The 461,373-nt window shown below is 67.9% G+C and carries 402 protein-coding genes, 2 tRNA genes, 2 rRNA genes, 1 pseudogene and 1 riboswitch (2 of these 408 running past the window's edge); of the genes and pseudogenes, 153 read left to right on the top strand and 254 right to left on the bottom strand.

The window, feature by feature from the left end; translation table 11 throughout:
* The 4 genes from ET475_RS13180 to tyrS form a co-directional block, all read right to left on the bottom strand.
* Positions 1-2,967, bottom strand: a 23S ribosomal RNA gene (locus ET475_RS13180) (it extends 142 nt beyond the left edge of the window).
* A gap of 432 nt (positions 2,968-3,399) precedes the next feature.
* Positions 3,400-4,924, bottom strand: a 16S ribosomal RNA gene (locus tag ET475_RS13175).
* Together the 16S and 23S rRNA genes form the textbook arrangement of a ribosomal RNA operon.
* Positions 4,925-5,469: 545 nt before the next feature.
* A complete protein-coding gene (locus ET475_RS13170; RefSeq protein ID WP_129391096.1) occupies positions 5,470-6,300 on the bottom strand; it encodes a DUF4184 family protein in 831 nt (276 codons plus the stop codon).
* 3 nt (positions 6,301-6,303) lie between these two features.
* Complete coding sequence (gene tyrS, locus ET475_RS13165) at positions 6,304-7,614, bottom strand: tyrosine--tRNA ligase (protein ID WP_129391093.1); 1,311 nt, start codon at positions 7,612-7,614, stop codon at positions 6,304-6,306.
* A gap of 269 nt (positions 7,615-7,883) precedes the next feature.
* On the opposite strand from tyrS, the gene ET475_RS13160 reads away from it, so the two are divergent.
* Positions 7,884-8,480 (top strand): hypothetical protein, encoded by a 597-nt coding sequence (locus ET475_RS13160; RefSeq protein ID WP_129391090.1) that lies wholly within the window; start codon positions 7,884-7,886, stop codon positions 8,478-8,480.
* A 53-nt stretch (positions 8,481-8,533) separates the two neighbouring features.
* On the top strand, positions 8,534-9,130 hold the full coding sequence (locus ET475_RS13155; RefSeq protein ID WP_129391087.1) for a hypothetical protein: 597 nt from the start codon (positions 8,534-8,536) through the stop codon (positions 9,128-9,130).
* Here ET475_RS13155 and argH read toward each other — a convergent pair.
* Positions 9,127-10,569, bottom strand: a complete 1,443-nt coding sequence (gene argH / locus ET475_RS13150; RefSeq protein WP_242497638.1) for an argininosuccinate lyase — start codon at positions 10,567-10,569, stop codon at positions 9,127-9,129. The two genes, ET475_RS13155 and argH, sit on opposite strands and share 4 nt — an antisense overlap.
* Positions 10,570-11,381: 812 nt before the next feature.
* Between argH and ET475_RS13145 the strand changes: the two genes are divergently transcribed.
* Positions 11,382-12,293: a hypothetical protein gene (locus ET475_RS13145; protein WP_129391063.1), complete on the top strand. Its 912-nt coding sequence runs from the start codon at positions 11,382-11,384 to the stop codon at positions 12,291-12,293.
* Positions 12,294-13,216: 923 nt separating this feature from the next.
* Here the strand turns inward: ET475_RS13145 and argF are convergent.
* The 18 genes from argF to infC all read right to left on the bottom strand — a co-directional run bounded on the left by argF (position 13,217) and on the right by infC (position 31,783).
* Positions 13,217-14,167 carry an ornithine carbamoyltransferase gene (gene argF / locus ET475_RS13140; RefSeq protein ID WP_129391061.1) on the bottom strand — a complete coding sequence of 317 codons (951 nt, stop codon included), beginning with the start codon at positions 14,165-14,167 and terminating at the stop codon, positions 13,217-13,219.
* Positions 14,164-15,360: an acetylornithine transaminase gene (locus tag ET475_RS13135; protein WP_129391058.1), complete on the bottom strand. Its 1,197-nt coding sequence runs from the start codon at positions 15,358-15,360 to the stop codon at positions 14,164-14,166. The genes argF and ET475_RS13135 overlap by 4 nt, the downstream gene beginning before the upstream one ends.
* Positions 15,357-16,262, bottom strand: a complete 906-nt coding sequence (gene argB, locus ET475_RS13130; RefSeq protein WP_129391055.1) for an acetylglutamate kinase — start codon at positions 16,260-16,262, stop codon at positions 15,357-15,359. Before argB ends, ET475_RS13135 begins: the two co-directional genes overlap by 4 nt.
* Entirely contained in the window at positions 16,259-17,416 is a 1,158-nt protein-coding gene (argJ, locus tag ET475_RS13125) for a bifunctional glutamate N-acetyltransferase/amino-acid acetyltransferase ArgJ (protein WP_129391052.1), read from the bottom strand. The genes argB and argJ overlap by 4 nt, the downstream gene beginning before the upstream one ends.
* Positions 17,413-18,456: an N-acetyl-gamma-glutamyl-phosphate reductase gene (gene argC, locus ET475_RS13120; protein ID WP_129391050.1), complete on the bottom strand. Its 1,044-nt coding sequence runs from the start codon at positions 18,454-18,456 to the stop codon at positions 17,413-17,415. Before argC ends, argJ begins: the two co-directional genes overlap by 4 nt.
* A 217-nt stretch (positions 18,457-18,673) precedes the next feature.
* On the bottom strand, positions 18,674-19,414 hold the full coding sequence (locus ET475_RS13115) for a dienelactone hydrolase family protein (RefSeq protein WP_165310922.1): 741 nt from the start codon (positions 19,412-19,414) through the stop codon (positions 18,674-18,676).
* A 23-nt stretch (positions 19,415-19,437) separates the two neighbouring features.
* A complete protein-coding gene (locus ET475_RS13110; RefSeq protein ID WP_129391046.1) occupies positions 19,438-21,021 on the bottom strand; it encodes a hypothetical protein in 1,584 nt (527 codons plus the stop codon).
* Positions 21,003-21,776 carry an ABC transporter ATP-binding protein gene (locus tag ET475_RS13105; RefSeq protein ID WP_129391043.1) on the bottom strand — a complete coding sequence of 258 codons (774 nt, stop codon included), beginning with the start codon at positions 21,774-21,776 and terminating at the stop codon, positions 21,003-21,005. The genes ET475_RS13110 and ET475_RS13105 overlap by 19 nt, the downstream gene beginning before the upstream one ends.
* 18 nt (positions 21,777-21,794) lie before the next feature.
* Complete coding sequence (gene pheT / locus ET475_RS13100) at positions 21,795-24,308, bottom strand: phenylalanine--tRNA ligase subunit beta (RefSeq protein WP_129391040.1); 2,514 nt, start codon at positions 24,306-24,308, stop codon at positions 21,795-21,797.
* Positions 24,308-25,351, bottom strand: a complete 1,044-nt coding sequence (gene pheS / locus ET475_RS13095) for a phenylalanine--tRNA ligase subunit alpha (RefSeq protein WP_129391037.1) — start codon at positions 25,349-25,351, stop codon at positions 24,308-24,310. The genes pheT and pheS overlap by 1 nt, the downstream gene beginning before the upstream one ends.
* 37 nt (positions 25,352-25,388) lie before the next feature.
* The gene (locus tag ET475_RS13090; protein WP_129391034.1) at positions 25,389-26,306 is read right to left on the bottom strand and encodes an amino acid ABC transporter permease; all 918 of its coding nucleotides are present in this window, start codon (positions 26,304-26,306) and stop codon (positions 25,389-25,391) included.
* On the bottom strand, positions 26,303-26,986 hold the full coding sequence (locus ET475_RS13085; protein WP_129391031.1) for an amino acid ABC transporter permease: 684 nt from the start codon (positions 26,984-26,986) through the stop codon (positions 26,303-26,305). Before ET475_RS13085 ends, ET475_RS13090 begins: the two co-directional genes overlap by 4 nt.
* Before the next feature lie 71 nt (positions 26,987-27,057).
* Positions 27,058-27,969, bottom strand: coding sequence for a glutamate ABC transporter substrate-binding protein (locus ET475_RS13080; protein WP_129391028.1), 912 nt, complete (start codon positions 27,967-27,969; stop codon positions 27,058-27,060).
* A gap of 29 nt (positions 27,970-27,998) precedes the next feature.
* The gene (locus ET475_RS13075; protein ID WP_129391025.1) at positions 27,999-28,790 is read right to left on the bottom strand and encodes an amino acid ABC transporter ATP-binding protein; all 792 of its coding nucleotides are present in this window, start codon (positions 28,788-28,790) and stop codon (positions 27,999-28,001) included.
* Positions 28,791-28,843: 53 nt separating this feature from the next.
* Positions 28,844-29,659: a TrmH family RNA methyltransferase gene (locus ET475_RS13070; protein WP_129391022.1), complete on the bottom strand. Its 816-nt coding sequence runs from the start codon at positions 29,657-29,659 to the stop codon at positions 28,844-28,846.
* Between the two features lie 781 nt (positions 29,660-30,440).
* Entirely contained in the window at positions 30,441-30,821 is a 381-nt protein-coding gene (gene rplT / locus ET475_RS13065; RefSeq protein ID WP_129391020.1) for a 50S ribosomal protein L20, read from the bottom strand.
* A 32-nt stretch (positions 30,822-30,853) separates the two neighbouring features.
* Positions 30,854-31,048 carry a 50S ribosomal protein L35 gene (gene rpmI / locus ET475_RS13060; RefSeq protein WP_129391017.1) on the bottom strand — a complete coding sequence of 65 codons (195 nt, stop codon included), beginning with the start codon at positions 31,046-31,048 and terminating at the stop codon, positions 30,854-30,856.
* A 72-nt stretch (positions 31,049-31,120) separates the two neighbouring features.
* Complete coding sequence (gene infC / locus ET475_RS13055; protein ID WP_340638619.1) at positions 31,121-31,783, bottom strand: translation initiation factor IF-3; 663 nt, start codon at positions 31,781-31,783, stop codon at positions 31,121-31,123.
* A 202-nt stretch (positions 31,784-31,985) separates the two neighbouring features.
* Between infC and ET475_RS13050 the strand changes: the two genes are divergently transcribed.
* Complete coding sequence (locus ET475_RS13050; protein ID WP_129393963.1) at positions 31,986-32,360, top strand: DUF1844 domain-containing protein; 375 nt, start codon at positions 31,986-31,988, stop codon at positions 32,358-32,360.
* Between the two features lie 57 nt (positions 32,361-32,417).
* On the opposite strand, the gene ET475_RS13045 is transcribed toward ET475_RS13050, so the two are convergent.
* The 6 genes from ET475_RS13045 to ET475_RS13020 all read right to left on the bottom strand — a co-directional run bounded on the left by ET475_RS13045 (position 32,418) and on the right by ET475_RS13020 (position 36,666).
* Positions 32,418-33,203 carry an SseB family protein gene (locus ET475_RS13045; RefSeq protein ID WP_129391014.1) on the bottom strand — a complete coding sequence of 262 codons (786 nt, stop codon included), beginning with the start codon at positions 33,201-33,203 and terminating at the stop codon, positions 32,418-32,420.
* The gene (priA, locus tag ET475_RS13040; RefSeq protein WP_129391011.1) at positions 33,187-33,936 is read right to left on the bottom strand and encodes a bifunctional 1-(5-phosphoribosyl)-5-((5-phosphoribosylamino)methylideneamino)imidazole-4-carboxamide isomerase/phosphoribosylanthranilate isomerase PriA; all 750 of its coding nucleotides are present in this window, start codon (positions 33,934-33,936) and stop codon (positions 33,187-33,189) included. The genes ET475_RS13045 and priA overlap by 17 nt, the downstream gene beginning before the upstream one ends.
* Before the next feature lie 4 nt (positions 33,937-33,940).
* Complete coding sequence (hisH, locus tag ET475_RS13035) at positions 33,941-34,594, bottom strand: imidazole glycerol phosphate synthase subunit HisH (protein WP_129391009.1); 654 nt, start codon at positions 34,592-34,594, stop codon at positions 33,941-33,943.
* Positions 34,591-35,202: an imidazoleglycerol-phosphate dehydratase HisB gene (gene hisB, locus ET475_RS13030; protein ID WP_129391006.1), complete on the bottom strand. Its 612-nt coding sequence runs from the start codon at positions 35,200-35,202 to the stop codon at positions 34,591-34,593. The genes hisH and hisB overlap by 4 nt, the downstream gene beginning before the upstream one ends.
* Entirely contained in the window at positions 35,199-36,236 is a 1,038-nt protein-coding gene (locus tag ET475_RS13025) for a histidinol-phosphate transaminase (protein ID WP_242497637.1), read from the bottom strand. The genes hisB and ET475_RS13025 overlap by 4 nt, the downstream gene beginning before the upstream one ends.
* Positions 36,237-36,312: 76 nt before the next feature.
* The gene (locus ET475_RS13020) at positions 36,313-36,666 is read right to left on the bottom strand and encodes a LysM peptidoglycan-binding domain-containing protein (RefSeq protein WP_129391000.1); all 354 of its coding nucleotides are present in this window, start codon (positions 36,664-36,666) and stop codon (positions 36,313-36,315) included.
* A 254-nt stretch (positions 36,667-36,920) separates the two neighbouring features.
* Here ET475_RS13020 and lexA point away from each other — a divergent pair, with 254 nt between their 5' ends.
* Positions 36,921-37,631, top strand: a complete 711-nt coding sequence (gene lexA, locus ET475_RS13015) for a transcriptional repressor LexA (RefSeq protein ID WP_277985757.1) — start codon at positions 36,921-36,923, stop codon at positions 37,629-37,631.
* 59 nt (positions 37,632-37,690) lie between these two features.
* Here lexA and metE read toward each other — a convergent pair whose 3' ends face one another.
* Positions 37,691-40,012 (bottom strand): 5-methyltetrahydropteroyltriglutamate--homocysteine S-methyltransferase, encoded by a 2,322-nt coding sequence (metE, locus tag ET475_RS13010; protein WP_129390996.1) that lies wholly within the window; start codon positions 40,010-40,012, stop codon positions 37,691-37,693.
* A complete protein-coding gene (locus ET475_RS13005; RefSeq protein WP_129390992.1) occupies positions 40,009-40,977 on the bottom strand; it encodes a methylenetetrahydrofolate reductase in 969 nt (322 codons plus the stop codon). Before ET475_RS13005 ends, metE begins: the two co-directional genes overlap by 4 nt.
* A gap of 263 nt (positions 40,978-41,240) precedes the next feature.
* On the opposite strand from ET475_RS13005, the gene ET475_RS13000 reads away from it, so the two are divergent.
* Positions 41,241-43,133 (top strand): dipeptidyl-peptidase 5, encoded by a 1,893-nt coding sequence (locus tag ET475_RS13000; RefSeq protein ID WP_129390989.1) that lies wholly within the window; start codon positions 41,241-41,243, stop codon positions 43,131-43,133.
* A 347-nt stretch (positions 43,134-43,480) separates the two neighbouring features.
* Here the strand turns inward: ET475_RS13000 and hflX are convergent, their stop codons facing one another.
* Positions 43,481-44,977 (bottom strand): GTPase HflX, encoded by a 1,497-nt coding sequence (hflX, locus tag ET475_RS12995; RefSeq protein WP_242497636.1) that lies wholly within the window; start codon positions 44,975-44,977, stop codon positions 43,481-43,483.
* Between the two features lie 53 nt (positions 44,978-45,030).
* Between hflX and ET475_RS12990 the strand changes: the two genes are divergently transcribed.
* On the top strand, positions 45,031-45,672 hold the full coding sequence (locus tag ET475_RS12990) for a class I SAM-dependent methyltransferase (RefSeq protein WP_129390983.1): 642 nt from the start codon (positions 45,031-45,033) through the stop codon (positions 45,670-45,672).
* Positions 45,673-45,679: 7 nt separating this feature from the next.
* Here the strand turns inward: ET475_RS12990 and ET475_RS12985 are convergent, their stop codons facing one another.
* From ET475_RS12985 to miaB, 6 genes are all read right to left on the bottom strand, one after another.
* Complete coding sequence (locus ET475_RS12985; RefSeq protein ID WP_129390980.1) at positions 45,680-46,294, bottom strand: PepSY domain-containing protein; 615 nt, start codon at positions 46,292-46,294, stop codon at positions 45,680-45,682.
* An 81-nt stretch (positions 46,295-46,375) separates the two neighbouring features.
* Positions 46,376-47,239 (bottom strand): diaminopimelate epimerase, encoded by an 864-nt coding sequence (gene dapF / locus ET475_RS12980; RefSeq protein ID WP_129390977.1) that lies wholly within the window; start codon positions 47,237-47,239, stop codon positions 46,376-46,378.
* A gap of 22 nt (positions 47,240-47,261) precedes the next feature.
* Complete coding sequence (locus ET475_RS12975) at positions 47,262-47,807, bottom strand: dihydrofolate reductase family protein (RefSeq protein ID WP_129390973.1); 546 nt, start codon at positions 47,805-47,807, stop codon at positions 47,262-47,264.
* A 31-nt stretch (positions 47,808-47,838) separates the two neighbouring features.
* Positions 47,839-48,258, bottom strand: a complete 420-nt coding sequence (locus ET475_RS12970; protein ID WP_129390970.1) for a GNAT family acetyltransferase — start codon at positions 48,256-48,258, stop codon at positions 47,839-47,841.
* Positions 48,255-49,172 (bottom strand): tRNA (adenosine(37)-N6)-dimethylallyltransferase MiaA, encoded by a 918-nt coding sequence (gene miaA / locus ET475_RS12965; RefSeq protein ID WP_242497635.1) that lies wholly within the window; start codon positions 49,170-49,172, stop codon positions 48,255-48,257. The genes ET475_RS12970 and miaA overlap by 4 nt, the downstream gene beginning before the upstream one ends.
* A complete protein-coding gene (miaB, locus tag ET475_RS12960; protein ID WP_129390963.1) occupies positions 49,169-50,734 on the bottom strand; it encodes a tRNA (N6-isopentenyl adenosine(37)-C2)-methylthiotransferase MiaB in 1,566 nt (521 codons plus the stop codon). The genes miaA and miaB overlap by 4 nt, the downstream gene beginning before the upstream one ends.
* Before the next feature lie 150 nt (positions 50,735-50,884).
* Between miaB and ET475_RS12955 the strand changes: the two genes are divergently transcribed.
* Genes ET475_RS12955 through ET475_RS12935 form a run of 6 tightly spaced genes read left to right on the top strand, consistent with a single transcriptional unit; the run spans position 50,885 to position 58,253 of the window.
* Positions 50,885-52,186, top strand: coding sequence for an efflux RND transporter periplasmic adaptor subunit (locus tag ET475_RS12955; RefSeq protein WP_129390959.1), 1,302 nt, complete (start codon positions 50,885-50,887; stop codon positions 52,184-52,186).
* Complete coding sequence (locus ET475_RS12950) at positions 52,183-52,893, top strand: ABC transporter ATP-binding protein (protein ID WP_129390956.1); 711 nt, start codon at positions 52,183-52,185, stop codon at positions 52,891-52,893. Before ET475_RS12955 ends, ET475_RS12950 begins: the two co-directional genes overlap by 4 nt.
* The gene (locus ET475_RS12945) at positions 52,890-54,122 is read left to right on the top strand and encodes an ABC transporter permease (RefSeq protein WP_129390953.1); all 1,233 of its coding nucleotides are present in this window, start codon (positions 52,890-52,892) and stop codon (positions 54,120-54,122) included. The genes ET475_RS12950 and ET475_RS12945 overlap by 4 nt, the downstream gene beginning before the upstream one ends.
* A gap of 14 nt (positions 54,123-54,136) precedes the next feature.
* Positions 54,137-55,054, top strand: a complete 918-nt coding sequence (locus tag ET475_RS17890) for a hypothetical protein (protein ID WP_165310920.1) — start codon at positions 54,137-54,139, stop codon at positions 55,052-55,054.
* Entirely contained in the window at positions 55,047-57,263 is a 2,217-nt protein-coding gene (locus ET475_RS12940) for a permuted SH3 domain-containing protein (protein ID WP_165310918.1), read from the top strand. The genes ET475_RS17890 and ET475_RS12940 overlap by 8 nt, the downstream gene beginning before the upstream one ends.
* A gap of 39 nt (positions 57,264-57,302) precedes the next feature.
* On the top strand, positions 57,303-58,253 hold the full coding sequence (locus tag ET475_RS12935) for a 1-phosphofructokinase family hexose kinase (protein ID WP_129390947.1): 951 nt from the start codon (positions 57,303-57,305) through the stop codon (positions 58,251-58,253).
* Positions 58,254-58,257: 4 nt separating this feature from the next.
* On the opposite strand, the gene ET475_RS12930 is transcribed toward ET475_RS12935, so the two are convergent.
* From ET475_RS12930 to ET475_RS12870, 13 genes are all read right to left on the bottom strand, one after another.
* Positions 58,258-58,869, bottom strand: coding sequence for a regulatory protein RecX (locus ET475_RS12930; RefSeq protein ID WP_129390944.1), 612 nt, complete (start codon positions 58,867-58,869; stop codon positions 58,258-58,260).
* A gap of 2 nt (positions 58,870-58,871) precedes the next feature.
* Positions 58,872-59,924, bottom strand: coding sequence for a recombinase RecA (gene recA / locus ET475_RS12925; RefSeq protein WP_129390942.1), 1,053 nt, complete (start codon positions 59,922-59,924; stop codon positions 58,872-58,874).
* A 246-nt stretch (positions 59,925-60,170) separates the two neighbouring features.
* Positions 60,171-60,395, bottom strand: a complete 225-nt coding sequence (locus tag ET475_RS12920; protein WP_129390938.1) for a DUF3046 domain-containing protein — start codon at positions 60,393-60,395, stop codon at positions 60,171-60,173.
* A gap of 3 nt (positions 60,396-60,398) precedes the next feature.
* A complete protein-coding gene (locus ET475_RS12915; RefSeq protein WP_129390935.1) occupies positions 60,399-60,707 on the bottom strand; it encodes a helix-turn-helix domain-containing protein in 309 nt (102 codons plus the stop codon).
* A 147-nt stretch (positions 60,708-60,854) separates the two neighbouring features.
* Positions 60,855-61,340 carry a CinA family protein gene (locus tag ET475_RS12910; RefSeq protein ID WP_129390932.1) on the bottom strand — a complete coding sequence of 162 codons (486 nt, stop codon included), beginning with the start codon at positions 61,338-61,340 and terminating at the stop codon, positions 60,855-60,857.
* Positions 61,337-61,906: a CDP-diacylglycerol--glycerol-3-phosphate 3-phosphatidyltransferase gene (gene pgsA, locus ET475_RS12905; RefSeq protein ID WP_129390929.1), complete on the bottom strand. Its 570-nt coding sequence runs from the start codon at positions 61,904-61,906 to the stop codon at positions 61,337-61,339. The genes ET475_RS12910 and pgsA overlap by 4 nt, the downstream gene beginning before the upstream one ends.
* Positions 61,907-61,924: 18 nt before the next feature.
* Complete coding sequence (locus ET475_RS12900) at positions 61,925-64,603, bottom strand: FtsK/SpoIIIE family DNA translocase (RefSeq protein ID WP_129390926.1); 2,679 nt, start codon at positions 64,601-64,603, stop codon at positions 61,925-61,927.
* Positions 64,604-64,651: 48 nt separating this feature from the next.
* Positions 64,652-66,331 carry a ribonuclease J gene (locus tag ET475_RS12895; RefSeq protein ID WP_129390923.1) on the bottom strand — a complete coding sequence of 560 codons (1,680 nt, stop codon included), beginning with the start codon at positions 66,329-66,331 and terminating at the stop codon, positions 64,652-64,654.
* Complete coding sequence (gene dapA / locus ET475_RS12890) at positions 66,328-67,305, bottom strand: 4-hydroxy-tetrahydrodipicolinate synthase (RefSeq protein WP_129390920.1); 978 nt, start codon at positions 67,303-67,305, stop codon at positions 66,328-66,330. Before dapA ends, ET475_RS12895 begins: the two co-directional genes overlap by 4 nt.
* An 87-nt stretch (positions 67,306-67,392) precedes the next feature.
* Positions 67,393-70,020 (bottom strand): carbohydrate-binding protein, encoded by a 2,628-nt coding sequence (locus tag ET475_RS12885; RefSeq protein ID WP_129390917.1) that lies wholly within the window; start codon positions 70,018-70,020, stop codon positions 67,393-67,395.
* Positions 70,021-70,146: 126 nt separating this feature from the next.
* Positions 70,147-70,908 (bottom strand): SDR family NAD(P)-dependent oxidoreductase, encoded by a 762-nt coding sequence (locus ET475_RS12880; protein ID WP_129390914.1) that lies wholly within the window; start codon positions 70,906-70,908, stop codon positions 70,147-70,149.
* 40 nt (positions 70,909-70,948) lie between these two features.
* Entirely contained in the window at positions 70,949-71,452 is a 504-nt protein-coding gene (locus ET475_RS12875) for a dihydrofolate reductase (RefSeq protein WP_129390911.1), read from the bottom strand.
* Between the two features lies 1 nt (position 71,453).
* Positions 71,454-72,290 carry a thymidylate synthase gene (locus ET475_RS12870; RefSeq protein ID WP_129390908.1) on the bottom strand — a complete coding sequence of 279 codons (837 nt, stop codon included), beginning with the start codon at positions 72,288-72,290 and terminating at the stop codon, positions 71,454-71,456.
* A gap of 40 nt (positions 72,291-72,330) precedes the next feature.
* Here ET475_RS12870 and ET475_RS12865 point away from each other — a divergent pair, with 40 nt between their 5' ends.
* From ET475_RS12865 to ET475_RS12850, 4 genes are read left to right on the top strand one after another with little or no spacing between them, the layout of a single operon-like run.
* A complete protein-coding gene (locus ET475_RS12865; RefSeq protein WP_129390905.1) occupies positions 72,331-72,759 on the top strand; it encodes a thioredoxin domain-containing protein in 429 nt (142 codons plus the stop codon).
* Positions 72,752-73,327 carry a DUF4395 family protein gene (locus ET475_RS12860; RefSeq protein ID WP_129390902.1) on the top strand — a complete coding sequence of 192 codons (576 nt, stop codon included), beginning with the start codon at positions 72,752-72,754 and terminating at the stop codon, positions 73,325-73,327. Before ET475_RS12865 ends, ET475_RS12860 begins: the two co-directional genes overlap by 8 nt.
* A 32-nt stretch (positions 73,328-73,359) precedes the next feature.
* Positions 73,360-73,785 (top strand): OsmC family protein, encoded by a 426-nt coding sequence (locus ET475_RS12855; protein WP_129390899.1) that lies wholly within the window; start codon positions 73,360-73,362, stop codon positions 73,783-73,785.
* Complete coding sequence (locus ET475_RS12850; RefSeq protein ID WP_242497634.1) at positions 73,778-74,725, top strand: TIGR01777 family oxidoreductase; 948 nt, start codon at positions 73,778-73,780, stop codon at positions 74,723-74,725. The genes ET475_RS12855 and ET475_RS12850 overlap by 8 nt, the downstream gene beginning before the upstream one ends.
* Here the strand turns inward: ET475_RS12850 and ET475_RS12845 are convergent.
* Together ET475_RS12845 and dapB are read right to left on the bottom strand one after the other, a co-directional pair.
* Complete coding sequence (locus tag ET475_RS12845; protein ID WP_129390893.1) at positions 74,689-75,135, bottom strand: tetratricopeptide repeat protein; 447 nt, start codon at positions 75,133-75,135, stop codon at positions 74,689-74,691. The genes ET475_RS12850 and ET475_RS12845 overlap by 37 nt on opposite strands.
* Complete coding sequence (gene dapB / locus ET475_RS12840; RefSeq protein ID WP_129390890.1) at positions 75,132-75,881, bottom strand: 4-hydroxy-tetrahydrodipicolinate reductase; 750 nt, start codon at positions 75,879-75,881, stop codon at positions 75,132-75,134. The genes ET475_RS12845 and dapB overlap by 4 nt, the downstream gene beginning before the upstream one ends.
* A 53-nt stretch (positions 75,882-75,934) precedes the next feature.
* Here dapB and ET475_RS12835 point away from each other — a divergent pair, with 53 nt between their 5' ends.
* Positions 75,935-76,399, top strand: coding sequence for a GNAT family N-acetyltransferase (locus tag ET475_RS12835; RefSeq protein WP_129390886.1), 465 nt, complete (start codon positions 75,935-75,937; stop codon positions 76,397-76,399).
* Here ET475_RS12835 and ET475_RS12830 read toward each other — a convergent pair whose 3' ends face one another.
* The 3 genes from ET475_RS12830 to ET475_RS12820 form a co-directional block, all read right to left on the bottom strand.
* On the bottom strand, positions 76,400-77,002 hold the full coding sequence (locus tag ET475_RS12830; protein WP_129390883.1) for a histidine phosphatase family protein: 603 nt from the start codon (positions 77,000-77,002) through the stop codon (positions 76,400-76,402). It lies immediately after the preceding gene.
* Between the two features lie 86 nt (positions 77,003-77,088).
* Positions 77,089-78,144 (bottom strand): aldo/keto reductase, encoded by a 1,056-nt coding sequence (locus ET475_RS12825; protein ID WP_129390880.1) that lies wholly within the window; start codon positions 78,142-78,144, stop codon positions 77,089-77,091.
* Positions 78,145-78,387: 243 nt separating this feature from the next.
* A complete protein-coding gene (locus ET475_RS12820) occupies positions 78,388-80,667 on the bottom strand; it encodes a polyribonucleotide nucleotidyltransferase (protein ID WP_129390877.1) in 2,280 nt (759 codons plus the stop codon).
* Positions 80,668-80,979: 312 nt separating this feature from the next.
* On the opposite strand from ET475_RS12820, the gene ET475_RS12815 reads away from it, so the two are divergent.
* Entirely contained in the window at positions 80,980-81,165 is a 186-nt protein-coding gene (locus ET475_RS12815) for a DUF5302 domain-containing protein (protein ID WP_129390874.1), read from the top strand.
* Positions 81,166-81,203: 38 nt separating this feature from the next.
* Positions 81,204-81,368 (top strand): hypothetical protein, encoded by a 165-nt coding sequence (locus ET475_RS17885; RefSeq protein ID WP_165310916.1) that lies wholly within the window; start codon positions 81,204-81,206, stop codon positions 81,366-81,368.
* Positions 81,369-81,370: 2 nt separating this feature from the next.
* On the opposite strand, the gene ET475_RS12810 is transcribed toward ET475_RS17885, so the two are convergent.
* A complete protein-coding gene (locus tag ET475_RS12810) occupies positions 81,371-82,018 on the bottom strand; it encodes an FMN reductase (protein ID WP_129390871.1) in 648 nt (215 codons plus the stop codon).
* The gene (locus ET475_RS12805; RefSeq protein ID WP_129393954.1) at positions 82,015-83,211 is read right to left on the bottom strand and encodes an LLM class flavin-dependent oxidoreductase; all 1,197 of its coding nucleotides are present in this window, start codon (positions 83,209-83,211) and stop codon (positions 82,015-82,017) included. The genes ET475_RS12810 and ET475_RS12805 overlap by 4 nt, the downstream gene beginning before the upstream one ends.
* A 212-nt stretch (positions 83,212-83,423) precedes the next feature.
* On the opposite strand from ET475_RS12805, the gene ET475_RS12800 reads away from it, so the two are divergent.
* Positions 83,424-84,428 carry an isopenicillin N synthase family dioxygenase gene (locus ET475_RS12800; protein WP_129390868.1) on the top strand — a complete coding sequence of 335 codons (1,005 nt, stop codon included), beginning with the start codon at positions 83,424-83,426 and terminating at the stop codon, positions 84,426-84,428.
* Between the two features lie 78 nt (positions 84,429-84,506).
* Here ET475_RS12800 and rpsO read toward each other — a convergent pair whose 3' ends face one another.
* Positions 84,507-84,776 (bottom strand): 30S ribosomal protein S15, encoded by a 270-nt coding sequence (gene rpsO / locus ET475_RS12795; protein ID WP_129390865.1) that lies wholly within the window; start codon positions 84,774-84,776, stop codon positions 84,507-84,509.
* Positions 84,777-84,898: 122 nt separating this feature from the next.
* Positions 84,899-86,356, bottom strand: coding sequence for an HNH endonuclease signature motif containing protein (locus ET475_RS12790; RefSeq protein ID WP_165310914.1), 1,458 nt, complete (start codon positions 86,354-86,356; stop codon positions 84,899-84,901).
* Positions 86,357-86,492: 136 nt separating this feature from the next.
* Between ET475_RS12790 and ET475_RS12785 the strand changes: the two genes are divergently transcribed.
* On the top strand, positions 86,493-86,729 hold the full coding sequence (locus ET475_RS12785; protein WP_129390858.1) for a DUF167 domain-containing protein: 237 nt from the start codon (positions 86,493-86,495) through the stop codon (positions 86,727-86,729).
* A gap of 38 nt (positions 86,730-86,767) precedes the next feature.
* Positions 86,768-88,075: an MFS transporter gene (locus ET475_RS12780; protein ID WP_129390855.1), complete on the top strand. Its 1,308-nt coding sequence runs from the start codon at positions 86,768-86,770 to the stop codon at positions 88,073-88,075.
* A gap of 202 nt (positions 88,076-88,277) precedes the next feature.
* On the opposite strand, the gene ET475_RS12775 is transcribed toward ET475_RS12780, so the two are convergent.
* From ET475_RS12775 to ET475_RS12765, 3 genes are all read right to left on the bottom strand, one after another.
* Positions 88,278-88,844: a YceI family protein gene (locus ET475_RS12775; RefSeq protein ID WP_129390852.1), complete on the bottom strand. Its 567-nt coding sequence runs from the start codon at positions 88,842-88,844 to the stop codon at positions 88,278-88,280.
* Between the two features lie 144 nt (positions 88,845-88,988).
* Positions 88,989-89,357: an FKBP-type peptidyl-prolyl cis-trans isomerase gene (locus ET475_RS12770; RefSeq protein WP_129390848.1), complete on the bottom strand. Its 369-nt coding sequence runs from the start codon at positions 89,355-89,357 to the stop codon at positions 88,989-88,991.
* Between the two features lie 143 nt (positions 89,358-89,500).
* Positions 89,501-90,682: a PrsW family intramembrane metalloprotease gene (locus ET475_RS12765; protein WP_129390845.1), complete on the bottom strand. Its 1,182-nt coding sequence runs from the start codon at positions 90,680-90,682 to the stop codon at positions 89,501-89,503.
* An 83-nt stretch (positions 90,683-90,765) separates the two neighbouring features.
* On the opposite strand from ET475_RS12765, the gene ET475_RS12760 reads away from it, so the two are divergent.
* Positions 90,766-91,632 (top strand): fumarylacetoacetate hydrolase family protein, encoded by an 867-nt coding sequence (locus tag ET475_RS12760; protein ID WP_129390842.1) that lies wholly within the window; start codon positions 90,766-90,768, stop codon positions 91,630-91,632.
* A gap of 56 nt (positions 91,633-91,688) precedes the next feature.
* On the opposite strand, the gene ET475_RS12755 is transcribed toward ET475_RS12760, so the two are convergent.
* From ET475_RS12755 to ET475_RS12735, 5 genes are all read right to left on the bottom strand, one after another.
* Positions 91,689-92,216 carry a DUF4190 domain-containing protein gene (locus ET475_RS12755; protein ID WP_129390839.1) on the bottom strand — a complete coding sequence of 176 codons (528 nt, stop codon included), beginning with the start codon at positions 92,214-92,216 and terminating at the stop codon, positions 91,689-91,691.
* An 88-nt stretch (positions 92,217-92,304) separates the two neighbouring features.
* Positions 92,305-93,777, bottom strand: coding sequence for an aspartate ammonia-lyase (locus ET475_RS12750; protein WP_129390836.1), 1,473 nt, complete (start codon positions 93,775-93,777; stop codon positions 92,305-92,307).
* Between the two features lie 117 nt (positions 93,778-93,894).
* Positions 93,895-94,806, bottom strand: coding sequence for a metallophosphoesterase (locus ET475_RS12745; protein WP_207205349.1), 912 nt, complete (start codon positions 94,804-94,806; stop codon positions 93,895-93,897).
* A 45-nt stretch (positions 94,807-94,851) separates the two neighbouring features.
* On the bottom strand, positions 94,852-95,184 hold the full coding sequence (locus ET475_RS12740) for a peptidase (RefSeq protein ID WP_129390830.1): 333 nt from the start codon (positions 95,182-95,184) through the stop codon (positions 94,852-94,854).
* Positions 95,181-96,650 (bottom strand): inorganic phosphate transporter, encoded by a 1,470-nt coding sequence (locus ET475_RS12735; protein WP_129393952.1) that lies wholly within the window; start codon positions 96,648-96,650, stop codon positions 95,181-95,183. Before ET475_RS12735 ends, ET475_RS12740 begins: the two co-directional genes overlap by 4 nt.
* A 169-nt stretch (positions 96,651-96,819) precedes the next feature.
* On the opposite strand from ET475_RS12735, the gene ET475_RS12730 reads away from it, so the two are divergent.
* The gene (locus ET475_RS12730) at positions 96,820-98,946 is read left to right on the top strand and encodes a S9 family peptidase (protein ID WP_129390827.1); all 2,127 of its coding nucleotides are present in this window, start codon (positions 96,820-96,822) and stop codon (positions 98,944-98,946) included.
* Positions 98,947-99,054: 108 nt separating this feature from the next.
* Here ET475_RS12730 and ET475_RS12725 read toward each other — a convergent pair whose 3' ends face one another.
* From ET475_RS12725 to ET475_RS12705, 5 genes are all read right to left on the bottom strand, one after another.
* Positions 99,055-100,107 (bottom strand): hypothetical protein, encoded by a 1,053-nt coding sequence (locus ET475_RS12725; RefSeq protein ID WP_129390824.1) that lies wholly within the window; start codon positions 100,105-100,107, stop codon positions 99,055-99,057.
* Between the two features lie 264 nt (positions 100,108-100,371).
* A complete protein-coding gene (locus ET475_RS12720; protein WP_129390821.1) occupies positions 100,372-101,400 on the bottom strand; it encodes an ATP-dependent 6-phosphofructokinase in 1,029 nt (342 codons plus the stop codon).
* A gap of 97 nt (positions 101,401-101,497) precedes the next feature.
* Entirely contained in the window at positions 101,498-103,648 is a 2,151-nt protein-coding gene (locus ET475_RS12715) for a DEAD/DEAH box helicase (protein WP_129390818.1), read from the bottom strand.
* Positions 103,649-104,031: 383 nt separating this feature from the next.
* The gene (locus tag ET475_RS12710; protein WP_129390815.1) at positions 104,032-106,290 is read right to left on the bottom strand and encodes a heavy metal translocating P-type ATPase; all 2,259 of its coding nucleotides are present in this window, start codon (positions 106,288-106,290) and stop codon (positions 104,032-104,034) included.
* Complete coding sequence (locus ET475_RS12705) at positions 106,287-106,496, bottom strand: heavy-metal-associated domain-containing protein (protein ID WP_129390812.1); 210 nt, start codon at positions 106,494-106,496, stop codon at positions 106,287-106,289. Before ET475_RS12705 ends, ET475_RS12710 begins: the two co-directional genes overlap by 4 nt.
* Positions 106,497-106,574: 78 nt before the next feature.
* Here ET475_RS12705 and ET475_RS12700 point away from each other — a divergent pair, with 78 nt between their 5' ends.
* Positions 106,575-107,951 (top strand): MFS transporter, encoded by a 1,377-nt coding sequence (locus tag ET475_RS12700; RefSeq protein ID WP_242497632.1) that lies wholly within the window; start codon positions 106,575-106,577, stop codon positions 107,949-107,951.
* A gap of 451 nt (positions 107,952-108,402) precedes the next feature.
* Here ET475_RS12700 and ET475_RS12695 read toward each other — a convergent pair whose 3' ends face one another.
* The 10 genes from ET475_RS12695 to ET475_RS12650 all read right to left on the bottom strand — a co-directional run bounded on the left by ET475_RS12695 (position 108,403) and on the right by ET475_RS12650 (position 116,895).
* A complete protein-coding gene (locus ET475_RS12695) occupies positions 108,403-109,254 on the bottom strand; it encodes an aldehyde dehydrogenase family protein (protein WP_129390809.1) in 852 nt (283 codons plus the stop codon).
* A complete protein-coding gene (locus ET475_RS12690) occupies positions 109,251-110,786 on the bottom strand; it encodes an aldehyde dehydrogenase family protein (RefSeq protein WP_129390806.1) in 1,536 nt (511 codons plus the stop codon). The genes ET475_RS12695 and ET475_RS12690 overlap by 4 nt, the downstream gene beginning before the upstream one ends.
* Before the next feature lie 10 nt (positions 110,787-110,796).
* Positions 110,797-111,798: a deoxyribose-phosphate aldolase gene (gene deoC, locus ET475_RS12685; protein WP_129390803.1), complete on the bottom strand. Its 1,002-nt coding sequence runs from the start codon at positions 111,796-111,798 to the stop codon at positions 110,797-110,799.
* Complete coding sequence (locus tag ET475_RS12680; protein ID WP_129390800.1) at positions 111,795-112,526, bottom strand: hypothetical protein; 732 nt, start codon at positions 112,524-112,526, stop codon at positions 111,795-111,797. Before ET475_RS12680 ends, deoC begins: the two co-directional genes overlap by 4 nt.
* Positions 112,523-113,458 carry a sugar-binding transcriptional regulator gene (locus ET475_RS12675; RefSeq protein ID WP_129390797.1) on the bottom strand — a complete coding sequence of 312 codons (936 nt, stop codon included), beginning with the start codon at positions 113,456-113,458 and terminating at the stop codon, positions 112,523-112,525. Before ET475_RS12675 ends, ET475_RS12680 begins: the two co-directional genes overlap by 4 nt.
* Positions 113,459-113,547: 89 nt before the next feature.
* Complete coding sequence (locus ET475_RS12670; RefSeq protein ID WP_129390794.1) at positions 113,548-114,507, bottom strand: bifunctional riboflavin kinase/FAD synthetase; 960 nt, start codon at positions 114,505-114,507, stop codon at positions 113,548-113,550.
* Complete coding sequence (locus ET475_RS12665; protein ID WP_129390791.1) at positions 114,507-114,947, bottom strand: hypothetical protein; 441 nt, start codon at positions 114,945-114,947, stop codon at positions 114,507-114,509. The genes ET475_RS12670 and ET475_RS12665 overlap by 1 nt, the downstream gene beginning before the upstream one ends.
* 54 nt (positions 114,948-115,001) lie before the next feature.
* Entirely contained in the window at positions 115,002-115,370 is a 369-nt protein-coding gene (locus tag ET475_RS12660) for a hypothetical protein (protein ID WP_129390788.1), read from the bottom strand.
* Positions 115,367-116,260, bottom strand: coding sequence for a tRNA pseudouridine(55) synthase TruB (truB, locus tag ET475_RS12655; RefSeq protein ID WP_129390785.1), 894 nt, complete (start codon positions 116,258-116,260; stop codon positions 115,367-115,369). The genes ET475_RS12660 and truB overlap by 4 nt, the downstream gene beginning before the upstream one ends.
* Positions 116,260-116,895, bottom strand: coding sequence for a nucleoside/nucleotide kinase family protein (locus ET475_RS12650; RefSeq protein WP_129390782.1), 636 nt, complete (start codon positions 116,893-116,895; stop codon positions 116,260-116,262). Before ET475_RS12650 ends, truB begins: the two co-directional genes overlap by 1 nt.
* A gap of 74 nt (positions 116,896-116,969) precedes the next feature.
* On the opposite strand from ET475_RS12650, the gene ET475_RS12645 reads away from it, so the two are divergent.
* Entirely contained in the window at positions 116,970-117,860 is an 891-nt protein-coding gene (locus ET475_RS12645) for an HhH-GPD family protein (RefSeq protein ID WP_129390779.1), read from the top strand.
* A gap of 3 nt (positions 117,861-117,863) precedes the next feature.
* On the opposite strand, the gene rbfA is transcribed toward ET475_RS12645, so the two are convergent.
* The 6 genes from rbfA to ET475_RS12615 all read right to left on the bottom strand — a co-directional run bounded on the left by rbfA (position 117,864) and on the right by ET475_RS12615 (position 125,513).
* Positions 117,864-118,298, bottom strand: a complete 435-nt coding sequence (gene rbfA, locus ET475_RS12640; protein WP_129390776.1) for a 30S ribosome-binding factor RbfA — start codon at positions 118,296-118,298, stop codon at positions 117,864-117,866.
* 64 nt (positions 118,299-118,362) lie between these two features.
* Complete coding sequence (gene infB, locus ET475_RS12635; RefSeq protein WP_207205348.1) at positions 118,363-121,134, bottom strand: translation initiation factor IF-2; 2,772 nt, start codon at positions 121,132-121,134, stop codon at positions 118,363-118,365.
* Between the two features lie 57 nt (positions 121,135-121,191).
* Positions 121,192-121,464 (bottom strand): YlxR family protein, encoded by a 273-nt coding sequence (locus tag ET475_RS12630; protein WP_129390773.1) that lies wholly within the window; start codon positions 121,462-121,464, stop codon positions 121,192-121,194.
* A gap of 9 nt (positions 121,465-121,473) precedes the next feature.
* Positions 121,474-122,463 (bottom strand): transcription termination factor NusA, encoded by a 990-nt coding sequence (nusA, locus tag ET475_RS12625; protein ID WP_129390770.1) that lies wholly within the window; start codon positions 122,461-122,463, stop codon positions 121,474-121,476.
* Between the two features lie 97 nt (positions 122,464-122,560).
* Positions 122,561-124,393: a lipase family protein gene (locus tag ET475_RS12620; protein ID WP_129390767.1), complete on the bottom strand. Its 1,833-nt coding sequence runs from the start codon at positions 124,391-124,393 to the stop codon at positions 122,561-122,563.
* Between the two features lie 70 nt (positions 124,394-124,463).
* On the bottom strand, positions 124,464-125,513 hold the full coding sequence (locus ET475_RS12615) for an LOG family protein (protein WP_129390764.1): 1,050 nt from the start codon (positions 125,511-125,513) through the stop codon (positions 124,464-124,466).
* Between the two features lie 65 nt (positions 125,514-125,578).
* On the opposite strand from ET475_RS12615, the gene ET475_RS12610 reads away from it, so the two are divergent.
* Positions 125,579-127,096, top strand: a complete 1,518-nt coding sequence (locus ET475_RS12610; protein WP_129390761.1) for an alanine/glycine:cation symporter family protein — start codon at positions 125,579-125,581, stop codon at positions 127,094-127,096.
* A 4-nt stretch (positions 127,097-127,100) separates the two neighbouring features.
* On the opposite strand, the gene ET475_RS12605 is transcribed toward ET475_RS12610, so the two are convergent.
* Positions 127,101-128,861: a proline--tRNA ligase gene (locus ET475_RS12605; protein ID WP_129390758.1), complete on the bottom strand. Its 1,761-nt coding sequence runs from the start codon at positions 128,859-128,861 to the stop codon at positions 127,101-127,103.
* Between the two features lie 54 nt (positions 128,862-128,915).
* Here ET475_RS12605 and ET475_RS12600 point away from each other — a divergent pair, with 54 nt between their 5' ends.
* From ET475_RS12600 to ET475_RS12580, 5 genes are all read left to right on the top strand, one after another.
* On the top strand, positions 128,916-130,352 hold the full coding sequence (locus ET475_RS12600) for an RNB domain-containing ribonuclease (protein ID WP_165310912.1): 1,437 nt from the start codon (positions 128,916-128,918) through the stop codon (positions 130,350-130,352).
* 34 nt (positions 130,353-130,386) lie between these two features.
* Positions 130,387-130,481, top strand: a riboswitch (TPP riboswitch).
* On the top strand, positions 130,464-131,273 hold the full coding sequence (gene thiM, locus ET475_RS12595; RefSeq protein ID WP_207205347.1) for a hydroxyethylthiazole kinase: 810 nt from the start codon (positions 130,464-130,466) through the stop codon (positions 131,271-131,273). It overlaps the preceding riboswitch by 18 nt.
* Positions 131,270-131,917, top strand: coding sequence for a thiamine phosphate synthase (thiE, locus tag ET475_RS12590; RefSeq protein ID WP_129390749.1), 648 nt, complete (start codon positions 131,270-131,272; stop codon positions 131,915-131,917). Before thiM ends, thiE begins: the two co-directional genes overlap by 4 nt.
* Positions 131,914-133,389, top strand: a complete 1,476-nt coding sequence (thiD, locus tag ET475_RS12585; protein ID WP_242497630.1) for a bifunctional hydroxymethylpyrimidine kinase/phosphomethylpyrimidine kinase — start codon at positions 131,914-131,916, stop codon at positions 133,387-133,389. Before thiE ends, thiD begins: the two co-directional genes overlap by 4 nt.
* Before the next feature lie 2 nt (positions 133,390-133,391).
* Positions 133,392-134,273 (top strand): phosphotransferase, encoded by an 882-nt coding sequence (locus ET475_RS12580; protein ID WP_129390746.1) that lies wholly within the window; start codon positions 133,392-133,394, stop codon positions 134,271-134,273.
* A gap of 3 nt (positions 134,274-134,276) precedes the next feature.
* Here the strand turns inward: ET475_RS12580 and ET475_RS12575 are convergent, their stop codons facing one another.
* The 3 genes from ET475_RS12575 to galU are packed head-to-tail and all read right to left on the bottom strand — an operon-like array spanning position 134,277 to position 136,884.
* Positions 134,277-135,290, bottom strand: a complete 1,014-nt coding sequence (locus tag ET475_RS12575; RefSeq protein ID WP_129390743.1) for a large exoprotein — start codon at positions 135,288-135,290, stop codon at positions 134,277-134,279.
* A gap of 59 nt (positions 135,291-135,349) precedes the next feature.
* The gene (locus tag ET475_RS12570; RefSeq protein ID WP_129390740.1) at positions 135,350-135,979 is read right to left on the bottom strand and encodes a GNAT family N-acetyltransferase; all 630 of its coding nucleotides are present in this window, start codon (positions 135,977-135,979) and stop codon (positions 135,350-135,352) included.
* A 20-nt stretch (positions 135,980-135,999) separates the two neighbouring features.
* Positions 136,000-136,884 (bottom strand): UTP--glucose-1-phosphate uridylyltransferase GalU, encoded by an 885-nt coding sequence (gene galU / locus ET475_RS12565; RefSeq protein WP_129390737.1) that lies wholly within the window; start codon positions 136,882-136,884, stop codon positions 136,000-136,002.
* 32 nt (positions 136,885-136,916) lie between these two features.
* Between galU and ET475_RS12560 the strand changes: the two genes are divergently transcribed.
* From ET475_RS12560 to mscL, 3 genes are read left to right on the top strand one after another with little or no spacing between them, the layout of a single operon-like run.
* Complete coding sequence (locus ET475_RS12560; RefSeq protein ID WP_129390734.1) at positions 136,917-137,513, top strand: 5-formyltetrahydrofolate cyclo-ligase; 597 nt, start codon at positions 136,917-136,919, stop codon at positions 137,511-137,513.
* Between the two features lie 12 nt (positions 137,514-137,525).
* Entirely contained in the window at positions 137,526-137,798 is a 273-nt protein-coding gene (locus tag ET475_RS12555; protein ID WP_129390731.1) for an FmdB family zinc ribbon protein, read from the top strand.
* 35 nt (positions 137,799-137,833) lie between these two features.
* Positions 137,834-138,244, top strand: a complete 411-nt coding sequence (gene mscL, locus ET475_RS12550; RefSeq protein WP_129390728.1) for a large conductance mechanosensitive channel protein MscL — start codon at positions 137,834-137,836, stop codon at positions 138,242-138,244.
* Position 138,245: 1 nt separating this feature from the next.
* On the opposite strand, the gene ET475_RS12545 is transcribed toward mscL, so the two are convergent.
* Complete coding sequence (locus ET475_RS12545) at positions 138,246-138,428, bottom strand: hypothetical protein (protein WP_129390725.1); 183 nt, start codon at positions 138,426-138,428, stop codon at positions 138,246-138,248.
* Complete coding sequence (locus tag ET475_RS12540) at positions 138,418-142,038, bottom strand: AAA family ATPase (protein ID WP_242497853.1); 3,621 nt, start codon at positions 142,036-142,038, stop codon at positions 138,418-138,420. The genes ET475_RS12545 and ET475_RS12540 overlap by 11 nt, the downstream gene beginning before the upstream one ends.
* Before the next feature lie 283 nt (positions 142,039-142,321).
* On the opposite strand from ET475_RS12540, the gene ET475_RS12535 reads away from it, so the two are divergent.
* Positions 142,322-142,840 carry a methylated-DNA--[protein]-cysteine S-methyltransferase gene (locus tag ET475_RS12535; protein WP_129390720.1) on the top strand — a complete coding sequence of 173 codons (519 nt, stop codon included), beginning with the start codon at positions 142,322-142,324 and terminating at the stop codon, positions 142,838-142,840.
* Between the two features lie 69 nt (positions 142,841-142,909).
* On the opposite strand, the gene ET475_RS12530 is transcribed toward ET475_RS12535, so the two are convergent.
* Positions 142,910-144,523 (bottom strand): solute symporter family protein, encoded by a 1,614-nt coding sequence (locus tag ET475_RS12530; protein WP_129390717.1) that lies wholly within the window; start codon positions 144,521-144,523, stop codon positions 142,910-142,912.
* Positions 144,520-144,891 (bottom strand): DUF485 domain-containing protein, encoded by a 372-nt coding sequence (locus ET475_RS12525; protein WP_129390714.1) that lies wholly within the window; start codon positions 144,889-144,891, stop codon positions 144,520-144,522. The genes ET475_RS12530 and ET475_RS12525 overlap by 4 nt, the downstream gene beginning before the upstream one ends.
* Positions 144,892-145,013: 122 nt before the next feature.
* On the opposite strand from ET475_RS12525, the gene ET475_RS12520 reads away from it, so the two are divergent.
* Both ET475_RS12520 and ET475_RS12515 read left to right on the top strand, forming a co-directional pair.
* Positions 145,014-145,862 (top strand): helix-turn-helix transcriptional regulator, encoded by an 849-nt coding sequence (locus ET475_RS12520; RefSeq protein WP_242497629.1) that lies wholly within the window; start codon positions 145,014-145,016, stop codon positions 145,860-145,862.
* Positions 145,863-145,906: 44 nt separating this feature from the next.
* Positions 145,907-146,248: a histone-like nucleoid-structuring protein Lsr2 gene (locus tag ET475_RS12515; protein ID WP_129390711.1), complete on the top strand. Its 342-nt coding sequence runs from the start codon at positions 145,907-145,909 to the stop codon at positions 146,246-146,248.
* Positions 146,249-146,302: 54 nt separating this feature from the next.
* Here the strand turns inward: ET475_RS12515 and ET475_RS12510 are convergent, their stop codons facing one another.
* The gene (locus ET475_RS12510) at positions 146,303-147,340 is read right to left on the bottom strand and encodes a putative FMN-dependent luciferase-like monooxygenase (RefSeq protein WP_129390708.1); all 1,038 of its coding nucleotides are present in this window, start codon (positions 147,338-147,340) and stop codon (positions 146,303-146,305) included.
* 169 nt (positions 147,341-147,509) lie between these two features.
* Here ET475_RS12510 and cysK point away from each other — a divergent pair, with 169 nt between their 5' ends.
* Both cysK and epsC read left to right on the top strand, forming a co-directional pair.
* Positions 147,510-148,448 (top strand): cysteine synthase A, encoded by a 939-nt coding sequence (gene cysK, locus ET475_RS12505; RefSeq protein WP_129390706.1) that lies wholly within the window; start codon positions 147,510-147,512, stop codon positions 148,446-148,448.
* Position 148,449: 1 nt separating this feature from the next.
* The gene (epsC, locus tag ET475_RS12500) at positions 148,450-149,019 is read left to right on the top strand and encodes a serine O-acetyltransferase EpsC (RefSeq protein WP_129390703.1); all 570 of its coding nucleotides are present in this window, start codon (positions 148,450-148,452) and stop codon (positions 149,017-149,019) included.
* Here the strand turns inward: epsC and ET475_RS12495 are convergent.
* The 10 genes from ET475_RS12495 to ET475_RS12450 all read right to left on the bottom strand — a co-directional run bounded on the left by ET475_RS12495 (position 149,010) and on the right by ET475_RS12450 (position 162,155).
* Complete coding sequence (locus ET475_RS12495) at positions 149,010-149,414, bottom strand: hypothetical protein (RefSeq protein ID WP_129390701.1); 405 nt, start codon at positions 149,412-149,414, stop codon at positions 149,010-149,012. The two genes, epsC and ET475_RS12495, sit on opposite strands and share 10 nt — an antisense overlap.
* A gap of 127 nt (positions 149,415-149,541) precedes the next feature.
* The gene (gene prfA, locus ET475_RS12490) at positions 149,542-150,618 is read right to left on the bottom strand and encodes a peptide chain release factor 1 (protein WP_129393942.1); all 1,077 of its coding nucleotides are present in this window, start codon (positions 150,616-150,618) and stop codon (positions 149,542-149,544) included.
* A gap of 21 nt (positions 150,619-150,639) precedes the next feature.
* Positions 150,640-152,697: a transcription termination factor Rho gene (gene rho, locus ET475_RS12485; RefSeq protein WP_422879915.1), complete on the bottom strand. Its 2,058-nt coding sequence runs from the start codon at positions 152,695-152,697 to the stop codon at positions 150,640-150,642.
* Positions 152,698-152,888: 191 nt separating this feature from the next.
* Positions 152,889-153,866, bottom strand: a complete 978-nt coding sequence (gene thrB, locus ET475_RS12480) for a homoserine kinase (RefSeq protein ID WP_129390695.1) — start codon at positions 153,864-153,866, stop codon at positions 152,889-152,891.
* Positions 153,863-154,951 (bottom strand): threonine synthase, encoded by a 1,089-nt coding sequence (gene thrC / locus ET475_RS12475; protein WP_129390692.1) that lies wholly within the window; start codon positions 154,949-154,951, stop codon positions 153,863-153,865. Before thrC ends, thrB begins: the two co-directional genes overlap by 4 nt.
* Before the next feature lies 1 nt (position 154,952).
* The gene (locus ET475_RS12470) at positions 154,953-156,293 is read right to left on the bottom strand and encodes a homoserine dehydrogenase (protein ID WP_129390689.1); all 1,341 of its coding nucleotides are present in this window, start codon (positions 156,291-156,293) and stop codon (positions 154,953-154,955) included.
* On the bottom strand, positions 156,290-157,681 hold the full coding sequence (gene lysA, locus ET475_RS12465) for a diaminopimelate decarboxylase (protein WP_129393940.1): 1,392 nt from the start codon (positions 157,679-157,681) through the stop codon (positions 156,290-156,292). The genes ET475_RS12470 and lysA overlap by 4 nt, the downstream gene beginning before the upstream one ends.
* A 98-nt stretch (positions 157,682-157,779) precedes the next feature.
* Positions 157,780-158,823, bottom strand: coding sequence for an LmeA family phospholipid-binding protein (locus ET475_RS12460; protein WP_129390686.1), 1,044 nt, complete (start codon positions 158,821-158,823; stop codon positions 157,780-157,782).
* A gap of 6 nt (positions 158,824-158,829) precedes the next feature.
* The gene (gene argS / locus ET475_RS12455) at positions 158,830-160,494 is read right to left on the bottom strand and encodes an arginine--tRNA ligase (protein WP_129390683.1); all 1,665 of its coding nucleotides are present in this window, start codon (positions 160,492-160,494) and stop codon (positions 158,830-158,832) included.
* 122 nt (positions 160,495-160,616) lie between these two features.
* Positions 160,617-162,155: an HNH endonuclease signature motif containing protein gene (locus ET475_RS12450; protein WP_129390680.1), complete on the bottom strand. Its 1,539-nt coding sequence runs from the start codon at positions 162,153-162,155 to the stop codon at positions 160,617-160,619.
* A 395-nt stretch (positions 162,156-162,550) separates the two neighbouring features.
* Here ET475_RS12450 and ET475_RS12445 point away from each other — a divergent pair, with 395 nt between their 5' ends.
* A complete protein-coding gene (locus tag ET475_RS12445; protein WP_129390676.1) occupies positions 162,551-163,114 on the top strand; it encodes an NADPH-dependent FMN reductase in 564 nt (187 codons plus the stop codon).
* Positions 163,115-163,155: 41 nt separating this feature from the next.
* Here ET475_RS12445 and ET475_RS12440 read toward each other — a convergent pair whose 3' ends face one another.
* The 4 genes from ET475_RS12440 to ET475_RS12425 all read right to left on the bottom strand — a co-directional run bounded on the left by ET475_RS12440 (position 163,156) and on the right by ET475_RS12425 (position 166,330).
* Positions 163,156-164,406 (bottom strand): MFS transporter, encoded by a 1,251-nt coding sequence (locus tag ET475_RS12440; protein WP_242497627.1) that lies wholly within the window; start codon positions 164,404-164,406, stop codon positions 163,156-163,158.
* 226 nt (positions 164,407-164,632) lie between these two features.
* A tRNA-Arg gene (locus ET475_RS12435) sits at positions 164,633-164,708 on the bottom strand.
* A gap of 43 nt (positions 164,709-164,751) precedes the next feature.
* Complete coding sequence (gene trmB / locus ET475_RS12430; RefSeq protein ID WP_129390673.1) at positions 164,752-165,498, bottom strand: tRNA (guanosine(46)-N7)-methyltransferase TrmB; 747 nt, start codon at positions 165,496-165,498, stop codon at positions 164,752-164,754.
* On the bottom strand, positions 165,491-166,330 hold the full coding sequence (locus ET475_RS12425) for a DUF3097 domain-containing protein (protein ID WP_129390669.1): 840 nt from the start codon (positions 166,328-166,330) through the stop codon (positions 165,491-165,493). Before ET475_RS12425 ends, trmB begins: the two co-directional genes overlap by 8 nt.
* A gap of 132 nt (positions 166,331-166,462) precedes the next feature.
* Between ET475_RS12425 and ET475_RS18270 the strand changes: the two genes are divergently transcribed.
* The 4 genes from ET475_RS18270 (at position 166,463) to ET475_RS12405 (ending at position 170,658) form a co-directional block, all read left to right on the top strand.
* Positions 166,463-168,475, top strand: coding sequence for a TPM domain-containing protein (locus tag ET475_RS18270; protein WP_129390664.1), 2,013 nt, complete (start codon positions 166,463-166,465; stop codon positions 168,473-168,475).
* A 52-nt stretch (positions 168,476-168,527) separates the two neighbouring features.
* A complete protein-coding gene (locus ET475_RS12415) occupies positions 168,528-169,313 on the top strand; it encodes a PspA/IM30 family protein (RefSeq protein ID WP_129390661.1) in 786 nt (261 codons plus the stop codon).
* Positions 169,314-169,402: 89 nt separating this feature from the next.
* Positions 169,403-170,212, top strand: a complete 810-nt coding sequence (locus ET475_RS12410) for an arginase family protein (protein ID WP_129390658.1) — start codon at positions 169,403-169,405, stop codon at positions 170,210-170,212.
* The gene (locus ET475_RS12405; RefSeq protein ID WP_129390655.1) at positions 170,209-170,658 is read left to right on the top strand and encodes a Fe-S oxidoreductase; all 450 of its coding nucleotides are present in this window, start codon (positions 170,209-170,211) and stop codon (positions 170,656-170,658) included. The genes ET475_RS12410 and ET475_RS12405 overlap by 4 nt, the downstream gene beginning before the upstream one ends.
* 4 nt (positions 170,659-170,662) lie before the next feature.
* On the opposite strand, the gene ET475_RS12400 is transcribed toward ET475_RS12405, so the two are convergent.
* From ET475_RS12400 to ET475_RS12390, 3 genes are read right to left on the bottom strand one after another with little or no spacing between them, the layout of a single operon-like run.
* The gene (locus ET475_RS12400; RefSeq protein ID WP_129390652.1) at positions 170,663-171,130 is read right to left on the bottom strand and encodes an SIP domain-containing protein; all 468 of its coding nucleotides are present in this window, start codon (positions 171,128-171,130) and stop codon (positions 170,663-170,665) included.
* Between the two features lie 33 nt (positions 171,131-171,163).
* Positions 171,164-171,883 carry a tyrosine-protein phosphatase gene (locus tag ET475_RS12395; protein ID WP_129390649.1) on the bottom strand — a complete coding sequence of 240 codons (720 nt, stop codon included), beginning with the start codon at positions 171,881-171,883 and terminating at the stop codon, positions 171,164-171,166.
* Entirely contained in the window at positions 171,880-172,350 is a 471-nt protein-coding gene (locus ET475_RS12390; RefSeq protein ID WP_129390646.1) for a carboxymuconolactone decarboxylase family protein, read from the bottom strand. Before ET475_RS12390 ends, ET475_RS12395 begins: the two co-directional genes overlap by 4 nt.
* A 31-nt stretch (positions 172,351-172,381) precedes the next feature.
* On the opposite strand from ET475_RS12390, the gene ET475_RS12385 reads away from it, so the two are divergent.
* The 8 genes from ET475_RS12385 to ET475_RS12350 all read left to right on the top strand — a co-directional run bounded on the left by ET475_RS12385 (position 172,382) and on the right by ET475_RS12350 (position 179,707).
* Entirely contained in the window at positions 172,382-173,296 is a 915-nt protein-coding gene (locus ET475_RS12385; RefSeq protein WP_242497626.1) for an alpha/beta fold hydrolase, read from the top strand.
* A gap of 96 nt (positions 173,297-173,392) precedes the next feature.
* Complete coding sequence (locus ET475_RS12380; protein WP_129390641.1) at positions 173,393-174,898, top strand: ABC transporter substrate-binding protein; 1,506 nt, start codon at positions 173,393-173,395, stop codon at positions 174,896-174,898.
* A complete protein-coding gene (locus ET475_RS12375; protein ID WP_129390638.1) occupies positions 174,895-175,845 on the top strand; it encodes an ABC transporter permease in 951 nt (316 codons plus the stop codon). Before ET475_RS12380 ends, ET475_RS12375 begins: the two co-directional genes overlap by 4 nt.
* Positions 175,842-176,714: an ABC transporter permease gene (locus tag ET475_RS12370; protein WP_129390635.1), complete on the top strand. Its 873-nt coding sequence runs from the start codon at positions 175,842-175,844 to the stop codon at positions 176,712-176,714. The genes ET475_RS12375 and ET475_RS12370 overlap by 4 nt, the downstream gene beginning before the upstream one ends.
* Positions 176,711-177,499 (top strand): ATP-binding cassette domain-containing protein, encoded by a 789-nt coding sequence (locus ET475_RS12365; RefSeq protein ID WP_129390633.1) that lies wholly within the window; start codon positions 176,711-176,713, stop codon positions 177,497-177,499. Before ET475_RS12370 ends, ET475_RS12365 begins: the two co-directional genes overlap by 4 nt.
* Positions 177,496-178,317: an ABC transporter ATP-binding protein gene (locus tag ET475_RS12360; protein ID WP_129390629.1), complete on the top strand. Its 822-nt coding sequence runs from the start codon at positions 177,496-177,498 to the stop codon at positions 178,315-178,317. Before ET475_RS12365 ends, ET475_RS12360 begins: the two co-directional genes overlap by 4 nt.
* A gap of 15 nt (positions 178,318-178,332) precedes the next feature.
* A complete protein-coding gene (locus tag ET475_RS12355; RefSeq protein ID WP_129390626.1) occupies positions 178,333-179,391 on the top strand; it encodes a M4 family metallopeptidase in 1,059 nt (352 codons plus the stop codon).
* Positions 179,378-179,707, top strand: a complete 330-nt coding sequence (locus tag ET475_RS12350) for a protealysin inhibitor emfourin (protein ID WP_129390623.1) — start codon at positions 179,378-179,380, stop codon at positions 179,705-179,707. Before ET475_RS12355 ends, ET475_RS12350 begins: the two co-directional genes overlap by 14 nt.
* An 845-nt stretch (positions 179,708-180,552) precedes the next feature.
* Here ET475_RS12350 and ET475_RS12345 read toward each other — a convergent pair.
* The 3 genes from ET475_RS12345 to ET475_RS12335 all read right to left on the bottom strand — a co-directional run bounded on the left by ET475_RS12345 (position 180,553) and on the right by ET475_RS12335 (position 182,515).
* The gene (locus ET475_RS12345) at positions 180,553-181,245 is read right to left on the bottom strand and encodes a uracil-DNA glycosylase (protein ID WP_129390620.1); all 693 of its coding nucleotides are present in this window, start codon (positions 181,243-181,245) and stop codon (positions 180,553-180,555) included.
* Between the two features lie 19 nt (positions 181,246-181,264).
* Positions 181,265-181,564 (bottom strand): hypothetical protein, encoded by a 300-nt coding sequence (locus ET475_RS12340; RefSeq protein ID WP_129390617.1) that lies wholly within the window; start codon positions 181,562-181,564, stop codon positions 181,265-181,267.
* A 177-nt stretch (positions 181,565-181,741) separates the two neighbouring features.
* Entirely contained in the window at positions 181,742-182,515 is a 774-nt protein-coding gene (locus ET475_RS12335; protein ID WP_129390614.1) for an SDR family oxidoreductase, read from the bottom strand.
* Positions 182,516-182,647: 132 nt separating this feature from the next.
* Here ET475_RS12335 and ET475_RS12330 point away from each other — a divergent pair, with 132 nt between their 5' ends.
* Positions 182,648-183,970 (top strand): bifunctional o-acetylhomoserine/o-acetylserine sulfhydrylase, encoded by a 1,323-nt coding sequence (locus ET475_RS12330; protein ID WP_129390611.1) that lies wholly within the window; start codon positions 182,648-182,650, stop codon positions 183,968-183,970.
* Positions 183,971-184,168: 198 nt separating this feature from the next.
* Here ET475_RS12330 and ET475_RS12325 read toward each other — a convergent pair whose 3' ends face one another.
* Positions 184,169-185,110 (bottom strand): hypothetical protein, encoded by a 942-nt coding sequence (locus tag ET475_RS12325; protein WP_129390607.1) that lies wholly within the window; start codon positions 185,108-185,110, stop codon positions 184,169-184,171.
* Positions 185,111-185,228: 118 nt separating this feature from the next.
* Between ET475_RS12325 and metX the strand changes: the two genes are divergently transcribed.
* A complete protein-coding gene (gene metX, locus ET475_RS12320) occupies positions 185,229-186,437 on the top strand; it encodes a homoserine O-acetyltransferase MetX (protein WP_129390604.1) in 1,209 nt (402 codons plus the stop codon).
* 123 nt (positions 186,438-186,560) lie between these two features.
* Here metX and ET475_RS12315 read toward each other — a convergent pair whose 3' ends face one another.
* From ET475_RS12315 to ET475_RS12295, 5 genes are all read right to left on the bottom strand, one after another.
* Entirely contained in the window at positions 186,561-187,223 is a 663-nt protein-coding gene (locus ET475_RS12315) for an NUDIX domain-containing protein (RefSeq protein WP_129390600.1), read from the bottom strand.
* Positions 187,220-187,531: a thiamine-binding protein gene (locus ET475_RS12310; protein ID WP_129390597.1), complete on the bottom strand. Its 312-nt coding sequence runs from the start codon at positions 187,529-187,531 to the stop codon at positions 187,220-187,222. Before ET475_RS12310 ends, ET475_RS12315 begins: the two co-directional genes overlap by 4 nt.
* 41 nt (positions 187,532-187,572) lie before the next feature.
* Positions 187,573-188,649 carry a DUF3592 domain-containing protein gene (locus ET475_RS12305; RefSeq protein ID WP_129390594.1) on the bottom strand — a complete coding sequence of 359 codons (1,077 nt, stop codon included), beginning with the start codon at positions 188,647-188,649 and terminating at the stop codon, positions 187,573-187,575.
* Positions 188,650-188,713: 64 nt separating this feature from the next.
* Positions 188,714-189,958 carry a glycosyltransferase 87 family protein gene (locus ET475_RS12300; protein WP_242497625.1) on the bottom strand — a complete coding sequence of 415 codons (1,245 nt, stop codon included), beginning with the start codon at positions 189,956-189,958 and terminating at the stop codon, positions 188,714-188,716.
* 469 nt (positions 189,959-190,427) lie between these two features.
* A complete protein-coding gene (locus ET475_RS12295; protein ID WP_129390591.1) occupies positions 190,428-191,279 on the bottom strand; it encodes an ADP-dependent NAD(P)H-hydrate dehydratase in 852 nt (283 codons plus the stop codon).
* A gap of 26 nt (positions 191,280-191,305) precedes the next feature.
* On the opposite strand from ET475_RS12295, the gene ET475_RS12290 reads away from it, so the two are divergent.
* A complete protein-coding gene (locus ET475_RS12290; protein ID WP_129390588.1) occupies positions 191,306-192,376 on the top strand; it encodes an NADH:flavin oxidoreductase/NADH oxidase in 1,071 nt (356 codons plus the stop codon).
* A 29-nt stretch (positions 192,377-192,405) separates the two neighbouring features.
* On the opposite strand, the gene ET475_RS12285 is transcribed toward ET475_RS12290, so the two are convergent.
* The 3 genes from ET475_RS12285 to guaB1 form a co-directional block, all read right to left on the bottom strand.
* Complete coding sequence (locus ET475_RS12285; RefSeq protein ID WP_129390585.1) at positions 192,406-193,470, bottom strand: hemolysin family protein; 1,065 nt, start codon at positions 193,468-193,470, stop codon at positions 192,406-192,408.
* A complete protein-coding gene (locus tag ET475_RS12280) occupies positions 193,467-194,789 on the bottom strand; it encodes a hemolysin family protein (RefSeq protein ID WP_129393934.1) in 1,323 nt (440 codons plus the stop codon). The genes ET475_RS12285 and ET475_RS12280 overlap by 4 nt, the downstream gene beginning before the upstream one ends.
* A gap of 126 nt (positions 194,790-194,915) precedes the next feature.
* Complete coding sequence (gene guaB1, locus ET475_RS12275; protein ID WP_129390582.1) at positions 194,916-196,373, bottom strand: GMP reductase; 1,458 nt, start codon at positions 196,371-196,373, stop codon at positions 194,916-194,918.
* A gap of 178 nt (positions 196,374-196,551) precedes the next feature.
* Here guaB1 and ET475_RS12270 point away from each other — a divergent pair, with 178 nt between their 5' ends.
* Entirely contained in the window at positions 196,552-200,265 is a 3,714-nt protein-coding gene (locus ET475_RS12270) for a multifunctional oxoglutarate decarboxylase/oxoglutarate dehydrogenase thiamine pyrophosphate-binding subunit/dihydrolipoyllysine-residue succinyltransferase subunit (protein ID WP_129390578.1), read from the top strand.
* A gap of 799 nt (positions 200,266-201,064) precedes the next feature.
* Positions 201,065-201,988, top strand: a complete 924-nt coding sequence (locus ET475_RS12265) for a diacylglycerol kinase (RefSeq protein WP_129390575.1) — start codon at positions 201,065-201,067, stop codon at positions 201,986-201,988.
* Between the two features lie 54 nt (positions 201,989-202,042).
* Here ET475_RS12265 and ET475_RS12260 read toward each other — a convergent pair whose 3' ends face one another.
* Together ET475_RS12260 and ET475_RS12255 are read right to left on the bottom strand one after the other, a co-directional pair.
* The gene (locus ET475_RS12260) at positions 202,043-202,288 is read right to left on the bottom strand and encodes a zf-HC2 domain-containing protein (RefSeq protein ID WP_129390572.1); all 246 of its coding nucleotides are present in this window, start codon (positions 202,286-202,288) and stop codon (positions 202,043-202,045) included.
* Entirely contained in the window at positions 202,285-202,935 is a 651-nt protein-coding gene (locus ET475_RS12255) for a sigma-70 family RNA polymerase sigma factor (protein WP_129390569.1), read from the bottom strand. Before ET475_RS12255 ends, ET475_RS12260 begins: the two co-directional genes overlap by 4 nt.
* Before the next feature lie 36 nt (positions 202,936-202,971).
* Here ET475_RS12255 and aroA point away from each other — a divergent pair, with 36 nt between their 5' ends.
* From aroA to bcp, 3 genes are read left to right on the top strand one after another with little or no spacing between them, the layout of a single operon-like run.
* Positions 202,972-204,339, top strand: coding sequence for a 3-phosphoshikimate 1-carboxyvinyltransferase (aroA, locus tag ET475_RS12250; RefSeq protein WP_129390566.1), 1,368 nt, complete (start codon positions 202,972-202,974; stop codon positions 204,337-204,339).
* Positions 204,340-204,352: 13 nt separating this feature from the next.
* Positions 204,353-205,405 (top strand): ribosome small subunit-dependent GTPase A, encoded by a 1,053-nt coding sequence (gene rsgA / locus ET475_RS12245; RefSeq protein WP_129390563.1) that lies wholly within the window; start codon positions 204,353-204,355, stop codon positions 205,403-205,405.
* Between the two features lie 48 nt (positions 205,406-205,453).
* Positions 205,454-205,924: a thioredoxin-dependent thiol peroxidase gene (gene bcp / locus ET475_RS12240; protein ID WP_129390560.1), complete on the top strand. Its 471-nt coding sequence runs from the start codon at positions 205,454-205,456 to the stop codon at positions 205,922-205,924.
* A 42-nt stretch (positions 205,925-205,966) separates the two neighbouring features.
* Here the strand turns inward: bcp and ET475_RS12235 are convergent, their stop codons facing one another.
* Positions 205,967-206,371 (bottom strand): histidine kinase, encoded by a 405-nt coding sequence (locus ET475_RS12235; RefSeq protein WP_129390557.1) that lies wholly within the window; start codon positions 206,369-206,371, stop codon positions 205,967-205,969.
* Between the two features lie 264 nt (positions 206,372-206,635).
* On the opposite strand from ET475_RS12235, the gene ET475_RS12230 reads away from it, so the two are divergent.
* Positions 206,636-206,884 carry a WhiB family transcriptional regulator gene (locus ET475_RS12230; protein WP_029146319.1) on the top strand — a complete coding sequence of 83 codons (249 nt, stop codon included), beginning with the start codon at positions 206,636-206,638 and terminating at the stop codon, positions 206,882-206,884.
* Positions 206,885-206,957: 73 nt separating this feature from the next.
* Here ET475_RS12230 and ET475_RS12225 read toward each other — a convergent pair whose 3' ends face one another.
* From ET475_RS12225 to ET475_RS12215, 3 genes are read right to left on the bottom strand one after another with little or no spacing between them, the layout of a single operon-like run.
* Complete coding sequence (locus ET475_RS12225) at positions 206,958-208,451, bottom strand: sensor histidine kinase (RefSeq protein WP_129390554.1); 1,494 nt, start codon at positions 208,449-208,451, stop codon at positions 206,958-206,960.
* A 9-nt stretch (positions 208,452-208,460) separates the two neighbouring features.
* Positions 208,461-209,711: a CpaE/TadZ family protein gene (locus tag ET475_RS12220; RefSeq protein WP_129393932.1), complete on the bottom strand. Its 1,251-nt coding sequence runs from the start codon at positions 209,709-209,711 to the stop codon at positions 208,461-208,463.
* Complete coding sequence (locus ET475_RS12215; RefSeq protein WP_207205345.1) at positions 209,711-210,358, bottom strand: SAF domain-containing protein; 648 nt, start codon at positions 210,356-210,358, stop codon at positions 209,711-209,713. Before ET475_RS12215 ends, ET475_RS12220 begins: the two co-directional genes overlap by 1 nt.
* Positions 210,359-210,455: 97 nt before the next feature.
* Here ET475_RS12215 and ET475_RS12210 point away from each other — a divergent pair, with 97 nt between their 5' ends.
* Complete coding sequence (locus tag ET475_RS12210) at positions 210,456-210,737, top strand: helix-turn-helix domain-containing protein (RefSeq protein ID WP_129390551.1); 282 nt, start codon at positions 210,456-210,458, stop codon at positions 210,735-210,737.
* Positions 210,738-210,739: 2 nt separating this feature from the next.
* Here the strand turns inward: ET475_RS12210 and ET475_RS12205 are convergent, their stop codons facing one another.
* Together ET475_RS12205 and ET475_RS12200 are read right to left on the bottom strand one after the other, a co-directional pair.
* The gene (locus tag ET475_RS12205; RefSeq protein ID WP_242497624.1) at positions 210,740-211,666 is read right to left on the bottom strand and encodes an alpha/beta fold hydrolase; all 927 of its coding nucleotides are present in this window, start codon (positions 211,664-211,666) and stop codon (positions 210,740-210,742) included.
* 140 nt (positions 211,667-211,806) lie between these two features.
* Entirely contained in the window at positions 211,807-212,403 is a 597-nt protein-coding gene (locus tag ET475_RS12200) for a hypothetical protein (RefSeq protein ID WP_129390548.1), read from the bottom strand.
* Between the two features lie 153 nt (positions 212,404-212,556).
* Between ET475_RS12200 and ET475_RS12195 the strand changes: the two genes are divergently transcribed.
* Entirely contained in the window at positions 212,557-212,982 is a 426-nt protein-coding gene (locus ET475_RS12195; protein WP_242497623.1) for an Rv3235 family protein, read from the top strand.
* 42 nt (positions 212,983-213,024) lie between these two features.
* Here the strand turns inward: ET475_RS12195 and ET475_RS12190 are convergent, their stop codons facing one another.
* The 3 genes from ET475_RS12190 to ET475_RS17880 all read right to left on the bottom strand — a co-directional run bounded on the left by ET475_RS12190 (position 213,025) and on the right by ET475_RS17880 (position 218,554).
* The gene (locus tag ET475_RS12190; RefSeq protein WP_129390545.1) at positions 213,025-214,251 is read right to left on the bottom strand and encodes a pyridoxal phosphate-dependent aminotransferase; all 1,227 of its coding nucleotides are present in this window, start codon (positions 214,249-214,251) and stop codon (positions 213,025-213,027) included.
* Positions 214,252-214,310: 59 nt separating this feature from the next.
* A complete protein-coding gene (gene secA, locus ET475_RS12185) occupies positions 214,311-217,130 on the bottom strand; it encodes a preprotein translocase subunit SecA (protein ID WP_129390542.1) in 2,820 nt (939 codons plus the stop codon).
* A 743-nt stretch (positions 217,131-217,873) separates the two neighbouring features.
* The gene (locus ET475_RS17880) at positions 217,874-218,554 is read right to left on the bottom strand and encodes a hypothetical protein (RefSeq protein WP_165310910.1); all 681 of its coding nucleotides are present in this window, start codon (positions 218,552-218,554) and stop codon (positions 217,874-217,876) included.
* A gap of 91 nt (positions 218,555-218,645) precedes the next feature.
* Between ET475_RS17880 and ET475_RS12175 the strand changes: the two genes are divergently transcribed.
* The 5 genes from ET475_RS12175 to ET475_RS12155 all read left to right on the top strand — a co-directional run bounded on the left by ET475_RS12175 (position 218,646) and on the right by ET475_RS12155 (position 227,536).
* The gene (locus ET475_RS12175) at positions 218,646-220,118 is read left to right on the top strand and encodes a glycosyltransferase family 2 protein (RefSeq protein WP_165310908.1); all 1,473 of its coding nucleotides are present in this window, start codon (positions 218,646-218,648) and stop codon (positions 220,116-220,118) included.
* A 15-nt stretch (positions 220,119-220,133) separates the two neighbouring features.
* Complete coding sequence (locus ET475_RS12170) at positions 220,134-220,742, top strand: PadR family transcriptional regulator (RefSeq protein ID WP_129390532.1); 609 nt, start codon at positions 220,134-220,136, stop codon at positions 220,740-220,742.
* Positions 220,739-221,458, top strand: a complete 720-nt coding sequence (locus tag ET475_RS12165; protein WP_129390529.1) for an ABC transporter ATP-binding protein — start codon at positions 220,739-220,741, stop codon at positions 221,456-221,458. The genes ET475_RS12170 and ET475_RS12165 overlap by 4 nt, the downstream gene beginning before the upstream one ends.
* 424 nt (positions 221,459-221,882) lie before the next feature.
* Complete coding sequence (locus ET475_RS12160) at positions 221,883-224,705, top strand: ABC transporter permease (RefSeq protein ID WP_165310906.1); 2,823 nt, start codon at positions 221,883-221,885, stop codon at positions 224,703-224,705.
* Entirely contained in the window at positions 224,702-227,536 is a 2,835-nt protein-coding gene (locus ET475_RS12155) for an FtsX-like permease family protein (protein ID WP_129390522.1), read from the top strand. Before ET475_RS12160 ends, ET475_RS12155 begins: the two co-directional genes overlap by 4 nt.
* A 236-nt stretch (positions 227,537-227,772) precedes the next feature.
* On the opposite strand, the gene ET475_RS12150 is transcribed toward ET475_RS12155, so the two are convergent.
* The 4 genes from ET475_RS12150 to ET475_RS17870 are packed head-to-tail and all read right to left on the bottom strand — an operon-like array spanning position 227,773 to position 232,464.
* The gene (locus ET475_RS12150; RefSeq protein ID WP_129390519.1) at positions 227,773-230,466 is read right to left on the bottom strand and encodes a multicopper oxidase domain-containing protein; all 2,694 of its coding nucleotides are present in this window, start codon (positions 230,464-230,466) and stop codon (positions 227,773-227,775) included.
* Positions 230,463-231,656 (bottom strand): hypothetical protein, encoded by a 1,194-nt coding sequence (locus ET475_RS12145; protein ID WP_207205344.1) that lies wholly within the window; start codon positions 231,654-231,656, stop codon positions 230,463-230,465. Before ET475_RS12145 ends, ET475_RS12150 begins: the two co-directional genes overlap by 4 nt.
* Positions 231,653-231,877, bottom strand: coding sequence for a helix-turn-helix domain-containing protein (locus ET475_RS17875; protein ID WP_165310904.1), 225 nt, complete (start codon positions 231,875-231,877; stop codon positions 231,653-231,655). Before ET475_RS17875 ends, ET475_RS12145 begins: the two co-directional genes overlap by 4 nt.
* Before the next feature lie 41 nt (positions 231,878-231,918).
* Positions 231,919-232,464, bottom strand: coding sequence for a helix-turn-helix domain-containing protein (locus ET475_RS17870; RefSeq protein WP_165310902.1), 546 nt, complete (start codon positions 232,462-232,464; stop codon positions 231,919-231,921).
* A gap of 68 nt (positions 232,465-232,532) precedes the next feature.
* On the opposite strand from ET475_RS17870, the gene ET475_RS12135 reads away from it, so the two are divergent.
* The gene (locus ET475_RS12135; protein WP_129390516.1) at positions 232,533-232,847 is read left to right on the top strand and encodes a DUF2249 domain-containing protein; all 315 of its coding nucleotides are present in this window, start codon (positions 232,533-232,535) and stop codon (positions 232,845-232,847) included.
* A 58-nt stretch (positions 232,848-232,905) separates the two neighbouring features.
* Here ET475_RS12135 and hpf read toward each other — a convergent pair whose 3' ends face one another.
* The 5 genes from hpf to mtrA all read right to left on the bottom strand — a co-directional run bounded on the left by hpf (position 232,906) and on the right by mtrA (position 238,565).
* On the bottom strand, positions 232,906-233,571 hold the full coding sequence (gene hpf, locus ET475_RS12130) for a ribosome hibernation-promoting factor, HPF/YfiA family (protein WP_129390513.1): 666 nt from the start codon (positions 233,569-233,571) through the stop codon (positions 232,906-232,908).
* A 134-nt stretch (positions 233,572-233,705) separates the two neighbouring features.
* Positions 233,706-234,410 (bottom strand): ComF family protein, encoded by a 705-nt coding sequence (locus tag ET475_RS12125; RefSeq protein ID WP_242497622.1) that lies wholly within the window; start codon positions 234,408-234,410, stop codon positions 233,706-233,708.
* 84 nt (positions 234,411-234,494) lie between these two features.
* Positions 234,495-236,174: an LpqB family beta-propeller domain-containing protein gene (locus ET475_RS12120; protein WP_165310900.1), complete on the bottom strand. Its 1,680-nt coding sequence runs from the start codon at positions 236,172-236,174 to the stop codon at positions 234,495-234,497.
* 8 nt (positions 236,175-236,182) lie between these two features.
* A complete protein-coding gene (gene mtrB, locus ET475_RS12115; protein WP_129390507.1) occupies positions 236,183-237,877 on the bottom strand; it encodes an MtrAB system histidine kinase MtrB in 1,695 nt (564 codons plus the stop codon).
* Positions 237,878-237,884: 7 nt separating this feature from the next.
* On the bottom strand, positions 237,885-238,565 hold the full coding sequence (mtrA, locus tag ET475_RS12110; protein ID WP_129390504.1) for an MtrAB system response regulator MtrA: 681 nt from the start codon (positions 238,563-238,565) through the stop codon (positions 237,885-237,887).
* Between the two features lie 167 nt (positions 238,566-238,732).
* Between mtrA and ET475_RS12105 the strand changes: the two genes are divergently transcribed.
* The 7 genes from ET475_RS12105 to aqpZ all read left to right on the top strand — a co-directional run bounded on the left by ET475_RS12105 (position 238,733) and on the right by aqpZ (position 247,342).
* Positions 238,733-240,142, top strand: coding sequence for a DUF7847 domain-containing protein (locus ET475_RS12105; protein ID WP_242497621.1), 1,410 nt, complete (start codon positions 238,733-238,735; stop codon positions 240,140-240,142).
* Entirely contained in the window at positions 240,139-240,795 is a 657-nt protein-coding gene (locus tag ET475_RS12100) for a DUF4129 domain-containing protein (protein ID WP_129390499.1), read from the top strand. Before ET475_RS12105 ends, ET475_RS12100 begins: the two co-directional genes overlap by 4 nt.
* The gene (locus ET475_RS12095) at positions 240,792-242,003 is read left to right on the top strand and encodes a DUF4350 domain-containing protein (RefSeq protein ID WP_242497620.1); all 1,212 of its coding nucleotides are present in this window, start codon (positions 240,792-240,794) and stop codon (positions 242,001-242,003) included. The genes ET475_RS12100 and ET475_RS12095 overlap by 4 nt, the downstream gene beginning before the upstream one ends.
* A complete protein-coding gene (locus tag ET475_RS12090; RefSeq protein WP_129390496.1) occupies positions 242,000-243,100 on the top strand; it encodes an AAA family ATPase in 1,101 nt (366 codons plus the stop codon). Before ET475_RS12095 ends, ET475_RS12090 begins: the two co-directional genes overlap by 4 nt.
* A 56-nt stretch (positions 243,101-243,156) precedes the next feature.
* On the top strand, positions 243,157-244,458 hold the full coding sequence (locus tag ET475_RS12085) for a DUF58 domain-containing protein (RefSeq protein ID WP_129390493.1): 1,302 nt from the start codon (positions 243,157-243,159) through the stop codon (positions 244,456-244,458).
* Positions 244,459-244,743: 285 nt separating this feature from the next.
* Complete coding sequence (locus ET475_RS12080; protein WP_422879914.1) at positions 244,744-246,447, top strand: calcium:cation antiporter; 1,704 nt, start codon at positions 244,744-244,746, stop codon at positions 246,445-246,447.
* 136 nt (positions 246,448-246,583) lie between these two features.
* Positions 246,584-247,342, top strand: coding sequence for an aquaporin Z (aqpZ, locus tag ET475_RS12075; protein WP_129390489.1), 759 nt, complete (start codon positions 246,584-246,586; stop codon positions 247,340-247,342).
* Positions 247,343-247,655: 313 nt separating this feature from the next.
* On the opposite strand, the gene ET475_RS12070 is transcribed toward aqpZ, so the two are convergent.
* From ET475_RS12070 to ET475_RS12055, 4 genes are all read right to left on the bottom strand, one after another.
* Entirely contained in the window at positions 247,656-248,300 is a 645-nt protein-coding gene (locus ET475_RS12070) for an NAD(P)H-binding protein (RefSeq protein ID WP_129390486.1), read from the bottom strand.
* Between the two features lie 99 nt (positions 248,301-248,399).
* Positions 248,400-250,676 (bottom strand): catalase/peroxidase HPI, encoded by a 2,277-nt coding sequence (katG, locus tag ET475_RS12065; protein WP_129390483.1) that lies wholly within the window; start codon positions 250,674-250,676, stop codon positions 248,400-248,402.
* Positions 250,677-250,734: 58 nt separating this feature from the next.
* Entirely contained in the window at positions 250,735-251,169 is a 435-nt protein-coding gene (locus tag ET475_RS12060) for a Fur family transcriptional regulator (protein ID WP_129390480.1), read from the bottom strand.
* 91 nt (positions 251,170-251,260) lie between these two features.
* Positions 251,261-252,256, bottom strand: coding sequence for a stage II sporulation protein M (locus ET475_RS12055; protein WP_129390477.1), 996 nt, complete (start codon positions 252,254-252,256; stop codon positions 251,261-251,263).
* Between the two features lie 16 nt (positions 252,257-252,272).
* Between ET475_RS12055 and ET475_RS12050 the strand changes: the two genes are divergently transcribed.
* Complete coding sequence (locus tag ET475_RS12050) at positions 252,273-253,106, top strand: RDD family protein (protein WP_129390474.1); 834 nt, start codon at positions 252,273-252,275, stop codon at positions 253,104-253,106.
* Positions 253,107-253,219: 113 nt separating this feature from the next.
* Here the strand turns inward: ET475_RS12050 and ET475_RS12045 are convergent, their stop codons facing one another.
* Entirely contained in the window at positions 253,220-253,783 is a 564-nt protein-coding gene (locus tag ET475_RS12045) for a TetR/AcrR family transcriptional regulator (protein WP_129390471.1), read from the bottom strand.
* 86 nt (positions 253,784-253,869) lie between these two features.
* Between ET475_RS12045 and ET475_RS12040 the strand changes: the two genes are divergently transcribed.
* The gene (locus tag ET475_RS12040; RefSeq protein WP_129390468.1) at positions 253,870-255,078 is read left to right on the top strand and encodes an FAD-dependent monooxygenase; all 1,209 of its coding nucleotides are present in this window, start codon (positions 253,870-253,872) and stop codon (positions 255,076-255,078) included.
* Between the two features lie 3 nt (positions 255,079-255,081).
* On the opposite strand, the gene ET475_RS12035 is transcribed toward ET475_RS12040, so the two are convergent.
* The 3 genes from ET475_RS12035 to ahcY form a co-directional block, all read right to left on the bottom strand.
* Positions 255,082-255,351: a Fic family protein gene (locus ET475_RS12035; RefSeq protein ID WP_129390465.1), complete on the bottom strand. Its 270-nt coding sequence runs from the start codon at positions 255,349-255,351 to the stop codon at positions 255,082-255,084.
* Between the two features lie 150 nt (positions 255,352-255,501).
* Positions 255,502-256,242 carry a helix-turn-helix domain-containing protein gene (locus tag ET475_RS12030; protein ID WP_129390462.1) on the bottom strand — a complete coding sequence of 247 codons (741 nt, stop codon included), beginning with the start codon at positions 256,240-256,242 and terminating at the stop codon, positions 255,502-255,504.
* 17 nt (positions 256,243-256,259) lie between these two features.
* Positions 256,260-257,732, bottom strand: coding sequence for an adenosylhomocysteinase (gene ahcY, locus ET475_RS12025; RefSeq protein ID WP_129390459.1), 1,473 nt, complete (start codon positions 257,730-257,732; stop codon positions 256,260-256,262).
* A gap of 484 nt (positions 257,733-258,216) precedes the next feature.
* Here ahcY and ET475_RS12020 point away from each other — a divergent pair, with 484 nt between their 5' ends.
* Positions 258,217-259,410: a GAF domain-containing protein gene (locus tag ET475_RS12020; protein WP_129390456.1), complete on the top strand. Its 1,194-nt coding sequence runs from the start codon at positions 258,217-258,219 to the stop codon at positions 259,408-259,410.
* Positions 259,411-259,737: 327 nt separating this feature from the next.
* Here the strand turns inward: ET475_RS12020 and ET475_RS12015 are convergent, their stop codons facing one another.
* Entirely contained in the window at positions 259,738-259,944 is a 207-nt protein-coding gene (locus tag ET475_RS12015; RefSeq protein WP_129390453.1) for a DUF3499 family protein, read from the bottom strand.
* 66 nt (positions 259,945-260,010) lie between these two features.
* Between ET475_RS12015 and ET475_RS12010 the strand changes: the two genes are divergently transcribed.
* Positions 260,011-260,442, top strand: coding sequence for a hypothetical protein (locus tag ET475_RS12010; RefSeq protein WP_242497619.1), 432 nt, complete (start codon positions 260,011-260,013; stop codon positions 260,440-260,442).
* Between the two features lie 6 nt (positions 260,443-260,448).
* On the opposite strand, the gene ET475_RS12005 is transcribed toward ET475_RS12010, so the two are convergent.
* From ET475_RS12005 to ET475_RS11995, 3 genes are all read right to left on the bottom strand, one after another.
* Entirely contained in the window at positions 260,449-261,819 is a 1,371-nt protein-coding gene (locus ET475_RS12005; protein WP_129390450.1) for a DUF5719 family protein, read from the bottom strand.
* Entirely contained in the window at positions 261,816-264,809 is a 2,994-nt protein-coding gene (locus ET475_RS12000) for a glycosyltransferase (protein WP_129390448.1), read from the bottom strand. The genes ET475_RS12005 and ET475_RS12000 overlap by 4 nt, the downstream gene beginning before the upstream one ends.
* Positions 264,810-264,985: 176 nt before the next feature.
* On the bottom strand, positions 264,986-265,306 hold the full coding sequence (locus ET475_RS11995) for a WhiB family transcriptional regulator (protein ID WP_129390445.1): 321 nt from the start codon (positions 265,304-265,306) through the stop codon (positions 264,986-264,988).
* A gap of 252 nt (positions 265,307-265,558) precedes the next feature.
* Here ET475_RS11995 and ET475_RS11990 point away from each other — a divergent pair, with 252 nt between their 5' ends.
* Entirely contained in the window at positions 265,559-266,983 is a 1,425-nt protein-coding gene (locus ET475_RS11990) for an O-antigen ligase family protein (protein ID WP_129390442.1), read from the top strand.
* Entirely contained in the window at positions 266,980-268,275 is a 1,296-nt protein-coding gene (locus ET475_RS11985; protein ID WP_242497618.1) for an O-antigen ligase family protein, read from the top strand. Before ET475_RS11990 ends, ET475_RS11985 begins: the two co-directional genes overlap by 4 nt.
* Before the next feature lie 3 nt (positions 268,276-268,278).
* On the opposite strand, the gene ET475_RS11980 is transcribed toward ET475_RS11985, so the two are convergent.
* A complete protein-coding gene (locus ET475_RS11980) occupies positions 268,279-270,108 on the bottom strand; it encodes a DUF4012 domain-containing protein (RefSeq protein ID WP_129390438.1) in 1,830 nt (609 codons plus the stop codon).
* A gap of 151 nt (positions 270,109-270,259) precedes the next feature.
* Here ET475_RS11980 and ET475_RS18160 point away from each other — a divergent pair, with 151 nt between their 5' ends.
* Together ET475_RS18160 and ET475_RS18155 are read left to right on the top strand one after the other, a co-directional pair.
* Positions 270,260-271,591 (top strand): CDP-glycerol glycerophosphotransferase family protein, encoded by a 1,332-nt coding sequence (locus ET475_RS18160; protein ID WP_242497617.1) that lies wholly within the window; start codon positions 270,260-270,262, stop codon positions 271,589-271,591.
* Positions 271,588-272,637, top strand: coding sequence for a CDP-glycerol glycerophosphotransferase family protein (locus ET475_RS18155; protein WP_242497616.1), 1,050 nt, complete (start codon positions 271,588-271,590; stop codon positions 272,635-272,637). The genes ET475_RS18160 and ET475_RS18155 overlap by 4 nt, the downstream gene beginning before the upstream one ends.
* Here ET475_RS18155 and ET475_RS11970 read toward each other — a convergent pair.
* The gene (locus tag ET475_RS11970; protein ID WP_129390435.1) at positions 272,623-274,086 is read right to left on the bottom strand and encodes a glycosyltransferase family 2 protein; all 1,464 of its coding nucleotides are present in this window, start codon (positions 274,084-274,086) and stop codon (positions 272,623-272,625) included. The genes ET475_RS18155 and ET475_RS11970 overlap by 15 nt on opposite strands.
* A 152-nt stretch (positions 274,087-274,238) precedes the next feature.
* On the opposite strand from ET475_RS11970, the gene ET475_RS11965 reads away from it, so the two are divergent.
* The 4 genes from ET475_RS11965 (at position 274,239) to ET475_RS11950 (ending at position 281,365) form a co-directional block, all read left to right on the top strand.
* A complete protein-coding gene (locus tag ET475_RS11965; protein ID WP_129390432.1) occupies positions 274,239-275,642 on the top strand; it encodes a bifunctional cytidylyltransferase/SDR family oxidoreductase in 1,404 nt (467 codons plus the stop codon).
* On the top strand, positions 275,639-278,260 hold the full coding sequence (locus tag ET475_RS11960; protein ID WP_129390429.1) for a bifunctional glycosyltransferase/CDP-glycerol:glycerophosphate glycerophosphotransferase: 2,622 nt from the start codon (positions 275,639-275,641) through the stop codon (positions 278,258-278,260). Before ET475_RS11965 ends, ET475_RS11960 begins: the two co-directional genes overlap by 4 nt.
* A gap of 261 nt (positions 278,261-278,521) precedes the next feature.
* On the top strand, positions 278,522-280,072 hold the full coding sequence (locus ET475_RS11955) for a glycosyltransferase family 61 protein (protein WP_165310898.1): 1,551 nt from the start codon (positions 278,522-278,524) through the stop codon (positions 280,070-280,072).
* Positions 280,073-280,141: 69 nt separating this feature from the next.
* Positions 280,142-281,365 carry an S-layer homology domain-containing protein gene (locus tag ET475_RS11950; RefSeq protein WP_129390422.1) on the top strand — a complete coding sequence of 408 codons (1,224 nt, stop codon included), beginning with the start codon at positions 280,142-280,144 and terminating at the stop codon, positions 281,363-281,365.
* A 7-nt stretch (positions 281,366-281,372) separates the two neighbouring features.
* Here the strand turns inward: ET475_RS11950 and ET475_RS11945 are convergent, their stop codons facing one another.
* From ET475_RS11945 to ET475_RS11920, 6 genes are all read right to left on the bottom strand, one after another.
* Complete coding sequence (locus tag ET475_RS11945) at positions 281,373-283,262, bottom strand: glycosyltransferase family 2 protein (protein WP_129390419.1); 1,890 nt, start codon at positions 283,260-283,262, stop codon at positions 281,373-281,375.
* Between the two features lie 84 nt (positions 283,263-283,346).
* Positions 283,347-284,930 carry a polysaccharide pyruvyl transferase family protein gene (locus tag ET475_RS11940; protein ID WP_129390416.1) on the bottom strand — a complete coding sequence of 528 codons (1,584 nt, stop codon included), beginning with the start codon at positions 284,928-284,930 and terminating at the stop codon, positions 283,347-283,349.
* 118 nt (positions 284,931-285,048) lie between these two features.
* The gene (locus ET475_RS11935) at positions 285,049-287,331 is read right to left on the bottom strand and encodes an S-layer homology domain-containing protein (RefSeq protein ID WP_165310896.1); all 2,283 of its coding nucleotides are present in this window, start codon (positions 287,329-287,331) and stop codon (positions 285,049-285,051) included.
* Positions 287,332-287,579: 248 nt separating this feature from the next.
* Positions 287,580-287,696 carry an S-layer homology domain-containing protein gene (locus ET475_RS18430; RefSeq protein ID WP_422879946.1) on the bottom strand — a complete coding sequence of 39 codons (117 nt, stop codon included), beginning with the start codon at positions 287,694-287,696 and terminating at the stop codon, positions 287,580-287,582.
* A gap of 357 nt (positions 287,697-288,053) precedes the next feature.
* Complete coding sequence (locus ET475_RS11925) at positions 288,054-288,248, bottom strand: hypothetical protein (protein ID WP_129390407.1); 195 nt, start codon at positions 288,246-288,248, stop codon at positions 288,054-288,056.
* Positions 288,245-290,089, bottom strand: coding sequence for an S-layer homology domain-containing protein (locus ET475_RS11920; protein ID WP_129390404.1), 1,845 nt, complete (start codon positions 290,087-290,089; stop codon positions 288,245-288,247). The genes ET475_RS11925 and ET475_RS11920 overlap by 4 nt, the downstream gene beginning before the upstream one ends.
* A 268-nt stretch (positions 290,090-290,357) precedes the next feature.
* Here ET475_RS11920 and ET475_RS11915 point away from each other — a divergent pair, with 268 nt between their 5' ends.
* A complete protein-coding gene (locus tag ET475_RS11915; protein ID WP_129390401.1) occupies positions 290,358-291,803 on the top strand; it encodes a glycosyltransferase family 2 protein in 1,446 nt (481 codons plus the stop codon).
* A gap of 72 nt (positions 291,804-291,875) precedes the next feature.
* On the opposite strand, the gene ET475_RS11910 is transcribed toward ET475_RS11915, so the two are convergent.
* Entirely contained in the window at positions 291,876-293,363 is a 1,488-nt protein-coding gene (locus ET475_RS11910; RefSeq protein ID WP_242497615.1) for a sugar transferase, read from the bottom strand.
* Between the two features lie 130 nt (positions 293,364-293,493).
* Positions 293,494-295,434: a DUF4012 domain-containing protein gene (locus tag ET475_RS11905; RefSeq protein WP_242497614.1), complete on the bottom strand. Its 1,941-nt coding sequence runs from the start codon at positions 295,432-295,434 to the stop codon at positions 293,494-293,496.
* On the opposite strand from ET475_RS11905, the gene ET475_RS11900 reads away from it, so the two are divergent.
* The gene (locus ET475_RS11900) at positions 295,426-297,516 is read left to right on the top strand and encodes a glycosyl hydrolase (protein WP_129390398.1); all 2,091 of its coding nucleotides are present in this window, start codon (positions 295,426-295,428) and stop codon (positions 297,514-297,516) included. The genes ET475_RS11905 and ET475_RS11900 overlap by 9 nt on opposite strands.
* A gap of 40 nt (positions 297,517-297,556) precedes the next feature.
* Here the strand turns inward: ET475_RS11900 and ET475_RS11895 are convergent, their stop codons facing one another.
* Positions 297,557-298,873: a UDP-glucose dehydrogenase family protein gene (locus ET475_RS11895; protein ID WP_129390394.1), complete on the bottom strand. Its 1,317-nt coding sequence runs from the start codon at positions 298,871-298,873 to the stop codon at positions 297,557-297,559.
* Positions 298,874-298,959: 86 nt separating this feature from the next.
* Between ET475_RS11895 and ET475_RS11890 the strand changes: the two genes are divergently transcribed.
* Positions 298,960-301,296, top strand: a complete 2,337-nt coding sequence (locus ET475_RS11890) for a glycosyltransferase (protein WP_129390391.1) — start codon at positions 298,960-298,962, stop codon at positions 301,294-301,296.
* A gap of 31 nt (positions 301,297-301,327) precedes the next feature.
* Here the strand turns inward: ET475_RS11890 and ET475_RS11885 are convergent, their stop codons facing one another.
* A complete protein-coding gene (locus tag ET475_RS11885; protein WP_242497613.1) occupies positions 301,328-303,115 on the bottom strand; it encodes an ABC transporter ATP-binding protein in 1,788 nt (595 codons plus the stop codon).
* Positions 303,116-303,164: 49 nt separating this feature from the next.
* The gene (locus tag ET475_RS11880; RefSeq protein WP_129390388.1) at positions 303,165-303,905 is read right to left on the bottom strand and encodes an ABC transporter permease; all 741 of its coding nucleotides are present in this window, start codon (positions 303,903-303,905) and stop codon (positions 303,165-303,167) included.
* A 641-nt stretch (positions 303,906-304,546) separates the two neighbouring features.
* Between ET475_RS11880 and ET475_RS11875 the strand changes: the two genes are divergently transcribed.
* A complete protein-coding gene (locus ET475_RS11875) occupies positions 304,547-306,700 on the top strand; it encodes a glycosyltransferase (RefSeq protein WP_129390385.1) in 2,154 nt (717 codons plus the stop codon).
* 275 nt (positions 306,701-306,975) lie between these two features.
* Here the strand turns inward: ET475_RS11875 and ET475_RS11870 are convergent, their stop codons facing one another.
* Entirely contained in the window at positions 306,976-308,013 is a 1,038-nt protein-coding gene (locus tag ET475_RS11870; protein ID WP_242497612.1) for a polysaccharide pyruvyl transferase family protein, read from the bottom strand.
* Positions 308,014-308,153: 140 nt separating this feature from the next.
* On the opposite strand from ET475_RS11870, the gene ET475_RS11865 reads away from it, so the two are divergent.
* Positions 308,154-309,077, top strand: a complete 924-nt coding sequence (locus tag ET475_RS11865; protein ID WP_129390382.1) for a glycosyltransferase family protein — start codon at positions 308,154-308,156, stop codon at positions 309,075-309,077.
* A 13-nt stretch (positions 309,078-309,090) separates the two neighbouring features.
* Here the strand turns inward: ET475_RS11865 and ET475_RS11860 are convergent, their stop codons facing one another.
* Positions 309,091-311,883, bottom strand: a complete 2,793-nt coding sequence (locus ET475_RS11860) for a glycosyltransferase (protein ID WP_129390379.1) — start codon at positions 311,881-311,883, stop codon at positions 309,091-309,093.
* Positions 311,880-314,849 carry a glycosyltransferase family 2 protein gene (locus ET475_RS11855; RefSeq protein WP_129390376.1) on the bottom strand — a complete coding sequence of 990 codons (2,970 nt, stop codon included), beginning with the start codon at positions 314,847-314,849 and terminating at the stop codon, positions 311,880-311,882. Before ET475_RS11855 ends, ET475_RS11860 begins: the two co-directional genes overlap by 4 nt.
* Positions 314,850-315,248: 399 nt before the next feature.
* On the opposite strand from ET475_RS11855, the gene ET475_RS11850 reads away from it, so the two are divergent.
* Both ET475_RS11850 and ET475_RS11845 read left to right on the top strand, forming a co-directional pair.
* Positions 315,249-316,757 carry a hypothetical protein gene (locus tag ET475_RS11850; protein WP_129390373.1) on the top strand — a complete coding sequence of 503 codons (1,509 nt, stop codon included), beginning with the start codon at positions 315,249-315,251 and terminating at the stop codon, positions 316,755-316,757.
* A gap of 87 nt (positions 316,758-316,844) precedes the next feature.
* The gene (locus ET475_RS11845; protein ID WP_129390370.1) at positions 316,845-317,870 is read left to right on the top strand and encodes an alpha/beta hydrolase; all 1,026 of its coding nucleotides are present in this window, start codon (positions 316,845-316,847) and stop codon (positions 317,868-317,870) included.
* A 48-nt stretch (positions 317,871-317,918) separates the two neighbouring features.
* Here ET475_RS11845 and ET475_RS11840 read toward each other — a convergent pair whose 3' ends face one another.
* On the bottom strand, positions 317,919-318,974 hold the full coding sequence (locus ET475_RS11840) for a polysaccharide pyruvyl transferase family protein (RefSeq protein ID WP_242497611.1): 1,056 nt from the start codon (positions 318,972-318,974) through the stop codon (positions 317,919-317,921).
* Positions 318,975-319,744: 770 nt separating this feature from the next.
* Here ET475_RS11840 and ET475_RS18425 point away from each other — a divergent pair.
* Together ET475_RS18425 and ET475_RS11830 are read left to right on the top strand one after the other, a co-directional pair.
* On the top strand, positions 319,745-320,221 hold the full coding sequence (locus tag ET475_RS18425) for an IS110 family transposase (protein WP_422879945.1): 477 nt from the start codon (positions 319,745-319,747) through the stop codon (positions 320,219-320,221).
* Positions 320,167-321,015 (top strand): transposase, encoded by an 849-nt coding sequence (locus ET475_RS11830; RefSeq protein ID WP_129390361.1) that lies wholly within the window; start codon positions 320,167-320,169, stop codon positions 321,013-321,015. Before ET475_RS18425 ends, ET475_RS11830 begins: the two co-directional genes overlap by 55 nt.
* Before the next feature lie 133 nt (positions 321,016-321,148).
* On the opposite strand, the pseudogene ET475_RS11825 reads toward ET475_RS11830, so the two are convergent.
* Positions 321,149-321,542 (bottom strand): annotated as a pseudogene (locus ET475_RS11825) (transposase); the annotation flags it as partial.
* Positions 321,543-321,637: 95 nt separating this feature from the next.
* Between ET475_RS11825 and ET475_RS11820 the strand changes: the two are divergent.
* From ET475_RS11820 to ET475_RS11810, 3 genes are read left to right on the top strand one after another with little or no spacing between them, the layout of a single operon-like run.
* A complete protein-coding gene (locus tag ET475_RS11820) occupies positions 321,638-323,281 on the top strand; it encodes an asparagine synthetase B family protein (RefSeq protein ID WP_129390358.1) in 1,644 nt (547 codons plus the stop codon).
* Positions 323,282-323,338: 57 nt separating this feature from the next.
* The gene (locus tag ET475_RS11815; RefSeq protein WP_129390355.1) at positions 323,339-324,442 is read left to right on the top strand and encodes a glycosyltransferase family protein; all 1,104 of its coding nucleotides are present in this window, start codon (positions 323,339-323,341) and stop codon (positions 324,440-324,442) included.
* A gap of 11 nt (positions 324,443-324,453) precedes the next feature.
* Entirely contained in the window at positions 324,454-325,548 is a 1,095-nt protein-coding gene (locus tag ET475_RS11810) for a glycosyltransferase (protein ID WP_129393907.1), read from the top strand.
* A gap of 36 nt (positions 325,549-325,584) precedes the next feature.
* Here the strand turns inward: ET475_RS11810 and ET475_RS11805 are convergent, their stop codons facing one another.
* Together ET475_RS11805 and ET475_RS11800 are read right to left on the bottom strand one after the other, a co-directional pair.
* Positions 325,585-326,562: a glycosyltransferase family 4 protein gene (locus tag ET475_RS11805; RefSeq protein WP_129390353.1), complete on the bottom strand. Its 978-nt coding sequence runs from the start codon at positions 326,560-326,562 to the stop codon at positions 325,585-325,587.
* Positions 326,559-327,683 (bottom strand): glycosyltransferase, encoded by a 1,125-nt coding sequence (locus ET475_RS11800; protein WP_129390350.1) that lies wholly within the window; start codon positions 327,681-327,683, stop codon positions 326,559-326,561. The genes ET475_RS11805 and ET475_RS11800 overlap by 4 nt, the downstream gene beginning before the upstream one ends.
* Before the next feature lie 147 nt (positions 327,684-327,830).
* Between ET475_RS11800 and rfbA the strand changes: the two genes are divergently transcribed.
* From rfbA to rfbD, 3 genes are read left to right on the top strand one after another with little or no spacing between them, the layout of a single operon-like run.
* A complete protein-coding gene (rfbA, locus tag ET475_RS11795; RefSeq protein WP_129390347.1) occupies positions 327,831-328,703 on the top strand; it encodes a glucose-1-phosphate thymidylyltransferase RfbA in 873 nt (290 codons plus the stop codon).
* Positions 328,700-329,698 carry a dTDP-glucose 4,6-dehydratase gene (gene rfbB, locus ET475_RS11790; protein WP_129390344.1) on the top strand — a complete coding sequence of 333 codons (999 nt, stop codon included), beginning with the start codon at positions 328,700-328,702 and terminating at the stop codon, positions 329,696-329,698. Before rfbA ends, rfbB begins: the two co-directional genes overlap by 4 nt.
* Positions 329,698-331,104 carry a dTDP-4-dehydrorhamnose reductase gene (gene rfbD, locus ET475_RS11785; protein WP_129390341.1) on the top strand — a complete coding sequence of 469 codons (1,407 nt, stop codon included), beginning with the start codon at positions 329,698-329,700 and terminating at the stop codon, positions 331,102-331,104. The genes rfbB and rfbD overlap by 1 nt, the downstream gene beginning before the upstream one ends.
* A gap of 4 nt (positions 331,105-331,108) precedes the next feature.
* Here the strand turns inward: rfbD and ET475_RS11780 are convergent, their stop codons facing one another.
* From ET475_RS11780 to purE, 6 genes are all read right to left on the bottom strand, one after another.
* Positions 331,109-331,900, bottom strand: coding sequence for an ABC transporter ATP-binding protein (locus ET475_RS11780; protein WP_207205343.1), 792 nt, complete (start codon positions 331,898-331,900; stop codon positions 331,109-331,111).
* Positions 331,900-332,775, bottom strand: coding sequence for an ABC transporter permease (locus ET475_RS11775; RefSeq protein ID WP_129390338.1), 876 nt, complete (start codon positions 332,773-332,775; stop codon positions 331,900-331,902). The genes ET475_RS11780 and ET475_RS11775 overlap by 1 nt, the downstream gene beginning before the upstream one ends.
* A gap of 101 nt (positions 332,776-332,876) precedes the next feature.
* On the bottom strand, positions 332,877-334,853 hold the full coding sequence (locus tag ET475_RS11770) for an SH3 domain-containing protein (RefSeq protein ID WP_129390335.1): 1,977 nt from the start codon (positions 334,851-334,853) through the stop codon (positions 332,877-332,879).
* A gap of 285 nt (positions 334,854-335,138) precedes the next feature.
* Positions 335,139-336,257 (bottom strand): glycosyltransferase, encoded by a 1,119-nt coding sequence (locus tag ET475_RS11765; RefSeq protein ID WP_129390331.1) that lies wholly within the window; start codon positions 336,255-336,257, stop codon positions 335,139-335,141.
* Between the two features lie 2 nt (positions 336,258-336,259).
* Complete coding sequence (locus tag ET475_RS11760) at positions 336,260-337,639, bottom strand: LCP family protein (protein ID WP_129393903.1); 1,380 nt, start codon at positions 337,637-337,639, stop codon at positions 336,260-336,262.
* Positions 337,640-337,713: 74 nt separating this feature from the next.
* On the bottom strand, positions 337,714-338,181 hold the full coding sequence (gene purE, locus ET475_RS11755; protein ID WP_129393901.1) for a 5-(carboxyamino)imidazole ribonucleotide mutase: 468 nt from the start codon (positions 338,179-338,181) through the stop codon (positions 337,714-337,716).
* Positions 338,182-338,421: 240 nt separating this feature from the next.
* Here purE and ET475_RS11750 point away from each other — a divergent pair, with 240 nt between their 5' ends.
* Entirely contained in the window at positions 338,422-338,988 is a 567-nt protein-coding gene (locus ET475_RS11750) for a hypothetical protein (RefSeq protein WP_129390328.1), read from the top strand.
* Positions 338,989-338,992: 4 nt separating this feature from the next.
* On the opposite strand, the gene ET475_RS11745 is transcribed toward ET475_RS11750, so the two are convergent.
* From ET475_RS11745 to ET475_RS11735, 3 genes are all read right to left on the bottom strand, one after another.
* Positions 338,993-340,129, bottom strand: coding sequence for a 5-(carboxyamino)imidazole ribonucleotide synthase (locus ET475_RS11745; RefSeq protein WP_129390325.1), 1,137 nt, complete (start codon positions 340,127-340,129; stop codon positions 338,993-338,995).
* An 881-nt stretch (positions 340,130-341,010) separates the two neighbouring features.
* Entirely contained in the window at positions 341,011-341,559 is a 549-nt protein-coding gene (locus tag ET475_RS11740) for a PH domain-containing protein (RefSeq protein WP_129390322.1), read from the bottom strand.
* A gap of 80 nt (positions 341,560-341,639) precedes the next feature.
* Positions 341,640-342,431 (bottom strand): biotin--[acetyl-CoA-carboxylase] ligase, encoded by a 792-nt coding sequence (locus ET475_RS11735; RefSeq protein ID WP_129390319.1) that lies wholly within the window; start codon positions 342,429-342,431, stop codon positions 341,640-341,642.
* A 111-nt stretch (positions 342,432-342,542) separates the two neighbouring features.
* On the opposite strand from ET475_RS11735, the gene ET475_RS11730 reads away from it, so the two are divergent.
* Positions 342,543-344,138 (top strand): acyl-CoA carboxylase subunit beta, encoded by a 1,596-nt coding sequence (locus tag ET475_RS11730; RefSeq protein WP_129390314.1) that lies wholly within the window; start codon positions 342,543-342,545, stop codon positions 344,136-344,138.
* Positions 344,135-344,365, top strand: a complete 231-nt coding sequence (locus tag ET475_RS11725) for an acyl-CoA carboxylase subunit epsilon (protein WP_129390311.1) — start codon at positions 344,135-344,137, stop codon at positions 344,363-344,365. Before ET475_RS11730 ends, ET475_RS11725 begins: the two co-directional genes overlap by 4 nt.
* A gap of 269 nt (positions 344,366-344,634) precedes the next feature.
* Here ET475_RS11725 and ET475_RS11720 read toward each other — a convergent pair whose 3' ends face one another.
* From ET475_RS11720 to ET475_RS11705, 4 genes are all read right to left on the bottom strand, one after another.
* Positions 344,635-345,708 (bottom strand): hypothetical protein, encoded by a 1,074-nt coding sequence (locus tag ET475_RS11720; RefSeq protein WP_129390308.1) that lies wholly within the window; start codon positions 345,706-345,708, stop codon positions 344,635-344,637.
* Positions 345,705-346,958, bottom strand: coding sequence for an ATP-binding protein (locus ET475_RS11715; protein WP_129390305.1), 1,254 nt, complete (start codon positions 346,956-346,958; stop codon positions 345,705-345,707). Before ET475_RS11715 ends, ET475_RS11720 begins: the two co-directional genes overlap by 4 nt.
* A complete protein-coding gene (locus ET475_RS11710) occupies positions 346,942-347,604 on the bottom strand; it encodes a response regulator transcription factor (RefSeq protein WP_129390302.1) in 663 nt (220 codons plus the stop codon). Before ET475_RS11710 ends, ET475_RS11715 begins: the two co-directional genes overlap by 17 nt.
* Before the next feature lie 161 nt (positions 347,605-347,765).
* Positions 347,766-349,058 (bottom strand): class I SAM-dependent RNA methyltransferase, encoded by a 1,293-nt coding sequence (locus ET475_RS11705; RefSeq protein WP_129390299.1) that lies wholly within the window; start codon positions 349,056-349,058, stop codon positions 347,766-347,768.
* A 379-nt stretch (positions 349,059-349,437) separates the two neighbouring features.
* On the opposite strand from ET475_RS11705, the gene ET475_RS11700 reads away from it, so the two are divergent.
* The 3 genes from ET475_RS11700 (at position 349,438) to ET475_RS11690 (ending at position 353,830) form a co-directional block, all read left to right on the top strand.
* Entirely contained in the window at positions 349,438-350,085 is a 648-nt protein-coding gene (locus ET475_RS11700) for a Maf family protein (RefSeq protein WP_129390296.1), read from the top strand.
* A gap of 78 nt (positions 350,086-350,163) precedes the next feature.
* A complete protein-coding gene (locus tag ET475_RS11695; RefSeq protein WP_129390293.1) occupies positions 350,164-351,930 on the top strand; it encodes an acetyl/propionyl/methylcrotonyl-CoA carboxylase subunit alpha in 1,767 nt (588 codons plus the stop codon).
* A 1,039-nt stretch (positions 351,931-352,969) separates the two neighbouring features.
* The gene (locus ET475_RS11690) at positions 352,970-353,830 is read left to right on the top strand and encodes a hypothetical protein (RefSeq protein WP_129390290.1); all 861 of its coding nucleotides are present in this window, start codon (positions 352,970-352,972) and stop codon (positions 353,828-353,830) included.
* 423 nt (positions 353,831-354,253) lie between these two features.
* Here the strand turns inward: ET475_RS11690 and ET475_RS11685 are convergent, their stop codons facing one another.
* Positions 354,254-355,708, bottom strand: coding sequence for an NAD(P)H-quinone dehydrogenase (locus ET475_RS11685; RefSeq protein WP_129393899.1), 1,455 nt, complete (start codon positions 355,706-355,708; stop codon positions 354,254-354,256).
* A gap of 130 nt (positions 355,709-355,838) precedes the next feature.
* On the opposite strand from ET475_RS11685, the gene ET475_RS11680 reads away from it, so the two are divergent.
* From ET475_RS11680 to ET475_RS11670, 3 genes are all read left to right on the top strand, one after another.
* Positions 355,839-356,663: a purine-nucleoside phosphorylase gene (locus ET475_RS11680; protein WP_129390287.1), complete on the top strand. Its 825-nt coding sequence runs from the start codon at positions 355,839-355,841 to the stop codon at positions 356,661-356,663.
* Positions 356,663-358,348 (top strand): phospho-sugar mutase, encoded by a 1,686-nt coding sequence (locus ET475_RS11675; RefSeq protein WP_129390284.1) that lies wholly within the window; start codon positions 356,663-356,665, stop codon positions 358,346-358,348. The genes ET475_RS11680 and ET475_RS11675 overlap by 1 nt, the downstream gene beginning before the upstream one ends.
* Before the next feature lie 326 nt (positions 358,349-358,674).
* Positions 358,675-359,259, top strand: a complete 585-nt coding sequence (locus ET475_RS11670) for a GNAT family N-acetyltransferase (RefSeq protein ID WP_129390281.1) — start codon at positions 358,675-358,677, stop codon at positions 359,257-359,259.
* 327 nt (positions 359,260-359,586) lie between these two features.
* Here ET475_RS11670 and ET475_RS11665 read toward each other — a convergent pair whose 3' ends face one another.
* Entirely contained in the window at positions 359,587-361,500 is a 1,914-nt protein-coding gene (locus ET475_RS11665; protein WP_129390278.1) for a BglG family transcription antiterminator, read from the bottom strand.
* Between the two features lie 140 nt (positions 361,501-361,640).
* On the opposite strand from ET475_RS11665, the gene ET475_RS11660 reads away from it, so the two are divergent.
* From ET475_RS11660 to ET475_RS11620, 9 genes are all read left to right on the top strand, one after another.
* Positions 361,641-362,033: a PTS sugar transporter subunit IIB gene (locus ET475_RS11660; protein WP_129390275.1), complete on the top strand. Its 393-nt coding sequence runs from the start codon at positions 361,641-361,643 to the stop codon at positions 362,031-362,033.
* The gene (locus tag ET475_RS11655; RefSeq protein ID WP_129390272.1) at positions 362,030-362,305 is read left to right on the top strand and encodes an HPr family phosphocarrier protein; all 276 of its coding nucleotides are present in this window, start codon (positions 362,030-362,032) and stop codon (positions 362,303-362,305) included. The genes ET475_RS11660 and ET475_RS11655 overlap by 4 nt, the downstream gene beginning before the upstream one ends.
* 2 nt (positions 362,306-362,307) lie before the next feature.
* On the top strand, positions 362,308-363,990 hold the full coding sequence (gene ptsP / locus ET475_RS11650) for a phosphoenolpyruvate--protein phosphotransferase (protein WP_129390269.1): 1,683 nt from the start codon (positions 362,308-362,310) through the stop codon (positions 363,988-363,990).
* Positions 363,991-364,022: 32 nt separating this feature from the next.
* Complete coding sequence (locus ET475_RS11645; RefSeq protein WP_165310892.1) at positions 364,023-365,576, top strand: PTS mannitol transporter subunit IIBC; 1,554 nt, start codon at positions 364,023-364,025, stop codon at positions 365,574-365,576.
* An 83-nt stretch (positions 365,577-365,659) separates the two neighbouring features.
* A complete protein-coding gene (locus ET475_RS11640) occupies positions 365,660-366,100 on the top strand; it encodes a PTS mannitol transporter subunit IIA (protein ID WP_129390266.1) in 441 nt (146 codons plus the stop codon).
* Positions 366,097-367,245, top strand: a complete 1,149-nt coding sequence (locus ET475_RS11635) for a mannitol-1-phosphate 5-dehydrogenase (protein WP_129390263.1) — start codon at positions 366,097-366,099, stop codon at positions 367,243-367,245. Before ET475_RS11640 ends, ET475_RS11635 begins: the two co-directional genes overlap by 4 nt.
* Positions 367,246-367,672: 427 nt before the next feature.
* Positions 367,673-368,599, top strand: coding sequence for an endonuclease domain-containing protein (locus tag ET475_RS11630; protein ID WP_129390260.1), 927 nt, complete (start codon positions 367,673-367,675; stop codon positions 368,597-368,599).
* A 214-nt stretch (positions 368,600-368,813) separates the two neighbouring features.
* Complete coding sequence (locus ET475_RS11625; protein WP_129385398.1) at positions 368,814-370,040, top strand: IS110 family RNA-guided transposase; 1,227 nt, start codon at positions 368,814-368,816, stop codon at positions 370,038-370,040.
* Between the two features lie 300 nt (positions 370,041-370,340).
* Positions 370,341-371,567, top strand: coding sequence for an IS110 family RNA-guided transposase (locus tag ET475_RS11620; protein WP_129390257.1), 1,227 nt, complete (start codon positions 370,341-370,343; stop codon positions 371,565-371,567).
* Positions 371,568-372,037: 470 nt separating this feature from the next.
* Here the strand turns inward: ET475_RS11620 and ET475_RS11615 are convergent, their stop codons facing one another.
* A complete protein-coding gene (locus ET475_RS11615) occupies positions 372,038-373,264 on the bottom strand; it encodes an IS110 family RNA-guided transposase (protein ID WP_129385398.1) in 1,227 nt (408 codons plus the stop codon).
* Positions 373,265-373,582: 318 nt separating this feature from the next.
* On the opposite strand from ET475_RS11615, the gene ET475_RS11610 reads away from it, so the two are divergent.
* On the top strand, positions 373,583-373,957 hold the full coding sequence (locus tag ET475_RS11610; protein ID WP_129390254.1) for a DUF3054 domain-containing protein: 375 nt from the start codon (positions 373,583-373,585) through the stop codon (positions 373,955-373,957).
* Here ET475_RS11610 and ET475_RS11605 read toward each other — a convergent pair.
* Entirely contained in the window at positions 373,936-374,655 is a 720-nt protein-coding gene (locus ET475_RS11605) for a DUF1361 domain-containing protein (protein ID WP_242497608.1), read from the bottom strand. The genes ET475_RS11610 and ET475_RS11605 overlap by 22 nt on opposite strands.
* Before the next feature lie 78 nt (positions 374,656-374,733).
* Here ET475_RS11605 and ET475_RS11600 point away from each other — a divergent pair, with 78 nt between their 5' ends.
* The 3 genes from ET475_RS11600 to ET475_RS11590 all read left to right on the top strand — a co-directional run bounded on the left by ET475_RS11600 (position 374,734) and on the right by ET475_RS11590 (position 376,934).
* Complete coding sequence (locus ET475_RS11600) at positions 374,734-375,765, top strand: LLM class flavin-dependent oxidoreductase (RefSeq protein WP_129390247.1); 1,032 nt, start codon at positions 374,734-374,736, stop codon at positions 375,763-375,765.
* A gap of 75 nt (positions 375,766-375,840) precedes the next feature.
* Positions 375,841-376,518: a cyclase family protein gene (locus tag ET475_RS11595; RefSeq protein ID WP_129390244.1), complete on the top strand. Its 678-nt coding sequence runs from the start codon at positions 375,841-375,843 to the stop codon at positions 376,516-376,518.
* The gene (locus ET475_RS11590) at positions 376,515-376,934 is read left to right on the top strand and encodes a GNAT family N-acetyltransferase (protein ID WP_207205342.1); all 420 of its coding nucleotides are present in this window, start codon (positions 376,515-376,517) and stop codon (positions 376,932-376,934) included. The genes ET475_RS11595 and ET475_RS11590 overlap by 4 nt, the downstream gene beginning before the upstream one ends.
* Positions 376,935-376,937: 3 nt before the next feature.
* Here ET475_RS11590 and pepN read toward each other — a convergent pair whose 3' ends face one another.
* Positions 376,938-379,565: an aminopeptidase N gene (gene pepN, locus ET475_RS11585; protein WP_129390241.1), complete on the bottom strand. Its 2,628-nt coding sequence runs from the start codon at positions 379,563-379,565 to the stop codon at positions 376,938-376,940.
* 134 nt (positions 379,566-379,699) lie between these two features.
* Here pepN and ET475_RS11580 point away from each other — a divergent pair, with 134 nt between their 5' ends.
* Positions 379,700-381,340: an HAD family acid phosphatase gene (locus ET475_RS11580; protein WP_129390237.1), complete on the top strand. Its 1,641-nt coding sequence runs from the start codon at positions 379,700-379,702 to the stop codon at positions 381,338-381,340.
* Here the strand turns inward: ET475_RS11580 and ET475_RS11575 are convergent.
* Genes ET475_RS11575 through ET475_RS11565 form a run of 3 tightly spaced genes read right to left on the bottom strand, consistent with a single transcriptional unit; the run spans position 381,328 to position 384,576 of the window.
* Entirely contained in the window at positions 381,328-382,137 is an 810-nt protein-coding gene (locus tag ET475_RS11575; RefSeq protein WP_129390234.1) for a class I SAM-dependent methyltransferase, read from the bottom strand. The two genes, ET475_RS11580 and ET475_RS11575, sit on opposite strands and share 13 nt — an antisense overlap.
* Before the next feature lie 28 nt (positions 382,138-382,165).
* Positions 382,166-383,527: an amidase gene (locus ET475_RS11570; RefSeq protein ID WP_129390231.1), complete on the bottom strand. Its 1,362-nt coding sequence runs from the start codon at positions 383,525-383,527 to the stop codon at positions 382,166-382,168.
* A 35-nt stretch (positions 383,528-383,562) separates the two neighbouring features.
* Positions 383,563-384,576 carry an SDR family NAD(P)-dependent oxidoreductase gene (locus ET475_RS11565; protein WP_129390228.1) on the bottom strand — a complete coding sequence of 338 codons (1,014 nt, stop codon included), beginning with the start codon at positions 384,574-384,576 and terminating at the stop codon, positions 383,563-383,565.
* Between the two features lie 164 nt (positions 384,577-384,740).
* Between ET475_RS11565 and ET475_RS11560 the strand changes: the two genes are divergently transcribed.
* The 3 genes from ET475_RS11560 (at position 384,741) to adhP (ending at position 387,197) form a co-directional block, all read left to right on the top strand.
* Positions 384,741-385,385, top strand: coding sequence for a helix-turn-helix transcriptional regulator (locus ET475_RS11560; RefSeq protein WP_129390225.1), 645 nt, complete (start codon positions 384,741-384,743; stop codon positions 385,383-385,385).
* A gap of 26 nt (positions 385,386-385,411) precedes the next feature.
* Positions 385,412-385,966 carry a GNAT family N-acetyltransferase gene (locus tag ET475_RS11555; protein WP_129390222.1) on the top strand — a complete coding sequence of 185 codons (555 nt, stop codon included), beginning with the start codon at positions 385,412-385,414 and terminating at the stop codon, positions 385,964-385,966.
* 208 nt (positions 385,967-386,174) lie between these two features.
* Entirely contained in the window at positions 386,175-387,197 is a 1,023-nt protein-coding gene (gene adhP, locus ET475_RS11550; protein ID WP_129393892.1) for an alcohol dehydrogenase AdhP, read from the top strand.
* A 215-nt stretch (positions 387,198-387,412) separates the two neighbouring features.
* Here adhP and ET475_RS11545 read toward each other — a convergent pair whose 3' ends face one another.
* From ET475_RS11545 to ET475_RS11530, 4 genes are all read right to left on the bottom strand, one after another.
* On the bottom strand, positions 387,413-387,799 hold the full coding sequence (locus tag ET475_RS11545; protein ID WP_129390219.1) for a VOC family protein: 387 nt from the start codon (positions 387,797-387,799) through the stop codon (positions 387,413-387,415).
* A complete protein-coding gene (locus ET475_RS11540; protein ID WP_129390216.1) occupies positions 387,796-388,398 on the bottom strand; it encodes a GNAT family N-acetyltransferase in 603 nt (200 codons plus the stop codon). Before ET475_RS11540 ends, ET475_RS11545 begins: the two co-directional genes overlap by 4 nt.
* A gap of 1,145 nt (positions 388,399-389,543) precedes the next feature.
* Entirely contained in the window at positions 389,544-390,584 is a 1,041-nt protein-coding gene (gene moaA, locus ET475_RS11535) for a GTP 3',8-cyclase MoaA (protein WP_129390213.1), read from the bottom strand.
* A 49-nt stretch (positions 390,585-390,633) separates the two neighbouring features.
* Complete coding sequence (locus ET475_RS11530; RefSeq protein WP_207205341.1) at positions 390,634-391,881, bottom strand: MFS transporter; 1,248 nt, start codon at positions 391,879-391,881, stop codon at positions 390,634-390,636.
* A gap of 172 nt (positions 391,882-392,053) precedes the next feature.
* On the opposite strand from ET475_RS11530, the gene ET475_RS11525 reads away from it, so the two are divergent.
* From ET475_RS11525 to narI, 4 genes are read left to right on the top strand one after another with little or no spacing between them, the layout of a single operon-like run.
* Entirely contained in the window at positions 392,054-395,791 is a 3,738-nt protein-coding gene (locus tag ET475_RS11525; RefSeq protein WP_129390210.1) for a nitrate reductase subunit alpha, read from the top strand.
* Positions 395,788-397,425: a nitrate reductase subunit beta gene (narH, locus tag ET475_RS11520; RefSeq protein ID WP_129390200.1), complete on the top strand. Its 1,638-nt coding sequence runs from the start codon at positions 395,788-395,790 to the stop codon at positions 397,423-397,425. The genes ET475_RS11525 and narH overlap by 4 nt, the downstream gene beginning before the upstream one ends.
* A complete protein-coding gene (narJ, locus tag ET475_RS11515) occupies positions 397,425-398,123 on the top strand; it encodes a nitrate reductase molybdenum cofactor assembly chaperone (protein ID WP_129390198.1) in 699 nt (232 codons plus the stop codon). Before narH ends, narJ begins: the two co-directional genes overlap by 1 nt.
* Positions 398,120-398,881, top strand: coding sequence for a respiratory nitrate reductase subunit gamma (gene narI, locus ET475_RS11510; RefSeq protein WP_129390196.1), 762 nt, complete (start codon positions 398,120-398,122; stop codon positions 398,879-398,881). The genes narJ and narI overlap by 4 nt, the downstream gene beginning before the upstream one ends.
* Positions 398,882-398,964: 83 nt before the next feature.
* On the opposite strand, the gene ET475_RS11505 is transcribed toward narI, so the two are convergent.
* From ET475_RS11505 to ET475_RS11475, 7 genes are all read right to left on the bottom strand, one after another.
* Positions 398,965-400,287, bottom strand: coding sequence for an L-lactate MFS transporter (locus ET475_RS11505; RefSeq protein WP_242497607.1), 1,323 nt, complete (start codon positions 400,285-400,287; stop codon positions 398,965-398,967).
* Between the two features lie 71 nt (positions 400,288-400,358).
* Positions 400,359-402,713, bottom strand: coding sequence for an FdhF/YdeP family oxidoreductase (locus ET475_RS11500; RefSeq protein WP_129390191.1), 2,355 nt, complete (start codon positions 402,711-402,713; stop codon positions 400,359-400,361).
* Positions 402,714-402,825: 112 nt separating this feature from the next.
* Positions 402,826-403,734 (bottom strand): formate dehydrogenase accessory sulfurtransferase FdhD, encoded by a 909-nt coding sequence (fdhD, locus tag ET475_RS11495; RefSeq protein WP_129390188.1) that lies wholly within the window; start codon positions 403,732-403,734, stop codon positions 402,826-402,828.
* Between the two features lie 177 nt (positions 403,735-403,911).
* A complete protein-coding gene (locus ET475_RS11490) occupies positions 403,912-404,796 on the bottom strand; it encodes an ABC transporter ATP-binding protein (RefSeq protein ID WP_129390185.1) in 885 nt (294 codons plus the stop codon).
* Positions 404,793-405,599, bottom strand: coding sequence for a molybdate ABC transporter permease subunit (gene modB, locus ET475_RS11485; RefSeq protein ID WP_129390182.1), 807 nt, complete (start codon positions 405,597-405,599; stop codon positions 404,793-404,795). The genes ET475_RS11490 and modB overlap by 4 nt, the downstream gene beginning before the upstream one ends.
* On the bottom strand, positions 405,596-406,369 hold the full coding sequence (gene modA / locus ET475_RS11480) for a molybdate ABC transporter substrate-binding protein (RefSeq protein ID WP_340638583.1): 774 nt from the start codon (positions 406,367-406,369) through the stop codon (positions 405,596-405,598). Before modA ends, modB begins: the two co-directional genes overlap by 4 nt.
* A gap of 39 nt (positions 406,370-406,408) precedes the next feature.
* Positions 406,409-406,804: a TOBE domain-containing protein gene (locus tag ET475_RS11475; protein WP_129390176.1), complete on the bottom strand. Its 396-nt coding sequence runs from the start codon at positions 406,802-406,804 to the stop codon at positions 406,409-406,411.
* Positions 406,805-406,944: 140 nt separating this feature from the next.
* Between ET475_RS11475 and ET475_RS11470 the strand changes: the two genes are divergently transcribed.
* The 6 genes from ET475_RS11470 to ET475_RS11445 are packed head-to-tail and all read left to right on the top strand — an operon-like array spanning position 406,945 to position 410,953.
* Positions 406,945-408,024 carry a ThiF family adenylyltransferase gene (locus ET475_RS11470; protein WP_242497606.1) on the top strand — a complete coding sequence of 360 codons (1,080 nt, stop codon included), beginning with the start codon at positions 406,945-406,947 and terminating at the stop codon, positions 408,022-408,024.
* Entirely contained in the window at positions 408,021-409,217 is a 1,197-nt protein-coding gene (locus ET475_RS11465; protein ID WP_129390170.1) for a molybdopterin molybdotransferase MoeA, read from the top strand. Before ET475_RS11470 ends, ET475_RS11465 begins: the two co-directional genes overlap by 4 nt.
* Positions 409,214-409,699, top strand: coding sequence for a cyclic pyranopterin monophosphate synthase MoaC (gene moaC / locus ET475_RS11460; protein ID WP_129390167.1), 486 nt, complete (start codon positions 409,214-409,216; stop codon positions 409,697-409,699). The genes ET475_RS11465 and moaC overlap by 4 nt, the downstream gene beginning before the upstream one ends.
* Positions 409,696-410,463, top strand: coding sequence for a molybdenum cofactor guanylyltransferase (gene mobA / locus ET475_RS11455; protein WP_129390164.1), 768 nt, complete (start codon positions 409,696-409,698; stop codon positions 410,461-410,463). The genes moaC and mobA overlap by 4 nt, the downstream gene beginning before the upstream one ends.
* Positions 410,460-410,723: a DUF6457 domain-containing protein gene (locus ET475_RS11450; RefSeq protein ID WP_129390160.1), complete on the top strand. Its 264-nt coding sequence runs from the start codon at positions 410,460-410,462 to the stop codon at positions 410,721-410,723. The genes mobA and ET475_RS11450 overlap by 4 nt, the downstream gene beginning before the upstream one ends.
* Positions 410,720-410,953 carry a MoaD/ThiS family protein gene (locus tag ET475_RS11445; RefSeq protein WP_129390157.1) on the top strand — a complete coding sequence of 78 codons (234 nt, stop codon included), beginning with the start codon at positions 410,720-410,722 and terminating at the stop codon, positions 410,951-410,953. Before ET475_RS11450 ends, ET475_RS11445 begins: the two co-directional genes overlap by 4 nt.
* 349 nt (positions 410,954-411,302) lie before the next feature.
* Here the strand turns inward: ET475_RS11445 and ET475_RS11440 are convergent, their stop codons facing one another.
* The 6 genes from ET475_RS11440 to ET475_RS11420 all read right to left on the bottom strand — a co-directional run bounded on the left by ET475_RS11440 (position 411,303) and on the right by ET475_RS11420 (position 415,671).
* Entirely contained in the window at positions 411,303-411,938 is a 636-nt protein-coding gene (locus ET475_RS11440; RefSeq protein WP_129390154.1) for an RES family NAD+ phosphorylase, read from the bottom strand.
* Positions 411,935-412,519, bottom strand: coding sequence for a hypothetical protein (locus ET475_RS11435; RefSeq protein WP_165310890.1), 585 nt, complete (start codon positions 412,517-412,519; stop codon positions 411,935-411,937). The genes ET475_RS11440 and ET475_RS11435 overlap by 4 nt, the downstream gene beginning before the upstream one ends.
* A 174-nt stretch (positions 412,520-412,693) precedes the next feature.
* Positions 412,694-412,828 (bottom strand): hypothetical protein, encoded by a 135-nt coding sequence (locus ET475_RS18330; protein WP_340638582.1) that lies wholly within the window; start codon positions 412,826-412,828, stop codon positions 412,694-412,696.
* The gene (locus tag ET475_RS11430) at positions 412,806-413,120 is read right to left on the bottom strand and encodes a molybdenum cofactor biosynthesis protein MoaE (RefSeq protein WP_340638581.1); all 315 of its coding nucleotides are present in this window, start codon (positions 413,118-413,120) and stop codon (positions 412,806-412,808) included. The genes ET475_RS18330 and ET475_RS11430 overlap by 23 nt, the downstream gene beginning before the upstream one ends.
* Entirely contained in the window at positions 413,117-413,641 is a 525-nt protein-coding gene (locus tag ET475_RS11425) for a MogA/MoaB family molybdenum cofactor biosynthesis protein (RefSeq protein ID WP_129390148.1), read from the bottom strand. The genes ET475_RS11430 and ET475_RS11425 overlap by 4 nt, the downstream gene beginning before the upstream one ends.
* A gap of 38 nt (positions 413,642-413,679) precedes the next feature.
* Complete coding sequence (locus ET475_RS11420; protein WP_129390145.1) at positions 413,680-415,671, bottom strand: helicase HerA-like domain-containing protein; 1,992 nt, start codon at positions 415,669-415,671, stop codon at positions 413,680-413,682.
* A gap of 51 nt (positions 415,672-415,722) precedes the next feature.
* On the opposite strand from ET475_RS11420, the gene ET475_RS11415 reads away from it, so the two are divergent.
* Positions 415,723-416,226, top strand: coding sequence for a nitroreductase family deazaflavin-dependent oxidoreductase (locus ET475_RS11415; protein ID WP_129390142.1), 504 nt, complete (start codon positions 415,723-415,725; stop codon positions 416,224-416,226).
* Here ET475_RS11415 and ET475_RS11410 read toward each other — a convergent pair whose 3' ends face one another.
* From ET475_RS11410 to rplJ, 5 genes are all read right to left on the bottom strand, one after another.
* On the bottom strand, positions 416,227-417,198 hold the full coding sequence (locus tag ET475_RS11410; RefSeq protein WP_129390139.1) for a carbohydrate ABC transporter permease: 972 nt from the start codon (positions 417,196-417,198) through the stop codon (positions 416,227-416,229).
* Complete coding sequence (locus ET475_RS11405; RefSeq protein WP_129390136.1) at positions 417,198-418,514, bottom strand: carbohydrate ABC transporter permease; 1,317 nt, start codon at positions 418,512-418,514, stop codon at positions 417,198-417,200. Before ET475_RS11405 ends, ET475_RS11410 begins: the two co-directional genes overlap by 1 nt.
* A 98-nt stretch (positions 418,515-418,612) precedes the next feature.
* Positions 418,613-419,947: an ABC transporter substrate-binding protein gene (locus ET475_RS11400; protein WP_129390133.1), complete on the bottom strand. Its 1,335-nt coding sequence runs from the start codon at positions 419,945-419,947 to the stop codon at positions 418,613-418,615.
* Positions 419,948-420,177: 230 nt separating this feature from the next.
* Complete coding sequence (gene rplL, locus ET475_RS11395; RefSeq protein ID WP_129390130.1) at positions 420,178-420,561, bottom strand: 50S ribosomal protein L7/L12; 384 nt, start codon at positions 420,559-420,561, stop codon at positions 420,178-420,180.
* A gap of 42 nt (positions 420,562-420,603) precedes the next feature.
* Positions 420,604-421,119 (bottom strand): 50S ribosomal protein L10, encoded by a 516-nt coding sequence (gene rplJ / locus ET475_RS11390; protein ID WP_129390127.1) that lies wholly within the window; start codon positions 421,117-421,119, stop codon positions 420,604-420,606.
* A gap of 351 nt (positions 421,120-421,470) precedes the next feature.
* Here rplJ and ET475_RS11385 point away from each other — a divergent pair, with 351 nt between their 5' ends.
* Both ET475_RS11385 and ET475_RS11380 read left to right on the top strand, forming a co-directional pair.
* Entirely contained in the window at positions 421,471-421,776 is a 306-nt protein-coding gene (locus tag ET475_RS11385) for a hypothetical protein (protein ID WP_129390124.1), read from the top strand.
* A gap of 309 nt (positions 421,777-422,085) precedes the next feature.
* A complete protein-coding gene (locus tag ET475_RS11380) occupies positions 422,086-423,564 on the top strand; it encodes an HNH endonuclease signature motif containing protein (protein WP_165310888.1) in 1,479 nt (492 codons plus the stop codon).
* Positions 423,565-423,770: 206 nt separating this feature from the next.
* On the opposite strand, the gene ET475_RS17865 is transcribed toward ET475_RS11380, so the two are convergent.
* Together ET475_RS17865 and ET475_RS11375 are read right to left on the bottom strand one after the other, a co-directional pair.
* Positions 423,771-423,926: a hypothetical protein gene (locus tag ET475_RS17865; RefSeq protein WP_165310642.1), complete on the bottom strand. Its 156-nt coding sequence runs from the start codon at positions 423,924-423,926 to the stop codon at positions 423,771-423,773.
* Positions 423,927-424,038: 112 nt separating this feature from the next.
* Entirely contained in the window at positions 424,039-424,353 is a 315-nt protein-coding gene (locus ET475_RS11375; protein WP_129390118.1) for a 4a-hydroxytetrahydrobiopterin dehydratase, read from the bottom strand.
* Positions 424,354-424,524: 171 nt separating this feature from the next.
* Here ET475_RS11375 and ET475_RS11370 point away from each other — a divergent pair, with 171 nt between their 5' ends.
* The 3 genes from ET475_RS11370 to ET475_RS11360 all read left to right on the top strand — a co-directional run bounded on the left by ET475_RS11370 (position 424,525) and on the right by ET475_RS11360 (position 427,611).
* A complete protein-coding gene (locus ET475_RS11370; RefSeq protein ID WP_129390115.1) occupies positions 424,525-425,151 on the top strand; it encodes a YqaJ viral recombinase family protein in 627 nt (208 codons plus the stop codon).
* A 202-nt stretch (positions 425,152-425,353) separates the two neighbouring features.
* Complete coding sequence (locus ET475_RS11365; protein WP_242497605.1) at positions 425,354-427,084, top strand: MDR family MFS transporter; 1,731 nt, start codon at positions 425,354-425,356, stop codon at positions 427,082-427,084.
* On the top strand, positions 427,081-427,611 hold the full coding sequence (locus tag ET475_RS11360) for a MarR family winged helix-turn-helix transcriptional regulator (RefSeq protein WP_129390112.1): 531 nt from the start codon (positions 427,081-427,083) through the stop codon (positions 427,609-427,611). The genes ET475_RS11365 and ET475_RS11360 overlap by 4 nt, the downstream gene beginning before the upstream one ends.
* On the opposite strand, the gene ET475_RS11355 is transcribed toward ET475_RS11360, so the two are convergent.
* On the bottom strand, positions 427,562-428,455 hold the full coding sequence (locus ET475_RS11355) for a LysR family transcriptional regulator ArgP (protein ID WP_129390109.1): 894 nt from the start codon (positions 428,453-428,455) through the stop codon (positions 427,562-427,564). The two genes, ET475_RS11360 and ET475_RS11355, sit on opposite strands and share 50 nt — an antisense overlap.
* A gap of 71 nt (positions 428,456-428,526) precedes the next feature.
* Here ET475_RS11355 and ET475_RS11350 point away from each other — a divergent pair, with 71 nt between their 5' ends.
* Positions 428,527-429,171 carry a LysE/ArgO family amino acid transporter gene (locus ET475_RS11350; protein ID WP_129390106.1) on the top strand — a complete coding sequence of 215 codons (645 nt, stop codon included), beginning with the start codon at positions 428,527-428,529 and terminating at the stop codon, positions 429,169-429,171.
* 10 nt (positions 429,172-429,181) lie between these two features.
* Here ET475_RS11350 and ET475_RS11345 read toward each other — a convergent pair whose 3' ends face one another.
* Complete coding sequence (locus ET475_RS11345; protein ID WP_129390102.1) at positions 429,182-429,535, bottom strand: iron chaperone; 354 nt, start codon at positions 429,533-429,535, stop codon at positions 429,182-429,184.
* Positions 429,536-429,560: 25 nt separating this feature from the next.
* Here ET475_RS11345 and ET475_RS11340 point away from each other — a divergent pair, with 25 nt between their 5' ends.
* Positions 429,561-429,836, top strand: coding sequence for an acylphosphatase (locus ET475_RS11340; RefSeq protein WP_129390099.1), 276 nt, complete (start codon positions 429,561-429,563; stop codon positions 429,834-429,836).
* A gap of 58 nt (positions 429,837-429,894) precedes the next feature.
* On the opposite strand, the gene ET475_RS11335 is transcribed toward ET475_RS11340, so the two are convergent.
* The 11 genes from ET475_RS11335 to gabT all read right to left on the bottom strand — a co-directional run bounded on the left by ET475_RS11335 (position 429,895) and on the right by gabT (position 439,554).
* Positions 429,895-430,668 carry an amino acid ABC transporter ATP-binding protein gene (locus ET475_RS11335; RefSeq protein WP_129390096.1) on the bottom strand — a complete coding sequence of 258 codons (774 nt, stop codon included), beginning with the start codon at positions 430,666-430,668 and terminating at the stop codon, positions 429,895-429,897.
* Complete coding sequence (locus ET475_RS11330; protein ID WP_129390093.1) at positions 430,655-431,320, bottom strand: amino acid ABC transporter permease; 666 nt, start codon at positions 431,318-431,320, stop codon at positions 430,655-430,657. Before ET475_RS11330 ends, ET475_RS11335 begins: the two co-directional genes overlap by 14 nt.
* Positions 431,321-431,393: 73 nt before the next feature.
* On the bottom strand, positions 431,394-432,200 hold the full coding sequence (locus ET475_RS11325) for an amino acid ABC transporter substrate-binding protein (RefSeq protein WP_129390090.1): 807 nt from the start codon (positions 432,198-432,200) through the stop codon (positions 431,394-431,396).
* Between the two features lie 163 nt (positions 432,201-432,363).
* Positions 432,364-433,053, bottom strand: coding sequence for a 50S ribosomal protein L1 (gene rplA, locus ET475_RS11320; RefSeq protein ID WP_129390087.1), 690 nt, complete (start codon positions 433,051-433,053; stop codon positions 432,364-432,366).
* Positions 433,054-433,067: 14 nt separating this feature from the next.
* Positions 433,068-433,499: a 50S ribosomal protein L11 gene (gene rplK, locus ET475_RS11315; protein WP_129390083.1), complete on the bottom strand. Its 432-nt coding sequence runs from the start codon at positions 433,497-433,499 to the stop codon at positions 433,068-433,070.
* 93 nt (positions 433,500-433,592) lie between these two features.
* Positions 433,593-434,678, bottom strand: coding sequence for a transcription termination/antitermination protein NusG (gene nusG / locus ET475_RS11310; protein WP_129390080.1), 1,086 nt, complete (start codon positions 434,676-434,678; stop codon positions 433,593-433,595).
* 49 nt (positions 434,679-434,727) lie between these two features.
* The gene (gene secE, locus ET475_RS11305; RefSeq protein WP_129393884.1) at positions 434,728-434,997 is read right to left on the bottom strand and encodes a preprotein translocase subunit SecE; all 270 of its coding nucleotides are present in this window, start codon (positions 434,995-434,997) and stop codon (positions 434,728-434,730) included.
* A gap of 46 nt (positions 434,998-435,043) precedes the next feature.
* Positions 435,044-435,116: transfer RNA gene (locus ET475_RS11300), tRNA-Trp, on the bottom strand.
* Between the two features lie 214 nt (positions 435,117-435,330).
* Positions 435,331-436,695, bottom strand: a complete 1,365-nt coding sequence (locus ET475_RS11295; RefSeq protein WP_129390077.1) for an NAD-dependent succinate-semialdehyde dehydrogenase — start codon at positions 436,693-436,695, stop codon at positions 435,331-435,333.
* Positions 436,692-438,173 (bottom strand): NAD-dependent succinate-semialdehyde dehydrogenase, encoded by a 1,482-nt coding sequence (locus ET475_RS11290; RefSeq protein ID WP_129390073.1) that lies wholly within the window; start codon positions 438,171-438,173, stop codon positions 436,692-436,694. Before ET475_RS11290 ends, ET475_RS11295 begins: the two co-directional genes overlap by 4 nt.
* A gap of 25 nt (positions 438,174-438,198) precedes the next feature.
* A complete protein-coding gene (gene gabT, locus ET475_RS11285; RefSeq protein ID WP_129390070.1) occupies positions 438,199-439,554 on the bottom strand; it encodes a 4-aminobutyrate--2-oxoglutarate transaminase in 1,356 nt (451 codons plus the stop codon).
* Between the two features lie 91 nt (positions 439,555-439,645).
* Between gabT and ET475_RS11280 the strand changes: the two genes are divergently transcribed.
* Positions 439,646-441,151, top strand: coding sequence for a PucR family transcriptional regulator (locus ET475_RS11280; RefSeq protein ID WP_129390067.1), 1,506 nt, complete (start codon positions 439,646-439,648; stop codon positions 441,149-441,151).
* On the opposite strand, the gene ET475_RS11275 is transcribed toward ET475_RS11280, so the two are convergent.
* The 4 genes from ET475_RS11275 to ET475_RS11260 all read right to left on the bottom strand — a co-directional run bounded on the left by ET475_RS11275 (position 441,129) and on the right by ET475_RS11260 (position 444,317).
* A complete protein-coding gene (locus ET475_RS11275) occupies positions 441,129-442,205 on the bottom strand; it encodes a S1C family serine protease (RefSeq protein WP_129390063.1) in 1,077 nt (358 codons plus the stop codon). The genes ET475_RS11280 and ET475_RS11275 overlap by 23 nt on opposite strands.
* A 24-nt stretch (positions 442,206-442,229) precedes the next feature.
* The gene (locus ET475_RS11270; RefSeq protein WP_129390060.1) at positions 442,230-442,457 is read right to left on the bottom strand and encodes a type II toxin-antitoxin system VapC family toxin; all 228 of its coding nucleotides are present in this window, start codon (positions 442,455-442,457) and stop codon (positions 442,230-442,232) included.
* Positions 442,458-442,592: 135 nt separating this feature from the next.
* Complete coding sequence (locus tag ET475_RS11265; RefSeq protein WP_129390057.1) at positions 442,593-442,814, bottom strand: hypothetical protein; 222 nt, start codon at positions 442,812-442,814, stop codon at positions 442,593-442,595.
* Positions 442,815-442,838: 24 nt separating this feature from the next.
* On the bottom strand, positions 442,839-444,317 hold the full coding sequence (locus tag ET475_RS11260; RefSeq protein WP_129390054.1) for a helix-turn-helix domain-containing protein: 1,479 nt from the start codon (positions 444,315-444,317) through the stop codon (positions 442,839-442,841).
* Between the two features lie 138 nt (positions 444,318-444,455).
* Here ET475_RS11260 and aceA point away from each other — a divergent pair, with 138 nt between their 5' ends.
* Together aceA and aceB are read left to right on the top strand one after the other, a co-directional pair.
* Positions 444,456-445,766 (top strand): isocitrate lyase, encoded by a 1,311-nt coding sequence (gene aceA, locus ET475_RS11255; RefSeq protein WP_129390051.1) that lies wholly within the window; start codon positions 444,456-444,458, stop codon positions 445,764-445,766.
* A 218-nt stretch (positions 445,767-445,984) separates the two neighbouring features.
* Positions 445,985-447,646: a malate synthase A gene (aceB, locus tag ET475_RS11250; RefSeq protein WP_129390048.1), complete on the top strand. Its 1,662-nt coding sequence runs from the start codon at positions 445,985-445,987 to the stop codon at positions 447,644-447,646.
* Positions 447,647-447,700: 54 nt separating this feature from the next.
* Here the strand turns inward: aceB and ET475_RS11245 are convergent, their stop codons facing one another.
* The 3 genes from ET475_RS11245 to ET475_RS11235 all read right to left on the bottom strand — a co-directional run bounded on the left by ET475_RS11245 (position 447,701) and on the right by ET475_RS11235 (position 450,184).
* Positions 447,701-448,153 carry a type II toxin-antitoxin system VapC family toxin gene (locus ET475_RS11245; protein WP_129390045.1) on the bottom strand — a complete coding sequence of 151 codons (453 nt, stop codon included), beginning with the start codon at positions 448,151-448,153 and terminating at the stop codon, positions 447,701-447,703.
* On the bottom strand, positions 448,150-448,407 hold the full coding sequence (locus ET475_RS11240; RefSeq protein WP_129390042.1) for an antitoxin: 258 nt from the start codon (positions 448,405-448,407) through the stop codon (positions 448,150-448,152). The genes ET475_RS11245 and ET475_RS11240 overlap by 4 nt, the downstream gene beginning before the upstream one ends.
* Before the next feature lie 73 nt (positions 448,408-448,480).
* Complete coding sequence (locus ET475_RS11235; RefSeq protein WP_129390039.1) at positions 448,481-450,184, bottom strand: acyl-CoA dehydrogenase family protein; 1,704 nt, start codon at positions 450,182-450,184, stop codon at positions 448,481-448,483.
* A 202-nt stretch (positions 450,185-450,386) separates the two neighbouring features.
* Here ET475_RS11235 and ET475_RS11230 point away from each other — a divergent pair, with 202 nt between their 5' ends.
* Positions 450,387-451,586 carry a pyridoxal phosphate-dependent aminotransferase gene (locus ET475_RS11230; protein WP_207205340.1) on the top strand — a complete coding sequence of 400 codons (1,200 nt, stop codon included), beginning with the start codon at positions 450,387-450,389 and terminating at the stop codon, positions 451,584-451,586.
* 10 nt (positions 451,587-451,596) lie between these two features.
* On the opposite strand, the gene ET475_RS11225 is transcribed toward ET475_RS11230, so the two are convergent.
* The 10 genes from ET475_RS11225 to ET475_RS11180 all read right to left on the bottom strand — a co-directional run.
* Complete coding sequence (locus ET475_RS11225) at positions 451,597-451,899, bottom strand: putative quinol monooxygenase (protein WP_129390033.1); 303 nt, start codon at positions 451,897-451,899, stop codon at positions 451,597-451,599.
* 260 nt (positions 451,900-452,159) lie between these two features.
* Positions 452,160-453,296 (bottom strand): UDP-N-acetylmuramate dehydrogenase, encoded by a 1,137-nt coding sequence (locus ET475_RS11220; RefSeq protein WP_129390030.1) that lies wholly within the window; start codon positions 453,294-453,296, stop codon positions 452,160-452,162.
* Positions 453,297-453,352: 56 nt separating this feature from the next.
* Entirely contained in the window at positions 453,353-453,817 is a 465-nt protein-coding gene (locus ET475_RS11215) for a MaoC/PaaZ C-terminal domain-containing protein (protein ID WP_129390027.1), read from the bottom strand.
* Positions 453,814-454,260: an FAS1-like dehydratase domain-containing protein gene (locus tag ET475_RS11210; RefSeq protein ID WP_129390024.1), complete on the bottom strand. Its 447-nt coding sequence runs from the start codon at positions 454,258-454,260 to the stop codon at positions 453,814-453,816. Before ET475_RS11210 ends, ET475_RS11215 begins: the two co-directional genes overlap by 4 nt.
* A 751-nt stretch (positions 454,261-455,011) precedes the next feature.
* Positions 455,012-455,800 carry a sulfite exporter TauE/SafE family protein gene (locus ET475_RS11205; protein WP_129390021.1) on the bottom strand — a complete coding sequence of 263 codons (789 nt, stop codon included), beginning with the start codon at positions 455,798-455,800 and terminating at the stop codon, positions 455,012-455,014.
* 47 nt (positions 455,801-455,847) lie between these two features.
* Positions 455,848-457,080: an LCP family protein gene (locus ET475_RS11200; protein ID WP_129390018.1), complete on the bottom strand. Its 1,233-nt coding sequence runs from the start codon at positions 457,078-457,080 to the stop codon at positions 455,848-455,850.
* Positions 457,081-457,192: 112 nt separating this feature from the next.
* A complete protein-coding gene (locus ET475_RS11195) occupies positions 457,193-458,362 on the bottom strand; it encodes a hydroxymethylglutaryl-CoA synthase (RefSeq protein ID WP_129390015.1) in 1,170 nt (389 codons plus the stop codon).
* On the bottom strand, positions 458,359-459,408 hold the full coding sequence (locus tag ET475_RS11190) for a hydroxymethylglutaryl-CoA reductase (RefSeq protein WP_129390012.1): 1,050 nt from the start codon (positions 459,406-459,408) through the stop codon (positions 458,359-458,361). The genes ET475_RS11195 and ET475_RS11190 overlap by 4 nt, the downstream gene beginning before the upstream one ends.
* Positions 459,398-460,489 carry a type 2 isopentenyl-diphosphate Delta-isomerase gene (gene fni, locus ET475_RS11185; protein ID WP_129390009.1) on the bottom strand — a complete coding sequence of 364 codons (1,092 nt, stop codon included), beginning with the start codon at positions 460,487-460,489 and terminating at the stop codon, positions 459,398-459,400. Before fni ends, ET475_RS11190 begins: the two co-directional genes overlap by 11 nt.
* An 11-nt stretch (positions 460,490-460,500) precedes the next feature.
* Positions 460,501-461,373, bottom strand: the 3' portion of a protein-coding gene (locus ET475_RS11180; RefSeq protein WP_129390006.1) for a phosphomevalonate kinase. It continues 216 nt past the right edge of the window; 873 of the gene's 1,089 nt are visible here — the last part of the coding sequence; its start codon lies off the right edge, out of view — the gene reads right to left on this strand; its stop codon occupies positions 460,501-460,503.

Genomic DNA, 461,373 nt, shown 5'->3' with positions numbered 1-461,373 from the left:
TTAGATGCTTTCAGCGGTTATCCATCCCGAACGTAGCTAATCAGCGGTGCTCCTGGCGGAACAACTGACACACCAGAGGTTCGTCCAACCCGGTCCTCTCGTACTAGGGTCAGATCCTCTCAAACTTCCTACGCGCGCAGCGGATAGGGACCGAACTGTCTCACGACGTTCTAAACCCAGCTCGCGTACCGCTTTAATGGGCGAACAGCCCAACCCTTGGGACCTACTCCAGCCCCAGGATGCGACGAGCCGACATCGAGGTGCCAAACCATGCCGTCGATATGGACTCTTGGGCAAGATCAGCCTGTTATCCCCGAGGTACCTTTTATCCGTTGAGCGACAGCGCTTCCACAAGCCACTGCCGGATCACTAGTCCCGACTTTCGTCCCTGCTCGACCTGTCAGTCTCACAGTCAAGCTCCCTTGTGCACTTACACTCGCCACCTGATTGCCAACCAGGTTGAGGGAACCTTTGGGCGCCTCCGTTACTCTTTGGGAGGCAACCGCCCCAGTTAAACTACCCACCAGGCACTGTCCCTGAACCGGATTACGGTCCGAAGTTAGGCATCCAGAGTGACCAGAGTGGTATTTCAACAATGACTCCACCCGAACTGGCGTCCGGGCTTCACAGTCTCCCACCTATCCTACACAAGCCACACCGAATACCAATACCAAGCTATAGTAAAGGTCACGGGGTCTTTCCGTCCTGCTGCGCGTAACGAGCATCTTTACTCGTAATGCAATTTCGCCGAGTTCGCGGTTGAGACAGTTGGGAAGTCGTTACGCCATTCGTGCAGGTCGGAACTTACCCGACAAGGAATTTCGCTACCTTAGGATGGTTATAGTTACCACCGCCGTTTACTGGGGCTTAAATTCGCAGCTTCGCCCAAAGGCTGACCGCTCCTCTTAACCTTCCAGCACCGGGCAGGCGTCAGTCCGTATACATCGTCTTGCGACTTAGCACGGACCTGTGTTTTTAGTAAACAGTCGCTACCCACTGGTCTCTGCGGCCACCACACCCTTTCGGTGTAAAACCTAATAAGTGGATGGCCCCCCTTCTCCCGAAGTTACGGGGGCATTTTGCCGAGTTCCTTAACCACGATTCTCTCGATCTCCTTGGTATTCTCTACCTGACCACCTGAGTCGGTTTGGGGTACGGGCGGCTAGAACCTCGCGTCGATGCTTTTCTTGGCAGCAGAGGATCACCCACTTTTCATCCGCATCGTGTCTCACCCTGAATGACTCCCGGATTTGCCTAGGAGTCGGGCTACGCACTTGCACCAGGACAACCATCGCCTGGCTTGGGCTACCTTCCTGCGTCACACCTGTTAATACGCTAGCCGCACCAGCATGGGGTCGAGCGTTCACCAAAACACCATCACCCCGAAGGGATCCGGCACGTCCTGGCTAGGACTCTTAGCACCACTGGATTGACTGGGGCGGTTCTTCGCCGGTACGGGAATATCAACCCGTTGTCCATCGACTACGCCTGTCGGCCTCGCCTTAGGTCCCGACTTACCCAGGGAAGATGAGCTTGACCCTGGAACCCTTGGTCTTCCGGAGGACGTGTTTCTCACACGTCTTTCGCTACTCATGCCTGCATTCTCACTCGTGTGCCGTCCACGGCTGGGTCACCCCGCCGCTTCACCCGGCACACGACGCTCTCCTACCCATCCACACGACTGGACCACAAAGGCCTATCGCAAGTGTGAATGCCACATCTTCGGTGGCGTGCTTGAGCCCCGTTACATTGTCGGCGCGGAATCACTTGACCAGTGAGCTATTACGCACTCTTTCAAGGGTGGCTGCTTCTAAGCCAACCTCCTGGTTGTCAAGGCAACTCCACATCCTTTCCCACTTAGCACGCGCTTAGGGACCTTAGATGGTGGTCTGGGTTGTTTCCCTCTCGACGATGAAGCTTATCCCCCACCGTCTCACTGCTGCGCTCTCACTTACCGGCATTCGGAGTTTGGCTGACGTCAGTAACCTGGTCGGGCCCATCGGCCATCCAGTAGCTCTACCTCCGGCAAGAAACACGCAACGCTGCACCTAAATGCATTTCGGAGAGAACCAGCTATCACGAAGTTTGATTGGCCTTTCACCCCTATCCACAGCTCATCCCCTCAGTTTTCAACCTAAGTGGGTTCGGCCCTCCACGACGTCTTACCGTCGCTTCAGCCTGGCCATGGATAGATCACTTCGCTTCGGGTCTAGGACACGCGACTGAACGCCCTGTTCAGACTCGCTTTCGCTACGGCTCCCCCACACGGGTTAACCTCGCCACGTATCACTAACTCGCAGGCTCATTCTTCAAAAGGCACGCTGTCACCCCTACTAAGGAGGCTCCAACGGTTTGTAAGCAAACGGTTTCAGGTACTATTTCACTCCCCTCCCGGGGTACTTTTCACCTTTCCCTCACGGTACTTGTCCGCTATCGGTCATCTGGGAGTATTCAGGCTTATCAGGTGGTCCTGACAGATTCACACGGGATTTCTCGGGCCCCGTGCTACTCGGGATACTCTCCACGCCAAGAACACGCATTTCGGCTACAGGGCTATCACCTGCTACGGCCCGCCTTCCCAGACGATTCGCCTATACGCTCTTGTCACGCCGACTGTCCGGCAGAACAGTCAAGAAAGTCCCACAACCCCCAGCATGCAACGCCCGCCGGCTCTCACACACACTAGGTTTAGCCTCTTCCGGTTTCGCTCGCCACTACTCACGGAATCACTATTGTTTTCTCTTCCTGTGGGTACTGAGATGTTTCACTTCCCCACGTTCCCTCTACCCGCCCTATACATTCAGGCGGGAGTCACCAGGTCAGCACGCCGCCTGGCGGGGTTTCCCCATTCGGAAATCCTCGGATCAAAACTCGCTTACCAGTTCCCCGAGGCTTATCGCAGATTGCCACGTCCTTCTTCGGCTCCAGATGCCAAGGCATCCACCGTTTGCTCTTAAAGACTTGAAATCACATGAGTTTCATCACCAACACCACACCAGGCAAAACCCGGCACAATGCTGACAAAAAATGATCTTTAAGATCATCAAGAACCAGCCAAAAAGACTGATTCAAAGATGCTCGCGTCCACTGTGTAGTTCTCAAAGTACGGGCGGAACCTCCCCCACCTGCCAGCACAACACCAGCAAACAGAAAAGGCCCAGAGGTTCAGCCACCCTCCCCCAAAAGGGAAGGACACCCGGTCCCTCAGGACCCAACAGCGTGCAGACACCCCGCCAACCAACCCCCACCTTCCCACCGTCCAAAAACGGCGTACTAACGAGAGCCAACCAACCAGATGCCATGTCAAACGTTCCACCCATGAGCCCCGACCACACACATTCGGTGTGGAACCGGGCACTAAAACCACCAGGCGAACCCAGCAGCTCAGTAGCTCCTTAGAAAGGAGGTGATCCAGCCGCACCTTCCGGTACGGCTACCTTGTTACGACTTAGTCCTAATTACCGATCCCACCTTCGACGGCTCCCTCCACAAGGGTTGGGCCACCGGCTTCAGGTGTTACCGACTTTCATGACTTGACGGGCGGTGTGTACAAGACCCGGGAACGTATTCACCGCAGCGTTGCTGATCTGCGATTACTAGCGACTCCGACTTCACGTAGTCGAGTTGCAGACTACGATCCGAACTGGGACCGGCTTTTTGGGATTCGCTCCACCTCACGGTATCGCAGCCCTTTGTACCGGCCATTGTAGCATGCGTGAAGCCCAAGACATAAGGGGCATGATGATTTGACGTCATCCCCACCTTCCTCCGAGTTGACCCCGGCAGTATCCCCTGAGTTCCCACCATAACGTGCTGGCAACAGAGAACGAGGGTTGCGCTCGTTGCGGGACTTAACCCAACATCTCACGACACGAGCTGACGACAACCATGCACCACCTGTGCACCGACCATAAAGGGGCGACCATCTCTGGCCGTTACCGGTGCATGTCAAGCCTTGGTAAGGTTCTTCGCGTTGCATCGAATTAATCCGCATGCTCCGCCGCTTGTGCGGGTCCCCGTCAATTCCTTTGAGTTTTAGCCTTGCGGCCGTACTCCCCAGGCGGGGAACTTAATGCGTTAGCTGCGTCACGGAATCCGTGGAAAGGACCCCACAACTAGTTCCCACCGTTTACGGGGTGGACTACCAGGGTATCTAAGCCTGTTTGCTCCCCACCCTTTCGCTCCTCAGCGTCAGTTACGGCCCAGAGATCTGCCTTCGCCATCGGTGTTCCTCCTGATATCTGCGCATTCCACCGCTACACCAGGAATTCCAATCTCCCCTACCGCACTCTAGTCTGCCCGTACCCACTGCACGCCCGAAGTTGAGCCCCGGGATTTCACAGCAGACGCGACAAACCGCCTACGAGCTCTTTACGCCCAATAATTCCGGATAACGCTTGCACCCTACGTATTACCGCGGCTGCTGGCACGTAGTTAGCCGGTGCTTTTTCTGCAGGTACCGTCACCCAAAGGCTTCTTCCCTACCAAAAGAGGTTTACAACCCGAAGGCCGTCATCCCCCACGCGGCGTTGCTGCATCAGGCTTGCGCCCATTGTGCAATATTCCCCACTGCTGCCTCCCGTAGGAGTCTGGGCCGTGTCTCAGTCCCAGTGTGGCCGGTCACCCTCTCAGGCCGGCTACCCGTCGACGCCTTGGTGAGCCATTACCTCACCAACAAGCTGATAGGCCGCGAGCCCATCCCAGACCGAAAAATCTTTCCAAACACGACCATGCGGTCACATCTCATATCCAGTATTAGACACCGTTTCCAGCGCTTATCCCAGAGTCCAGGGCAGGTTGCTCACGTGTTACTCACCCGTTCGCCACTAATCCCCCAGTGCAAGCACCAGGTTCATCGTTCGACTTGCATGTGTTAAGCACGCCGCCAGCGTTCATCCTGAGCCAGGATCAAACTCTCCGTAAAAAAACAGAAGCCACAACCACACCGGAAAAAAGTGAAAGCTGCAGCGAGTTCAACCATGACCAAAAAGGATGCCATCACTGACAATCCATAAATTGATCCAAAGGAATCTCACCCAACCAAAAAGGTCAGGACGAGGTTATTTGGCATTTGACAAGTGCACGCTGTTGAGTTCTCAAGGATCGGACGCACCCACACACCAACCAACCAAGGCCAACACACAGGGCAACTTCACAATCATACCCACCCCGAGCCGGTTGTCGAATCGACACGCCGCTCTCGGGCTGGGACATCCCATCGTATCACCAGACCAACTGGTTGAACACCGTCGGCGTGGAGAAGATGGGAGGCGTTCGCTGCTTGAGGGGGGCGGTGGCCTTTCGGCTCTTCGCTCAACCCTTTGGGGCGAACAAGTAATACTGTACGCGAGGTTGGCACTCTGCACGAATCGCTGCTGCACCCCGGGCGTGTCGCCCCGATGAGGGCCGATTTTTGCACCAGACTGCCTGCCCTCTGCCCGACTGGCCCCTCCCCGATGCCTCAGGCATTCACTCCCCCGTGTCACTGGACGTGTCGCCCACACGTTTGCTTTGTGCTGCCGCCCGTCGAGCCTGCACGATGACGGCGACAGCGACCGTGAGCAGGCCCCACGCGGCGCATGCGGGAGGCAAGACGCGGTAGGCGAGGTGCTGCGCCGTGAAATCGGCGGTGAGCGGTCCGTAGACGCCCAGCCCGATTCCCCAGGCCACAAGCAGGGACGCCGGAAGAGCAGCGAGCCAGACCCCCGGCATCCATGCAGGCAGAACACGGTGCAGCGTGCCTGCGCCCGTACGCCGGAACCAGAGCAGCGACCACACCGCCAGCACGACGACCCCGACGATGCTCGACCCGTGCTGCACCCACTTGTACCCGGGTAGCGGCCCCCATGCCGAAGCGAGCGCCGGGATGAGCAGCACTCCTGCTCGTCCCTCGTGACTGAACGCGTCCCAGGCGAGGTGGCTGAGTACCCCCAGCGCGAGCGCGACGATCAGCAGCAGCATCCCTGCCTGCCATGGCCGCGCCCGGGGCGCAAGCGTCTCTTTGAATGCGGCGCCGGCACCGAGGTCCCACGCGACAGGCAGCCTGCGTGCTATCGCCGCCGGAACGAGTTCGCTGGCGGCCGGGCGCAGCACACATCGCCACAGCACCAGAAGCACGAAGGCGAGCACGACGGTCGCGGGCAGCCAGACAGGGTCATGGGTCCACTTGTAGTCGATCGGAGTTCCCCGCAGAAACAGCGGCAGGTCAGGCGTCATGGCCCCGATCGCGATAGCGGCCGCCGGCAGCGGAGTGCGCACGAACGGGAGCGCCACTATCGCGTGACTCGGCGTGAACGGCATGGCTCAGGCGGTGACGAACACTCCGGCCAGAGTCTTCTTCCCGCGCCTGAGCACCGACACCCCACCGGGGAGCGCGCCGGTGACCAGAGCGCCCTCATCTTCGACGCGCACGCCGTCGACCGAGACTCCGCCCTGTGTTATCGCCCGTCGTGCCTCTCCGAGGCTCGCGACCAGTCCGGTCTCGACGAGCGCCTGGACCACCGTCGTGGAGGCAGTGCCGTCGGTGTGCGGCAGCTCGTGCAGCGCACTGCGCAGGGTGTCAGGGTCAAGGGAAGTCAGATCGCCGGTGCCGAAGAGGGCTTCGGATGCCGCGGCCACAGCGGTTGCGGCATCCAGCCCGTGCACCGTCGTGACGACCTCGGTGGCCAGACGCTTCTGTGCGGCACGGCGGAACGGCTCGGTCTCGACCAGGCGCGCGTACTCGTCGATCTCGGCGCGGCTGAGGAAGGTGAAGACCTTGAGCCGGTCGATGACGTCGGCGTCGAGCGTGTTGAGCCAGAACTGGTACATCCGGTACGGGCTGCACATGTCGGCATCCAGCCAGATGGCATTGCCCTCGCTCTTGCCGAACTTGGTGCCGTCTCCGTTCGTGATCAGCGGAGTGCCGATCGCATGGACGGCCACCCCTTCGACACGATGGATGAGATCGACGCCGCTGGTGAGGTTTCCCCATTGGTCAGACCCGCCGGTCTGCAAGATGCAGCCGTACTGCCGGTAGAGCTCGAGGTAGTCGAGCCCCTGCAGGATCTGGTAGCTGAACTCGGTGTAGCTGATGCCGGCCTCGGAGTTCAGCCGTGCACTGACGGCGTCTTTCTTCAGCATCGTGCCGACGCGGTAGTGCTTGCCGATCTCGCGCAGGAAATCGATGGCCGACAGCGGGGCGGTCCAATCGAGGTTGTTCACCAGCTGCGCGGCGTTCTCGCCCTCGAAGCTCAGGTACCGCTCGACCTGGGCGCGCAGTCTGCCCACCCACTCCGCGACCGTCTCTTTCGTGTTCAGCGTGCGCTCGGCGGTCGGCCGCGGATCGCCGATGAGGCCGGTGGAGCCCCCCACCAGGCCCAGCGGCTTGTGACCGGCCAGTTGCAAGCGTCGCAGCACCAGCAACTGCACCAGGTTGCCCAGGTGCAGGCTGGGCGCTGTCGGATCGAAGCCGCAGTAATACGTGATCGGGTCTCCGCCCAACGCGGCGCGCAGCGCCTCGGCATCCGTGGAGACATGCACCAGGCCGCGCCAGACGAGTTCGTCCCAGACGTTGTCGAACGTCGGGTCGTTGGCCGGCGCGAGGGCGCGGGGAGCGGGTGTTGACACGCGCATCAGAGTATCAGCGTCGCTGGGACGGATTTCGCTCAGAGCGAACACGACCTGAGGGTCGCCTGTGAGCACATTCTGTGGTCTGACCACATGTGGTTTACTTGATGTGTCGGCGATAACGACCGCCCCCACGGTCTCCCAGTCGACGACAGGGACGCGCTGCCCGTGCTGCGTCGCCCTCCGGGCTCGACCCCGGGCAGTCCCCACGACGCCGTCGGCCCTTCCCCCCCGGGTCGGCGGCGTCTTCTGCACCCGCATGCCAGACTGACGGCATGGCTCTGTTCCCCGGTGCGGATGTTCTGCTGACAGCGGCGCTGTCGATCTTCCTGTTCCTCGCGCTGTGCGCGGCACTGGTGTTGATCATCATCGCGCTGCGGCATCCTTCGTCCTATCTCCTGCTGGTCGCCGGGATACTGGTGGTCGTCGCACTGCTGGTGGTGGCGATCTCGGCGGTGAACGTGCCGGCGATCATGGGCATCATCCTGACCCTGCTGGGCGTGGCGGTCGCCGTCATCGGTGGCAACCCGGTCGCCCGACGGCTGCTCGACATCGCCGCCGGCTCACGCGTGCGCGAGACCGCAGACGGCGGCATCGTCGTCGTGGCACAGGAGCAGGATGCCGCCTCGACCGGGCCGCGCACCCTCATGCGGGGCGGAACGGTGATCGGGTACCTGGAACGGCTGGCGGCAGTCATCGCCATCGTTGTGGGATATCCCGAGGCGATCGCGGTGGTCGTCGCCATCAAGGGCATCGGCCGGTTCTCGGAGCTGAGCGAACCCGAAGCCCGAGAGCGGTTCATCGTCGGCACGCTGGCGAGCCTGGTGTGGGCGTGCGCTGTGGGCGCGCTGCTGCGCCTTGCCATCTGGTGAACTATTAAGCCTGTACTCTTATACCTGACATATTTAGCCTGTATGCTTATTCAATGTTCATCCTGACGATCGATCAGAAGGCAAGCCGCACGGGAAGCGATCTCATCCCCGACGCACTCGCTGAGTTCGCACGGCTCGCACCCGCACACATCACTGCGGGCCCCGAGCGCACTGTCGGCGATGAGCTGCAACTGGCCACCGACGATGCCGGCACGGCGCTGCGCATCATCCTGCACGCCACCCGAACTCAGCACTGGAGCACCGGGGTCGGACTGGGCGAGGTGGAGACGCCGTTGCCCGCATCGATCCGCTCGGGGCGCGGGCCGGCGTTCATCCATGCGCGGGCGGCCGTGGACCGCGCCAAGAGCGACCCGACACGGGTGGCGATCAGCGGCGGGCCGGGCGCCACCGACGCCGAGGCCCTCGTGCGACTGCTCATCGATGTGCGCGACCGGCGCACCGACAAAGGCTGGCAGGTCAGCGACGCTCTCGCCGAGGGGCTCAGTCAGCAGGAGGTCGCCCAGCGGCTGCGCATCAGTGCGGCCGCGGTCAGCCTGCGTGCCAGAGCTGCCGGGCTACGCGTAGAGGAGCAGGCGGTTCCCGCACTCGTGCGGGTGCTCGCAGCCGCCGACGCGCAGGCCGGCGCCTAGAGACCCAGTGTGTGCGCGGCCGCCTGAGCCCGCGCGATGAGTTCGGCGCGCTGCTCGGCGACGCGTACGGGGGCCGTTCCGCCGACGCCGTCGCGGCTGGCCACCGACCCTTCGATGGTGAGCACGTCGCGCACGGCCGGGGTCAAGTGCGGCGAGACCTCAGCGAGCAGCTCGTCGGCGGCATCCTGCAGTCCGATCCCGCGCTGCTCACACGCCTGGACGAGCGCCCCCGAGATCTCGTGGGCGTCGCGGAAAGGCACCCCCTGCCGCACGAGCCAGTCCGCGACATCCGTCGTGAGCGAAAAGCCCTCCGGGGCCAGCTGAGCCATCCGCACGGTGTCGAACCGCATCGTCGCGACCATGCCGGCGAAAGCGGGCAGCAGAAGCTCGAGGGTGTCGACCGAGTCGAAGACGGGCTCTTTGTCCTCTTGCAAGTCGCGGTTGTAGGCGATGGGCAGCCCCTTCAGCGTGGTGAGCAGCCCGGTGAGGTTGCCGACCACCCGGCCGGCCTTTCCACGGGCGAGCTCGGCGATGTCGGGGTTCTTCTTCTGCGGCATGATGCTCGAGCCGGTCGAGTAGCCGTCGTCGAGCGTGACGAAGCCGAACTCGCGGGTGTTCCAGAGGATGACGTCTTCGGCGAAGCGGGAGAGGTCGATGCCGATCTGCGCGGCGATGAAGGCGAACTCGGCGACGACGTCGCGCGCTGCGGTGCCGTCGAGGGAGTTCTCGGCCGGACGATCCAGCCCGAGCTCGCGCGCGACCAGGGCCGGGTCGAGCCCGAGGCTGGAACCGGCCAGCGCTCCCCCGCCGTACGGGCTCACCCGAGCGCGGGACGCCCAGTCGCGCAAGCGCTCGAGATCGCGCACCAGAGGCCAACCGTGCGCCTGCAGGTGGTGCGCGAGCAGAATCGGCTGCGCGTGCTGCAGGTGTGTGCGCCCCGGCATGATCGCGTCGGGGTGTTCTTCGGCTTGCGCGACGATGGCGTCGATCAGACGCAGGATGCCGTGGGCGATGGTCTTGGCATGGTCGAGCAGATACAGCCGCACGAGGGTGGCGATCTGGTCGTTGCGGCTGCGCCCGGCCCGCAAGCGCCCGCCCAGGTCGGTGCCCGCACGTTCGATGAGACCGCGCTCCAAGGCGCCGTGCACGTCTTCGTCGCTGTCGGCGGCGGCGAACGCGCCCGAGGCGACGTCGGCGGCGAGCCGGTCGAGCGCATCGCGCATGCCCGCGAGCTGTTGGTCGCTCAGGTAGCCGGCCGCGTGCAGCGCCACGGCGTGCGCCCGCGACCCGGCGATGTCATAGGGCGCCAGCGCCCAGTCGAAGTGCGTCGACTTGCTCAGCGCCGCCAACTCGGCAGAGGGGCCGGAGGCGAATCGGGCGCCCCAGAGGGCCCCCTCGTTCGTGCCGTGCTTTTCAGTGGTCGGGCTGTCGTCGCTCACGAGTTCCAGCCTATCGGCGCCGCTGCGCGGCGCGCGGCGCAGCGGCACGCCAGCCCGCAGCTCGCCGTCCCGCGTTGTCGCGTCAGCCACCTCGATGCGACACATCCGGACGGCACCTCCGTCAGGCATCCCACACACCGTCATCCCACCGGTACCGCCCCGTCCTGGATTGTCGCTTCAGCCACCGCAAGCGCCACATCCGGACGGCACCGCCGCCAGGCACCCCGCACGCCGTCCCAAAATGCCGCACATCCGCACCCCCAACGCGACATATCCAGACGGCACCGCCGCCAGGCACCCCGCACGCCGTCCCAAAATGCCGCACATCCGCACCCCGACGCGACACATCCAGACGGCAACGCCGCCAGGCACCCCGCACGCCGTCCCAAAATGCCGCACATCCGCACCCCGACGCGACACATCCAGACGGCAACGCCGCCAGGCACCCGGCACGCTACCACCTCCATCGCGCAGGGACGACCGGCCCGAAGTGTCGCTTCAGCCACCGCAAGCGACACATCAGGACCGGGGGCTGCTGAGCCCGGGATGCCGCTTCCCGACCGAATCGCGAGGCACGTCGTTTCCTCCACAGGGCGAGAGGCTTGGCGGCGCGCGACGGGCTTTCCACAGATCAGCATCCCGCGCCGCGTACCGGTCGCCGCATCTTCGAAGATCGAAAGATGCCCACACCACTCAGTACTCTGCCCAATGAATTAGGTCGCGAGTTCAGCGTGCGCGATGCTCAGCGCGCCGGAGTCTCCGCCCGCCGCTTGCGGCATCCGCGATTGGAGTCCCCGTTTCACGGTGTGCGCATGCTCGGCGCTCCCGTCGTGAAGCAACCGGACAACGACGAAAGTGCTTTCGGCCGCGAGGCGCGCACCCTGACTGCCGAGATCCTTCAGCTGGCACGCGCGTACGCGTGCATCATGCCGGATTGGGCATTCTTCTCGCACGTGACGGCCGCGGTGATCTGGGGGTTTCCTGTGCCGATCCGCCTCCTGCGAGCGGCGATACGGCAGGTGCGCCGCCATGGCCACCTTGTTCCGGCGCGCGGCATCGACGTCGCCGTGCTGGGTCGCCGGCGCGCATCGAAGGCGAGAGGCGTGCGCGGGCACGAGCTGACGCCGACTCAGACGACCGTACGAACCGTCGACGGCATGCGTGTGTTAAGCTCAGCCTCCACATGGGCGACCCTGGCCGACGAACTGACTGTTGACGAACTCATCGAGATGGGTGATGCGATCGTCTACATCCCGCGGCGTCACGGCATGGAGCGCGGGACGGCCGAAGATGCACACGCGACGATCGAGCAGCTGCGCGCGGCGGCTCTTGCCCCGCGGCGGAGGAACCGGGCGAAGCTCCTGGAGGCGCTCGAGCTGATCCGGGTGGGCGCGGCCTCACCCTTTGAGACCCGCGTCCGCATCGCATGCGTGCGAGCGGGCTTGCCCGAGCCAGAACTCGACTACGACGTGATCGCAGCGGACGGCACGCCCATCGGCTTCACCGAGATCGCGTTCCCCGACCAACGCTTGCTCATCGAAGGCGAAGGCGACCACCATCGGACCGACCGCGCTCAGTGGTACCGCGACATCGACAAGCACACCGCGTGCGAGGATGCCGGGTGGCGTGTCCTGAGACTTGTTTCGACGCATGTCTACCCGTCGACGGGACCGGCCGTCGAACGCATCACCGCAGCGCTGAGACGTGCGGGATGGAGCGGCTGAACGTCAGTCGAAGCACGCCCGCGCTCGGTCGCCCAGTGATGCCGTCCCACATCGTCGCTTCATAGCGACCAAGCGACCAAGCAGGACGGCACACATCAGCGGGGAGGGGCGATCCCGCCCCGAACCTCCGTTGCTCCCACGGGACGCCGTCCCACATCGTCGCTTCACACCGACCAAGCGACGGAAAAGGACGGCACACGCCAACAAGAACGCCAACGCCGTCCCACATCGTCGCTTCACACCAACCAAGCGACCAACCAGGACGGCACATGCCAGCCGGAAGGGGCGATCCCGCTCCGAACCTCCGTTTCTCCCCCGGGACGCCGTCCCACATCGTCGCTTCACAGCGACCAAGCGACGGAAAAGGACGGCAAACGCCCAATAAGAACGCCAACGCCGTCCCACATCGTCGCTTCACACCAACCAAGCGACCAACCAGGACGGCACACACCAGCGGGGAGGGGTGATCCCGCTCCGAACCTCCGTTGCTCCCCCGGGATGCCGTCCCACATCGTCGCTTCACACCAACCAAGCGACCAACCAGGACGGCACACACCAGCGGGAGGGGCGATGCCGTCCCAAACGACCGCTTCACCGACGGGAAGGGGCGAAACGGGACGGCAACGCGACACCGCGACCAACCACGCGACACCGTGACCGACCACGCGACACCGCGACCGACCACGCGACACAGCGACACCGCTACACCGCGATCGGGAGTGTCACCCTACGCGCGAGCGCAGCCCGCAGACGGCAACGCGACTACGCGACACCGCGACCACGCGACACCGCGACCAACCACGCGACACCGCGACCAACCACGCGACACCGCGACCAACCACGCGACACCGCGACCGACCACGCGACACCGCGACCGACCACGCGACACCGCGACGGCAACCGCCTGTGCGGTGAGCCGCAGCTCAGGCTGCGGCATCCTCCGTCGAGGTGCCGTTCTGCCGCAGCAGCCAGACGAGCATCGCCTTCTGTGCATGCAGCCGGTTCTCGGCTTCGTCCCAGACCACCGACTGCGGGCCGTCGATGACCTCGGCGTCGACCTCGTAGCCGCGGTCGGCGGGCAGGCAGTGGATGAAGATGGCGTCGTCTTTGGCCAAAGCCATGAGCTCGGTCGTGACCTTGTAGCCGCCCAAATCGCGGATGCGCTCGAGCTTCTCTTCTTCTTTGCCCATCGACACCCAGGTGTCGGTGACGATGATGTCGGCGCCGGCGGCGGCCTCGTTCGCGTCGGTGTACAGGGCGACCGAACCACCCGTCTCGGCGGCGCGGCGGTCGGCATCGGCGACGACGTCAGCGCGCGGCGCATAATCGGCCGGCGAGGCCACGCGCACGTGCATACCCGCGGTGACGCCGGCCAGCACGTAGGAGTGCGCCATGTTCGACTTTCCGTCGCCGAAGAAGGCGAGAGTCAGTCCGGCAAGGTCGCCCTTGTGCTCGCGGATGGTGAGCAGGTCGGCCAACAGCTGGCAGGGGTGGAAGTCGTCGGACAACGCATTGACCACCGGCACGCGCGTGCCCCGTGCCATTTCTTCGAGGCCGGCCTGCGCGTAGGTACGCCACACGATGGCGGCAACCTGGCGCTCCAGGACGCGCGCCGTGTCGGAGGGTGTCTCTTTGCCGCCGAGCTGGCTGTTGGCCGTCGAGATGATCAGCGGCGAGCCGCCCAGGTCGGCGATGCCGACCGCGAACGACACGCGAGTGCGGGTGGAGGACTTGTCGAAGATCACCGCGACCGTCTGGGGGCCGGCGAGGGCCTTGTTCGACCAGCGGTCTTTCTTCAGTTCGATCGCCAGGTCGAGGATCTCGGCTTGCTCGGCCGTGGTCAGATCGTCGTCGCGCAGCAGGTGGCGGGTCACTTCGACTCCTTCGGGTGGGATGCCGCGACCTCGGCGAGCGCGGCGGTGAAAAGGGTGGTGAACTCATCGACTTCGGCGTCGCCGATCGTGTATGCGGGGGCGATGCGGATCACGTCGGCGGTGGGCGCGTTGACGATGAGACCACGCCGCTGCGCGGCATCCCGCACATCTGCCGCCACCGGCGCAGACAGCGTGATACCGATCAGCAGTCCTGCCCCGCGGGTGCCGGTCACCAACGGCACCCCGCGGACGGCGTTGCGCAGCTGGGTGCCGCGCGTGGTGACGTTGGCCAGCAGATCGGTGTTCTCGATCTCGGCGAGCACCGCGTTGCCGACGGCGGTGGCCAGCGGGTTGCCACCGAAGGTCGAGTTGTGCGTACCCGGGTAGAACAGGTCGTTCTCGCCGAAAGTGACCAGAGCGCCCAGGGGGAAGCCGGCCGCGATGCCCTTGGCCAGGCTCATCGCATCAGGGATGATGCCCTCGCGCTGAAAAGCGAACCACTCCCCCGTACGCCCCACTCCGGTCTGCACCTCGTCGACGATGAGGAGCGCCCCGTGCTCGGTGGTCAGCTCCCGCGCGCGGCGCAAGAAGCCATCAGGCAGCGGCACGACGCCGGCTTCACCCTGAATCGGCTCGACGAAAAGGGCCGCGACCGTGTCGTCGGCCAGTGCCCGCTCCAGCGCCTCCACCGTCACCTCGATGTGCGCGACATCGGGCAGCAGCGGCCGGAAGGGGTCTTGGTACGCCGGCTTCGGCGTGAGCGAGAGCGAACCCATCGTGCGCCCGTGGAACGCGCCGGCAAGGCTCAGGATCGTCTTCTTGCCGGTCTTGTGGGCGTGCAGTCGCGCGAGCTTGATCGCTGTCTCGTTCGCCTCAGACCCCGAATTCGCGAAGAAGACGTGACCGCTCTGGCCGGCTCCCGCCAGCCGCTTCAGACGCGCGGCCAGCTCGAGCTGCTGCGGCGTGGCGAAGTAGTTCGACACGTGCGCAAGGGTGGCCGCCTGCTTCGCGGCCGCGTCGACGAAGACGGGGTGCGCATGGCCGAGCGCGTTGACGGCGATGCCGCCGAGAAAGTCGAGGTAGCGCACACCGTCGGCATCCCAGACGTGTGAGCCCTCACCGCGCACGAGAAGTGCGAGCCGACCGCCGAGGTTCAAAAGATCGCGGGATGCCTCATCCTGCCAGGTCGTCATTGTGCGGCCACCTCCGTGCCGATGCCTTTTTCAGTGAAGAGTTCGACGAGCACCGAGTGCGGTACTCGCCCGTCGATGATGGCCGCGGTCTCGACGCCGGCGTCGACGGCGTCCAGACACGCGCGCATCTTCGGGATCATGCCGGATTCCAGACGCGGCAGCATGGCGCGCAGTTCGGAAGCGGTCAGGTGCGAGACCAACGAGTCGCGGCGGGGCCAGTCGGCGTACAGGCCCGCCACATCGGTGAGGATGACGAGTTTGGCCGCTCCCAGGGCGATGGCCAGAGCCGCCGCGGCGGTGTCGGCGTTCACGTTCAGGGAGTGCCCGGGGTTGTCGAGATCGGGCGCAATCGAGGAAACCACAGGAATCCGGCCGGCGGCCAGATGGTCATGGATGGGTTGCGGGTCGACCTGCACGACATCGCCCACCCGGCCCAGATCGTGTTCGACGCCGTCGATGACGACCCCGCGCCGGCGACCGCCGAAAAGTCCGGCGTCTTCGCCCGACAGGCCCGTGGCCAGCGGCCCATGTGCGTTGATCTTCGCGACCAGCTGCGGGTTTATCTGGCCGGTGAGCACCATGCGCACCACCGAGATCGCCTCGGTGGAGGTCACCCGGTACCCGCCCTTGAACTCGCTGGGAATGGCGAGCCGGTCGAGCATCGAGGAGATCTGCGGCCCGCCGCCGTGCACGACGACCGGCTGTACCCCGACATAGCGCAGATAGGCGATGTCAGCGGCGAAGGCATCTTGCAACTCATCGGAGACCATGGCGTTTCCGCCGTACTTGATCACGATGATCTGGTCACGAAACCGGCGCAGCCAGGGCAGCGACTCGATGAGAGTCAGCGCTCTGGCCGACGCTTCGTCGGGGTCGGTGTCTTGCAGATCGATGTCTGTCATGAGGAGTACGCGCTGTTCTCGTGGACGTAATCGTGGGTGAGGTCATTCGTGAGGATCCGCACCGTGGCCTCGCCCGACTTCAGATCGATCACGACGTGCGTCGCACGCGGGGTCAGATCGACGTCTTCGCGCGGGGCGTCCGGGCCCCCGTCGGTGCACACCCGCACGCCGTTCATCCACACGTCGACCTCGTACGGGTCGAAGTCGGCCTGGGTCGTGCCGATCGCCGCCAGCACACGGCCCCAGTTCGGGTCGTTGCCGAAGATCGCCGCCTTGAAGAGGTTGTTGCGGGCGACCGAGCGCCCCACCTCGACGGCATCGGATTCGGATGCCGCATGCCGCACCTCGATAGTGATGTCGTGGCTGGCTCCCTCGGCGTCGCCCTGCAGCTTTTCAGCGAGCTCGATGCACACGGCGGTCAGCGCGGCGCGGAAGGCCTCGGGATCGGGAACCACCCCACTGGCCCCGCTGGCCAGCAGCGTCACCTGGTCGTTCGTCGACATGCATCCGTCGGAGTCGAGCCGGTCGAAGCTCACGTGCGTCGCGTGGCGCAGATGCGCGTCGGCGTCGGCGGCATCCAGTACGGCGTCGGTGGTGATGACCACCAGCATCGTGGCCAGGCCCGGCGCCAGCATCCCGGCACCTTTCGCCATGCCGCCGATCGTCCAGCCGTCGCGCTCTCGCACGGCTGTCTTGCTGACGGTGTCGGTGGTCATGATCGCGGATGCCGCAGCCGCGCCGCCGTCGGCGGACAATGCCGCGACTCCCTTTTCGACACCGTCGAGCACCTTCGCACGAAAGATCTCGTCGCCGGTGCCGATGAGGCCCGTCGAGCACACCAGGATGTCGCCGGAGCTCACGCCCAGCAGCTCGGCGGCCTTCTCAGCGGTCTGATGAGTGGTCTGGAAGCCGAACGTTCCGGTGAAGCAGTTCGCCCCGCCCGAGTTGAGAACAACGGCTTCGACGACGCCGTCAGAGACGGCCTGCTGCGACCACAGGATCGGGTTGGCCTTGGCGCGATTGCTCGTGAACACGGCGGCGCCGACCTTGGCGGGACCCCGGTTGACGACGACGGCCACATCGGGCTTGCCGGTGGATTTCAGGCCCGCGACGACGCCGGCCGCCTCGAACCCCTTCGCTGCGGTGACGGTCACGGGGCGACTCCGTTCACGGTGAGAGCGCGGCCTTCGTCGAGGCCCAACGCGATGTTCATGGACTGCACTGCGGCACCGGCGGTGCCCTTCACAAGGTTGTCGACGGCGGCGACGATCGTGACACGATTCACGTCGCGATCGATGTGCAGCCCCAGAAGAGCCGTGTTCGCGCCGATCACGTCGGCGGTGCGCGGGTAGGTTCCCTCGGGCAGCAACTGCACGAAACGCTCCTCCCCGTACGCGTGCTCCCACGCCGCGCGGATGTCGGCGTCGGAGGCGCCCGGCGTGATCGGCGCAGAGCTGGTGGCGAGGATGCCGCGGGCCATCGGAACGATCACAGGGGTGAAAGAGAGATGCACCTCGGCCGCGCCCGCGGCACGCAACGCCTGCTTGACCTCGGGGATATGCCGATGCACACCCCCGACAGCGTATGGATTCGCCGAGCCGAGGATCTCGCTGCCCAGCAAGTGCGGCTTCAGGCTCTTGCCGGCGCCGGAGGGGCCGACCGCGAGCACGCTGACCAGGTCGGTGGGGTCGATGACACCGGCGGCGATACCGGGTGCGATACTCAGGCTCACCGTGGAGGCGTTGCATCCGGGCGCGGCGATGCGGGTCGCGCCAACGAGGTTCGCACGCTGCTTTCCGGCTTGCGTGGGCAGCTCGGGCACGCCGTAGGCCCAGGGCTCATGGAAGTCGCCGCCGTAGAAGGCGTTCCAGTCGGCCGAGGAGCTCAGGCGGTGGTCGGCGCCGGCGTCGATCACCAGCGACACGTCGGTGAGTGCGTCGGTGTACTGGCCCGACTGCCCGTGCGGCAGGGCGAGGAAGACGATGTCGTGCCCGGAGAGGATCTCGGGCGTGGTCTCTTGCAAGGTCAGGTGTGCCAGTGACCGCAGGTGCGGCTGATGCTGCACGAGCGGCTGGCCCGCGTTCGCGTGCGCGGTGACCGTGCGGATCTCGATGTCAGGATGTGCGGCGAGGATGCGGAGGATCTCTCCCCCCGCATAGCCGGAGGCGCCGGAGACGGCGACCGAATAGGTCATTCTTCTACCTTAGTTTCTGGGTTCCGCCGGACTGAGCCGGCACGGGCCGATAGCGGCGACACCTCACCCGCCGGAGCGGAGTGCGGGGTCGCCTACAGTCGGCGGTCGCCCAGACGTCGGCGCGCGCGACCGAGGCTCACGGGGAGCAGCTCGAGGTTCGCGGCCGAAGGCATGGCCCGACGATAGCGGCCGGGATGCGGCATCCGCAAATCGCGTGTCACAGATGAAGCGCGAGGAACGCCATCGTCCGCTGCCACGCATCGGCGGCAGCGTCGGCGTCGTAACGCGCCCCGGTGTCGTTGAAGAACGCGTGCGCCGCGCGGTCGTAGACCACCGGGGTGAAATCGACACCGGAGGCCGTCATGTCCTGGCGGACGACAGGCAGCGCCTGCATGAGGGCCGTGTCGGTGCCGCCGTAGAAGGCGAGGACGGCGGCCTGAATGTTCTGGATGCGTTCGGCGTCGGGCGCCGTGCCGTAGAACGGGACGACAGCGCGCACGCGTGCATCGGCCGCGGCGAGCAGGAAGGCGTAGGTGCCGCCGAAGCAATAGCCGACCGCACCGATCCGTCCGTCCACGCCCGGCTGCTCGTCGAGGTGGTCGACGGCGGCGGTCAGTGCGCCGGTCGCCCAGGCAGCGTATTCGGGCGCATGGCTGGCTGCCAGCGCTTCGCGCATGCGCGGCTGACCGGCCGTGCGCGCCCCCTCGTCCTTCGAGTTCATCAGTGCGAAAAGCTCCTGGCCCAGTGCCGGCTCGACGCCGGCATGACTGAGGATGTCGGGGGCTATCACGACGTATCCCTCGGCGGCGAACCGGTCGGCCACGTCGATGATGTGATCGGTGAGCCCCCAGATCTCGTGGATGAGCACCAGTCCGCCGCGGGGCTGCTGGGCAGGACGTGCGAGGTAGGCGGCGAAGGGCTCCCCATCGGGAGCGTGGAGCGTCATCGTCTCGGGCATATCCCCACCGTACGCCCGACCGGTCATCCGACCGGGAACGCCTTGATGCGCTGCAGCAGATCGGGACCGGTGCGATCCAGGATGCGCCCACCGATCACCACGCCCGCGATCATCGCGGCCACCCCCACCACGACGGCCACCGGCAGCGAGAGCCATGCCAGCAGCGTCTGGCCCGCGATCGCTCCGATCAGCGCCAGCACCACCGCAGGCGCTGCGAGCACGACCACCCCCGCCATCACGACGAACACCAGAAGACCGTTGACGAACGTCTGGCCCGGCACCGTCTTGAACGGGCTGTCGCCGGGAGCTGCCACCGGAGAGACGATCAGGGCCGACGAGACCGCCGACACCGCGTAGCCGCTCAGCATGAGGGCCACAGAGGCGCCGAGCACCGCCGGCAGCAGCTGCCAGGCTCCGCTGACTGCCACCGTGACGAACGCCACCACGAGGATGGCGGGAACTCCGACGCACGCCGCGCCGAGCAGTCGGCCCAGCCGATCGTGCCGCCCCCGCACACCGCTGGCCAGGACGGTCGCGAACGCGGTGCCGTCGTAGGAGACGTCGGTGTAACCGACGATCGAGACCAGGAAGGCGACCACCGCGCCCGATGCGGCGAAAAGAGTGCTGCCCACACCGCCGGTGAAGGCGAAAACGATCGGCATCAGCGGAACCAGGATCAGCTGCCGCAGATAGCGGGGATCGCGCAGCCACGCGGTCAGGGAGCGCGCCCAGGTGGCTCCGACACCGCCGGTGGGCATGCGGCCGAACAGGCCCAACGCGCCCGCCTTCGCCGCACGGGTGGAGCGGCGCGGTGGCGCGCTCACCGACGCGCGCAGTGCCGCGCCCCAGGCGATCCACAGCAGGACGATGGAGGCCACGGCGATCACCAGCTTGACCGCTGCCGCCAGCCACGCCCCTGCCGCCACGTCGGCGGGAACGGCCCACGCGACGCCCAACGGCGTCCAGCCCAGGATTCCCGCCGCCTGCCAGAGCCGCTGCAGGGGTGCGTCACCCGCGTCGAGCAGCGCCATGGCGCCGGTGATGATCGGTCCGCTCAGGATCACCAGCGCCAGCACCACGGTGCCCACGAGTTCTCGGCCGCGCCGCCCGGCACCGAGCCCGCTGGCCAGGGTGGTCACCAGCCTGCTCGCCAGCACGCAGATCAGCACGCCGATCGCCGCGCACACGACGGCCACCACGGCCGCAGCCGGACGACGCACCCAGAGCACCATCGCAGCCAGCGCGGCCACCGTGGTGGCGATCCCGGGAATACCGGTCAGGCCGGTGCCTGCCAGCGCGAGCATGAGTTGGCGCATGGTGAGCGGGAACGGCGCCAGCCGCGCGGCATCCACACTCGTGTCGGCACCTGCGATGATCACCGGCCCCACCACCCAGCCCAGCACCAAGAGCGACCCGCCCAGAACCGCCACCACGCGCGCCTGTTCGGGCCCCTGCCAGATGGCCAGCGCCACAAGACCGATCACCAGCAGCAGAAGGGCCCCGGCCGCCCACAGCATGCCGAACACGAATCCGACCAGCTGCCACGGATTGCGGCTGAGGGTATTGGCCAGCACTCGGTATCGCAGCCTCAGGACTGTCGCAACCACGCGGGCCCCTGTGTGGTGTGTCGGCCGCCGACGAGGGCGACGAAGCGGTCTTGCAGGCTCTCGCCGTCGCGCACCTGGTCGATGGTGCCCGCGGCCAGCACCCGGCCGCCCGCGATGATGGCGACGTGATCGCACATGCGCTGCACGAGGTCCATCGAGTGGCTCGAGACGATGACCGACCCGCCCGAGGCGGTGTAGCCGCGCAGCACGTCTTCGATGTTGGCGGCCGAGACCGGGTCGACCGATTCGAACGGCTCGTCGAGCACGAGCAGACGAGGGGCATGCACCAGCGCACACGCCAGGGCGATCTTCTTGGTCATTCCGGCCGAATAGTCGGCGACGATCGTGCCGGCCGCTGCGCGCAGATCCATCATCGTGAGCAGATCGTCCACCCGCGGCCCGATCTCGGCCCGAGGGATGCCGAACATCATCGCCGTGTAGGTGAGAAGCTGTTCGCCGGTGAGCCGGTCGAACAATCGCACGCCGTCGGCGAGGTTGCCGATGATGCGTTTGGCACCGACGGGGTCTTGCCACACGTCGATGCCGTGCGCAGCCGCACTTCCGGCATCGGGACGCAGCAGCCCCGTGGCCATCGACAAGGTGGTCGTCTTGCCGGCACCGTTGGGTCCGACCAACCCGAAGAACGAGCCGACGGGCACCTGCAGGTCGATGCCGGCGACGGCGACCTTGTCACCGAAACGCTTGACGAGTCCACTCAACTGCAGCGCGGGTGCATCAGTCACGACCCCGAGCATAGTGGCGGCCCGTGCGGGTCAGTCCCGGATCTTGGCTCCGAATCGCTCGGCGGCCACCTCGACGCCCTGCAGTTTCGCCTGGCTCGCCTCGGCCGAGGTCAGGGTGCGGTCGGCAGCACGGAAAAGCAGGGCGAACGTCAGGCTCTTCGTGCCCTGCGCCACTCCCGGTCCCCGATAGTCGTCGACCAGCCGCACCGACTCCAGCAGCGCTCCGCACCCGTCGACCAGCGCCTGGCGCACCTGCCCGGCCGACACCTCGATCGGCACGACGAGCGAGACATCCTGCGTCGCGGCGGTGTGGGTCGAGAGGGATGCCGCGGCCACCGGGGCACCGGCTGCTGCCAGCAGTGCGTCCAGGTCGAGTTCGGCGACGTACACCCGTCCGCCGAGGTCGGCGTCGGCGGCCACTCCGGGCAGCAGTTCTCCGACGTAACCGATCTCGCGATCGCCGGCGATGAGCGCCCCCGTGCGGCCAGGATGAAGCGCGGCACGCTGTGCCTGGGCGACGTCGATCTGCACGCCGGCGGCCGCGGCGATGACCCGCACCGCATCCAGCGCGTCAGACAACGCGACCTGCTCGGCGACCTGACCAGGCTGCTTGGCCACCCGGTTGCCCGTCAGCAGCAGAGCGGCGTGGCGCGGCTGGGCGGGCAACGCCGCGTCGAGGGCGGCAAGCGTCGCGTCATCGGGCCGCTGGGCGAGTGGGGGAACCGTGGCGGTGCCGTAGTCGACCCCCGGCTCGGGCAGGAAGACAGCACCCAGCTCGAACAGCGCGAGATCGGTGAAGCCGCGCGACAGGTTGCGGTGCGCGACCTGCAGCAGTCCCGGAACCAGCGAGCGGCGCAGCGCTGGGGCGTGCCCGTCGAGCGGGTTGGCGAGAGTGACGCTGGGCAGGTGCTCGCCCGTGGCCGAGGAGTGCAGATCGTTCTGCGCAGCCGTCGTGAACGGAAACGAGGGTGTCTCGACGAAACCGGCAGCCGCCAGGGCGTTGGCGATGCGTCGACGAGCTTTCTGGTTCTCGGTCCACCCGCGTCCGGCCGGCGGGGTGGGCAGAACCGAGGGCACTCGGTCCAGACCGTGGATGCGCGCGACCTCTTCGGCCAGCGTCCAGGTGTCGGTCAGGTCGGGCCGCCACGAGGGCGGGGTGACCAGCCACTGCCCGTCGCCGGCGTCGTACACCTCGCAACCGACCATCTCCAAGGCAGAGGTGATCTCGTCGTCGCGGTAGTCCACACCGATCAGACCCGGCACGAACGGCTTCGGCAGTGCCACAGACTCGCGTTCGTATGGCGCGAACAGCGCACCGCCGACCTCGACATCGAGCGTGCCGCCGGCAAGCTCCACCATCAGGTCGGCCACGCGCCGGGCGGCGATGAACGGGATGAGCGGGTCGACGCCGCGCTCGAACCGGCGGGAGGCCTCGCTGGGCAGCTTGTGCCGCCGCGCCGTGCGCGCGATGGTGACCGGGTCGAAGACGGCCGCCTCGATGAGGACGTTCTGCGTCTGCGGGCCCATCTCGGTCGCGGCCCCGCCCATGACGCCGGCCAGGCCGATGGGACCGGAGCCGTCGGTGATGAGAAGGTCTTCGGGGTGCAGTTCGCGCACCTGGTCGTCGAGGGTGACCAGCTTCTCGCCCGGCCGGGCGCGGCGCACCGTGATGCCGTCGGTCAGCTTGTCGAGGTCGTACCCGTGGATGGGGTTGCCCAGCTCGAGCATCACGTAGTTGGTGATGTCGACGAGCACCGAGATCGAGCGGATGCCGGCCAGGACCAGGCGCGCGATCATCCAGGGTGGTGTCGGGGCTGCGGCATCCACCCCGCGCACCACGCGTGCGACGAACTCGGTGGCCCCGACCTTGCCGCGGATGGGCGCATCGTCGACGACGGCGACCGGGAAGCCTCCCTCGGGCTGCGCCAGCTCGTGCCACGGCCGGTCGCCCGGGTCGCGGAATGCGCCGCCGGTGGCGTGCGCGTATTCACGAGCGACGCCGCGCAGACTCAGCGCATAACCGCGGTCGGGGGTGACGTTTATCTCGACGGCAACGTCGTCGAGCCCGAGCAGCGCTATCGCGTCGGCGCCCACCGGTGCGTCGATGCCGAGATCGGCCAGCCGCAGAATACCGCTGTGCTCATCGCCCAGACCCAGCTCGCGCGCCGAGGCGATCATGCCGTCGGAGACGTGCCCGTAGGTCTTGCGTGCCGCGATCGGGAAGGGCCCTGGCAGCACGGCACCGGGCAGTGTCACCACGACCTTGTCGCCGACACCGAAGTTGTGCGCACCGCACACAATGCCGCGCACGCCGCCGCCCTGCTCACCGACGTCGACCTGGCACCAGTTGATGGTCTTGCCGTTGCTCTGCGGCTCGGGCTCGAGCGAGAGCACCTGGCCGACCACGACCGGGCCCGACACCTCGAAACGGTGCACGTCCTCTTCTTCGAAGCCGACGTTCACCAGGGAGGCCAGCACGTCCTCCGGCGTGGCATCCGGGGCCACATCGACATATTCACGCAGCCACGAAAGCGGGACGCGCATCACACCACCATCCCGAACTGCTCGCTGAAACGGATATCGCCCTCGGCCATGTCGCGCATGTCCTGCACGTCGCTGCGGAACATGAGCGCGCGTTCGACGCCGATGCCGAACGCGAAGCCGCTGTAGACCTCGGGGTCGATGCCCGCCGCACGCAGCACGTTCGGGTTGACCATGCCGCAGCCGCCCCATTCGATCCAGCGCGCGCCGCCCTTGAAGGTGGGATGCCACAGGTCGAACTCAGCGGAAGGCTCGGTGAACGGGAAGTAGTTCGTGCGCAGGCGGGTCTTGGCCTCGGCGCCGAACAGCTGCCGGGCGAGGTGGTCGAGGGTGCCCTTCAGGTGCGCCATCGTGATGCCTTTGTCCACGACCAGACCCTCCACCTGCGTGAACACCGGCAGGTGGGTGGCGTCGTACTCGTCAGTGCGGAACACACGGCCGGGCGAGACGATGTAGATCGGCAGCTCGCGCGTGAGCATCGAGCGCATCTGCACCGGACTGGTCTGCGTGCGCATCACGAGATGCCGCTCGGGCGGGTCGACGTAGAAGGTGTCCTGCATCTGCCGCGCCGGGTGGTCAGGGTCGAGGTTCAACGCGTCGAAGTTGTACCACTCGTGTTCGAGCTCGGGTCCTTCGGCCACCTCCCAGCCCATGCCGATGAAGATGTCGCCGATCTCCTCCTGCAGCAGAGTGAGAGGATGCCGCGCCCCGACGCGCGCGCGCGAAGCCAGTGCCGTGACATCCACGCGTTCGGCTTCCAGCCTCGCGGCGGTCTCGGCCGCTTCCAGCTCTGCCTCGCGGGCCACGAAGGCCTGGTTGACGCGGGCGCGGGCCTGCCCGATGAGCTTGCCGAACTCGGCCTTGCGCTCGGGCGGCACCTCGCGCATGCGTGCGTTGAGCCTGGCCAGCGGCGAGCCCTCGGCAGAATGCGCGGCGCGCGCGGCCTTCAGCGCGGCGGTATCGGTGGCAGCGGCGATGGCTTCCAGCGCGGCGTCGACCGCGGCATCCACCGCCTCAGGGGTGATCTCAGAAACCTCGTCGGACACGAGAGTCGAGTCTACCGGGGCGCGCGGCGACGGCCGGTCAGAGCGAAGTGGCGTCGTGCTTTCCGGTGCCCCGCTGCACGGCGATGCGTTCGGTCATCGTGGCTGCGTCGCCGCCGGCGCCCGCGAGAGGACGAGGAGGCTGACGCAGCTTCGGCGAGCGACGCGTGCGCTTCTCGACCAGGTACGCGACGTACGAGAGCAGCAGACACAACGCGATGTAGATCGAGCCGCCGACGATCGCCGCAGGCACGAGCGGAGACCCGAAGGGCACCTGGTTGCCCAGAAGTTTGATGACATACAGCAACTCGGGGAACGTGATGATGAACCCGAGGGCAGTGTCTTTCAACGCCACGACCAGCTGCGAGATGATCACCGGCATCATGGCCCTTACTGCCTGAGGAAGCAGAATCAGCCGCACGACACCGTTCTTGCGCAGCCCGATGGCGTAGCCGGCTTCCTTCTGTCCCCGCGGGAGGGATTCCACACCGGCGCGCAGCGCCTCGGCCAGGACCGAGCCGTTGTAGGCGATGAGGGCGACGACCACCGCGACATACGGAGTGACCCTGACCCCCACCACCGGAAGGCCGAAGTACATCAGCATCATGAAGATCAGCACCGGGATGGCCCGGAGGATCTCGACGATCCAGCCGACCGGCACTCGCAACCAGGCGTGATCCGATATCCGGCCGACCGCGAGGATGAATCCCAGCGCCAGCGCACCGATGGCTGCGACGATGAACGCCGAGAGCGTATGCCAGAGCCCCTCCAGCAAGAGCGTCCAGATGCGGGTGTAGCTGAAGATCGACCACTTCTGGGCGGTGAATTGGCCCGTCGCGACAAGTCGCCAGATGGTCAACCCGATGAGGGCGAGCACCACGAGGATCGTCACGATCCCGAGGATGCGGTTGCGCAGCACGGCCCTGGGGCCGGGCACGTCATACAGGACGGAACTCATCGCTCGACCCTCCACTTCCGCTCGAGCACGCGTTGCAACCAGGCCAGCAGCAGCACGAGAACCACGAAGATCGCGGCAATCAGGATCAGGGTCATCAACTGGTTCTCGCCGGTGAACATCGCGATGAAGATGTTCCCACCGGCGGTGGCCTCACGGTGCTCGCTGAGATATGCCGTGACCGACCCCAGGTTCAACACCGAGAAGCCGGCCGCTACCGTCGTGTTCTTCAGCAGCGCGATGAGCACGCTCATCATGGGAGGGACCACAGAACGGAACGCCTGCGGCATGACGACCTGGCTCATCACCTGGCCGAAAGTGAGCCCCAGAGCGCGGGCCGCTTCGGCCTGCCCCACAGGGACCGTGTTCACGCCCGACCGGAATGTCTCGGCGACGTACGTCGCCGTATAGATCCCCAGTGCGATCGTGGCCGGCAGAAGCGCATTGAACCGCTGCGCGAGAAGGATCGGGATGCAGAAGGCGAAGAAGAACATCACCAGCGTGAGAGGAGTGTTCCGGATCCAGTTCACGTACACCGTGCCCACCGCGCGGGCGATGGGCACCGGCGACACGCGCATGGCCCCGACGATGACGCCCAAGACGAGGGCGATCGCCCCGCCCGCGAAGAACAGGATCAACGTTCCTTCAATGGCCTGCAACCACAGCTGACTGACGCCGCCCATGCCGTCTCTCCTCCCGTCGTGACCAGTGGATGCCGGGCGGCGACCACGGGGTCGCCGCCCGGCTAATCAGCTCAGCCGACCGGGTCGACCTTCGGCTGCTCGGCCGTCACGCCGGACTTGCCGAGGTTGTTGTCGAAGATCTTCTGCCACACGTCGTTACCGTCGGTCAGAGTGTTGTTGAAGAACGTCTGCAACGCGGTGTCGCCCTTGGTCAGGCCGATGCCGTAGCGCTCCTCGGTGAACACGTCACCGACTGTCTTCAGGTTGTCGGGGTCCTGTGCGGCATAGCCGAGCAGAATCGCCTCATCCGTCGTGACCGCGTCGACCTGGCCCTGCAGCAGCGCCTGCACGCAGGTGGAGTAGGTGTCGTACTCCTTGGTCTGTGCGGGGGTCAGCGACTTGATCTGCTGGATCGAGGTCGAGCCGGTGGCCGAGCACACCACGTCGTCCTTGGTCAGGGAGTCCTTGCCCGTGATCTTGTCGTTGTCCTTTGCCACCAGCAGACCCTGGCCCGTGATGAAGTACGGCCCGGCGAAGGAGATCAGTTCCTTGCGCTTGTCGGTGATCGAGTACGTGCCGACATAGAAGTCGATGTCGCCGTTCACGATGGACTGCTCACGGTTCGCCGAGGCGATCGGCTTGAAGTCGATCTTCTCTTCGTCATAGCCGAGCGAGGCCGCCATCCAGCGTGCGATGTCGATGTCGAAACCGCTGCGGATTCCCGTTGTGGTGTCGAGGTAGCCGAGCCCCGGCTGATCCTCCTTGACGCCGATGACGACCTTGCCGGCCTTCTGGATGCGATCGAAGGTCGGGCTGCCAGTGAGGTCGACATCGGTGGCAACCGTCCACGGCGTGCTGCCGCCACCGTCGCCGCCGTTGCCGCCGTCTCCGGTCGTGCCGGGCGTGCCGCTGTTGCACGCGGTGAGGGCTATCGCCGCCGCCGCGACGAGGCTCAGGCTCGCCATGATGCGTGTCTTGCGCATGTGTCTCTCCTTTGTGAGGGGGGTGCAGGTCAGTGCGTGAGCAGCTTGGAGAGGAAATCCTTGGCCCGGTCCGAGGTCGGATGGGTGAAGAACTCCTCGGGGGTCGCCTCTTCGACGATCTGGCCGTCGGCCATGAACACGACGCGATCGGCGGCCTTGCGGGCGAAGCCCATCTCGTGCGTGACGACGATCATCGTCATGCCCTCTTGGGCAAGCTCGACCATGACGTCGAGCACTTCGTTGATCATCTCCGGATCGAGAGCGCTCGTGGGTTCGTCGAACAGCATCACCTTGGGGTTCATCGCCAGCGCCCGCGCGATGGCCACGCGCTGCTGCTGACCACCCGAGAGCTGGCCGGGCAGCTTCTCTGCCTGCTGTGCGACCCCGACCCTCTCCAGCAGCGTGCGTGCTTGGGCTTCAGCATCCGTCTTCTTCATCTTTCGCACCTTGATCGGTCCGAGCGTGACGTTGTCGAGGATGGTCAGATGCGAGAACAGGTTGAACGACTGGAACACCATGCCGACGTCGCTGCGCAGCTGCGCCAGGCCCTTCCCCTCTTTGGGAAGCTCGTTTCCGTCGATGGTGATGGTGCCGCTGGTGATCGTCTCGAGCCGATTGATGGTGCGGCACAGCGTCGACTTGCCCGAACCGGAAGGTCCGATCACGACGACGACTTCGCCGCGATTGACCGTGAGGTTGATGTCTTTCAGCGCCTGGAAGTCGCCGTAGTGCTTTTGGACATCCGAGACCACAACCAGCGGGTCGCCACGACGAACACTGATGTTCGACGTCTTCGGAGCCGCGTCTTCGGGAATCGTCATGCAGTCCACACTAGGGAACCACACAGCTGATTCGCGACAAGGGCGCGGCAGATTTACCGTTCCGTAACCGAGGCGCGCTGCGCGAAGGCCGTCTCGTACAGGCACACGCTGGCGGCTGTGGCCAGATTCAGCGATTCGGCGCGGCCGTAGATGGGCAGTCGCAAAGCGATGTCGGCCAGACCGAGCGCATCGTCGTCGAGCCCGCGCGCCTCATTGCCGAACAGCCACGCCGTCGGCGGTGCCAGCACACCACTCTCGCGCGCCGCGAGCAGATCGTCGCCCTTCACATCGGCGGCGATCACACGCAGACTCGCCGCGCGGGCAGCGGTGACGGCATCCCCCACTTCGCCGCCGAGAGCCAGCGGCACGTGGAACAGCGAACCGGTGGTGGCGCGCACCACCTTCGGGTGGAACGGATCGACCGTGCGCCCGGTGAGGATCACAGCGTCGGCGCCGGCCGCATCGGCGGCGCGGATGATGGTCCCGAGGTTTCCCGGATCGCGCACCTGTTCGCAGATGGCGACAAGACGCGGGGATGCCGCGAACACGTCGCGCATGCGCACCGGAAACTGCCGCGCGACCGCGATCACCCCCTGTGGGGTCACGGTGTCGGCCATGGAGTCGAGCACCTGCTCGGTCGTATAGACGAGTTCGAGATCCGCCTCGCCCGCACGCTCGCTCAGATCGGGATGCTTCTGGGCGGCCGTGGGCGTGACATACAGTTCGACGATTCCCTCGGGCCGGTACCGGAGCGCTTCGCGCACGGCCTGCGGCCCCTCGAGCAGAAAGAGCCCCGTCTCGTCGCGAGTGCGTCTCTTGGCGAGCTTGGCCACGGTGCGCACGCGCGCGGATCGGGGATTCTCGAGCACCCGCCCAGTCTACGGGCGGCGCACCCCGCCCGTCGGGCGCGCTCCCCCACCGTCGCCGCTCCCCGGCCGACGCGGCCCCGCGGCCGTCGCGGCTCCCCGGCTGGTGCCGACCATGCCGGCAGGCCAGTCACCGAGACAAGGGAATCCTGCCGAAACAGGGGGCGTCGCCCTGGGTCTCGGCAGGAATCCCCTGTTTCGGCGAAACGCGCAACCCCCGGCCGACGGGCGCGGCTCCCCGGCCGGTGCCGACCATGCCGACAGACCAGTCACCGAGACAAGGGAATCCTGCCGAAACAGGGGGCGTCGCCCTGGGTCTCGGCAGGAATCCCCTGTTTCGGCGAAATGGGGCGCGGCGCGGGCGCGACTCCCCGGCCGACGGGCGCGGCTCCCCGGCCGGTGCCGACCATGCCGACAGACCAGTCACCGAGACAAGGCATTCCTGCCGAAACGGGGGGCGTCGCCCTGGGTCTCGGCAGGAATCCCCTGTTTCGGCGAAATGGGCGCGGGGCGCGGGGCGGGGCGGGGCGCGGCGCGGGCGCGTTCCCCGGCGGACGGGCGCGGCTCCCCGGCCGACGCCGACCATGCCGGCAGGCCAGTCGCCGAGACAAGGCATTCCTGCCGAAACAGGGGGCGTCGCCCTGGGTCTCGGCAGGAATCCCCTGTCTCGGCGAAACGGGGCGCGGGGTCGGGGCGCGGCGCGGGCGCGCGCGGCGCGCGGGGCGGGCGGGACATGAGAAACGGGCGCCCCTCGGAAGAGGGACGCCCGCTCGGGAAGATCAGCTCACGCCTTGGGGGCGTTCACATTCTCGGGCAGCGCCTTCTTTGCGGCCTCGACGAGCACGCCGAAGGCGGCCTGGTCGTTGACGGCGAGATCGGCCAGCATGCGACGGTCGACCTGCACCTCAGCAAGGCGCAGTCCCTGCATGAAGCGGTTGTAGGTCAGGCCGTTCTGGCGGCTGGCGGCGTTGATGCGCTGGATCCACAGGCGGCGGAAGTCGCCCTTGCGCTTACGGCGGTCACGGTACGCGTAGACGAGCGAGTGGGTGACCTGCTCCTTCGCCTTGCGGTACAGGCGCGAGCGCTGTCCCCGGTAACCGGAGGCGCGCTCGAGGATGACGCGACGCTTCTTGTGGGCGTTGACGGCCCGCTTGACTCTAGCCATTTCGTTTCGTTCCTAACGTGCGGTCGGGGCTCTCAGCGCCCGAGGAGCTTCTTGACGTTCTTCGCGTTCGCCGGCGCGATCGTCTCGTCCTTGTTCAGCCGCCGCGTGCGACGGCTGGACTTGACCTCGAGGTTGTGGCGCATGCCCGACTGCTGCTTCATGATCTTTCCGCTGCCGGTGACCTTGAAGCGCTTCTTGGCGCCGGAGTTCGTCTTCTGCTTCGGCATATCTCTTCCTTCGTGTGTGCATCCCGCCGGGGCGGGAAGGGGTATCCCGCTTCAGACGGGAGCGTGGGGGGCCTATTCGGCCGTGTCCGCCGGGGCGTTCGAGGCGCCGGCCTTGGCCTGCCGTGCCGCTTGCTTGTTCGCGGCGCGCTGGGCGTTCTGCTCGGTCTTGACCTCGGACTTGTTCTTGTGCGGCGCGATCACCATCACCATGTTGCGACCGTCGATGCGCGGATTGGACTCCACAGCGCCGAACTCGGCCACGTCTTCGGCGAACTTCTTGAGCAGGCGCACACCGAGCTCGGGGCGCTGCTGCTCACGACCGCGGAAAAGGATCATCGCCTTGACCTTGTCGCCGGTCTGCAAGAAGCCCTCGGCGCGCTTGAGCTTGGTCGTGTAGTCGTGCGCCTCGATCTTCAGGCGGAACCGGACCTCTTTCAGCACGGTGTTGGCCTGATTGCGACGCGCTTCCTTGGCCTTCTGCGCGGCCTCGTACTTGAACTTTCCGTAGTCCATGATCTTGACCACGGGCGGCTTCGAGTTGGGCGCAACCTCGACGAGGTCGAGATCTGCCTCCTGAGCCAGACGCTGCGCAACCTGGATGGCGACGACGCCGACCTGCTCGCCGTTGGGACCGACGAGTCGGACCTCGGGGACGCGGATGCGCTCGTTGGTGCGGGGATCGCTGATGCGGAACTCCTCTTCGTGCGGTGGATGCCGCGACGCGGGATGCGTCACGGGCAGAGGCGCCACTCCACCCGCACGGTGCGTGGGCACCGGCTCCGCACCCTGGCTGCCGCGCGAACGCGGCGGAGTGCAACGACCCGGTAGCCTGGAACGGCATGCGCGGGTGGGATGTGATCCTCTTTCGCACCGGGCGCAGTGCCCGGAACCCACCTAGTTTAGCAGAGAGAGCGACGTGAACACGACTGGTGCCCCTTTGGACGACGATGCCGCGCGGCAGGCGCGATGGGAAGAGCAGGAGCAGCGCGCGACGGCGGCCACTCGTGATATTGCGGACGTGCCGGCGGTGGAGATCATCACCACCGCCGCGGTGCATCTGATGAGCGCGGCTGCCGTGAAGCTGGGCCTTGCCGACGACCCCGAGGCACAGCTGGATCTCGACGAGGCACGCAAGCTCATCAACGCCCTCGCGGGCCTTATCACGGCGGGCTCCCCCGAGATCAGCAGTGCCCACGCGGCGCCCCTGCGCGACGGCCTGCGCTCGTTGCAGCTCGCCTTCCGCGAGGCGTCGGTGGTGCCCGACCCGATCGGACAGGCTCCCGGCGAGAAATGGACCGGCCCGGTCTCTTGACGGGTCTCGCTGCCAGTCCCGCGCCGGCCGCGCCGGTTCGCGGGACCGGCCCCGCCGTCAGCGGGTGAGCTTGACGCTCAGCGAATCGACGAGCGTTGCTATGCGGTCGTCGGCGGCCCAGCGCTTGGCCAGGCGAGCCAGGACCGCATCCAGCTGTTGACGATCCAGGCCGTCGACAAGGGTGAGCCGCACCACGACCTCGGGGCCGCGCAGACGGGCGTGTGGGTCGCCGTCGGCGACGGCGAGATCGAGAACTGTCAGCTCTCGGGCGACACTCTCCTGCAGCCCCGTGTACACCTCGGCGCTGCGGTATCCCGGTTCCCAAGGGATCTGCTGTCCAATCGCCCACACCGCGGGCCTGCGCAGAACGAACTCGGTCGGCGAGCCGGGGTCGATGACGATCAGATCGGTGTCGTCGTCGACGGCGGCCAGCGCCGTGCGGAGAGCCTCGACGGGGACCGGACGGGCCGCGGCATCCCACCGTCCCATGGCCTGCACCGACGTGAACACCGGCAGCACGCGGCGGCCGTCGGGGGCAGCCACGGTGACGATGGACAATTCCTGCGTCTTGTCCACCGGCAGCCCCGTGGGACCGGTGCCCTCATCGCCCTTCTCGGCGACCAGCGGAATCAGCAGGCGGGCTGTGCGATAAGCATCGACCACCTCCACCGGATCGCCGGTGCCGTCGTGGAAGGCGGTCAGTGCCGCCAGTAGCGCGGGATCGGCCGACCCGTCATCACCCGCATGGGCATTGGCACGGAACGCGCGCCCCGCCCAGGGAACTCCCGCCGAATCAGTGGTGTGCGGGTCGTGGGCGCACCCGTCGTCAGTCGCGTGCGACATCCAGCGCCTCAGCGAGCGTGAAGGCCCCGGTGTAGAGCGCCTTCCCGATGATCGCGCCCTCGACGCCCAGCGGCACGAGCTCGCGCAGGGCGGCGATGTCGTCGAGGCTGGAGACGCCGCCGGAGGCGACGACCGGTTTCGGCGTGCGCTCGGTCAACCGGCGCAGCAGGTCGAGGTTGGGACCGCGCAGTGTGCCGTCCTTGGTGACATCGGTGACGACGTAGCGGCTGCACCCGGCGTCTTCGAGCCGGTCGAGAACGGTCCACAGGTCGCCGCCCTCGCGCGTCCACCCACGGGCGGCCAGCGTCGTGCCACGCACGTCGAGCCCGACCGCGATCGCGTCGCCGTAGCGGCCGATCACATCGGCCGCCCACTCCGGGTTCTCCAGAGCAGCGGTTCCGAGATTGATCCGGGCGGCGCCGGACTCGAGGGCGGCCTCGAGCGACGCGTCGTCGCGGATGCCGCCGGACAGCTCGACCTGCACGCCCTTGAGCTGACGGATCACCTTGCGCAGGACTCCCGCGTTGCTGCCACGACCGAATGCGGCATCGAGGTCGACCAGGTGCACCCACTTCGCCCCCTGGTGTGCCCAGGCCAGCGCGGCGTCGACGGGGTCACCGTAGTCGGTCTCACTTCCCGCTTCGCCCTGGGTGAGGCGGACGGCCTTGCCGTCTGCCACGTCGACGGCGGGGAGGAGGATCAGTTCGGGTGTGGCGGCAAAATCACTGGGCACGAGGTCACACAGTAGCCCGGGCCAGGCCGTCGATCCAATTCGTGAGAAGCCGGATGCCGGCCTCACCCGATTTCTCGGGGTGGAACTGCGTCGCGGCAAGCGGCCCGTTCTCGACGGCCGCCAGGAACGGCGTCGCGCCGTAATCGCACCACGTCAGCACGGGCGCGGGGAACGGCGGCTGCGTCTGCAGGTTCCATGCGGAAGCGCCATATGAGTGCACGAAATAGAAGCGCTCGTTCTCGATGCCCGCGAAAAGGCGGCTGCCGGCATCCGGTCGCACGGTGTTCCAGCCCATGTGCGGCAGCAGCGGCGCGTCGAGCTCGGTGACCACACCCGGCCACTCCCCGAGCCCCTCGGTGTCGACCCCACGCTCGACCCCGCGCCCGAACAGCACCTGCATCCCGACGCAGATGCCCAACACCGGCCGGCCACCGGCCAGCCGCCGGTCGATGAGTTCATCGCCGCGGATAGCGCGCAGGGCGTCCATCACCGCGGCGAAGGCCCCCACCCCGGGGACGACCAGGCCGTCGGCATCTTGCACGAGGTGCCGGTCGGCTGTCAGTCGCGCGTCGGCACCGGCGGTCTCGAGGGCTTTCACCGCCGAGTGGACATTGCCCGATCCGTAGTCGAGGACGGCAACCAGCGGCCTGTCGCTCACAACGCGCCCTTCGTACTGGGGATGCCGCGTACCTGAGGATCGAGCGCCTTGGCCTGCCGGAACGCGCGGGCGAACGCCTTGAACTCCGCCTCGGCGATGTGATGCGGATCACGACCGGACAGCACGCGCACGTGCGTGGTCAGGGCGGCGTGGAAAGTGATCGCCTCGAAGGAGTGCCGCACGAGCGAACCCGTGAAATGGCCACCGATGAGGTGCAGCTCGAAACCGGCAGGTTCACCGTCGTGGACCAGGAAGGGACGCCCGCTGATGTCGACGACAGCTTGGGCCAGAGCCTCGTCGAGCGGAACGAGGGCGTCGCCGAAGCGGGAGATACCGCTCTTGTCGCCGAGCGCCTCGCCGATGGCCTGGCCCAGCACGATAGAGACATCTTCGACGGTGTGGTGCACGTCGATGTCGGTGTCGCCCGAGGCGCGCACGGTCAGGTCTGTCAGCGAGTGCTTGGCGAACGCCGTGAGCAGATGGTCGAAGAACGGCACGCTGGTGTCGATGCTGCCGGCTCCGGTGCCGTCGAGGTCGAGCTGCAGCTCGACCGTCGATTCACTCGTACTGCGGGTGTGCGATGCGGTGCGAGGGTGGGCGCTGCTCATGAGGCCGAGTCTATCGAGGCCAATGCGTCCAGGAACGCGCTGGTCTCCTCCTCGGTTCCGGCACTGACCCGCAGCGTGCGCGGCAGGCCGACGTCGCGCACCAGCACGCCGCGCTCGTAGAGCCCCTGCCAGGTGGCAGCCGGGTCTTCGACACCTCCGAAGAGCACGAAGTTCGTCCATGACTCGAACGGTTTGTAGCCCAGCGCCTCGAGGGTCGCCGAGATGCGGTCGCGCTGGGCGACGATGTCATCGACCGTGGCGAGCATCGTCGGCGCGTGCGCCAGCGCCGCCACTGCCGCCGCCTGTGTCAGCGCGCTGAGGTGATACGGCAGCCGGACCAAGCGCAGTGCGTCGGCGACGGTCGGATCGGCCGCCAGATAGCCCACGCGCGCCCCGGCGAAGGCGAACGCCTTGCTCATCGTGCGCGAGACGACCAACCGCTCTCGGCCAGGCAACAGCGTCAGTGCCGAGCGCTCGTCGCGCGGCGCGAACTCCCAGTACGCCTCGTCGACCACAACGATGCCGTCGGTGGACTCGTACACGCGCTCGATCACGTCGATGGGCATCGGGGTGCCGGTCGGATTGTTCGGTGAGCACAGCAACACCACGTCGGGGTGCGCCTCGGCCACCTGCGCAGCGGCCGAGTCGGCATCGAGTGTGAAATCGACGCCGCGCTCCCCCGCCACCCACCGGCTGCCGATGCCGCGGGCCAGCAGCGGGTACATCGAGTACGTCGGCGCGAAGCCGAAGACCGTGCGGCCCGGTCCCGCGAAGGCCTGCAGAACCTGCTGCAGAACCTCATTCGACCCGTTGGCGGCCCACAGCTGCTCGCGGGTCAACCCATGCCCCAAGTATTCGGCGAACGCCTCGCGCAGCTGGGTGAACTCGCGGTCGGGATAGCGGTTCACATCCCGCAGCGCGAGCGCCACGGCATCGAGGATGTCGTCGGCGACCTCTTTGGGAACCGGATGCGTGTTCTCGTTCACGTTCAGCGCCACCGGCACACGCGCCTGCGGCGCGCCGTAGGGGCTCATGCCACGCAGATCGTCTCGAAGGGGCAAGTCTTCTAATCGAGGGCTCACCGCTCCATCGTAGAGCCGGATGGCACCATCACCGCGCGGGCGCGTATTCCTGCGGAACGGACAACTGCTCGCCTGGGGTGATCGACACACCGTCGAGTGCGTTCAACCGCACTATCGCATCGACCACGTCGCGCGGGTCTGCCTCAGGGGCGATGCGCTGGGCGATGCCCCACAGCGAATCGCCCGCCGACACCGTCACGGTCGTGAACGTGCCCGACGGGGCACCCGCGTCGCGAGAGGCCAAAGCCGACCCCGAGCTGATCGCCGCCGCCGCGATGGCGGCCGCGACCGGGAGGGCGACGAGTGCGGCGAGAACGCGACGGCCGCGGCGTGTGACCCGCAGTCGAGTGGCGGTCGGTGCCGTCGGGGCGATGGTGACCATGACTCCTCCTGATGCTGTGGAGAGATTCGGTGCGAGGGTTCGGCCGGGAACCCCCGTACCGAATCTCTGTTCCGAATGTACATTCGATGTTATAGACTGTCAAGTGGCATCCGGTTCCGAATCGACTCGAAGGCGACACGCCCGCGTGCTGACGACGATCCGGGTCCGGAACGGGATACCGTTTCGATGAGGACACCTCATCACCGACCTCCGACATTCGAAGAAGCTGCGCGAGCGGCGGGACGGGAATTGACATGGGCGATGCATCTCAGGACGCCGCGGCGGTGGCGTCACGCGAGAACAAGCCACGGCGGCAGACGCGGCGGCGCAAGAGCCTGAGCGACAAGCAGATGGCCATTCTCGAGGTGATCCAGCGCTCCATCACCCGGCATGGGTATCCGCCGAGCATGCGTGAGATCGGCGATGCGGTCGGGCTGAAGTCGCTGTCGAGCGTGACCCACCAGCTCAACCAACTCGAGTTGAGCGGTTACCTGCGCCGCGACGCGGGGAAGACGCGCGCGATGGAGATCCTCATCGACCTTCCCGGCGCGTCGACCGAGAACCCCGCCGACACCGTTCCCGCCGTCGGCGACGCGGCGCTGGTGCCTCTGGTGGGCCAGATCGCGGCGGGCGTGCCGATCACCGCCGAGCAGCAGATCGAAGAGATCTTCCCCCTGCCGCGTCAACTCGTGGGCAAGGGTGACCTCTTCATGCTCAAGGTGCAGGGCGAGTCGATGATCGACGCGGCCATCTGCTCGGGCGACTGGGTCGTCGTCCGCTCGCAGAACACGGCAGAGAACGGCGACATCGTCGCCGCGATGCTCGATGGCGAGGCGACGGTGAAGACCTTCCGGCAGCGCGATGGGCACACCTGGCTCCTCCCCCGCAACTCGGCTTTCGAGCCGATCCTCGGCGACGACGCCGTGGTGCTGGGCAAGGTCGTGGCGGTACTGCGCGCCATCTGAGACAGGCATGCGAAGGGGCCCGGGCACAATGCCCGGGCCCCTTCGCGTCGATCACACGATTACACCTGCACGAGGCGCCCCTCACGCACTCGCTCGGCGGCGGCGACGAGGTTGCCCAGCGCCGCCACCGTCTCGGGGTAGGCACGCGTCTTCAGACCGCAGTCGGGGTTGACCCACACCCGGCGCACCGGGAGTGCGGCGACGGCCTGCTCGAGCAGATCGACGATCTCATCGACCTGCGGCACACGCGGAGAGTGGATGTCGTACACGCCGGGCCCGATCCCCCGCGCGAAGCCCGACTCGGCGATGTCGGCGATGACCTCGCCACGGCTGCGGGCCGCCTCGATCGAGGTGACATCGGCATCCAGAGCCGAGATGGCGTCGATGACCACGCCGAACTCCGAGTAACACAGATGCGTGTGCACCTGGGTCGCAGCATCCGCCCCCGCCGTGGCCAGGCGGAACGATGCGACCGACCAGTCGAGATACGCGGGCTGGTCGGACTTCTTCAGCGGCAGCAGTTCGCGCAATGCCGGCTCGTCGACCTGGATGATGCGGATGCCCGCCGCCTCGAGGTCGGCGATCTCATCGCGCAGGGCCAGTGCGACCTGGTTGGCGGTCGTGGCCAGCGGCTGGTCGTCGCGCACGAACGACCAGGCGAGGATGGTGACCGGGCCGGTGAGCATGCCCTTGACCGGCTTCTCGCTCAGGTCCTGGGCGAACTGCGACCAACGCACAGTGATCGGCGCCGGTCGCGACACGTCACCCCAGAGGATCGACGGACGCGTCGCACGCGACCCGTACGACTGCACCCACCCGTTGCGCGTCACCGCGAACCCATCGAGGTTCTCGGCGAAGTACTGCACCATGTCGTTGCGCTCGGGCTCGCCGTGCACGAGGACATCCAGCCCCAGTTCCTCCTGAAGCCCGATCACCGAGGTGATCTCCAGACGCAGCACATCCTCGTAATCGGCCGCGGACAGCTCGCCGCGGTCGTGGGCGGCACGGGCGCGACGGATCTCGCCGGTCTGCGGGAACGAACCGATCGTGGTGGTCGGCAGCAGCGGCAGCCCCAGGGCCTCTTGTGCGGCATCCCGTTCCTCCTGCGGGCCGCGGGTGAACGCGGTAGCGTCGAGGGCGGCCGCGCGCGGTCGCACCGCTCCATCGCGCACCCCGTCGGCGGCGGTGCGGTCGGCCAGTGCCGCCGTGGCGGCGTTCAGCTCGTTCTCGATCTGCGTACGGTCGGTGACAAGCCCCCGGGCGAGGATCGCAACCTGATCCACCTTCTGATCGGCGAATGCGAGCCACGACGCCAGACGCGGGTCGAGGTCGGGCTCGTCGGCCACGTCGTGCGGAACATGCTGCAGCGACGTCGACGTGCCCACGGCGACCCCTGCCGCCCCCAGACCGCCCAGACGCTCGAGCGTCGTCCACGCGCGCTCGAGGTCGCCGCGCCAGATGTTGCGCCCCTCGATCACACCGCCCACGAGCGTCTTCGCCTGAAGTCCCGGCAGCGGTTCGGGCACGCCGCCACGGGTGAGGTCGACGGCGATGGCCTCGATCGGTGCCGCCGCCAGCGCACGCCAGCTCTCGTTCGACAGCTGCGCATACCCGGACGCCACCAGCACCTGGGGGCGGTCGGTCGCACCCCCGAGTACCGCATACGCGCGCTCGGCGGCACGCGCCAGGTCAGCCGAGGTCGTATCGAGCGTCTCGCTGACCAGCGCGGGCTCGTCCAGCTGCACCCACTCCGCCCCCGCGGCGCGCAGAGCGCTCAGCAGCTCGACGTAGACCGGCAGCAGGTCGTCGAGACGGTCCAGCGGCGAGAAGCCGTCGGGCGCGCCCTCGGCGGGCTTTGCCAGCGCGAGCAGCGTGACCGGGCCGACCACGACAGGACGCGTGGTGAATCCCTCGGCACGCGCCTCGGCGACCTGCCGCACGAACCGATCGCCCGAGCGCGCGAACACGGTATCGGGGGCGATCTCGGGAACGAGGTAGTGGTAGTTCGTGTCGAACCACTTCGTCATCTCCAGCGGCGCGTGCGCGCTGTCGCCGCGCGCGGCGGCGAAGTACGCGCGCAGACCGATCGAGCCGTCGCTCTCGCGCACGTCGGCGAAGCGGTCGGGCAACGCCCCGACAGCCACCGCCGCGTCGAGCACCTGGTCGTAGTAGGAGAACGACTCAGGGATCGACGAGTCGTCCTTGCCGAGGCCAAGCTCGGCCAGACGCTCGCGGGTGGCCCTGCGTAGATCAGCGGCCGTCGTCTCGAGCGCGGCTTCGTCGAGGGTGCCGGCCCAGTGCGCCTCCACGGCACGCTTGAGCTCGCGGCGGCGGCCGATGCGGGGGTAGCCGAGGATCGTCCCGGCGGGGAATGCGGTCATCGTGCGGTCTCCTTCTGGATGGTGGTCGGGATTCCGGCCTCGCTCAAGACGGCGAGGACGGTTTCATGGCTGTTGAATGCATACAGGTGCACGCCGGGGGCGCCGCCGGCCACGACCTCGGCGGCCAGGCGGGCGGCGTAGGCGACACCGATAGCCCGCTGCCGTGCCGGATCGGGCTCGATCTGCAGATCGATGGACAGCTCGGCGGGCACCTCGTGACCGGTCAGCGCCAGCACGCGGGCCAGCCGCGCCGGCGAGGTGACGGGCATGATGCCGGGCAGGATGGGGATCGTCACGCCGGCGGCGCGACAGCGATCGACGAAGCCGAGGTAATCGTCGGCGTGGAAGAACAGCTGCGTGATGGCGAAGGTGGCGCCGGCCGCCTGCTTGGCCAGCAGCGCATCGATGTGCTCGCGCGGGTGGCGTGAGCGCGGATGGCCGTTCGGAAAGGCGGCCACGGCGATCTCGACAGGCTCACCGGGAACAACCCGGGCCGCGCGAGGCAGACCGTTGATGCCGGCTTCGGCATATGGCGCGCGCTCGGCCTGCACCCGATCGATGAGCTGCACGAGCTGCGCGGCCGATTCCAGGTCGCCGAGAAAACTGTCGCCCTCTTCGGCACCGACGGGCGGGTCGCCACGCAGGGCGAGAAAACTCCGGATGCCGGCATCCAGGAACTCCCGGATAAGTCCGGCCGCTCCCGTATAAGTGTTGCCCACGCACGTCAGGTGCGCCAGAGGCTCGACCTCGGTGTGCGTGCGCAAGTACCGCAGGACCTCCAGCGAGGCACCTCCGGTCGAGCCACCGGCGCCGTAGGTCACGGAGATGAACCGGGGCCCGGCCTCGGCCAGCCGCGTGAGCGTGTCGTGCAACGCGAGCGTCGACGCCGGCGTGCGAGGCGGGTACACCTCGAACGAGAACGGCACGATCGGCGAGGTGCGCTGCAGATCGTCGGCGAGGGTCATGGGGTTTCCTGTTCGATGGGCAAGGGCGAAAGGCCAGGCGGCCGCGACCGCGCACGAGTGCGCGGAGTGTGCGGGCGGGTGCCGGGCTCGGCTGTCGCTCCTGCCCGGGCGAACCCCGGGCGACGATGGGTCCACCGTAGAGGCATCCGCCCCGCTCGTCACGCGGTATGACGCACTGTTGCGAGGTCCATATCGACAGAGGTATATGGCCAGAGGGACGGTTTCAGGGCCTGTAGCGGGATGCCGCAGACTAGCGTGGAACCATGTCTTCTGCGCTCCCCTACGGCACGTGGCCGTCACCGATCACCGCCGAATTGGCGGCGTCTTCCGCCCCGCGTCTGGAGGGCGCGCGCTTCGTCGGCGACGATGTGTGGTGGGGGCAGTCGGTGCCGGCCGAGGGTGGCCGGATGACGGTGCTGTCGCGCCGCCACGGGGTTCTGCTGCCGGCGCCCTGGAACGTGGCCTCACGGGTGCACGAGTACGGCGGCGGCGCGTGGACGGCAAGCCCCGACGGGCGGCTGTTCTTCGTCGAGAAGAGCGACCAGTGCGTATGGGAGTACGCGCTCGGCGGATCACCTCGCCGGCTCACCGAGCCCGATCGCGGCGAGCGCTACGGCGGTCTGACCTGGCAGCACGGGCGGCTGCTCGCGGTGCGCGAGACACATCGTGACGGGTCGGTCACCCATGACATCGTCGAGATTGTCGGCGACGGGTCTGTGCTCGCGCTGACGCGCGGCAGTGACTTCGTCGCGCATCCGGCACTGTCTGCCGACGGGCTGCGGCTGGCGTGGATAGCGTGGGACCACCCCGACATGCCGTGGGACAGCGCGCAGCTGCGGGTGGGGCGGCTTGATCCGACCGGCGTGGCCGACGCGGTGACCGTGGCCGGCGGGGACAGCTCGCCGGTGCAGCCGGTCTGGGTCGATCCCGACGCGCTGCTGTACGCCGACGACGTCGACGGTCGCTGGAACCTCTGGCGCGTGCAGGTCTCGGCAGACCTTGAGCGGCGACCGGTCGCACCCGCCGACGCCGACACGGGCGGCCCGATCTGGGTGCTGGGCACCCGGTGGTTCCAGCCGGTGGCAGGCGGACGCATCGTGGCCGTGCGAACGAACGGGGGTGACGAACTCGTCGTCATCGATGCGGCCACGGGTGCGGCATCCCCTCTTCTCGTCGATGTGACCGCCAACGCCTCCGTCGAAGACGTGCAGGGGTCGAAGGTGCTGGTGACCGGTGCGGGCGTTAAGGGCCCGCCGTCGGTGTGGCTCATCGACATCGACGACCCCGGCGTGGCACAGCGCATTGCGGGCGGCGGTGTGGCGTGGGGAGCGGAGTGGACGCCCCGACCGCGCGAGGCGACGTTCGACGGGCCGCACGGCGTGGTGCACGCCTTCGACTACCCGCCCACCAACCCGGATACGACCGGCCTCGCAGGCGAACGTCCGCCGTACCTCGTGTTCGTGCACGGCGGACCCACCTCGCACACGGCGCCTGCGGCATCCGCCAAGATCGCCTACTTCACCAGCCGCGGCATCGGGGTGCTCGATGTCAATTACGGCGGGTCGACGGGGTACGGTCGCGCGTATCGCGAGCGGCTGCGCGGACAGTGGGGCATCGTGGATGTCGACGACGTCGCCTCTGCCGCCGAGGGCCTGGCCGCCGAAGGGCGGGCGGATGCCGCGCGCCTGGCGATCGAGGGAGGGTCGGCCGGCGGCTGGACGGTGCTGGCTGCCCTGGTGAACACCGACGTGTTCGCGGCGGGGATCTCCCGCTACGGCGTCGGGGATGCGCGGGCGCTGGCCACCGACACGCATGATTTCGAGTCGCGCTATCTCGACGGGCTGATCGGGCCGCTGCCCGAGGCCGAGAACGTGTACCTGGAACGTTCGCCGTTGTCGCATCCCGAGCGGTTTCGCGTGCCGGTGCTGCTGCTGCAGGGCGCCGACGATGCAGTCGTGCCGCCGAGCCAGGCAGAGGCCATTCGTGCGGCGCTGGCCGAGCGCGGCATCCCGCACGCTTCGGTCTTGTATGAGGGCGAGGCGCACGGCTTCCGCCGTACCGAGACGGTGATCGATGTGCTGCGCACCGAGCTGGCGTTCCTCGGCGCGGTGTTCGGCTTCACCCCGGCCGACGTCCCGCCGCTCCCCCTCTCCTGACCCCTCCTCCCCCTCCTCCCCCTCTCATCCCCCTCCTCCCGCGAGTTGTCCCTCGGGTTGCCCGAGTTGTCCCTCTGTTGCCCGAGTTGTCCCTCTGTTGCCCGAGTTGTCCCTTTGTTGCCCGAGTTGTCCACTCACGTCAGAGGACAGGTCGCGCAACCCGAGGACAACTCACGCAACCCGAGGACAACTCACGCAACCCGAGGACAACTCACGCAACCCGAGGACAACTCACGCAACCCGAGGTCAGCTCGCGCAACCCGAGGACAACTCGCGCAACCCGAGGACAACTCGGGCAACCCGAGGACAACTCGGGCAACGCGGGGACAACTCGGCGAAGGGGCGGGTCAGCGGGAGACGAGGTAGGGGGCGAGCTGGGCGGCCAGATGCGCGCCCACGCGCGCGTGCAGGAACGTGCCGCCTTCCTCATGCGCCTGCTCGAGGATGATGCCGGTCTCGTGCGCGGCCGAGATGAGGTCGCCGCGGTCGTACGGCACCAGCGCTGTCACCTCTGCGGCCGGCAACGGCAGGGCCGCTTCGACCGCGGCACGCAGCTCATCGATGCCGGCTCCCGTGCGGCTTGAGACGAACAGCGCCCGCGGCTCGAGTCCGCGCAGCAGCAAGCGGGCGTCGTCGTCGATGAGATCGGCCTTGTTGAACACCACGATCTCGGGGATGTCACGCCCGCCGACATCTCCGATGACATCGCGCACTGTCGCCAGCTGGGCAGCCGGGTCAGGATGCGACGCGTCGACGACGTGCAGGATGACATCGGCATCGGCGACCTCTTCGAGCGTCGAGCGGAACGCCTCAACCAGCTGATGAGGCAGGTTCCGCACGAACCCGACCGTATCGGTGAGCGTGTAGACGCGACCGTCGGAGGCCTGCGATCGGCGCACCGTGGCATCCAGGGTCGCGAACAACGCGTTCTCAACGAGCACGCCGGCGCTGGTCAGTCGATTCAGCAGCGAAGACTTGCCGGCGTTGGTGTATCCGGCGATCGCCACCGACGGCACGGTGTTGCGCTTGCGCTCGGCACGCTTGGCTTCGCGCGCGGGCCCGAACTCCTTGATCTGGCGACGCAGCTGAGCCATGCGGGTGCGGATGCGGCGTCGGTCGAGCTCGATCTTGGTCTCACCCGGTCCGCGCGAGCCCATGCCCGCTCCGCCGGCACCGACCTGGCCACCGGCCTGGCGGCTCATCGAATCACCCCACCCGCGCAGGCGTGGCAGCAGGTATTCGAGCTGTGCGAGTTCGACCTGCGCCTTGCCCTCACGGCTCTTCGCATGCTGGCTGAAGATGTCGAGGATGACGGTGGTCCGGTCGATCACCTTGACTTTGACGACGTCTTCGAGGGCACGACGCTGGCTGGGTGCCAGCTCGGTGTCGGCGATCACGGTATCAGCGCCCAGGGCTGCCACGACATCGCGCAGTTCCTGCGCCTTGCCGCGGCCGACGTAGGTGGCCGGGTCGGGATGCGGACGGCGCTGCAGCATTCCATCCAGCACGACCGCGCCGGCCGTCTCGGCGAGCGCAGCGAGCTCGCGCAGCGAGTTCTCGGCGTCTTCGGTCGCACCCTGCAGGTGCACACCGACCAGAACCACGTTCTCCAGACGCAACTGGCGATACTCGACCTCGGTGACGTCTTCGAGCTCGGTCGACAGCCCGGGAACCCGGCGCAGTGCGGCCCGTTCCTCGCGGTCCCACTGCTCGCCGTCGGTATCGCCGCCCGCCGCGGTCCCGGCATCTTGCAACGCCTGCGCGGCACCGAACACACGCACGCCGGAGTGCGCGTCGGCGCGCGCGAGCACGCGATCGACGGGGTCGGGCGTGGTCTCATCCATTCGATCAACTCTAGTCTCCGGCATGGCCCTTCCTTCCACTACGCTGAAACGTCATGGGCAGTGACCACTACTTCAGCGCGTCCCCTGCCAGTGCCGAGAATCTCCGCACGATCACGATCCACCTGGCCGGTCGCGACGTCGAGGTGACCACCGCTGGCGGCGTGTTCAGTCCTGAGCGCATCGACCCCGGCACCCAGGTGCTGCTGGCGAACACCCCACCGCCTCCGCCCGGTGGGAACATCCTCGATCTCGGCTGCGGCTGGGGCCCGATCTCGCTGAGCATCGCGCTCCAGTCTCCGCACGCGACGGTCTGGGCGGTCGACGTCAACGAGCGCTCTCTCGACCTCGTGCGCCGCAACGCGGCATCCCTCGGCCTCGACAACATCAACGCCACCACACCCGACGGTGTTCCCGATGACATCGCCTTTCGCGGCATCCGCTCGAACCCGCCCATCCGGGTCGGCAAGAACGTGCTGCACGACATGCTGCTGCACTGGCTGCCGCGGCTGGACGAGAGCAGCGACGCGTGGCTCGTGGTGCAGCGCAACCTCGGGTCGGACTCGCTGCAGCGCTGGCTGGCTGCCACGCTCGACCATACGTTCAGCGTGCATCGCGCGGCGACCGGACGCGGGTATCGCGTTCTGAAGGTCCGCCGCCACGGCACGCCGATGACCGAGCCCATCGAGCTGCCGTAGCGCTCGGTCAGCCCGCGTCGGGACCCGATCGGATCACGCGCCCATCGGCTGCGTCGAGCACGACGGTGATGCCGTCATCGCCGCCGAACGTGACCTCCCACGTGATCGTGCCGTCGCGCTCGCTGTCGATCTCGACTGCCGAGACACCCGTGACGCCGTCCGCGTGGTCGGCTGCGGCGGCGATGGCATCCCGAACCTTGAGCGTGGCCTCCGCCAGCTTCGCGACATCGTCGTCGGGCGTCGTGTCTTGCTCCTTGCGCTGCACCGTCGTGCCGTCCTGAGACAACTCGAGGTCGAACTGCCTGCCGCCCGAGCCCGCGACCTTGACCTCCCACAGCGTCACGCCGTCGTCGGTGTCGAGCTCAAGGTCGAACACCTGTCCGCCTGCGACGGCACCCTCGGCCGTGTCGATCGCGGTGAGTGCGGCCGACGTCTGTGCCGACCCCTCCGCGGTGGGCGTGCTCTTCTCGGGCTGTGGGACGGGAGCGGTGGATGCCGCGGCCGCCCCGCCGTCGTCCGTCTGCGTGGCCTCAGGCGCGCTGTTCGCCTCGCAGCCGCTCATCACCGTGACTCCCGCCACGATGAGCCCTGCCCATAGCAGCCGTGGTTTGTCCGTCAGCATCGCATGCCTCCGATCGCGTCGGTCGTGGCGCTCAGCCTATGAAATCACCCTGTGCAGGCCATGAATGCCGGGGACGCGAGATCAGGCCAGCGCGATCTCCCCCGAGAACACGAGCTGCGCGGGACCGGAGAGCAGCACGTGATCGCCGACGATGCGCACGCCCAGCGTGCCGCCGGGCACATCGACCCTCCAGTTGTCGGGGGCGGATGCCCCGGCCCAGTCGCGCACCGCCAGAGCGGTGGCACACACCCCGGTGCCGCAGCTGAGCGTCTCGCCCACGCCGCGCTCGAACACGCGCATACGCACGCGGCCGACGCCGTCGACCACGAGCGGATCGGAGGGAACCACGAACTCGACGTTCGCCCCGGCCGCCGGCTCGGGGTCGAGGATCGGGATGGCCGTGAGATCAAGCCCCGCCAACTCTTCGGCCGTCGACAGTGCCACGACCACATGCGGGTTGCCGACATCGACGCCGAGTCCCGGACGGGGGACATCCAGGCCGCGCGCACGCACGAGCACGTCGCCGGACTCGATGCGGAACGCGCCCAGGTCGACCTCGTAGCCGAGGTCGCTGCGGGTCATCCGCAGCGGACCGTTGCGCGTGCCGATCACGATCTCATCACCGTCCGGCAGCTGCGCGAGACCTGTCTGCAGCAGGTAGTGCAGGAAGACGCGGATGCCGTTGCCGCACATCTCGGCGATCGAGCCGTCGGCGTTGCGGTAGTCCATGAACCATTCCGCGCCGGCCGCGGCCGCGTCGGCACCGGCAGAGGTCGCCGTCGAGCGGACGACCCGCAGCATCCCGTCGCCGCCGATGCCGAAATGGCGGTCGCACAACGCAGCGACCTGCGTCGCGGACAGATCGAGGGCCCCGTCGGGGTCGGGCACGATCACGAAGTCGTTGCCGGTGCCGTGGCCCTTGGTGAAGGAGATCGTGGAGGTCATCGCGACAATCCTACGGGCCAGGTCATGCCTCCGACGCCGGTGGCAGCGGTCCGCGCACGCGGTAGTGACCGCACAGGAATGCGCGGTTGCGCGCCACATCGATGAGTTCGAGGTCGAGCGCGCGCGGCAGCAGGGGAGCTCCGGCGCCGAGTGTGACCGGCGCGTACTGCACCCACAGCTCATCGAGCAGGCCGGCGTCGGCGAACTGCCCCACGAGCTCTCCCCCACCGACGATCCAGACGTCGCGCCCACCGGCGGCCTGGATCATCGCGGCGTGCACGTCGCGCACGTCTCCCTGTGCGAACCGCACATCTGCGCCGGGCGGGGTCGGCAACGTGCGGTGCGTGAACACCCATGCCGGCAGGCTGTACGGCCACGGGCCGCCGTACTCGAGCACCCACTCGTAGGTGGTGGCCCCCATCGCCACGGCCCCGACGCCCTCGATGAATGCGTCGTAGTTCATCGGGCCGTGCTCGTCGATGTCCTGCTCGAGCAGCCAATGCAAGGAATGATCCGGCGTCGCGAGGAATCCGTCCAGACTCGACGCGGTGTAGTAGTGCGTGGTCATTCCCCCAGCATGGCGGGTGGCTCCGACATCCTCACCCGTCGGCGATCAACCGCTTCCCCGTCGCCCACGTGTCGAACGCCTCGTAACCCAGCGCATCGTAGAAGCCGCGGGCCGCGGTGTTCTCGGGCCGGACCATGAGCTGCACCTTCGGACAGCCCATCGCCTGCAGCAGGCGCTCGCCCTCAGCCACGAGCGCGCGCCCGATGCCCTCACGGCGCCGCGCCGACGCCAGATAGTACAACCACCCGCGATGACCGTCGTATCCGGCCATGACACTGCCGACGATCGCTTCCCCGTCAACGGCCACGAGAAACAGCTCGGGCTGCACGGCGAGCTTGCGCTCGATGTCTTTACGCGGGTCGTTCCAGGGACGTGTGAGCCCCGCCTCCTGCCAGAGCGCGACGACGGGCTCAGTGTCGGATGTGCGAAACGCGCGGATCGTGAAGCTCACGCCGTCCAGTCTGCCAAAGCCGCGGCATCCACTCCCGGCTCCACCCACCGCAGCCCCGCATAGCGCTTGAACCACGACACCTGCCGACGCGCATAGCGGCGCGTGAGCGCCTGGGTCTCGGCGATCGCGTCGGCTTCGGTCTTCTCGCCCTTCAGCTGTGCGAGCGCCTGCGCGTAGCCGATCGCGCGGGGGGCGGTCGTGCCGCGCTCGAGGCCCGCCGCACGCAGCCGTACGACCTCGTCGAGCAGGCCGTCGCGCCACATCTGCGCCACGCGCTCGTCGAGTCGGGGCACCAGCTCGGCACGCTCGACGTGGGTGCCGATGATGCGGGTGTCGGGATGCCACGGCACGGGCTCGTCCGGAAGAGCGGCCCCGTGCGTCGCCTTCCCCTGGGCGAGCACTTCGAGTGCCCGCACGATGCGGCGCCCGTTGCGCGGGTCCATCTTCGCCGCCGTCGCCGGATCCTGCGCGCGCAGCCGTGCATACAGCACCGCGGGGCCCGCTGCGGCGAGCTCTTCCTCAAGCTCGGCACGCAGGGCGTCGTCACGCGGCGGAAAGCGGAAGTCGTACAGCACGCTGGACACGTACAGGCCCGAGCCACCGACCAGGATCGCATCGGCACCGCGGGCGAAGATCGCCGAAATCGCAGCGCGCGCGGCATCCTGATACCAGGCCACGGCCGCCTCGTCGGTCACCTCGAGCACGTCGAGCAGATGGTGGGGGATGCCGCGCCGCGCCGATTCCGGCAGTTTTGCCGTGCCGATGTCCATGCCGCGATACAGCTGCATGGCGTCGGCATTGACGATCTCGGCCGGGCGCCCGCCGGCGGCGAGCGCTTCGGCGACCTCGAGCGAGAGGGCGGTCTTGCCGGTGCCGGTGGCGCCGACGATGGCCCAGAGGCTGCGCTCGCTCAACGCCCGGGGGCGCGCAGGCCGATGGTCGGCATGCCGAGCGAGACCGCACCGCCGGCCGCGCCACCGTGGGCGGGTACGGCACACGAGTCGGACTGACCCCGCTCCCATGCGTCGCCGGCGCGCGTGCGGCGAATCCGCAGCGGCGCACCGTCGGGCGCGTCGGCGAGCAGATGGAAGGGAGCCGCATGCGTGATCGTCGCCGTCACCATGTCGCCGGGGCGCGGCAGCTCAGAGCCGGCCGGCACCTCGAAGTGCACAAGGCGGTTGTCGCGCGCGCGTCCGGTGAGGCGGTGGGTGGCGGCATCTTTACGGCCCTCGCCGGTGGCGACGAGCAACTCGACCTGGCGCCCGACCTGCTTCTCGTTCTCTTCGAGCGAGATGCGCTCTTGCAGGGCGAGAAGGCGCTCATAGCGCTCCTGCACGACAGCCTTGGGCACCTGATCGGCCATTGTCGCCGCCGGTGTGCCCTCGCGAATGGAGTACTGGAAGGTGAAGGCAGAAGAGAACCGCGCCTGCTCGACCACGCGCATCGTGTCTTCGAAGTCTTCGTCGGTCTCGCCGGGGAAACCCACGATGATGTCGGTGGTGATCGCGGCGTCGGGCATCTTCTCTCGCACCCGGTCGAGGATGCCGAGGAAGCGCGTGCTGCGATACGAGCGACGCATGGCCTTGAGCACCCGGTCGCTGCCCGACTGCAGCGGCATGTGCAGCTGCGGCATGACATTCGGGGTCTCGGCCATGGCATCGATGACGTCGTCGGTGAACATCGCGGGGTGCGGGCTCGTGAAGCGCACGCGCTCGAGCCCCTCGATATCACCGGTCGCGCGCAGCAGCTTCGCGAATGCCTGCCTGTCGCCGAACTCCACACCGTAAGAGTTGACGTTCTGCCCGAGAAGCGTGACTTCGACGGCGCCGTCGTCGACGAGAAGACGGATCTCGTTCAGGATGTCGCCGGGGCGGCGATCTTTCTCTTTGCCGCGCAGACTCGGCACGATGCAGAACGTGCAGGTGTTGTTGCAGCCGACCGAGATCGACACCCAGCCGCTGTAGGCGCTGTCGCGCTTGGTCGGCAACGTCGAGGGGAACACTTCCAGCGCCTCGAGAATCTCGAGTTCGGCCTCACCGTTGTGGCGCGCGCGCTCGAGCAGCCCCGGCAGCGATCCCATGTTGTGCGTGCCGAAGACGACATCGACCCAGGGGGCTTTGTCGAGCACGGCCTGCTTGTCCATCTGGGCGAGGCATCCACCGACGGCGATCTGCATGCCCGCGTGGGCATCTTTCTTCGACTTGAGATGCCCCAGCGTGCCGTACAGCTTGCCGGCGGCGTTGTCGCGCACTGCGCAGGTGTTGATGACGACGACGTCGGGGTCTTGATCGTCGGCGGCGGGAACATAGCCGGCGCTCTCGAGGGAGCCCGCCAGCCGTTCGGAGTCGTGCACGTTCATCTGACAGCCGAACGTGCGCACCTCGTAGGTGCGGGTATGGCCGTCGACGTCGACGGCTGCGGGTGACGGTGCGATGAGCGTCGGCTCAGAAGAGACGGCGGAAGACACAGGAGTCATGATCTTGCCATTCTACGAGCCGATACCACCGCAAAGGCTGGGCAACGGCGTCGGGTCCATAGCGATTTCATCACCGGTCATAACGACCTCCATCATCACGCCGCGTAACGTCACCGTCGTCTTGTTCTGTGAGCCCGAGGAGCCAGCCGCATGGCAGTGCGTACCTTTCTGAAAAGCGTCCCGCGACCGGCGTGGCTGACCGCCGGCGTGGCGGTTGTCGTTGCCGCCGGACTTTCGGTCTGGGCCTTCGGCTTCGTGATCCCCGGTCAGCCCACCGCCGCCACGACAGTCACGCGCACGGCGACCGCCGAGCTGCAGACGATGGAGAAGTCGGTCTCCACCACCGGAACGGTCGCCCCGGCGATCGACGATGAGGTGAGCTTCGAGGTCTCGGGGACGGTCACCGCTGTCTCGGTCGCCGCCGGCGACACCGTGAAGAAGGGACAGGCGCTGGCAAAGGTCGACACGCTGCAGCTGAAGGCGTCGCTGCTGCAGGCGAAGGCTGATCTCGCCGACGCGAAGGCGACGCTGGCTTCGGCTGAGGATGCGAACGACGGCACCAGCGCAGCCACCGCCCAGGTCTCGGCTGCCCAAGCCGCCGTCGATGTGGCGCAGGCTTCGGTCGATGACGCCGAAGACGCGATGGACGACGCGACGCTCGTCGCTCCCTCCGCGGGACTGGTGACCGCCGTGAACATCGCGGTCGGCGACAAGATCTCGGGCGGGTCCTCCTCGGGCGGGTCTTCGAGCGGGGCATCTGGCGCAGGCTCCGCAGCCGCGCCGTCAGCGGCATCCGGCTCGTCGTCCACTGCCAGCTCTGCCAGCACGTCGTCGGCGGCGTTCACCATTGTGAGCACCAACGCGTGGACCGTCGACGTCTCGATCGGTGAGACCGACATCGCCCACGTGGCCAAGGGCGATCAGGTGGAGTTGACCACCGACGACGAGGGGAAGTACTACGGCACCGTGACGCAGGTCGGGCTGCTGCCGTCGACCTCGTCGGGCTCGGCACAGTACCCGGTGTCGGTCGCTATCACCGGTGACGGCAAGGGCCTGTTCGACGGCGTGTCCGTCGACGTCTCAATCGTCTACGAGCGTCGCACCGATGTGCTGGTGGTCCCCTCGATGGCCGTGACCACCACTGACGGCAAGAGCACCGTCACGGTTGTCGGCTCCGACGGCACGCAGACCCCCACCCCGGTCGAGGTGGGTGAGACCTCGGGGCAGTACACCGAGATCACCTCGGGTCTGGACGAAGGCGCCGTGGTGCTGATGACATCGTTCACCCCGTCGGCGACCTCAGGCAGCGGTTCGCAGAACAGCCAGAACCAGAACGGTCGCTTCCCGAGCGGCGGGTCGTTCCCCGGTGGCGGCGAATTGCCGGGCGGCGGCGAGTTCCCCGGCGGCCAGGGCGGCCAGGGCGGTCAGGGCGGTCAGGGCGGAAACCGATGAGTGCACTGCCGCCGCCGGTCATCGAGATGGCCGGTGCCCGCAAGACCTACCGCAGCGGTCAGATCGAGTTCGAGGCATTGTCCGGCATCGACCTGAGCGTCACCGAGGGCGAGTATGTGGCCATCGTCGGTCCGTCGGGGTCGGGCAAGTCGACCCTGATGAACATCCTCGGATGCCTCGACGTGCTCACCAGCGGTTCGTACCGACTCGGCGGCGAAGACGTCGAAAGGCTCAGCGAGGTCGCGCTGGCGCGCGTGCGCAACCGGCAGATCGGATTCGTCTTCCAGCAGTTCCATCTGCTGCCCAGCCTGTCGGCGTTGCGGAACGTCGAGCTGCCGATGGTCTACGGGCGGGTCGAGAAGACCGAGCGGCGCGAACGTGCGGCCGCGGCACTGGAACGTGTCGGTCTCAGCGACCGGCTGAACAATCGCCCGGGCGAGCTGTCGGGCGGACAGCAGCAGCGAGTGGCAGTGGCGCGCGCGCTGGCGGGCGATCCGACCATGATCCTCGCCGACGAGCCCACCGGAAACCTCGACTCCGCCTCGACGGACGACGTGCTCGGGCTGTTCGACGAGCTGCACGCGGCGGGGCGGACCATCGTGCTGATCACCCATGAGCACGATGTCGCCCGCCGCGCCCGCCGCATGGTGACGGTGCGCGACGGTCTGATCGTCTCGGACGGCGCCACCCAGGAGGCGGCCGCATGAACTGGTCGGAGACCCTCGCCACCTCGTGGCACGCGATCCGCACGCACGCATTGCGATCACTGCTGACTGTTCTCGGCATTCTCGTCGGCATCGCCGCCGTGGTGGTGACCGTCGGGCTGGGCCTGGGCACCCAGAAGGATGTCAGCGCGCAGATCAGCTCGCTGGGCAGCAACCTGCTCATCGTCTCCCCCGGCTCGAGCACCGATTCCAGCGGCATGCGCGGAGGCTTCGGTTCGGCCGCGACGCTGAAGGCGTCGGATGCCGATGCTCTGACATCCGCTGTCGCGGCGCCCGACATCAACTCTGTCGCACCGGAGAAGACCTCGTCGCTGTCGCTGACCGCGGGCACCACGAACTGGACCACGACCGTCACCGGCACGACCACGTCGTGGCCGACGGTACGCTCGCGCACGCTCGAAGTGGGCTCGTTCTTCACCCAGGAGCAGTACGAGACCGAGGCCCACGTCGCGGTGATCGGCTCGGAGACCGCCGATGAACTCTTCGGCACGACAGCCGTGGTCGGCCAGACCGTCACCATCGACAGCACCGACTTTCAGATCATCGGCGTGCTCGCCGCAGCCGGATCGAGCTCGTCGACCAATCTCGACGATGTGGCCGTGATCCCGCTCTCGACCGCGGCCGACACTGTCATGGGCGGCACGACTGCCGACAGCGTCTCGACGATCTACGTGAAGGCGGCCTCGGACACCGTGCTGTCGGCCGCCTACCAAGAGGCCACCGCGATCCTCTTGAACGTGCACGGCATCACCTCGGCCGACGACGCGGACTTCACGGTGTCCAGCCAAGACGCCCTCGTCGAGACGGCCACCTCGATCTACCGGACCCTCACGGTGCTGCTGACCGGTATCGCGGCGCTGTCACTGCTGGTGGGTGGAATCGGCGTCATGAACATCATGCTGGTGTCGGTGACCGAGCGCACGCGCGAGATCGGTCTGCGCAAGGCGCTCGGTGCTCCCCCAGGAGCCATCCGCCGCCAGTTCCTCATCGAGGCGGCCATTCTGGGCCTGGGCGGCGGTGTGCTCGGTGTGCTCGTCGGCGTGGTCGCCACCTGGGTGCTGCCACCGCTGATCGGCAGTTCGGTGATCGCCTCGGTTCCCACCATGGTCCTCGCTCTGGTGGTCGCCGTCGCGATCGGCCTCGTCTTCGGCGTGTATCCGGCCGCCCGTGCCGCGCGCCTCACCCCCATCGACGCGCTTCGCAGCGAGTGAAAGAAGGCAGACTCATGCGCAACATCCCCCTGAACCGTCGCCGTCCCGTCGTTGCCGCCGCCGTGGCGGGCGGCGCCGCGGTGCTGCTCGCCCTCGCGGGTTGCTCCTCGACCGCGGCCGGCGCCGCCGATGCCTCGGCATCACCCGCCGCCGCGGCGGGCGGCGGCCAGCCCGGTCAGAACGCCCAGGACCGCGGCGGCGTCTCGGGCCTCATCGCCGCGATACAGGACGGCGTGCTGCAGGTGCAGGGCGACGACGAACAGACCGCGGTGCGCTACACCGACGACACCAGCATCCAACGCACCCGCACCGTGACTGCCTCTGACATCGCCGTGGGCGACTGCGTCCTGGCCGTCACCGGTCCAGACTCCGACGCTGCGACGACGATCACCGTCACCGCGGCCTCTGATGACGGCAGCTGCACAAGCGGATTCGGCGGCGGCGGGTTCGGCGGCGGGGGCGCGCGCCCCACCGGTGCTCCGACCGGGATGCCACAGGACGGCTCGCGCGGCACGATGGGCTCGGGGATGCCGCAGGACGGCACCGCGCCATCCGGCGCGCCCACTCCCGGCCAGAGCGGCGCGGGCGGCTTCGGCCAGTTCACATCGGGTGAGGTGACGGCGGTCAGCGCCGACTCGCTCACCGTCAAGACCACGTCCCAGAACGGATCCTCGTCGAGCGAGAAGGTGTCGCTTTCGGCCGAGACCACGGTGACGGCGACCAAGGATGCCTCCAGCTCGGACATCGCCGAGGGGCTGTGCGTACGCGCCACCGGCACGGCCGATGACAAGGGCGGCTACGACGCCACGGCTCTGGTGCTCTCAGACGCCTCGTCCGACGGCACGTGCACGACCGGCGCCGGGTTCGGTGGACGCGGTCAGCGGCCGGGTTCGGGTGGGCCGGGTTCTGACGCGGAGAGCTCCGATGACTGACGGGATCGACCGGGCACAGCCGCGGCGCGGGCTGGGCACGCTGTTCGCAACGCGGCGTCGAAAGCTGCTCGCCAGCGCAACGGTGGCGGTGCTGGTGGTCGGTGGCGGAACAGGCGTCGCTCTCGCGGCCACGCGCGGCGATGACGGGCGGTATCGCACCGCAACGGCCGAGAAGGCCGACGTCACCGAGACCCTCGCGCTGACCGGGCAAGTCTCCTCGGCCGACAGCGCGGCCGCGGCCTTCCAGGTGTCGGGCACCGTCGGCACGGTGCTGGTCAAGCTCGGCGACGAGGTCGCGGCCGGTCAGAAGCTGGCCACTCTCGACACCACGTCGCTGAAGAACGCCGTCACCTCCGCCCAAGACACGCTCGCCAAGGATCAGCAGCAGCTCGAAGACGATCTCGACGCGCAGAGCACCGGCACAACGTCTTCGACATCATCAGCGGCATCCGCACAGACCTCGTCGGAGTCTGCCCTCTCCGGTGGGGTGGCTGCCGCATCGGCAGGCGAAGCGTCGTCGGCATCCCGCACCCCCGCGCCGTCGACGACGCCCCGGACGACAGTCGACTCAGACCCGGCGTCCTCCTCGACCGCCGCGGCCGCACAGCGCAGCCCGTCTGCTGCGCCGACCACCGGCACGGAGCCGGCAGCGGCGACCGAGAGCGCCGCAGTCACGGCGGCCAAGAAGAAGGTCACCAGCGCACAGCAGGCGCTCCTCGATGAGTACGAGGTGGCAACCGCCGCCCAGACCGCGTCTGCGGCCGCGACGACAGATGCGCAGAAGGTCTGTGCACCGTTCCTCGACGCGAAGGTCGACGCCGACGGAACCCTGACCCCCGCCGACACGGACACGTCCGCTGACACGCCGACCAGCGATCCGACACCGACGGCACCCGCCGACGACGACCCGACAACCGACCCGACGGCCGACCCGACCGCGGACCCGACGACGGACGCCGCGACGACGGGTGACGCCGCCGATGACAGCTCCGATCAGCTCGGCAACGCGCAGGCCCTCTTGCAGGATTGCCAGTCGTCGATCTCCGACACCCTCGACAAGCAGAAGGCCACGGCTGCTGCGCAGTCAGCGCTGCAGGATGCCGCCCAGAAGCTCGACGACGCGGTCGCGGCCCTGCTGAAGGCCCTGGACAACGACACGCAGACGACTACGGGTGATGTCCCGTCGCCGTCGAAGACGAGCGCGCCGACCACCGGCAGCACGCAGAAGCCGTCGACGGGATCGTCGAATGCCGCGACCGGATCAGGTTCGTCGAGTGCACCCGGCTCGTCGGGCACCGCCCCTTCGTCAGAACCATCGGGTGCCGGCTCTTCGGGCACCACCGGCTCATCGGCAGGGGCCGGCTCATCGGGAGGGGCCGGTTCATCGGCAGGGTCGGGAGGCGGCTCGGGCAGTCCCACGTCCACGAATTCGAAGACCATCACCGCGGAGCAGATCCTCGCTGACCGGGCGCAGATCGATCTCGCCCAGTCCCAGGTGTCGGTCGCCGAGCAGAACCTCGGTTTCGCAACACTGAGCAGCCCGATCTCGGGCACGGTCGTCTCCGTGGCACTGGCCGCCGGTGATGAGGTGTCGGCCGCCTCGACCACCGCCGTGATCACGGTGCAGGGCGAGGGCGGCTACATCGTGACCTCCACGGTCGCGCTCGCAAAGATCGCGAAGGTCGCCGCGGGCCAGTCCGCATCAGTGGCGCTACCCGCATTCGCCAAGACGTACACCGGAACGGTCGCGTCCATCGGCGTGCAGAACGTCTCCGAGACCTCCACACCCACGTACTCCGTGACGATAGCAATCGACGCGGGCGACGACGACGTGCGCATCGGCGCGACGGCCCGCGCCACGGTCACCCTCTCGACCGCACATGACGTGCTCACGGTGCCCAGTTCGGCCGTGACGCTCTCGGGCTCACAGGCGTCGGTCGTTCTGCTCAAGGACGGCACACCCCAACAGACGTCGGTCGAGGTCGGCGCCACAGGTACCGAGCGGATAGAGATCACGAAGGGGATCAGCGCTGGGCAGACGGTCGTACTCGCCGACCTGGATGAACAGATCGCCTCGACCTCTGACACCACCAGCTCGAACGGGCTGACCGGTCTCAGCGGATCTCGGAGCTCGCGCGGCGGGTTCACCGGCGGTGGATTCACCGGTGGCGGGTTCAGTGGGGGGCAGGGCGCCCCGCCGGCCGGCTGACCTCTCGATCGCGCGCGCTGCGCCCGGTACGCTGACCGCATGTCGGATGCTGCCGGACACGCCCCGATCCTGACCGTCACCGTGAACCCCGCGCTGGATGTGACCACCTCGGTCGACCGCGTCGTGGCCGAGCACAAGATGCGCTGCGGCTCGACGCGGCTCGACCCGGGTGGCGGCGGGATCAACGTCTCCCGCGCCATCCGCAACCTGGGCGGCATCTCGACGGCGCTCTACACGGCGGGCGGGCCGACCGGGCAGGCGTACCGCCAACTGCTCGAACAAGACGGCATCACCGCCCGCGCCATCCGCATCGCCGAGAGCACCCGCGAGAGCTTCACGGTGGACGAGCTCTCCACCGGCGAACAGTTCCGCTTCGTTCTGCAAGGCCCGCAGTTCGCCGAGCAGGAATGGCGTGCGCTGCTGACCGCCGTCGAAGAAGAACTGCCGCACGGCGGCTACGTGGTGGCCAGCGGCAGTATTCCACCGGGCGTCCCGGCAGACTTCTATGCTCGGATAGCGCATCTGGCGGCGAGCCGGGATGCGCATGCCATCATCGACTCCTCGGGTGCCTCCTTGCGCGCCGCGCTCGACGAGGGGGTGCACCTGGTGGCGCCGAGTCGGCGCGAGCTCGCCGAGCTCGTGAGCGCTGACCTCGATGACCTGGATGCGCAGATCGGCGCAGCTCAGCAGCTCATCGCCGACGGCCGCAGCTCGCTGGTCGCACTCACGCTCGGCGGCGCGGGCGCCGTGATGGTGTCATCCGAAGCGGTGGTACGACTGCCGGCTGCCGCGGTGACGGTGCGCAGCACCGTGGGCGCCGGGGATGCGTTCCTCGCCGGTCTGGTCCTGCGCCTGGCACAGGGCCACGCCGTCGCCGAGGCCTTCCGCACCGCCGTCGCCGCAGGGGCCGCCACCGCCGCCCTGCCGGGCACCGCACTGTGCGACGCCGAGAGTGTCGCACGCCTCGAGCACGAGCTGGATGCAGCCTGACGCGTCATTCCTCGACGTCGTCGAGGGCACGGCGCGCGGCATCCAGTGCCGCCGAGCCGTATCCACGTCTGGCGAGTTGCCCGACCAGCCGGCGCAGCGCCACGTCGTGCGCAAGGCCGCGCATCGAACGCACCTTCTGCCTGGCGAACTCGAGAGCCCGCTCGGCATCGTCGTCGGGCAGTTCGGCCAGCGCGGCGTCGACCACGTCACGAGGGATGCCGCGCCCGGCGAGCGTGCGTGCGATGACCGTGCGTCCCTGCCCCTTGCGCTCGACGGCCGAGCGCACGAGTTGCCCGGCCAGCGCCTGATCGTCGAGGTAGCCGCGCCGGAGGAACGTCTGGATGACAACGTCGACCATTGAGGCATCGAGGTCTTTCTCAGCCACCACCGCCCGCGCCTCGGCCACCGACAGCTGGCGGGTGCGCAGCTTTCGGGTGAGACCATGCTCGGCGGCCTCGCGCTCGCCCCGGGCCGCCTCGTCGATCTGCGCGGCGGTGGCATCGTCGTCGCCAGGCTCGTCCTCCCACGTGGAGCGCCAGGCGGGTGCACTGCTCCCGAAGAGCGGGATGACGGGGGCGAGCTGGTCGTTGCTCTCGCCCCCGCGGTCCTCAGCCATGATCAGGCGGGCCGGCGCTGCGCCAGCTCGTCTTCGGCGATCTCCTCGACTGCCTTGGGAACACCGATGCCGAGCTTCGTCTTGATCTTGCTCTCGATCTCTGCCGCCATGTCGGCGTTCTTGATCAGGAAGTTGCGCGCGTTCTCTTTACCCTGACCGAGCTGTTCACCCTCGTAGGTGTACCAGGCGCCGGACTTCTTGACGATGCCGTGCTCGACGCCGAAGTCGATGAGGCTGCCCTCGCGCGAGATGCCGATTCCGTAGAGGATGTCGAACTCCGCCTGCTTGAACGGCGGCGCCATCTTGTTCTTGACGACCTTCACACGGGTGCGGTTTCCGACTGCCTCGGAACCGTCTTTCAGCGTCTCGATGCGACGGATGTCCAGGCGCACCGACGCGTAGAACTTCAACGCTTTGCCGCCCGCGGTGGTCTCGGGCGAGCCGAAGAACACGCCGATCTTCTCACGCAACTGGTTGATGAAGATCGCGGTGGTCTTGGTCTGGTTCAGCCCACCGGTCAGCTTGCGCAGCGCCTGCGACATCAGCCGGGCCTGCAGGCCCACATGCGAGTCACCCATCTCTCCCTCGATCTCGGCGCGCGGCACAAGGGCGGCCACGGAGTCGATCACGACCAGGTCGATGGCGCCCGAGCGGATCAGCATGTCGGCGATCTCGAGCGCCTGCTCACCGGTGTCGGGCTGAGACACGAGCAGCTGGTCGATGTCGACGCCGAGCTTCTTCGCGTAGTCGGGATCGAGCGCGTGCTCGGCGTCGACGAACGCGGCGATGCCGCCCGCCTTCTGCACGTTGGCGATCGCGTGCAGCGTGAGCGTCGTCTTACCCGACGACTCGGGGCCGTAGATCTCGATGATGCGCCCGCGGGGAAGTCCGCCCACGCCGAGGGCGACGTCGAGGGCGATCGAGCCGGTGGGGATGACCTCGACCGGGGCGCGCTCGTCGCTGCCCAGTCGCATGACCGAGCCCTTTCCGAACTGCCGGTCGATCTGTGCGAGGGCCGATTCCAGGGCCTTTTCGCGGTCTGCTGGTGTGGGCATGACGTGCTCCTTGTGCACTCGTGTTCCGTCGCCTGTAGGCTGTCGCGCCCAGTCCCGGAGGGGCCGGATGCTGCGACAAGGCGTAGGTGTCGTTCGACGCTGTCCACGGTACGGGCGGGCTCCGACATCCGATGCCGTCACTCGCTGTTCTGGGGACAGGAGCCTTCGCGACTCCACTGTGCAGGAGCCTACGCTCTTCTCGAAGCTATCTTCGACGACACGCCGACGCGGATGGCGCGGATCGACTCAGCGTCGACGCGGCTCCATCCTGCCCACGCCGTGTCGGTGCGACGGCGGCACATCCATCTCTTCGCACAGGGCCAGCCAGACCTCCCGCGGCGGGATGCCGGCATCCATCGCCTCTGCCGCGGTGCGTCCGCCCACGGCAGGAAGAGACAGATCGGCCACCAGTGCCGCTCCACGGGTGCCGAACTCATCGGCGACCGCGCGCTGGAATTCGCTGCGCCGCACGCGTCAGCGCAGCGAGAGTTCGGGTCCGACCTCGGCCACCAGGTCGTCGGGGACCACGTCGGGGAAGGTCTGCAGACCCTCCAGCACCGAGATGCGGTCGCCGACCTCACGCATGATGGTGGAGATCGGAACATCGAGCGCGTCAGCCACCGAAGCGAGGATCTCGCTCGAGGCCTCTTTCTGCCCACGCTCCACTTCGCTGAGGTACCCGAGCGCGACACTGGCGCGACCGGCCACCTGACGGAGGGTGTGGCCCTTCTGCTGGCGGAAGTCGCGAAGCACTTCGCCGATCTCTTGACGAACCAGGATCATTTCAGGCCCCCTCCTTACCGTGACTTCCTCGCTGTCTGGGTGCACAAGAGTACAACACCTGTGCGGGCCAGACTAATCCCACGCGCTGTGGAATAGTTGGGAATCGCCGAATGAAACGCAACCGTGACGCCGCGTGTTCCCGACCTCTCATAATGCGTCGATCACGGCCGCCAGCGCACGCCGGACAGCCTCGTGCCGGATAGCGCCGCGGTCGCCGTCGAGGACGATCGAGACCGCATGCGTGCCGTCGGGCGTCGAGACCCCGATGTGCACGGTGCCCACCGGCTGCCCGTCAGGCGACTCGGGACCCGCGATTCCGGTGGTGGAGACCCCCACGTCGGTGCGCACGCCGTGGCGGCCGGTCACCGTGCGGATGCCGTCGGCCATCTGTCGCGCGACCTCGGGATCCACCGGCCCGTGCGCGGCAAGGAGCGCGGCATCCACCCCCAGGATCGCCTGCTTGAGGTCGGTCGCGTAGGCGACCACGGCCCCGCGCAGCCAGGCCGATGCCCCCGGCACGTCGACGAGGGATGCCGCGACCAGGCCCCCGGTCAGCGATTCGGCGACGCCGATCGTCCACCCGCGCTCCCCAAGCCGCCGCAGCAGCCGCTCGGCTTCGGGCAGCGCGGTCATCGTGTGCCCTTGGCGCGCGCCGCGCGTACTTCGCTGACGAGATAGTCGATGCCGCTGGCGACGGTGAGGATCACGGCCACGGCCATCAGCACCCCGTTCACCCAGAGGATCCACTCCCCCACCACCGTCCACAGCGGCACCAGCGCCAGGCCAAGCGCCACCGCCTGCGCGACGGTCTTCAGCTTGCCCATCCAGGCCGCGGCGAGAACGTGATCGCCCACCACGATGAAGCGGTACACGGTGATGCCGATCTCGCGCACCAGCACCAGGATGGTCACCCACCACCACAGCTCGCCGAGGATCGACAGACCGACGAACGCACAACCGGTCAGCGCCTTGTCGGCGATCGGGTCGAGGATCTTGCCCAGATCGGTCACGATCCCGTTGCGGCGTGCTATCGCCCCATCGATGCCATCGGTGGCGATGGCCACGATGAACAGCACGGCCGCCCACCAGCGCAGCGGCCCATCGGCACCGCCGTCGGCCAGCAGCATCCAGAGAAAGATCGGAGCGCACAGGATGCGCACGATGGTGATCGCATTGGGCAGCTGGCGCGGTACTGTCACGGTCTCAGTATCGCAGGGTCACTCACGGCCGGTGAGCCCCCAGGCATCTTCGTCGCCATCGGCGTCGACCACGGGCAGGCCGTCGAACTGCGCTTCGATGGGGTCGCCGCTGTACGGCTCCGGCGGGTTCGGCGAGGCCGCCGCAGCCGGCGGCTCGTCGCCGCGCAGACGTGCCAGAACCTCGGGCAGCTGGTCGGGGGTGACCAACACGTCGCGGGCCTTGGACCCCTCAGAGGGGCCGACGATCTCGCGCGATTCGAGCAGGTCCATCAGGCGCCCCGCCTTGGCGAACCCGACCCGCAGCTTGCGCTGCAGCATCGAGGTCGATCCGAACTGGGTGGACACAATCTGCTCGGCCGCCGCCAGCAGCAACTCGAGGTCGTCGCCGATGTCGGCGTCGACCTCTTTGCGCTGCACGACAGCCTGTACATCGGGCCGATATTCGGGCTTGGCCTGGTTCGTCACGTGCTTGACCACGCGCTCGATCTCGGGCTCGCTGACCCATGCCCCCTGCACACGCAGGGTCTTGGACGCACCCATCGGCAGGAACAGCGCGTCACCCTGCCCGATCAGCCGGTCGGCGCCGGGCTGGTCGAGGATCACCCGCGAGTCGGTGACGCTCGTCACCGCGAACGCGAGTCGGGAGGGCACGTTCGCCTTGATCAGGCCGGTGACAACGTCGACGCTCGGACGCTGCGTGGCCAACACGAGATGGATGCCGCTGGCCCGCGCGAGCTGCGTGATGCGCACGATGGAGTCTTCGACGTCGCGCGGGGCGACCATCATGAGATCGGCAAGCTCATCGACGACCACGAGCAGGTACGGATAGGGCTTGAGCACCCGCTCGCTGCCCGGGGGCAGCTGGATCTCGTCGGCGACGACGGCCTTGTTGAAATCGTCGATGTGGCGGAATCCGAACGACGCCAGGTCGTCGTAGCGCATGTCCATCTCTTTGACGACCCACTGCAGCGCCTCGGCGGCCTTCTTGGGGTTGGTGATGATGGGCGTGATCAGGTGGGGGACGCCGGCGTAGCTGGTCAGCTCGACGCGCTTCGGGTCGATGAGCACCATGCGCACTTCGCTGGGCTTGGCGCGCATGAGAAGACTCGTGATCATCGAGTTCACGAAACTCGACTTCCCCGATCCCGTGGAACCGGCCACCAGCAGGTGGGGCATCTTCGCGAGGTTGGCCACGACGTAGCCGCCGCCGACGTCTTTGCCGACGCCGATCGTCATCGGATGCGTCGAGTTCTGTGCGGCCTGCGAGCGCAGCACATCGCCGAGCGTCACGATCTCACGGTCGGTGTTGGGGATCTCGACGCCGATGGCCTTCTTGCCGGGGATCGGCGCCAGGATGCGCACTTCATTGGATGCCACGGCGTAGGCGATGTTGTTGGTGAGGGCGGTGATCCGCTCGACCTTCACGCCCGGCCCGAGCTCGATCTCGTACTGGGTGACGGTCGGACCGCGCGAGAACCCGGTGACCCGTGCGTCGACCTTGAACTCGCGCAGCACGTTGGTCACCGCCTGCACGACCTTGTCGTTGGCCTCGGACCGTGTCTTGCCCGGCTCTCCGGCCGCCAGCGCCTGCACCGAGGGCAGCCGGTACGGTGCCGAGGGGGGCGCCCCGTTGCCGGTGCCCCCGATGCCCGAGAAACCGGGCAGTTGACCGTCGATCGGACCGGTGTCGCTGTCGTCGGCCAGCCCCGTCGCCGCCGAGCCGGCGAGAGCGCGCTGGGCACCGGCCAGCACCTTCGGGTCGATGATCTCGGTGGCGGCATCGGGCGAGACGATCGGCGAAGGGTCGGGAGCCAGCGCCTGCTCGAACCCGCTATGACCGTCGTCGGGGCTCAACAGCGCGGTCAGGTCGTCGGCGCCCAGCGAGCCGTCGACGTCTTTCTCGCGGCCCGTCTTGTTGCGCCGCCACCACGGCAGCTTGTCGTCGTCGGTGTCGGAGTCGGGGAGCACCTCGGTCTTGCCGGTGGTCTGGTCGGTCTTCTCGACCCGCTCGGCGCCGAACATCCACGCATACAGCTCGCCCAGCCGCTGTCCGATGCGGTTCGGCGGCGTGCGGGTGATGATGAGCACGCTGAGCCCCGCCAGCAGCGCGAGCACGATGGTGGCGCCCGGCACCGTGAGGTAGCCCAGCGGAGCGCCCAGCATCCAGCCGAACAGGCCGCCGGCGGCACTGAGCGTCGGCAGCCCGTCGCTGGGGTTGGGGCGCCCGCCGTAGAGGTGACAGAAGCCCGCGATCGACAAGATCAGCAGCGCGAAGCCGATGCCGATGCGGCCGTTGTCGTGCACCGAGGACGGATGGCGGAACAGCCAGCCCGCCAGAAGCACCAGCAGCACCGGCAGGATGAAAGCGGTACGCCCGACCAGGCCCCCGACCGAATAGGCGCTGATGTTCACCGAAGCGGCCGAGCCGATGAGGAACCACTCCACGACCGCGCCGGCGATCGCCAGCAACACGATCAGGAACGGGAAGCCGTCGCGCCGCTGATCCTTCTCGAGCGTCTCGGGTCCGAAGGCACGGAACAGTCCGCCCACCACATGAGCAAGCCCCAGCCAGGCGCGCACCAGAACGGGGGGCTTCTCCGACTCACCGACGTAACGCTTGGGGGCGGGGGCAGGCTTTTTGGCACGCGTCGAGGAGCCCTTGGCGGGTGTGCGACTGCTCGTGGTGCTCTTGGGCATTGCTCCACGGTACCGCGGCCGGCCGACCTTTCCGCGGAACGACGCGGGTCAGGCCTCGATCACCAGGGGCACGATCATCGGACGACGGCGCAGCGACTGGTTCACCCAGCGACCGATGGTGCGCCGCACCACCTGCGACAGCGCATGGCTGTCGCGCACACCCGAGCGTGCGGCCTCGGTCAGTGCCGCGGCGATCTTGGGCTTCACGTCTTCGAACACGGCGTCGTCTTCGGCGAAGCCGCGGGCGTGCACCTCAGGCCCGGAGATGATCTTGCCGGTGGCGGAGTCGACCACGACGATCACCGAGATGAAGCCCTCTTCGCCGAGGATGCGGCGGTCTTTCAGATCGGCGTCGGTGATCTCGCCGACCGTGGAGCCGTCGACGTACACGAAGCCCAGGTCGAGCTGACCGACGACCTTGGCGACGCCGTCGCGCAGGTCGACGACGGTGCCGTTCTCGCCGAGGATCGTGCGCTCGGCAGGCACTCCGGTGTCTTGCGCCAGGCGGGCGTTCGCGTGCAGGTGGCGGTGCTCGCCGTGGATCGGCATGACGTTGCGCGGCCCCACGATGTTGTAGCAGTACAGCAGCTCACCGGCGGCCGCATGGCCCGACACGTGCACCTTCGCGTTGCCCTTGTGCACGACGTTGGCGCCCAGCTTGGTGAGCCCGTCGATCACGCGGTAGACGGCGTTCTCGTTGCCGGGAATGAGACTGGATGCCAGGATCACGGTGTCGCCGGGACCAGGCTCGATCGCGTGGTCGAGATTGGCCATGCGGCTGAGCACGGCCATCGGCTCGCCCTGAGAGCCGGTGGACATGTAGACGATCTTGTCGTCGGGAAGGTCTTTGGCCTTCTTGTAGTCGATGAGCACGCCCTCGGGCACCTGCAGGTACCCCAACTGCTCGGCGATGGTCATGTTGCGCACCATGCTGCGGCCGAGGAACGCGAGCCGCCGGCCGTGGGCGGCTGCGGCATCCAGCACCTGCTGCACCCGGTGGATGTGACTGGAGAAGCTGGCCACGATCACCCGGCGCGGGGCCTTTGCTATCACCTGGTCCAGGACCGGCCCGATCGAGCGTTCCAGGGCCGTGAACCCGGGCACATCGGCGTTGGTGGAGTCGACCATGAACAGATCGACCCCTTCTTCGCCGAGCCGCGCGAAGGCGCGCAGGTCGGTGAGGCGGCCATCCAACGGCAGCTGGTCCATCTTGAAGTCGCCCGTGGCCAGCACGGTGCCGGCGGGTGTGCGGATAGCGACGGCGAGCGCGTCGGGAATGGAGTGGTTGACCGCCACGAACTCGAGGTCGAACGGTCCGACCTTTTCGCGCTGCCCCTCGGTGACGGTGAGGGTGAAGGCCTTCAGCCGGTGTTCCTTGAGCTTGGCCTCGACGAGGGCCAGAGTCAGCCCCGAGCCGATCAGGGGGATGTCGGGCCGCTCCTTCAGCAGATAGGGCACCGCACCGATGTGGTCTTCGTGGCCGTGCGTGAGCACGATGCCGTCGACCTCGCCGAGGCGGTCTTTGATCGGCGCGAAATCGGGAAGGATGAGGTCGACGCCGGGCTGGTTCTCTTCGGGGAAGAGCACGCCGCAGTCGACGATGAGCAGCCGACCGTCGAGCTCGAACACTGTCATGTTGCGGCCCACCTCGCCCAGCCCGCCGAGCGGGGTGATGCGCAGCGTGCCGGCTTCGAGTGCGGGCGGGGCGAACACCTCGGCGAAGCTCATCGGGTGGTCCCCGAGACCTTCGGCAGCGCTCCGCCGGCGGCGGCGTTGCGGTCGGGGCGGAAGTTCGAGAAGTCGACGCCCTCGACCTCGGTGACAAGTGCCAGTTCGTCTTCGATGATCGCTGCTTCCCATTCTTCGGGGCCCACCAGGGGCAGTCGCACGCGGGGGCTGGAGATGCGCCCCAGCCCATGCAGGATGTATTTGGCCGAGACGGTGCCCGGCACATGTGTCATGACCGCACGCACCAGCGGCTCGAGCTTCTTGTGGGCGGCGGTCGCCGCGGCGAGGTCGCCCCGGTTCACAGCATCCACTATCGTGCGATACGGCTGGGCGGCGATGTTCGCCGTCACGCCGACCAGACCGGTGGCCCCGATCGACAGGTGTGGCAGCACGTTGGTGTCATCACCCGAGAAGTACATCAGATCGGTCTGGTTGAGCACCCGCGAGACCTCGCTGAAGTTTCCCTTGGCGTCTTTGATGGCAAGGATGTTGGGATGCTTCGCCAGGCGCAGGATCGTCTCGTAGGCGATCGGCACACCGGTGCGGCCGGGGATGTCGTAGAGCATCATCGGCAGGTCGGTGGAGTCGGCGATGAGCCGGAAGTGGGTGAGGATGCCCGCCTGTGTCGGCTTGTTGTAGTACGGGGTCACGACGAGGATGCCGTCGGCACCGGCCTTCTCGCTGGCCTTGTAGAGCTGGATCGCGTGCGCGGTCTCGTTCGATCCCCCACCGGTGATGATCTTCGCGCGGCCGGCGGCGACGTCTTTGCCGACCTCGACCAGCTTGAGCTTCTCGGCATCGGTGAGCGTGCTGGTCTCGCCGGTGGTGCCCGTGACGACGATGCCGTCCGCTCCCGCAGACACGACGTCGTCGAGGTGCTTCTCCACCGCAGGCCAGTCGACTTCTCCGTCCGCCGTCATCGGCGTGACGAGGGCCACTAGTACCTGTCCGAAGGGATTGCCCGCGTGCGTCATGTGTTCAGGGTATCGGTTCGTTGCATCGCTCTGCGCGCCCTACGGGGCGGAGCAGGCGGTCGGGTCCGCCTGCTCCGCCTTGTGCCCTCAGTCGACGCGCTCCCACGGGCCCCACGTCGTCGCACCGGGCTCTTGATCGCGCGTCCACCACTTCGCCCGCCACAGCGCGCCGTTGTGGGTGACGACATCGCCGGTGTCGAAGATGCGCGAGGCGGTCCATGTGGCCACACCGGTGTCGGCGGTGACGATCTGCTGCCACGGGCCGTTCACATCGCCGGGCTTCTGGCCGCTCGTCCACCAAGACGCCACCCAGAACGATCCGTCACAGCTCACGACGTCGCCGGTGTCGTAGCGCGCCGAGGCGCTCCACGGGTCGGGTGCCGCCTCGGCGTCGTCGCCGACGACGATGCCGCGCCCGTTCGTGGCGATGTACACGCGGCCGAACAGGTCGGGATCGCCCTCGATGTCGGCGCCGATCGCGCCCCACTGATGGTCATCGTCGTTGATCCGGGTCCAGGTGGCACCGTCGTTCGTCGAGCGGTACACGCCGCGCACGCCGTCACGCCGGGCCGCCGTGTAGATCGTCGCGCTGACAGCGCCCGGTGCGGCCTTGCCGAAGCCGACGGTGTCGGCCTCGTCGAAGCCCGGCGCGCGCGTCCAGCTCGCCCCGGCGTCATCGGAGCGCCACATGCCGTAGACGCCGTCGTCCTCGCCGCCGGCCAGCCACAGCTCGCCGATGGCGCCCGGCATGGCGCCGAAACGCACCGACCCCTCGGCCGGCAGTGTGCTCGTGCTCACCGCAGTGAAGCTCGCTCCGGCATCCGTCGACCGGTAGAACACCCCGCCCGAGAAGCCGTAGACCAGCGTCGTGTCGACCCGGTCGCTTTCCACCCGGGCGCCCTCGGGCAGCCCGGTGGTTGCGCCCCATGTGCGGCCGCCGTCGGCCGAATGCTGCGCGGGGGCCCCGTCGGGCGCCCAGACCACCCCGGTGCCGTCGGCGTTCACCGTGACGGTGCCGCTGCCCGTTGCGCCGTCGGCCGCCGGTGAACTCGTCCAAGTGTCACCGCCGTCGTGCGAGACCGCGGTCTCGATGGCCCCTGTGCCGTCGGTGCCGGCCCGCACTATCGTGGCACCATCACGGCCCGCGGCATCCACGCTCGTCGCCCCGCCGAAGTAGGGATCCTGGAACGTGTTGGTCACCTCGTCGATGTCGTCGTGGACGAACCCGCCGAGGTCGAGCATCGCCGAGACGAGGTCGACATCGCCCACCGGTGCGACCACGTCTTGGATCGCGGTCTCTTCGATGCCGTCGGTCGCCGGCTGCAGATGGATGACGCCACCGTCGTCGTCCCACTTCGTCAGGTCCTCGGACCGATAGATCGTCGCCCCTGTGCCGTACAGGAGTTCGTTCGAGTCGAACGGGTCGATGGCCAGTGCCGAGACCATCCAGCCGACCTTGGGTGTGGGCTCGGTCCAGGGCGTCGGATCGCCCACGGTCTTGCCGAACGCCAGCCAGGGCACCTCGTCGATCGATTGCGTGTACTTGGCCGCGACGGTCGCGTTGCCGGCGGCGTCGTACGCGTAGTCCCACATCGGGCTCCAGGTCGCCCCGCTGTCGGTGCTGCGGAAGATCAGGGTGTCGGGCCACCACTGAATCTGCGACGCGACCATGACGGTACCGGGATGCTGCGCGTCGATCGTCAGGCCCGAGAAGCCGAAATCACCGCCGGTGGGCCGCTGCGTGGGCGTGATGTCGGTCCAGGTGCCGTCGTCGATGCCGTAGCGCCACACCGCCCCGTCGGCCCCGTCGTACGGGCCGCTGGTGTCGGTGGTCGTGAGGTACAGGAACCGGCCGGTCTCGTCGATGACGCCGTGCTGCGGAAGGAATCCGGTGGGCGCCCCCTTCACGGCCGTCCAGGTCGTGCCCGCGTCATCGGAGCGATACAGGATGTCGTCGGTGTCGGCGACCGCGGTGAAGATCGTCTTCGTGGCGCTGCCTGGCGATGAGGATGCCTGATCGAACGCCGTCCACAGCACTCCGAGATTCGACATCAGGTACGAGTTGCCCGATCCGGCGTCGGGCACGAAGTCGCCGGCGTTGGGGAACGCGTCCACCTTTTCGAACGTCACACCGGCATCGTCGGAGCGCCAGAGCCCCTCGCCCTGCTCGGCGCCGTAATAGAGGATGTCGTCATCGTTGGGATCGATCTGCAGCCGCTCGCCGATCCCTCGGCCGGGCATGTTGCCGCCGACCTTGAAGGGGAGCTCGGTGGCCTTCCAGCTCGTGCCGTAGTCGGACGAGCGCAGAATGGCGCCGTTGTTCGGGTCCCACTCGTTCGTATACGAGCCGACCGCCGCATACACGCGCGAGGTGTGCACCGGGTCGGTGGCCAGACTCAGCACACCCAGGCGGTTCCAGTCGTCCCACCCCACGCCGTCCAGAAGCGGGATCCACGTATCGGTGTCGCGGTCAAGCCGGTATGCACCACCGATGTCGGTACGGGCATAGACCAGACCGGGCTCGGTGTCGTTGTAGATGATGCCGGGAACGTAGCCGCCGCCCGAAATCGCCACGTTCGACCACGAGTACTGCGGGACTTCTGGCGTTGCGGATTGATCGCCGCCGCCCGCCGCCTGGGCGGGCGGGGCGATGGCCAGCACTCCCGCGGTGGTCGCAGCCACCGCAAGCGCGATGGCCGCTCTGGTTGATCGCACGATATGCACTCCTCTGTGTGTTCGTCTGCGCCTTCGTCGGTCGACGTCGACCAGTCGAGACAATATCGAAGCGCTTCGAACCGCGCAATGGCCGCACACCACGCAACCGGAGGAACGCGATGGACGCTATGTGCGGCCGCGCTCACCGAGGCCGGCCAGCAGCCGGTCGGGAAGCAGCGGCAGGACGCGCCGTACGAGCTTGTAGCGCAGCGAGGGCACCGACACGGCTCGTCCACGGGCGAGGTCGCGCAGCGACTGCCGCACCACAGTGGAGGCATCCAGCCACATCCACCCCGGGATGCCCTCCTGACCGGGCGGCAGACCGAGTCGTTCGTGGAAGTTGGTGTGCACGAAGCCCGGGCAGACGGCCGTGACGGTCACTCCCCGCGGTGCGTATCTGACGTTCGCCCAGCGGCTGAACGAGACGAGCCACTGCTTCACAGCGCCATATGTCGAGCGCGGCAGGAATGCGGCGATCGAGGCGACGTTGAGGATGCGGCCGTGGCCGCGCTCGAGCATCGCCGGCAGTGCCGCGTGCATGAGGCGCAGCGGCACCTCGTCGTGCAGTCGCAGATGCGCCACTTCTGCCTCGACATCGTTGCGCTCGAAGGCCAGCGACATTCCGATTCCGGCGTTGTTGACCAGGATCTCGATGGGATGCTGCGCGTCGGCCACGCGCGAGGCGACAGCGGCGAGCGCGACAGGATCGAGGAGATCGGCCACGAGCACCTGTGCCTCGCGCCCGCGCTCACGCACCTGCGTTGCAACGGATTCCAGCGCCGCACGGTTTCGACCGACGAGCACGATGTCGGCACCGCGCGCCGCCAGTTCTCGCGCATACTGCGCGCCCAGCCCCGAACTCGCCCCGGTCACCAGCGCCGTCACCATGGCTGACACGCTAGCGCCTGCCGCCGCGCGGCGGCAGACGTCACAGCGCCGCGCCGCGCTCGTAGCGCACGAAACGGTAACGTACGCCGCTGCGCGAAGAATGCCAGCCCTGGGCGGGGTCGGATGCCGCAACGGCCCAGCCCGTGATGTCGGGTGCGGTGGTATCACCATCGACATCGAGGTCGAGCTCAGTCACCTCAAGACGGTCGGCGCGCGCGAGGGCCTCGCGGTACACCTGTCCCCCGCCGATGATCCACGTCCACGGCTCCTGCGCGACCAGCGCGAGCGCGGCATCCACCGACGCTGCCCGCTGTGCACCTGCGGCATGCCAGTCGTCATTGCGGGTGACGACGATGTTGCGACGCCCCGGCAGCGGGCGAAAGCGGGCCGGGAACGACTCCCACGTGCGCCGACCCATCACCACCGGGCAGCCCATGGTGACATCTCTGAAGTGGGCCATGTCTTCGGGCACATGCCAGGGCATGCCGCCGCCCGCGCCGATCACCCCGCCCCGGGCCTGCGCCCAGATCATGCCGACGGCCATGTCAGACGGCGACGGCAGCGCGGATCGTGGGATGGTGCTGATAGTTCTCGATGATGATGTCGTCGAATTCGTAGTCGAAGATCGACGACGGCTTGCGCGCGAACCGCAGAGTCGGGTACGGGTATGGGTCGCGCGAGAGCTGCTCGGCCACCTGTTCGCGGTGATTGTCGTAGATGTGGCAGTCGCCGCCGGTCCACACGAACTCACCGGGCTCCAGCCCGGTCTGCTGAGCGACCATGAGGGTCAGCAGCGCGTACGAGGCGATATTGAACGGCACACCGAGGAAGAGATCTGCGCTGCGCTGATACAGCTGGCACGACAGCTTGCCGTCGGCGACGTAGAACTGGAACAGCGCGTGACACGGCGCCAGCGCCATCTGCGGGATCTCACCCACGTTCCATGCCGAGACGATCAGCCGCCGTGAATCGGGGGTCTCGCGGATCTGCGAGATCACCTGCGAGATCTGATCGATGTGCTCGCCCGTAGGTGTCGGCCAGGACCGCCACTGCACGCCGTACACCGGGCCCAGTTCACCGGCGGCATCCGCCCATTCGTCCCAGATGGTCACGCCGCGCTCTTGCAGCCAGCGCACGTTGGACTCACCACGCAGGAACCACAGCAGCTCATAAGCGAGTGACTTGAAGTGCACGCGCTTGGTCGTGATCAGCGGGAACGACCCGGCCAGGTCGAACCGGATCTGGCGGCCGAACACGCTCGTCGTGCCGGTTCCGGTGCGATCACTCTTGTGCGTGCCGTGCGCGAGCACGTCGCGCAGCAGGTCCTCGTACGGCGTCGGGATGCTCACACCCGCCACGATACCGCTGACACAGTCCGTCATCCTGGCCGCGTTCCGGCGCGGCGCGGCTAACGTTTGGTCCATGCCCCTCTGGATCGCCGTGCTCGCCGTCGCCGGGCTCGTCGTGCTCACTGTGATCGTCGGCTGGGCGCTGCGCCGGCGCGAGAACCGCCCGCGCAACGCAGGTGTCGCCGACCTCGAGTGGCTCGCCGCCGACGAGCGCGGCGAGCGCGCGACCCTGGTGCAGTTCAGCACCGAGGTGTGCACACGATGCCCGCAGGTACGACGGATGCTGCGCGAGATCGTCGATGGCTCCGACGGCGTCGCCGTCGCCGAGGTGGACCTGACTCACCGCGCCGAACTGGCAGCCCGGCTGCACATCCTGCAGACGCCGACCGTGTTCGTGCTGGACGCGACCGGTGCCGTGAGGTCGCGGTTCGCAGGCGCGCCGCGCCGGGATGCCGTCGCCGCAGAACTCGACCGTGTCATAGGAGACCCCGCCCATGTCTGACACCCCCGCCGGAATCGACCCGCGCGGCCCGCGCTTCGGCGCCGCGATCACCTCGCTGCTGCTGCTCGTCGTCGTGCTGCTCGGGCTGACCGGGCTGTCAACAGCACAGGGCGCCGCGAGCTTCGGCTGGTTCGCCTATCAGCCGCTGACCGACCAGGCGTTCTTCCCGGCCGCGTTCCGGCTCGTCACCGCGCCGATCGGGTCCCGCATCCTCGACCCGGCGTTCCTCCTGCTGCTGGCCGTGGCCCTGTTGTTCCTGTGGGGCGTGATCTCGCCGCGCACGGCTGTGTGGGGCGTGCTGTTCCGCAAGGTCGTGCAGCCACGTCTGAAGCCCCCGCGTGAGCTCGAAGACCCACGCCCGCCGCGCTTCGCGCAGGGTGTCGGTCTGCTGGTGAGCGTCGTGGGCCTCGTGCTGCAGCTGCTCGGCGTGCCGTGGGCGCTGCCGATCGCCGCCGCGGCCGCCTTCGTCGCGGCATTCCTCAACGCCGCGTTCGGGTTCTGCCTGGGCTGCCAGCTGTATCTCCTGCTGGCACGATGGGGACTCGTCGGGCGCCGCGCCGCCGCGTAGGCTGGGCGTCACGCCGACCGATGGAGGATCCCATGAGCGTGACCAGCGAAGCCACCGCCCAATGGAAGGGCACACTTTTCGAGGGCTCGGGGCAGGTGAGCCTGACGAGTTCGGGCCAGGGCCCGTACCCGGTGAACTGGAAGGCACGCAGCGAGGGGTCAGACTCGGTGACCACTCCCGAAGAGCTCATCGCCGCCGCCCACGCCTCGTGTTTCAGCATGGCGCTGGCCAACGCTCTGACCCAGCACGGCACGCCACCGCAGAGCCTCGAGGCATCGGCATCCGTCACCTTCACGCCCGGCACCGGGATCACCGGCAGTCACCTGAACGTGTCGGCGGTCGTTCCTGGCATCGATGAGGCCGATTTCGAACGCGTCGCCGAAGAGGCGAAGGCAGGATGCCCCGTCTCTCAGGCGCTCGCGGGCATCGAGATCACCCTTGAGGCGTCGCTTGGCTGACGCTGCACCCGCCCTCGGCCACGTCGTCGTGGCCGGGGCATCCGGCCTCATCGGCCGGGCACTGGTCGCCTCGCTGCGCGGCGACGGTGTGCGTGTCACCCGGCTGGTGCGCCGACCGGCCCAGTCGCCCGATGAGGTGCCCTGGCTGCTGGACAGCAGCGTGCTCGATCCTGACATCCTGGCCGGCGCCGACGCCGTCGTGGGTCTGAACGGCGCGAGCATCGGGCGCATGCCGTGGACGGCGCGGTACCGCAGCACGCTGCTGTGGTCGCGGCTGACCCCCACCCGCACCCTCGCCACCGCCATCCGTGCGCTCGGCTCCGATGCGCCCGCGCTGGTCAGCGCGTCGGCGGTCGGCTACTACGGGAGTGCCCCCGGGGCGGATCTGCGTGAGGATGCCGCACCCGGCGACACGTTCCTGGCACGCTTGTGCGCCGAGTGGGAGGCCTCGGCGCTGAGCGCGGGCTCGCAGACTCGCATCGCACTGTTGCGCACCGCACCCGTCATCCACGCCGAGGGAGTGCTCAAGCCACTGCTGACCCTCACCCGGCTGGGTGCCGGGGGCCCGATCGGCCGCGGCACCCAGGTGTGGCCGTGGATCTCACTCACCGACGAGGTCCGGGCGATCCGGCACATCCTCGACGCCGAGATCGACGGCCCGGCGAATCTGACCGGACCGACACGAGCAACCGCCAACGACCTGGGCTTCGCGCTTGCCGTACGCATGAACAAGCCGTACGTCTTCCGCGCGCCGCGCTGGGCGATGCGACTGGCGCTGAGCCGGCAGGCCGCCGACGCCGTGCTGCTGACCGACGCGCACGTGATTCCGGCCGTGCTCGAGGCATCCGGTTTTCGCTTCACACACACCACCGTCGACGAGGCCATCGCCGACGCGGTGCCCGCTCACGCCTTCTCAGACGCCTCCAGCTTGAGCGACTGACGGATGGCGCCGCGGGCGCGCTTGCGGTCACCGGCAGCGTCGTAGGCCAGGCCGAGCCGATACCAGGCACGCCAGTCATCAGGGTGCTCACGCACCTCGTCGCGGTAACGCGGGAACACGGCATCGGCGTCGTCGCGCACCACGCGGCCGCTCGCATACACGGCCACATCGTCGTCGGGCAGGCCGCCCTCGGCTTCCAGCCGGCGGCCGGCACGCTCGGCACGCACGCCGAACCACAACTCGCGCGCTATCGCCCAGGCGGCGATGATCGGCAGCACGACCAGGCACACGCCCATCACTATCGCGACGGGCCGGCCGGTGACAAGCATCAACCAGGCGGACTTGGCGATGACCACAAGATAGACCACCAGCACAACGGTGATCACCGCGATGACGATGCGGGTCTTCATGCGCGCGCGGGCCCGATGCCGATGTCGAGAAAGCTGTCGAGGCCGACGACAACGCCACGTGCGGCCACCGCATGCTGAAGAGCCAGCCGGATGCCGGGGGCATAGGCGGCTGCGGGCTCGACTGTGTCGTGCACGATCGAGAGCGACTCCCCCGGACCCGACAGGATGACCTCTTGGCGCGCCACCACGCCGGGACGGCGCAGGGAGTGCACGGGGACCGAGGCGACCTGCTGGCCGCGTGCACGCTGGTCGACGTGTGGGGCCGACACCGGCCCCTGCGCGGTGCGTGCGGCGGCGATCAGCTCGGCCGTGCGCACGGCGGTGCCGCTGGGGGAATCGACCTTCGTGTCGCGGTGCGCCTCGATGATCTCGGCAGAGGCGAAGAAGGGTGCGGCCGCCGCGGCCAGCGCCGAACCGAGCACCGAGCCCAGCGAGAAGTTCGGGATGAACACCGCCCCGGTGCCGGCGGCCTCGACCAGAGGACGCACGAGCGCTATGCGCTCGGCAGACCAGCCTGAGGTGCCGACGACGATGTTGATGCCCCGCTCGACCGCGGCGCGCACGACATCGACCGACACGGCCGGGACCGAGGCATCCACCACCAGATCGGCGCCGTCGATGAGAGCGATGGCATCGCGTGACGAGAGCGTCGCGTGTACCTCAAAGCCGGGTTCTGCCTCGACGACGGAGTGGATGATGCCGCCGAGCTTGCCGGTGCCCCCCACGATCGCCACGCGTGTCGTCATGTCTCCAGCCTACGGTGCGCGGCCCGCGCCGGATGCACGGTTACCCTCGATCCATGGCGTCTGTTCAGCCCATTCCCGTCGATGATCCGATAGCCCGCGGCCTGCTCGCCGACTACGTCGCGATGCGCGCCGAGGGGTTCCCCGGTCAATACACGCCGGCACGTCCACCGCGCGAGATGTTCGAGCCGCCGGCGGGGGTGTTCCTCGTCGTGTACGACGACGAGGGTGTGCCGGTCGGGTGCGGCGGCATCCGACGTCTGCCCGACGGCGAGGTGGGCATCCGCTACGAGGTCAAGCATGTGTTCCTCACACCCGCGACGCGCGGGCGCGGCTGGGGGCGGATGCTGCTGGTCGAGCTGGAACGCTACGCCCGCGAGTGGAACGCCGCCCAGCTGGTGCTCGACACGCACCACACCCTGACCGCCGCCGGCGGCCTGTATGCGTCATCCGGGTTCGTCGAGATAGCTCCCTACAATGACAACCCGAACGCGACGCGGTGGTACGGCAAGACCCTCTGACTACACCGGCAGCGGCTCGGGCAGCCCGGTCTGCAGTTCGAACGGCAGGTGCGCGAGGTCGTTGTGGGTGAGCAGCGTCCACGGCCGCCCCTGCTTCTGCGCGATGACGGTCAGCCCGCAATGCGCCTGGTTCAGTGTCATCCATCGCCACTCAGGCATCTGCAGCACCTCGCGCACGAACCAGCCGATCACGAAGTTGTGGGTGATGAGCACCTCGTGCACATCGCCGGGCTTGCGCACCAGAAAAGCGTTGATGGCATCGTTCATCTGCGCCCGACCGGCCTCGATCTCGTCGTCGGTGACCGATCCGAAGAACGGCTCGTAGACGGCCGGCGTCTCGTCGGTCATCCCCGTGGGCACGCAGTCGAACAGCAGCGCAGAAGGCTGCGGGTCGACCGAGGGCAGGCGGCCGGCGACGGCTCGTGCGGTCTCGGCCGCGCGTTCCAGCGGCGAGTGCCAGACGGCCGTCAGCGGCAGGCCCGACAGCCGGTCGGCGAGCGCCTCGGCCTGGCGGCGGCCGCGCGGCGACAACGGGCCGTCGACCACCCCCTGGTCCGCATCCTGGTGCTCACCGTGCCGCACGAGGTAGATGTAATGCGTCACAAGTTCTCTCTCTTCATCGCGGGAGGGTCGGGCCGAGGCCCGCATTCCACCCTAAGCGACCGAAAGAGGGGTCGGGCGCCTGCGGCTCAGTCGGCGGCGCGGGCGATGTCGGCAAGCTGCGCCCTGCTGAGCCGGACTCCGACGCCCTGCACGAGCTCTTCGACGTGGCCGGGCGCGTACGCGTTGACGATCGGAGCGGCGATCGCCCGTTGGGCCAGCAGCCACGCCACCGCCACCGCCGCGGGAGGCACGCCCAGCTCGGTGCCGATGGCGTCGAGCACGCGCAGCGTGCGCGTGCCGCGCCGATTCATGCTGCCGGCCAGCTGTGCGCCGCGAACCGAGCGGCTCACATCGCCACGCGAGCGGTGCCGCCCCGAGAGAAAGCCGTGCTCCAGAGCATGCGATGGGGTCACGGCGATGCCCTGTGCGCCCACCACCAGCCGCAGGTCGTCATCGAAATCGCGGCGGCGCAGCACATTGAACGGCACGTCGATCACGGTGAACCGCGGATACCCCGCCGAGGCGAGGATGCGCGCCTCGACGAGCTGCTCGGCAGTGAATCCGTACGCGCCGATGCTGCGCGCCTTGCCCGACTCGACCAGCCACTCGGCGGTGGCGAGGGTGTCTTCCATGACGGCCACTCCGGCCGTGGCATCCACGTACAGCACATCGATGCGGTCGGTGCCCAGGCGGGTGAGGGATGCCTCGACCGCGCGCACGAGGTTGACCGGGTCGGTTCCCGGGTTGTCGGGGTGACCGCCCACGCGCACGGCCAGCGCGACATCATCGCGCAGGCCACGGGTGCGCAGCCATTCGCCGATGATGTGCTCGCTGCGACCGCCGCTGAAGCTGTCTGCCGTGTGCAGCGCATTGCCCCCGAGCTCGGCATAGGTGTCCAGGATCGCGTGGCTGGCTTCGAGATCGACGTTCCAGCCGAACTCGGCGCCGCCGAGCATGAGCGGAAAGACGTCGATGCCGGTCTCACCGAGACGCGTGCGCACGGCGGAGCCCACCGGTGCGCCCTGCACGGGGATCGGCGCGGAGGGATGTGCGGGCAACGAGACGGGCGAGGTGCGCACGAGAGCGTGCCGCACCTCGTCGGTCGAGTGCGACTGCGCCGCCTCGGAGTCGACACGACTCATCGCCCACCCCCTCACGAATCGTTGCGATCCGCGTGTTCACTGTGCGCGCCCCCCGGCGCGTACTTCGAGGGTAAGACACACACGCGAAGGATCAGGACCACTGAAGGGCCAGCCGATAAACATTCCGTAACGCTTTGGCGACATCGCTGTGATTTGTCCGCCGTTCGGCGGACAAACCCGCCGTGATCCGGGAAAACAGGATGCCCGCCCCCGATCGGGGACGGGCATCCAGGTGATGCGGACTCAGCCTTCGGCCGGGGCCTCGGGGCCGGCGCTGGCGGCGTCGCGCCCTTCCTGGTCGGCGGCCTCTTCGAGAACCGGCTCGAGCGACAGCTTGCCGCGATCGTCGATCTTCGTGATGCGCACGAGCAGCTTCTGGCCGACGCTCAGCACGTCATCGACATTCTCGACACGCTTGCCACCGGTGAGCTTGCGGACCTCACTGATGTGCAGCAGTCCGTCCTTGCCCGGCAGCAGTGAGATGAACGCGCCGAACGCCGCGATCTTCACGACCGTGCCCAAGAACTGCTCGCCGACCTCGGGGTTGGTCGGGTTGGCGATGGCGTTGACCTGGGCACGCGCGGCCTCGGCCGACGGACCGTCGACCGCGCCGATGTAGACGGTGCCGTCCTCCTCGATGGAGATGTCGGCGCCGGTCTCATCCTGGATCGCGTTGATCGTCTTGCCCTTCGGGCCGATCAGCTCGCCGATCTTGTCGGTCGGGATCTGCACACTGATCACGCGGGGCGCGGTCGGTGCCATCTCGTCGGGCGCGTCGATCGCCGAGTTCAGCACGTTCAGGATCGTGATGCGGGCGTCGTGCGCCTGCTGCAGCGCGGCCGAGAGCACCGACGACGGGATGCCGTCGAGCTTCGTGTCCAGCTGGATGGCGGTGACGAACTCGCTCGTGCCGGCGACCTTGAAGTCCATGTCGCCCAGGGCGTCCTCGGCTCCCAGGATGTCGGTCAGCGCCGCGTAGCGGGTCTCGCCATCGACCGTGTCAGAGACCAGACCCATCGCGATGCCGGCAACCGGCGCGCGCAGCGGCACACCGGCGTTCAGCAGCGACAGCGTCGAGGCGCACACCGACCCCATCGACGTCGAGCCGTTCGAGCCCAGTGCCTCGGAGACCTGACGGATCGCGTACGGGAACTCCTCGCGGCCCGGCAGCACGGGCACGAGCGCGCGCTCGGCCAAGAAGCCGTGGCCGATCTCGCGCCGCTTCGGGCTGCCCACTCGACCGGTCTCACCCGTCGAGTACGGCGGGAAGTTGTAGTGGTGGATGTAGCGCTTGTGCGTGACCGGCGACAGCGAGTCGATCTGCTGCTCCATCTTCAGCATGTTCAGCGTGGTCACGCCCAGGATCTGGGTCTCACCACGCTGGAAGATGGCCGAGCCGTGCACGCGCGGGATGACCTGCACCTCGGCGTCGAGCGGACGGATGTCGGCAAGGCCACGGCCGTCGATGCGTACGCCCTCGGAGAGGATGCGACCGCGGACGATCTTCTTCGTGACGGCCTTGTAGGCACCCGAGAACTCGGTGGCGGCGATCTCGGGCAGTTCCCCGGCGGCGACAGCGGCGGTCAGCTCACCCTTGACGCGCTCCTTGAGGGCGTCGTCGGCGTTCTGCCGCTCGATCTTGTCGGCGATCTGGTAGACACCGGCCAGTTCGTCGTAGGCGCGCTGCGCGACGAAGTCGTAGGTCTCCTGCGAGTAGGGCAGGAACACCGGGTACACACCCGGCTCCTTGGCGGTCTTGGCCGCCATCTCGGCCTGCGCCTGAACGAGCTGCTTGATGAACGGCTTGGCCGCTTCCAGCCCGCCGGCCACAACCTCTTCGCTCGGCTTGGTGGCGCCACCCTTGATGAGGTTCCAGCTGTGCTCGGTGGCCTCAGCCTCGACCATCATGATCGCGACGTCACCGTCGTCGAGCACACGGCCGGCCACGACGAGGTCGAACACGGCCTCTTCGAGCAGCTTCGCGCTCGGGAACGCGACCCACTGGTCGGGGTGCTCGCTGTGACCCGGAATCAGCGCCAGGCGCACACCGGCGATCGGCCCTGAGAAGGGCAGACCCGAGATCTGCGTCGAGGCCGAAGCCGCGTTGATCGCCAGGGCGTCGTAGAACTCGCCCGGAGCGATCGAGAGCACGGTGATGACGATCTGGACCTCGTTGCGCAGGCCGTCGACGAACGACGGACGCAGCGGACGGTCGATCAGACGGCACACCAGGATGGCGTCGGTGGACGGCCGGCCCTCGCGTCGGAAGAACGAACCGGGGATCTTGCCGGCGGCGTAGGAACGCTCTTCGACATCGACGGTCAGCGGGAAGAAGTCGAACCCTTCACGAGGGTGCTTGCCGGCGCTGGTGGCCGACAGCAGCATCGTGTCGTTGTCGAGGTAGGCAGCAACGGCGCCCTGCGCCTGCTGGGCGAGTCGCCCGGTCTCGAACCGGACGGTGCGGGTGCCGAAGCGGCCGTTATCCAAGACGGCCTCGGCGGCAGTGATTTCAGGACCTTCCAAGAGGTCTCTCCTTCTTTGTTTAGACTCGTCCGCGCGTCTCGCGGGCGAGTAGGTGCGAAGGAGGAAGCAGGCAGATATGAGCGCGCGAGGGCACAGCCGTCGCGTGGGCCGCTTGCGCTGGTCACCAGTAGAAGATCACTCTCCGAAGGAGAGGAACCCACCACAGGGGACCAGCTTCCTGCCCGCCTGCTCCATGAGCTCGGTATTCATTTGAGCGGATGCCGCATGGCAACCTTTACGAGCCTACCAGGGCTTGTTCGATCAACCCTGATTCCCGTGGCGACACCGCGCCGGGTGGCCTATCGTGGGGACATGAGCGACGACGAGACCCCCACCGACGCGGCATCCGACGAGATGAAGCGCAAGTTCCGCGAAGCGCTCGAGAAGAAGAGCACCCAGCAGCGCGACGGACAGTCGCACCTCGACGGTCAGGGTGCCGTGCACGAGCCGCACGGCCGGGCCGGCCACAAGCGGGAGTTCCGCCGCAAGAGCGGGTGAGCACCACCGGCCGCGCACAGGGATGAAGGAGCGCTGTCATGCAGGATGATGTCCCCATCAACCCGGACGACGAGCGGGAGGTCCCGCTCGAAGACGAGGCCGAGTATGACCCGCCGCCGCCCACCGTCGATCCCGAGGAGCGCATCGAGCTCGGCGAGACGGACGAGGTCCTCGACGAGTTCGAGGGCGGCTTCGAGGGCTGAGGCTACTCCCCCGCGAAACCGCCGAGCAGGTGGTCGAATGAGCTGCCGCCCTTGAGGTAGTTGGCCGGATCGAACGGATTGAAGCTGGTCGCCGGATCACGGCGCGAGATCGCGTCGGCGAGTTCGCCCGCGCCCTTCTCGACTCGCGCGGCCAGAGGCGCCACCTGATCGCCGGTCCCACCCCAGTCCTCGCTTGCCGCGAACACACCCGTCGAGACGGCGTCGGAATGCAGGTACGCAAACAGCGGGCGGATGGCGTAGTCAATGGCCAGCGAATGCCTCGGCGTGCCGGCCGTAGCGCCGATGAGCACGGGCTTGCCGATCAGCGAGTCTTTGTCGAGCACGTCGATGAACGACTTGAACAGGCCCGAGTAGCTTGTCGAGAAGATCGGCGTCACCACGATGAGCGCGTCAGCCGAAACCACAGCGTTGATCATCGACTCGAGCTCGGCCGGCGCGAAGCCGGTGAGCAGGTTGTTCGTGATGTCGTGCGCGAAGTCACGCAATTCGAAGGTGTCGATGGATGCCGCAATCCCCCGTTCGTCGAGGTGCTTCACCGCCGCGATGGCCAGCCGGTCGGCCAGCATCCGCGTCGATGACGGGGTCGACAGTCCGGCGGAGACGACCGCAATGCGCCGCGGGGCCGTCATCGTGCACCGCCCAGGCCGAATGCCGCACCCTGCGGCGCGGGCGTGTCCTGGTAGGGCGAGCCACCGGTGACGTTGTCGCCGCGGTTCGCGTTGGGGCGCGGCTGGCGCACCGGGCCGTCGCCGTACGCCGCCTTCACGAGCGAGGCATGAGTGGGGGCATCCGGAACCGTCGCCGGGCGGTCCTTGGCGAGCTCCTTGCGCAGCACCGGAACGACCTCGCCGCCCAGGATGTCGATCTGCTCGAGCACCGTCTTCAGCGGGAGTCCGGAGTGATCCATCAGGAACAGCTGACGCTGATAGTCGCCGAACAGGTCGCGCATGCCGGCGTAGCGGTCGATCACCTGCTGTGGCGAACCGACCGTCAACGGCGTCATCTTCGTGAAGTCCTCCATCGACGGCCCGTGGCCGTACACCGGCGCGTTGTCGAAGTAGGGACGGAACTCGTCCACCGCATCCTGCGAGTTCTTGCGCATGAACGCCTGTCCACCCAAGCCGACGATGGCCGTCTCGGGGGCGCCGTGCCCATAGTGCGCCCAGCGCTGCCGATACAGCTCGATGAGTCGCTGATAGTGCTCGGCGGGCCAGAAGATGTTGTTGGCGAAGAAGCCGTCGCCGTAGTACGCGGCCTGCTCGGCGATCTCGGGGGTGCGGATCGACCCATGCCACACGAACGGCGGCACGCCGTCGAGCGGTCGCGGGGTCGAGGTGAAGCCCTGCAGCGGTGTGCGGAACTTGCCCTCCCAGTCCACGACGTCCTCTCGCCACAGCTTGTGCAGCAACGCGTAATTTTCGATGGCGAGGGGCAGGCCCTGTCGGATGTCCTTTCCGAACCACGGATAGACGGGACCGGTGTTGCCGCGGCCGAGCATGAGGTCGGCGCGGCCGCCCGACACGTGCTGCAGCACGGCGAAGTCCTCGGCGATCTTCACCGGGTCGTTCGTGGTGATCAGCGTCGTCGCCGTCGAGACGATGAGGTTCTTCGTCTGTGCGGCGATGTAGGCGAGGGTGGTGGTCGGCGACGACGACCAGAACGGCGGGTTGTGATGCTCGCCGATGGCGAAGACATCCAGCCCCACCTCTTCGGCGTGCTTGGCGATCGTCAGAGTCGCCTGGATGCGCTCGGCCTCACTGGGCGTGATGCCGGTGGTCGGATCCTGCGTGACGTCGCTCACCGAGAAGAGCCCGAACTGCATCTGCGACACGGCGGTGGTCTCGCTCACGTTTTCTGCTCACTTCCCGGATGCTCGTGGCACCCGTTTCTATGCAACTGAATGTATCTGGTGAAACGCGTGCGCCGCCAGACTATTCCCCGCGCCCTGGCGCACGCCGGTAACGCGGCGACATCCGGGAGTAACGCACGGCAACACGCGAGCGAGAGGGCGCGGCATCCGTCTACCGTCGTGCCATGAGCGAGACCAACCTGCCGATCCTCGACCTGTCACAGCTCGATGCCGGCGAGGGCGCCGCGCGGCGCTTTCGCGACGAGCTGCGTGCTGCCACCCACGACGTCGGCTTCTTCTATCTGACCGGAACGGGGGTCTCCCCCGCACTCGAAACCCGACTGCACGAGACCGCGCGCGCGTTCTTTGCACTGCCCGAAGCAGACAAGCTCGCGATCGAGAACGTGAACAGCCCGCATTTCCGCGGCTACACGCGCGTGGGCGGCGAGCGCACGCAGGGGAAGATCGACTGGCGGGAGCAGATCGACATCGGCCCCGAGCGGAAAGCCGTGGACTGGGCCGACGCGCCGGGCTACGCGCGGCTCATCGGCCCGAATCTGTGGCCGGACGCCCTGCCCGAACTGCGCGAGGTCGTCACCGAGTGGGAGGACCACCTGCGCGGCGTCTCACGCAAGCTGCTGCGGGCCTGGGCTGTCGCATTGGGGGCGGATCAGTCGTACTTCGACGCGCACTTCGGAGAACCCTCGACGCTCACCAAGATCGTGCGCTACCCCGGCAAGGAGGACCCGAGTCAGGGCGTGGGTGCGCACAAGGACTCGGGAGTTCTGACCCTGCTGTGGGTCGAACCGGGCAAGGGCGGCCTGCAGGTCGAGCGCGAGGGCGAGTGGGTGGATGCTCCGCCCGTGCCGGGTGCTTTCGTGGTGAACATCGGCGAACAGCTCGAGTACGCCACGCAGGGATACCTGAAGGCGACCAATCATCGCGTCATCTCGCCGAAGCTGCCCGATGACCGCATCTCGGTGCCGTTCTTCTTCAATCCGCAGCTGGATCGCTCTCTGCCGCTCATCGATCTGCCCGCGGAGCTGGCCGCGCAGGCGACCGGCGTCACGCAGGATCCGACGAACCCGATCCATGCGCTCTATGGCGAGAACGCGCTCAAGTCGCGGCTGCGCGCACACCCCGACGTCGCCGCCCGCTGGCACGCCGACTTGGTGGCGCCTGCTCGTTGAGCACCCATGCGAAGAGGGCCGCCCCACCGGGGGCGGCCCTCACAAGAATGTTTGGTGCGATTGAACGCTGGTTCGCGACTAGCGGCGAAGTCCGAGACGCTCGATCAGCGAGCGGTAACGCGCGATGTCGATGTCCTGGAGGTAGCCGAGCAGACGGCGGCGCTGACCGACGAGCAGAAAGAGGCCACGACGCGAGTGGTGGTCGTGCTTGTGCTCTTTCAGGTGCTCGGTGAGGTCCTTGATGCGCTGCGTCAGCATCGCGACCTGCACCTCGGGGGATCCGGTGTCACCGGGGTGCGTCGCGTACTCTTCGATGATCGCCTTCTTGACGTCTGCATCCAGTGCCATAGGTGATCCCCTTTCTCGTCGTTGCGCGGTGCCCGACGCCTGATGCGTGAGCTCTCTTCATCCGCGGCCGATCGAACGGCAACCGAATCAGTCTACAGCATCGAGCACGGCGTACCCGCTGCTCAGAAGGGTGCGGGATCGTGCGCGGCGAGGCCGTCGCGAAAGTGGGGATCGGGGTCTATGAGCCCGATCGGATCAAATCTGACCGTGCCCGGTGGTCGACTCGGATGGGAGCGACCGGTGGGCGCTGTCCAGATCAGAATGCCACCGGACAGCTGGCGCACCCGCCAGGCCGTGTCGTGTTTGACCGTGTGGTGACGTTTGCAGAGGTGCTCGAGATTGCAGAGGCAGGTGGCCCCGCCCTCTGCATGAGCCACGGTGTGGTCGATGTCGCACTTCTGGGCGCGACGTCGACACCCGGGAAACCGGCACTGCTGGTCTCTGGCCTGCAGATACCGCCTCTGCTTCTTCGACGGCCGATACCGGTCCACGCACACCGGCACGCCCGTGCACGGGTCGGTGAACACGCGCGTCCACGCCGGCGCATTCCCCGCCAGTTGCTGTGCCGCCTGGTCGTCGATCGGCCCGAAGCCGTCCACGACAGCACCTCCGACGCGCGCGCCGGTGACCGTGGCCGCCGGGATCGTGACCTGCACGCTCGGCCGGATCATCGACAATGCGTCCCGCGCTTCGTCGGTGGTGCCGTGGCCGGAAAACTCCGCAGTCAGCAGCAGATCGCAGAACATGTCTGCCATGATCTGCGCGACAGTCCGATCATCGACCACGGACTGCCCAGCCGCTTCGAGGTCGCCGTCACCGGCCGCCTCACTCTCCGCTGCGTTCTGGTCGAACAGCGTGACGGCTGCCTGCCGCAGACGATTCACGCTGCCCACGCCCGGCACGGTCGGCACATCGGCGGTGACCCGCACCAGCCCCGGCTCAAGCGTCCGCACCGTCACCTTTCGGCGCTGGGCGGCCTCACGCACGCGAGCCTGCGTCCCCTCCGGATCAAGGCGCCCCACGAGGCCGTCGAGCGCCGACTTCAACTGCGCCGGTGTCATCTCACGCGCCATGTCGAGCGCGACCGCCTCGTACTCCATTCGCACGGCGCCGTCATCGATCACGATCCCCGAATCTGCGATCAACGTCGCATGGTCCCCGGAGATCTGTCCACAGCTGGCCTCGCACAGCGTCTCGTAGAACGACCCCAGCATCGTCGAGGCCAACGACACCTTGCGCGCCACCTGCCACTCGCTGATGTACAGTTCGGCGCCGATCTCGGCGTACACCTCGCGCATTCCCAATTGCGTCGAATGCGTGATGGCGTCTCTTCCCTCGCGGGCAGCGCGCTCGGCTTCGCGGCGATCGACCAGATCTGCCACGCGTGCGAAGAAGAACATCTCCGCCGCGAACGCACGACCGGCCAAGGATCGCGACTGCACAAGATCGTCGAGCAACTCATCCAGGTCGGAGTGGACGGGAGACACGTCGGTCAACGCTGACATCGGCGACCTCCTCTGTGGACTCTTCGATCGGATAGCTCCACAGTATCGTATATTCATACGTATTACAACGTCCACTTCCCTTGGTTTTACACGCGAATTGCGACATACGACCATCGACCTCTTCTGCGACGGAAAGCACTCATCTCTCGAAGATCGAGACGACCGCACCCGGGATGAAAGGTACTCGTCAGGCACGAGTCGCTACGCTCGGATGGTGGTGATCACGGTGCGGGTCAAGCCCGGCAGCCGCAAGGGGCCGCTGGTGGAGGACTCCCCCGACGGCCTGGTCGTATACGTGCGGGAACGCGCGGTCGACGGCGCGGCGAACGCCGCAGCGGAGCGCGTGCTGGCCGCCCACTTCGGCGTCGCCCCTCGCGAGGTGCGGATCGTGCGCGGTCACACCTCGCGAATCAAGCGCGTCGAGATCGACGACGGCGCGACCCGATAGCCTCTTGTCGTGCGACGTGCGTTCCGGATGCCCCGGTGATGGCAAGACTGTCTCGGGCGAACTTCATCGACCTGCGGCCGCTGCGCACCTCCCCCGCGTTCGCCCGGCTGTGGGCCGGCTCCACGCTGTCGGGGCTGGGCGGCCAGCTCACCATCGTCGCCGTGATGCTGCAGATGTACGCCATCACCCACGACACTTTCGCGGTCTCGATGATCGCGGTCGCCGGACTGGTTCCGATGGTCATCGCCGGGCTCTACGGCGGCATGCTCGCCGACGCCTTCGACCGTCGCAAAGTCGCCTTGCTTGCGGCATCCATCACCTTCGCCTCGACCCTGCTGCTGGCCGTGCTCACCTGGGGCGGCTGGGAGACGCAGTGGTGGCTGTACGGGCTGAGCATCGTCAACTCCGCAGCCAACTCGATCGTGCAGGCAGCACGTTTCGCGATTGTGCCGCGACTGATCCCCATCGAGCAGCTGCCGGCGGCATCTGCTCTCAGCGGCATCTCCAGTGGCCTGACCATCATGGCGGGCCCCGCACTGGCGGGGGTTCTCGTGGCCGTCTCGGGCTACGGCTGGACCTACACGATCGATGTCATCTTGATGACCTCGCTGTTCCTCGGCCTGTGGACGCTGCCCCCGGTGCGCCCCGAGGGCACCATCGTGCGGCCGGGGCTGGAATCGCTCAAAGACGGCTGGCGGTTCTTGCGGCGCGCCTCGAACATCCGCGTGCAATATCTCGTCGACATCACGGCGATGACGTTCGGGCAGCCGCTGACGCTGTTTCCCGCGATCGGTGCGGTGCTGCTGGGCGGCGGCGCGGTCACCACCGGCGTGCTGACTGCGGCGTTCGCGGTGGGCGCCTTCTTGTCGAGCCTGTTCTCGGGCCCGATCGGGCGCGTGCGCCGGCACGGCCTCGGCATCGAGCGCGCCGTGATCGTGTATGGCGCGGCAATCGCCGCGTTCGGCATCGTGCTGGGCGCGGCCGCGCTGGGGTGGTTCGCCCCCGCACACGTCGGCGAACACACACCGAACCTCGTGCTGATCGGCGTGGGCGGCCTGATGCTCGCCGTCGCCGGCGGCGCCGACAACATCAGCGCCATCTATCGTTCCACGATGATGCAGGCGGCGGTGCCCGACACCATCCGCGGCAGGCTGCAGGGAGTGTTCATCGTGGTGGTCACCGGCGGCCCGCGCATCGGCGCGCTCTATGCCGGCGCCCTCGCGACGCTCACCGCGCTGTGGCTGCCGCCTCTGCTGGGCGGATTCATCATCATCGGCCTGGTGTCGGTGCTGGTGCGCCTGCACCCGCGCTTTCGCGCGTACGACGCTCTGCATCCTGAGCCGTAGAAGCTGGGATGCCGCGCCCGCGCGCGCCGCGGCATCCCACCCCCTCGGCTCGGCCGAGGAGAATGGCCGACGCGAGGGTCTTCCGGCGGCATCCGGTCCTCGGCTCGGCCGAAATCCTCGGCTCGGCCGAGGATGCGCGTCCCACACGCACAGATCGACCCCGCCCGGGAAGCACCGCGGGCGGGGTCGACGGGAGAGCGGATCAGGCCTGCAGGGCGCCCTGCAGGTCGAGCTCGATGGTGACATCCTTGCCGACGAGCACGCCGCCGGTCTCGAGGGCCGCGTTCCAGGTCAGGCCGAAGTCCTCGCGGTTGATGACGGCCTTCGCGGTCGCGCCGGCCTTGTAGTTGCCGTACGGGTCGGTGCCGAAGCCGCCGAAGTCGACGTCGAACGTGACCGGCTTGGTGACGCCGTGCAGGGTCAGCTCGCCGTCGACGAGGAACTCGTCGCCTTCGAGGCGCACGCCGGTCGAGTGGAACTCCATCGTGGGGAACGTCTCGGCGTCGAAGAAGTCGGCCGAGCGCAGATGCGCGTCACGGCCCTCGTCACGGGTGTTCACCGAGCTCACGTCGACGGTCGCCTCGATCTTGGCCTCGAGCGGGTTCTCCGGCGCGATGATGGTGGCGCTCTTCACGCCGAAGGTGCCACGCACCTTCGAGATCATCATGTGGCGAACGGTGAACTGCACGTCGCTGTGTGCGGCGTCGAGCACCCAGGTGCCTGCCTTGTAGCCGGCGATGGAGGGGGCGGTGGTCGTGGTGTCGGTCATTCTCGGTCCTTCTGGTCGATGGGCACGGAGCCCCGCACGGGGCGCATACGTCTGGATCAAACCTCCGCGTGCTGAGATCTATTCCCGCGAATGAAAAAAGAAGCGGATGCCTCGGCGAGAGGCATCCGCTTCGCGGAAAGGATGTCAGGCGACGGCGATGAGGTCGATGACGAAGATCAGGGTCTTACCGCCCAGGAAGTGACCGCCGGCAGGGCCGTAGGCCAGGTGCGGCGGAATGACCAGTTCACGCCGACCGCCGACCTTCATACCCGGAATCCCGTCTTGCCAGCCCTGGATGAGTCCGCGCAGCGGAAACTGGATGGATTCACCACGGTTCCACGAGGAGTCGAACTCTTCGCCGGTCTCGTATTCGACTCCGAGGTAGTGCACGGTGACGGTGTCGCCGGCCTTGGCCTGGTCGCCGTCACCGACGATGACGTCACGGATGACGAGGTCGGACGGTGCCGGCCCCTCGGGAGCGTCGATCTCGGGCTTCGTGCGGTTGTCAGTCATGGTTCCATCCAACCCGACACGACCAAGCGGGTCAACGCGAGTGACAAGACTCAGCGCCCGGTGCCGCGGCGATGCCTGCGTGTCTACCGAGCGCTGAGTTGACCTGAAACCAGGATGACACGGGCTCACGGCACCGTCAAGCATCATGGTGCGAACAGCGCGCGACGGGCGGCGACCGTGCGTGCCAGCAGCGCGCTCTCGTCGGATGCCGCGCTCTGATCACGCCCGGTGACCATGCGCTGGCGCACGGCGGCCAAGGTCGTGGCATCCGCGATGAACCCCTTCATCACCGCCGTGCGGTCGCCACGCAACGTGCGCGCCCATTGCAGAGCCGAGCGCCGGCCATGGCCGGTGGCCAGCATCGTGACCTCTTGCGGGGTGAACCATCCCGCGGCCGCATACTCGCCCAGCCGCTCCGCGGTCAGCCGACGTTCCTCGCGACGCAGCATCACGATGCCGATGATGAACAGCACGAACAACGGCACCTGCAGCGTGGCGTACAGAGCGAAGAAGTCGAAGAACTGCGCCGAGGCGTTCCAGAGGGCGTGCAGCAGCGCAGCACCGACCATGCCGGCAATCCACGGTCCGATCGCCGCACGCGCGGGGGCCCCGCGGCGGGCGGCCAACCCCAGCGCGAATCCGGTGACGCTCGTGAACATGACGTGGGCGAAGGGTGAAAGGATGCCGCGCAGAAAGAACGTCATGGTCAGCTGAGCGGTGCCGCCCTCGATCATGCTGACGGCGAAGTACTGGATGTTCTCGGTGAACGCGAAGCCGGCCGCCACCAGGGCGCCGTACACCACGCCGTCGACCGGCCCGTCGAATGCGCGGCGCGCCGTGAGGAAGACCAGCAGCACGCCCAGGCCCTTTGCGAACTCCTCGACGACCGGCGCCTGAATCACCGACTGCACCGCCTCGCGTGCCGGTGTCTCGGCCACGCCGAAGACGAGCCGCAGCAGCAGATCCACTCCCAGCGCGATGGCCACGGCCGCAATCGCACCCCACGCCACCGCCAGCACCACCAGGCTCTTGGGCTCGGGTTCCCACCGGTCGACGACATGCACGGCGACCAGCACGGCGGTCAGCGGCACCAGGGCGATGAAAAGGCCGACGAGGGATGCCACCGGCCCAAGGGCCTCGAGAAAATAGGCGGCCACTCCCAACAGGATGACCACAAGAATCCCGAACAGCCATGGTGCGCCGCGGCGCCCCTTCGCCGGCAGCGCCGGCAGCGAGGGCAGCGACGACGGCGCCGGCGCGGGCGCGGCGGCGCTCGGGGCCGGCGACCCGTCGTAGCCGCGCGCGAGCGGGGAGGGGAAAGACATGTCGATCAGCATACGGGCGGCCCGATGCATGTCATCGTCCCGGTGCGCAACGGCCTCATCACTGCGCGCGGTAGCCTCGAAGGATGCGCTTCGCCCATGTCCTGGTCCCCGGTCGCACCGATCCGACGCTGGCGGCGATCACCGCCGACGGAGCGCAACTGGTACCCGAGCTGGTACCCGACGGCCCGGCGACGCTCGAGCAGCTGATTGCCGGAGGCGACGAACTGCTGGCGCGCGTGCGGGATGCCGCAGGCAGCGCGGGCGCGGGGCATCCGCTTGACGACCTCTCGTATGCCTCGGCCGTGCTGGCCCCACCGGTCGTGTTGGCGATCGGTCTGAACTACGCCGCACACGCGAGCGAACTCGCGCTGAAGGCCGACACCGCGCCGACGGTTTTCACGCTGTGGCCGAATTCGCTGTCGGGGCACGAGGCGACGACATCGTGGCCGCGATCGCTGAGCGAATCGATCGACTACGAAGCCGAGCTGGGGGTCATCATCGGCCGTCCGGCACGGGATGTCGCTGCCGACCGGGCTCTCGACCACGTGTGGGGATACACCGTGGTCAACGACATCACCGCACGCGACATCCAGTTCTCCGAGGCCCAGTGGTGCCGCTGCAAGTCGTTCGACGGCTTCACGCCGACCGGCCCGTTCGTGGTGACCGCCGACGAGATCCCCGACCCGCAGGCTCTGCACATCTGGACCGTCGTGGACGGGCACCGCGTGCAGGATGCCTCCACGGGTCAGATGATCCGGCCGGTGAGCACGCTGGTGGCCCATTTGTCGCAGTCGGTGACGCTGTTGCCGGGCACCCTCATCTCGACCGGTTCTCCCGGTGGGGCCGGCTACTCGCGCGAACCGCAGATCTTTCTGCGCGATCGTTCGACGGTCACCGTCGGAATCGACGCGATCGGCGAGCTGACCACGCACTGCCGCATCATTGACTGACTTCTCGGGCGCATGCAGAAGGGCGGCGGAAGATTCCGCCGCCCTTGCGCACAAGCTCACGGGCAGGTGTAGGTCACACCACCGACCTCGTGAACGCCGCTGCCGTACTGCTGGCAGATATCGGCCAAGTGGCCGCCGACGGCCACCAGCGCGATGATCACAATGATGAGCAGGATGATGCCGAGCACCAGCAGGATGCCGCCGATGATGATTGCGGCCAGCGCGAAGCCGTTCTTCTGGCCGGCCTTCTTGCTTTGTACGAGAGCGACGATGCCCAGGATCAGGCCGACGAGCGTGCTGATGCCGGTGACCAGGCCCGCCAGCGAGCAGATGAACGCCACGAGGCCGAGCGTCTTGCCCGGGTAGGTGGTGGAGGGAGCGGGCTGGCCGTAGACCGGCGCCTGCGGGTATCCCTGCTGTCCGTACGCCGGCGCCTGGCCGTAAGCCGGCGCCTCGCCATAGGGCGGGGTCTGGGCGTAGGCGGGAGCCGGGGGCTGCGGCGGGGTCTGCGGTTGATCGGGAACGGCGGGCTGCTCCGGGGGTGTCGACTGCTGCGGGTTCTCTGGGGTGGGGACGTCGGTCATGGGATACCTCCGGTATGGGACACGTTCCGGCATCCCACGCTAGCGGTCCCGGCGCGCCGATGACACCCGGTGCTGCGCTGTGTCGTACTCAGGCGCGCTCGTCGACGACCACATTCTCGGCGGCCTGCACGATCGGGATCGCCGATGTCACGCTCTCCAAACCCGACAACCGCGCCGGCGAGAGCTGCTTGGTGACGTCTTCACGGGTCATCAGCCCTGCCTCGACGACGAGGTCGGCGATGTTGTGTCCGGTCAGCAGCGCGGTCTTGGCCAGCGCCGCCGACGCGGCGTAGCCGATGAACGGGGTCAGTGCGGTGACGACCCCCACCGACGAGCCCACCATCGCCCCCAGCCGCTCGCGGTTCGCCGTGATGCCGTCGATGCAGTTGACCCGCAGCGTCCACATTCCCTGACGCATCCAGGTGATCGACTGGAAGATCGAGTGGGCGATCACCGGCTCGAAGGCGTTCAGCTGCAGCTGACCGGCTTCGGCGGCCATCGTGACCGTCAGGTCGGCGCCGGCCACCGAGAAGGCGACCTGGTTGACGACCTCGGGGATGATCGGGTTGACCTTGCCGGGCATGATCGACGATCCGGCAGCGCGGGCCGGCAGGTTTATCTCGCCCAAGCCCGCCTGCGGACCGCTGGAGAGCAGGCGCAGGTCGTTGCACACCTTCGACAGCTTGATGGCGCTGCGTTTGAGCGACGAGGAGAACGACATGAACGAGCCGGTGTCACTGGTGGCCTCGACCAGGTCGGTGGCCGTCGACAGCTCCAGGCCCGAGATCTCGCACAGATGGTGCAGCACGGCCGGCGCATAGCCGGGGTGCGTGGTGATGCCGGTTCCGATGGCGGTGGCGCCCATGTTTATCTCGGTCAGCAGGCTTGCGTTCTCGGTGAGCCGCTGCAGGTCTTCGCCCAGGGTCGTGGCGAAACCGTGGAACTCCTGCCCGAGCGTCATCGGCACGGCGTCTTGCAGCTGCGTGCGCCCGACCTTGAGTACATCATGGAACTCGACCGCCTTGGCCAAGAAGCTCTTGCGCAGCAGATCGAGCTCTTCGAGAAGGCTGCGCAGTTGCAGCGACAGTCCGATCTTGATGGCGGTCGGATACACGTCATTCGTCGACTGGCTGCGGTTCGTGTCGTCGATCGGCGCCAGGAACGCATAGTCGCCCTTCTCACGACCGGCGAGCTCGAGGGCGATGTTGGTGATCACCTCGTTGACGTTCATGTTCGTCGAGGTGCCCGCCCCGCCCTGGATGACACCGACCACGAACTGGTCGTGATACTTGCCGTCGATGACCAGCTGCGCGGCACGGTCGATGAGGTCGGCCTTCTGCGCCGACAACACACCGATCTCGAGATTGGCGCGTGCCGAGGCCTGCTTGACCATCGCCAGCGCGCGAACGAAATCGCTGTAGACCGAGATCGGCCGCTTCGCGATCGGAAAGTTCTCCAGGGCCCGCGCGGTGTGGATGCCCCAATAGGCATCGGCGGGGATTTCGAGGGAGCCGAGCGAGTCGGCTTCGGTGCGGGTGCGCGACGTTGCGTCCTGTGCCATGGTGCGTCCTTGTGGGTCACGGGCGAATGGGATGCCTCGAGCCTACCCACCCGCTTCGACGACGCCGCTGTACACCGCGTCGATTCAGATGCGCGGATATGCCGCCGAGGCCAGAAATCACCGCGGCGGCTTGCGTGAGAACGCCTCGAGCCGCTGCGCGGGCGTCAGCGCTGCCATGCGCGCGACCCACTCCTCATTGAAGAAGTCACCCGTCGGGGCGTCGACGACCGGCACGACCGCGTGCGTGATGGTGTCGTCGTACACGTGCACGAGATGGAACGACTGCCCGGCATCCATGCCGTTGACCTGCACGGCCGGGCGCGCCAGGTTCATCGTGTAGCAGGTGGCTGCCGCCACACTCACCTCGACGCCGGCGAACATGCCGTGCGTGGAATAGTGCAGGTGGCCGGCGAGGATGCCGCGCACATCGGTGTCGCGGATGGCGTCGGCCAAGGCCTGCTGATGGCGCAGTTCGAGAATGTCGAACAGCGGAAGATGACTGGGCAGTGGCGGATGATGCATCGCCAGCAGCGTGCCGTGCGGCGCCGGCTCGGCCAGCACCTCGCGCAACCACTCCACCTGTGCGTCGTCGAGATCGCCGTGATGCCAGCCGGGCACCGAGGTGTCGAGGGCGATAAGGCGCAGCCCGCGCAGATCGTGCACACCGGTGACCGGCGCCTGGGTGGGCGCTTCGCCGAGCAGGCTGCGGTGCAGTTCGGGACGCTCGTCATGATTGCCGGCCACCCAGACCACCTGCGCACCCAGGCGCTCGGCCAACGGCTCGACCGCCGCCTTCAGCGCGGCATAGGCCGCCGGCTCGCCCAGATCGGTGAGGTCGCCGGTGAACACCAGCGCATCGGGCCGCACCGCGAGGTTCTCGATGGCGGCAAGCGTGCGCTGCAAGTTCGAGGCCGTATCGTAGGTTCCCCCCAGCGGCCGGTTGCCGTCGAGAAAGTGCGTGTCGCTGACGTGCACGATGACGCGCTGGGCGGGCTCGTGCGCTCCGAATCGAACAGAAGCGGCATCCATGCCCTTCACCCTAACGACACCCTCCCCCGCCGCAGCGGCGAACGGTCAGTGCACGACGATGAGCAGGATGCCGGCGGCCACCGCCACCGCGCACAGCGCGAACGACGCGTACGCGCCGATCCGCGCCAGCATCTTCTGCCCGGGCGAAAGCGGGCTTTTGCGCGCCGCCTTCGCCGCCGCCTTCTCGGCACGGGCCGCCTGCTTCGGGCTTATCACGGTGATGGCGTCGGTGAACTCGGCCGGGGCCACCACGGGCACGCGACCGGCACGCACGAGAAGACGCAGCCCGGTCGCGTAGGCGCCGACCACCACGACGGCGCCGATCAGGGCCACGACGAACACGCGCACGAAGGCCAGCCAATCGATGTCGATGCTCATTTCCGGCCCTTTCCGCTCGATGCCTTCTTCTTGCCGTCGCGTTTCTCGTCCTCGTGCGCGGCATCCTTCTTTTTGCCCGGCTTCTTCTTGGCGTCGGACTTCTTCTTGGCGTCGGATTTCTTCTTCGCCTCGGAGCTCTTCTTCGCCTCGGCCTTGGCCTTGGCCTTCTTCTCAGCGCGCGCCCGGGCCTCTTCTTCGAGCCGGCGACGCTCACGCTCGCGCTCCTGTGCCTTGCGCCGCGCCTTCTCTTCGGCCTTCAGACGCTCTTGCTCGCGGATGATGGCGCGCTGGCGGCGCGTGGGCGGCGGGTTCTTCTTCACCTTGACCGCACGGCCCGATTCGGCGACGTCGCTCATCGCGTTGGCGGAGGTCACCGCATCGCGGCGCGAACGCAGGAACAGGCCGATGATGACCACCAGCGCCAGCAGCGCGTCGACCAGAACGCCCCACGTGCCCAGCCACTGCACGACAAGCGCTGCGAGCGCTCCGACAAGGCCTGCCGCCGGCAGGGTCAGCAGCCAGCCGATGGCGATCTTGCCCGCCGTACCCCACCGCACCTTGGAGCCGCGGCGGCCGAGCCCCGAGCCGATCACCGATCCCGATGCGACCTGCGTCGTCGACAGCGCGAATCCGAGGGCGCTGGAGGCGAGGATCGTGGCGGCGGTGGATGTCTCGGCCGAGAAGCCCTGCGCCGGCTTGACATCGGTGAGCCCCTTGCCGAGGGTGCGGATGATGCGCCAGCCGCCCAGATACGTGCCCAGGGCGATCGTGAACGCGCAGGCGAAGATCACCCAGATGTGCGGATCGGCGTGGGCGGGATCCTGCAGGCCCGCCATGATCAGCGCGAGCGTGATGATGCCCATGGTCTTCTGCGCGTCGTTCGTGCCGTGCGCGAGCGCCACCATCGACGAGGTGAAGATCTGCCCCCAGCGGAAGCCGCTGCGCCCGTCGGGCTTGCCGTCGTAACGGCGGGTGAGCGCATAGGCCATCCGCGTCACCAGGAACGCGATGATCCCGGCCGTCAGCGGCGAGAGCAGCGCGGGAAGGATGATCTTGCTCAGCACCACGCCGAAGTCGACCCCGATCACCCCGAAGCCGACAAGTGTCGCGCCGATCAGGCCGCCGAACAGCGCGTGCGACGAGCTGGAGGGCAGGCCCAGCAACCAGGTGAGCATGTTCCAGACCACCGCACCGATGAGGCCGGCGAAGATCAGGGGCAGAAACGCCTGATGACTTATCTGGTCTTCACGGATGATGCCGTGCGAGACGGTCTTGGACACCTCGGTGGACAGAAAGGCGCCCACGAGGTTGAGACCGGCCGCCAGTCCCACCGCGACCTTCGGCTTGAGCGCCCCCGTCGCGATCGGCGTCGCCATCGCGTTCGCGGTGTCGTGGAAGCCGTTGGTGAAGTCGAAGAAGAGTGCCAGCGCGATGACCAGCACGACGATCAAGGCTGCGGTTTCCACCGTTCGCTTTCCGAAATTCGTAGGATCGAGGGATGCCGACGAAGCCGGCGGCGCGAACGAAGAGTTCACCTGGAGATCGTTCCCGGCTGCCCGGGTCCGAGGAAATCCTCTCATGAGCACGTCATCCGTGTGAACCACCGCTCTCAGATGCGGCGGCTAACGTGGGTCTGTGACCGACGTACGCACCCCAGACGCAGCATCCATCCCCGTCGCACAGCGCCGCGAGACCGCGCGCACCCACCACGGCGACACCTTTCTGGATCCGTACGAGTGGCTCCGGCAGAAGGACGATCCCCAGGTCATCGCGCATCTCGAGGCAGAGAACGCCTACACCGAGGCGCGCACCGCGCACCTCGCCTCGCTGCGCGAGACGATCTTCAGCGAAATCAAAGGACGTACTCAAGAGACCGATCTGTCTGTGCCCAGCCGCCAGGGCGACTGGTGGTACTACGGCCGCACCGTCGCCGGCAAGCAATACGGCATCCAGTGCCGTGCGCCGCTGGGTTCACCCGATGACTGGACCCCGCCCGAGCTGACGCCCGAGGTCGCGGTGCCCGGCGAGCAGGTGCTGCTCGATGCCAACATCGAGGCCGAGGGTCAGGAATTCTTCTCGCTGGGCAGCTTCGAGGTGTCCAAAGACGGCGGGATGCTGCTGTACGGCGTCGACGTCGAAGGCGACGAGCGCTACACGCTCAAGGTGCGCGACCTGGCCACCGGGCAGAATCTGCCCGACGAGATTCCGAACACCTCGGCCGGGGCATCCTTCTCCCCCGACGGCCGCTTCGTCGTCTATCTGACCGTCGATGAGGCGTGGCGCCCCGACACCGTCTGGTTGCACGAACTGGGCACTCCGGTTGCCGACGACGTGCAACTGTTCCACGAGCCCGACGAACGTTACTGGGTCGGGGCGGGCTTCACCCGCAGCGATCGCTACCTGGTGATCGGGGTGGGTTCATCGATCACCAGCGAGGAATGGCTGGTGGATGCCGCCGACCTGCGTGCGGCGCCGCGTGTGGTCTGGCCCCGGGTCGAAGGCGTCGAATACGACAGCGACCACGCCGTCGTCGACGGCGAAGACGTGCTGTACATCCTGCACAACCGAGACGCTCTCGACTTCGAGCTCGTGCGGGTCGCGGCATCCGACCCCACCTCCTCGCCGACCGTGGTCGTCGCACATGAGCCGGGTCGGCGCCTGCTCGGCCTGTCGACGTTCCGTGACTTCGGCGTGCTGGCGTATCGACGCGACTCGCTGGCACGTCTGGGCCTTTTCGACTACACCACCAGCGCCGTGGACGAACTGACCTTCGACGAGCCGCTGTACGCCGCCGGACTGGGCGGCAACCCGGAGTGGGCACCGCCGGTGCTGCGACTCGGGTACACGTCGTTCGTCACCCCGAGCACCGTGTACGACTACGTCGTGGCCACCGGCGAGAAGCTGCTGCGCAAGCGGCAGCCGGTGCTGGGCGGTTATGACCCCGCCGACTACGACCAGGCGCGGGTGTGGGCCACCGCGCATGACGGCGTGCGGGTGCCGATCTCGCTGGTGTGGAAGCGCTCGTTCGGCACGCCCGGTGAGAACGAGCGTCCGCTGCACCTGTACGGCTACGGATCGTACGAGCACTCGATCGACCCCGGTTTCTCGGTCGCCCGACTCTCGGAGCTTGACCGCGGCGTGGTCTTCGCGGTCGCGCATGTGCGCGGCGGCGGCGAGATGGGCCGGCAGTGGTACGAAGACGGCAAGACGATGCGCAAGCGCAACACCTTCACCGACTTTCTCGACTGCGCCGAACACCTCATCGCGGGTGGGTACACCTCGGCGTCGCGCATGGTGGCCGAGGGCGGTTCTGCGGGCGGACTGCTGATGGGCGCCATTGCGAACATGCGGCCCGAGCTGTTCGCCGGAATTCTCGCCGACGTGCCCTTCGTCGATGCCCTCACCTCGATTCTGGACCCGTCGCTGCCGCTGACGGTGATCGAGTGGGACGAGTGGGGCGACCCGCTGCGCAGCCCCGCCGTGTACGCGTACATGAAGTCGTACACGCCATACGAGAATGTGCGGGCGGATGCCGCCTACCCGCCGATTCTCGCGGTGACCTCACTCAACGACACGCGCGTGCTGTACGTCGAACCGGCCAAGTGGGTCGCGGCGCTGCGCGAGGCCGGTGCCGATGCGCTGCTGAAGTGCGAGATGGTCGCTGGGCACGGCGGCGTGAGCGGACGCTACAACGCGTGGCGCGAGCGGGCGTACGAGCTGGCCTGGCTGCTGGACGTGCTCGGCCTGGCCGAGGCCGCGTAGCCGGCGGAGGATGCCGCGCCGCGGCATCCGGTCTGCCTCGCCGCGGCATCCCCCGCCCTCGCCCCCGCCGCGGCATCCCCCGCCCTCTCCCTCGCCGAGACAGGGGATTCATACCGAAACAAGTGGCGTCGCCCCTGATTTCGGGCGGATTCCCTTGTCTCGATACTTCGCCGTGCTCGCGGCCCACCGCTCGGCACGCTCCTTGGCGGTGAACGACCGGGGATGCTGCGCCAGGGTCGAGAGCATCGACATCTGCATCGGACGCACACGCTCGAGCCCGCCGACCGCCAGCTTGCGGTCCAAGGGCTTCCATCGGATCGAATCGGGCCAATCCCAGCGGATGACCCCATCCTCGTGCCGTCGCAACCTGTCTTCGCGTTTCTTCTCTCGGACGAAATGCTCCTTCATCGCCGCGGGGTTGGAGGCATCGTACTTGCCGTATCCGTCCGACTCGCCGATCTTGCGTTGACGCCGCCAATAGAAGTCGCTGCGATCCTCGACGCCTTCGTAGTGGAAGACGACCTGAAGCTCGGGTTCTTCATATCCCAGCCACTCGATGACGGCCCGGCTCAGCGACTCGCCGGTCGATTCGGCCAGCGGATCGGCATGACTCTCAATCCAGTCCAGTTGCCTGATGCCACGCCGATTCGCCTGAGCGCGACCGAATGCACCGAAGTCAAGTGTCTCGTCGCTGTGGCGCAGCAGGCGAAGGGCGACGTCGGCCACCCCGAGCGCGAACGCGGGTGGAAGCACGCGACACAGATCGACCGCGGTGTCTCGCAGGCCGACCACAGACATCCCGTCCACCACGACGATCTCTCGCTGGTCTCGGGTGCCATGCACGATGACGTCACCCTCGCGCCACGAGTGGGGGCCTGACGACAGCAGATGGATGAACCGCGGTTCGCCGAACACCGGGAGCTCGAGCGAGGGCGCCGCCGATTCCAAGCAGAAAACCGGGGACGACCACGTGCTCGCGACCGCCTCCACGCGAAGCTCGTAGCACTCCCACGGCTTGAGAGACGCCCACTCGTCGCGACGCACATACACACCCGGACGTACCCGCAGAAGTGATCGGTCACGGTTCAATCGTGCGATGTCGTGGGGTTGCTCCCGTGCAAAGAGCAACGTGGCCTTGGGTGCAGCATCCGGTCGCGGCATCCCTCCAGCATCATCGCTCGGCGCCGGCCAGAGGGCTCGCGGGCTCGATCTGTGGAGAACTCGACGCCCGCCCCTTCCTGGGGAGGAAACGCCACGCCTGCGCCGCGCGCTCGCGCCGGGCCTGCGCCCGACCGCGTGCGCCGCGCCCGCGCCCGACCGCCTCGCACTCGCGAGACAAGGGATTCTTCTCGAAACCAAGGGCGCCGCCCCTTGGCTCGGGAGGAATCCCTTGTTTCGGCGAAGAGTGGCAGTACGAGCGCGGCGTCAGCCGAAGAGCGCGGCGGCCTCGTCGTAGCGATAGCGCGGCACGGTGTTCAGTTCGCCGAGCGCCTCGGCGAACGGGACGCGCACGATGTCGATGCCACGCAGCGCCACCATCTTGCCCCAGTCGCCGTCGACGATCGCATCGGCGGCGTGCAGGCCCAGCCGAGTGGCCAGCACCCGGTCGAAGCCCGAGGGCGATCCGCCACGTTGGATGTGGCCGAGCACCGTCGCACGGGTCTCGATGCCGGTGATCCGCTCGATCTCGGGTGCGAGCACATCGCCGATGCCCCCCAGGCGGGGACGGTTGAAGGCGTCCAGACCCTTGTCGCTGTAGGCCTCGCTCATGCCGGTGAGGGTGAACCCCTCCGAGACGACCACCAGCGGTGCGCGTCCGCGGTCGTGGGCTCTGCTGACCAGATCGCAGATGTCGTCGATCGACATCGGCACCTCGGGAATGCAGATGGCGTGTGCGCCGGCGGCCATTCCCGCGTGCAGGGCGATCCAGCCGACGTGCCGGCCCATCACCTCGGCGACCATGCACCGCTGGTGCGAGTCGCCGGTGGTGCGCAACCGGTCCATGGCATCGGTGGCGATGTTCACGGCGGTGTCGAACCCGAACGAGTAGTCGGTGGCGCGCAGATCATTGTCGATCGTCTTGGGCACACCCAGCACGTTGAGGCCGTCGTTCGCCAGACGATTGGCGGCGGCGAGCGTTCCTTCACCGCCGATAGCGATGATTCCGTCGATGCGGTGCCCGTAGAGCGTCTTGGAGATGTTCTCGGCGCCGCCGCGCGGCCCCTCATAGGGGTTCGTGCGACTCGTGCCCAGAATCGTTCCGCCGACCTTCGACAGCCCCTTGACCTCGTGCCGGGTCAGCGGAAAGAAGTCGGCGTCGACCACGCCGCGCCAGCCGTCCCGAATGCCCACGAATTCCATGTCGTAGGTCGTCGTGCCCTTCAGCACCACGCCACGGATCACCGCGTTCAGCCCGGGGCAATCGCCGCCGCTGGTCAGGATGCCGATCTTCATACGTCAGGGTCCTTGCTTCGGGAATGGGGTACCGGCAACGTCGCCACCCTCGACATTACTGCCGGATGCCGCGCCCTGCCACACGGCCCGGATCAGCTCACTCCCCGCCCAGCGCCTGCCGGGTCACATGCATGAGCGCCGACAGCTGCACCGAATCGCTCGAACCTGCTTCGACCGTCTGGCCGTCGAGCGCGCGGGCCGCCAAGCCCTGCTTCGAGTCGATGAGTTCGGCGATCTTCGTGTCGATCGTGTGGGCGGCGATGATCCGCCACGCCGTGACCGGCTCGTCCTGCCCGATGCGGTGCACGCGGTCGATGGCCTGCGTCTGCTCGGCCGCGGTCCAGCTGAGCTCGGCGAGCACGACGTTCGAGGCCGCCTGCATGTTCAAGCCGACGCCGGCCGCGGTCAGCGAACAGACGGCGAAGCCGACATCCGGATCACTGTTGAAGGCATCGATAGCCTCCTGACGCGCCGGAGTGGACTGCTCGCCACGCACCGAGACGTATTTCACACCGGATGCCGCGAAGTGCGCCTCTGCGGCATCCATCACATCGATGTGCTTGGCGAAGAAGACCACCTTGCCCACCGAACGATGCAGCTGCACGGCGTAGTCGGCCGCGAGCTGGGCCTTGGCCTGGCCGATCTTGCGCACCATGGTGAACACGTTCTCGGCACCGGTGCCGGCGGCCTTCGACTCGTCGAGCTCGTTCTGGGCCACCAGGCGCACGATGTCGTCGTCGATCTCGCCGGGAGCGAGCCCGCGATCTCCGCGCGCCTCGATGATGCGCCGGTAGCGGGCCGCCAGGCGTGCGCCGAGCTCCTGCTCGGCCTGCCGGATCGACCGACCGAACTCGTCGTCGAGCTCGACGGGCAGGTCGGCGATGAGCTTGTCGGGCAGGTCGGCGGCGACATCCTTCTTCTTGCGCCGCACGATGCCCATCGAGATGACCGCGTCGCGCGCCTCGGGATAGAACGCCTTGTCGGCGGGGGTCAGCCCGGTCGTGTCGAGCTTCTCCATCAACTCGGGGCCCGGCTTGGAGCCGTTGGTCCAGCCGAGGAAGCGCCAAATGGCGTCGAAGTCCTCGACGTCGTTGATCAGCGGCGTTCCGGTCAAGGCCAGCAGCAGCGGATCGCGCACCTGCTCACGGATGCCGGCGGCCAGGGCCAGCACGTTCTGCGAGCGCTGCGACGTGAGGTTCTTGATGAAGTGCGCCTCGTCGACGACGAGGCCGCGCAGCCCGAGTGTGCTCAGCCAGGACAGGTGCCGGTCGAGGATCTCGTAGTTGATGATGAACACGTCGGCAAAGGCATCCACGTCTTCGCCGTCGCCGGAGATGACGGTGGCGCGCCGGTGCGGGGTCCACCGCTCGACCTCGCGCGCCCAGTTCATCTTCACGACGTTCGGGACGACGGCCAGGAGCGGATAGGCATCGGCCACGGATGCCGCCAGCAGCGACTCTGCGGTCTTGCCCAGACCCGGCTCGTCGGCGAGCAGGAAAGTACGGTGACCGGCGCGCACCGCCTCGAGGAAACGGGACTGGTGCGGCATGATCTCGCGCCCCTTGGGCGAGAGCCGGTCGAACTCGGGGACCGGAGGCAGCTCCATGGTGGCTGCTCCCCCGCCGGCGCCTGACTCGAACGCCTTGTACAGCGGACCCATGAGCTCCCAGCTGTCCAGACGCCGACGCGGCGTGGTGCTGGGAGCGTGCAGCAGCAGATCGGGTGCCAGGAACGGGTTCGCCTCACGCCGTGCCTCGATCTGCGGCGGCACGACCTGACGCTCGGCGAGCGCCGCAGGCACGATCGGCGCCGCCTGGATGGCCGGCGCGACATCGGTGATGATGAGCTCGTCGGGAGCGAGTTCGGCACCCGATTCGAGCAGCCAATCGCGACGCATGCGCTTGGCCACCGGCGACGTCGCCTGGTCGACTTCGAGCAGCTGGATCAGCGAGGTGTCACGCGCCGCCGTCTTGGCCAGGATCGTGGCGACCCCGTCAAGGCGCTTGAGCAGTTCGGCGCGCGTGGAATCGGTGAGTTCGGCATCGGCCTTGACCCGGGCGCGCTCCTCGCGCACCAGGAACGCGATGACCTGGAACTTCACGCGGTTGGTCGGGCCGAGCTTGCCGCGCTGGGCCTTGGCTTCGACCTCGCGAACCTTGCGCGCGAGGATGGGGATGATGGGTGCTTCGTCGTCGCGACGTGCGGACGACGAGCGGCGGCGCGTTTGCGCTGGTGCCGTGGTCGGCATGCTCCTCCTGAGCGTGAGTGACCGGCTGGTCCGAAGACGCCGGTGACCGGTGTGTCGTGCGATGCCCCGCGGCGGGAAGGCGCACGGCTTCGGGACTGAGGCGGCGGGGCGGCGGCGAACATCACGCTTCTGCGCGTGCCGCTCCCCCGCTGGGTATTCTACGGCATCCGCACGGGATTCTTGTGCACCGCGGCATCCCGCGCGCATCGAGCCTTTCGCTCCTCTCTCGCGAGTTGTCCTCTCGTGGCGCGAGTTTGCCCTTTGGGCCGAGGACAACTCGAGCAACCCGAGGACAACTCGAGCAACCCGAGGACAACTCGAGCAACCCGAGGACAACTCGAGCAACGCGAGGACAACTCGCGCAACGCGGGGACAACTCGGGGTCAGGGGGCGCGGCGCAGCCGCAGGCTGTTCAGCACGACGAACACGCTCGAGAACGCCATCGCCGCGCCGGAAATCATCGGGTTGAGCAGCCCCAGCGCCGCGAGCGGAATCGCCGCGACGTTGTATGCGAACGCCCAGAACAGGTTGCCGCGGATGACACCCATCGTGCGTCGGCTCAGCCGCACGGCATCCACAGCCGCGCGCAGATCGCTGCGCACCAGCGTGATGTCGCTCGCGTGCATTGCCGCGTCGGTGCCCCCGCCCATCGCGATGCCGAGGTCGGCAGTGGCCAGCGCCGCGGCGTCGTTGACCCCGTCGCCGATCATCGCCACTGCGTGTCCGGCCGCGCGCAGCCGGGCTATCTCGTCGACCTTCTGCTCGGGCAGAACCCCGGCGACCACATCGTCGATGCCGACCTCGGCAGCCACCGACCGCGCGATAGCGGGGTTGTCTCCGGTGAGCAGCACGGTGCGCAGCCCGAGCGCGTGCAGCGCGGCCACGGCATCGGCACCCTCTGGCCGCACCGTGTCTGCCACGGTGAACACCGCCCGCACCCGCGCGGTCTCGCCGGCCTCGGCCCACCCGGCCACGACCGCAGTGCCCCGCCGCTCTGCGGCATCCACTGCCTCGACGAACGCCGCGGGGATCTCCACGCCGCGCGAGGCGGCGAACCCGGGGCGTCCGGCGAACACCTCGACGCCCTCCACGATGCCGGTCACGCCGCGCCCGGCATGATTGCGGAACGCCTCGACACGTCCCGTCGCGTCGGAGTGCGCGGTGATCGCGCGGGCGATCGGATGCTCGGATGCCGCTTCGAGTGCACCCACCAGCTGAAACGCGCGTGCCGAATCCGTGTCGTCGCCCGTGAACACCGAGCTCAGCGCCATCTGCCCGCTCGTGACCGTGCCGGTCTTGTCGAGCACAACGGTGTCGATCTTCTCGGCCTGCTCGAGCGCCTCGGGCCCGGTGATGAGGATGCCCAGCTGGGCGCCGCGCCCGGTGCCCACGAGAATCGCTATCGGCGTGGCCAGCCCCAGCGCACAGGGGCACGCGATGATCAGCACCGCAACCGCGGCGGTGAATCCGGCGGCCACCGGCTGACCCTCCACGAGCCAGCCGACGAGGGTGAGCACGGCCAGCACGATGACCACCGGCACGAACACGGCCGAGATACGGTCGGCAAGTCGCTGTACCCGGCTCTTGCCGCTCTGCGCGTCTTCGACGAGCCGCGCAATGCGTGCGAGCCGGGTCTGCGCACCCACCGAGGTCGCCTCGATCACGAGCCGGCCGTCGGCGACGATGGTGCCGCCGGTGACCGCATCAGACCGGGCGACGTCGACGGGAATGGACTCGCCGGTCAGCATGCTCTGATCGACGGATGCCTCACCCTGGCGCACCACGCCGTCGGTGGCGATCGTCTCGCCCGGACGGGTGACGAACACATCGCTGACCCGAAGCCGTTCCACCGGCACCCGCGTGCCGTCGACCAATTCGACGTCTTTGGCCCCGAGCGCCATCAGGGAGTGCAGCGCGCTGCCGGCGCGTCGCTTGGAGCGCTGCTCGATGAACCGTCCCAGCAGCAGGAACACCGTGACGGCCGAGGCCACCTCGAAGTAGATCATCGCGCCCGCGGGCGTGCCGTCGGGGAGCAGCGAGAAGCCGTGGCGCATGCCGATCATGCCGGCTTCGCCGAAGACGAGGGCCCACACGCTCCACAGGTACGCGGCACCGGTGCCCAGGGTGATGAGAGTGTCCATCGTCGCCGCACCGTGACGCAGGTTCGCGAGCGTCGCGCGGTGGAACGGCCACCCACCCCACAGTACGAGGGGCGTTGCCAGCACCAGGCTGGCCCACTGCCAGCCCGGAAACTGCCAGGCCGGCACCATGCCCAGTGCGACCACGGGCACAGCCAGGATCGCGCTGACGATCAACCGCGTGCGCAGGGCGATGCCGCCGGGGGCATCTTCGACGTCGTGCACATGGCCGCCCGCGTCGTGACCGTGGCCGCCCTCGTCGTGCACGTCATGGTCGGGAACGGCCGACGCGCGCACCGTCGCGTCATAGCCCGCCTGACGCACCGCCTCGATCAGCCGATGCTGGTCGAGGTCTTCGGGATAGCTCACCCGCGCCGACTCGGTCGCCAGATTCACCGCCGCCGTCACGCCCTCGACGCTCTGCAGACGCTTCTCGACGCGCGCGACGCAGCTGGCGCAGGTCATCCCCTCGATGTCGAGCGTGGCTTCGCGCACCTCGGTCATGACGCTGTGCCGGCCAGCGCGTAGCCGGCCTCAGCGACCGCTGCCGCGACATCCGTCTCGGATGCGGCGCCGGTGACGGCGACCGTTCCAGCCTGAAGATCGACGACGGCGTCGTCCACACCGTCGAGCGCGGACACCTCGCGCGTGACCGCCTGCACGCAGTGAGCGCAGGTCATGCCGTTGACGCGGTAGGTGGTGGTGCTCATGGTTCCTCCGAATTCGTGCTCGTCGATGGCACCAACAATATACCCCCTAGGGGTATTCCAAGGTCTACCGTGTGGACGATGGACGAGTCGATGACGGATGCCGCAGCTCGCAGTCAACGCTTGGTGCTGTTGATCGCGATCCTGGCGTCGTTCGTCTCATTTCTCGACGGCACGGTCGTCAATGTCGCCCTCCCGGCGATTCAGCGCGAGCTCGGCGGAGGACTGGTCACCCAGCAGTGGGTCGTGGACGGGTACCTCATCACGCTGGGTGCGCTCATTCTCGTCGCGGGTTCACTCAGCGACGTCTTCGGGCGCATCGTGGTGTTGCGCGCGGGGCTAATCGGCTTCGCCGCGGCATCCCTCGCCATCGCCGCAGCCCCCGACCCGCTCTTCCTCGTCGTGGCACGCGGCGTCCAGGGCATCGCCGGCGCGCTGCTGGTGCCCAGCTCGCTCGCGCTGATCACCTCGACGTTCCGCGGGCCGGCACAGGCGCGCGCGATCGGCACCTGGACGGGCGCCACCACCGCCGCCATGCTGGTCGGCCCCGTGCTGGGCGGCGTCTTCGTCGACCTCGTCTCGTGGCGGCTGGTGTTCCTGATCAACGTGCTGCCGATCGCCGCCACGCTGTGGCTGCTGACGATCCTGCATCACCGCGATCAGCGCGATCCCGCCGCGACGGTCGACTGGATCGGTGCCGTGCTGTGCACGGCGGGCTTGGGCGGCACGGTCTTCGCGCTCATCGAGCAGGAGCGGCTCGGATGGTCGTCACCGGCGATCTGGGGGCCGCTGGCCGGCGGCATCCTGTGCCTTGCCGGTTTCGTGATGCGCCAGCGCGTCGCCGCCAGCCCGATGATGCCGCTCGGGCTGTTCCGGGTACGCAACTTTTCGGCGGGCAATCTCGCCACCTGGTTCGTGTATGGTGCGCTGGGGCTGAACGGGCTGGTGCTCGGCGTGTATCTGCAGCAGGGAGCCGGGCTTCCGGCCACGCTGGCGGGGTTGGCGAGCCTGCCCTCGACGGTGATCATGATCCTCTTCAGCTCGCGCGTGGGAACCTGGGCCGGCAAGATCGGGCCGCGACTTTTCATGACCGTCGGTCCGCTGATCATGGCGGTGGGCGTTGCGCTGCTGCTGACGGTGTCGGACGACTTCAACTACTGGACCCAGGTGCTGCCTTCGGTGGTGCTGTTCGGCATCGGACTGACGATCACGGTCGCACCGCTGACCTCGGCGATCCTCGGATCGATCGACCCCGCCCGGTCGGGCATCGCCTCGGCGGTCAACAACGCCGTCGCACGGGTCGCCGGACTCATCGCCGTCGCCACACTCGGGGTCATCGCCGGTGGCGCGCTCAATCTCGACGGGTTTCATCGTTCGGCGATCGTGACGGCGGTGCTGCTTGCCGTCGGCGGCGTGATCTCGTTCCTCGGCATCCGCAACCCGCCCGCCGCCTCCTGACGCCCCTCCCACTCACCCCCTCATCCCGGTCCTCCCCGCCCTCCCCTCCCCGTCTTCCCCTCCCCTCCCCGCGAGTTGTCCCTTCGTTGCGCGACTTGACCCTGTGTTGCGCGACTTGTCCCTCTGTTGCGTGACTTGTCCCTCACCACCAGGGGCAACCCGAGGACAACTCACGCAACCCAAGGACAACTCGAGCAATCCGAAGACAACTCGGGCAACCCGAGGACAACTCGAGCAACCCGGGGACAACTCGGGCAACCCGAGGACAACTCGGGCAACCCGAGGACAACTCGCACAACCCGAGGACAACTCGGGCAACCCAAGGACAACTCACGCAACCCGAGGACAACTCACGCAACCCAAGGACAACTCGGGCAACCCGAGGACAACTCGCACAACCCGGGGACAACTCGGGCAACCCGAGGACAACTCGGCGGCGAATGGGGCGGGGCTAGAGCATGCTCTTGGGGTGCCAGACCGTCTTCACCTCGGTGAACGCGGCGATCCGCTGCGGCGAGGGCACCGGGTCGCCCGGCACCAGAACGCGCTTGAGCGTCTCGGCCGCACGGATCTGCAGGTCGACCCAGTCGAGCTCGCCGGCGCCGGCCAGATCGAGCGCATTGACATCGGCGTGATCGGCCAGCCAGGGGGCGAGTTCGGCGGGCGATCCGGTGAGCACGTTTATCACTCCTCCCGGCACGTCGCTGGTCGCGAACACCTCGGCGAGGCTGATCGCCGACAGCGGGTACCGCCCGCTGGCGATCACCACGACCGCGTTTCCGGCCACCAGCGCCGGCGCGACCGCTGCCGTCAAGCCGAGCAACGCCGAGTCCTGCGGCGCGACGATCGCCACGACGCCGGTGGGCTCGGGCGCGGAGATGTTGAAGTACGCACCTGCGACCGGGTTCAGGCCGCCGGCGACCTGTGCGTACTTGTCGCACCAGCCGGCGTACCAGACCCACAGGTCGGTCGCGGCATCCACCTGCGCGCCGGCAACCGCCGCCGTCACGCCCTCTTGCGCGACGATCTCGTCGACGAACTGCGCACGCCGCCCCTCGAGAATCTCGGCGACCCGGTACAGCACCTGGCCGCGGTTGTACGCGGTCGCGCCGGCCCAGCCGCCCTGCGCGCCGCGCGCGGCACGCACGGCATCGCGGGCATCCTTTCGAGAGGCCAGCGCCGCGTTGGCGAGGAAGGCTCCGGTCGCCGAGAGCACCTCATAGGTGCGCCCCGACTCACTGCGCGGGAACTTACCGCCGATGGCGAGCTTGTAGGTCTTCGGAACGGCAAGGCGAGCGCTCATCGGGTGGCCTCCTTCGTCGACGTCGTTTCGACTCGCTTCGCTCGCTGGGCGACCGCCGGCTTCGCCGCGACCGCGGGCTTCGCCCGCTCGGCGACCCCGGCCGGCCGCAGATACGCGGTCAGGCCGTGCCGGCCGCCCTCGCGGCCGTATCCCGACTCCTTGTAGCCGCCGAACGGCGAAGCGGGATCGAACCGGTTGAAGGTGTTCGCCCACACCACGCCGGCGCGCAGCTTGTCGGCCACGGCGAGAATGCGCGATCCCTTGTCGCTCCAGATGCCGGCAGACAGCCCGTACGGCGTGTTGTTCGCCTTGGCGATCGCCTCGGCGGGGGTGCGGAAGGTCAGTACCGACAGCACGGGTCCGAACACCTCTTCGCGAGCGATGCGGTGGGATGTCTCGACCCCGGTGAACACCGTGGGGGCGAACCAGAATCCCTTGTCGGGGATGACGCAGTCGGCGCTCCAGCGCTGTGCGCCCTCTTGCTCCCCGATGTCGCTGAGCGCGCGGATGCGCTCGAGCTGCTCGGCGGAGTTGATGGCGCCGATGTCGGTGTTCTTGTCGAGCGGGTCGCCCATCCGCAGCGTCGACAGTCGGTTCTTCAAGCGGTCGATCACCTCGTCGTGGATCGACTCCTGCACCAGCAGCCGGCTGCCGGCGCAGCACACGTGCCCCTGGTTGAAGAAGATCCCGTTGACGATCCCCTCGATCGCCTGATCGATGGGCGCGTCGTCGAACACGATGTTCGCGGCCTTGCCGCCGAGCTCGAGCGTGAGCGACGTGCCGGTGCCGGCGACCGTGCGCGCTATGTCACGGCCCACAGCGGTCGATCCGGTGAACGCGAGCTTGTCGACGTCGGGATGCCGCACCAGGGTGGCACCGGTGGCACCGGCCCCGGTCACGATGTTCACGACGCCCGGCGGCAGGTCGGCCTGCTGCAGGATCTCGGCGAAGATCAGCGCCGACAGCGGCGTGGTCTCGGCAGGCTTGAGCACCACGGTGTTGCCGCTGGCCAGTGCCGGAGCGATCTTCCAGGCGAGCATCAGCAGCGGGAAGTTCCACGGAATGATCTGGCCGGCCACCCCCAGCGATCGCGGATCGGCGCCCAGCCCCGCATAGTCGAGCTTGTCGGCCCAGCCTGCGTAGTAGAAGAACCATGCGGCCACCAACGGCACGTCGACGTCGCGGCTCTCTTTGATCGGCTTGCCGTTGTCGAGGCTCTCGGCCACCGCCAGCTCGCGGGCTCGCTCCTGCACGAGCCGGGCGATGCGGAAAAGGTACTTGCCGCGGTCGCGCCCGCTCATCTTCGCCCACACCTTGGTGTGTGCGCGGCGGGCCGCGGCCACGGCGGCATCCACATCGGCATCAGAGGCCGAGGCCACGTCGGCGATGCGCGACTCGTCGGCGGGCGAGATGGTGGTGAATCCGTCGCCGGTGCCGTCGACGAACTCGCCGTCGATGAACAGCCCGTACCGGTCTTTCAGATGCAGGATGCCGCGCGACTCGGGCGCGGGAGCGTATTCGAGGAATCCCATGATGTCCTTCTCAGTCCACGGTCACGTAATCGGGGCCGGAGTAGCGTCCGGTCGCCATCTTCTGTCGTTGCAGCAGCACGTCGCCCAGCAGGCTCGATGCGCCGAAGCGGAACAAGTGCGGCGCGAGCCACTCCTCACCGGCGGTCTCGGCCACGGTCACCAGGTACTTGACGGCGTCTTTGGAGGTGCGGATGCCGCCGGCCGGCTTCACCCCGATGCGCTCGCCGGTGAGGCGGTGCCAATCGCGCACGACCTCGAGCATGAGCAGCGTCACCGGCAGCGTCGCGGCGGGCTGGACTTTGCCCGTGGAGGTCTTGATGAAATCGCCGCCGGCGAGAATGCCCAGCCACGAGGCGCGCTTGACGTTGTCGTAGGTGTTCAATTCGCCGGTCTCGAGGATCACCTTCAGCGCCGCCGAGGTGCCGTCGTCGCGGCGGCAGGCCTCTTTCACCTGCACGATCTGATCGAACACCTTCGAATAGGAGCCCGCCAGGAAGGCGCCCCGGTCGATGACCATGTCGATCTCGTCGGCGCCCGCCTCGACGGCATCCCGGGTGTCGGCCAGCTTGACGGCGAGCGAGGCGCGACCGCTTGGAAAGGCGGTCGCCACCGCCGCGACCGAGACGAGCCCGTCGTCGGGGTCGCCGTGCCGCGCGCCCAACGCATCGATCGCGTACGGCACCATGTCGCCGTACACGCACACGGCCGCCACCGGCGGACATGTCGGGTCACCGGCATCCGGATGCTGCGCCTTGGCCACCAGCGAGCGCACCTTTCCCGGGGTGTCCGCACCCTCCAGGGTCGTCAGGTCGATGAGAGAGATGATGCGGTCGAGGGCCCAGGCCTTCGAGGTGGTCTTGATCGAGCGGGTGCCCAGGGATGCTGCGCGCTGTTCGAGCCCGACGGCGTCGACGCCGGGCAACCCGTGCAGAAAGCGGCGCAGCGTGCCGTTGTCGGGCGCGCCGCCCAGCACGTCGACGGCCGAGCGCCGGCTGAGTTCTCGAGTGGTCATCGTTCCTCCTGTGATGGCGGGGCGGCCGATGCCGCCAGCAACGTGTCGACGAGGGCGTCGGGAGTCAGACCCCGGCGGTGAGCCTCGTCTTCGAGCCGGGCCACGGCGATGGGCGAGAGGGTGCCCGGCCGGTTGTCGGGCATCAGCAACGACAGCACCGGCACCACGACGGCGCCCAGCGCGGCCAGGATGCCGGCGATTCCGAGCACGCGGGGAAAGACCCGGTCGTCCACGGCGTCAGGGGCCCAGATCAGGACGAGGATCAGGGCGGTGACCACGGCGAACAGGCCGAGGGTGACGATCAGTCCTCTCCTCACGGCTGCACGACGACGATCGGCCAGCAGCAGGAGCAGGCTGGCCAGTGCCAGAGCGGCCGACAGCGTGGCGGCGGTGCCGGTGACCTTGCTGACCACCTCCCAGACCGAACCGTCATCTCCCTGGTACCAGACCGTCCAGACCACGAGAGCGGCCGCGACGACCGAGACGACGGTGCCCACGACGCCGATCGTCTGCAGCCGTCGACCGAGCAGCGCCGCACAGCACAGCACCGCGACGCTGAAGGCGCCGACGACGGCGGTGGTGCCGATCACGCGCAAGGCCGTCTCGCCGAGCTCTGCGCCCAGCAGCACGACGATGCCGCCGATGGCGGCGAGCGCGAAGGCGACGATGATCACACTGACCACCGCGCGGCGCAGGTGCGAGACGGGAGCAGGGGTGAGAGTGGTCATGCGTCCTCCACAAGTGCTCGGGCGGTGGCCTCGTCGGTCACGATCACCGTACACAGCCCGGTGCCCACCACGGTACGTGCGAGGTCGTGTTTGGCCGATCCGGCCGTGACGAAGATCGCCCGATCCGAGCTGCGCAGGCGCTGCAGCGGCATCCCGACCGTGCGGGCGTCGAGGGCGGGGTCGACGATGTTCCCCTCGGCGTCGATGTAGCGGCCCAGCACGTCGCCGACGGCGCCGCGCTGTGCCAGGGCACGGATGCCGTTCTCATCGAGATAGCCGTTCTCGACGTGGGCCGAGGTCGTGTCGCAGACTCCGGCCGAGAACACATAGGCCTGCGCGCGGGCGGCAAGGTCGAGCACCGCCGCAACGGTGCGGTCGCTTTGGATGGCGCGGGCCGTCTGCTCCTGTTCGAGGATCGCCGGGCTGGGCAGCAGCACCGCCTCACCGCCGGCGCGCTCGGCGATCGTCGCGGCCAGGTGCGCGGCGCCCCCGGGACGCCGGTTCACACTCACACCGCCGTTGATCTGCACGACCGTCACGCCGTGTGCCCACCGATCGGGCAGGTGCGCGGCCACGGCGGTCAGTGTGCGGCCCCAGCTCACACCGAGCGTGCGGGGCACGGGGCGCAGCGCACGCAGGTGATCGGCCGCCGCCTGCGCGACCCGGCCGGTGAGATCGTCGTCGCCGCCCGACGGGACCACTATCGCCTCGGTCAGCCGTGCATACCGCTGCACCAGCTCACGCTCGAGCCCGAGCCGCCGGGCGCTGGGATGCACGATCTCGATGCGCACTATGCCCGCCTCGCGTGCACGGGTGAGCAGTCGCCCGACCTTGAATCGGGAGATGTCCAGGAGCGCGCCGATCTCATCCTGCGTCTTACCGGCGTCGTAATAGAGCTCGGCCACGCGCACCGACAGCAGCTCGTCGTCCACGGGTCCCCCTCGTTGACGAGACTACGCCCACTCCCAGCATCCGTGCATTGAATGCACATATGAGCAAGCTGGCCGTGACCGGGTGCACATCAGCTGAGCAGCGTGCGCACCTGCTGCACGTCATCGGCCATCTGCGCCTTGAGCGCGTCGACGCCGTCGAAGGCGATCATTCCGCGCACGCGGCTCGTGAACTCGATCTCGACGTGGTGCCCGTACAGATCCAGCGCGGTCTCGTCGAGCACATACGCCTCGACGACCCGCTGCGGCACATCGTCGAAGGTCGGATTCGTTCCCACACTGATGGCTGCGGGATACCGGATGCCGCGCCGCAGCGCGCCCCCGGGCGCTTCATCGACGAGCCACCCGGCATAGACGCCGTCGGCCGGGACGAAGCCTTCCATCTGCGGCGAGAGATTGGCGGTGGGAAAGCCGAGCTCGCGCCCGCGCTTGAGGCCGTGCACGACCTCACCCCACACGGCATGCGGGCGCCCGAGCAGCCGCGCGGCCGTCTCCACGTCGCCGGCGGTGAGCACTTCGCGGATCCACGTCGAAGAGACCCGGCGCTCAGAGGTGATGGCCCGCACATCGTCGATCACGTCGACGCGGTACCCGTACCCCTCCCCGAGCCGCGCGAGAAGCTCCGGGCTGCCCGCTCCCCCGCGCCCGAACCGGAAGTCGCGTCCGACCATGACGGTCTGCACACCGAGCGCGCCGACGAGGATCTCATCGACGAACTGCTCGGCCGGCTGGGCCGCCATCTCGGCGTCGAAGCGCAGCACGAGCGTCGCATCGATCCCGGTCTCGGCCAGCAGCTGCAGCTTCTGGTGCAGGCCGATGACGTCTTCGGGACAGATCTCGGGCCGCAGCGTGGCCAGCGGATTGCGGTCGAAAGTGACCGCCACGACCTTCGCGGCGCCGGCCGCGGCATCCACCTTCGCCCGCTCGAGCACTGCCCGGTGCCCGGCGTGCACGCCGTCGAACTTGCCGATCGCGACCACCGACGGTCCGAAGCCCGCCGGAACCTCGGCGGGGTCACGGAAGACCAGCATCAGGCCGCCTCCACGGCCTCGGCTGCCACCACCGTCGCGGGGCGATGCGTGCGCAGCCACCACAGCCCCAGGAACGGAAGCACGAGGGGAATGAAGACGTACCCGATGCCGAAGAACGACCACACGGTCGCCTCGGGGAACAGCTCGGGGCGTACGAGGCTCAGTGTGCCGATCGAGAGCACGCCCACCAGCTCGAAGCAGATGGCGACCCACGCGATGCGGTACCAGGCGCGCGAGGCCGAGAAGATCAGGGCGAGCGTGGCGAGGATGTAGACCACCGCCGAGACGCCCGACAGGGTGAAGGCAAGCGGCGCATCGTGAAAGCGCTCGATGATCTGTACGACCGAGCGCCCGGTGGCGCCCAGTGCGAGGATGGCGTAGACGACGACGAGGACGCGACCGATTCCGGTCATTCGTCGCGGGGTTTGGCTGGATGACATGGCGCCTCAAGTCTAAGACGCGGCCCGGACCGGTTCGCGCGGGCGGCCGGCGGCTCAGGCCCCCTGCACGCTCCAGATCACCTGCATGCGCCAGACCATCACCGCAACGGCCAGCCCGGCGATGCCGAGGATGACGGTGCTCCACCGGCTGCGCTCCACGAGCGCCCACACCACCGCGGCCGGCGGCAGAAGCACGGTAGAGACCAGGTACACCCAGAACTCGAGAAGGCTGCCGGTGGGCGGGTTGCCGGCCAGCGGCGCGATGATCGCTATCACCACCTGGGCGATCAGCAGCGCCTCCAGCAGAGCCAGCGCCCCGACGGTGAGGTCGCTGGGTCGGCGCCCGGCCAGCCCGAGAACCACGCCCAGCGCACCGCCGGCGACGGCGACGACCAGGGTGACGATGGTGAACCACAGGATCATTCGCGCTGCTCCTCGGGCATGTTCATGACGCTCTTGATCTCGTCGCCGCGGCGCTGAACGATGCCGATGAGCGCACCGTCGCCGTCGATGGCCGCCGCATGCGCGCCGGTGACCTCCAGACCGGCCACGCGCTTGCCATGCCGCAGATCGCGGGCCTGATCGGCGTCGGCATGCACCACGGGCATGATCTGCGCGGCGGTGCCCGCCGGCGAGAGCAGCCGCGCCGTGGCGATGGCGTCGACGGATGCCGCATCCGCCACATCGAACGGCCCGACGCGCGTGCGCCGCAGTGCCGTCAGGTGCCCGCCCACCCCGAGATCGGCGCCGAGGTCGCGCGCGAGCGCCCGCACATAGGTGCCGCTCGAGCAGTCCACGACGACGTCAAGGTCGCGGCATCCCTCACTCTCACGCATCGCGAGCACGTCGAAGCGCGAGACCACGACATCGCGGGCAGCCAGGGCGACCTCGGTGCCCTCGCGCGCAAGATCGTAGGCACGCCGGCCGCCCACCTTTATCGCCGAGACGCGGCTGGGCACCTGCGAGATCGGCCCGGTCAGACGCGCGAGGGCGGCCGAGAGACGCTCGGAGGTCACCGCGGCGACCGCCGCAACGGGGGCACGGGCGGTGATCTCTGAGTCGGCGTCGTCGGAGTCGGTGGACTGGCCGAGGCGGATCGTGGCCATGTAGGTCTTGTCGAGGCCGACGAGGTAGGTCAACAGACGCGTGGCCGGTCCGATACCGAGGATGAGCAGGCCGGTGGCCATCGGATCGAGCGTGCCGGCATGCCCGATCTTGCGCGTGTTCAGCGCTTTGCGGGCTCGGCCCACGACATCATGGCTCGTGATCCCGCCCGGCTTGTCGACGAGCAGGATGCCGCTGTGTGCTGCCATCAGCACGAATCCCGATACACCTGCGCCGGGCGTGCGGGGTCGGTGACGTCGACGATCGCGGATGCCTGCTGCACCGGCTGCTCACGCAGGTAAGAGAGCTCCACGCGGGTGTAGGGGGCCTCCATCGAGCGGGCCGGGCGCGCCGCGAGCACCTGCTCGGCGATCTCGAGCCAGACCGAGAAGTGCCAGATGCCACGCAATGAAGGAGTGTTCAGGAACGGCCCGTCGACGACGATGATCGCGTCGTCTCCGGTGGTGAGCCAGCGCGCTTCGGCGGCCTGGTCGCGTCGTTCGTCCCATGCCTGCAGCTGAAACCCGGTCGCCGATGACGTGTGCGCACCGTTGCGGAAAGGGTCGACGAGCACGCGGCGGAACGTCTCTTCGTCGAACCAGCCCGGCTCGCGCTCGGTGGTGCGGCGCTGGCTGCGCGGCACGAGAAAACCGTCGGCCGATGCGCGAAAGACATCGGTCCCGTCTTCACCGAGGATCGCGGCCAGCTTGTCGGCGAAGCCCGCCGTCGGGGTGGAGGGCAGCGCATCGACGGCGACCAGCAGCCGGCCGCCGGCGTGATGCTGCCGCAGCTGGGCGCGCAGCTCGCGCAGCAGCGAGTTCTCGGGGGTGACGGGCAGGCGCATGAGTCCAGCTTATTCGGCCGCCGCAGGGGTCGAGCTGACCTCTCGTGAGCGATCGGTGCGCTTAGGCTGGGGCGGTGCCCGACCGCTCCCCCGATCTCGCGACCCCGCTGGTCGCGTGGTACCGGGAGCACGCCCGCGACCTGCCGTGGCGTCGCGCCGAGTTCCACGAGCGGTACGGCGGATGGGGTGTGTTGGTCAGCGAGTTCATGCTGCAGCAGACGCCCACCACCCGCGTCATCGGGCACCTCGACGCGTGGCTGGCCCGCTGGCCGACGCCGGCCGATCTCGCCGCCGAGCCACCCGCCGCCGCCGTGCGGCAGTGGGCGAATCTGGGATATCCGCGCCGTGCGCTGTGGCTGCACCGGGCGGCCGTGCAGCTGCGTGACCGGCACGGCGGCATCGTGCCCGCCGATGTCGATGCCCTGCTGGCCTTGACCGGAATCGGCGACTACACCGCGCGGGCGGTGGCGGTGTTCTCGTACGGGCAGCGGCATCCGGTCGTCGACACGAATACGCGACGGGTGCTGGCCCGATCCCTCGACGGGCGGGCGCAGCCGGGGCCGCCGTCGCGCCGCGACCTCGCACGCATGTGCGCCGTTCTCCCGGCCGACGACGCCGACGCGGCGGTGATGAACGCGGCGACCATGGAACTCGGCGCCGTCGTGTGCACCGCGCGGGCCCCGCGCTGCGACAGCTGCCCGATCGCACAGCTGTGCCGCTGGCGCGCCCGTGGCTATCCCGACACGGGCGATCTTCGCCGCAAGCAGGCACGGTATGAGGGCAGCGACCGGCACGCGCGCGGCGCCGCTCTCAGATCGCTGCGGGATGCCGCCGGCCACACTGTGGCAATCGACGAGGTGATCGCCGACTGGCCCGACCCGGCGCAGCGCGACCGGGCCATCGACTCATTGATCGTCGACGGCCTGGCAGAGACCGTCGACGGGATGCTGCGGCTGCCGCAGTGAGTCTCAGTCGGCCTCGTCGAGTTCGCGCGGCTTCACGTACGGGTCGGCCTCGCCCGCGTACGCCGCGCCCGAGGCCAGACCGGCCACCTGCTCGTCGCGCTCGCGCGCCTCGCGCAGCAGATCTTCGATGTGACCCGCATTCTCGGGAATGGCATCCGCAATGAACTCCAGCGACGGTGTCAGCCGCACCTGCAGCTGGCGCCCCACTTCACTGCGCAGCATGCCCGTCGCCGACTTCAACGCTTCGGCGGTGTCGGCGCGCTCCTTCTCGTCTCCGAGCACGGTGTAGAACACCGAGGCGTGCTGCAGGTCACCGGTCACTTTCACGTCAGTGATGGTGACGAACCCCAGCCGGGGGTCGCGCAGCCCCTTCTCCAGGCGCTGCGCGATGAGCACACGGATGCGGTCGGCCAGTCGTGCCTGTCGTTCCGAAGACATGATTCCTCCTGAGGTCCGGTCGCCCCGCGAGCAGCGCGGCTCGCGGGGCGACCGGTTGCGGCAGCTAGCCGCGGGATTTTTCCACCATCTCGGTGGTCTCGATCTCGTCGCCGACCTGGATGTCGTTGAACTTGCCCAGACCGATACCGGCCTCGAAGTCCGTGCGCACCTCGGTGACGTCATCCTTGAACCGGCGCAGCGATTCGATCGCCAGGCCGTCGGCCACAACGACGCCGTCGCGGATGACCCGTGCCTTCGCGTTGCGGGTGATGGTACCCGAGCGCACGATGACCCCGGCGATGTTGCCGAACTTCGAGGAACGGAACACCTCGCGGATCTCGGCGACACCGGACTGGACCTCTTCGTACTCGGGCTTGAGCATGCCCTTCAGCGAGTTCTCGATGTCTTCGAGCGCGGCGTAGATCACCGAGTAGAACCGGATGTCCACGCCCTCGCGCTGCGCGCGGGCTCGAGCCTTCTGGTCGGGGCGCACGTTGAAGCCGACGATGATCGCGTTGTCGATCGTCGCGAGATCCACATCCGACTCGGTGATCGCACCCACACCGCGGTGCAGGATGCGCAGCTGCACCGAGTCGTCGACCTCGATCTTCAGCAGCGACTCTTCCAGCGCCTCGACGGCACCGGACACGTCACCCTTGATGATGAGGTTGAGCGACTCGACCTTGCCCTCTTGCAGAGCCTTGGTGAAGTCTTCGAGCGAAATGCGCTTGCGTGCCTTTGCCAGCTGGGCGTTGCGCTCGGCGGCCTCACGCTTCTCGGCGATCTGGCGTGCCATGCGGTCTTCTTCGGTGACGATGAAGGTGTCACCGGCGCGCGGCACCGAGTTCAGACCCTGCACCTGCACCGGACGCGACGGGGCGGCCTCGTCGACCGCGTCGCCGTTCTCGTCGACCATGGCGCGCACGCGCCCATAGGCGGTCCCGGCGACGATAGCGTCGCCGACGTGCAGCGTTCCGGACTGGATCAGCACCGTGGCCACCGACCCCCGGCCCTTGTCGAGCTTGGCTTCGATGGCGATACCACGGGCGGCCTTGTCGGGGTTCGCGCGCAGGTCCAGCCCTGCATCGGCGGTGAGCAGCACGGCGTCCAAGAGCTCCTGGATGCCGATGTTCTCGCGCGCCGAGACATCGACGAACATGACGTCGCCGCCGTACTCCTCGGCGACCAGACCATACTCGGTGAGCTGCTGGCGCACCTTGGCGGGGTTGGCGTCAGGCTTGTCGATCTTGTTCACCGCCACCACGATCGGAACCCCTGCCGCTTGGGCGTGGTTGAGCGCCTCGACCGTCTGCGGCATGATGCCGTCGTCGGCGGCGACCACGAGGATGGCGATGTCGGTGACCTGGGCACCACGGGCACGCATGGCGGTGAACGCCTCGTGGCCCGGGGTGTCGATGAACGTGATGGCCCGCTCGTTGCCGTCGTGCTCGGTCCAGATCTGGTAGGCACCGATGTGCTGGGTGATACCGCCGGCCTCGCCTGCCACGACGTTCGTCTGCCGGATGGCATCGAGCAGACGGGTCTTGCCATGGTCGACGTGACCCATGACCGTGACCACCGGGGGACGGATCTCAAGGTCGGCGTCGTCCTCTTCGGCCAGCTCCTGCTCGAGGTCGAGACCGAAGCCTTCGAGCAGCTCTTTGTCCTCGTCTTCGGGCGAGACCATCTGCACCTTGTAGCCGAGCTCTTCGCCGAGCACCTCGAACGTGGCTTCGTCGAGCGACTCGGTCGCCGTGGCCATCTCGCCGAGGTTGAACAGGATCGTCACGAGCGTTCCGGGCTGAACGGTGTAGCCCTTCAGCGCCTCGAGCTTGTCGGCGAAGTCAGAGATCGACGCACCGCGGCGCAGGCGAATGATCTCGCCGTTGCCCTTCTGCACGTTAACGCCGCCGACGACCGGCGCCGACCGCATCTCGAACTCTTGCCGCTTCGCACGCCTCGACTTGCGCTGCTTCGACTTGCCGCCGCCCTTGCCGAACGCGCCGGCTGTGCCGCCGCCACGACCGCGACCGCCGCCGCCGGGACGACCGGCGAAGCCGCCGCCCGGACGAGCCGGGAAGCCGCCACCGGCGCCCGCACCGCCACCGGCGCCGGGACGACCCGGTCGCTGCTGGAACGGAGCGCCGCCGCCGGGACGACCCGGACGACCGGCACCAGCGCCGCCGCCCGGACGAGCCGGACGGGCGCCGCCGGGGCGCGGGGCGCCCGGACGCGGAGCACCCGGGCGGGGGGCCTGGGGACGCGGGATGTTACCGGGGTTCGGGCGCTGGCCCATCCCCTGCGCCGGAGCGAAGGGGTTGTTGCCCGGACGCGGACCGGCAGGACGCTGGCCCATCCCCTGCGACGACGAGAACGGGTTGTTGCCCGGACGCGGGTTCGACGTGCGCGGTCCGGGCGTGGGTGCGCCCGGCTTGGGTGCCGACTGAGTCGTCTCGGATGCCGCAGCAGCGGGAGCCTCGGCTGCCGGCGCTGCCGGGGCCGCGGGCTGAGGGGTTTCTGCGACGGGTGCCGCAGCTGCGGCGGGCGCAGGTGCGGGCGTGGCCGCTGGGCGAGCCGCCTGCGGCGGCTTGGGGCCTGCGGGCTTGACCGGACCGGGGCGGCCGGCAGGCTGTGCTGACGTCTTGGCCGGCGCGGCGTCGCCGGCCGGCTTTCCACCGTCGGCGGAAAGGGCAGCACGAAGTTTACGGGCCACCGGGGGTTCGATGGTCGATGAGGGGCTCTTGACGAATTCGCCGAGCTCCTTGAGTTTCGCAAGGGCGACCTTGCTGTCGACGCCGAGCTCGGAAGCGATCTCGTGCACGCGTGGTTTTGCCACAATTCTCCTGTCTGAGGCCTCCCCCAGACAGGGCAGACCGTTATTTGCGGACGGGTCTCATTTCGAGCCGTTCACTTTGTTTCCATAGCCGTTCAGCCGTTTCTCGATGGTCTGCGCGTCAAGCGGGCCTGACACACGCAATGCTCGTACGAACGCCCGGCGCCGCAGCGCGGCATCCAGACACGGATATGTGTCGTGCACCCACGCGCCCCGCCCGGGCATCGTCGCACGCTCATCGGGGACAAGGTGAGAATCGATGGCCACCACTCGAAGGAGGGCGGACCGGGCGGAACGCTGCCGGCATCCGACACACGTTCGTACGGGTTCCATCTTACCCTGTTACGCGTCTTCCAAGATCGAGTCTGGCTGGATGTCGATCTTCGCGCCGGTGAGCTTGGCGGCCAGGCGGGCGTTCTGCCCCTCCTTGCCGATGGCCAGTGACAACTGGTAGTCGGGAACGAGCGCGCGCACGGCCTTCGTGTTCGCGTCGAGGACGAAGCTCGAGCTCACCTTGGCCGGCGACAGGGCGTTGGCCACGAACTTGGCCAGCTCGGGGTCGTAGTCGACGATGTCGATCTTCTCGCCGCCCAGCTCGTCGGTGACCGCGCGCACACGCCGGCCCAGTTCGCCGATGCACGCACCCTTGGCGTTGACGGCGGGGTCGTTCGCCTTCACCGCGATCTTGGTGCGGTGACCGGCTTCGCGCGCCAACGAGATGATCTCGACAAGGCCGCTGGCGATCTCGGGCACCTCCAGCGCGAACAGCTTGCGCACAAGCCCGGGGTGCGTGCGCGAGACAGTGATCGACGGTCCCTTCACACCCTTCGAGACGCTCGTGACGTAGACGCGCAGGCGAGCACCGTGCGCGTAGTCCTCACCGGGCACCTGCTCTTCGGGGGGCAGGATGGCCTCGACGGTGCCCAGATCGACGTGCACCATTCGGGGGTTCGGGCCCTGCTGCACGACGCCGGCGACGATGTCGCCCTCCTTGCCGCGGAATTCGCCGAGAACAGCGTCGTCGGCGATGTCGCGCAGTCGCTGGCTGATCACCTGCTTCGCGGCGAAGGCCGCGATTCGGCCGAAGTCGTCGGGGGTGCTCTCTTCTTCGCCGATCACCGCGCCCTCGTCGTCGAGCAGCGGGATGAACACTGCGACGTGGCCGGTCTTGCGGTCCAGCTGTGCGCGGGCGCCGTCGGGCAGCGTGCCGGTCGTCGAGGTGTTCTTGGCGTAGGCGGTCAGGATCGCCTGCTCGATGATGTGCACGAGCTCGTCGAAGGGGATCTCCTTCTCGCGCTCGACCGTTCGCAGCAGTCCCAGGTCGATATCCATGGCGGCCTCCCTCTTAAGCTTTCGCAGGCGCGCTGACGCGCCGGCATCCCTACAACGTTACCGGATGCCGCACCCGCCGATTCTGTGAGGATGCCTGTCACGCACAGCGCGACGCGGGCGGATCACGGTGCACGAACAGCCCCGCGGTCCAGTCCATCAGCTTGGGCAGCGCCTGCGAGCCGGGCTGCAGGATGTCTTGGTGCCCGGTGACGGGGTACTCCACCCATTCGACGCTGTTGTCGGCCTTGCAGAGCCTGTCGACATAGGCGACCTGCTGGCTGCGCGGGATCACGTCGTCGTTCTGCCCCCACATGATCAGCAGCGGGCTGGTCCAGGTGCCCATCGCCGCGTTCTCGCCGAGCCGGCGGCCCAGGGTCCCCGCGGTCAGATCGCCGAGATACAGCGTCTGTCGCTCCGAGATGCCGAGGGCCGCCAGCACCGAGACCATCAGTCCCGGTTCGGTCGGGCAGCGCTGAGCGAGCTCGTGGACGATCGCCCGGGTACCCGGCGACACATAGTCCTGAATGCGCACATCGGGGTAGGTCTCCGAGTAGGGCGAGAGCACCCAGGCCGTCAGCACCGTCAACTGGGGGCTGGCGAAGCCGGCCGTCAGGTCGCGGGCCAACGCCAGCGGATCGCCGGCGGGCGCGAGTGCGGCGGTGCCGAGCACTGTCAGGTCGGGCGTGTACTTGGCCGCGATGCGACTCGCCCACAGCGCGGCATGACCGCCTTGCGAGTGCCCCCAGACCACCACCTCGTCGGAAGCCCACACCTGCGGCAGGCGTCCGGCCGCTTCGACGGCATCCAGCGCCGATCGCGCCTCGCCCTGCCCGATGAGATAGGGGAAGACGCCCGGTGCCCCCTGGCCCGTGTAGTCGGGGGCGACCACCATCCAGCCTCGGGAGATGGCCTCATCCAACGCCGGGATCGCCCAGCGGGTCGCCGCGGTGTCGGTGAGGCTGGGCGCACAGCCGCGGGCAACGCCGGTGGTGCCGTGATTCCACAGGATGACCGGATGCGGGGTGAGCTGAATGTCGACGTCGGGCAGGATCACCAGGGCGCTGGCGGCCACCGGCTGACCGTGCGCGTCGGTGGTGGTGTACAGAATGCGGGTCACCGTGGCCCCGGCCGGAATCGTTCCGCCGTAGGCGTCGGAGCGGATCAGCTCGCCGTGACCGGAGGGCAGCGTCGCGGGCGGGTCATAGAAGGCGTCCACGACCGGGGCGCCGCCGGCGAGCCAGCCGTTGAGGAACCACCCACCGGCGGTGACCACCACCAGCAGCACCGCCAGCGCATAGCGTCCGGCATCGGCCAGACCCGGCCGCGGTGCCCGCGCGCGCAATGATCTGCCGCCGCGGTCGGGCCGGGCCCGCAGCGCGGCGATGCCACGGAAGAGCAGGGTCGCTCCGAACACCAGGGTGCGCACGCCGAACACCACCGCGACCACCAGCACCGTGACATCCGGCCACGTCAACGACAGGATGCCGAACACCACCTGCGAGCCACCCCACACCGCGCCCAGCAACCGCGCGGCCACGCGCACCCGCTCCCCCGAGCGGCGCGGAACCACGGCGTCGCCGATCGAGGCGACGCCGCCCAGCAGCAGCAGGACCGCCAACACCGTGGGCAGGATGTTCAGACTCGCCCCGAGCCAGATGAGAACGACCAGGCCCACGGCTATCCACACGATCGCGAAGGCCCGGTTCCACCACGCCGGAGACCGGTGCGCCGACAGCAGCTCGATGACGCCGGAGGCGACAGCGCTCACCCCGACGTACACCCCCAGCAGCAACAGCGACGCGAGTGGCCGGGAGATGATGAGGATGCCGAGGACTGTGACGATGCCGCCGACGACGATCAGGGCACGCGGCGGCGCCTGCGCGACGAGCCGCGGCAGAACGCTCCACCGTCTCCCCTCGCGCTCGGCCACCGTGCCATGGTAGGTCACTTGTCGGGCACGGTCGCACGCGGCGCAGCGGACCTCCCGCGGACGGGCGCGCTCAGCGGGACGGCGCCTCCACCCACCCGTTGATGGCACCGATCAGCCGGTACAGTTCGCCCACCAGGAACGGGTTGAAATGCATCACCAGGCGCTCCAGCTCGAGCCTGTCATCGTCTTGCCGCTCGGCGCGCAGCGGCTCGCTGCGCTCGATCTTGCCGCTGGTCAGCAGGCGCGCGAACCGGTCGTTCAACTCAGCGAGCTGCGTGTCGTCGGGTGCCGTGCGGATGCGCAGCACCAGGCGATCGCGCACCCACCGCAGCGAGTCGTAGTTGCGCCAGAACCCCATGATGTGCTCGATGGCCGTCGGCACCGAGTCGGTGACCAGCACACGATCGAAGTCATCGGTGTCGATGACGCCGGCGGGTACCAGCTGCTGATCGACGAAGCGCCGCAGCCCACCCCAGAAGGTGCCTCCCGGCTCGTCCAAGAGCACGATCGGCATCGGCTCGGCCTTGCCGGTCTGCTGCAGGGTCAGCAGCTCGAACATCTCGTCCATGGTGCCGAAGCCACCGGGCAGACAGATGAACCCGTGCGATTCCTTCATGAGCATGAGCTTGCGGGTGAAGAAGTACTTCATCGACACGACGTTGCCGCTGTCGGCCAGCAGGGCGTTCGGCTTCTCTTCGAACGGCAGCCGGATCGACACGCCGATCGAGCGGTCGGGGCCGGCGCCCTCTGCTCCGGCCTGCATGATGCCGGGCCCGGCACCGGTGACGATCATCCAGCCGTGCTCGGAGAGCGTGTGCGCGGCGCGGCGCGCCTGCCGGTACAGCGGGTCGTCGGGCTTGGTGCGAGCCGATCCGAACACCGTGACCTTCGGCACATCGCGGTACGGCGCGAACAGTGAGAACGCCGAACGCATCTCGGTCAGCGCTGCGGCCGTGATCTTCAGATCGAGGCGGTCGGTGTCGTCCATTCCGAGCCCGATGCCCGTCGCCAGGATGCGGGCCACCAAATCGTCGTGCTCGGCGATGCCGGCGGCATCCAGCGCCTGCCGCAGGGCCTCGGTGACCTCATGCGGAACGGTGTTCGTCGAGGAATCTGCCATGACTCCACCTTCGCACGTCGCGCGCATGCCACCAGATTCGACCCGCAGCGTGGGAAACTCACCGCATGGACATCATCGCCGATGCCGTCGGCAACATCAGCAATCAGATGTGGTCGTGGGTTCTCGCGCCCCTCGTGGCTCTCGTCGCCCTCTATCTCACGGTGCGTTCGGGCATCGTGCAGTTCCGCTGGATCCCGGAGATGTTCCGTGCTGTCACCGACCGCTCGCCGCTGGGCGACGACGGCAGGCCGCAGTCGATCTCGGCATTCCAGGCGTTCACTCTGTCGGCCGCCTCGCGTGTCGGGGTGGGCAATATCGCCGGCGTCGGCACCGCGATCTTCTTGGGCGGACCCGGAGCCGTGTTCTGGATGTGGCTGATGGCGCTCGTGGTCGGCGCCACCAGCCTCGTCGAATCGTCGCTCGCGCAATTGTTCAAGGTGCGCGACCCCGGTCGTGCCTTCCGCGGCGGTCCGGCGTACTACATCCAGAAGGGACTGGGACAGCGGTGGGCAGCGATCCTGTTCGCGGTCTTCCTCATCCTCTGCTTCCCGTTCGCGTTCAATTCACTGCAGGCCAACACCCTGGCTGCGACGATCGTCGGGGTCAGCGGAGCCGAGGACGCCCCCTGGTGGATCCCGTTCGTCGTGGGCGCCGTGGTCGCGATCCTGACCGCCCTGGTGATCTTCGGCGGCGTGCACCGCATCGCCACCGTCTCACAGTCGGCCATCCCGATCGTCGCGTTCGCGTACCTCATGGTCGGCATCATCATCGTGGGAATCAACGCGCAGAACCTGCCGTCGGCGGTCGCCTCGATCTTCACCGAGGCTTGGGGCACACAGCAGGTGGCCGGGGCCACGCTGGGCGTCATCATCATGAACGGCGTGCGGCGGGGCATGTTCTCGAACGAGGCGGGCATGGGCTCGGTGCCCAACGCGGCGGCCACGGCAGCTGTCACGCACCCGGTCAAGCAGGGCCTCGTGCAAACGCTCGGCGTCTACTTCGACACCTGGCTGGTGTGCTCGATCACCGCTTTCATCATCCTGGTCTCGGCGCCCGATCTGAGCACGGCACAGCAGGGTGTCTTTCTCACCCAGAACGCCCTGGCTTCGGCCCTGGGCGATTGGACCGGCATTCTGCTGGCGGTCATCATCTTTCTGCTGGCGTTCACCTCGGTGCTGGGCAACTACTACTACGGTGAATCGAATCTGCAGTTCATCACGTCGCACCCGCGCGCACTGCCGGTGTTCCGCGTCCTGGTCATCGTCGCCGTGTTCCTCGGCTCGATCGCCAGCGCCGATCTCATCTGGAACCTCGCCGACATCGTGATGGGACTCATGGCCTTCATCAACCTGATCGCGGTGACGCTGCTCTCACCCATCGCCGTGCGGCTGATAAAGGATTACACCAGGCAGCGGCGCGCAGGCCGCGATCCGGTCTTCACCCGCGACCTTCTGCCCGACATCGGGGGCATCGAATGCTGGGAAGACGAGCTGTCGGTCACCGGCCCGCTCGGGGTGATCTCCCAGCGGGCACGGGGCGAAAAGCACCGCGACCACCTGCACCACACCGGGGTGCAGGGCTGAACGGTCAGCGTTCGGCGATCAGCCGCGCCACCGCCTCGGCGGCCCGCAGCGTCTCGCGCTCGCCGGTGCGCCGGTTCCACAGCTCCACTTCGCCGGATGCCGCACCCCGGCCGGCCACGAGCACGCGCGGCACGCCGATGAGCTCGGCGTCGCCGAACTTGACTCCCGGCGACACCTTGGGGCGGTCGTCGTAGAGCACGTCGAACCCGGCCGCCTCCAGCTGAGCCGACAGCTGCTCGGCCAGCTCGAACGCCGCGGCATCCTTACCCGTGGCCACCACGTGCACGTCGAACGGCGCCACCGATGCGGGCCAGACCAGGCCCCGCTCGTCGTTGTTCAGTTCGGCGATGATCGCGAGAATACGGGTGACGCCGATGCCGTACGAGCCCATCGTCACGGTCACCAGCTTGCCGTTCTCATCGAGCACCTTCAGTCCCAGAGCCTCGGCGTACTTGCGACCGAGCTGGAAGACGTGCCCGATCTCCATGCCGCGCGCCAGATGCACGGGACCGGAGCCGTCGGGGGCTGGGTCGCCGTCGCGCACGGTGGCGACCTCGACGAAACCGTCGCCGACGAAGTCGCGGCCGGCCACCAGAGAGTGCACGTGCTTCTGGTCGATGTTCGCACCGGTGATCCAGCGGGTACCGTCCACGACGCGGGGATCGAGGAAGTACCGGATGCCGGTGGCCGACTCTTCACCCAGCACCGGGCCCGTCGCCGACCATGGCCCGATGTAGCCCTTTGTCAGCAACGGGTGCTTCGCGAAGTCCTCGGGGGTGGCCGCCTCGACCTCGGCGGGGGCGAAGGCGACCTCGGCGCGCTTGTCGTCGACGTCGCGGTCGCCCGGGATGCCGACGACGACGAGCTCGCGGGTGCCGTCCAGGTGCGTGAGGGCCAGCACGACGTTCTTCAGCGTGTCGGCGGCGGTGTATTCGCCGTCGAGCACCGCGTTGCAGTGCGCGACGAGAGTCTCGATGGTCGGGGTGTTCGGCGAGTCGAAGACGACCGGCGCCGGCGCCTCATCGAACGGCAGAGGGCTGGGCACCACCGTCGTGAACGCCTCGACGTTGGCGGCGTAGCCGCCCGCCGAGCGCACGAAGGTGTCTTCGCCGACCGCGGTCGGGTGCAGGAACTCCTCGCTGCGCGAGCCGCCCATCGCTCCGGCATCCGCTTTCACTATCACGTACTCCAGACCCAGGCGCGCGAAGATGCGCTCGTAGGCGTCGCGCTGGGCGAAGTACGAGGCGTCCAGCCCCTCGTCGGTGTAGTCGAACGAATAGGCGTCCTTCATCGTGAACTCGCGCCCGCGCAGCAGGCCGGCACGGGGACGCGCCTCGTCGCGGTACTTGTCCTGGATCTGGTAGATCGTCAGCGGCAGGTCCTTGTACGACGAGTACAGGTCTTTCACCAGCAGCGTGAAGGCCTCTTCGTGCGTGGGTGCCAGCAGGTAGTCGGCGCCCTTGCGGTCGTGCAGGCGGAACAGCAGATCGCCGTACTCGTCCCACCGGCCGGTCGCCTGGTACGGGTCACGCGGCATGAGCGCGGGGAAGTGCACTTCCTGCGCGCCGGCGGCCGCCATCTCGTCGCGGATGATCCGCTCGATCTTCGCCTTCACCCGCAGACCGAGCGGCAGCCAGGCGAACACGCCGGCGGCCTGGCGGCGGATGTACCCGGCGCGCACGAGCAGCTTGTGAGACTGGACCTCCGCCTCGGCGGGGTCTTCCCGAAGGGTGCGAACGAAGAACTTCGACAGACGTGTGACCACGATCCCCCAGTGTACGGGGGTGGATGCCGCGGCCCGTCTGCGTACACTGACCACGTGTCCGCTCGTCGCCCTCATCTCGTCTCCCCCGCCACCGGCGACGCCCTGGCGGCGTCGCTGGCCGCGTTGCGCACGCAGCTGGATCTGCCCGATGGTTTTCCCGCCGACGTCCTCGCCGAAGCGCAGGCCGCGGCCCACCACGTGCGGGCCGAGCCGAGCGGCGAGGTGCACGACCTGCGCGATGTCGAGCTGCTCACCATCGACCCCGAAGGCTCGCGCGACCTCGACCAGGCGCTGCACCTTCAGCGCACCGCCGACGGCGCCGTGCTGCACTATGCCATCGCCGACGTTCCCGCCTTCGTGCAGCCCACCGGTGCGCTCGACGCAGAAGCACGCGCCCGCGGCGTCACGCTGTACGCCGTCGACGGGCACATCCGGCTGCACCCGGCCGTGCTCAGCGAGGGCGCCGCATCGCTGCTTCCCGGGCAGGACCGCCGCGCGTTCGTGTGGCGGTTCGAGCTCGACGAACGCGCGGTGCCCCGGCGCACGACGCTGGTACGGGCCGTCGTGCGCTCACGCGCACAGTGGACCTACGAAGACGCGCAGCGGGCCATCGACGACGGTTCTGGGCCCGCCTCGCTGCTGGCCCTGCCGTGGTTTGGACAGCAGCGCACCGAACGCGAGCGGGAACGGGGCGGGGCGAGCCTGAATTCGCCCGAGATCGACGTTTCGCCGGCCGATGGAACCTATCGGCTCGAGCGGCGGCGCACGCTGCCGGTCGAGGACTGGAACGCGCACGTGTCGCTGCTGACCGGCATGGCGGCGGCTCGCATCATGCTCGACGGCGGCATCGGCATCCTGCGCACCATGCCCGAGGCCGACCCCGACGACGTGGCCGCCTTCCGTGCGCAGACCGTGGCGCTGGGCCTGGACTGGCCCGAAGACATCGGCTATGGCGAATACCTGCGCACCCTGCACGGGGATGACCCGGCGACCTTGGCGGTGCAGGATGCCGCAGCGAGCCTGTTTCGCGGAGCCGGATACACCGCTTTCGACGGCGAGCCTCCGAAAGACACCGTGCAATCGGCGATCGCGGCGCCCTACGCGCACACCACCGCTCCGCTGCGCCGCCTTGTCGACCGCTGGTCGCTGGTCGTGTGCGAAGCTCTGGCCAACGGGCACGATGTGCCTGCCTGGGCGCGCGAGAGCCTGCCCGAGCTTCCCAAGCTCATGGGTCGTGCTGATCAGCGCGCCGCGCGCCTGGAGAACGCGACCGTCGACCGCGTGGAGGCAGCCGTGCTCACCGGGCACGAGAACCGCGTGTTCACGGGCGTCGTGCTCGGCCACCGCGGCGATGGGGCGCGCGTGCAGCTGACCGGTCCGCTGGTGTCGGTGAAGGTTCCCGATCTGGATGCCGCAGCCGGTACCACTGTGCAGCTGCGCCTGCAGCGCGCTGACGTGGCAACCGGCGAGATCGACATGGTGCCGGCATGAACGGGCGCCGGCGACAGCGCTAAGCTGACACGCACACCGTGACACGGGGTGCCCCGCACTGGGGCTGAGATCACACCCGTCGAACCTGCTCTAGTTCGTACTAGCGAAGGGATGTCGCGCATGACGCGCACTCTGCAGTCTTCTGCCCGTTCCGCCCTGCTCGAGGTGCGCGCCCACGCGCCGCTCGTGCAGTGCCTGACAAATGCTGTCGTGACGAATTTCACGGCCAACGTGCTGCTGGCCCTGGGCGCCGCCCCCGCCATGACCGATCTGCCCGGCGAAGCCGGGCCGTTCGCGCGGATCGCCGGCGGCGTGCTGGTGAACCTGGGCACCCCGCACGCCGAGCAGCGCACCGCGATGCTCGAGGCTGTCGCGGCCGCCGACGAGGCGCGGGTGCCCTGGGTGCTCGATCCGGTGGCCATCGGCGCGTTGCCGATCCGCACCGAGCTCGCTCACGCGCTGCGCGAACGGCGGCCCACCATCATCCGCGGCAATGCCTCCGAGCTGCTGGCGCTGGCCGGCGACGGCGCCGGCGGACGCGGTGTCGATGCCACCGACGACGTCGAGGCCGCGCTGCCGTCCGCACGGACGCTGGCTGCGCGCACCGGTGCCGTGGTTGCAGTATCGGGGCCGGTGGACGCGATCACCGACGGCGAGCGCGTCATCCGCATCGGCAACGGCACACCGCTGTTGACCCGGGTGACCGGCGGCGGCTGCGCCCTGGGTGCTGTCATGGCGGCGTTCGCGGCGGTCGACTCCGATCGGCTGCAGGCCGCGGCATCCGCGGTTCTCGTCTACACGGTGGCGGCCGAACTCGCCGCTGCGCGCAGCGCCGGTCCGGGCTCGTTCGCGGTGGCGTTCCTCGACGCGCTGGCCGCCCTCACGCCCGAGCAGCTCGACGAGCGCGCGGTGATCGCATGAACGGCGACCTGTCGGTGTATCTGGTGACCGATGCCGCGGTGGCGGCTGCGGCCGGGCACGATGTGGCCGAGGTGGTTGCCGCAGCCGCGCGCGGTGGCGCCGGCTGCGTGCAGGTGCGCGAGAAGCACGCCCCAGCGCGCGACTTTCTCGCCACGGTGCTGCGCATCTGCGAGGTCGTGCCACCCGGGATGACCGTGCTCGTGAATGACCGCATCGACGTGTATCTGGCCGCACGCGCGGCCGGAGCCCGGGTGGCCGGTGTGCATGTGGGCCAGTCCGACCTGCCGGCGCGCACGGTGCGGCAGCTCATCGGCACCGGAGCCGTCTTGGGGGTCAGCGCGTCGACGCCCGAACAGCTCGCGCGCGCCGCCGCGGACGGGGCCAGCTACGTCGGTGTCGGAGCGCTGCACGCTACCACGACCAAGCCCGACGCGCCCGCCCCACTCGGCCACGATGCGTTCGCCGCGCTCGTTCGCACCAGCACGCTGCCCGCCGTGGCGATCGGCGGCGTCACCGTGGCCGATGTGCCGCTGTTGCGGGCGGCGGGGGCCGCGGGTGCCGCCGTCGTCTCGGCCGTCTGCGGCGCCGGCGACCCCGAGCAGGCGACGCGCGCGCTGCGCACCGCGTGGGAGCAGGCACGATGATCCCCCGGGTTCTCAGCATCGCCGGCACCGATCCCACCGGGGGTGCCGGCATCCAGGCCGATCTGAAGAGCATCGCCGCCGGCGGCGGCTACGGCATGGCGGTGGTCACCGCGCTGGTGGCCCAGAACACGCGTGGTGTGCGCGAGGTGCACACGCCGCCGGTGTCTTTTCTCGCGGCACAGCTCGACGCCGTCTCAGACGACGTCGCCATCGACGCTGTGAAGATCGGCATGCTCGGCACCACACAGGTGATAGCGACGGTGGCCGCCTGGCTCGACCGGGTGCGGCCGCCGGTGGTGGTGCTCGATCCCGTCATGGTGGCCACGAGCGGTGACCGGCTGCTGGATGCCGACGCCGAAGACGCGCTGCGCACGCTGTGCGCGCGTGCCGACCTGGTCACCCCGAACATCCCCGAACTGGCGATCCTCGTCGGTGAACCGACGGCGGTGACCTGGCCCGATGTGCTCGCACAGGCACGGCGGCTCTCGACCCGCCACGGCGTCGCCGTGCTGGCCAAGGGCGGGCACCTGGGCGGCGCCGACGCGCCCGACGCCCTCGTCACCGGCGAGCAGCTCACCCAGTTCGCCGGCGAACGCGTGGCGACATCCCATACCCACGGCACCGGGTGCTCGCTCTCGTCGGGCATCGCCGTGCGGCGTGCCGCGGGCGCACCGTGGGAGCGTGCCCTGGATGAGACCAAGCGCTGGCTCACCGAGAGTCTGCGTCACGCCGATGAGCTCGCGGTCGGCACCGGACACGGGCCCGTGCACCACTTCGCGGGCCTCTGGCACCGCGGCGGCCTTCTCACGCGCCCGACGCCGGCGCAGGTGGCCGCGCAGTGGTGGACGCACATCGGCGACATCCGCGCCGCCATCGATGAGCTGCCGTTCGTGCGCGCACTGGGCGACGGCTCGCTTCGACACGACGCCTTCACGTGGTACCTGGCCCAAGACGCGCTGTATCTGCGCGCCTACTCGCGGGTGCTGGCCCAGGCCAGTGCGCTCGCGCCGGATGCGGCCGCCCAAGAGTTCTGGGCGGCCGGCGCATATCGCTGCCTGGCCGCCGAAGCGCAGCTGCACGAATCGTGGGTGGGCGCCGACGAGATCCACAGTACGCCGCCCGGCGCCGCCACGACCGCGTATCTGGACCACCTGGCCGCATCCGCAGCGCGCGGCGACTATGCGGTGCTCGTGGCCGCGGTGCTGCCCTGCTACTGGATCTACCGCGACGTCGGCGAGCGCCTGCACGCGGCATCCCACCCCCGGCATCCCTACCGCGCGTGGCTGGACACGTACGCCGACCCGGAGTTCGCCGCCGCGACCACGCGCGCCATCGACATCGCCACCCGCGCTGCCGCCGACGCCGGCGACGCGCTGCGCGCGCGGATGCGCGACGCGTTCACCGCGTCGGCCCGGCACGAGTGGGCGTTCTTCGCGGCACCGCTTGCGCAAGAGAGTGCCGATACCCTGTGACGATGGCCCGCATGCCCGCCGCCGAGATCGATGTGACCGGCGACCTCGTCGCACGGCTGCTGGCCGCGCAGCATCCTGACCTCGCCGACCGGCCGATGGTGATCGGCGCGAACGGGTGGGACAACGTCATGGTGCGCCTGGGTGACGATCTGGCGGTGCGGGTGCCCCGACGCGCCGCGGCGGCCGCTCTCGTCGAGCACGAGCAGCTCGTGCTGCCGCGGCTCGCACGCCGGCTGCCGGTCGCCGTGCCCGTGCCCGTGCGCGTCGGGCGCCCGACAGACTTCTTCCCGTGGTCATGGTCGGTCGTGCCCTGGCTGGCGGGGGAACCCGCGTTCCGGCAGCCGGCGAGCGCGCGCGACGGATGGGCGGGCGACTTGGCCGATGCGCTGGTCGCCCTGCACATGCCCGCCGATGCCGATGCCCCGCACAACCCCGTGCGCGGCGAGCCACTGGCCGAGCGCGCCGACATCGTGCGCGCGCGGATAGACCGGGCCGACCCCACCGGGCGGCTGCGCGCCCGGTATGACGCCGACGCGGCCGCACCGCGGCATCCCGGACCACCGCTGTGGATCCACGGCGATCCGCATCCGTTCAACATGCTCGCCGATGCGAGCGGCCTGCGCGCTCTCATCGACTTCGGCGATGTCACCGCGGGGGACCCGGCAACCGACCTGGCCACCGCGTGGCTGACCTTCACCCCGCACGGCCGTCGCGCGTTCGTCGCCCGCTACACCGAACGCACGGGGGCGGATGCCGCGCTGTGGGCGCGTGCGCGCGCGTGGGCCGCGCGCATGACCTCGTCGCTGCTGACTGCCAGCGACGACCACGCCGAACTGGCCGCCCTCGGCGACTTCGCTCTCGGGCAGGTGCTCGGCCGGCGGTGAGGCTCAGCCGGCCGCGCGCCGGGCGAGCAGCTCGCGCACGTGCGCCTCGATCTCGGCATCGTCGACGCGGCCCGTCCGTGCCAGCCGCGCCGTGTCCAGCTGCGGGGGCCGCGACTGCTGTGCGCGCTCGCGCAGCGGCTGGTCGAGCGCCGCCTGGCGCACCTGCTCACGCTCGGCCGCGGCGGCGACCACAGCGGCCGCACGAGAGCCGGCCGAGGCCGTGAGCGGCCGGGGCAGCTCACGCGGCTGCCAGGCGCGCTCGTCGGCGAGGTCGATGTCTTGCGGTGCGCGGGCGGTCCGTTCTCGTGCCACCTCCGCCACCGAGACCGGCACGGCTGCGGCGCGGGCGCCCACCCGCGCCATGCGCACCAGCAGCAGCGCACACACCAGCGCCACCGCACCGCCGATCCACACCGGCGTGGTCGCGCCGCCGGTCGCCCAGAAGAACCCGCCCCATCCCGCAACGGCCAGGGCGAGGCATCCGAACACCGTCACGGTCTGGCGCGCGCGGCGCCGGGCACGCGCTCGACGTGCCTCAGGGCGGCGGCGGGCTTCGGTGATCTCGGCCCGAGCGCGCGCCTGTGCCGCGGCCCGCTCGGCGTCGGCACGTTCGCGGGCGGCGAGGCGCTCGGCGTCGGCGCGCTCGCGGTCGAGCCGCGCCTGCTCGAGCTGCACCTGCTGCCGCGAGAGTTCGGCCTGCTCGCGTTCGGCGAGCATCTGACGTTCGAGTCCGTCGCGCTCGGCCTGTGCTTTGCGCGCGAGCTGCTCGCGCTCGGCCTGCGCGCGACGCGCCAGCTTCTGCTGGGCCAGCGCGGTGCGCGCGTTCAACTCCACACGCACCTCTTCGGGCGTCTCGCTGGTCTCGGCGAGCACGCGCAGCGCCTGATTGAGGCGCACGGCGTTGCGCTGCGCGGCATCGTACTGATGCCGGCTGTACCAGCTGGGCAGCAGGTAGACCAGCCACAGCACCACCGCCACCAAGACGATGATCCCCCCGCCCAACACCTGCCCACCCATGCTGACCACGGTAAGCGACGTCGCGGCCGGTGCCGTGCTCTGCGGGCGCGTGTCGCGCGCTAAGCCGGCAACCGGTCGGACGGCGGTATGGCTGCGGCATCCTGCGGCGCGCGCCCCGACGTCCAGCGCGCGAGCACGCCCTCGGGCACATCTTCACGCGTCAGCGCGAACGCATAGTGATCTCGCCAATCGCCATCGATGTGGATGAACCGGCGGCGCAGACCTTCGTAGCGGAAGCCGAGCTTCTCGACGACCCGCAGGCTCGCCTTGTTCTCGGGGCGGATGCAGATCTCCATGCGGTGCAGGCGCAGCTCGCGAAAGCAGATGTCTGTGGCCAGGGCCACCGCCGTCGGCGTGATGTCGCGGCCGGCGAAGCGCTCGCTGACCCAGTACCCGATCGTCGCCGAGGCCAGCGAGCCCCGCGAGATTCCCCAGACGTTCAGCTGCCCGGCGATCTGGCCGTCCCACTCCGTGACGAAGGGGACCCCGGCGCCGTCGCGATACTGCTGCAGCAGACGGCGCACGCCCAGCCGCATGTCCATCGACACCGGCCCGTCGGGGCTGGTGGCCTCCCACGGCCGCAGCCAGGAGCGGTTGGAGAGCAGCTCGTGCTGCAGCACGCGGGCGTCTTTCTGCCGGATCAACCGGATCGAGACAGCCCCGTGGCGCTGCGGATCAGTGAGGTCCATCTCGCTCCTCCCCCGACCGACTACAGCGTCTCGGCGAACTCCTTGACCCAGGGACGCAACTCGGGCCCGAGGTCCTCTCGATCGACGGCCAGCTGAACGATGGCCTTGATGTAATCAAGCCTATCGCCGGTGTCGTAGCGACGCCCGCGGAACACCACTCCGTACACACCCGCCTCGGGGTCGGCGGCGAGCTCCTCCAGCGCGTCGGTGAGCTGGATCTCGCCGCCCTTGCCCGGCTCGGTGCGCTCGAGGATCTCGAACACCTCGGGAGAGAGCACATACCGGCCGATCACCGCGAGATTCGACGGGGCATCCTCGGTCGCCGGCTTTTCCACCAGACCGGTCACCCGCACGACGTCGGGGTCGTCGGTGGCCTCGACCGCGGCGGCGCCGTACATGTGGATCTGCGACGGGTCCACCTCCATCAACGCGATGACGGTGGCGCCGCGCTTGTCGTACTCGTCGAGCATCGTCGGCAGCAGCGGGTCGCGCTCATCGATGAGGTCGTCGCCCAGCAGCACCGCGAAAGGGTGATCGCCGACATGCGCCTTGGCCCGCCACACCGCGTGGCCGAGGCCCCGCGGCTCGCCCTGTCGCACGATGTGGATGTCGGCCATCTCGTTGGACTGCTGCACCTTGGCCAGCCGCTCGTTGTCGCCCTTGCGCACGAGCGTCTGCTCCAGCTCGGGCACCGAGTCGAAGTGGTTGGCGATGTTGTTCTTGTTGCGCCCGACGATGATCAGGATGTCTTGGATGCCGCTGGCCACGGCCTCTTCGACGACATACTGGATGGCCGGCTTGTCGACGACCGGCAGCATCTCTTTGGGCATGGCCTTGGTCGCGGGAAGGAACCGCGTTCCCAGCCCGGCGGCGGGGATGACGGCCTTGAACGGCTTGTGTGGCATGCCCTCATGCTAGCGACCGTAGAATCGAGTTCATGCCCGACCCGATCGACGACGCGAAACGCGCCCTGCGCGCGGAGCTGCGCGAGCGGCGTCAGCTGCTCACCGACGCGGCCCGCAAGGATGCCGCAGCCGGCATCGCCGCCCAGTTGGAGGCGCTGGTCGACCAGGTCGGCGCGCACGCGGTCTCGTGCTATCTGTCCACCCGCGCCGAGCCGGAGACGCGCCCGTTCCTGAACGCGGCCGTGGCCCGCGGCATCCGCGTGCTGTTGCCCATCACCCGCGTCGACGGGCTGCTGGACTGGGTCGTGGCCGACCCCGACGCCGACGTCACCGAGGGTGTTCTGGGCATTCCCGAGCCGGTCGGCGAGCTGCTGGGACCCATCGCCGTCAACGACGTCGACCTCATGATCATTCCGGCGGCGGCCGTCGACCGCTCCGGCATGCGCTTGGGCTGGGGCCGCGGATACTTCGACAAGACGATCGGGTCGATCCAAGGCTGCCCGCCCGTGTACGCGGTCATCTTCGACAGCGAACTGCTCGATGAGGTGCCCAGCGACGTGCACGACCAGCCGGTCACCGGCGTGGTCACCCCGACCCGCACCATCACGCTCGCGCCCGAGGGGCGCTGAAACCGGAGAACGATGCCCACCTACGCCTATGCCTGCAAGACCTGCGGCCACCGCTTCGACGCCGTGCAGTCCTTCGCCGACCCCTCTCTGACCGTCTGCCCCGAGTGCGGCGGCGAACTGCGCAAGCAGTACGGATCGATCGGAGTGACCTTCAACGGCTCGGGCTTCTACCGCACCGACTCGCGAAAGACGCCGCCCTCCGGCGATTCGGGTAGCGGTGCGGCGGCATCTTCGACATCATCGAAGCCGGAGACGAAAGCCTCCCCCGCACCTGCGGGTTCGTGACCGGCACACGCCGGGAGACATTCGGGGGGACCGAAGTGATCAAAGGCTTCAAGGAATTCATCGCCCAGGGCAATGTGATCGATCTGGCCGTTGCGGTGGTCATCGGCACGGCGTTCAGCGCGGTGGTCACGGCCATCGTCGAAAGCATCATCAATCCGCTGATCTCACTGTTTTGGAAGGCGGATGCCAGCGGCAAGATCGGCTTCACGATCCACGGGCTGTACGGCGATGTCGTCTTTCCGATCGGCACCCTCATCACCGCGTTGATCAGCTTCCTGGCCATCGCGGTCGTCGTGTACTTCGTGTTCGTCTACCCGATGAACACCTTCAAGGAGCGCCGTGCCGCCAAGCTGGCCGCCGGCATCACCGACGAGCCCGAGGCGCTGCCCACCGAGCAGGAGCTGCTGGTGCAGATCCGCGATCTGCTTGAGAAGCAGAAGGACTGAGTCAGTAGTGCGGCGGCTTCTCGCGCCGCATCCGCTCATCATTGGGACCGGCCGCTGCCGGCGAGTCATCCTCGTCGGTGCCGGCCGGTTCTGTGCTGGTGCCGGGAGCCGGCGTCAGCCGTGCGCGGCGCGCACCCGGCACGCGCACGACGCGCTGACGCGGGCCGGAGTCGTCAGTCGACATCGATCGGCTGAGTGTCGGCATCGGCCCGCGGCGTGGCGGGGTCGACGCCGAGGATCCCCGCAATGCGCGCCGCGACGGCGGCGGGATCGCTGTACAGGTCGAACGAGTGCACCCGCACATAATGCCATCCCAGGCGCCGCAGCACCTGGGGGCGCAACCGCAGCGCCTCGCGCAGCGAGCCGGCGGCGGTCTCGGGGTCGGATTCGGCGACCACGGCCTTTCCGCCGTACTGCGCCACCAGCGGCAGCAGACCACGGTAGTGCACGTCGACCGAAACGCCCAGGCGACGCAGTTCTCGCGCCAACGCGAGTGTGAGCGGGTCGGCGAGGTCTTCCAGGCGCGCCTCGCGGGCACGCGCGGCGATGCCGGAGAGAACGGTCATGAGGGTGGAGGCCCCGTACTCGAGCCGTCCCTCGTCGAACGACGACGGGCGGATGCACGAGACGAGCACCATTGACCGGCGTGCCCGCGTCATGCCGACCGTCAGCAGCCGCTCGCCGTCGGGGGTGGACAGATCGCCGAAGTCGGTGAGCACGCGGCCGTGGCGCGTCAGACCGAAACCGAGCGAGAAGATCACGCGATCGCGGCTCTCGGCCACCGATTCCTCGAGCGTGAGCACGGCGAACGGTTCGGCGGTGTCGCGCGAGACGAAATCGGCGACGTCAGATCGACCGGCGAAGGCGGCGTCGACGGCGGCGCGCACGCGCTCAGCGTGCTTGGCGCTCGCGGTGACGACCATGAGGGACTCGCTCCCCCGGTTCACCGCGTGCTCCACGACCAGGGTGACCACCCGCGCCACCTCGGCGTCGGGGCTCTCCACGGCCCCGGTGTCGGGGTCGGGAACGCCCATCCCCCCTTCGACGTAGTCGACGGCGAGGCTTCCGCGCCCGAGGTACGAGCCGGCCCACGGCAACGAGGCGAGCTCACCGCCGTAGAAGGCGTCATTGACGAGTTCGGCCAGGTCTTCACCACCGGCCCGATAGCTGCGGGTCAGCGTCTCGACGGGAACAAGCTCGGCAAGACGCTCGAACACACTCGCGGTGTCGAACGGATCCTCGTCGTCGCCACCCTGATCGACGAGGGTGCGTCCGGCGGCCACGCGGAACGGGGTGGGCTGCTGGGTGACCGGATCTCCGAAGGCGACCACGTGGCGCGCCCGACGCAGTGCCGGCGCCGCCTCGGCGAGGTTGAGCGCTCCGGCATCGGCAAGCAGCACGGTGTCGAACACGACGTCGTCGGGAATCAGGGTCGCCTCGTACGGCGAGCAGATCCATGCCGGCGCCAGCGTCTTGGCCAGCGAGGGAGCGATGGTGAGAAGACCCGCCGCAGTGATCTCGCCGGCCTTCAACGCCTGCTTGAGCCGGCCGGCCTCGTCGGCGTGATCGACGATGCCGATCCGCCACTGCGTGGCCAGGCGCGCGGCGAGCAGGGGACCGGATGCCGCGACATGTGCCTCGTCGACGAGCCTGAAGTCGCGCTCCAGCCGGTCGACGACGGCCGTGTTGGCACCGAGAAGCGCACGGTCCGAGCGCAGCAGGTACTCCAGGGCCGACTGCCACCACGCGAACTCGAGCTCGGCGCGCACCCGTTCCTCCGACACGTGGCGCACGCTCAACTCGAGAAGCAGCGGTTCCAGCCCCATGTCGGCCAGCTCGCTGCGCAGGGTGGCGCGTTCGACGAGATTGTCGAAGTACGCCGAATCAGCGGCGAGCCCGCCCAGCCGCCGGATCAGCGACTGCACCGGCTCGGCGCCGAGCGCCTCGGAGCGGGAGAGCACGGCATCGAGCTGCGTGAGCCCGTCGTGCGTGCGCTGCCAGAGCGCGGCGACCTCGCCGATGCCGATCGGCACCTCGGGGCCGGCGCCCGAGCGGTCGGCCAGCCCTTCCCAGTCACTGCGCTGGCGCTGGATGCGCACGAGCGCTTCGTACATGTCGGCAACGTGCACGCCCGGTCGCACGTATTCGCGCGCCAGCCGGCGCAGGCGGCGCCGGTCGGCACCGGAGAGCTGCGGCGCATCGCGGCGGGGTCCGTGTGCCTGGATGAGCTCGGTCAACGGGCGCTCGAAGACGGTGGCGCTGAATCGGTCGAGCGAGTCGCGGATCCCCTGCAGCAGCTGCAGGTACGTGCCCAGTTCGGTCACGGTGCGGAACGGACGCATATGCGTCTGCGCTATCAGCTCGTAGCCGCGCTCGAGCAGGGCCGGCACGTCGTCGCGATGCAATCGGCGCGCCAGCGCGTGCGCGTCGCGTGCGGCATCCGTCGTCGAGAACGTCACGCCGTACCAGGGCGAGTCGTCGGGACCGAACCGGAACTCGCCCAGGTGCGCGGCGGCGACCAGTTTGTCGGCGGCTTCACCGCGCGAGGTGCGCAGCCGCTGCAGCGTCGCCGAGTCGAAGCGCGCCGTCGTCTCAGGAGGCTCGTGCACGGCGGCCAGTGACGTGAGTTCGCGCACGACCTCGAGCGCCGACACGCCCAGCTCGGGCCGCACTGCCGTCAGTGCACCGCGATAGTCGCGCAGCACCGTGCGCAGGCGCACCAGTGCGTCGTCGATCTCGGCGACCTTGGGCGCGGTGGCCTTCTCGTGACGGCCGATCGCACGGATGAGGTCGCGCCGCAGACGCGTCGGCGAGACGGCCAGCCCGTCGAGCCCGATACCCGCCAGCCGATGCCGCACGCCTTCGAGCGTCGAACGCCGGGCGCTGACCACCAGCACGCGCTTGCCGTCGTCGATGAGGGCGCCGAGGGCGTTGATGACCGTCTGCGTTCCGCCGGTGCCGGGCAGGGTGTGCACGACCAGCGATTGACCGTCGACGATCCGGGCGAGCACGTGCTCCTGCTCGGCATCGGCATCCAGCAGGAAGGCGTCGGATGCCGGGGGCCGGTCGTCGGTGTCGGTCACGGCGGGCGCATCCCGGTGCAACGACAGCAGCGCACGGTCGTCGGTGTGTCCGGCCAGCGCGTTGAGCACCGGATGGTCGAGGGCGGCGAGGTCGCGTGCCTGGCGCGCGCCCACGTCGGCGAAGGTCGAGACGATGAGCCGGGGTCGCACGCTGAACGACGGGATGTGCGCGGTGACCTGTCGCAGCTGGTCGATCACCGGCTGCGGATTGAACACGCCCGCCTGCGTGGCCAGGGCGGCCAGCTGCGCGCCGTCGATCTGAACACCGAAGTGCCGGCGCAGGCTGCGCACGAGTTCGGGGTTGATGGCGAAGGCGCCGTGCAGCTTCACCTCGAAGTCACTGTGGTGGCGGCGGATCGCGGTGGGGCGCAACAGCACGGGGGCGCAATACGAGTCGTCGCCGATCGTCCATGTCACCAGCCCGACAGCCAGGCGCACGGCATCCAGCCCTCGGGCGGTGCGCAGTTCGACGCTCTTGGCCGCGAGCTGGGCCGCCGCCAAGCGTGCGGTGCGCAGCGCGACCTCATCGCGGAACAGATTCGAGAGCAGCGTGGAGCGTCCGGTGATGAACTGCGGAAGACTTCCGGGGTGGGCCTTGGTGATCTCGATCAGCGGGTCTTGGCCGTCGGCGAAGCGCAGCAGGGTCGAGCGTCCGCCCAACCGCGCGGCCTGAGTACGGATGCGCTCGCGTTCCGGCTCTGCCACATGCATGACCGTCACCCCCGGCTCTGCGAGCACGAGGGCACCCGGAGTCACTTCGGCCGGTGCCGCGGCCTCTGCCACCCCGGCCACTGCATTACCCTCGCCTCGCCACACAGACACACACTAAGCGGCGCGGGTGCACCCGGGCGGCATCTGACCGCGAGTTTCGCCCGATTGGGCGGACACGCCGGGGTGATCGGCGATTCCTCCCCAGGCGGGGGCGCCGGTCGAGTTGTCCACCGATCCGGTGCACACGCCCACCGGGCCGCCACCGGATTGCCAGGATGGAGGCATGACCGAAGCCACTTTCACCGTCCATCCCTCCCCTGTCGGCGATGTGCTGCTGGTCTCCACCGAGGTCGGGCTCGTCACCGCGCACGTGCTGCACGGCGACGAGCGCGACCTCGATGAGCAGCTGGCCCGGCTGACGCTGGCACTGCGCGTGCTGCCCGGGCGCGATGACTCCGCCGTCGACGAAGCGCGTCGTCAGCTCGACGACTACTTCGATCGGCGCCGCACCGACTTCGACCTCACCTTGGACTGGCGGCTCGTGCACGGATTCTCCCGCACCGCACTGCAGACCGTGCAGCACATCCCGTACGGGCAGACCGCCGGCTACGGCGAGGTGGCGGCCATGGCCGGCATTCCGCGGGCGGCCCGGGCCGTGGGCAACGCGTGCGCACGCACACCGTTCTCGGTGATCGTGCCCGTGCATCGGGTGGTGCGTGCCGACGGTTCGGTCGGCGGATACGGAGGCCGGGCCGAGGTCAAGCGATTTCTGCTCGACCATGAGCGCGGCGTGGGCGTGTAGGCCGCCCGCACGCAGCGCGGCCCCGGAACGATGTCCGGGGCCGCGGTGCATATCAGTGCACGGTGGGTATCAGTGCACGGTGGGTTTCTCGGCACCGAACCCGGTCAGCGACCGCACCTCCATCTCGGCGGCCCGCCCGGCATCCTCCTTCTTCTTGGAGAGCACCGAGCCCAGAGCGCCCAACACGAATCCGATCGGGATCGAGACGATGCCGGGGTTGTTCAGCGGCCACAACGCCGTGCCGGTGTTGGCGAAGACGCTCGCCTCACCACCCCAGAACACCGGGGAGAGAAAGATCAGCACGATTGCCGACGCGAGGCCGCCGTACATGCTCCACACCGCGCCGCGCGTGGTGAAGTTCTTCCAGAACAGCGAATAGAGGATCGTCGGCAGGTTCGCCGAGGCCGCCACCGCGAACGCCAGGGCGACCAGGAAGGCCACGTTCTGATGCTGCACGCCGATCCCGCCGATGATGGCCAGAATGCCGATGACCACCACGGTCCGGCGCGCGACCTTCACCTCGGCCCCGGGAGCCACCGTGCCCTTCTTCACGACGTTCGTGTAGATGTCGTGCGAGAACGACGCCGCCGCGGTGATCGTCAGCCCGGCCACCACGGCGAGGATCGTCGCGAAGGCGACCGCCGAAATGATGCCCAGCAGCACCGGGCCGCCCAGATGCGCGGCCAGCAGCGGCGCGGCCGAGTTGACCCCTCCGGGGGCGTTCTTGATGGCCTCGGGGCCGACCAGGGCCCCTGCGCCGTAGCCGAGCACGAGGGTCAGCAGGTAGAAGATGCCGATCAGCCAGATGGCCCACACCACCGAGCGCCGCGCCTCTTTGGCGGTCGGAACCGTGTAGAAGCGCATCAGCACGTGCGGCAGTCCCGCGGTGCCCAGCACCAGCGCGAGTGCCAGCGAGATGAAGTCCCAGGGATTGCTGCCGTATTGCAGCCCAGGACCGAGCACGCCCTCTCCGGCCGGCGAGGCCGCCACCGCTTCTTCCAGCAGCGTGTTGATGCTGAACCCGTGCAGCGCGAGCACCCACACCGTCATGACGACCGCACCCACGATGAGCAGGAACGCCTTGACGATCTGCACCCAGGTGGTGCCCTTCATGCCACCGACCAGCACGTAGATGATCATCAGCACGCCCACCACAGCTATCACCAGCGACTGCCCGAGCTGGCCGTCGATGCCCAGCAGCAGCGAGACGAGTGCCCCGGCTCCGGCCATCTGTGCGAGCAGGTAGAACAGGCACACGACCAGCGTCGTGATGGCGGCCGCCATGCGCACCGGGCGCTGCTTCAGCCGGAACGAGAGCACATCGGCCATCGTGAACTTGCCGGTGTTGCGCATGAGTTCGGCCACCAGCAGCAAGGCGACCAGCCATGCCACGAGAAAGCCGATCGAGTAGAGGAACCCGTCATACCCGTTCACCGCGATGGCGCCGCAGATGCCCAGGAAAGACGCCGCCGACAGATAGTCGCCCGAGATGGCGAAGCCGTTCTGCGGTCCGGTGAAAGAACGGCCTGCCGCGTAATAATCGGCCGCCGTCTTGTTGTTGCGGCTGGCCCGGATCACGATGAACAGCGTGACAGCCACGAACAAGGCGAAGATCGTCATGTTCAAGATCGGGTTGTTGTCCACTTCGGTGGCCTGCTCGGCCGTGCGAACAATGCCGTTCATGACGCCGCCTCCTGCCGCGCCTCGAGTTCGGTGCGGATCTGCTCGGCTTTCGGATCCAGCCGCCGGTTCGCATACGACACGTACCACATCGTGATCGCAAAGGTGGTGACGAATTGGCCGAGCCCGAACAACAGGCCTACCGTGATATCGCCCCACACCCGCTGTGACATGAAGTCGGTCGCAAACGACGACAACAGCACATAGATGAAGTACCAGATCAGGAATGCGATCGACAACGGGAAGACGAAACGTCGCTGTGTGGTGCGCAGAGTGCGAAACGGCGCCGACTCTTGTACGGCGACGTAGTCGATATCGCCGGTATCGGCGATATCAGCAGTGGATTCGGACACGGGGCCTCCTTGCCTCATGACGATGCGACGCGGCGGTGCGTCGCGGGGATGCCCGTTTCTCGGGGGGACGAGAAGCGGGTAGTAGGGTTGACGCTACGAAAAACGCCGATGTCGTCGTCACCCCCGGAAGTAGGTAGCGCGTGAGAACGCCACCCGACGAATCCGATGTGCATCTCATCGAGCGCGCCGTCGGCGACCTCACCCGCCGCACCCGGTTTCCCGTCGCCTTCGGCGGGATGCTGCGTGACGGTGCCGTGCACGTGAGCGCGGTCGCCGGTGCCCGCACCCGGCATCTCGACGCTCTCGTGGTCGAGTCGGGGCGCGGGCTGGGCGGGCGCGCCGTGCTCGAGACGCGACCGCGGCTCGCGCTGGACTATCGCACCGCGAAGGGCATCACGCACGACTACGACCGCATGGTGCTCGGCGAGGGCATCGCGACCCTCTTCGCCGTGCCCGTCATCGTCTCGGGCACACCGCGGGCCGTGCTCTACTGCGGGTCGTGGGGGCAGGCGCCGCTGGCCGAACCCGCCGCACGACCGGCCTTCGCCATCGCCGACGACGTGGCCGCCGAACTGCGCGTGCGCGACGAGGTCGAGCGACGCTTGGCACGGGTGCATGCCGCCCCGAGGGCCACGGCTCTGCCCGCTGCCGCTCAAGAGCAATTGCGCGAGGCTTATGCGCATTTGCGGCGCATCACCGCCGGGGTGCAGGATGCGACGCTGCGTCAACGACTGAACGAACTCGAAAAGCGACTGGCAACCATGGCCGCTTCGGCTTCCGAGATCGATGTCGAGGCCGCGCTCTCGCCGCGCGAGACCGATGTGCTCGCCTGCGCCGCACTCGGCTCCACGAATGCCGAGATCGCCGTCGCATTAGGGCTGAAAGAGACCACCGTGAAGTCGTATCTCTCGTCGGCGATGGCGAAATTGGATGCCACGACGCGGCATTCCGCGGTGGCAAAAGCAAGGCGCGCGGGAATCCTCCCGTGAAGATTCAGTAGGAGAACGCGATATCAGCCGATATGCTCCTTTCCATGGCTCGCAAAATAGTGCATCAGCTGGTTGACGACATCGACGGCACGGTTCTGGAACCCGGACAAGGGCAGACCGTGCTTTTCTCACTCGATGGAGTCGCTTATGAAATCGATCTGACCGACCAGAACGCGGCGACACTGCGTGACGCGCTCTCGTCGTATGTGTCGGCGGCGCGCGCGGTATCAGGAAGCCGCACGCGTCGTTCGTCGGCCGGCCGCGGCGGTTCGGGTCGTCGCGACCTGGCTGCCGTGCGCGCCTGGGCCAAGCAGAACGGCCACAAGGTCTCGGACCGCGGCCGCGTGCCCCAGGTCGTCCTCGACGCCTACGACGCCGCACACTGACGCAACGCACTGAGCCCGCTCGCGCGCATCGCCGCGGGCGGGCTCAGTGCGTGCTCACCGCGTGCTCAGCGCCGGCGCCGCGAAGCGGCTCGGCCGCCACCCCAGTGCGGGTGCCACCTCGCCGGCGATGAGCTGGATCGACCGCAGCACCAGCTCATGCGGCGGGTCGACCGGGTGCACCTGGAACACGATGTCGCTCGCGTCTCGCAAAATCTCGTCGGCACGCAGCGCCTCGACGAGTTCGGCGGGTGTGCCCACGTGCACGTCCAGCTGCGCGAGGGTCTCGGCCGTGGACAGCCCCGGCGGCAGAACCACTCCCGCCCGCTCGGCCAATGGCAGCGCACGCTCGGCTGCGCGTTCGGCGAGCGCCCGGGCGGTGATCCGGTCGTCGGTGGCGAACACGGTGCGCGATGCCAGTACCCGCGCGCCCACCTGCGGCGGCAGCGCATCGAGGTACGCGCGCACGATCGGGCGCTGCACCTGCGCCAGGCTCTGCTCACCCTGCGCACGCGGCTGGGTGCGCGAGAGCATCAGGCCGTTGCCGGCCGCACCGATGCGGGTGGCTCCGCTCGCCGAGAACGTCGCCTCCCACAGCGTCGCGCGCAGCTCGGGCGCCGCCGGATACAGCACCGCCCCGTCGCTTGTCAGCGGCTGACCGGCCAGCGCGTGGGCGAGGCGGGCCAGGTGCTGCTGGTAGACCTCGTGTCGCAACGCGACATCCGTTCCGAACACCGCGAACGACGCGTCGGGCTGCCCGCTGCCCACGCCGAGTTCGAACCGGCCGCCCGACAGCCGTGTGAGCACCGCGGCATCCTCTGCCACCCGCACCGGGTCTTCCAGCGGCAGCGCCACGATGCCGGTGCCCAGCGTGATCTGCTGTGTGTAGGCGGCGGCGTATGCGAGCAGCACGAAGGGCGAGGGCAATCCTCCCTCGTCGCGGTCGAAGTGGTGCTGGGCCACCCACGCGGTGTCGAATCCGGCGCGCTCGGCGGCCACTATCTGCTCGACCGCGAAGCGAAAGCGATCGGCGGCCGTGGCCTCTTCGAGCACGCGCGTGAAGAATCCGAGTCGCGGGCGTGGCGTTCGTTGCATGGGGGCTCCTGATCGACGTGTCCCCGACGTTAGGACGAGAGCCGACGCGGGGTGTGTCCGGTGACCACGTGTGACATCCGGTGACGGTTTGTGACACCTCACCCGAGTGGGGCTCTAGGCTGAAAGCGACCTCGTTCTGCGATCCCGCCCTATACCCGAAAGGCCACAGATGCCCGGAATCCACGCTGACATCACCACGACATTCGGTGAGACGCCGCTGGTGCGGCTGAACCGTGTCACCGAAGGGGTCGGAGCCGAGGTGCTGGCCAAGCTCGAGTTCTTCAATCCCGGCTCGAGCGTGAAAGACCGCCTCGGCATCGCCCTGGTCAACGCGGCCGAAGCCTCGGGTGAGCTCAAGCCCGGGGGCACGATCGTCGAGTCCACGAGCGGCAACACCGGCATCGCGCTGGCGCTGGCGGGCGCGGCCCGCGGCTACAAGGTCATCATCACGATGCCCGCATCGCTGTCGAAGGAGCGCCGTTATCTGCTGCGGGCGCTGGGCGCCGAGCTCGTGCTCACCGACCCGTACAAGGGCATGACCGGTGCCATCGAGGTCGCCGAAGAGATCGTCGCCAAGACGCCGGGGGCGATCCTGGCCAAGCAGTTCGAAAACCCCGCGAACGCCGAGATCCACCGCAAGACCACGGCCGAGGAGATCTGGCGCGACACCGAGGGCGACGTCGACATCTTCGTGGCCGGCGTCGGCACGGGCGGCACCATCACCGGTGTCGGCCAGGTGCTCAAACAGCGCAAGCCCGATGTCAAGGTGATCGCCGTCGAGCCCTCCGACTCACCGCTGCTGGCCGAGGGACACGCCGGTCCGGCCAAGATCCAGGGCATCGGCCCGAACTTCGTGCCGCCGGTGCTGGACACCTCGATCTACGACGAGGTGATCGGCGTCGCGTTCGATGACGCCATTGCGACCTCTCGTGCTCTCGCGGCCAAAGAGGGGATCCTCTGCGGTATGTCGGCCGGCGCCGCGGTCTGGGCGGCTCTGCAGGTGGCAGCTCGCCCCGAGTCGGCGGGCAAGAAGATCGTCGTCATCATCCCCGACACCGGCGAGCGGTATCTGACCACCGCCCTGTTCGAGGACGTCCGCGAGGGCTGAGATGAGCGTCTGGGGACGGATCCGAGAGGATGTCGCGGCCGCCCGGCTGCGCGACCCGGCAGCCCGCAGCGGGCTGGAGATCGCGCTGCTCTACCCCGGGCTGCACGCCATCTGGGCGCATCGTGTCTGGCACCTGCTGTGGATTCGGCGGGCGCGGTTCCTCGCGCGCGCCGGATCGCAGCTCACGCGCTGGCTCACCGGCATCGAGATCCACCCCGGCGCGACGATCGGGCGCCGCTTCTTCATCGACCACGGCATGGGCGTGGTCATCGGCGAGACGGCCGAAGTGGGCGATGACGTCATGCTCTATCACGGGGTGACGCTCGGCGGACGTCAGCGCGAAGGCGGCAAGCGGCATCCCACCATCGGCGACGGCGTGGCCGTGGGCGCGGGCGCGAAGGTGCTCGGTCCGATCACCATCGGCGCCGGTAGCGTGATCGGCGCCAACGCCGTGGTCACCAAAGACGCACCGGCCGACAGCATCCTGGTCGGTGTGCCCGCCAAGCCGCGCCCACGCAAGCCGGGCGAAGACACCCGTGCGCTGCTGGCGGCGCCCGAGTACTACATCTGAGAGCCGGTGGCGCGCACCTGCTTCTTGATGAAGATCATCGGCAGCAGAAGCGTGGCCAGTGCGGTGACCACCCAGACGATCACCGGTGCCAGGACCCAGGCGATCGCGTCGGTGATGCGCAGGCTGCCGATCGGCAGCAGCACGACGATCAGCAGCGCGACAAGCGTCGAGACGATGCCGATGCCGCCCAGCAGCGCCGGGGCGTATCGCTTCGCCATGCGAGCGATCCAGGGGGCGAGAACGCTCTGCAGGATCGCGAAGATCACCACGCACAGCACGAAACCCCACCAGTTCGACCACTCGATCACGAACCCCCCGAGCACGAGGTCGGCCACGATGAGGCCGAGCGCGGCCGACAGCACGAAGATGAGCGCACGCAGCCCGAACATGATCATGCCCCGACCCTATCCGTGCCTCGGGAAATTCCATATGGAATTTCCCAGACCACATCAATTTTCCGGAAGTTTGATGTGGAGGGGGAAATTCCATATGGAATTTCCCTGGCGGGGCGGGGCGGGGCGGTCAGGCGCCGGCCAGAGCCGCCAGGCGCGCCTCTTCGTCGGCGGCGATGCACGAGTCGATGACCGGGCCGAGAGCGCCGTCCATCACCTGATCGAGGTTGTAGGCCTTGTACCCGGTGCGGTGATCGGCGATGCGGTTCTCGGGGAAGTTGTAGGTGCGGATGCGCTCGGAGCGATCCATGCCGCGGATCTGCGAGTGCCGGGCATCGGATGCCGCAGCCGCCAGTTCTTCCTGCTGGCGCGCGAGCAGCCGCGCGCGCAGCACGCGCATGCCGGCCTCGCGGTTCTGCAGCTGGCTCTTCTCGTTCTGCATCGAGACGACGATGCCGGTGGGCACGTGGGTGATGCGCACGGCGGAGTCGGTGGTGTTCACCGACTGACCGCCCGGGCCGCTGGACCGATACACGTCGATCTTCAGATCGTTCGGGTTTATCTCGATCTCATCGGGCTCGTCGACCTCGGGAAAGACCAGCACGCCGGTCGTGGAGGTGTGGATGCGCCCCTGCGACTCGGTGGCCGGCACCCGCTGCACGCGGTGCACGCCGCCCTCGTACTTCAAGTGCGCCCATACTCCCTGCGCCGGATCGGTGGAAGACCCCTTGATCGCCACCTGCACGTCTTTGTACCCGCCCAGGTCGGACTCGTTGCGCTCGAGCAGCTCGGTCTTCCACCCCTGCGCTGCGGCGTACTGCAGATACATCCGCAGCAGGTCGGCCGCGAACAGGGCCGATTCGGCCCCGCCCTCGCCCGCCTTGATCTCCATGATCACGTCGCGCGCGTCGTCGGGGTCGCGCGGGATGAGCAGCCGCCGCAGCTTCTCCTCCGCCGCGGTCAGCTGCTCTTCGAGCTCGGGGACCTCGGCGGCGAATGCCTCGTCTTCCTTCGCGAGCTCACGTGCCGCCGACAGGTCGTCGGATGCCGCGGCCCACGCTTCGTGCGCAGCGACGATCTTCGACAGCTCGGCGTACCGCCGGTTCACTCGCTTGGCGCGAGCAGCGTCGGCGTGCACGGCCGGATCGGAGAGCTCGACCTGCACGGCCTTGTGCTCTTCGATCAGACCCCGCACGGAGTCGAACATCGCGGGCTCGGACACGACGGCTCAGCGGATGCTGTTCTCGTGCCCGTGGCTGTGGCCGCCGGCGTGGTTCGAGGTCGGGGCAGGGATCGACTTCTGCATCTGCACGAGGAACTCGACGTTCGAGCCGGTCTCCTTGAGCTTGCCCAGCACGACCTCGAGCGCCTGCTGCGGGTCCAGACCCGCCAGTGCGCGACGCAGCTTCCAGGTGATCTTGACCTCGTCGGGGCTCAGCAGCATCTCTTCACGACGCGTACTGGACGCGTTCACGTCGACCGCCGGGAAGATGCGCTTGTCGGCCAGCTGGCGCGACAGGCGCAGCTCGCTGTTGCCGGTGCCCTTGAACTCTTCGAAGATCACGTCGTCCATCTTCGAGCCCGTCTCTACCAGCGCCGTGGCCAGAATCGTGAGCGAGCCGCCGTTCTCGATGTTGCGCGCAGCACCGAAGAAGCGCTTGGGCGGGTACAGCGCCGAGGCGTCCACTCCCCCGCTGAGCACGCGACCGCTGGTGGGCGCCGACACGTTGTACGCACGACCCAGACGGGTGATCGAGTCGAGCAGCACAACCACGTCGCGGCCCAGCTCGACGAGGCGCTTGGCGCGCTCGATGGCAAGCTCGGCCACGGTGGTGTGGTCTTCGGCGGGACGGTCGAAGGTCGAGGCGATGACCTCGCCCTTGACCGTGCGCTGCATGTCGGTGACCTCTTCGGGTCGCTCGTCGACAAGCACGACCATGAGGTGCACCTCGGGGTTGTTGGTCGCGATGGCATTGGCGATCTGCTGCAACACGATGGTCTTGCCCGCCTTGGGCGGCGCGACGATCAGGCCGCGCTGGCCCTTGCCGATCGGGGCGACGAGGTCGATGATGCGCTGCGTGAGCTTCTCGGGCGCCGTCTCGAGCCGCAGGCGCTCCTGCGGGTAGAGCGGCGTCAGCTGCGAGAACTCGACGCGCGTGGCGGCGTCGTCGGTGCTCAGCCCGTTGATCGAGTCGACCTTGACCAGGGCGTGGTACTTCTGGCGGCTGGACTGCTCGCCCTCGCGCGGCTGCTTGATGGCGCCGACGATGGCGTCGCCCTTGCGCAGGTTGTACTTCTTGACCTGGCCGAGCGAAACGTACACGTCACTGGCGCCAGGCAGGTAGCCGGTGGTGCGCACGAAAGCGTAGTTGTCGAGCACGTCGAGGATGCCGGCGACGGGAACGAGCACGTCGTCTTCGTTGATCTCGGTCTCGAACTCGTCGTTCGGCTGGCCGTTGCGACGCTTGTTGCGCTGGCGGTTGCGGTTGTTGGCAGTCGACTGATCGTCGTCGTCGGACCCGCCCGGGTTTGCCGCGCCGCTCGTATTGCGGTTGCGGTTGCGGTTGCGATTGCGGTTGCGGCGACCGGTCTGCTCGCCACCGTCGCTCTGACCCTCGCCGTTCTCGCCGGATGCCGCCGCGTCGTCGGACTTCTCAGCCTCGGCGGTGGCCTTCTGGCCCTTGCCCGCGGTGCGGCCGCGGCTGCCCTTGCCCGCCGTGGTCTCGGCGGGCTCGCCGTTCCCGGCGTCGGATGCATCGGTCTGCGGGGCGGAGGCCTCTGGGGCGGGCGCACCGCTCGGCGCGGCGGGCTCGGCAGCGGGCTCGGCGGAGGAGGCAGGAGCGGACTTCTCGGCCGCGGGCGCGGATTCTGTCTTCGACTCGGCCTTGTCTTGCGCAGCAGGCGCCTCGCCGGCGACCTTCTTCTTGGCCGGCGTACGACGCTTGGTCGCCGGCTTCTTCGGCTCGGCGGGCGCCTCGTCGGAGGCGCTCGGGGCCTCCGGAGCAGAGGCCGCCGGTGCGGCGTCGGGCGCGGCCGCGGGTGCAGTGTCGGGCGCAGCAGCCGCCGGGGCAGCGGCAACCGGTGTCGGCTCGGGCGTGACGACCTCGGTCTTGGCGCGGCGCGGGGCGCGCTTGCGCGGCGGTGCAGCCGGCTCGGTGGCCGGCGCGGTCTCGGCAGGCTGCGCCGGCGAGGCGGCAGCACTTGCGGTGTCGGACGCGGCGGTGCGATCTGCGACGGTGCGATCGGCGGTGGGCGCGTCGGTGTGGACCTCGGAGATGGACTCCACGAGTTCTCCCTTGTGAAACGAATGGATAAGCAGACCCGCGCGGTGCCGTCGTCGACGCACACCGATGCGCCCGTGGGCTGGGTCACCGACCGGTGACAGGCCTCCAGGACCTGACCGGAAAGATGACGCCGGCTGTCGGGGGCAGTGCGGGTGTTCGCAGAATTGCGATGGAGGATTCGATTCTCGCGGCCTTATGTCGCATGCGACGCGGGCTGCCGAGCGGCCTCCGTATACTCCCTCACTGTACCACCCTTGAAGTCGACGGCGAGCATCTGGGCCTCCCAGGGCGTGTTCGTGACGGATGCCGCAAGCCGGGCCGCCTCGAGGCGTCGGCCGGGTCCGTCGGCCAGCACGAGGACGCTGGGCCCCGCCCCCGAGAGCACGGCCGCGAACCCTTCCTGACGCAGCCGGCGCACCAGCGCGTCGGTGTCGGGCATGGCCTGGGCGCGGTAATTCTGATGGAGCTTGTCGTCGGTGGCCGCCAGCAGCAGTTCGGGGCTCTGCGTGAGCGCGGCGATCAACAGGGCCGAGCGCGAGACGTTGAACACGGCGTCTTCGCGGGTGACCTGCAGCGGCGTCAGCTCACGCGAGATGCGGGTGGGCATCGTCGACTCGGGAACGAACACCACAGGCGAGACGCCACGGTGTACGAGCAGCTTCTTGTACTGCGGCCCGTTCTCATCCATCCAGGCGATGGTGAGGCCGCCGAACAGCGCCGGCGCCACGTTGTCGGGGTGGCCTTCCAACTCGGTCGCCAGGCGCAGCAGTAGCGAGGGGCCGAATTCCACGTCACCGGCCAAGAGTCCCCGAGCCGCCAGCAGCCCCGCGACGACGGCGGCGCCGGACGAGCCGAGTCCCCGGCCGTGCGGAATGACGATGCGCGTCGACAGCGCAATACCCGGCATTCGCCGTCCGACGGCTTCGAACGCGTAGGCGATGGCGCGCACCACGAGATTCGATGCGTCGCGCGGCACCTGGTCGGCACCGGGCCCGGTCACTTCGACACGCAGCTCACCCTCACCCAGCGCCTCGACCACCAGCTCGTCGTACAGGCTCAGCGCGAGCCCCAGGGTGTCGAACCCCGGTCCGAGGTTCGCGCTCGTGGCAGGAACCCGCACCGCGACGGCGCGACCGGGCACCGCCGCCGGAGACGGCGGGGCACTTCTCACGCGGTCGCCTCCGCGGCCGACAATGACAGCACCTCGGCGACGTCGCGGGTATCGGCATCCACCACCGTCGGCACGACCTCGGTGCCGTCGGAGCGCCGCAGCGCCCACTGCGGGTCTTTCAGTCCATGCCCCGTGACGGTGAGCACCACCCGCGCTCCGGCAGGGATAGCCCCGGCCTCGGCCCGATCGAGAAGTCCCGCGACACTGATGGCCGACGCCGGCTCGACGAAAACGCCCACCTCTGCGGCCAGGATCTTCTGCGCGGCCAGGATCGCGGGGTCTTCGATAGCGCCGAACCAGCCGTTGGTCTCGTCACGCGCCTCCAGCGCCAGGTGCCATGAGGCGGGGTTTCCGATGCGAATGGCGGTGGCCACCGTCTCGGGAGCGGTCACGATCTCACCGCGCACGATCGGCGCCGAGCCGGCGGCCTGGAAGCCGAACATGCGCGGCACTCGGGTGCTGGCCCCACGGGCGGCCTCTTCACGGTAACCGCGCGAGTAGGCCGTGTAGTTGCCCGCGTTGCCGACCGGGATGAAGTGGAAGTCGGGGGCGTCGCCCAGCTGCTCGACGATCTCGTAGGCGGCGGTCTTCTGCCCCTCGATGCGGTCGGGGTTCACCGAGTTGACCAGGTGCACCGGGTAGTTGTCGGCCAGTTCGCGGGCGATCTCGAGGCAGTCGTCGAAGTTGCCGCGAATCTGGATGAGCGTGCCACCGTGCGCGACGGCCTGGCTGAGCTTGCCCATGGCGATCTTACCTTCGGGCACCAGCACCGCCGCGGTGATCCCGGCGTGCGCCGCGTAGGCGGCGGCCGAGGCCGAGGTGTTGCCGGTCGACGCGCAGATCACGGCCTTGGCGCCGTGCTCGACGGCCCGGGAGAGGGCCACGGTCATGCCGCGGTCCTTGAACGAGCCGGTCGGGTTCATCCCCTCGAACTTCACCCACACCTCAGCGCCGGTGCGCCGGGACAGCGCGGGCGCGGGAATCAGCGGGGTGCCGCCCTCGCCGAGGGTGACCACGGTCGAGGTCTCGGTGACGCCCAGTCGATCGGCGTATTCGCGCAGAACCCCGCGCCAGACATGTGCCATTTCAATCTCCTTCCACGCGCAGCACCGACACGACGCGCTCGACCACGTCGTCGTCTGCGAGCCGTGCAACGGTCTCGCTGAGGTCCTGCTCCAAAGCCTTGTGCGTTCCGATCACCAGACGCGCCGAACCTGCCTCGGCAGCATCGTCGCCGGGCTGTCCCGGAGTCTGTTCCAGAGTCTGTTCGACGGTCGCGATCGAGACGCGGCCGTCGGAGAGGATGCCGGCCACCCGGGCGAGCACGCCGGGCCGGTCGTCGACCTCGAGGGTGATCTGGTAGCGGGTGACGACCTGGCCGATATCGACCGTGGGCAGGTTGGCCCGGGTCGATTCGCCCACGCCCGCACCGCCGGCGATGTGACGCCGCGCGGCCGAGACGACGTCGCCGAGCACGGCGGATGCGGTCTGCACTCCACCGGCGCCGGCGCCGTAGAACATGAGGTTTCCGGCGGCCTCGGCCTGCACGAACACGGCGTTGTTCACGCCGTGGACGCTGGCCAGCGGATGCTCGCGCCGGATGAGTGCCGGGTACACCCGCACCGAGATGGCCTCGTCGGATGCCTCGCCACGGCCGGTCAGCCGCTCGCAGACGGCGACCATCTTGATGACGTAGCCCGCGTGCCGCGCGGCATCCATCATCTGCTTGGTCACCCCGGTGATGCCCTCGCGGTGCACGGCCTCCAGCGGCACGGTGGTGTGGAAGGCGAGGCTGGCCAGGATCGCCGCCTTCTGCGCCGCGTCGTGTCCTTCCACATCGCCGGTCGGGTCGGCTTCGGCGTAGCCCAGACGCTGGGCGTCGGCGAGGATGTCTGCCATCTCGGCGCCTTCGACGTCCATCCGGTCGAGGATGTAGTTCGTGGTGCCGTTGACGATGCCCACGATCCGGTCGACCCGGTCGCCGGCCAGCGAGTCACGCAGCGGCCGGATGATCGGAATGGCCCCGGCCACGGCCGCCTCATACGACACCGAGGCGCCCACCTGGTCGGCCGCGTCGAAGATCTCGGCTCCGTGGGTGGCCAGCAGTGCCTTGTTGCCCGTGACCACGTCGGCACCCGAGTTGAGCGCCTGCAAGAGGTACTCCCGGGCGGGCTCGATGCCGCCCATCAGCTCGATGACGATGTCACTTCCGACGATGAGAGTCTCGGCGTCGGTGGTCAAAAGCTCCCGCGGCAGCTCGACATCACGTGGGGCGTCCAGGTCGCGCACGGCGATGCCGGCGAGCTCCAGCGCGGCACCCGAGCGGTCGGCCAGTTCGTCGGCGTGCTCGAGCAGCAGACGCGCGACCTGCGAGCCGACGGATCCTGCTCCAAGCAGTGCGATGCGCAGGCGACGGTAGTCGATCATGCCTTCCCTTCTGCGCCGACGTCTGCACTCAGCAGGTCGGCGATGGTCTGACCGCGCACGATGACGCGGGCGGCTCCGTCACGCACGGCGACGACGGCCGGACGTGGCAGGTAGTTGTAGGTGCTGGCCAGCGAGAAACAGTACGCCCCGGTCGCGGGCACGGCGACCACGTCGCCGGGGGCGATGTCGCCGGGTAGGTACTCACGGTCGACGACGATGTCGCCCGACTCGCAGTGCTTGCCGACCACGCGCACGAGGGCGGGTTCGGCGTCGGAGACGCGCGACGCGATGCGTGCACAGAAATCGGCGCCGTACAGCGCCGGACGCGCGTTGTCACTCATGCCGCCGTCGACGCTCACGTACACACGCTCCCGGCCCTCGCCCAGCGCGACCGTCTTGACGGTGCCTGCTTCGTAGAGGGTCACTCCCGCCTGGCCGACGATGATGCGACCCGGTTCGAACGCCAGATCGGGGATCGGGATGCCGCGCACCTCGCACTCGCGGGCGACGGCGTCGACGATTCCCTGGGCGAGCTGCTCCACCGGTGTCGGATCGTCGGCCGGGGTGTAGGCGATGCCGAATCCCCCGCCGAGGTTCAAGAGCGGGATCGGGCCGCCCTCCAGCAGCTGCGCATGCAGGTCGACAAGTCGCGAGGCCGATTCGGCGAAACCGGCGACCCCGAAGATCTGCGAGCCGATGTGACAGTGCAGGCCCTCGAATCGCAGCGCGGGCAGCTCGCGGATGCGCGCGACCGCCGCGGCCGCGGCATCCATCGCGAACCCGAACTTCTGGTCTTCGTGCGCGGTGGCGAGAAACTCATGGGTCTCGGCGTGCACGCCACTGTTGACCCGCACCAGGACCTTCTGCACCGTGCCGGCCCGGTCGGCGATGGCGGCGAGCCGCTCGATCTCGATCGGGCTGTCGACGATGACGGTGCCCACCCCCACCTCGACAGCACGCTCGAGTTCGGCGACGCTCTTGTTGTTGCCATGGAAGCCGAGGTGCGCCGGGTCGGCGCCGGCGGCCAGAGCGACCTCGAGCTCTCCCCCACTGCAGACATCGACGTTCATGCCCGCCTCGGTCACCCAGCGCACCACCTCGGTGCACAGGAACGCCTTGCCGGCGTAGTAGACACGCGTGGCGACGCCGTGTGCGGCCGCTGCCGCGTTGAAGGCGGCGACGGTGCGATGCGCGTGCGCGCGTACTTCGGCTTCGTCGACGACATACAGCGGAGTGCCGAAGCGCTCCTGCAGCTCGCTGACCGCGACGCCGCCGAGCATCAGAGCGCCCGCGTCGTCGCGTCGGGCCGAGCCCGGCCAGACGCCCTGCTGCAGCGCATTGGCGTCGTCGGGGACGCTCAGCGGGGCGCGGGGATCAGACGCGGACAAGAATGAGGACCAATCGGTGGAGGGCACGGCGGGTGCATGCGGTTGTCGTACGCAGCGCGTCGACGCGGGCACCGGGGGTTCCCGCAAGTCTAGCGGGGTCAGCCACACGTCCCCGGCTTCTGTAACGAGGGGTCCGAGAGTGTGCGTGGGTCGACGGTGAACGACGCGTCGACGGCGTCGGAGCCCACCGTGATCTTCGACAGCGTCAGACCTTTCGGGAACTGGTCGGCCACGCACACGGTGCGGTCGGCGAGAATGCCCTCGGCGAGCGTGCCGAACCGGGCGCGGATGGTGTCGGCGTCCATGCTCGCCCCGCCCACCGTGAACTTCACCGGGGTGAGCACGAGCGCGCCGTCATGGGCGCTGGGTGTGAGCGTGAGGGCGAACGAGATGCCCGACAGGAACTGCGAAGGGTTGAGGTCGACGGTGACGTTGGATCCGTCGACCTTCAACGATCCCGCGACGGTGTCGTCGAAGGTGCCGATGAGCTTCGTGATCGCATCGGGTGTGAGGGTGACGGTGGCCTCGGCGCTGCCGAGTGCGCCGCCGTCGGTCGAGACGTCAGTCGCGTGCACGGTGAGAGAGCCCGTGGTGCCTGCCAGCGGCGCATCGGGGACCGTGATGCTCAGCGTCGAGAGGGTGCCCGCCAGCAGCTGCGGCAGCATCGGCTCGGCCACCTGCACGTCGACTTTCTGGTCGGCATCGAGGTCGAGGGCGGTGCGGGTCTGCTGTGTCACCTCGGCGATCACCTTGTCTTTGGCCCACGCGTTGCCGGCGAACCAACTGACCACACCGGCCCCGGCCAGCACCACGACGATGATCACCGTCGTGACCAGGGCGACCACCCCGCGACGCTTCTTCTTGGGCGCGGGGAGGGATGCCGCAGCCTGCGGTGCGACCGCGGTCTGCGGATACGCCTGCGGTGCGACCGCGGTCTGCGGGTACGCCGGCTGCGGATACTGCTGCGGATACGCGGCCTGCGGATAGGCCTGGGCCGCGGCATCCACCACCGGCAACGGCAACGTGGTCGCCTCCGGCTCAACAGCCGGGGCCGCCCGCCCCGCGCTCGGCAGCGGCGGCTTCGGCGGAACCTCGATGGGCTCCGTCGGCTCGTCCGGTGGCAGTGCGGGGCGGTCGGCCATGGATCCTCACATACGCTCGGGCGCACTCACTCCCAGCAGGTCCAGGCCGTTGCGCAGAACCTGGCCGGTGGCGTCGTTGAGCCACCGACGGGTGTGGTGCACGTCTTCGATCGGTGCATCTCCCAGCGGGATGACCCGGCAGTTGTCGTACCAGCGGTGAAACAGACCGGCGAGCTCTTCGAGATACCGTGCCACCCGGTGCGGCTCGCGCACCTCGGCGGCGAACGCCACGATCCGCGGGAACTCCTGCAGCACCCCCAGCAGGGCTGCCTCGGTGGGGTGTGTCAGCGTCTCGGGGGCGAACGCGCTGCGGTCCACTCCGGCATCGTCGGCGTTGCGACTCACGTTGTGCGTGCGGGCATGCGCGTACTGCACGTAGAAGACGGGGTTGTCGTTCGTGCGCTTGCGCAGCAGTTCGGGGTCGAGGGTCAGCGGCGAGTCGGCCGGATAGCGACCCAGTGAGTACCGCAGCGCATCGGTGCCCAGCCACTCGCGCAGGTCATCCATCTCGATGATGTTGCCGGCGCGCTTGGAGAGCCTGGCGCCGTTGACCGACACGAGCTGCCCGATGAGCACCTCGATGTCTTTCTCCGGGTCTTCCCCCGCAGCACCCGCGATGGCTTTCAGTCGGTGCACGTACCCGTGGTGGTCAGCGCCGAGCAGGTAGATCTTGTGGGCGAAGCCGCGGTCGCCCTTGTTCAGGTAGTACGCGGCGTCTGATGCGAAGTACGTGTACTCGCCGTTGGAGCGGCGGATGACGCGGTCTTTGTCGTCGCCGAAGTCGGTCGTGCGCACCCACACGGCGTCATCGGCCTCGAACACGTGCCCCTGCTGACGCAGGCGGTCCACTGCCTCATCGACGAGGCTCGGCCTGCCGTCGACGTGCTCCTTGAGCATCCGTTCGCTGAACCACACGTCGAAGTGCACGTTGAAGGCCTCCAACGACGCCTGCAACTCACCGAGCTGGAACGCATACGCACGGTCGCGCGCTATCGTCAGCTGCTGTTCGGCCGGAAGCTCGAGAAGGTCGGGCCGCACCTCGAGCACGCGGCGGGCGAGGTCGCCGATGTAGGCACCGGCATAGCCGTCTTCGGGCGTCGGCTCGCCCTGTGCTGCCGCCAGCACCGAACGGGCGAAGCGATCCATCTGCGCACCCGCGTCGTTGATGTAGAACTCACGCACCAGCGTCGCCCCGCTGGCCAGCAGCAAGCGGGCGATCGAGTCGCCCAGCGCCGCCCAGCGGGTATGCCCGATGTGCAGCGGGCCGGTCGGGTTCGCGCTGACGAACTCCAGGTTGATGGTGTTTCCGCGCTGCGATTCGTTGGTGCCGAAGGCTGCACCGGCCTCGACGATGGTCTTGGCGAGAGATCCGGCGGCTGCGGCATCCAACCGCACATTGATGAAGCCGGGGCCGGCCACCTCCACAGAGGCGATACCGGCGACCTCTCCGAGCTTGTCGGCGATCTCAGCGGCGAACTCGCGCGGGTTCGCACCGACCTTCTTCGCCAGTTTGAGAGCGGCGTTGGATGCCCAATCGCCGTGATCGCGGTTCTTCGGGCGCTCCAGAGGCAGGTCGCTGGGGACGAGTCCCTCGGTGGATCCGGCTCGTCGCGCCTCCGCGAGCGGGCGGACGACGTTGAGCAGGGCTGCGGAGAGGGCTTCAGGATCCATAGACCGACAATTCTACGGGTGGGCCGCCGCGCGCCCGCTGAGAATGGCGGCGGGGCGCGGAAGCTCCACCGCTGCCCGTCGGATCAGCAGGGCTCAGCAGGCTTCAGCGGGTCCGGAACGGTTCAGAAGGGTGCGGGGTCGCGTGCGTACTGCGCGGCGATCGCGTGTCGGGTGTGGGGGTCGGGATCGATCAGCGCGACGGGATCGAATCTGACGGTGCCCGGTGGCCGGGACACGTGAGTGCGTCCGGTGGGGGCGGTGAAGATCAGAACGCCGCCGGCGAGTTGCTCGACCTCCCACGCGGTCTCGTGTTTGACCGTGTGATGGCGTTGGCAGAAGTGCTCAAGATTGCACAGGCACGTCGGACCGCCCGCCGCGTGCGGGATCGTATGGTCGATGTCGCATCTGCGCGCGGGCCTGCGGCACCCGGGGAACCGGCACTGCTGGTCTCTGACCTGCAGGAACCGCTTCTGCTTCTTCGAGGGTCGGTATCGGTCCACACAGACGGGAATCCCGGTGGCCGGGTCGGTGAACACCCGCGTCCACATCACCGCACCGCCGGCCAGCCGCCGTGCGGTGTCATCGTCGATCGGGCCGACACCGTCGACGACCGCTCCCCCGACCTGGGTTCCGGTGATCACGGGTGCCGGGACCGTGACCTGCACGTCGGCATGGATCGCGGAGAGGCCGTCACGGGCCTCGTCAGTGGCCCCATGCCCGGTGAACGGCGCGGCAAGCAGCAGGTCGCAGAACATGTCCGCCATGATCTGGGTCACCGTCCGCTCATCGAACACCGGCTCGGCCGCCCCATCGGTGCCGGCAGCGGCGTCGATGCCAGCGTCGTCGGTGCCGGCGTCGGGGGCACCAGCGGCGTCGATGCCAGCGTCGGGGCCGGTGCCGGCAGCGGCATCGGCATCGGCATCGGCATCGGCATCGGCATCGGCATCGGCATCGGCATGTGCCGCCGCAGCCTCGGACTCCTTCTTCTCGGTCGCGTTCATCTCGAACAGCGCGGTCGCGGCCTTCCGCAGCCTCGCCACCGCGCCCATGCCCTGCACGGTGGGGACATCTGCGGTCACCCGGGTAAGGCCCGGTTCCAGCTCGCGCACCGAAACCTTGCGCCGGGCCACGGCCTCTCGCACACGGGTGGCGGTGCCTTCCGGATCCAAGCGCACGACCAGACCCGACAGCGCCGCCTTCAGCTGGGCCGGAGTCATCTCCCGGGCCATATCCCGCGCGACGGCTTCAAACCGCGCCCGTACTCCGTCATCGGAGATCTCCATGCCGGCCTCGGCGATCAGCACCGCGTGCTCCCCCGAGAACTCGCCGCAGCTCGCATCGCACAACGTCTCATAGAACACCCCGGTCAGCATCGCAGCCTGCGACACCTTCCGCGCCACCTGCCACTCGCTCAGGTGCAGCCCCGCCGCGATCTCGGCGAACAACTCCCGCATCGCCAACTGCGAGGCAGACATCACCGATCCGTTGCCCAATCGGGCCGCGCGCTCGGCCTCACGCCGCTGGATCAGATCTGCGACCCGGGAGAAGAAGAACATCTCGGCCGCGAACGCGCGCGCTGCCAGCGACCGCGACGCCACCAGCTCGTCGACCAGCTCATCCACCTCTGAGAGCACCGGAGACACATCCATCAACACTGACACCGTGGGCCCCCTTCCGAATGAACCAATACCCACATACTATCGAATATCTCTACGCTATGCAAGGTCTTGCCATCCGCTTTTTTAACTGGTGCGAAGCGATATCCGGCACGTAGTAACCCGGCCACCATGCCGATGGTATTCTGGCGTCAGTCTCGATGATCTCATCGGCCATCCACCCGGCAGACGCCCGCCCGAGCGGCCACCGTCCTCAGAATGCCAGCGGTCCGCGACATCCTCCCCGGCCCGGAACAGGTGCCCAGAACGGCGACCGGTCCGAACGTCCGCGCCTGCGGCACCGCTGAACGCCCCACAGCGTCATACGACGACTTCTCACGCGCACCGGGAATTCGCCTGTGGCGCTGCGGCGTTGAATGGATGCCGGAAAGGGAATCTGAATGACACGCCTCATGATCATCGTCGCCAGCATCCGCGAGGGCCGCATCGGCCTGCCGATCGCCCAGTGGGTGCGCGGCGTAGCCGAATCCGACGGCCGCTTCGACATCGACTTCGCCGACCTCAAAGAGATAGACCTGCCGCTGATGGACGAGCCGAACCATCCCCGGCTGCGTCAGTACACGAAAGACCACACGAAAGCATGGAGCGAGCGCGTGGACGCCGCCGATGCTTTCGTGTTCGTACAGCCCGAATACAACTACAGCTATGCGCCGGGCCTGAAGAACGCTCTCGACTATCTGCACCAGGAGTGGCGGCGCAAGCCGGTGGGCACCGTCAGCTACGGCGGCATCTCGGGCGGCACCCGCGGCGTCGTTGCGCTGCGCCCGGTGCAGCAGGCCTTGGGGTTGGTGCCCACGGGTGCCAACGTCGAGCTCGCTTGGGCGGCGCAGCAGCTCGACGACGACGGCGAGTTCCAGCCGCGCGAGAGCAATGAGCGCGTGCTGCGCACGCAGTTCGACGAGATCGTCGCGCTGGATGCCGCACTGCGGCCGCTGCGCGGCTGAGAATCAGTCGCGCCGTCACAGGGCGGCATTCCGTCGCGCCGTCACAGGGCGGCGCGACGGGGCGCCCGTCGCATGTACAGGCCGGTGAGCACCGCACCGGCCATCAGCACGGCTCCCCCGATGATCACCGTGATGGGAATGCCCAGGAGGCTTCCCAGCACCCCCACCGTCACGCCGCTGAAGGTCTGCATGCCAGGGCCGAACATGCTGTAGGCCCCCAGCACCCGGCCGCGCTGGCCCGGCGGTGCCTCGAGCTGCACGATCGCCTGGCCGGTCGAGGTCGCCGTGATCTGCGAGAAGCCGGTCAGCACGAGCGCGACCACCGCCACCCACAGCAAGCCGGTGAAGGCGAAGATCATCGCGAACGCACCGAACGTGATCGAGCTGATCACCGCCGTGCGCACGGTCGGCTTGAACCATCCGCTCGCTTCGAGAAAGAACCCGCCGGCCACACCTCCGATGCCGAGCGCGAAAAGCAGCGCGCCGTACACGAGCTCACCGTCGACACCCGGCGGCGTCAGCGCCGTTCCGAACGCCGGCATCGCCGTTTGCAGCACGGCGCCGATCGATACCGATGCGAGGGCGGCGAGCACCAGCATCCCCATGATCACCCGGTCACGGCGCACGGTGCCCAGCACACGGAACGACTGCCACAGCGACACCCGCTTTGCCATCATCCGGCCCTCGCGGCTGTGCCCGGTGAAGCTCGTGCGGGTCAAGAACAGCGTCAGGGGCAGATAGAACACGATGTTCGCGAAGATGCCGCCGGTCGCGCCGAACAGCAAGAGCAGCGCCGAGCCGACGACCGGCCCGAACAGCACACCGAGGCTGCGAAAGGTCGCATTCATTCGCACCGCGCTGGGCAGCTGCTCGCGCCCCGCGAAATCGTAGAGCATCATCTGCTCGGCCGGTCCCCACAGGCATCCCGCCAGCCCGTGCAGCACCAGCAGCACGCACGCTTGCCACAGCTGCAGGGTGCCGGTCAGGAAGAGGACGCCCCAGCACAGTGACACGAACATGAACAGACCCTGCGCGATCTGGATGATCCGGCGACAGTCGAACCGCTCGGCCAGCGCCCCGGCATACACCGACAGCAGCAGAAACGGCAGCCAGTGGCTGACCAGCTGAAAACCCACCAGCACCGGTGAATGGAAGGTGTTCCACAGCACCAGGTAGGTGATGACGTGCTCGATGTTGTCGCCCATCATCGCCAGGCCCGCCCCGACCAGGTACGGCGCGGTCTTCCAGCTGCGCAGCACCCCGAACTTGGGTGCAGGAACGGGAACGGTCACCGCCCCATCCTGGCGCAGTTTCGGGATGCCACAGAGCGGCTTGGCTCGTTCAGTGAGCGTTCTGGCGCGACAGTCGTCGATCAGTGGTTCGCCGAGTGGGCGCGAAAGTGGGCGACCATCCGCATGTCACGCGAGGAGAGGTGACGGGAAGTCCGTCCACCAGGACTCGGCCAGACAGATCCGGGAGATGTGAAAGGCCGGCCCTTGCGGACTGGCCTTTCACGGATGGTGCCCCCGACAGGAATCGAACCTGCGACCTTTGGTACCGGAAACCAACGCTCTATCCCCTGAGCTACGGAGGCGTGCCGATCAAGACTATCAGGGCGCTGCACCCGTGCCCGACGCTCACACCCGCTCGTACACCAGGTCGCGGATATCGCGGCCGACCGCCAGTCCTTTGCGCTCGAACGCGGTCATCACGCGACCCTCGTACCGAGGCGCCCACTCCCCCTCGAACGCCCGGCGGAAGCCGGGAGCGGCATCCATCACCTCGACCATCTGTAGGGCGTAATCCTCCCAGTCGGTGGCCAGGCGCAGCAGCCCGCCGGGGGTGAGTGCCCGGGCGGCGAGCGCCGCGAACTCCGGAGCTATCAGTCGCCGCTTGGTATGACGCTTCTTGTGCCACGGGTCGGGAAAGAACACCCAGATCTCATCGACGGATGCCGCAGGCAGCAGATGCGCCAGTACCTCGGGGGCGTTCGCCTCGACGAGGCGCAGATTGCGCGCCCCGGCGGCGTCGGCGTCTTTCATCGTGCGGGCCAGGCCCGCCTTGAAGACCTCCACCGCCAAGAAGTCGATTTCGGGACGCGTGGATGCCGCGTGCACGACCGCGTGCCCCTGGCCCGATCCGATCTCCACGATCAGCGGCGCCGACCGGCCCCACACCGCCACAGGATCGATGAGCGCGTCGCGGGCCACGCTCGTGGTGGAGATCTCTCGCGGCACATCGAGCAGGTAATGGGGCGAGAGTTCGGCCCAGGCGCGTTCCTGGCCCTCGCTCATGCGTCCGCTGCGGCGCACGAACGAGACGGTCTGCTTGCGGTGAGCGGGATCGGGATCGTGCACCCCTCCAGCGTAGGCGGGGTCAATCATCGACGGTGACGAAGTCGATGAGCTCTTCGACGCGTCCCAGCAGCGCCGGTTCGAGGTCGCGGTAGCTGTGCACGCGCGAGAGGATGTGCTGCCACGCACGTGCGATGTCGGCCTGCTCGTCGGCGGGCCAGCCGAAAGCCCGGCAGATCCCGACCTTCCACTCCACTTCGCGCCCGATCACCGGCCACGCCGTGATCCCCAGCGCCGCAGGCCGCACGCACTGCCACACATCGATGAACGGATGCCCGACGATGCGCACATGCGCGCCGTGCGGGCCGCGCTCGACGGCCTCGGCGATGCGCGCTTCTTTCGATCCGGGTACCAGGTGGTCCACCAGCACGCCGTAGCGCCGCGACGCCGAGGGCGGATCGTCGCGCAGCGCGGCATCCAACAGGTCCACGCCCTGCAGGTACTCGACCACCACGCCTTCGGCGCGCAGGTCGGCGCCCCAGACCTTCTCGACGAGCTCGGCGTCGTGCCGTCCCTCCACGAAGATCCGCGACGCGCGCGCGATGCGGGCGCGCTGGTCGGAAGCGGCGAATGAGCCCGATGCCGTGCGCTTCAGCCCGCCGGGTGCTTTCGGCGTCGGTGCGACGAGGATCACCGCTTCGCCGTCGACGAGATACCCCGGGCCAAGCGGGAACATCCGGCGCTTGCCGCGCCGGTCCTCGAGCTCCACGAGCCCACCCGAGACCGAGACCACCGCTCCGCAGTACCCGTCGTCGGCGACTTCGACGACCACGTCGCGATCGGCGGGCACCCGCTCCAGTTCGCGGTGGAACTGCGTGCGCCATCCCGACGCGAGCACGTCGGCTCCGTAACGGTCGTCCATGTCGCCCTCCCGAACCCGAAAGCCTAAACGCTGCGACTCCGTATCGCCGGCAACGACCCGCCCCCTACCGTCGTATGCCTCTGTCTGAATAGACTCACCATCAGTAGAGCGTCTCAGGGGAAGGGACCACGGATGCACCTTCGTCGCCTCATCGCCGTCGTCGCGGCGTGCGCCGCTCTGGTTCTCGCGCCGGCGGCGGCCGCCTCGGCCACCGACCCGGTCACGCTCGGTCAGGACTACGTTCTCGACGACGTCGGCATACTCAGTTCGTCGGAGTTGGCCGATGCCGAGCAGGCGGCACAACGTTTCGCCGACGACACCGACATGAACCTGTGGACGGTCTACGTCTCCACATTCACCGGCCCCTCTGCAGCCGAAGACTGGGCGAACACGACGGCAGAGCGCAACGGACTCGGCCCGAACCAGTACCTGCTCGCCGTGGCTGTGGACTCGCGGCAGTTCTATCTCTCCGGCGACTCCGCCGGTCCTGTCTCCAGCGACGCGTTGACGCGCATCGAGCAGGAGCGCATCCAGCCCACCCTGGCCTCCGGCGACTGGGCGGGCGCCGTTGGCGCGGCCGTCGACGGTTTGAAAGACGCCGCCGGTGGTGGCTCCGGCGGGGCACCCTCCAGCGGCGGCGGGGCGATCATCGGCATCATCATCGCCGTGGTGATCATCGCCGTCATCGTGCTCGTGATCTGGCTGATCGTGCGCTCGCGGCGCAAGAAGGCGAAGACCGCCACCGGACCGGCCCTGCAGAAGCTCAGCGTCGAAGAGCTCGCCCGGCGCGCGGGTTCGGCTCTCGTGCAGACCGACGATGCGGTGCGCACCAGCGAGCAGGAGCTGGGATTTGCCGCCGCCCAGTTCGGCGACGACGCCACCACCGAGTTCCATGCGGCGCTGCAGCAGGCCAAGACAGACCTCGACCAGGCCTTCGCGCTCAAGCAGAAGCTCGACGACGCGCAGGAAGACACCGAGCAAGAGAAGCGCGCCTGGAACACCCAGATCGTGCAGCTCTGCGAGCACGCGAATCAGGTGCTCGACGAGAAGGCCGCCGCGTTCGACGAGTTGCGCAAGCTCGAACAGAACGCCCCCGAGGCGCTGCAGAAGACGAAAGCCGAGCGCACGAAGGTGGGAGCGGCGTTGGATGCCGCATCGGCCACACTCGCGCAGCTGTCGACGTCGTATGCTCCCGAGGCGCTGGCACCGGTCGCCGACAACCCGGCGCAGGCGCAACAGCGACTCGCTTTCGCCGACGAGCAGCTCACCACTGCCCAGCAGCAGCTCGACGCGGGCAACGGCGGGCAGGCGGCGGTGGCGATCCGCGCCGCCGAGCAGGCTGTCGACCAGGCGCAACTGCTCGAAAATGCCATCGGAAAGCTGGGCGCCGATCTTGCCACCGGCCAGAAGAGCGTCGCGGCGATGATCGTCGATCTCGAAGGCGATATCGCCTCGGCATCGGCGATCCCCGACCCGAACGGGCAGGTGGCAGCCGCCGTCGCCGCCACCCGCACTCAGGTCGACGCGGCCAAGGCCGACATGACGGCCGCGCAGCAGCATCCGCTGGCCGCCCTCAAGGCACTCGAGGCCGTCAACACGCAGATCGACCAGGTGCTGCAGGGAGCCAGGGATGCCGCCACCCTCGCGCAGCGGGCGCAGCAGCTGCTCGGCCAGACGATGATGCAGGCACAGGCTCAGGTCTCGGCCGCCGAGGACTACGTCACCGCGCGGCGCGGCGGGGTGGGCACCGACGCCCGCACCCGTCTCGCGCAGGCCGGCGCCGAACTGGCCCAGGCGCAGCAGCTGCAGTCCACGGCCCCCGATCAGGCCCTTCAACACGCACAGCGCGCCGATCAACTGGCCGGCCAGGCCCTGCAGTTGGCGCAGACCGACGTGGGCGGCTTCGGCGGCACCGCCGGCGGACTGTTCGGCGGCGCGCCGGCCGGCTCAGGCGGCGGCAACAACGTGCTCGGCGCCGTCTTGGGCGGCATCGTGATCAATTCGCTGCTCGGTGGCGGCGGTGGTGGCCGCCGTGGCGGCGGTTTCGGCGGCGGCAGCCGCAGTCGCAGCGGCGGTGGTGGATTCAGCGCCGGAAGCTTCGGTGGCGGCGGCACCCGCAGCCGCCGGGGAGGTGGTCGCTTCTGATCCGCACCCACAGTCTCGATATGACACAGAACCCCGACAGGAAGGAACCCTGATGGCCAAGCAGTCCATTTTCGGCCGGATCTCCACGCTCTTGCGCGCGAACGTCAACGCAATGCTGGACTCCGCCGAAGACCCCAAGAAGATGCTCGACCAGCTCGTGCGCGACTTCACCAACAACATCGCCGACGCCGAGTCGGCGATCGCCGAGACGATCGGCAATCTGCGCTTGCTCGAGCGCGACCACGAAGAAGATCTGCAGTCCGCCACCGAGTGGGGCAACAAGGCGGTCGCAGCCAGCAAGAAGGCCGACGAGCTACGGGCCGGCGGGCACACCGACGAAGCCGACAAGTTCGACAACCTCGCCAAGGTCGCCCTGCAGCGCCAGATCCAGTCCGAGAACGAGGCCAAGGCAGTCGAGCCGCAGCTGGCCGCGCAGAACGATGCCGTCGCCAAGCTCAAAGACGGCCTGAACGGCATGAAGCAGAAGCTCGAGCAGCTGAAGGCGAAGTCGTCGGAGTTGATCGCGCGGCAGAAGACGGCCGAGGCGCAGAACAAGGTGGCCGACGCGGTCAAGTCGATCGATGTCATGGACCCGACCAGTGAACTCGGCCGGTTCGAAGACAAGATCCGTCGCGAAGAAGCCCTGGCCGCCGGCAAGCAGGAGCTGGCCGCCTCGAGTCTGGACGCGCAGTTCAACCAGCTCGAGGACATCGGCGAGCTGACCGAGGTCGAGGCGCGGCTGGCCGCGCTGAAGGTGGGCAACAAGCCCGCCGTGAGCGGAGCGAGCGCCCCGTCGGCGATCGACGCGCCGTCGGCGCCCTACACGCCCGGCCAGTGACCGTGTGATCGCGTACGACGCATGACGATGGATGCCGCGGCCCATCCTGGGCTGCGGCATCCATGTTCGGCGAGAAGGGAGCATGACCGATGACGCGCTTCATCGTCGCGCCTCAATGGCAGGGATCGGGCGCTGCACGAGCGATGCTCCTGGTCGACGGCGCCCAGGCCATCGAAGGCGACCTGCCCAGTGCAGCGTGCACGCACATCGACGTTCCCCTCGAAGCGGGTGAGGGCCTGGGCACGCGCGTGCACCGGCTGAGCGCACTCGAGCACACCAAGCGCCTGCTGCAGGCAGAGCTGGCCCACTCCGACGAGCCTGCCCTGGTCGTGGGCGGCGACTGCGGGGTCGCGGTGCCGGCGATAGCGCACGCCGCGGCCCGCCATCCCGGTCTCGCCGTCGTGTGGTGCGACGCGCACGGCGATCTGCACACCCCCGATTCGTCTCCCTCGGGCGCGTTCGCCGGCATGGCGCTGCGGGCGGTGCTCGGCGAAGGCGAGCCCACTCTGGTCGGCGCGGGAGTCAAGCCCACGCAGGTCGTGCTGGTGGGCGCCCGCGATCTCGAACCCGCCGAAGACGACTACATCGGCACCTCGCAGATGGCACAGCTTTTCGCCGAAGACCTCGCCGACGACGAGGCACTCATCCGCGCGGTCGCGGGCGCCGACGCCGTGTACGTGCACGTCGATCTCGATGTTCTCGACCCTCCGGAGATGACCGGAGTGAGCATGCCGGTGCCGTTCGGGGTGCACGTGGCCGAGTTGACCGCGGCCCTGGCCCGATTGCGCTCTCAGGTGCCGCTGGTCGGAGCCTCGCTGGCCGGCTTCGCCCCGGCGTCCCCGGCTGTCGCCGTCGACGATCTGGGCGCCATCCTGCGCATCGTCGGAGCGCTGGCATGAGCCGGCAGCCGCCCGCGGGCTGGCGCGAGCGCGCCGACCGAGCGCTGGCGCGGGGCAAGCGTTGGGACCGCCTGATCCCCCGATTCCTGCTCGATTCACCGATCAGCCACGCCGGGGCTTGGTACGGCACTATCGTCGGCTGGATCTGGGGATCGATCTGGAGCACCGGACGCATCGAGCGTCACGGTGAACTGTGGGTGTTCCACGGCATGCCGCCGCGCACGTTCCGCCGGGGCGGCGTGTGCGTGGGACGCTGCTTTCTCACCTCAGACGTGCCCAGCGCCACGGTGCTTCGCCACGAGGCCGTGCACGCCCGCCAATGGCAGCGCTACGGCATTCTGATGCCACTGCTGTATCTGCTGGCCGGCACCGATCCGCTGCGCAACCGATTCGAGATCGAGGCCGGACTGGAAGACGGCAACTACGTGCCGCGCGCAAGTTCCTGAGCTCTCAGCGCGTGCCGAGTCCGAAGCGCTCGGGGGTGTGGATGGTCTGCGGCGCGCGCCCGTGGTGCTCGACGAGGTGATCGACGATCTCGGCGGTGCCGAGGTAGCCGCCCATCAGATGGATGCGGGTGCGGTCGGTCTCGGCGCACAGCATCTCATCGGCCCACGCGATCACCGCCCGTGAGAGGGCATCGCCGCGCCCGCAGCACTGTCCGGTTCCGACGCGGCCTGTGTGACGCGAGCGGTCCAGCCAGGTCACGGTCATTCGCCCCGGCACGTCGATCGGCCCGATCCACGACGCATCCGGCACCTCGATGAACACCCGACCGGTCGCACAGATCGGCAGCGTGGCCAACAGCGCCTGCAGCTCGGCCAGCGACGATTCGTCGGCTGCGATCAGATGCTGCACGATGCCGCGGCGTGCCACGCGGCGGGCGACGGCACTCATCGGGGCGACAGTGGAGGTGTTCATGACTCCTTCAGTGTAACCCAAGGGTAGGCATGCCTAACCTTCTTCGACGAGAATCCTCCGCAACTCGCTCAGTTCGTCGTCGGTCAGACCGCCCGCACGCAGATAGTCGGCGGGCGACCCGAAGCGCCGGCTCAGGTCGTCGAGCAGCCCGCGCATCACCGGGGCCGGCGAGCGCATCGCGAGCTCTTCGAGGTGTCGAGCCTCGGGATGCTGGGTGCGCAGAAACGACACGACCGCGTGACTGCGCCGGGCCGGCAGCATCCCCTCGGTTCGTGCATAGTCGTCGACGACGGCCGCCTCGTCCACTCCCGCCGCGGCCAGCGTGAGCCCCACAGTGACGCCGGTGCGGTCCTTGCCCACCGTGCAGTGCACGAGCACCGGCTGATCGGCCAGCACACCCCGCACCACGTCGACGACACGGTCGGCGGCATCATCGACGATGTGCCGGTACATCTGCTCGAGCGACAGGTCGTCGGCGAAGAAGGATGCCACCGAGCCGAGGAACAGCGGCACCCGTTGTGTGGTCACCCCGAGTCCGTCGAGGGCACTGGGCGCCTGACCGACCTCGTCGTCGGCACGCAGGTCGATGACTCGGCGAAGATGCAGCGCGGCCAACGCCCGCCGTCCTTCCGCGGCGACCCGTGACAACTCCCCCGAACGGAACAGCACTCCGGCGCGGGTGCGCCCCGGGCCGGCCGGCAGACCACCCGTGTCGCGGAAGTTGATGGCGCCGGGTACGGCGATCTCGCTCACTCGGCCGACCGCGGCTCAACCGGGTAGCGTCCGGCGATCGCGATGCGGTTGAACGAGTTGATCGCCACGAGAATCCAGCACAGCGCCACATACTCCTGCTCAGAGAGCACGCCGCCGACGCGGTCGTAGACGTCGTCGGGAACGCCGCCGTCGTGGATGTACACGAATGACTCGGCCAGCTCGAGCCCGGCACGCTCGCGCTCGCTGAACACCCCGGATTCACGCCACACCGGAATCTGCGTCACGATGTCGGCGTCAAGGCCGGCGCTCAGCGCTCGGTCCAGATGCACGCGCACACAGAAGGCGCAGCCGTTCAGCTGTGATGTGTGCAGCTGCACGATCTCGATCAGCCGCTCATCGACACCGGCGTCGGCAGCAACCGACTTGACCGTCTTGGAGAACGACTCGAGCGCCTTGTAGGCGGGCATGGCGGCACGCGACAGGTGCACGCGGGGCTCGTCGGACATGCGGCCAGCCTATCTGCGCCACAATGGCACCGTGATCGACGATTTCGACGAGTTCTCGTTTCTGCCCGCACAGGCAGCCGAGAACGGCATCGACGGCCCGCTTGCGGTCGGCGAGCGGGTGAACCTCGCGCTGCCCGACGGCCGCACCCTCTCTGCGCTGCGCTGGGCCCCGGCATCCACCCCGCACGCCCTGCCCGAGGTGACGTTCCTGCACGGAGCGGGCTTGAACGCGCACACCTGGGACACCACCGTGCTCGCGCTGGGGCGGCCCGCCCTGGCCATCGATCTGCCCGGGCACGGCGATTCCTCGTGGCGCGACGACCTCGCCTACGTGGCGTCGGTGCTGGCACCGGATGCCGCGGCCGGCATGCGCGCATGGACCGATCGGCCGCAGCTTCTGGTGGGGCAGTCGCTGGGCGGGCTGACTGCCGCCGCTCTCGCGGCATCGTTCCCCGATCTGGTGCACAGCCTCGTGGTCATCGACATCACGCCGGGCATCGACCTCACCGGCAACGCCGCGCAGATCGCCCAGTTCTTCGCGGGTCCCACCGACTGGGCCAGCCGCGACGAGCTCGTCGAGCGGGCGCTGAGCTTCGGACTGGGCGGGAGTTGTGCCGCCGCCGAGCGGGGCGTTTTTCTCAACTCGCGCGTGCGTGCCGATGGGCGCGTGGAGTGGAAGCATCACTTCGCTCATCTTGCTTCGGCACCCAGCCCGCACGCGCCGGTGGCGGCCGTGCTCGCCGACAGCGGGTGGGACGATCTGGACGCGGTCACCGCACCGGTCACGCTCATCCGCGGCGATCACGGCTATGTGACCGACGACGAAGCCGCCGACTTCGTGCGCCGCGTCCCCGACGCCGAGGTGGTGGTGGTGCCCACGGGCCACAACGTGCAAGAGGAGCGACCGGTGGAACTCGGGCGGCTGCTCGCGGGGCACCAGGAATGAGGACGCGTCACGGCTGTGTTGCATTCCACGTCAGTGTGACAAGGGCCGCCCTGCCAGACCTCTAGGCTGGTGCGCAGCCCGCGAAAGGACTCCCCCATGCATCGACGTACCCTCGCCGTCGCGGCGGCCCTCGTGACCGCTGCCGCTCTCGCGCTGACCGGTTGCACCGGCGGCGGCCAGGCGCCCACCAGCACCGGAACGCCCGATCCGAACGCCTCGGTGGCCATTCGGCTCGTTCTCGAGCCCAGCAACCTCGACATCCGGCAGACCTCCGGTGCGGCGCTGGATCAGATCCTCATGGACAACGTGTACCAAGGCCTTGTCTCGCGCACGCCAGACCAGAAGATCGTGCCGTCGCTGGCCAGTGAGTACCAGGTCTCTGACGACCGGCTCACCTACACCTTCACGCTGCGCGAGGGCGTCACCTTCGATGACGGCCAGAAGCTCACCGCCGACGATGTGGTGTGGTCGCTGGAGCAGCACCGCACGCAGAAGGGCTGGGCCGACGCGGGCCGCCTGGCGCGGGTGAAGTCGGTCACTGCCAAAGACCAGACCATCACCGTCACACTGAAAGAGCCCGACTCGCAGCTGCTGTGGAACCTGTCGGGGCGGGCCGGCGTCATCTTGAAGAAGGACGACACCATCGACTACAAGACCCAGGCCAACGGCACCGGTCCGTTCACGCTGGGCAGCTGGAAGCAGGGCGATTCGATCACATTCGAGCGCAACGACGACTACTGGGGCGACGCGGCGAAGGTCAAGGAGGTCGTCTTCGACTACATTCCCGACAATCAGGCAGCCCTCAACGCGGCACAGGCCGGCGAGGTCGACGTCGTCACCGGGTTCGACGCGAATCTGAAGGACCAGATCGAGGCGAACGGCGACTACAAGCTCGTGCTCGGCAAGTCCACCGACAAGGGCACGCTGGCCATGAACAGCACCGACAAGTGGCTGAAGGACAAGCGCGTGCGCCAGGCGATCCGCCAGGCCATCGACCACGACGCGGTGATCAAGGCGCTCGGGTCGGGTCAGACCATGTACGGCCCGATTCCCGAGCTCGACCCTGGCTATGAAGATCTCTCCTCGGTCGCCCCGTACGACCCCGACGCGGCCAAGGCGCTGCTGAAAGAGGCCGGTGCCTCAGACATCACGCTGACGCTGACGATCTACAACGGCTACGGCACGACCATCCCGCAGATCCTGGTCTCAGACCTGAACGCCGTCGGCATCACACTGAAGGTCAACGCCGTCGAGTTCCCCACCTGGCTCAACGACGTCTACGTCAACCACGACTACCAACTCAGCTTCGTGCTGCACACCGAGGCGCGCGACTTCGAGAACTGGGCCAACCCCGATTACTACTTCACCTACGACAACCCGAAGGTGCAGGAGCTCTATCAGGACTCGCTCAGCGCCAGCAGCGATGACGAGGCGGCGGGCTACCTGCAGCAGGCCGCACGCATAGTGTCCGAAGACATGGCGGCCGACTGGGTGTACAACGGCGCATCCGTGGTGGCAGTGGGCACTAACATCACGGGTATGCCGTCGGTGAACGTCAACGAGCGCCTCAACCTGGCCGAGATCGCCAAGAGCTCGCAGTGACGCGCTACGCGCTGACGCGGCTGGCCCTCCTGGTGGTGGGCCTGTTCGTCGCCAGCGTGTTGATCTTCCTCACCCTGCGGGTACTGCCCGGCGATGTCGCGCAGCTCATCGCCGGTACGAACAGCACCCCCGAGCAGGTCGCGGCCATCCGCGGGCAGCTGCGACTTGACGATCCGCTGCCCGTGCAGTACGCGACGTGGATCGGCGGCATCTTCCGTGGCGACCTGGGCACGTCGCTGATCACCGGCAGCTCGGTCATGACCGAGCTCGTGCAGAAGGCCCAGGTGACGATTCCCCTGGGCGTCATGGCGATGGTCGTCGCCCTGGTCATCGCCGTGCCGCTGGGCGTGTTCTCGGCCATGCTGCGCGGCCGGGTGGGGGGCACTGCCATAAACGTGGGCTCGCAGGCGCTGGCTGCGGTGCCGGTGGTGTGGGCGGGGATGATGCTGGTGGTCGTCTTCGCGGTGTGGCTGGGCTGGCTGCCCGCACAGGGGTTTCCGCGCGCGGGCTGGACGCAGCCGGCGCTGGCCGTGCGCGCGCTGCTGCTGCCGGCGATAACGATCGGCGTGGTCGAGGGCGCCATGCTGCTGCGCTTCGTGCGCAGCGCGACGCTGCAGGCCATCGGCCAGGACTTCGTGCGCACGGCCGCCGCAAAGGGTCTGACCCGCACACAGGCGCTCATCCGCCACGGCCTGCCGAACATGGCCCTGTCGGTGGTGACGGTGCTGGGGCTTCAGGTGGCCGGCATCATCGTGGGCGCCGTCGTCATCGAGCAGCTGTTCTCGCTGCCCGGAATCGGCCGGATGCTGGTGATGGACGTCGGCAACCGCGACCTCGTCAAGGTGCAGGGTGAGCTTCTCGTGCTCACCGGTTTCGTTCTCGTCATCGGTTTTCTCGTCGACCTGCTGCATCGGGCCATCGACCCCCGGCAACGGGAGGTCGCATGACACGGAGATCGTGGCTGGGGCGCCTGTGGCGCCTGTCGACGGGGCGATTCGGCCTCGTGGTCGTGGCGGTCATCGTCGTTGTGGCCGCCGTCTCGCTGATGTGGACGCCGTTCGATCCGCAGCACGTCGACATCGCCGTGCGTTGGCAGGGCCCGTCGTGGCCGCATCTGCTGGGCACCGACGGCTCGGGGCGCGACATCCTCAGTCTCGTCATGAGCGGTGCGCGCACGACCGTGTTCGTCGCCGTCGGATCGGCCGTGATCGCCGCCGTGTTCGGCATCGTGCTGGCCTCGCTGGGCGCTCTGACCGCCCGCTGGATGCGCGAGTCGATCGCCGTGCTGGTCGATATCCTCATCGCATTCCCGGTGCTGCTGATAGCACTGATGATCTCGGCGATCTTCGGCCGCTCACTCTGGGTCGTGATCTGGGCGGTCGGCATCGGCTTCAGTGTGAACATCGCCCGCGTGACCCGCCCCGAACTGCGGCGGGTGCTGCACAGCGATTTCGTGCTCGCGGCCCGCGCGTCGGGTCTGACCCCCGCGCAGAACCTGTACCGGCACCTGCTTCCCAATGTCGCGCCGGTGTTCATCGTGCAGCTGTCGTGGGGCATGGCCGTGGCTGTGCTCGCCGAGGCGGGACTCTCGTATCTGGGTGTGGGGGCCTCGGTCACCCAGCCCAGTTGGGGGCTGCTGCTTGCCGAGCTGCAGCAGTTTCTCACCGTGCATCCGCTGTCTGTGCTGTGGCCCGGTCTGGCGATCACTTTCACCGTGCTGGGGCTGAACCTGCTCGGTGACGCCCTGCGCGAGGCGACCGATCCCACCCTGTCGCGCACCGATGAGCGGATGCCGCAGCCCGAGGTGGTCGCATGAGTCTGGCCGTGCGCGATCTCGCCGTCGACATCGGCGGACGTCGCGTCGTGGACGGCGTCTCTTTCGATGTCGACGACTCGCAGCGCGTCGGCCTGATCGGCGAATCCGGATCGGGAAAGTCCCTCACCGCCCTGGCCGTGCTGGGGCTGCTTCCCGACGGCGCGCGGGCCACCGGCAGCATCCGCTGGAACGATCACGAACTCATCGGCATGCCCGATCGGCAGCTGGCCGACATCCGTGGCGATGAGATCGGTATCGTGTTCCAAGAACCGCGCACGGCACTGAACCCCATCCGCACCGTCGGCCGCCAGATCGCCGAGGCGGTGCGCATCCACGAGCGCATCTCCCGGGCCGAGGCCCGCCGACGGGCGATCGCCGAGGCCGAGCGTGTGCATCTGCCCGACCCCGCGAACATCATCGACCGGTACCCGCACCAGCTCTCCGGCGGGCAGCGCCAGCGCGTCGCCATCGCCATGGCGCTCGCGTGCCGTCCGCGGCTGCTGATCGCCGACGAGCCGACGACGGCGCTGGATGTCACGATCCAGGCCGAGATCCTCGAACTGCTGCAGTCGCTGGTGCACGACGACGGCATGTCGCTGGTGTTCATCACACACGACCTCGCGGTGCTCTCGCAGATCGCGACCGAAGGAGTGGTGCTCGAACACGGCCACGTGGTCGAGCATGCTTCGGTGCACGATCTGCTGACCGACCCGCGGTCGCCGATCACGCAGGGACTTCTGCGTGACGCGACCGCCACGCTGTGGAAACCGGAGGGCCGGGCATGACCGCGCTGCTCAGTGCCCGCGGGCTCACCCGCCACCACCCTGCGGTGCGGACGCACCCGTGGCAGCGCCGCGCTTTCACCTCTGCTCTCGAAGACGCCGACGTCGACGTGCGAGAGGGATCGGCCGTCGGGGTCATCGGCGAATCGGGTTCGGGCAAATCGACGCTCGTGCGGCTGCTGCTCGGGCTCGACGTCCCCACGGCGGGCTCGGTCACTTTCGACGGAAAACCGGTGGATGCGGCATCCCCCGCCCGTTCTCTGCACTGGCTGCGCCGGCAGACCGGCATCGTCTTCCAAGACCCGTACGCGTCGCTGGACCCCCGAATGAGCGTCGGCCGCATCGTCGGCGAACCGCTCTGGGCGATGAACGTCGCCGGCGACGGCGCGACCGGTTCGGCCGGCCGCCGTGAGCGGGTGCGCGAGGTCCTCGCCGATGTGGGCCTGGAGCCGGAGATGGCCGCGCGCTTTCCGCACGAGTTCTCCGGCGGGCAGCGGCAGCGCATAGCCCTGGCCCGCGCGATCGTGCACCGCCCGCGGCTGCTGGTCGGCGACGAGCCGCTGTCGGCCCTGGATGTCACGGTGCGCGCGCAGATCCTCGACGTGCTCACCCGGCTGCGCGAGCGCGATGGACTGACCCTGGTGATGGTCTCGCACGACATCGGCGTGGTGCAGAACCAGTGCGATGAGGTCATCGTCATGAAAGACGGCCGCATCGTCGAAGAGGGGCCCACCGAGAAGGTGTTGCTCGAACCCCAGGTGGCCTATACCCGACGCCTGCTGGCATCCATTCCGGCGATCCGGCCGGATGTCGCCGGCTGAGGCTACGCTCGGGTCATGAACCTCGGGATCGTCCCTCCTTTCCTGCTCGACCGCGTCGCCGCCACCGACAAGCCGCACCTGGCCCACGCCGCCCAGGCCGCGCATCGCACTCTTCTCGCGCCGCGCACGTATCGACCGCAGCGGGTGCGCCTGCAGCTGAGCGTCGAGGGCGATGCCCTGGTGGCCGAGACCTCGCCCTCCCCCGACCGCACGATCGCCGACACGCACAACACCGAGACGCTGCCGGGCGACATCGTGCGCACCGAAGAACAGCCGCCCGTCGACGACGCGACCGTCAACCAGGCTTTCGACGGCCTGGGAGTCACGTTCGACTTCTACTGGGACGCCTATCACCGCGACTCGATCGACGGGCACGGACTGCCGTTGGATGCCACGGTGCACTATGGGCAGGACTACGACAACGCCTTCTGGAACGGCGAGCGCATGGTGTTCGGCGATGGCGACGGCGACGTGTTCACCGGATTCACCGGGTCGATCACCGTCATCGCCCACGAGCTCACCCACGGCGTCACCGAGGCCAGTGGAGGCCTGGACTATCAGGGACAGTCCGGCGCGCTCAACGAGTCGATCTCCGATGTCTTCGGCGTGCTCACCGAGCAGTACCACCTCGGACAGACCGCCGATGAGGCATCGTGGCTGGTCGGCGAGGGGATCTTCTCCGATCAGGTGCAGGGCACAGCGCTGCGCTCGCTGAAGGCTCCCGGCACTGCGTACGACGACGATGTGCTCGGCAAAGATCCGCAACCGGCGACGATGGCCGGTTATGTGCAGACGAGCGAAGACAACGGCGGCGTGCACATCAACTCCGGCATCCCGAACCACGCGTTCTACCTGGCGGCGACCGCTATCGGCGGCAAGGCGTGGGAGGGCGCGGGCCTGGTCTGGTACAAGACCGTGACCGCGGGAACGCTGCCCACCAGTGCCGACTTCGCGACGTTCGCGAAGGCCACCCTCGCCACCGCCGAAGCGGAGTACGGTGAGGATGCGAAGGAGGTCGCCGCCATCCGCGCCGCATGGACGCAGGTCGGCGTGCTTTCGGATGGAGCAGACTGAACAGCCGATCGTTTCGGTCACCGTGGTGCGCACCGGCGGGTTCGCCGGGATTCGTCGGCAGTGGAGTGCGCAGCCGCCCGAGCCCGAGCGCCCGCGCTGGGTCATGCTGATCCGCCAGTGCCCGTGGGACGACGCGGATGCCGCAGACCCGGCCGGTGCCGACCGTTTCACCTGGCACATCGATGCGCAGCTGGGCGACGACGACCACCGTGTCGAACTGCCCGAGACGAGCCTGCACGGCCCCTGGCGCGACCTTGTCGCCGAGGTGCAGTCGTTCGAGCAGGAGCGCACGGGGCAGGACACGCCCGGGGGCTGAGCGGGGAAGCCGGGGCGGCGGCGTGTGCCGCGGGGCGGCGGCGTGTGCCGCGGGGCGGCGGCGTGTGCCGAGGGGCGGCGGCCCGGCAATGGCCAGCGTGCGACTTTAACCAGCGCGGGCGACGCGTGTCACAGAACAGGCGACTTCCCCGCGCACAACCCGCACCTTCTGTGACACGCCACACCACCGCGTCACACAAAGGGCGACCTCCCACACCAGAGCCCACCACAACTGTGACACGCCACCTCGCGCGGGACGCCGCGCCGCGGGGTGCCGCGCCACCGTGCAGACACCGTCGCCGCAGTGCTGGTGCCGTCGCCGGCCCGGTGCCGCGGTTGCTGCCCCATGCAACCCCAGCCCGCGACGCGTGTCACAGAACAGGCGACTTCCCCGCGCACAACCCGCACCTCCCGTGACACACCACACCACCGCGTCACACAAAGGGCGACCTCCCACACCAGAGCCCACCACAACTGTGACACGCCACCTCGCACGGGACGCCGCGCCGCGGGGTGCCGCGCCACCGTGCAGACACCGCCGCCGCAGTGCTGGTGCCGTCGCCGGCCCGGTGCCGGTGCCGTCGCCGGCCCGGTGCCGCGGCTGCTGCCCCATGCAACCCCAGCCCGCGACGCGCGTCACAGAACAGGCGACTTCCCCGCGCACAACCCGCACCTTCTGTGACACACCACACCACCGCGTCACACAAAGGGCGACCTCCCACACCAGAGCCCACCACAACTGTGACACGCCACCGTGCGCGGGGTGCCGCGCCGCGGCGCGGGTGCCGTCACCGCGCGGGCGCGCCACCGTGCGGAGCGTCGCGCCGCGCCAGGGCGGCGGCGCCGTCAGTCAGGCAGCCGCCAATCAACGGGCTCGGCACCCTGCGCCGCAAGCAGCTCGTTCGTGCGCGAGAACGGGCGCGAGCCGAAGAACCCGCGGCTCGCAGACAGCGGCGACGGATGCGCCGACGCGATGATCGGAATGTCACCCAGCAACGGCCGCAGGTTCGCGGCATCCCTCCCCCACAGAATCGCCACGAGCGGGCCGCCTCGGGCCACCAGCGTCCGGATCGCATGCTCGGTGACTTTCTCCCAGCCCCAGCCGCGGTGGGATGCCGGGGATCCGGGGGCCACGGTGAGCACCCTGTTCAGCAGCATGACGCCCTGATCGCTCCACGCCGACAGGTCGCCGTGCGCGGCGCGTGCAATGCCGAGATCGGCCTCGAGCTCTTGGTAGATGTTCGCCAGACTGCGCGGCAGGGGGCGCACATGCCGGTCGACCGCGAACGAGAGACCGATCGGATGCCCCGGCGTCGGGTAGGGATCCTGACCGACGATGAGCACCTTGACCTCGGACAGCGGACGCGAGAACGCCCGCAGCACCCGGTCACCGGCGGGCAGATAATGTCGGCCTGCCGCCACCTCTGCGCGCAGGCGGTCACCCATCGCCGCGATGTCGCCGGCGACGGGGAGCAGTTCGCGTGCCCAGCCATCATCGATCAACCCGGCTTCGGCCAGTTCGGGGAGTGTCAGCGCCACGCCTCCAGCGTATCCGCCGTCATCCGGCGTGCAGCCGCGCAGTGGCGCCGACCAGCAGGATGCACACGAGCGCGACAACGGCCATCGTGCCCAGCAGCCAGGCGAGGGTGAGAAGGCGCGCCCGCACGGGGCGCACGGTGATGCGCACCGCGACCATGGCGATGTAGAGCAGCACGACCAGCGCGCAGCCGACCAGTGCGATGACCGGCTCCACCGGCACAAGAAAGCCCAGTACCACCAGCACGACGATCCCGAGGATGCCGCCCCAGACGAGCCAGCGGCGTCCGTTCGAGCTGGTGAGAGCGGGCTGAGATGTCACTTTCGTCGGATCTCGCCTCTGACGAGGCATCGCACACCTCCCTGCTCGAGGCCGGTGCCGGGTGGGTGCGCCGACACCAAGCCGGTTCGTACGCGCCACGCTACGCCGCCGGCGGCGTCACGCAACCGGGTTGCGCAGAGCCGATCGCCGTGCTGCGCGGGTCGAGCCCCCGTCGCCTCAGTCGCGGACTTCGAGCGGCCCCCGCGCGAGCAGATGCTGCGCCGACTGCGCGACCGGGCGCATGGTGATCAGGTCGAGGTTCACGTGGCCGGGTGTGTTGACTGCGTACGCAATGACATCGGCGACATCGGCCGCGGTCAGGGGCGCTTCGACCCCCTGGTACACCCTCTCGGCGGCGGCCTGGTCGCCTCCGAGACGGTTGAGGGTGAACTCGTCGGTGCGCACCATTCCGGGGGCGATCTCGACGACCCGGATCGGCTCACCGTTCAGCTCCAGACGCAGGGCGTGCGCCAGCATCGACTCGCCCGCCTTCGCAGCGTTGTAGCCGGCCCCTCCCGGATAGGCGCCTTGCGCGGCCGTCGAGGTCACGAACACCGTGTCGGCATGGCCGGTGGATGCCGCGGCCCGCCGCAGCTGCGGAAGCAGGGCGGCCACGACCCGTTGCGCCGACATGACGTTCGCGTCGAACATCCACTGCCAGTCCTCGGGCTTGCCGTCTTCGACGCGATCGGTACCGCGCGCGCCGCCGGCCACGTGGATGAGGGCGTCCACGGTCCCGGTCTCACCGAGCCATCCGGCGAGTGCGTCGACATCCTGCTGACGAGTCAGATCGGCCGCGAACGCCGCCGCACCGGTCTCTTCCTCCACCTGCGCGAGCCGTTCCGCGCGACGTGCGACCGCGACGACATCCCACCCCGACGCCCGCAGGGCGTCCACGGTGGCACGTCCGATTCCTGAGCTGGCTCCCGTGACAACTGCGCGTCTGGTCATGGATCCACGGTACCGTCCGCCCGCCACAGGAGGTTACGTCACATTTCCCCGGCGTTGTTGACAAGATGCGGCATCCGTACCCTCGAAGAAGCCGCGCGGGGGTCGCGGTGGCATCCAACCCGAGGAGATTCCATGTCCGCACCCGAGAACTGGCGCTTCGAAACGGCGCAGATCCACGCCGGCGCGCAGCCCGACCCGGTCACCGGCGCCCGCGCCACTCCGATCTACCAGACCACCTCGTATGTGTTCCGCGACACCGAGCACGCGGGCAACCTGTTCTCGCTCGCCGAGACCGGCAATATCTACACCCGCATCCAGAACCCCACGCAGGATGTCGTCGAGCAGCGGCTCGCCGCGCTCGAAGGGGGCACCGGCGCCCTCCTGACCGCGTCGGGGATGTCGGCGGCGACCCTGGCGATCCTCAACATCGCCAGTGCCGGCGACCACATCGTCGCCTCGTCGGCCATCTACGGCGGCACGTACAACCTGCTGCGCTACACGCTGGACAAGCTCGGCATCCACACCACGTTCGTCGAAGACCAGGACGACGCCGACGCCTGGCGCTCGGCCGTGCAGCCCAACACGAAGCTGTTCTTCGCCGAGACCATCGGCAACCCGAAGATCAACGTGCTCGACATCGAGGCCGTCGCCGACATCGCCCATGCCAACGGCGTTCCGCTGATCGTCGACAACACGATCGCGACCCCGTATCTGCTGCGTCCGTTCGAGTTCGGCGCCGACATCGTGATTCACGCGGCCACGAAGTTCCTCGGCGGTCATGGCACCGTCATCGCCGGCGCCATCGTCGACGGCGGAAAGTTCGCCTGGTCGCAGAACGCCGACAAGTTCCCGGGCCTCACCGAGCCCGACCCCTCGTACCACGGGGTCAGCTACTCGGGTGTGCTCGGCGACGGCATCGCCTACATCATCAAGGCCCGCGTGCAGCTGCTGCGCGACATCGGCCCGGCGATCTCGCCGAACAGCGCTTGGCAGCTGATCCAGGGCATCGAGACCCTGTCGCTGCGCATCGAACGCCACGTGCAGAACACGCAGGAGATCGCCGAATGGCTTGAGGCGCGCGATGACGTCGCCTCGGTCAGCTACGCCGGCCTGCCCAGCTCGCCGTGGTACGCCAACGCCAACAAGTACGTGCCCAAGGGCGCCGGCGCGGTGCTCTCGTTCGAGCTGAAGGGCGGCGTGGACGCCGGCCGCGCGTTCGTCGACAACCTCAAGCTGTTCAGCCACCTGGCCAACATCGGCGACGTGCGCTCGCTGGTCATCCACCCGGCATCCACCACGCACTCGCAGCTGTCTCCCGAGGAGCAGCTGTCCAGCGGCGTCACCCCCGGACTGGTGCGCTTGTCAGTGGGCCTGGAGAATGTGGAGGACCTCAAGGAGGACCTCTCCCAGGCGCTGGCGGCGGCCCACGAGGTGCGCGAGGCCGCACGCGTCTGAAGACCTCCTCAGGGACCGGATGCCCTGGCCCGACCTGCTCACGCGGATCGGACCAGGGCATCGGCCGTTTCCGGCGCGGGATGCCGCGGGCACCGGGGTGCCGCAGGTAGCGGGAGCGACATCCATGCTCGATTCGACTCGCCCGCTGCGTGGGCTCACCCCACGACCGCGCGAGAGCACCGCGGTGCCTGAGCGGGCTCACGCGTTCCACCATCGCAGCACTCGCAGTGCGCGAAGCGTGACCCATCGACTGGGCGCGCCCTCTCTGGGCTGTTCCAGCTCGAAGAGGATCGGACCCTCATGGGTGTTCTCCAGCAGCCACAGTCCGTCGTCGTGCCGCTTTTTGCGGATCAGCTCGACCGCCTCCGCACAGCGTTCGTCGCGGTCGCCGCGCGCGCGGCGCAGGTAATCGAGCGCGCGCAGCACGTCGTAGTACCACCGCACCGGGTACGAAGCCATCGTGAACCGCGGATCGATGATCTCGCCCGTGCTGCGCCGACGGAACAACCGGCGCTCCAGCAGATACTCTTCCCCCGCGCGGCGGGCCCGGCGCGCGGCATCCGTCCCGCCCGTCGCCTGCTCCCAGTCCCATAGGCCTTCCAGCACGCAGATCGTCGAATGCAGTGAAGCGACCTTCGCGCCGTACTCTGCCCAGCAGTTCCAGCCTCCATCGGCCAGCTGGCCGGCAAGCAACGGCTCGACCGCGCGATCGTCGGACTCACCGAAGTAGGCGCCGACGGTGAGCACCACGCCGTTGATGCACGGCTCGGTCTCGCCCGCGAAGTACGGTCGGTCGATGGTGTCCCACCGCACCCGGTCACGCACCCGGGCCACCGCCTCGCGCACCCGCGGGTCGTCAGGGTCGACTCCGAAGTCCACAAGCTGTTGCATGCTGAAGTGCGTCGCCGTCCAGGCGTCGTACATCGGTCGCGTCTCGTCGGCCCAGCCGGGGCGGTACACGCCGCCGTCCCACAGTCCGTCGGCGGCCTGCTCATCGAGGAGCCGTGCGCCCCACCCTTCGCGCGCGACCCGCGCGCGCTCGGCGGCGACCTCGTCTGCCGGCGCGTCGAGCAGATCTCGCATGGTCTGCCAGCGGATCGCGGGGTCGCCGGCCATCAGATACTCCATCGTGGCGTCCATGCGGGAAGCGTACGGGGTGCCTCCGACATGCCCGTTCCACCGCCGTGAGGTGGGCGAGCGCGCGACCCGTCACCGTAACAGGCCGATCCGGCCCCGGCCGACACGGGAGAATGGAGGAATGGATTGGCAGCAGACCTCGGAAGACACCGTGCCCAGTGCACCGGTGACCGAGGCCGATGCCCGGTCCCTGCTCGGGCGCCCTCCGGCCACGGGCGCCTGGCGCGATGGTGATCGTCCCGGCGCCCGCGAATTCGTCGGCATCGGCGCTTTCCGCACCGAGAACGGCGCCGAGCTGCCATTCGTGCGCCTCGCGTACGAGTCCTGGGGCGAACTCAACGACGCCCGCGACAACGCCGTGCTCGTACTGCATGCGCTCACCGGCGACAGCCACGTGCGCGGACCGGCCGGTCCGGGGCATCCCACCGCCGGATGGTGGGAAGACATCGTCGGGCCCGGATGCCCCATCGACACCGATCGCTGGTTCGTGTTAGCGCCGAACATGTTGGGGGGATGCCAGGGTTCGACCGGCCCCGCCAGCATCGGCCCCACCGGCCGAGAGTGGGGTGCGCGCTTTCCGTACCTGACGATCCGCGATCAGGTCGCCGCCCAGCAGCGACTCACCGACGAGCTCGGCATCGAACGCTGGGCGGGCATCGTCGGCGGCTCGATGGGCGGCATGCACGCGCTGGAGTGGGCGATCTCGTCCCCCGATCGCGTCGCACGGTTGGGCGTGCTCTCTTCTCCCCCGTTCAACACCGCCGATCAGATAGCCCTGAACTCGGTGCAGCTGGAGGCCATCCAGATCGACCCGCACTTCGCCGGCGGCGACTACTACGACTCCGGCGACGGCAACGGGCCGCACCGAGGCCTGGCCCTGGCCCGACGCATGGCCCTGTTGAACTACCGCAGCCCGGCAGAGCTGAACATGCGCTTCAGCCGCTCCTGGCAGTCGGGAGTCTCACCACTCGGTGACGACGGGCGGTTCGCGGTGGAGTCGTACCTCGATTTCCACGGAAACAAGTTCACCCGCCGGTTCGACGCGAACAGCTACATCCGGCTGGTCGAGGCCATGGACTCGCACGACGTGGGCCGTGGCCGCGGCGGCATCGAAGACGCCCTCGCGCGCGTGACGGCCACGACCCTGGTGCTGGGCATCGACACCGACCGGCTCTTCCCCATCGACGGGCAGCATCGCATCGCCCGAGGCATCCCGAACACCCTCGACGGCAACGAAGCCGTCGTGCTGACCAGCGACTTCGGCCACGACGGATTCCTCATCGAGACCGACCTGGTCGGCCATCACCTGCGGCGACTGCTCGAGTCCTGAACGGGGCGGCGCATCTCGAACAGATGCCCGCTCGAGTGCGCCGTGAACGGCGTGCCCGCGCAAAGTCCCACCCGTCGACGGATGCCGCAGCCGCTTCGGCGACGAGGTCGCCGAAGGGGCGCATCACGCAGAGACCTCATACCGCCACGGCAGGGCGTCGGTGTGCAGGCGATGGCGGGGGCCGGATGCCCCGAGTTCCACGGATTCGTCGTGTGCAGCATCCGGCTCCCACAGAAAGATGCGTCCGCGTCGCACCGAGGCGAACTCAGCGGGAGGGTGCCTGCGGGCGGCAACCAGGGCCGCAGCGACATCGTGGTGTGCCGTGAGCCCGTGCAGACTCACCCAGGTCGGCGGGTACAGGCGGATCTCTCCTCGGCCGTGGCGCGTCAGCATGGCTCCCGGGCGCACCCACGACGCGGTGACCACTTCTGCTTCGGACAACACAAGCTCGGTGCTATCGCCCGAGCCGAGATAGAACCAGGTGCGCACGCGTTTCGGAGCCCCGGCCGGCGGTGTCACCGGCGGCGTCCAGCGGCTGTGTGCCACGAGGTCGGCGGGATCGATGTGCAGGCCGACTTCTTCGGCCGTCTCGCGGGCGGCCGCGCGCCGGGCGTCCTCGACCTCGTCGCCGACGATGTCGGCGGGTTCCACACCGCCGCCGGGGAACACCCACGCGCCGGCGAACGAGCCGCGATCGGGGCGCTCGATCATGAGCACCTCGAGCCCGTCGACACCGTCGCGCAGCAGCACAGCGGTGCCCGCCAGGGGCAGCGCGCCGTCGCTCATTCGGTCTCGTCGAGTGCCTTGTCGAGCCGCTCGAGTTTCGCGTCGATCTCGCCGGTGTAACCGGGGCGGATGTCTGCTTTCAGCACGAGCGACACTCGCGAACCGAAAGGCAGAACTGCCTCGGTGGCGCGCTTGACGACATCCATCACGGTGTCCCAGTCGGGCCCCTCGATCTCGGTGAACATCGAGGTGGTGCGGTGCGGCAGGCCCGACTCGCGAACGACACGGATGGCCGCGGCGACGGCGTCATGGACGGATCCGTCCGATCGGCCGGTGCCGCTGGGAGCGACGGAGAACGCAATGAGCATTCTTCGACGCTACCGCGTTTGGGGCGAGATGCGTCCGCGCGTCAAATCGCGGTGAGGATGGCCAGGATGACGGCCACCACCACCGCGACACCGCCGATCCCGACGCCGACCAGGCCCCAGCGCGATTGAGCGTCCAGCGCCGATTTCCACCCTGACGACGAAAGAGCCGCGTCGATCCACCGCGGCACATCCGACGACGAGAACGTCACGTCGACCTGCCGGCCGAACGCTCCGTCGGCGCCGAACCCATAGTCGACCCGTCGCTGGAACGACCACACACGGCCGGCTTGCACCCGTCCTGTCGCGCGCAGTCCACCGACGCCCGCAGCCCACTCGACGTCGTACAGCGTGTCGGTACGCGCGTATCTGCCCGGACTGCGCGGATGCAGCCGGCACACGAACGTCGAGGTCAGATCGTGTGCACGCAGAAGGGTGAACCAGCGTGCATCGGCGACCGCGTGGGTCACCTCGACGGAACCGTCAGCGCGCGGCGCCACCGAGAACGGCTGGTCCTCGGCCGCGTGAGCGAGGTGCGCAACGACCTGTTCCCAGGGCCACGGCACCGGGAGCAGGCGGGGATCGATGGGAGTCGGCGGAGCGACCAGGGCGGCATCGGAAGTCACCTCGGCCGAGAGTCTCTTCTTGCGGTGTGAGCGCACGGCCCACAGCAGCGCTGCGAGCAGCCCACCCGCCCCGAGTACCAGAAGCCCGATTCCGAACAGCAGCTCGAACAGACTGGTGGAGGCGTGCGTCGTGTCTACGGTCACGGCCTTGTGCGGCTGCCCCGGCGGATAAGCGAGCTCGATCGTGTCACCGATCTGCACCGTCCCGGTGGTGACGCCCTGCAGCCGTTCATGGGTGAACGTCTGCCCGTCGGCCTCGAAGTCGAGGTAATAGGTGTGAGTCGTGACCCCGTGGTGCCCCGTGCCGCCGCCTGTTTTCGTCACGATGTCGGTCACCGTCGCCGTCGTGCGCTCGGTGTACCCGGTGTAGTCCACCTGCGACAGAGCTATCAGCACCCCGCCGATGAGCCCCGCTATCAGCGCGAGGAACACCACGGCGGCGATCGCCAGGGCGGACGAACGGGCTCGAGGGCGCGCGGGGGCAGTGGCGGTCACGTGGTCTCCTCGTCAGTCGACCGTTCTATTCTCGGGCATGTCGGGGTTCCCCCCTGACCGTGCCTCAGCCGAGTGCACCTGATTGCGTGCGACCTGACATGATCCGGGCGTGCGCGGGGCGCGGCATCCTTCGTGGAATCCGCGCGACCCGCACAACACCCCACACGAAGAGCACGACCGTGAGAGCGTTGCGCGCGGTCAGCACCGCCGCGGGGAACGCATGCGCCTGCAGAAGGCCGTCGTAGGTCATCGGGTAGACGATCTGCGTGAGCGCCGCGATGACGAGCACCAGGGCGGCCGGGCCCCACCAGCGCCGCCGTTCGATGACCAGTCCGAGGAGCACGGGGACGATGATCCACGTGAAGTACTGGGGAGAGCCGACCTTGTTGAACACGATGAACGCCGTCACCAGAGCGAGCGAGAGTGCGGGGAACAAGCGGGCGAAGGATGCCCCGCGCCAGGCTTTCACGGCGCCCAGGAACGCGACCGCAGCGATGGCGAGGAACAGCAGTGGCGTCATGAGAGCTATCACGACATCGACGTTGGGGCCGGTGACCTGGAAGGTGAGCATGTCTTGGTTGTAGAAGATGAACGATCCCTCGATGTGGGCGACCGCGCGCCACAGGTAGAAGGTGCTCACCGGAGCCTCGAGCTGCAGATCGCGTCCGGTCTGATCGCCGATGAACCCGAACGCGTACGCGGCGCCGCCGGCGGCGGCGACGGCCGCGAGGGTGAGTGCGGAGATGACGACCGCCCCACCGATGACGGCCAAGCGGCGGCGCAGAGCAATGACGGCGGCGGCCATGATGGCCGCGGGCCACACTTTGATCCAGGTCGCCACCGCCAGGAGGATCGACCCTAACCAGGGACGTCCGACCAGCCACAGGCATCCCGCAATCGCGAGCGGAATCGTGATCGCATCGATGCGGTAGAGGGCGATCGGGCCGAGGCACGCAAGGGCGACGAGCCAGAACCAGGCGGCCACGCGGCGACCGCGCGAGGTGGCCCGGCCGACCAGCAGCCAGAACGCGAGGGCGTCGCACACGATGACGAGAATCGCCCAGCCCACGATGTACCCGGCGATCCACGCGACGCCGTGGGCGAGCACCATGGGAATCAGCGCGAGCTGGGGGTACACCCACGCCTCGGTGATGCCGACGATCCCGGCTCCGTTCAGCGCCGCGGTCGACCAGGGTTCGTACACCAGGTAGACGTCGCCCATCGGCTGATTAGGCATGACCCAGCCGAGGATGGCGACACCCACGTGCACGATGACGAACGCCGTCCACAACCACGTTCGTCTCGCCACCCCGACATCCTAAGCGGGGACCCCTGTGTCCCCGCCCCGCGAGTTGTCCCCGCGTTGCGCGAGTTGTCCCGTTGTTGCCCGAGTTGTCCCGTCGTTGCCCGAGTTGTCCCGTTGTTGCCCGAGTTGTCCCGTTGATGCCCGAGTTGCCCAGTTGTTGCCCCGAGTTGTCCCCTCCCGCTCCGAGGACAACTCGTGCAACCCGAGGACAAGTCACGCAACCCAAGGACAACTCGTGCAACCCGAGGACAAGTCACGCAACCCAAGGACAACTCGCGCAACCCAAGGACAACTCGTGCAACCCGAGGACAAGTCACGCAACCCAAGGACAACTCGCGCAACCCAAGGACAAGTCACGCAACGCGGGGACAAGTCACGCAACGCGAGGACAACTCGCGCAACGCGGGGACAACTCGCGCAACCCGGGGACAACTCGGGGAGAGCGGGGCGGCGGGGCGGGGGCGGGGCGGGGTCAGGCGCGCAGTGCCCCGGCCACCACCTCGGGCAGCGCCCCGGCCACGTCCAGCGCGGCGATCGGCCCGGGACGTCCGTGCCCGGCGCGCAGCGCCGCCACCACACCGGCGCGCCCGTGCAGCCACGCCGCTGTCGCGGCCAAGGGCCCGAGGTCCTCGACATCCAGCCCTCCCCCGCGCGCCTCGGCCCGCGCCTGCGCGCCGGCGATCACGGCGCCCAACACTCCGCCGAGCACGTCGCCGGTGCCTGCTGTCGCCAGCCACGGTGTGCCCGATGCGATCCGCGCCGTCCAGCCCGACGGCGTCGTCACTATCGTCTCCGCGCCTTTGAGCAGCACGACTCCCCCCAGTGCCGCCGCGGTCTCGTGTGCGGCCGCGACACGACCGCCACTCGACTCGCCCAGGCCCAGAGCCTTTCGCAGCGCCTCGTGCTCGCGTGCGTGCGGTGTGACCACGATCGGCGCCGCAGCCCCCACCGCCTGATCGAGCGCGCCGGCGTCGACGACGACCGGCAGCGCCCCCACCAACACCTCGTGCAGCGCGCGGGTGACGGCATCCGTTCGCGCCGCGGCATCCATTCCCGATCCGACCACCCAGGCCTGCACCCTGCCCTGCGCGGTCACCGTCTCGGGGCGCCGGGCCATCACGAGCCCGTGCGCGGGCCCCAGGTAGCGCACCATCCCGACACCGGTGCGCCATGCGGCCTCGACGCCGAGCACCGCCGCACCCGGGTAGGCATCCGAGCCGGTTTGAAGCCCCACCACGCCCCGGGAATACTTGTCATCGTCGGCGGTTGGCACGTGCAGAAACTCCGCCGCCTCGGCGGCTGTCCAGGTCACCGGCTCTGCCATGGCCACACCCTACCCGGAGCATCCCGATGAGCGCCCTCTTCCGCCCTCTGACTCTTCGCGGCACGACCATGCGCAACCGCCTGTGGGTCTCGCCGATGTGCCAGTACAGCGCCGACGAGGGGATGCCGCAGGAGTGGCATCACGTGCACCTCGCACAGTTCGCCTCGGGCGGGGCGGGGCTGGTGGTTGCCGAGGCGACCGCCGTCCACCCCGCCGGTCGCATCTCACCCGACGACACCGGGCTGTGGAACGACGCGCAGCGCGACGCCTGGGCTCCCATCGCCGCGGCCATCCGCCGACGCGGTGCCGTCGCCGGCATTCAGCTGGCGCACGCGGGACGCAAGGCCTCGACGTGGCCGCCGTTCGCCCCGCACAACGGATCGGTGCCTGCCTCCGCCGGCGGATGGACCACCGCCGCGCCCTCGGCGATCGCCTTCGACGGGTTCGACACACCGGTCGCACTCGATGCTGCCGGTATCGACGCGGTGGTCGCCGACTTCGCCACGGCCGCACGCCGCGCCCACGACGCCGGCTTCGAGGTGCTCGAGCTGCACGGCGCGCACGGATACCTGCTGCACCAGTTCCTCTCGCCGCTGTCGAACCGGCGCGATGACGAGTACGGCGGCAGTCTGGCGAACCGCGCCCGTCTGCTGCTGCGCGTCGTCGACGCCGTGCGCGCCGAGGTGCCCGATGCCACGATCTTCGTGCGCCTGTCGGCCACCGACTGGGCTGAGGGCGGCTGGGATCTCGCACAGACCACGACCGTCGCCCGCTGGGCGGGAGAGCACGGAGCCGACCTCATCGACATCTCCAGCGGCGGCCTGGTCGCCCACCAGCAAATCGCCCTCGCTCCGGGATACCAGGTGCCGTTCGCCGCGCATGTGCGCCGCGAGACCGGGCTGCCGGTCAGTGCGGTCGGACTCATCGAAGACGCCGCGCACGCCGAGCGCATCCTCGCCGACGGCGAAGCCGACGCAGTCATGGCCGGACGCGAGTGGCTGCGCGATCCGCACTTCGCCCTCCGTGCCGCCGCTGAGCTGGGCGACGACATCGACTACTGGCCGGCGCAGTACCTGCGGGCCCGGCCACGCCGCTGACACGCGGCCGCGGCGAGACAAACGCGACCTCACCGGCCGCGGCGACCCCGGCGAGTGGCATCCTGCACCTCGCCGATGAGCTCCTCGAGAACGTCTTCGAGGAACAGCACACCGGTGATGCGACCGTCCAGGTCGCGCACCTGGGCGAGGTGGCGACCGGCCCGCCGCATGAGCGCGAGGGCATCCTCGAGATCGGTCGTCTGCAGCACCGGCACCATGTGGTGGATGCGCTTGGCCGGCACCGGCCGCTCCACCTCGGCGGCGGCATCCCCACCCTCGGCGGCACGCAGCACGTCTTTCAGATGCACGTAGCCGATCGGCTCCCCGTCGTCATCGGTGACCACGTACCGCGAGAATCCGTACTGTGACACCGCATGCTCGATCTCGGCCGGGGTCACCGTGCGCGGCAGCGTGACCAGCTCGCCCAGCGGCACGGCGATGTCGGCGGCCTTCTTGTCGGTGAACTCGACGACGGCGGCCACCGTGCCCGAGACATCCTGCAGCACTCCCTCGCGTCGGGACTGATCGACGATGGTCGCCACCTCGTCGAGGGTGAAGGTCGAGGATGCCTCGGCCTTCGGCTCGACGCCGAAGAGCTTGACGACGCCGTTGGCCATCCAGTTCAACGCGACGATGATCGGGTGGAACACCTTCGACAGCCACACCAGCGGGGTCGCCAGCAGCAGCACCGCACGGTCGGGCACCGAGAACGCGAGGTTCTTGGGCACCATCTCGCCGAACACGACATGCAGATACGACACGAGCACGAGCGTGATGACGAACGCGACCACGTCGACGACCGCCTCGGCGGCCCCCGTGAGCCCCAGCGGCACCGACAGCAGGTGGTGGATGGCCGGCTCCGACACGTTCAAGATCAGCAGCGAGCAGATGGTGATGCCCAGCTGCGTGGTCGCCAGCATGAGGGTCGCATGCTCCATCGCGAACAGCGCCGTCTTTGCGGCGCGCGAGCCGTTCTCGGCCAGCGGCTCGATCTGCGAGCGCCGCGCCGAGACGACCGCGAACTCGGCGCCGACGAAGAAGGCGTTGCCCACCAGCAGCACGACCAGCCAGATGATCCCCGCCCAATCGCTCATGCCGACTCACCTCCCGCATCGTTCAGCGGACTTTGCACCGGCGTGAACGTCACCCGATCGATGCGTCGCCCGTCCATCCGTGCCACCGTCAGCGTTCCCCCGTCGATCTCGACCGTGTCGCCGACGGTCGGAATGCGCTCGAGCACGCTCATGATGTACCCGCCGACGGTGTCGTACACGTCGTTCTCGGGCACCCGCACCGCCGCGCGGTCGCGCAGCTCGTCGGGTCGCCAATCGGCCGGGAAGGTCACCGTCTCGCCACCGCGCACCAGGTCGGCGCGACGCCGGTCATGCTCGTCGAGCACCTCACCCACGATCTCTTCGACGAGGTCCTCCAGAGTCACCAGGCCCGCGGTGCCGCCGTACTCGTCGACGACGACGGCCAGCTGATAACCACGCGAGCGCAGTTCGGTCAGCAGGCCGTCCAGGTGCAGCGACTCGGGCACGCGCAGCGCCTCTTGCGCCAGCGCCGCAGCCGGCACATCGGCCCGGCGCTCACGCGGCACGCTCACGGCCGATTTCAAGTGCACGATGCCCACGATGTCGTCGAGCGAGTCGTCGAACACCGGAAACCGGCTGTGCCCGGTGCGCCGTGCCAGCTGGATGACGTCTTCGGCGCTGTCGTCGGCAGCCAGCGCGTGCACGCTGGGCCGCGGCGTCATCACATCGGCGGCGGTCAGCTGCGAGAAGGTCAGGCTGCGATCCAGCAGCGACGCGGTGTCTTCCTCCAGCACGCCGGCGCTGGCCGAGCGCCGCACCAGGCTCGACAGCTCCGAGGCGGTTCGCGCCCCCGACAGCTCTTCCTTCGGCTCGATCCCCATCGCGCGCAGCACCCCGTTGGCCGAGCCGTTCAGCAGTGCCACGGCGGGTTTGAACACCGTCGTGAAGGCCACCTGGAACGGCAGCACGAGCTTGGCGGTGCGTCGGGGCAGCGCCAGGGCGAAGTTCTTCGGCACGAGTTCGCCGAGGATCATCGACAGGATCGTGGCGACCGCCACCCCGATCACCGCCGAGATCGGCCGCACCGCGGCATCCGGAATCCCCCACCCGTCCAGGAGCGGTCGCAGCAGATTCGAGATGGCCGGTTCCATCGTGTAACCGGTCAGCAGCGTGGTCAGGGTGATGCCCAGCTGCGCGCTGGAGAGGTGCGTCGCGGTCTTGCGCAGCGCCGCGATCGTCAGCGCCAGTCGCGTCTCGCCGCGCGCCTGGCGGGCTTCGAGGTCGGCGCGGTCGAGGTTGACGAGTGCGAACTCGCTCGCCACGAACAGACCGGTGCCGATCGTGAGCAGCAGCCCCACGCCCAGCAGGATGTAGTCCATCACTGATCACCCCGCTTCGCGGGGCCTGGATCGTGGGGCGGGCGTCTGCAACTCGGCGGGTCGTCCATCGTGCGGAATATTCTATGCCCGCCGTCGCGGGTGGGATGCCGCATCCGCACGGGTGCGCTACCAGCTGACCGGCAGCGCCTTGCCCTCTTCGTAGCCGGCCGCCGACTGCAGACCCACGCGCGCACGCTCGTGGAAATCGGCGACGCTGCGCGCGCCGGCGTAGGTGAACGACGAGCGCACGCCCGAGGTGATCATGTCGAGAAGGTCTTCCAGGCCCGGGCGCAGCGGGTCGAGGTAGATCTTCGACGACGAGATGCCCTCGGCGAAAAGCTCCTTGCGGGCCAGCTCGTAGGCGGCCAGCCGGCCGAACCGCTCACGCACGGCCTTCGTCGAGGCCATCCCCCACGATTCCTTGTAGACACGTCCGTCAGCGTCGGCGAGCAGTTCGCCGGGTGCCTCCACGGTGCCGGCGAACCATGATCCGATCATGACGGATGCCGCGCCGGCGGCCAGCGCCAAGGCGACATCGCGCGGGTAGCGCACTCCGCCATCGGCCCAGACGTGCGCGCCCATGAGGCGCGCCGCCTGCGCGGTCTCGAGCACCGCGGAGAACTGGGGGCGCCCGACGGCGGTCATCATGCGGGTCGTGCACATGGCGCCCGGGCCGACCCCGACCTTCAGGATCGTCGCTCCCGACGAGACCAGGTCGTGCACACCTTCGGCGGTCACGACGTTGCCGGCCACCAACGGCAGGCCCAGGTCGAGATCCGACACCTGCTGCAGGGCACGCAGCATGCCGTCCTGGTGGCCGTGCGCGGTGTCGAGCACGAGCACGTCCACACCGGCGGCCACCAGGGCCTTCGCCTTGGCCTGCACGTCGCCGTTGATCCCGATCGCGGCGGCCACGATCAGCCTGCCGTCGGCATCGACCGCGGGGCGGTAGAGCGTGGCGCGCAGCGCACTGCGCCGCGACAGCGTTCCCACCAGGGCGCCGTGCCGCAGCACGCACACGGTCTCGGCTTCTGCGTCGACGATCAGGTCGAAGGCATGCCGGGCGTCGGTGACGTCTTCGGCATCGATGGCCATCGGCCGGGCGTGCACGAGATCGCCCAGTTGCGCATCGGGCAGTGCCGTGCCCAGGCGTCCGGCCGGAACGACGCCACGCACCGCATCGATACTCATCCCCTCGACGGGCGCGTCGGCCACGACGATGCCATACCCGTCGATCGGCGGGAGGATGCGCGCAGCGTCGGCGACCGTGGCGTGGGAGGGCAACACGACCGGGGTGTCCCACGGCACCGGCTGTGCCTTGACCCACCGGATCGCGGCATCCAATTCCTGCAGCGGCATATCTTGCGGCAACACGCCCAGGCCCCCGCGGCGCGCCAGGGTGGCGGCCAGTCGCGCGCCCGTGACGGAGTTCATGTTCGCCGACACGAGCGGGATGGTCGCACCCGTGCCGTCGCCCGGTGACAGGTCGACGTCGAGGCGGCTGGTGACGTCTGAGCGACGCGGAACGAGAAAGACGTCGGAGTACGTCAGATCGACCGCCGGCTGCTCTCCGTAGAACTCCATGTTGTCAAGGCTAGCCATTCCTTCCGCTGGGGAAAGTGCTGGCGATTCACATGGGGTCAGCACCCCGTGCCCCGGAGCGATCGCACAGGCGAGGGGGCTAGGCTTGTTGCTCGTGCGCAGTGGCTCTCCGGAGCCGCGCACAGACCCAGATCTCAGCGAGGAAAGCAGGCGAGCCAAAGTGTCGAGCCAGGTCACAGGCGTCGGGACTTCGAGCGAGGGAGAGTTCGGGGCCAATGAATGGCTCGTCGATGAACTCTACGAGCAGTTCACGAAGGACAGGAATTCCGTCGACAAGTCGTGGTGGCCCATCCTCGAGGCCTATCACCCGGTGGACACGAGCGGGATCGGCGGCGTGAACGACACCGCCACCACGGTCCCACCGGTGACCACTCCCTCCGCCGACGCACACCCGGTGACGGCCCCCGTCCCGGTGATCGGCAGCCAGCCGGTCGCGCGCACCACGGCCAAGCCCGCCGCGCCGCAGCCCATCCCGGCGCAGGCGCCGAAGGTGAAGGCGAAGAACGGCGACGAGCACGAGGCATCCGCCGACGAAGACGTCGTGACGCCGCTGCGCGGCATGACCAAGACCCTCGCCGCGAACATGGACCAGTCGCTCACGGTCCCCACCGCGACCAGCGTCCGCACGATCCCGGCGAAGCTGATGATCGACAACCGCATCGTCATCAACAACCACCTGGCCCGCTCCCGGGGCGGCAAGGTGAGCTTCACCCACCTGATCGGCTGGGCGATGATCCAGGCGCTCAAAGAGTTCCCCAGCCAGAACGTGTTCTTCGCCGAGGTCGACGGCAAGCCGTCGGTGGTCGCACCCGCCCACATCAACCTGGGCATCGCGATCGATCTGCCCAAGCCCGACGGCACCCGCGCACTGCTGGTGCCCAGCATCAAGCGGGCCGACACCCTCACCTTCAACGAGTACCTGGCCTCGTACGAAGACCTCGTCAAGCGGGCCCGCGCGAACAAGCTCACCGCGACCGATTTCGCCGGCACCACCATCTCGCTGACCAACCCGGGCGGCATCGGCACCGTGCACTCGGTCCCCCGTCTGATGAAGGGCCAGGGCTGCATCATCGGCGCCGGCGCCCTCGAGTACCCCGCCGAGTTCCAAGGGTCCAGCGCCCGCACGCTCAACGAGCTGGGCATCGGCAAGACCATCACCCTGACCAGCACCTACGACCACCGCGTGATCCAAGGTGCGGGCTCGGGCGAGTACCTGAAGAAGGTGCACGAGCTGCTGGTGGGCGAGCGCGGCTTCTACGACGCCATCTTCGCCGCGCTGCGCATTCCCTACGCCCCCATCCGCTGGGCGCAGGACATCAAGGTCGACGTCGCAGAGCGCGTCGACAAGACCGCACGTGTGCAGGAGCTCATCAACTCCTACCGGGTGCGCGGGCACCTGATGGCCGACATCGACCCGCTCGAGTACGTACAGCGCACGCACCCCGACCTCGAGATCGAAACCCACGGTCTGACCTTCTGGGACCTCGACCGTGAGTTCGTCACCGGCGGCTTCGGTGGCAAGCGCCAGATGAAGCTGCGCGACATCCTCGGCGTCCTTCGTGACTCGTACTGCCGCACCATCGGCATCGAATACATGCACATCCAGGACCCTGCCCAGCGCAAGTGGTTCCAAGAGAACATGGAAGTGCCGTACCAGAAGCCGAGCCACGACGAGCAGCTGCGCATCCTCAGCAAGCTGAACCAGGGCGAGGCGTTCGAGACCTTCCTGCAGACCAAGTACGTCGGTCAGAAGCGGTTCTCACTCGAGGGCGGCGAGTCGCTGATTCCCTTCCTCGATCAGACCCTGCAGGGCGCGGCCTCGTCGGGTATGGACGGCGCGGCCATCGGCATGGCCCACCGCGGCCGGCTCAACGTGCTCACGAACATCGCCGGCAAGACGTACAGCCAGATCTTCCGTGAGTTCGAAGGTTCGGTCGCCGTCGGCAACAAGAGCGGCTCGGGCGATGTGAAGTACCACCTGGGCACCGACGGCACGTTCGTGGCCGATGACGGAAAGCAGCTGCCGATCCACTTGGCGGCCAACCCCTCGCACCTCGAGACCGTCGACGGCGTGCTCGAGGGCATCGTGCGCGCCAAGCAGGACCGCAAGCCGATGGGCTCGTTCACCTACCTGCCGATCCTCGTGCACGGCGATGCCGCGTTCGCCGGTCAGGGCGTGGTCGTCGAGACGCTGCAGATGTCACAGCTGCGCGGCTACCGCACCGGCGGCACCATCCACGTCGTCGTCAACAACCAGGTCGGTTTCACCACCCTGCCCAACGACGGCTTCACCTCGGTGTACGCGACCGATGTCGCCAAGACGATCCAGGCGCCGATCCTGCACGTGAACGGTGACGACCCCGAAGCCGTGGTGCACGTGGCCGAGGTGGCCTTCCGCTACCGTCAGGAGTTCCACCGCGACATCGTCATCGACATCGTCTGCTACCGCCGTCGCGGTCACAACGAGGGCGACGACCCGTCGATGACCCAGCCGCTGATGACGAACCTCATCGAGGCGAAGCGGTCGGTGCGCCGACTGTACACCGAGGCTCTCGTCGGCCGCGGCGACATCACTGAAGACGAGTACGAGACGGCCAAGAAGGACTTCCAGGACCGCCTCGAGATCGCCTTCGCCGAAACCCACGCAGCCGAGACGGGCACGTCTCCGGTGGTGGCTCCGGATGCCGCGAACCAAGACGTCTTCGCGGGCGAGCCCGAAACCACCGGTGTGGATCGTGCCGTCATCGAGTCGATCGGCGACGCGTTCGTGAACAAGCCCGATGGCTTCACGGTGCACCCGAAGCTCGACAAGCTGCTGGACAAGCGACTGGACATGAGCCGCAACGGCGACATCGACTGGGGCTTCGGCGAACTGCTCGCCTTCGGCTCGCTGCTGCTGGAGGGCACCCCCGTGCGTCTGGCCGGTCAGGACTCGCAGCGCGGCACTTTCGTGCAACGCCACTCGGTGCTGCACGACCGCGAGAACGGCCAGGAGTGGATTCCGCTGACGAACCTCTCGGCGAACCAGGGACGCTTCTGGGTGTACAACTCGCTGCTCAGTGAGTACGCGGCGATGGCTTTCGAGTACGGCTGGTCGGTGGAGCGGCCCGATGCGCTCACCCTCTGGGAGGCGCAGTTCGGCGACTTCGCCAACGGTGCGCAGTCGGTCGTCGACGAGTTCATCTCATCGGCCGAGCAGAAGTGGGGCCAGCAGTCGAGCGTTGTGCTGCTCCTCCCCCACGGCTACGAGGGCCAGGGCCCCGACCACTCGTCGGCCCGCATCGAGCGCTACCTGCAGCTGTGTGCGCAGAACAACATGACCGTCGCTCGTCCTTCGACCCCGGCATCCTATTTCCACCTGCTGCGTCGGCAGGCTTACGCCCGTCCGCGCCGGCCGCTGATCGTGTTCACCCCGAAGGCGATGCTGCGTCTGCGCGGAGCGACCAGCCAGGTCGAAGACTTCCTCACCGGCAAGTTCGAGCCCGTGCTCGACGACGAGCGGGGCATCGACAAGTCGGCCGTCAAGCGAGTGCTGCTGCACTCGGGCAAGATCCACTGGGATCTGAAGGCCGAGCTCACCAAGAACCCGAACCCTGCCGTCGCACTCGTGCGCCTCGAGCAGTTCTATCCTGCGCCGATCGACGAGCTGAACACGGTGCTGGCGCAGTACCCCGACGCCGAGCTGGTGTGGGTGCAGGACGAGCCTGAGAACCAGGGTGCCTGGCCGTTCATCGCGCTCGAGGTCGTGGAACACCTGGGCGGTCGCCCGGTGCGCCGCATCTCGCGTGCAGCGGCCGCATCTCCGGCGACTGGTTCGCCGAAGGTGCACGCCGCCGAGGCCGCCGCGATCATCGCGCAGGCCACGACCCTGTAGCGGGCTGCAGCCCGCGTGCGACGCCGGGCAGACGAAGACGCGGGTCTCACCCGCTTCCGCGTCTGCCCGGTGTGTTCGCTCACTGCGGCCGATTGGCGTCTCGCCCGGTTGGCGCAGCCGATTGCCGTCCCATCTCGTCGGCGCGGCCGATTGCCGTCCCACTTGGTCGGCGCGGCCGATTGCCGTCTCACCTGGTCGGCGCGGCCGATTGCCGTCCCACTTTGTCGCATCACCCACCCGAAGCGACACATCGGGACGGCAGACACCCGCCCCCGCCGCATTCGCCGTCCCAATCCGCCCCATCACCCACCCGAAGCGACACATCGGGACGGCGTTCGCCCGTCCGCCGACATCGCCGCCGACATCGCCGTCCGAATCTGCCGCATCGCGCGCCGGAAGCGACCACTCGGGACGGCATCAGCCCGCCCCACCGACATCGCCGCCGACATCGCCGTCCGAATCTTCCGCATCACCCACCCGAAGCGACACATCGGGACGGCGTCAGCCCGCCCCACCCCGTGCGCCGTCCCAATCCGTCCCATCACCCACCCGACGCGACACATCGGGACGGCAGTCACCCGCCCCACCGACATCGCCGCCGACATCGTCGTCCGAATCTGCCGCATCGCACGCCGGAAGCGACCACTCGGGACGGCAGCGCACGGCGATCGCGCGGCTGCCCAGTCCAGCGTGCGGCGGAGTGCGGCAGCGCACGGCGATCGCGCGGCTGCCCAGTGCAGCGTGCGGCAGCGTGCGCCATCGACCGATAGGGTCGATGCGTGCCCGAGGAACCCGCGCCGTGAGCGTCGCGCTGCTGGTGAACCCCGCCGCGCGCGGGGGCGCGTCGCTTGCCGCCGCAGAGCGCGTGGCCGAGCGGCTGCGCGCGCACGGCATGTCCACGACGCTGGTCTCGGGCGGCTCGGCGGCCGAGTCGGCGCAGCTGCTGCGCCTGGCCATCGACTCCGGGGCCGAGGCGGTGCTGGTGGCCGGCGGCGACGGGACGGTCAACATCGCCCTTCAGGAGGTGGCCGGCACCGGCATCCCGTTCGGCATCGTTCCGGCCGGGACCGGCAACGACTTCGCTGTCGCTCTCGGGCTGCATGAGATGGGGTTGGATGCCGCAGCCGACGCCGTCATCGCCGGACGCACCCGGCAGGTCGACCTGGCGCGGCTGACCCGCGCCGACGGCGGCACGGCACTGTTCGGCACGGTGCTGGCCAGCGGCTTCGACGCCCGCGTCAACGATCGCGCGAACCGGATGCGCTGGCCCCGCGGCGGCTCGCGCTACACGATCGCGCTGCTGCTCGAATTCCTGACGCTGCACTCACTGCCGTTCACGCTCGACCTGGACCTCGAAGACGGCACCACGGTCCGACTCGAAGAAGACCTCGTGCTCGCGGCGATCGGCAACGGTCCGAGCTATGGCGGCGGCTTGCGCATGTGTCCCGACGCGGACCTCGCCGACGGACTGCTTGACGTGACGACGGTGGATGCCACGGGCCGATGGGCGCTGCTGCGCGTGCTGCCGACGATCTACTCGGCCACACACACGGCGTTGCCGATCGTATCGACCTACCGTGCGCGCAGCGTGCGCATCGACGCGCCCGGGGCGACCGGCTACGCCGACGGCGACGCGATGGGGGTGCTGCCGATGCGGGTGGACGCGGTACCGGCGGCCCTGCGCGTGTTCTCGCCGGAGGGGTCAGAGCGCCGCGCGCGCTGAACCCCGGCTGCTCGGTCGCGGGCTCAGCCGGCGACGGTGTGCTCGGTCGCGGGCTCAGCCGGCGACGGTGTGCTCCGCGCGCAGGCGGCTCAGGACCATGTCCCGCAGCTCTTCGGGCGCTGCCTCCCGGCACGACCGCGCCAGCACTTCGGTCAGCGTGCGCGAGACGAGCGCCTCGTCGCGGCATCCGGGGCACGACTCGAGGTGCTCACGAATGTCGGCGGCCTCGGTCTTGCACACTTCGTTGCGCAGGTACTCCTCGAGGTCTTTGCGGGCCTTCTCACAACCGCAATCGGTCATTTCCCACTCCCTGGTGCAGTGATGCCGCGCTCAGCGGCGTAGTCGGCGAGCAAGTCACGCAGCAAACGCCTGCCACGGTGCAGGCGGCTCATGACCGTGCCGATCGGGGTCTTCATGATGTCGGCGATCTCCTGGTAGGCGAAGCCCTCGACATCGGCGAGGTAGACCGCCATGCGGAAGTCTTCGGGGATCGACTGCAGCGCGTCTTTGACGACGGATGCCGGCATCCGGTCGATCGCTTCGGCTTCCGCCGAGCGCGACGTCGTCGAGGTCGTCGATTCCGCTCCGCCGAGCTGCCAGTCCTCGAGATCGTCGATCGGGCTCTGGAACGGCTCGCGCTGCTTCTTGCGATACGTGTTGATGTAGGTGTTCGTGAGAATCCGGTACAGCCACGCCTTGAGGTTGGTGCCCTGCGTGAACGTCTTCCACGAGCCGAACGCCTTCACGAACGTCTCCTGCACGAGGTCGGCAGCATCGGCCGGGTTGCGCGTCATGCGCATCGCGGCCGCGTACAGCTGATCCATGTAGGGAAGCGCCTGCTCTTCGAATTGGGCGCTCACGTCGACTGCGGTCTGCGACTCATCCATCGCTCGCAAGTCTACGTGTGTGCTCTGCGGCACGGTGAGACGTTCCAGAGTGGCAATCATCCGGCTCCATTCACAGGTTCGTTAGGGTAGAACCCGATGACCGACTACCGGTATTCCCATACCCCCGGAACACGTGTGTCCGCCGCTTCGTCCGACACCGGCCCCTGGCGCGCCCCGGCGGCCTCCGGACCGCTCGAAGCCACCGTCACCGTGCCGGGTTCGAAGTCCCTCACCAATCGCGAATTGGTGCTCGCCGCGCTCGCCGACGGGCCGAGCACCCTGCACGAGCCACTGCATTCCGACGATTCGGCCCGCATGATCGATGCGCTGCGCGTGCTGGGGGTCGGCGTCGAGCCGATCGCCGGCCAGGGCGCGTTCGGCGACGATCTGCAGATCACGCCGCTGGCGGCATCCCCCACATCGGGTGAGATCGACTGCGGCCAGGCCGGAACCGTCATGCGCTTTCTCGCGCCGGTCACCGGGCTAGTCGAGGGTGAGATCACCCTGACCGCACACAGCACCGCCCTGCACCGCCCGATGGGCGCCATGATCAAGGCGCTGCGCGATCTGGGGGTCGATGTCGACGACGAGGGCCGCTGGGCGCTGCCGTTCACGGTGCGCGGGCACGGGCAGATCCGCGGGGGCGAGGTGACCATCGACGCGAGCGCGACCAGCCAGTTCGTCACCGGCCTGCTGCTGGCCGCTCCGCGGTTCGACATCGGTCTGCGCCTCATCCACGAGGGCGACCGGCTGCCCAGCATGCCCCACATCGATATGACGATCGAGTCCCTCGCCCACCGCGGCGTGAACGTCGAGCGCCCCAGCGGCACCGAGTGGGTCGTTCCGGCCGGGCCGATCCGCGGCAAAGACGTGCACGTCGAACCCGACCTCTCCAACGCCGCGCCGTTCCTGGCCGCAGCGATGGTGGCCGGCGGCCGCGTGTCGGTCAGCGGGTGGCCGGTGCACTCCACCCAGCCGGGCGCGCTGCTGCCCGACATCCTGTCGGTGATGGGCGCCCGCACGCAGCGGCGCGGCGGCGCCTTGCACGTGACCGCCGGCGACCGCATCGCCGGCGTCGATCTCGATCTGTCTGCGGCGGGCGAGCTCACACCCACCCTGGTCGGACTCGCCGCCCTGGCCGATGCACCCACGACCATCCATGGCATCGGACACATCCGCCGGCACGAGACCGACCGGATCGCTGCCCTCGTCGAGAACCTGCGCGCGCTCGGCGGCGAGGCCGAAGAGCTCGACGACGGCATCCGCATCATCCCCCGGCGGCTGCACGGCGGGGTGTGGCTCGCCCACCACGACCACCGCATCGCCACCACCGGCGCGCTGCTGGGGCTCGCCGTCGACGGGGTCGAGGTCGACGACATCGGCACGACTGCGAAGACCATGCCCGAATTCCCGCAGCTGTGGGCCCGCATGCTCGGCGACGAGTCGGGGGATGCCGCGGCATAGCCGCGCCCGTGTCATGAGCTGGCTCGACGACACCGACGACGACGAACCCGAGTTCGACGAGACCGACGTGCGCGTCCGCCCGAATCCGAAGGCGAACCGGCCTCGCACCAAACGCCGCCCGGCACATTCCGACGCCGTGCTGGCCCGCGTGCTCGGCGTGGATCGCGGCCGTTACACCGTGCTCGTGGACGAGGACTCCCCCGACGAGCACGAGGTCACCGCCACCCGCGCCCGCGAGCTGCGGCGCCAGGCGATCGTCACCGGCGACATCGCCCGCGTCGTCGGTGACACCAGCGGCCAAGAGGGCACCCTCGCGCGCATCATCGGCCTGGCCGAGCGCACCACCCTGCTGCGGCGCAGCGCCGATGACACCGACCAGGTGGAACGGGTCGTGGTCGCCAACGCCGATCAGATGCTCGTGGTCGTGGCCGCCGCCGACCCCGAACCGCGCGCGCGGCTCGTCGACCGCTACCTCGTGGCGGCACTGGATGCCGGCATCCGGCCCCTGCTCGTGGTGACCAAGACCGATCTGGCCGACCCGACCGAGTTCCTTCGCCACTTCGACGGGATCGACCTGCGCGTGTTCCGCAGCTCCCGCGGCCAGATGCCGCTCGCCGAGATCGGCGCGGCCCTGGTCGGGCACTCGACGGTGTTCGTCGGGCACTCCGGCGTCGGCAAGTCCACACTCGTGAACGCTCTCGTGCCCGACGCGCAACGGGCGACCGGACATGTCAACGAGGTCACCGGGCGGGGCCGGCACACGTCGAGTTCAACGGTGTCGCTGCGCTACCGCGGCCTCGACGGCAACGGCTGGGTGATCGACACCCCCGGTGTGCGCTCGTTCGGTCTCGGTCACGTGGACCCGAACCACATCATCGATGCCTTCACCGACCTGGCCGACGTCGCCAGCCAGTGCCCCCGCGGCTGCACGCACCTGCCCGATGCCCCCGACTGTGCGCTCAACGAAGCCGTCGCCTCGGGCGTGCTGGGGCCCGCCGCCGCCGGGCGGCTGGACTCGTTGCAGCGGCTGCTGGTGACCTTCGCCGAGGTCGCACACGAGCACTGATGCCGGCATCCCGCGGGCCGCGGCATCCCACCCCCGTAGGCTGGAGGCATGACCACGCTGCATCCTGGAGACCCTGCCCCCGACTTCACGCTTCTCGACCAGGACGGCCGTAGCGTCTCGTTGCACGATCTGCGCGGCCAGAAGGTCGTGCTCTACTTCTATCCCGCGGCCATGACACCGGGATGCACGACCGAGGCATGCGACTTCCGCGACAGCATCGCCTCCCTGGGCGGGGCCGGCTACACCGTGGTCGGAATCTCGCGCGACACCCCCGCCAAACTCCGCGAGTTCCGCGAGCGCGACGCACTGACCTTCCCGCTGCTGAGCGACCCCGACCACGCGGTGCACGACGCGTACGGTGCGTGGGGCGAGAAGATGAACTACGGCAAGAAGATCGAGGGCGTGCTGCGTTCGACGTTCGTGATCGATGACGACGGCGCGCTCACCCTCGCGCTGTACAACGTGAAGGCGACCGGGCACGTGGCCCGGCTGCGCAAGACGCTCGGCATCGACCAGTAGCCCAGACCTGACCGGCGAGTCCCCCGTCACCGGTCCCGGCCGCTACCGGCGGGCCTCGTCGTCGGCCGCGCGACGTTCGGCAGCCTGCCGCCGCACATCGAGCACCAGCGGCACCAGCCCTGCGACGCCGACCGCGGCCAGGGCCAGACCGATCAGCGGATGCGCGTAGCCGCCGGTGGCGGCCCCCAGCGCGACGGCGAGAATGAGCAGCTGCACGACGATTCCGCCCGAGCGCCCCCACGATGCGCCCCGCACAACAGCGACGGCGAAGGCCGCAACCGCCACCACGCCGATCAGTGTCAGCACGATCAGCGCGATGCCGCTGGGCAGCGACGCGGACTCGCCCTCACCGAGCGCGATGACCTGCCACACGACAAGGATGACCAGTCCCAGCGCCTGCAGGCCGAGGATGATCGCCGCCACGCGGGCGGTGGGAGGTGTGCGCATCGTTGAGAACCCTTTCGACGCGTCGTGTCGCAAATCCAGTGGGTCGCTCGGCTTTCGGCGAACTGACAGCCCATTGCGGAGGTTTGGCCAGAGAAAATCCTTGATTAGAGCGCAACGCTGTGAAACCATGGAAGACGTTGTGCGCTCCCACAGCGTGGTGGGGCGAGCGTTCTGCTCGCGCAATGTCCAGGCTACCGGAACCCGAATCCGGTCTGGACCCACACCCGACACACGACGTGATCTTCCCACTCAAGGAGCACCCCCATGGATTGGCGCGACAAAGCCGCTTGCCTCACTGTCGACCCGGAGCTGTTTTTCCCGGTCGGCAACACCGGTCCTGCCGTCGAGCAGATCGAGAAGGCGAAGGCGGTGTGCGCGCGATGCACGGTCACCGAGATCTGCCTGCAGTACGCCCTCGAGACCGGTCAGGACTCGGGCGTGTGGGGCGGCCTGTCTGAAGACGAGCGCCGCGCTCTCAAGCGCCGCGCCGCACGCGCGCGTCGCGCCTCCTGACGACGCCCGCAGCACCCGACGCGGATCACACCACGTCGCGCCTCCTGACGACGCCCGCAGCACCCGACGCGGATCACACCACGTCGCGCTCGAGATAGCGCAGCGGAATGTCGATGGTCACCTCGGTGCCCTCACCGTTCAGGGTGTGCCAGTCGATCGAACCGCTGAGCTCGCCCTGAATGAGCGTGCGCACTATCTGCGTGCCCAGGCCCTGACCGACCTGCCCCTCGGGCAGGCCGACCCCGGTGTCGCGAACCCGCACCTCGAGGCGTTCGTCTGAGCGCTCCGCGCTGATCTCGACATCGCCCTCTTTGCCGGCCAGGCCGTGCTCGACGGCATTGGTCACCAGCTCGGTCAGCGCGAGCGCCAGCGGCGTGGCGTATTCGGTGGGCAGCGTGCCGAACGTGCCCGTCGTGTGCGTCTTGGCCTGCGTGCCCACCCCGGCCGCCACTTCGGCGACCAGCTTGAGCACGCGTTGGAACACCTCGTCGAAGTCCACGTTCTGTGCCAGGCCCTGCGCGAGGGTGTCATGGACCACGGCGATCGCCGATACCCGCCGCATCGCCTGGGTGAGCGCATCGCGTGCCTCATCGGAGTGCGTGCGACGCGCCTGGATGCGCAGCAGCGAGGCCACGGTCTGAAGATTGTTCTTCACCCGGTGGTGGATCTCGCGGATGGTTGCATCCTTCGTGATCAGTTCCTGCTCCTGGTGGCGCATCTCGGTCACGTCGCGGCAGAGCACTATCGCCCCGATGCGCGTGCCGTGGTCGCGCAGCGGCACCGTGCGCAGCGAGATCGTCACGCCCCGTGCATCGACGTCGGCACGCCAGGGAGCACGGCCGGTCAGCACGAGTGGCAGCGATTCATCGAACTGACGTTTCTCGGGCAGGATGCCGGTGACCACCTCGACGAGCGATTCGCCTTCGAGCTCGTCGTCGAACCCGAGACGGTTGAACGCCGACAGGGCGTTCGGGCTGGCGAAGGTGGCCATGCCGTCGACGTCGAGTCTTATCAGGCCATCGGCGGCGCGCGGCGCACCACGGCGCGGGCCGGTGGGTGCCGACAGATCGGGAAAGTCCCCGAACGAGATCATGCCGAACAGATCGTCGGCGCACTCGTTGAAGGTGATCTGCTGGCGCGAGGGCGTGCGCGCCTCGCTGAGGTTGGTGTGCCGTGTGAGCACGCCGATGACCTTGGGCTGCTCGCCGGGGCGGGGCGCCTCACGCACGATCGGCACTGCACGCACGCGCGTGGGGGTCTCTTCGAACCAGTCCGGCGAGGCAGAGTCGACGATCTGCCCGCTGGCGTATGCCGAGCGAACCTGTGCCCGCCACTGCGGCCGCACCCGTTCGCCGACGATGTCGCGGTAGAAGAGTGTCGCCGCTCCCCCGGGCCGGGTGTGGGCGACCGCGGTGAACTCGGCATCGGCGGTGGGCACCCACATCACCACATCGGCCGACGCGAGGTCGGCGAGCAGCTGCCCGTCGCCGGCCAGGCGGTGCAGCCATTCGACGTCGGCCTCATTGGAGAGACCCTGGGCGTAGACGAGATCCGTGAGCGTCGACACGGAATCAGCCTACGGTGCGACGGCGCTCTCTGCGACGCGCACCCGCGCACGCCGGCGCAACCGGCGCGGCGACGAGCGCGGCGGCGTCGGTGCGGGCGCCACGGCCTCGGCGGCGAACCGGCGCACCGCCGGTGTCACCGATGACCGTGGGGATGCCTCGACGACCGGGCGCGATGCCAGCAGCGCCTTGTCGACCCCACGCGCATCGTTCGGAATGAACCACACGTCGCTGATGCCGGCGAACCTCTCCAGCGTCCGCTGCACCTGCCCCCGCGCATCGATGCCCAGGGTCCCCGGGCGCAGCCGGTTGGCGACCACTGCCACCGGGGTGTTGCCGACCACGGCGCGCAGCTCGCCGTACGCCCGCAGAAAGCGGGCCACGCCCACGGGGTCGGCAGCCAGCACGGCGACGATCCGGTCGGCCGCTCGCAAGGCCGCGAGGGTGGCCGCGTTCCGCCGTGGACCATCGGCCAGGTCGCTGACGATCTCTTCATCGCGCTCGAGCGAGGATGCCGCATCCACCACGGTGAACTCGACCCAGTCGCGACATCGCTGAAGTGCCGCCGTCACCCGGCCGTCGCTGAGCTCGGGCCAGCGCGAGGGCCGGTTGATGCCGGACAGAACCGCGACCGCACCGTCAGCGACCGGCACCGCGGTGCTGATCCGGTCGAGCTCGGCAGCATCGAGCGCGCCCCGCTCGGCCTGTCGGCAGGCCGCGGCGAAGCCGGGGCCCTCATCGGTGAGCCCGAGCATGAGCGCGAGGGCGGGTGCGTGGGTATCGGCATCCACCAGCCCCACGCGCCGTCGTCCTCGGCTGAGTTCGGCGGCCAGCTCGACGGCGAGAGTGGAGCGACCGGGGGCGCCCGCCGGCCCCCACACGGTGATCACCTGTGATCGCACTGTGTCGGCTTCGAGCACCGGTGGGGGTGCCGACGCCAGCACCTGCGCGATGGTCCAGGCGTCGCTGTCGAAGGGCAGCGCGGGCGCGAGGCCGAACGCAGCAGACAGGCGAACAGCAGCCTCGGTCGCACACAGCGGCACGATGCGCACTCCGGCGCGATCGCACGCGGCCACCACCTCGACCGTCAGCGTGCGCGCGCCGATTTCGAGCACGAGGGCATCGGCCGAGTCCAGCAGCGGGTCGGCGGCGCCGGCCGCAGGATGGTCGGCGCCGAGTGCGCCGACGATCTCGACCCCGGCCCGCTCGAGTTCGGCGGCCAACGCCCGCGAGTGCGAGGTCGCGACGATCACCGCGCGCATCATCGGCCCCCGCTCGGAACGACCGACAACGCCGACTCGCCGGCGATCGCCGCCAGCGCCGCGGCGACGTCAGAGCGCGGGATCACGAGCTCGATGGCATCGGCGCCGCCGCCGATCATCGAGTCGTCGTGCGCGACCGAGACCACGGTGGCGTTCGCGATGAGGATGCGCGGCGTGTCGTACGTGCCAGCGTCGGTGGGTGCCGCCGCCCACAGATCCACGGTGCTTCCGCTCGTGACGTTGCTGGGCACGGCGGCACTGCTGTGCACGACGACAGTGGTCACCTGCGAGCTGGCCGCCGAGACCGTGGCCGCCGCCGGAACGAGTTCACCGGCGTCGATGGTGCGGGTCGCCACGGCATCGTTCAGCGTCGCCCCGGGCGCCAGATACGCATCGGCGGAGCGGCCGAGAGCCACGTCGATGACGGTGAGGTCGGCCGCCGTCACCTTCTGACCCGGCACTATCGTGTGCGCTGCCGCGTAGACCGGTGACGTCTGCCGTGACAGTGACACGACAGCCCACACGCCGGCGATCGAGGCGATGATGAGCACGACTCCGAGAAAGAACCGGGCGTCGGTCCAGAACCCGCGGCGTCGCGGACGCGGCATGGTCACGGTCGTCGACGCGGCGCTGTCGAGTGCTGTCATGTCTTCATCGTGGCGCAATCCGGCACGGGGCGTCGAAAGTTATCCACAGGCTGAACACCGCAGGTGCCGAGCGGCCAATCCCGGAGATAATGAGTGCATGCCCGATATGTCTCCTGACGAGGAGCGCCTGGTCACCCCCGCGCAGGTCGCCGAGGTGCTGGGGCTGTCCGTCGACGAGGTGATCGCCCTTGCGATGGAGGGACAGGTGCGCGGCGTACGGGTCGGCGTTCCGCCGCAGTGGCGCATCAGCGAGGGCAGCGTCGCGGCCTACCTCGACGAGCAGACCGAGCAGACCCGTCGCATGGCCCTGTGGCGCCAGTCGAACGCCGCCAGCTTCCCCGAGCTGTGGGGCACCGGGAACGTGCGCCGCCCCGACTGAGGTCAGTGCGCGAACGCGTCGATGGCCCGGGTGGTCAGCTCCATCTCGCGATTGCCGCCGTGGCCCTCATCCTCGATGATCTCCAGCCGGCTTCCCGGCCACGCGCGATGCAGCCGCCAGGGCGTGATCGCCGGCCCGCTGATGTCGCGGCGCCCGTGGATGAGAACGCCGGGGATCTGCGCGAGCTCGCCCGCACGATCGATGAGAGGTTCGGCGAGAAAGCAGTCGTGCGCCCAGTAGTGCGTGACCAGCGCGGCGAAATTCTCCCGCTCCCGCGCTGAGCTGTGGCGCGGGCCCGGCTGCCACGCCGGATCGAGGCTGATGTGCGTCGACTCCCAGTCGTCCCAGGCGTCCGCGGCATCTCGCCGCACCGCGGCATCCGGGTCGCGCAGCAGCCGCGCGTAGTGGTCGATCACCCGGGTTCCGGGTGGGACGGATGCCGCGAGCCGGTGCCACGCTTCGGGGAACACCGCCCCGACCGACTCGGTGATCCAGTCGATCTCGTCGCGACCGCCGGTCGTGACGGCAGTCAGCACGAGCGCGGTGACGCGGCCGGGATGCGCCAGCGCATAGGCGAGCGCCAACGTGCATCCCCACGAGACGCCATGGATCAGCCAGGCATCGATCGCCAGATGCTCGCGCAGCGCTTCAAGGTCGTCGATCAGGGCAGGGGTCGTGTTGGCGTCGAGCGCGCCGTCGATGGCCCACGGGATGCTGCGCCCGCACCCGCGCTGGTCGAGCCCGACGATCAGATGGCGGTCGGGGTCGAACCTGCGCCGGTATCCACCGCGCCCCAGTCCCCCGCCGGGCCCGCCGTGCAGGTAGAGGGCCGGGCGACCGGTCGGGTTTCCCGATGTCTCCCAGTACAGCCGGGCGCCGTCGGGGCGCCCCAGCATGCCGGAGTCGAACGGCTCGAGGGCAGGATGCACGCGGGAAGTCTACGCGGGTGCGAGAGGCCGCTTCGGGCGCGGGATGCCGCGGGTCGGCGCCGGAATGCCGCCTCCGGGTGCGGGAGGCCACTTCCGGCTGCGGGATGCCGCCTCCGACTGCGGGATGCCGCGGGCCGGGCTCACAGCTGGGCAGCGTGTGCCTCCAGGCGCACCCAGGCCACGGCGTCCAGCGGCACGATGCGCACTCCCGCGATGCTGCCGGCCCGGCGCGGTTCGCCCACGTCGTGCAGCGCCAGGTCGAGGTGGTCGGAAAGTGCCCGGTCGATGGTGCCGCTCAGGGTGCGACCCGCGCGCAGATGCAGGGTCACCGGAACACGTCGCCGGGCGAGATCGCGCAGCACGAAGCCCAGCGTCATACGCTCGGCGAGCCGCTGCGGCGCCGGTGGCTGGGCACGCGCGCTGCGCAGCACCTCGGCCTCCGGCATTCCGACGGCCGCCACGGCACCGAGGGCGATGACCACGGTGTGTTCGTCCGAGCTCGACATGCCCATCCAGTCGGCGCCGACGGCGGTCAACCGCCCCGTCAGCACGGCGCCGTCGGCCAGCTCCACCGTCAGCTGGGACGCCGGATCGGCGCGCAGCGTCTGCAGGCGGTCGCGTAGGCCGAGCCGCGACATCCGCAGTCTCTCTGCCTCGGAGTCGAGGGCCGCCCGCTCGGCCTCCCATTCGGAGTCGAGCTGACCCTCGAGGTCTTCGAAGAAGCGATCCCAGCGCACGCTCAGAGAGTATGCGATGCCGACGACACCGCCGGAAAGTTATCCACAGGTGAGAGGGTTCTCATCACCCTGGGAGTTGCCTGTGTGCTCTACTGGTGCGCGGAAGACCTGGCATCCTCCCGCACCGCGGGAGACGGAGAGAGGTGTACATCGATGGCGTGGCATCCGGCAGTCTCGTCCGCTCAGCGGTATGCGCGAGATCCCGATCCGGGTGCCGCAGAGCGCACGTCGGCCGACGAGCTGCCCGACCCCGAACCGCTGCTGCGCAATCTCGCCCAGGGAGTGCTCGAAGTGCTCGCCGGGGTGCGCGACGTGAACCAGCTCGCCCGCTGGATGACCGAAGACGCCTTCCGCTCCCTCGCCACGCGCGGTGCGCTGGCCGCCCGTGCCCGCAGTGCGCGCGGCATCGCCGCCAGCCGTCCGGTGCAGTCCATTCGCTCCGTGCATCTGGGCGCCCCCGTCGACGACGCCGTCGAGGCGGTCGTCGTCATCGGTGGCCCGGCCCGCACCCGCGCGATGGCGATCCGGCTCGAGGGGCTGGATCACCGCTGGCGGGCGTCGTCGCTCGCACTGCTGTGACGCGACTGCGAGGCCGCGTCTCGGGTGCGAGTTGAACGCGCCCTACTGCTTGTACGACGACAGGAAGTTGCCGATGCGCTCGACCGCGTCGGCGAGCACCCGCGACTCGGGCAGCGTGACGATGCGGAAGTGGTCGGGCGTGGGCCAGTTGAACCCGGTCCCCTGCACCACCAGCACGTGCTCGGCCACCAGCAGGTCGTAGATCAGTTTTCCGTCGTCGCGAATCTCGTACACGTCGGGGTCCAAGCGCGGGAACGCATACAGCGCCCCCTGCGGCCGATAGCAGCTGACCCCGGGGATGGCCTCCAGGCCTTCCCAGGCCACGTCGCGCTGCTCGTGCAGCCGGCCGGTCGGGCCGATGAGCGCGTCGATGGACTGCACGCCCGACAGCGCCGCCTGCACCGCGTGCTGCGCCGGCACGTTCGGGCACAGTCGGGTGGAGGCGAGCAGCGTGATGCCCTCGAGGAACCCGCTCGCGTGCTGGGTGGGCCCGGTGATGACCAGCCATCCGCTGCGGTAGCCGGCCACGCGATACGTCTTGGACAGGCCGTTGAACGTCAGACACAGCAGGTCGGGGGCGAGAGTGGCCAGATTGATGTGCTGGGCATCGTCGTAGAGGATGCGGTCGTAGATCTCGTCGGCCAGCAGCAGCAGTGAGTGCTCGCGGGCGATGTCGACGATCCCCTGCAGCGTCTGGCGCGTGTACACCGATCCGGTGGGGTTGTTGGGGTTGATCACCACTATCGCCTTCGTGCGATCGGTGACCTTGCTGCGGATGTCTTCGAGGTCGGGCTGCCAATCGCCGTCGGGATCACACCGGTAATGCACCGGGGTACCGCCGGCCAGGCTCGTCATCGCCGTCCACAGCGGGTAGTCCGGTGACGGGATGAGCACCTCGTCGCCGGTGTCGAGCAGAGCCTGCATCGTCATCGTGATCAGCTCGGACACGCCGTTACCCAGAAACACGTCGTCGGGATCGAACTTCGGAAAGTCGGGGATCTCTTCGTAGCGCGACACCACCGCGCGGCGCGCCGACATGATGCCGCGACTGTCGCTGTAGCCGTGCGCATACGGGACGGCCTCGATCATGTCGCGCACGATCTGATAGGGCGCGTCGAAGCCGAAGATCGCCGGATTGCCGGTGTTCAGCTTCAAGATGCGGTGGCCGTCGGCCTCCAGTCGGCCGGCCTCTGCCAGGGCTGCTCCGCGGATCTCGTAGAGCACATCCTTGAGCTTGTTCGACTGGTCGAGAGGGCGCAGCGGAGTCATCCGTTCAGGATATCCCTCTGGATGCCGCGGCCCGCGCGGGCTGCGGCATCCACCCTCTGCTACTTGCGCTTCTGCGCGGCGCGGCGCTCGGCGCGGTTGTTGGCCGCGGGGGCATCGCCCTGCGAGGGAGCCGAGGTCGGCTGTCCGAACGCGCCGCGTGCGGCCGGCTGGGCCTGCTTCTCGGGCGCGGGCGCCTGGGCAGCGGCAGCCGCGGCCGCCTGGCGCACGCGGTTGGTCGCCGCCTGCTGCACTTGTCCGCGATCGTTGCGCACCTCGACCTCGCCGCCCTCGTTCGACGCCGAGTATTCGAGGCGCTGTCCATCTTGGCTGGGCGCGACCAAGCCCTTGGCCTCGACGTCGAGCTCACCTTCGGCCTGCGCACGCACCTCGACCTCGAGATTGTAGAGGTAGCCGACCGACTCCTCCTTGATCTGCCCCATCATCGTCTGGAACATCTGGAAGCCCTCGCGCTGGTACTCCACGAGCGGGTCGCGCTGCGCCATGGCGCGCAGGCCGATGCCGTCCTTGAGGTAGTCCATCTCGTAGAGGTGGTCGCGCCAGCGGCGGTCGAGCACCTGCAGCACGACCCGGCGCTCCAGCTCGCGCATGGCGGCCTCGCCGAGCTTCTCCTCGCGCTTGCCGTAAGCGATCTTCGCGTCGGAGAGAATCTCGCGCTTGAGCACCTCGGGGGTGATCCGCCCTCTGTTGCCCGCTTCGGCGACGACCTCGTCGATGGTCACACTCACCGGATACAGCGTCTTCAACTCCGACCACAGGGCGTCGAAGTCCCAGCTCTCGGTGTGACCCACCGAGGTGTGGTCGTCGATGATCGCGTTGATGGTGTCTTCGACGAAGTGCTGGATGCGATCGGCGATGTCGTCGCCCTCGAGCATCTGCCGGCGGTCGGCGTAGATGGCCTCGCGCTGACGGTTGAGAACGTCGTCGTACTTGAGCACGTTCTTGCGGATCTCGGCGTTACGCGCCTCGACCTGCGACTGCGCGCTGCGGATAGCGCGGGTCACCATCTTCGACTCGATGGCCACGTCGTCGGGGAAGTTCGTGCGCGCCAGAATCGCCTCGGCGGCGCCCGACTGGAACAGGCGCATCAGGTCGTCGGTCAGCGACAGGTAGAACCGGCTCTCACCGGGGTCGCCCTGACGTCCGGAACGTCCGCGCAGCTGGTTGTCGATGCGGCGCGACTCGTGCCTCTCGGTGCCCAGCACATAGAGTCCACCGACCTTGACGACCTCTTCGGCCTCGGCCTCCACCTTTGCCTTGACGGCCGGGTAGACCTCATCCCACGCCTGCTCGTACTCTTCGGGGGTCTCTTCGGGGTCGAGCCCGCGGCTCTTGACCTCTTGCACGGCAAGGAACTCGGCGTTGCCGCCGAGCATGATGTCAGTGCCACGACCGGCCATGTTCGTGGCGACGGTCACTCCGCCCAGCCGGCCGGCACGGGCCACGATCTCGGCTTCACGCGCGTGGTTCTTCGCGTTGAGCACCTCGTGCTTGATGCCCTTCTTCGCCAGCATCCGCGAGAGGTACTCGCTCTTTTCGACGCTGATGGTGCCCACCAGCACCGGCTGGCCCTTCTCGTGGCGCTCGGCGATGTCTTCGACGACCTGCGTGAACTTGGCCTGCTCGTTCTTGTAGACCAGGTCGGACTGGTCTTTGCGGATCATCGGCTTGTTCGTCGGAATCGGCACGACGCCCAGCTTGTAGGTCGACATGAACTCGGCCGCTTCGGTCTCGGCCGTGCCGGTCATGCCTGAGAGCTTCTCGTAGAGCCGGAAGTAGTTCTGCAGCGTGACGGTGGCCAGCGTCTGGTTCTCGGCCTTGACGGGCACGCTCTCTTTGGCCTCGATGGCCTGGTGGATGCCCTCGTTGTAGCGCCGGCCGACGAGGATGCGGCCGGTGTGCTCGTCGACGATCATGACCTCGTCGTTCATCACGACGTAGTCGGTGTCGCGCTTGAACAAGGCCACGGCCTTGATCGAGTTGTTCAGGAACGAGATCAGCGGGGTGTTCGCCGACTCGTACAGGTTGTCGATGCCGAGGTAGTCCTCGACCTTCTCGATGCCGGGCTCGAGCACGCCGACGGTGCGCTTCTTCTCGTCGACCTCGTAGTCGACCCCCGGCTCGAGGGTCTTCGCGATCTTCGCGAACTCGGTGAACCAGCGGTTCGCCTCACCCGATGAGGGGCCCGAGATGATCAACGGGGTGCGGGCCTCGTCGATGAGGATCGAGTCGACCTCATCGACGATCGCGTAGAAGTGGCCGCGCTGCACGAGGTCTTGCTTCTGCCACGCCATGTTGTCGCGCAGATAGTCGAAGCCGAACTCATTGTTCGTGCCGTACGTGATGTCGGCGTTGTACTGTTCCCGGCGCACGTCGGGCGTCTGGCCCGAGATGATGGTGCCGGTGGTCATGCCCAGGGCCCGGAACACACGGCCCATCAGCTCGGCCTGGTATGACGCGAGGAAGTCGTTGACCGTGATGATGTGCACGCCCTTGCCGGCGATCGCGTTCAGATAGGCCGGCAGCGTGGCGACCAGGGTCTTTCCTTCACCGGTCTTCATCTCGGCGATGTTGCCCAGGTGCAGGGCCGCGCCACCCATCAGCTGCACGTCGTAGGGACGCTGACCGAGCGTGCGCCGTGCGGCCTCACGGACAGCGGCGAAAGCCTCGGGCATGAGCTTGTCGAGCGACTCGCCCTTCTCATACCGCTCCCGGAACTCGGCCGTCTCGCCACGCAGCTCGTCGTCCGTGAGCGCGGAATACTCGTCTTCGAGCGCGTTGACGGCCTTCGCGACCTGCTGAAGCCGCCGCAGAATGCGGCCCTCGCCGGCGCGAAGAATTTTCTCGAGGGGGTTGGCCACGGAGGATCTCCATCTATCGGGTCTATTCGGTGCGCCGGCCTGAGCCCAGGCACGCCCACCCATGTTATCCGCCCGTGACCTTTGAGGGTGCTGGCAGGCGTTCAGGCGCGGGATGCCGCGGCCCGCGCGCCGCGCTGGGCGCCCGGCGCCCGTCGCCCGTCGCCCGTCGCCCGTCGCCCGCCGCGCTCCGCTGGGCGCCCGTCGCCCGCCGCCCGCGCCCCTTCTTCGCCGAAACAAGGGATTCGCGTCGAAACCCAGGGCGACGCCCCAGGTTTCGGGAGGAATCCCTTGTCTGAACGCCCACGGGCAAACAAGGCCGCGCCAAGCGGCCCCCGCGCAGCAGCCTCGCGCTCCGCGCGCAGTAGGCTCGCACCCCGCGCCCCACGCCCGCACCCCCGAGCCCCCTCTTCGCCGAAACAAGGGATTCACGTCGAAACCCAGGGCGACGCCCCAGGTTTCGCGAGGAATCCCTTGTCTCAACGCCCACGGGCGAACAAGGCCGCGCCAAGCGGCCCCCGCGCAGCAGCGCTCCGCGCGCAGTAGGCTCGCACCCCGCGCCCCACGCCCGCACCCCCGCGCCCGCACCCCTGCGCCCGCGCCCCTTCTTCGCCGAAACAAGGGATTCGCGTCGAAACCCAGGGCGACGCCCCAGGTTTCGGGAGGAATCCCTTGTCTGAACGCCCACCCGCGAACGCCCACCCGCGAACGCCAACCCGCGAACGCCGCGGGCGAACAAGGCCCGCTCAGGGCGCCTCGTCGGACGACGAGTACACCGGAACGGCAACACCGCCCGGCGAGCGCTGCGCGACGACGATCGCCATCACCCCGAGCCCGACCAGAGCCACGAGGCGGCACAGGGTGGCCAGCTCCGACAGCGTCGGGAGCAGCCCCAGCGCCACGCCGGAGGAGAACGCGCCCGGAACCAGCAGCACCTGGAAGATCACGGGCGGCACGACGCACAGCCCGACGGCCACCAACGGCATCGCCCGGAACCCGCGGGGCACGCGCTCACCGCGAAAGACATCGACCGCCGCAATCAGCGCCGCCGCGACAGGGATGAGCTCGCTCACGGTGGTCGCCGTGAACCACCAGTCGGGCAGCGTCTCGTTCACCACGGCCGCCGGCATCAACAGCGACCAGGCGATCATGCCGGCGAAGGGCCACGCGGCCAGGACAACGAGCGCGACCACCGATGTCACCCGTTCCACCACCCGGCCCCGGCCGAGCGCGAAGGCCAGCCATGCCGCCGACACCAGCATGGTGCCGACGATGTGCGCCCACCCGTTCTCCGGCGACATGGCCACGGCGTCGATCAGCGCGCCCACGATGAGCAACGCCCCACCGGCCGCCCACAACGGACGACGGACTCGAGAGAACCACGACGTCGAGGCATCCATGTCTTCGACGATATCGCCGCGCGACACGCCGGCGCTTCTTCCGCAGTGTTTCTCGGTATGTATATACTCGGCAACTACATACCGGGAAAACACCAGACGGATCGAGAGGCGGACGACGATGTACGAGCTCCTGCACACTGGCACCGTCGCGACGCTCGCGATCGGATACGCCCTGTGCGCCGCCCTCATCTGGTTCGCGGGCGCGCGGGCTCTCGTGCTCTGGGCGCTTTCGCAACGGATGCTGCGTCGCGCTGCCGCGCTGCCGGCAACGGCCGCGGCATCCCCCACTCTGCGCGTTGCCCTGCTGTATTGCGTCGCCGACGACTTCTGCCCCGACGCCCTGCGCGCGAGCATGCGGCAGAGCATCGCCGTAGACACCTACATCTTGGATGACTCACGGGATGCCGCGAACCAGACGCACATCGACGCGTTCGCCGCCGAGCACCTGGCCACCGTCATCCGGCGGCCGCACCGCACGGGGTTCAAAGCCGGCAATCTCAACCACGCGCTCAGCGCGTTGCGCGGCCGCTTCGACGCCTGCGTCGTGCTCGACAGCGACACCGTGTTGCCGCGCGGTTTCGTCGCCGCCGCATCCGCGCAGCTGCAGGATGACGGTACCCTCGCCGTCGTGCAGGCGGTTCCGGATGCCGCGGGCACGACCCTTTTCGCGCGGGTGCTCGGTCCGCTCGTGAACGCGCATGCCCTGGCCAACCACCTGCCTCGCACCCGCGCGGGTCTGCCGATGTTCATCGGGCGCGGCGCGCTGATTCGGGCGGCCGCGATTCACGCGGTGGGCGGCGTGCCCGAGACGGTGGCCGAAGACCTCGCCCTGACCACCCGGCTGCGCGCGGCGGGATGGGGCATAGCGATCCGCCCCGATCTGCGCTTCGGAGAGACGTACCCGATCGACTATGCGGCCCTTCGCACGCAGGTGGGCAAGGCCGCGGAAGGCGCCGCCGAATTCCTGCGCTCAGCGGCGTTGCGCTCCAGCGCACTGCGCGCCCTGCGCCACCGCGAGCGCCTGGACGCGCTCACCGAGACCGCCCTCCTACCCGCGGGAGCACTGGCCGGCCTGGGCATCATGCTCAGCGGCGTGCTGCTGGCCGTCGCGGGCATCGCGCTGCCGGCCGGGCTCATGGCCGCGACCGCCGTGATCGCGCTCATGCCGCTCCTTCCGACGGGCGTCGCGACCTGGCGGCGGCACGGCGCGCTGCCGGCCGCTGTCTTCCTGGCCGCGGCATCCCTCGTCTACGGCTCGGTCGCCCTGCTCACCCTGCGGCGCACCGCGCGTGTGCTGTGCGGACGGCGCGCGGTGTTCACCGTGACGCCGAAGACCGCCACACGTCCCGGCGCCTCGTTCGGCGCACTGCGCTCCGAGTTCGCGTGCGCTCTTGTCGCGGCGGTCGCAGCGATCGCTCTGCACTCCCCCGCCCTCGCCGCTGGCTTCGCCGCGCCTGTCGCCGTGGCCGCCGTCCTGCTCTCGGCGAGCCGACCGCGGGCTGCGGCATCCCGCCATCGCACCACCGGTCATCGCGTCGCGCATCGTGCGCCCGTCGCGCGACGGGCGAGCCTTCCCACCACCGTCCGATAAGAAAGAGGTCACCGCATGTCGGTCAAGCAGAGCCTGCTGGCGATCCTGGATCAGGGTCCCTGTTACGGATACCAGCTGCGCCACGAATTCGACCGGCGCACCGGGTCGACCTGGCCCCTGAACGTCGGTCAGATCTACAACACCCTTGAGCGGCTCGAACGCGACGGGCTTGTCGCCAAGGGCGAGACCGACGAGCAGGGGCACGTGTTCTTCGAGATCACCGACGCCGGGCGCGCCGAAGTACGTGCGTGGCTGGGGTCGCCCGTCGAACGCGGGCAGGGCACACGCGACGAGCTGGCGATAAAGCTCGCGCTGGCCGCGACGCTGCCGGGGGTGGATGTCGCCGAGGTGATCCAGACCCAGCGCCGAGCGTCGCTCGCGCAGCTGCAGGAGCTCAACCGCGCGAAGTACGCGGGCGGCGATCCCGAGGGGTCGGAAGAGCTCGCATGGTCGCTCGTGGTCGATTCGATGATCTTCGCCGCCGAGGCCGAAGTACGCTGGCTCGACCACACCGAACAGCGTCTCGCGCTGCGCCCGCATCACGCGATGGGCCTGGAGTTGTCGACCGAGCGGCCCAAGCGCGGGCGGCCGGTCGCTGCGCAGAAGTCGGAGGCAGCGCGATGAGCGACGCGATCCTGCGCATGGTCGGGGTCAGCCAGCAGTACGGCGTCGGCGAGACCAGCGTGTCGGCTCTGTCGGGCGTCGATCTGGAGGTGGCGCGCGGCGAACTGGTCGCGATCATGGGCGCCTCGGGCTCGGGCAAGTCGACGCTGCTGTCGATCGCGGGCGGGCTGCAGCATCCCACCGCCGGCGAAGTCATCGTCGAGGGACGTCACCTGTCCACGGCCACGCCGCGCGAGCTCGCGTTGCTGCGTCGGCGTTCCCTGGGGTTCGTGTTCCAAGACTTCAATCTCATCCCGACCCTCACGGCGCTCGAGAACGTCACGCTGCCGCTCGAGCTCGACGGCTTCCGAGCCCGGCTGGCGCGCCGTGCGGGTCGGGATGCGCTCTCGTCGGTCGGCCTGGCCGACAAGCTCGACGCGTATCCCGACGACCTGTCGGGCGGCCAGCAGCAGCGCGTGGCCATCGCGCGCGCGGTCGTCGGCGGGCGGCGCCTGATCCTTGCCGACGAGCCGACCGGCGCGCTGGACTCGGTCACCGGCGAGCTCGTGCTGAAGGTGCTGCGCACGCGGGTGGATGCCGGAGCCGGCGCGATCCTCGTCACGCACGAGGCGCGCCACGCGGCCTGGGCCGATCGGATCGTCTTCCTGCGCGACGGGCGCATCATCGACGAGTCGCGCCGCGACGGCGTCGAGGCGCTGGCCGAGGTGCCCGCGTGAGCGGGGTGGCCGCAGCATCCGCCGCCCGCTGCGCTCTCGTGCCTCATGCACCGCGGACGCCCGGCCGGATACGGACGATGTGTGGCGGCCTCCTCCGCATCTGGCCTGATTCGGGCGATCGGCACGCACGGGTCCCGCCGCATAGCGCCACACCGGCCCTCTCCTCGCCTCACCGCATCGCACCGGTCCTCTCCTCGCCTCAGCGCACCGCGCCGGCCCTCCCCTCGCCTCAGCACACCGCGCCGGCCCTCCCCTCGCCTCAGCGCACCGCGCCGGCCCTCCCCTCGCCTCGGCAGAGGAGAATGCCCGAGGCGAGGACGGAATGCACCGAATCGGCCCTCGCTTCGGCAGATCTCCTCGCCTCGGGCGAGGAGACGACGGGATGCCGCAGCCGCTCGGCAGCGCACCCCACGGAGGCCGCGCGATGAGCCGGCGACGGGATGACGCGCGCGGCGCAACCGCCACCGACAAGCGACCGCGCCCGAGCGCCTGGGCGCGCTGGCGCGCCGACCTGCGGCTCGCACGCCGCCAGGTGTGGCGCACGCGCGGGTCGAGCGCGCTTGTGGTGCTGCTCGTGGCGCTGCCGGTGTTCGCCCTGACCGGCGGCGTGGTGTTCTGGAAGAGCAACCAGCCTTCGCCCACGCAGCTGGTGACACTGGCGCTCGGGCGCACCCAGGCATGGATCGAGATCGTCGGGGGTCCCGACTCGAGCCGCGTGCAGTCCATCGACGAGCCCCAGTGGTACGACCTGGACTACGACGACGAGACCGGCGCCCTCACGAACCCCGAGCGGCCTGCCCCGACCAGTCCCGATGACGTGCTGCCCGCCGGCACCAAGACGATCGAGGTCACCTACGGCGGCGACACCTCGGTGACCACCGCGACCGGCACCGCGCAGGTCTCGGTGACGACGGGCGCCGTATGGGACCCGGTGTTCACCGGCCGGTATGCAGTGATCGACGGCCGGGCCCCGGCATCCTCTACCGAGGTCATGGTGACCCCGGGTCTGCTGCAGCGGATGGGGCAGAAGATCGGCGGGTCGGTCGTGCTGCCCGAGGCGGGCGTGACACTGACCATCACCGGCACGCTGCGCGAGCTCGATCAGAGCCCTGACAGCGACGAGCTGTTCCTGCCCGAACCGGGCGACGTGCTCTCCCATCCGGGCTTGACCCGCTGGTACACGCCCGACTGGCAGCCTGATGCCGCCACCCTGGCGACGATGAACCAGGCCGGTTTCGTCTCGTTCGCGCGTGATCTCGTGCTCGACCCGCCTGCGGGCGCGCGCGTGGTGCGCGACCAGCAGTCGGAGATCTGGGCCCTGCTCGCCTATGCCGCCATCGCCGCGGCGTTCAGCGGCTACCTGGTCGTGTTGCTGGCCGGCGCCGCGTTCGCGGTCTCGGCCCGCCGCCAGGCGCGCGCTCTCGCCGTGGCCGCCAGCGTCGGCGCGACGAAGGGGCACGTGTTCCGCATCGTCCTGTTGCAGGGTGCCGTGCTCGGACTCGTCGGCGGCCTGGTCGGCTCGGCGCTGGCGCTCGGCGCCAGCGCGGCCGCCCGGGCGCTGTTCGACGATGGTGTGGTCGGGTCGATCCGTGCCGGCTGGGGCTGGAAGGCGCCGTGGCTGCTCGTGGCCGCCATCCTCGTGTTCGCCGTGCTCGTAGGACTTCTCGCGGCGATAGCGCCCGCGCGTGCAGCGACCCGCGGCGACGCGTTGGCGGCCCTGCGGGGCTCGCGGCGCCCCGCCGTGCTCAAGCCGCGGCGACCGCTGTGGGGGCTGGGCCTGATGGTCTTGGGTGTTGCGGCGACGATCGTGGGGGCGCTCGGGCTTGCCGCGCTCAACTCCGCACGCGAGATCGACTACACCTCGCCTTGGCGCACTCTCCTGCTGTTCGCGATCGTCGCCGGACCCCTCGTGTTTCAGGTGGGCATCATCGTCGGCGGGCACTGGACGCTCGCGATGATCTCGCGCGCGTTCTCACGGATCGGGCTCGGCGCCCGCGTAGCGAGCCGGGATGCCGCGGCCAATCCCTCACGCGTGGTGCCGGCATTCGCTGCCATCGCCGCCTGCGTGTTCGTGGCATCCTTCGCTCTGTCGATGACGGCGATGGCCTCGGCCGGCAGCACCCGCACCTACCCGTGGACCGGCCACCTGGGGTCGGTCTTGGTCGGGATGGACGGGGATGATTCGGCGAGCGATCCCGACACGTACACCGACGCAGCGCGCGCGCTTCTCGCGCCATCGCAGCCGTCGGCGACCGCCGTCGTGTGGCAGCTCGCGGGCACAGCGGTCGACCCCGACACCGGCGAGCCGACCGACCCCGACGCGCCCGTGTGGACCGTCGCGCAGTCCGACGCGGAGGCGGCCGACTGCCCGGAGTGCACTGGTGAGACCGCATACATCGCCGGTCCGCAGCTCGACATCGTCGCGCCCGGGGACCTGGAGACGATTCTCGGAGCGCCGGTGCCCGCAGCCGACCTTGCCGCCTTCCGTGGCGGGGGTGCCCTGTGGTTCGGTCAGGACGGATACGGCGACGACCACGCGACGCTCGTGCAGTGGAGCGCATCGGATGAGCACTCCTACGAGCAGACCCCCGCGGATTCCGGCGCCAAGCCGAAGGCGCTGCACGAGATTCCGGTGCGATCGGTCGCAACGCCCTACCCGCAGGCCGACTGGTCGCTGTACATCGCGACCGGCACGGCCGACAAGCTCGGCATGGCGCTGCGACCGCAGACGATGTTCGCCGCGTACGACCAGATGCCGAGCGACGCGGTCATCGACGCGCTGACCGCCGATGCCGAGAATCTGCGGGTGGGACGGAACGGACGGTTCGGCACGTACCTCGAGCGCGGCCCGCAGCCGATCGACCCAGTGCTCTGGCTCATCACGGGCGCCACCCTCGTGCTCGTGATCGGCGCCGGAGCTATCTGCCTGGGTCTCGCCCGATTTGAGCGGCGCCCCGACGACGCGACCCTCACCGCTGTCGGGGCCGGACGTGGCCTGCGCCGGTCGGTGAATGCCTGGCAGGCCGTGATAGTTGTCGGGATGGGCACGGTGGTCGGCACTGTCGCCTCGCTGATCCCTGCCTGGGGCATCGCCCAGACCTCGAGCGATTACATGCGCTTCGGCGACGACACGCCGTGGATCTGGCTGGGCATCGTCGCGCTCGGGCTGCCGGCCGTCGTGGCCGCGGCATCCTGGCTCGTGCCGCCGCGCACACCCGACCTCACCCGCCGGACCGCCATCGCATGAGCGCGCTTCCGCATCATCCCTCCGCCGAGCGTCCTCGACCCAGCGCCTGGGCGCGCTGGCGCGCCGACCTGCGGCTCGCACGCCGACAGGTGTGGCGCACGCGCGGGTCGAGCGCGCTTGTGGTGCTTCTTGTCGCGCTGCCGGTGATGGTGCTCGGCGCCGCCGCGGTGTTCTGGCAGAGCCATCTGCCCTCGCCCGTTCAGCAGGCGACGCTTGAGCTGGGGGCGAACCAGTCCTGGCTCGAGGTCATCGGTGGACCCGACCCCAGCCGCACGCAGGCCGCGGGAGATCCATACAGCTCACACGTCGACACCGATGAGAACGGCGACGCCGTCAACGCCCGGCAGCCCGAGCCGACCTCTCCCGCCGGACTCGTCCCGGCGAGCGCGACGGTGCGCGCTGTCACAGAGCATGCGACGGTGTTCGTCGACACCGCGGGCGGGATGGCGAGCGTGCCCGTCGTCACGGGTGCGACATGGGATGCCGCGTTCACGGGTCGCTACGAGATCCTCGCCGGTGCCCGCCCCGATGCCGCGGGCGAAGCCATGGCCAGCCCCGGCCTTCTCGCTCGACTGGGCGCGCAGATCGGCGACACCGTCACACTCACCGACGCGGAGCGCACTTTCACTATCACCGGGACTATGCACCAGCTCGACCAGCGCCCGGGCGTGGAGATGCTCTTCCTGCCCGCCGACGCGCGCAATCTGGTCAGCGGTGGCGAGACCCGCTGGTTCGTCGCCGATTGGCAGCCCGACCGAGCAGGCCTCGCCGACCTGAACCACGCCGGACTCATCGCCTACGCGCGCGATCTCCAGCTGACACCTGCGGCGTTGCAGGCCGCCCGGGCCTCTGGCGATGACGAGACGTGGTCGGCGCTGCTCTTCGGGTCGATGGCCGCCGTCTTCTGCGGATACCTCGTGGTGCTGCTGGCGGGCGCCGCCTTCGCGGTCGCGGCTCGACGACAGCAGCGCACGCTGGCTGTGGCATCCAGTGTCGGCGCATCACGCGGCGACGTCTTCCGTGTCGTGGTGCTGCAGGGCACGGTGCTCGGCACGGTTGCGGGCATCGTGGGCACGGCGGCCGCAATCGGTGTGGCAACCGTCGCTCTCGCGATGACCGACGGCGGCGCCCGCGGCACGTTCTGGGGAAACTGGGGCGTGAAATTGCCGTGGGGAATGCTCGCCGGCATCCTGATCTTCGCCGTGGTGGTGGGGACGGCCGCGGCGATCGTCCCCGCTCGTGCCGCGACGCGCGGCGACGTCATCGGCGCACTGCGGGGCGCTGGCCGGCCTGCCCGTCTGCGGACGAGCCGGCCGTTCTGGGGGCTGGCAGCGATGATCGTGGGGCTGGGCGCCGCGATCGCCGCGGCCCTGGGCTGCGCGGCCGTGACTGCCGCGCAGGCCACGGGACACTACAACGCCAACGTCGACCAGACGGTGCGGCAGGTTGCTGTCATCGGGCTGGTCGCCGGTCCCGTGCTGTTCCAGGTGGGCATCATCCTGGCCGGGCACTGGGTGCTCACCGTGGCCTCTCGCGTGCTCGCGCGCCTGGGCATCGCCGCGCGAATCGCAGGACGGGATGCCGCGGCCAACCCCTCGCGGGTGATCCCGGCGTTCGCGGCGATAGCGGCGTGCGCATTCGTGGCGACGTTCGCAATGTCGTTCCTATCGATGGCGAACCGCGCCGAACAGAGCTGGCACAGCTGGTCGGGGCCGCTGGGCAGCGTCTCGGTGAGGTCTCAGACGGCAGCGGACACTCTCGACTCCGACGCGTTCACCGCGGCTGCCGAGGGCGTTGTCGCTCCCACTGCGCCGCAGCACATGGCGCTCGTGTCGGGGACGATGACGGCCTCCTACGATCACGACACGGGCGACCTGCTCGACCCCGAGATGGCCGTGTGGTCAGTGGCGGGAACCACGTGCGACACGTGCGCACCGCTGCGCGACCTGTCGACCGGGTGGGTCTCGGTCATCGCGCCCGACGACCTTGAGACCGTGCTGGGCATGCGGCTGTCGACAGAAGTGCTCGATGCCTACCGCGCCGGCACCGCGTTGGATGTCAATACGTCGAGGAGGTTCGCGCAGGATGGCACCGCGCAGATCGTCGAGTGGACCGCGGAACAGCTCGCCGACTATCGTGACGCGGTCAGCGAGTATCAGATGGGCTCCATAGCGGCGACGGACCTGCCGGAGCCCACCGCCGTGCACGAAGTGCCAGCGCGCACCATCACGCTGGACGACGGCGCGGACTGGCTGGGACTCGCGATCTCGCCCGCGCTGGCCGGCAAGCTCGGCATGTCGACGGTACCTACGACGTTGATAGCGACGTACTCCGGACCGGTGAGCACTGCGAGCGCTGACGCCATACGCGCGGCGGCGGCCGATGTCCGGGTCGGCGAGACCGGCACGTTGTCGGTATCCGTCGAGCGTGGGCCCGCATCGGCCTCGCCGTGGCTGTGGCTCATCTCGGGAGTGACCATAGTGCTCGTGATCGGAGCGGGCGCGGTGTGCCTGGGGCTGGCGCGCTTCGAGCGGCGCGCCGACGACGCGACCCTCACCGCCGTCGGTGCGGGAAACGGCCTACGCCGACGTGCCAACGCGTGGCAGGCACTCATCATCGTGGGCTTGGGGACGCTCGCGGGTGTGGGCGCGGGGCTCATCCCGTCGTGGGGCATCACCCAGGGGTATAACGCCCAATCCCTGCACTTCGCCGATACGCCGTGGACCGCCCTGGTCGTGTTCGTCGTTGTTCTGCCGCTGGTGATGACCGCGGCATCCTGGCTCGTCCCGCCGCGGGCACCCGACCTCACGCGCCGCACCGCCATCGCGTGAGCGCGACCGCTACGCCGCGGCACAGCCGGCGCTCAGTGCGGCAGCACAGCCGGCACTGAGTCCGCCAACGCCTCCGAGCGCTCCCGCGGCGCGGCATCCGCTCACCAAAGGAGGAGATCCCACCAAACGAGTACGAAAAGCCCGAAAGGCTCCTCCCTTCGTGAGATCTCCTCCGCTCGTGAGGGTGCGGGATGCCGCAGCGAGGGGGCGGCATCCCGCAGACACGGATGGCGCCCCTACTTCGTCACCTCTAAGATGCCGTGCGCGCCGCGCTCGGCGTCGATCATGAAGTGCGACACGAACGGGTAGTGCCCGGCCTCGGGGAAGGTCAGCTCGACGAAACCGCCTTGCGCGGGCATGAGCCCCAGCGCCTGCGAGCCGGTATCCGCCGACCGGCGCACGAGGTAGCGCCCCTCGCTCCATACGGTGTCGAACTGTCCGCCCACGATGTGGAAGCTCGTCGCCCTATTCGGTCCGGCATCCAGCACCCACACGCGCACCCGGTCGCCGACCGCAGCCGTGAGCGGCGCGTGGTCGTACTGGTTCGCGTACCCGTTGAACACGACCAGATCGGGCTCATCCGCCGCGAGCTTGTCGGCGTCGACCGATCCGCCGTCGTGCGAGCCCAGGTAATACTCGCCCTGCACGAGCACATACGACTCGTCCACGGCAGGCAGATCAGCAGGCTCGATGACCACTGCGCCGTACATTCCGTTTGCGATATGTGCAGTCATCGGCATGGTCGAACAGTGATACATCCAGATGCCCGAGCGGTTCGCGGTGAACGTGTAGGTCAGGCTCTCGCCCGGGGCGATAGTGCGCATCGGCTCGTCGGGCGCGAGAGATCCGGCATGGAAGTCGATCGAGTGCCCCATGTCTCCGTCGTTGACCAGAGTCACGACGAACGTGTCGCCCACCCGCCCGTGCAGCACCGGTCCGGGGGCTGTGCCGTTGTATACCCACAACGTCTGGGTGACACCCGGCGCCACCTCGATCTTCTTGTCCGTGACGGTCATCGTCACACGCCGGGTGACCGGGCCGTCCGACTTCTCCAGCGCCGGCAGCGTTGCGTTGTACGGCTCGAAGCCCTCGCCGGGCGAGGCCGACAGGTCGATGCCACCCGAGGCGGCTCCGCCCATGTCCATGTCGCCCATGTCATGCGTGGGCGAGGCCGAGGGTGAAGGACCGGATGCCGCGGCCCCGGCGACCTTCACCGTCATGGTCATGCCCGCCTGCTTGTGCCCGATGATCGAGCACCAGCCGTCGAGGTCGCCGCTGATCACGCCGACGTCGATGGTCTCGCTCTCCCCCGGCGACAGCCGATGCCCGGCCACGCCGTTGGAGAACACCAGGTCGTGCACCATCGAGGTGTCGACGTTGGTCAGCTCGATCTTCAGCCGGGTGCCGGCCGGCACCTCGATCACGTTCGGCGTGTATTTGTAGCTCGTCGCCTCGACCTGCACGACCTTCACCGGCGCGTTCGCATCGCCCGCCGCCGCCGAGCCCCAGCCGAGCGAGATCGGGTCCATCGCCGCGGTCACCGCCACCGCGAGCACCACCGCCAGCAGCCCCGCAACGGCTTGCCCGGCCCGATGCGGCTTGTCGCCCTCGGGCGTGATCGGTCCGTGCGGGCGCTCGCCCGACGCGATGCCCGCCTTCGTCTCAGCCAGCGCCGCACCCGAGCGCTTCGCCGCGCCCTGCGCGCGCATGCCCAGCAGCATCAGCACAAGGAACGACGCCATCGCGATGAAGTAGAGAAGGGATGCCACGACCCGCATGAGACTCGACACCGGTAGTGCGCACACGACGAGCGAGGCGTTGGCCACCGCGATGCGCAGTGCTCCGCCGCGGTCGAACACGGTCGTTCCCACCCGCACCGGGCTGGGGCCCCCGCCGAGCACGACGGGGATCAGATAGCTGAGCGCGCCCAGCAGCACCTGGGCGGCGAATCCGGCCGCCAGGAACGGCACGATCTGGTCCACGGCATCCTGCACCGCATCGAACCCTGTGCCGGAATGGAAAGCGATGATCGTGGCCACGATGAGCCAGATGACGCATCCGATCCACCAGAGCACGCCCATGCCGATCGACAGCGCCGAGAAGCTGCGCGGCGGCGCCTGCCGGGCCGCGCGCCACAACGAGACGCCGATGATCGACAAGCCCACGACGTAGCCGATCAGCCCGATCACCAGAGCCGGCAGAAAGGCGGCCGCGGCTCCGGCGGCAGCCACGAGCACCGCGATCCCCAGCACCGGCAGCGCGCGGGCCGCTCCCACTGCCGCGTGATCGTCGGCGCGCGTGCGCAGGATCGTCGGCCACAGCGTCACGAGGGTGCCCGCGACGGTGAGGCCTATCCAGCCCAGCACGTTCAGCAGCGCGTGGGCGAGCACGAGATTCGCGGAACTGTTGTCATGGGCCAGCCACGCTCCCAGCCCCGCACCGATCGGCAGGATCGCGGCGGCGGCGATGTAGTACCGGATCGTGCGCCCGAACCGGCCCGGCAGGCTCTTTCGCGACCGGGCGTACAGGCTCGCACCGTGCCAGATGACCCCGGCGATGAGGGATGCCGCGCCCACGAGCGTGAGCGCCCACACACTCGAGAGCACGCCGGCGATCACGAGCACCGCACCGCCGTTCGACAGCGCGAGCCGCCAGCTCTGCAGCCGGCGCCCGGCGACGGTCGGCGAGGAGCGCAACAGCGCGTAGGAGAAGTACTGGCTCCACACCATGATCGCGTGGGTCACCGCGCCCAACAGCAGCAGGTGGATCATCAGCCACCGCGGCTCGGGCAGCGCCTGGTGCGCCAACACGGCGGCGACCACCAGCAGCAGCCAGACAAGTGTGGGGATGTCGCGCAGCGCCCAGAATCCGCGGTTGGGTGCCTTGTCGTCGGGGCGTTTCGGGCCGGCGGGCAGCTTCGGGGCGCTCATGCCTGTCCTTCGGGTTTTCCGGGGGCGGGGCGCGGCGTCGTCGGCACGCGGGGGGAGATTCGAGGGGATGCCGCGGCCCGCGCGGTCGCGGCATCCTTCTTCTTCTTCGTGGGCGGGCCGATGATCGCACTCGTGACGGCCGTGACAACGAAAAGCAGCAGGGCGATCACGCCCAGCACGCCGCCGATCTGCCATCCGGCCGGCTGTGCGAGGCCGTCGCCGACCCACAGGCGCACGATCAGACTCAGCTGCAGGATCGCAGCGGGTACCCAGAAGGCGGCACGGTAGGGCAGGTCGATGTGCAGCACGGCGGGCAGGATCGTGGTGGCGTGCGCCATGATCATCGAGATCGTGTAGCCGAGGAACACGGCGTGCACGATGGCGTCGTAGGCCGGCTGCGAATCGGGGTAGCCGAACAGCAGCGCGATTCCGGCGATCGCCAGCCACACATAGCCCGACAGGATGCACGCGGCCATGTAGCGCGCGGCGCCCTTCGCACGGATGGTGCGTCGCGCGATGTCGTGCACGATCAGCCAGGCCACCATCGCCAGCAGCGCGAGACCGAGCAGGATAGCCCCCAGATCGGGGAAGACGACGCCCACGGCCAGGGCGATGGTGATCGTCCAGGCGTGCACGAGCAGGCGGTTGCCGGCGTTCGGGCCCATCGTGATGCGGGCGAGTTCGACCCGCTCGGCGGCGATGGTGAGCACGACGAAGCCGATCAGCCACGGCAGCACGTGGTCCATGGTGTCTTGCGTCAGCCAGATGACAGCTCCCGCGCAGCCCAGGCCGGCGCCCAGCAGCTGCACGAGCAGGGGGGCGTCGAACTGGCGCCGCCACAGCGGAATGTAGATGAGCGTGAACGCCGCGGTGCCGGCAACCAGCAGTACCTTCGCGACGAACAGCGGAATCGGGTCGGCCAGCAGCGCGATGCCGCCCAGGCCCAGCAGCGCGGGGGCGATGAACCCGTACCAGCGTGCCAGCGCGGTCGCGCGCTCGAGCGCGATCAGGGTGCCGACGAACCCGAGCACCATCAGCATCCCGTGCGTGTCGGGAAGGCGCGAGGTGCTCACCGGCGCGGGCACGCCCAGCAGCAGCAACGCGGCGTCAAGGCCTGCCAGAAGCGACAGCCCGGCGGGCAGAATCCAGATCAGGCGCCAGGAGGGTCCGCGACGCCGCCGCGCGGTCACTGCGCGGCCCGCAGCTGCAGAGTGCACTGGCCGGGTGCGCTGAACGGGATCAGCCGCGTGTCCATCTGCTCGCCGGCTGCGGCCAAGACGCCGTCGATCATGCCCTGGTGCACGGCGCAGACGATGGTGGGATGCTTCGAGGCCGCCTCGATCAGCGGACAGCGCCGCAGCACCACCTCGTCACCCGCGCCATCGGGCGCGAAACCCTGCTCGCGCATCACGTCGATCACCAGGTCGCGAGGGGTGGATGCCGCAGCCTCGGCTACCTCGGCAGCGGTGCCCCGGCGGCGGCGTCGGTGCCCCCGGCGGCGGCGTCGGTGCCCCCGGCTGACGCATCGGCGCCGGCCGCAGACAGCGGCGCCCGTCGGGCGGCGATCTCGCTCCCCCAGCGTCGACCGGCCTCCCGCGCCTGGGCGATGGGATCTTCTGCCGTGTGCGCGAGGGTGTCGGCGAGAACTCCGGCCAGTGCCGCGTAGGGATTCTCGGGGTCGGGGCGCGCGGCGACCCAGAGCCACGCCGGGCGTCCGCGGCCCGATGCCGGCTCGCGCTGACGGCCGATGTACCCGTCGATGAAGAGCTGTTCGAGATGCCCGCGCACCGTGTTCTCGTGCAGACCGGTCGCGGTCGACAGCGCCGCTGTCGAGACCGGGGCGCTCTGCGCCTCGATCATGCGCAGGACCATCTCGCGGGTGGTCGAGTGCCGGCGTCCGTTGGCCGAAAGCCGCCGCTGTCCTGGGCCCTCGGGGCGTGCCGGACGCATCGTCGCTCCGGCCGGCGACCGATCGTTTGCGCGCGCACGAATTTCCACGGAATCTATTGTAATAAACTTGCGGCGGACTTCGCGAATGCCATCGCGAACACGAGACGGGAGTCGCCATGTCGAACATCGAGATCCACCGGTCGCCCGAAGAGGCCGCCGCCCACGACCACGCCGCGGAGTGCACGTGCGGTGAGGTGAACGAAGATCTGCCCGAGTTCGACGTGCAGACGATTCCGCACGCGATTCGCCATCAGGCCATCTTCGGCGCCGTCGAGGCGCTGACTCCCGGAGCCGGCCTCATCATCTCGGCCAATCACAACCCGCTCCCCCTGCTGGCCCAGCTCGAGGCGCGGTACGACGACCGTTACTCCACGAGCTACCTCGACCAGGGTCCCGACCGCTGGCGCATCCTGATCCGCAACGCCGCGTAGATCACAGGCTCGCGCGGGCGGCCGCACCCCCCTCCGGGCCGCCCGCGCGTCTGCGTGTCTACGAAGCCAGCTCTGCCGAAGGCGGCGCCTGCGTCGTCAGCGAGATCACGCCGTAGTCCCAGCCCTTGCGCCGGTAGACCACGCTCGGGTGGTCGGTGCGTGCATCGATGAACAGGAAGAAGTCGTGCCCGACCAGCTCCATGCGGTCGACGGCGTCTTCGACGGTCATCCACTCCGGCTCGAACCGCTTGGTGCGGATGACCACCGGGGTGTAGTCCTCTTCATCTTCGGCACCCGTGAGAATCGGGATCTCCCCCGTGGCGACCGCGCGCAGCACGTCGACCGACGCCGGTTGCAGATCAACGCCGCTCAGCGAACCCGTGCCCTTGTCGAGCACCGCACCGCGCGGGCGTCGGCGGGCATCGACCCGCTTCTCTTTCGCGCGACGCACTTGCTCGGCGAGCTTGTCCACGGCGATGTCGAGCGCCGTGAACTTGTCGCCGTCCACGGCCTCGGCCCGCACCACGGGCAAGCCCTTGCCGCTGAGCGTGAGCTCGACGGTCGAATCCTCCATACGCCCGTTGTGATAGGCGCGGTGGGTGACCTTGACGTCCATCTGCTGGGCGCGAGGTGCGAGGTTCTCAATGCGGGTGGACTTTTCCTCGACCACTCCGCGGAACCGATCGGAGACGCTCACTCCTACGCCGACGATGCTGGTTTCCATCCCTGACCTCCTGGTTCCGGTCCCCCCGGCCAAGGGCGGACCTCGTCGCCTTGTTGCCCCCACCGTAGTCCGCCCGGTGCCGCGTGTCACGTCCCCATCGACGTGAGAAACGAATGTCGGTGCTGTGGGCCCGCTCAGCGCGAGATCAGCGGCAGTCGGCGCGGCGTGGCCGCGACCGTTGCGGCACCCTGCACCACACCGCCGGCCGCACGCACAGCACGGGCCGCCTCGATCAAGGTGGCACCGGTGGTCACGACATCGTCGACCAGGAGCACACCGACGCCGTCGAGGCTGCGCGTCGCGCGCATGCTGCCGGTCACATTGCTCGCGCGCTCGCTGCGCGAGAGACCGCGCTGGTCGTCGGTGGCGCGCACGACCTTGAGCACCCGCACCGGTCGCAGCCCGGCACGCCGGGCCAGCAGCTCGCCAGGCCGATAGCCACGGCGCCGCATCGCGGCAGGCGAGCTGGGCACCGGCGCCACAAGCGGCGTGCGTGCCCCCGCACCACGCGCCCCGGGTGCGCTCTCCCCCGACTCGCGCGCCGCGACCGCACCCGCCACCGCCGCCGCCAGCACCGGCCCGAGCGAGCGGGCCAGGTGCGTGCGTCCGTTCTCCTTGAGCGCACGCAGCACCCGTGCGGGCACCTGCTCGAACGGCAGCCCGCTGTGCACGGTCAGGCCGTGGGCGAGCGGTCGCGCGGTGACGTGCGGCTGCAGCATCCCTCGGCACGTGTCGCACAGTGCGACATCAAGGGCGCCGCAGCCCGCGCATTCGACCGGGAACGCGAGCGCCAGCGCCTGTGCGCCGGCGGTGCGCAGCAGCATCCCGATCTCTTCCACGCTCCGATCGTCGCCGGTCTCTCCCCGGCGACGCCGCCCGCTGCGGGCATCTGTGGATAACCCTTCCTTGGGGAGGAAACGCCGTCAGCCTTGCGTCGAGGGCGGAATCCCCTGCGCCTGAGCGAGCACCCGCACACCCGTTCCCGCCTTCTCCCAGTTCGAGCCGCGCTCTGAGTACAGGGTGCCGTCGGCGCCGAGCAGACGCACCGTGGTCGCGGTGGTCCCGGCGATGGCGACGACATCGTCGGGTGCCGAGATCGAGCTCGCCGGCCCGCCGACGATCTGCTGTACCACGACCCTGCCGCTGCCCGACTGCGCCAGCACGCCGAGGGTGCTGTCATCGATCCAGGTGAGTGCGATGCCTCGTCCGGGCAGTTTCGCCAGCGTCACCGAGTCGCCCAGCGAGGTGGGAACCCCGTCGTCGTCGCGGACGACGCCCGAGACCTCGATGGTCGGCTGCCCGCCCACGGTCACCAGCGCCGCCAGACGCGTTCCGTCGCGCGAGATCGCCATCGCGCCCACCCGTGACGCGTTGGTCCAGGCGCCGTTGACCTCGGCGCGCTTGCCTGCGGGGTCGAACGCGACCAGCCCGCCGGGGTCGCTCTCGGGCACGCTCCAGATGAAGCCGGCCCGGTCGATCACCGGATTGATCAGCCCCTGCCGCTCATCGAGCGACAGCAGGTCACCGGATGCCGGGACCCGCGCCACAGCGCCCGATTCCGTGCGCACCGCGGCGGCCGAATAGTCGGCTGCCAGTTCGATCGAGGCCGGGCGGATCTTCGTCATCGACTCGGTGATGCCGGCGACCGCTTCCACCTCATCGGCCCCGGCGACGAAGCCGAATCCCTTGTCGGTCTGCACCAGCGCCCGCGAGTCGATGCGCGACGAGCGCGTGGCCACCTCCTGCGCGCTCAGCGCGCTGCCGTTGTACTCCATCGTCACCCCGCTCAGCCCCGCGGCCGCCATGCTGCGCACCAACTGCGTCTGCATGCGGTCGAGCGTCTGCGATTTCAACGACAACACCGGACGGGTCAGGCTCACCTCGGCGATCGAGCCGGTGACCGGCACCGCCGGCGGGTCGATCGACACGTCGTCGGGGAACGCCGACTTGACGCTGCCGGCGAGCCACGAGCTGGGTTTTCCGTTCACGAGCGCTGTCGCGATGCGCGTGGCGGCGTTGCTCGCGGGGAACCACCGCATGTCGGGCACGAGGTACTGCCAACTCGGGTCGAAGTACATCAGGGGGTACTGATGGAACACGCTCGTGAATTGGTCGGTGCCCAGCACGATGCCGTCGGGCGCCTGGGAGATGCGCCACTGGTCGTCGACCTTCTCGAGCTGGAACGCCAGCGGTGTCTGCCCGCCCTCCGACGTCTTGTACACACCGTCGGCGTCGACCGTGGCCTGCTGGGTGACGGTGAGCACGACCTTTCCGTCGCCCGATTTCACATAGCTGCGAGCGGTGCGGTCATCGATCGTGGTGATTTCACGCGGCTTCCACTGGTCGCGATAGTCGGGTGCCAGGTACAGCTGGGCGATCGCCCAGTTGCCCTCGGGGCCGATGCCGGCGTCGATGAACCCCTGCACGATCTGCTCGGGTGAGGCGCCGTCTTGCGGTTTGACCGGAACGTACGAGAAGTCGGGGGGCGAGACAGCGCCCGGGGGCAGACCCGCGAACACCGGTCCCGAGGTGGGCAGCCCCGCGCACGCCGACAGCGCGAGGGCGCAGGCCGCGACCACCGCCACCAGCGCTGTGCGCAGCATCCGTCGTCTCATTCCCGGCCCCCGTTCGAGATGTCGTGCAGCGCGATCGGCTGGGTCAGCCCCAGATCATCCAGCGACGACGCGTCGTCGCCGGGATCGGTGGGGATCGGCGAGCCGGGTTCGACCGGCACCGGTCCTCGCGGCAGTGTGAGCACGAAGTTCGACCCGTGCCCCGGTCGCGACCACACCGTGAGCGTGCCGCGGTGCAGCGTGGCATCGCCCAGCGCTATCGACAGCCCCAGACCGGTGCCCCCGATCGTGCGTTTGCGCGAGGGATCGGCGCGCCAGAACCGGTCGAAGACCCGCTCGGCATCGGCTTCGGTCATGCCCATTCCGAAATCACGCACGCCCAGTGCGACCGCCTGCTGATTGCTGTCGACGGTCACGACGATCGGCTTGCCTTCGCCGTGCTCGATGGCGTTTCCCAACAGGTTTCGCACGATACGGCGGATGCGCCGCGGATCCATCTCGACCGGGGAGTATCCACCCGGTGCGACAAGACGCACGTCGCTGCCGTGCTGTTCTGCCAGCTGCTGCATCGAAGCGATGACGTCGTCGGCGAGACGGGCCAGGCTCGTGGGCTCGAGTTCGAGCTGCACCGAGCCGGCGTCGTAGCGGCTGATCTCGAGCAGATCGGTCAGCAGCAGTTCGAACCGCTGCACTTGCGCGTGCAGCAACTCGGCGGCGCGCGCGGTGGTCGGGTCGAACTCGTCGCGACGGTCGTTGAGCATGTCGGTGGCCAGCCGAATGGTCGTCAGCGGCGTGCGCAGTTCGTGCGAGACGTCGGAGACGAAGCGCTGCTGCACGAGCGAGAGCTCGGCGAGCTGGTTGATCTGCGATTCGATGCTGTCGGCCATGGCGTTGAACGACCGCCCCAGCGTCGCCAGCTCGTCTTCGCCTCGTACGGTCAGTCGCACGCCCAGGTCGCCTGCGGCCAGCTGCGCGCTCGTGTCGGCGGCCTCGCGGATCGGGGTGGTCACCGCCCGCAGCGTGAACCAGGCGATGGCGCCGATGAGCACCACCAGCGCCGACCCGACGATCCACAGGGTGGCCTGCACGAAGCTGAGGGTGGTGGCGGCGTCGTCGAGATCGTAGGCCAGGTACAGCTCGTACGGTCCGATGTCGGGCACGACGATCTGCTGGCCGACGACGATTCCGGGGCGCGCCGATCCGTCGCCCGCCGGCAGCGCTATCGACTGTGCCCACTGCTTCTCATCGCCGCCCTGGTCGCGCACATGCTTGCGCAGTTCGGGCGAGATCATGTTCTCTTCGAGGCCGCCCGAGCGAAAGCCGGGCGGGGCCAGCTGCGACGGCGTCGCATCGATGCGCACCGCAAGGGTCATATCGGTGGCCGACTGTTGCGAAAGCGGACCCTGGATGCTGGTGAGAAGGTTCTGCACCTGCACCGGGTCGTCTTGCACCACGGCGTTGTCCAGCGTCGACTGCGCACTGTCGACGGCGCGACGGGCATCGGTCAGAGCCTGCGTCTTGCGCGACTCGAAGAGGTCGTTCTGAATCGCCAGTGCCATCCACACACAGGCGATGATGATCGTCAGCGCCGTCAGCACCAGGGTGATCACGACCGTGCGGAACCGTAGCGAGCGCCGCCACAGCGTGGCCAGGTCTTCGGCCCGGGCCCGCCACCATGCCCAGTCCCGCCAGGTGACGGGAGGTGCAGACGTGGTCACCGTTGCGGTGGGCACGTCGGCCTCACACGATGGCGCCGGCGCGGTAGCCGACTCCGCGCACGGTGGTGACGATCTTGGGGTTGTCGGGGTCGAGCTCGACCTTCGCGCGCAGGCGCTGCACGTGCACGTTCACCAGGCGGGTGTCGGCCTTGTAGTGATAGCCCCACACCTGCTCCAGCAGCATCTCGCGCGAGAAGACCTGCTGCGGCTTCGAGGCCAGCGCGACCAGCAGCTCGAACTCGAGCGGCGTCAGGGCGATGGAGCTCTCTCCGCGACGCACCTCGTGGGCAGCGACATCCACCTCCAGATCGCCGATGCGCAGCACCTCACCCGGCGACGGGGCGCCGGGACGCAGACGGGTGCGAATGCGTGCCACGAGTTCTTTCGGGTTGAACGGCTTGACGATGTAGTCGTCGGCCCCCGACTCGAGCCCACGCACGACATCGGCGGTGTCGGCGCGCGCCGTGAGCATGATGATCGGCACACCCGACTCCGCGCGGATGCGGGTGCAGATCTCGATGCCGTCCACGCCGGGCAGCATGAGATCGAGCAGGATCAGATCGGGTCGCTCGCTGCGCCAGGCGCTGACGGCAGCGGAACCGTCGGCGCAGAAGGCCGTCTCGAACCCCTCCGTGCGCAACACGATGCCGATCATCTCCGCCAGGGCGGTGTCGTCGTCGACAACCAGGATCCGTGAAGTCATGTGAACGTGTTTCGTCCTTCATCCGGCGCGGCCGGGCGTGCGTACCGGCGGCGCAGTCCCCGTCCGCCTTTGTGACAGCGTAGCCGAGCCTGAGCCCGTGTGCGCCCGTCGCCGCGCGGCGGTGTGACACGATGGAACTTCGGAACACCTGCGCGCGAGGAGGCTTGGTGACCGCGTATCCGACTTGGACGCCCGCGTCGCGGCCCGGCATCATCCCGTTGGAGCCGCTGAGCTTCGGCACGGTTCTGGGCCGCTCATTCAGTGCGCTGCGGCGCAATCCGCGCGTGCTGCTGGGCTTCGCCCTCGTCGTGCAGGCGCTGGCCACGCTGCTGGTCATCGCGGCGGTGGCCGCGACCGCCTTCTGGGCGTATGCGCGCCTGCAGAACGTGCCCACCACTTCGCCCGACTACGACACGCTGCTGGCCGGAACGGTCGCGATCGGCATCATCGTCTCGTTCGTGCTCGGCCTGGTCGCGGCAGCGCTGCAGACCATCGTGCAGGCGGTGGTGGTCACCGATGTCGCGCGTGGCGCGGTCGCCGAGCGCGCCACGCTGGGCGAACTGTGGCGGCAGGTCAAGCCGGTGGCCTGGCGCCTGATCGGCTACACGCTGCTGATCACGCTCGCGATGCTGCTGGGGGTGGGCATCGTCGCCGGTGTCGTCATCGGCGTCAGCACTCTGGCCCCCGTCGCCGGCATCATCCTCACGATCCTCGCGGTGATCGGGGCGATTCCGCTCGTGCTCTGGCTGTCGACGAAGCTTCTCGTGGCCTCGCCGGCCATCGTGCTCGAGCACGCCACCATCCGGCAGGCCATTGCACGTTCGTGGCGGCTCAGCCGTCGGCGGTTCTGGCCCATGCTGGGCGTCGTGGTGCTCATCCAGGTGATCTTCGGCGTGGCCGCCCAGGTGGTCACGCTGCCCTTCACTCTGCTCGGCGGTTTCATCGGGTCGGTGATCGCGCCCACCGGAGACCCCGACACGCAGATGATCGTCAGCCTGGTGGTCTCGCTCGCGCTGCCCGAGATCGTCTCGCTGCTGATCGGATCGGTCGCCGCGGTGGTGCAGGCCACCGCTTCTTCGCTGCTGTACATCGACGCGCGCATGCGCAAAGAAGGCCTCGACCTCGACCTGCTCGCCTACGTCGAGCGGCGCGATGCCGGGGCGAGCGAGCTGCCCGACCCCTACACCCAGCACATCGGGCGCGAGCTCGTGCGCTCTCCCCTCGGGTACCCGTCGTACCCGTCGCAGCCGTCTGGGCAGCCTCCGTACGCGCAGCCGACGTACGGCCAGCAGCCGTACGGGCAGCCGCCGTACGGGCAGCAGCCGCCCTATGGACAGCCATACCCGCCCTCTGGACAGCCGCCCTACGGCCAGCCGCCGTATGGGCAGCCCTCATCCACTCAGCCGCCCGACACGCAGCCCTCGCCCGGCACGCAGCCCTCGGCGCCGCAGCCGCCCGCGCCCGAGCGGCCGCAGCCGCGCTACGGCCAGTACGCGCCACCGCCGGCGCCCGAGCCCCCGCATCCCGCCCCCACCCAGTGGGCGCCGCCCGGTCGGACCGCGGACCCCGGCGAATGATCCGGCTGCCCTTCGCCGACGACGTGCCGCCGCTGACCCCCGACGGCGACCAGGCGCGCCAGTGGGCCGAGCACGAGCTCAGCGATCCGGCGTACGCGGCCGCGCATCCGACGCCGATCGACCGCATCGCCCGGTCGGTGCAGGAGTTCTTCGACCGGCTCTTCAACTCCGGCGTCAACGACGCGGTCGGGCTCTGGCTCGGAGTGGGCGTGGCCGTCGTGTTGCTCGCGCTCATCGTGGTGGCCGTGATCTTCTCCGGTCGCTCACGACTTTCCCGACGGGCCACGCCCGAGGCGCTCGACCTTTTCGGCGACGCCGAGACCCGTACGGCCGCGCAGCTGCGCCGCGCCGCGGCATCCGCTGCCGGGGCCGGCGACTACGACGAGGCGATAGTCCTGCGCTTCCGCGCCCTGGCCCGCGGACTCGTCGAGCGGCGCGTCATCGAGCTCGTGCCGGGCGCCACCGTGCACGCCTTCGCGCGGCGCGCGGGCGAGGTCTTCCGCTCTGAGCAGGCGGTGCTGGATGCCGCAGCCGGCGTGTTCGACGACGTGCGGTATCTGCGCCGCGCGGGCACGGCCGACGGCTACGGGCGGGTCGCGCGTGCCGATGACGCCGTGCGCGACCGCCAGCTCGCGTCGGAGCCCGCCCGGTGAGCGCGCCGGCAACCACCGCGCGCCGTCGGCGCGTGGGCGGGTGGGTCGCCATCGGCGCCACGCTGGTGGTGGTCGGCATCATCGCGACGATCCTGGCGGGCATGGGGCAGTGGACGCGCCGCGATCTGCTCGACCCCGAATCCACCGGCACCGACGGCGGCCGCGCACTCGCGCACATCCTCGCCGACCGCGGCGTCGACGTGCGCGTCGTGCGCGACCGGCACGCGCTCGAAGCGGCGCTGCAGTCGGCCGGCGGCACCGACCGCACCCCGGCCGAGGCGACCCTGGTGCTGCCCGACAGTCCGCTGCTGTCCGATGCCACCTTCGAGAAGATCGCCGACAGCGCCCTCGATGTGGTCATCGCGCAGCCGCAGGCGCGCGCCGCGCGCGTGCTGTTCGACGCCGAGCTGTCGGGGTACGGCACCGACGGCCCGGTGGCTCCCGCCTGCGCTCTGCCGGCCGCGCAGCGGTCGGGCGCCATCTTGCCCGGCACACTGTTCGCTCCGCCCGCCGACGGCGACGTCACCGCCTGCTACACCGTCGACCAGGATGCCGCCCTGCTGCAGCGCACGCGCGCCGGGCGCACCGTCACTCTTATCGACGCGACCGAGCTGTTCACGAACTCCACCCTCACCGCGAACGGCAATGCCGCTCTCGGCGTCAATCTTCTCGGCGGGCGGTCCACGCTCATCTGGTACATGCCCTCGGCCGCCGACGCCGATGCCGGCGACGTGGCCCCCTCGCTGGGCGAGCTGACCCCCGACTGGGTCTCTCCGGTGATCGTTCTGCTGCTGCTGGCCGGGGTGGCCGCCGCCGTCTGGCGGGGCCGCCGATTCGGCCCCCTCGTGGCCGAGAACCTGCCGGTCACGGTGCGCGCCGCCGAGACCACCGACGGACGCGCGCGCCTCTACGCCCGCTCCGGCGACCGTCTGCACGTGGCAGACCGCCTGCGCATCGGCACGCTCGGCCGCCTGGCACGGCTCCTCGGACTCGGCCGCACGACACCGGCGAACGAGGTATCCGACGCCGTCGCCGACAGGCTCGGGATGCCGCGGGCACAGGTGCGCGGCATCCTCATCGACGATCGTCCCGGCACCGACCGCGAGCTTCTCGCACTCAGCGACCGGCTGCGCGATCTCGAGCGCCGGGTGCACCAGGCGGTGCGCCCCGACACGAACCCGCCCACCGACTCCGGGAGGACCCCATGACAGACCCGATTCCGGCCGACCCCACCCGCCCGTCGAGCGAAGAGCACCCCGACCCCGCCCGGTCGTTGAGCGAGGAGCGCCCCGACCCCACCCGGTCGCCCCGCGAGGGGCGCAGCGACGCGACGAAACGCCCCGCCCCCGCGGCATCCCCCGACGACGCCCTGCGCACCGCCCTGCACCAGGTGCGCCTCGAGGTCGGGCGCGCCGTGATCGGCCAAGACGGCGCGATCAGCGGTCTTCTCATCGCCCTGCTTGCCGGCGGCCACGTGCTGCTGGAGGGCGTGCCCGGCGTTGCCAAGACCCTGCTGGTGCGAGCTTTCAGCCGGGCACTGAGCCTCGACACCAAGCGCGTGCAGTTCACCCCCGACCTCATGCCCGGCGATGTCTCGGGCTCGCTCGTCTACGACGCACGCACCGCCGAGTTCGAGTTCCGTGAGGGACCGATCTTCACGAACATCGTGCTGGCCGACGAGATAAACCGCACCCCGCCCAAGACGCAGGCGGCGCTGCTGGAAGCCATGGAAGAGCACCAGGTCACCGCCGACGGCGTGACCCGGGATCTGCCCGACCCGTTCCTGGTCGCCGCCACGCAGAACCCGATCGAGCACGAGGGCACGTATCCGCTGCCCGAGGCGCAGCTCGACCGCTTTCTGCTCAAGCTCATCGTGTCGGTGCCCGACCGCGACGCCGAGCTGCGCGTGCTGCGCCAGCACGCCGACGGCTTCGATCCGCACACGCTGGCGGGCATCGAGCCGGTCGTCGATGCGGCGCAGCTGCGCGCGGCACGGCGGGCCGCGGCATCCATCGCCGTCACCGACGAGGTGCTCGGGTACCTCGTCGACCTCGCCCGCGCGACCCGGCAGAGCCCGTCGGTGCAGCTGGGGGTCAGCCCGCGCGCGGCCACCGCGCTGCTGGCCGCCGCGAAAGCGTGGGCGTGGCTCAGCGGCTACCCCGCGGTGACCCCCGACCACATCCAGACGATGCTCGTGCCCACCTGGCGGCATCGCATTCGTCTGCGACCGGATGCCGCGCTCGAGGGCGTCTCGGTCGACGCGGTGCTCACCGCGGTGCTGCAGCAGACCCGGGTGCCCATGTGAGCGGGGTCCTTCCCACGCCTGCCGACCGCACGAGCTGACCCGACGAAACGGAGCACATGTACCTGACCGGGCGCCTCTCTCTCGCCCTCGCACTCGGCGTCATCCCCGTGATCGTGCTGTCGATCGCGGGGATCGACCCGTGGATGTCAGCGGCCGGATGGCTCGTGCTGTGCGCGCTGGCGATCGTCGCCGATGTCGCGCTGGCGGCCGATCCCCGGCGGGTACGCGTCGAGCGCGACATCCCGCGCCGTGCGCTGCTGGGCAGCCGAGTCGAGACGACCGTCACGCTGCGCGGCGAGCGCCGGCTGCACGGATGGCTGCGCGACGCGTGGCAGCCGACCGCCGGCGCACCGCTGGCCCGCAGCGCCGTCCGGCTGGAGCCGGGCGAGGCGCTCCGCATCGCGGCGCCGCTGCGTCCGCGCCGGCGGGGTGAGCTGGTCTCGGAGTTCGTCGTGCTGCGGTCGCTGGGGCCGCTGGGGTTGGCCGGTCGACAATCACGACTCGAAGCGCGGGGCACCATCCGCGTGCTGCCGCCGTTCACCGCGCGCCGGCACCTGCCCTCGCGGTTGGCACGGCTGCGCGAGCTCGACGGGGCCACGAGCGTGCTGATCCGCGGCCAGGGCAGCGAGTTCGACAGCCTGCGTCCGTACGTGCGCGGCGACGATGTGCGCTCGATCGACTGGCGCGCGACGGCCCGTGCCGGCACCACCATGTTGCGCACGTGGCGCCCCGAGCGTGACCGGCACATCGTGATAGTGATCGACACCGGACGCACGTCGGCTGCCCGAGTGGGCGACGGCGTGCGGTTGGATGCCGCGATGGAGGCCACTCTGCTGCTGGCGGCCCTCGCCGCCCAAGCCGGAGACCACGTGCATCTGATCATGGCCGACCGCGCCGTGCGCGCTCGGGTCACCGGCATCGACGGCGACGCGCTGCTGCCCGCCCTGGTCGACGCCATGGCCCCCGTCGAGCCGACGCTCATCGACACCGACTGGGACGCCGTGGCCGCCCACGTGCGCTCTCTGGCCGTGCGGCCCTCGCTCGTGGTGCTGCTGACCGCTCAGGATGAGGCATCTGCCGCCCGCGGCTTTCTCGGCACACTGCCCGGTTTCACCGCGCACGCCCACGTGCTGGTGGGAACCGTCGCCGACACCGGACTGAGCGTGCAAGCGCGCGCCCGCAGCACGGTCGGCGAGATCTACCGCGCGGCCGCCGCTGAGCAGACACTCGCCGACGCCGACCGCGTGACTCAGGCCGTCGTCGCCGCCGGCGCTGACGCGCTGACCGACGGGCCCGAAGAGCTCCCACCCCGCATCGCCGACCGCTACCTGCAGCTGAAGGCCGCGGGGCGGCTCTGACGGCGCGCCGCTCTTCGTGAGTGCTCTTGAATTCGTGAGTCCACTTGAATTCGTGAGCCCACTTGGACTCGTGAGTCCGCTTGAATTCGTGAGTCCACTTAAGTCGTCGCATATGGCCCCGTTCTTACCGCGCGAGGGGCCATATGCGACGACCGAAGGATGCCGCAGGTACCGCTGCCCGGGTCTCAGGCGGCGTTGCTATCCTGAACGGGCGTGCATTCGCCACGTCCGGGACGACCCGGGCGCGCAATCCTGGCGGGGACGGCCCCGAGACCAGGATTCGCCATGACCGCCCCTCGCCGCACAGCACCCGCCCCGGCACCCACGCCCGCCGCCTCGGCACCCACGCCCGCAGCGCCCGCCCCCGCCCCGGCATCCACCCCCGCTCCTGACCCAGCCGCACCCGCAGCGCCCGCCCCGGCACCCACGTCTGCGGCGCCCTCCGCCCCACGCACCCCGGCGTCCACACCCGCAGCGACTGCCGCGGCACCCACACCAGCCGCGGTACCCACGCCTGCCGCCTCGTCCACGCCCTTCGGCCCCGCCCCGGCATCCACCCCCGCAGCTAACCCGGTCGCACCCGCGCCGGTACGCCCGGCATCCACGCCCGCAGCACCAACCGCGGCACCCACGCCCGCAGCGCCCGCGCCGGCATCCACCCCACGCACCCCGCTGCGCGCGGTCTTCACACCGGGCGCGCTCGCCCGCGTCGTCGTCGGATGGCTCGCCTTCGGCGCGCTCACGCTCCTGACGCCCGCTCTCACCCCGCCCGCCCCCGCGCCGCTGCTGATCGCCGTCCTGGCAGGCACGGTCGCTGTCGTCGTCGTGTGCGCTTTCGGCGTCGTCCATCAGGCCGAGCGACTGGCCGCACGACTCGGCGACCCGTTGGGCACACTCGTGCTCACCCTGTCGATAGTGCTCATCGAGGTCGTTTTGATCGCGGCGGTCATGCTCGGCCCCGGCGACCACGCCACCATCGCGCGCGACTCGGTGCTCGCGGTGTCGATGATCATCCTCAACCTCGTGGTCGGGCTCTCGCTGCTGGTCGGCGGACTTCGTCACGGCAGGCTGCGCCACAACCGCACCGGCACCTCGACGTATCTCGGCATGCTCGTCGTGCTGCTCGCACTCGCGTTCGGGATGCCGCAGCTCATCGGCCAGCGCGGATCCTTCACCGGCATCCAAGCCGTCGTCGTGATCGTGCTCACGGTCGGGTCGTATGCGTTCTTCCTGTGGCGGCAGACCGGTGCACAGGCCGGCGACTTCGTCGAAGTCACGTCCGGCGTGCGCGGGGCAACGCAGCGTTCCGGTGCCGGCGCCGCGGCGCAGCACCCGGTCGCCGACCACGCGCCGTGCCATCCCACGGCAGGCACCCGCACCACACCGCGGCATCCCGCTCCCAGCACCCGCGCCGCATCGGAACATCCCGCCGTTGGCGCCGCACCGCAGCCTCCCGCCGTCGGCCCCGCGCCACAGCACCCGGTCGCCGGCGCCGCACTGCGGCATCCCAGCACCCAGGCCCTGGTCCGCACACATCGCAGCGAACTGATTGCACGGTTGGGGCTTCTCATCCTGACCGTGTTGCCGATCGTTCTGCTCTCGCACGACCTGGCAGCGATGCTCGACGATGGCCTGGCCCGCCTGCGGGCGCCGACGGCGCTGTCGGGCATCCTCATCGCCGCGATCGTGTTCCTGCCCGAAGCCATCACGTCGGTGCGCGCCGCGCGCGCGGGCGAGATCCAGCGAGTGAGCAACCTGTGCCACGGCGCGCTCGTGTCGACGGTCGGGCTGACCGTGCCGGCGGTGCTCGCGGTGGGTCTGGTCACGGCACAACCCCCTGTGCTCGCGCTGGATCCTGTCGGGATGCTGCTGGTGGCGGCATCCCTGCTGCTGTCGATCGTGACCTTCTCGGGACGCCGGGTCACCGCCGCGCACGGGGTCGCGCATCTCGTGCTGTTCGCGGCGTACGGTCTCAGCGTGTTCGCCTGACGCGCGCCGATGTGGCACAACGGCGTGTCGTGCGGTGCCCCACCGGTGTCGATGCCGATAACCTCGCCGCATCGGTGTGTCGCATCGACCGCAAGACGGTTCCGGACACTGCCGGACACGAACAAGGGAGACTTCCATGTCGGACTCGACGCCTGCTTCGCCTCCGCTCGTCACCCGAATGGTGGCCGAAGCCATCGGAACACTCGTGCTGGTGTTCGGCGGCGTGGGCACCGCGCTGTACGCGGCTGACTTCGCCGTCGGCGGCGAGGGGACGCCGCTGGGCGTCGGACACCTCGGGGTGGCCCTCGCCTTCGGCCTGACCGTACTGGTCGGCGTCTATGCGTGGGGCCCGATCTCGGGCGGCCACTTCAACCCCGCGATCACCCTGGGGATGGCCACAGCCGGGCGCTTCGCCTGGAAGGACGTCATCGGCTACATCGTCGCCCAGATCGTCGGCGGCGTCGTCGGCTCCACGTTGCTCGTGCTGATCGGGCTGTTCGGGCCCGACAAGTGGCTGAGCACCGCCCAGTCAGGCGGCTTCGCCAGCAACGGGTTCGGTGACCACTCCCCTGGCGGCTGGGGTATCGGCGCCGCGATCCTGGTCGAGATCATCCTGACGTGCGTGTTCGTGCTGGTCGTGGCCGGCTCGACGAGCAAGCGCGCGCCGGTGGGCTTCGCGGGGCTCGCGATCGGTCTGACGCTGACGCTTATCCACCTGATCTCAATCCCGATCGACAACACCTCGGTGAACCCGGCCCGATCGATCGCCGCGGCGATCTATGGCGGGGTCGGACCGCTCGGGCAGCTGTGGGTGTTCATCGTGTTCCCGCTGGTGGGTGGCCTCATCGCTGGCCTCGTGCACCGCGCTCTGTTCCCCGAGCCCGAGCTTGCCTGACCCCACGCGCTAGGACCGTATCGGGCGGACGAGCCCGTCGCCGCCATTCCGCGGCGCCGGGCTCGTCCGCCCGAACTGTGCCGGTGCCAAGGCTAGGCGTGCAACCACTCAGTCTGGGCGCCCGAACTGCACCGGTGCCCGGACCGGGCGTGCAAGAACTCAGTCTCGGATGCGACGCCGCGCGGCCACACGTGCGGAATTCCGCGGCAACCACGCGGCTGCGCCACGGCACAGACTGAGTTAGTGCCACCCCCGCGCCGCAGCCCGGGCCGCGCCCGGCCACCCGGCCCCGCGGCCGCGCACACCCCCGCGCTCAGCCCGCGACAGCCTCGGCGATCGGGGTCTCTCCGCTGTTGAACCGGATCGTGCGGTGCACCGTCGACGGGTCGGCCAGCACCACGGCGATCACCGCGGCCACATCTGCGCGCGGCACCGAACCCGACGTGTCCGCGGCCACATCGATGCGGCCGGTCGGCTCGTCGAGCGTCAGGCTGCTGGGCGCGACGATCGTCCAATCCAGTCCGCTGGCGCGCAGATGCGCGTCGGCGGCGGCCTTGGCCTCGGCATAGGCGAAGAACGAGTCGCCCTCGGGCACCCCGTGGTCGACACGGGCGCCGAAGTACGACACCATCACGTACCGGCGCACATCGGCGGCGGCCGCGGCATCCATCGACCGGATCGCCGCGTCGCGATCAACCGTGTACGTGCGCTCCGGGTCGCCGCCGCCGGCCCCGGCCGACCAGACGACCGCGTCGTTGCCGGCGATGATGTTGGTGAGCTGGTCTTCGTCGAGCGCCTCGACGTCGGCCACCAGCGGCGCCGCACCGGTGGCGGCGACATCGGCCTCGTGCGCAGGATTGCGGATGACGCCGGTCACCGTGTCTCCACGTGCCACGAGAGCCGGTGCGAGCTGCAGAGCGACCTTGCCGTGGGCTCCGATGATCAGAATGCGTGCCATGAACGATCCCTTCGTCTGATGCGAGTGGTCTGATGCGAGCCTACGCGGGTACGCGAAAGGGCCCGGTTCCTGTGGAACCGGGCCCTTGTCAGCGGGATGTCACTCCAGGTCGAAGCGGTCGAGCTCGGTGACCTTGCCCCAGGCGGCGACGAAGTCGTTCACGAACTTCTCGCCCGCGTCGTCGGCGGCGTACACCTCGGCGACCGCGCGCAGCTCGGAGTTCGAGCCGAACACGAGGTCGGCACGGGTGCCGATCCACTTCTGGTCGCCGGTGGCGAAGTCAGTGCCGGCGAACGCGTGCGAACCCGGGTCGACCGGCTTCCACTCGGTGCCCATGTCGAGCACGTTGACGAAGAAGTCGTTCGTGAGCACGCCCGGGCACTCGGTGAACACGCCGAGCTTTGAGCCGTCCCAGTTCGCGTCGAGAGCCCGCAAGCCGCCCACCAGCACCGTCATCTCGGGTGCGGTCAGGTTCAGCAGACTCGCCTTGTCCACCAGCAGGAACTCGGCCGGCAGGTCGGCCGCGGCCGCGATCGGGCCGACATAGTTGCGGAAGCCGTCGGCGACCGGCTCGAGGTACGAGAACGAGTCGGCGTCGGTCTGCTCTTCGGTGGCGTCGGTGCGACCCGCGTGGAACGGCACGACCACGTCGTATCCGGCATCCCCGGCCGCCTTCTCGACACCGGCGTTGCCGGCCAGCACGATCAGATCGGCCAGCGAGACCTTCTTACCATCCACCTCGTGGGCGGCGTCGAAGCGCGCCTTGACGCCTTCGAGCACCTCGAGCACCTTCGCGGTGCGCACGGGGTTGTTGGCCTCCCAATCCTTCTGCGGCGCCAGGCGCAGGCGCGCGCCGTTGGCGCCGCCCCGCTTGTCGCTGTTGCGGAAGGATGCCGCAGCCGCCCAGGTCGTGGCCACGAGCTCGGGCACGGTCAGGCCGGAAGTGAGGATCTCCGCCTTGAGCGCCGCGGCGTCGGCGTCATCGATCAGCACGTGGTCGACGGCGGGCACCGGGTCTTGCCAGATGAGTTCCTCAGCCGGAGCGAGCTTGCCCAGGTACCGGGTCGAAGGGCCCAGGTCGCGGTGGGTCAGCTTGAACCAGGCGCGCGCGAACGCGTCGGCGAAGGCCGCCGGGTCGTCCTTGAACTTCTCCGAGATCGGCCCGTAGATCGGGTCGAACCGCAGCGACAGGTCGCTGGTGAGCATGCGCGGCTCGCGGCGCTTGGTGGCGTCGTGGGCCATCGGCACCATGTCGGCACCGGCGCCGTTGCGCGGCCGCCACTGCTTGGCCCCGGCGGGGCTGTCCATGAGCTCCCACTCGTACGCGAACAGGATGTGGAAGAACTCGTTGTCCCACCGGGTGGGGTGGTAGGTCCAGGTGACCTCCAGGCCGCTCGCGGTCTGGTCGTCGCCCTTGCCCGTACCGTGGGAGTTCTTCCAGCCGATGCCCATCTGCTCCATCGGGGCGTCTTCGGGCGCGGGGCCGACCAGGTCGGCAGGGCCGGCGCCGTGCGTCTTGCCGAAGGTGTGGCCACCGGCGATGAGGGCGACGGTCTCTTCGTCGTTCATCGCCATGCGCTTGAACGTCTCACGGATGTCGCCGGCCAGCTCGAGCGGGTCGGGGTTTCCGCCCACGCCCTCGGGGTTGACGTAGATGAGGCCCATCTGCACTGCGGCGAGCGGGTTCTCGAGGTCGCGCTTCTCACCCGGGGTGTAGCGCTTCTCGTCGCCGAGCCACGTGTTCTCTGAGCCCCAGTACACGTCGTCGTCGGGCTCCCACGCGTCAACGCGGCCGCCGGCGAAGCCGAAGGTCTTGAAGCCCATCTGCTCGAGTGCGACGTTGCCCGCGAAGATCATCAGGTCGGCCCACGAGATCTGCTTGCCCCACTTCTTCTTGACGGGCCACAGGATGCGCCGCGGCTTGTCGAGGCCGGCGTTGTCGGGCCAGCTGTTCAGCGGCGCGAAGCGCTGCTGGCCGGTGTTGCCGCCGCCGCGGCCGTCGGTCACGCGGTACGTGCCGGCGCTGTGCCACGCCATGCGGATCACGCTGGGACCGTAGTTGCCAAAGTCGGCGGGCCACCAGTCCTGACGCGTGGTCAGTGCCTCTTCGACGTCTTTGCGCAGCTCGTCGAGGTCGACGTTCTCGAAGTTGGCGCGGTAGTCGAAGTCATCGTCGAGCGGGTTTGTCTCGGCGGGGTTCTTGGCCAGCACGCGCAGATTGAGGCGGTTCGGCCACCAGTTGCGGGCGCTTGAGCCGCCGGCGCGGCTGACACCGTGCACGACCGGGCAGGTCGCCTCCTCGGCAGCGACTTCCTGCTCCTCGCCGGTGGGCGTGGGGATGACGCCCTCAGATTCCTCGGTGATGTTGTCGGTCATCTGATGTCCCTTCTCGTGTTCTCTTGTGTGTGCAGATGGAAAAGTGGATGCCGCAGCCTCACGCCGCCGCGCAGTCCGCGCAGGTGCCCCAGAACGTGACTTCGGCCTCGTGCACGACGAATCCGCCGGTGTTCGACGGGGTCAGGCACGGCGCCTGTCCCACCACGCAGTCGACGTCGACGACCGCCCCGCAGGCGAGGCAGACAAGGTGGTGGTGGTTGTCGCCGACGCGCAACTCGTACAGTTGCGGGCGCCCGGCGGGTTCGATGCGACGCACCAGACCGGCGTCGGTGAAGTCGTTGAGAGCGTTGTACACCGACTGCAGACTGGGGTGTTCGAGCGCCGGGGCGACCCGCGCGAACACGGCCTCGGCGCTCGCGTGCGGATTCTCGCGCAGCGCGTCGAACACGGCCGCGCGCGACTCGGTGACGCGCAGGCCCGCACCGCGAATGGCGGTTGAGGTCTCGGGGGCCTCGATGTCGTGCGCGTGCATGCCCCCACCCTAACCTTGAATTGATCAAAACAAAAGTGTCTAAGTGGTGTGCCCGAGGCATCCACGCCCACCGCCCGACTGCGGGATGCCGCTACCCGGCGACGAGCCGAGGGGTACCGGCCTCGCTCTCGGCGAGGTCGCCGGTCTCTCCGCTCCGGGCCGCGCGGCGCCCGATCACGAGCATGTAGAACAGGAACACCCCCAACGCGGCCGCCCCCAGCACGATCTTGATCGACCAGTGCCAGTGCTGCGGCGTCACGAATCCCTCGACGGCGCCCGACAGGGCCAGGCTGAACACCAGACCCACCGCGACCGTGACCAGCGAGCGTCCCGCGGCGGCCAGCGACTCGCCCCGCGAACGGCGGCCCGGCGCCGCCCACGCCCAGAACACGTGCAAGCCGGCGGCGGCTGCCACGAAGACGCTCGTGAGTTCCAGCATCCCGTGCGGAGCGATGAACTGCCAGAACACGTCACCGTGTCCGGTCGCGATCATAACGGCGCCCGATGAGCCGACCCCGACCGCGTTCTGCATCACCGTGTACAGCGGCCAGATGCCGGTGATGCCGAACAGCACGCACTGCACGGCGATCCAGGCGTTGTTGGTCCACACGGTTCCGGCGAACACCGCCGCCGGATTCTCGCGGTAGTAGTCGGTGAAATCGTGCTCGGCGTAGTAGTTCAGGTCGGCCTTGCTGCCGATCGCGGCCAGAGCCTGCGGATCGGTGATGACCCACAGCGCCATCAGCGACGCGATCACGAAGAAGCCGCCGGCCACGGCGAGGGTGGTCCAGCGCAGCCGATACAGCGCGGCAGGCAGATGCGACAGAAAGAACCGGGGCAGCGCGCTGCGCGCATCGGCGCCGCTGCCGGTCAGTCGCAGCCGTGCTCGCGCGAGGATCGTCGACACGTAGTCGCCCAGCGAAGTGCGGCCCGCCGAGGTCTTGATATCGGCGAGGTCGGCCGATGCCGACCGGTACCGCGTGACCAGCTCGTCGACCTCGGCGCCGCCCAGGCGCCCGGCGCGACTGAGGTCGTCGAGGCGCTCCCATTCGGCCCGTCGGGCGGCGGCGAGCGCGTCGAGGTCCATGTGTTTCACTGTACTCATGGCCGAACCGATCGCGATCGTGCCCGACGAGGTGCTCACCGGCGAGGCGGTCGCGCTCGACGTGCAGCCGCTGGGATTCTTCCTGCGGGCCCTCGGCGCTCTCATCGACGTGCTCGTCGCGGTCGGGCTGACCCTGTTGCTGGCGTGGGTATCGGGATGGATGCTGGGCCAGAACGTCGTGGATCCGGGGGCCTCCAGCATCCTGTCGATCCTGGTCATCGTGGTGGTCACGATCGTGCTGCCGACGACGGTCGAAACCCTCACCCGGGGCCGCAGCCTGGGGCGGCTGGCCGTGGGTGGGCGGATCGTGCGCGCCGACGGCGGCGCCGCCGGATTTCGGCAGGCGCTGATCCGCGCGCTTGTGGGCGTGCTGGAGATCTGGATGACGCTGGGCGCCATCGCGCTGTTGGTCGGTGCTTTCACGCCCCGTTCACAGCGGCTGGGCGATCTGATGGCGGGCACATACAGCCAGCGCACCCGCACACCCCCGCTGCCGCCGAACGCGCCGCTGCTGCCGCCGGCACTCGGCGAGTGGTCGCAGGTGGCCGATGTCACTCGGCTGCCCGATCGCGTCGCCCGGCGCTGCGCGCAGTTCGTGCGGCAGGCCGACCGCATGGAGCCCGGCTCTCGCCTGCGCCAGGCGGCGCTGCTGGCCGCCGAGGTGCGGCCGTTCCTCTCCCCCGTGCCGGCCGTCGACGCCGAGACGCTGGTGCGCGCCGCCGTCGCGGTGCGCCGCGACCGCGAGTACCGGGCGCTGCTGCTCGAAGACGAGCGGGTCGGGTCGCTGCTGCGGCGCACGGCGACGGTTCCGCGGGGCTTTCCCGAGCGGTGAGCCGCGCCGCCGCTCTGATCAAAACTCAGCTCATCCGCGCACTGGGCGCGCGCAAACGCCCGCTATCTCGCGCGTGAGATCGAAATCGGCGGAGTTCTGAACGCGCCGCCCGCTCACCCCGCCACGCGCAGCACGGTTTCGACGAGCCGCCGTGTGTCGCGGTCGGGGTCGAGCGGAGCGCCGACCTGCGCCCAGAAGTATGCGGGAGCGATGATCAGCTCCACCAGACGCATCCCGCCGATGACGGTCACGCCGGCCGCATCGAGCAGCTCTTGAAACTGGGCCACGCGCGGCCCGACGAGAGCCTCGATCTCGGCGGCGGAGTCGGCCTGACGCGACGCAGACTGTATGGCCTGGAAGAACGCGAGCTGCCCGGCGCTGCGGATACCCACAAGCAGACGGTGTACATAGCCGGTCAGATCGACCTCGAGATCGCCGGTGACGGTGACGGGATGCTGCGCGTTGAGGTCGTCGACGGCGACATCCAGCAGCAGCGACTCGATAGTGCGCCAGCGCCGGTAGACCGTTGTCGCGTGCACACCCGATCGCGCCGCCACAGCGGGGATCGACAGCTCGACATCGGGCTCGGCGAGAAGCTCGCGCACCGCGGCGTGCACGGCGCGGCGAGTGCGTGCGGTGCGGCCGCCAGGACGTTCCACTCCGGTGTGCTCGGGCATGCCCTCCACTTTAGTGCAACTCGCATTGCATTAGGAGTGAAGCCGGTCTACTGTTAACGCAACTTGAACTGCAACAAAGAGGCACCATGGCTCACGCACTCATCGTCGGCGCCGGAATCGCCGGCGACACCCTCGCCCTGCTGCTCGAGCGCGACGGCTGGCAGGTCACCGTCGTCGAGCTCGCCCCCGCGCTTCGCGAGGGCGGTCAGACCGTCGACCTGCGCGGCGATTCGCGCGAGGTGCTCGAACGACTCGGCCTGCTGGGCGACGTGCTCTCGGTGCTTGTGCCGCAGCGCGGCATGGCGTGGATCACCGCGAACGGTCATCGCCTGGCCACGATGCCGGTCGAGGCGTTCGGCGGGCGCGGGTTCGTCTCAAGCGAAGAGCTGCTGCGCACCGACCTGGCCCGTGTGCTGCACGATGCGGCCGGCCCCGCAGTCGAGCACCGGTTCGGCGAAACCGTCGACGCGCTGACCGAGCACCCCGACGGTGTCGATGTGCTCTTCAGGTCGGGCCGGCAAGAGAGGTTCGACCTGGTCGTGGGTGCCGACGGTGCACACTCCCGGGTGCGCTCACTCGTGTTCGGCGACGACCCTGCCCAGCGCACCTCGCTCGGTCTCGCGCACGCATGGTTCACGCTGGAAGAGCAGCCCGACACGCCGCGCCTGGATGGCTGGTGCGTCGTGCACCACGCCGGCCGCCGCCGGGCGGTCGCGGCTCGTCCGGGACACCCCGGCGAGCAGGAGGTGGGGCTGACATTCGCGGCGGATGCCGTGCCCCGTGGTGACCGCGAGGCCCAGTTCGCCCTGCTTGACCAGGCGCTGGCCGGGGCCGGCTGGCGCACGGCCGAGTTCCTCGCCGCCGCCCGCACCGCCCCGGATTTCGCCCTGGACACCTATGAGCAGATCCACCTGCCGGCGTGGTCGGCGGGCCGAGTCGTGCTCGTCGGCGATGCCGCATGGTGCACGAGTCCGCTCAGCGGCCTGGGCACCGCCCTCGGTCTGCGCGGGGCCGCCGAGCTCGCCGACGCACTCGAACGCGCCGACGCCCGCGCCGCTCCGGCGCAGATCCCCGCCGCGCTGCACGATTACGAGTCGGCCATGCGGCCGCGCGCGACATCCGCCCAGCGACTGCTACCCGGCCGCGTTGGCATGGTCGCGCCCGCGAGCCGGTTCGGCGCGCTGACGAACGCCCTGCTGATGCGCCTGGTCCAGCTGCCGATCATGCAGGGGGTCGTCGCCCGCGCCGGCGCCGAAAGCGGGCATGCGACGAAGACACAGAGCCAGCCGGTGTGAGGGTCACGGGCCCGGCAGCGCACACGACGTCAAGAACAGCAGCAGGGTGGTGGCGTCATCCGTCGTGAACATCTCATCGAGCGCGACGTTGTACTCGAGCCGGCGCGCATGTGGAATGTTCACCACGTCGAAGCCGTGAGCCATCAGCTCACCGCTCATGAGCAGTCGTGCAGTGCGCTTGTTTCCATCGAAGTAGTACTGCGCGCGCGTGGCGGCGCCGAAACCGATGTCGGGCCTTCTCGACTCCGACCGGGCGTATCTGCTCGAGATCAATGACCTGACGCGCCCAGCTGATGCCCGTCATCTCGCGCTGGGCGGTGGGATCCGCGCTCTGCTCCACGGGCGCGCGATGCGCAATCCGGCCGGAGTCGGCGAGGCGGCGCCGATACTCCTGTGAACCGGGCGCCCAGGCGCGCCGTTCGATCATTCCGACCACTCCTTCGCAATGTCCATCGCCGCCGCTTCCAGCTGGCCGCCCACGCCCACGCAGTCGAGCAGCATCTGGATGGGGGCAACGTACCGCACGGGTCCGACAGTGTAGGTGTCGACGAGCACCGATGTGTTCGCGCCGGCAACGATCACCTGCGCGTTCACCGTGGTCGCGACACGGTCGTGGGTGGCGGTCAGGATGCCGGTGGCAGCATCGACATCGTCGACCCAGAGCACGCTCGGCCCCGAGAGGGGCTCGTCGCGCCCGAGCTCGATGGCGGCGCGCCCCGAGATCGCCCATCGCCCACCGGCAGCGTCCCCCGCAGACGCCAGGCGGGCCGCCGACGAATTGCCCCGAAAGAGCGCCGCCCCCTCTCGCGCGAGAAGTGTCGACGCACGCCCCGCCACCGACAGGATCGTGAGCGGATCCGCGTCAAGCCGCCCGATTCGGTCCACCCACGCGCGGCCGCCTTCCGTCAGCTCGACCTGCGCAGACGCGGCTTCAAGCAGATATCGGGCCGCGGCGGCAGCGTCGGGGTCACTGAGGGGCTCAAGTGAGATCGTCAGATCAAGACCGCACACGATGGCCAGTTCACGGAGGGTGCCCAGGCTCGGCTCGACCTGTCCGGTGGCGATCCGATGCAGTGTCGAGCGGTTCACACCCGCACGACGAGCGAGGTCCGTCGCGCTCATGTGTGCGGCACGGGCAAGGATCTCTTGCGTGAGGTGTTGCACGCATGCAACACTCGCGTTCAGTACCGGTAGTGGTCCAGCTTGTAGGGCCCCTCGACCGGCACGCCCAGGTAGGCGGCCTGCTCGTCGGTCAGCGCGGTCAGCTTCACGCCGAGCGCGTCAAGGTGCAGCCGGGCGACCTTCTCGTCGAGCACCTTGGGCAGCGTGTACACGCCGACCGGATACTGCGCGGTGCGCGTGTACAGCTCGATCTGGCCGAGCACCTGGTTGGTGAACGACGCGCTCATCACGAACGACGGGTGCCCGGTCGCGTTGCCGAGGTTCAGCAGCCGGCCTTCGGAGAGCACCAGGATGCTGCGCCCGTTCGGCAGCCGCCACTCATGCACCTGCGGCTTGATCTCCACCTTGACGGCCCCGGGCAGTGCCTCGAGCGCAGCCATGTCGATCTCGTCGTCGAAGTGGCCGACGTTGCCGACGATCGCCAGGTGCTTGAGCGCGAGCAGATGCTCGAGCGTGACGACCCGGGTGTTGCCGGTGCACGTGATGAGAATGTCGATCTGGTCGGCGACATCCTCGATTCTGGCGACCTGAAAACCGTCCATCGCCGCCTGCAGAGCACAGATGGGGTCGACTTCGCTCACGATCACGCGGGCACCCTGGCCGCGCAGCGCCTCGGCGGCCCCCTTGCCGACGTCGCCGTAGCCGACGACGAACGCGACCTTGCCGCCGATCAGCACGTCGGTGGCGCGGTTGATCCCGTCAGGCAGCGAGTGGCGAATGCCATAGGTGTTGTCGAACTTCGACTTGGTCACCGAGTCGTTGACGTTGATCGCGGGGAACAGCAGGGTTCCGGATGCCGCGAGCTCATACAGTCGGTGCACGCCGGTGGTCGTCTCCTCGGTCGTGCCGAGCAGGTCGGCGGCGATCCGGGTGAAGCGCTGCGGGTCGCGGGCCAGGCTGCGCCGCAACAGGTCGAGAATGACCCGGTACTCCGCGGAATCGTCGGCTGCGGCATCCGGCACCGCCCCCGCCTTCTCGAACTCGACGCCCTTGTGCACGAGCAGGGTGGCGTCTCCCCCGTCGTCGAGGATCAGGTTCGGACCGTCAAAGCCCTCGGCCGACCAGTCGAAGATGCGGTCGGCGCAGTCCCAGTACTCCTGCAGGGTCTCGCCCTTCCAGGCGAACACCGGCACGCCCTGCGGCTCGCTGACCGAGCCGTGCGGGCCGACGACGACCGCCGCGGCGGCCTCATCCTGCGTGGAGAAGATGTTGCAGCTGGCCCAGCGCACCTGGGCGCCCAGCGCCACCAGTGTCTCGATGAGCACCGCGGTCTGCACCGTCATGTGCAGCGAGCCGGCGATGCGCGCGCCGGCGAGCGGCTGCGATGCCGCGAACTCGTCGCGCAGCGCCATCAGGCCGGGCATCTCGTTCTCAGCGAGCCGCAGCTGGTGGCGTCCGGCCTCGGCGAGGGACAGGTCGGCGACCTTGTAGTCGAGGGCGCGCGAAGGAGCGGAGGTGGTGGATGCTGGCATCCCGCCATTCTCCCACGGCGGGTGTGTGGGGCCTGTGCGTACCGGATGCATCTCACGGAACGACGCGGATCGCGTCGTGACGCTCCAGCGCGCAGATCTTCAAGGCGTGCGATGTCAGAGGTGTCTGCCAGAGTTGAGGAATGCGGAGCGACCCGCCGTTTTTCCTTGCTGACGCCACAGAGTCGGCTATTTACGCAATCGCGCGCACCCGGGGTCGTCTCAGCCTCTACTGTAGGGCGGGCGTGACGATCGATCGGACCGGTCACAGCTGGCCGTCGCTCATTCGATCCGCTTTCCCCGGCACGATGCAGTCGAGTATTGCGCAACTCGACGTACGTTCACCTGAACAGTTCGCATCGAGTCTGATTCACGTCCTCCGAGAGACGGTCGATTCCAAGCGTGCACTGCAAGCCGCCCTGCGAACGAGCCTTCGACGCGCCCTCTACGGAAACCCCAGCCGCTGGCAGCGTGGCGAGTTGGTCAATTGGATCATCCGACTCGCCTTCTTCCGGTCGGTACGCGGCCTGTCGACGACAATCGTGACGACCACTACGACGACTACCTCGAGCAGCGGTTCGAGGAGACGCGCAACGCGATCGCGCAGGAGGTCCCCGCGCTGCCGGGCCTCCGGGTTCAAGCAATCGGCCACACCAGAACCATTCGAACCCTCGAGCCGGTCGGGCTCGCACCTTCTGACCCAGGCGCAGTTATCGACCTCGTTTATCTCCATGGCAGATTGCCTCGAACCGGCCGTGTGAGCTGGCCCCTCGTGCTCGACGAGAACAGCTATGCGGCAACCGCCGCAGACGTCGAACGAACGATCGCCGAGACACTTGACTGTTCAGAAACAACCGTGATGGTCGGGACCAGCCTCGGAGACACCCCACTCATCCGGGCGCTGAGCGCCACCAGGCGGAGTCCCGGAGCACGACTCGCCGTCCTCACAAGGGGACAGTTCGCGAACCCCGACGACGATCTAGAGATCCTCAATCTGTCGCTCGCGCGCGCTCGCGCGCGGGAACTCAACTACACACCCCTCTTCCCCGACTTCAATGGACAAGCGGCACAACTCATCACTGAAGCCGCCATGCGCACCGCCTTCGGATCCCGGACGACGGCGTACACGCAGCGGCTCGGCGAATGGTGGGACTCGTGGGTCGTGCAGGGCGGGCGTGACGCGAATATGCCGCAGCGTCTGCGAGAGATCGTCACCACCATCTGCGCTCTTCTCGACAGTCCGTTGCCAGAGACCCCGTTGGATCATGTCGCAGAACGTCACCAACTCGAGCTCTGGGTGCGCGCTGATCCGACGGGCCGCAGTCGCTCCTTGACCCGCTGGGCGCGGTCGCTGCACGCCACACCTGCTGGAGTCGATGGAAAGACGGAGCGGTTAGAGCGCAACAGCTATCTCGCACCTGTGCGAGCTCTCGTTGAAGGTCGTGCCAGTCGGCTCGATGTCGAGGATCTTGAACAAGGACGAGCTAGTAGCACGCGTTACACGTGGCGGTCGTTCCTGTGCGTTCCGATACGGGTTGACAATTGCATCGTAGGCGTTCTTTCACTGGCGAGTTCGCTTCCCTTGCACGAAGCGAGCATGAACGGCTCGGAAGAGGCAACCGCGAGGGTGGTTGAAGTCCTTCTCGCAGAGGGCACAGAACTGCTCGCTGTGCAGAATTAGCTTCGACGGGCCGCAGCAAACAGGGCGCGAGTTTCGCGCGCGTCACGCTCGCTGTTCTCGCGGATCGCCTGATCAGCGCGTACCTCAGCGCGCGCGCGACGAGTCTCAAGATCCTTACGAGCGGAATCTGACTTCATGGTTGTTTCAATCACGTCGTCCGCCTCCTGATTACTATCCTACGCAAGTTGCGGCTTGGGTACCGGAGTCAAGAATCGCATTCTTCAACTCATTGTCACCCTAGTCAAGAGATCCGACAGCGCCCCGCGTCGCGCCACTCGATGTGACCCGCCGCAGCGACCGATCGGAGTCGCAACCCCGCCAGTCCTCCTACAGTTGCAGCGTCTCGTGCCGCACGACCAACCAGCCCTTCGGCACCGACAACCGGTCGGTGTGGATAGCGCACAGGTCGTGGGCGTGCGGGTCGCCCTCGGGCCCGAGCGGGCCGACGGCGGCCATCTGGTCGGTGTAGTCGTAGGTCAGGGTCGACACCGCTTCGCGGGAGCAGCCCACTTTGGAACACAGTCTCTGGCGCATTTCTCCTCCACGCTATCGCCCGCATGCGCCCCGCCCCGCCACCGGCGCGCCGCATAGGATGGACGCATGATGCGGCGCCGTCCTCAGCAGATCGACCGGCCGCGTCCGGCGCGCCACGGCCGCCATGGCCGCCAGGGTCGCAGCCCGGTGGTGCGTCCGCCGCTGCCGCCGCTGGAGAACCGGTACGAGCGGTTCGATCTGACCGTCAGCACCGCTGCCGAGTTTCTGCGCGATGCGTGGGAAGAGCTGCGCGAGGTGCGCATCGAGGTCGCTGATATGCCCGCGACATCCGATGCCGAAGGCATTCCGCGCTGGCTCGTCGACAAAGAAGGCCACCGCATCGTGATGTTCCGCATTCCGATCGAGCGGCTCAGCCGCCTGCATTCCGCCGACGACATGCATCGCCGCATGGAGGTCGAGGCCTGCGTCTTTCGCGCCGCCGCCGAGTACCTCGACCGCGACCCGTGGGATCTCGGGCCCGAGCGCTTCCGCTTCTAGCGCCTGCTACCGGTAGACGGTCACCGGGGCCGAACCCGCCGCACCGGGCCAGACCGGGTAGCTGGCCAGCGCCTTGTCGCCCACGAACGCCACGGCGGCGTGCACGGGGCCGTCGGTGGTGATCCGGTACGAGGTGCCGGGCTGCACGGCGACCGAACTCGCCTGTGCCGAATCCACTGTCACGGTCTGCGCGTTCCCGCCGTTCACGGGGGTCAGCGTGACCTTGGCGGCGTCGCCGTCCGAGAGCAGGTCGAGTTCGGGGCCTGCGCCTTTCGGCACGCTCACCAGCGTGCCGGGCTGGCCTGCCGCGAGGGCGGGTGCAGGCACGACCCATGCGAAGTCATCGCCGGCCGCGGTGCCGGTCGCCTGCCAGACCGCGCTGACCACCGACTGCTCGGCCGTGACCACGATGCTGTAATTTCCCGCCGCCAGCGGCAGCTGCAGTTGTGCGGGAGTCCCCGCCGTCAGCGGCACCTCTTGCCCGGGCCCGGTGGTGCCGTGCTCGCCGATGACCGTCACCTGCGCGGTGGTATCGTCGTCGGGAGCGAGCAGGCGCACGACAGTGGTCGGGTCATCCTGCTGCTCGCGGATGACGTGCACGCCCGTGATCACCTGACGAGTGGATGCCGCAGTCACGACACCGCTCTGGTCGACGCCCCCGGTCTGCAGGCCGCGGGCGAGGCTCGACTGCAGCATGGCGCGCACCGGTGCGCCGGTGGCCGTCACCCGCACCACCGGCGCGTCGTCGCCGATGCCGAGGCCTGCCAGCGGGATGACCAGTTCGGTTCCGGCTGCCACGACGATGTTTTTGCCGGCGGCGGCGGCCGCAACGCCGTCTTTTCCATAGACAGTCAGGTCGACACTGGCTGTGACATCGCCGGGGTTGGCCAGCGTGATCAGGTCGGCTGCACCGGTGGCGGTCGACCCGCCGACCAGCCACGAGTCCATCAGCGCCGACGTGCACGGCGCCGCCGAGAATCCACCCAGATCGTCGGCGGCGACGGTGGCCGATGCCGCACCGGCTGCTTCGGGGGTGGTCCGTCCGCTGGCCGAGGTGATCAGCCGCACCGGGCCGGCGTCACCGTCGATTCCGGTCGCCTTCAGTGTGCTCTTCTTCGTCCCCTCGCCGGTCAGAGTCAGGGCGCCATCGGATGCGATGGAGATCTGAGACGCCGCCGACGAGTCGCGGCCGATCGCCAGCAGCGGCCCCGGGCAGGTCAGTACCGAGTCGGCGGCCGCGGGTGCCACCTTCTGCGAAACGGGGGTCGCCTGCTGCGGCATCCAGCCGAAAGCTATGCCACCGGTCACGGCGGCACCGGTGCCGACCGCGATGACGGCGCCGGCGATCAGCCGCGCGGCCAGTGAGATGCGGGTCATGACTGCTCCCCCTGCTCGGCCGGGGCGGATGCCGGTACCGCGGGGTCGGCGGTGGCACCTGCGGCCTTGACGGGCGGCGGCGTTGCAACGCGGCGCCGCGCACGGCGCCCGACGACGCGCGGCAGCTGCCGTGCGCGGCGGCGTGAGCTCGCCGTGGGCACGGCCAGCAGCAAGGCGGCAGCGACCGCGATGAGCTGGGCGGCGGCGATGCCGCGACCCAGATGTCCGGTGGCCGCCGAGGCGCTCGCCCGCGGGGTCACCTCACCGGTCACCCGCCACAGGGTGCCCTTGTCGGTGGAGCCGACCGCGTCGAGCCCCTCGCGCTGGTCGAGCGCGGTGCCGGCACCCAGCATCAGCTCGCGCGCAGAGTCATCGTCGGCCCCATCGTCAGCATTGCGCAGCAGCACGAATCCGATCCCGTCGCGGCGCAAACGGTCGACGACGTCGGTCGAGGTGGGCGTGACAAGATCGGCCGCCAGTTCGGCGATCTCTCTGTCGGTCGCGGTGGGTGCCGTGCGGGTGGCCAGCACCGTCGACTGGCCGCCGAGGGTCTGACTCTCGCCCCACGCCACCTGCGCGGTCACGGCGCCGGATGCCAGCGGCTGCAAGACGACGGTGCCGGTGTTTGCGTCGCTGCGTCCCGAGGCGGCGACGAAGGCCGGCAGGGTCGATTCGGGACCGTTGGTGAGGGTTGTCGTGCCGCGCAGCTGCGCCGACAGCGCCGGCAGTGCGAACACGGCCAGAGCCAGCATCACGACGGTGGCGCTCAGCGCCCGTATGCGTCCCGCCGCCAGCGCGCGGTCGGCGTCGGGCGAGACATCCGGGGCGAAGCCGGTGTCGAGGGTGATCAACGCGGCACCGACCGCGCACGCCCACACCAGACTCAGCGCATTGCCCGGCCAGATCGGCACCGCATCGGCGCCCGCGGTCGACACCGCGATGCCCACGGCCGCGAATGCGCTCGCCAGCCCCGCCAGGGCGACCAGCACCAGAACAAGTCCGGCGATCCAGCGACGTGTGAACAGGGCGAGCACCGCGATGATGCCCAGCGGGGCGAGCAGCACCAGCAGCCAGGGCGCCGGAATCGTCGCTGCCCAGGGCCCGAACGCTCCGCCGCGCAACAGCGCGCCCCAGCCGCCCGGGTCCATCGTCGGCGAGCCGCCGGCCAGAAGCGCCCGGCCCGCGGCATCCGCCGTGGCCTGTGCACCCGCCCACGGCACGCCCGGGTCTGCCAGCAGCGCCCACAGGTTCGCCTCGGCGAGCTGACGGAACACGACCGGCGCCGCCAGCACGGCTGCGGGAACGACCACCCATGCGACCCGCGCGGCGCCGTGCCCACGCCGCACGATCGACAGCACGATCAGCAGCACAAGCCACACCAGAACCAGGGCGGGGGCAAGCGAGGGTGCGCAGGCGATGACGGCGGCCAAGAGCAGGGATGCCGCACCGGCGGCCCCCCACGAGCGGTGCGCCGCCGTGCCGGCGTAGATGAGCCAGGGAAGCAGCACGTGCACAAGCACCGCAGCGGGGCGTCCCTGGGTGAGCGCGGCCAAGAAGGTCGGCGCCAGCGCCCAGGCGACGGCTCCGGTGATGCGCAGCACCGAGCGGTCGGTCACCCGAGTGGCGGCGAACCAGCCGCCGAGCACGGCCAGTGGCAGCGCGAAGATCCACAGCAGCACGAGGGCCTTCGACGGATCGCCGGGCCAGAGGCTGCCCAGAACGGCGACGACCGCCGAGAACGGGTCGGCCGGGCCGATCTCGCCCAGGCCCGTCGGGCGCAGGCCGAAACCGGCATCCGACCACAGCCGCGCCACGGTCGACCGCAGCGGAGCGAGAGCACCCCCGCCCAGCGCGGGCCAGACCAGAAGCGACGGGAACATGGCGATCGACACCGCGAGCGCACCGAGCACCGCCCACGCGCCGCCGCCGGTGAAGAAGCGCAGCTCGCCGCGCTGCGAGAGCGCTTCGCGGGCGTCTTGATCGGGGTGCAGCGAGTGCCGCAGCCGGTCGCGGGTCATCCGCAGCGGTGCGAGCTGGCTCCAGTGCACGCTGCGGGCGCGGCGGATGCGCGAGCGCGCACGCGCAAGCGCCCCCACCCGCACAATGCTCACGCCGGTGGCCCCCCATTCGGGAACGATGCGGGCCGGGGTCTTGGCGACCAGCTGCACGATAGTGCGCCACAGCGCAACCGGAATCAGCGCGAGCCACAGCAGGGGCACCGCCCAGGCCTGCGCGTATGCCAGGCGCCGATGCAGCTGGGCGCGCCGGTGCGCGTAGGTGTTGTGGGCGCTGCGCTCAGGGGGCAGCCCGGTGGGGCCGGCCACGCCGTCGCCGTACACGGCCACACGCGCGGCCGGCACGACGCTGACACGCCCACCGGCCAGGCGGATGCGCACGCCTAGGTCGAGTCCTTCGTCGGCACCGGCCAGTGCCGGATCCACGCCCTGCACCCGGGTCCAGGCCTCGGTGCGCACGAGGGCGGCCCGGATGTCGCAGCCCAAGACGTCTTCGGTGGCGTCGTGCTGGCCCTGGTCGAACTCGTCGTCGGCCAGCCCGATGGTGCGGCCCAGGCGGGTCATGGTCACCCCGAGTGAGACGATGCGGGCCTGCTCGTCCCAGCGCACCAGTTTGGGAGCGGCCATGCCCACCGACGGCGCTATCTCGAGGGCGTCAGCCAGGTGAGCGAGGGCGTCGGCTTCGGGCAGGGTGTCTTGCGCGAGCAGCCAGACGGCGTCGCCCTGCACGGAGCGACCGGCTCGCAGCAGCGCCTCGGCGAAGCTCGTGGCGCGTGATGCGGTGATGACCTCGACGGCGCCGGATGCCGCAGCGAACGCGGCTGCGTCGGGGTCTTCGCCGCACAGCACGATGGTCAGCGCCGAGACCGGGTGCGTCTGGACGGCGAGCGCGGCCAGCGTGCGCTCCAGCCGGTGAGCGGCGGGCACGCGCGCATCGGGGCGCACGACGAGAAGGGCGTGAACTCGGGCGGGCATGACCTGGACAGCCTAGGCCGACGCGCGGCCCTTTCCGGCCCCGACTCGCCGCGCACCCCCCGGTCGTTGAGCGAGCGAGCGCAGCGCACCCCCCGGTCGTTGGGCGAGCGAGCGCAGCGAGCGAGTCGAAACGGGCGTCACTGGCCGCGCGGCCGCCGCTGAGGGGCGGATGCCCCTCAGCTGGCCTGCCGCTTCAGCCGGCGACGCTCGCGTTCGCTGAGCCCGCCCCAAATGCCGAAGCGCTCGTCGTTCTGCAGTGCATATTCAAGACACTGCGCCCGAACCTCGCACGTCTGGCAGATGCGCTTGGCATCACGTGTCGAACCGCCCTTCTCCGGAAAAAACGCTTCCGGATCGGTCTGCGCACACAGGGCGTCTGCCTGCCACGCGAGCGGATTGTCCTCTTCGACCGGTTGCCGAACACCCGGCACTCCCAGATCGACAGGATCGACGAACCAATCTGCGGGAACGCCTGAGCGGTACTGTGCGCCCGTCATCTCGTTCTCCTACCTGCTTTCCCCCCACGCGATAAGCGCTTGCAGATAATTACACCCGTGTGATTCGAGATGGTCAAGTCGCAGATACTAAAGCCTCACGCTCGGGTTGAACCTTCGCGACGCGCCGACGGCGTGTCGCCATCCGATAACGAAGCGGTGACGGATGGCGCAGACAGGGGGCGCCGCCCCTGCGTACACGGTTGCCCGCGCGCCCCGGCCGGCAAAGCTCGGCACGGTACCCTGAATTCCACCATGGCCGTCCCCTCGAAGCACTCCGTCGCCGCCGCTCCCACGGCGCCCGTCCGCGAGAAGACGGCGCACCTGCTGTTGCGCGCATGGTGCATCTTCGTGCTGTTCCTCGCGCTGTCGGGCGTGGCATGGGTCAACGCGATCGGCACGGTGGCCACCGGCGCCCTCACTATCGCCTCTGGCATCGTCTCGGTCGTGCTGTGGCTGGTCGTGCGCCCGCCGGTGCAATGGCGGCGCCTGCCCTGGTTCCCGGTCGCCTACATGGTGTGGGCGGGACTGTCGATCGCCTGGTCGCACTGGCCGGGCACCTCGGCGATCACCTGGGCACTGCTGGTGATCACTTCGCTGCAGGGTCTGTTCGTCGCGGCGGTGCTCACCTGGCGTGAGCTGGTGCGGGCCATAGCGTCGGCGTTGAAGTGGTGCCTGGGGTTGTCACTGCTGTTCGAGTTCATCGTGGCGGCGTTCATCCGCAGCCCGCTGCTGCCGGGGTTCGTGATCCCCGAGAACCCGGCCGCCGACCCGATCGTGTACTGGTGCCGCGGCAATCTTTTCAACGACGGCCGCATCCAGGGCATCTACGGCAGCGCGAATCCGCTGGCGGCCGCGTGCCTGCTGGCCATCATCGTCTTCGCCATCCGCTTCGCTTCGCGCGCTCCGCGCCGCTCGCTGCTGATCGTGTGGATCGCGGTGGCCGCTTTTCTCATGTATCGCGCGTCGTCGGCCACGATCTACCTCGCCGCCGTCGGCGTGCTGGTCGTGCTGGCCACGGTGCTGCTCATGCGCACCGCACAACGGCCGGGCGCCCGCACGAAGTGGTACGTGCTGTTCGCGGTCGTCGGCCTGGGCGGGGCCCTGACGGCCTGGTTACTGCGCGGGCGCATCTTCGCCGCGCTGGGCCGCTCTGCCGACCTCACCGGGCGTGAGACGATCTGGCAGAGCGTGCTCGATCGCACGGCGCAGCATCCCGTCGTCGGCAACGGCTTCGCCACCCCCTGGATCCCCACCGACCCGCACTTCGACGGCTGGATCATCGATCACGGCCAGACGGTCATGCAGGCACACAACATGTGGATCGACGTGTCGATGCAACTGGGCGTCGTCGGAGTCGTGCTGCTGGCGCTGCTGTATCTCGCCTACATCTGGCGGTCGTGGTTCTTCGCCGTCGATCGGCCGCGGTGGGACCTGCACGCCGACCGGCCGTACTCGCCGCTGACGCTGCTGCCCACGCTGGTGGGCGCCCTGCTGCTCGTGCAGGGGCTGGCCGAGTCGGAACCCCTGCTGCTGTGGGGATGGATGGCCGTGGTCATGCTCGCGTTCAAGATCAAGCAGTCGCCGCACGTGGGTGTCGGGCGAATCGAGCAGCGGGTGGCCATCGAGCGCGGTGAGCTCATCGACGCTGCTCCCCCCGAAGCCGGGGCGCAGCGGTGAGAGCGCCCGCACACCTGCGCTGGCTGTCCGAGCTGCTGCACTCGGCGGGCCTGGCACGGGCCTTCACGCTGACGACGCTCGGCACCGTCTTCTCCGCACACGCCGTGCAATGGCTGGCCGGCCAGGTCACCTACGTGACCATGATCGCCGGACTGTGCGTGGTTGGATTGGGGATGCTGGTGGCCCGGCACCGCGAGCTCTCGTTCTTGCGCCTCGTACCCATCACCCTGATCGTGTTGACCGCCTGGCTGGGCATCAGCGTGTTCTGGAGCGGTGCTCCCTCGCAGACCTTCGTCGGGTGGGTGTCGTTCAACGGCGTGGCCTTCCTGGCCATCGTCGTCGGCCACGTGCGCGACACCCTGCAGACCGCACGCGCTCTGGGCGATGTGATGCGCTGGCTGCTGTCGATCTCACTCGGCCTCGAGATCGTCATCGGCATCCTGCTCCCCCAGCCCCTGCATCTTCTCGGCATCGAGGGAAACATCACGGGCCTCGGCCCGATCGAGGGCATCTTCGGCTCGCGCAACATGCTCGGGTTCGTCGCGGTGCTGGCCCTGATCACGTTCGTCGTCGAATGGCGCACCGCCTCGGTACGGCCGGGCCTGGCCGTCTACTCGGTGGCCGTCGGCGGCCTGCTGGCCGCACTCTCGCGCTCACCCACCGTGCTGGTGCTCGCGGCGTCGGTGGGGCTCGCCACCGGCGTGCTGGCGATCGTGCGCCGCATGCAGCCGCACAACCGCAACACTTTCCAATGGAGCCTGGGCGCGGTGTCGGTCATCGCGCTGGGCACCGCCTACCTGTTCCGCCACCAGATCATCGCCGCCGCGGGGCCCGATTTCTCGATTCGCGCGAACCTGTGGCGCATGATGTCGATCTTCGTGCGCTTCAACCCGATTCAGGGGTTCGGCTGGTTCGGTCCCTGGCCGCAAGACGAGTACCCCTTCATCTCCATCAACTACGCCCTCGACAAGAGCTACACGACCGGCCTGAACGCCTACGCCGACCTGGTGCTGCAGGTCGGCTGGGTCGGCGCGTTCCTGTTCGTCGCGATGGTCGGCATCGCCACGATGCGCGCATGGCTGGTCGCCGGCGAGCGCCGGTCGATCGTCTACGCGTGGACCCCGCTGATCCTGGTCACGCTCATCGTCAACTCGCTGTTCGAGAGCTTCGCCCTGTTCGGCGCGGGCCTGCTGCTGCTGGTCGTCTGTCTCGTGCGTGCCGGTCAGTCACGCTCGTGGCGGGAGCGGATGGATGTCGTCACAGAAGAAGGCTCGCAACTGCCCCCACAGTGAACGTCACGGCGCCGTGACGATGGCGTCACACGTCTTGGAGACGGTGATCGGAGTGTCGGTCACCGTCGGCGTCGTGTCGACGGAAACGGGGCCGAGATCACCCTGGGGTATGGAACTGGTGTACGACACCGTGCGTGATGAGTTCTGCGCCACGTAGACCCGAACCACCTGACCCTGGTGGCCTTTTTCCTCACCGCTGCGCAGGCCCTCCCAGTTGTCGCCACCCGTCGGGTCAACCGAGATGATCTCAGACCCGGGCGGCGCGAAGTACATCACGTCGAGAACGAAGTCTTGGCGGGGGATCTCGTAGCGCTTATTGCGAATGCCGAGCTGGTAGCTGGTCATCCCGGTGCTGGGCACACTGTTGAAGATCGTGATCGAAGTGGTCATCGTGCCGGCGTCGGGGTCACAGGTGACGTTCACCTGCGTCTTCATGAAGTACTCGAGCTTGCTGTACGCCGCGTCGTTGAGGTAAATCCCCACCTGAGTTGTCTTGGTGTTGTCGGTGGTGAGCTTTCCGTCCATGCCCAGCTCGGTCGCCATCGCCTCTTCGGCATCGTCGGCGAACCACGCCTTCAGACGATCTTCCACAATCGAGCCGTGCAGCTCGTCGAGCATGTCCATGACATCCCAGTCACCCGACGACAGCTTCTTGAAGACGCGCTCGGCGACGGAGGCGAAGAAGGCGTCCTGCGCGTTGTTGCCCTTGTAACGCACGTAGGCGTCGTACAGCAGCGCATCGACGACGTTGTCAGAAGACAACTGGCGGCCGTCGGCGGTTGTGATGGGGCCGGTGACCTTCAGCACGTGGGCGAGCACGACGGGGTCGAGCATGATGACGCCGTCCAGGTGCTTGCCGGTGGTGATATTCCACAGGGAGTCGAAGGCCGCCGCGGTGGTCAGATAGTCCGGCGTGCGGGTGAAGTTGCCGAAGCCCCGGAACGTGTCGGCTTCGTACAACGACTGCACCTCGGCCGGCGGATCGATCACCAGCAGATCACGCCGGAAAGTGTTGGTGTTGGTCTGGTCCTGCAGCTTGATGTGCCCGTTGTCGACTTCGACGATGGCCGTCGCGGCCGGCAACCCGCCCGCGGCGCGCGCCTCGGCGTTGTTCTGGAACACCAGCATGTATGTGCGTTTCTCATCGGCTCCAGCGACCGAGAGAATCGTCGGCAGGTAGTGCTCGACCTGCTCAAGGACTGGGCCTGCCTCGTCCATGACGTCGAAGAGCGATCCGATCGCGTTGTCGACCACCGGCAGGATCTTCGTGCGATCCACGCCGTCGAGCCTCTCTTGAGCGGCGGCGAAGGCCGCATTGATCTCCGGCAGCGACTTCGCTGCTTCTTCGACCGGTTCGAGGTCGACGCCCCCGCCCGAGACCGAGACATCGTCGATCTTCAGCGAGCTGAGCATCGTGATGCCTGCCGGCAGCGCGCCTTCGACGAGGATGCTGGTGGCCTCGGTGGCCTTGCGCACGGCGTCGACGTTCTGGCCGACCAGCGGGATGCCCGACGCGATCTCCCACAGCGGCCCCTGCACGGTGCTGTTCGCCCCGCGAGTGAGGTCGAGGATGTCGTCGCCGGCCTGGGTGATCTTGTCGGATTCGCCGCTCTTGAGGTAGGTCGCGATCGACGAGATCTTCGATTTGGCGGCCAGCAGATCGTTCTTCACCGAGATCGCCTGAATGGCGAACACCGCCACGATTGCGGCGAAGATCCCGACCACACCCACGACCACCGTTCCGGTGATCCATGGCCACCGGCGACGACAAATCACCGCATGACGGCCGGAGCCGTGCATGCGGTAGCGTCCGTAACGAGTGGGGTTGGGCACCAGACGAGAATACCGACGAGACTCTGTGACAGAGCCGAATGACGCCCGTGAGCGGCGCCTTCATCTTGCCTCTCGACGCGGGAGTCGTCTCATGGGTCGCCGAGACTTCTCCTCTAGACTCGGTCGTCGCCCCGAACGGAAGGGAGGCAGCGTGCACATACCCAGTCCACGTAGCATCCTGCGCAAAAGCCGCTTATTGCAGCGGCTGCGATTCGCGCCCTACGCCATCGCGTATGCGCTGTTCACCCGCGTCGCGCGCGTACGGCCGGACCGCATCGTTTTCCTCTCGGATTCACGAGCAGACTTCAGTGGCAATATCGGCATGCTGCGGGATGAAATTCTGAAGCAAGCGCCTGCTGCGGAGATCTTCGGAATTTTCAAGCCGAACCTCAAGGCCCTGCGTCCGTGGCGTGACGTGATGCGGCTGCCGTGGTTAACCGCAACAGCGCAGACGATCGTGCTCGATGACTTCTATCCCGTGATCTACCCGTTCCGCATCCGTGAAGAGTCGCGTCTGCTGCAAGTGTGGCACGCTGCGGGCGCCTTCAAACGGGTGGGGTACAGCCGGACGGGACTGCCGGGCGGCCCGACTCCGGGTTCGATCATCCACCGCAACTACACCGATGCCACAGTGAGTAGCGAAGCCATTCGAGAGAACTATGCCGAGGCCTACGGAATAGACATCGCGAGGGTGAAGGCACTGGGGGTCCCACGCACCGATGTTTTCTTCGACGCAGAAGCGGTGGATGCCGCATCCCGTGAAGTGCACACGCGGTATGAGATTCCGGCTGAGAAGAAGATCGCCCTGTACGCGCCGACCTTCCGCGGCAACGGCCAGATGACGGCCTTCTTCGACTACGACAGCGTCGACTGGAGTGCGCTCGTGCGCGAGCTCGGTGACGACTGGGTGATCATGGCGAAGATGCACCCGTTCGTTGAGCCATTGGCGAGCGCCCGGCCCGACGTGACGGGGGTACTCGATGTCACCGCCGACCGCGAGATCACGCAGCTGCTCATGGCCGCAGACGTACTGGTCACAGACTATTCGTCGACGATCTTCGAATACGCCTTGTTGCGTCGCCCGATCGTGTTCTTCTGCCCTGATCTCGAGCAGTACACGGCCGACCGCGACTTCTACTACCCGTTCGACGAGTACATCACAGGCCCGTTGGTCCAAGACGGACGGGATCTGCCCGCCGCCATCCGTGCGGCCCGCGTGGGCGACGACCAGCACGCCTTCCTGCAGCGTTTCATGGGCGCCTGCGACGGACGGTCAACCGAGCGCATCACGCGGGAGCTGATCCTCAACCCACGCTCCACAGGGCGCCCCGAAGCAGCCGCCCCGGTGGCTCAGCGCCGGAGCCGACGCGCGCCATCGGGGCGATGGGGTTACGCCTGTTGGTCGCGCACGTCGCCCGCATCGGCCTCAACATCGCGTACGCGCCGCTGCGTTTGCTTCCCCGTCGTCGTAAGGTCGTCATGATCAGCCGCGAGCACGAGTCGGTGCCCGACGACTTCATCGATCTGAAACAGGCGATTGAGCGCGCCGACCCGTCGGTCAAGGTCGTCACATTGGTGCGGATGGTGCCGCCAGGCGTCCTCGCCAAGCTGAGCTATTCGCTGCACATGCTCACGCAGCTGTATCACGTGGCTACGTCCCGTGTGCTCGTCGTGGACACATATGCGATGGTGGCGAGCTTGTTGCGGCACGGCCCCGGGCTGACCGTCATCCAGATCTGGCACGCGCTCGGCGCGTTCAAGAAGTTCGGGCTCAGCATCCTCGACCACGAAGAAGGACGCGATCGGCGTCTGGCGAAGGCTATGCGCATGCACGAGGGCTACGACATCGTCCTGGCCAGCGGCGAGAATGCACGGGCACCGTTCGCGGAGGCGCTGGGCACGCCGATCGACAAGGTCGTGGCGGCCCCCCTCCCCCGGGTCGACCGACTGCGCGACCCTCAGCGGCGTGCTCAGACCCGCGAGCGCATCTTCGACGTGCACCCTCACCTGCGCGACGCACGCGTGGCGGTATTCGCCCCCACGTTCCGGCTGGATGGCGCGGTGACGGTGGATGCAACGGCTCTCGCACTCGCGCTGAAGGGTGTGGGCATCCACCTCGTCGTGAAGGTACACCCGCTGATGCCCGTGGACTTCGGACCCGCGGTCGACACCGCTGCGGGGTTCACGACGCAGGAGCTGCTACAAGTGGCGCACCTGTTCATCACCGACTATTCGTCGGCGCTGTACGAAGCGGCCGTACTCGGCATCCCGTGTTACTTCCTCGCTCCCGACCTCGACGCTTACGTCGCGTCGCGCGATTTCTATCTCGATTACCGCCGCGACTTGCCGGGTCCCGTCGTTCGCGATATCGACGCGCTCACCATGGCGATATCAGGCGGGGAAGGCACCCGCGAAAGGACGCAGGCCTTCGCATCGCACTGGATTCAGCTGCCGCCCGGTTCCGGGAAGACATGCGCCGACCTCATCGCGCATCTCGTCACCACGAACGTGGATTCAGCGGGAGAGTAGACGACGCATCCAACGTTTCCACTTGCGCCGCGTGCGACGCCATTTGAGCTGCGCAAGCTGCCAGTCCCATGCCAGCCGACCCCACGCAGAGCCGATAGGGCCTGGGATCGGCTTCCAGACGCGCACTTCGGTAGCTCGTGCGGGAATTGCCCGACGAAGCTGTCGATAGATCTGGCGGCGCTGGCGATCCTGCTGTTGGGCAGCGGTGTCTCCCGGTCTACGGTCACGGATTGGCCGGCGAATCCCGTCGGCGACCACCGATCGTGCGGTCTGTGCCACGCTGGTCCACCGGTGCAGCACCTTCTGTCCGAAGTAGTCCGGCGTCTCGACGGTCGCAGTCACCTGCACCTTCTCGTCTCTGCGCCCACGCACAACGACACCTTCTGGATCGCCCGTATAGACCAACAACGTGCCCCGACGATCACCGAACGCTGGAACCCAGGACGGGATGCCACGGCCAGCCAGCCGTTGCAGAAGAAGCCTCGACTCCAGTGGCAATGCGGTCGCGTCGTACTCGAAGAGCCGCTTCTCGGTGACAAGGCTCGCGCACGCCGAAATGGCCTGCAGCGTTCGAGCACGGTCATGCTCGTCGAGCACGCCCGCGTATCCTTCCTCGGTGAGCTGGGCCGGGAGGATCCACTGGCACTCATACAAGAACATGGACTGTAGCCACTCGGGCACTTCACCTTGGTCGGAAGCAGCGGTCATCAGCGGCAGGTAGCCCTCGCTGAATCTGTCGATGTAGGTGTCAGCTCGGCGACGGAACTGATCAACGGCGGAATCGCGCGCTGCCCGGCGGCGATACGTGTAGTGAGCGTCGGCGACGAGCCCCAGGACCTGTCCGCCTCGTCGGCCCAGTAGCAACTCGGCAACGAAGAGCGCGTCCTCGGACGCATGCAGCCCCTCACGGAAACGCAGCCCGCGTTCGACGAGCTCGGCCCGGCGGAAGAATGCCGACGCAACGTTCAACTGAAAGAAGTCGGGGTATTCCTGCATCGACACGCAGCGGTTGCCTGCCATGAACCGGAACTGAAGCGCGTGCACGTCGCGCGCCACCGTGTCTGGCTCGTGAAGGCGCAGGAGCTTCGTCGAGGCGAGTGCGATCTCGCTGTCGTTCCGGCGAATGAAGCGCGCGACATTGCGGAAATAGTCCGATGAGAGGAAATCGTCCGAGTCCGGGAAGGTCAGCCACTCTCCTGTCGCCGCATCGAGACCGGCATTTCTGGCCGCGCTGACTCCCGAGTTGGGCTGACGAATCACGCGACCGCGACCGCCCATCCGATCCAGCCAGTCCTGGGCAAGCTGAGCCGAACGGTCGGGTGATCCGTCATCGACGAAGACGACTTCCAGCGAGTAGTCACCGGGATGTTGCGCCGACAGGCTGGCCAGCAGGTCGGGCAGATACCGTTCCACTCGAAACAGTGGAACAACTGCGCTGATCGAAATCATGGTCGGCGCTCTTCTCACCGCTCGATGATATGCGGCCACGGTCCTGATCGCCCGTGCGGTCCCTCGTTCAGCAGGAACACACGGTCAACTCCTATGATGAGCTATGCGCCCCCGGGCGCGCTTTTGTGCTGTCGATCCCATGAGGTGCCCACGTGAGCAACACACCGAGAACCGTCGCTGTCGTCCTAGCAGGCGGAATCGGGGTCCGTGTGGGACTGGGCATTCCCAAGCAACTCATTCGGATCGCTGGAAAAGCGATCGTCGAGCACACGCTCGAGGCCCTCGAAGCGAGCCCGGAGATTGATGAAATCCTCATCATGATGAACGCGGCAGCGCTCGGCGAACTCGAGCACCTCAAGACGGATGTGCGGTTCACCAAGCTCAGCCGCATTCTTCCTGGGGGTGAGACTCGCAACGACACGACGCGGCTCGCGATAGAAGCGCTCGAGGGCGACGACACGAAGGTCCTCTTCCACGATGCAGTCCGGCCGTTCATCGACGAGCGCATCATTCACGACTGCGTCGTGGCCCTGGACACGTACGATGCCGTGGACACTGCCATTCCCTCGGCAGACACAATCATTCAAGTGGACAGGAACGGCCATATCAGCGGTATTCCGGACCGTTCCGCCCTGCGACGCGGCCAGACGCCGCAGGCATTCCGTCTAGGTACAATCCGGAGAGCTTATGAACTGGCCGGCGAAGACCCTCACTTCCATGCGACCGACGACTGCGGCGTCGTGTTCAGCTACCTGCCCGACGTGCCGATCTTCGTCGTGGACGGGACGCCAGAGAACATGAAGATCACCGAGCCGATCGACGTGCACATCGCCGACAAGCTCTTCCAACTTCAGTCGGCAAGTCTTTCGGTCGACGGAATGGGCGAACTGCCGGACCTCAACGGCAAGGCGGTCGTGGTTTTCGGCGGCAGCTACGGCATCGGCGCTAGCATCGTCGGCCAAGCGACCCGAGCCGGCGCGCGCGTGATGGAGTTCAGCCGCTCGACGACCGGTACCGATGTCACGAGCGCGAAACAAGTGCGCAAAGCACTCGCTCGGGCGGCAGACGAGTTGGGACGGATCGATGCTGTCGTGATCACTGCAGGTGTGCTGAAGATCGCGCCACTCGTGGACACGAAAAAGCGCGACCTCAAGCAGAGTATCCAGACCAACCTCACGGCACCGGCGCTCGTATGCCGGGAGGCGTACCCCTACCTCGCTCAGACAGGCGGGCAGGTCGTGCTGTTCACCTCGAGCTCATATACCCGGGGCCGTGCGAATTACAGCACATACTCAGCTACCAAGGCGGGCGTCGTCAACCTCACCCAGGCTCTATCGGAAGAGTGGGCCGACAGCGGAGTGCATATCAACTGCATCAACCCGCAACGGACGGCAACGCCGATGCGCACGGCAGCGTTCGGCCAAGAACCGGACGGTACGCTGCTGGACCCCGAAGATGTCGCCCGCGTGACCCTGCACGTCATCGACGCGGGGCTGACGGGCCAGATAGTCACTGTCGAGGTCGCGACGATGGCGGCCGCACGAGGGCGCCGATGACACAGGGGACCGTACACTTCAGCCTGGTTGTACCGCTGTATGAGTCGGCGCCGTACCTGCCCGACCTGCTGACGTCTTTCGCCGAACAGCGACCCGGCGGCTATGAGGCAGAGTTCATCTTCGTCGATGACGGGTCACCTGACGACTCGGCAGATATAGCCCAGCGCTGGCTCGATGCGACTGGTCGTGCCGGTCAGGTCCTGCGCCAGCAGAACGGCGGCGTCAGTGCGGCACGTAACGCCGGTCTCGCAGTCGCCACCGGTGACTGGATCGGCTTTCCGGACGGCGACGACTTCGTCGGCGCGGACTATCTGTCTTCGATAGCCAGCGCGCTGGCAGAGTGCAACGCTGATCCGGTCCTTGTCTCGACGAACGTGAAATGGTACCTCGAAACCTCCAATCGCGTCTCCAACACCCACGTGCTGCGATTCAAATTCGCGGATGGGACACGCGCCGTCGATCTCGACGAAGAGCCGTCGTATATTCAGTCGCAGGCGGCGTCGGCACTCTTCCGCCGGGACGTACTCGACGAGTCAGCTGTGCGGTTTATCGAGAACCTGTCGATCGCCGAAGATGCGTTGTTCGTCGGGGAATATCTGCTCAGAGCACCTTCGCGGAACATACTGTTCGTCAAAGAGGCGGAGTACTTCTACCGCAAGCGCGCTGCGGCCAACTCCAGCGTTGACACGGTACACACAAACTTCGACTTCTACTTCCACCGGTTCGAGCGCGGCTACCTGCCGCTGTTCGAACGCGCTTCGGCGGGCGGCGTACCCGCCTGGCTGGACATGATGTTCCTCTATGACGTGCGGTGGTTCCTTCCACGCGAGTCGAACATCAATCAAAAAGCCGTCTGGATGTCTGCCAGCCAGAAACGCCGTGTGTTGGATGCGCTGTCTGCCGTACTCAAGCACGTCGACGACAGCAGCATCCATCGCTACAACGTCACCGGATTGGGCGTCGACCATCGCTGCATCCTACTGGCGTTGAAGGGATCGCCCCTACCAGCCGTAGGCACCGCGAAAGTCGTCGCGTCGGACCACCGCGGCATCGAAATCCGTTACCTCTACCGCGACACTCTTCCCGGCGAGAGTTTCTCCCGCGACGGCGGAGTGCTCCAACCAACCGCGGCGAAGATCCGACGACTTGATGTCTTCGATCAGAGGCTGGTGTTCGAACGGATCGTCTGGCTGCCGGCGGGCGGCCCCGTGACGTTGACGCTCGACGGAAATGCCGTCGAACTCGAAACCAGCGTCTATCGCGCCCCTGAGGTTGAGCCGCTCCGCAAGAGGTCAGTAGGCGAACGCCCATCAGCCGTCCGACGGTTCCGACGGCGCCTGACCGCGCGCCTGAGAGCTGAAGTCGCGGCTTTGCTGCCGTGGACGTACACATCCCGTCCGGGTACGCGCGGGAGAGGGCGGCGTCTGCGAACACGGCGCTTGATGTCAGCGCAGCGCCTTCTGGGCGCTCGCCGCAAGTATGCCCATGCATGGATCCTGATGGACAAGGTACTGGCGGCTGGCGACAGCGCAGAATACCTGTACCGGTACCTGCGCGAGGACGAGCCAGATGTGAACACCTGGTTCGTCCTCAGCCGTACGTCGGCCGACTGGAACCGTCTCACCGAAGAGGGATTCAGGCTGCTCGCATATGGGTCGCCTTCGCACCATGCTGCTCTGTGCGAAGCGGACGCCGTGTTGTCGACACATCTGGATGTCGAAATGACGAATCCGCTGCCGGACAAGCTCTACCCAGACGGCAAGAGGCCCTGGAAGTACGTCTACCTCGAGCATGGTGTACTTCAGCACGATCTGTCGATCTGGTTCAACCGCAAGCCGATCGACCTGATGACCACGGCGAGTGTAGACGAGCAGCAGTCCATCGTCGAGGACTTCTCCTCTTATCTGCTCACATCTGAGCAGGCCAAGCTCACCGGCTTCCCCCGGCATGACGAGGTGGCACGACTGGCCGCCGAGTCAGATCCTTTGAAGCGAGACATCGTGCTGTTCGCGCCGACATGGCGACACAAGCTGCTCGCAGACAAAACTGCGCAGGGCGAACTGCGAAAGCTCCGTGTGCCGTTCGAAGACACCGAGTTCGCGCAGAACTGGCTCGCGCTGATCAACAGCCCCGAACTGGCCGAACTCGCGAGGGTGACAGGTACACGGCTGGTTTTTCTCCCGCACCCGAACTTCCGTAAGCAGATCGACCCCGCGCTGATGGGGCCCGACGTTGAATTGATGACCTCCGTAAACGATGTGCACGAGTTGCTGACACGTTGCCGGTGCGTCGTGACCGACTATTCGTCGATCTTCTTCGAGGCGGCACTCGCGGGTGCCGATGTCTCATACTTTCAGTTCGACCGCGACGACTTTCTCCATGGTGGGCACACTTATGTCCCTGGGTATTGGACATACGAAGACCACGGCCTGGGGCCGATAGCCCTCACCCCACTGGATGCCGTCGACGTGCTCCGCCGCCAGCTCACCAGCGACAGCTACGACGCCGAGCGGGCGTTCTTCGGCGATCGGCTGCGCCGCACTCTGCCGCTAGTGGACGGACATTCCTGCGAACGCATCGCGCAACGTGTGAAGGACCTTCTAGGGCCCACCGCGTAGCGTTTCGTCGGCACGCGCTGGAGAATTGGCCTCTGCCAGCGGTCGGCTGCTTCCCATAGTATGCTTCCCATGCGATCGCCTCTTCGCCGTGCCGCCGGATATGTGCTGTGGCGATGGCGGCGTCGACCCCCCACGGTGACAACAGCCGACCATGGGGCACCCTCCGACCGCATCAAGGCGTTGCTCACTCCGCCTCGTGGTTCCTCGTGGCATGTCGTGCTCCTGGCCGACCGGCGAGCGCGCTGGCGGGTGCAGCGATGGATGCGCACCTTCTTCACGGATGACATCCTCATCTTCGCAGCGGGCTTCCGTCCGAGCCGCACCAGGCAGCCGCGAGTCACCGTCAAGAAATTGACGGTCCCCACCGACGCGCTTCACGCGCTGCGCCGAATCCCCCCGGTGGACTTGATAGTTGATCTGCGTCGGCCGGTGCCGACAGACGACGTGCAAAGAGCCACGTGGCGGATGCTCCACCCCGCGGTGGCGGAGCACGGTGCTTACATCCACCTCGATGCATCCCCCACCACGCCCGACGTCCTGCGCGGCTGGGCCCGCACCCGATCATCGACAATGACCGAGCGTGCAAGATACAGGCCGACAACGGACGTGCGCCGGTTGGGTGATTATGCGATCCACCTCATGGCTGGGCCGGTCTATTTGAAGGTTCCCGACCGGCGCGCGGCTTCGCTTCAGACGCGCGCCCCTGAACTCCGCGTGGACCTGATCGACCGTCTGCCCGCGGCTGATATCGCGCCGACCGGCAAGATCCATCGGAACAGGGAGTCTTCCGACACCGCTCACTTGGATGCTGCACTTCACGCTCCCGCAGCCACGATGCGCCACTATCAGGGTCAGCTTCGTGTTCTCAGCCATATGGCCCTCACGCACCAACGCACGCTATTGCCGCCCTCTTTTCGCTACCCGAATGAGCAGGTGCCCACGAACGTCCTCGCGACGGACATCGACGCCGACTACACGACGTTGCCCGCATCGACCGACCGCGCCATCCCAAGGCTTGACGGGGACTTCTTCGACCTCACTGCCTCATATCACGCGCATTTCGGGCACTTCATCACCGAGATCCCCGCCAAGCTTTGGGGGTGGGGTGTCGCAAAGGCGCACATTCCCGATCTTCGTGCGCTTCTCCGCGTGCCGCGCGACTATCAGCCAACCTACGAGCGCGAACTGCTGAGCGCGTACGGCTTGTCCTCCGACGACGTCGTCTGGCAGTCAGAACCGGTGGAGGTCTCGTCGTGGGTGGCGTGCACCTCACTGTGGCAGAACCACGATCCGTACTGGTTTCATCCCGCGGTCGCAGATGTGTGGGCACAGTTACGCCGGCACTTGATCGTGCCCCACAGCTCCCAAGGCCGTCAGCGGCTGTTCGTCTCACGACCGTCCGGCATGGCGCATCGGGACTGCCGCAACGCACCACAGGTCGAAGAGCTTTTCCGTGAGTACGGGTTCCAGGTGGTCTATCCTGAGGAGCACTCGTTAGCTGAATCCGCTGCACTGTTCGGCGGCGCGACGACGGTGGCGGGCTTCGGAGGCTCCGCGTTATTCAACGTTCTGTTCAGCGAACATCTCCGCACCATGATCATCCTCAATCACGAGGCGTACCTGGCCCGCAACGAACACCTGTACGCATCGGCGCTCGGAGCCGACAGCCATTACTTCTGGAGTGCCCCGGATGTGCGCCAGGCGAGCGCCGTCTTGGATCCGAAGGCCTTCCAGTCGACCTGGGACTTCGATTTCGCCCGCAACGAACGACTTCTGCGTGCCACGCTCGAGGCGCTGCCCGAATCACAATGAGAAGCCTGCGCAGTTCCTGACGGTCTCGATATGCTGTGCACATCACAGGTATGACCGAGGAGTTCTGAGATGCAGGTGGGACGACGCCTTCGCACGTTTTTTACCGGGCTCGCTGTCGCGCTTGCCGCGGCAGTCGGCTCGACCATGATGACAGCCTCGGCATCGACTGCGGCATCGACATTCCCGGACGTTCCAACAACCTCACCCTTCTATCACGCGATCTCGTGGCTCGCCGACCAACAAATCACGACCGGCTTCGCAGATGGCACATTCCGCCCGCGCAACCAGATCACTCGTGAAGCCATGGCGGCGTTCCTGTACAGGCTCAGCGGCTCGCCCGATTACACGCCACCCAGCGCCCCAACCCTGTCGGATGTTCCGGTGGGATCCGCTTTCTATAAGGAGATCAATTGGCTCAGCGCCAACGGGATCACCACGGGGTATCCGGATGGCACCTTCCGGCCACGGAATCACATCACTCGCGAAGCCATGGCAGCATTCTTGCATCGATACGCAACCATGACAGGCACGTCCGACGACGACGTCGCGAACGAAGATCTCTTCCTCGACGTGACGCCCGGGAGTATCTTCTCGGCCGATATTGCATGGCTCGCTACGTCCGGAATCTCGACCGGATACGAAGCCGGCAGTGGGTGCTATACGTACCGCCCACGCAATGCGGTGACCCGCGAGGCCATGGCAGCATTCCTGTACCGATTCGAGACGGGGAATGACACCGGTTCGGCCCCGACTGGGAAGTGCTCTCCAGCACCCCGCGGTAGCGGTTCCCTCTCCGGTAATGCAGGCACCGTTCGCGTCGGCTCGGCGATTAAACCGGGAACGTATCAGAGCACCCGTCCAAAGTCCAGTATCCTCTGCTATTGGGAGCGCCTTTCAAGCGCAGATGGCGAGTTCGACTCAATCCTTGCCAACGACGCGGTCATCGACAGCAAGTCCATTGTGACGATTCTCCCTGGAGATGCTTATTTCCACACCGATGGCTGTGGCACGTGGACGCCGATACCGAAGCTCGGGGCTTTGAGTTCAAAGACCACGATCTCGGGTACCGCCGGCACACTTCTCGTCGGGCCCGACATACGGCCAGGGACCTACACGTCGACCAACCCTGACTCGTGCTACTGGGCACGCTTGTCCAACTTCACAGGGGTCTTTGACGCGATTATCGCAAATGACATCAGCACAACTGTAGGCGCGTCGATGGTCGTGACCGTTTTGAACAGTGACCACGGATTCGTCACTGAAGGGTGCGGCACGTGGAAGCTGGCGGACTGAGCTCGACTCAAGCCTGCCGTACAACGTAAAGATTCCCGACTGTTCCGGTGTGCTGCGTGAGACCGGCGGTGCCGATCTCACTGCTCGGGATCGCGGGGCCGTACACGGCGCGGTGACGGTGGCGATCGTCCGCGACGTGGATGTAACTCCACGCTCCCGGCTTCAACCACCCGACGTCCAGGTCAGCAGCGTAAGTACCGGAGCCCGTTCGTTTCACGGCGAACTCGCGGGCGACGCCGGCTGAACTCACGATGACCCGATGCGGAACGAGCCGTGACGCTGTCATGACCAGTCGCACACGGTCAGGCTCCCCGCCTGAAGTCATACGCCGCGCGATCACCTCTCGGTCCGTCAGAGTGAGCACCAGCCCGTGGAGGATCGTCCATGACAGTGATATGACGCCGTGGCCGACGTCATCGACGGACGACCCCCGCAGTCTTCGGATGTATGCATGGCCGGCTTCACCCCGCATCGGCCCCGATCTTGTCACTCCCGCCTGCGTGACCTTCACTGCCAGGTGAACACCTCCCACGACCGCCTCGCGCATCTCGCTCGTGACGCGCGCAATGTCGACATCTATCTCGAAACGCGCGGATTTACGGGGGCGCTCCACTCCATCCGCACTGCCGGGCACCACCCGGCACAAGACGGCCGTGCCGATGTGTCGCGCAGCAGTCCCCACGATCGACGCCTCCACAGTGATCTCACCCGCCGGCACCAACGAAATCCCGGCCGCCCCGCTGACTCGCAGAACTGCGCCCTCTTCCGCCCAATCAACAGCATGAATTGCAGTCCACAGCCGCTGTTCGTGGGCTGACACGGCGTACGCCTCGTTTGGGACAAGGTGCGTCTCGTCGCGAAAGAAGGGCAGCGCGACATAAGTTCTTTCGCCGTACTCGACCATGCAGGCGGTCTCTGGCCGACGACCACCCTTCTCCAAGAACTCTGCCACCTGCGACTGCTCACCCCGCAATGCCAGATGGAGCATGACCCTACTCGAGGCAGAGAGATCGTTCATCCCAAGAACGGTTTCGACGTCTAACACCGATCGCGTCAGCTCGCACACTGCGTCGTACTCGTTGGATGTCTCCAACGGCGCAGTCGCAGCGAGATAGTTCGGTATGTGGTGCTCCGCAAGAGTTCGCTGCCATCCCTCCATGATCGCGCGGGGAGCCTCGATCTCCGCGAGCATCTCGGACGTCAACGCGATCGCTCGTTGTCTCTCGCATATTGCTGAATACGAGTACATGCCGCCTGTCAACGACGAACCGTCACTGCGGATGCGCCATCGATACGTGACCTCATCCAGCACATGAATTCTCGTCGCGCGGCACAGTGCACGCGTGACCAGTGGCTGGTCCTCGAACAGCACGCCCTCGCGGAAGCGCAGTCTCTCGCGACGCCAGAAGTCCGCGCGATACACTTTGTTCCACGTGTAGAAGTTGCGTAAGACACTCGGATCCTCAGAGGCTGAGACGACACGCGGTGTGTCATGAATGTCCCGCACCCACAGTGGCACAAGGTCGGATTCGCCGTCGCGGAACCGCGACACGGCGCCCACAGCGATCTCGGCGTCGTCGGCTTCCACCGTACGCACCATCATCTCAAGCGCGTGCGGAGGGAGCGCGTCGTCGGAGTCCACGAACGTGAGCAGGCGCCCCCGCGCATGCGCTACACCCGTGTTGCGAGCAGCACCGAGCCCAGCATTGACCTGGCGTACGATGCGGATGCGCGGATCCTGCGCTGCATACTCGGCGAGGATCCCGAGTGAGCTGTCAGTGCTGCCGTCGTCGACGGCTACGAGCTCTAGCCATCTGAACGACTGCGACAGGATGCTGTTCAAACACTCCGGCAAATAAGCCTCGACGTTGTAGACGGGAACGATGACCGACAGCATGGGATGCCTTGCCCTCTGCCACGCGCGAACCAGCTGCCATCCCGGGATCCAACGCCGTAATCTACTCAAGAATCTCACGTTCGGTCAGTGTCCTGTCCGTTTCACGCGTGCGCGCGACCTGAAGGCAGTGCGCATTCTCTGCTGCAGGCGCGCAACGCGATCGGCGAACCGGACTGCTTTTCGCGATTCCAGTGCCTGTACACGACGGCGCAGCTCGTCGACAACACGCTGCGCCGCATGCGTCGCTTTTTGCTCGAGTGCAAGACGTGCCTCTGCTGCGGCAGAAGCTGACTCCAGCACGTCAACGTCGCGCTGCAACCACTCCGTGCGGTTCTGCTCGCGCGCCTGGGCGTCGAATGCGACGAATGACGCCCGCACTGCCGCCGCCCATGGTTCATCGATCTGGGTCGTATATCGCCGAGGGAATGCAGGCACGGGCGCAGCATCGTGGCCCGAGGCCGCGCCCTTCAGTGTGACCCACCACGCTCGCTGATAGTCACGCTGAGACGCCGCGTATCCCTGTAACGTTGTGCGCGTGGTATCCCCGCGACCTACCGCATGTACGCACGCAGGGACGATCTGGTCCCACGCCGTTGCCGGGACGATGTAGGGCTCCAAACCGGCCGGCACCATCGCACCGCGGAAGCGGACTGATGAGTAATACGACAACGACACTGCGACAGCGGGAACGGCCGCGGCCACTGCGAAGACCGCCGCGTGATATCGCGTCGACACGCTCAGCACCGCCCCGGCAGTCACCGCCGCCGCCGCTCGGGCAGTCATGACGGGCAACGCGCGTATCCGCGCCGTGTCAGCGGCCGCGACAACGGCGTCGTCGGTGATCTGATCGCCGACCGGTCTTCCTTCGAGTGCGCCGGTGTGCGGCAGCAGCAGCACATGGGCGTCCAACGCGTCGGACAGGCGGGTAAGTGTGTCGGCGATGGCTGCAGTGTATTCGTCCTGGGCAATTCCAGTGGTGCCCGGGTCCGAGGTGAAACTAGCCACCACATAACGCGGCGGCAGTTCCATGCCGACCAACTCAGCCCGCGCGGTCTCGCCGGCACACAGCAGCACCGCGTCGTCTGCCGTGCGGTAGACCACCTGATCGGAACGACCTGCATCGCGGTCGGGGACCAGCGCGCGCAAGAGCGCGAAGCTGTCGTCGTCCCGAGCACCGAAGTACGAGGCATAACCGACGATCTCGGCGAGCAGCTCGGCGTCCCGGGGACGCAGCACGGGTCCCACCGTCTGGCTCGTGACCAGCAGCGGCTTGTCGAAGTATCGTGCCATGCGGGTGATCGCAACGCGCTCGTACAGATGGTGCGCATATCGCGACGTCATGTTGCCGCCTCCAGCGATGACGACGACCTCGCTGTTCCGCACCGCCTCAGCGACGGACCCGCGCGCCGGTGCAGCGAGCATCTGGTCAGAAGTCTCGCGCGCAAGTCGCTCGGCGGACTGGCGCCACGTCCACCGCGGTGAGAACCCGATGCGCTTGACCGCCGGCACGCCATAGTGCGATGTCGCTGTGAGCGGGTCGCCAACAACGAGCGTGATCTGCGCGTCGGGCTGCGCCGAGATCATGTCGACCGCCACATCCATCATCGCCTCATCACCGACGTGGTACAGCGATCTTAGACCGACGTCACCGAGCACGACATACTTCACAACAGCGCTTCCCTCCCACCGTCAACACTGCGGTGGCTGGCACCTGCCGCACGATTTACTCTCTACGCTATCTGTCGAACGCTCTGGTGCCTGCCCACCAACGACCCACTGGACCGCATCAATGACGCGTGCGGTAGAGGAAGGCTGCGGTCGCCTCCCGGGTGACCTGGTTACGCGGCCGGAACGTGCCATCCGAATATCCGGTAGTCACCTTCGTCGACGCCAACCACGTCACCTCCTTATAGAACGTCGCCGAGGTGGCCACGTCCTCGAACGGAGACTTCTTCGCCGCCGTGAACGACGGCTTACCCGCCGACCGGTACAAGAACGCAGCCATTGCTTCACGGGTAATCGGATTATGCGGCCGGAACGTGCCATCCGAATACCCGGTCGTCACACCCGTCTGTGCTAACCATGTCACCTCTGTATAGAACGGTGCTGTGGTGGGCACGTCTGAAAACGGCGACTTCTTCGGTGGCGTATACGCGGGGTATCCAGCAAACCGATACAAGAACGCAGCCATCGCTTCTCGTGTCACAGCATTGCGCGGGCGGAACGTGCCATCCGGATACCCCATCGTGATGCTCGACGACGCCAACCAGGTCACTTCACGGTAGAAGCGAGAGGTCGTCGGCACATCGTTGAACGGAGACTTCGCGGGGGGTACGAACGGCGCCTGGACCACCGGGCCCACCGCAGCACTGGTCACGGACTGGGTCCCGTATCCCGGCTTCGACCCCGTCACCGTGACGCTGATCCGCTTCCCAACGAGATGGTCCGTGAGCTTCAGGGTCTGCCCCGTCGGAGCGACGGTCGTCCCGTCGGAAGATGAAACGTACGGGACCTGCGATCCATCCGCCAACCACTGGTACTCAACATCCGTCCCCGTCGGCCATGCTCCAGCAACGGCTGCGCTGAGAGTGCCGGTGACGACAGGGTGCCCGGCGACAGACACGGAGTGCGGCCCGAACGTCGCAACCACTTGCCCAACCTCAATGGGCTGATACACAGGCGCGAAATGGGGAATCGACCCCGTGATACGCACGGAGAGATACTGTCCTACCAGGTTATCCGTCAGCGCCAGCTCAGGCTTCGTAGCGCCCCGGATCGGGGTGTCCCCGTTCGTGAACCATTGGTAGTCCAACCGAGATCCGCTCGGCGCGCTATCGGTTACGACTTTGATCGTGCTGCCGAGGCGAACGTCGCCCTCGATGCGAGCGCCGGGGAGGAGGCTGGTCATGTCGGCGGCTACGAACTCGATGCCTGCGACGTTCTCTTCATCTCCCAGAACGTAGACGTGCGCCGACTCTTGGCCGCCACCGTTGGCCCCGAACCACTCGTCCTGGCGCAGAGGATTCCGCAACGCGAGCTTGTAGCGACCGGGGTTGAGTTTGGGAAAGGCAAATGCGCCCGCCGTCGCCGAGATCTGTGATGAGTTCTCGTACGAGCCTGTGTCGGCGTCATAGATGTCGACGCGGTATGACGAATATTCTCCGTCGGCTGTCAGCTTTTGGTCGGATGAGAATCCCAGAGGAAAAAGGACGCTGCCCGACAGACCGGAGTAACCCCTCATTTGAATGCTCTGAAGAAGTTTATCCTCACCGGAGCCGAGATCGATCGTCTGCGCGTCAGAGTTGACACCCGAACCGTGATACCGCGCAGTGAGCAGCGGGAGGTCTTGCGCGTAGACGTCAAGCCAGTACTTTCCGCTGCGTAACCGCTCAAACGTGTAGGACCCGTCCGGATTCACAGCGGTGGAAGTCACCCACGTGCCACCGTCTGTCGCATCCCAGAGGGTGGCGGTGACAGAACCCGTTGATAGATCCACTCCAGGCGGAAAGAGCACCTTCCCCGACATGGATGCGTGTCTGACGAGCGCAAAGTCGACGCTGGTCGATTCGCTCCCCAGCGTCACCGCAACATCTGACGCGTGTGCCCAGGTGTCGGCGCCCTTCCACCATTGATCGAAGACAGGCAGATTTGACCACGAACGTACGCGATAATCGCCCGCTTCAAGACCGTCGAGTATGTATGTTCCACTAGCACCTACTTGAACGGATTGCAGGGTAGATGAAGACGCGGCACTTGCAAGGCTCACAAAAACGCTCCCACCAACCGGCGAGACACCCGCGGGAAGCGTTACCTGGCCGGTAATAGAACCGCCCTTCGTCAGCGACATCGTCACGCTTTGCGCCTCGCCCGCTGATAGGTGGATCACGTCGGCGTCCTCGAACGAGGTTGCTCCGCCCCACCAACGATCCACAAGTCCTTGGCCCGTCGAGTCGAACAACAACTTGTAGTCTCCCTCAGACAAGCCGCCCAGCTTAAAGGTACGCAACGATATCGAGGAAGACTTCACTGGCGACCATGCGTCGTCAGTCGCGTAGAGCCGAACAGTCATTATTCCCGCCGATGGCACGACGCTATCCGGGTACTGGACGCTCCCGGAGATCACGCCGCTTGTGGTCGCTGCTAGTGCTGCCGTCGTCCCGGAACCAAGGACAAGTGCCAGAGCCGCGATCAACCCCACCAGCGCGCGCATACTACTTCGCAATCTCTTCTCCCCGCTCAAGGCTTCTTCGGCACGCCACCGCGCCTGCGATCACAGTAGTGCAACGGTTGGTCCGCGACCGTACCCGCGAAGCTGCGTTAGTGTTCTGTGCGGTAGAGGAGGGCAGCGGTGGCTTCCCGGGTGAGTTGGTTACGCGGCCGGAACGTGCCATCCGCATACCCCGTGGTCACCTTCGTCGACGCCAACCACGTCACCTCCTTGTAGAACGTCGCCGAGGTGGCCACGTCCTCGAACGGAGACTTCCTCGGCGCCGTGAACGACGGACTACCCGCCAACCCCGGTACAAGAACGACGCCATCGCCTCACGCGTCACCGAATTGTGCGGACGTAACGTCGCAGAGGGCGAGCGCATTGAGGAAAATGCCTGTGAGGATGCAGCGGACCACGCACTGGAGACGGACTGCGGACGGTGCGAACATGGCCGAACCGGTTCTCGAGCCGATTGTGACCGGCGATGGGCCCGACCGACGATCGGTGCGGGCACTTGAGGCCGCCTTGCGAGACCATATCCGCAGTCCGAACCTTGCAGTCGATTCCCCGGTTTCAGCGCTTCAAGTGCACGGGAGGGTGGGAAAGACGTTCTTGTCCTCGACGATCTGAAGGGCGATCTGCTTGCCCATGCGCAGCGGCAGGATGTCGTCACCTGGGCTGCCGAGCGCGTGGGTGCGGCAGACGGCGACAGCATCATTGTTCGACTCGCTGTGACCGGCAACAGGCCCGCGATCACGATTTCTGAGTGCTATCACTCCTCGAGTCGGTACAAGAACGCGGCCGTCGCCTCGCGGGTGACCGAGTTGCGCGGGCGGAACGTGCGGTCTGAATAACCTGTTGTCACACCGGTCGACGCCAGCCACGTCACCTCGCGATAGAACGTAGCGGACGTCGGCAGATCCTTGAATGGCGACTTCGCCGGAGCCCGGAACGACGGCTTCCCTTCCATCCGATATAGCAGTGCCGACATCGCCTCGCGCGTGATTTGGTTGCGCGGGCGGAACGTGCCGTCGGGGTAGCCGGTCGTGATCTTCGAGGCAGCCAACCACGCCACCTGCTTATAGAACTTGGCTGTGGTCGGCACGTCCTTGAACGGCGACTTCCTGGGCGGCGTGAACGCCGGGCTTCCCTCCAACCGGTAGAGGAACGCGGCCATCGCCTCACGGGTCACCGAGTTGCGCGGGCGGAACGTGCCGTCTGTATAGCCAGTTGTCACCTTCGATGCAGCCAACCACGTCACCTCGTCGTAGAACGGCGCCGTGGTCGGCACGTCCTTGAATGACGGATCACCGCCAGTGACGGTGAGATAGTCGCTGTGCGCCCACATCGTCTTGCCCTGCACCACAATGCGCCACCACGCGCCCGCGGTGCCGGTGCGGGTGAACTTCTGCCCCCGCTTCAGCGAAGTAACGCCGGTCGAGCAATTGGTCGAAGGCGCTTGACGGACGTTCACTGTCGCTGCCGCCACGACGGCGACACCGGCAGCCGGCTGCACTGAACCCGGCTGCGCACACCCCACCGTCGCCGCCGCCGCTTCCATCTTCAAGTACGTACTGAGTACCCAGGCCGTCTGACCTGCAGCCTTAACCCGCGACCATGCACCATAGGCGCCTACCACCGTCACCTTCATCCCCTTTGTGAGGGTCTGGATGCCGGTCTTACACAGCGGTGACGGCGCGATGCGCAGATTCACCGAGGTGACATTCACGGTAGCCGTGTTGTAGCGGGTCGAGATGTCGGCCATCACCGGCACCGTGCACGCGGGAACCTCTGCGGGCACGCTCCCCGCCGGCACGGCGCTGGGTGCGAACCAGGTCACATAGAAGTTGTAGAAATTGCGATTGCCGTAGGCCGAGCACGAATCCCCACTGCCCCACCCGGCGGCGAGCGCCGCGACGTTCGCCCGGTAGGGCGTGTAGTTGTATAGATTCGCCGTGGCCTGGTTCTTGATATACACCGCCGACGAGCCGCAGGTGGCGCTGGGCGCCCACTGCACGACGTTATATCGGCCGGCCTGGTAGTCGTACACCGTCGGATTCTTCGTATACATCTGCAGCTGGCGCGCACCCAGATACACCTGGTTCCAGAACCCCGCGGCAGCTGTGGAGCACCCCGTTTCATCGGGGCAGTCCTGTCCCATCGCATGTTCGTAGTTCCAGCTCGTGGGCTTAGTGGCGGTGACCAGGCCCTGTTCCTTCTGCATCATCACGAGGATCACCTTGGGGTTGATGCCGCACGCCTTCGCGGCTCGTGAGACCATCCGTGCTACGGTCGCGTCTGCTTGGCCGCTGACCGCCGCACAGTAGGCATCCCTGGGCTGCGACGCCATCTCGCCGCGGAAGGTTTTTAGGCACGTGGCACCCGCAGAACACGATGAGACCTTGCCGTCGAGAAACTTCTGGATCTGCGCCTCGTTCATCGACGCCGCATTGAAGAACTCCGCATCAGAGATGATGTATCCGCCGTCTTGGATCGTGCCTGGCAGCTCAGCAGCGTGCGCTGCAGGCGCAACCTGGGTGAGCACTGCGGCCGCCAGCATCGAGCACAGAAGGAGGACCAGCAGACGCAAGGATGCAGGGCTTCGGCGAACACGCATACGAGTATTCTGTCGCAATGAACTCAAGCCGACCAGCCGAGTCCGAATCCCTTGGTCCTGCTCACAGATTCATGTCCCATCACGTGCCGACCGGTCGTCGAGGCGTTCGTTGACGCAGTGGCCAGTAAGGAGAAAGCCGGAGAACACGAAGAAGGCCTCAACGTCGGCGAACCCGCCAGGCAGATCTTCTCACTGACCCAAGCCCACGCCGGTCCAGATTGATCTTCCGACTTGTGCAACCTCCCAACTTGCTGTTGTGCTTACTCTGATGAACATCCGCGTATCAGTCGTCGTTCCGGTCTATAACCCGGGCGGCTACGTCGAACCGCTCTTAAACTCGCTCGATCGGCAAACACTTCCGGTGGACGAGTTCGAGGCGATCTTTGTCGACGACGGATCGACCGATGGCACGGCCGACGTGCTCGACGAATGGGCTTCCACTCGCCCACACGTGCGCGTCATCCATCAAGAGAACCACGGGTGGCCCGGCCAACCGCGCAACGTCGGCATCGACCGGGCGCGTGGCACTTACGTCCAATTCGTCGATCAAGACGATTGGCTCGGCGACGAAGCACTCGAACGACTCACGGCGTATGGCGACGCCAACGGATCCGACGTCGTCGTGGGAAAGATGAAAGGAATTCGGCGCTCGGTGCCGACGACGATCTTCACTCGCTCGTACCCCCGGGCAGAAATCGGCGTCGCCCCGGTGCAAGACAGCCAGACACCGCACAAGATGTTTCGCCGGTCATTCCTCGACGCGATCGGCCTGCGGTTTCCCGAGGGCAAGCGCCGCCTCGAGGATCACCTCTTTGTGACTACGGCATACCTCCGAGCTGACGTCATTTCGGTCTACTCCGACTACGACTGCTACTTTCACATCAGCCGCGACGACGGCGGAAACGCCGGTTTTCGCTCGTACTCGCCCACCGACTACTACCGCAACCTCGAAGACGTACTCGATGTGATCGACGAGTATCTGCCCAGCGGCCCGAAGAAGGACAAGTTCCTCGAGCGGTGGATTCGCACTGAACTGGTGGGGCGTCTGCGCCACCGCAGCATCCGGCAGCTGCCCCGCGAACGGCGGAGCGCATTCTTCACCGAGATCAGTCGCATTCTGCGCGACCGCATTCCCGATTCCGCCATCCGCGCCGCCCACATGCCGTTGCGACTGCCCGCCGCCATCGCGCGCGTAGCGACGATGGATGAGTTCTACCGCCTCGACGCGGCCATGCAAGATTCGTTCGTGACCGCATCGGTGCAGGGCGTGGGCGTGCACCTCGCACTGCACCCGCGGTGGCGTGCGCTGCCTGACGGGGCGCGCGCGTCGCAACTGGTCGCGCGCCTACGCGCAGCACGCCACGTGGTCGACACCGTTGCGGCACTGCTCGACGATCACACCGACCTACTTGCAGTGACCGCGACTTACCACGCTCCCACGGGTGCGCATTTCGCTGCGGTGCGCCCACGCGGCTCACTCGTGTACAGCATCAACGACACCGCAGCCCAGCTCGGCGATGGCCGGGTCAGCGTTCATACTGCCGTCGGACCGCACGAGGCATCTCTTTCGCCGCACGCACGACGTCGGGAGTACGCACGCGTGGCGCAGCGCCGCCTGCGCAAGGCCGCCAGCACAGTACTCGTGCACGCCATCGGGGTGCGCGCGACCCGCGCCCTCGGGAAGAAACTGCGCCGACGGCGCAAACGCCCCTGAGCCCATCTCCTACGGCGGCGGTCCGTGAGAGACCAGTTCAAGGCCGTGTGCGCGGGGCAGACCCCAGACCGCTCAGTGCGCCGACTTGCCTGGTGCAACCACCGCCTTGACGGTGCGGAAGAGGATGAGGATGTCCTGAGTGAACGACCAGTTCTCGATGTAATAAAGGTCGAGCCGCAGCGCGTCGTCCCATCCCAGCGAGGAGCGGCCGCTTACCTGCCACAGACCACTCATGCCCGGCTTGACGAAGAGCCGGCGTTGCGCCACATCGTCGTAAAGCTCGACTTCGGCCGCACGTTGAGGACGTGGACCGACGAGGCTCATCTGTCCCCAGAACACGTTGAAGAGCTGTGGTAGCTCGTCGAGAGAGTGCCGACGGATCACTCGGCCGACCTTGGTGATGCGCGGGTCGTCGACGACCTTGAACAGGGGCCTGGACGTGGTGCCCTGCATGTCGAGCAGCGACGAGAGCTGATCGTCGGCGTTGGCGATCATCGAGCGGAACTTGATCATGCCGAAGGTGCGTCCGCGTCGGCCCACCCGCTCCTGCCGATAGATGATCGGGCCGTGTGAATCGGCTCGGACTGCGATGGCGACGCCGAGCATCACCGGTGAGAAGAAGACGATGAGCAGCGTCGAGGCGACGATGTCGAACGTCCGCTTGATGACGCGACGAGCGCCTTCGAGTTCAGGGTACGAAACGTGGATGAGCGGCAGGCCGGCAACGGGTTGAGAGTGGATGCGCGGACCGGCGACGTCGGTCAGTGCAGGGGCCACCACCCAGTTGACGTCGCGGTCGGCCATCGCCCGTCCCAGTCGCTGCAGCGCCTCGGGCTCGTAGTCATCCGATCCTGCGAAGATGAGAGTGTCCGCTCCCAGTTCGTCAAGCACCTTCTCTGCATCGCCGTACTTGCCAAGCACCGGTATATCGTGCTGGCCGTCACGAGTCTTGCCGTGCTTGGTCACGGCCCCCATGATGACGTATCCGGTCCCCGGCGTTCTGCGGATGGTACGAACTATGTGCGCGACCTTCGCTTCTTCTCCGAGCACGACGACGTGGTGCACGTACCTGCCCTCGCGCTGCTGCGCGCGCAACCATTGCCGCCACACCCAGCGCGAGACCACGAGTAACACCATCGTGATCGGCACCCCGACCAACAGCAGGGATCGCGAGAACTCGATACGAAGAAAGAAGCTCGTCGCGACGACAACGGCGAACAGTGCCAGCGATGCGCGGACTATTCTCTGGTACTCGAGGACTCCCTGACTGACATGGTGTTCGTCTCGAGTGTCTACCAGCTCGAGCATGACCAGCCAGATCAAGCCAACGAGCACGAGCGCCACCCAATACGGGATCCGCGGACCGCCGGACCACGACAACCCCCGGGTGAACTCCGGCAGAGCGACAAGGCCGAAGCCGAAGAGTGTGCCGGCGATGACGAGAGCATCGCTGAAGAACAGTCGGCTCGCATATCGGCGCGGCCACGAGACGGTGGTTCGACGACTGACGGCGGCGGGCGCCCAGCCCCTTGCCGCCGACATGCGTGCGACTTCGCTCATCCCGTGAGCCACGCAGATCCTTCCCCTAGACTCTGAGCGCGCCGCAGCGCACCTCAGCGCAACAGAGCACTCCCCGCACGTAGCTTATGACTGTTCGATGTGAAATACAGTAGCTACTCGCAGCTTCGGCTCACTTGGCCGCACACGAGTCATCGACTGTCAGCTTCGTGGAGTTGATCATCGGCGTGGTCCAGACCTCGAGCGGTGTCGAAGCGCCGGTACCGGTGAACGTTGCTGTGACGGTAGCCGACTCTCCGGGCCGAAGCGTCATCTGGAACGGTGCGACGACGCGCCCAAGGTCGACGTTGCCCTGCCGGAACGGCGCCACGTCGCGCCCATCGACGGTGACGCTCGCGACCTTCATACCCGGAGGCGCATAGATAAACACCTGCTTGCTGAAGAACGTGGAACCGTGCGAGCGGCTCTTGACGTAGCGGGGCAGTGCGTCTGCGTTCTTCTGCGTGATGTCCATGTCGAGCGTGGTCGTCGCCACGATCGTGTCGGTACCGCCTGTGCAGGTGCGCTCCACATTCGCCGCGGTCTTCAGGTAGTAATCGATCTTCGATGCCGAGACATCGCGGTAGTACAGCCCGAGGGTCGTCGTCTCATCGTTGTCGGTGGGCAACTCGCCCGACAGGCGGCCGTCGGCGATGATCTTCTGCGCGGCGGGGTCTGCGCTCCACGCCATGACATCACCCTTGGCGACGCTGTCACGAAGAGCGTTGATCATCTTGGGCATGTCGAAGTCGGCCGACGCGACCTTCTCGAACATCGTCGCAGCCACTGCCTGGAAGAACGCGTCGGACTTCGCGGATCCGGCCTTGGTGTAGGTGTCCCACCACTTGTACGAATCGCTGAGCAGGATTTTGACCGCGTTCTTCGACGTGAGTTTGACGTCGCCGACGGTTATCGGGCCGGTGGCACGAAGCATGCGCTCCAGTGCTATCGGATCGATCGACACCACGCCGTTGATGGTCTGGTCTTTGATGTCGCGCTGCCAGAAGGCGATGAGCTGCTGAGCGGCACTCGGCCAGTCGGGCCGGGTGACGGCCATGTTGCTCCGCGAGCCATACGTCGCCCCGTACAGGGCTGTCGCCGACGCCGCGACATCCACGGTCGTCAGTTGTTTGTCCTCTGCGAAGTCACCGCTGTCTGCCTGTGCCGTGATCTTCAGATCGCCCTTGTCGGCGGTGATCAACGTCTCTGAAGCCGAACTGCCGCCCAGTGGCAGCGATTCGGCATTGTTCTGGAAGACCAACAGATAGCTCTGGGCCCCGTGCGCACCGAGCATCTGCGGCATGACCGAAAACACGGGAGCCGCGACATCGAGTACGTCGACAACCTGTTCAACACCTGACTTCATCGGACCGATGAGATGGCCCGACGCATTCAGGTCGGTGAGCTGGGTATGAAGTGACGAGATGGTGGCGGACTGCGCCTCGATCAGCGGCAGCGCGCGGGCCAGCAGCTTCCCCTTGCCATCGGACTGCATCTGCACGACCGGCAACGCGACATCGTTGGCGAACGCGTCGAGCGTCTGGGCGGCAAGCCGCGCCGCGCGAAGATTGTCACCGGCGAAGGGAATCAGCTCGGCCGCGTTCCAGACGGGGTCGCCTGTCGCATTCACAGCTTTCGCGGCATCCCGACCCATGGCCTTGAGCGCGGTGTTGATATCGCCGCCCTTCTGCACGCTGGAGAGCTGCGCTTTGGCGGCTTCCAATCCGCTCTTGACCGTGAGAATCCGAACGCCGAGCCAGCCTGCTGCCGCCAGCAGCAAGAAGACGACCACGAACAGGATGACGCGGATGACCAGGCGGCGCTTGCGAACGGGCCGCGGCGGTAGCAGACTCTCGACTTCAGGCTGCTGCGATGTCGGCGCGGCACCGTTCTGCACGGGGACGGTGCGCGCGCGTTCGCGCGCCTCGCGGCGGGTCTCGGGAGGCATGATCTCCATCCTAGAAAACAGTTCCTGGAAAACCGCTCTTACGCGACGCTCGTGCCGCGTGCGGCGCGGTCCGCGGGTTACGGTAGAAATTCCCCTTCTTAAAACAGTGAGGATGTCATGCCCCACCGCCGTGCACGCTTTTTGGTCGCCTTATGCGCCCTCGCCGCCACGATCACCGGGTGCACGGCCGTGTCGACGCCCAGCCCAAAGCCGACCAGCGCGACCCCGACGCCGACACCCACACCGACGGCAGAGGCAGCACCACAGCGTCAACCGACGCGCGTCGCTGCCGCCGCCGGCAGCTTCGAGAACTGGTCGGCCGCGTCTAACCACACCGTGGGCGAGGTCGGCCCGGCAGTCGGGTTGGCGACCTCGGGAACAGTGGCCGCGATGGTGGACGCCCCGGTCCTCGCCTCGGGCGGTGCGACAGTGCTCAGCACCACGGTCGCTCTCGTCGCCGGCAGCACGTATACGTTCAGCGCGCAGATGCAGCCGCTGACCGAGTCGCTGGAGGCCGGGGCGCTCACGGCGACAGTCAGCGACACGAAGATCGCGTCCCCGGCACTGCCGGTGAGCACATGGACCGAAGTGACCGGGTCGGTCACGGTGCCCGCCAGCGCGAAGAAGGGCGAGTTGAAGATCGCACTGTCCGTACCCGCGCGTCGCGTGATGATCGATGATGTCTCGCTGACTGCGGCAGACGGCACGCAGCTGGTGAAGAACGGATCGTTCGAAAAGGTCTCGGGCGGCGCCCTGATCGACAACACCTCCTTGATCATGAGCACGGATTACGCCACCGTCGCCGTCGCCGCACCCGCGGGGGCCGTGCAGTGGAAGGCCACCCGCCCGGATGGAACCGTCACCGGTCAGGGCACCATCACAGCTTCGGGTTCGCTCAGCGCCATTCCCCTGATCGGCGTGCCTCAGGGCTTCTACTCACTCACCGTCAAAGACGCAAAGGGACATACCGCGACGACTCCTATGGGAGTGGTCGACACACCCGCCTACGACATCCCCCTCGATCCCCGTTTCGGCACGACGGTCCACCTCAAAGAAGAAGGCTCGCGAGGACAGGCGAGGTACGCCGGGATGCTGGGCATCGGCACCATCCGCAGCGACGTGCTCTGGCGCCTCAATGAAACGACACGTGGCACCTACTCATGGGACAAGCGCTATGAGTCCGAGTTCGCCCGCGCCCACGCCAGCGGACTGCAGCTGAGCGCCATCGTCAACTATGGCAACCAGGTGTACGGGAACCCCGTCGTTCCCACGGGACCCGACGAGATCGCCGCATACGGCAAGTATGCAGCCGCGGTCGCGTCGCACTACAAGCCGACATCGATCGAGATCTTCAACGAGTTCAATCAGGAGCGCTTCAACAAGAACGCCTGCGGAATCACCGCCGACTGCTACATGGCTCTGGTCAAGAGCGTGAACAAGAACGTTCGCGCGGTCGACCCGAAGATCACGCTGATCGGTGGCGCCACCGCCAACTATCCCTCGTCGTGGTTCGACCGACTGTGGAGCCTGGGCGGTCTGAAATACGTCGATGCCATGAGCTTTCACCCCTACCAGGCCAACAGCCATCCCGAGACCGTCGCATCGCTCATCGCCGACGCCCACAAGGTGAGCGCCAACCACAACGGCGGCAAGGCACTGCCGGTGTGGATCACCGAAACCGGGTCGTCGTCCAAGACCGGCGGTCGCACTCCGACGAACCAGGGTCAGTTCCTCATGAAGATCCTGTCGTCGGAGCTTGCGGCCGGTGCCGCCAGTGCGATGTGGTACGACCTGAAGAACACCACGACCAACGCCGCCGACCACGAAGGCAACTTCGGCCTGTACGAGTATCAGTCGCGCCAGAACACGGCGGCACTCGCGCCCAAACCCACCGCATACGATCAGGCCCTTCTCATCGCCTCGCTCAACGGTCGGGCCTCTGCGGGCACGGTGAAGCCGGGCAAGAACGTTGTGGCGCAAGCCTTCGGCAAGGACGACAGCCGCGTGTATGTCGTATGGACGACGGATGCCAAGCCGTCCACCGCATCTCTGCCCGCGAGCGGACCCGTCGACGTCGTCGCGTCGGACGGCTCATTCACGACCATTCAGCCGTCAGCCGGCAAGGTGAGCGTCACGGTGCCGAACGTTCCGGTGCTCGTGCGGCCTTCCACTCTCGATAAGGAGCCCGCGACCACCACGGTGAAGTAGCGGTGAGGCCGGGAACCACAGGTGCCCGGCCTAGCGACCCTCAGACCCGGGGGCGCCCCAGGCCGTAGTACGCCCAGCCCGCATCGCGCCACGCCTGCGCGTCGAGGCAGTTGCGTCCGTCGACGACGGCACGTCCCTTCACGAGCTCGGCTGCATGAGCGGGGTTTAGCTGGTGCCGGTATTCCTCCCACTCCGTGACGACCACTACGGCGTCAGCATCCCGCAGCGCTTCGTCACGATCTGCGATGTACTCGAGCTGCGGCTGCGCGAGCCGGGCGTTCTCGATCGCTTCGGGGTCGGTGACGACGACCGACGCGCCGAGCCCGTGCAGCCGAACGGCCACGTCAAGTGCGGGCGAATCGCGGATGTCGTCGCTGTGCGGTTTGAACGCGGCGCCCAAGATGGCGACGCGCTTCTCGAATGCCGAGCCGCCCAGCGCTTCGAGCGTCAGTTCAACCGCCCGATCGCGACGACGCAAGTTGATGGCGTCCACTTCGCGCAGGAACGCGACCGACTCGCTCTTGCCAAGTTCTTCGGCACGGGCAGAGAACGCGCGAATGTCCTTCGGCAGGCAGCCACCGCCGAAGCCGATCCCCGCGCCCAGAAAGCGACGGCCGATTCTGCCGTCGTGGCCGATGGCGTCGGCCAGCTGTGTGACATCGGCTCCAGTCACCTCGGCGATCTCGGCCATGGCATTGATGAACGAGATCTTGGTCGCAAGGAAAGCGTTGGCCGCGACCTTCACGAGCTCGGCGGTCGCATAGTCGGTCACGATGAACGGCGTCTTCTTCGCGATAGCGGTGTGGTACACCTCGCGAAGGATGTCAGCCGCGCGCTCTCCCTCGGCGCCCGCAGGCACACCGGCGACGAGGCGGTCGGGGTCGATGGTGTCTTGCACAGCCCAGCCCTCGCGCAAGAACTCGGGGTTCCACACGAGCGTCGCGCCGGTCGGCGCGACAAGTTCCGCAAGGCGAGCCGCGGTTCCCACGGGCACCGTCGACTTACCCGCCACGATGTCGCCCGGTCGCAACTGGTGCACGAGCGAGGCGAAGGCCGCATCGACATATGTGAGGTCGGCGCTGTAGCTGCCTTGCTGCTGCGGCGTTCCCACTCCCACGAAGTGCACGGCGGCGCCGCGAGCGGCGGCCATGTCAGTGCTGAAGGTCAGGCGTCCGGATGCCACGCCCTCGGCGAGGATCTCGTTCAGGCCAGGCTCGAAGAAGGGTGCTTCGCCTCGCGCGAGTCGGTCGATCTTCGCCTGGTCGACGTCGATTCCGACCACTTCATGACCGATCGACGCCATCGCCGCAGCATGCACAGCACCGAGGTATCCACAGCCGATCACAGAAAGACGCATAGGCTCTAGCCTATCCGCCGTCACACGCCGGTCTGACAAGCACTCACACACTCTGGATCGGCGCGAGAGCAATAGAATCGATGCCGATGTCGCCTGCGCCTCTTGTCTCGATTGTGATGCCGGTCTTCGACGACGAGACGACGATTACCTCCGCCCTTGAAAGCGCACTTCGGCAGACGCTCGCCGACATCGAAATCATCTGCGTCGACGACGCATCCACCGACGGTACGACCGCGGTGATCGAACGATTCCGCGCTCGGGATCCGCGCGTGCGCCTTCTCAGGCACGAGCGAAACCTCACCGCATTCCAAGCCCGTCGCACGGGAATTCTGGCCGCCTCTGCACAGTACGTGCTGTTCCTCGACGGTGACGACGAACTCCACCCGGATGCCGCACAGAAGGCACTTGCCGCGGCTCAGGCAGCGGGGGCAGACCTCGTGGGCTTCGGGGTGACGGTCGTCGAGAAGGACGGCCGCACGGGCGGGGCCTACGAGCGCCGGCTGCAACCGAAGCACGACGCGCTCGAGGGCACCGCCGTTCTGCAGGGCCTGTTTCCCATCGACAAGCCGGCCCAAGGTCAACTGTGGCGCTACCTGTTCCGCGCAACCGTGCTCCGCGAGGCATGCGAGCTGCTGCCTGACCACCTCGCACTCCCCCGCGTGAACGACCTGCCGCTGCTGTTCCTCGTGGTGGGACTGGCAACGAAGTACGTTTCGATCAGCGACAAGCTGTACCGCTACCACTTCGGTCGGGGCGGTAGCGGGCACCGGGTCGACAGCGTCGAGCGTGCGGTGTTCTACACGTCCGCGATCGAATCGATCGACAGCATCCGAGATGGCATCGTCACCCTCGCGAAGACGCATACCGACGCCGCCGTCCTGCTCGACACGTATGCATCCGCACGCCTCTCGATCGTCGGCTACGTGTGCTCTCAGCTGATCGAACACAGTGACAGCGCCGTGCTCGATGCATCGCTGGCGCACCTGCACACCGTGACTTCCGCCCATGACATCGTCCACGCGGCCGCACGCTTCTATCCGGCTACCCTCAGCACGCTGAAGTTCCACACTCACTGGCAGGGCTACGGTGCAGGGCCGGTGCGCAGCATCCTGCTGGCGACATCGACGCTGCGTACGGGGGGCGTCTCAGCAGTGATAGCGTCGCAGGCACGGTATCTGCTTGACGCCGGCTATCGGGTGACGGTGGTGGCGCGCAATCAGGGCAGTGACCCCACCACACTGCCCGAGCGCGCGGAGTTCGTCGAACTGGCCAAACGTGCGCTTCTCGAGCAACTCGAAGAGTGGGCAGAGATCTGCCGCACGCACGAGGTCGATGTCGTGATCGATCACCAGATCCTCTATACGAACTCGTGGCCCGAATTCGCGCTCATGGCACGTGCCGAGGGTGCGTCGACGGTCGGCTGGATTCACAACTTCATCGCCCGGCCGATATATGACGGCAACCGACGCCTCTCGCTGATCGAGCGCTGCAGCAACACACTCGCTCAGCTCATCGTGCTCTCGCCTCTGGATGTCGCCTACTTCAAACTGCGCGGCGTATCTCACACTGCCCACGTGCCAAACCCTCCATCGCCGTTGCTGATCGAGTCATCGACGCACGCCGTGAAGAAATCACCGCCGACCGACCGCATCGAGCTGGTGTGGTGGGGGCGCCTCGAGCAACGCACGAAGCAGGTGAGCGAGTTGATCGAAGTCGGAGTCGAACTGCGCCGACTCTCCGTGCGCTTTCACCTGACTGTCATCGGTCCCGATTGGGACGACCTCACCGCGAAGAAGTTCAATTCGCGAGCCCGCCGGCGTCACGTGGGTGATCAGGTCGTGGCGATCGGTCCGCGACGTGGCGCTCAGCTGGTCGAGGCGATCGATGTTGCAGATGCCTTCGTCTCCACCAGCATCATCGAGGGCTACCAGCTCACAATTGCAGAGGCGCAGGCCCGGGGACTTCCCGTCTTCATGTACGAACTTCCCTGGCTGACTCTTGTGAAAGACAACGAGGGCATCGTGGCGGTCGAGCAGGGTAATGCCCGCCGCATGGCACGAGAGATCGCCGATCTGATCGGCGACGCGCAGCGATACGAGCGCCTCTCGATCAACTCGCTCGCCGCGGCACAACGCGCACGCTCATACGACTTCGCCCAACTGTATCGGGGCGTCGTGACCGGCACGTTGCCGCCTGAGTTCTCCCCTGAACCCACCGAGGCTGATGCGCGAGAACTTCTGGGGTTGTTGGTGTTCTTCGCCGAGCACCCGCACGGAAAGAGTCGCGATATCAACCAGCTGAGCTCACCATTGGGCGCGCGGATCTGGCAGTCCGCCGCGCCCATTGGACGCTCGGCACTACGTCTACTCCCTGGTCTTCGACCTCTTGCTCACCGTGCGAAGGGGTGGCTGCGCGCTCACTAACCGCGAGATCTGGCGCGTTGAGGCGCGCATCTCACCCGCCGGCTTCGTCACCGGTGCCGGAGCCGCCCGCGCCCGCTCCTCCGCCCGGATCGGTTGTCGCCGAAGGGTCCGGCACTGGGGATTCTGTGGGGTTCGTGCTTGGCGCGGGATCTTCCGGTTCCGTCGTCGCCGGCGGGTCTGAAGGCGCCGTCGTGGGTGAGGGGTTCACGGGTGGCGCCGACTGTGTTGGCGCAGGTTGCGTCGGACTCGGCTGAGTCTGCTCCGGCTGCGGCTGTGGCTGCTGAGGTCTCTGCGGCTGATAAGGTGCCGGCGAGGGCGTCTCGGGGGCTAGCTTCCGCTTCACTGTCACCACGGAGGTGACCTGATCGCCGTCGTCACCGCCCGCGGTGATCGTGTACGACCACGCCTCCTTCGTGCACGGGAAGGTCACCGACGTGGCCTTCGCCACGGCAGGCAGATTTGCCAACAACGGCTTGCCTGTGGCTCCAGCATCCGGTGCCCCAGCACTCACCGCCACGCTTGCCGCGTTCTCGATTGACCAATTGAGCTGAACCTTCGCGGTCCCCTCCGGTGCATCGCAGGTCACGGTCGTCGCATTCACACCGAAGCTGCGAATAATGGCCGGCGCATCATCGCCCGCGGTCCGCGACGTCGTGGGTGTGGTGCCGGCCACCGCGTCTGCCGGGACACCGAGGTTCGCGACCAATGCGAGCGCCGCACCTGCCCCGATGGCGAGCAGGATGCCGCCACCGGTGATCGCAGCTCTGATCAGCCTGCGACGCGCGAGCTCGCGGCCCGCCGCCCGATGGCGGTGTCGACGCTCGATGTCGCGAGGACTCGGGCGCGGGATCGACCCCGTGCGGCCTGCACCCGTTGACACGATGGTGGCAACGGGTGCAGTGGTCTGGGCGACCGCCTGAAGCTGTCCCGTCTTGGTGGCCGCACCCTCGCCGGCAGCACCCATCGCGGTGACCACCGACGTCGCGCCCGCGGCGACCAGTGCCGGTCCAGAGGTCTTCGCTTTGGCGGCCTTCGTAGCCGGCTTCGTGCTCGCCGCCGATGCGGCACCGACCGCTCCCCGCCCGGGCTGCTTCGTCCACTTCGTGTACTCGTCGATCACGTCTTTGGCGGGGCCATCGGCTCTCAACTCGCCCTGGTGAATCCACAACACACGCTCGCACGTGTCGCGCAGCGAGCCCGCCGAGTGGCTCACGATCATCACGAGACCCGCGCTATCGCGAAGCTCACGGATGCGCTCTTCGCTCTTCACCTTAAATCGACGGTCACCGACCGAGAGCGCTTCATCGATCAGCAGGATGGAGTGCGCCTTTGCCGATGCAATGGCGAAACGTAGCCGCGCTCCCATGCCCGAGGAGTAAGTGCGCATGGGGTGATGAATGAACTCGTTGAGTTCTGCGAAGTCGGCGATCTCATCGACGTGCGCGGCCGCCTCTTCAGGCGTGAATCCCATCGCGAGCAATCCGAGTTTAATGTTGTTCTCGCCGGAGAGGTCTGGCACCAGTGCAGCGTTGATGCCCAGCAGCACAGGACGTGCCGCGGCCAATATCGTGCCCTCCGAGGTCGGAATGAGCCCGCTCATCGCACGAAACAACGTGGATTTGCCCGAGCCATTGTGGCCCACGACGCCGATCGTCTCGCCCTCAGATGCTGTGAAGGTCACACCGCGCAACGCGGGAACTGTCTTGAGGCCTCGTCCGCCGCGCAGCGCTTTCAGGCTGAACATGCGGTCGCGCTTGGTGGCATGCTTTCCCGACGCATACACCCGGTATGTGACGTGAGCGTCATCGACGACCATCATCGGTCGCCGGGTGGAGTCCGCGCCTTGGGCCACGCTCATTAACGTCGAGTCAGTCACTGAGGCCGTACCTCGCCTCGGCGTTCCAGAAGTAGACGACGCCGATGCCGAGTGCTAGCACCGTCCAGACTGGCGCAGCGATCACCGCGAGCAACGGCGCCTGGTGCCCGACAAGCGTGACGTCCCGCACCAAGGCGATGAAGTCATACGTCGGAACGAGGTGCGCGATCGTCAGCAATATGGGGCGATCTGCGAAGATCAGATCCACTTGAAAGAAGATTGCGCTCGCATAGAAGAGGACTCGATTGATGACTGGGATGAACTGCTGAACGTCGCGCGCCCATACCGACATACGTGCGACAATCATCGCGACCCCAAAGTTGAACAATGCCATAAGCCCCAAGATCGGGATCACCAGTAACCACGACCAACGGAATGGGACGCCGAAGACTGGCAGAAGAACCACGAGTAGCACGAAGATGGGGACGATACGCAGTGCCTGCTCGATCACAACTGAGACCGGCAAGAGAATACGCGGAAATCCGAGACTCTGCACAAGCCGCGCGTTGCCTGTAATCGCGCGGGCGCCTCCCCCGAAGCAACCTGTGAAGAACTGAAAGGTGAAAACTCCAGTGAGTAGGTACGGAACCCAGTCGTGTGGTCGGGCTGCGCTCGACAGCAGTGCACCGAAGAGCGTGCCATAGATCGCTGCCAGGAACAAGGGTCGCAATACGAGCCAGAGCATCCCGAGACGGTTCTGGAGAAGATCGCCGACGAGCTTGTACTGGGCCAATGTGTACGCGAACGTTCGCCTCGCCCAGGCATCCGCTAGGTACGCACCGAGTGGAGGCCGTCGCCCTACCTCGAAGAGGCCATCAGCGGGTGCGTTAAGGGGTGCATCCACCAGGAGTCCGCCACCTCCCCAACCAGCCGCCGTCGTCGAGGGGCCGTCCCTCGAACCAAAAACCTCATGTGATCATACCGTCGCGTCGCCAACGAACTTGAATGCGCCGCTCCTTTAGTCACCGCCACCGAACACAACTCTGGGCCAGGGGTCCCGTTGAGAAGTGTCAAGTGTGTGCGTCGAGATATGCGTCGCAGCCACGCCGGCACCGATCGTGACGCGTCAGATGCCGTTTATTCCGCCAGCGGACGTCGGGGCGCGCGCTCACCCTAGGGGACGTCTGTGGCGTGCGTGACTCCCCACGATTGGCACTTGCTTGCGCACCGCGGCTGACATGATCACGTCGAGAGGGTGCGGTCTGCAAGGTCTAGCGACGGGCGGCAAGAGTTGTGACGCTACACCGATCGCAACTCCTCTCCCTGATCCCCGGTAGCAAGCGAGCGGCGGAGGTCGACCGCGTAGGATCAAGATCTGCACCGCTGTCCGCGGAGCCCTGCGCCGCGGATGCTCGCCAGTCTTCCGGAGCTAACATGTCACCCGTACCCCGCGTCTCGATTGTCATCCCCACATTTGATGATCAAGAAACCGTGGCAGCAGCGGTCGAAAGCTGTCTCGCGCAAACCTTCTTTGACGTCGAGATAATCTGCGTCGACGACGCGTCGACCGATGAGACAGCGCGAATCCTCGAGCAGATGGCCGAGCGCGACCCACGCATTCGCCTGATCCCCCAACAACAGAACCGATCCGCATTCCAAGCGCGCCGCGCGGGCATCGTGGCCGCGACGGGGGAATACATCCTGTTCGTCGACGGCGATGATGAACTCAACCCACACGCCGCTGAAATCTCGATCGCTGCCGCACAGCGGCACGATGCCGACCTCGTTGGATTTGGCGTCGAAGTCATTAACACTGAGAGCCATGTTGTCGGCGGCTACCAGACGCGCCTCGCACCCAAGCATCAAGATCTGCGCGGCCCGGAAATCCTGAGCAATCTCTTTCCCGTTGATCAACCAGCGCAGGGCCAACTGTGGCGCTATCTCTTTCGCACCCAATTGCTTCGCGAAGTATATGCCCTGTTGCCCGAAGATGTCGTACTCCCCCGCGTAAACGACCTGCCGGTGATGTATCTGGCAGCCGCGTTGGCTTCCCGCTACGTCTCGGTGCCGAACCGCCTCTACCGTTACCACTTCGGGCGCGGGGGTAGTGGGCGGGTCGTCGACACAATCGAAAGGGCACAATTCTACGCTAAGGCGATCGATTCCATCGACAGTGTGCGACCGGCCGTTCAAACGATCGCTCGGACGAGCATCGACCCAACTTCCTTGCTCAACAACTTCGAGTCGGTGCGTCTATCGATCATCGGGTACGTATGCGCATACCTCTTGAAGCACACCCGCAGCGACCTCCAAGAGGCGGTACTTAACGACCTGCACGCGCGCGTGCCCCCAGCCGATGTCGTCGTCGCAGCCGTACGCTTCTACCCGGAATGCCTGCCGGCGCTCAAAGCGCACACCACCCAAATTCGACTCAGGGACCGACCTGTCCAGAGCGTGCTGCTCACGACTCGAACCGTCACCACTGGAGGTGTCTCCGCTGTACTGCTTGCCCAGGCCCGGTACCTGATGCAGGCGGGATTCCGTGTAACGATAGTTGCTCGGCGATATGGGAGTGACCCCGGTGCCGTTCCCCCGGGCGCCAGTTTCGTGGAAATGGTGGGGCACGGCCTCCCCGAACGACTCGTCGAGTGGGCCGGGATCTGTCGTAAACATGACGTCGATGTCATCGTTGACCACCAGGTGCTGTACAGCCGTGACTGGCCGGAGTATGCGCTCGTCGCACGCAGCCTCGGTGTTGCGAGCATCGGCTGGCTCCACAACTTCGCAGGACGACCGATTTACGATCTCAACGGTCTACACGAGTTGTTGAAGGCCAACGCACCGCTACTCGAAACCCTGGTTACGCTTTCGCCGCTCGATGTCGCATTCTGGAAGCTTCGCGGGGTTCAGCATTCCGTGTATGTGCCAAACCCACCGTCGCCTATGTTGCTCGAGTCTGCTAGCAAGTCCCGTCCAAAGCAGTTGTCAGGCCGACGGGTTGAGCTGATGTGGTGGGGGCGCCTCGACGAACACACCAAGCAGGTGAGCCAGCTCATCGAGGTCGCCGACCAACTGCGCAAGCTGTCCGTCGATTTCCACCTCACCGTGATCGGGCCGGACTGGGCAGACTGGAGCGCGGCACGGTTCAACACGATTGTCCGTAAGCGGCGACTCGATGGCCTTGTTGAGGCCGTCGGCGAGATGCGCGGTCAGCAACTCATCGATGCGATCGACAGCGCGGACGCCTTCGTAAGCACCAGCATTATCGAGGGTTACCAACTCACGATCGCCGAAGCACAAGTGCGCGGACTCCCTGTCTTTATGTACGAGCTACCCTGGCTCACGCTGGTGCAGAGAAACGACGGCATCGTGACGGCTCCCCAGGGCGACGCTGCCACGCTCGCGTTGCGCATAGCGGCGGTCTTCACATCTCCGGAACGCTATACGGATCTCTCTCGGGCGTCCCTCGCGGCGGCCGCCCGGGAACTCTCCCACGACTTCGGCCGGCTGTATGAGCAGGTGGTCACGGACACGCTCCCCCCGAGCTCTCTCCGGAACCGACACTCGCCGATGCCAAACAGCTCCTAGATTTGATGATCTTTTACGCAGAGCGACATGCCGGATTGCTGAATGAGAGTGTCTCGACGTCAAGACTGGTCGGACGGCACCTCAAGGCTCCGCAGAGTGGGGCTGCCGTTCCGCAAGGGGCCTCGATTGGTCACCGAGCCTGGCGCGTCGCTACCCCGTTGGGACGCACCTTGCTGCAGATATTCCCCGGCCTACGGCCGCTCGCCCACCGAGCGAAGCATCGACTCGGCCGGCACGCGTGAGTCGACGCTTCGCGTCGAATCGAACGTGGCGCCTCACGTAGCTGTGTCGATCGCACTGTTTAGGCGCTGAGTCAGCAGCCCCAGATCGCGGCGCGCTGCCTCGATGGCACTCTCGAGCCCAGCTACCTCCAATTCAAGATTCTGCGCGCGCTCGGCAAGGCCGTCGTGGTGCCCCGTGAGGGCGCCGATACCGACCGTATCGAGCAGACGACGGATCTTCTGCGGGTCGGCCGCCGTTCCGACCGGATAGGCGCCTTCTGTCGCGCCCATGATCAAGGCATGCGCTCGATCACTCACCACGGCGAGAGAACGAGAATATACGGCACGGACATGTGCGTCGAGGTGATCGTGACGTGTGGTGGGTGCGACGAGATACTCGCCCTGGAGCTCTCCGGCGAGGCGCACTGCGCGTGGGGCGTCACGCGCGACCTGTGCAATCGTGACGACACGCGTGGCGGTGCGGGCCGCCAAAGTGCGTACGGCAGCAAGCCAACGTTCCCCCGGCCACGGCCGATCAAAGCGGAGAGTGACCGCGATCAATCGCCGCGAGTCCTTCCCGGGCCACGCGGAGGGGTCAGGGCCGAGTGAGAACGCCCAGTCGGGCGCCACGTCGCCGAAACCTGCCCCTTGACGGGAGCCGTGATCGCGCCACGACATGACAGCCGCTTCACGCAGCTTTGGGTCGAATACCACCTTCGGCGCGACCGTTGGATCTTTGAGACCGAGTCCGGCCGCGACGACTATTCCCCCGCGATTCACAACCCCGCGCATCTCCGCGATGCGTTTCCCACCGGGGAAAGAGACACCTGGCTGCGGGTTGATCTCACCGGCGTTGATCACGTAGACCGGCCGGTTCACCTCGCGACTCGCCTGTAACCATGCTTGTCGAGACGTGTAGAGAATGTCGCGCGTTTCCAACGGAATCCCCGACAGGTAGTCAGAGGATTGCCCGTCGAGATACACATGGAGGCGGTTGCCCTCACCGCGAAGTGCCTGGAGAAGGCCTGCCCGCAAGGCAGAGTCGCCGAGGTTGTCGTCTTGGCCGGAAGGATGAACGAAGACGTCGTGCACTGAAATCCTTCCTCGAACAATGATCAATTTAGTATGGAGGAGTGGTCCCTCCCAATTCGCCAACACGCGGACGCTCGAGCCTGATCGTCCACGAGACGCATCGTCCGCCGGCGCCAGTCCTTCGCTACGTGGACCAAGTCATGGGAACGCCGCAGCCTGACGTCGAGTTTCGCTTCTCACAAGGAGTTCTCACCAACTTCGACGTCGACGTCGTCCACGTCGTCGAGCCCAACCTCGACCGGCTGCTCGGAACACGTGGGGCAGCTCCCTGGCAGCGGCTCCTCGCGACCTGGGCCCTCGCGAGAAACTTGCGACGCCACCGCATCGCGCTCGTCCGAACATTGCACGGCACTGTCCCACCCTCGTCGCTTCACAGAGCCCAGCGACTTGCACAAGAAATCCTCAACAACGCGACCACCGCGTTTGTCGCGATAGACGAGTCGACTGCAACGCCGGATCCGGCCCGCACGATCGTGATCCCTCATCCGCACTTCCGCGAGCGCTTCATCGGCTACCCACGCGGAGAGCAAGTCAAGGGACGCGTGCTGTGTATCGCGACAGAGGGCCTCTGCCCGGACGTGCGGTCTCTTCTGGCGATGCCGCGGGTCGTCAGCACGTCGGATGTCACACTGCGGTTGGTCGGCTCCGCCCCAGACTCGGTCGCAAGATCTGTGCGTTCCGAGATCGCACGGCACGATGCTGGTATCACGACACGATTCGAGAACCCATCCGACGGAGCTCAGGTGCAGGAGATCGATGCCGCCGAACTCGTCGCGATCCCACAAGTGCGCACTCTGGCGGAGTGGCAGATCCTCTTTCTGGCGCTGTCGTGCGACCGCCCGGTCATCACTCCGCGTAGTGACTCGACAACAATGCTTTCTCACGCCGTCGGCGCTGGCTGGATACACCTCACCGACGGGCCGATCACCGCCAACGACATAGACCAGGCATTCTCGTCTATACGCAAGAACGTCCTGACTGGCAGTCCAAGACTCGAGGGCCGCGATTTGGCCACCACCCACAAGGCGTACGCCGCACTCTTCCGCGCAGTGGCTGGGCGATAGCCGAAGGGTTGGTTCAGCTCTGCGACTCGAAGAATTGAACCGTCGCCTGATCGTGAAAGCGGACGCCCAGGTGCCCGTCCCCTGTGTGAGTAGCGTTGTATTCGACAGGAAGCTCAACCATCTTCACGACGTCGCCCGAGCGCACAGTCGCGGCGATCCGCCACCGTCGTTTGATCCCCTTATGCGAATCATGAGACGCCAGATAGGTACCAGGACTCGACAAGGAAAGAGCCATTGGGAACGTTGTGAACCCGTGCTCGACCTGACGCCGGAGTTGGGCGTCGAGGATTTCGTACCCCTTCGGGGCGCGCAACTTGAGGACGAGCACACCATCCCTAATCTCCGCCCCGGCGACCCGCACTTTGCGCTTCTCGTTCGAGGACACCCTGCCCAACTCTCGGCGCAAACGCCCCACCGCTCTGCGTGGCAGAGAGTTCCGGCTCGAACCCGCATCCTTACGTCCAGCGCGTGACACGTCCACGCGACTCTTCTCGATCTGGGTAAGCTGCCGACGCAAGTGTGCCAGCTTTGTCTTCGCCGCTTCGGCGCGCCTTACGGCCGCACGCGACGTGCGCTCAGCCTTCTCCAGCCTCTGCCGGATCCCCGCGTGTCGCTCGGCAAAGGAGATTGTGAGATCCAGCAGGCGGCTCGCGTTTTCAAGCGAGACCGCCGGTGAATATTCCGCGGGCAGTGTGCCGTTGACCAGCTGGCGGTAAAGAGTGACGTAGTCGACGTCCAGGAAGCGTCGCGCGGCTTCAAGGGATGCCTGCGACAGTGCTTGATAACTCTCGGGATCAGTGGCGAGGGTCGCGATCTTCCGTGCCAGCGCGTCCGCCTCGCCCTGTGGGACCGATACGACACCATCATTATTCTGCACGGGGACGAGCCAAGGCATCTCGTACATGAATACTGGAAGCCCCCGCGACTGTGCTTCTACGATCGTAAGCTGGTAGCCCTCGATGACACTCGTGCCAATGAAAGCATCGGCGCGGTCGATCGCAGCAAGGAGGTCACTACCGTGAAGAGGACCGACTGCTTCTAGGTGGTTGGAGAGCCCAGCCCCCTCCGCTGCCGCGTTGAGCCTATCCGCGCTGTAGTCGGGTTGGTCCGGGCCAACTACTCGGAGATGGAAATCGACCTCTAACTTCCGCAGCTCAGCAGCAATCGAAATCACCTCTCGAACCTGCTTTGTATGCTGCTCCAGCCTCCCAATCCAGATGAGTTCAAGACGCCCAATCGGCGCCGCCTTGCGGCGAATCTCGTCTTCGGCGCCAAGAATCATCGGCGACGGTGGGTTGGGAAGGTACGCAGTTCGCTGCACACCCCTGAGCTTCCAGAACGTTACGTCGAGCGGGGAGAGGGTTATCACCTGAGCGAGTGACGGCAACGAGCGCTTCAGATACCCGTGCATGCTGTTGAGATCGTACGTCGGCCGACCTGCGAAGTTGTGGACCCACCCGATCGTCGGGATCCCGAGCGCTGCGGCCATCATAACGTAGGCATGCCAGTCAACCGAGTACAGGATGCGATGATCAATAATGACGTCGACCTGCTCTCGTGTGCAGATTTCAGCCCAGGTCTCCACCCTGTCAGCAAGATCCCCGTGGATGACCTCGTAGAACGCTATCCCTTCCGGAATGAGTGTTATGTCATTGCCTGCTCGCCGCGCCGCGATCGTAACCCGATGTCCAGACTCGGCGAGGAATGCCGCCTGAGCGAGGACCACCATCGAGACCCCTCCGGTCGTAATATTGGCGGCTGTGATGAGAACACTGCTGACGGGACGGGCGCCGAGAAGGATTGGTTCATCTGCTTCAGCGAGGCGCTCCAGAATCGCCGGCTGGTAACGGACAGCCGCGCGGACCATGTCTGCCTTGCCGACACGCTTACGGATCCGATCGACGCCGAGACGGAACAGCGTCTCGTCTCGTGTGTCGAGGGCCCACTTCATAGCGATCCCGATTACCGAAAGCCGCGCGCTGGTATGGCTGCCTAGGAGCCCACTTGGGTCGGAATGCCGATAAGCCGCATCGCGCACCGCTGCGGTTGTCGCTTCGAATGCGTCGATGGCACTGACCTGGAAGTCGACCGCTTCTGTCCCGGTCGCTTCGAGCGTGCTCGCCCCTCGCCGCCAGAAGTATCGATAGAGCTTGTCAGGGATAGACGCGTATCGCCGTGCGGTGAGCGCCGCGAGGAAAGCGACCGGAAGATCATTCGCACGGTAATAACGACCGTCGGCGGGCAGCTTCTCGTATGCAGCGCGCAGAACGTCGGTTCGGAAGATGTACTTCCAGAGTTGCCCGGCAGCACGCGCGTCCGCCGGAAACAGCTTCAGAAGGATCTCATCGCCGAAGAGCTCACCGTACCTGGGCTGACTCCGTCCTTCCCAGCTACCGCCAGACGTACCGTCCGGATAGATGATTTGAATGCCGAACTGAACAATGTCGGATCGATTCGCTTCTGCAGCCGCGGCACTCTTCGCTGCCGCATAGCGGTCCAGTTCGTCATCCCCATCGAGAAACAGCACGTACGGTGCTTGGGCGGCGTAAATCCCCGTCCGGCGCGCCTGAAAGCCGGACATATTCTCAGGCTGGGTAAGGAGGTGGACCCGGGGGTCGCGCGCCGCGTACTCAGCCACGATCTCGGGTGTTCGATCCGAAGAAGCATCATCGACGACAACGATCTCAATCTGCTCGAGCGTCTGCGCGATGGCGCTGTCCAGCGCGGCCGCGATTGTTTCCTCGTCGTTGAACACCGGGATAACTACCGTCACAAGCGGCGGAAGGCGTGTCGTCTCAGACGTCATGCTTTTACCAAATCCATTCCTTGCATTTGTCGGGCCCCGATCTCACTGTCCTCAATATCAAGGACGGACGCGCGAATCTCGCTCGCTACTGTTCGCAGGACTTGCTCGTAGTGGCCTCCGATATCCGACCAGCGGCGTTGACGCAGGTCAGGCATCGATCCCTCTCGCCGGAGTCGCGATTGCGCAACTGCCGCGTCGAGGCGCTCGGCGGTCAGGGTCCCAGCAATCGGAATCACCCATTCGTCGCCAACCGCGGCGGAAAGCGCGAGTACCGCGTCATTGGATGGCGTGAGCACCGGCCTACCAAATGCCAACGATGTCATTGCGAGCTGGTACTCCACCGGGGACACTATCTCCGGGACAATAATGACTTCCGCGGCCGTGATCTCCTCGATCAGCGCGGCATCTGACAGCAATTCGATCCGGCTTGTGACCTTGCCGGGTGTTCTCGATACTGCTCGTCTCAGCTCCGTCCCCAGTGAATCGCTGGCGGGGCCAGCGATTCGCAGTGACAAGTCTCGCAGACGCGAAACAAAGAATGTCCTCAACACACTCTCGGCGACCTCGTTGAGCGAATCGACGGTCGCGCACAGCACACGGCCTGCAACCTGATCATGGACTGGATAGCCCGTGAACAGTGGCGTCGGGTCCGCGAACGGAATGAATACGGTCCGTGCAGGATCTGGAGTCGTGGCGCTTCCCTCAACAACGATGAAGCGGGTGGTCGCTTCATCGAGCAAGGCACGGGCCTGCACCTCCCGAGGGTCCTGTGGCTCGGGCAGCTCCCCAAAAATCGTGCGCACCAAAGCAGCCTTACAATCGACGAGTTCCTTGACGAACCGCCTGGTGCGGTCCAACCGTCTATTCGGGCTTGATTTGGCGTCCAGCGAAAGGTAGGCATCCATCGATCCCACACCGTAGACGACATCCGCTCCGACGAACGTGCTGAAGGTCCGCTGGTACCGGACGGCAACACGGCCATCCGACCATGCAACAACCTGATCTTCATACTTCAGCTGCGCAGATGGCGAACGGAAGGTCGCAAGCACGAGCGGCTTCCGATTCACCCGCGCATGCAGTGCGGCGAGATGTGCGAGTTCGTCGATGGTTCCCCACCCCGGCGCTTGTCCCAGCCAGCCAGTGACAATTGATGCGACGTCCGCGACAGTGAACGTCAGTCCGCGCGCGTCGCCACCTGCCGGATCTTCAACGACCAGGGCGCGCGGCGCACTGATCATCCGGCGAGCAGCGCTATGACCCTGAACTGCACTGGCGTGACGAATGATTACTACTTCGGCACCGACTGGCTGGCCATCAAATACTTGGATGACTGATTCCTCATCGACGAGCGTCTGCAGGGCCGGAGCGAGTCTCGGGCCGCCGTGATGACCTCCGAGTGAGTCGCTGTGTAACAGGCCCACCACCAGTCCACCAGCGAGCGCTTCCCGGATCTCTAGCGCAATTCTTCTGAGGAACTCATCCCGACCTTTGCGGACTCGGCCATCCACAATAACGAGCACGTCGACCCTGACCGGCGCTTCGCGTGCGCCTCCCACAATCGACAGGTCCGGAGGCGCAGCCATCGGCCGGTGGCTCAGTGGAAACTCGACACGGCCAGAAACCAGACCTTCCCTGACCAGCGAGTGAAACCGATCCGACGCAGTGCGATACGCAACTCGTGCTGGAGTCATCCATCCCGCGCCGAAATCCGAGCCAGAGAGTGAACTCGCTGACGCAAGCATTAGCAGCAACGGCGCCATGGGGCCGATTGTCTCCACCTTCGAGCCGGTAACCGACTCAAGCCTGAGGCGGTACTCCCGGTCGGCACCCTTCCTGATCGAGTCATAGAAACCGGCCGCGGAGATGGCCTCCCTGCGACGAAACATGATGGCTGGCTCGGTCAGGGTCAACGACATCCCGCGATTTGTGGCAAAGGACAAGTCTTCGGTTGCACGGGCGTGGCGGACGATATTTCCGATCCGTCCGGGATGTTCAATAAGGTCGCGCACCTGAATCTCCAGGCGCTCGGGATGCGACCAGTCGTCCGAGTCGTGGAAAGTAGCGAAGTCTCCAATTGCGATCTGCAGAGCTTCGTTACGCCGAACATAGGTGCCGGCGTTCTCATCGTTACGGATGACTCGGATTCGTGAGTCCAATCCACACAGCTGAGCAAATCTGTCGTCGTAACCGTCGCCGGAAGCGTCGTCCATGATAAGTAGTTCCCAGTCCTGGTACGTCTGGTTTATGACGGACTGGACGGCCGTGAAAATTTCATCGCCGGGATGCCACGCGCTCATGATCACGGAGACGAGCGGGCCGTGTGCAGTGCGTTCGGATGAGGCGGTGAGGCGATTAAACGGGCTGCCGCCTCCATCAGTAAGCGAGATCTGCAACATGTCTGCTGCGCGGTAGGCCTCATTGAGATGGTCGATAACGGCTGCGTGCGACCCGCCGAATCGAGGGTGGGCGAGCTCCGCGTCTGCCACGATCCTCGACCATGAACCTCGCTCAAGCGCGCCCGTGACCACGCGAGCTTCATCAACACAGCCCAGATTGAGGAGTCCCGAGGCCAACTGGATCAGATTCTTCTCGTTGATTTGGTCGCCATTGACGTATCGGTGTGCGATCTGGCGGGCGATCGCCGCTTCCGCTTTGATGTCTTGACTGGAGCCGATGGCATCCCAGAGGACGAAGAGGTGTTCCGTTGCGATCTTGTCGAGTGCGGGATGCACCGGACGAGGTTCGGCGGAGATTAGCGCCGCGCGTATGCCAGTCCAGTCATGCTCGCCCGATGTGAGGCGGCGCGCGACGAGATCGAGCGCGGTTTCCGACGGGTTCCACTTGGCAAATCTCGCCGCGGCGTGGAGCGTGAAGGCTACGTGACTCAGTGGAACGGCTGGTACCGTTGCGGGTACTCGGGGAAGCTCGTCCACGTGACGCAGGCCGATCAGAAGATCCTTACTCAATTTATCTCCGGTTATGTCAGCTGGGCAAACATTCGCACGCTCGAAAGCGCAGGAGTGGGCTCACGAAGATCGGTTCTGTGCCGTCACAGTATATTGGACCGAGGTCCTGACGGCCGGGAGGCTGCCAGCCGGGCATGCGGGTATGCAGCCAGCCTGGCCGTGGCACGGTTACTACGGCATGTGCGAGACTGCCCGCCATGCGGCGCACGGCCGAGATGCTGGCATCACCTCGCGTGTGGCCAACGGGCGAACGAGCGGGCTGAGGACGCAATCCAGCCTAGCATCGCGCCGCACTCCTCAACAGATTCATAAGGCCTCGAGCGTCTGTCGCGCGGTGCGTGTGTTGCACGCGAGCCGGCTTGCGAGGGTGATGTCGAGGTTCGTGGGAGAATCAGCGGCATGATGGAGACTAAGGCATGGCATGAAGCCGCAGTCCTCGATTCCGAGCTCACGCCCCGCGAGGACCTCGAGCACCTGCTTTTCGCCCGTGGCTACTTGCTGTCTCGCGCCCCACGCCCCGCGCCTGCGGACCACTGGCTGACCCATAAAGTTGGTGGGTGGTACTTATCCCGGGATCCCCGTCTCGGCGCGAGCTTCATCGAGCGTGATGGCCGCAGTCTCCTCCTCGTCGGCAGCGTGATGGACCTCCGCAGCCAGGTCAGCGGTGCGCAGGTCGTCGCGGGCCTGCTCAAGGCGTGGGAGACGGCACGGTCAGACCTCGATGAAGCGCTCGAGTGGCTAGCCGGCCGTTACGTCATCCTCGGTCAATCGGCCGAAGGCGATTTCTTTCAAACCGATGCGACAGGCATGCTCTCTGCCTCTTATTCCGCTGAGCATCGGATGATTGCGTCCCACCAGAACCTCCTCGCAGAGACTGCAGGTGGTCTGGAGTACTCTCCCTTTGGAGAGCCCGACTGGCTACGCCAAAACCATGCGTACACGTTTCCCGGAATGTACACGCGTTTCGCGGGCGTCTACATGGTCCCTGCCAATACGGAAGTCAACGTGCGCGACTTCACCATTCGTCGAGTCGGCCCCTTTCCTAGTAGGCCAGGGCAACCGAGGGCTGTGGCGTCGTCCGTACTCCATCTCATGCGCCGGCAGCACCCCTTCCTATCGCGGAGCGGAGGCGGCCCGTTGGTCTCTCTCACGGCGGGACTAGACAGCCGAATCACCACCGCAGCTTTGCGTGAGCTTGTCCCTGAGACGCTCTTCTTCACCTATAAAAGGCACCGCGACCCCAAGTCGGTCTCGGATTACGACCTCCAGATTGCGACCCGGCTCGCAGCACACCTTGGTTTGAACCACCGTGGTTATAGCGTGATTCCACTCACGAAGTCGGCTCCCTTGGAAGCACTCCTTGAGCGCAGCACCTTCGTGACCCACGGCCGTTCGGTAGCCGCGTCTTACCTTCGGGAGCTCCCCCCCGACCGGCTACATGTCCGCTCCAACCTGTACGAGATCGCTCGCGGGTTCTTTAGGAATAGAGAGCACCTGGAAGTCACTGCTGACTTGTTCGCGCGTCTCCTCACGTCTGACATCGCACCGCCCCGCTCAGTGATAGAGGCATTCGAAGAGATGGCTGAAGCGACCGGTATTCTGGAAGTAGATGGGTATGAACCGCTCGACCTGTTCTATTGGGAACACCGGATGGTCAGCTGGTTCAACAAGGTTCTTCTTGAGTCGGACATTGCCCATGACACGCACATTCTAGTGAACTCGCGCGTAATTCTGCGGATGCTACTGTCGGTTCCCTTGACAGACCGCCGCGCCGGACGGGTTTTCGACCACATTGTTGAAATCGCCTGGCCTGAAGCATATGACCTGCCAGTTAACGGCAAGCTCCGCACCCTCCCGGCTTCAGCCCAAGTCGCGGCGGAGACTGGGCTCCCAGGGATGCCTGGGTAAGTCGGTTCACGAAGATGGATACTGTGCCGCCACAATAGATGGACTGGCGCCCCGCGCCGGGAAGCTTCAACGAAGGGATTCAGATACGTGGTGCTACCTACCTCGAGCGAGGCGGACCGCTTTGACTTTGAAAGCGCCACAATCCGCTCGAAGTTGTTCAACGGCGCACTCGATGACACCGACATCGATCGACTGTGGAACCGCCTCGACCGCGGCATTGATCTTGGCGCGAGCGCGATCATTCGCGACTTCGAAGCTTCGGGGAGACGCGCGATTGGGAGGGCTCTCCCCCACGGCGTCCGCAACGCAATCGCCGGGTCCCACCCGAATTTGCTTCACCACGACAGCGTCTCCAGCTACCATACCGCCGCGAGCCGAGACAGCCTCCACTGGGTCGAAGCCGGGTCTGTCGCGATTCCGATCTTCACTCGACGCACGGAGTCACCTATACTCATCGTCACTTTTCATGGGGTCCTCAGACGGAGCAAGTATGTGCTACCGAGGTTTGAGTGGGTGAATTCGCTTCGTAGTCTCGGTCATAACGTCCTATCTTTTGGCGACCCCACGATGGATCTCGACCTCGGTCTTGAGGGCGGCTGGTGGCTCGGGACACATTCACTCGATCTGATCCCGCAATTAGCGGTGCTCGTCTCCCGCACCATGGAGGAGCTCGGTGCGAAGCGTCTCGTCATCGCCGGATCTTCGATGGGTGGATTCGGCGCGCTCCAGCTCGGCGCCTATTTTCCCGAGGCTACGGTTGTGGCGTTCAATCCGCAGACGGACGTGCGACGTTACCACGCCAGAAGAGTGACCCGGGTCGCGATGGGCTCGGTGTTCGGCGCAGATGCTGACCCTGTGCCCGCGCGTGTCAGCGTCCTGGAACGGTATGACACGACTGCCATCGTGCCAGCCCGGATCCGGTACGTGACTAACATCGGCGACCAGCACCATCTCGACGAGCACTATGAGCCATTTGCATCCGGCCTGGAGGACCGCCAGGTGAAGTCGCTAGTTCGGACAACTCGTGACGACGGTCCGCGCCACGAAAAGATCCCCGCGGAGGCCTTCATCTCCACCCTGACGGAGGAGATCGCGCGATTCGGCCGCTCGTAACGGCCGCCATGTGGTGCGGCGTCACCAGGGGTGCCTGCGGCATACGTGTCAGGGCATGACTGAGCCCAGCACAGCCTGGATGCGCAGCGTCAGGCGTGCCAGTCGAGCCCGTGCTTCATCGACTGCGGGTGCCAGGTCGCGAAGCCGCGTTGGAAGCTGCTCACCGAAGTCCTGAAGCTGATCGAAATGCCCGATGAGTGTGCCGAGACCCACCGCGTCGAGAAGGCGGACAATCTTGCCCGGATCGGCCCCCGATCCGATGGGATAGGCGCCCTCGGTCGCTCCGATGATGAGTCCGTGGGCTCGGTCGCTTACCACAGCCAGCGACTGCTGGTAGATGCCTCGCACATGCGCCTCGAGAACATCATGGGCCAGACTACGGGGCGCGAGGTATTCGCCGCCCAGATCTACCGCGAGTTGTACGGCTCGCGGCGCATCGCGGGACACCTGTGCCAATGTCACGATTCGAGTGGATGTCGCATTTGCGAGTGACTTCACCGCAGCAATCCACCTACTATCCGGGTACGGTCTGTCGAAGCGCAGCGTGACCGCGATATAGCTGCGTGCGCCAACCGATCGCCAGTCGGCAGTCTTCGAGCCGAGCATGAACGCCCAATCCGGGTTCACCTCACCGAAGCCGGCAGCCTGCTGTGAGCCGGCATCGCGCCACGACACGACGTCCGCGTTGAGGAAGGATGAGCGAAACTCGATTGATCGCGCTAGCCGTGGGTCCTTCAGGCCGATCCCCGCCGCAATGACGACACCGCCCGAATCCTTCGCCGCAGCCAATTCATCGGCACGACGGGGAGTCGGATATCGCACCACACCGGCCAGATCGATCTCTCCGGCGTTGAAGACATGGATGATCTTGGATTTTGCGTCGACAGACCTCACCCATGTGTCCCGGTCTGCGTACCAGATGTGCTGCTCGCTCAGCGCGAGACCGGAAAGGTAGTCGGATGTCTGCATGCGACCCACGACATGGAATCTACGTCCCGCACCGGCTATCGCGCTGAGATACCCCCTGCGCAAAGCGGAGTCGCCGAGATTGTCGTCCTGCCCTGAGATGTCCGCATGGATCTGCTGAGTGGTCTGATCATCCACGTCTATGACGATACTAGGTCCGGCTCTGAGCATCGGACGGCGCTAGTTCTCTAGCTCGAACACTTCGATGGCATGCCCCGTTACTTTCTGCGTCGCCCGGATGGAGGAACCCTGAAAGTTGACGGCCTGCTGGGCCCCGGCACGATTGCTGTCCCCTGGCGAAGTCGTGATCTGGGGTGGTGTTGTCACCGGGCCTGGTTGGCGGTGTGTGATCGCTGATAGGTGTTCTGATCCTCGATCGCGCTGCATACGCCACCCCGGGATCAACGACGAGTACACGCCGTCGCCACGCAGGTAAGCGATGCCCTGCCCGGACTAGCACGCCGTCTCGCACTCGGACAGGTACTTCAGCTACTAGCCAGGCGTGAGCGAACGCCGACGGGCCGGACGGTCAGAACTGGAGGCAGCGGGCACGACTCCATCATTGGCCGCGGCGGCCGCCACCACGGAACTCAAACTCATCAGACTGGCGATCCTCCAACTCGTCCTACAAGTAGTGCCCGCTTAACCACCACAACCAACCCGAAGGATCACAGAACGGCTACACAGAGATCATGGATTCGGCTCCGGCGCCGGCGTGACCCGAAATTACACGGGCGCCGTTCGCGGCTGTCTTTTTGTTGATCTGTCCGTCGACGCCGGGGTCGCTGCGGGCCGGGCGGGCACATGAGTTGATAGGAGCCTGACCGGGTAGTCGTCTCACCTTTGTGCTGTCTGCACTCACCCGACCTGCGGTGACGTTCATCAACCGTTGGAAGGGAATCCCGCCAATGACGAGCATGACACTCGACCCGCCGCTCACCAACCCGCTCTCACCAGCGACCGAGCTGGTCGCAGGCGTCGACACGCACAAGAACACGCATCATGTCGCGATCCTCGATCACGTCCGCAAACCTGTCGCCGACCGAGAGTTCCGCGCCGACGGCCGCGGCTATGCGCAGGTAGTCGCGTTTCTCCACGCGCACGGCGATGTCGTCTGTGTCGGCGTGGAGGGCACCGGCTCCTACGGGGCTGGCCTCTCCCGCGCGCGAATGCGGCGGGGCCGGCCGTCGTCGAAGTCGCCCGACAGGACTGGCAGGCCCGACGGCGTCGGGGCAAGTCCGACCCGCTCGACGCGCATCAGGCAGCCGTCGCTGTCCTGGCCGGAACTGACACCGCGATCCCGAAGACTGGTGACGGGGCGGTGGAATCGATGCGGATCCTCCTCGCCGAGCGCCGCTCCGCGGCCAAAGCCAGGGCGCAGGTGATGAACCAGATCCACGCGCTGCTGATCACCGCGCCCGAGCTGGTGCGGCAGTCGTTCCGAGCGCTCAGCGGGCAGCGACTGGTGAACACGCTCGCAAAGACCCGGCCGGGAACGATCGCGTCCTCCGATCCCGAGATCGTCGCCCGGCAGACGTTGCGAAGGTTCTCGGTCCGGTACCTCACGATGCAAGCCGAGATCGACCTGATCGAGCAACAGCTTGAGTTGCTGGTCCGGCAGGTCAACCCCACGCTGCTGTCCCTGAGCGGAGTCGGTCCCGTCACTGCGGCGACGCTCCTGGTCGCCGCAGGCGACAACCCTGAGCGGCTGGGGACCCGCGCGAGCTTCGCCGCTCTCGCCGGCGTCGCCCCGATTCCCGCCTCGTCCGGACAACGCACGCGGCACCGGCTCTCTCGCGGCGGTAACCGGCACGCCAACGCCGCCCTGCACCGGATCGTGCTTCTACGCATGCGTCACCGCGAGCCTCGAACGATGGCCTACTTCGAACAGCGCCGTGCAGAGCAGCTCACCGACCGCGACATCATGCGCTGTCTCAAGAGGCGCGTCGCGAACGAGGTCTACGCCGCCCTGCTCAACCCCGCCATCGACAACCCAGCCGGGCGCGAGCTCAGAGCCCGCCGACAAGCAGTCGGCATCCCGATCAGCGTTCTCGCCAGCAGTCTCGGCGTCCCGTACCAACGGCTACGCCGGCTCGAGATCGGCACCCGCGCCGATCCCGACCTCGAAACTCGAGCGATCGCCACCCTGGAACAAATCAGCTCACCACTGACCGCTTGACAGCATAGGAGCATCCACTTCAGGGGACTTGACCGTCCTACAAGGCGGACTTGCTATGGAGTGGTGGACTCACCCAACACTGACAGGTAGGGTCCCGGGGGCGGTTCGGGCACGGCCATACCAGTGTTGGGCCGAACATATGTGCCGCGATCGACACGCCCCGCTCACGCCGGACGCGGACGATCAACTCGACGACAAAGCCCTCCGAGCACATCTGGTCGATGAAGCCCATAAACCGTTGCGCAGGTCGAGTTCCCCACGAAGAGAGTCGTCGCTTTGAGGATAGCGACACCCTCACGCAGCCGCCGATTCTCCGCCTGCAACCGGCGGATCTCCGTGTGCTCTTCACTGGTCTGCCCGCCACGATCACCCGCATCGATCTCGGTCTGCACAACCCATCGGCGCATCAACTCCGCACCGACACCCTCCTGGCGGGCCACGGCCGCGATCACCTTCGCAGTCGACGCGTACTCGGTCCGATGCTCAAGCGCGAACCTGACAGCTCGCTCGCGGAGCCCGGGGTCAATCTTCTTCGGCGTGACGCTATCCTTTCGACTCGAAAGGAAGCGGCACCAAACCTGGGGCGGTTCGCTGTCGGCCAACGCGTGGCAAAGTGGGAGTCGTGACGGCACCAACGGTCCCTGGAGAGCGATTCGTCGCCCAGCCTTTCGTGTGTGGCGCGTTCGGCGAGGACGAAGACCACCTTTTTGATCGGCTGCTGGCAAGCTCGCCGGCACCTGTCACAATGCTGCACGATTCTCGAGACATCCGATTCGCTGCGTCCAGATCCGATGGCTTGGAGACGGTTCCTGACGGCTGGGTATGGGGCCGCTACGTCGCGCGCAACACACGACCGCGCACAGCACAACACGCCAGCGAAGACATCGGGCTCGCGGGGTTCTGGGTCGACAGTAACAGTAAAGGAGCCACCCTACACACTGACTGGCTCGGCACCCAGGACATCTTCACTCGGGCGATCGGCGGGACCACTTTCTGGGCCAATCGCATGTCACCGCTCATAGAATTCGCAGATGTACCGGTCCACGCCGACATCATGGCGTGGCGGACGTACTTTGTCCTATCAGGCTTCTCGGCTGGCTCGACGCCGATGGTCGAGATCAGCAGGCTCGACGCCGGTCAGAGACTCGATCATGTGGCGGGAGAGACACGCCTGAGTACTCGCCTCCCTCGGTGGTTTACGGACCCCTCAGGTACAGCGACCGTCAATGATCTCGCGGCCGCGATCGTGGCTGCTGTGCCGCAGCCGGCAGCAAGAAGCGTCGACCTCACGCTCTCCGGGGGGCTCGATTCCCGGCTATTGCTTGCGGCGTTGCTCACTCCCAACGCTCTACCCGTCTCGTGGTCCACGCATCACGAAAACGGTTGGGACGGAGACATCCGGATAGCCGGAGAGATCGCCCGGGCCATTGGAATCGAGCACCACGTTGTCGACTACCAGACAGAAGACTGGCTGGCGGCGCGAGAACCCACCCTTGTCCGCCTGGAGCACGCAACATGCATGCATAACTGGATGATGCCGCTAGCCCAGGTTCTGCGGAACCAACATGCGAGTTCTTCGCTCTTCGATGGGCTTGCGGGCGATGTGCTCATGAGGTACCACGATAACGTTGCATCCTCGGCGTCCGAACAACACGCGCGTGAGGTGTGGTCCGCGCTGGGTGCAAGACCATTTCAAGACTCACGCGTACTGCGCCAGAGCATCCGGGATGAGTGGGAAGCCGAAGCGTTTGCAGATTGGCGCGCGCGCTCGCGCTCATGGGACGATCACCCGTATGCGGAGACCGTCATGCGACTACTCACTCGCACACGACGTGCGATCGCTGTGTCGCCTTTCCGCCTGTTCTCACCAGAGCGACGCGTTCTGACACCGTTCATCGACCCAGAAGTGGTGCGCACCGTGTGCGCAGTCCCGCCTCTCCCACGCCAGAATCGGGACCTCCGACCTGCGGTTTTGAGAATACTCAATCCGGTGCTGGCCGACATCGACTCGACAGTCAACCCCCATCGCAGCCAAGTAGTATTCACAGAACGCGGCCCGACGTCAGCAGCGGCTGCGAGGTCGATGTCCCAGAGCATCGTTGCAGAGCCGGCGGTCGCCCGCCTCTTCGACATGCGCCGCATTGAATCACTGGCCACGAATTCAGACGGCGACCGTCTCCCTCGAGCGGTACGCAACGGCGCAGCGCTCGCACACTGGATATCGCATTGGCGCGGTCGACTTGCGGAGTTGCCGCGCTTTGACTGACTCCCTCGGCTGCTCTTCGGCCGAGGGAGGGTCTCATCCTCGAAGTAGATTGAATTCATGCGATCGGGTGCGAGCAAGACATGCCAACGCGCGCACTGCACGCGCACGTTCGTCTCACTCACAGGCCCCGAATGGAACATCGGCGACGCGCTCATCCGCCGCGGGACGCTCGACTGGGCGCGCGACAGCTCCAGCGATCTTGTCGTTTACGCAGGTGCCGCGCCGGATGTCTGGTTACGACAGCTCGGGGTGCCCGACGATGCCATCGTGCTGCGCTCGAAGCGCAGCGTGCCGAAGTGGCTGTGGATGCTGGTGACCGCTCCCCCACGCCCAGTGCTTATATTCGAAGCCGGTGAGGTGCCACTTGACCGCGGCAACGGACTGCGCGAACTGGTCTTCTTCGTCGAGACCCTCATCGTGCGGATTAAGCGGGGCATCGTCGTACGGCCGCCCCGCGGCATCCGTGCGCCCACCAATCCTGCGAGGTGGTTGCACGCACGCGCGGCACGCCTCTCGCAGATCGCGCTGTGGCGGGATGACGCGAGTGCGGCGGTCGTCGGCGGGGGCCGGGTCGCTCCCGATATCGGGTTCGCGGCCGGCGTCCGTACCGGACGTCCCTGGGTCGAACGCAGCGAGCTGATCGTCAGCCTGCGCGGTGCACGTCCGATGCCCGGCGACGCTTGGGTGCAGGCGGTGCGCGCGGCCGCCGCCGCCGAGGGGCTGCTCATCCGCACCGTCGTGCAGGTGCGTGAAGACGAGCCCCGCGCCCGCGAACTTTCCGATGCACTAGGCGGAGTCTTCGAACCGTGGGGCGCCACCGATCCGGTCACGCAAGAGACGCTGCTGCGCGAACGCTACGACGGCGCACGCCTGGTGATCAGCGACCGGATGCACGTGCTCGTGCTCGCCGCCCTGAGCGGTGCCGTGCCGGCCGAACTCGTGCCCCACCCAACGCACAAGATCACGGATGCGTTCGCCACTGTGGGACTGAACGACATCTCCCTCGACGCAGCGACAAGCGACCCAGACCGGATGCAGCAGTTCCTGCGCGAGCAGTTGGGTCGCACCGCCGAGGTGACCGAACGCATGCGCGATGCCGACCAGACCCTGTCAGACCTTGAGGCCGAGGTGCGCGACACGATCCGGGCCGCGCGGTCATGAGCGAGCAGGGTATGCCCGAAGGGCCACGCGATGCGGGCGGCCGCTGCATCCTTTTCCTTTCCCACAGCCACGCGTTCGGCCCATTCCGTGTCGGCAGCCACCATTACGCCCGCACCCTCGCGCTCAGCGGAGCCGACGTGGTGCACCTTTCGACACCGATCTCGCTCGCGCATCGCGCCACGCGACGTGTGAGCCATGCGATGGATGCCGCGGTCCCGCGCGGTGCATACCGTGACGCCGATGGAGTGACGCACCTGGTGCCGCGCACGACCCTCCCCCGTCCTTATGGGCCGTTCCGCGTCGCGCGCGAGCTGACGCGGCAGGGAATCGATCCCGCGTTCGACGCCGTGCTCGTCGACCAGCCCCTCTTGTGGGACGACTCCGTGCGAGCTCTCGCACCTCGACTCGTGTACCGACCAACCGATCTCTACCCATCAGGTGAGAAGCAGCGCTTGCAGCGCAGCATCGTGGCGGCGGCCGACGGCATCGTCGCGACCTCCGGCGAGGTGCTGCGGGCGCTGGGGCCGCTGGATGTACCGTCGCTGGTTCTCGAGAACGGCGTGGACACACAGCACTTCGGGGCAGGTGACGACCTGCGCGATAAGCGCCAAGCGATGTGCGTGTACGTCGGCGCGCTCGACGACCGGTTCGATTGGGCACAACTGGATGCGTGGGCGCGCACCCACCCTGATGTTCGATTTGCGCTCGCGGGTGTGGGAGCGTCGTCGCCGCCGCCGGTTGCGGCGAACGTCGACGTGCTGGGACCGGTGCCGTATGGCGAGTTGCCCGCGCTGCTGCACGGCGCGCGCGTCGGGCTGCTACCGCTCTCAGACGATCCGCTCAACGCGGGGCGCAGTCCGATGAAGCTCTATGAATATCTGGCGGCAGGACTGTCCGTCGTGGCACGCGAAACGCCCGTGATCAGCGCCGACGAGACATCGGGCCTGTTCACCTACGCAGGTTCGGGCGAGGCCGACGCTGCGATCGGTGGGGCGCTGCGGCATCCTTCCCCCAACCTCGCGGGAATCCAGCGCGCGGCGTCAGAGTCTTGGACGGCCAAGACCGAGTCGCTCGAGGCGTTCGTGTGCGGGCTCGCAGGGCGCTGAGGTGTCTCAGTTCAGTCGCGTTGCACCTGGCCGAGCTCAACCAGCGGTTGTGAGTGCCTGCTCGAGTGCGCTGGAGATGATGTCGGCTGTGCGGTCCCAGTCGTGCACGCCCGCTGGTGGCTCGACACGGCGCGGCGCGGCGACAGCTTCCGTGAGTGCAGCGGCCCATTCCGCGGCATCCTGCGCCGACGCGAGCGACCAGCCACGGGTGCCCACGATCTCGGCCACTGCGTCACAGCCCTGCCAGAAGAGGACTGGGACGCCGCAGGCGATCGATTCCAGCGCCGGAAGCCCAAAACCCTCAAGGGTCGAGGGCATCACGGTGGCAGCGGCTCCCCGGTACAGCGCTGCGAGGTGCTCGTCGTCGACATCGTGCAGCCACTCGACGCGATCGACAAGAGACAAGGCAGCCGCCTGCGCCTGAGCCGCCTCTCGCTCGCGCTCAGGGATCACTGCGCGCAGCCGCACGTCGGGGAGGTAGGGCAGGGCGCGCAGCACGACATCGAGGTTCTTGTGCCGACGGAGGTTGCCGACAAAGACGACGTAGGGGTCTGTCGCCTCTTCGACGGGACCCTGCATTCGGAACGCCGCAGAACATCCATTACCGGCGTTGACCACCCGCACGGAATCGTCGCGCACCCACTCACGGATCTCACGCTGCGACGTCTGCGACACTGTGAGCACCAGCCCCGCCTTGCGCACGGCGCTTCGCACCGGGCCGGCATAATATGCCGCGAACTTCACGCGGTGAAGCCCCGGCGAGCGCAGTTGGATCAGATCGTGGATCGTGAGTATCTGCCGCGGAGCGCGCACCAGCGCGCCGTACCCCGGCGAGTACACAACGTCATTGCGACCGACCGTCGGCAGCGCGCGGAAAGCGTCGAGCGGTGAGTGCGGGCTGCCGTCGAGATCAAGTGACTGCCAGTGCGGGCGCAGGCGCGCCAGCACCTCGCGTGCGTATCTGCCGATGCCATGCGCACCGCGATAGCGATCGTCGACATACAGCGTGGTCACGATATCGGTGACGCTGCACCGCGCGTCTGCGTCTGTGTTGCCACCCAATCGGTGATGCGGTCGACGAACACACTCGTGTCGAACTCGAGCGCTCGAGCGACGCATGCGTTCGGGTCTGCCCCGACCGCGCGTTCGACAGCGCTGGTGAGCTCGCTGCGTGTCCAATCGTGCACGAGCGCACCGGTGACTGAGTCGACAACGCTCTCGGAAGTTCCTCCCACGGCATTGGCGACGACAGGTGTGCCGCTTGCCATCGCCTCGACCGGCATAATGCCGAAATCCTCCACTGAGGGGAAAACCAAGGCGTGGGCACGTCGATACAGGGCCGCGAGAAGCCTCGACGAGGGATCTTGTACGAACATCGCCGGCTCGCGCACCTCGGCCGCGAGCGCGCGCAGGCGATCTTCATCGGGCCCGCCGCCCGCCAACACCACCGGCACGCCGACCGCGGCGCCCGCCTCGATCACCCGGTCAAGGCGCTTGTACGGCACGAAGCGCGACACACCGAGCAGAAACTCGGGCGGAAGACCGGCGAGTATCTCGTGCTCGGCCGACGTGAGGTCGGTGACTGGCGTCGCGAACGCCGAAACGTTCACTGGCGGATGGATGACGGTCGCCTCACGCTTCCACGTCTCGGCGATGCGCCGCGCCACAAACGCACTGTTCGCCGCGATCGATACCGGTTCGGCCGCGCGCTTGCGATCAACGGGTTTCAGCAACCCAGAGACGGCGCGCGCCACCATGCCGCTGCCGCGTCCATCCAATTCGGGCGCCCACACATACCGAGCTGGTGTGTGCGCGTACACGAGCTTGGGGGCGTCGCGCGCGGCGCCTCTGAAGCGAGCATGGTGCGCGAAAAGGTGACTGCTGCACAGCACCCACTCCGCGTCGCGCCGTGGCAGATGCCGCCACACGCTGGGCATGAACGGCAGGGCTGCCGCTTTACTGCGGCGCAAAGGGGTACGTGCGAGCACGGTCTCGTGTACGCCGCGGAAACGTCCATCACTGTCATTCCAGAGGCAGAATCGTTCGGCGTCGGGAAAGGCTTGCGAGAGAACCTCGAAGACGTTCTCGGAACCACCATGGCGCGCGAGCCACTCGTGAACCAGGATGCCCGACACCGACCGCACCTCCCCCGTCAAGACGACTTGAGCAGGCTATCAGGACGCCCCGCCGCCCATCGAGATCGCATGCATCCGCACCTGCCGTCAGTGCTCTTGCGCGTAAGGAGGTTAGCGCAAGGCGGCTTGCGCTGAGAGGATAGCAGAGTGAAGGGCATCATCCTCGCCGGCGGCTCCGGCACGCGCTTGCACCCGATCACCCTCGGGGTGTCGAAGCAGCTGATCCCGGTGTTCGACAAGCCGATGGTCTACTACCCACTGTCGACGCTCATGCTCGCCGGCATCCGCGACATCCTCGTGATCACCACGCCACACGACGCGCCGTTCTTTGAGCGACTGCTCGGCGACGGCTCGCAGTTCGGCGTCTCGCTGACCTTCGCGCAACAGCCCTCCCCCGATGGGCTCGCGCAGGCGTTCACGATCGGCGCCGATTTCATCGGCGATGACAAGGTCGCCCTCGTGCTCGGCGACAACCTGCTCTATGGGCCGGGGCTCGGTCGCCAGCTCAAGCGGTTCTCTGATGTCGACGGCGGTGCGGTGTTCGCGTACTGGGTCTCGCAACCCGAGGCGTACGGTGTCGTCGAGTTCGATGAGGGCGGCCACGCCATCTCACTCGAAGAGAAGCCGGCACAGCCCAAGAGCAACTATGCGGTTCCCGGACTGTACTTCTATGACAACGAGGTCATCGAGATAGCACGCACGCTGCAGCCCAGCGCCCGCGGCGAATACGAGATCACCGACGTGAACCGGGCCTACCTCGAGCGTGGAAAGCTGCAGGTCGAGGTGCTCCCCCGAGGCACCGCGTGGCTCGACACCGGAACCTTCGACCAGATGACCGACGCGGGCGACTACGTGCGCACCATGGAACGCCGCACCGGCATGAAGATCGGCTGCCCCGAAGAGATCGCCTGGAGTCAGGGCTTTCTCACCGACGACGAGCTGCGCGAACGCGCCGAGCCGCTCGTGAAATCGGGCTACGGCAGCTACCTTCTCGACCTTCTCAAGAGAGGACGCGCATGAGTCAGCTGCTCGTCACCGGCGGTGCCGGGTTCATCGGCTCCAACTTCGTACACCACGTGATCGAGCACACCGACCATCACGTCACCGTGCTCGACAAGCTCACCTACGCGGGCAATCGCACCTCGCTCGACGGCTTGCCCGACGACAGGTTCACCTTCGTGCAGGGCGATATCTGCGACGCATCCCTCGTCGACGAACTGTTCGCACAGGTTGATGCCGTCGTGCACTACGCGGCCGAGTCGCACAACGACAACTCCCTCGACAATCCCCGGCCGTTCCTCGACACCAACATCGTCGGCACGTACACACTGCTCGAAGCGGCACGCAAACACGGCACCCGGTATCACCACATCTCCACCGACGAGGTGTACGGCGATCTCGAACTCGACGACCCGGCTCGGTTCACCGAGCACACCCCCTACAACCCGTCTTCGCCGTATTCGTCGACGAAGGCCGGCTCCGACCTGCTCGTGCGCGCATGGGTGCGCTCGTTCGGTGTGCAGGCGACGATCTCGAACTGCTCGAACAACTACGGCCCGTATCAGCACGTCGAGAAGTTCATCCCCCGGCAGATCACCAACGTCATCCGCGGCATCCGTCCCAAGCTCTACGGCGCCGGGCTCAATGTGCGCGACTGGATCCACGCCGACGACCACTCGTCTGCCGTTCTCACCATCCTCGATCGGGGCCGTATCGGCGAGACCTACCTCATCGGCGCCGACGGCGAGAAAGACAACAAGACCGTCGTCGAGCTGATCCTGCGGCTCATGGGGCACGAAGCCGACGCGTACGATCACGTCACCGACCGCGCCGGACACGATCTGCGCTACGCGATCGACTCGACGAAGCTGCGCAACGAGCTCGGATGGCAGCCGCGCTACCGCGACTTTGAGGCGGGGCTGGCCGCCACCATCGACTGGTACCGGTCGCATGAAGACTGGTGGGCTCCGGCCAAAGACGCCACCGAAGCCTTCTACGCCCGCAAGGGACAGTGATGACCGACTACGGCAAGCCCCTGCAACCGACTTCCACCTCGATCCCCGGGCTCGTGGTCTGGGATCTGCCGGTGCACGGCGACAACCGCGGCTGGTTCAAAGAGAACTGGCAGCGCGAGAAGATGACCGCCGCGGGTCTGGAAGACTTCGGCCCGGTGCAGAACAACATCTCGTTCAACGACGCGGTTGGCACGACCCGCGGCATCCACGCCGAACCCTGGGACAAGTGGGTGTCGGTGGCCACCGGCCGCATCTTCGGCGCCTGGGTCGACCTGCGCGAGGGCCCCACGTTCGGCGCGGTCTACACGTGTGAGATCGATCCGTCGCGGGCCATCTTCGTGCCGCGCGGGGTCGGCAATGCCTACCAGACGCTCGAGCCCGACACCGCCTACACCTATCTCGTCAACGACCACTGGTCACCCGACGCGTCGTACACGTTCTTGAATCTCGCCGACGAGACCGCCGCCATCGCGTGGCCGATTCCGCTCGATCGGGCCGAGCTGTCGGCGAAGGATGCCGCGCACCCGCGACTCGCAGACGTCACTCCGGTCGCACCGCGCAAGACCCTCGTGCTGGGCGCGAACGGGCAGCTGGGCCGCGCGCTGCGCGCGGAATTCGGGGATGCCGCGCACGTCGAGTATGCGACCCGCGCCGACCTCGACCTCACCGCGCCCGACCTTGTGACGGCCCGCCGCTGGCGCGACTATGACACTGTCATCAACGCCGCCGCATACACCGCGGTCGACGCCGCGGAGACACCCGAGGGACGCCGGAATGCCTGGGCAGCCAACGTCACCGCTGTCGGCGCGCTCGCGCGCCTGGCGGCTGCGCACGGACTCACTCTCGTGCATGTCTCCAGCGACTACGTCTTCGACGGCACCGGCTCACGGCCCTATACCGAGCAAGACGCGCTCTGCCCGCTCGGCGTCTACGGCCAGACCAAGGCCGCCGGCGACGCGATCGTGGCGACGGTACCGCGCCACTACATCGTGCGCACCTCGTGGGTGATCGGCGAGGGCAAGAACTTCGTGCGCACCATGGCGTCGCTGGCCGAACGCGGTATCGATCCGAAGGTCGTCGACGATCAGACCGGACGCCTCACTTTCACCTCTGACCTGGCCCGCGGCATCCATCATCTGCTCAGTACTCAAGCGCCTCACGGTGTGTACAACGTCACCGGCGCCGGTGAACCGACCACCTGGGCGGATGTCGCGCGACGCGTGTTCGAACTGACCGGGTATGACCCCGCGCGCGTGACCGGCGTGTCGACGGATGACTACTTCGCGGCCGCTGACGGGCCGGTCGCGCCGCGGCCACGCAACAGCGTTCTCGATCTCGGCAAGATCAGCGACACCGGGTTCACTCCAACCGACGCCGCGGATTCGCTGGCCGACTACGTGAGCTGAGCGGTCAGCCTGCCGAGGCGGCCGGGTCTCGGCCTTCGAGTACCGCAAGCGCATCGTCGATGCCGCCGTCGAAGATGACCTCGCCCTTGCGAATGACGATGCCGCGCCGGCACAGTTCTTTGACCTGGCCGGCGCTGTGACTCACGATCATCATGGTGACGCCGCTGCCTGCCATCTCTTTGAGCTTGGCGTTGCACTTCTCTCGGAACGGTGCGTCACCGACCGAGAGCACCTCATCGACCAGCAGCACGTCGAGTTCGATGTGGATGGCCACGCTGAACGCCAGGCGCATGAACATGCCCGACGAGTAGTGCTTGACCTCTTGATCGATGAAGTCACCGATCTCGCTGAACGCGACGATCTCATCGAAGCGCGCCTTGGTCTCCTTCTCGCTCATGCCCAGAATGGCGGCGTTGAGGAAGACGTTCTCGCGCCCGGTCAGATCGGGGTGGAATCCCGCGCCGACCTCGATGAGCCCAGCGACGCGCCCGCGCGTGAGCACCTCGCCTTCGTCGGGGCGAAGGACACCCGAGACGAGCTTCAGTGTCGTGGACTTGCCCGAGCCGTTCATACCCATGACTGCCACGGATTCGCCCTCGTTGATCGTGAAAGTCACGTTCTTGAGCGCCTGGAACTGCTGAGAGCGAAGGGGCCGGCGCTTAATCCAGTTGATGAAGGCGTCTTTGAAGGAGCGCGTCGAGCGCTTGTTGAACCACTTCGACACGTTGTCGAGAACGATAGCGGGCTTCTGTTCGCGTGATGTGCGCACGGCGATGTTCGAGGTGTTCGTTGCCATTACAGATCCTGGGCGAACGTGCGCTCGAAACGCCGGAAGACGAACTGGCCGATGAACGTGACCACGATGATGATGCCCACGGCCGAGAGCACGTGCCACTCGAAGCCGGGCGCCCAACCCAGGCGCGAGCTCTCGGGAACGAGCGGGGCCCAGAAGGCGTTGTGGAAGAGTTCGACGGCGACGGTGATCGGGTTGCTCATGTAGATGTCGAAGATCCAACGATGGTTCGTGGTGTGTTGGTACACCATCACCCACGTGTACATGATCGGCGACGACCAGGTGGCGATGGTGCGGATGATCTCGATGAAGTTCTGCGCGTCGCGGAACCTCACGTTGATGGCAGACAAGAGCAGCCCGACGCCGAGAACGAACGTCGTCACCAGAAGAAGGCCGGCAAGCATCAGACCCACCGACGTGAGGCTCGGCAGCCAGCCGAACAGCACGCAGACGAACATAAGCACTGCCATCTGCGGCAGAAAGTGCACAAACGAGCCCACCACGGCCGCGATCGGGAACAGCTCACGCGGCAAGTAGATCTTTCGCACGAGCGCACCGTTCGAGACGATCGAACGGGTGGTGGCGCCCATCGCATCGTTGAACAGGTTCACGATGACAAGGCCCGAGAACAGGTAGATCGGGTAGTCCTCGACCCTGCCATGCAGCCCGACGATGCGCCCCATCACGAGGTAATAGACGAGGAACTGCACGGTGGGCCGCACGTACGACCAGAACCAGCCCAGCACCGAGTTGCGATAGCGCAGCGAGCTGCTCTTGGAGATGAGCACTCGCAGCAGGTACCGATACTTGAAGACGTCGAGGAGTCCGCGGCCTGTGCCGGGCGTGTTGAAGTCGTTCTTATCGAAAGTGATTGTCACGGGTAGTTGTCCTAGCGGCCGCGCGCATCCGCATCCGGGCCATCCGCCATCCTACTGGAATGGCGTCTGAGAACCGGCTGCGACGGAGCCGCGGCATCCCGTCACTTCAGGTACTGATTCGCGACCCACCCCGACTTCGAGCCGTACGTCACCTGACTCCAGCTGCCGCTCGTCTTCTTGACCGTCACAGCCTTGCCCTTGGGGATCACCGTGAGCACCTTGGCCGACAGGCTGCCGCTGGAACGCAGGTTCAGGGGCGCTGTCGTCTTCTTCATGGTGGTGGATGCCGCCGCCGACGATGTCGACAGATAGTCGTTGTACACCCACCCGCTCTTCGAGCCGTACGTCACGTGGCTCCAGCTTCCGCTGGTCTTGGTGACGGTGACCTTCGCGCCCCGCGGCAGCACCGTGATCACCTTGGCGCTCAGGCTGTTGCTCGAGCGCAGGTTCAGTGCCACCTTCACCGTGGCCGTCTTGCTCGTCGTCGTGCCCGTGCTGGGCTTGGACGCTGTGGGCACCGAGGTCTTGAAGCCGCTCAGGTAGGCATTGGCGACCCAACCTGTCGTCGAACTGTACGTGACCTGGCTCCAGTTGCCGCTGGTCTTCTTGACGGTGACCGACTTGCCCTTGGGAATGACGGTGAGCACCTTTGCCGACAGGCTGGCACTTGCGCGCAGGTTGAGCGCGGCCGTGGTCTTGGCCGTCTGCGTGGTCGGAGTCAACGGCTTCGACGGGGTGGTCGCCTCTTGCTCGAGGGCGAGGTAGTCACTGTGCGCCCACAGCGTCGTGGTGCCGACCTTCAGCCGCCACCATGCGCCGTAGGTTCCGGTGCGGGTGTACTTCTGGCCCTGCTTGATCGTCTGCACGCCGGTGGCGCAGTCGGTCGACGGGGCGGTACGGGCGTTCAGCAGACCCACCGTCACCACTGCGGTGCCCGACGCCGAGGTCACCTTCGCGGGCTGGGCGCATCCGGTCACCGCCGGGGCCGGGCCCGACGATGCAGAACCGGTGGTCAGGTACGAACTCACGACCCAGAGCTTCGTGCTGCCGACCGTGATATGCGTCCACGCCCCATACACACCGGTGACGGTGACCTTGTCGCCCTTCTTGAGTGTGTGGATGCCGCTGCCGCACAGCGTCGTGGGCGCGGTGCGTGCGTTGAGCTCCAGCACGTTCACCGTGGCCGATCCCGACCGGGTCGAGACATCCGCCGTCGCAGGGTTCGTGCACGCGGACACCTGGGCCGGCGCCCCCTTCGACGTGGACGCGCCGGGTGCGAACCACGACACGTAGTAGTTGTAGAAGTTGCGGTTGCCGTACGTCGAGCAGGCGTCGCCGGTGCCCCAGCCGGCGGCCAACGCCGCGATATTGGGCCGGTACGGCGTGTAGTTGTAAAGGTTGGCCGTCGCCTGGTTCTTGATGAAGACCTTCGAGGTGCCGCACGACGACGAGGGCGCCCACTTGATCGTGTTGTACTGCCCGGCACGGTACGAGAACGAACTCGGGTACTTCGTGTAGATCTGCATCTGCCGCGCTCCGAGCACCACCTGTGTGGAGAATCCGGCGAACTTCGGGTCACATCCCTGCGGAGTGTCGGGGCACGAGAACCCCAGCGCCCGCGCATAGCGCGTCGAATCGGGGTTGTTCATCGTGACCAGGCCCTGCTCCTTCTGGAGCATGACGATCAGCACCTTCGGGTTGATTCCGCACGCCTTCGCTGCCTGGTAGATGATGCGGGCCGACGATACGCCCTTTTCGGCGGCGACGGCCTTGCAGTAGGTGTCGGCGGCGCGCTTGGCGATGTCGCCCTTGTAGTCCTTCAAACACGTGTAACCCGACTTGCACGATGACACCTTGCCGTCGAGGAACGTCTCGATCTGCTTCTCGGTCATCGCGCCGGAGTCATAGAACTCGGCATCGGAGATGATGTAGCCCCCGTCGAGGATCGTGCCCGGCAGCTCTGCCGCTTCGGCCTTCGTCGACGGCGCGACCAACGCCAGCACCGCCACAGCCACCAACGCCGAGACCACCAGCGCCAGCCAGCGCGCAGACAGAAGGACCCCTCGACGTGCAAACATGTGAACATTGTGGCGGATGTGACGAGTGATTACCACCCCGCACAGAAATCAGATGGCACGACACGCCGAATGCAGGGGGCTCTCATTTATCACACATCTGGGGTTTCCGCTCACCTCCCATCCGCTCGTTGGGCGAGGGAGCGCAGCAACCGAGTCGACACGTGCGCAAGAGCGTTGCGACACGTGCGCGAGAGCGTTTCGACTCGTGCGCGAGAGCGTTTCGACACGTGCGCGAGAGCGTTTCGACTCGCTGCGCTCGCTCAACGAGCGGAGGGCCAGGGTCGGTCAGAGGTCGGCGTGCAGCTGCCAGACGCGGTCGGCGGCCTCGTGCCACGAGAAGGCGCGCCCACGGTCACCGGCGAGCACGCCCAGGCGGTCAAGGCTGCGGCCTGAGCCCAGCGCCTGTGCAATCGCCTCGCCCAGGGCCGCGGCATCCTCTTCGCCGTCTTGGGGGTCGCCGACGACCGCTCCCCCGTCGACGATCACTTCGCGGTGATCGGGCGAGGCCACTGCGATCACCGGCACACTGAGCTTCATGGCCTCGAGCACCCGCCAGGGGAATGCGGCACGGCGGCTCGGAGCCACCAGCAGCACGCTCGCGTCGAGGATCGCCGCCCGATCGGCGCTGTCTGCCTCGGGCCGCACCCGCACGCGGGTGCCGGAGATTCCGGATGCCTCGGCCAGGTCGACGATCGCGGGTTCCTGCCCCTGCTGCGCGTCGAGAACAACAACCGGCAGGTCGGTGCCCGAGGCGGCGATGGCGGAAAAGCCCGTGGACAGCGCGGCCGACGGGCTCGCGTCACCGACGAGGGCGATGACGGCTTCGGGGACGGCCAGCGTGCGGCGGCGGCCGACCGAATCGGTCGGCACCGCGAACCCGGTCGCTGCAGCCCCCGCGATCACGCGGGTGCGTGAACCGAGACCGGCAAGCTCTTCGAGGCGATCCACCATCGCGTGGGTGGGCACCACGATAGCGTCGGCGTGCTTGCGGGCGCGTCGCAGCATCCCCTTGTGCCATGCGAGCGCCGAACGCGAGAGCTCTTCGGGATGCTGCCAGGGCAGCAGATCCCAGAGGGTGACGACGGTCTGGTCGTGCTCGTTGACGCGGTCGTGCCGGGTGAGCGGCGCCAGCAGCGTCGGCGAGTGGATGAGCCCACCGCCCACCCCCGCGGTCACCCCCAGCTGCCACGCCGCGGCCAGCTCGCGCCGCCCCATCCCGAGGCGCCGCACTTCGCTGAGTCCGGCGATGTCGAGTTCCCGGCCGGTCGGCACTATCGCGCCGACATCGCATCCCGAGGGCGCCGTCTGCACGAGGGCCCGCGCCAGCTCTGCCGAAGCGACGGCCAGATCAGGATCGGTCTCGGTGATCAGCTGGTCGAGCACAACCCGCAGCAGCACGCTCATCGTCAGCCCTTCGGTGACGGCGATTCGCTGGCCGGATGCAGGGCATCGTGCACAAGAGCGTGCACGGCGTCGATATCAGGCGAGGTCTGGTCGATGTTGTTCTCTTGGGGTGTCAGCTCGATCGTGGTGATCTTGTGTTCCTTGGCCTTGATCGCCAGATCGGCGAATCCCGACAGCATCGACTTCGGGATGTCGGTTTTGACCAGGTGCTCGCCCGCAGACATGATCTCTTGGAACCGGCTGAGCACTGTCACCGGGGTGAACTGCTTGAGGATCGCCTCCTGCAGCTGTCGCTGCCGCTTCATGCGGTCCCAGTCGCTGGTGGTCTTGCGCGAGCGGGCGTACCACTGGGCGGTGTTGCCGTCCATGTGCTGCTTGCCCTTCTCGATCCAGCCGGTGGCCCATTCGTCGGTGGGCTGCCCCTCGTATTTCGGGCCGCCCCCCTCGGGCAGCCGCTCGGTTACGGTGATGTCGACGCCGCCCAGCGCGTCGACGAGATCGGCGAAGCCGGCCATGTCAATGAACGCGTAGTACGGAATGTCGATTCCCAGCAGGCCCTCTGCGGCATCCTTCGTGGCCTCCACACCCGGAGTCGAGCCGTTCTTCTCGGCGTCGGGATAGATCGCGTTGCCGTCGCGGCAGACCTCGAGCTCGGTGTTGAGCTGGTTGATCGCGGCCGTCCACCCGCAGGTCGGGTCGCCGTGGCCGGTGTGCAGATCGGGATAGAACTGGCGCATCGGGCTGTCTGCCGAGAACGGGAACCCCTCGAGGTCGCGCGGAATGCCGGTGATGGTCACTTGTCCGGTGTCGGCGTTGACCGAGACCACCGAGATCGAGTCGAAGCGCATGGAATCGCGGCCGCTGCCGCTGTCGGCGCCCAGGAGAAGAATGTTGTAGTAGCCGTCTGACGGCTTGGCCATCGGCGCCGAGGCCTGGAAGATGCTGGCAAGACCGCCGTGCAGGGAGAAGACCCGTGAGGCGGCTCCGGCCGTAAACGTTCCCGAGAGCACGAGCAGCACGATAGAAAGCAAGGCGATGCCGAAGCGCGCCGTGGGGCCGGTCTTGATCAGACGCACGAGGCGGAGTGTGTCGACGGTGAGCACGACCCACAGCACGAGATACGCGAAAAGGGCCAGGCCGATCAGCAGGAGCACGGGTGAGCTGATCCGGAACAGACCGAAGAACGAGAAATCGGCGAGTACGACTTTCAAGAGGGTGGTGCGCCACAGCAGAGCGCTGACGATCCCGATGATCACCAGCACCCACATCACCAGGGTCGCGCCGAGCCCGATCTTGGCCAGCCGCCGGTTGCCGGCCAGTGCCTGCGCCGAGCCGGGGATGAGAAAGTTGCAGACGACCAGCCACCACCCGCGCCGGGTCATGAAGCGCTCCGACGCGGTGTCGGGGTGTCTGAGCGGGCGTTCCTCGACGACGTGCGCGCCCGACGCGACGGCCGTCACAGTGACTCCTTCAACCGCCGGTTCTTCTGCTCGACCTGGGCTTCGAGGTCGCGGGCGTACGCCTCGACGCGGTCGGCGACGGCGGGGTCGGATGTCCCCAGGATGCGAGCGGCCAACAGGCCGGCGTTCTTCGCCCCGCCGATCGACACGGTCGCCACCGGAATGCCGGCGGGCATCTGCACGATGCTCAGCAGCGAATCCATGCCGTCGAGGGTGGCCAGCGGTACCGGCACGCCGATGACCGGCAGCGCGGTCACCGAGGCCAGCATGCCCGGCAGGTGCGCCGCGCCTCCAGCGCCGGCGATGATCACCTGCAGACCGCGCTCACGCGCTTCGCGCCCGTATCGCACGAGCTTGTCGGGAGTGCGGTGCGCCGAGACCACCTCGACCTCGTGTGCAATCCCGAAGTCGGTGAGAATCTGTGAGGCGTCGCTCATCACACGCCAGTCGGAATCGGAGCCCATCACGACTCCGACCAAAGGCGACGACGAGGAATGCAGCGGCTGGGTCACGCGTCAAGGCTAGGGCGACTGCCTGGAAGATCCCCGCAACGGCGCGGGGGAAATCGGCGACGCCTCCTGCACAAGGGGGCTCGAAGACGGAATTGTACGGGTTGTCCACAGATTGGATGCCGGTGGCACGCGCGATCTGTCGCGCGCCATACCGTGGTGGCACAGCATCCGTTTTCGTCGCACACTGGAGGGGTGATCGCTTTGTCGCTCGACACATGGGTTTCCCTCGGCAGCCTGCTGGCAGTCGCGGTGGCCTTCTATGCGTCGATGCGCTCGTGGCGCACCGACCTCAAGAACGACATCGCCGGCGTACGCACCGATCTCAAGAACGACATCGCCGGCGTACGCGACGAACTTCACAGCACGCGCACCGAGCTCAAGACCGACATCGCCGGCGTACGCGACGAACTTCACAACACGCGCACCGAGCTCAAGACCGACATCGCCGGCGTACGCGACGAACTTCACAACACGCGCACCGAACTGAAAACCGACATCGCCGAGCTACGCACCGAACTTCACGACACGCGCACCGAACTGAAAACCGACATCGCCGGCGTACGCGACGAACTTCACAGCACGCGCACCGAACTAAAAACCGACATCGCCGAGCTACGCACCGAACTCAAGACCGACATCGCCGAGCTGCGCACCGAGCTGAAAGCAGACATCAACCGTCTCGACGACCGCATGTATCTGTTGGCGGCGGGCCTGAAGCCCCTCCTGGCCTCTCCGGCGTCTGCATCACCGGCCGAATGATGCGTCAGTCGGCGAAGAACGCGGCCGCCGCTCGCGCGTCGTAGACGACATCGTCGAGGTCGTCGCCCACGGCATTGACGTGTCCGACCTTGCGGCCCGGCCGCGGATCCTTCCCATACGTATGGATCTTGACATCCGGATGCTCCGCCATGACCTCGGCGAAGCGCACGTCGAGTCCCTCTTCGGTGGGGCCGCCGAGGATGTTCACCATGACCGCCCAGTGCTGCCGAGGAGCGGGGTCGCCCAGCGGCAGATCGAGCACGGCACGCAGGTGCTGCTCGAACTGGCTGGTCACCGCGCCGTCCTGCGACCAGTGCCCGGAATTGTGCGGGCGCATCGCCAACTCATTGACAAGAATCCGGTCATCGGTGGTCTCGAACAGCTCGACCGCCAGCATCCCCGTCACCCCCAGGCCTTCAGCGATGCCGGAGCCCACTTGCTCGGCGACCTCGGCGAGGCGGCCATTCAAGTGCGGTGCGGGCGCAATCACCTCGGCGCACACGCCGTCTCGCTGAACGGTTTCGACGACCGGGTACGCACGCACCTCACCCGACGGACGCCGCGCGACCTGCTGCGAGAGCTCGCGGCGAAAGTCCACGAGCTCTTCGACCAGCAGCTCTCCCCCGCGAGCGTCTTCGGCGAGCGCCGCGAACCAGTCCTCAGCCTCGGTTCCCGACGAGACGACACGCACGCCTTTGCCGTCGTAGCCGCCGCGCGGGGTCTTGATGACCGCGCGTCCACCATGGTCGTCGAGAAAGGCCTGGAGACCTTGCGCGTCTGAGACCGCGGCCCAATCGGGCTGCGGCATCCCGAGTTCGTCGAGCTTTGCGCGCATGGCGAGCTTGTCCTGCGCATACTGCAGCGCGTCGGGACCGGGGTGCACTGCCACACCGGCCTCGACGAGTGCGCGCAAAACGGGTTGGGGCACGTGCTCGTGGTCGAAAGTGACGACATCGACGCTTTTCGCGAACTCGAGTACGGTCTGCTCGTCGTGGTAGTCACCGACCGCGGATGCCGCGAGCTTGGCCGACATCCCCTTCTGCTCGGCCAGCACGCTCAGCTCAATGCCGATCTCGACCGCCGGGGCGATCATCATCCGGGCCAGCTGGCCGCCGCCCACCACTCCGACTCGCAGGGTCATCCGCGTCCTTCCGTCTCGCACCATTCTGCCGCACTCGCCCGGCTGAGTTCGGGGGTGCGCCGCCGCCGCGCGGGTATTTGGGGTCACAGAACTGGCGACCTCGCGGCGCACAGCCCGCACCTACTGTGACATCCCCCAAGACCGCGTCACAGAACCGGCGACCTCCCGGCCGACAACCCGCACATACTGTGACATCCATCTCGGGAGCATCCCCCTCGGCGGACACCCCCTCCACACCCCCGGCAGCGCATGTCACAGAATCGGCGACCTCCACGCGCACAGCCCGCACCTTCTGTGACATCGCTCTCGGGAGCATCCCTCGGGACCACCACCGCTATCAACCCCAGCAGCGCATGTCACAGAACCGGCGGCCGCCCCGCGCACAGCCCGGACATACTGTGACATCCCCAAGACCGCGTCACAGAACCGGCGACCTCCCGGCGCACAGCCCGCACATACTGTGACATCCATCTCGGAGCATCCCCCTCGGCGGGCACCCCCTCCACACCCCCGGCAGCGCATGTCACAGAACCGGCGACCTCCACGCGCACAGCCCGCACCTTCTGTGACATCCACCTCGAGAGCATCCCCTCAGCAGACTCACCCTCCGCACCCCCGGCAGCGCATGTCACAGAACCGTCGGCCTCCCGGCGCACAGCCCGCACATACTGTGACATCCCCAAGACCGCGTCACAGAACCGGCGGCCTCCCGGCGCACAGCCCGCACATACTATGACATCCATCTCGGGAGCATCCCCTCAGCGAACACCCCCTCCGCACCCCGGCACCACATGTCACAGAACCGGCGACCTCCCCGCCGCCAGCCCGCACATACCGTGACATCCCCTGACCGGGGTGCACCACAGCGTCCGCCCGCGGCGTCAGGCAGGCTGGTCGGGCAGCGGCTGCGCGTCGCGGTGCGCGAGAATCTGGCTGACCTCGACCCGGTCGACGAGCACCTCGTGCACAAGCCGGGTCTTCGGGATGTTGCGCAGCCGCAGCGGCTCTTGGATGCCGTCGGCGAGCACGAGCGTTCCCGTCCCCCAGATGCGCTGCAGGATGCCGCGGCGAAGGGTGATCGTGTACCCCCGGGTGTGCGAGAGCTCACGGCGATGCACGACGACGATGCCGCGGCGCTCGATGACGCGCTCGGTGGTCAGCGTGTAGACATGGCTCCACCAGGCGGCGAACGGCAGCAGCACGAGCAGCAGCACCACCGCGGCCGCAGCGGCCAGCAGCATCCAATTCTCGAACCCCGACGGCAGGTTGCCGTACAGATAGCCGACAGCGCCTGCCACGGCGATGAGCACGAGCGCCGACCAGAACAGCCGACGCGCGTGCGGCCGGATGCGGGCGATGCGCAGTTCGGGCGTCGGCGTGCCCGGGGCGGGCGTCAGTGGCCGCCCCCCGATGCTCGTCGGCCGCGTCATGGTTCCATTCTCACCGCACCCGCCGACATCGCCCGCCGACACGACGGGACCAACGTTCCCGCAAAGACGCGGGGCCGGTCTCAGCCGGCGCTCGGGCGCACGTGCACGACATCGCCCGCCGAGACGGCTGTTTCCACGGATCCGGATGCCACGACCAGGCGACCCTCGTCATCCAGTCGCTGTGCGCGCCCTTCGAGCACGCGGCCATCGGGCAGCGAGACCCGTACGTCGGCACCGAGCGTCAGGCACAGCGCCTCGACCTCGCCGCGCACCCCGGAGGCCCCGGCCGCGCCGCGGGCGAGGGCGGCCAGCTGCTCGTCGAGCGCGACGAGATAGTCGGCGACAAGACGGTCGTCGTCGGCCTCGCGTCCGAGTGCGGCGAACGAGGTCGCCGTGTGAACCGGAAGCTCCGACGCCGGCATGCGCGTGTTCACCCCCGAGCCGATCACGACGGCATCCGGTTCACCGGGCACGACTTCGGCGAGGATGCCGCAGATCTTGCCTCCGTCGACGAGCACGTCGTTCGGCCACTTCAGGCCGACCGTGTGCCCGTGCGGGCGCAGCTGTGCTGCCACCGCACGCGTCATCGCCGCCCCGGCTGCCAGCGGCACCCACCCGCGTGCCGCGGCCGGGATGCGCGGAATGCGCACGAGCACCGAGAGGGCCAGCGCCGATCCCGCCGGGGCACTCCAGGTGCGGTCGAGCCGCCCGCGGCCCGACCGCTGATCGCCGGTCAACAGCACCGACAGGTGGGGCCAGCCCACAGGATCGGCGGATGCCGCGGCCACGGCATCCGCATTGGTCGAACCAGTGGATGCCACAACCCGCACCCGCGGGCTCACACTCTCGGTGCGGGGATAGTCGACGGACATGTCCCCACGATAGGCGGCCCGCACGCCCCCTCCCCACTGGTGGGCGCGCACAGCCGATGAGGCAACCCCTTGTGTACGCCCTCCAACCGCCGGAGCGGGCTGATCGTTAGGGTGGAATGCGTGACGCAACCCGACCTGACCACGACCGCCGGCAAGATCGCCGATCTGCGTGCCCGCTTTCAGCAAGCGGTCACCTATGCCGAGGAGAAGGCGCAGAGCAAGCAGCACGCCAAGAACAAGATGACGGCGCGCGAACGCATCGAGATGCTGCTCGACACCGGTTCGTTCACCGAGATCGACGAGTATGTGCGCCACCGCACGACCACGTTCGGCATGGACAAGGCACGGCCCTACGGCGACTCGGTCGTCACCGGGGTGGGCACCATCCACGGTCGCACTGTGGCGGTGTACGCGCAGGACTTCTCCACGTTCGGCGGGTCGCTGGGCGAAGTGGCCGGCGAGAAGATCATCAAGATCATGGAACTCGCGCTGCGCAACGGCATCCCGATCATCGGCATTCTCGACTCGGGCGGCGCGCGCATTCAGGAGGGCGTGGTCGCGCTCGGCAAGTACGGTGAGATCTTCCGGCTGAACACGGCGGCATCGGGGGTCATCCCGCAGATATCCATCATCATGGGGCCGGCCGCCGGCGGTGCCGTGTACGGCCCGGCGCTGACCGACTTCGTGATCATGGTCGACAAGACCAGCCAGATGTTCGTCACCGGGCCCGACGTCATCAAGACCGTGACCGGCGAAGACGTCGGCATGGAAGAGCTCGGCGGCGCCTACACGCACAACACCCGCTCGGGCGTCGCGCATTACCTCGCCGACGACGAAGACGACGCCATCGACTACGCGCGCACGCTGCTGGGCTTTCTGCCCGACAACAACCTCGCCGAGCTGCCGGTGTACGAGAGCGGCTTCGAGTGGGAGACCACCGACGCCGACCGCTTCCTGAACACGATCATCCCCGACTCCCCCAACCAGCCATACGACATGCATCAGGTGATCGAGCATGTCGTGGACGCCGGTGAGTTCCTCGAGGTGCAGCCGCTGTTCGCCCCGAACATCACGATCGGCTTCGGTCGCGTGGAAGGGCGCTCGGTCGGCATCATCGCGAACCAGCCCAACCAGATGGCCGGCACCCTGAACATCGACGCCGGCGAGAAGGCCAGCCGGTTCGTGCGCTTCTGCGATGCGTTCTCGATCCCCATCGTCACGCTGGTCGACGTGCCCGGATACCTGCCGGGCACCGACCAGGAGTGGACCGGGGTGATCCGTCGCGGCGCAAAGCTGCTCTACGCCTACGCCGAGGCCACCGTTCCCCTGGTGACCGTCATTCTGCGCAAGGCGTACGGCGGGGCCTACATCGTGATGGGCTCCAAGCAGCTGGGGGCCGACGTGAATGTCGCCTGGCCCACGGCCGAGATCGCCGTGATGGGCGGTCAGGGCGCGGTGAACATCCTCTACCGGGGCGAGCTCAAGCGTGCCGAAGAGGCGGGAGAGGATGTCGCGGCCGTGCGCGCGCGCCTCGCGAACGAGTACACCTACTCGGTGACTTCGCCGTTCCTGGCAGCCGAACGCGGAGAGCTGGACAGTATCATCGAGCCGGCCCAGACGCGTGTGTTCGTGGCCAAGTCGCTGCGCGCACTGCGTGGCAAGCGCGTGACCCCCGCCGCGAAGAAGCACGGTAACATCCCGCTATGAGCGCGGGGGACGACACGGCAGCACCGCTGCAGATCGACGTCGTGCGCGGCAATCCCACCGAGGAAGAGCTCGCGGCGCTCATCGCCGTGGTCAGCGAGGCGTACTCACGCGAAGAGGAGTCGGCCACCGTCGCCGACGAGAGCCTGAGCGCATGGCAGGTCTCGGCGCGCCACCTGCGCAAACCGCTGCGCCGGGAACTCGGCTGGCGCAATTACACCGCCGGCTGATTCGCCGCAGATACGGGGGAATTTGTCCCCCAAAATACCTACAGACGAGCACCCTACCGCTCTCGCATACTGGATGTGCTGGAACGCTTCTGCGTTCGGCTGACCTGCTCGTCCAGGGTAGATGAGCACAGGTTCGGCCACCGTGGATGGTTTTCGGGTAACCGTCCACACGGCGAGGGGCGGGCGGCTTCGCCGCCCCTCGCCTTTCTCTTGCCCTTTGTGCGGCACGCAGGCCGCGGCACGCAGGCTGTGGCAGACGGATGCCGCGCTCACCCGCGACGCGGACGCGGAATCTCGTGCCACAGGTCGACGCTGTCGTCGTCTGACGGTGTGCTGCTGGGCGAGCGGCCCACGACCGTCACGGCGATCTCGGGATGCGTGGACGCGCGAATGTAGAGCCGATGCGACACGGCCTCGTGCACGGCGGCGGCCAGTTCGCTGCGGATATGCTCGAGCTCCTCGTCGCTGAGGTCTTCCAACCCGCCCTCGTCGAGTACCGACACCGTCGCACCGCGCCGCCGCGCGGCATCCAATTCGGCCCGCACCCCGTCGTCGAGAAGGCGCGCGCCGCGCAACTCGTCGCGCAGCTGGCCCTCAGCGATGCGCGCCTCGGTGCGCTCGTGTTCATCGAGCAGCCCGCCCTGCTCGATGGCACGAGACAGGATGGGGCCCGCCACCGCCAACGCGCGCTGCACCTGGATGCGCCGCTCGCGCTGACGCCCCTGCTGCGCGGCGCGCCAGGCAGAGGCTGCGCGTTGCAGCTCGGAGAGGCGTGCCGCATCCAGAGCGGCGCGGTCCATCGACAGCAGCAGCAGCTGCGCGGCCAGCACCCACATCGACGAGCCGATGAGCCCCAGTGTGAGCGCGGCCAGCGGGCCGAGCCACAGCGACGTCGACACCGCGAGCGCCGCGATGCCGATCCACGCGATCCAGGGGCGGCGACGCACCATGACGATGATCATCAGCAGCCCGATGGCACCCACGTACCAGGTGCCGAACGATGTCGTGCGCGAGTCGACCGACAGGGCGGCGGCCGCGCCGTTGGGCACGAGCACGGTGGCCACCAGCGCGACCGCGCACACCCAGGCGGGCAGACGGGTGGGGCCGCGCTCGCCGGCGGTCAGCAGGCTGTCGCCGTCGGCCGGGCCGGCGCTCGCCCCCCGCAGGGGCGTGCCATCCACGAAGAGGCAGATGGCCACGACCACGAGGTAGAACGCCGTGGTGATCAGCGCCAGAAGCGGATGGTTCACGGTGCCGCCGGCCCACACAAGGCTGCGCGCGGCCAGATACACCGCGAACGCGGTGCCCAGGGCGGTCAGGATGCCGCGAACCGAGGCCCTCATGCCGTATCCGCCCATTCCAGCGTGACGCGTGTGCCGTCGGCGCCCGACGAGACCCGCGCCCGGCCCCCCACGGCCGCGACCCGCGCATGGATCGACGCGCGAATTCCGAGTCGATCGGCCGGCACCGCGTCGGGGTCGAAACCCGGCCCCGTGTCGATCACCCGCACCGCCACGCGCGCCGGGTCGTGCTCACCGTGCACCGTCACCCGCAGGCCCGCGGCATCCGCGTGCTGAATGGCATTCGCGATGGCCTGCGCGGCCGCCAGCGCCAGGGCGCGGGCGACGACACCGGGCAGGCGGATGCCGTCGATCTGGGTGCGCTCGACCCGCAGGGTGTGGCCGAGCTCGGCGGTCGAGACCTCGATCTCGCGCGCTATCGTCTCGGCGTCCACCGGGGCCTCCGAGCCCATTCCCGCGTCGCGTTCGGCGTTGGCCAGTCGCGTGAGCGCCTCGCGCGCCATCCCGACGGCCAGGCCCCGCTCGCGTTCGGTGTGCGCGCGCTCGACGGCCAGCAGGGCGGCCAGCACGCTGTCGTGCATCAGCGCCCCGACCGCGACGCGCTCCTGTTCGGTGGCATCCACCGCGGCAGCGGCCGCGTAGGAGGCCACCGCCTGTGCGCGCGCGGTGTCGACGTTCGTGGCGACCGAGCGCAGCATCCATCCCAGGGCCACCAGGATGCCGCCGAGAATGAGCGCGAACGAGACGTCCAGGACCACCGGTATCGCGAATCGCGGATCGAAGCCCGACTGCACGAGTCGAGCCAGACCCCACAGCACCGGGATCACCGCGGTGCACACCACCTGCCACGGCAGGGGGAAGGCCAGGACGGATGCCACGGTGGCGACGTTGAGCAGAAAGAAGATCCAGGGCTCCACCTCGGGCGAAGACGGCGCGCCCGCGGCGGCCACCGGCCAGATCACCAGCGCCGCGGTGTAGACGACGACGAACACCGCCGCCAGCAGGCGCTGAAACCGCCCCACCACGCACGCCAACAGCATGAGCCCAAGTGGGATGAAGACCGTCAACGCCATCGCCGACCGCCACTCGGGTCGCTCCGACGACGTGTTCAGTGCGGTGAGCAGTCCCTGCGCGCCCAGCACCGCGCAACCGACCGCGATGACCAGCGAGAGGATCCGCTCCACCCGCGTGCGGGTGAACGCCCCGACGCGCGCGACAGCCTCCCTCGACCGGGGAACGCGCTGCCAGGCCGCGTCGAGAGCGGCCTGCGCGGTGTCAGCTGTCACCGGCATCGTCGATGGGGGTGAGGATGCCGTCCTCAACCGCCCGGCGCAGCAGATCCACCTTGGTGGGTGCGGGCCGGCCCACGTCGACGTACTTCACGCGCACCCGCGTGATGTTCTCCTTCGCCGTCGAGTAGGCGATGCCGAGGCGGTCGGCGACGATCTTCAGCGGCAGGCCTGTGGCATACAGACGCAGCACCTCGCGTTCGCGTGTCGACAGCTGGGCGTCGGCGAACGCCCGGTCGCCGTCGACGGCGCTGGCCCATTCCACGTTGTTCAGGGGCTCGCCGCTGGCAACGGCGACCACCGCCGCGAGCACCTCGTCGATCGGCGACGATTTGCTGACGATGCCGACCGCGCCCGCGGCCAGCGCCTCGCGCACCGCAGCGGGGCGGTCGGCGACGCTGTGGATGATCACGCTCGACCCGTCGACGACCAGAGTGCGCACGTTCTCGGTCACCGTGGTGCCGTCGCCGAGCGTCAGATCGAGCACGACAACATCGGCCGGCGCCGAACCCGACAGCGCACGCCAGTCGAGGTACTCGGTCACCGAGCTTCCCGAGAACACGATGTCCATGTCGTCGACCCGGGCACAGGCGGCTTCCAGGCCCAGGCGCACCGACTCATGGTCGTCGATAAGAGCCACGCGCGTCATGGGTTCAGGCTAGCGCGGGCCGGCCCCGCGCGCGCGGCGCGACGTCACTCGGCGACGCGGCACTCGGCGACGCGGTGCGAGGTCACTCGGCGACGCGGTGCAGCGCGGTGACGCGATGCGAGGTCACTCGGCGACGCGGCACTCGGCGACGCGGCGCGGCGTCACTCGGCGATGCGATGCAGCGCGGTGACCGCCTCGACGTGGTGCGAATTCGGGAACAGGTCGACGGCGGTCACCTCGGCCGCCTCGTAACCGCTCTCGCGGAAGGTCTTCAGGTCGCGGGCCAGCGCGACCGGATCGCAAGCGACATAGACGATGGATGCCGGTGCCAGGGCTGCGAGCTCGCGGACCACCTCGGTTCCCGCCCCGGATCGCGGCGGGTCGAGCACGACCACGCCGCGGCGAAGCCGGGCCAGGTCGCGCTCCCCCGCGCTCTGCCGCAACTGCGGCAGCCAGCGGTCCACGCGCCCCGTCTCGGCGCGCGCGCCGATCCAGGCGGCGAGGTTCTCGCCCGCGTGCTCGGTGGCCCGCGAATCGGATTCGACGCTGACGATGCGGGTGGCTCCGGCGTCGGCGAGCGCCGCGGCGAAAAGCCCGACCCCGCCGTACAGGTCCAGATGCAGGCCCTCGGGGTCGACCTCGGGAAGCGCCGCCGTGACGAGGTCGGTCAGGGTGGCCGCGGCCAGCCGATGCACCTGCCAGAATCCCCCGGCGTCGACCTGGAACCGCCGGTCGCCGACCTGCTCGACGACGACCTCGCGTGCCGGGTTGCGGCGCAGCCGCGGGGGCTGTGCGCCCTTGCCGGCGTCGCGCCGGGCACGGCGGTCGCGCGCCGGGTTGTGCTCGCGGGTGGGCCGGGGCAGCACGCGCACCCGCCCGTCCGCCGGCTCGACGAGGTCGATGCGGCCGGGGGCATCGGCGCTGAGGTCATCCGCAGCGGCGGCGATCGCCTCGGTCGCCAGCGGCAGATCGTCGACGGGGATCACCCGGTGGCTGCGCGCGGCGTACGGCCCGACACGGCCGGCGTCGTCGACGTGCAGGCTCACCCGGGTGCGCCAGCGCGTGCCGTCGTCGCCGGCGATCGGCACCATGCGGGCGGGCAGGTCGAGCCCGCCCATGCGCGTGAGGGCGTCCTGCAGCACCTCGAGCTTGAGCGCGCGCTGATGCGCGAGCTCGATGTGTCCGAAGTCGGCGCCACCCGGCCGCTGTTCGGGAGCGACGTCGACGTCGGCCTGAGGCCACACGTGCGCACGGCGGTGCGGCGAGGCATCCATCACCTCGACGGTCTCGCCGCGCCAGAACGACTTCTCGCCGGTCTGGGTCAGCCGTACCCGCACGCGCTCGCCGGGAATGGCGTCGGGCACGAACACGACACGACCCTCATGCCTTCCGACGAAGACGCCGCCGTGGGCGACAGAGGTGATATCGAGCTCGATGTGGTCGCCAGGCTGCATCCCCCGATCGTTTCACACGCGACTGCGGGGGTGCTGTGGGGCGGGCTCGCGTTCGCACCGCGGTGGTTTGGCGCGGCATCCGCGGTCGCACCGCGCCGGTTTGGCGCGGCATCCGCGGTCGCACCGCGGTGGTTTGGGGCGGGCCCGCGTTCGCACCGCGGTGGTTTGGCGCGGCATCCGCGGTCTCACCGCGCCGGTTTGGCGCGGCATCCGCGGTCGCACCGCGCCGCTGGCGCGGCATCCGCGTTCAAAACTCCGCTCATCTTGGCTCTCGCCTCGCTCTGAGGGGCGTTCTCGGCCCGTCCACCAACGGATGGGCTGCGTTTTGAACGCACCGGCCGCGGTACCCGCCGCGCATCCGCACGGCTACCGTGGACGCATGCGCGTGTGCCTGGCTTCGACGTCCCCCGCTCGCCTCATGCTGCTGCGGCAGGCCGGCATCGAACCCGACACTCTCGCGCCCGAGGTCGACGAAGAGGCCGTGATCGCCGCCGTCGAGGCCGCCGAAAACCGTCCGCTCAACCCTGCCGAGTACGTGCTGCTGCTGGCGCGGCGCAAGGCAGCCGATGTCGCCGCGCGGATCGCGGCCGACGACCCGTCGTTCGACGGCCTTGTCATCGGCGGCGATTCGATGTTCGTGCTCGACGGTCAGATCCACGGCAAGCCGTATACACCCGAGGTGGCCACGGCCCGCTGGCAGCAGATGCGCGGGCGCACCGGCATCCTTCATTCCGGACACAGCGTGTATCGGCTGCGACCCGGCGCGTCGCCGACCGAGGCGCACGGCACGGCCGAGGCATCCGTCACCTTCGCCGCCGACGTGACCGACGACGAGATCGACGCGTATGTGGCCACGGGCGAGCCGCTGCTGGTGGCCGGCGCTTTCACCATCGACAGTCTCGGCGGGCCGTTCATCGACCGCGTCGACGGCGACCCGTCGACGGTGGTCGGAATGTCGCTGTCGACGCTTCGGCGACTGGTGCGCGAACTCGGCGTGCGGTGGCCCGATACGTGGACGTCCTCGTAGATCGCCCCACACATTTTCGCGGCTATCTTGTGCGGTGCAGTCAAAAGAGGGCCGAAAACGCTCGGTAGGCTGAAGTCCATGCCTGAAATCGCCAAGGTGCTCATCGCGAACCGCGGCGAGATCGCCGTACGCATCATCCGAGCCGCACGCGACAGCGGGAAAGCCTCCGTCGCCGTCTATGCCGACCAGGATCGCGACGCCCTGCACGCCAAGCTCGCCGACGAGGCATATGCCCTCGAAGGTGCCACGAGCGCCGAGACGTACCTGTCGATCGACAAGATCCTGTCGGTGGCGCGCCGCTCGGGCGCCGACGCCGTGCACCCGGGATACGGCTTTCTCGCCGAGAACGCCGAGTTCGCCCGCGCCGTCATCGCCGCGGGACTCGTCTGGATCGGCCCGTCACCGGCGGCCATCGAGGCGCTCGGCGACAAGGTGACCGCCCGGCACGTGGCCGAAAAGGTCGGTGCACCCCTGGCTCCCGGCACGCAGGGCACCGTCTCTGGCGCTGACGAGGTCATCGCCTTCGCGCGTGAGCACGGCCTACCCATCGCCATCAAGGCCGCGTACGGCGGCGGCGGGCGCGGCCTGAAGGTCGCCCGTGAACTCGACGAGGTCGCCGAGCTGTTCGAGTCGGCCACCCGCGAGGCTGTCACTGCGTTCGGTCGCGGCGAGTGCTTTGTGGAGAAGTACCTCGACAAGCCGCGTCACGTCGAGACGCAGTGCCTGGCGGATGCCGCGGGCAATGTCGTGGTGATCTCGACACGCGACTGCTCGCTGCAGCGCCGCAACCAGAAGCTCGTCGAAGAGGCTCCGGCGCCGTTCCTGTCCGACGCGCAGCGCGAAGTGCTCTACTCCTCGTCGAAGGCGATCCTGCGCGAGGTCGGCTATGTCGGTGCGGGCACGTGTGAGTTCCTCATCGGTGCCGACGGCACGGTGTCGTTCCTCGAAGTGAACACGCGACTGCAGGTGGAGCATCCGGTCTCTGAAGAGGTGACGGGCATCGACCTGGTGCGTGAGCAGTTCCGCATCGCCGAGGGTGGCACGCTCGACTACGCCGACCCCGAGCCTGTCGGACACTCGATCGAGTTCCGCATCAACGGTGAAGACCCCGGGCGCGGGTTCCTGCCGCAGCCCGGGCCGATCAAGGTCTTCAAGACGTTCGGCGGCCCCGGAACGCGCCTGGACTCGGGCGTGACCGCCGGCGACGTCGTGGGCGGTGCTTTCGACTCGCTGCTGGCCAAGATCATCATCACCGGCCGCGACCGCGCCGAAGCGCTCGAGCGTGCCCGTCGCGCCCTCGATGAGTTCGAGGTCGGCGGGCTGCCCACTGTGCTGCCGTTCCACCGCAAGGTCGTGCGCGACCCGGCATTTGTCGCCGAGGACGGCGTCTTCGGCGTGTACACCCGGTGGATCGAGACCGAGTTCGAGAACGACATCCCGCCGTGGGACGGCGAGATCGGCGACCCCGAGCCGGCCGAGACCCGACACACCGTGGTCGTGGAGGTGGCGGGCAAGCGACTCGAGGTGAGTCTGCCCGACCGCATCGCCGCCGCTCCCATCGCGGCCGGCCGTCCGGCCGTCGTTCCGCCGTCGCGTCGCTCACACACCACGGTCGCCAGCGCCGGTGCGTCAGGTGACGCCGTGAAGTCGCCGATGCAGGCCACGGTGGTCAAAGTCGCGGTCGAAGACGGTCAGCATGTCGTGAAGGGCGACCTGGTCGTCGTGCTCGAGGCGATGAAGATGGAGCAGCCAATCCAGGCTCACAAGGACGGCGTCATCGGCACGATCAACGCCGCCGCCGGAACGACGGTTTCGGCCGGGCACCAACTGCTGACGATCTCGTAGCGGCGGGGGGCGGGGGCTTGCCGGCACGGCGTCGGCGGGGCGCGCTGGGGGTTCGCACGCGCTACCGAAATCTGCGTCCGCTACCCCAATCTGCACCCCGCCCACCCTCGCGCTACCCCGATCCGCATCCCGCCCGCCCTCGCGCTACCCCGATCTGCATCCGCGCATGCCAATCGCAGGCGCGAACGCAGAATCGAGCAGCGCGAACAAAACGTCGCCCCTGAGACGCCTCCAGCGAACCGCCCAGACGCGCCTCGCGCCACCCCAATCCGCGTCCGCTACCCCGATCCGCGTCAGCTACCCCGATCTGCGTCCGCTACCCCGATCTGCACCCCGCCCGACCTCGCGCTACCCCGATCTGCGTTCGCGCATGCCAATCGCAGGCGCGAACGCAGAATCGAGCAGCGCGAGCCAAACGTACCCGCTGAGACGCCTCCGCGAACCGCCCAGACGCACCTCGCGCCACCCCAATCCGCGTCCGCTACCCCGATCCGCGTCAGCTACCCCGATCTGCGTCCGCTACCCCGATCTGCACCCCGCCCACCCCCGCGCTACCCCGATCTGCGTTCGCGCATGCCAATTGCAGGCGCGAACGCAGAATCGAGCAGCGCGAGCCAAACGTACCCGCTGAGACGCCTCCAGCGAACCGCCCAGACGCACCTCGCGCCACCCGAATCCGCGTTCGCTACCCCGATCCGCGTCCGCCACCCCGATCCGAATCCCGCCCGCCGTCGCGCTACCCCGATCTGCGTCCGCTACCCCGATCTGCGTCCGCTACCCCGATCTACACCCCGCCCGACCTCGCGCTACCCCGATCTGCGTTCGCGCATGCCAATCGCAGGCGCGAACGCAGAATCGAGCAGCGCGAGCGAATCGCAGCTGCCGCCGCACCTCCCGCGAGCCGCCGACGCGCCCGCCGCGCGTCCCGCGAGCCACCGACGCGCCCCGCCGACGCGCCCACGCGGGCGCGCCGCCAAACCGCACATCACGCGTCTCGGTGGGACATCGGCCCGCCCAGGCGCACCGCTAGGATTTGTGCGTGCACCGTCGCATCCTCTCCACTCTCACCGCCGTGCTCGTGACCCTGGGGGCGGCGGGATGCAGCGCTGCGCCACACATCGACCTCGAAGACGCATGGCGCTGGGCGGAGCAGATCGACCAGCACCCACCTGCGGGCTACGTCGCCACGGCATCCTTTCTGAGTACCCTGCCCGGCCACACTGCCGAGCCCCCGGTCGTGCTCGACTTTGCGGCGCCTATGCAGCTGGAAGAATTCCGAGTCGCCTGTTACGGCGGCACAGACGTCCTTTTCGGCTATGAGCTGGCGGGCATCTCGTCGGCGCACGCACGGGTGTCGTGCGACCAGCAGCCCCACACGGTTTCCCCCGAGTCGTTCGCCACCCAGTCGGTACGTCTGACTGCGACGAGCACGATTCCCACGTATGTTGTCGTCGCGGCGATCGGCGGGCGGGCGACGTCCGAAACCGAGTCGGACTCCGACCCTTCAGCCGACCCGTGGGAGGGGTATTACGACGATCAGATGCAGAATCAGCCCGCTCCGGCACTGCTCTCGTTCGGCGGGTCGTTCGGGCCACCCGATGCGGTCAGCGTGGCGCAGACCACCGACGTGTCGATGTCTGCGGGGCACCACCTCGTGCAGGTACAGTGCGACGGGCCACGGAGTCTCGCCGTGACGCTGGCCGCCATCGCGGACGACGGCGACGATACTGAGGTGAGCGAAGGCGAACCAGCCGAGACGACACTGATCAACTGCCCTGTCATCGCGTTGCTTGAGCTGACCACGACGCAGCCCGGTCTCGTGGTGCGACTCGACAGCCGCGGGGAACCGGGCGGCTTCGTCGTGCGCGTCGATCCCAAGGAGTTCGCGCCCGAGGACTGAAGACGCCGGCGCAGAACGTCGGCCGGGTACGGGATGCCGCAGCCCGCACTCGGTGCGCCGCTGCGCACCGCTCTTCGAACATCCGCCAGCCGGACGTCGCGCCCAGCGTCGCGCGTTCGGCACATGAACGCACGTGCAGGGTCGCCCACAGCACGTGCAGGGTCGCACGCGCACGCGCGGTCGGCCACAACGTGATCGATCGCGCATTCGGCAGACGAACGCACGTGCAGGGTCGCCCACAGCACGCGCGGATGCACGCGCACGCGCGGTCGGCCACAACGTGATCGATCGCGCGTTCGGCAGACGAACGCACGTGCAGGGTCGCCCACAGCACGCGCGGATGCACGCGCACGCGCGGTCGGTCACAACGCGATCGCTACCGGCACCGAAAGCGCTCGGGTCGCGCAGGCCCGGTCGACCCGCTCAGTTCTCGCGAGGCGAGTTCGTCGTGTGCATCGCGTTGGCCACGTCGGTGATCATGCCCGACAGCGACGGGTAGACGGCGAACACGCGGGAGAGCTGATCGACCGACAGCCGCCGCTCAACCGCGATCGCGATCGGATAGATCATCTCCGACGCACGTGGGCCGACGATCACGCCGCCGATGACGGTGCCGCTGCCGGTACGCGCGATGATCTTGACGAAGCCGTCCTTGATGCCCATCATCTTCGCGCGCGGGTTCGACGACAACGGCAGCTTGTGCACCGTACCGCTCATGCGCCCGGCTTCGATGTCGGCCTCCTGCCAGCCGACGGTGGCGATCTCTGGCGCGGTGAAGATGTTCGAGGCGATCCGGCGGCGCTCCAGCGGAATGACGACATCGCCGAGCGCGTGGAAAACGGCCGTGCGTCCCTGCATCGAGGCCACCGATGCCAGCGGCACGAAAGTCGTGCAGTCCCCGGCCGCGTAGATGTTGGGCACGGAGGTGCGCGCGACCCGATTGACCTGGATGTGCCCCGAGTCGGTCATCTGCACCCCGGCGTCTTCCAGGCCGATCCCCGCGGTGTTCGGAATCGAGCCCACCGCCATCAGGCAGTGGCTGCCCGAGACGACACGCCCGTCGGTGAGGGTCACCTCGACGCCGTCTCCGGTGTTCACGACCTTCTCGGCCCGTGACTTCGACAGCACATGCATGCCACCACGTTTGAACACCTTCTCCAGCACGGCAGCGGCATCCTTGTCCTCACCCGGCAACACCTGATCGCGGCTGGAGACCAGCGTGACCTCGGAGCCGAGGTTCATATAGGCGCCCGCGAACTCGGCACCGGTGACGCCCGAGCCCACGACGATGAGATGCTCGGGCAGCCGCTTCATGTCGTACAGCTGCGTCCAGGTGAGGATGCGTTCACCATCGGGCTGTGCGCTGGGCAGCTCGCGCGGGGCCGCCCCCACCGAGACCACGAGCGTGTCGGCCTCCACGCGGTCGAAGTCGGTGCCGTCGGATGCCGTGGACACGACGATGGCGTTGCGGCTCTCGAGCCGGCCATGGCCCGAGATGATGCGCACACCCGCGTCGATCAGGGCCGCGCGCATGTCGTCGGACTGCTGCCGCGCGAGCGAGAGCAGCCGATGGTTGACGGCGGCGAGGTTGATTGCGACCTCAGGCTTGAGCGGCTTGCCCTCTTTGCCCTTCGCGAACAGCTGCACGCCCAGATCGGACGCCTGGGCTATCGCGACCGCCGCGTCGGCGGTGGCGATGAGGCTCTTGGACGGCACGACATCGGTGATGACCGCCGATCCGCCGACGCCGGCGCGCTCGACGAGGGTCACCTCGGCACCGAGCTGGGTCGCAGCCAGAGCCGCCTCGTACCCGCCGGGGCCCCCGCCGAGGATGGCGACGGACTGGGTGCGCTCGAAGCTCAACGACATGGACTCCATTCTCTCAGGCATCCCTCGCTCGTGGAAACCGGGGTTGCACGCCCTCGGTGATCCTCGTCGACGGCGGGCGAGCCCGGCGAGACGTGCCGCATCCTCGGCGAGTGGGGGTACCCAGCGCTACCGTTGTGGCATGACCGACAATCCGTTGGACGACCCGACCGCAGACCCGTTCGAGATCGCCCGCATCGCCGCCGCCGACATCGCGCGCCTGACCGGCGTCGAGCGGCACGACATCGCCCTGACCCTCGGCAGCGGCTGGGGCAAGGCCGCCGACCTGGTCGGCGAGACGACGACGACCCTCGCCGCCACCGAGGTCACCGGGTTCAGCAAGCCCGCGCTGGAGGGACACGCCGGCACGCTGCGCAGCATCCTGACCCCGTCCGGCACACGGGTGCTCGTCATCGGGGCCCGCACTCACTTCTATGAGGGGCACGGCGTGCGTCGGGTGGTGCATTCCGTGCGCACCGCGGCCGCCGCCGGAGCGAAGATCATGGTGCTCACCAACGGCGCCGGTGGCGTGCGGCGCACTTTCACGCCGGGCCAGCCGGTGCTCATCAGTGACCACATCAATCTGACCGCGGCATCCCCCCTCGAAGGAGCCACCTTCGTCGACCTCACCGACCTGTATTCCGCGCGGCTGCGGGATGTGGCCCGGTCGGTCGATCCCTCGCTCGACGAGGGCGTGTACTGCCAGTTTCGCGGGCCGCATTACGAGACGCCCGCCGAAGTGCGCATGGCCGGCCTCATGGGCGGCGACATCGTCGGCATGTCGACGGCGCTCGAGGCCATCGCCGCGCGCGAAGCGGGCATGGAGGTGCTCGGCTTCTCACTCATCACGAACCTGGCCGCCGGCATCCAAGAGACCCCGCTCAGTCACGGCGAGGTTCTCGAGGCCGGTCGCGAGGCCGAACCGGTGATCTCCGGGCTGCTGGCCCGGGTCGTGGAGGCGATCTGATGGACGAGGAGATTCTCGAGCGCGCGCAGGCGTGGCTCGCGCAAGACCCTGACGGGCAGACGCGCACCGAGTTGCGCGACCTCATCGGGCGGGCCAGTGCCGACGACGCGGACGCGCAGGCCGAACTGGCCGACAGGTTCGACGGCCGGCTCGTGTTCGGCACCGCTGGGCTGCGCGGACGCCTCGGCGCGGGCCCGCGGCGCATGAACCGGGTGCTGGTCGCGCAGGCCGCGGCCGGGCTTGCCGCGTATCTGAACGAGAAGGGCGGGCCGGATGCCCCGCCGTCGGTGGTCATCGGATACGACGGCCGCCGCAACTCACAGGTCTTCGCCACCGACTCTGCCGAGCTGTTCGCCGGTGCGGGGCTGCGCACGATCCTGCTGCCGCGGCTTCTGCCCACCCCGGTGCTCGCCTTCGCGGTGCGACACCTGGGCGCCGACGCGGGTGTCATGGTCACGGCATCCCACAACCCTCCCGACGACAACGGATACAAGGTGTACCTCGGGGGCGAAGACCAGGGGTCGCAGATCGTCGCTCCGGCCGACGCCGAAATCGCCGCGCACATCCAGCGGATCGCCGACGAGCGCACGGTGAGCGAACTGCCACGCTCGACCGCGTATGAGAGAGCGCCCGAGTCGCTCGTCGACGACTACGTCGCAGCGACCGCGGCGGTGGGGCCGGCTCCGGCAGGCGCCGAGGGGATGCGCTGGGTCTACACCGCCATGCATGGGGTCGGATGGGAGACCGCGGCACGCGTGATCGAGGCCGCGGGATACCCGGCGCCGGTGACGGTGACCGCCCAGCTCGAGCCCGACGGCGCGTTCCCGACGGTGTCGTTCCCGAACCCGGAGGAGCCGGGGGCGATGGATCTCGCGTTCGAGACCGCGCGCGAGGCCGATGCCGAGCTCGTGATAGCGAACGATCCCGACGCGGATCGCCTGGCCGTCGGCATCCCCTCGCCAGACGCCGAGGGCGGATGGCGGCGGATGACGGGCAACGAGATCGGGCTGCTGCTGGGCTGGCGAACGGCTCGGGCTGCGGCGGCGGCGGATGCCGCGGCCGGCGCCTCGCTGGCGTGTTCGCTGGTCTCATCCCCCGGGCTGCAGGCCGTGGCCGAGCACTACGGGCTCGCGTTCCACGCGACGCTGACCGGCTTCAAATGGATATCGCGCGCGCCCGGGCTGCTGTACGGCTTCGAGGAGGCCCTCGGGTACCTCGTCGATCCCGACGTGGTGCGCGACAAAGACGGCATCTCGGCCGCCGTGGCGGTGCTGCATCTTGCCAGCGAGGCGCGGGCCGAGGGCCGCACCCTCACCGACCTGCTTGAGGAGTTCGACGAGACGTTCGGCGCGTTCGTGAGCGATCAGGTGTCGATCCGGGTCGATGACCTCGCCGTGATCGGGCGGATCATGACGGGGTTGCGCGCCGATCCGCCGGCGCGACTCGGCGAGGTCGATGTCGAGGCGGTGGACGATTTCGGCGACGGGCACGAGGGGCTGCCTCCCACCGACATGCTGCGGCTGCAGCTGGCCGGCGGCGGGCGCGTGCTGGTGCGGCCGTCGGGGACGGAGCCCAAGCTCAAGGCGTATCTGGATGTGCGGGGGGATGCCGCTGCCGAAGCGGCATCCCGTCTCGCGGCGCTGCGCGCCGCCGTCTCCGCCCTGTTCGACGCTCTCTCCCGCTGACGCGCCCCGCCCCGCCCTTCCCCGCTCCGCGTCCTTGGCCGCGCGCCGCGTCCTTGGCCGCGCGCCGCGTCCTTGGCCGCGCCCCGCATGCCGGGCGCCCCGCGCGCCGTCCTTCGCCGAGTTGTCCTCTCGTTGCGCGACTTTACCCCGGGTTGCGCGACTTTACCCCCGGTTGCGTGACTTTACCCCCGGCCATGGTGGACAACTCGGGCAACAGATGGACAACTCGCGCAACAACGGGGCAACTCGGGCAACAGATGGACAACTCGCGCAACAACGGGGCAACTCGGGCAACAAGGGGACAACTCGCGGAATAGGATCGGGGCGTGAAATTCGCCGAAAGCGTCACCCTGGAGAACCCGTTCGTCCGACTCGAGCCGCTCAGCGAGGCACACAGCGGCGATCTCGCCGAGGCCGCCGTCGGACTCGATACCGCCTGGTACACGAGCGTTCCATCGCCCGCCGACATCCCGGCCGAGATCACCAAGCGCCTGCGCTGGCACGACGAGGGACATATGAACCCGTTCGCCGTGCGGCGCTTGGCGACGGGGCGCATCGTTGGAATGACGAGCTACTGCAACATCGACCAGCCCAACCGGCACGTGGAGATCGGACACACCTGGCTGGGCATCGAGACACAGCGCACCGAGGTCAATAGCGCCGCGAAGCTGCTGCTGCTCGGCCACGCGTTCGAGCAATGCGATGCCATCGCCGTCGAGTTCTGCACGCACTGGCACAACCGCCAATCGCGCGCAGCGATCGAACGGCTCGGCGCGAAGCTCGACGGCGTGCGCCGCAACGCGCGCATTCTGCCCGACGGCACGCTGCGCGACACCGTGATGTACTCGATCCTCCCGCACGAATGGCCGGCGGTGCAGCGCGGCCTGCTCGCTCGGCTTGAGCGCTACTGAGGGGCGCGGCCCCGGATGCCGCGGCCCGGCGCTCGGGCGCTAGTTTTCTGCGCTCGCGCCCGAGATTCACGGGCGCGAACGAAAAAGGCGGCGGCGCCGCGCCCCGAGACGACCGCGGGTGTCGACACGACAACCCGCGCAACAGGACAACTCGCGCAACGGCAGGACAACTCGCGCAACCCAAGGACAACTCGCACAACACGGGGGCAACTCGCGCAACGGCAGGACAACTCGCGCAACCCAAGGACAACTCGCGCAACACGGGGGCAACTCGCGCAACACGGGGGCAACTCGCGCAACACGAGGACAACTCGCGCAGGGGCGGGGTCAGCCGTCGATCACGGCGACCAGCTCGTCGAGGAACGACGAGAAGTCGGTCGCGCGGCGCACGATCCGCGCCACCGAGTCGTGCTCGCTGAACACCTCGACGAGCTGCTCGAACACTGTCTGGAACGCCTCGCGGTCGGCCTCTGAGAACGCCACCATGGCCACCACCTGCACGCGCGAGTCGCCCCAGGCGATCGACGGGTCGGCGACACCCACCGCGATCACCGTGCGCACGGCCGTCATGCCGATAGCGTGCGGCACCGCCAGCGCATCGGTGAACGCCGTCGATGAGAGTCGCTCGCGCTCGATCGAGCGCTCGACGTAGTCATCGTCGACGACGTCCAGCGCGACCAGCTTTCCCCCGAGCAGGCGAATCGCGGCCTCCTCCGAGCTCGCGCTCAACGCCGGCACGAACGCAGCCGCGTCGAAGTAGCGCTCCAGCTCGCCGCGCAGCCGCGCGAGTCGTCGCCCACGTCGCACCCGGGATGCCGCCGCCTGCACACGTTCGACGTCGGCATCGGTCAGAAACGGCTGGATGCGCACCGCGCGCTCGACAGCCGGCGGCGCATCGACGGTGGTCAGCACGAGGTCGGTGTCGATCGCCGCCCAATCGGGATCCATTCGTGTCTGCAGCCCGACCACCTCGATCGCCTGCCCGAGCGACCGGTCCACCGACGAGCGCAGCAGTTCGTGCAGCTCGTAATAGCCCGGGCAGACGATGGTCGCCGTCAGCAACTGCTCGGCCCGCCGGCTGCGTTCGAGCCGCCCGCCCACGTGCATGGCGATGTAGGCGATCTCATCATCGGGCAGCGTCATCCCGAGCCGGTCACGCAGGCCGCTGGCGATCGAGACCGCGATGTCGAAGATCATCGGATACGTCGACTTCAGCGACCGGGCGAGCGGGTTGCGCGACCAGGCCTGCTCGGCCGCGCGACGGCGCAGGTTCTGCACGTGCATCGACAGCCGCCGGATGAAGTCCTCGTGCACCAGGTCGACGAGGAACTCCTCGGCGGCCGCGCTCACCAGGTCGCGCACGGCTTCTTCGACCTCGGGATCGACCGGCGGGGTGGATGCCACGGCCGAACCGGGTGTGACCACCCGGGTGAGGATCAGCATGGCCAGATGATGCCGGTCGCCCGCCCCCAGGGCGACACCCAGGTGCTCGTCGACCAGCGCGCCCACCAGACTCGCTATCTCGTCGGCCGCCTCGCCGGCCGATTCCGACGCGGTATCGAGCGCGCGCCCGTGCGCGACCCGGTCTGCGGCGATGGCGATGTGCATGAGCACATCGGCAATGCCGAGCTCGTTGATGAAGTACCCTCGGGTGCCCAGCCCCGAGCGCAGCGCGGTCTCGAACGCGCCGTGCACGGCCGCGCTCAGCGACCCTTCGCCCAGGACCCGCCGCATTCCGTGCGTGTCGAAGGCCGCGGCATCCATCTCTTCGTGCACCAGCCTGCTCAGCAGTCGGCGCTGCGCGCTCTCGGCTCCGTGCATCCGCACGCGCGAGCCGGCACGGGCCAGCACGAGCGTCGTACCGGTCAGCAGCGAGCGCACGCGACCGAGGTCGGCCTCGATCGTGCCGCTGGACACGTGCAGCGCCTCGGCGGTCTCGTGCACGTCGATGCCCTCGGGCTGGTCCAGCAGCGCGCGAATGAGAGTGTGCAGGCGATCCTGCGGCGTCACCGCATCGGGAACGGCGGCACGGAGCGCGGACGGAGCATCCGCGCCCGCCCGGTACCCCTGCGGCCCCGACTCGACGACCACGCCGCCGGCCAGGCGTCCGTTCAGCGCTGTCACGTACGATCGCACGCTGCGCGGGGTGACGCCGAGGGTGTCGGCCAGGCGCCCCGCGGTGACCCACTCCCCCTGGCGCACGAGCAGGCCGAGCAGACGGTCCTGTCGCGCTCTGGTCACCGCTCTCCTCCTTGCGACCCGCGGAGCGTGGGGGCGCGATCCCAGTCAACCACGCCCGAGCGCGTTTCCGCCCCCGCGGAAACACATGTGGTTGTGGGTCGCGCGCATCCCCAGCACAATGGGCCGCAGGAGGATGACCGATGAGGATCACCGTCATGTGCGGGGCCGGGGCCTCGAGCACGTTCGTGGCTCAGCGCCTGCGCGGCGCGATAGCCGCCCGCGGTCTCACCGACACCGCGCACGCGGCCGGGCTCTCTTCCTACCCCGATTGCCTCGAGAGCACCGACGTGCTGCTGGTCGGACCGCACCTTGTCGACCGGCTTGACGACGTGCGACGGGATGCCGCAGCCCGCGGCATCGCCGTGGCGATGCTTCCCGACGACATCTTCGGCGACCGCGACGGCGAACGGGCCTTCGCGCTGGCTACCGCGAGCGGGTCGGCGTCGGCCGGCACGCGCCCGACCTTCGTGCCGGCGTCAGACGACGTCGCGCCCGACGACATCAGCACCGACGACGAGAGGAACATGTCATGACGCAGGTGACCAGGACCGTGAAGATCGGCTCCGCCCACGGCTTGCACGCACGCCCGGCCAAGCTGTTCGCGCAGGCGGCCAAGGAGGCCGGCATCCCGGTGACGATCGCCAAGGGCGACGCGAAGCCGGTGAATGCGGCCAGCATTCTCGGGGTCATCGCTCTGGGCATCGATCAGGGCGACGAAGTGACCCTGTCTGCCGACGGCGAGGGCGCCCAGGATGTCGTCGACACTCTCAGCGAACTGCTGCTGACCGACCACGACGCGGAGTGAGCATGGCTGTGTTGACCGGAGTGGGAGTCGGGCTGGGTGTGGCATCCGGCCCGGTCGCGCGCATGGCCGACCCGCTTCCCGCGCCGGCCGATGAGCCCAGCACACGCACTCCCGACGAGGAGAAGCAACGCGCGCACGAGGCACTCGAGGCCGTGGCGCGCGATCTTGAGCAGCGCGGAGAGCACGCCGGGGGAACGGCCCAAGAGGTGCTCGAAGCGCAGGCGATGATGGCCGAGGATCCGTCGCTCGCCGACGACATCGACGACCGCATCGCCGGGGGGAAGACGGCCGAGCGAGCCGTGCACGACGCCTTCGCGACATTCCAGGAGACGCTCGCCGCGATGGGGGGCTACCTCGGTGAGCGTGCTGCAGACCTGGGTGACGTGGCGCAGCGCGTGCTCGCTCGGCTGGCCGGAGTCAGCGCACCGGGGGTGCCCGATCCGGGGCATCCCTTCGTGCTCGTGGCCCGCGACCTCTCCCCCGCCGACACGGCGCTGCTCGACCTCGACCAGGTACTCGCGGTGGTCACCACCGAGGGCGGGCCCACCTCGCACACGGCGATCCTCGCCCGCGAGAAGTCGATCGTCGCCGTGGTCGGTGTCGCCGAGGCCGCATCGCTGGCCGAGGGGCAGACAGTGATAGTGGATGCCGCAGCCGGCGCCGTCACGGTCGATCCGACATCCGACCAAGTGGCCGAAGCGACGGCGCGCGCCGAGAAGCGGCGCACCGCGGCAGCGGCCCCGGCCACCCCCGGCGCGCTCAAGGACGGCACCGCCGTGCCGCTGCTGGCCAACCTCGGCAAGTCCGACGACGCCGCCGCCGCGCGGGATCTGGGAGCGGAGGGTGTCGGCCTCTTCCGCACCGAGTTCTTGTTCCTGAACTCGTCCGAAGCCCCCACCGTCGCCGATCAGCAGGCCACGTACGAGCAACTGCTGGCGGGGTTCGCCGGCTGCAAGGTGGTCGTGCGGGTGTTGGATGCCGGGGCCGACAAGCCGCTGGCGTTCCTCAATGACGACGTCGAAGAGAACCCCGCACTCGGGCTGCGCGGCATTCGTGTGCTGCGCGCGCGCGAGCAGATTCTGCGCGACCAGCTCACCGCTCTCGCCCAGGCCGACGCCGCCACCGCCGCGCGCGGCGAAGGCGCCGACCTGTGGGTCATGGCGCCGATGGTGGCCACCGTCGAAGAGACCGAGTACTTCACCTCGCTCGCCCGCGAACTGGGCATCAAGACCCCGGGCGTCATGGTCGAGGTGCCCGCCTGTGCACTGCTGGCCGACCGCATTCTCGCCGTGGCCGATTTCGCATCGATCGGCACCAACGACCTCACGCAGTACACGCTGGCCGCCGACCGGCTGCTCGGTTCCGTGGCGTCGCTGCAGGATCCGTGGCATCCGGCGGTGCTGCGGCTCGTGCAGGAGGTCGGTGCCGCCGGGCGCGCTGCCGGCAAGCCGGTGGGAATCTGCGGCGAAGCCGCCGCCGATCCCCTGTTGGCGGTCGTGCTCGTCGGGCTGGGTGCGACGAGCCTGTCGATGGCGCCGTCGGCTCTGGCCGATGTGCGCGCGTCGCTGGCCGAGCACACCCTCGACGACGCCCGCAGCATCGCCGAGGCGGCCCTGGCCGCCGACGGCGCCGCTTCTGCCCGCGCGGCCGCCCAGGCTGCGGCATCCCAGACCGCGGCGGCGTGAGCCGTCGCAACCCGAGAGAAAGAGACACTGACATGACAACGGCGTCCGTTCCCGCAGCAGCGGGCAAGGGAGGGGTCCGAGTCGGCGTTCAGCGATTCGGCACGTTCCTCTCCGGCATGATCATGCCGAACATCCCGGCGTTGATCGCCTGGGGCATCTTCACCGCGTTCTTCATAGACGTGGGGTGGACTCCGGTGGCGGCGCTGTCGACGATCGTGGGTCCGATGATCCACTACCTGCTGCCGATCCTGATCGCCTACACCGGCGGTCACATCGTCTACCAGGTGCGTGGTGGTGTCGTCGCCGCGATAGCGACCTTCGGCGTCATCGCCGGGTCGGATTACCTCATCGCGCAGTACAACCTGACCCAGCCCGCCGACAACCAGCTCGGCCAGATCCACATGTTCATCGGCGCGATGATCATGGCCCCCATCGCCGGCTACTCGATGAAGTGGCTCGACAAGCTGTGGGAGAACAAGATCAAGGCCGGCTTCGAGATGCTCGTGAACATGTTCTCGGCAGGCATCTGGGGCTTCGCGCTGGCCATCCTCGGGTTCTACCCGATCGCGTGGCTGGTCAACGGCCTGATGAACATCCTCAGCGCCGCGGTGAACTGGCTGGTCTCGGCGCACCTTCTGCCCTTGACGAGCATTCTCATCGAACCCGCGAAGGTGTTCTTCCTGAACAACGCCGTCAACCACGGCGTGCTCACTCCGCTGGGACTGGAGCAGGCCACCGGCCCGGCACACAAGTCGATCCTGTTCCTGCTCGAGGCCAACCCCGGCCCCGGTGTCGGACTGCTGCTGGCGTTCACGATCTTCGGGATCGGTGCGGCCAAGGCGTCGGCCCCCGGTGCTGCCGTCATCCAGTTCATCGGCGGCATCCACGAGGTCTACTTCCCCTTCGCACTGATGAAGCCGACGCTGATCATCGCGCTGATCCTGGGCGGTATGACCGGCGTCACCACGAACGTGATCTTCAACACCGGCCTTCGAGCGCCCGCCGCGCCAGGCAGCATCATCGCAGTGATAGCGCAGACATACCAGACCGACTATCTGGGCGTGATCTTGTCGGTGATCCTCTCGGCAGCCGTGACGTTCATCGTCGCGGCCATCATCCTGCGCGCCTCGCGCAAGAAGGACCTCGCCGCCGAGGCGGCCGGCAGCGACGCGTTCAGCAGCGCCATCAGCCAGACCGAGGCCAACAAGGGCAAGTCGTCCGAGGCCCTGGCGGGTCTGCGCGGCAGCGCGGCCGGTGCCGCCGCCGGAGCAACCGACGTCGCCGAGCGCACCGTCAACAGCATCGTGTTCGCGTGCGACGCGGGTATGGGCTCGTCAGCGATGGGCGCGAGTGTGCTGCGCAACAAGATCAAGAAGGCGGGCATCGACGGGGTCACCGTGGTCAACAAGGCCATCGCGAACCTCGACGGCTCGGCCGACCTGGTCATCACGCAGAACCAGCTCACCGAGCGCGCCAAGGCCCAGGCACCCGATGCCGTCCACGTCTCTGTGGACAACTTCATGAACTCGCCGAAGTACGACGAGGTCGTGGACCTGGTGCGCTCGCAGCACCAGGATGGGCAGTAACCGAAACCGCTGCGGGGCCGGGCGGGCGTAACGCCCCCGGTCCCGTGGCCTCGGCTTCATACGACGAAGGGAAGGCGACAGAGATGGCACACGAGGTTCTCACCGTGGGGCAGGTGCGCATCCACTCCGACGGCGCCACGCAAGAGCAGGCGATGAAGGAGGCCGCCGACATTCTCGAGGCCGCCGGCGCCGTCACCAGCACCTACTACGACGCTATGCAGCAGCGCGAGCAGACCGTGTCGACCTACATGGGCAACGAGCTGGCGATTCCGCACGGCACGAACGAGACGAAGGAGACGATCCTCGACTCGGCGCTCTCGGTCGTGCGCTACGACGGGGGTGTGGACTGGGGCGGCGAGCCGGTGACGTTCGTCATCGGCATCGCCGGCAAGGGCGACGAGCACCTCGAGATCCTCTCCCAGATCGCGCTGGTGTTCTCTGAAGAAGACGACGTGGCGCGTCTGAAGGCGGCCACGTCGCCCGAGGAGCTGTTCGCGATGCTGGCAAGTGTGAACGAGTCATGAAGGCCGTCCACTTCGGCGCCGGCAACATCGGGCGCGGCTTCGTCGGACTGCTGCTGCACGAGGGCGGGTATGAGCTGGTCTTCTCCGATGTCGCCGGCGCCCTGGTCGACGCGATAAACGCCGTCGACTCGTACACCGTGCACGCGGTGGGCGACGGCGGTGGCGACACGGTGGTGACCGGGTTCCGCGCGATAAACAGTGCGCACCACCCCGACGAGGTCGCCGACGAGGTGGCTGCCGCCGACGTCGTGACCACGGCGGTCGGGCCGACGATCCTGAAGTTCGTGGCGCCGCTGGTGCTCGCGGGGCTGCGGCGGCGGGATGCGGCATCCGCCCCTCTGCAGGTGATGGCGTGCGAGAACGCGATCGGCGCGACCGATGTGCTGCGCAATGAGATCATCGCCCTCGCCGGCGACGACTGGGCTGCGCTGGCCGGGCGGGCGGTGTTCGCCAATACCGCCGTGGACCGGATAGTTCCCGCCCAGCCCGAGGGTGCAGGGGTGGATGTCACGGTCGAGCCGTTCTACGAATGGGCGATCGAGCTTCCACCGTTCGGCGAGAACCCGCCGCACCTGCCCGGCGCGCACTTCGTGCCCGACCTCGCGCCCTACATCGAGCGCAAGCTGTTCACCGTCAACACCGGCCACGCGACAACAGCGTACTTCGGCGCTGCCGCCGGAATCGATCGGATCTCGGACGCCCTGGCCGACGAGGCGATCGAGACGCATGTCGCCGCCGCGCTCGAAGAGACCTCGGCCCTGCTGGCGGCCAAGCACGGCCTCGACCCGGCCGATCTTGCCGAGTACCGCACGACGATCCTGGGCCGCTTCCGAAACCCGGCACTGCCCGACACCGTGTGGCGGGTAGGACGTCAGCCGCTGCGCAAGCTGTCGCGGCACGAACGGTTCGTCGGGCCGGCGGCCGAGGCCGCCGAGCGAGGGCTGTCGGTCGGTGCGCTGGTCGATGCCATCGGCGCCGCGCTGGCCTTCGACGACCCCGAAGACCCGCAGTCGGTCGATCTGCAGCGCATGCTGCGCGAGCAGGATGCCGACGCCTTCACGGCCGAGGTCACCGGACTCGCGGCATCCCACCCCCTCTACGCGCGCGTGCGCGAGGTTGTCGCTGCGCGTCAGGCCGGGCTGTAGCGCGCCGAGCTCGGGTGCGTCGAGGCGGTGGGGCGCACTGGCGTTTCAAACTCAGCCCACCCATCGCGCCGGGGCGCCGTGCGGCACCGTGCCGTGCGTTCAAAACTCATCCCATCCATCGCACCGGGGCGCCGTCCGGCGCCGTGCCGTGCGTTCAACACTCATCCCATCCATCGCGCCGGGGCGCCGTGCGGCGCCGTGCCGTGCGTTCAAAACTCATCCCATCCATCGCACCGGGGCGCCGTGCGGCGCCCGATCGGGCCCGATCCGCGCGGATGGGATGAGTTCTGATCGCCTCGCCGAGCTGTCGCCGAGCCACGACGACCGTCGTCGCACCGTTTCCTCCCCAGCCGCGGCATCCCGCTGACTTGTCCACAGATTCGTCCCACGCGCCCCGCGCGGGGCCCGGGGTGAGTGTCATGGGGACATGGCAGCAGAAGAAGAAGAAGAAGAGAAGACGCCGCGCGAGCTGGCGGAGGAGATTCGTCCGATCACGTTCCTGAGCCGCGCGGCCCTCATCGATGAGGGCATCCGTGCGCGGCACATCGCCCACCTCGTGGCCAACGGCGAACTCATCCGACTGCGGAACGGGCGGTATGTGAAGACCGGAATGAGCGTCGATCTCGTGCGTGCCGGCCGGCTGGGGGCGCGGCTCGACTGCATCTCGCTGTTGAGAGCCATCGGCATCTTCGTCCACACCCACGATCGGCTGCACGTGCAGGTCGAACACGGTTCGACCCGGCTTCCCGCACCAGACGAAAGCGTCGTGCGGCACTGGCGACGCTCGTCGCGCGATCGAGGCCATCTGACAGCCGATGTGGTCGAGGCGCTCGCACAGTCGTTCCGGTGTCAATCACTGCGCGAAGCCATCGCCACCCTCGACAGCGCGTGGCATCACGGCGTCGTCGACGAAGAGAAGGTGAAGCGGGTGTTCGACCTGCTGCCGCGCCGCTACCGGCGGCTGCGCGCACTGCTCGACAGGCGCGCCGAGTCGGGACCCGAGTCGCTCATGCGCCTGATGCTGCGGGGTCTGGGCTGCCACGTTGACGTGCAAGTGGAGATCCGTGGGGTCGGGCGGGTGGACTTCGTCGTCGACGGATGGCTCATCGTCGAGTGCGACAGCAAGAAGTACCACGAGGGCTGGGACAACGAGAAGCGCGATCGCCGGCGGGACTTCGCCGCGGCCGCACAAGGATATGTGACCATCCGGCCCATCGCCGAGGACATTCTCTACAACCCCGAGAAAGTCCTCGCCATGCTCAAACAGGTACTCGCCCACCCGCCCTACCGTATCGATGTTCAGAACTCAGCTATGCGCGGCGGGGTGGGCCGTGGTGGATGGGAAATGTGGTGAGGTGGTCGCCTCTTGTGGTGCGGTCGCGAGGCGCGGATGCTGTTGGTAGCTGGTGGCTGATGCCGATTCAACTGTGGTGCGGAAAGTCCGTGACTCAGCTTGGTACGGGAAGCCGCCACGGGACCCGTGGATTGTCGCCTTAGAGCACGCGCGTCAGACTCCTGACCTTTCTGGCTCCCCGCCACCAGTAGTGAACAGGTGAGAGGAGATTGGGATGGATCTGTTGCATCCTCGAGCGGCGGGGATCGATATCTCAAAGAGGGATGCCAAGGTAGCCATTCGGGTGCAGTCCGAGGGTGGGAAGGTGTCCACGCAGGTCACGACGTGGGGCTCGATGACGGGTCAGGTCCTCGAACTCGCCGATTTCCTGCGCTCGCAGGGGGTGACCACGGTGGTGATGGAAGCGACCAGTGATTACTGGAAGCCGTTCTACTATCCGATGGAAGCGACCGGGCTGCCAGTGATGCTCGTCAACGCCCGGCAGGCCAGGAACATCCCGGGCCGGAAGTCGGACGTGTCTGATGCGGCATGGCTGGCGGATCTGGGTGCGCACGGGCTGTTGCGGGCCTCGTTCGTGCCCGCGCCGGATATCCGCCGGTTGCGGGACCTGACCCGGGCCCGTCAGATGCTCGTCCATGACCGCACCCGGGTCAAGCAGCGGTTGGAGAAGTCGCTGGAATCGTCCGGCACGAAACTGTCCGTCGTGGTGGCCGATTTGAATGGTGTCTCCGCGCGCCGGATGCTGGACGCGCTCGTGGCCGGGGAACGGGACCCCCGCTCGCTTGCCGCGCTCGCGCACCCGCGCATGAGAGCGACCCAGGACGAGTTGGCCGCCGCGCTTACCGGCAGGTTCACGGAACATGACGCGTTCATGGTCGGCCAGCACCTGACGCACTACGACTTGCTCACCGGTCAGATCGATGCGCTCACGGCGCGTATCGAGGAGGAGATCGCGCCCTTTCGTCTCGCCCGGGAGCTGTTGACCACGATCCCGGGAATCGCGGAACCGACCGCTGATGTGATCATCGCCGAGACCGGCGGGGACATGTCGATCTTCCCGACCGCGGCCCACCTCGCGTCCTGGGCGGGTGTATCGCCCGGGATGCACGAGTCCGCCGGGAAACGGAAATCGAGCACCACCCGGCCCGGGAACCGTTACCTCAAAGAAGCGCTCGGCAACGCAGCCAGCAGCAACGCGAAGAAGGGCTCCAACACGTACCTCGCCCGCCGTCAACGCCGCATCTCCGCACGCCGCGGGAAAATGCGAGCCCTCGTAGCCACCGAACACGCGATCCTTACCGCGGTATGGAACATGCTCTCCCGCGGCGAAGCATTCACCGATCTGACACCCCCGCCAGCGAATACCGAACGCCAGAAGAAATCGCACCTCCGAGCACTCGAACACCTCGGCTACAAAGTCACCCTCGCACCCGCCGCCTGACCCAACCAGGAGCAGCCCGCACGTTCCCCATTTACACGTCAGCTATGCGCGGCGGGGTGGGCCGTGGTGGATGGGAAATGTGGTGAGGTGGTCGCCTCTTGTGGTGCGGTCGCGGGGCGCGGATGCTGTTGGTAGCTGGTGGCTGATGCCGATTCAACTGTGGTGCGGAAAGTCCGTGACTCAGCTTGGTACGGGAAGCCGCCACGGGACCCGTGGATTGTCGCCTTAGAGCACGCGCGTCAGACTCCTGACCTTTCTGGCTCCCCGCCACCAGTAGTGAACAGGTGAGAGGAGATTGGGATGGATCTGTTGCATCCTCGAGCGGCGGGGATCGATATCTCAAAGAGGGATGCCAAGGTAGCCATTCGGGTGCAGTCCGAGGGTGGGAAGGTGTCCACGCAGGTCACGACGTGGGGCTCGATGACGGGTCAGGTCCTCGAACTCGCCGATTTCCTGCGCTCGCAGGGGGTGACCACGGTGGTGATGGAAGCGACCAGTGATTACTGGAAGCCGTTCTACTATCCGATGGAAGCGACCGGGCTGCCAGTGATGCTCGTCAACGCCCGGCAGGCCAGGAACATCCCGGGCCGGAAGTCGGACGTGTCTGATGCGGCATGGCTGGCGGATCTGGGTGCGCACGGGCTGTTGCGGGCCTCGTTCGTGCCCGCGCCGGATATCCGCCGGTTGCGGGACCTGACCCGGGCCCGTCAGATGCTCGTCCATGACCGCACCCGGGTCAAGCAGCGGTTGGAGAAGTCGCTGGAATCGTCCGGCACGAAACTGTCCGTCGTGGTGGCCGATTTGAATGGTGTCTCCGCGCGCCGGATGCTGGACGCGCTCGTGGCCGGGGAACGGGACCCCCGCTCGCTTGCCGCGCTCGCGCACCCGCGCATGAGAGCGACCCAGGACGAGTTGGCCGCCGCGCTTACCGGCAGGTTCACGGAACATGACGCGTTCATGGTCGGCCAGCACCTGACGCACTACGACTTGCTCACCGGTCAGATCGATGCGCTCACGGCGCGTATCGAGGAGGAGATCGCGCCCTTTCGTCTCGCCCGGGAGCTGTTGACCACGATCCCGGGAATCGCGGAACCGACCGCTGATGTGATCATCGCCGAGACCGGCGGGGACATGTCGATCTTCCCGACCGCGGCCCACCTCGCGTCCTGGGCGGGTGTATCGCCCGGGATGCACGAGTCCGCCGGGAAACGGAAATCGAGCACCACCCGGCCCGGGAACCGTTACCTCAAAGAAGCGCTCGGCAACGCAGCCAGCAGCAACGCGAAGAAGGGCTCCAACACGTACCTCGCCCGCCGTCAACGCCGCATCTCCGCGCGCCGCGGGAAAATGCGAGCCCTCGTAGCCACCGAACACGCGATCCTTAACGCGGTATGGAACATGCTCTCCCGCGGCGAAGCATTCACCGATCTGACACCCCCGCCAGCGAATACCGAACGCCAGAAGAAATCGCACCTCCGAGCACTCGAACACCTCGGCTACAAAGTCACCCTCGCACCCGCCGCCTGACCCAACCAGGAGCAGCCCGCACGTTCCCCATTTACACGTCAGCTCATCGGGCGCGCCGCGGGGTCAGAACGGCCGCATCGGCGCGGCCGCGCGCGCTTTCGGCTGAGTCCTGAACGCGCGGACCGCGATGGAGCGGAGGGCCGCCGGGGACATCGGGCGGGGCTGCGGGCGCCGGGAGCCAGACGCCCGGATGCCCCGCCGGGGCGGCCGGCGGCGAGGGCACCGGCACCGAGCCGCTTTGATCCGCGATCAGAACTCAGCCCAAACCGCCGCCAGCCCACCCAAAACACGCCCCAACTGTGAGTCGCGGCCGAAATGAGCTGACGTGTAAATGGGGAACGTGCGGGCTGCTCCTGGTTGGGTCAGGCGGCGGGTGCGAGGGTGACTTTGTAGCCGAGGTGTTCGAGTGCTCGGAGGTGCGATTTCTTCTGACGTGTAAATGGGGAACGTGCGGGCTGCTCCTGGTTGGGTCAGGCGGCGGGTGCGAGGGTGACTTTGTAGCCGAGGTGTTCGAGTGCTCGGAGGTGCGATTTCTTCTGGCGTTCGGTATTCGCTGGCGGGGGTGTCAGATCGGTGAATGCTTCGCCGCGGGAGAGCATGTTCCATACCGCGGTAAGGATCGCGTGTTCGGTGGCTACGAGGGCTCGCATTTTCCCGCGGCGCGCGGAGATGCGGCGTTGACGGCGAGCGAGGTACGTGTTGGAGCCCTTCTTCGCGTTGCTGCTGGCTGCGTTGCCGAGCGCTTCTTTGAGGTAACGGTTCCCGGGCCGGGTGGTGCTCGATTTCCGTTTCCCGGCGGACTCGTGCATCCCGGGCGATACACCCGCCCAGGACGCGAGGTGGGCCGCGGTCGGGAAGATCGACATGTCCCCGCCGGTCTCGGCGATGATCACATCAGCGGTCGGTTCCGCGATTCCCGGGATCGTGGTCAACAGCTCCCGGGCGAGACGAAAGGGCGCGATCTCCTCCTCGATACGCGCCGTGAGCGCATCGATCTGACCGGTGAGCAAGTCGTAGTGCGTCAGGTGCTGGCCGACCATGAACGCGTCATGTTCCGTGAACCTGCCGGTAAGCGCGGCGGCCAACTCGTCCTGGGTCGCTCTCATGCGCGGGTGCGCGAGCGCGGCAAGCGAGCGGGGGTCCCGTTCCCCGGCCACGAGCGCGTCCAGCATCCGGCGCGCGGAGACACCATTCAAATCGGCCACCACGACGGACAGTTTCGTGCCGGACGATTCCAGCGACTTCTCCAACCGCTGCTTGACCCGGGTGCGGTCATGGACGAGCATCTGACGGGCCCGGGTCAGGTCCCGCAACCGGCGGATATCCGGCGCGGGCACGAACGAGGCCCGCAACAGCCCGTGCGCACCCAGATCCGCCAGCCATGCCGCATCAGACACGTCCGACTTCCGGCCCGGGATGTTCCTGGCCTGCCGGGCGTTGACGAGCATCACTGGCAGCCCGGTCGCTTCCATCGGATAGTAGAACGGCTTCCAGTAATCACTGGTCGCTTCCATCACCACCGTGGTCACCCCCTGCGAGCGCAGGAAATCGGCGAGTTCGAGGACCTGACCCGTCATCGAGCCCCACGTCGTGACCTGCGTGGACACCTTCCCACCCTCGGACTGCACCCGAATGGCTACCTTGGCATCCCTCTTTGAGATATCGATCCCCGCCGCTCGAGGATGCAACAGATCCATCCCAATCTCCTCTCACCTGTTCACTACTGGTGGCGGGGAGCCAGAAAGGTCAGGAGTCTGACGCGCGTGCTCTAAGGCGACAATCCACGGGTCCCGTGGCGGCTTCCCGTACCAAGCTGAGTCACGGACTTTCCGCACCACAGTTGAATCGGCATCAGCCACCAGCTACCAACAGCATCCGCGCCTCGCGACCGCACCACAAGAGGCGACCACCTCACCACATTTCCCATCCACCACGGCCCACCCCGCCGCGCATAGCTGAGTTCTGAACGCGCGAGCGCCTGGGAGAATGGACGGATGCCGAAAAGAGGGGTTCTCATGACACGCGCCGTCTGGTCGTTCGTGGCCGACATTGTCATCGTGCTGGTCTTCGCGATCATCGGCCGCGCCAGTCACGGCGAGCACCTCGATCTGGGCGGCATCGCCACGACCGCCTGGCCCTTCTTGGCAGCGCTGCTGGTCGGCTGGGCCGCCCTGTTCGCCTGGCGAGCGCCGACGCGCCCGGTGCGCACGGGCTTGCCGCTGTGGGCGGTGACGCTGGCGGGCGGGATGCTGCTGCGCGTGGCCAGCGCGCAGGGCACGGCGCTGCCGTTCATCCTCGTCGCCGGGGTGTTCTTGCTCCTGACCCTCGTAGGGTGGCGCGTGGTCGCCGCGCTCCTCGCGCGCCGCGCTCACCCCACCCGCAGCGCCTGATACGCGAGCAGGTAGATCGGCACGTAGACGAGCGCTATCAGCACCGCGTGCGTGAGCACGAAGCCGAATGCCTCGAGCGCCTTGCCTCGCTGGGCGAAGTGCGTGCGCAGCTTGCGCAGCATCCCGAACGGATGCCGCACGTCCCAACTGTTGAACCGCAGGTACCGTCCCAGATAGACGCCGATGGCACCCAGCACTATCACCACGCCGGCGAACACCCAGCTCGCCAGCGGAATGCCCTCGGACGCGTCGAACACCACGATCGTGAACATCGACTCGACCACACCCATGCTCAGCACCGCATTGGCGATGCCCGACAGCGTCAGCGTGAGCGTCTGCACGATGTCGAACCAGAGCGGCACCGGGTCGTCGTCGCGCCGATGACTGAAGTTGAGCTCCGTGATGAGATAGATGGCGTTCGGAAAGAACAGCACCCACGCCAGAGTGCCGACCACCAGGAACACCCAGAGCAGGATGCCCAGTCCCGACGGCGGGTCGGCCCCTGCACCGACCGCACCGATCGCGAGCAGGCCGACCACCCCGAGCACGGCGACCACGACGGGCACGAACGACAGCACGATGTTCAGCAGCATCGGCCGGTACATCGGCACCCGGTACACGAGTGCGCGCAGCGCGATCAGCACCGCGGCGTAGACGTTGAGGAGCACGACGGCTGCAAACGCCGCGATGATGATCACTTGTCCACGATAGTGAGCGGATGCCGCGCAGCATCCATTCAGTGGAATACACCGATCGCAGGTACCGTTGGATCCACCATGCAGCGCTTCGGAACGCTCTCGTTCGGTCACTACGGCCCGCTCGGCGGCGGCCGTCACTTGACCGCGGGCGACAATCTTCATCAGGCCATCGACCTCGCCCAGCAGATGGACGAGCTCGGGGTCGACGGCACGTATTTCCGTGTGCACCATTTCGCGAAGCAGCACTCCTCGCCGATGCCGCTCCTGGCCGCGATCGCGGCGAAGACCACGCGCATCGAGGTGGGCACCGGCGTCATCGACATGCGCTACGAGAATCCGCTGTACCTGGCTGAAGAGGCTGCCGCCGTCGACCTGATCAGCGACGGCCGACTCGCCCTCGGCGTGAGCCGTGGATCCCCCGAGTCGGTCGTGCGCGGCTACGAGGCGTTCGGCTACACCGGGTCTCAGGACCCGCGCGGCGCGGACATCGCCCGCGAACATTTCGACACGTTCCTGCGGGCGATCTCGGGCGAGGGCATGGCCGATGCCGACCCGGCCAGCCCGTTCGGCGGCGGCGTCGGCCGGCAACGCGTCGAGCCGTACTCCGAGGGGCTGCGCTCGCACATCTGGTGGGGTGCGGGCAGCCACGACACCGCCGCGTGGGCGGGACAGATCGGCGTGAACCTCATGTCGTCGACCCTGCTGACCGAAGACCTCGGAATGCCGTTCGACGAGCTGCAGGCATCGCAGCTGCAGACCTTCCACGACGCCTGGCGCGAGGCCGGGCACCCGGGCCGGCCGCGCACGTCGGTGAGCCGATCGGTGTTTCCGATCATCACCGCGCAGGACCGCATGTTCTTCGGCCACAGCCAGGAGCACGGCGGCGTCGGCTACATCGACGGGATGCGCGCAACGTTCGGGCAGACCTACGCCGCCGAGCCCGATGTGCTCATCGAGCAGTTGAGGGCGGATGCCGCGGTCCAGGCCGCCGACACGCTGATGCTGACGATCCCCTCGCAGCTGGGCGTCGAGTTCAACCTGCACATCGCCGAGTCTTTCGCGACCCACGTGGCGCCCGCGCTGGGCTGGACGCCGACGTTCGAGAAGTAGGCGTCCTCACGCAGATGGCCGATCACGTCCATGGCGGTGTGATGCGCGCGGCGAGGTGCACCATAGGCTGAACGCATGACCTCGCCCCGCCCACGCTTCGTCGATCTCAGCCACACCCTGCGCGAAGGGATCGTGACGCTCCCGGGCATTCCCGCCCCGACGATTGCGCCGCTGGTGCGCCGCGGCGAAGGCCACTACGCGCCGGGCACGAGCTTCTCGATGGACGTCTTCACCATCGCCGGCAACACCGGCACCTACCTCGACACTGCCTGGCACCGCTTCGAAGGGGGCGACGATCTGGCCGCCCTCGACCTGGCCACGCTCGTCGACCTGCCCACCGAGGTGTTCGACGTGCGCGATGCGCCCGACCGCGGCATCCCCGCCGATGTGTTCACCGACCGCGATCTGCAGGGCAAGGCAGTGCTCCTGCACACCGGGTGGGACCGGCACTTCAACACTCCCGCCTACAGCGAGAACGCGCCGTACCTCACTCGCGAAGGCGTCGAGTATCTCGTCTCGCAGGGCGTGGCCCTGGTCGGCATCGACTCCCAGAACATCGACGACACCTCGCCCGCGGCGGCCGGAGAGCGCCCCGCGCACTCGACGTTCCTGGCCCGCGGCATCCACGTCGTCGAACACCTGACCAATCTCGGCGAACTGCCCGACAGCGGCGCGCTGTTCACGGCGGTGCCGCCGAAGTTCGAGGGCACCGGCACCTTCACGGTGCGGGCGTTCGCAAAGGTGCCGGTGTGAGCGCATCGCACTATGAGGTCAGTGCCGACCCGGCACGGCTCGACCGCGACTGGATCTGGCGGATGCTCTCGACCGAGGCGTACTGGGGGCTCCAGCGCGCCCGCGCCGATGTCGACCTGCAGATCGATCGCGCGTGGCGCGTGGTCGGCGCGTACGACCAGACCACCGGGGCCCAGGTGGGCTTCGCCCGGTCGGTGTCCGACGGTGTGGCCTTCGCCTACCTCGCCGACGTGATCGTCGACCCCGGGCATCGTGGCGCCGCGATCGGCAAGCGGATGCTGCGTCTCATGATCGACGAAGGTCCGGGCGCCGAATTCCGCTGGACCCTGTTCACGCGGGACGCGCACGGGCTGTACGAGAAGTTCGGCTTCGCCGAGCCCGACGAGACGGCAATGGTCCGCCCGGCTCGACGCTGACTCTCACGCCGCCGAGGCAGCCTGAGCGCGCAGCCGGCGCTGCAGATCGTCGAGCTGCTCGATGACGATGCGGCGCAGCGCGGCCGGCGCGTTCCCGCGTGACGACAGCCACTCCTGCGCGGCGACGACGAAGGGATGCCGCGCCTGGTCACCGTCGGCCAGTTCGGCGTCGGCGGGGAACAGCCCCGTCACGACCCGCGTCGACTGCCCCTGGCTCTGCGCCGCCCACACGTCTTCGATGCGCTGCCAGTACTCGGCCTCGTGCCCGGCGCCGACACCGGCGGGGTCGATTCCCAGCCCATCGATCGTGGCCTGAAGCTGGTCGTTGGACAGCACCGTGCCGTCGGCGGCCCGGCCCGAGTACGCGGCCTCGCGCGCGGCATCCTTCACCGCCGCATCCGGCCGCGCGGCCAGCGCGCGCGTCAGGCCCACCGCCGACACCGCGGTCGGCGCCGCCGCCTGCGCTGCCCGCAGCGACGCCTCGTCCACGCGCGCGTGCGCGGACAGCACCACCCATGCACTCCAGGTGAGCTCCTCGCCGAGCGCGAAGTTGGAGTCGTCGATCCAGGAGCGCACGACCTCGAGAACCGGCGGCACCGGCGAGCGCGCCTCGCCCAGGGCTGCGAAGAGCGTGCGCAGCAGCACGGTGCGGCGGTCCGACGGCGACGGGTCTTCGACCACGGCATCCATCAGGAAAGCAACCCATCGTGCCAGCAGCCGCTGCCGCGTATCGGCCGTCGTATACGCGGCCAGCGCCGCCGTCGCCTGAGCGAGAACGTTGGCCAGCACGCCCGTGTCGTCGATGAGGTACTCGCCTGCCACGACGCCGTCGACGAAGCGCTCGGCGGGCAGCTCGCCGTCGCGCACCGTGTTCCACGCGCCGGCCAGTGCCGTCGCCCGGGCGAGCTCGTCGTCGAGCCCGGCATCCAGGACCACCTCCAGCGAGTGGGGATCCTGCACGATCTTCGCGTACGTCAGGTCGCCGTCGTTGGGCAGCAGGACTCGATCGCCGGCCGCACCGACGAGCTCGGGCACGTCGATCGAGGCGCCCGAGATCCGCACGGCATGCGCAGCCTCGAACTCGGCGGGCCCATCCTCCGCCGGCGCGTAGACGCCGATGCGCACCACGTGCGGGCGCAGCACCGGGTCACCGGTGCGCGGGTCGATTCCATCCTGATGCAGCGTCGCCGAGGTGATGACGCCGTCCGACACGGAGGTCGACACGCGCAACCGGTTCACGCCAGCGGTCTCGAGCCACGCGTGCGCCCACTGGCGCATGTCGCGACCGGATGCCTCACCCAGCGCATCGAGGAAGTCGTCGAGCGTCGTGTTGCCCCACGCGTGCTTGGCGAAGTAGGCGCGTGCGGCGGTCAGGAACGTGTCTTGCCCGACATACGCCGACAGCTGTTTGAGCACCGATGCGCCCTTCGCGTACGTGATGCCGTCGAAGTTCTGGTCGGCCGCCTCCAGATCGACGATGTCGGCCACGATCGGATGCGTCGTCGGGTACTGGTCCTGCCGGTAGGCCCAGGCCTTGCGCCGCGATGCGAACGTCGTCCACGCGGTCGTGTACTCGGTCGCCTCATCGACGGCAAGCGTCCCCACATAATCGGCGAACGACTCCTTGAGCCACAGGTCGTCCCACCAGACCATGGTCACGAGATCGCCGAACCACATATGGCACATCTCGTGCAGCATCGTGTTCGCCCGCTGCTCGCGCTGGGCCTCGGTGGCGGGAGAGGTGAACACGTACCGCTCGGTGAAGGTGACCAGACCCGGGTTCTCCATCGCCCCGAGGTTGTATTCGGGCACGAACACCTGGTCGTATTTGCCCCACGGGTAGGCGACGTCGAAGTGCCGGTGGAACCAGTCCAGCCCGCGCTTGGTGATCTCGAACAGCTCGTCAGAGTCCAAGCTGTCCGCCAGCGACGTGCGGCACGCGAGTCCGAGTGGAATGGTGATCTCGATACCCGATGCCGTGCGCCCGGCGTATTCGTCGTGCCAGAGCGCGTAGGGCCCGGCCAGGAACGTCGTGATGTACGTCGACATCGGTTCGGTCACCGCGAACTCGCGGCGGCTCACGCCTTCGGCGACGGGATGCTCGGCCAGCAGTGCCCCGTTGGAGGCGACGTGCCACGAGGCGTCGGCGGTGATCGTCACATGGAACCGCGCCTTCAGATCGGGCTGGTCGAAGCACGGGTAGATGCGCCGGCAGTCGACGGGCTCGTTCTGCGAGTACAGGTAGGTCGCGCCGTCGGCGGGGTCGACGAACCGGTGCACGCCCTCCCCCGACCGCGAATATATCGACTCCGATTCGATGACGACCTCGTTGGCTTCGGCCAGGGGTGCGAGCGCGATGCGCGCGCCGTCGACGGCGGCCGCGGCATCCAGTTCCCGCCCGTTCAGCGTGATCGATGTGACGCGCGCCCCGAGGTAGTCGAGAAAAGTGGATGCCCCTGCCTCGGCGTCGAAGGTGACCCGGGTGCGCACCGGGTAGGTGTCGACGGCGGGGTCGGCCGCCCGCGAGAAGTCGATGTCAACGGTGTAGTCGTGTGTGCGCACGATGAGAGATCTGCCGGCCGCTTCATCGCGGGTGAGGTTCTCGTTGGCGGGGCGGGGAAGCTCGGTCATGCCTCCAGTCAATCACCCGGCGCTGACATGCGAGGAGAGAACCCTCATCCGCGCGGCCCTTCCGCCGCAGGCCGTGCGGGTCTAGTGTGACGGGCGGCCGAGATCCGGCCCACCCGAGCGAAAGCGAGTCGACGATGATCCGTGCACGCCGAATGGCAGCCGCCGCCGCGACCGCCGCGCTGACCCTGACACTGTCTGTGGTCGGCGCGACCTCCGCGCAGGCGTTCTCACCGGGGCACTCCCCCTCTCACAGTTCGCAGACCCTTGCCCCGCGCACCCATTTCACGATGGCCGCCGACGGCTCGAGCGGACTCACACAGGGTGGTGAAGGCATCCCGAACATCGACGTCGTCAAGAAGACGATCGCGACCTACTACGGCGACCCCGGCACCGGCATCGCGAACAAAGACGATTCGCCGTACATCGACGAGATGGACGGCATCGTCTCACAGCTCGAGAAGAAGCTGCCCGGCTGGCTGCGCGATGCCAAGCGCCATCACAAGACCCCGGCGATAGTGCTCGACACCGACGACACGATGCTGTTCACCTATGACATGGAAGTCGGCGACATGCACTTCGTGTACGACCCGGCGCGGCAGAACGAATGGGTGCAGCAAGAACTGTTCGACACAGCGACCCCCGGTATGACGAGTCTCGTGAAGAAGGCGCAGAAGCTCGGCTTCGCGATCATCGGCATCACCGGGCGCAGCGCCGACCAGAAGGCCGCCTCGATCGACAACGTCAACAGCGTCGGCTACTCGGGGTTCACGAGTGAGAACTACTACACGAAGTGGGCGAGCGGGCAGCAGCCGTCGTACATCACGTGCGCGACCAGCAGCTGCACCACCGTCGAGTTCAAGGCCGGCACCCGCCGGCACCTCGAGAAGGATCTCGGCTACGACGTCGTGCTCAACGTCGGCGACCAGTGGTCCGATCTGCAGGGCGGCTACGCCGACCACATCCAGAAGCTTCCGAACCCGACGTATTACCTGCCGTCGGCCGATCTGCCGGGAGTGCACGAGCCGCAGCTCTCACCGCGCACACACTTCACGATGAAGGCCGATGGATCGAGCGGGCTCACGCAGGGCGGCGAGGGCATCCCGAACATCGACAGCGTGAAGAAGACGATCGCCGCCTACTACGGCGACACCGGCGACGGCATCGCGAACAAAGAGCACTCGCCGTACATCAGCGAGATGCACGCCCTGTTGCGCCGGCAGCTGCCGGCCATCGCGAGCGAATGCCGCACGCTGGCGCGCCGTCATCAGAATCCGGCCATCGTGCTCGACGCCGACGACACCACCCTGTTCACCTATGACATGGAAGTCGGCGACATGCACTTCGTCTACAGCCCTGCCGAGCAGGACATCTGGGTGCAGAACGAGGAGTTCGCCGCGACGCCGGGCATGGTGAGCGCCACCAAGACGCTGCAGAGGGCCGGGTGCACGCTGGTCGGGTTGACCGGCCGCAACGACGACCAGAAGGACGCCACCCTCGGCAACCTGTCGGCGGTGCACTATCGCGGATTCACCTCGGAGAACTACTACACGAAGTGGACGGGCGTGGGCGCGTCGCAGCAACCGTCGTACATCACGTGTGCCACGGCGAAGTGCACCACGATCGAGTACAAGTCGCAGACCCGCGCGCACATTCAGACGCGCGCAGGCGGGCACTTCCACATCGTCGCGAACTTCGGCGACCAATTCAGCGACCTGATCGGCGGGCACGCCGACCGGGCCGTCAAGCTGCCGAACCCGACGTATTACCTGCCCTGATCGGCGGCGCGCCGGCGCGCGAGCACACCGAGGGTCGCGTACTCCATGGTGAACTCGCCGCCGGCGCGGTCGATCACCGCGCCCATCGCCGCCAGCAGCGCATCGAGCTTCTCCGGCGCTATGCGGTTGTGCCCGCCCGAGGTCGGCACCTGCGCGAGCCAGTCGTCACGCGTGATGACGGCCTGCCAGTCGACGCGCACGCGCTCGGGCTCATCGAACCCCGCCGACGCACGGATCCCGTCGGCGGCGGCATCCAGAAACGCCGCATAGCCCTCGCGCTGCGGCGCCGACCACGGCGTGAAGGGCAGGCCGGTCTCGACGCTGCGGTAGGCCTCTGCGAAGCCCGCTGCGATCTCGGGAGCGGGATCCCCCGCGTTCCAGAACACGGCGATCCGGCCACCAGGTTCGAGCACGTCATGCGCCTTCGCGGCGCCGGCGGCGGGGTCGACCCAGTGCCAGGTCTGGCCGGCGATGACGAGGTCGAAGGTGCGAGCCGCGGCATCCCACTCCTCGAACCGGGCGACCTCCACCTCGAATCCGCGCCGGCGGGCGACCTCGGCCATCCTCTCGTCGACCTCGACGCCCAGCACGCGGCATCCCGCATCACGGAACGGCAACGACGACAGTCCGGTGCCGATTCCGACATCGACGGCGCGGGCTGGGGCCGGCAGGCCCTCGAGCACACGCTCGGCGAACACGCGCGGATAGCGCGGACGGAATCGGTCGTACGCGTCAGCGTCGGCGCCGAAGCCCTCGGCGATCGTGCGGGCACGGAACGGCTCGCCGGTATCGGTCATCACGCCACGCTACCTGCCCGCAGGCTGATCAGGCCGCCTCGACCACGCGCGCGGCGGCGAGCGCCGCCGCTTCGCCGTGCATCGGCCCGATCAGCTGCACACCCGTGGGCATGCCATCGGCGCCGGGGCCGGTCGGCACGGCCACCGCGGGAAGCCCGAGAAAGTTCACGACCACGACCAGGCGCAACATCCGCCATGCCGCGGTGGCCTGTTCGGGCCCGCCCAAGTCGAAGTCGATGGGCAGGATGCCGCCGGCCGAAACCGGTCCGAGAATGACGGGGTGTTCGACCTGCAGCCGTCGCCAGGCCGCTTCGATCACGAGGCGGCGCGCCCATGCCGCACCATACTCGGCGGCGGTCTCGAAGACGCCCGTCGCCTGCATACTGGCGCGCATGAAGGCATCCGCCGACCGGCCCAGCGGTGCGGGCAGGGCGCCACCGCTCATATCGGTGACCGCCAGGCGGCGCATCAACGTGAACGCCTCTTCCAGATGCGGCAGCTCGATCTCGTCGACCTGCCACCCCGCGGTGCGCAACGCGTCGGCTGCGCGTTCGACGCCGGCGGCGACGTCGGGCTGCACGCCCCACCCGAGCGGATCGCGCGTCACCGCCACGCGGTGTGGCCCGTCGTAGGCGGCCACGGCAGGCAGGGCGAGTGAGACCGGGTCATCGACGTCGACACCGGCGACCACGTCGAGCACGGCCCGCAGATCGCGCACGCTGCGCGCCAGCATCCCGTTCACCGCGAACCTCTGCAGCGTCAGCGCCACCGGCAGCTCGTCCACAGCCGCGCGCGGCACGCGCCCGACCGAGGGCCGCAGCCCGCACACGCCGAGCGCCTGCGCGGGCAGCCGGATCGATCCGCCAAAGTCATTGCCGAGGCCGATGGTGCTCATGCCGGTGGCCACCGCCACCGCATCCCCTCCGCTCGACCCGAACGTCGTGCGCGACTCGTCGAACGGGTTCAGCGTGCGTCCGAAAAGATCGTTGTCGGTGTCCCAGCGCATGCCGAAGTCGGGCATGTTTCCGCGACCGATAGGGATGGCGCCCGCGGCACGCAGACGCGCGACGACCGTCGCGTCGCGCGCGGGAATCGCCTCGGCCAGGCCGCGCCAGCCCTCGGTCGTGGCCGACCACGTCAGGTCGATGTTCTCTTTGACGCTGAACGGCACCCCTGCCAGGGGCCCCGGGTCGCGGCCGGCCGCGACCGCACGATCGATGTCGTCGGCGGCGCGGCGAGCGCGATCGTCGAAGGTGACCGTCAGCGCGTTCAGGTGCGGATTGCGTGCCGCGATGCGCGTCAGATGCGCATCGACCGCCTCAGCGGCAGGCACCCGCCCCGCACGGATGTCGGCGGCCAGGGTGACGGCGTCGGGCAGGACGGAGGTCATGCCCCCATCCTGCCCGGTGCCGCGTGCCGACGTTCCTACTGCACCGACCAGCCGCCGTCGGAGGGCAGGATGGCGCCGTTGATGTTCACACCGTCGTCGGAGAGCAAGAACGTGATGGATGCCGCCAGCTGCTCAGCCGTCGCCACGGTCGGGATCGCCGACTGGAACGGCTGCAGGCGTGCCGACCCCGCCTGCGACACGTTCGGCGGGAACGGGATGCCGGTGGCCACGCCGCCCGGTGCGACGGCGTTGACGCGGATGCCCTGCGGCCCGTACATGAAGGCGGCCGAGCGGGTCATGCCCACCACGGCGTGCTTGGAGGTCGTGTAGGCGTTGCCCGATGCGTTTCCGCGCAGGCCCGCCTCGCTGGCGACGTTGACGACCGAACCGCGGCCGGCCTTCAGCATCGCGGGCAGCACCGCGCGGGTGAGCTTGAAGGCGCCGGTGAGATTCACACCGAGCACACGATCCCACGTGGCATCGCTGGTCTCGTGCAGCGGAGAGAAGTCGTCGTTGATGCCGGCGACGTTCGCCAGCCCGTCGATGGTGTCTCCGGCAGCGGCCACGATCTCGTCGATCGACTCCTGCGCGGTGATGTCGCCGGTGACGGTGACGATCTCGCCGTCGGGCAGCGATGCCTGAAAGTCGGCGAGGCGCTCGGCCGAGACATCCACGGCCACCACCCGGCCGCCCTCGCGGACGATCCGCGATGCGGTGGCGCGCCCGATGCCGGATGCCGCGCCGGTGACGATCACGGTCTTTCCGGCGAAACGGCCCGAGGTCACGCGCTCGGTCCAGCCGCCGCTCTCGGTGTCTTCGGGCATGACGCCGCCGTTGGCCTTGAGCACGAGGTCGTCGACGACCGACTGCGGCATCTGCCCCTGGCTCATCGCCACCAGCTGCTGCAGCGCAAGGCCCTTCACCGGTGCCAGGGTCTCTTCGCTCGCGCCCGAGGCGGCCAGCAGTCCACGCACAAGATCGCCGCCGACCGGATGCTCAAGCCACTCGCCGATCGTGCTGTTCGCCGTGAGGGCCTTGTTCTGCGCCATCATCATTCCCTTCGTGTCCCACTCGGGACGGCCACGCCTGCGTGGGGTATTCCCACACGGGAAATGCTATGCGCACCAACGGCCCGGCGCCACGGTGCCCACCGGAACAATCCGCGACGCCGCGCCACGCGCCCCCGGCACGGCGCGACAGGGATAATGGACCCATGGCCACCGCCTACAGCGCGATCTCCAGCTACTCGCGGGTCGAGATCATGCACATGCTCCAGGAGCATCCCGCCGTCACCATCAGCGATCTCACGAAGGCCACCGGCCTTCATCCCAATACGGTGCGCGAGCATCTGCAGCGCCTCATCGAGGGCGGCTACGTCGTGCCCGAGGCCGAGCGACGCACGACCCGCGGGCGCCCCCGCATCCTTTACAGCGCCGTGTCGGGGCCGGATGCCCCGCACAGCCCGATCGCGCAGCAGCGAGTGCGCGAAGCCGCCGAGCGCGGCGACCTCATGCGCCGGGTGATGCCATGGACCGAGTCGGAGCTGCCCGACGACGCCCAGCACCAGCTCGACGCCCTCGTCGAAGACCTGCAAGACGCTGGATTCGACCCGATCGTCGACACCGAAGAGCTCACCGTCGATCTCACTCCGTGCGAGCACGCGCGGTCGCAGGCAGCGCACCGCGATGTGCTGTGCGCGGTACACATCGCCCTCATGCAGGGCGTCCTGAGCGAGGCCGGCGGCCCGCTCGCGGTCGAGGGGATGCTGCCGGCGTGCGATCCGACGCAGTGCCACATCCAGCTCACGATGAGTCCTGCACCGGTCAGCGATGAGGCGAGCGCAGCGGCGTACGCCTAGCGCGGCATCCCGAGTACTGTCGGCTCATGACGCTCACGGTACGGCGTGCGACAGCGGCCGACGCGCGCGCTATTGCGACGATCCGGGTGACCTCTTGGCGCGTCGCGTATGACGGGCTCATCCCCGACGCTCTGCTGAGCCGTCTCGACATCACCACCGAAGCGCACCGGCGCGCACAGGACTGGACCCGGTATCACGCTGATCCCCGCGCCGTCGAGTTCCTCGCTCTGCGCGGGGGGCGGGCCCTCGGGTGGGCATCGGTGGGGGCGTGCCGCGACGATGACCCGGGCGCGGCCGTGCGCGGTGAGCTGTTCGCGCTGTACGCCTTGCCGGCACACTGGTCGACCGGTGTCGGGCATGCGCTGATGGTCGCGGCCGAGCAGTCGCTGCGTGCGTCGGGGTTCCCCACCGCTTCGCTCTGGGTGCTCGACGGCAACGAGCGCGCGGCATCGTTCTACGAGCGGCACGGATGGCATGAGGACGGGACGGTGAAGGACGACGAGCGCATCGTCGGTACCACCGGCATCCCGGCTCTTCGAGAACGCCGGCGCGTGCGTGACTTGCGTGCGCCGACCGAATAGCCCGCATCGCGCATCGCCCAAGCGCGCCGACGTCCCGCGATAGCGCGGCGTCGGGGCACCCTTGTGCACGTCTCTTGTGTGGTCTGACCACATTCGGGTATTCTCTGTCTCAGAGGACGGCGACAGACCGCCCCGGAGGAAGTGAGAGCTCATGTCGACGAATCTTCAATCCGTTCCGAGCCAGGCCCCGGTGTCGCTTCCGGCGACGATGCGCGCGGCCGTCGTGATCGCCCCCGACAAGCCCCTCGAGATCCGCGAGGTGCCCATTCCCACACCCGGCCCCGGTGAGGCACTCGTGCGCGTCATCACGAGCGGCGTGTGCCACACCGATCTGCACGCCGCGCGCGGCGACTGGCCGGTGCCGCCCAAACCCGAGCTGATCCCCGGGCACGAAGGCTACGGCGAGGTCGTCGCCCTCGGCGAGGACGTGACCACTCTTGCGATCGGCGACAAGGTGGGCAACGCGTGGCTGTGGAGCGCGTGTGGAACCTGCGAATACTGCCGCACCGGTTGGGAGACGCTCTGTCTGCAGCAGAAGAACGGCGGGTACGGCGTCGATGGTAGCTTCGGGGAGTACATGCTCGTCGACGAGCGTTTCGCCGCCCGCATCCCCGAGGGGTCGGACCCTGTCGAGGTCGCGCCGATTCTGTGTGCGGGCATCACTGTCTACAAGGGCCTGAAAGAGACCGAAGTCGCGCCCGGCGAATGGGTCGTGATCTCGGGCATCGGCGGTCTCGGCCACGTCGCGGTGCAGTACGCGGTGGCCATGGGCATGCGCGTGGCAGCCGTCGACATCGACGACGAGAAGCTCGCCCTGGCTCGCACGCACGGCGCCGAGGTGACCGTGAACGCCGCCACGACCGACCCGGTCGCCGCCATCCAGGAGCAGACCGGCGGGGCCCACGGCGTGCTGGTCACGGCCGTGCATGCCGAGGCATTCGGTCAGGCAACCGGGATGTGCCGGCGGCGCGGCACCGTGGTGTTCGTCGGTCTGCCGCCCGGGACCTTTCCCGCCGACATCTTCTCCACCGTTCTGAACCGCATCACCATTCGCGGTTCGATCGTGGGCACGCGGCAAGACATGGTCGAAGCACTCGACTTCTACGCCCGCGGCGCCATCCACCCCACGGTGTCGTCGGTGGAGAGCCTCGATGACATCAACGACATCTTCGAGCGCATGGAGCACGGTCAGATCGAAGGGCGCATCGTCATGAGGTATGCCGAGGCCTGACGCCGGGTCACCGGGGCAGGGTCAGGATGCCACGCCGGGATCGGGTCAGGATGCCGCGCCGGGATGGGGTCAGGATGCCACGCCGGGATGGGGTCGGGATGCCACGACCTCGGTGGGGTTAGGTTGCCACGCCGGGGTGAGGTCAGGATGCCACGCCGGGGTGAGGTCAGGATGCCACGACCTCGGTGGGGTTAGGTTGCCACGCCGCGGTGAGGTCAGGATGCCACGACCTCGACTTTGAACCCGGCAGAGTTCTCGAGCCATCCGGCGTAGTGGTCAGGGCCACCGGCGTGCGGGTACCGCTCCTGATAGAGCGCAGTCCAGCCATGCGCGCAGGCGGCGGCCATGATCGCGTCGACGTGCGCGCGCGAACCGGCCTGAAACGCGAGATGGTTCATACCGGGTCGCCTTCGATCGTGCGGGACGGGCTGCAGGTTCGGCGAGGTCGTCAAGACGAGGTATCCGTGGCCGGCATCCCATGACCGACCGCCGGGCCAGGTCTCGGCCAGACGAAACCCGACCCGCTCCAGCAACCACGACCATTCCGCCCACGTCGTCTCGTCATCGGTGACCCACAGCTCGACGTGGTGGAAACCGCTCAGAGAAACCTCCCGAACGCGCGATCGTCGTCACTCGTGGCGAACAGAGGTGTGAACCCCACCCGCGGGTAGAAGGCGACGGCGCCCGCGTTCGCGGCAGGCGCCACAAGGTGCACGCCGGGCACATGAAGCTCGCGAAGCCGCGCGATCAGCGTCTCGATGAGCAGGCGTCCCAAGCCCTGCCCCTGCAGCTCGGGCAGCAGGTCGATGTGTAGGTGTGCGGGATATCCGGCGGCCTGCCACGGGTTCGGAGTCCGACCTCGTCCGTTCGCATAGCTCAGGATGTCGCGTTCGGTCGCCGAACGGCCGTCCGCGTCAGGCCAGCGCTCGGCGTGCGGCGGCCACCACTCGGCCGCGAACCAGTTCTCGAACTCGTCGGAATCCGGGGCGCAAACGATGTACCCGGCCACACGCCCGTCATCGGTCTCGGCCACGAACGCGGCGTCGGGATGCCGGCGCACATACGGCAACGCGAAGATCGCCGGCCAGATCTCATCGTCGGACAGCACACCCGTCGCATCGCCCCCGAACGCGGCCGTGCGCACGCAGACCTCAGCGAGTGCCGGCTCATCACCGGTGCGGAAAGGGCGGATGCTGCTCACCGGCACGAGCCTAGCGCTACCCGAATCCGCATCCGCGCATGCAAATCACATCCGCGAACGCAGAACAGGACAGCGCGAGCGAGGACGCCGCGCCCAACCGGGTAGCGCGACCGAGGATGCCGCGCCCAGACGGGTAGCACGAGCAGAAACGAGCAGCGGGAGCAGAAACGAGCAGCGAACGTAGAAACGAGCAACGAACGCAGAAACGAGCAACGAACGCAGAAACGAACAGCGCGACGACATCCCGGACACCTCGCGCTACCCCAATCCGCATCCGCGCATGCAAATCACATACGCGAACGCAGAACAGGACAGCGCGACCGAGGACGCCGAACCCAAACGAGTAACGCGAACAGGAACGAGCAGCGCGAGCAGAAACGAGCAGCGCGAGCAGAAACGAGCAGCGCGAGCAGAAACGAGCAGCGCGACGACATCCCCAACACCTCGCGCCACCCCAACCCGCATCCGCGCATGCGAATCACATACGCGAACGCAGAACAGGACAGCGCGAGCAAGGATGCCGCGCCCTAACAGGTCGCGCGAGCAGAAACGAGCAGCGCGAGCAGAAACGAACAGCGCGACAACATCCTCAACACCTCGCGCTACCCCAACCCGCATCCGCGCATGCAAATCACATACGCGAACGCAGAACAGGACAGCGCGAGCGAGGACGCCGCACCCGATCGGGTAGCGCGAGCAGAAACGAGCAGCGAACGCAGAAACGAACAGCGCGACGACATCCCCAACACCTCGCGCCACCCCAACCCGCATCCGCGCATGCAAATCACATCCGCGAACGCAAAACAGGACAGCGCGAGCAAGGATGCCGCGCCCAACCGGGTAGCGCGACCGAGGATGCCGCGCCCAGACTGGTAGCGCGAGCAGAAACGAGCAACGAACGCAGAAACGAACAGCGCGACGACATCCCCAACACCTCGCGCCACCCCAACCCGCATCCGCGCATGCAAATCACATACGCGAACGCAGAACAGGACAGCGCGAGCAAGGACGCCGAACCCAACCGGGTAGCGCGAGCAGAAACGAGCAGCGAACGCAGAACCGGACAGCGCAAGCCAGGACGCCGCGCCCAGACGGGCAGCGCCAGCGACCGCCCCGCGCGACGCGGCGCAGAACCCGCCCGAGGCTCAGCCCCCGATGTACGACATCTCGATGCGCTCGCGCGGATGCGCGGTCTCGGCCGAACGCACCTCGGAGTAGTTGTCGCTGCGGCCCGACCAGATCTCGGCGAGAGCGGCTTCGAGCTCGGCATCGGTGCTGCCGCCGCGCAGCAGCTTTCGCAGGTCGTGCCCGCGCGCGGCGAACAAGCAGGTGAACAGCTTGCCGTCGGCCGAAAGGCGCGCACGGGTGCAGGCGCCGCAGAAGGGCGCCGTCACGCTCGAGATCGCGCCGATCTCACCGTCACCGTCGCGGTAACGCCACCGGGTGGCGGTTTCACCCGAGTATGCCGGCGGCACCGGCTCGAGCGGATGCACGGCACCGATCCGCTCGATCACCTCGGCCGAGGGCACCACCTGCTCGAGATTCCAGCCGTTCGTGGTCCCGACATCCATGAACTCGATGAAGCGCACGGTGACGCCGGTTCCCTTGAACCGCTCGGCGATGGCCACCACGTCGTCATCGTTGAGCCCGCGCTTGACCACCGTGTTGATCTTGATCGTCTCGAACCCGGCGTCCCGGGCCGCCTCGATACCCGCGAGCACCCGATCGAGGGGAAAGTCGACATCGTTCATCGCGCGGAAGGTGGCGTCGTCGAGCGAGTCGAGCGAGACGGTGACCCGGTCCAGACCCGCTTCGCGCAGGGCTCCGGCCTTGTGCGCGAGCGCAGATCCGTTGGTGGTGACCGCGATGTCGGGCTTGTCGCCTTCGGGCGTGCGCAGTGCCGCCAGCATCCTGACCAATTCCTCGATGTCGCGCCGCAACAGCGGCTCGCCACCGGTCAGGCGCAGCTTGTGCACGCCATGCGCCATCCCAGCCCGTGCGACCCTGACGATCTCCTCGAAAGTGAGCAGCATCTCCTTGGGCAGGAACGCGAAGTCGCGGCCGAAGATCTCCTTGGGCATGCAGTACACGCATCGGAAGTTGCACCGGTCGGTCACCGAGATCCGCAGATCGCGCAGGCCGCGACCGCGCTGGTCGTGCACACTGGGCAGTCTCTCGACGGTCATACCCCCACCGTAGCCATGCGCACAGGCCCGAGGGTCGGTTCACCGCCGGTCATTTGCCGGCTTTGGCTGCGCGCGCGTCGCGCAGCATCCCCGCCACCACCAGAGCGAGCGCTCCGACCAGCACCAGCAGCCACAGGCCGAGCCAGTACGAGTTGGTGTCGGCGTGATAGGTCGCACCCATCACCAGCGGCGGGAAGTAGCCGCCCAGACCCCCGGCGGCAGCCACGACACCGGTCACGGCCCCCACCTTGTCGGGGGGCGTCGAGGGGCCCACCCAGGCGAAGACGGCGCCCATGCCCAGCCCCATCGCGGCAGCCATGAGCAGGAACACGACGCCCGTGAGCACCCCCTCGGGCGGCTCCTGGCCCACGATGTACGCGGCGGCAACGATTCCGGCCAGCGAGAACAGCGTGATGATCTTGGGACCGAACCGGTCGGCGAGCACACCGCCGATGGGCCGGGCTATCACCGCGGCGACGGCGAACATCGCGGTGCGAGTGCCGGCACCCACCGGATCGACCTCGTTCGGATAGATCGTCATGAGGTACTTGGGCAGATACGTCGAGAACGCGACGAACCCGCCGAACACTATCGCGTATAGGAACGCCATCTGCCAGGTCACCGGCAGCTTCAGCGCACCCAGCACCTTCGGCACGAGCGGCTGACGGCTGGGCGTCCATGCCGGCGAATCGCGCATCATCACCCAGACCAGCAGCGCCATCACGATCATGAGTGCCACCACCAGCAGGTGCGTGGGCCAGTAGCCGATCCAGCGCAGCAGCCGCGGGGTGAAGAACGCCGCGACCGCGGTGCCGATCATGCCCATGCCGAACACGCCGTTGGCGAAACCCCGGCGGGCAGGCGTGAACCATGCACTGGAGAAGGGGATGCCGGCGGCGAAGATCGTGCCCGGAATGCCGAGCAGGAACGCCGCGAACAAGAGCAGCGGGTAGTTGCCGATCGAGCCGGCCAGCGCCACCAGCAGCACGGCGGGCACGCCGGCGAGCAGAACCAGCGCAAAAACTTTGCGGCCGCCCAGCCGGTCGGTGAGCGCACCGACCACGATGCGGCCGAGAGCTCCGACGAGCACCGGCATGGCCAGCAGCAGTGCCGCCTGCCCCTGGCCCAGGCCCATCTGCTCGGTGTAGAGGTTCTGGAGCGGACCGATCACCATCCACGCCCAGAAGCCGACGGTGGATGCAAGGGTTGCCAGGAGGACCTGGCCCATCCCCCCGCGTAGATCGGGGGATGAGCTCGTCGATGTGGACGACGCGGGAGTGGACGATGCCTCAGCCATCACGATTCCTCTCGTTTCGCGTCAGAGTAGCGACGATGCCGCGCCGTATCTACACCCCGCACCGTGATTATTCGTTGTGGGATATGTCCGGGAATAAAAACGGCGAGGCCCCTAGCAAGCCGATCAGTGCCGCTCCATACTGGGGGGTATCCGTGAGGCTGGAGGAACTGGCATGACCCCCGACATCCGCACTGCGCACCCCGCGACCGACGGACCGCTCGCCGATACGCTGCTTTCGCTGAGCCGCTTCATCCGACCCGGCGAGACATCGCAAGACCTGCGCACCCTGTTTCTGGACGGCGGCCGCGACGGCGACGTGTTCTACCGCGACCGCTGGTCTCACGACAAGGTGGTCCGTTCCACGCACGGTGTGAACTGCACGGGGTCGTGCTCGTGGAAGGTGTATGTCAAAGACGGCATCATCACGTGGGAGACGCAGCAGACCGACTATCCGTCGGTGGGTCCCGACTCGCCCGAGTACGAGCCCCGCGGGTGCCCGCGCGGTGCGGCGTTCAGCTGGTACACCTACTCCCCCACCCGCGTGCGCTACCCGTACATCCGCAGCACGCTGCTCGATCTGTGGCGCGCAGCCAAGCAGCAGCATCCCGACCCCGTCGAGGCCTGGGAGTCGATCGTCGAAGATCCGCAGAAGGCGAAAGCGTACAAGAGCGCCCGCGGCAAGGGCGGTCTGGTGCGCGCGACCTGGGCGGAGTCCATCGAGATGGCGGCGGCGGCGCACGTGCACACCGTCAAGAAGTACGGGCCCGATCGCGTGGCCGGGTTCTCACCGATCCCGGCGATGTCGATGATCTCGCACGGCTCGGGCTCGCGCTTCTTGAACCTGCTGGGCGGCACGATGCTGTCGTTCTACGACTGGTACGCCGATCTTCCGGTGGCCAGCCCCCAGGTGTTCGGCGACCAGACCGATGTTCCCGAATCCGCCGACTGGTGGAACTCGTCATACCTGATCATGTGGGGCTCGAACGTGCCGGTCACCCGCACACCCGACGCCCACTTCATGACCGAGGCGCGCTACCGCGGGCAGAAGGTCGTGGTGGTCTCACCCGACTACACCGACAACACCAAGTTCGCCGATGAGTGGGCCTCACCGCACCCGGGCACCGACGCGGCCCTGGGTATCGCGATGGGACATGTCATTCTCACCGAGCACTTCGTGCACAAGCGCACACCGCGCTTCGAGGACTACATGCGCCGGTACACCGACGCCCCCTACCTGGTGACCCTCGAGCACAACGGCGATCGGCTGGTGCCGGGCAAGTTCGTCACCGCGAGTGATTTGGGTGAGGATGCCGCCTCCGCCGCGCACGCGGAGTTCAAGCCTGCGGTGCTCGACGCCGACGGTACCCCGGTCGTGCCGAACGGCTCGCTCGGGCACCGCTTCTCGCCCGAAGACGAGGGCAAGTGGAACCTCGACCTGGGCGATGTGGTGCCGCAGCTGTCGATCGCCGACCTGGCCGGTTGGGACGGCGCCTCGGCCGAAGTCGCCCTGCCCCGCTTCGACGTGGCACCCGACGCGGGCCAGGAGCACGCCGGGGGTGCCGGCGTGGTCGGCCGCGGTGTGCCGGTGCGTACGGTGAACGGCAAGACCGTCACGACGGTGTTCGACCTGATGCTGGCCCGCTACGGGGTGGGCCGCGACGGTCTTCCCGGCGAATGGCCGACCGGCTATGACGACGCCTCGACCCCGGGCACGCCCGCCTGGCAGGAAGAGATCACGTCGGTGCCCGCCGAGCAGGCCACCCGCATCGGCCGCGAGTTCGCCGACAACGCCGAACGCAGCGGCGGTCGTTCGATGATCCTGATGGGTGCCGGCACGAACCACTGGTTCCACTCCGACACCATTTATCGCACGTTCCTCGCTCTGACGATGATGACCGGATGCCAGGGCGTCAACGGCGGCGGATGGGCGCACTACGTCGGCCAGGAGAAGGTGCGACCGCTCACCGGCTACAACCAGTACGCCGGCGCTGCCGACTGGAACCGCCCGCCCCGGCAGGCGATCGGCACCGCGTTCTGGTACCTGGCCACCGACCAGTGGCGCTATGACGGCCTGCCGGCGAATCAGCTCGCTTCCCCCTTGGCACGCGGCGTCTTCGACGACCGCACCACCGCCGACTGCCTGGTCGAGTCGGTCAAGCGGGGCTGGATGCCGAGCTATCCGACGTTCTCGCGCAATCCGCTCGACCTGTGCGACGAGGCCGAGGCAGCCGGCAAAGAGCCCGCGCAGTACATCGTCGACAGCCTGAACGACGGCTCGCTGCACTACGCCTGCGAAGACCCCGATGCGCCGGAGAACTTCCCCCGCGTCATCGACATGTGGCGAGCGAACGTGCTGGGGTCCTCGGGCAAGGGCAACGAGTACTTCCTCAAGCACCTGCTGGGCGCCGAGTCGGCCGTGCGGGTCGGCGAGACGCCCGAGGGCTCGCGCCCGCGCGATGTGCGCTGGCGTGAGGATGCCCCGCTGGGCAAGCTCGACCTGCTGATGACAAGCGATTTCCGCATGACCAGCACGACGCTGTTCAGCGACATCGTGTTGCCCACCGCGACGTGGTACGAAAAGTACGACCTCTCGTCGACCGATATGCACCCCTTCGTGCACTCGTTCAGTCCGGCGATCGACTCGCCGTGGCAGACCCGCAGCGACTTCGACACGTTCAAGGTGCTCGCCGAGAAGTTCAGTGAGCTGGCCCAGACGCACCTGGGCGTGCGCCGCGACGTGGTGGCCGCACCGCTGCAGCACGACACGCCCGATGTCATGGCCACGCCACACGGCGCCGTGCAGGATCTGCCGCTCAAGCCCGGCGTGACGATGGCCAAGCTCATTGTCGTCGAGCGCGACTACCCCGCGCTGGCCGAGAAGTGGAAGACCCTGGGTCCGTTGGCCGAGAAGCTCGGCATGGTCACCAAGGGCATCACGTATCACCCCGAGCCCGAGATCGACATGCTGGGGCGCTTGAACGGTGTGGTCGAGGCGGGGCCGATGGCCGGCCGCGTGCGGTTGGACACCGACCGCCGCGCCTGCGAGATGGTGCTGGCCTTCTCGGGCACCACAAACGGACGCCTGGCGGTGCAGGGCTTCAAGCAGCTCGAGCAGAAGACCGGCCAGAAGATGGCGTTCCTGGCCGAAGAGCACGAGGGCACCCACATCACGTTCACCGACGTGCAGGTGCAGCCGCGCAGCGTGATCACCTCGCCGGAGTGGTCGGGATCGGAGCACGGCGGCCGCCGCTACACCGCTTTCGCCGTGAACGTCGAGCAGCTCAAGCCGTGGCACACTCTCACCGGGCGGCAGCACTTCTTCCTCGATCACGACTGGATGGAAGAACTCGGCGAGAACATGCCGATCTACCGTCCTCCGCTGGACATGGCGCGCCTGTTCGGCGATGCGACACCGGGGGCGACGGGGGTGGATGCCGCATCCGGTGCCGCCGAGGTCTCGGTGCGTTACCTCACCCCGCACTCGAAGTGGTCGATCCACTCGGAGTATCAGGACAATCTGTTCATGCTCTCGCTGAGCCGTGGCGGCCCCACGATCTGGATGAGTCTGGAAGACGCCGCAAAGATCGGGGTGCGCGACAACGAGTGGATCGAGGCCTACAACCGCAACGGCGTCGTCGTGGCGCGCGCCATCGTCTCGCACCGGATGCCGGAGGGCACGGTGTACATGTACCACGCGAAGGACCGCACGGTGGATGTGCCGATCACAGAGACCAGCAAACAGCGCGGCGGCATCCACAACTCGCTGACCCGCATCCTGCTCAAGCCCAGCCACCTGATCGGCGGCTACGCGCAGTTGGCGTGGGCGTTCAACTATCTCGGCCCCACGGGCAACCAACGCGACGAGGTCACCACGATCCGTCGTCGCAGCCAGGAGGTGCAGTACCGATGAAGGTCATGGCCCAGATGTCGATGGTGATGAACATCGACAAGTGCATCGGATGCCACACCTGTTCGGTCACCTGCAAGCAGGCGTGGACGAACCGAACCGGCGTGGAGTACGTGTGGTTCAACAACGTCGAGACCCGCCCCGGCGTCGGCTATCCCCGCACCTACGAGGATCAGGAGAAGTGGGGCGGCGGCTGGGTGCGCACAAAGCGCGGCCGGCTCAAGCTGCGCAGTGGTGGGCGTCTCGCCAAGCTCGCGCGCATCTTCTCGAACCCGAACCTGCCCGAGATCGAGGACTACTACGAGCCCTGGACGTACGACTACGACATGCTGCTGAATGCTCCGCAGAGCGAGCACACCCCGGTCGCACGCCCGAAGTCGCTGCTGACCGGCAAGGACATGAAGATCTCGTGGTCGGCCAACTGGGATGACGACCTGGGCGGCTCCGCCGAGACCATGCAGGACGACCCGATCCTGCGCAAGATGAGCGAGCGGGTCTCGGCCGAGTTCGAGCAGGCGTTCATGTTCTACCTGCCGCGCATCTGCGAGCACTGCCTGAACCCGTCGTGCGTCGCCTCGTGCCCCTCGGGCGCCATGTACAAGCGGGCCGAGGACGGCATCGTGCTGGTCGATCAGGACAAGTGCCGCGGCTGGCGCATGTGTGTGTCGGGCTGCCCGTACAAGAAGGTGTATTTCAACCACAAGACCGGCAAGGCCGAGAAGTGCACGCTGTGCTACCCGCGCATCGAGGTGGGCCTGCCCACCGTCTGCTCGGAGACCTGCGTCGGGCGCCTGCGCTACCTGGGCCTCGTACTGTATGACGTCGACCGGGTGGCCGAGGCGGCCAGCGTCGAGAACGAGCACGATCTGCTCGACGCCCAGCGCAGCGTGATCCTTGACCCGAACGACCCCGAGATCATCGAGGCGGCCCGTCGCGACGGCATTCCCGAGGACTGGATCGAGGCCGCCCAGAACAGCCCGATCTACGCGCTGATCAAGAAGTACAAGGTCGCCCTTCCGCTGCACCCCGAGTACCGGACCATGCCGATGGTCTGGTACGTGCCGCCGCTGTCGCCGGTCGTCGACGTCGTGACCGGTTCGGGCAACGACGGCGAGGATGCCCGCACTCTGTTCGCCGCCATCGACAAGCTGCGCATTCCGATCTCGTATCTTGCCGAGCTTTTCACCGCGGGCGACACCGCGCCGGTCGACGAGTCGCTGCGCAAGCTCGCCGCTATGCGGTCGTACATGCGCGGCATCAACCTCGACGACGAGCGTGACGAGTCGATCGCCACGGCGGTCGGGATGACCGGCACCGAGATGGAGGAGATGTACCGGCTGCTGGCGATCGCCAAGTACAACGACCGCTACGTCATTCCTGCCGCCCACGCTGAGCAGGCGCGCGAGCTGGAGGAGCTGGCGTGCTCGCTGGACTACGACGGCGGCCCCGGCATGGGCGGCCCGAACCACTTCGGGCTCTCCAGCGGCCACCCGGTGCCGGTCGCGGTGGAGAACTTCCACGCGCTGGCAGATCGGCAGACCTCCGACAGTCCGGCTGCCCCGGGCCGGGTCAACCTGCTGAATTGGGATGGCAACGGCTCGCCCGACGGCTTGTTCCCGCCGAAGGAAGAGTCCTGATGGCACTGCTGACCCGTTCCCGAACCCGCGTCACCCCACGACGCAAGCTGCCGCCCGCCCTGGACTCACTGGAGTTGACCCGCGAACAGCGGCAGCGCGTGCACATGGCCGCCTCGGTGCTGCTGGACTACCCCGATGCCGAATGGTTCGGCAAACTCCCCACCGTGCGGGCCCTGATCGAACCGCTCCCCGACCCGGTGCGCGCGCCGCTGGTGCAGTTCATCGACACGGCTGCAGCATCCACCGACTTCGAACGCCTGTATGTGAACACCTTCGACCTCAAGCGCAAGTGCAGCCTGTATCTGACGTATTACGCCAACGGCGACACACGCAAGCGCGGTACGGCGATGGTGACGATTCTTGAGGCGTACCGCGCCGCCGGATGGGAGTTCGAGGCACCGGAGCTGCCCGACTATCTGCCGGCCGTGCTCGAGTTCTCTGCCATGAGCGATTCCGAGATAGCGTCGGCGGTGCTTTCGAGCCACCGCGAGGGAGTTGAAGTGCTGCGCGCGGCCCTGGAGGGCATGAACAGCCCCTGGGCCGATATCGTGCGCGCGGTGACGCTCTCGCTGCCACCCATCGACGACGCCACGCGAGAACGCTATCTCGATCTGATCAACGAGGGCCCGCCCACCGAGACGGTGGGGTTGAGTTTTCTCGGGAACCTGCCGCCGTTCCAAATGAGGGAGGACGCATGAACCCCCTGTCCATGCTGCTGTGGGTCGCGCTGCCGTACATCGCGGCCGCCGTGTTCATCGTGGGTCACATCTGGCGCTACCGGTACGACAAGTTCGGCTGGACGACGCGTTCCAGCCAGTCGTACGAGAACCGCCTGCTGCGCTGGGGATCGCCGATGTTCCACTTCGGCATCCTTTTCGTGGTGGCCGGCCACGCGGTAGGGCTGCTCATCCCCCGCGAGTGGCTGTATGCGATCGGCATTGATGAGCACATGTACCACGTCGGGGCGACGGTGCTGGGCACAGCCGCGGCCGTGCTGACACTGGTGGGCCTGGCGATTCTGATCTACCGCCGCCGCACGGTCGGGCCGGTGTTCCTGGCCACCACCACGATGGACAAGGTGATGTACGTGTTCCTCGGTGCCACACTCGTGTTCGGCACACTGGCCACCTTCATCCACCAGCTGTTCGGCCCCGGCTATGAGTACCGCGCGACAATCAGCCCCTGGGTGCGCAGCATCCTTCTCTTCCAGCCGCAGCCGCACCTGATGGAGCAGGCGCCACTGATGTTCCAGCTGCACGCTCTGACCGCCACGCTCCTGTTCATCCTGTGGCCGTTCACGCGTCTGGTGCACGTGTTCTCGGCGCCGGTGCAGTACCTGTTCCGCCCGTACATCGTCTACCGCTCGCGCGACGAGCACCGCAGCGGCAGCCGCGCGACCCGTCGCGGCTGGGACCCGGTGGCAGCCCCCGACCCGGAGCGCCTGCGCCGACCATGAGCATGTGACACAAGGCGAAGGGCCGGTCACCCCTGAAGGGGTGACCGGCCCTTCGCCTTGTCGCGTGCCCGCAACCGGCCGACTCAGTCGGCCGAGGCCAGGCCGTCGGTCTCGACCTCGACGGCCGGTGCCGTTCCTCCGCCTTCCTTCGGCCGCGGCATCCGGGTGACCGCCGGCACAATCAGCGCGACCAGAGCGATGACGCCGATCACGGTGTAGCCGAGCACATAGTTCTTGCCTTCACCGATCAGCGCGGCGATGATCGGCGGTCCGATGATGCCGCCCAGGCTCCACCCGATGATCATCAGGCCATAGATGGCCCCGGCGTGTTTGACCCCGAAGAAGTCGCCGGCCGTGGCCGGCATCGTGCCGAATCCACCGCCGTAGCAGAGGTAGACCACCGCCGCGAGGATGAAGAACAGCACCGCATTGGTGGCGTGCGGCACTATCAGCAGGCACACCCCCTGCAGGCCCAGCATCAGACCGAAGGCCGTCATGCGGCCGGTGAAACCCGACACCCACGCCCAGAAGATCCGCCCACCGCCGTTGAACAGCGCGAGCACGCCGACCAGGGCCGCCGCCCCGGCCACGTCATAGCCGGCGATGTCGCGCGCGCTGGCGGCCGCCTGTGCGATCAGGGCGATGCCCACGGTCACGTTCAGGGTGAGGATCGCCGTCAGCAGATACCACTGCGGGGTGCGCAGCGCCTCTTGCTCGGTGAACTGCTTGTAGGCGTCACGGGTGCGCCCGCTCACCGCCGGCGTCCAGCCCGGAACCGTGTAGCCCTGCGGCGGGTTGCGGAAGAACGACGCACCCACGACCGCAAGAACGATGTATCCGATGCCCAGCGGCAGGAACGCGCGGTTCGGCTCGGTGGGCGTCATCGCTATCAGCCACTGGGCGACCGGGGCGGTCACCACGGCGCCGAAGCCGAAGCCGGCCACCGCCAGCCCGGTGATGAGACCTCGCTTGTCGGGGAACCACTTCTGCAGCATCGCGATGGGCACGATGTAGGCGTAGCCCAGCCCGAAACCACTGATCACCCCGTAGCCGAGCACGAGCAGCCACAGCAGGCTGGCATCGTGCGACACCGCGAACGATGCCAGGATGCAGCCGATGCCGTAGATGATGCCGCCGGTCAGCGCCACCGGGCGCGGGCCGGTGCGGTCCTGCACCTTGCCGCCGACGTAGCTGCCGATGAAGATCATGCCGATCGTCACCGTGAACGTCAGCGACGCCTGCGAAGTGGTGAGGTTCATCGCCGTCGGCTCGGCCAGCGCCTTGCCGAACACGCTCCACGCGTAGACAGCGCCGATCGAGAACTGCAGCAGCAGCGCGGCGATGACGATCCACCATCGTCCGGCGGTCGGTTTTCGGACTGCGGCATCCCTGCTCGAAGACATCATTGTCCTTTCTCTGTGCGGATCACATCACCGAGCACGCGGAAGGGGCACCCGTTCGGGTGCCCCTTCCGTGCTCAGTGCTCGGCCGTCGCAAGCGAGCCCGACGCGTTGGTCGCGTCTGAATCGCCTGCCGCGGGGAGTGGTTCGAGGCGTACCACGACCGACTTCGACGCCGGGGTGTTACTGCCCATCGCAGTGAATCCCAGTGGGACCAGAGGGTTGCCCTCGGGGAAATATGTCGCCGCGCAGCCGCGCGATGTCGGGAAGGCGACGACCTTGAACGCGTGCACCGAGCGATCGACGCCGTCGGAGAACTCACTGTGCACGTCGACCAGGGAACCATCGGCGATGCCGAGCTCTTTCACGTCGTCGGGATGCACGAAGATCACCCGGCGGCTCTTCTTGATGCCCCGGTACCGGTCGTTCAGGCTGTAGATCGTCGTGTTGAACTGATCGTGCGCGCGCATCGACTGCAGCAGCAGGCGGCCCGGAGGGCACTCGATGTACTCCAGATCGTTGACGGTGATCATGGCCTTGCCGGTCGCGGTGGGGAATGTGCGCGAGTCGCGCGGACCATGCGGCAGGATGAAGCCGTTGTCTTCGTGCAGCCGCTTGTTGAAATCGTCGAATCCGGGCACGACGTGTTCGATGTGGTCGCGGATGACGTCGTAGTCCTTCTCGAACGCCGCCCAGTCGATCGGGCCGGAGTCGCCGAACAGCGCCCGCGCGATGCCGACCACCACCGACATCTCGGAGCGCAGCTGATCAGAGATCGGCTTCACCTTGCCGCGCGTGGCGTGGATGGCACAGACCGAGTCTTCGACCGACAGCATCTGCTCGCCGGCCTCTTGCATGTCGACCTCGGTGCGCCCGAGCACCGGCAGGATGATCGCCTCGTCGCCGACGGTGAGGTGGTTGCGGTTGAGCTTGGTCGATATCTGCACGTTCAGCCCGACCGTGCTGAAGCCTTTCTCTGCCGCGTGGGTGTCGGAGACCGCAGAGACGAGGTTGCCGCCCATCGAGATCCAGACCTTCGTCTTGCCCGTCTGCATCGCCTCGACGGCCTTGACGACGTCGTACCCGTCTTCGCGGGGCGGGTCGAAGCCGAATTCACGCTGCAGCGCATCCAGGAACTTGGGCGGCATCTTCTCCCAGATGCCCATCGTGCGATCCCCCTGCACATTGCTGTGCCCGCGGATCGGCGATGCGCCGGCGCCCGGCTTGCCCATGTTGCCGCGCAACAGCAGCAGGTTGATGACCTCCTTGATGATGTTGACCGCGTCCTTGTGCTGGGTGAGCCCCATCGCCCAGGTGATGACCACTTTGTCGGCGCGCAGGTAGCGTTCGGCCAGCTCGTCGATCTCGGCGGTGGTCAGCCCGGTCGCCCGCAGCACCATCTCGGCGTCGAGGTCCTTCACATGCTCACGGAACTCCTCCAGCCCCGAGCAGTGCTCGTCGAGGAACGCGTGATCGAGCACCGTGCCCGGGTTCGCGTCTTCGGCCTGGAACACGCGCTGCGAGATGGCCTTCATCAGCCAGCCATCGCCGCCGGCGCGGATCTGCAGATACTGGTCGGCGATCCCGGTGCCATGGCCGATGATGCCCTTGACCTTCTGCGGGTTCTTGTACCGCACCAGCCCTGCCTCCAGCAGCGGGTTCACCGCGACGATCTCGGCACCGGCCTCCTTGGCCTCTTCGAGTGCGGTGAGCATGCGCGGATGGTTCGTGCCGGGATTCTGCCCCATGATGATGATGAGGTCGGCCTTCGCGAAGTCCTTGTACGCGATGGTGTTCTTGCCGATGCCGATGGTCTGCCCCATGGCCAGACCCGTCGACTCGTGGCACATGTTCGAGCAGTCGGGCAGATTGTTCGTGCCGAACGCACGCGCCAGCAGCTGGTACGCGAAGGCTGTCTCGTTCGCGGTGCGGCCGCTGGTGTAGAAAGTCGCCTCGTTCGGCGAGTCCATCGCCTTCAGGCGATCTGCAATCAGCGTGAACGCGTCGTCCCACGAGATCGGCTCGTAGTTGTCCTTGCCTTTCGGCTTGTACAACGGCTCGACGAGCCGCCCCTGCATGCCCAGCCAGTATTCCGACTTGTCCAACAGGCTCGAGATCGAGTTCTCGGCCCAGAACGAGGTCGGGATCGTGACCGGAGTGGCCTCCCAGGTCACCGCCTTGGCGCCGTTCTCGCAGAACTCGAAGGTCTTGCGCTCTTCGGGATCGGCCCAGGCGCAGCTCATGCAGTCGAAGCCGTCTTTCTGGTTCATGTCGGTGAGCAGCGTCAGCGCGCGGCCCACCCCCATGTCAGCCATGGCCGGGCCCATTGCATGCGTGATCCCCGGCAAACCCGCTGCCCAGTGCCGCGGCTCACTCACCTCCATCGCCGTGGCGTCTTCGGTGATGTCGTCTACCAGCGCTTTCGCGGTCATCGTGAACCACGCTCCTTCGCACGTCCACTCCGCCGGAGGCTCAGCGACGAGTCGCCGGTGGTTTTCTCTTCCTCAGACATATCAACGTTCCTATGCATTTGCAAGCATCCGCTTATGCCGGAACGAGCGCGTCGGTGCGCACCCGATCGGGCCGTGCGTACACGTTCATCGACTCGCCGCGCACGAATCCCACCAGGGTGAGCCCCGACCGCTCGGCCATTTCCACCGCGAGCGACGACGGGGCCGAAACCGCCGAGAGTGCGGGGATCCCGGCCATCACGGCCTTCTGCACGAGCTCGAAGCTGGCCCGCCCCGACACCTGCAGCACCGTGCCGCGCAACGGCAGCCGATCGTGCAGCAGGGCCCAGCCCACGACCTTGTCGACCGCGTTGTGGCGTCCCACGTCTTCGCGCACCACGAGCACCTCGCCGGTCTGCGCGTCGCACAGTGCGGCGGCGTGCAGCCCACCGGTCTTGTCGAACACGGCCTGCTGCGCCCGCAGGGCCTCGGGAAGCCGCGCAAGCACCGCAGCATCCACTCGCATCGGATCGCTCGAGACGTCGAACGCCGACGCGGTGGTCACCTGATCGATGGATGCCGCGCCGCACACTCCGCAGGCGCTGGTCGTGTACGAATGGCGGGCTCGTGCCGGATCGGGTGGCGGTGTCCCCGGTGCCAGGGCGACATCGAGCACGTTGTAGGTGTTGCCGCCGTCGGAACCGGCGATCGTCCGCAACCCGAGCGATCCGATTGCCGGCCCACTGGTGCCCGGTCCACCGCAGTGGATCGCCGAGGCGAACTGCTCGCCGCGGAAGATCACGCCTTCCGAGACGAGGAACCCGGCGGCCAGCTCCACGTCGTTGCCGGGCGTGCGCATCGTGACGGTCAGCGGTGCGCCGCCCACGCGGATCTCGAGCGGCTCTTCGGCTGCCAAGGTGTCCATCCGGCGCACCATGGCGGCATCGGGATCGGCTCCGACGACGACGCGGACGATCTTGGTACGGGTGGTGATCCTGCCCATCTCAACCTCCGGAGAGGGCGCGGCGCTGCACCCTCGGCAGTTCCCACGGTACCCGCTTTCCGATCCGCCGGGGCCGAACCCCGCGGCGTGATTTTCAGTGGGAGTCGAGCACGACATCCACCCGGCGGAAGCCACCGGCGGGAGGCGGAGGTTGCCGGCGACGACCGGGCAAAACCCTCAGCGCACCGTGACGGTCGCACCGAGGGCGACGACGGTGCCGGCCGGCAGATGAAGCACGACCTCACCACCGTCGGCCGTGCGGGCATGCGCCTGGACGGCGCCACCGTCCTGCTCGACTCGCACGATGCGCGCTTCCCACCCCTCGACCTCGGCGCGCGGCAGAGTACCGGCGATGACCGTGACGAACGGGGTGGCCGGGGCATCCAGCACCGCATGCACCGCACCGACCTGCGTGACCTGACCCGCTTCGAGCACAACCAGCCGGGTGGCCAAGGATGCCGCATCGGCCGCGTCGTGCGTGGCCACAATGGCCGTCGTCCCGGTGTCGGCGATCTGGCGGCTCAGCAGCGTACGGATCTCTCCCGCCGTCTCGGGGTCGAGCGAGGTGAGAGGCTCATCCAGCAGCAGCACACGGGGCGCGGTGGCCAGTGCTCGTGCGAGAGCGACCCGCTGCTGCTGCCCGCCCGACAGCTCAGCCGGACGTCGACCACCCAGCCCGCCCAGTCCCACGCGTTCCAGCCAGGTGTCGGCGTCGCCGCGCGCGGCCGCGCGGGCCGCGCCCCGGGCCCGCGGCCCGAACGCGATGTTCTCCCGGGCCGACAGGTGCGGAAACAGCCGGGGCTCCTGCCCGAGCAGCACCACCCCGCGATGGCGCGGTTCGACGTGCGGTCCGGAGGCGGCATCCACCGTCTGCCCGTCCAGCTGCACCGACCCCTGTGTCAACGGCACGAATCCGGCGACGGCACCGAACAGCGTGGACTTGCCTGCACCCGAGGGACCCATCACCGCCACGACCTCACCGGCGTCGACGTGCAGCTGCGCGTCGAGCACGTAGCGCCCCCGGTCGACCCGCACGTGGGCGTCGAGCGTCGCGCCGGTCATCCCACGCCCTCCACGGCCGAGGATGGCGAGCTCGGCCGCCACGCGCGCACCAGCAGCAGCACGGTGATGGCGGTGACCAGCAGCAGCAGCGAGAGGGCGACCGCAGACCCCTGGGTGACCCCGGCACCGTTGAAGGCGGTGTAGATGGCCAGCGGCATGGTCTGGGTGACCCCTGGGGCGTTGCCGGCGAACAGTGCGGTCGCACCGAACTCCCCGATCGCACGCGCGAAGCAGAGGATCACACCCGAGAGCAAGCCGGGGGCTGCCAGCGGCAGGGTGACCCGCCGAAGGATCGTCCAGCGCCCGGCCCCGAGGGCGGCGGCGGTCTGCTCATACGCGATGCCGGAGGTGCGCAGGGCGCCCTCGAGGGCGAGCACGAGAAAAGGCAGAGCCACGAAAGTCTGCGCCATGATCACCGCCGTCGTGGTGAACGGAATCTGCCATCCGGTCCACCCCAGCCAGCCCGATCGTCCGAACAGGAACAGCAACGCGAGCCCACCCACCATGGGCGGCAGCACGAGCGGCACGGTGACCACGGCGCGCAGCACCGAGGCCAGGCGGCCGCCCGCTCGTGCGATGAGCAGAGCGAGCGGCACACCGAGGATGATGCAGACGATCGTGGCGACCAGGCCCGTGGTCACCGACAGGCTCAGCGCGTCCAGCGCCTCGGCCGAGGTGATGTCGGTCCACAGTGTCGACCACTGCACCTTGCCGACCAATGCGACCAGCGGCAGCACGAGGAACGCGAGGCCGATCAGCGCCGGAAGGGCGAGGACCGGCGGCGCGTATCCCCGTTTTCTCATGGCTGGTCGAATCCGAACGAGTCGAGGATCTTCTGGCCGTCGGCACCGGTGATGAAGTCGACGAACGCCTGCGCGGCCGCCTTGTTCGGGGCATCCTTGAGCACGACGATCGGGTAGGAGTTCACGACCTGGTCGGCCCCGTCGGGTACGAACGAGTCCACCTGGTCGGTGGTGGCCGCATCGGTCTTGTACACCATGCCCGCATCGGCTTCGTCATTGCTCACCTTGGTGAGCACCGCGGTCACGTTCTGCTCCTGACTGGCCGGCGTCACGGTGACGCCCTCGTTCTTCAGAAGCGTCTGGGATGCCGCACCACAGGGCACCTCGGGTGCGCACAGCACAACGGAGAGGTCTTTGTTCGCGAGGTCCTGCAGCGTCGTGACGCCGCCCGGGTTGCCCTTCGGGACGACGACCACGAGCGTGTTGCGGGCAAAGATCACCGGATCGGATGCCAGACCGGGGTCGGTCACCTTGGCCATGTTCGCCTCGTCGGCAGAGGCGAACACGTCGACCTTCGCTCCGCCGTTGATCTGCGTGGCCAACGTGCTCGATCCGTCATAGTTCGCCGTGATCTTCACGTCGGGGTGGGCGGCGGTGAACTCGTCGATAGCGGTGTCGAAGGCCCCCTTCAACGAGGCGGCCGCCGAGACCGCCACGTCACCGCTGATGGTATCGGCGGTGCCGTCTGCGGCGGGAGTGTTCGCGGGGGTGCTGGAGCATCCCGCCAGCAGCAGGGCAAGGGATGCCGCGGCAGCGGCAAGTGCGGTCATACGGCGCATGGTGCGTCTCACTTTCGTGGTGTGCGGTCGTCAGCCGCGCGGGGTTTCGACGATGACGGTCGTGGCCTTCACGACCGCGACAGCGAGGGAACCGACCTCCAGACCGAGATCGCGGACGGCCTCGGCCGTCATCATCGACACGATCCGGTGCGGTCCCGACTGGATGTCGACCTGAGCGGCCACCCCGTCGGCGATGACGTTCGTGACCAGGCCGGTGAACCTGTTGCGCGCGCTGGAGAGCACATCGGTGGGATCTTCCGCCGCCTTGGCGAGTTCGACCGCGCGGCGGGCCAGTGCCTCGCCGGGGATCTCTGCCGGACTCGTGTCGGTGACCGGGAGGACCCCCTGCTCCACCCAGCGGCGCACGGTGTCATCGCTCACACCCAGCAACGTCGCGGCCTGGGCGATCTTGTAGCTTGCGGTCATGTTGCCAAGTTATCACCGCACAGGCGGTACACAGACCGTGATTATTCCGCCGCTGCGGAATTATGCCTGGTCCCGCGCGAGACGCCATTTCCCCGGTCGGGTGCGGCCCCGCACAGCCCGCCGCTGACTACGCTGGGATCATGCTGCCCCCGCTGGTCGAGCCGCTTGCCACCCTGAGCGACGCTGAGCAGATGCGCACCGCCCGCCACCAACGACTGGCCGGGCTCGGTTCCGATGGTCAACGACGGATCGCCGCCGCACGCGTGGCGGTGATCGGCGCGGGCGGGCTCGGTTCGCCGGTGATCCTGGCCCTGTCGGCGGCGGGTGTCGGCGAACTCGTGGTGTTCGACGACGACGACGTCGACGCCTCGAATCTGCAGCGTCAGGTCATCCATCGCCGCCAAGACGTCGGACGCCCCAAGACCGACAGCGCCGAGCGCGTGGCATCCGATCTCTCCGAAACGCGTGTGCGCCCGGTGCGCACCCGGCTCACGCACGAGAACGCAGCCGATCTGATGGCAGGCGTGGATCTCGTGCTCGATGGCACCGACTCGTTCGCCAGCCGCGAGATCGTCGCTGCGGCCTGCGAAAGGCTCGATCTGCCGCTGGTGTGGGGCACGGTGCAGGAGTTCGCCGGACTGGTCACGATCTTCTGGTCGGCGCCGCCGGCCCCCGCCGCGCCCGTGCGGCTGCGCGACCTGTATCCGTCGGGTAGTCAGGCGCCGGCGTGTTCGGTCGTCGGCGTCCTCGGTCCGCTGTGCATGCAGGTCGGGGCGCTGATGGCCGCCGAGGCGCTCAAGCTCATCACCGGCATCGGTCGCCCGCTGCTGGGCCGGGTGGCCATGATCGACGCCCTCGCCGGCACACAGCGCGAGGCGCCGCTGCGAACCACGCGTGCGACCGATCCCGCCCCCGCGACGGTGCCTGAGATCGCCGAGGTCGACGAGCCGGGTGAGGACACGGTGGTGATCGATGTGCGCGAAGACGCCGAAGTGGTGACCGGGATGCTGGCGCAGGCGCGACACGTTCCGCTGGCGGCCCTGCTCGCCGACGCCGAGACCATCGCCGGGCAACTGGGCGGCCGCCCCGCGGTGATGGTCTGCCAGGTCGGCATTCGTGCGCGTCGAGCGGCGCTCGCTTTGCAGGCCGCCGGAGCCCAGGTGTCGGTGCTGCGCGGAGGTATGGACGGGTGGAACTCCCGCCGGAAGGAGCAGGCATGATCACTGTCGAAGAGCACCGGCAACGCATTCTCGCCGCGGTGCGGCCGCTGGAGGCACTCACGGTTCCCGTGACCGCCGCACTCGGGCGCGTGCTGCGTGAGCCGGTGCGTGCGGCCGTCGACCTGCCGCTGTTCGACAATTCCGCGATGGACGGCTTCGCCGTGCACTATGCCGATGTCACCGCCGCGTCGGCCGACCACCCCGTGACCCTTGAGGTGGTCGCCGATCTACCCGCCGGCACATCGCTGAACCCGGCGCTGCAGACGGGGCAGGCGGCTCGAATCATGACCGGTGCGCCGATGCCGTCCTCCGCAGACGTGGTCGTGCCCTTCGAAGACACCGCCGGCGGCCTCGCCGATTCGCTCGGCCGCATCAGCGTCGTCGCCGCCCCGCCGGCACCGGGCACCCATATCCGCCCACGGGGCGAGGAGTACCACGTCGGCGACGAGATCCTCCGCGCCGGTCTGCGACTGGGCGCTCGTCAGCTCGCTGCGGTCTCGGCGGCCGGAGTGTGCGAGGTCGTCGTGGCGCGTGTGCCTCGTGTGGCCGTCATCTCCACCGGCGACGAGCTGCGACCGCCTGGCACCCCGCTCGAGCACGGGCAGATCCCCGAGTCGAACAGCACGCTGCTCGACGGTTTGTGCCGGGAGAACGGCGCCGAGGTGGTGATGCGTACGCAGGTCAGCGACGATGGCGAAGGCCTGCGTCTCGCGCTGGACGAGGCATCCGCCCTCGGCGCTGATCTCGTGATCACCACCGGCGGCGTCAGCGCCGGCGCCTACGAAGTGGTCAAGAATGTCGCGCCGATGCGCTTTGAGAAGGTCGCTATGCAGCCCGGCAAGCCGCAGGGGTTCGGCGACGGTGATCCGCTGCTGTTCGGGCTGCCGGGCAACCCGGTGAGCGTGGCCGTGTCATTCGAGGTGTTCGTCCGTCCCGCGCTGCTGGCGCTGCAGACAGCCGCGCTGCTGGATCGACCGGTCCTGCCGATGCGCGCGCTCGAGCCCTGGCGCACCCCCGCGGGGCGCCGCCAGTATCGCCCGGTGAACATCGAGCCGGCGGGCGTGCGCCCGTCATCGTCGGGAGGCTCGCATCTGGCGGCGAGCCTGGGTCGCGCCGACGCGTATGCCGTCATCCCTGCCGACGTCGACGCCGTCGCCGCCGGTGACATCGTGGATGTCATGCTGATCTCATGACTTTCACGCACCTGGATGCCGCGGGCCACGCCCGCATGGTCGACGTCACCGAGAAGCAGCCGACGGTGCGCTCAGCCACCGCGCGCGGCTTCGTGCGCTGCGCGGAGCCCGTGGTCGCGGCCCTCCGCGACGGCTCGGTTCCCAAGGGCGACGTGCTCGCGGTCGCCCGCGTGGCCGGCATCGCCGGCGCCAAGCGCACGCCCGAACTGCTCCCCCTCGCCCACGTGATCGGCGTGCACGGCGCCGTCGTCGATCTGCAGGTCGTGGATGCAGGGGTCGAGATCGAGGCCACCGTGCGCACCGCCGATCGCACCGGCGTGGAGATGGAGGCGCTCACCGCCGTTTCGGTGGCCGCCCTCGCCGTGGTCGACATGGTCAAGGGCATGGACAAGTCCACCTCGATCGCCGACGTACGCCTGATCGCCAAGACGGGCGGCAAGTCGGGCGAGTGGGTGCGGCCCGCCCAGGCGACGCAGCCATGACCTCCCACCACCCCGGCACCTTCGGCGCGATTCTGCTCGCCGGCGGTCGCGCCTCTCGGATGGGCGGCATCGACAAGCCGCGGCTGGTCGTCAACGGCATGAGCATGCTCGATCGGGCCGTCACCATCATGCGGGAGGTCGGCGCTGATCCGATCGTCGCGGTGGGACCGCCGCCCGAGGCGGGCGCGCCGGCCGCCGACGCCGCCGCTGCCCCTGGCGATACTGGTGCCCCCGCCGCCACCGCTGGCGCCCCCGCCGACGCTGCTGTCGCCGACGTCGCCGCCGCTGGTGGCGCCCCCGGCCACACCGCATCGGCAGCTCTCGCACGTGAAGACGCGGCATCCGTTCCCGTCCGCTGGGTCCGCGAGGATCCGCCCTTCACCGGCCCTGCGGCCGCCGTGGTCGCGGCGCTCGCCGCCACAGCGGCGGACTCCGATCCCGACTGGACGTTCGTCTTGGCATGCGATCTTCCCCGCGTCGATGCGGCTGTGCGCCAGCTCGCGCACGACATTCTGCTCCTGCCCTCCGACACCGAGGGCGCTTGCCTGTCCGATCCCTCGAGCCGGCCGCAATGGCTGACCGCGGTCTATCGCACACCCGTGCTGCGGCGCGCCGCGGCATCCCTCCCCGACGCGGGGCGTGACAAGTCGATGCGTGCGCTGTTCGCCGACGTGGCGATCGCTTCCCTCCCCGACCGCGCCGACAGCGCCGGCGACATCGACACGTGGGAGGATTTCAGAAGGTTCACAAAGGAGAACGCATGAGCCAGCACCTGCCCCCCGAAGCCCTGGATGAGTGGGCCGACGCTCTGCGCGAGCGCTTCGGCCTCAGCGAGGACGACGTGCCGATCGCTCTCATCCTCAACCTCGCCAAAGATGTCGCCGACGGCGTGGCACGACCCGCTGCCCCGTTCAGCGCCTTCGTCGCGGGTCTTGTCGCCGGGCGCGCCGGCGGCAGCGCCGACGACATCCGCGACGCCACGAGTGCGGTCTCGGAACTCGCATCGACGTGGAAGACACCATGACTCAGGTCAGATTCTTCGCGGCGGCCGAAGAGGCCGCAGGCGCCGCCGAGCGCTTCATCGAGGCGTCGCACCTGGGCGCGCTGCGCGCCACGCTGTCGGCCCAGTTTCCCGCTCTGGCGGCGATCCTGCCGAAGTGCTCGGTGCTGGTCGACGGAGCCCGGGTCGATGACTCCGAGCCGCTGCCGGCCGGCGCTGTCGTCGACGTACTGCCCCCGTTCGCCGGCGGCTGACCCGCTTCCCGCCACCTTTGGCCGGTGTCGGCTTCAACTGGACGCGGCTTCACCCGACGACCGCTTCATATGAATCCGTGAACTACTCCAGCGATGCGGGGCCCGCCACGGTTCACATGCACAGCACGTTCACCCTTGCGCATCTCACTGGACGCTCGTCGTCCGAGGCGAGGTGCTCGTGCAGCTCGCGCCAGTCGCAGCTGAAACTTCCGGTCCCACCCGATCGGGGTCGCCATTCTGGCCGGCTCGTTTCTCCGAGAGTGCCGTAGCAGGTAACCCTGGTGGGCGTCTGCCGACCGATGACCCGCAGGCACGTCCCGATGGCGTCGATGAGCGTCATTGCAAGTTATCAAGCGATCAGCAGCTCGACCCTCACCCTGGAGCAGTACGCGGACAGCCACGGGAACCCGGCCGTCCCGCTGGCGAATGGGCCGATGCCCGCGCCGGTGACCGCGAGGTCCTCGGCGCTGATGCGATCGCCGAACAGCACGTACGCTTCCGCGGTGTTGTCGCGCGCGCTCATCCAGGCAAGTCCATCGAAGCCAGCCTCGTGTGCCGCTCGTGCCCACAGCACGGTCCGGTCGTAGACATCTCCGCTGGTCGCGGTCAGCTGCTGGGGCGTGATGCCCAATCGACGCAGCCCGTCGCCCATCAGCTTCGCCAGGCGTACCGGGCGCTGCAGCTCAAGCGTGGTCTCCACCAAGGCTGCATAACTGGCGTAGGGAAGGATCCCCCCGCTGAGAGGCACGCCGTGAAGTATCGACTCGCTGACGGCCACCTCGGGCGTTGCAGCAGCGTAGAGCGTAGGCACGGGTCCCGTAGCAGTGGTGAAGGGCGCGAAACGGGTCGGCGCGCCGATCCCGGGGTTGAACATGTTCCCGGCGCGCCTCTGGTTGTGGACGCGATGCAGGATGCTGCCGCCGGGCAGCACATGGGTGAGTGCGTCGAACGGTGTAGGAGGACCGGGGATCTCTGCGCCGGTCACCACACGATTCCCCAGGACCTGCTGGCGACCGAGAGCAGCCGCTCAGTGTCGCCGACGTGGTCCACGGGCCGGTCGCCGTCGAAGTATGTCGTCGGCGCCATCATCCACATGACGACGTCGGCAGCCGATCGTTTCTGCTCGTCGGCAAGCTCGAGCAGCCGGGTGACCCACGGGCGCACTGCGCCCGCGTTGTGGTCGAACTGGAAGCCAGGGTAGACGTAGGCGTTCTTACGCTGGGCGCCGAGCAGCTCGCCGCGTTTGCGGAGGTCAGCTGCGTAGGTTCGGTTGGCGCCTCTTGCGCCCAGCAATCCACCAACCTCAGACGAGGAGAGCAGCCCGAACTCGGTGTCGATTTGGCGCCACACATTCTCGGTGGCCTGGACCGCGCGGGCCGTTGCAGGGTCGACCGCTGTTGCAAGCGAACCCATGGCCGACGCGAGCACGTCAGTCGCTCGACGGTGTACGAGAGTGTCGCGAACGGCGACGAAGAACTCTGCAGGCACGTCCGTGCCCGGTGAAGACATCACGCGCTCGATTGTCGCCAGGTCCGCCGCCGCGAGTACATCGAGGGCGTGGCGCACCTCATCTTCAGGACGCGATGCGAGTTGAGGCATCTCACGCTCCTTCCGATTTCATCTTGTGTAAGTAACGTTAGCATCAGAACGGCGTCGGCCCGGTAGGCGGAGTCGAACTTCTTCGGCGAAGTCGACGGGAAGAAACGACGAGGAGAGGTGACCGAGCAAGGGGACGGCGCGTCAGCCGCCCAGGCCCTTCCAGTTCGTGGTGCCGTCGGCCTCGATCTGACGCTTCCAGATCGGCAGGCTGTGCTTGATCGACTCGATCAGCGCTCGGCTCACCTCATACGCCTCACCGCGATGCTCGGCGGCCACGACGACCACCACTGCGATGTCGCCGACCTCGAGCCGGCCGATCCGGTGGCTGGCCGCCACCAACGCGGGATGCCCCCCCGACAGCGGCCGCCGCAAGCTCGGCGAGGGTCTTCTCGGCGTCGGGATGCGAGGAATACTCCAGGGCGACCACGCCGGATGCGGCATCCGGGTCATGATCGCGCACCCGTCCCACGAACGTGATCTCCGCTCCCATGCGCGGGTCGTCGACCGCCGCGATGTGCGCGGCCACATCCAGCGGCGCGCTGCTGATCTGCGCGAGGCGAACGGTCACCGGTGCCGATCCACGCCGTGCTCGTGTGCGCCGTGCTCGTCGGTGCGGTGGTCATCCCCGTGCAGCTGACCAAGCACATGGGCGGCCACCCCGATGATCACCGGCATGCCCGCCTCCACCGCCGCCGGCGATCCCGGCAGATTGACCACGAAGGCCCCCTCGGCGATGCCGGCGATGCCGCGCGAGAGCATGCCCGCCGGCTTTTCGGCGGTGGCCCGCCGTCGCAGCTCTTCGGCGATGCCGGGAATACGGTGGGTGACGAGACGGTCGGTGCCCTCGGGCGTCTCGTCGCGCGGGCCGACGCCTGTGCCGCCGGTGGTGACGATGACCCGGATGCCGTCGGTCAGGGCCGCGCGAAGCGCCGCCTCGACCTCGTCGGCGCCGTCGGGGATGACGACCGGTTCATCGCAGACGAACCCCGCTTCGCGCAGCGCAGCTGCGGCGATCGGTCCGCTGAGGTCTTCTCTTTCGCCCCGCGAAGAGCGGTCCGACACGGTGATCACGGCTGCGGCGTATGGCATGTCACCAGCCTATGCCGCGCGCGTGCGCACGCGGCGGATCACCGCCGTCCGGTGCCGAAGATGCCGCGGATGATGCCGCCCACGACACTCTGCGTGGTCTTCGAACCGAGGATCTCTTCCAACGGTGAAGACCGCTTCGCGCGTGACGTGCGCGTGGTGCCCGCGGTCTTGCGCATCAGACGCTCGTACTCGGCCTGCGCCTTCTTCTGCGCGGCGGCTTCGGCCTTGTCCATGGCCGCCTTCTGCTTCGCGTACTCCGCATCGGCCTTGGCCTTCTCGGCGGCCGCAAGCTCGGCCGCGTGCGCCTGCTCGGCGGCGTTCATCTTCGCGGTGAGGATCTCACGCGCCGACTCCCGGTCGATGGCGGCGCCGTACTTCGCCAGCAGCGGCGAAGCGTTCACCGCCGCGACGATCTGCGGGTCGGGCGTCGGCTCCATGAGTCCCTGCGGCGCCCGCATGCGCGTCCATGCCACCGGCGTGGGCGCACCCTTCTCGCTCATCACCGTGACGATGGCCTCACCTGTGCCCAGTTCCTGCAGCACCCGCTCCAGGTCGTACCCCGACCTCGGGTACGTGCCGACGGTCGCCTTGAGTGCCTTCGCGTCGTCGGGAGTGAACGCGCGCAGCGCGTGCTGCACGCGCGAGCCCAACTGCCCCAGCACATCGGAGGGGACATCTTTCGGCGTCTGCGTCACGAAGAACACGCCCACACCCTTCGACCGGATCAGTCGCACCGTCTGCGTGATCGAGGCGAGGAAGTCCTTCGAGGCGTCGGCGAAGAGCAGATGCGCCTCGTCGAAGAAGAACACCAGCTTCGGTTTGTCGGCATCGCCGACCTCGGGGAGGATCTCGAAGAGCTCCGCCAGCAGGTACATCAAGAAGGTTGAGAACAACTCGGGCTTGTCGATGACTCCGGGCACCTCGAGCAGGCTGATGATCCCCCGCCCGTCGGGCGCGGTGCGCAAGAAGTCGGCGACATCGAACTCAGGCTCGCCGAAGAACACATCGGCGCCGGCATCGGCGAACGTGATCAGCTCGCGCAGGATCACACCGGCCGTCGCCGCCGACAGCCCTCCGATGCCTTTGAGCTCGGCCTTGCCCTCGTCGCCGGTGAGATAGGTCAGCACCGCGCGCAGGTCGGAGAGGTCCACCAGCGCGAGCCCGGCTTCGTCGGCGTAGTGGAACACGAGGCCCAGACTCGACTCCTGCGTCTGGTTAAGTCCCAGCACCTTGCTGAGCAGAAGCGGACCGAACCCGGTGACGGTCGCGCGCACCGGCACGCCCTTGCCGATACCACCCAGGGCGAAGTACTCGGTCGGCGAGGCCGCCGGCGTCCAGTCCTGGCCGATACCACGGGTGCGTTCGAGCAGCGTGTCGCTCGACGGCCCGGGAGTGGCAATTCCCGACAGATCGCCTTTGATGTCGGCAGCGAACACCGGCACGCCGTTGGCGGCCAGCTGTTCGGCCAGACCCTGCAGCGTGCGGGTCTTGCCCGTGCCGGTCGCACCGGCGACCAGTCCGTGACGGTTGAGCATCGCCAGGGGAATGCGAATCTGCGCGGCCGGAACCGGGTCGGTGTTCACCAGCGCCCCGAGATCGAGAGTGGCCGCGTTGAACGTGTAGCCGTCGACGATCGCCTGCACCTCGTCGGCGTCGAGGGGCCCTCCCGCGGCAGCGGGAGCAGGGGATGCCGGTGGTGCGGCCGCGGGTGGCTGGGGTGCGGGAATTGCGGATGCCGCGGCTTGGGCGGGCTCGGCCGCCGGAGACGGCGCGGCCTCGGCCGCGGGCTGGGCGGGCTCGGCCGCCGGAGACGATGCGGCCGCGGGCGCGGGCGGTGCGGCCTGCGCCCGCGGCGCGGCCGCGGCATCCCCCGCCGCAGCCTTGGCCTTCGCCGCCTCTGCTTCGGCGGCGGCCAGCGCTGCCTTGGCCTGTGCGGCCTTGAGTGCCGCCTCGGCCGCCTCTGCCTCGGCGCGCAGCCGAGCCAGCTCTGCCTCGGCGGCGGTGACGTCGGAATCTGCCGGCTCGGTCATGCGCTCAGCCTAGCCACGCCGCCGTCTTCGGCGATACGGCATGATGGCGGCATGCCTTCGATCCGCCAGGCGGTGCGCCGCACTCTGGCCCCGCTCACCCAGACGGCGCTGTTCCGACGCGTCGGGCGCCACCTGATGCCGGTGCTGGAAGCGGCGTTCCGTGTGGTCAGCAGGGGCAAGATGCCGATCAGCGGCATCCTCGTCCCCTCCCTCACGCTGCACACGATCGGCGCGCGCAGCGGCGAGCCACGCGCCGTCGAGCTCATGTACACCCCCGACGGCGGGGGAAGCGCGATCGTTGCCGGCACGAACTTCGCCGGGGCGCGGCATCCCGCCTGGACAGCCAATCTGATCGCACACCCCGACGCCGAGATCGTCGTGCGCGGGCGTCGCCTTGCCGTGCATGCCGAACGCATCGCCGACAGCGCCGCGCGGGATGCCGCGTGGGTGCGCATCGAGGCGCAGTGGCCGAACTACCGGTCGTACGAACGCGACTCCGGCCGCACCGTGCGCCTGTTCCGACTGCGCCCGGTGCGCGAACTGGGTCGCGTCTGATCAGCCCTTCGTCGCGCCGGCCAAAAGCCCCCGCACGAAGAACCGCTGCAGCGCGAAGAAGACGATCAGCGGCACGATGATCGAGATGAAGGTGCCGGCCGATTGCAGGTACCAGCGATCACCCCAGGTGCCCGACAGCGAGTTCAATGTCTGCGTCAGCGGCAACGACGAGCTGGGCGCGAAGATCGTCGCCACCAGCAGGTCGTTCCACACCCACAGGAACTGGAAGATCGCGAACGAGGCGATGGCCGGCATGGCCAGCGGAATGATCATGCGGAAGAAGATCTGCCCGTGTCCGGCGCCGTCCACGCGCGCAGCCTCGATGAGTTCGCCGGGGATCTCGGAGATGAAGTTGTGCAGCAGGAAGATCGCCAGCGGCATCGCGAAGATGGCGTGTGCGATCCACACGGTCGCGAAGCTGTGGTCGACATCGCGCAGCGTGAAGCCGGGGAAGATCCCCACACCGCCGATGGACAGGCCCCGTGAGAACAGGCTCAGCAACGGCACCAGCGCCATCTGGATGGGCACTATCTGCAGCGCGAACACCGCCACGAACAGCGGCCCTCGGCCCTTGAACGGAATCCACGCGAACGCGTAGGCGGCCAGAGCCGCCAGCGCGATCGGGATCACTGTGGCGGGGATGGCAATGCCCAGGGAGTTGATGAACGACTGCCCCAGGGTCAGTGCCGTACCGCCCGCGGTCAACGCGTCGAAGTAGTTCTGCAGCGTGAAGTTCGGGTTGACGAAGAACGTCCACCATCCACTGGTGTTCGAATCGGCACCGGGACGGAATGAGGTGACGAAGAGGCCGAACGTCGGAATCGTCCACACGATCGCGATGATCGCGGCCGCCAGCGTGGCACCGCGCGAGGTGAGCTTGTTGCGCGCGTCGCGCTCGGCCTTGCGATTGCTGCGCCCGACGGTGCGGGCAGCCGCCGTGTCGGGATGCGTGTCGAGGTCGATCGTGGCCATCAGCGGATCTCCTTCTGCTTGCGCATCTGGATGACGTTGTAGACGATCAGCGGCAGCACGAACAGGAACAGCACGACCGCCAGCGCCGACGAGTGTCCGTAGCTCTGGAAACGCTGCTGCTGGTTGACCATCTCGAAACCCAGCACCGAACTGTTCGACCGACCACCGGTCATGACCGCGACGATGTCGTACACCTTCAGCGCGGCGATGGTGATAGTGGTCAGCACCACGATCAGCGAGCCGCGGATGCCGGGGATCGTGACGTTGAAGAACCGCTGCAGGGCGCTCGCCCCGTCGAGCTGTGCTGCCTCGTGCTGGTCGGCGGGAACAGCCTTGATCGAGGCCGAGAGGATGACCATCGCGAACCCGGTCTGGCTCCAGATGAACACCGCCAGCAGGCAGAAGGTGTTGATCAGCGGCTGTGCGTCGAGCCAGCCCACCGGCTGGCCACCGAACCAGGTGATGATCGCGTTGAGCAGACCGACCTGTTGACCTTGGCGGTAGTCGTAGACGAACTTCCAGATGATGCCGGCGCCCACGAACGATATCGCCACGGGCATGAACACCCAGAGCTTGAGGAACTTCTCGCCCCGCGCCCGATCGACGAACGCGGCATAGACCAGGCCGATCGCCGTGGCGATGGTCGGCGCCAGCAACGCCCAGATCAGAGTGTTGATCACCGACCAGAAGCCGTAGGGGTTCGTGAAGGTCCACACATAGTTGTCGAACCAGACGAACTGCTTACCCGACTTGTCCAGGAACGACTGGATGAACGTCGAGATCGCCGGGTAGACCAGACCCGTGAGAAGCAGGATCGCGGCCGGCGCCATGAAGGTGATGAGCTGGAACACATAACCCGCGCCTTCGCGGGCACGGTAGTCGGCGAAGAAGAGGATGGCGCCGGCCAGCAGCGCGATCGCCACGACATAGACGACCGAGTTCTGGTACGGCCGCAGCACCATGAAGGCGAGCACGGGAATCAGGAAGCAGGCCGCCACCCGCATCCAGAAATAGCCGCGGCCGGGGCGCGGGGCGTATTCGATGAGCAACAGGATGACGCCCACCACCATTGCGAACAGCACCACGATGATCGGGATCTGCAGCAGCGGGTGCAGCGCGCCGATCCACACGAAGAAGCTGTTCAGCGAGAAGCCGAGGGTGGTGGGGACGGCATCCTCGTCAGGTCCCCCCACGATCAAGAAGACGAAGGCAGCCACGATGAGAATCGCGGCGACGAGGATGATGATGCCGGTGACCGTCCGCGAAAGCCGCGGTCCTCGACGGGTGGAAGTGTCCTGCTCGATCGCGGTCGCCATGTTCCTGCCTTTCTGGGCGCGCCCTCAAGCCTCGGGAGGAGTGTACGACAGGGTGGATGTCCGGGTCAGGACATCCACCCTGTCGTACTGACAATCGGCTAGTTCTCGTAACCCGCCTGGATGGCCTTGAGCGTGTCGGCCGTCGACATACCGTCGATCCAGCTCGTCATACCCTTCCAGAACGAACCCGAACCGACCGTGGCCGGCATCAGGTCAGACGCATCGAAACGCATGACGGTGTCGGGGTTCTGCAGCAGCTGCATCGCCTCGGTCAGGAACTCGCTGGAAGCCAGGGTCGCGTCGGCGCCCTTGTTCGCCGAGATCACACCGCCGAGCTTGACGCGTGCATTCGCGAAGTCGGGGGTGGTCATGAACTCCTGGACCTTCTTGGCGGCAGCGCTGTCAGAGAAGCGCGCGACGAACTCGCCACCGCCCTCGACCGAGCTGGCGTCTTCCTTCAGACCCGGCAGCACGAATGCGTACACGTCACCGTCGGGCGCGATCGTCGGGGCCTCGCCGTCCTTGTTCTTCACGTCGAGGAAGTTCGACGAGAGGAACGAGGCCTGGTGGGTCAGTGCGCAGGTACCGTCGGCGACCTTGGCCGCAACATCGGCGAAGGCAGTGGAGTTGATGCTCTTGACATCGCCGAACCCGGCGTTGACGTAGTCGGGGTTGAGCAGGATCTCACCCACGGCGTCGAATGCCTGCTTGATCTGCGGGTCGGTGAACTTCACCGAGCCGTCGACCCACTGGTCGTAGACATCGGGGCCCGACTGGCGCAGCACGAGGTCTTCGATCCAGTCGGTGCCCGGCCAGCCGGATGCATCACCCGACGAGAACCCGGCGCACCATGGCGCCTTGCCGGTCTTCTCCTGGATCGTCTTGGTCAGAGCGAGCAGGTCATCCCACGTCTTGGGAACCTCCACGCCCCAGTCCTTGAACTCCGACGGCGAATACCAGACGTAGCCCTTGACGTTGGCGAGCATCGGCGCGGCGTAGAAAGTGCCGTCGGCGGTGCCGTAGCCCTTCCAGTCCGGGCCCCAGTACTGGTCGACGTTCGCGCTCACGGTGTCGTCGGCCTTCTGCACCTCGCCCGTGGCGATCAGCGACTGCAGCAGACCGGGCTGCGGAACGATGGCGATATCCGGCGCAGAGCCACCCTTCACCTTGGTGACGATGTTGCCTTCGAAGCTCTTGTCACCCGTGTACTCGACCTTGATGCCGGTGTCTTTGGTGAACTGCTCGAACGACTTGTTCAGCAGATCGGCTTCGGAACCGGTGATGCCGCCCGAGAGCCGGACGGTCTGACCCTTCAGATCGTCTCCGTTGCCGCCGCCGCCCGTACCGGTCTCAGCACAGCCGGTCAGCACGACTCCCACCACGCCCGCGAGTGCGAGCGGGATGATCACCGAGCGTCGAATGGACTTGCCCATGTGGTCCTCCTCGTTAAGGGTGCAAAGCACGTGCGCACGATCCCCGTCGGCGCAAGCGCTTACATCGAACGTACCGGCGCGCCATACGCATATCAACCGCAGCGGCATAACGTGTTGGTAACTCATGGGAGCGATCCCATGAGTTGATCAGAGCTCTCTAGGATGCGGCATCCCACACATGCACGAATGCCCCGGTCGTGATGACCGGGGCATTCGTGAAGCAGCGGAGACTACTTGAGGGTGACGGTGGCGCCGGCTTCCTCAAGGGCAGCCTTGGCCTTCTCGGCCGCGTCCTTGGCCGCGCCCTCCAAGACCGGCTTGGGGGCGCCGTCGACGACAGCCTTCGCGTCGCCGAGGCCGAGCGAGGTGAGCTCGCGGACGACCTTGATGACCTGGATCTTCTTGTCGCCGACCGACTCGAGGATGACGTCGAAGGAGTCCTTCTCCTCAACCTCTTCGGCGGGGGCAGCCGGGGCGCCGGCAGCGGCCACGGCGACCGGAGCGGCGGCGGTGACCTCGAAGGTCTCCTCGAACTTCTTGACGAACTCGCTGAGCTCGATGAGCGAAAGCTCCTTGAAGGCGTCGAGCAGCTCGTCAGTGCTGAGCTTTGCCATGATGTTTCTCCTTGATCGGGGTTTGTTCTAGCCGTGCCCTGTTCAGGCAGCGGACTCCTGCTTCTCACGCAGCGCGTCGACCGTGCGAACGGCCTTCGACAGCGGCGCATTGAAGAGATATGCCGCCTGGAACAGCGAGGCTTTGAAGGCGCCGGCGAGCTTCGCCAGCAGGACTTCACGGCTCTCGAGGTCGGCGAGCTGGTTGACCTCGGCCGGGCTCAGGGGTGCTCCATCGAAGAAGCCGCCCTTGATGACCAGCAGAGGGTGTGCCTTGGCGAAGTCGCGCAGGCCCTTCGCGACGGTGACCGGGTCACCGTGCACGAATGCGATGGCCGACGGACCCTTCAGTTCGTCGTCCAGCGACTCGATCCCCGCCTTGTTGGCAGCGATCTTGGTCAGCGTGTTCTTCACCACGGCGTATTCCGCGTCCTGACGAATGCTGTTGCGAAGCTCCTTGAGCTCGGCAACCGTCAGGCCGCGGTACTCGGTGAGCAGAACGGCAGTCGAGTCCTCGAAGTTCTTCGTGAGCTCGGCGACCGCCTGGTCCTTCTGCGCCATGGCCACTCCTTGTCTGTACTGTGCGTCCCGCGATGGCGGGGCGCCTGCTTCAGACCTTCGAGCCCAACAAAAAAGCTCCGGCGCAAGGCGCACGGAGCGAGAGAATCGATCGTGTCACCTGCGCGGGCCCCTGCTGTGCAGTGCTTCGATCCGTTCGCTTGCGCGGACGGATGACCGGCGGTCTTCGGCACCGATAAGTCTACGGGATGCCGCTGGTGCGACAAAATCGCGGACGGGTGGGCTGCGGCGATTCCTCCACAGAAGCACGCATTCGCCCTCTGTCCACAGATGTGGGCAGGATGCCGCGTCCTCCGCCGCTGCGAGTCCGAGGCATGCCTTACCGTCGCCGACATGCCACACCTCACCGACGTCGCACCTCGCTCGGCAGAACGCGCCTACCTTGTGCCGTGGCTCGTCGATCGTGAGCAGCTGCCCTGGTGCACGCTGCGCAACGTCGGCACCGAACGGGTGACCGATATCTCGACGCAATTCTTCGGCGAGGGTTGGGCAGAGCCGGCGGTACCCCGCGCCAGCCTTGCTCCCGGCGAAGGGCTGCGGTTCGTCTTCTTCGGCGAGCGGGCCCTGGAGTCCGGCCAGGTCACCGTGCATTGGCGTCGCCCCGACGGGCGGGAGTATGCCTGGACGTTCGTGTGCTGAGCCAAGCGGTGCGGTTGAGCGGACCGGTCACTGAGCGGGCCTGACCCGTCTCGGTCGTTGAGCGCGGACCCGACCGGTCCCAGTCACTGAGCGCGGGCGCACCCCGTCTCGGTCGTTGAGCGAGGGAGCGAAGCGACCGAGTCGAAACGCGCGTCTTGCCCGACGTGCCCATCACAGCCCTCCCTCTGGTGAGGGCGAGTGCCGTCGTTTCCTCCCCAGGCGAGGGGCGTGGATGGTTATCCACAGAAACTAGCGCTGACCTGGGGAATGTGGAGGGTCAATGTCGGTGGTGGCGACCATGATGGGGGTATGACCACGGCACCGGATGACCTGTTGGAGACGCTGACCCGTCTCGACCAGCAGCTCAGCGATGCCGTGCACGACACGCTCGACGACGATCGTGTGCGAGCTCTGGGTGACGACGAGCTGCTCGCTCTGACGCGGGTGGTCGAGTCGTTGGGCCGCCGGATCGACGCGTTGCGGATCGCTGCTGCCGGGCAGGTCGATAACCGGTCGCGCAGCGAACTGGGCGAAGACCGCCTCTGTGCACGCAACGGGTGCATCAACGCGGTCGACCTGCTGTGCCGGGTCACCGGGGTCTCTGCGGTCACCGCCCGCGCCCGGGCACGCTACGCCCGCGCGACAGGTGGCCGGGCCACCCTGACCGGGCAGAGCCTGCCCGCCCCGTTCCCCGCCGTGGCAGCAGCCCTGACCTCAGGTGTCATCGGGGTCGACAGCATCGCGGCGATCATCTCCGTGCTCGGCCCGATCACCGACCGGTGCCACCCCGCCCAGCTGGCCGCCGCCGAAACCGAACTTGTCGCCGCCGCGACCGGCACCGGCCCCGACGGGGCGCCACCGTGCACCGCCGATGACACCCGCCTGCAAGCCAAGGTATGGGAGCTGATCCTGGACCCCGACGGCACCCTCCCCAAAGACCAACACGCCGCCCGCAACCGGGGCCTGCACTTCGGACACGAAAACGGCGGGCTCGTCCCCGTCAACGGCAACATCCTCACCGAGGTATACGAACAGTTCCGGCTGCTCTACGACGCACACACCAACCCCCGCGTGCAAGACCGCACTCGAGGCGAGGCGGTCGCGTTCCGTGAGAACGTCGACAGTGCGGATGCTGGGGAGGATGTTCCGCCGGATCCGCGCACGCGGGCGCAGAAGATGCACGACGTGTTCGCCACCATCCTGCACGTGGCCGCCCGCTCCACCGAAACCCCCACCATCGGCGGCGCCCCACCGGCCGTCATCGTCACCATCAACGCCGACGACCTGAACCGCGACAACGGGGTCGCATTCCTCAACGGAACAAACTGCACCGTCCCCGCCTTCGTCGCCCGGCACACCGCCTGCAACGCCGGCACCCAACACATGATCGTCGCCGACAACGGCCGCATCATCCAGCTCGGCACCCCCAACCGCACCTTCACCACCCAGCAACGCCGGGCGATCATCGCCCGCGACGGGGAATGCGCCATCCCCGGATGCCACATGCCCGCCACCTGGTGCGAAATCCACCACGTCACACCCCACGCCAAAGGCGGACCCACCCACACCGACAACGGCGTCCCCCTGTGCTGGTGGCACCACCGCACCATCGACACCAGCGGATGGGAAATCCGCATCATCAACGGCATCCCCGAAATCCGCGCACCCCGCAACCTCGACCCCACCCGCACATGGCACCCCACCACCGGATCACTCCACCGCGCACAAAACCGGCTCAGACAACGACTGGCAAAACAACGCGAACCAGCCACACCGCGAACCGGGTAACCCCTGCCGGCCGCACCACACCTGGCGCACGAACCGCACCGCGAACCAGATAACCCCCGTCAGCAGCACCGCGAACCAGGTGACCCTGCCAGCCGCACCGCGAACCAGGTGACCCTGCCAGCCGCACCGCGAACCAGGTGACCCTGCCAGCCGCACCGCGAACCAGGTGACCCCTGCCAGCCGCGCAGCGAACCGGGTGACCCGTGTCAGCCGCGCAGCACCTGGTGCACGAACTGCACCGCGACCGACCCCTCGCCAACCGCGGACGCCACACGCTTGACCGACTGCGCGCGCACATCACCGACCGCGAAAACATCCGGCACGATGACGCCCAGCCGGGCACGACGACGCCCAGCTGGCACGACGACGCCCAGCTGGCACGACGACGCCCAGCCGGCAAGGCGACGCCCAGCCCGGCACGCACTACGGCGTCACGGGGACGACGACGCGCATCGGCCGGGTCGCGGTCGTGGCTCAGCGACCGGCAGCGTCTTCCATCTCAATGCCGAGATCGCCGGCCGCCTGCGAGATGGCGGCGGCCAGCGCGGCATCCTTCCCCGTCACTCCGCCCGCATCGTGCGAGGTCAACGTCACACGCACGCTCGGGTAGGTGACCTCGACATCGGGGTGGTGATTGGCTGCCTCGGCGAGGTCCGCGATCGCCGTGAACAGACGCGCGCCGGTCGCGAAGTCGCCCGTGCGAAACTGCGCACGCACGGCGTCGGCGGCGAAGCGCCAGCCCTCGACACCGGCAAACGCTTGGAATTGCTCCTGAGTGATGGTGTCCATGCTCTCGACCCTGGCACCGCAGCGCTGGAGCGCAAGCCCCTTGCGCTCCAGCGCCAGGCACCCAGAGCAGAATGTCGATGCACGAGACGGCGGGGCGAGCGCGCGGGAGCTTCGCCCTCGGATGCGGAGCGTCGTGCGGCAACCGTCTGCCCCCGGGGCTACCCTCGAGTGGTGACCCCTGAACTGGCCGAGCGCATCGTCGCGGACTCGCGCGATCGGGTCGCCTGGTTGCGAGCGCGCTCACGAGGGATCACAGCGACGGATGTCGCGCACCTCACCAGCGAGCGCGCGATTGCCCGCGCGGCACAGACGAAGCTGCGCGGAAGCGGCTTCACCGGCAACGCGTACACCGACCACGGACGTCGCCGCGAACCCGAGATCGCTGCATGGGTGGCTGCAACCCACGGCATCCAGCCTTCCTCGGCGCTCTTCCGCGCGGTCGTGGAGCCGCGACACCTGGCCACCCCTGACGGGATCACCCAGGACGGTGCTGGGCACATCACCCTCGCCGAGATCAAGACCACGAACAAGGCGTGGCGCAGCATCCCGCGCTCCTATCTTCGTCAGGTGTGGTGGCAGCAGCATGTGCTCGGTGCGGAGCGCACCCTCGTGATCTGGGAGCAGCACGTCGACTTCGTGCCGGTCGACGACGAGCCGAAATGCGCCTGGGTCGACCGCGACGAGATCGAGATCGGCAAGCTGGTGCGACTGGCGACGGCTTTGATCGACGAGCTGCACCGGGTGACGCATCCCTCCCCCGCCCGCGAGGTACATCGAGCGCTGGCTCTCGCGGACTGAAGCGGCGTCTCGACTCGCTTCGCTCGCTCAACGAACGGCGACTTCGTTCCCCCAGCCGCCAGGCACCGTTAGTTGACGAACGTCAACGATCGGATATATAGTTGACGAATCTCAACTGTTGACGATCGTCAACCATCTGCGCCATCGTCGTCGCGCAACAAAATCCCATTGTGAAATCCGCTCTGTTCTCTGAAGGATCTGCATGTCCGAAATTCCCTCTGTGGCCGGCGCCAAGCCGGCCATGACCCACCGCCAGGTGCTCGAGGCCCTCTCCGGCCTCATCCTCGGCATGTTCGTGTCGATGCTCGCGTCGACCGTCGTGTCCAGCTCCCTTCCGGTCATCGTCCACGATTTGAAGGGCGACCAGGCCGCCTTCACCTGGGTCGTCACCTCGACCCTGTTGGCGACGGCGATCGCCACCCCCATCTGGGGCAAGCTCGCCGACCTCTTCAATCGCAAGGTGCTCTTCCAGCTCGCGATCGTCATCTTCGTCCTGGCCACCGCCGGAGCGGGCTTCTCGCAGAACCCCGAGATGCTCATCACCTTCCGTGCGGTGCAGGGCCTCGGCGCCGGTGGTCTGGCCGCTCTCAGCCAGGTCATCATGGCCGACATCCTCAGCCCGCGTGAACGTGGCAAGTACATGGGCCTGTTCGGCGCGGTCATGGCCGTCTCCACCGTCGGTGGCCCGCTGCTCGGCGGCGTTCTCACCGACACCCTCAGCTGGCGCTGGAACTTCTACGTGGCCCTTCCTGTGGCCATCATCGCGCTGATCATCGTGCAGAAGACCCTGCACCTGACGCCGCAGAAGCAGCGCAAGGTGACGATCGACTACGTCGGCATCGTCCTGCTGGCCGCTGCCTCAGCACTGCTGATGATCTGGGTGAGCAACGCCGGCACCGACACGACCGGCGACTGGTGGCACTCCAACGACTGGTGGAGCTTCACGACCGTCTGGATGGTCGGCGGCGCAATCATCGCGGCTCTGCTGTTCGTCGTCTTCGAACTGCGCGCCCGCGAACCGCTGGTGCCGCTCGCGATGTTCCGCAACCGCACCTTCACGCTCGCCGTGGTCGCCTCGATCTCGACCGGCATCGCAATGTTCGGCGCCTCGGTGTTCCTCAGCCAGTACATGCAGCTGGCCCGCGGGGCCACCCCGACGCAGGCCGGCCTGATGACGATCCCGATGATCGGCGGCCTGCTGCTGTCGTCGGTGTTCATCGGCATGCTGATCTCGAAGTACGGGCATTGGAAGCCGTACCTGCTGCTGGGTGGCGTGTTGCTGATCGCCGGCTCGTACACGCTGTCGACGATCCACTACGACACGAACTTCGTGCTGGTCTCGGTCTACATGTTCCTGCTCGGTGCAGGCGTGGGCATGACCATGCAGAACCTCGTGCTGGTCGTACAGAACACCTGCAAGCCCGAGGAACTCGGAGTCGCAAGCTCCGGTGTCACCTTCTTCCGCACCCTGGGCGGCACCATCGGTGTGTCGGTCATGGGCGCGGCGCTGGCGACCAAGGTCGTCGATCTGATGACCACCCACCTCGGCGACATCACCGCCGCCATCCAGGGCCTCGGTCCTGAGAAGGCACAGTACTGGGGTCAGCAGCTGCAGTCCGGTACGCTCCCCGAGGTCTCGACGATGCCGCACGCGCTGCGCATCATCATCGAGGACATCTACGCCCAGGGCATCTCGCACTCGTTCCTGATCGCGGTGCCGTTCGCGGTGCTCAGTCTGCTGGCCATCCTGTTCATTCCGAACAAGCCACTGACCCGCATGACGAACGTCGAGCGTATGCAGGCCGGCGAAGCCGACCTCGCGACCGTCTCGGTAGCCGAGGGCATGGACGCGCTGTCTGCCACCGGCAGCATCCCCGTCGCCGGCGGAGCCCAGGCAGCCACCCGCCGTTCTGCGAGGTCCGACGAATCATGACCACGGCATCCGTCTCTGGGGCGGCGTCTCACGACGCCGCCCCAGAGCGGGACCCCCGACGCGACGCCGTCCGCGACCTGGAGGGCGCGTTCTCGCTGCTGTTCACGCAGTTGCGCCACGCCTACGCGCAGGCGTCTGAAGCAGTGAGCCCCGGAATGATCCCCGGAACGTTCAAGGTGTTCACTGTGATCAATCAGATCGGCCCGGTCAGCGCGTCGACCCTTGCCGAACGGATGACGACCGACAAGGGGATGATCAGCCGCTCCGTGGCAGAGCTGGAAGGTCTCGGCCTCATCGAACGCACTCCCGATGCCACCGATGGCCGCATCCGCCTGATCTCTGTCACGCCGTTCGGCCAGGAGCGGCTGCGCGCCATTCGCTTCCCCTTCATCGACCGCCTCGAAGATGCCCTCAGCGAGTGGCCGATGGAGTCGATCGAGCGGCTCAGCGGCTTGCTCGGGGCGCTGGCGAACAACATCATCCCGCAGACGGACTTCCGCGGCGCAGCACCCGACGCCCCTCGCTGATCACCTCGTCGGCGACGGCGTCGAGCAGGGCAGACCGCAGGTTCCACTGCTGCCAATACAGGGGGACGTCCACCGGCTCTCCCCCGAGTCGCACCAGCGATCCGTCGTCCAGGCCCGCCTCGGACTGCAGAGTGGGCAGCAGTCCCCAGCCCATGCCGAGTTCGACGGCGCGGGCGAAGTCTGTTGAGGCGGGGATGTAGTGCCGTGGAGGCGCAGCATCCACTCCCCTCGCCCGCAGCCAGATGGCTTGAAGCTCATCACGACGGTCGAAGAAGACGACCGGAGCCTGCGCGAGCGCGGCGGCCGTCACGGCCGGCAGCCACTCGGCCACGAACTGCGGCGTGGCCACGGCTTCGTAGCGCATGACCCCGAGCGGCACGACGCGGCAGCCGGCCACCGGGCGGGCGCGCGAGGTGACCGCGCCCATGACCGTGCCCGACTCGAGAAGCCCCGCGGTGAAGTCCTGGTCGTCGCGGTGCAGGTCGAAGACGAGCGGATGCCGCTGCCCGAGCCGCGCGAGAGGGTCGAGAAACCACGTCGACAGGCAGTCGGCGTTCACCGCGAGCGCGACGCTCATGCGCACCGATTCGTCGCCCAACTCTCCCAACGCATCGTGCTCGAGCAGGTTGAGTTGACGGGCCAGCCGCACGACCGCGTCGCCCGCCGCCGTCGCCCGAGCCGGTTTGGAGCGCACGAGCATGACCCGCCCGAGTTGCTCTTCGAGCGCCTTGATGCGCTGGCTCACCGCCGACGGAGTGAGCCGCAGGCGCCGCGCCGCGGCATCCAGCGTTCCCTCCTCGACGACGACGGCGAGGGTTTCAGCGAGCTCGAACGGAATACGCATCGTAAGCCATGCTAATGGTGCATCAACTTCTTCATCTGTACTTCAGACGGGGCGCTTCATAACGTGGAGGTGTGCTCACCTCGGTTCTCGCCGGTCTCGGTCTCGGCCTCTCGCTCATCGTCGCCATTGGCGCACAGAATATGTTCGTGCTGCGGCAGGGGCTGCGCCGCGAGCACGTGCTGACGGTGGCGCTCATCTGCACAGCCTCTGATGTGCTGCTGATCATCCTGGGCGTCTCTGGCGTCGGCCTCGCGTTGCGTGCGCTGCCGGGGCTGGTCGAGGCGGTGCGCTGGGTCGGCGCCGCGTTCCTCGTCGGATACGGGGTTCTCGCGCTGCGGCGCGCCATCCGTCCTTCCGGGGCGACTCTGCAGGCCTCGCTCGGTAGGCCGCCGTCGGCGGTAGGCACCGCGTCGCTCGCGACGCGCACCGCGGTGGCCCCCGTCGTGGCGACGTGCCTCGCGCTGACCTGGTTGAACCCGCACGTGTATCTCGACACGGTGTTTCTGTTGGGTTCGGTGGCCAACACGCACGGCGAGGGCCGCTGGTGGTTCGCGCTGGGTGCGGGGCTGGCCAGCGCCCTCTGGTTCTTCGCCCTCGCATACGGCGCGCGCCTTCTCGGGCGTCGCCTGGCGACGCCGCGCGCGTGGCGGATCGTGGATGCCGCGATCGGTGTCGTGATGCTGGGCTTGGCCGCCTCGCTCATCGCATCGGCGTGAAGGCGTGGGCCTACCGGGACGTCGCGTCGATCTCAGCCTGGCGGGCGGCCACGATCGCCCGCACGGCTTCGTCGGAGAGCGGGCTCTCGGGCTGGAACCGGATAGTGCCTTTGTCGAACTCCGCATCGCCGAGGGATGCGGCGACCGCCTCAGGTACACGTCCGCTGAACGGGTAGACACCGATGTGTTTCTTCGTGCGCATCACCGACAGCAAGGGCTTGCCCCGGTACGTCAACGCCGGCATGCCGTAGCCGGTACCCTGCTCGGTCTCGCCGATGGCCGCCGCGGCGACCCGGTAGATCTGCGCGACCACGGCGGCGTCGGCAGGCTCGAGCCCGGCCAGATACTCATCGATAGTGCCCATGAGGGCATCCTGGCACGATGGAGGGATGCGGCGCGTTCATGTCATCGTCTCGGGAGAAGTGCAGGGCGTCGGCTACCGATACACCCTGCGCTTGGAGGCAGCCGAGGCCGGCGTCGCGGGCTGGGTGCGCAACCGCCGCGACGGCACGGTGGAGGCCGAGCTCGAGGGCACCGACGAGCAAGTCGACAGCGTGCTGGCCTGGATGGCCGAGGGCCCACCCGGGTCTCGCGTCACCGACGCCCGAGTGACCGATGCCGCGCCAACTGGCTCGCGCGGGTTCGAGGTGCGAACAACCGTGTGAGGGCGGCACCGTCAGCGGCATCCCGCAGCACGCACCGTGTTCCGCGCCGCACGCGATGTCACTCGTCCAACGGCCGCAGAATGCGGTCGAGGAACCGGCGGGTGCGCTCGTTACGGGGCTGTGCGAACAACTGCTTCGGCGCGCCGCGCTCGACGATGACGCCGCCATCGAAGAACAGCACCTCATCGGCCACGCGCCGCGCGAAACCCAGCTCATGGGTGACGATCACCATCGTCCAGCCCTCATCGGCAAGCTCTTTGAGCACAATCAGCACTTCACCGACCAGCTCCGGGTCCAGTGCGCTGGTCGGCTCATCGAACAGCAGCAGGTCGGGCTGGAGTGCAAGGGCACGGACGATGCCGACGCGCTGCTGCTGGCCGCCTGACAGCTGGTGCGGATAGGCATCGCGCTTCGCACTCAGCCCAACCCTGTCGAGAAGTCGTTCGGCGTCGGTGACGGCGGTGACTTTCGCGACACCGTGTGCACGCACGGGACCCTCGATGACGTTCTCGAGCACCGTGAGGTGCGGAAAGAGATTGTGGTGCTGGAACACCATCGCCGAGCGGTCGCGGAGGGCTGCTCGTTGCTGCTTGGACTGCCGCGCGCCGAAGTCGATGCGCTGCCCTCCCGCGAACTCGAGGACGCCGGCATCAGGCGTCTCGAGGGCGTTGAGCGAGCGCAGGACGGTCGTCTTTCCCGAACCGCTCGGTCCGATTAGGCAGACGACCTCGCCGCGCCCAACTTCGAAGTCGACACCGTCGAGCACGCGATTGTCGCCGAAGCTCTTCGTGATTCCGCTGACGCGCAGCAGCGGTTCCTCAGTGTGCGCCATGACGATCCAGCCTCTTCTCCAGCGCGCTCTGCCCGGTCGAGAGCACAAGACAGAAGATCCAGTAGATAAACGCGGCCTCCAGATAGACGATCATGAACTCGTACGAGAATGCCGCGATGTTCTGCGCGACGCGGAACAGCTCGGTGACGAGGATGAGCGAGGCGAGCGATGTGTCCTTCACGAGCGAGATGAAGGTGTTCGACAGCGGCGGAACCGAGACGCGCGCGGCCTGCGGAAGGATGATGCGCTGCAGCGTCTTCGTTCGCGAAAGGCCGACGATGAAGCCCGCTTCCCACTGGCCCTTGGGAACGGAGAGGATCGCGGCGCGAATGACCTCGGCTGCGTAGCCGCCCACATTCACCGAGAACGCGATGATCGCCGCTGGCCAGGGATCGATGCGGATGTCCAGCTGCGGCAGCCCGTAGAAGATCACGAACAGCTGCACCAGCAGCGGGGTGCCGCGGATCACCGAGACGTACAGTCGTGCAATACCAGACACGACCGGATTCGTCGAAATGCGCATGAGCGCGATCCCCAGCGCGAGCACGAGGCCGATCGCGAACGACGCCAGTGCCAGCGGGATGGTGCCGCGCAGACCGGCGAGGACGAGCGGCCAGAACGAGTCAAGAACCAGCTTCCAGGTATCGTTCACGGGCACTCCCTTCGCCTCACGTCAGACCCGCTCTCTGCGAGACGGCCGTCGGCCGGCTCGAGCGGGATACGCCTCACTGGGTGACGTCGGTGCCGAAGTACTTCTTGCTGATCGTGGTCAGCGTGCCGTCGGCGCGCAGTTCGGTGAGCGCATCATCAATGGCATCGACCAGCGCCGTCTTCTTCTTCGTGAGGGCGAACGCGCTCTTTGCGGGGTCGTCGGTCTCAGCCGCGATCTTCAGACCGGTGGACCCCTTGGTGTTCACGTAGTCGAGATAGGTCAGCTTGTCGTTGATCGTCGCGTCCACGCGGCCCTGCTCGAGCAGTGAAACCGCCTGCGCCCACCCTTCGACCGCTTCTACCTTCGCGCCGTGGTCCTGCGCCAGCTCGTACCAGTTGCTGGTGAGCGACTGCGCCGTGGTCTTGCCCTTGAGGTCGTCGAAGCTCGAGATCGAGTCGTCGGTGTCTTTCACGATGATGACGCCCGGCGAGACGGTGTACGGCTCGCTGAAGAGGTACTTCGCCTCGCGTTCGGCGTTGATCGACACCTGATTCGCGATCAGGTCGAATCGGCCGGCATCCAGGCCGGCGAAGATCGCGTCCCACTGGGTTTCTTGGAAAGAGACCTTCAGGCCCAGCTTCTTGGCGACCGCCTCAGCGATCTCGACGTCGAAGCCGACGAGCTTGCCCGACTCGTCGTGGTAGCTGAACGGGCGGTACGTGCCCTCGGTCGCGACGGTGAGGGTGCCGGCCTTCACGAGGCCGAGATCTTCGCCACCGGCGGCTGCCGAGGACGCCGGAGTAGCCGAGGTGCTGCACGCGCTGAGCGCAAGCGCTGCGGTGACGGCGAGGGTGGCGGCCAGGATCGAGCGACGAGACATGCGGTTCCTTCGTATGGGGCGTGTGAACGCTGCGTGGCGGGGTGGACCACGGCGACGACTCAGTACAGCACGCGCCGCGTTCTCTCGGCACATGCGTTACGCACTGTTGCCGGCAACGACGAAGGACCCCACCGTGAGGCGGGGTCCTTCGTGAGCGTCAGGCTCAGATGGCGTTGACGTCCAGCGGGATGCCGGGGCCGAACGTGGTCGACACGGCGCCCTTCTGGATGTAGCGGCCCTTCGAGCTGGCGGGCTTGAGACGCACGATCTCTTCGAGCGCGGTCTTCAGGTTCTCGTCAAGCTGCTCGGCAGTGAACGAGGCCTTGCCGACGATGAAGTGCACGTTGGCGTGCTTGTCGACGCGGAACTCGATCTTGCCGCCCTTGATCTCCTCAACGGCCTTGGCCGGGTTGGGGGTCACGGTGCCGGTCTTCGGGTTCGGCATCAGGCCGCGGGGGCCCAGCACCTTGCCGAGACGACCAACCTGGCCCATGAGCTCGGGGGTGGCCACGGCCGCGTCGAAGTCGGTCCAGCCGGCGGCGACCTTCTCGATGAGCTCGGTGCTGCCGACCTCATCGGCGCCGGCGGCGATGGCCGCCTCGGCGGCCGGACCGTTGGCGAACACGATGACGCGGGCGGTCTTGCCCGTGCCGTGCGGCAGCATGACGGTGCCGCGCACCATCTGGTCAGCCTTGCGCGGGTCGACCGAGAGCTTGAGGGCGACCTCGACGGTCGAGTCGAACTTCTTCGACCCGGTCTCCTTCGCGAGCGCGACGGCCTCGGTGGGCGTGTAGAACTTGTCGGTGCCGACCTTCTCAGCGGCGGCCTTGTAGGCCTTGGACTTGGTAGCCATGTTCGTTACTCCCCTCAGTCCTCGACCGTGATGCCCATGGAACGGGCGGTGCCGGCGATGATCTTCGAGGCTGCCTCGATGTCGTTCGCGTTCAGGTCGGGCTGCTTGGTCTCGGCGATCTGTCGGACCTGCTCCTTGGTGAGCTTGCCGACCTTGTCGGTGTGCGGAACGGACGAGCCCTTCGCCACGCCTGCGGCCTTCTTGATGAGCTCGGCGGCCGGCGGGGTCTTCAGAACGAACGTGAAGCTGCGGTCCTCGTAGACGGTGATCTCCACGGGGATGACGTTGCCGCGCTGCGACTCGGTCGCCGCGTTGTACGCCTTGCAGAACTCCATGATGTTGACGCCATGCTGACCGAGCGCGGGCCCGATCGGCGGCGCCGGGTTGGCTGCACCGGCGTTGATCTGAAGCTTGATCAGGCCGGTCACCTTCTTCTTCGGTGCCATTTCTTTCCTTTCAACGAATCGGATGCCGCGAGGCATCCGCTCTCCCGCAGACCCGGCGGTTCCGGGGTGCGGTGTCTGTGGGGCTTCGAGCCGCTACAACATCTTTGTGACCTGGTCGAAGCTCAGCTCGACCGGGGTCTCGCGCTCGAACAGCGAGACCAGCACGGTGAGCTTGCCGCTCTCGGGCTTGATCTCGCTGATCGTGCCCGGCAGGCCCGCGAACGAGCCGTCCTTGATCGTGATGGTCTCGCCGACCTCGAAGTCGATCTCGGCGGGGATGACGCGCGCAGCGGCCTGACCGCCCTTGGCAGCGGCGCCCTTGGCCGGAGCGACCTCCTTGACCTCGACGAGCGACTTCAGCATCGTGAAGGCCTCTTCGAAGCGCAGCGGCGTGGGGTTGTGCGCGTTGCCGACGAAGCCGGTCACACCGGGCGTGTGCCGCACGACCGACCAGGTGTCTTCGTTGAGCTCCATGCGCACGAGCACGTAGCCGGGAATCCGGACGCGCGTGACCATCTTGCGCTGCCCGTTCTTGATCTCGACGACGTCCTCCATGGGGACCTCGATCTGGTAGATGTCGTCTTCGACCTCGAGCGTCGACTTGCGCTGCTCGATGTTGGCCTTCACCTTGCGCTCGAAGCCGGCGTACGAGTGGATGACATACCACTTTCCCGGCAGCGAACGCAGCTCGGCACGGAAGGCCTCGTAGGGGTCTTCCTCGTCAGCGGCGTCTTCTTCGGCCTCGTCGACCACCGCTGATGCGGCATCCACCTCGTCGACGAATTCCTCGTCGAGAACCGGGCGGTCTTCTTCGCCGTTCACGTCGGGCCCATCGTACGGGGCCACCTCGTCGTCAGCCTCAGCGGCGCGGCGCTGCTGCTCGTCTGCGGCGTCGTCGGTGAGCACTTCGGCCGCAGCCTCGGCCTCGGCCGTCTCGTCGATGTGCAGTGCGTCGTTCACGATCGCGTCCGCCTCCGGGTCTTCGATGTCGATGTCGTCGAGTTCGTCGTCTGCGCCGTCGTCGTCGCTCTCCTCCTCGACATGGAGAGCGGTGTGCTCCGCGGCGTCGGCCGAGCGCTGCTGCGCCTCAAGCACGGGGCCGTCCTGCGCCTCGTCGTCCTCGCTGGACTGCTCGGCGGCGGTCGCCCAATCGGCGTCGTCGGTGTATCTGTCTGGCACTTGATTCTCTTCCGTTGATAGGGGCCGGGAACCGCGCGTCACGCGCGGATCACGCGCCACCCGGGGTGCCGAACACCCAATTGACCATCCAGACGAACAGCACGTCGAGTCCGTAGACGATGGCCATCATCACGACGACGAATCCCAGCGAGACCAGCGAGTACTTGCCCAGCTCCTGGCGGGTCGGCGTGACGACCTTGCGAAGTTCGGCGAAGACCTGGCGGATGAAGATGGCGATGCGCTGGAAGAAGTTGGGCTTCTTCTCGCGCGGCCGGTCGCTTGCGGCGACGATCTCGCCGTTCGGCTCGTCCTGGACCATCGACTCCACCTGAATCGTCTTCGTATTGCCAGCATGCGCTGACGCGCAGGGCGGACAGGAATCGAACCTGCAACCTGCGGTTTTGGAGACCGCTGCTCTGCCAATTGAGCTACCGCCCTAGAGACCCGGAAGGATCTCGCTGCGACCGCAATCCTGCACCGTGTCCGTGAACGTGGGGTCTGCCCGAGAACCCGGGCACGGCGAAAGAATGCAGTTTCAGCTGCCCCTCCAGTGTAGGGCATGCCCTCGCGGGGCGCGAACCGGACCGCAGTCTCGGGCGATTCGCCGAAGCTGCGGCATCCGCCGGCTCAGGCACCCCACGAGAACACTCGGCTATGGGCCGACGCGCACGAGCTTCTTGTTGACGAACTCGTCGGCCGCCAACAGTCCCAGTTCACGCGAGGTGCCGCTGCGCTTGACCCCGCCGAAGGGCAGTTCCGGGCTGTCGGCGAGCACGAGGTTCACATAGACCATGCCGGCGCTGATGCCGTCGGCCACGCGCTGGGCCTGCTCGGGGTCGGTCGTGAACACGTACGAACCGAGGCCGAACGGCGTGTCGTTGGCCAGCGCGACGGCCTCGTCTTCACCGGCGACCCGGTAGACCACCGCAGCCGGGCCGAACAGCTCCTGCCGATATACGTCCATCTCGGGCGTGACATCGGCCAGCACAGTGGGCGGGAAGTAGGTACCCGTTCGCTGACCGCCCAGCAGCAGCGTGGCTCCCTGCGCGAGCGCGCCGTCGATCTGCTCCTGCAGGCGCGCGGCTGCCGCTTCGGATGACAGCGGCCCGAGGACCGTGTCGTCGGATGTCGGGTCGGATGCCTCGATGCGGCCCATCGCGGCGGTGAAACGCTGCACGAAGTCGTCGTAAAGCTCGTCGACGACGATGAACCGCTTGGCGCCGTTGCAGCTCTGCCCGTTGTTGTCGAGCCGCGCGTCGACGGCAGCCTGCACCGTCGCGTCGAGATCGTCGGTGGACAGCACGAGGAAGGGGTCTGAACCGCCCAGTTCGAGTGCGACCTTCTTCAGATGGCGGCCGGCCGCCTCGGCCACGGCAGCACCTGCGCGCTCCGAACCGGTCACCGACACGCCCTGCACACGCGGGTCGGCGATGATGCGGGCGGCCTGTTCGTTGCTCGCATACACGTTGACATACCCGCCGGCGGGCAGTCCCGCCGCCTCGTAGATCTCCTCGAGCAGCGCCGCCGACTGCGGACACTGCGGCGCATGCTTGAGGAGGATCGTGTTGCCGAGCACGAGGTTGGGCGCCGCGAAGCGCGCCACCTGGTAGGCGGGGAAGTTCCACGGCATGATGCCCAGCAACACACCGAGGGGCGACCGCCGGATGACCGCGGACCCGTCCCCGACGATGTCGATCGGCCGATCGGCGGTGATCTGGTCGGCGTGATCGGCGTAGTACTCGATGATGTCGGCCGCGAAATCGACCTCGCCGAGCGCCGCCGTGCGCGGTTTGCCCATCTCACGCACGATGATGTCGGCGAACTCGTCACGACGATCGCGATGCATCTGCGCGATGCGACGCACCGCTGCGGCCCGCTCGGCCACCGGCGTGCGCGACCAGGCGCGGAAGGCGGCATCCGCCGATGCGACAGCCGCATCGACCTGGGCATCGGTGAAAGTGTCGTAGGTGGCAAGGGTCTCGCCGGTGGCGGGATTGACGACGGCGTAGTCGGTCATGACGGGATTCCCGGGTCGACGGGGATCATCGTGTACTTCGTGGACAGATACTCGTGGATGCCCTCGGCGCCGCCCTCGCGCCCGAGCCCCGACTGCTTCACCCCGCCGAAGGGTGCGGCGGCATTGGAGATCACGCCGACGTTCAGGCCCATCATCCCCGACTCGAGACGGTCGATCATGCGGTGTCCGCGTGCAAGGTCCTCGGTGAACACGTACGAGACAAGACCGAACTGGGTGTCGTTGGCCAGGCGCACCGCCTCGTCTTCATCACGGAACGTGGCGATGGCCAGCACCGGTCCGAAGATCTCTTCGCGCAGGATGTCGCTGCCGCCCTGCACGTCGCTGATCACGGTGGGCTGGAAGAACGTGCCCTCGGACTCGATCGCCGAACCGCCGGTGTGCACGATGGCACCGCGATGCACGGCGTCAGCGACCAGGGCTCCCGCCTTGGCGACGGCGTCCCCGTCGATGAGCGGGCCGATAGTGACGCCTTCTTCGGTGCCACGGCCGATCTTCATCGCCTTCACCCGTTCGGTGAGGCGGTTCGCGAACCGGTCAGCGATCGACTCGTGCACGATGAAGCGGTTGGCGGCGGTGCAGGCCTGCCCGATGTTGCGGAACTTCGCTGCCATCGCCCCGTCGACCGCCTTGTCGAGGTCGGCATCATCGAAGACCACGAACGGCGCATTGCCGCCGAGCTCCATCGACACACGCAAGACGTTCTGCGCCGCGTCGGCGATGAGCCGGCGCCCGACCTCGGTCGAGCCGGTGAACGACAGCTTGCGCAGGCGCGGGTCGGCGATGATCGGGCCCGAGACCTTGCCCGAGGTGGTCGTGGAGACGATGTTGACGACACCCGCGGGAAGACCGGCCTCTTGCAGCAACGTGGCGAAGAACATCGTCGTCAGCGGTGTGAGCTGCGCGGGCTTGACCACGACAGTGCATCCGGCGGCCAGGGCCGGCGCGATCTTGCGGGTGGCCATCGCGAACGGGAAGTTCCACGGTGTGATGAAGAACGACGGGCCGACCGGGCGCTGCGAGACGATCATGCGCCCCGTGCCCTCGGGGTTCAGCCCGTACCGCCCGTTGATGCGCACGGCCTCTTCGCTGAACCACCGCAGGAACTCGCCACCGTAGACGACCTCGCCGGCCGACTCGGCCAGGGGCTTGCCCATCTCGAGCGTCATCAGAAGCGCGAGATCGTCCTTGTGCTCCTGCACAAGCTCCCACGCCCGATGCAGGATGTCGCTGCGGCGACGGGGCGGCGTGGCCGCCCAGTCGTCTTGCGCGGCCACGGCGGCATCCAGCGCCCGGATGCCGTCGGCCGGTGACGCATCGGCGATGGTGTGGACGACGGCGTTCGTGGCGGGATCGTGGACGTCGAAGGTCTTGCCGCCTTCGGCGTCGATCCACTCCCCTCCGATGAAAAGTCCGGTGGGCACCCGGCTGAGCAGTTCGGCTTCTTGTTCGGCGGTCATACGTTCTCCTCTGTTCCTTCTCGAATCAGTGCGCTGTCAAGGCTGCCGCGACGACGTCCAGGCCCTCGTTCAGCAGCGTGTCGGGGATCGACAACGGCGGCAGGAACCGGATGACGTTGCCGAATGTGCCGCAGGTGAGCACGATGACGCCCTGCGCGATGCAGTCCCGCGCTATTGCGGCGGTCAGCGCCGCATCGGGCGCGCCGGTGGTCGGGTCGACGAACTCGGCGGCGACCATGGCGCCACGCCCGCGCACGTCGCCGATGCGCGGATCGGCTGCCTGCAGGGCCGTCAGGCGCGGCAGCAGGATGTCGCCGATCTGGCGCGCACGCTCGATGAGACCGTCGTTCTCGAACACGTCGATCGCGGCCAGCGCCGCCGCGCAGGCGACCGGGTTGCCGCCGTAGGTGCCGCCCAGTCCCCCCGGGTGGGCGGCGTCCATGATCTCGGCGCGGCCGGTCACCGCGGCCAGGGGCAGGCCCCCCGCAATGCCCTTGGCCGTGGTGATCAGGTCAGGGACGATGCCGAAAAGCTCACTGGCGAACATGGCGCCCGTGCGTGCGAAGCCGGTCTGCACCTCGTCGGCGATGAAGACGACACCGTTCGCGCGGCACCAGTCCACCAGCGCCGGCAGGAAGCCGTCGGCGGGCACCACGAAGCCGCCCTCACCCTGGATGGGCTCGATGATGATCGCGGCCAGGTTCTCGGCCCCCACCTGCTTCTCAATCTGCGCGATAGCGCGGGCCGCGGCATCCGGCCCGCTCAGAGCGTCGCGGAACGGATACGACGTCGGCGCGCGGTACACCTCACCGGCGAACGGCCCGAAACCGCTCTTGTACGGCATGGCCTTGGCGGTGAGCGCCATGGTGAGGTTGGTGCGCCCGTGATAGCCGTGATCGAAGGCGACCACGGCCTGCCGGCCGGTGTGCTTGCGAGCGATCTTGACGGCGTTCTCGACGGCCTCGGCCCCCGAGTTGAAAAGCGCGCTCTTCTTCGCGACGTCGCCGGGAGTGATGCGGTTGAGCGCCTCGGCGACGGCGATGTACGACTCGTACGGAGAGATCATGAAGCAGGTGTGTGTGAACTGCGCGACCTGCTCCTGCACGGCTGCGACGATCTTCGGATGGGCATTGCCGACGGTGGTCACCGCGATGCCGCTGCCCAGATCGATGAGCGAGTTGCCGTCGGCGTCGACGATGACCCCGCCACCCGCGGCCACCGCGGCGATCGGGACCGTGTGGCTGACGCCCGCCGCGACCGCTGCGGATTTGCGCGCGAGGACCTCTTGCGAGCGCGGTCCGGGAATCGGGGTGACCAGGCGCCGCTCCTGAGGGAGCGTGGGTCCGCCGACGGAGGTGGTGTTGGTAGCCACAGTGCTCATACTGCGAGCGTAGGTCGCCGATGCGCAGATCGACACCCTCCGCCAAGTACAGTGAGCACATGCGAAACGACACCGCGTATACAGCGCTGTGATGGATGCCACGACGTTGCGTGGCCTATTCGCGCAACGCGATCTGCATCTGCGTCTGGCCATCGACGAGAGTGACCTGGAGCCGGGCGCGCTGGACGCTCCCGTGCGGTGGGTGCACGGCACCGACCTGGCCGATCCGACGCCGTTTTTGACCGATCAGCTCGTGCTGCTGACCACGGGCACACAACTGGGCGAGGATGCGGGCGAGGTCGGCGACTACGTGCGACGGCTGCAGCAGGCGGGCGTGTGCGGACTCGGCTTCGGCACCGACGTCGTGCGTGCCGGCATCCCGTCTCTGCTGATCGACGCGTGCCGCGCCGCGCGTATGCCGCTTTTCGAGGTGCCATACCGCACGCCGTTCATCGCGGTGGCGCGCGTGCACACCGAGGCGATGGCAGCGCAGGCCTTCGCGCGGCGCAGTTGGGCCCTGGCGGCCCAGCGGGCGATAGCCCTGGCCGCCCTGCGGCCCGACGGTTTGGGGGCGACGCTGGCCGAACTGGCCAAGCAGCTGGACGCCTGGGTCGGTCTGTTCGACGCCGCGGGTGTGCTGACACGCGAGCATCCGGCGGGGGTGTTGGATGCCGCGACCACCGCCGCGCTGACCGACGATGTCGCCCGGGTGCTGCGCCGCGGAGCGCGCGCCGGCTCGTCGTTCGCCGTTGGTGAGACCCCGTTCACGCTGCAGACGCTCGGTCACGCCGGGCATCTGCGCGGCGTGATCGCCATCGCCACGAGCGATCTCGATCAAGAGGGCCGCGGCCTTGTCACCTCGGTGATTGCGATGGCCGGGCTGGCACTCGAGCAGGGCTCGGGCATCGCCCGGGCACGCACTCTGCTGCGCAGCGGCGTGTTGCAGTCGCTCGTCTCGGGAGACCCCGCCCTCGCCCGCCGCATAGCACGCGACATGTGGGGTGGGCTGCCGGAGGCCCCGGTGGTGGTGGCGGCGACGGATGCCGCCGACGACGCGGTCACCGAGTGGCTCGAGCTGCGCACGGACTATGAGCGCGGCACGTTGTTCTTCGGCCGCGACGACGACGGCCTCGTGCTGGCCAGCACGCAGGCCGCGGCATCCCTCTTCGACGATCTGGCCCGACGATTCGCCGTGCGCATCGGGGTGTCGACACCGGTGCCGTATGCGGCCTTCTCGCGCGGCCTCGACGAGGCGCGCACAGCGCTGCAGCGCGGGAGCGAACCGGTCACCCGCTTCGTCGACCTGAACCGGGCAAGAGTGCTCTCGGCGCTGGACACCACGGCAGGGCGGGCCCTGGCGGCGGAACTGCTCGCGCCGCTCGCACAGCATCCGACGCTGACGGCGACCCTGCGCGCATGGCTCGCCCACGACGCGCGGCACGACGTCACCGCCGACGCTCTCGGCGTGCACCGGCACACCGTGCGTGCGCGGATAGCGCAGGCCGAGCAGCTTCTGGGGCTCGATCTGTCGACGTTCCCCGCGCGCGCGGAGCTGTGGGCGGCGCTGCAGACGCTCAGCCCGCCGGCGCCGCGGTGAGGGTCGCTGTCGCGGTGCGCTGATCGCCGTCGCGCAGATAGGTGATCTCGATGTCGTCGCCGACCGTCTTGGTGATCAGCACGAGATTCAGGGCGTCGATGCTGTCCATCGCGCGACCGTCGATCGACACGATGACGTCGCCGGCCTGCAGACCGGCCGTCGCCGCAGCTCCCGTGACCGCCTGCACGAACAGCCCGTGCGGGATGCCCCAAGCCTTGGCGGCCGCGGGCGGCACCGGGGTGACCTGCGCGCCCAGGCTCGGATACGAGATCGACCCGTGTGCGATGATCTCGTCGGCGATGCGCATGGCAAGGTCGACGGGCACCGCGAACCCGATGCCCACCGATCCGCCACTGGCGCCGGTCTCGCCGGGCACGGTGGCTATCGCCGTGTTGACGCCGATCATGTGTCCCGCGCAGTCGACGAGCGGTCCGCCGGAATTTCCCGGGTTTATCGCCGCGTCGGTCTGGATCGCGCCGGCCAGCACCGTGGAGCGCGTGTCGTCGACGGGGACGGGCACGTTGCGGCCGAGTGCGCTGACGATTCCGGCGGTCACACTGCTGGAGAGTCCGAGCGGAGCCCCCAGGGCCACCACCGGCTGCCCCACGGCGAGCGCGTGGCGGTCGCCGGTGTCGATGACCGGCAGCGCCGTGTCGGCTTCGGTCTTGACCACCGCGATGTCGTTGCGGGTGTCACGGCCGACCAGCGTCGCCGGCGCGGTCTGCCCGTTCGAGAACGTGACGGTGATTCCGCTTGCGGTCATCGCGATGACGTGGCTGTTGGTGAGGATGTAGCCCGAATCACGGATGACCTCGCCGGTGCCGTTCCCCGAACCCGAAGCCCCCGTGACATCGAGCGTCACGACGGTGGGAAGCACCCTGTCGGCCACGCGCTGCGCATTGCACACGGCATCCGGCGTGACCGCCGACACTATCGCGGTGGTCCCCCACGCCGCTCCGCCGCCGACGACCAGCGCGATGGCCGCCGCGATCGCCCAGATCTGCCAGGGGCGCGGGGACTGGTGGGGCGTAGTCGTCGCCGGTTCGCTCGCCATAGTCCGAGTGTGGCACGTGGCCGGTCAGGATGCCGGGACCACCACCGTGCACGGGAGGTGCGCCGCCGCAAGCCGCTTATCGGAGGTCAACAGCGGGCACCGCAGTCTCTCGGCGAGCGCGACGTAGATTCCATCACGCACACGGATGCCCTCTCGCAGCTGGTAAGCGCGGTCGATGAGCCCGACATCCGGGGTCACGAACTCTTGGACGAGGGTCATCGCCTCGTGCACGGCGGCCTCGGCGGCTGTCACATCGATCGCACCGGCCCGGCACCTCGGCGATCTAGTGTGCCGGGGCGAAGATCTCGTCGTCGAGGTATTCGAGGATCTGCGACTTGGCGGGTTGATCGAGCACGACATCGACCAGCGCAGAGGCGTCCAGGACGATCATGCCCCGAACTCGCCGCGCACGTCGTCGAGCAGCGCGACGACGTCGATGACGTCATCGGTACGCGGCGTGCGGCTGCGAGCAGCGGCGATCCACTCGGTGTTGCCACGCGCGTTCACCGCATCTTCGAAGGCGCGTTGAGCCACCGTCGACAGGGGGATCTTCTTGCGGCGGACCTCATCGTAGAGAGCATCGGGAACGTAGATGCTGACCTTGGGCATACCCCCAGTGTGCCCCCATGGTTTTCACGCCGGCGCGTGCGCCTGTAGGAACTCGTACACGTCGGTCGTGTCCACACCAGGGAAGGCCCCGGTCGGCAGAGTGGCCAGCAGCGTGCGCGGGGTAGCGACGTTCGGCCACGAGCTGCCGCGCCAGGTCGACTCGAGGTCGGCGGGGGCACGGCGGCAGCACACCTCGGTGGCGTGCGGCGAGACGCCGCGGTTGGTGGTGTCGCGACCGAGGAACCATTTCGTGTCGTCGAAGCGCACGCCCACCGACACCGAGTGCGCGCCCTCGCTGGAAGACTGCACGCGCGCCGTGCACCAGTAGGTGCCGTTGCCCGTATCGGTGTACTGGTAGTACGGGTTGAAATAGTCGTCGACGTCGAAGACGACGCGGCTGGTCCACTTGCGGCAGCACATCTGCCCCTCGATCGAACCCAGCCGGTCGGTCGGAAAGTTCACGTCGTCGTTCTCGTAGGCCTTCGTGATCGTGCCCGACTCATGCACCTTGAGGAAGTGCACCCGGATGCCCAGGTGCACGGTCGCCAAGTTGGTGAACCGATGCGCGGCCGTCTCGTACGACACCGAATAGGCGTCACGCAGATCTTCGATCGAGATCGCCTTGTCGTTCTTGGCGTCTTTGAGAAACGGCACCGCGTGCGCCTCGGGAATCAGCAGGGCTCCGGTGAGGTAGTTCGTCTCCACCCGCTGGCGCAGGAACTGCGCGTAGCTGGTCGGCTCGTCGTGCCCGAGGATGCGGCTGGACAGCGCCTGCAGCACCGCGGTGCGCGGGTCGCCCTTGGCCGTGAGCCGGTTCGACAGATACAGCCGCCCGTTGCGCAGGTCGGCGACGCTGCGCGTGGTCTGCGGCAGATCGGCGACGTAGTGCAGCGTGAACCCGAGGTGGGCGGCGATGTCGGATGCCGTGCGCTGCGTGAGCGGTCCGCCCGGGTGGTCCACGGCCTGCAGCAGCCTGCCGGCCTCTGCCTCGAGCTCGGGGAAATAGTTGTCTTGCCGGCGCATCAGCCGGCGCAGCGCGACATTGGCGCGGCGCGCCTCTTCGGGCGTCGCCGAGCGCTCATCCCTCAGCCGGTCGATCTCGCCCTGCAGCGCGACCAGGGCCCGCAGAGCGTCGTCGGGCACGCTCTTGCCGATGCGGAAGGGCGCGATCCCCAGGGCACGGAACGTCTGGCCGCTCATGGCGCGCTCGAGAGCGATCTCGAGCTCGGCGCGTTCGTCGAGCGGCTCCGACTCCAGGAGGGCGTCGAGCGTCGTGCCCAGCGCCCGCGCTATGGCACGCAGCTGCGTGAGCTTGGGTTCGCGTTTGCCGTTCTCGACCATCGACAGCTGGCTGGGGGCGCGCCCGATGGCGCTGGCGAGGGTCTCCAGGGTCATCTGCTGCGCCGTGCGCAGCTGCCGAATGCGACGGCCGATGGTCAGTGCGTCCACCTCTTGATCTTCGAGGGGGGAGGATGCCGCTTCCGCCGTGATCACGTCAGTCATCCCGCGATGATGTCACGAAAACAGAAATACGCACAAACTTCTCCGGAGATTTGGTCATGGCTACCGCCGATCTTCACTGAGAGTGGAGTCACACGACAGGCCGCGGCATCCCGCCCGAAGCACTCGAAGGAGAACGCCATGACATTCACCTCCACCTCCGGCCCCCTGCGCGCGGGCGACCAGGTTCAGACCGCCGCCGAGCTGCAGGAGATCTGGGACACCGACCCGCGGTGGGACGGCATCGAGCGCACCTACACCGCCGAGGACGTCATCCGGCTGCGCGGCAGCGTCCGCGAAGAGGCGACCCTCGCACACCGCGGCGCCGAGACGCTGTGGAACCTGCTGCACACCGAAGACTATGTGCGGGCCCTGGGCGCCTACACCGGTGGGCAGGCCGTGCAGCAGGTGCGCGCTGGCCTGAAGGCCATCTACCTCTCGGGCTGGCAGGTGGCCGCCGACGGCAACCTCGCCGGCCAGACATATCCCGACCAGAGCCTGTACCCGGCCAACTCGGTGCCGGCCGTGGTCCGCCGCATCAACAACGCGCTGCTGCGTCAGGATCAGCTCGAGCACGCCGAGGGCGAGATCACCCAGGACTGGCTGGCCCCCATCGTCGCCGACGCCGAGGCCGGGTTCGGCGGCCCGCTGAACGCCTACGAGCTCGCACTGTCGATGATCCAAGCCGGGGCCGCCGGCATCCACTGGGAAGACCAGCTGGCCAGCGAGAAGAAGTGCGGCCACCTCGGCGGCAAGGTGCTCGTTCCCACGCAGCAGCACATCCGCACCCTCAACGCCGCGCGGCTGGCCGCCGACGTCGCCGGTGTCCCCACCGTCATGATCGCCCGCACCGACTCGCTGGCCGCCGACCTCATCACCAGCGACGTCGACGAGCGCGACCGGCCCTTCCTCACCGGCGAGCGCACCACCGAGGGCTTCTACCGGGTGCGCGCCGGCATCGAGCCGGTCATCGCCCGTGGCCTGGCCTTCGCCCCGTACGCCGACCTGCTGTGGGTGGAGACCGGTGAACCCGACGTCGAACTGGCCCGCGAGTTCGCGAACGCGATCCACGCGCAGTTCCCCGGCAAGAAACTGGCCTACAACTGCTCGCCGAGCTTCAACTGGAAGAGCAAGCTGGACGACGCGCAGATCGCGCGGTTCCAGTCCGACCTGGCCGAGCTGGGCTACGCGTTCCAGTTCATCACGCTGGCCGGCTTCCACGCCCTCAATCACTCCATGTTCGATCTCGCCCGCGGTTACGCGCAGCGCGCCATGAGCGCGTACGTCGACCTGCAAGAGGCCGAATTCGCCGCAGAAGCCGACGGCTACACCGCCACCAAGCACCAGCGCGAGGCCGGAACGGGCTATTTCGACGTGGTCTCCACCGCGCTCAACCCCGATAGCGCCACTCTCGCCCTGGCCGGCTCCACCGAGGCCGCACAGTTCCACTGAGCTGTCTCGTCGACCTGACGTGACAGTTCCCCACAGACCGACCGGCGATCCCGGTCACGGATGCCTCGGCCTTCGAGTCGAATCCCTGGGCCGAGGCATCCGACTCTCTTTCCTTCGGTCGTTGAGCGAGCGAAGCGAGTCGAAACGCACCGACCACGTTTCGACTCGGTCGCTTCGCTCCCTCGCTCAACGACCGAACCTTCCGACAGGAGCACATCATGAGCATCACCACCACGGGCATTCCGCCCACGACGACCCCCATCCCCACCCAGACACACGAGCCGCAGATCGAGGTCGAAGGCCCCCTCCGCGATCGGTATGACGAGATCCTCACGCCCGACGCGCTGGCCTTCCTCACCGAGCTGCATCACCGCTTCGGCGGCCGCCGGCACGACCGGCTGGCCGAGCGGATGCGGCGCCGGTTCGAGATCGGCAACGGGCACGACCCGCACTTCCGCGACGACACCGCGCATATCCGCAACGACCCCGACTGGCGGGTGGCCGGCACCGCCCCCGGGCTGGTCGACCGCCGCGTGGAGATCACCGGTCCCACCGACCCGAAGATGACCATCAACGCGCTCAACTCGGGAGCGCGGGTGTGGCTGGCCGACCAGGAAGATGCCACCAGCCCCACCTGGCGCAACGTCATCGAGGGGCAGCTGTCGCTGTTCGACGCGATCCGCGGGCAGCTCGAGTACACGAACGAGGCCGGCAAGCAGTATCGGGTCACGGCCGAGCGCACGCCGACGATCGTGATGCGCCCCCGCGGGTGGCACCTCGTCGAGGAGCACATCCGCTTCACCGACCGTGCCGGGCGCCGGATGGCGGCATCCGGCTCGCTCGTCGACTTCGGGCTGTACTTCTTCCACAACGCGCAGGCGCTGATCGATGCCGGCACCGGCCCGTATTTCTATCTGCCGAAGATCGAGAGCGCCGAAGAGGCCAAGCTCTGGGACGACGTCTTCACCTTCAGTGAGCACTACATCGGCATCGAGCACGGGACGATCCGGGCGACGGTGCTCATCGAGACGCTGCCTGCGGCGTTCGAGATGGAAGAGATCCTGTTCGAGCTGCGCGAGCACTGCGCGGGCCTGAACGCCGGACGCTGGGACTATATCTTCTCGATCATCAAGAACTATCGCGGCCGGGGGGCCCGCTTCGTTCTGCCCGATCGCAGTGAGGTCACGATGACGGTGCCGTTCATGCGGGCGTACACCGAGCTGCTGGTGAAGACGTGCCATCGCCGCGGGGCGTTCGCGATCGGCGGGATGAGCGCCTTCATCCCGAACCGACGCGATGCCGAGGTGACCGCACAGGCGTTGGAGAAGGTCGCCGCCGACAAGAACCGCGAGGCCGGCGACGGCTTCGACGGCACCTGGGTGGCCCATCCCGACTTGATCCCCGCCGCGCAGGCCGAGTTCGACGCCGTGCTGGGCGAGAAGCCGAACCAGATCGATCGGCAGCGTGATGATGTGCACGTCGAGGCTCGGCAGCTGATTGATCTGCGCATCGGGCGGCCGATCACCGAGGCGGGCGTGCAAGGCAACGTGTCGGTGGGCATCCGCTACATCGAGGCGTGGTTGCGGGGGCTGGGAGCGGTTGCGATCGACAATCTGATGGAGGATGCCGCCACCGCCGAGATCTCGCGTTCGCAGATCTGGCAGTGGATCCACCAGGACCGGGTCACCGCCGAGGGCACGGCCATCACGAAGGAGTACGTCGAAGAACTCATCGACCAGGTGCTGGCCTCGGCGCCACGCTTCGACGGCGACCGGTTCGACGACGCCGCCGAGGTGTTCCGCGAGGTGTCGCTGCGCGAGGAGTTCCCCGCATTCCTCACGCAGGGTGCGTACTCGAAGTACCTCGTCGAGGAGGACTGACGCGCTCGCTACGAGGTCCCCGTCCTGGTTCATCGGGGCGGGGACCTCGCACGCTCAGCGCTGTCTGTGGTTGCGCAGAAGGTCGTCGGGGCGGTTCACACGTACCCCCTCGAAGAGATCGAAGTCGCTGTCATAGCTGACGATCGTCGCGTGATGCTCGATAGCCATCGCCGCGAGATGTGCGTCGTTCACGAGGTTGGCGGCCACGCCACGGGTGACCAGCAGCCGCTCCAGGATTTCGGGATGCCGCGCCCCGGGGTTCAGGACGTGAGCGCTGGGGGCGGCGAGCCAATCGTGCACCTGGGCCATTGCTGCGGCGGGGTCGGCAGGGCTCGGCATGATGCGCGGATTGGTCGATATGCGAACGAAGGCCAGCAGCGCATTCCAGGTGAACCCGACGTTGTCTTCGCCGTCGAGGGCCCTGTCCAGCCAGGCCAGCGATGCGGTGTGGTGCTCGGTGGCCGGGTTCACCGCGTACAGCAACACGTTCGCGTCGACGACTCTCAACGCCCGGCCTGCATCCGCTTGACGAGCTCTTCGTCTTCGCTCTCTGCCGCCAGCCGCAGGGCGTGCGTGAGGTCGACGGTGGGCACACCGAGCTCGCGAGGGCGCGTGTAGGCGTGCGGCTCCGAGTCCGCCGAGGGGCTGGTTCCTGCTCGGATCGCATCATTGAGAGCACGCTTGAACGAGACACCACGCTGCGCCATCAGCCGGCGCACCACTGCCTCCGTGTCGGGGTCGAGAGTGACCGTGGTGCGCATTTTGACAGCATAGCATCACCGGAAATGATGTTGAGCTATCGTACCGGCGTCTCCCCGCACCGTGGGGGGACGGCTAGCGCACCTCGCCGCCGGCGACGGTCTCGGCCAGCATGTGCACACGCGGCAGGTGGTGGGCGCCGTAGAAGTCGGCGAGTGTCAGGCGCGCGGCATCCCTCTCCTGCTCGCTCTCGTGGGCGAGCACGGCGACGACGGCGAGGCCGTGCATCCAGCCGCCGGCGAGGGTGCCCAGCAGCATGAGATACGGCACGCTGACCGCGGCGGCATCGCGCGGCTTGTCGGCGAAGCCGAGCACCGCCTGAGTGGCGCGACGGGATGCCTCGGCCGCACGCTCGAGCCGACCGGCCGTGCGCTGGGCGACCGGATGCTCGCTTTCGCGCAGCCGGGTGATCGTCTCGTCGATCAGGCCCAGCAGCTGCTGCACCGTCGTGCCGCCGTTGCGGATGACCTTGCGGCCGATGAGGTCATTGGACTGGATGGCCGTCGTGCCCTCATAGATGGGCATGATGCGGGCGTCGCGGTAGTGCTGGGCGGCGCCGGTCTCTTCGATGAACCCCATGCCGCCGTGCACCTGGATGGCGTCGCTGGTGATCAACACGGCGTCTTCGGTGGTCCAGCCCTTCAGGATCGGCACGAAGAACTCGGCGAGGGCTGTGTCGTCGCCGTCGAACAGGTCACCCACGTACACGTCGAGGGCGCGCATCGCGAAGATGCGGCTGGCCATCGACAGCAGCAGACGGCGCACGTCGGGGTGCTCGGCGATCGAAGTGCCGGCCGGCCGGTCGAGCACAGCGCCCTGCAGCCGCTCGGCCGCGTAGCCCGCGGCCTGCTGGTAGGCACGGTCGGCGATGCCGGTGGCCTGAAAGCCCATGCCGGTGCGCGCCGAGTTCATCATCACGAACATGCCCGCAAGTCCCCCGCCGACCTCGCCGACGAGATAGCCGGTGGCGTCTTCGTACGAGAGCACGCAGGTGGGCGAACCGTGAATGCCGAGCTTGTGCTCGATGGCGACGGTCGTGATCGCGTTGCGGTCACCGAGCGTGCCGTCATCGTTCACGAGGAACTTCGGGGCGACGAACAGCGACAGCCCCTTGGCGCCTTCAGGGGCGCCCGGGGTGCGGGCAAGGACGAGGTGCACGATGTTCTCGGCGACGTCGTGATCACCCCAGGTGATGAAGATCTTCTGGCCCTTGATCGCCCAGGTGCCGTCGCCGCGCGGCGCGGCGATCGTGCGGATGGCGCCGAGATCGGTGCCGGCATCCGGCTCGGTGAGGTTCATGGTGCCGGTCCACTGGCCCGACACGAGCTTGGTCAGGTACGTCTCGCGGATCTCGTCGGAGGCCGCGGCGTCGAGCGCGTGGATCTGACCGGCGGTGAGCAGCCAGCACAGGGCGAAGGCGGCGTTCGAGGCGTTCCAGATCTCGCCGAGGCCGGCGCGCACAGCGCCGGGAAGACCCTCGCCGCCGGCCGAGGCGGGCGCTTCGGCGGCGATCCAGCCGGCCTCGACGAATGCCTGGTAGGCCTGGGCGAACCCGTCGGGAAGATGCACCTGGCCGTCGGTCAGCTGCGCGCCGATGCGGTCGCCCACCGATTCGAGGGGCGCGAGCACCGAGGCGGCGAACTCGCCCGCGCCCGCGATGATCTCGGTGGCGTCGTCGGCCGACAGCTCGCCGTCAGTGGCGCGGGCGACCAGATCGAACCCGAATGCCTCGCCGTACAGGAACGCGTAGTCGTCGACGGGCGGGGTGTATTCGGCCATGCGGAACTCCTTGTGTGGGACTGGGAACCATCATACGCGAGACTCAGTCTCACCCCTCCGGCATGGTCAATTCCATATGGAATTTCCTGAACCACATCAGTTTGCCGGCGGTTTGATGTGGTCTGGGAAAATCCATATCGAATTGCCGTCGCGGGGGCGGCGTCGTGGGGCGACGCGGGGGCGCGACGCGTACCCTGAGAGGGTGACCGAACGCGCTCCACTGTCCCGCAAACTTTCCGCGATCGCCGAGTCGGCGACGCTCAAGGTCGACGCCAAGGCCAAGGCCCTCAAGGCCGAAGGCAAGCCCGTCATCTCGTATGCCGCCGGCGAGCCCGACTTCGCCACACCGTCGTTCATCGTGGATGCCGCAGCCGACGCCCTGCGCGACCCGAAGAACTTCCGCTACACGCCGGCGGCCGGCCTTCCCGAACTGCGGCAGGCGATCGCCGCGAAGACGCTGCGCGACTCGGGCCTTGAGATCGACCCGGCGCAGGTGGTGGTCACCAACGGCGGCAAGCAGGCCGTGTACCAGGCCTTCCAGGCCGTCGTGAACCCCGGAGACGAGGTGCTGCTGCCGGCACCGTACTGGACGACGTATCCCGAAGCGATAGCGCTGGCCGACGGCATCCCTGTCGAGGTGTTCGCCGGTGCCGATCAGAACTACAAGGTGACCGTCGCCCAGCTCGAGGCCGCCCGCACCGACAAGACGACCGCGCTGGTGTTCGTCTCGCCCTCGAACCCGACGGGTTCGGTGTACACGCGGGAGGAGACCGCGGCGATCGGACAGTGGGCCGTTGAGCACGGCATCTGGGTGATCACCGACGAGATCTACCAGAACCTCGTGTACGACGGCACGAAGGCCACCTCGATCGTCGAGGCAGTGCCGGATGTCGCGGGCCAGACGATCCTGGTCAACGGCGTGGCCAAGACCTACGCGATGACCGGATGGCGCGTGGGCTGGATGGTCGGCCCGCGCGATGCCATCACTCTCGCCGCGAACCTGCAGTCGCACCTGTCGAGCAACGTCAACAACATCGCGCAGCGCGCAGCTATCGCGGCGCTTTCCGGCCCGCAGGATGCCGCGGAGCAGTTTCGCCAGTCTTTCGACCGCCGCCGCAGGCTCATCGTCGCCGAGTTGTCGAAGATCGATGGCGTCGCAGTGCCCACGCCGCTGGGTGCGTTCTACGTCTACCCCGATGTGCGGGGACTGCTCGGCCGCACCTGGGCGGGAAAGACCCCGACCACCTCGCTCGAGCTGGCCGACCTCATCCTCGACGAGGCTGAGGTCGCCGTCGTACCGGGCGAGGCGTTCGGGCCGAGCAGCTACCTGCGCCTCTCGTACGCGCTGGGCGACGACCAGCTGCTGGAGGGCGTGCAGCGCCTGCAGAAGCTGTTCGCCTAGGCGAGCCGCCTCAGGAGACGACCGCGAAATGCCGCTCCACCGGCGCGGCGGCGGCATAGTCGGCCAGGCTCGCGTGCGCAATGCCGCGATGCCAGGCGAGAAAGCCCTGCAACGCTGCCTCGGATTCCCACCGTGAGATGACCACCAGAGCCTGCGGGTCACTGGAGTCTTCGCAGACCTCGGCGCTGCGGCATCCCTCTGCCGCACGCGCGGCGCTCGCATTCTCGTGCGCGGCCGCGACAAGTCCGGCCCGCTCGCCCGGCACGGCGCGCAGAGAAGTGATTCGGACGATGGATGCTGGTGCCTCGGCCATACTCACCAGGGTATGAGACGCCGCTCGGCGCGGGGCGGTTCCGGGCTGTTCGATCCCCGGCCGGGGCGGTTCCGGCCCGGGTCGACTCCTCGCCGGGGCAGGTCAGGCCAGCCGCAGTTCCGACCCGGGTCGACTCCTCGCCGGGGGCGGGTCAGGCCCGGCGGCGGTTCCGGCCCGGGTCGACTCCTCGCCGGGGGCGGGTCCGACCCGGCGGCGGGTCCGACCCGGCCGCGGCGGCGACGCGAGGACGCTGCGCCGCGCTAGATCTCGACGCCCACCAGCACCGGCTCGGGCTGCAGGATCAGGCCGAACTCGGCGCTGACGCGTAGCCGGATGTAGCGGGCGAGTTCGGCGACCTCGCCCGCCGTCGCCCCACCCCGGTTGGTCAGGGCCAGCGCGTGCTTGGTCGACAGGCCCGCGCGCGAGCGCGGCAGTCGAAAGCCCTTGCCGAACCCGGCATGCTCGATCAGCCACGCCGAGCTGACTTTCACCTCGGGCTCGGGCAGCGGCGCCATCGGCGCCAGTCCGGCATACGAGTCCAGCGGGATGACGCGGGTGGGCGCCGGATCGGGCGCCATCGGCCAGCGCGGGCAGGCGTCGGGCAGGGTGCGGGCGAACGATGCCGAGACCACGGCGTTCTGGAAGAACGAGCCGGCGCTGTGCGTGTCAGGGTCGGCATCATCGAGCACCATGCCCTTGCGGGCGCGGATGTCGAGAATGCGCTCGCGCACCCACGCCAGTGTGACCGCGTCGTCGGGCGCCAGGCCGAGCGCGGTACGCAGCTGCTCGCCACGAACCGGGGCCGCGGCATCCCCCCATTCAGCGAGTTCCAGCGTGAGCGACACGATCACCGCGCGGCGGCGCGCCACCGACCCGTAGTGGTGCTTGAGCACCGAGGTGCGAAAACCGAGCTCGAGTTCGGATGCCGGAACCGTCGAGACCTCGCCGGTGTCTTCATCGAGCAGCTCGACCTCGACGAGGGTCTGCACGATCTCCTGGCCGTACGCGCCGACGTTCTGCACGGGAGCGGCGCCGGCCGTGCCGGGAATGCCCGACAGTGCCGTGATTCCGGCCAGCCCGTGTTCCACGGCGAAGGCGACAAGCTCGTCCCAGTTCTGCCCGGCCTGCACGCGCAGTCGCGCATACCCGTCGCGGGCGCCGCTGACCGGCTCGATCCCGTGGGTGAGGATGCGCACGACGCTCCCCTCGAACGGCTCATCGCCCACCAACAGGTTCGACCCGCCGCCGATGACGAACCACTCGTCGCCGTCGTCCCACACCCGGCGCAGCGCGTCGACGAGCTCGGCAGTAGTGTGCGCGTCGTACATGCGCGCGGGGGCCGCGCCGGTGCGCAGGGTGGTCAGCCGCGCCAGGGGAAGGGGAGTCACTTCGGGCATGTCAGGGAAGGGTGTTTGCTTCGGGCATGTCAGGGCACGGTGTTCGCTTCGGCATGTCAGGGCACGCGCACGCGCACCTGGGCCTTGCCCAGCACGGTGACCTCGGCACAGGTGACGGTCAGATCGATGCGGGCAGACTCCTCGTCGACGGCGCCGACCTTGGCGACCACTGTCACGTCGGCGCCGCTCTCGGCGTCGACGACGACCGGGCGGGTGAAGCGCACGCCATACTCGAGGATGCGGCCGGCATCGCCGAGCCACGGCACTATCGTCTCCACGGCCAGGCCCATGGTCAGCATCCCGTGCGCGAGCACGCCGGGAAGACCGACCCGCTCGGCGACATCGTCGCGGTAGTGGATCGGGTTGAAGTCACCCGAGGCCCCCGCATAACGCACGAGCGACTCGCGCTCGAGGTGCACGGTGCGCTCGGCGACCACATCGCCGACGGCGAGCTGTGCATCCCCGTGCCCGGCGGCGCCGGATGACGCGCCAGCGGCGTGTGGAGGTGTCGCGGGGTTCATTCGTCTCCCCCGATCAGCAGAATGGATGTCGCGGTCACAACGTGCGCGGCTGCGGCATCCCGGATCTCTGCCTCACTGGTGACCATCGCACCCTTGCCGACAGCGCGCACGCCGGTGATCGACAGCTGGGCGGTCAACTCGTCGCCGGCGACGATCGGGCGCGTGTAGCGAAAGCGCTGCTCAGCGTGAATGGTGCGCTCCAGCGCGATGCCCGAATCGGGCTCGGCCAGCAGCTGCTGCAGCGTGAGGTCTTGGACCACCATCGCGAACGTGGGCGGGGCGATCACGTCGGCGTAGCCGAGCGCGCGCGCCGCGGCAGGGTCGGTGTGCTGCGGGTCGGTGGCGAAGACGGCGCGCGCGAACTCGCGCACCTTCTCGCGACCCACGAGGTAGGGGACGGTCGGGGCGAAGGCACGGCCAACCAGATCGGGGTTCACGGGCACCAGGCCATCCTACCGAGGAGCGCACGCGAGGGCTGAGCGACCGGAGCCGTGCGAATTGCGGGGATGCCGCGGGTGGGGCCGCGGCGCGCAGGTCGGAAGGCGCGCGTTCCCCGCCCAGACGCAGGCGTGTGGCTACGGGGCGCTTGGGTTCGTGACGCGCGGCCCGATACTCGCGCTTTCGCGACGCGCGGCCTCGAGACTCACGCTTTCGCGCGAAACACCTCGCAACGCGCTATGTCTCGCGCGCTGAGCTGAGTCTCGCGAAATACGCCCCGCGCCAGGGTGAGTCACGCAGACGACGCCCACGCCCACCACCGACACTTCCCGGCCCTACCGGCCCCGAGACTCACGCTTTCGCGCGAAACACCCCGCAACGCGCTATGTCTCGCGCGCTGAGCTGAGTCTCGCGCACCACGCCCCGCGCCAGGGTGAGTCTCGCGCGCTGAGCTGAGTCTCGCGCACAACGCCCCGCGCCAGGGTGAGTCTCGCAGACGACACCCACGCCCACCATCGACACTTCCCCGCCCTACCGGGCCCGAGACTCATGCTTTCGCGCGAAACACCTCGCAACGCGCTATGTCTCGCGCGCTGAGCTGAGTCTCGCGCGGCGGCGCGCACGGCCCGCCCCTCGCGCGCTGCGCGCAGGCCGCCGCGCGCTGCGCGGCACGGCGCGCCCGCCCGCCGCGCGCTGCGCGCAGGCCGCCGCCCGCTGCGCGCCATGCCGCGCAGCGCAGCCCCCGCGGCTGGGCGATCAGACCTTCTGCCGCCCGCGCACCGCTTTGACCGCCATCTGCACGGCGATGAACACCACAAAGAGCGCGAACAGAATGTTGGCCAGCTGCGGGTTCAGCAGCGTCGCCAGCCAGGCGCCCAGCGCCGTGGTCGTACAGGCCGCGAGGCCGACGCAGGCGGCGGCGACCAGGTCGACGTTCTTGCGCCGGATGTTGCCGACCGTGCCCGAGATCGCGGTGGGGATCATCGTCAGCAGCGAGGTGCCCTTGGCGACAAGGTCGCTCACGCCGAAGCCGAGCATGAGCGCGGGAACCACGATGATCCCACCTCCCACCCCGAGAAGACCCGAGAGGATGCCGGTGACCACACCTGTCGCGATCAGCGCAAGGGTCGACAGCACGGTCAGCTCGAGATGCGCGTCGCGGGAGGGGATGACGAAGAACAGGCCCACGACGACCACGGCGAGGAACACGATGAAGGCCCAGCGCACGACGCCGACCGGCAGCCGGGCGAGCAGCCAGGTGCCCAGCTGCGCCCCGACGACGGCGGCCGCCGCCAGGATCAGCGCCGGGATCCAGGCCACTGCGCCGTGCACCGCGTACGAGATCACCCCGATCGTCGCGATGGGCACGATGGCCGCGAGCGAGGTGCCGGCCGCCCGGCGCGGCTCGAAACCGCCCAACAAGGTCAGCAGGGGCACGATGACGGTTCCGCCACCGACACCGAACAGACCCGACAGCAGACCGGCGGCCAACCCGATGACCAGGTACAGCAGAACGGCTCGGGGCGTGCGTGGATTCGTGGTCATCGTCCTATGAATCTACCGTGCACCGCACCCGGTGCCCGCCGGCCGGATCACTGATGGTCCGGAACCGTGCAGGTGGTCTGGGCGGCCGTCGTGCCGGTGATGCTGGAGGGCAGATCGACGGCATCGGAGTCGGGCGACGGGCTGGCGCTCGCACTCGGGGTGCCGTCTTCAGTGATCTCCACCCCGTCGGCGGGGCTGGCCTTGCCGGTCAGGTTCAGCGACTTGTTCTCTTTGAGTGCGGTGAACAGGGTCTGCGCCGACTCATAGATCGGCAGCACCCGTGATGCATTGGCAGGGTCGTACGAGGTCGGATACTGCACGAACACGATGTCGTTGTACGGCACGGACTTCAGCGCCATCGCTATCTGCACCATGCGCGTGGGGTTCGACAGGTTCTCATCGAGCACAAGCTGCTTGTCCGACACCTGCTGCAGTGCGGTCGTTGCCAGTGCGAACAGCTTGGTCGGGTCGCCCAGCACCCCGCCCGACTGCAGCTTGCGCACCAGGGAAGACATGAACTGCTGCTGGTTCGAGATGCGACTGAGGTCGGACCCGTCACCGATGCCGTGGCGGATGCGCAGGAACTGCAGCGCCTGCGCGCCCTTGAGCGTGTGCTCGCCCGCCGTCAGATGCAGCCCTGTGTTGCGGTCACTGATGTCACCGGCCACGCACACCTTAACGCCGCCGATGGCATCCGACATGTTTATCACTCCGGTCCAGCGGATGGCCGCGGCGAACTGGATGTCGACCCCGGTCAGCTGCTGGATCGTCAGGGCGGTGCAGGCGAGGCCACCGTAACTGTACGAGACGTTGAGCATCTGCGCACTCATGGCCGAGTAGCGCCCGCCATCGGCCGACGGGCACGACGGAATGGGCACGATCATGTCGCGGGGGAACGAGACGACGGTGACCCGCCGCGGGTTGTCGCCGATGTGGATGAGCATCGTGACGTCGTTGCGCTCACCCCCGTCGTCGTGCGCACAGCGCGGGAAGAGGGTGAGGTCCTGCCCTTCGCACGAGTCGGTGCCCACCAGCAGCAGATTCACGCCGCCTTCGATCTCGCCGATCGTCGGAGGCAGCGGCTTGCTGGATTCGAGCGTGATGGCGTTCTCGTGCACCAGATCGGTGGCGTTCCAGGCGGCGAAGGCGGCGGTGCCGGCCACGCCGAGAACCACCACGGCCAAGGCCGCGCCGATGATCGTGGCGATCTGCGCGATGGGGTGGGGCGAGCGAAGACGCCCGTGGCGCGCAAGAGGTGCGCGGGGGGTCTTCGGGCTCATGGCCGGTCCTCTCGGCGAGTCTGAGAGCGAGGGGGATGCTGCGCCGCGACCCCGCGGCGCATCGGAATTCTACGGGACCAGGCCTTGATGCAGCGTCAGGATGCTCTCAGAATCAGCCGAGCTTCTCGTACCGGCGCACGTGGTCGACGACACCGGCGAACCGATACGGGCCCGTGGTCTCGGCGGCCGTCTCGAAGTCGGCGCCCTGCACCGCGTCGACGCTCTCGTGCAGGGCACGGTAGCGCGGGTAGTCGACGGGGCGGCGGTTGTCGAGGACTGCGGCATCCCGTGCCGTTCGCAGCAGCTCGCGATAACCGGGGCGCACCACACCGGTGAAGAACTCCGACACACTGCCCGAGCCGTAGCTGAAGAACCCGATGCGTTCGCCGGCGAGGTCGGCATCGTCATGTTCAAGCAGCGAGAGCAGGCCCACATAGATGGATGCCGTGTAGCTGTTGCCGGTGCGGCGGTTCAGTTCCAGGCTCGCGGAGATCTGCGCCAGGCGCTGATCTTTGTCGAGGTCGGCGCCCACGATCTTGCACAACCGGTCATGCGCCTTGACCGCCATCTTGGTGAACGGCTGGTGATAGCAGAACCTCGCCATCTCGGCGAAGGCGAAGCCACCGCGAGACTGGTACTCGTTCCATGCCCCCTCCAGGGCCCCGAGGTACGCGGCCAGCGAGTACTTGCCGTCGACCAGCGCCGTTGACAGGTAGTTCGGCCGCCAGAAGTCGTGGATGTCGTCGGTGTGCAGTCCGGTGACCGGTTCGATCTCGATCAGAGCGGGGTCGGCGGTGACCAGAAATGCGACCGCTGCGGCGCCCTGGGTGGGTTCGCCGCTGGAATCCAGCGCATACCGGGCGACGTCGCTGGCGATCACCAGCACCTTCTCGCTCGCATCGCGGGCGACGATGCCCAGGGCGAACTGCAGAGCCGCCGTGGCCGAGTAGCAGGCCTGCTTGAGCTCGACCACACGGCAATGCTCACCCATGCCCAGCAGGCCGTGGACGAACACGCCCGCCGACTTGGATTGGTCGATGCCCGACTCGGTGGCGAAAAGCAGCGTGCGGATGCCGTCGGATCCGTGCCGTGCGAGAATCTGCGCGGCCGCCTCGGCGCCCATCGTCACGATGTCTTCGTCGGCGGTGGGCACGCTCATCTGGCTCTGCCCGATGCCGATGTAGAACTTGCCCACGTCGATGCCCTGCACATCGGCCAGCTGCTGCAGGTCGAGCACCTGGTGGGCGGTGGCGAAGGCGAGGTCGCTGATGCCGATCGTCATCGTGCGTTCTTCCTCTCGATGTTCACATGGGCGGCCATCAGCTCGCCGGGATTGGTCTGCGCGGCCATGAGCGACAGCTCGCCACACAGCACAGTGGCCGCGCACAGCACCGCGAGTCGGCGGGCGTTCTCTCCCGGCTCCCGGTCGTCGGCGCAGCCGAGCCGTGCGATGTTCTGCTCGACGAACGCGAGGTCTTTCCCGTTGCCGACGGTGCCGACGATGAGGTTGGGCAGCGTGCACGAGAAGTACAGGTCGCCGCCGCGCACTTCGGCATGCGTGATGCCCTGCGAGCCCTCCACGATGTTGGCGGCATCTTGCCCGGTGGCCAGGTAGAACGCCAGCAGCATATTGGCGTAGTGCGCATTGGCGCTGCGCAGACCGCCCGCGGTGATGGTGCCGATCAGGTTCTTGCGCACGTTCAGCTCGGCGATCGCCTCGGGGCTGGTGTGCAGCCGACGGGTGACCACCTCGCGCGGGATGAGCAGCTCGGTGACGACGTTCTTGCCGCGCCCGAGAATGCCGTTGACGGCGGTGGCCTTCTTGTCGGAGCAGTAGTTGCCCGAAATCGACCCGTAGCGCAGGCCGGGGATCGTGGACAGGATGTGGTCCATCAGCTTGTCGGCGGCCAGGGTGACCATGTTGTGACCCGAGGCATCCCCCGTCGACAGCTCGAAACGCAGAAACAGCAGATTGCCGACGATCTGGTGGTGCAGATCGAGCAGCTTGGCGAACCGGCTGGCTCGCGAGATGACCTGCTGCAGCTCGTCGCGGCGGGCATCGAGCGCCTGCACGGCCGCCAATGCGGTGCCGGCGTCATCTGCCTCGAACAGCACCGACCGGGCCATCCGCTCATCGATGAGAGTCGCGACGATGCCGCGCTCGCAGAGCGTGGAGATCTTCGCCCCGCGACCCACCGACGGCCACAGCGGCGTCTCATAGGTGGCCAGCGGCACCTCGTGCAGCCCGCTCATGACGTTGCCGCTGATCGAGATCGGCCCCACCCACTTGAGCGGGACCGGGGCCGCGCTGACGGTGTCATCCCTCATCTGAACTCCCTGTGTGGCGCTCACCGCGCCGGCTGAAGGCGGCCGCGTCGATACCGCGCAGCTCGCAGAATTCACGCACATCGCCGCGCAGCAGCAGATCGGTGCGCGCCAGTTCGGCCGGAGTGGATGCCCCCAGTAGCGCATGCAGCTGGGCGATCTGTTCCAGCCAGGCGCCGATGCGCGCTATCAGCGCGTCTTCTCCACCGCGCAGCACCGCGTGCAGGAACACACCCGACACGCCCACCGCGTGCGCACCCAGCGCCAGCGCGCGCACCACGTCGAGCGGTGTGCGTACGCCCCCCGATGCCACAAGATCCGGGATGCCGCCGGGCGCGGCATCCCCCGCATCCAGCAGACTGCACACGGCCGACTGCCCCCACCCGGTCATGAACGCATAGTCGTTCTCGGCGCGCCGCGCGTTCTCGATGCGCGCGAAATCGGTGCCGCCGGCGCCGCTGACGTCGGCGACGGCGACCCCGAGCTGCGCGAGACGTTCGAGCGTGGGGCGGCTGAGGCCGAAACCGACCTCTTTGACGATCACCGGCACCTCGAGCCGCTCGACGATCGCCGCCAGATTGCCCGGCCAGGCCGAGAAGTCGCGGCTGCCTTCGGGCATGACCGTTTCTTGCACGCTGTTCAGATGCACTTGCAGAGCGTCTGCCTGCAGCAGATCGACCACGCGCGCGGCATCGTCGGGCGTCGCATCGGCGCTGAGATTGGCCATCACGAACCCGCCGGGGTTCTCGTCACGCATCACCCGGAAGGTGCCGATCATGTCGGGATCGCGCAGCGCGACGCTCATCGAGCCGGTGGCGATCGGAACGCCGGTCTCTCGGGCGGCGATCGCCAGCGAGCGATTGATCTCACCGGTGCGCGCGCTGCCGCCGGTCATGCCGTTCACATAGAGGGGCACCGGCCAGTCGATCCCCGCGAACGCGGTGGAAAGACTCACCCGCTCGCGGTCGATGCCGGCCAGCGCGTGGTGCACGAACCGCACATCGTCGAAGTCGTTGTGCGCCGGGCGGTCCTGCTGCTGTGCGTCGGCGAGGTCGACGTGCTGGTCTTTACGCCCGCTACTCATCGCTGCTGCGCTCACTGCTCACGAATGGCCCCCTGAACGTCGTACACCTTCAGATCGAGGTGGCGAATGTCGTTCAGCTCCCACTCTGTCAGCATTCGGTGGATGTCGGCCTCCGGCGGGGCCAACACGATGCCGCAGTCACCACCACCGGCACCCGACGATTTGGCTGCGGCCCCGGCCGCGGTGGCGATTTCGCACAGAGCCGTCAGCGCGGGCGTCTCGATCTGCAACCCGGCGTGCCGGGCCAGATCGCCCAGGGCCGTGCGGGCAAGCCGGATGGCGTGCAGAGTGCCTGCGGCATCGCGCCGCTGCAGCGCGTCGACGAGCTGCTCGACGGCCGCGCGACTGTCATCGACGAACTCGCGATACCGGCTCTCGCCGGCAGGCTTGCGGTGCTGCACGCTGCCCACCAGACGCTCGGTCGAGGCCGGCTGTCCGGTCCAGCCCACCAGAAGCCGCAGGCCGGTGGGGGCCGGCAGGCGGTGCACCGACAGCGCCGGCCAGTCCTGGTCGAGAAGCGCAGCGACCCCCTGCGTCTCGGCCTCGCTGCGCACCCACGCGCGGTCGGGGGCACTGTAGGCGATCCAGCCGCCGAAGGCGCTGGCGGCGACATCGCCACCCGAGGCGGCCGGCGAGACGCGCACGGTCGCTATCAGGGCGAGCTTGAAAAGCTGCATCGGCGTGAGCTCGAGGCCGTACAGCCGGTCGAGCGCACGCACCGTGGCGACGGTGACCGCCGCCGACGACCCGAGACCGAACTTGCGCCCCGACACGTCGTCGAGCTGACTGGAGATGCGGATGTCGCAGAACAGGGGCGGGATGCCGCGCGCCGCGGCGAGCTGCTCGACGGCGCCCAGTGCCGAGAGCACGTAGTCATAGGGCGC

It is taken from the genome of Microbacterium protaetiae (genome assembly GCF_004135285.1).
In the GTDB taxonomy this organism is placed as follows: Bacteria; Actinomycetota; Actinomycetes; order Actinomycetales; family Microbacteriaceae; genus Microbacterium; species Microbacterium protaetiae.
This window is presented reverse-complemented; position numbering and strand designations above follow the sequence as displayed.

Bases quoted from the DNA above. Each gene is read 5' to 3' on its own strand.
- ET475_RS13170 (WP_129391096.1), bottom strand. From the start codon at position 6,300: ATGCCGTTCACGCCGAGTCACGCGATAGTGGCGCTCCCGTTCGTGCGC.
- tyrS (WP_129391093.1), bottom strand. From the start codon at position 7,614: ATGCGCGTGTCAACACCCGCTCCCCGCGCCCTCGCGCCGGCCAACGAC.
- ET475_RS13160 (WP_129391090.1), top strand. From the start codon at position 7,884: ATGGCTCTGTTCCCCGGTGCGGATGTTCTGCTGACAGCGGCGCTGTCG.
- ET475_RS13155 (WP_129391087.1), top strand. From the start codon at position 8,534: ATGTTCATCCTGACGATCGATCAGAAGGCAAGCCGCACGGGAAGCGAT.
- ET475_RS13145 (WP_129391063.1), top strand. From the start codon at position 11,382: ATGCTCGGCGCTCCCGTCGTGAAGCAACCGGACAACGACGAAAGTGCT.
- ET475_RS13135 (WP_129391058.1), bottom strand. From the start codon at position 15,360: ATGACGACCTGGCAGGATGAGGCATCCCGCGATCTTTTGAACCTCGGC.
- argB (WP_129391055.1), bottom strand. From the start codon at position 16,262: ATGACAGACATCGATCTGCAAGACACCGACCCCGACGAAGCGTCGGCC.
- argC (WP_129391050.1), bottom strand. From the start codon at position 18,456: ATGACCTATTCGGTCGCCGTCTCCGGCGCCTCCGGCTATGCGGGGGGA.
- ET475_RS13115 (WP_165310922.1), bottom strand. From the start codon at position 19,414: ATGCCCGAGACGATGACGCTCCACGCTCCCGATGGGGAGCCCTTCGCC.
- ET475_RS13105 (WP_129391043.1), bottom strand. From the start codon at position 21,776: ATGCTCGGGGTCGTGACTGATGCACCCGCGCTGCAGTTGAGTGGACTC.
- pheT (WP_129391040.1), bottom strand. From the start codon at position 24,308: ATGCGCGTCCCGCTTTCGTGGCTGCGTGAATATGTCGATGTGGCCCCG.
- ET475_RS13090 (WP_129391034.1), bottom strand. From the start codon at position 26,306: ATGAGTTCCGTCCTGTATGACGTGCCCGGCCCCAGGGCCGTGCTGCGC.
- ET475_RS13085 (WP_129391031.1), bottom strand. From the start codon at position 26,986: ATGGGCGGCGTCAGTCAGCTGTGGTTGCAGGCCATTGAAGGAACGTTG.
- ET475_RS13080 (WP_129391028.1), bottom strand. From the start codon at position 27,969: ATGCGCAAGACACGCATCATGGCGAGCCTGAGCCTCGTCGCGGCGGCG.
- ET475_RS13075 (WP_129391025.1), bottom strand. From the start codon at position 28,790: ATGACGATTCCCGAAGACGCGGCTCCGAAGACGTCGAACATCAGTGTT.
- rplT (WP_129391020.1), bottom strand. From the start codon at position 30,821: ATGGCTAGAGTCAAGCGGGCCGTCAACGCCCACAAGAAGCGTCGCGTC.
- rpmI (WP_129391017.1), bottom strand. From the start codon at position 31,048: ATGCCGAAGCAGAAGACGAACTCCGGCGCCAAGAAGCGCTTCAAGGTC.
- ET475_RS13045 (WP_129391014.1), bottom strand. From the start codon at position 33,203: ATGTCGCACGCGACTGACGACGGGTGCGCCCACGACCCGCACACCACT.
- hisB (WP_129391006.1), bottom strand. From the start codon at position 35,202: ATGAGCAGCGCCCACCCTCGCACCGCATCGCACACCCGCAGTACGAGT.
- ET475_RS13025 (WP_242497637.1), bottom strand. From the start codon at position 36,236: ATGAGCCCCTACGGCGCGCCGCAGGCGCGTGTGCCGGTGGCGCTGAAC.
- ET475_RS13020 (WP_129391000.1), bottom strand. From the start codon at position 36,666: ATGGTCACCATCGCCCCGACGGCACCGACCGCCACTCGACTGCGGGTC.
- lexA (WP_277985757.1), top strand. From the start codon at position 36,921: ATGGGCGATGCATCTCAGGACGCCGCGGCGGTGGCGTCACGCGAGAAC.
- metE (WP_129390996.1), bottom strand. From the start codon at position 40,012: ATGACCGCATTCCCCGCCGGGACGATCCTCGGCTACCCCCGCATCGGC.
- ET475_RS13005 (WP_129390992.1), bottom strand. From the start codon at position 40,977: ATGACCCTCGCCGACGATCTGCAGCGCACCTCGCCGATCGTGCCGTTC.
- ET475_RS13000 (WP_129390989.1), top strand. From the start codon at position 41,241: ATGTCTTCTGCGCTCCCCTACGGCACGTGGCCGTCACCGATCACCGCC.
- hflX (WP_242497636.1), bottom strand. From the start codon at position 44,977: ATGGATGAGACCACGCCCGACCCCGTCGATCGCGTGCTCGCGCGCGCC.
- ET475_RS12990 (WP_129390983.1), top strand. From the start codon at position 45,031: ATGGGCAGTGACCACTACTTCAGCGCGTCCCCTGCCAGTGCCGAGAAT.
- ET475_RS12985 (WP_129390980.1), bottom strand. From the start codon at position 46,294: ATGCTGACGGACAAACCACGGCTGCTATGGGCAGGGCTCATCGTGGCG.
- dapF (WP_129390977.1), bottom strand. From the start codon at position 47,239: ATGACCTCCACGATCTCCTTCACCAAGGGCCACGGCACCGGCAACGAC.
- ET475_RS12975 (WP_129390973.1), bottom strand. From the start codon at position 47,807: ATGACCACGCACTACTACACCGCGTCGAGTCTGGACGGATTCCTCGCG.
- miaB (WP_129390963.1), bottom strand. From the start codon at position 50,734: ATGACTCCTGTGTCTTCCGCCGTCTCTTCTGAGCCGACGCTCATCGCA.
- ET475_RS12955 (WP_129390959.1), top strand. From the start codon at position 50,885: ATGGCAGTGCGTACCTTTCTGAAAAGCGTCCCGCGACCGGCGTGGCTG.
- ET475_RS12950 (WP_129390956.1), top strand. From the start codon at position 52,183: ATGAGTGCACTGCCGCCGCCGGTCATCGAGATGGCCGGTGCCCGCAAG.
- ET475_RS12945 (WP_129390953.1), top strand. From the start codon at position 52,890: ATGAACTGGTCGGAGACCCTCGCCACCTCGTGGCACGCGATCCGCACG.
- ET475_RS17890 (WP_165310920.1), top strand. From the start codon at position 54,137: ATGCGCAACATCCCCCTGAACCGTCGCCGTCCCGTCGTTGCCGCCGCC.
- ET475_RS12940 (WP_165310918.1), top strand. From the start codon at position 55,047: ATGACTGACGGGATCGACCGGGCACAGCCGCGGCGCGGGCTGGGCACG.
- ET475_RS12935 (WP_129390947.1), top strand. From the start codon at position 57,303: ATGTCGGATGCTGCCGGACACGCCCCGATCCTGACCGTCACCGTGAAC.
- ET475_RS12930 (WP_129390944.1), bottom strand. From the start codon at position 58,869: ATGGCTGAGGACCGCGGGGGCGAGAGCAACGACCAGCTCGCCCCCGTC.
- recA (WP_129390942.1), bottom strand. From the start codon at position 59,924: ATGCCCACACCAGCAGACCGCGAAAAGGCCCTGGAATCGGCCCTCGCA.
- ET475_RS12915 (WP_129390935.1), bottom strand. From the start codon at position 60,707: ATGATCCTGGTTCGTCAAGAGATCGGCGAAGTGCTTCGCGACTTCCGC.
- ET475_RS12910 (WP_129390932.1), bottom strand. From the start codon at position 61,340: ATGACCGCGCTGCCCGAAGCCGAGCGGCTGCTGCGGCGGCTTGGGGAG.
- ET475_RS12900 (WP_129390926.1), bottom strand. From the start codon at position 64,603: ATGCCCAAGAGCACCACGAGCAGTCGCACACCCGCCAAGGGCTCCTCG.
- ET475_RS12895 (WP_129390923.1), bottom strand. From the start codon at position 66,331: ATGAGCTTCGCCGAGGTGTTCGCCCCGCCCGCACTCGAAGCCGGCACG.
- dapA (WP_129390920.1), bottom strand. From the start codon at position 67,305: ATGACGCACGCGGGCAATCCCTTCGGACAGGTACTAGTGGCCCTCGTC.
- ET475_RS12880 (WP_129390914.1), bottom strand. From the start codon at position 70,908: ATGGTGACGGCGCTGGTGACCGGGGCGAGTTCGGGGCTGGGCGCGCAG.
- ET475_RS12875 (WP_129390911.1), bottom strand. From the start codon at position 71,452: ATGGCCGTCGGCATGATCTGGGCGCAGGCCCGGGGCGGGGTGATCGGC.
- ET475_RS12870 (WP_129390908.1), bottom strand. From the start codon at position 72,290: ATGACGGACTGTGTCAGCGGTATCGTGGCGGGTGTGAGCATCCCGACG.
- ET475_RS12865 (WP_129390905.1), top strand. From the start codon at position 72,331: ATGCCCCTCTGGATCGCCGTGCTCGCCGTCGCCGGGCTCGTCGTGCTC.
- ET475_RS12860 (WP_129390902.1), top strand. From the start codon at position 72,752: ATGTCTGACACCCCCGCCGGAATCGACCCGCGCGGCCCGCGCTTCGGC.
- ET475_RS12855 (WP_129390899.1), top strand. From the start codon at position 73,360: ATGAGCGTGACCAGCGAAGCCACCGCCCAATGGAAGGGCACACTTTTC.
- ET475_RS12845 (WP_129390893.1), bottom strand. From the start codon at position 75,135: ATGAAGACCCGCATCGTCATCGCGGTGATCACCGTTGTGCTGGTGGTC.
- dapB (WP_129390890.1), bottom strand. From the start codon at position 75,881: ATGACGACACGCGTGGCGATCGTGGGGGGCACCGGCAAGCTCGGCGGC.
- ET475_RS12835 (WP_129390886.1), top strand. From the start codon at position 75,935: ATGGCGTCTGTTCAGCCCATTCCCGTCGATGATCCGATAGCCCGCGGC.
- ET475_RS12825 (WP_129390880.1), bottom strand. From the start codon at position 78,144: ATGAGTCGTGTCGACTCCGAGGCGGCGCAGTCGCACTCGACCGACGAG.
- ET475_RS12815 (WP_129390874.1), top strand. From the start codon at position 80,980: ATGAGCGACGACGAGACCCCCACCGACGCGGCATCCGACGAGATGAAG.
- ET475_RS17885 (WP_165310916.1), top strand. From the start codon at position 81,204: ATGCAGGATGATGTCCCCATCAACCCGGACGACGAGCGGGAGGTCCCG.
- ET475_RS12810 (WP_129390871.1), bottom strand. From the start codon at position 82,018: ATGACGGCCCCGCGGCGCATTGCGGTCGTCTCCGCCGGACTGTCGACC.
- ET475_RS12805 (WP_129393954.1), bottom strand. From the start codon at position 83,211: ATGCAGTTCGGGCTCTTCTCGGTGAGCGACGTCACGCAGGATCCGACC.
- ET475_RS12800 (WP_129390868.1), top strand. From the start codon at position 83,424: ATGAGCGAGACCAACCTGCCGATCCTCGACCTGTCACAGCTCGATGCC.
- rpsO (WP_129390865.1), bottom strand. From the start codon at position 84,776: ATGGCACTGGATGCAGACGTCAAGAAGGCGATCATCGAAGAGTACGCG.
- ET475_RS12785 (WP_129390858.1), top strand. From the start codon at position 86,493: ATGGTGGTGATCACGGTGCGGGTCAAGCCCGGCAGCCGCAAGGGGCCG.
- ET475_RS12780 (WP_129390855.1), top strand. From the start codon at position 86,768: ATGGCAAGACTGTCTCGGGCGAACTTCATCGACCTGCGGCCGCTGCGC.
- ET475_RS12775 (WP_129390852.1), bottom strand. From the start codon at position 88,844: ATGACCGACACCACGACCACCGCCCCCTCCATCGCCGGCTACAAGGCA.
- ET475_RS12770 (WP_129390848.1), bottom strand. From the start codon at position 89,357: ATGACTGACAACCGCACGAAGCCCGAGATCGACGCTCCCGAGGGGCCG.
- ET475_RS12765 (WP_129390845.1), bottom strand. From the start codon at position 90,682: ATGTCTTTCCCCTCCCCGCTCGCGCGCGGCTACGACGGGTCGCCGGCC.
- ET475_RS12760 (WP_129390842.1), top strand. From the start codon at position 90,766: ATGCGCTTCGCCCATGTCCTGGTCCCCGGTCGCACCGATCCGACGCTG.
- ET475_RS12755 (WP_129390839.1), bottom strand. From the start codon at position 92,216: ATGACCGACGTCCCCACCCCAGAGAACCCGCAGCAGTCGACACCCCCG.
- ET475_RS12750 (WP_129390836.1), bottom strand. From the start codon at position 93,777: ATGGCACAGGACGCAACGTCGCGCACCCGCACCGAAGCCGACTCGCTC.
- ET475_RS12745 (WP_207205349.1), bottom strand. From the start codon at position 94,806: ATGGATGCCGCTTCTGTTCGATTCGGAGCGCACGAGCCCGCCCAGCGC.
- ET475_RS12740 (WP_129390830.1), bottom strand. From the start codon at position 95,184: ATGAGCATCGACATCGATTGGCTGGCCTTCGTGCGCGTGTTCGTCGTG.
- ET475_RS12725 (WP_129390824.1), bottom strand. From the start codon at position 100,107: ATGCCGCGACCGGATGCTGCACCCAAGGCCACGTTGCTCTTTGCACGG.
- ET475_RS12720 (WP_129390821.1), bottom strand. From the start codon at position 101,400: ATGAAGATCGGCATCCTGACCAGCGGCGGCGATTGCCCCGGGCTGAAC.
- ET475_RS12715 (WP_129390818.1), bottom strand. From the start codon at position 103,648: ATGCCGACCACGGCACCAGCGCAAACGCGCCGCCGCTCGTCGTCCGCA.
- ET475_RS12710 (WP_129390815.1), bottom strand. From the start codon at position 106,290: ATGACCGAGGTGCGCGAAGCCACGCTCGACATCGAGGGGATGACCTGC.
- ET475_RS12705 (WP_129390812.1), bottom strand. From the start codon at position 106,496: ATGAGCACCACCACCTACCGCGTCAACGGCATGACCTGCGCTCACTGC.
- ET475_RS12700 (WP_242497632.1), top strand. From the start codon at position 106,575: ATGGACGAGTCGATGACGGATGCCGCAGCTCGCAGTCAACGCTTGGTG.
- ET475_RS12695 (WP_129390809.1), bottom strand. From the start codon at position 109,254: ATGAGCGCTCGCCTTGCCGTTCCGAAGACCTACAAGCTCGCCATCGGC.
- ET475_RS12690 (WP_129390806.1), bottom strand. From the start codon at position 110,786: ATGGGATTCCTCGAATACGCTCCCGCGCCCGAGTCGCGCGGCATCCTG.
- deoC (WP_129390803.1), bottom strand. From the start codon at position 111,798: ATGACCACTCGAGAACTCAGCCGGCGCTCGGCCGTCGACGTGCTGGGC.
- ET475_RS12680 (WP_129390800.1), bottom strand. From the start codon at position 112,526: ATGACCACTCTCACCCCTGCTCCCGTCTCGCACCTGCGCCGCGCGGTG.
- ET475_RS12670 (WP_129390794.1), bottom strand. From the start codon at position 114,507: ATGCTGGTCTTCCGTGACCCCGCCGAGGTTCCGGCGGGCTTCGGACCG.
- ET475_RS12665 (WP_129390791.1), bottom strand. From the start codon at position 114,947: ATGTCATCCAGCCAAACCCCGCGACGAATGACCGGAATCGGTCGCGTC.
- ET475_RS12660 (WP_129390788.1), bottom strand. From the start codon at position 115,370: ATGATCCTGTGGTTCACCATCGTCACCCTGGTCGTCGCCGTCGCCGGC.
- truB (WP_129390785.1), bottom strand. From the start codon at position 116,260: ATGGCAGCACACAGCGGCATCCTGCTCGTCGACAAGCCGGGCGGGATC.
- ET475_RS12650 (WP_129390782.1), bottom strand. From the start codon at position 116,895: ATGCGCCTGCCCGTCACCCCCGAGAACTCGCTGCTGCGCGAGCTGCGC.
- rbfA (WP_129390776.1), bottom strand. From the start codon at position 118,298: ATGTCTTCGGAACGACAGGCACGACTGGCCGACCGCATCCGTGTGCTC.
- ET475_RS12630 (WP_129390773.1), bottom strand. From the start codon at position 121,464: ATGGAACCCGTACGAACGTGTGTCGGATGCCGGCAGCGTTCCGCCCGG.
- nusA (WP_129390770.1), bottom strand. From the start codon at position 122,463: ATGGATATCGACCTGGGACTGCTGCGAACGGTCGAGCGCGAGAAGGAG.
- ET475_RS12615 (WP_129390764.1), bottom strand. From the start codon at position 125,513: ATGGCAGATTCCTCGACGAACACCGTTCCGCATGAGGTCACCGAGGCC.
- ET475_RS12610 (WP_129390761.1), top strand. From the start codon at position 125,579: ATGGACATCATCGCCGATGCCGTCGGCAACATCAGCAATCAGATGTGG.
- thiM (WP_207205347.1), top strand. From the start codon at position 130,464: ATGTCGCGCATGACGCGCACTCTGCAGTCTTCTGCCCGTTCCGCCCTG.
- thiE (WP_129390749.1), top strand. From the start codon at position 131,270: ATGAACGGCGACCTGTCGGTGTATCTGGTGACCGATGCCGCGGTGGCG.
- thiD (WP_242497630.1), top strand. From the start codon at position 131,914: ATGATCCCCCGGGTTCTCAGCATCGCCGGCACCGATCCCACCGGGGGT.
- ET475_RS12580 (WP_129390746.1), top strand. From the start codon at position 133,392: ATGGCCCGCATGCCCGCCGCCGAGATCGATGTGACCGGCGACCTCGTC.
- ET475_RS12575 (WP_129390743.1), bottom strand. From the start codon at position 135,290: ATGGGTGGGCAGGTGTTGGGCGGGGGGATCATCGTCTTGGTGGCGGTG.
- ET475_RS12570 (WP_129390740.1), bottom strand. From the start codon at position 135,979: ATGGACCTCACTGATCCGCAGCGCCACGGGGCTGTCTCGATCCGGTTG.
- galU (WP_129390737.1), bottom strand. From the start codon at position 136,884: ATGCCACACAAGCCGTTCAAGGCCGTCATCCCCGCCGCCGGGCTGGGA.
- ET475_RS12560 (WP_129390734.1), top strand. From the start codon at position 136,917: ATGCCCGACCCGATCGACGACGCGAAACGCGCCCTGCGCGCGGAGCTG.
- ET475_RS12555 (WP_129390731.1), top strand. From the start codon at position 137,526: ATGCCCACCTACGCCTATGCCTGCAAGACCTGCGGCCACCGCTTCGAC.
- ET475_RS12545 (WP_129390725.1), bottom strand. From the start codon at position 138,428: ATGTCGACTGACGACTCCGGCCCGCGTCAGCGCGTCGTGCGCGTGCCG.
- ET475_RS12540 (WP_242497853.1), bottom strand. From the start codon at position 142,038: ATGCATGTGGCAGAGCCGGAACGCGAGCGCATCCGTACTCAGGCCGCG.
- ET475_RS12535 (WP_129390720.1), top strand. From the start codon at position 142,322: ATGACCGAAGCCACTTTCACCGTCCATCCCTCCCCTGTCGGCGATGTG.
- ET475_RS12530 (WP_129390717.1), bottom strand. From the start codon at position 144,523: ATGAACGGCATTGTTCGCACGGCCGAGCAGGCCACCGAAGTGGACAAC.
- ET475_RS12525 (WP_129390714.1), bottom strand. From the start codon at position 144,891: ATGAGGCAAGGAGGCCCCGTGTCCGAATCCACTGCTGATATCGCCGAT.
- ET475_RS12515 (WP_129390711.1), top strand. From the start codon at position 145,907: ATGGCTCGCAAAATAGTGCATCAGCTGGTTGACGACATCGACGGCACG.
- ET475_RS12510 (WP_129390708.1), bottom strand. From the start codon at position 147,340: ATGCAACGAACGCCACGCCCGCGACTCGGATTCTTCACGCGCGTGCTC.
- cysK (WP_129390706.1), top strand. From the start codon at position 147,510: ATGCCCGGAATCCACGCTGACATCACCACGACATTCGGTGAGACGCCG.
- epsC (WP_129390703.1), top strand. From the start codon at position 148,450: ATGAGCGTCTGGGGACGGATCCGAGAGGATGTCGCGGCCGCCCGGCTG.
- ET475_RS12495 (WP_129390701.1), bottom strand. From the start codon at position 149,414: ATGATCATGTTCGGGCTGCGTGCGCTCATCTTCGTGCTGTCGGCCGCG.
- prfA (WP_129393942.1), bottom strand. From the start codon at position 150,618: ATGTTCGACTCCGTGCGGGGTCTGATCGAAGAGCACAAGGCCGTGCAG.
- thrC (WP_129390692.1), bottom strand. From the start codon at position 154,951: ATGGCACATGTCTGGCGCGGGGTTCTGCGCGAATACGCCGATCGACTG.
- ET475_RS12470 (WP_129390689.1), bottom strand. From the start codon at position 156,293: ATGATCGACTACCGTCGCCTGCGCATCGCACTGCTTGGAGCAGGATCC.
- ET475_RS12460 (WP_129390686.1), bottom strand. From the start codon at position 158,823: ATGGCCGACCGCCCCGCACTGCCACCGGACGAGCCGACGGAGCCCATC.
- argS (WP_129390683.1), bottom strand. From the start codon at position 160,494: ATGGATCCTGAAGCCCTCTCCGCAGCCCTGCTCAACGTCGTCCGCCCG.
- ET475_RS12445 (WP_129390676.1), top strand. From the start codon at position 162,551: ATGACACGCCTCATGATCATCGTCGCCAGCATCCGCGAGGGCCGCATC.
- trmB (WP_129390673.1), bottom strand. From the start codon at position 165,498: ATGATTGACCCCGCCTACGCTGGAGGGGTGCACGATCCCGATCCCGCT.
- ET475_RS12425 (WP_129390669.1), bottom strand. From the start codon at position 166,330: ATGGACGACCGTTACGGAGCCGACGTGCTCGCGTCGGGATGGCGCACG.
- ET475_RS18270 (WP_129390664.1), top strand. From the start codon at position 166,463: ATGCACCTTCGTCGCCTCATCGCCGTCGTCGCGGCGTGCGCCGCTCTG.
- ET475_RS12415 (WP_129390661.1), top strand. From the start codon at position 168,528: ATGGCCAAGCAGTCCATTTTCGGCCGGATCTCCACGCTCTTGCGCGCG.
- ET475_RS12410 (WP_129390658.1), top strand. From the start codon at position 169,403: ATGACGCGCTTCATCGTCGCGCCTCAATGGCAGGGATCGGGCGCTGCA.
- ET475_RS12405 (WP_129390655.1), top strand. From the start codon at position 170,209: ATGAGCCGGCAGCCGCCCGCGGGCTGGCGCGAGCGCGCCGACCGAGCG.
- ET475_RS12400 (WP_129390652.1), bottom strand. From the start codon at position 171,130: ATGAACACCTCCACTGTCGCCCCGATGAGTGCCGTCGCCCGCCGCGTG.
- ET475_RS12390 (WP_129390646.1), bottom strand. From the start codon at position 172,350: ATGTCCGACGAGCCCCGCGTGCACCTGTCGCGTGCCGCCATGCCCGCC.
- ET475_RS12380 (WP_129390641.1), top strand. From the start codon at position 173,393: ATGCATCGACGTACCCTCGCCGTCGCGGCGGCCCTCGTGACCGCTGCC.
- ET475_RS12370 (WP_129390635.1), top strand. From the start codon at position 175,842: ATGACACGGAGATCGTGGCTGGGGCGCCTGTGGCGCCTGTCGACGGGG.
- ET475_RS12365 (WP_129390633.1), top strand. From the start codon at position 176,711: ATGAGTCTGGCCGTGCGCGATCTCGCCGTCGACATCGGCGGACGTCGC.
- ET475_RS12360 (WP_129390629.1), top strand. From the start codon at position 177,496: ATGACCGCGCTGCTCAGTGCCCGCGGGCTCACCCGCCACCACCCTGCG.
- ET475_RS12355 (WP_129390626.1), top strand. From the start codon at position 178,333: ATGAACCTCGGGATCGTCCCTCCTTTCCTGCTCGACCGCGTCGCCGCC.
- ET475_RS12350 (WP_129390623.1), top strand. From the start codon at position 179,378: ATGGAGCAGACTGAACAGCCGATCGTTTCGGTCACCGTGGTGCGCACC.
- ET475_RS12335 (WP_129390614.1), bottom strand. From the start codon at position 182,515: ATGACCAGACGCGCAGTTGTCACGGGAGCCAGCTCAGGAATCGGACGT.
- ET475_RS12330 (WP_129390611.1), top strand. From the start codon at position 182,648: ATGTCCGCACCCGAGAACTGGCGCTTCGAAACGGCGCAGATCCACGCC.
- ET475_RS12325 (WP_129390607.1), bottom strand. From the start codon at position 185,110: ATGGACGCCACGATGGAGTATCTGATGGCCGGCGACCCCGCGATCCGC.
- metX (WP_129390604.1), top strand. From the start codon at position 185,229: ATGGATTGGCAGCAGACCTCGGAAGACACCGTGCCCAGTGCACCGGTG.
- ET475_RS12315 (WP_129390600.1), bottom strand. From the start codon at position 187,223: ATGAGCGACGGCGCGCTGCCCCTGGCGGGCACCGCTGTGCTGCTGCGC.
- ET475_RS12310 (WP_129390597.1), bottom strand. From the start codon at position 187,531: ATGCTCATTGCGTTCTCCGTCGCTCCCAGCGGCACCGGCCGATCGGAC.
- ET475_RS12295 (WP_129390591.1), bottom strand. From the start codon at position 191,279: ATGGCAGAGCCGGTGACCTGGACAGCCGCCGAGGCGGCGGAGTTTCTG.
- ET475_RS12290 (WP_129390588.1), top strand. From the start codon at position 191,306: ATGAGCGCCCTCTTCCGCCCTCTGACTCTTCGCGGCACGACCATGCGC.
- ET475_RS12285 (WP_129390585.1), bottom strand. From the start codon at position 193,470: ATGAGCGATTGGGCGGGGATCATCTGGCTGGTCGTGCTGCTGGTGGGC.
- ET475_RS12280 (WP_129393934.1), bottom strand. From the start codon at position 194,789: ATGGACTACATCCTGCTGGGCGTGGGGCTGCTGCTCACGATCGGCACC.
- guaB1 (WP_129390582.1), bottom strand. From the start codon at position 196,373: ATGGAGTTCTACGGAGAGCAGCCGGCGGTCGATCTGACGTACTCCGAC.
- ET475_RS12260 (WP_129390572.1), bottom strand. From the start codon at position 202,288: ATGACCGATTGCGGTTGTGAGAAGGCCCGCAAAGACCTCGAGGAGTAC.
- ET475_RS12255 (WP_129390569.1), bottom strand. From the start codon at position 202,935: ATGATTGCCACTCTGGAACGTCTCACCGTGCCGCAGAGCACACACGTA.
- aroA (WP_129390566.1), top strand. From the start codon at position 202,972: ATGACCGACTACCGGTATTCCCATACCCCCGGAACACGTGTGTCCGCC.
- rsgA (WP_129390563.1), top strand. From the start codon at position 204,353: ATGAGCTGGCTCGACGACACCGACGACGACGAACCCGAGTTCGACGAG.
- bcp (WP_129390560.1), top strand. From the start codon at position 205,454: ATGACCACGCTGCATCCTGGAGACCCTGCCCCCGACTTCACGCTTCTC.
- ET475_RS12235 (WP_129390557.1), bottom strand. From the start codon at position 206,371: ATGCGCACACCTCCCACCGCCCGCGTGGCGGCGATCATCCTCGGCCTG.
- ET475_RS12230 (WP_029146319.1), top strand. From the start codon at position 206,636: ATGGATTGGCGCGACAAAGCCGCTTGCCTCACTGTCGACCCGGAGCTG.
- ET475_RS12220 (WP_129393932.1), bottom strand. From the start codon at position 209,711: ATGCGCGCGGTGATCGTCGCGACCTCGCACTCGCGGGCGTTGGCCGCC.
- ET475_RS12215 (WP_207205345.1), bottom strand. From the start codon at position 210,358: ATGACAGCACTCGACAGCGCCGCGTCGACGACCGTGACCATGCCGCGT.
- ET475_RS12210 (WP_129390551.1), top strand. From the start codon at position 210,456: ATGCCCGATATGTCTCCTGACGAGGAGCGCCTGGTCACCCCCGCGCAG.
- ET475_RS12195 (WP_242497623.1), top strand. From the start codon at position 212,557: ATGGCGTGGCATCCGGCAGTCTCGTCCGCTCAGCGGTATGCGCGAGAT.
- ET475_RS12190 (WP_129390545.1), bottom strand. From the start codon at position 214,251: ATGACTCCGCTGCGCCCTCTCGACCAGTCGAACAAGCTCAAGGATGTG.
- ET475_RS12175 (WP_165310908.1), top strand. From the start codon at position 218,646: ATGTACGAGCTCCTGCACACTGGCACCGTCGCGACGCTCGCGATCGGA.
- ET475_RS12170 (WP_129390532.1), top strand. From the start codon at position 220,134: ATGTCGGTCAAGCAGAGCCTGCTGGCGATCCTGGATCAGGGTCCCTGT.
- ET475_RS12165 (WP_129390529.1), top strand. From the start codon at position 220,739: ATGAGCGACGCGATCCTGCGCATGGTCGGGGTCAGCCAGCAGTACGGC.
- ET475_RS12160 (WP_165310906.1), top strand. From the start codon at position 221,883: ATGAGCCGGCGACGGGATGACGCGCGCGGCGCAACCGCCACCGACAAG.
- ET475_RS12155 (WP_129390522.1), top strand. From the start codon at position 224,702: ATGAGCGCGCTTCCGCATCATCCCTCCGCCGAGCGTCCTCGACCCAGC.
- ET475_RS12150 (WP_129390519.1), bottom strand. From the start codon at position 230,466: ATGAGCGCCCCGAAGCTGCCCGCCGGCCCGAAACGCCCCGACGACAAG.
- ET475_RS12135 (WP_129390516.1), top strand. From the start codon at position 232,533: ATGTCGAACATCGAGATCCACCGGTCGCCCGAAGAGGCCGCCGCCCAC.
- hpf (WP_129390513.1), bottom strand. From the start codon at position 233,571: ATGGAAACCAGCATCGTCGGCGTAGGAGTGAGCGTCTCCGATCGGTTC.
- ET475_RS12120 (WP_165310900.1), bottom strand. From the start codon at position 236,174: ATGCTGCGCACAGCGCTGGTGGCGGTGGTCGCGGCCTGCGCCCTCGCG.
- mtrA (WP_129390504.1), bottom strand. From the start codon at position 238,565: ATGACTTCACGGATCCTGGTTGTCGACGACGACACCGCCCTGGCGGAG.
- ET475_RS12100 (WP_129390499.1), top strand. From the start codon at position 240,139: ATGATCCGGCTGCCCTTCGCCGACGACGTGCCGCCGCTGACCCCCGAC.
- ET475_RS12090 (WP_129390496.1), top strand. From the start codon at position 242,000: ATGACAGACCCGATTCCGGCCGACCCCACCCGCCCGTCGAGCGAAGAG.
- ET475_RS12085 (WP_129390493.1), top strand. From the start codon at position 243,157: ATGTACCTGACCGGGCGCCTCTCTCTCGCCCTCGCACTCGGCGTCATC.
- ET475_RS12080 (WP_422879914.1), top strand. From the start codon at position 244,744: ATGACCGCCCCTCGCCGCACAGCACCCGCCCCGGCACCCACGCCCGCC.
- aqpZ (WP_129390489.1), top strand. From the start codon at position 246,584: ATGTCGGACTCGACGCCTGCTTCGCCTCCGCTCGTCACCCGAATGGTG.
- ET475_RS12070 (WP_129390486.1), bottom strand. From the start codon at position 248,300: ATGGCACGCATTCTGATCATCGGAGCCCACGGCAAGGTCGCTCTGCAG.
- katG (WP_129390483.1), bottom strand. From the start codon at position 250,676: ATGACCGACAACATCACCGAGGAATCTGAGGGCGTCATCCCCACGCCC.
- ET475_RS12060 (WP_129390480.1), bottom strand. From the start codon at position 251,169: ATGCACGCGCACGACATCGAGGCCCCCGAGACCTCAACCGCCATTCGC.
- ET475_RS12055 (WP_129390477.1), bottom strand. From the start codon at position 252,256: ATGGACCTCGACGCGCTCGCCGCCGCCCGACGGGCCGAATGGGAGCGC.
- ET475_RS12050 (WP_129390474.1), top strand. From the start codon at position 252,273: ATGGCCGAACCGATCGCGATCGTGCCCGACGAGGTGCTCACCGGCGAG.
- ET475_RS12045 (WP_129390471.1), bottom strand. From the start codon at position 253,783: ATGCCCGAGCACACCGGAGTGGAACGTCCTGGCGGCCGCACCGCACGC.
- ET475_RS12040 (WP_129390468.1), top strand. From the start codon at position 253,870: ATGGCTCACGCACTCATCGTCGGCGCCGGAATCGCCGGCGACACCCTC.
- ahcY (WP_129390459.1), bottom strand. From the start codon at position 257,732: ATGCCAGCATCCACCACCTCCGCTCCTTCGCGCGCCCTCGACTACAAG.
- ET475_RS12015 (WP_129390453.1), bottom strand. From the start codon at position 259,944: ATGCGCCAGAGACTGTGTTCCAAAGTGGGCTGCTCCCGCGAAGCGGTG.
- ET475_RS12010 (WP_242497619.1), top strand. From the start codon at position 260,011: ATGATGCGGCGCCGTCCTCAGCAGATCGACCGGCCGCGTCCGGCGCGC.
- ET475_RS12005 (WP_129390450.1), bottom strand. From the start codon at position 261,819: ATGACCCGCATCTCACTGGCCGCGCGGCTGATCGCCGGCGCCGTCATC.
- ET475_RS12000 (WP_129390448.1), bottom strand. From the start codon at position 264,809: ATGCCCGCCCGAGTTCACGCCCTTCTCGTCGTGCGCCCCGATGCGCGC.
- ET475_RS11995 (WP_129390445.1), bottom strand. From the start codon at position 265,306: ATGACGGGCGCACAGTACCGCTCAGGCGTTCCCGCAGATTGGTTCGTC.
- ET475_RS11990 (WP_129390442.1), top strand. From the start codon at position 265,559: ATGGCCGTCCCCTCGAAGCACTCCGTCGCCGCCGCTCCCACGGCGCCC.
- ET475_RS18155 (WP_242497616.1), top strand. From the start codon at position 271,588: ATGATCAGCCGCGAGCACGAGTCGGTGCCCGACGACTTCATCGATCTG.
- ET475_RS11970 (WP_129390435.1), bottom strand. From the start codon at position 274,086: ATGATTTCGATCAGCGCAGTTGTTCCACTGTTTCGAGTGGAACGGTAT.
- ET475_RS11960 (WP_129390429.1), top strand. From the start codon at position 275,639: ATGACACAGGGGACCGTACACTTCAGCCTGGTTGTACCGCTGTATGAG.
- ET475_RS11955 (WP_165310898.1), top strand. From the start codon at position 278,522: ATGCGCACCTTCTTCACGGATGACATCCTCATCTTCGCAGCGGGCTTC.
- ET475_RS11950 (WP_129390422.1), top strand. From the start codon at position 280,142: ATGCAGGTGGGACGACGCCTTCGCACGTTTTTTACCGGGCTCGCTGTC.
- ET475_RS11945 (WP_129390419.1), bottom strand. From the start codon at position 283,262: ATGCTGTCGGTCATCGTTCCCGTCTACAACGTCGAGGCTTATTTGCCG.
- ET475_RS11935 (WP_165310896.1), bottom strand. From the start codon at position 287,331: ATGACTGTTCGGCTCTACGCGACTGACGACGCATGGTCGCCAGTGAAG.
- ET475_RS11920 (WP_129390404.1), bottom strand. From the start codon at position 290,089: ATGCGTGTTCGCCGAAGCCCTGCATCCTTGCGTCTGCTGGTCCTCCTT.
- ET475_RS11915 (WP_129390401.1), top strand. From the start codon at position 290,358: ATGAACATCCGCGTATCAGTCGTCGTTCCGGTCTATAACCCGGGCGGC.
- ET475_RS11910 (WP_242497615.1), bottom strand. From the start codon at position 293,363: ATGAGCGAAGTCGCACGCATGTCGGCGGCAAGGGGCTGGGCGCCCGCC.
- ET475_RS11900 (WP_129390398.1), top strand. From the start codon at position 295,426: ATGCCCCACCGCCGTGCACGCTTTTTGGTCGCCTTATGCGCCCTCGCC.
- ET475_RS11895 (WP_129390394.1), bottom strand. From the start codon at position 298,873: ATGCGTCTTTCTGTGATCGGCTGTGGATACCTCGGTGCTGTGCATGCT.
- ET475_RS11890 (WP_129390391.1), top strand. From the start codon at position 298,960: ATGTCGCCTGCGCCTCTTGTCTCGATTGTGATGCCGGTCTTCGACGAC.
- ET475_RS11885 (WP_242497613.1), bottom strand. From the start codon at position 303,115: ATGATGGTCGTCGATGACGCTCACGTCACATACCGGGTGTATGCGTCG.
- ET475_RS11875 (WP_129390385.1), top strand. From the start codon at position 304,547: ATGTCACCCGTACCCCGCGTCTCGATTGTCATCCCCACATTTGATGAT.
- ET475_RS11865 (WP_129390382.1), top strand. From the start codon at position 308,154: ATGGGAACGCCGCAGCCTGACGTCGAGTTTCGCTTCTCACAAGGAGTT.
- ET475_RS11860 (WP_129390379.1), bottom strand. From the start codon at position 311,883: ATGACGTCTGAGACGACACGCCTTCCGCCGCTTGTGACGGTAGTTATC.
- ET475_RS11850 (WP_129390373.1), top strand. From the start codon at position 315,249: ATGATGGAGACTAAGGCATGGCATGAAGCCGCAGTCCTCGATTCCGAG.
- ET475_RS18425 (WP_422879945.1), top strand. From the start codon at position 319,745: ATGACGAGCATGACACTCGACCCGCCGCTCACCAACCCGCTCTCACCA.
- ET475_RS11830 (WP_129390361.1), top strand. From the start codon at position 320,167: ATGCGGATCCTCCTCGCCGAGCGCCGCTCCGCGGCCAAAGCCAGGGCG.
- ET475_RS11815 (WP_129390355.1), top strand. From the start codon at position 323,339: ATGCGATCGGGTGCGAGCAAGACATGCCAACGCGCGCACTGCACGCGC.
- ET475_RS11810 (WP_129393907.1), top strand. From the start codon at position 324,454: ATGCCCGAAGGGCCACGCGATGCGGGCGGCCGCTGCATCCTTTTCCTT.
- rfbB (WP_129390344.1), top strand. From the start codon at position 328,700: ATGAGTCAGCTGCTCGTCACCGGCGGTGCCGGGTTCATCGGCTCCAAC.
- rfbD (WP_129390341.1), top strand. From the start codon at position 329,698: ATGACCGACTACGGCAAGCCCCTGCAACCGACTTCCACCTCGATCCCC.
- ET475_RS11780 (WP_207205343.1), bottom strand. From the start codon at position 331,900: ATGGCAACGAACACCTCGAACATCGCCGTGCGCACATCACGCGAACAG.
- ET475_RS11770 (WP_129390335.1), bottom strand. From the start codon at position 334,853: ATGTTTGCACGTCGAGGGGTCCTTCTGTCTGCGCGCTGGCTGGCGCTG.
- ET475_RS11765 (WP_129390331.1), bottom strand. From the start codon at position 336,257: ATGAGCGTGCTGCTGCGGGTTGTGCTCGACCAGCTGATCACCGAGACC.
- ET475_RS11760 (WP_129393903.1), bottom strand. From the start codon at position 337,639: ATGACCCGGCGCGGGTGGTGGCTGGTCGTCTGCAACTTTCTCATCCCC.
- purE (WP_129393901.1), bottom strand. From the start codon at position 338,181: ATGGGCTCCGATTCCGACTGGCGTGTGATGAGCGACGCCTCACAGATT.
- ET475_RS11745 (WP_129390325.1), bottom strand. From the start codon at position 340,129: ATGACCCTGCGAGTCGGAGTGGTGGGCGGCGGCCAGCTGGCCCGGATG.
- ET475_RS11740 (WP_129390322.1), bottom strand. From the start codon at position 341,559: ATGACGCGGCCGACGAGCATCGGGGGGCGGCCACTGACGCCCGCCCCG.
- ET475_RS11735 (WP_129390319.1), bottom strand. From the start codon at position 342,431: ATGTCCGTCGACTATCCCCGCACCGAGAGTGTGAGCCCGCGGGTGCGG.
- ET475_RS11725 (WP_129390311.1), top strand. From the start codon at position 344,135: ATGAGCGCGGGGGACGACACGGCAGCACCGCTGCAGATCGACGTCGTG.
- ET475_RS11720 (WP_129390308.1), bottom strand. From the start codon at position 345,708: ATGAGGGCCTCGGTTCGCGGCATCCTGACCGCCCTGGGCACCGCGTTC.
- ET475_RS11715 (WP_129390305.1), bottom strand. From the start codon at position 346,958: ATGCCGGTGACAGCTGACACCGCGCAGGCCGCTCTCGACGCGGCCTGG.
- ET475_RS11710 (WP_129390302.1), bottom strand. From the start codon at position 347,604: ATGACGCGCGTGGCTCTTATCGACGACCATGAGTCGGTGCGCCTGGGC.
- ET475_RS11705 (WP_129390299.1), bottom strand. From the start codon at position 349,058: ATGCAGCCTGGCGACCACATCGAGCTCGATATCACCTCTGTCGCCCAC.
- ET475_RS11700 (WP_129390296.1), top strand. From the start codon at position 349,438: ATGCGCGTGTGCCTGGCTTCGACGTCCCCCGCTCGCCTCATGCTGCTG.
- ET475_RS11695 (WP_129390293.1), top strand. From the start codon at position 350,164: ATGCCTGAAATCGCCAAGGTGCTCATCGCGAACCGCGGCGAGATCGCC.
- ET475_RS11685 (WP_129393899.1), bottom strand. From the start codon at position 355,708: ATGGAGTCCATGTCGTTGAGCTTCGAGCGCACCCAGTCCGTCGCCATC.
- ET475_RS11680 (WP_129390287.1), top strand. From the start codon at position 355,839: ATGACCGACAATCCGTTGGACGACCCGACCGCAGACCCGTTCGAGATC.
- ET475_RS11675 (WP_129390284.1), top strand. From the start codon at position 356,663: ATGGACGAGGAGATTCTCGAGCGCGCGCAGGCGTGGCTCGCGCAAGAC.
- ET475_RS11660 (WP_129390275.1), top strand. From the start codon at position 361,641: ATGAGGATCACCGTCATGTGCGGGGCCGGGGCCTCGAGCACGTTCGTG.
- ET475_RS11655 (WP_129390272.1), top strand. From the start codon at position 362,030: ATGACGCAGGTGACCAGGACCGTGAAGATCGGCTCCGCCCACGGCTTG.
- ptsP (WP_129390269.1), top strand. From the start codon at position 362,308: ATGGCTGTGTTGACCGGAGTGGGAGTCGGGCTGGGTGTGGCATCCGGC.
- ET475_RS11645 (WP_165310892.1), top strand. From the start codon at position 364,023: ATGACAACGGCGTCCGTTCCCGCAGCAGCGGGCAAGGGAGGGGTCCGA.
- ET475_RS11640 (WP_129390266.1), top strand. From the start codon at position 365,660: ATGGCACACGAGGTTCTCACCGTGGGGCAGGTGCGCATCCACTCCGAC.
- ET475_RS11635 (WP_129390263.1), top strand. From the start codon at position 366,097: ATGAAGGCCGTCCACTTCGGCGCCGGCAACATCGGGCGCGGCTTCGTC.
- ET475_RS11630 (WP_129390260.1), top strand. From the start codon at position 367,673: ATGGCAGCAGAAGAAGAAGAAGAAGAGAAGACGCCGCGCGAGCTGGCG.
- ET475_RS11625 (WP_129385398.1), top strand. From the start codon at position 368,814: ATGGATCTGTTGCATCCTCGAGCGGCGGGGATCGATATCTCAAAGAGG.
- ET475_RS11620 (WP_129390257.1), top strand. From the start codon at position 370,341: ATGGATCTGTTGCATCCTCGAGCGGCGGGGATCGATATCTCAAAGAGG.
- ET475_RS11615 (WP_129385398.1), bottom strand. From the start codon at position 373,264: ATGGATCTGTTGCATCCTCGAGCGGCGGGGATCGATATCTCAAAGAGG.
- ET475_RS11610 (WP_129390254.1), top strand. From the start codon at position 373,583: ATGACACGCGCCGTCTGGTCGTTCGTGGCCGACATTGTCATCGTGCTG.
- ET475_RS11600 (WP_129390247.1), top strand. From the start codon at position 374,734: ATGCAGCGCTTCGGAACGCTCTCGTTCGGTCACTACGGCCCGCTCGGC.
- ET475_RS11595 (WP_129390244.1), top strand. From the start codon at position 375,841: ATGACCTCGCCCCGCCCACGCTTCGTCGATCTCAGCCACACCCTGCGC.
- pepN (WP_129390241.1), bottom strand. From the start codon at position 379,565: ATGACCGAGCTTCCCCGCCCCGCCAACGAGAACCTCACCCGCGATGAA.
- ET475_RS11580 (WP_129390237.1), top strand. From the start codon at position 379,700: ATGATCCGTGCACGCCGAATGGCAGCCGCCGCCGCGACCGCCGCGCTG.
- ET475_RS11575 (WP_129390234.1), bottom strand. From the start codon at position 382,137: ATGACCGATACCGGCGAGCCGTTCCGTGCCCGCACGATCGCCGAGGGC.
- ET475_RS11570 (WP_129390231.1), bottom strand. From the start codon at position 383,527: ATGACCTCCGTCCTGCCCGACGCCGTCACCCTGGCCGCCGACATCCGT.
- ET475_RS11565 (WP_129390228.1), bottom strand. From the start codon at position 384,576: ATGGCGCAGAACAAGGCCCTCACGGCGAACAGCACGATCGGCGAGTGG.
- ET475_RS11560 (WP_129390225.1), top strand. From the start codon at position 384,741: ATGGCCACCGCCTACAGCGCGATCTCCAGCTACTCGCGGGTCGAGATC.
- ET475_RS11555 (WP_129390222.1), top strand. From the start codon at position 385,412: ATGACGCTCACGGTACGGCGTGCGACAGCGGCCGACGCGCGCGCTATT.
- adhP (WP_129393892.1), top strand. From the start codon at position 386,175: ATGCGCGCGGCCGTCGTGATCGCCCCCGACAAGCCCCTCGAGATCCGC.
- moaA (WP_129390213.1), bottom strand. From the start codon at position 390,584: ATGACCGTCGAGAGACTGCCCAGTGTGCACGACCAGCGCGGTCGCGGC.
- ET475_RS11530 (WP_207205341.1), bottom strand. From the start codon at position 391,881: ATGGCTGAGGCATCGTCCACTCCCGCGTCGTCCACATCGACGAGCTCA.
- ET475_RS11525 (WP_129390210.1), top strand. From the start codon at position 392,054: ATGACCCCCGACATCCGCACTGCGCACCCCGCGACCGACGGACCGCTC.
- narH (WP_129390200.1), top strand. From the start codon at position 395,788: ATGAAGGTCATGGCCCAGATGTCGATGGTGATGAACATCGACAAGTGC.
- narJ (WP_129390198.1), top strand. From the start codon at position 397,425: ATGGCACTGCTGACCCGTTCCCGAACCCGCGTCACCCCACGACGCAAG.
- narI (WP_129390196.1), top strand. From the start codon at position 398,120: ATGAACCCCCTGTCCATGCTGCTGTGGGTCGCGCTGCCGTACATCGCG.
- ET475_RS11505 (WP_242497607.1), bottom strand. From the start codon at position 400,287: ATGATGTCTTCGAGCAGGGATGCCGCAGTCCGAAAACCGACCGCCGGA.
- ET475_RS11500 (WP_129390191.1), bottom strand. From the start codon at position 402,713: ATGACCGCGAAAGCGCTGGTAGACGACATCACCGAAGACGCCACGGCG.
- fdhD (WP_129390188.1), bottom strand. From the start codon at position 403,734: ATGGGCAGGATCACCACCCGTACCAAGATCGTCCGCGTCGTCGTCGGA.
- ET475_RS11490 (WP_129390185.1), bottom strand. From the start codon at position 404,796: ATGACCGGCGCGACGCTCGACGCCCACGTGCGGGTCGACCGGGGGCGC.
- modB (WP_129390182.1), bottom strand. From the start codon at position 405,599: ATGAGAAAACGGGGATACGCGCCGCCGGTCCTCGCCCTTCCGGCGCTG.
- modA (WP_340638583.1), bottom strand. From the start codon at position 406,369: ATGACCGCACTTGCCGCTGCCGCGGCATCCCTTGCCCTGCTGCTGGCG.
- ET475_RS11475 (WP_129390176.1), bottom strand. From the start codon at position 406,804: ATGACCGCAAGCTACAAGATCGCCCAGGCCGCGACGTTGCTGGGTGTG.
- ET475_RS11470 (WP_242497606.1), top strand. From the start codon at position 406,945: ATGCTGCCCCCGCTGGTCGAGCCGCTTGCCACCCTGAGCGACGCTGAG.
- ET475_RS11465 (WP_129390170.1), top strand. From the start codon at position 408,021: ATGATCACTGTCGAAGAGCACCGGCAACGCATTCTCGCCGCGGTGCGG.
- moaC (WP_129390167.1), top strand. From the start codon at position 409,214: ATGACTTTCACGCACCTGGATGCCGCGGGCCACGCCCGCATGGTCGAC.
- mobA (WP_129390164.1), top strand. From the start codon at position 409,696: ATGACCTCCCACCACCCCGGCACCTTCGGCGCGATTCTGCTCGCCGGC.
- ET475_RS11450 (WP_129390160.1), top strand. From the start codon at position 410,460: ATGAGCCAGCACCTGCCCCCCGAAGCCCTGGATGAGTGGGCCGACGCT.
- ET475_RS11445 (WP_129390157.1), top strand. From the start codon at position 410,720: ATGACTCAGGTCAGATTCTTCGCGGCGGCCGAAGAGGCCGCAGGCGCC.
- ET475_RS11425 (WP_129390148.1), bottom strand. From the start codon at position 413,641: ATGCCATACGCCGCAGCCGTGATCACCGTGTCGGACCGCTCTTCGCGG.
- ET475_RS11420 (WP_129390145.1), bottom strand. From the start codon at position 415,671: ATGACCGAGCCGGCAGATTCCGACGTCACCGCCGCCGAGGCAGAGCTG.
- ET475_RS11415 (WP_129390142.1), top strand. From the start codon at position 415,723: ATGCCTTCGATCCGCCAGGCGGTGCGCCGCACTCTGGCCCCGCTCACC.
- ET475_RS11410 (WP_129390139.1), bottom strand. From the start codon at position 417,198: ATGGCCACGATCGACCTCGACACGCATCCCGACACGGCGGCTGCCCGC.
- ET475_RS11405 (WP_129390136.1), bottom strand. From the start codon at position 418,514: ATGGCGACCGCGATCGAGCAGGACACTTCCACCCGTCGAGGACCGCGG.
- ET475_RS11400 (WP_129390133.1), bottom strand. From the start codon at position 419,947: ATGGGCAAGTCCATTCGACGCTCGGTGATCATCCCGCTCGCACTCGCG.
- rplL (WP_129390130.1), bottom strand. From the start codon at position 420,561: ATGGCAAAGCTCAGCACTGACGAGCTGCTCGACGCCTTCAAGGAGCTT.
- rplJ (WP_129390127.1), bottom strand. From the start codon at position 421,119: ATGGCGCAGAAGGACCAGGCGGTCGCCGAGCTCACGAAGAACTTCGAG.
- ET475_RS11385 (WP_129390124.1), top strand. From the start codon at position 421,471: ATGCCACACCTCACCGACGTCGCACCTCGCTCGGCAGAACGCGCCTAC.
- ET475_RS11380 (WP_165310888.1), top strand. From the start codon at position 422,086: ATGACCACGGCACCGGATGACCTGTTGGAGACGCTGACCCGTCTCGAC.
- ET475_RS11375 (WP_129390118.1), bottom strand. From the start codon at position 424,353: ATGGACACCATCACTCAGGAGCAATTCCAAGCGTTTGCCGGTGTCGAG.
- ET475_RS11365 (WP_242497605.1), top strand. From the start codon at position 425,354: ATGTCCGAAATTCCCTCTGTGGCCGGCGCCAAGCCGGCCATGACCCAC.
- ET475_RS11360 (WP_129390112.1), top strand. From the start codon at position 427,081: ATGACCACGGCATCCGTCTCTGGGGCGGCGTCTCACGACGCCGCCCCA.
- ET475_RS11355 (WP_129390109.1), bottom strand. From the start codon at position 428,455: ATGCGTATTCCGTTCGAGCTCGCTGAAACCCTCGCCGTCGTCGTCGAG.
- ET475_RS11345 (WP_129390102.1), bottom strand. From the start codon at position 429,535: ATGGGCACTATCGATGAGTATCTGGCCGGGCTCGAGCCTGCCGACGCC.
- ET475_RS11340 (WP_129390099.1), top strand. From the start codon at position 429,561: ATGCGGCGCGTTCATGTCATCGTCTCGGGAGAAGTGCAGGGCGTCGGC.
- ET475_RS11335 (WP_129390096.1), bottom strand. From the start codon at position 430,668: ATGGCGCACACTGAGGAACCGCTGCTGCGCGTCAGCGGAATCACGAAG.
- ET475_RS11325 (WP_129390090.1), bottom strand. From the start codon at position 432,200: ATGTCTCGTCGCTCGATCCTGGCCGCCACCCTCGCCGTCACCGCAGCG.
- rplA (WP_129390087.1), bottom strand. From the start codon at position 433,053: ATGGCTACCAAGTCCAAGGCCTACAAGGCCGCCGCTGAGAAGGTCGGC.
- rplK (WP_129390083.1), bottom strand. From the start codon at position 433,499: ATGGCACCGAAGAAGAAGGTGACCGGCCTGATCAAGCTTCAGATCAAC.
- secE (WP_129393884.1), bottom strand. From the start codon at position 434,997: ATGGTCCAGGACGAGCCGAACGGCGAGATCGTCGCCGCAAGCGACCGG.
- ET475_RS11295 (WP_129390077.1), bottom strand. From the start codon at position 436,695: ATGACCGACTACGCCGTCGTCAATCCCGCCACCGGCGAGACCCTTGCC.
- ET475_RS11290 (WP_129390073.1), bottom strand. From the start codon at position 438,173: ATGACCGCCGAACAAGAAGCCGAACTGCTCAGCCGGGTGCCCACCGGA.
- gabT (WP_129390070.1), bottom strand. From the start codon at position 439,554: ATGAGCACTGTGGCTACCAACACCACCTCCGTCGGCGGACCCACGCTC.
- ET475_RS11280 (WP_129390067.1), top strand. From the start codon at position 439,646: ATGGATGCCACGACGTTGCGTGGCCTATTCGCGCAACGCGATCTGCAT.
- ET475_RS11275 (WP_129390063.1), bottom strand. From the start codon at position 442,205: ATGGCGAGCGAACCGGCGACGACTACGCCCCACCAGTCCCCGCGCCCC.
- ET475_RS11265 (WP_129390057.1), bottom strand. From the start codon at position 442,814: ATGCCCAAGGTCAGCATCTACGTTCCCGATGCTCTCTACGATGAGGTC.
- ET475_RS11260 (WP_129390054.1), bottom strand. From the start codon at position 444,317: ATGACTGACGTGATCACGGCGGAAGCGGCATCCTCCCCCCTCGAAGAT.
- aceA (WP_129390051.1), top strand. From the start codon at position 444,456: ATGACATTCACCTCCACCTCCGGCCCCCTGCGCGCGGGCGACCAGGTT.
- aceB (WP_129390048.1), top strand. From the start codon at position 445,985: ATGAGCATCACCACCACGGGCATTCCGCCCACGACGACCCCCATCCCC.
- ET475_RS11240 (WP_129390042.1), bottom strand. From the start codon at position 448,407: ATGCGCACCACGGTCACTCTCGACCCCGACACGGAGGCAGTGGTGCGC.
- ET475_RS11235 (WP_129390039.1), bottom strand. From the start codon at position 450,184: ATGGCCGAATACACCCCGCCCGTCGACGACTACGCGTTCCTGTACGGC.
- ET475_RS11225 (WP_129390033.1), bottom strand. From the start codon at position 451,899: ATGGCCGAGGCACCAGCATCCATCGTCCGAATCACTTCTCTGCGCGCC.
- ET475_RS11220 (WP_129390030.1), bottom strand. From the start codon at position 453,296: ATGCCCGAAGTGACTCCCCTTCCCCTGGCGCGGCTGACCACCCTGCGC.
- ET475_RS11215 (WP_129390027.1), bottom strand. From the start codon at position 453,817: ATGAACCCCGCGACACCTCCACACGCCGCTGGCGCGTCATCCGGCGCC.
- ET475_RS11205 (WP_129390021.1), bottom strand. From the start codon at position 455,800: ATGACCACGAATCCACGCACGCCCCGAGCCGTTCTGCTGTACCTGGTC.
- ET475_RS11200 (WP_129390018.1), bottom strand. From the start codon at position 457,080: ATGAGCCCGAAGACCCCCCGCGCACCTCTTGCGCGCCACGGGCGTCTT.
- ET475_RS11195 (WP_129390015.1), bottom strand. From the start codon at position 458,362: ATGACGATCGGCATCAGCGACCTCGCCTTCGCCACCGCCCACCAGGTG.
- ET475_RS11190 (WP_129390012.1), bottom strand. From the start codon at position 459,408: ATGAGGGATGACACCGTCAGCGCGGCCCCGGTCCCGCTCAAGTGGGTG.
- fni (WP_129390009.1), bottom strand. From the start codon at position 460,489: ATGAGTAGCGGGCGTAAAGACCAGCACGTCGACCTCGCCGACGCACAG.